Raw genomic sequence first — 461,373 nt, forward strand, 5'->3', positions numbered from 1 at the left:
TGAGCCTGGTGGCCAGCGCGATTGCCGACCAACACGACCAGCCCCGTTTTGTGATTTCAGGCATTGGGATCGAGGCGCAGCACACGCGAGCGGAACTGGAAATTATGGGGGAAGCCCTGAATCAAACCGCACGCTTTATCAGCAGAGCACTGTTCCCTAGCAAACCTGCGAAGCGTGAACAGTATTCCGAATGATGAATAGCATTCCGCAGCCGATCATCAATCAGACCGGAGCTTGGAACTGACTCAGTAAATCAATCGACAGGCACCTACCAAGCCCCACAATCGGAAGGCGGCCCCGATCCGTTGCGAATGATGAATTCGTTTACAGTGCGTACCGCATTATGACAGGAGTGAACTCAGATGCTCCCAAGTGCTGGCCGATCATCTGTGACAAACGCATACCAGCCGAGCCGCCACTCAATCATTACCGTCGCAAACCCCGCTTGCTACGTCGGCGAGCTAATGCTTACGAGCGGTCGCTATAGCGGCCAGTAACGAATGCAAGATGACTCGCCAGCTTTCAGGTGTCGTCATAACGTTACCCTCACTACAGAAACTTAAGCATGGCAGCTCCTCTTGGGGCTGCTCACTACCTCTGCCGCGCCGCTACTGGCTGGACCTTAATACGCAAGGACGTTTGGGCCGTTGGAAACACGCAGCCCATGATGGCGCCTATGGTAGTAGCCAACATATACACGTCAGCACAGGCTGATAGGCGCGCGGTTGCTTTTTGACCTCAGCCGGATGCCAACCGCGCCGCAATGAAGTCCACGAAGGCCTTGATCTTCGGCAGCGGTTGACGACTAGAGGGCCACAGAATGCTGAGCGTACGTCGGTCCTGGATATAGCTATCCAACAACGGGACCAAACGTTGTTGCTCGATGGCCTCAGCCACGATGAAGTCCGGCAGGCACGCAATGCCCTGCCCGGCTTCAGCCATCGCCAGCAGGGGGTCCACCGCATTGGTGACGGCGGTCTGCGGGAGATCCAGGTTCAGGTATTTGTCGTCGACGAACAGTGGCCATGCGTCCAGCTTGCCGCTAGACGGGTAGCGGTAGTGAAGGCAGGCGTGCGCTGCCAGGTCCGCAGGAACCGTGGGCGTGCCACGATGCTCGAGATAGTTCGGCGTGGCGACCAGCCGGTGGCTGAAGCCATTGAGCCTGCGCATCATCAAGCGTGAGTCCTGAACTTCGCCGATGCGCATCACTGCATCGAAGCCTTCTTCGATCACATTTACCAGGCGGTCGCTGAAATCCAACTCCAGCTCTACCGCGGGATACGCCTGTTGGAAGGCTATGAGATGCGGCATCAAGCGCATGCCTAGTTGCGGCAAGCTGATGCGTAGCTTGCCCTGTGGATTGCCGGCTGCTTGTGTCAGTTCGCGCTCCGCCACTTCTAACTCGGCAAAGATGCGGTGACAGCGCTCCAGGAATAACGCGCCCTCGGCGGTAAGGGTGATTGCCCGAGTTGAGCGATGGAAAAGCCGCACCCCAAGGCGCTCCTCAAGACGGGTTACGGCCTTTCCGATTGCCGATGAAGACACCTCCAAGCGTCGCCCCGCCTCGGTGAAGCTGCGCGCATCGGCGGCGTGAACAAAAGCGGACAGCGCACCAAGCTGGTCCATTTTGGCACTCATGGATTACATCCTTCTGCTCCTTAATGTTCGGAATTCTAGCTTATTTTTCTTTTGTTTCCGGACGCCTATAGTCCCCGGCATCCCGATCCGCGGCCGCATTGCCGTGGGTCGCTCGTTCTTTTTGCGAGGTCTTCATGCCGCCCACCGCCTCCTATCCAGCATTACCCAAGGAGCTTGCCGATCACCGCGGGTATGCCCGCGTGTTCCAACCTGGGCATCTCACTTTCGGTTTTATCGCACCAGTGGAAAGCTACCCCGACAGCCCCGGCCCCACCCTGGCGAACCATGGCACCGTGGCGCGCAAAGTCGACCAGGCCGGCTTTTCGGCCATCTGGCTGCGGGACGTGCCGTTCTACGATCCCAACTTCGGTGACGTCGGCCAGATAATCGACCCTATGGTGTACGCCGGTTACCTGGCCGCCATCACGGAAAACATCGCCATCGGCACCGCCGGCATCGTTCTTCCGCTGCGCGACCCTTTGATTGTCGCCAAGCAAGCCGCCAGCGTGGACCAGTTACTGGGTGGCCGTTTCATTCTCGGCCTGGCCACCGGCGATCGACCGATCGAATACCCGGCATTCGGCAGTGACTTCGATAACCGCGCCGAGCGCTTCCGCGATGCCCTGGCGGTGGTGCGTGCCGCCACCGAGCGCGCCTGGCCCGTTCATGGCTCGGCCTACTACGGTGAACTGACCGGCAACCTGGATCTGGTACCGAAGCCAGCGGCACCGCGCCTGCCGACGGTGGTTGTGGGCATGGCGGGCCAGACCATGGATTGGATCGCACAGAACACCGACGGCGTGCTGTGGTACCTCACCGATCCGGCGAAGATTCCCGACATCGTCAACCGCTGGCACCTGGCAAGCCAGGGGCAACCCTTCAAGCCCTACGGCTACGGCACCTTCTTCGATCTGGACGCCGACCCTGACCTACGCCTGCAACCCGGCCGCGTGATGCGAGCCGGGCGCAACACCCTGATCGACCTGTGGCGTCGCCAGCAGGATCAGGGCGTCGCGCATGTAGCCTTGAACTTCAAGCCGCAGCGCCGCCCCGCCTCAGAGGTCATCGACGAGATGGGCGAGTACATCCTGCCGCATTTCCCCAGCCTGGCGCCGTCCCTGACGCCCCCATCCGCACAACGGAGTCGTTGACATGCCACACGCAGCTCACGCCATGGATTTCATTTTCCAGACCAAGCTCGGCACCTACCCACTGGCGGTACAGTGCGAAATGCTCGCCGAACTTGGGTACCAGGGCATGACCGTTTCGTCCTGGAGCCCGGAGCTCAAAGAGCTGCCCAAAGTTAAATCAGATTGGGGGCTCGATGTCGGCGGCATTTATGCGATCTACCGCCAGGGACTGGAGGACTGGTTGATCACCCTGTTCGAGTCCATCGAAGGCTGCAGCACGATCGAACTGGCCCTGCATTCGGGCGACAAGGTTCAGCAACAGGATGTCCGAATGCTCGAGCGCTTGCTTCCGATCTGCGAGCGTCGCGACCTGCAAATCGCGCTGTACCCCCATATCCGCTACGGCATGCAGACTACTACCGAAGCGGTGCAGCTGTGCGAGCTCTTCAACCACCCGCGCCTGGGCATTGTGTTCAATGGCTATCACTGGTTCGCCAACCAGGAAGGCGAGCTGGAGCAGCGTCTGGACGCACTTTGGCCCTGGCTTAAACGGGTAAACATCGCCGGCTGCCGGCTCTCGCCGTTGGGCTGGGGTGGCGCGGCGACCATCGAGCCGCTTGATGAGGGTGAAATGGACAACTTCGTGTTGATGGGCGCGCTCGAACGTCGCGGCTATACAGGGCATGTAGGTTTCCTCGGCTGGGAAAGCATGGGCGGCGATGTGCATGGCAATCTCCATCGCTCGCTCACCGCCTTCCGTTCCATGGAGCAGCGCCTGGTGCGCAATCCTCATTGGGCGCTAATGACGGATTTCCCCCGTTGAAGCCGCAGTAATGGATGAGCCGATGAGAAACCCAATCCATGCCCTGGACTCGTTCTTCTACACGTCCATGGGCGTCTATAGCTTCCAGGCCCAGTGCGAGATGGTCGCGGAGGTTGGCTACGACGCCATTACCGTTGCGGCCTGGGGCGGGCAACCGCTTACCGACCTATCGCAACTGAAGCACGTCAAAGCGAAACACGGCCTGGATATCGCTGCGCTGTACCTGGTGCTGCATGAAGGGCGCAACGATGATTTGGTTCGGCGGCTCGTCGCGTCGGTCGACGGCGTGGAGCTCATCGAGCTGGCGGTGCAAACCTCGGTCAACGGCGTGCCGGCGATTTTGAAGGTGATCGACAGCTTGTTGCCTATCGTCGAACGCCGCGGTCTGCGCTTGGCCCTCTATCCGCACCGCAACCACGTCACGCAAACCACCTCTCAGGTCGTGGAGCTGTGCAACTACTACAGCCATCCGCAGCTGGGCGCAGTGTTCAACGGCTACCACTGGTACGCCAGCCAGGAAGGTGATTTGCAGGGCCGGCTGGATGCCATGCGTCCTTGGCTCATGCAGGTCACCACGTCGGGTTCGGCGCTCTCGCCGCTAGGTTGGGGCGACGTGGCCACCATGGAGCCGCCCGATCGGGGCGAGCTGGATAATTTCGCCCTGCTGAGCGCTTTGTCACGCATGGGCTACGCCGGACGAATCGGCGTGCTCGGCTGGGATTACGGCGGCGACGTTTACCTGAAATTGCAACGTTCCCTACAGGCCATGCGCGGTATCCAGCAGCGCCTGGAAACTCACCCAAGCTGGGCGAACCTCCCGCTTAACCGTTAACCCTGCGCGCCGCTGCGGTTGACGCAGCGCTCGCGCTTTATCGAACTGGAGTTCCTATGACTGCACTGTCCGTGCTTGATCTAATGATGATCGGCGAAGGCAAAAGCTTTGCCGATACCCTTGATGGCGCTCGTCAACTGGCGCTCCATGTTGAACAGCATGGCTACAACCGCTACTGGATAGCCGAGCACCATGATCTGCCGGGCATCGGTTCGATGGCCACACCGCTGATCATTCAACACCTGGCGGCGGCAACCAGCGCGCTGCGCGTAGGCGCTGGCGGCGTAATGCTGCCCAATCATTCACCACTGATCGTGGCCGAACAGTTTGGCACCTTGCACACGTTATTCCCCGGCCGCATCGACCTTGGCGTCGGTCGTGCCCCAGGCAGTGGCGGGCCGACCGTACGCGCCATTCGCGGTATCAGCCAGGAGCGGGACTTCCCTCAGGATGTACAGCGAGTACTTGATTACCTGGAGGACAACGGCAAGGAACCGGTACGCGCGCTGCCTGGCCAGCATGATGTGCCGGTCTGGGTATTGGGCTCCAGCCTGCAAGGCGCCGATCTGGCTGCCCGAATGGGCCTGCCGTACGCCTTTGCCTCACACTTCGCCCCTCAGATGCTGATGCGCGCACTGGCGCATTACCGGGAAAATTTCCGCCCTTCCGTTTACCTGGACAAGCCCTACGCGATGGCAGGGGTCAACGTGATTGCGGCCGATACCCGCGCCGAGGCGCATTACCTGGCCAGCTCCCATCAACAGTGGGTGGTTGAGCTTCACGCCGGTCGCCCAGCGCTTCTACCGGTTCCAGAGGAAGGTTACCTGGCACAGATCACTCACAGGGATCGGCAGGGACTGGATCAGGCCATGGCGTATACCGCTATCGGTGACAAGCAGGAGGTGGGTGCGTGGCTGCGGGAGTTCATCTCCACCACTGGCGTGGACGAACTGATGATTGATGCGCGCATCTACGATCCGGTTGCGCGTTGCCGCTCCTATCAACTTGCCGCCGAATCGATAGAGGACCTGCTGACTCGCTGACAGCTCTGCGGAGGGCGCACTGAGGTCGCTCTCCGCAGCCAGCACGTGGCAATGCGTCAGAGGATATCGTCTACCACCCCTCCATCGACACGCAGCGCAGCGCCGCTGGTGGCTGAAGCTTGGGTGGAGCAGACATAAACCACCATGTTGGCGACTTCGTCTACGGTTGCCGCGCGCTGTATCAACGAAGTCGGGCGGTGGCTCATCACGAACTCCGCCGCGACGGCCTCCAAAGTTTTTCCGGATCGGGCGCGCTCTTCCTCAAGCATGTCGGCCAGCCCGTCCGAGAGCGTGGGTCCTGGCAACACACTGTTGACCGTCACACCGCTACCCGCCACGCGCTTGGCCAAACCGCGAGACAACGACAATTGAGCAGTCTTCGATACGCCGTAATGAACCATATCGGCAGGCACATTGCGGGCTGACTCAGAGGAGATAAACACCACCCTGCCCCAACCCCGTTTGACCATAGCCGGCACCAGCGCGCGGCTGAGGCGCACGCCCGACATCACATTGGTCTGCCAGTAGTCATCCCAGCAATCGTCATCGGCCTCGAAGAAATCTGCCAAACCATAAATACCGGCGTTGTTGACCAAGATATCTACCGTTGGCAGCGCTGCGATGAGAGCGTCCGCGCCCTCGGCATTGCCAAGATCCGCAGCGATACCGCTGAGTTTTGCCTGTGGTGCAGCTTCGCGCAGGCGCGCCAAAGCTTTTTCCACTGAGCTGTCGCTACGGCCGTTGATGATGATCTCGGCGCCCGCCAGCGCCAGACCTTTCGCAATGGCAAAGCCAATGCCACCTGTAGAGGCGGTAATCAGTGCGGTCTTGCCAGAAAGATTGATGTGCATACTCGCTCCCTATAACGCCGGCTCTCGCCGGGTAGGTCGATTTGGCCTATCTATAAATTTGAAGCCCCAGCCACTGGCTATGGGAAACACGGCCTCAGCTACGGGTAAAGCCATCGAATGAATTCATGTAGACCGCTCCGAAAGCGTCCAGGTGCTTACGGGTAGGCTCGTCCGGAGTGCCATAAACCAGAAGGCTGGTGATCGTTACTAGCTCGAGAAACTTCTCGCCGAAAGGTGCGAAGGTCTCTTCGATATGGCTTACAACCGCGTCCGCTCGGTAACGCTCGATGATGTGCACAACTGTGTGGTCGTCATTGACGCTGTACTCGTACATTAGGGTGCCAGGCTCTTTGCTCGTCGCTGCGACGATTTTAGTAACCAGCTGCTTGAACTCTTGGAATTTCTCGGGTGCCAGGCTGAGGGTAAAAATGTTGATGACTTCGTCTTTCATGGTCTGTCCTCACGTCGTTAAAAAAGCTGACGCTACGCTTGGAATACGAGAGCGCCGCTAGGTTGGACATCATGCTAAGGTAGAGCCCCACGTCGATAAACAGCCTGCAAATCACATATAGGTAGCATTTCAAGCTACCAGGAAATTGCAATGACCTCAGAAGACTCGTTCAGCGGCATCCACATTTTCCTAGCTACTGCTCGTTCTGCGACGTTCACCGAGGCAGCCGAGCGTCTGGGCCTCTCCAAGTCCGCGGTGGGAAAGGCGATCGCCCGCTTGGAGGCGAGAGTGGGTGCTAGCTTGTTTTATCGGTCGACGAGACGACTCTCCCTCTCCCCCGACGGCGAAGCCTACTTCACGGTATGGTCCGCGGCGCTGGAGGAGATCAAGGCCACCGAGAGCAACCTCGGCAACAGGCTCGGCGTACCGGCCGGGCGTCTGCGCGTGGATTTACCGGTTGCCTTCGGTAAGCAGGTGGTATTGCCGGTTCTGCTGGAGATGAGCAAGCGCTTCCCGCAATTGCAGCTGACTCTGACCTTCAGCGACCAACTGGTGGACTTGACCGACGAAGGCATCGATCTAGCCATTCGCTTTGGCAGCGTCGACAGCGTTCCTGGATTAGTCGCCAGACGGCTTACCGCACACCGGTGGGTGACCTGTGCATCGCCGGGCTACCTCGAAGAAAATGGCACGCCGTTGACATTGGAAGACATGGCTGAGCATCGCGCTATCGTAGGGTATCGCCGCGGAAGTCTGATGCCGTGGAAAATGAGTCGTGGGGGGCAGGCGGTGAAGTTCTCGCCCCCACCGACATACCAGTTTGACGATGCGGAAGCCATGATCGAGGCTACTCGAGCGGGCCTCGGGATCTGCCAGATGCCGTTATGCCTGTTTGAAAAAGATATCGAAGCGCGCGCAGTTTTGCCGCTGCTCGAATCGTTCGAGCCTACCCCCGTAGAGGTCCATGCCTTGTGGTCGAAAAGTAATCACCTGCGGCCAAAAATCCGTTATCTGGTTGATGAGCTGCTGAAACTACATGGCCACACTTACTCGCCATAGCCGCGCTCAACCGATAAAAACGGGCTGGTTTTAACCGATGCCGGCGGGCTATCCCTATGAGTCCCGGCGCACTGCCTGCTCAGCATCCAGAGCAGCCACTGGATGACGGGTCAGCAATAAAATAGCGCCTATGCACACCACCAGCGTCAGCGCTGAAAGCAGCATTGCGTTCGACATGCCTTTAGCGAAGCTCTCAGCGTCGGTAGTGGCAATCATAGTGCCGAATACCGCCACTCCAATGACCCCGCCGAGTTGCCTGGCAGAAGCCATTAGACCGGACGCAATCCCCGCATCGTGCCTAGTGACCGCAGCCAACATCGAGTTTGTGATAGACGGGACTGAGCATGCGCTGCCTATTCCGACCAGCATCAGCGCGCCGTTGAGTATCCAAAACGACGGTTGTGTACCGATCTGCGAGAGCGCGAGGAAGCCAATGACCTGAATAATGAAACCGGTGATGATGATGCGCCGCGCGCTGATTGTCCGAGCAATCCGCGACGACATCAGGGTCGACAGCGTCAGCACCGCGGTCAAAGGAACGAACGACAATCCGGTTTTGAAGGCATCGTAGTGAAGTATCGTTTGGAAATAGATACTGAAAACGAACACCGTGCCGTAGAACGTCAGATTGATCACCGCTCCGGCCAACGACATGCTCACCAATACTCTGTTTTTGGCGAGGTGCGCGGGCAGCATTGGCGCTTTTACGTGTCGCTCAACAAGCACGAACACCAGCAGGAAAAACGCTGCGCCTACTAGCGACGATAAGGTTAGCGCCGTCCAGCCTTGGCCACTGGATTCGGTTAATGCGTAGGTCAGGGCTGCCAGGCTTACTGCGATGCTCACCTGGCCGCCTGCATCAACTTTTTTGTCCATACGAGGCGATGCAGGTGCATAGCGGCTAATCAGGACAATTGCCAAAATCCCTATGGGCACATTGATCAAAAAAACGCTGCGCCAACCTAGAAAATCGATCAGCAGGCCACCGATTACTGGACCAGCTGCTAAGGCGATCCCCCCGCAAGCGCCCCACAGGGCAACCGCTGATCTTCGATGGTCAGGATTAGCGAAGGACAAGCGAATGAGCGTGAGCGAGGTTGGAACCAGGAAGGCGGCCCCCACCCCCTGCAGCATTCTCATGGCGACGAGCATCGTCATGCTATCGGATAGGCCGCAACCGATAGACCCCAGGGTGAACGTTGCAAAGCCTGCGGTGAAAGTGGATTTGGCTCCCCATTTATCACCGCAAGCGCCGCCAAGAATAAGCAGAGCGGAAAAGATCAACGCATAGCTATTGATGACCCACTGCAATCCGGTGAGGTCAGTACCGAACGCCTCTTTAAGGGCGCCCAACCCCACATTCACTACGCTGACATCAAGCTGAACCACAAGAAAGCCAAGGCAACAGGCGACCAGAATTGGTGTCAGTGACGAGCTTCTTAATGGCATGGGGCTATCTACTGGAGCGGCAAAGGACCCCAAACGAGGGGTGCGGGGAAGCAGGCGTACACCATGCTAACCAAGTAGAACCAAGCGAAAAACGCACCTGGGTTCTCCAGTAGGTAGAAATCAGCGCTACGGTCACCGCAGTCATGCCGCATATAAGGCTCGAATTCTAAACTGCCTGCATAAGCCAGGCATTACGGCAGACATCTTCAATGTTCCAATTCTAGGAACAGTTTGTTGAGTTACGGCGACTTTATCTCTTCGCTCGGCTCTATAGACTTTCGTCCATCCCGAGCCGGACCAGCACGACATAGGTAAGTACCAAATCCTCTGCTGCTGCGGCCTCTCATCTCATCAGGACTACAAATATGAGCCAGGCGTACCCAGTGCTATTCGTTTCCCACGGCGCCCCGACCTTTGCTATTGAACCCGGCAAGGCCGGCGCGCGCTTGACTGAGGTTGGACGAGCGTTGCCACGCCCTACCGCAATTGTGATCGTCTCCCCTCATTGGATGACACGCGGCGGCGTACGTGTTGGCAGCAGCCAGACTCCTGGAACTATTCATGACTTCGGTGGGTTCCCTGAGGCGCTTTATCGCCTGCATTACCCGGCCCCCGGCAATCCCGCGTTGGCCGAGCAGATAAATAGTCTGCTAAACAGCGCGGGAATTTCAGCGAGCACCGAGTCAAACCGGGGCTTGGATCATGGTGCCTGGGTACCCCTGCTGTACTTGATGCCGGACGCTGATATCCCGGTGGTTCAGGTTTCCATGCCCTATCCGCTCACTCCTGTTGACGCTTGGCAACTTGGCCAGGCGCTCAAGCCGTTGCGTGAACAGGGAATCTTGATCATTGGTTCTGGAAGCCTGACGCATAACCTTTATGAGTTCCGCGGTTACGACGGTGATCCGGCCGAATATGTGAAGAATTTTGCCGACTGGTTCAGTCAGGCATTGCGCGCCGCTGATATGCCAGCGCTCTTCGACTACCGTCGAAACGCACCTGACGCCGAGCGTGCACACCCAAGTGACGAGCATTTGATGCCGCTATTCCTGGCGCTTGGCGCCGCCGGCGAGCACTACGAAATGGAGGTACTGGAAGGCGGAATCGCCCACGGTGTACTCGCAATGGACAGCTACTTGTTCCGCACCCCATCCACGGTATCTCTCACCCAGGAAGGCACTCAGGTATGAGTAACCCATTGGCGATGCCAGAGCTTCAAGAAGAGCCGCAATCCGGTCTTTTGTTTCGCCGCTTGATCGGGACGACCACACCTCGCGCGCGTTTGCTGCTGTTGCACGGTGTCGGCGGTAATGAAACCAACCTCGCCGGCCTTTCCAACTCCATCCCCGACGACGTCGAAGTCCTGCTGGTACGTAGCCGACTGCAGATCGCGGCTGAAGGATTCGCTTGGTTTCAAGTAAGTTTCGCCAGCACCGGCCCGGTTATCAACGAAGAGCAAGCCGAAGCCAGTCGCCAATGCCTGGTGAATTTTATAGAAGCGCTACCTAAGCTGCCCACCGTGATCGCTGGCTTTAGCCAGGGCGGCATTCTCAGTTCCAGTGTAGGGCTCAGTGCCCCGCATTGCGTGGCTGGCTTTGGCTTGCTCAGCGGCCGGATTCTGCCGGAGCTGAAGCCCTATATTGCGAGTTCGCAGGCGTTGCGTTCTCTGTCGGCGTTTGTCGCCCATGGCCGTGCAGACAATAAACTCCCCGTATCTTGGGCAGAGAAAGCTGATTCTTGGTTGACCCAACTGGACGTACGGCACGAAACGCACCTGTATGACATGGGCCATGAGATAACAGCCGAAGAAGTGACTGATTTTGTCCGATGGTTGGAGTCTGTGTTGACTCCCGCCTGACGTGGCGAGTGGCCAACCGTGGCAAGGGTCGCATGAGGTTCGAGCCTTTGTCAGTCTCGTGGCCCTAGTGGCCGCAGCTTCCACATGTGGCGCGTATGTTCTGCGGCGAGAGGCCGTGGCAGCAATACCAGTTAGTGTCCGCCAGCTGTTTGATTTCGGACGGCGAACCTTCCGACAAATGCATCTACTGCTAATCGCACCCAACGGTCCAGCTGCTCTGCAGAAGGCCGTGTACCGGGATGCAGCAGGCATTCCATCTGCCCTTCGGTGCGGACCATGCTGATAAACAGCGCAGCAGCCGCCTCTACACCGATAGCATGGACGTCAACTTCACCCGCTTGCGAGGCTTCACTTAGACGCTCCGACACCATCGCAATGACGACTTTGGGGCCGGCCAGGTAAAACCTGCGACCGGCATCTGGAAAACGCGGCGCCTCAGCCACGACCACGCGGAAAAGCGCCACCCCGACCTCAGCCAGCACGATGTCGAGATAGGCCCGCCCTATGTCCTCCAGGGTTTTCCTGATATCCCCCGGGGCTGGCTGTATCGCATGGATGGTTGATGCCATCGACGCGCATTGACGTTCGATCACCGCGACAAACATGGCCTCTTTGCTCGGAAAGCATCCATACATCGTCTTCTTCGAAACGCCTGCTTCGCGCTGAATCATATCGGTAGTCGCAGCGCTGAAGCCGTGGGTCAGGAACACAGTCGTCGCAGCATCGAGAATTGCGACGGATTTGTCGAACTGAATGTCAGGCTTGCTCATAGAAAAATCTGGTCTGTTGTTTTGCTGAAGTATACCGGCCGGTATCTTCCGCTCGCAAAGCTTAATCCCAATAGATTAGCCATTAATTATTTGACTGAATGTTTTTTAGCTAATTAGAATACCGATCGGTTTCCACGCCATCTTATCGCTTGCCTCCTCGCTCCAAAGCCGTACCGATGATTGAGACCTGCCCGCTTTGCCTCTGCTTGAGAATACGAATGAAAGCTGCGTCGTGCCTTTGTTTCGCCCGGATATTCCTTGCCTTGGCGTCCACCCTGCTGGTGGGCTGCGCGAGCGTAACAGCGGTCCAGTTGCCGTCCATTGATCCATCCGCAGCGCTGGCGTCCTATCAAGCACAGGTTGACGACCAATCTGCTCTGAGCGAATCACAGACGCCCGTTCGCTGGTGGGAGTTGTTCAATGACTCCACGCTATCGGCACTCGAGTCGGAGCTTGGCCAGAGCCTGGATATCCAGACGGCTGCGCTGCGTGTCGAGGAAAGCCGTGCTCAGCTGGGGTTGGCCGATGCGCCCCGTTATCCGACGCTGGCCCTAGCCGGCAGCTACTCACGCTCGGCAATCAGTGAGAATTCGCCGTCGCATCGATTGGGGGCACCTACAAACGGTCAGGACATGTGGTCGTTGGGCCTGCAAGCGGGCTGGGAACTCGACCTTTGGGGTTATCTTCGCCACACGCAAGCATCTGCGCAGGCCAGGTTGGACGCGGCTTATTACGGGCAGGATGCCGTCATTACCTCGGTCTCGGCGGACGTAGCGCGCAACTATCTGTTGCTACGCGGTGTGCAGGCGCAGGCCTCGTTGGTGGAAAAGAACCTTCGGATCGGACGAGACCTGGTTCGCATGGCCGAAAGCCGTGAGCGCAATGGAGCCGCCACGCGTTTCGATGCTGCCTCGGCGCGTGCCGATGCCGCCGGACTCGAAGCCCGCTTAACCCAGCTGAATCACCAGCGAGATACGCTGATGAACGCGCTGGCGCTACTGCTTGGCAAACCCCCGCGCGAACTGGATGAACGTCTCACCTTTGCCGAACTACCCTCAATGCCGTCACGCCTGCCTATCGGGGTGCCTTCCGAACTGGCTCGTAATCGGCCAGATATCCTGCAGGCAGAAGCTGGGCTGCGAGCAGCAGTGGCGGATATCGACGCGGCAAAAGCCGATTTCTACCCACGTATCGGTCTCACCGGCACACTCGGCGCGCAGGCGTTCGACCTCTCTGATCTGGGAAGCTGGGGATCCAGGCACTATTCGGTAGGCCCCACACTTTACTTGCCGATCTTCGATGGTGGGCGGCTCCATAGCCAGCTGGCCTTGAGTGAAACCCGCCATCGTCTGGCTGGTATCGCCTATCAGCGAGTGGTGCTGCGAGCCTGGCACGAGGTGGACAATGCCCTCGGCGCTTATGCCAGCGAACTGGAGCGGCACGAGCAGCTGCAGCTTGCGTTGAAACAAAGCGAAATAGCCCTGCGCGTAGCACAACGCTCATACCAGGAAGGCTCCGCAGATTTCACGGCCGTACTGGTTGCTCGTCGTAGCCTGCTCGCCAATCAAGCCGAACTAAGCGACTGCGCGACTGCCTCCGCGCTCGCCGTTGTCTCGCTTTATAGAGCCTTGGGTGGCGGCTGGTCAGAACAATGGGCGGGCGAAGCAGCAACGATCGGGGCTTCTTCATGAGCACTGCCGCACCCGCCTCGCCGCAACAGCCTGTGCTCACAATGCGTCTCGCCGTCGGTCTATTGGGGGTGCTGCTGGCAGCGATGGTGGCGGGGCTGAGTGGCCGCGTCCCAGCTTTGGTGCTCGTCGACCTACAAGGCGCGCTAGGGTTTGCCAAAGATGATGCATCCTGGCTCACGACCGCCTATTCGGCAGGCGAGCTGGCGGCGATGCCGTTTGCCGCGTGGTTCGCGATCACGTTCTCGATGCGACGCTTCCACATGACGATGCTCGCCGCAGCGCTGTTGCTGGCTGCTGCCCTGCCGTTCGTTCGCGATCTAAATGTGCTAATTGCCTTGCGCCTTCTTCACGGTATCTGTGCCGGTTCGCTGGTTCCGGTTCTCATGATGGCCGCTCTGCGGTTTCTGCCTACATCCATCCGATTGCACGGTCTGGCGTTATTCGCCATGACAGCCACGCTCTCGCCTAACGTCGCCCTAGGGCTTGCGGCTCTGAGCGTGGATCATTTAGATGATTGGCGTTGGGCCTACTGGCACATGCTGCCGCTGGGGCTGATTGCGATGGGGATGGTCGGCTGGGGAATTCCCAAGATGCCCCCAGCGCTGCCGCGTCTGAAGCAAGCAGATTGGTTCGGCTTGTTGCTGGGGGTGCCTGGGTTGATGCTTTTGGTGGTTGGCATCGATCAGGGGGTGCGCTTGGACTGGTTTCAGTCACCAATAATCGTTGCCGCCCTTGGCACGGGCGCGATCCTAACCAGCCTGTTTTTGATCAGCGAATGGCTTCATCCGGCTCCGTTCGTGGGGTTGGCACTTTTGAACCGGCGCAACATCTGGCTAGGCTTCATCTCGCTCGCCGGATTGCTGGTCGTCATGTCCTCAGCCGTGAATCTTCCAACCAACACATTGGGTAGTCTTCATAACTTCCGGCTTGAGCAAAGCGCAGGACTCGGGCTATCAGTAGGGTTGCCGCAACTGGTGCTTGGGTCTTGTGTAGCGTTATTGCTGTATCAGCGATGGGTCGATGCCCGCCACGTCTTTGCCGCCGGGCTGGCCTGCATGTCAGCGGCGTGCTGGCTGGCTTCGGCCATTACGGATGAATGGATGGTGCGACAGTTTCTATGGCCGACTCTTCTTCACGTAATTGGGCAACCGATGGCGATGGTTTCCCTGCTATTTCTGGTTGTAAGCACGGTGCAGCCGATCGAGGGGCCGTTCCTTGCAGGATTGGTCAACATCGTGCGGGTACTCAGCACAGTCGTGGCCGGCGCGCTCGTTGGTCAGTTGAGCACAGTTCGAGGCCGCTTCCATTTCGAATCACTGCGGGATCAGGCGGGCAACCTGCTTCCGCATTGGGCTGGATTTGACTTTCCTCCAGGCGCCTTGATCGAGCAGGTTGCCAACCAGGCGAGTGTTCTTGCTACCGCCGACGTTTATCGGGCAATTGGCCTGTTGGCGTTCTTGCTGATTCCACTCGTCCTGAGATTTCAATACATCCCGGCACCGGTGGTGCCCCGAAATTTCCCTTCCGCCCCAGCCACCGTTCCGGCTGGAGCGGCCTCTTGAGTTGAGCTAGTACGAATTCCATGGTCAATAAACTGCGCTACCAAATCGTAATCGGAGCGATCGCTGCCGCAACCGTCGCGGGGGCAATTTTCATCCTCAATCGTCCCGAAGCACAGTCATCCGTGCAGAGCACCGATGATGCTTATGTGCGTGCCGACCTGACGGTGATCGCACCTCAGGTTTCAGGCGTCATCATGGCGGTAACGGTAGATGACAACCAGCAGGTGCAAGCCGGCGATCCGCTGTTGCGCATCGACGACAGAGCGCTGCGCATTGCACTGGTCGCTGCATCGGCCACGATCGCCGGGCTCCAAGCGCAACTGGAACTTCAACAAAGCCTGATTGAGCAGGCACGCGCGGTAGTGGCTGCATCCAGCGCCAAGCTCAAGCTTGCCAAAAGAAATCTTACACGCTCGGCAAACCTGGCCCGTGATGGATCGGGGACAGTGCAAGCGCTGGAGCGGGCCGAGGCGGAATGGGCAACACAACATGCGGCCTATGAACGTGATCGCGCTGGGCTGCGTTCGGCCGAGCAACGGACAGCGATCCTGCAAGCCGACCTGGAGAAAGCCATGACTGACAAGGCGGACGCCAGCTTGATGTTGTCCTACACCAATATCACAGCACCGGTCGCAGGCGTCGTCGCACAGCGCCATGCCCGGGTAGGCGGCTATGCGCGCCAAGGCGAGCCGTTACTGACCTTGGTCCCCCTGGATGACATTTACATCGAGGCCAATTTCCGTGAGACCCAGTTAGCCAACGTGGATGTCGGCCAGCCGGTTGATATCGAGATAGACGCGCTACCGGGCGTTCAGCTTAAAGGGCATGTCGAAAGTCTAGGTGCGGCAAGCGGCGCGAGTTTCTCGCTGGTGCCGCCGCACAACGCAACAGGAAACTTCACAAAAATCGTGCAGCGACTGCCAGTGCGAATCCAGGTGGACTCAGGGCAACAGCAGGCTCGGCGGCTTCGTGTGGGCATGTCTGTGAGGCCAAGCGTCCACACCAATGCTGCTTCGGCTCAAGAACCTACGCCTGCCACTGCGGCAGTGCAGGCCGAGTCCTAATAGATCCCGTCGCCATTGTGAGGCTCGTCATGAACGGCTATCAGATAACGTTTTTTACCCAGCAGGATCGCTTGATCGGCAATCTTCCCGCCGGGCAGTGGCTGTTGGAGGAGGCTCGGCGCTTAGGGTTGCGCGGTGCCACTTTAAGCGGTGCCGTGGAGGGACTGGGTCACGACGGCGTCATCCACGCAATCAACCTGTTTGATCTTTCGGACCAACCCGTCCAAGTGACATTGGTCGTTACCGAAGCGGAAGCGGAAATGTTCTTCGAGCATCTAACCCAACAGCGCGTGCATGTGTTCTATGTAAAGGTAGCGGCAGAGTTCGGAACGCTGGGCGAAAGTGGCTGAGCTTGTGGTTGCCCAACGCAGTATGCCCACGCTCGCTCAACTCAAAGCCTGGTTGGACAAGACCCAACCGCAGGTTGCCGGACAGACCGCGCTGGCAAAGCGGTGAACTAGCTGGCGAGTACTGGAACAAACTCGCACGCTACGTCGAGGGGCGACACTTGCCTATCGACAACAACCGTGCCGAGATACGCCATCGACCAATTCGTCATCGGGCGCAAGAACTGGCTGTTCAGCGACACGCCCAAGGGCGCCACCGCCAGCGCACAGATCCAAAGCCTGATCGAAACCGCCAAGGCCAACGGCTAAGAACCCTATGCTTGGCTAAGGCATGTGCTTGACCATTGTCTACAGCAAAAAGCGTGGAAGAGTACGAACCACTGCTGCCATGGAACTGCTCGCCGCCAAACCATGTTGAGCGTTGAACCCCCGTCTTTAACAGGTGGGGTTTATGGAGCGGTTACCGAACAGGTGGTCGCACTGATCGACTCCCTACAGGCCGGCAAATACACCCTGTTCAACCGGACCACCGGCTCCTGCGCGTGCCTCCGGCCAACTGTTCTTTGAGGACCAGCGCACCGACGGCCTGTCGCACCATGCGCTATCGCCAGCCTTGGCGGTAGAAACGGCTCGGTCACGGCCAGCCGATAGCACCAGCCTGTTCTATCTCCGCGAGAAAACGCTTGCGACGGATCGCTTGCATTTGCCTAGTCCACGAAGCGGAAAAGAGCGTAAAGCAAGCCGGTATTCCAGCACGACTATCCTTCTTCTGCTTACTTGGGGCGGTAGATCCTGAAAAGCTGCTCCGCGCCAATTTCGAAGTAATCGGCTGGACCGCCACCTCTCATTATGGTTTGAGAAGAAGCTGTGTCATACACACCATCAACGATCAGGTCTTGGTAAATGTGAACCCCAACGACTTCGCCAAACACCATCCAGGTGTCTACCAGACAGTTATCGACCCCCTTTAACTGCACTACCTGTGTCAAGCGGCACTCAAAAGAAACCGGACTTTCTTTGACTCTCGGGACAGAAATCAGCTTGGACTTCACCGGAGTGACACCTGCGAGCTCAAACTCATTTATCTCAGGCGCTGTCGCCTCGCTACTTATATTTACCGCTTCAGCAAGACTCCGTGTCGCAAGATTCCATCCGAACTCGCCAGTCTCCTGTATATTTCGCAAGGTGTCCTTAAAGCCGACGCTGGAAAATCCGACAATCGGCGGGTGATAGTTAAACGCATTAAAAAAGCTATAAGGCGCAAGATTTAAATGCCCCTCAACGCTTTGCGAAGAAATCCAGCCAATCGGCCGTGGCGCGACTAACGCATTAAACGGATTATGCCGCAGCCCATGCCCTTTGGCTGGTTCGTAGAAATGAATGTTCTCCATCATACAACCTCAGTGAACCTAATCTGTCTTAGACAATGCTTCGCCAGATACCCGCAGCGAAGTATACCAATTCCTTTTCACCTAAAACGCTGAATAAAAGCCAGCCGTATACATATGTTTATTGATACGCTAGGGAGCTTGCCTTTATAGACACCAGGCTACTACCAAACATTGAAGAATCCGACACAAACTAATACATCAAGGACGGCAGAAATAGGGATAGTTGCGGGAAGAACATTAGCAGCGCCAACACTACAGCCTCAGCCGCCAAAAACCATAACGTCCCTCTAACTATAGTCGCGAAAGGTACTGCGTCCCCTACCCCCGCACTCACCACGAACAGATTCAACCCAATGGGCGGCGTCAATAATCCGATTTCGATAAACTTGACAACCAATACCCCGAACCATATCACGTTGATGTCAAAGGCTATTACAAATGGTGCAAGCACGGGGAGAGTCACGAGCATGAGCCCAATCGGATCGAGAAACATACCAAGGACTATATAGAAAATCGTAACAAATATGAGGAATACCCAAAGCGCTAGAGCATAATTTTCTACCCAGAGCCCGATAGTCATGGGGATCTGGCTCAGCGTCAGCATACGACTAAACAAAACAGCGCCAAGTGCGATGAGAAAAATGGTAGCCGAGCTTTTAACGGTCTCGGCGATGGCGTCCTTCATAGCAGCTAAGGTAAATGTTCGCTGAGCTACTGACGCCAGTATCGCGATGAACGCGCCGAATGCGCCGGCCTCTGTTGCAGTTACGGTTCCCGTATACAAACCCCCGACAACTACCGCGACGATAAATGGCAACGGCCAAGATTTAAGCAAAAGCCTGACCTTTTCCGAACGGCTATATTCTTCGTCGGTGGCTGGGGCCAGGCCAGGGTTGCATTTGACACGTATGACAATCAGTGCTGAATACATGACCATAGTCAGCAGCCCGGGGATTATCCCAGCTAACAGCAACTGTCCAACTGACGCTTCCATGAACACTGCATACAGCACGAAAGGGATACTTGGAGGTATAAATGCACCTAGCGTGCCGGACGCAGCGACAACGCCAGTTGCAAGCCCCGGGTCATACTTGGCACGTAACATTTCTGGAACCGCGATCCTTGACATGGCCCCAGCCATAGCTACGCTGGAGCCGCTCGCCGCAGCGAAACCAGCGCTTGAAACGTTAGTTGCTATGGCTAGCCCGCCTGGCAAAAACCCAAGACATGCGCGCCCGGCATCATAAAGAGTCCGTGTAAGACCGGTATGAAATGCAATTGAGCCCATCAGTATGAACATCGGGATCGCGGTCAACGACCAGTGAGCGATAAAATCAAACGTGGTCGAGCCCATCAATGAGAATGCTGCGTTCGACCCTCGTAAAATAAAGATACCGGTGAAGGCAGAAACTCCGAGGGACACCCCGATTGGCAGTCTCAAAGAGAGCAGTGCAGCGAGCAATAAAATACAGGACAGCCCAATTTGTATAGAGGTCATGAGTCAACCATCCTTTTTATTATTCGCTGCCCAAGGGGCATAATAATGAACCAAGACTATGATAGCGGCTATGGCGGCCAGGGTAATCGCGATAAGCGCCAGCCACCTGGCGGGCCAGATCGGGAGCTCAAACAATATGGCGTCGACCGTCTCATTTTTTTGCCAACTCCGGTCGGCTTGGCGGTAGAGACCGAAAGAGAAAATCCCAAAGTAACCTGCGATAACCAACCAGCCAAAAATATCCACCGCAGAGCGGAGCTTTCCTTTGAAAAACTGCGCAAATACGTCTACCCGTATATGGGCATCTCGCATTGTGCAGGAGAATATCCCGACGAATATGCATGCAACCATATAATAATAGGTTACAACCTCCATGGTTCCGGGCAAGTGCTGCTTGAAGATGAGCCGCAAGAACACCTCTAAGGTTATGTGAACCATCATCATGACTACGAGCACACCCACCGCAACTGCAGCGGCGTCGCTCAGCCTCCAAAGGAACCTGAACATAAAGAATCTCCTACCTAATTTATTTTTATTGCTATCTTTCCAATGGCGCGGCGGTCGGCAATGCTTCCCAGAGCTGAAATTACCTCATCAAATTGATAGATTTGCGGCTCTGGAACTTCGATAGCTCCGTTACTGGCTTCAGTAAAGAGCCAACTCATCAGTCCTTGCACCTGTCCTGCGAACTCATGACGCCGATCAGAAGCGCCCCAACCGATGTATTCTGAAAAGTTGACCCCAATAAGTGACAGATTTTTAAGGAGCAACAAGTTCGCTGGCACTTTGGGGATTGTGCCGCTTGCAAAGCCTAGACACAGAACGACGCCATCAACTGCTGTGCTGCGTATAAGTGTCTCGAACAGTTCTCCCCCAACGGGATCGAAGACTATGTCGACACCCCGACCTTCAGTTATGGCCTTCACCTTTGCCTTCAGGTCCTCCTGAAGATAGTTGACGCCATAATCCGCTCCAGCAGCTATTGCGGCTCGTAACTTGTCTGCGCTGCTTGCAGCCGCGATGACCCGAGCGCCCTTCGTCTTGGCGACCCGGATCGCAGCACTGCCTAGCGCACCACCAGCACCGGTTACCAGGATCGTTTGGCCAGAGCCCAGTCGAGCCTTGGTCAGGGCAGTGGCGGCGGTGCCAAACGACAGAGGGATACCGACGGCTTTGGACAGCGGGAATCCATGCGGTATGTGATAGACGTTGGACGCATCCGCCACAGCCTCTTCTGCGAATGCACCACAGTCCAAGATCGCCGCTACACGATCGCCCGGTTTCACATTGCCAACATCATTCGCACATTCAAGAACGACCCCCGCGACTTCTGTGCCGGGCACAAAAGGCAAAGCGAATTTACGCTGGTACTGTCCAGCGACCATTAATGTGATCGCATAGCTTACGCTCGCATAATGAACACGAATTCTGACGAGCCCTTTTCCTAAACCTGGCGTTTCCACGTCCTTGAATACCAGACCTTGTGAGCCAGAAAAGCTTTCACATATCACTGCACGCATCAGTGGGCTCCTAACGGTCGTCTAAATGCTTTGCCCCGACGATTGGATGCAGACGTTATTACGCAAGAGTTCGTTAATCTCGGCCGCATCGAAACCGGCTTCGATTAGCAACTCCCTTGTTTGCCCACCAAGGGCGGGGGCTGCGCATAAGGTACGCGGGTCAATTTGGGAGCCAGGCATTCTGGGCATTGGAAACGAACCCAACACTTCGTGGTTCACCATGGGCAATAAACCCAAGTACTGCACCTGCGGATCCTCAATCAAGTCTTGGTAGCTATTCATCGGACCGCATAGGACGCCAGTCTCATTCAGTTTTTCGATCCAATGGTCGCGGGGCTGAGTTAGGAAAATCTTTTCCAGAAGGCTATTAATCGCCTCGGCGTTGTCCTGTCGGGCTGCGTTATCGGCGAATCTCGGGTCCTCGGCCCATTCAGGATGCCCAAGAACCTCAGCGAGAGATCTGAACATTTCGTTACGCAGGCACACCACAGCAATTTCGCCATCAAGCGTAGCGAAGTTCCCGGACGGGACGGTTACAGGTCGATTGCGAACGCCATTCTGCAGAAACGATTCCAACATCGGTGTGGCCTGAAACGCAGACGCTGCGCCAAGGAGCGAGAGCTCCAAGTGGCGCCCCGGGCTTGAGGCACTCTGCCTTTGTTCACTGATTGCAGCGGCAAGCGCAAAGCCCGCATATAAGCCAGCTATCATGTCGACTGCTAGCATGCCTACCCGTCGTGGTTTGCCGTCGGCATCCTGATTCATGGAAGCCATCCCGGTCGCCGCCTGCAGGATGCTGTCAGACCCGGGTCGAGAAGCGTTAGGGCCAGCGCTCCCGAAACCACTTATCGAACCTAGTACGATACCCGGGCGGAGTTTCTGCAAAACGTCAAAGCCTAAGCCGATTTTGTCTAGAATCCCCGGACGAAAACTTTCAAGGACGACATCGGATTGTTCGACAAAGCGATGAAGCACTTTGCGACCAGCCTCCTGGCGGGCATCAACGCAAATAGCGCGTTTCCCCCAATTCACAGGGGCACTGAGAGAGGTCTGTCCGTTGAGACCAACCCCCATAACACGGCCCCAGTCGCCCTGGGGGGGCTCCACTTTAATAACAGAGGCCCCCATCATAACGAGCATCTCGGCGGCATAGGGCCCAGCCAGACCCTGGCTCATGTCAAGTACGCGTACCCCTTGAAAAGGTAGAAACTCGTTGCTTGTTTTGTTCATTTTATTCACTGCTCAGGTATATCCAAAGGCACCGACTGCGCGCGGCATAGTTCTCAAAGAGAAGCTTTATCGTATATCTCGGTGCGCAATAATTCAGCGTACTGTTCCTCGGTGATATTCCCGTCAGCAACGAGCTTTTCCCATTTCTCAAGATTGTTTATGAAATTAGAAACTATCTGCTCAGGCTCGCTCACTCCACGTCCTTTAGCAGTGGCAGCTGCACGCGCGAGCTGGGACTGCATAAATTCATCGCGCGTCTGCTTTAACATGGGGGAGACTTCGACAAACTTGATGCCATTTTCTTGTGCGGCCTCTCTGGCTTCCGCCTCCTCACTTTCATAAGCGAAAATGGTCCTGGCAAGCGCAATCGGCGTCGCGTCTACTAACACTTTTTGCTCGCTCGTCGAGAGATCCTGCCAAAGCCCATCGCGAACATTGATATTTGACCCACCCTGGAACGCGCCCATCGGCAACGTTATAACGCTATCCACCACTTCATTTAGCGATAGCGACTTCAGCCAGCTGGTTGCGCCTATTACGCAGTCCAGTTGACCACGCTCCATTGCCTCGTACGCCTCATTGTTCGGAATATTTACAGGCACGCCCCCGATTTGCTCAACCCAGCGACCCATCTCCTCGCCGGCAACGCGCATCCGCAAACCCTTAGGCTCAAATCCGTTAGGGAATTCACCTTTGCACATTGCCTGATATGGCGGAGTTGCATAGTTCGACAAAAAGCGCACGTCATATTCGCTAAACTCTTGCAAACACTGTTCGCAGCCGTTGAGCACTGTGTCAACCGCAGCCGCGGCAGTCACGAGGGAATTTTGATTCCAAAACGACAAATCGCTGATGATTGAATTAGCCGGAATGGAAGTTGGGAAATAGACGCTAACCATAAAGCCAGCATCGATCAGGCCATCACGGACCGCCGTCAGCATCGTTGGGCCAGAAGCAGCAGCACCAGAGGGGAACAACTTAAACGATACGCTGCCGTCTGTTTCAGACTGGACCTTATCGATAAAGGTTTTGATACCAAGGCTGGTTGGATGATGCGGAGGAAGATAGCTTGCATACGTGAGGTCGCGAGCCATTGCACTGGGCGACACGCTTATGCTTGCAGTCAGGGCGGCACCGACAGCCATCACAGCAAATTTTTTATTGTTAGTAAGCATGGTGTGTTTCTCCTTTGTATCCGTTGCGCACTCTGTTTGATTGGAGTATTGTTCGCTGTGCGCACACGACGTTCTCACTGAGAACACGGTAGAGAAAAGACCCTTTGCCAGGGTTTGTCAAGCGGAAACACGTTGAGAGGAGCGATTGAGAGATATGGATGAGACCAGCTCGGATCTGGTTGTGGCCTCCTTTGCTCGAGGGCTAGCCATCATCAAGGCCTTTGGAGCGGGGGCGACAAGATTGACGCTTTCAGCAGCAGCCAAAAGGTCGGGGACTACTCGAGCGAGCGCCCGCAGGCTTCTCCACACGCTCTGTGCGCTCGGCTATGTCAAAACTGACGGCAAGGAATTCTGGCTGACTCCAAAGATTCTGGAGCTGGGCTTTTCATATCTTTCGTCTATGGAGATCTGGTCATTTGCGCAGGGCTATATGGAGGATTTGGTCCAGCGTGTTCACGAGTCGTGCTCCATCGCTGTATTGGAAAACTACGATGTCTACTATGTGATGCGTGTGCCGACGCGACGCCTATTGAAAAGCACATTGAACGTTGGCAGCACGCTTCCGGCCCATGTGGTTTCTCTTGGACGCATCCAGCTGGCGGCTTTATCGGAGGATGAGCTAGATCGTTATCTTGACTCAGTAGATCTGCGCCGCTATACACGGTTTACGATCACCGACAAAGATGAACTGCGCCGTGTGATATTGGAAGACGGAGCGAAAGGCTGGTCTGTCGTAGATCGAGAGCTAGAGGAAGGAATGTGCGGTATATCCGTCCCTATCAAGAGTCACGATAATCGGACCATTGCTGCTATAAATTTAACAATGGCTCCGAGCCGCGCAGCTGAACCTGGAGTTTTGGATGAACTTCTTGACCATTTGCAGCAAACCGCTAATAGCATCAATATGAGCTTGAGTGACAATCGGTCTTGATATTGCGGTCATCCGTGCCAGCAGTCCTGCAACCAGCCTGGCCGGCGTCATGTCGCATTAGGCCGAGCCTCATTTCGTGCTTTCTAATTCGCAGGATTGAAACAACACGGCACCGCGCTATTGATGGTGGCGGTTGGTCCCACCGTCGAATCAATTTTACCTCGCCGGTGGTGCCGCGCTAACGCCACGCCTCACCGGAGAATGCAGACTCTTTTAGTAATCATTGGACGCTTCCTGTCCGAACGCGAACCGGAAAACACCGCCGAGCTCAGACCAAGATGGCCTGCAGTCTTCAATAGATAGATCGCTCAGAGCCGCGCTCCTTTCGGCATGATGTACCCAGTAATTTGCAGAATATAAGCCCGCGCTGTCCTGTGGATCCGAGGCAAAAGCGCGGTCGATAAGCTCAGGAATGCACAGTTTAAGCCAGATTGGCTTTGGATCAATGTTCGAGGAAGCCGCGCAGATCGCTGGTAAACTTGACCGGGTTCTTGAACATCAAGAAGTGATCGCCCTGCTCGGCCTTGCTGTAGACGAACAACTGCGACTGAGGGACTGTCTTGTGGATCCAGCGCTGGCTTGGCAGATTGTTGCTGTAGTCGCCCGAGAAAATTGCCACCGGGACGTCGATCTTGTGTTGGATAACATCGCGCCAGTCATTGACGATGTGGTTGAACAATACCCGGCCCACCGCCTTCGGGTCGTTCTTGATGAAGTGTTGTGCAAAGCTTGCAGAGTTCTCGTAATAGGGCGAATCCATCAGCGGTGCACGCTCCCACGGCACCAGATCAGTGACCAGGGCATTGAGCGGCTTGCCGCCGGTGAAACCATCGACCATGCGCTCCGGCGATGTGGTGGTGCCGCCCGCATCCAGTCGTTCTTGCTCCGACCAGTCCACGTGCGAGTAGATCGATACCGGCTCGTCCACAAAGACTGCCTTGTCGATGCGGGAGGTACCGAACAGATCAATGTAACCCCACAGCACCGAGGCGCCCATCGACCAGCCCGCGTAGTTGGCCTTATCGAGCTTGAGATGATCGGATAGCTCTTTCAGATCCATCGAGAATCGCGAGATCCGGCCACCGTGCTCCACGCGCTGGGACAAGCCCTGGTTGCGCGGATCCATCACGTAGACGTGGTAATCCCGACTGAGCAGATACATCACATTGATGTATTCAGCGCCATTAGCCGACCAGCCCGGAACGAATACCAACGGCTCGCCCTCGCCGGCCTCCCAATAGGAGATCCTGACATCGTCAGAGGTAGTGAATGAATTGATCTGCAACCCTTGGAAGTCCGAGAGTTTGGTAGGCAAACCGTCGATCTTGTTGGGGAAATTGTAGTCCTGGCCGAGGACCTTCAGCGCCGATTCGGCCAAAGCATTGCCGGCCAGCGTTAGACCAACAGCGCATACGGTTGCGAGCATGGAAGTACGCATGGAAGTTTCCTCTGGGCTTGGATGGATAGTAGGCCCGTTTGAAGCGCTACTTCGAGTCTGGACGCGCCCTGCATGGAGCAAGACACCGTTTGCCCTAACACAAAGGCGTGCCGCAACCAGGGTGCGTAGCGAAGAAGCTGACACTGGCGACCCCGTACGAGTATTGACCGTGCAAACGCAAAAAAGCCGCGCATGTATCAAGCGGCAAAGGGAACATTTTCAAAGGTGTGTCACGCATCGATCGTCGAAACGCAACCAGCCGAGTTCAGCTGTCCTTGCGTTGCTCTGACGTTACCGTGGCGTGGGCCCGATGTGAGTCGGTAGATGCCTGATTGACGACGGCCCGCTCAGTGGCGGCGTTATGAGCCTGATCTTGTAGCGCTGAAAAATGAGCGACGAATGCAGGCGATTCTTCAGCAAAGGAAACGGGCGACAGTATCAGGGCGCAAGCGGCAAGCGCAGCTGCGGATAGGGTATTGCGGGTCATATGAGTTGCCTCTCGGTGCGCTGTGGCGTGGAACGTAAGGCAAGCTTAGGACCTCCCCGGAATTGGAAACAGGCAGCTACGGATAAAGCACCGTTACGTCGCACGCAATAACAGTTATGGCTCGCGGCCGTGCCTAGCGGAACGCCCCTAGTCGTCTCGCTTGGATGCGTGCCTCGATGCATGGCTTGACCCGTAATGTGCCCGGAGATGCAGAGAACACCGACGCTACGCTTTCGCGCTTTCCCACTTCACCGACTGGTATCAAGCCAGAACACATCCCCTTTCGCGCTCAGGCTGGACATGCGGGACCTGACCGCTCGGCACAGAGAGTAAGAAACACAATGGACATGTTGCATGCGATGAGGGCGTTTGTTCGGGTCGCTGACGCTGGTAGTTTCACTGCGGCGGCGCTGCAGTCCGATACGTCAACCGCTCAGGTCTCTCGATTGGTTTCAGAGTTGGAGAATCATCTGCAAGCGCGTCTTTTGCACCGCACAACCCGGCGATTGGCATTGACGGAAGCGGGCGAGCGCTTTCTGGAGCAATGCCGAGCGATTCTCGATCAGGTTGAACAGGCGCGAGCCGAAGCAGGCGGTGCGCACCTGATACCCAAAGGTCACCTACGGGTGCACTCGATCATTGGCCTTGGTATTCAGCTGTTAGCGACACTCGCCGGCCGTTACAACGAGATTTACCCCAACGTAAACCTGGAGCTGCTGCTGTCCCAGCGCCAACCCGATCCGTTGGAAGACAACCTCGATGTGATCATTACCCTCTCGCGCGAACTGCCAGATTCCGAGCTGATCGCGCAGCAGCTGGGCACAGTGCTCCACGTGGTCTGTGCCTCGCCCGCCTACCTCAGGCAACATGGCGCGCCGAAGGCACCGGCCGATCTTGAGAATCACAAATGCCTTCGCCTTGCCGATCCGGTGTTCAGCGATAGCTGGAACTTCATCGTTAACGATGCAGAGCTGCCTGTTTGGCCCGGCAATACCTTTAAGGTGAACGTTGCAGAGGCAATGAGCAGCGCCGCCGAGGCGGGAATGGGCATTTGTATGTTGCCAGATTATGTCGCCGTCCCTGCGCTACAACGCGGCTCACTAGTGCGACTGCTTCCTCACTACCATCTGCATGAAAAATACATCTATGCGCTCTACCCATCGCGGCGCTTCCTCGACGCCAAGGTGAAGACCTGGGTGGACTTCCTCAAGCAGGAGCTACCGCAAGCCTTTGAGGGTTACCACAAGGTGCTGCAGAACCCTGAATACTGGGCCTGATCATTGTTACAGATTCGGTAAGGCTTCCTCTCGCTGGCCGCTATTTTTCCGCCCCCCGCCAAACTTTACGATTTGTTTCAGAGACATGACGCGGTTGATTTTTTTAATCCCGCTACAAGTCGTGCGATTGATTGCTCCTTTAAATCGTCCGACACGTGTCCCTTTCGGCTGCCTCACTCGTTGGCAGCCTGTTTTATTCCGAGCGCACGCCAGAAACCTCTGGCGTGCCTCAACTTACGAAGAGGTCACCATGAAAAAACTTATCTGGATTGCCAGTTTGTCTCTGTTCGCACAACTGGCCGCTGCCGCACCACAAGCTACGCCGTACCACTATGGCGACGATCTCGACATCGCTAAGGTCATTTCCGTGAATGTGCCCAACGGTGGATGTTCAGTGGTTGAAGCCACGATGACCTATCTTGATTCTCGCGGCGAGACCCATGTAATGACTTACCTGCGCCAGGGCGCTGACTGCAACGACTACTAGATATCACCTCCTTTCTCTAGCACCACCGCCGGTAAATATGGCAACCGAGCGCTGGCAGGATGACCACAACCTGGACAGCTTCAGCTTGGTAACGGACCGGTCCCGCTGGTTGGGTTAGATGTTTGCAAACCGACTACCGCGACACAGCAGTTAGCCCTGTCATTTCGTAGCGTGCAACGCGGCGTTCGCGCCTTGTGGTCGGCGGGTTCGTTGGGCACGCGGCCGGATGGAACTGGCCGGGCCTGCAGGCAACCCATCGATAAGCTAAAAGGCGAGACTGCCGATCTCTTGCACGTCGGTGGCAGCAGTTGGATGCCGCTGTTTTGATGGGTTTGGGCTTTGTTGTCCTTTGAACGGCGAGCCGTCGTTCCGCAGGCGCAGGCCTGCGAAACGACAATAGGTGAAGGCCAACCGCTGCAGCCTAGATCAGCGGGCGGGCTGCTTCTCTTTGAGTGGCACGGAAGAGCTGACCGGCAAGGACCCGGGCGCCCGTTTCATCGTCAGCAGCAGATGCGCGGCGAGGCCGAAGATCAGTCCCCAAAATGCCGCGGCAGACCGAGCAACGACATGCCCGACGCGGTGACCAGGAAGGTGATCAACGCCGCCTCTCGGCCCTCCGGCACTGACATGGCCGTACTCAGCGCACCGCCGATGGCGGCCAGCAGTGCAAGCCCGGCCAATGCCGCAATCAGCGCGGCGGGAAACGCCGTGAATATCGAAACCAGCGTGGCGCCGAAGATACCCAACAGCAGATAGAACACCCCACCGGAAATACCAGCGATGTAGCGCTTGCCAGGGTCTTCGTGGGATTCCTTGCCAGTGCAGATCGCTGCCGTGATTGCTGCCAGGTTCAACCCATGACAACCGAAGGGCGCGAGTAGCAGGCTGCCCAGCGCGCTGCTGCTGATCAGCGGGCTCGCAGGCGTCGGGTAGCCGTCGTTGCGCAGCACGGCCATGCCAGGCACGAACTGGCCAGTTAGTGACACCATCACCAACGGAAACGCAACGCCAAGGATGACCTGCCAGCTGAACTCCGCGGTGATCCAGACTGGCGTCGCGAGTCCGATCACCAGCGCTTCGCTGTGCAGTTCACCACTAGCGACCGCTATGGCTACGCCGACTACCAACACTGCCATGACGGCGTAGCGCGGCATCATTCGCTTGAAGAGCAGGTACGTGCCAAGCATTGCCAATACCAGCCAGGGTTGCTCTTTAACCGAAACGAACAGTCCCGTGCCAAAGCGAAACAGGATGCCCGCGAGCATGCCAGCCGAAATGGCTGCTGGAAGTTTGCGGATGATCTTGTCGAACGCCCCAGAAAGCCCGACCAGCAGAATGATCACGCTGGACACTAGATAGGCGCCAACTGCCTGGTTCATGCTGATGTCGGGGAGCATGGTAACCAGCAACGCCGAGCCCGGAGCGGACCAGGCAATGATGATTGGCACCTTGTAGCGCAGGCTCAGCACAATGCCGAGCACGCCGCTACCGATGGAAATCGTCCAGACCCATGACGAGAGCATGTCATGGGGCAACCCACCTGCCTTTGCCGCCTGAAAGATGATTACAAGCGGCCCGGCGTAAGAAATCACGGTCGCGATGAAGCCCGCAACCACGGCCGAGAGGGAGAAATCTCTGAGTAGCGTGTTCATGACGCCTCGCAAGTCAGGCCTGGCGATCCGTGACAGAGTCCGGATCGCCCTTGTTGTGGGCCGTGCCTCTGAAACGGATGAGCGTAGGGTGGATGACGCTTCACCCATCCACCGCCGCACTCCGCAAAAGCCGGTGGATGAAAACAGCGTCATCCACCCTACGTTGGCCTTGGCCGTGGTGGTGCTTCTATCCACAGCGCCGACCAGCGGATCCATCATCCTCACAGGGAGGATGATGCTTCATCCATCCACCCTGCGCTCCGAAAAAAGCCGGTGGATGAAAGCATCATCATCCACCCTACGCTCAGCGTGATGAAGGAACTTGAGCCGCCCCTTTTATGTAGTGGTCTACTGATCCCGGACACCGATTTAGGCGAAAATCCTCGCCATTAAGAGGTGTTCGATGAGCAAGCAACGACGTACGTTTTCCGCCGAGTTCAAACGAGAGGCAGCTGCCTTGGTACTAGATCAGGGCTACAGCCATATCGAGGCCTGCCGTTCGCTGGGCGTCGTGGACTCGGCATTACGCCGCTGGGTGAAACAACTCCAAGACGAGCGCCAGGGCGTTACCCCAAAGAGCAAAGCGCTGACACCCGAGCAACAGAAGATCCAGGAGCTAGAGGCCAGGATCAATCGGCTGGAGCGGGAGAAAGCGATATTAAAAAAGGCTACCGCTCTCTTGATGTCGGACGAACTCGATCGTACGCGCTGATAGACCAGTTGAGTGAGCAGGAGCCGGTAGAAGTGGTCTGTTCAGCCTTCGATGTGGCGCGGTCTTGCTACTACGCCCATCGCCTTCGACGTCGCCGTGTCGATGCTCGTCGCGTCGCGCTACGTAGTCGGGTCAACGAGTTGTTTAGCCAAAGCCGAGGCTCGGCTGGCAGCCGAAGCATCCTGGGTATGCTGCGCGAGGACGGCGTGACGATTGGCCGTTTCCGTGTGCGTCGACTGATGCGTGAGTTGGGGCTGGTCAGCAAGCAGCCGGGCTCGCACGCCTACAAGCAGGCCACGGTTGAGCGCCCGGATATCCCGAATCGACTGAACCGCGATTTCGCTGTCCAGCGCCCGAACCAAGTGTGGTGCGGCGACATCACCTACGTCTGGGCGCAAGGTCGTTGGCATTACCTGGCCGCGGTGCTGGATCTGCACACGCGTCGGGTGGTTGGCTGGGCGTTCTCCGCCAAACCGGATGCCGAGCTGGTAATCAAAGCCCTCGAGATGGCCTACGAGCAGCGCGGCAAGCCACAGCAGGTGCTGTTCCATTCGGATCAGGGCAGCCAGTACGCCAGCCGCTTGTTCCGGCAGCGGCTATGGCGCTACCGGATGCAGCAGAGCATGAGCCGCCGAGGATACTGCTGGGACAATTCGCCGATGGAGCGCCTGTTTCGCAGCTTAGAGTCAGTGTGGATTCCGGCAACTGGCTACCTGACGGCACAGGAAGCTCAGCGGGACATCAGCCACTACCTGATGCACCGCTACAACTGGATCAGACCGCATCAATTCAACGGTGGGCTACCACCAGCGGTGGCCGAAGAGAAACTTAACCCACTGTCCGGGATGGGTTGACCACTACACAAGTAGCTCGGATGGAAGCTCAACGATAACGTCTCCGCTGCCGTCTCCTGGATCTTGGCAGACAACGCGCCAGCTATCAGGTGTGTCCATAACGGTACCCTCATAACAGAAAGCTTTAGTGTGGCATTCAATATTAGGGAAACGCCTTGCCGTAGCGCGCCTATGTCGTAGCAGCTGGGTCACAGGCAGGCCGATGAGGATCGCGCCAATAGAAAGCCCACTGAGTGGGCGGCCTTTCGGTTGTCTCCTAAGGGACGTCTATGGAAGTCGCTCCGGGCGACCGGGGATGAGTTGTAGCGCACTCAACTGCCCAGGGAACCCGCCCATGCTATCGACATAGCGTAATGCAGATTTACCATCGCTCCAGCCTACGTACTGCATCAGCGTCTTGAGATCCCAGCCGCTGCGGGTAGCCCAGGTGGCAAAACCGCGACGCAGCGAGTGACTGCTGTAAAACTCAGGAGACAATCCAGCCAACTGCAGTACGCCACGCAAGAGAGTGACAACGCTATTTGGGTGCAAGCCCTGCTCACCTAAGTGCCCCCAGCGATCAATGCCGCGAAATACAGGCCCTCGAGCTATGCCCGCCAAGCTGATCCAGTCGACGTAGGCCTGCACCGGGCACAGCTTGGCCAATGCTGGCGCGCTAAAGGTCTGGCCATGGTTATCCCGGTCACCTTTGCTCCAGGGAAGGAACAGTTGCATACCCTCCCCGGCCCGCACCTGGATGTGCTCGACTCGTAGGCGGCACAGCTCATCACTGCGAAACGCGCGCCAAAAGCCAATCAGGACCAGCGCGCGATCACGACTACAGCGTAGCAACCGCGGCCAGTCGTTCTCCGCTCGCGCTCTCCTCTCGGCCACCTCTAACCCCTGCACACATTGTTCGAGTTGACGTAATTGCAGCGGCTCTGCCTGCTTCTCTTGGCGGGGATGCAGCGTACGGATGCCCTTGACGATCTGGCGAACCAGTGGGGTTTTGGTCGGATCGGGGAACCCATGGCTAACGTGCCACTGCGCCAGTGCCGCGAGGCGCAGCTTGAGCGTGTTACTGGAAAGTGTCGACGCGTGATCCACAAGGTAGCGCACGATGGCATCGCTGGTCGCCGGCAGAAAGCCGCCATAGGTGACTTCGTAGTGATCGAGCGCCTGCTTATAGCTGCGCCGAGTGTTGGCCCGAATGCTGGCCTGCAGGTACCGCTCGATGTCTTGGCTCATCGGAGCGCATCCTCTGGTGTACCGGTGATCAACAGGCAAACGACGAAAATACCGCTTCATCTTGGATAATTCTAGATTATCCAATCCTATATCAGACTCTAACCTAGCGCCAAATCTGATCTTCGATAGAATGTAAATGCATAGCATGTAATACGGTACGAAATCGTAGGAGATTAAAATGGCGCGAGGCGGAATTAATAAGGTGGTTGTTCAAAAGGCACGCACCGCCCTTCTCGCCCGCGGCGAGCATCCAAGCATCGATGCAGTACGGGTCGAGCTCGGAAACACAGGCTCGAAGAGCACCATTCACCGCTACCTTAAAGAGCTTGAACCCACCAAAAACGACCGAGCAGGTGGGCCGATCACGCTAAGCGAGCAACTGGCCAACCTGGTGAATCAATTGGCCGATCAGTTGCAGGAAGAAGCCCAAGCAGCCATTGCTGGTGAGCGAGAGGAATTTGACCGGGAGCGGGCCGACTACCACCTTAGAATTCGACAGACCGAAAGCCGCGTGCAGCAGCTGGAAGACCAGGTAGCTGCAGGCGTCGAACGATGTCAAAAAGCCGAAAACGAGTTGCTGCTGGAGAGCAGGCAACGCCAGCAGGCCGAAATCGAAACCTCCCGTCTACAGCAAGCTAATCGGGACTTGGAGGAGCGGCTCAAGGATCGCGACGCGCAGATTTGTTCGCTTGAGGAAAAGCATGAGCATGCGCGTGATGCCCTGGAACACTACCGTCAGGCCAGCAAGGAACATCGCGAACAGGACCAGCGCCGAAATGAATCACAATTACAGCTATCTCAGCTTGAACTACGTCAATTGCAACAGACGCTAGTCGTCAAGCAGGACGAATTAACCCAGCTGAATCGTGACAACGAACGTCTGCTCACCGAGGCAAGACTATTGCAGAGGGATCAACAGGCCCAGCAGCGCCTGCTCGATCAGAACATTCAAGCCCGGGAAACCTTACAGAACCAGCTCAATGTGGCAGAAGCTGTCAAGCTAGCTTATGAGCAACGAAATTACGATCTACAAACCAAACTGGACAGCTTAAGCAAGACGAAAATCAGGCAGAGCAGCCGCCAAAAGCCGCGCCGGACTGAGCTTATAGTTGGCGCTGCAGAGAAATCACCTCTGCCAGCAAAAAGAAGAAAAGGACCAAGCGCCTAGGTCAGCAACCCTTCTCGGACAGACCACTCCGAAGCAGCTCCTGCCCTACTCATTAAGCTAAAGGGTAGTTCAGGGTCGTTGCAATTCGGACTGAGTAGGCAGCAGATAACCGGGATCGCAAGCAAGCTGGTCTGCGATCCGATAAAGCTTCTCTACGGTAATACTTACTTCACCACGTTCGATCCGCCCCATGTAGCTGCGGTCGATACTACAGGCCAGCGCGAGTGCATCCTGAGAAATGTGGCAAACCTTTCTCTGCGCTCGGATGCGTTCGCCCAAGGCCTTCGCCAAATATTCCATGACCGTCTCAGTTTCATCGAGACGGCAATATCATGCGTTTACGGACGGTCAGGCCACGGACTATAATCCGTATTTAACGTGCTACTCCCTCTGGTATTGCAATGAAATCAGCCTCGTTCATTTTCGATAGGCGGCTGTACGAGCTGCTTCAGAAGGAAGGCCGCACGCGATTCACGATACGTGAACTGCGTGACGCCTATGCCAAGCGCCTGGAAGGCATGAGTTTCCGCATCAATGACGTACGCCGCTATGTATACGAACAAATACGCCGGATGTTGCGCGTAGGCTGGATAGTACTTGACGAAGAGCGTCGTGTCCGGGGACAGGTCTACCACCTGCTGCCCGTCCCTGCGCATCTGCAACTGGACCTAATCGACAATGGGTTCGAAAACTACCGTAAGGCTGAGCCAGAGCAGATGCAATCAGAGACCACCGATCCGCTTGCACCGCTTCACCCCTCAGATGATGCAGACCAGCACCTAGAGGCGCTTCTTAAAGAAATCAGGCTGGACTTCCTGACCTCCATGGGTGAGGCGGAGCGGTACAAGCTGCTCATCGATGAAATGCCGCACCTCCGCGATACGGTGCAAGGCGACTATTTGGACGCCCGAGATCGCAGCTCACGCCTACTGGGTCATCTCCGCGCCATCGAAAAAACACTCAAAACTCTTTCGTCCATGCAATGAACAAACAACTGCGAAACTGGCAGCGCCAATGCGTCGACACGGCGCTAGAGCACTATTTGCGCGCGTCTCACTTTTTCTGCCAGGCAACGCCAGGCGCCGGCAAGACGCGCATGGCCGCCGAATTGGCCAGCAGGCTGCTTGAGCAAGACAGAATCGATCTGGTGCTTTGCTTTGCACCGTCCTGCCAGGTTGTCGAAGGCCTTCGCTCGTCTTTCTGCACTGTTCTTGGTAGGCGCTTCGATGGTCAACTCGGCGCAGTGGGGGCAGCGTTCACCTATCAGGCGATGGAATACCGTAGTGAGGCGTTCTGGACGCTGCTTGATGACTATCGTGTGTTTGCCGTTTTTGATGAGATTCACCACTGCGCCGGCCACGACATGGTCCTGAGCAACGCATGGGGCCAGCAGATACTTCAGCGAATACAGGACAAGGCCGCTTTTACATTGGCTCTATCCGGCACGCCGTGGCGATCGGATGATCGACCCATCGCACTCGCCCGCTACTCCTCGCCCGAGGGGCGACTGATCTGTGATTACCGCTACGGGATGCAGCAGGCTGTGGCAGACGGGGTATGCCGCTCCCCTCGAATTGTCCTACTCGACAACCAAAAGGTGAGGTTTACCGAGGAGTTGGACACAGAAAACATTGTCAGAACTTTCCCGAACATCGCTACGCTGTTGGGCGAGTCCCCTGTCACTTACGAAGAGCTGTTGCGCCATGATGAGGTTGTTGATCAGTTACTTGATCTTGCACGCGCCAAGTTAAATGAGCTTCGCCTGCTCGATCCTGATGCGGCTGGCCTGGTAGTTGCCACTGATATCGTGCACGCCCATCAGGTTGCGAAAGCTCTGAAAGCAAAGGGTGAAAGTTGCCAGCTCGTGACCAACAAAACCCCAGATGCGCAGCGGGTAATAAATCTATTCAGACGCAGCCACTGTCAATGGATCATCGCTGTTGGAATGATCAGCGAAGGGACGGATATCCCCCGACTCCAAGTGTGCTGCTACCTCAGCCGTATTCGTACCGAGCTGCATTACCGACAGGTGCTTGGGCGAGTGCTTCGTCGTACCGGGCAGTCCGATGACGAGGCTTGGCTGTTCATGCTAGCGGAACCAACGTTACAGTGCTTAGCGGAGAGGATTGCAGATGATCTTCCGGAGGACTTGGCGGTACTGAGCAGGGTGCCGATGCCTGCGCCAGGCTCGGCTCTAGATTCAGTTCCTGGTCGAGCTTCGGTTGTAGGAAATGAAGACCAAGCCAAAACGCACATGGATACTCTCTCCCCGCTGAAATTTGAAGGAGGAGCCACAAGCATCTTTACCTCTAAGGACCTCTCAACTCAGTCGAACCATCAAGTCAGTTTCTCCAAGCATTACCGGCAACAGCTGCTTGCTTGCTTTTGATGCTTATGTGCCGAATGGATGCGCATGGCATTGGAGGTATAATCGCACTGTTACGTCAACTTACTGGTCAAGCACTCTTCGTTGATGCCAGCACCTCTAGTTATGAGTAGCTCCAAATCGGTGCGCACCAACCACGCCTTCGCGAGCATATCGAGCCTCCTGAAGGTACAAATGGCGATCCAATAACGGAAAGTCCTTTCTTGGGAACGCACCCAAGTATTGGTGTAGGACCCGATACCCAGCCTTGTCGACATGAGGAAAAGCCGCTGCCTTATGCAGGTCATTGGGTAAAAGCAAGCCCGTTTCAGCGTCCTCACATGCCTTAATGAACATTGAAAACCTAGATGGAGGAAGTACGCCTAGTAGTGAGGCTGCCAATAACATGCTTCCAAATCTGCTTGGCGGGTCCGCTGTAGATGGACCCTTTAAGATGCTCAGCTCAAAGGACCCCGGATCAGCAAATCGAGGGCCGACTTTGGACTGAAAATAAATCCTCGCTGCTCCACCTCTGCTCCCATGAAAGGGGGACTGGAGCAATATGTCAAACAAACTATTAAACAAGCCAAACCAAATGTGTCGCTGATTGGGTCTTTTATATGCCAATAGGTGCTCGATCTTGCTTAGCGTGGTAAGACGAAAACGAGCGAGCTTTGAACCTTTAGCAGTTATACTCCCTGAGCTCGAATTGCACTCCTGAACAAAAGCATTCCAAGCCTTCGAATAGTGAGACGCATCGGATAGCATTACTAAATCTCGACCGTGCACGTTGCACATAATTGAATTAACATAACACCAATGTTTTCGCCACATGGGCAAATGACCACTAGCCACGTCGCCTCTTAAACAGTCTGGACAAAAGAAATGACGATACCTCCAGTCAACAACGGATCCGTTTCGCAGACAAAAATACTCTTTTAGGAATCGAGGCTCAATATGTTCGCCCCTAAGTTTTATACGCTTGCTGGCTGACAAGAAGTCGCTATCCGGGTCAGCATACTGTATCTCTAACCCTTCCCACCATTGCGATGGACGCGCACTCAATGCCAATCGTGTTATATCTACTGTATGGCGATGGAAACTGCATCGGAAAAGCCATGACGATAACGTCTCGTCAACACCCGGCCTAGGCAGAGGGTGTAACTTCATATCTAGTAACCCCAAGGATTTGATTTAGCGCGCCCCAGCATGTCTAGATCAACTTTTTCAACGCCCAGCTTTACCGCATAACACGCCGCACCTCTAATCAACTCGAGAGTCTTATCCATCCTCCCATTGGTGAGATGAATTATTTCCATTACTATTTCCTCAGAGTACAAGTGCGAAGGCAGCTGTAAAGGTAATGACTCTTCGACCTCTAGCAAAAAGGATCTAAACTCCTCATCTTCTTTCCAATCCGCAAGAGCGACCTCATGAAACCGTCTTTTAAATTCATCACCTGACTGTAGGGCATTCCGTGCGCTAGCTGTGCCAAAGCAGAACAGCTTCAAGCCATACTCTGATCCCAGCAGTTTTTTCAGAATAGACATGTTAATTCGTTGCTCCTGCTTTGGGCGCAACAGCGCATCATGAAACTCATCAATAACCAAACCCCAAATTTTTCTGAGTTTGATAACTTCTCTGATTTCGTTCGGGATATCCGCGCCGCCTTTAGGCCTCGATTCGGATATTGGCAAACCAAGTGCCAGCGCAAGCTCGGTTTTAAGGCTCTTCTTTACGCTGATCTCGGGCGATTCCGCCATTGAGAGGATAGCCAATCCGTCGCTGTTTCTAACTCGCTTAGGGATCTTCGAGATAATCGCGGTTTTACCGGACCCGCCTGGACCAACCACGAGCAACGCTGGCGCATTCATACGCTCTGGGACGGTTGCTATATTATTCATCATTCGAAAAACAGCTTCGCTGGAATTATTATCCACCCAGAGCTCTTGATGAATTGCAGCTATTCGCGCTTCAGTATTAGCAGTTAAATACTTCTGCATATCCTGTCGAACGTGCTCGCCACTCATTTTAGGTCCTCAGGCATGAATTTCTTTGGAGGGGTAGAATAGTCAGGTTTATTTTTATCGGACTTAACTAGCGAATTATCGCTGGCAGGCGCTGGATAAGCATCGGAATAAGCTTTTTCTGCGGCATGGCGGCGTCTCGCCTTACGAGTTAACTTTGTACTCTCCGCCTCAATCTCTAGCTTGGCCCTGTACGCTTTGCGCCCCCTATCATCATCGATAGCCCCAGCGCGCACTGCTTGAGGATGGAACTTACTCGCACGATATTCTTCATAGCTGGGTGCCTGTCCCGTCAGGTCAGCTAGCGAAATAGGGCAAAACTGGCCATTCAGCTTCACCCACACTTGATTCATATTGAACGGATCAGACTTAACTATTGCATGGTTTGTACCAACAAAAGGTGTGAGTACAGGATCCCAATAAACTTGGCCGTGCAGCTTGATACCATCCGGGTTAACTTTACGACTTTCTTGAGGCATGAACCAAAGTTTCAGCTGCTCGGGGTCGGAGAGTTTCGGAGGATAAGGAGTACCCCCATTCGGTGCAAAATAGTCAGCCCATGCTTGTCGCGGACTAATTTTCAAAGCGCTATGTATCGTAGAATGGTAGACAACCACTTCGCGCGCAAACCAGCCAAAAAAATCGGAGAAGGTCATGGTGGCGCTCTTTTCACTATTGAGATCCCGGCGCGCAACCGAGTTCGACATCGTAGTGCCCTTTAATAAGTGCACTTTGGTTGTCATGAACGTACCAATCAATCTTTCCACATGGCCGCCAAAGTGCTTTTGTCCAATTGGCCGGTACGCAGGATGTATTCCAAATGCTTCGCATCCAGCCTTGAATTTTGCACTTGTAAACTCTGCGGCATTATCCATGTGCAGAACCTCGGGCTTGCCATAATAGGGATAATCATCAGAATCTATGCCTACAGCTCTGGCAAAACCTACTTTAGGAAGCACACTCTGGCTAAGTGCACAAGCTACCGAAACAGCCGACGGCACGTGAAGACTGAGGTAGTACCCAAGAATTACTCGTGTGTATACGTCAATTGCTACCGTTAACCAAGGGCGGCCAATCACATGGACACGATCGTCCGCTAGCAGAATGATGTCGACCAATGTGTGGTCCATTTGCACCCACTGTAACGGTCTTTGGACAGTTTTCTTACCTGCTCGCGCTGTAAACTTTTGGGCTGCCGCGTCAGGGCCCCGCTTTATTTTTAATCTGTTTTTTTCTGACAATATTGATCGCACGCGCCGCAAAACTGTATCCTTACAAGGAGAAGGAAGACCCTGCTCTTTGCATTTAACATCAACTTCCACCCAAACTTTGCTATAACTAGCCCCTCTCGACGCGTACACTTTTTTAGTCGCTTCAAAAATTGCCACTTCGACTGATTCATCCAACCGGGTTACACCTTCCTTTACCCCCCGCTTCTGAAGAACTAAAGACAACGGACCAACGTCCTCGTCGAACTTCTTGGCCAATTGGAAGAAATAGCTCCGTGATACGTTTAGTAACAGACAAGCTTGACTTACCGTTACTTCCGCTAATCTCCACTTTTTAATTACGTTATAGCGTTCAGCGGCTAGAGATAGCTCATCTTCTGTATAGTCATTAACATTTAAACGAACTTCATTAGCCACGCTCAGTTTATCGGCGACCCCTGCAATCCGCTCGATATCGCGCCTAGAAACGATCAGTGCCTCGCCAGAAGCACTAATAATTACCCTAACATGCTTGTCACTGAATACCATTTTAACTGTGGCAAGCTTTCCCTTCGCAACTACAAGCTCTCCAGAAACTAGCTGGTCGGTCATAAGTTATATCCGACATATAAATGCGTTAACTAGCTCAACGGCATAGCCCAACGCAGATGTAAAAAGCGCGTAAATTTCCAACAGTGCGCAGCCTCAAGTTATGCTTGAGAGCGCATGATAAAAAAGTAGACCATGGCCAAAATTATCGCCACTGCAATCTACTTTTTAAATTGTAATCGACTTAAGTAGTTGATTTATCTGGATAAATTTGCCTACGTTTTTTAAGTAGACGCCACAGCTGCTCTGCAGTTGTGAGTGTTGAAACCAAAACGGAATCCTGTCGCATCACCGGAAATGATACCTCTCAATATGTTGCCCCCGACAGCTAATGTGACACCCGAGATGCAAGCCAATCACTGTCGGAACGAAAACGGAACGTTTAGGACGTTTGGGCGACGCAATCCTTATTTTTTCCGTCCTGAACTGTCGAAACCAAAACGGAAAAATATTCCGACCCAAATCTCCGCCGCACCCAACCCCCTGAAATCCCTGCTTTACTTTAAAGCGCATTTTCGGCGTCTTGACGCCGCTGTCGGAACCAAAACGGAAAAATACTGTGATTCGCCATGCGCTCGTCCTCCAGGATTGCCAAACCTGCTGATTTAGCTAGATTGGTGCCGGTGCATCGTTCCAATCGGCCCCATCAAGGATGTAAAAGGTGTTCCCGAGATCAGTCCTCACAGACCGTGGTGAAACCGCACACCGTGTCGAAGCCAACGGCAACGTCGAAGCCGATGAGCGCTCCACATCCCAATCGACCCTAATCTTGGGCTACTTTGCCTCGTTCCCATCCGAAATAGGCGCAGTCGAAACCTACGAGCATTTTTGCCGCTACTCCGATAGCCTTTCTTCCTCTATACGAAGTAAATTTCGAACCGTGGTGTTCCTTGAAAAATTCGTCCTCTGGGCGATTTGCATCGCAAGGAAGCCACTGAGCGAATTTGCGGCACCGGATCTCAGGGCCTTCAGCGCCTTCTGCGCGCGGCCACCGGAGGCCTGGGTTGGCGCTCGGAAGGCAAGATTTGTCATCAATAAAGGCACCGAACGTCATAACGAAGACTGGAAGCCATTCGCACAGTCGATCGCAGATCCTTCACTTGGATACGTAACTAACCGATTTTTCGAGTTTTTAGGCTCGGACTTGGGTGTACAGCCCAGGCTGTCGAGCTCCGATTTGTACAGAGCACCGCGAGCGCCGTTCAGTGACCAGGATGACTTCCAAGCTCAGCAATACCTTAAATACCTCGCAAACCTGACGCCAGCCACCAAGGTTTCTGAGCGTGGTTTGCTTGTGTTTTCGGCCTGCTATCACCTTCGCTTCAGCTTTAAAGAGTGGCGCTCAGAGCGCAGTCACTTTTCAATGGCGTGCTTTTCATCGATAGGTTCCAGCGATCCGCACTTCATCATGCGAGGTCATCTGCGAGACTACAACATCCCCGTCCCCCAGGCCCTCATAGACTCGATGTCCAGATACAGGCACAGTCTGGGGTTGAGCGCTATTCCATCTCCGGACGAAGGCAATCCATTACTTACGGAAGCCTTGCTCAACAAGCTAATGTGGAGACTTCCCAAAATGCCTGGGTTGGGGTGTTCTCCTAGCGAGCTGCTTGAGCGAGCCGTGGGTTTTCGTATTAGTCAGCTTGATACGCCAGCACCCGTTCGTCCATCACGAAGCGAAAGCTCGCGCCAGTATCGATTGAGTTGGAATCGTAAGCAGGTTTCGAAAGCACGTGGGGCCGCCCACCAACAAGACTCTGCGGATCTGGACGCCGATTATCACACGCAGGAGCACCCGCCTCCATTATTTGGTATGCAGCAGAGAGAAGTGCTCGTTCTTTCAAAGACTCAAGGACAAGCCTATGTCGCAAGCTGTTTTCCAAGAAACCGCTTAAAAATTGCGCTGGAGTCGTTAGAGGTACTTCGGGTATACCGTTCATGCAGTGCGGATCGGTTAAAGCTGGTAGCACTTGAAAAACTGCTCCTCTGGTCAGTTTATATCAAGCATAAAAGTTTCTACTCGTTGACCCCGCTTGATGCTCGGGAATTTTACGAGTTTTGTCTTGCACCGCCTACGAGCTGGGCTGCCAATCATGCTCAGGCAAGGCTGAGCGTCCGAATTACGGGCGTGCTGCCAAATCCAAATTGGACTCCATTTGTCCGCATCTCTGGCAGCGATGAAGAAAAAATTGTTCGGGCAGGCCGAATCATGGGCTGGTGCGAGAATGTTTGTAATTCACTATTGGTGATCGAATCGGTCAAAATCAACATTTTTTCTGGCATGCTGGACTAGCCATCGCGAGATGTGTAACGAGACGCGCGTGACTAGACCAGCAGCGGAAAACAACCGCCGTCCTCGGCCCAAAAAATCACTCCGTCAAGCCAATAAGAGGCTCAAGCCTAGAGCGGGCTTTTTCAATAATTCCGTATATGAGTATATTCGGGACATGGGGCGTCAGTCTCAAGGTGGCCGCCCTTTTGCCCCACTGTCGTTTCGCCTGGGCTTAAGTTGAGCCACTTCGAATTGCTTGCTCACATCGTTAGCAATCGCCTGCACTGGAATGGCATGCAGTGGGCTGTTTCGTCCACAGCCTAGTGCTCAGAAGCACCTTTCACTCTCGCCCTGCCGGCGCCGACCGCCCCGAAAAATATTCTGTGCCTGGCTTATGGCACGGCGAAAAGTGTGCATAGCCACCTTTCTGAGGCCCCGGACTGGGAGCCGAGAAAATTTTGAAAGGTGGTCGTGGCACGCGGAAATTGGCCATTAAATGGGTGTCCTTTCAATCAATCGGGACACCTCAAATGCGTACACTGTTGATCGGCCTTCTTCTCTCCGCTGCAAGCGATGTACTGAGCGGCCTACTGCTTTACTGGATGACCGAGGAGCGCACTCCAGCAGCTCCCATCCCTTACTGTTGGTCACCAGCTGTTCCTGGCCAACCTCAACCCGCGGTCGACGAAGCGCACTAGTGGGATTGGAGCGGGATGAGATCAGCAGTTGCCGTAGCCGATCTGGGGGAGACCCATCGCTTGCGGCATTGGACACTGACCAACAGGCCTCTCCCTTAAGCTGTGTGACGTCAGCTTTCCTCCGCTGGGGCCAACTCGGCATCGGCATCATAAGTCTGCTTTTTGCCAGGAATCAGCACGATTTTCTTCAGATCGCTGACTAGCAAATTTATGCTTTTTCCACTGGGAGCAAGGGCAAGCTCCCCTAAGGCGAAGACGCGGAAATAATCCGCATCCTCTAGCTGCAAGATCTCCTCAAGGTAGCGTCGAAAGCGGTACTCGCCCATCTGCTCTTTGGACACATAGAGAAAAACGAGCTTTCCATCTAGACGGTCGTAGAACCTGAGCTTGAAGCCGGCACCATAGCGCCCGACCAAGCTTGCCCCGCCGTGAAGCACACGGTTGGAGGCTCCCAGCTTTGCATAGGAGATGCTCTTGAAAAACCAGGAAAAGGGCATCTCACCTTCGCCCACCACTTGCAGTTTCATCGTCTTGAACTCTTCTGCCGAGAGTTCCTGTCGCGCTTGCCGATAGCACTCTACCAGCCGCTCAAGACTGCTGGTACGGTGGCTCCTGGATTGATTTCCACCTTGGCCTACCCTTTCGCTTCGATTCCCGCCAGCAACCTCGCCGCCCTCCCCAGCACCGCCAGTTGAGTCTCCCCCTGCAGCCTGTTCAGCATCGGGTTCAAAGACATCAATATAGTCATGCAGCTTGCGCCGAGCTCGACGGAGGAAAGCATCTTTCTCGAATTCACCAGGCAGCTTGCCATCGACCTCCTCCGCGCCCTCATCGATCATCCACTCACAGTCCGGAGAATGTGTGTACTTGTTGTTCTCGCGGAAGTGGGCTGCCCGGTAGGTGTCGTACGGTTGCTTGTCGTAGTTGACGGCGGTGATCTTGGCTTTCGTCGCGAGGTCACGGCACGATTCGTTCGAGCACAAGAAATCGAAGCGACTGCGCGGCAGGGGAAGCGAGAAGAATGCCCGCCGAGCTTCAGCAATGGAGAGCACTTCACCTAGCTGAACGCAGTAGGCGCGTGTGATTGGCGTTCTAGTCGACATCGAATGCGATTTCCTGATCTAGACCAGACTGGTTAGCGGCGACTAAGGCTGGGGGACTATGCGTAGCCGAAGGTTTCCCTATGGGCAGCTAGGTAAGGCAAATGTTTTGGATCGAGCTTGCGCAGCTTCATGGTTGTCGACAAGCCGAACTCTGGCGGCAGGTTTTCAGCGGTGCTTGACAGCAAAATCGAGCCATCATCTTTGAACGAGATCATGCCTTGGTCGAACAGACGATCATAGTGCGGGGCAAGCAGCAGGCCGTTGAACGGATCGAGCTTCACGTCTGCTTCTGATTGACACCACGGTACGATGTGGGACGCGACCAGCAACCTTGGTTCATTCACTCCAGACAGTGCGCAAGCATCCCCCCAGAACTTCATCAACTGCTTTCTAAATTTTTGCTGGCCGACACGTGCCATGACGGTTGTGGCACGAGAAGTACTCAGGTTGGCCATGTCCTGTTTGCTGCCGGCTTGGCCATCTTCCTGTTCATCAGCATCGAGCACGGTAACGATGAAACTGGACTCGGGATTTTCTAGGACAACGGGCCGAACGATCTCTGCAAGCGCCTGAGGGAACTGAATTTCTCGTCCGCTGGTGATCTGGAAGTAATCGACAATATCCAGATCGAATCGTGGTTCAAATGAGATTTGTAGTAGGCGTCGTGTCTTGTCTACGAATTTGCAACGCTCACGAACCGCAGGGTGAGCACCCCACAGAAGGTGTTCCTTCTTACGGTCACGGAATGGCTGTTCCCAGGATGTATCCGATAGCTGAATGAGCGTGGCCATGCTGATCCCTCTGTATCAAAACGATTTAAAAACGGGTGTTAATTTTTTCCAAAATGATTATTCCATCCTAGGGGCAAGCGGGTCGCCACTGATTTCTTGCTTCGCTCCCCTTGTCGGAAACGCTTCACTGACTCGGCACTCATCAACTTATCCGGGCTAAGATCCAGCACGCAGCTGAGCAAGGATGCTATGGCAGCGTCAGACAACCTGAAGGTGTTTGGAATCAAACCACCACGCTCAATTGAATGCTCATCAAGCTTCGAATAATAAGCTCTTAGGAAATCCGTGAGCCCAGGCTTCCTGCTCTCAGTCGCTGCGGCTGTCACAGAATTGTCTGCTACCACCATGGCGTCTCGCGCATCGGCGGCAAGCGCCTCTGCGAAGTCGCTCAGAGTTGGCCAGTACTTGAGATCGTACTGGTTATGAAGGCCGACAAGATCATCTTCAACGTAAAGGCTGAAATGATGGTTGTGCTCGGCAGCATCCTTCAGCACGTCCAGAACGTGATAGTGCGTTTCGCTGCTAAAGCCGGATGTTTCTTGAATATCGCTACGCCGGGAAAGCAGCCCGCCGAGCTGAGTCGCCAACGAGGCAATCTGGCTATTCACTGAAATCAATTCATCTCGATCCTTTCGGGCCTTGATAGCCTTTTCGGGACTCCAACCTACAGGCAGGAAAACAAGCATGTCGAAGAACGACTCCAGTGCCCGGTGATGGCTATGCAGCTGCTCGTATAGATCTTGGTAAGCCTTACCAAGATCATTACGCATGCCAAGCATGCGCTCGATGACACGGTTGGTGCTTGGCCAAATTCCGTGTTCCTTGTTGTAGGTCAAATCCGCCCGCAGGACAGATTCACATTCAGCCACTGCCTTCTCGATTGCTCTCACTGGATCACCTTTGCTGTCGACTATGGCGACAAGATTAGAGCCAGGGCGCGCGGGCGTCGGCACCTAAAAGAAAATGCCGCGCGCCCTTATAGGTACCTGCTGCGTGAGCCGCGTGCAGATAGGTTTCGCTCAAAAAACGTAGGGACTAGTACGATGCAGCCACTCAGGGAACAAGAAAAAACCAAGCTTTGGCTCAGCCAGTACGATAACAAGCCCGCCGACCGTCAATTGGCAGAGAAGCTGCTCGACTCGATCAGCTATTGTCCCTCAATGAGGCACTTAGGTTTAGTACGATCGCTCGCTCGACCCTGGCGCAGTGGGCTTTTCCCATGGAGCTTTACGCATCGCTGAAAGCATCTGCAGCTTCGCTAACGTCCTTGCTTATTCAGTCAGCAACAGCCCAATGCCGATCGACCGTTGACCGCCCTATCTTCAACTGACGAATCGTTTCTGCTTTCGTCATTCCCCTACCCTGACACTCCCGTATTTGAGAGCGAAGCTCCTCACCCCTCCTTCCCTTCAGGCCCTTTTCAAGCGATTCCAAACCCGGGATTGGACGGAGAATAACTTTCGCCTTCAAGAATGCCTCAAGCTCTTGCTGGTCACGATGGAGCAATATGAGTGGGTCTGACTCTTTGGCCGCAGCCTGGGCCAACAGCATTAGATTGCTGACGGAAATTTGAAGTAAATCAGCAATTCCGGTGAGGCTGCGCAGCGATAGCGAGGTCTTGCCCAGCTCGACTTTCGAGAGAAATCGTTTCTCAACGACATCGCTGAACGCTTCGAGGCTGAGCCCGCGCTGGATCCGCAGCATGCGAATCGCGCGGCCAAGGCCTTCATGGAGATCAGTCAATTTAAGCGCTCACAAAAGCGAGCATATAGCCACGCTTCCATGTTTCTCATCTATGACCTATAGTTCGTCAATCGATACATTCGGCAAGCCTTGGTTAACGCGTCGCTAGCGATCAAGTGCCTGCCACCACCCTCAATATATAGCTAAACCGTCCCCAATGAAGATACACATCCTGTCTGACCTACACGTCGAATTTCGTCAGTTCACGCCGGAAGTACCACCGGAGACGGATGTCGTAGTCCTCGCCGGCGACATCACGACGCGGGGACGTGCCGGGTTTTGGGCGGCTGCAAACTTCAGCCATCCCACGGTACTCATCGGGGGCAATCACGATAGCTACCAAACGTCCCTACAGCGTGCCCATCGCCTCATGAGTCGAGATTGCGCTGAACACGTTCATTTTTTAGAAAACGATATATTCGAATGCAAAGGGGTACGGTTTCTTGGCTGCACCGCATGGACTGATTTCAAATCAACGGGAAATCAGCCATTAGCGATGTTGCAAGCTCAAAGCCAAATGAATGATTACAAGATGATCCGGTTCGAGCCGAAGTTCCGGCGACTTCATCCCAACGACACGCGTTCGCTTGCCGAGTATTCGAGAAGTTGGTTGTTTGAAGAGGCCCAAAAGCCTTTCCCAGGCAAAACGGTCATTATTACTCACACCCCACCTCTAATTTCACTTCTGCCTGAAGTGAGCGAACCAGATCATTTAGATGCCGCCTACGCTAACAACTGGCCAGAATTCCTCGATCTGAATATTGATCTTTGGATATTCGGCCACACCCACCATCCGGTTGACCGACGAATCGGAGGAATTCGGTTCATTTCAAATCCACGAGGCTATCCAGGTGAAAACGTAGCGTTTAAGCCTGATTTTCTAGTAACACTTTAAACATAAACTCCCTTGTCCTTCGTTCGATCGAAGCGTCTTGCCTCGTCCAAAAAAAGGAGCTCCATGAAATCACCACGCATCGTTCGAGAAGCCCAGCAATTCAATTTTCCTATGCAAATCACTGGTTATTTGCTGAATGTCGAGTTATTGCCTAACGAAGCCCTCCGAGGATACGTATTCAGCGATACCAAAGGGCGATTTGAAGACGGCACTTACATCTCCACCGCCCAAGTAATAGATATTCGCATTGATCTGCCCAGGCATGTAGCGCGAACCGTATCAGACAGTTATTACGTAATCTGCAACTACTCGCTTGCCAGCTGTAGCAGGCGCCCTGTCAATGGAATATCAATTGAGTTCAGCGATTCACAATTGCATTAATGAGGATATGAGATGCTTGATGTCCTAACTGCGTTTGAAGACCTATTAGATCTTCATTTTAAGCAGCAAGTCACTGCTGTGCTGAGCGAGGTCTACATGCTCAACGGACATCTTTGCGGAGAAGTGTTTGGCGACAAATCGAAACGATTCAAAAATGGGACGCGAATCATGACGTCGCCAGTGAATTTTGGAATCGAAGTCGCTGGTTACCAGATTTATCTGACCCGTACCGCTAGCGTTTATTTAGTCAGCAGCTGGAGAAAGTTTGACGAAACATGGAAAGAAATGAGCTTGGCAGATGGGATTCACCCTATCGACTTCCTCCTCAGTACCTCACCTGAGCGCGGTGATGACTTCAGTGAGGATCAAGAGGTCTCCCGCTCCCTTGAGACGGAGCTTATTAAGATGCAAATCCCTAAGCGGAGAGTAAATCGCGCGATTTTTCTTGACGCCGAAACGGAGCCTGACCAGGAGCACATTGCGGATGAGCTGAACTCAAAAATCTTTGAGTTGGCCACGCGTCATTTGGACGCCGGTGAGTTAGCACAAAAGCTTGAGGCCGCTCAGCGCCGCATTGTTCTAGACACCAAAAGTGAAGTCCTGATTGAGTACACGAAACGACATCCGGATCCGTTTTTGTTACCCCTCATTGCTCTTGGATTCCTTCCGAGGTGGCAAGCAGTTTTGATGCTGGATGGCCAGTTCAATGTATCACGAAGGGCTACCAGCGATTTGGCGAATGAGCTGCTAATTGTGTTGCCCGTAGAGGTGTTAACAAAGCAACTGCGCGAACGAAGGATGGGGCTAGATCTCGGCTTGTAGCGATGGATTCTCGGATCTACGGGCGCTCGCTGCTTCGAAATTAGGATGCGCCATCAGTGAGGATGGACAAGGCATGACGACAACAATCATTTTCGATGCGTTTGGTACGCTGTTAGAAATCAAGAATCGCCGCAGCCCGTACCTCAAAATATTAAGGGAAGGCAGGCGCCAAGGGCGACGACCACAGGCTGATGATTCCTACCAATTAATGACTCAAAGCCTGGGCCTGCAGGAAGCAGCAGATTACTTCGGCATCGAGCTTTCCCCCGAATTGCTTCAGCACGCAGAGAGGAGTTTGGAGGAAGAGCTAGCGAACATCTCGGCTTTCCCGGATGCCCTTGAGGCCGTAGCGCTTTTGCAGGGGGCAGGTCTCCGGTTGGGCGTTTGCTCAAACCTCGCTCAGCCCTATGGATCATCGATTCGTCATCTCTTTCCAGATTTGGATGCTTACGGCTTCAGTTTCGAAATCGGGTTCGTGAAGCCAGAACCTATGATCTACCAAGCCACTTGCGCACTCCTTGGCGTACAGCCTAACTGTGGCCTTGGGGGCCAAGATCGCGTTGTGATGATCGGCGACTCACAGCGTTGTGACAGAGACGGCCCTAGAGCCGTTGGCATCATGGGGTTTCATCTGCAAGGAAGCGGACATCAGGGGATTACGAACCTGGTCGACTTCGCTCATTCGGTACTCGCGGAGACGACGTCGATCTGACAAATTAATGAGCCCATATTGACCAGTTATTGCTGACGACTTGGCCGGCCTGCCAAGGATGCGGCCAGATACGCACTAGACGCGGACTATAACCGCTATCGATTTAACGCAAGATGATCACTGTGTCCTTTTGATCTGCCTGCAAGGTAGCGTGATTCAACAAGGCAGGAATTCTGAGAAGAAATCAGTACGCAAAAGGAAGACACGATGAGCAAGAGTCGTGAGCCAGAGAAAGAAACGGCGATGATCGCAGAGGCAGAAATAGCCGCAATGGCAAACTAACCCCTGCACCTTGCCGCCGTTGAGATCACCTTGACTTCGTCGATATCGCAATCAGCCTCAACATGACTGAAACCTCGGGTAGTGCCAGACAACATTAAGCGCCTACGATAGATTCTGAAATATACGAAGAACACTCATAAGCCGTCAATATATATTTATTTATTTCACTTAATTAGCTTGACACAAGTGTCGTTACGGAGTTTTATAGATAAAAACAGCTTTAAAAAAAGAGATAGAAATGACCTCATTAATCGTGGCGCATGGGCAACCTGATGAAAACATTTTTGGTTTGGCAAACAAACTTGGTTCGCACGACTTACCGCGCATCTCTCGCTTCCAACGTGTTGGCTGCATACTGAGCATTTACTTCGAAATGGAAAGCGCCGAAAGATCTGACATAACAGACGACGAATATGCAATCAGGGTTCTCGTAGAGGCTTGCGATCTCGCTGAAAGTACTGCTCGCAAGCTAGTTCGATCTACAGGAGGTGTTGCAGAATGTTTTAGGCTTGCCTGGGATAGCATGTCTTTTGAGGATCGAGCGATTTCCATGGGAATGGATTATACCCATGAGTCTAACTTCTGGCCGTATTTTCATGTGTATAGCACCACATTACAGCGGCACATAGCCAGTTCAAGCCAAACGCAAAGCTTTAGTGTTCCAGAGGTTACAGATGTATTAGCTGACCTAAACGCTAAGCGATTGGTGGGCGCGGATGCTGGTGGTTTGTCTGCGTCTTTTGACCCAGAGTACGTATCAAAATTTGTCGAGGAAGTGTTTATCTTGCTTCACGAGCCGAAATACACATCGAGATTCCAGCATATCGGCGCAATACTAGACATGTTTGACATGTACGCATCAGCTGGTCCGGATCAATGGGCGTATGATGCGCTTGCGGCTCTTGACATGCTTGCTTCTCAAGGAATAGACCGACCTCTTGCTGATTACTTCATCGCCAGCCAGGACTGGGCTTCTCGCTTCAGACTTGCTTGGGCGTTGATAGATGACAATGAGCGTGCGGAGGCAATAACAGAAGAGTTTGATGTGCTGCACAATTACTGGCCCGGATTTGGCTATTATAATAAAACGCTCAGCAAGCATATAGCTCTGACCTCTGGCGATCCTTACACACTTCTGCGCTGCCCTCCCGGTATGGCGGGCTATTAGATTGTACGCTGCTACGGGGAGATAGCGCATGATCTGCGCCGGCTGCATAGCGAAACGCGTAAGTCAAAGTGTAAATCTCGGCAACTCGAACGATTAAAAAAATTCGGAATGTCCGTAAGCGCGCGAGCGGTTGCAAAGTAGCCTGGCCGACCATGACAAACGCGCGTGTATTGTTTGAAGCAGGCAAAAGGGATTCCGACCCCAGGGTCGTCAAACCGGCGAAGTGGCCGATGAATCTCGGCTCGGAGCGCGACTGGGCATTCGAGGGGCAATCCAATCCCCGCCTCAATGGTCGTTGTCTCTCGCTGAACATGGGAAAACGATCCGGAGATTGATCCCGCATCAATATGATGGTCCGGTCGCAGAGGCACCGTCGGACTGGGATCATTTCGCTACAGAATTCGGCGACTCCGCTTGGGGCTACGATTCGACACTGAATTACTACCGCAAGATTGAAAACTGGCGAGGAAGTCCTGTGCCGCGGCGGATTTCGGCAGATTCGCGCATGTCGAGCAGCCGGCCACCCCTCAGCCCCTCGCCTGGGCAACGTTGGAGGCGTGCAGTTGCCTGGGCCGTTTATGAATTATTAAGCTGATCAATTCCTTGCTAAGCAGCAATCCAGCGCCGCTTGTTACCTTGTTGCGTACAACGCATGAGGCCGATCTGGACATCCAGCTCGTCATACGAGATACGTATCCTTCTGTATTCGAAGGAGCAGGATTTTTTTGTTTTATATCGGTTCGGCCAACGCTTCAAACGACTCACGCATGATTCGAGCACGCTCATCCTCATTGTCGCCCTTAAACTCAAGTTCACCGAGGCGCTTTGAATTCTTGGCCATCAAACGGCAGCGCTTCCAGCGGCAGCCGGGAGAGAAGCAACTCCTGCGCCCCCTGTTGTTTGAGTGAACAATCCTCGCTAACAATCAGGTGCATCTGCTGTTCCGAAACCGGCTGAGGGCCCACCTCTATAAGCTTTCCAATCCAGAGCATATGACGCACGATATGAGCTGGACGTGACAGCACTGCGTGCCATACGCCCTGACCGGTGAAGTGCGGTTTCGGCGGGTCATCCAACAGCGTTACGAGCATATCTGAATAAAGTCCGTCGGCACCAATTACTAAGTCATAGCGCCGTTGACTGCCATCGATAAAGCTCACATCAACGCCATCTGCGTCCCGGCTGAACTCAACTCGACTACCGAATAGCCAAGCCGAACCGCGGTGCCGAATGCACGCGTCGCATCAGCCAGGATTTTCGCTAGCACCGGATGCATCACCAGCACCGGATGCATCACCGCTCCGCAGCCAGGCACCTCGTCACCGGCGATACGAGGCGTTGCCAGCTGCGCGAGTAGCTTTCCGGAGGGGGAATGGATATGGACGTCGTCGCTGACGTAGCCGTCCTCCATGAGCAAAGGAGCATAAGAGTATGGCGTCACCTGTCTGGGCCGGGTCGCGCTGGCGTGCTGCGCGAGCCGGCTGGGCCGTCTCGGCCTTACGGGCGCGCATCGCTTACGCATAAACACTGGGTGGAGGTCTGCAGTCGGCCGATTCTGTTGAAAAAATAGCGGCCTCCCCATGCCGTTGGCAAAATTGATTTTGTCAGCGAGCGTGGGGGCGAACCGCATGATGGGACAGTTACCGGGAGAACAGCAGCGTCTGTTCTACTCGTTCAACCTGGAAGATCACGTCCCGCCCCAACACCTTCTGCTTAGCATCGACCAGTGCTTGGGTTTCAGTGATATGCGCACCTTAACGAACCGTGGATGGGTGACGTGCTTGGGGATAGAACGTTCAGTTCTTTGCCTAGCTAGGCGGAAAGCGCATTTGCCCTGATTCACCCATCAGGAAATCAACATTGGTTTCGGTACATGCGCGCAGATAATCGCTGACCAGGCTTATACGCCGTAGACGACGCAGCTCCTCGCGGTAGTAAATCCAGAAGCTCCTGGTCACCTCGATATCGCCCGGTAATACCTCCATTAACCGTGGATCCGAGGCTGCGAGGAAACACGGCAGAATCGCCAATGATCGGCCCTGCAACGCACACTGGTACTGGGCAATCACGCTGGTACTGCGTAGCAGGCTGCTGGCCCCAGGCACGACCCGCTCGAGGTAGAGCAGTTCTGGGCTGAACGCCAAGTCGTCGACATAGGTAATGAAACCATGTCGGGCCAGATCCCCTCGGCTAGATATGGGTGGTTGGCGCTCCAGATAGTCCGCAGTCGCATACAGCCGCAGACGGTAGTCGCATAGCTTGGAGCAGACATAAGGGCCGCGGTCTGGGCGCTCCAGGCTGATGGCAATGTCTGCATCCCGACGCGACAGGCTGACAAAGTGCGGGACCGGAAGCAGATCAATGGCGATGTTTGGATAACGGTCCTGAAAATGACTGAGCTGCGGCGCGACAAAGTAGCTGCCGAACCCCTCGGTTGAGCCGATACGCACGTTGCCGGACAGCGCCAGGCTAGCACCGGAGACCTGCTCGCATGCGCTCTGCAACGTGCTCTCCAAATTTTCGGCATGGACCAGCAGGTTTTGCCCTTCGGCAGTGAGAACAAAACCAGCCGAACGCGAACGCTCGAACAGCAAGGTCCCCAACGCCTTTTCCAGCGCCTGGACCCGTCGTGACACCGTTGTGTAGTCCACGCCCAAGCGCCTGCCAGCTTGGCTGGCCGTACGTGTACGTGCCACCTCAAGAAAGAACTTGAAGTCGTCCCAGTTGATCTTGCTTTGTTTGATATTTTTTTGCATATCGAATCTGCTTTATTGCCCCTTCCTTGTGTAACTTTACATACCTATGCTCATCACCGATAGCTGAATGGCTCATTTCGCAGCCGCGAGGCTGATACGAGAGAGAAAAGCCAGAGAGTTAACGGTGTTCCTCGACAAAAGCGCGCTTGGATGCACCGCCGATGAAAGAGCGGTCATGCGTAACCTCTCGGTTCATGCCGGACGCTCAAGCGGCTCCCAGCGCCTGACCTACCGCTTTCAGCAGTGAAACAGCCATAACGCCTCACCCGGACGGCCAAGCCGCTCATGACGACCAAAGGACTCCGCAACATGAACAATGCTATCCCTACCGTTAAACTTTTGATCAATGGCGAACTCGTCGAATCGCGTAGCAACGAATGGCGCGACGTGATCAACCCTGCCACCCAGCAGGTACTTGCCCGTGTGCCCTTCGCCACCCAGGACGAAATGAACGCTGCCGTGGCCTCCGCCAAGGCCGCCTTCAAGACCTGGCGCAAGACGCCGATCGGCGCGCGCTCGCGGATCTTCCTCAAATATCAGCAGCTGATCCGTGAAAACATGAAGGAGTTGGCAGCAATCCTCACCGCCGAACAGGGCAAAACGCTGCCGGACGCCGAGGGCGATGTGTTCCGCGGGCTGGAAGTGGTCGAGCACGCCGCCGGCATCGGTAATCTGCAACTGGGCGAACTGGCCAACAACGTCGCAACAGGCGTCGACACCTTTACCCTGCTGCAACCCCTGGGCGTGTGCGCAGGCATCACGCCGTTCAACTTCCCGGCGATGATTCCTCTGTGGATGTTCCCGATGGCCATCGCCACCGGCAACACCTTCATCCTCAAGCCGTCCGAGCAGGACCCGATGGTCACCATGCGCTTGGCCGAGCTGGCGCTGGAAGCCGGGGTGCCGCCAGGCGTGCTAAACGTCATTCATGGCGGTGTCGATGCGGTCAACCTGATCTGCGACCACCCGGACATCAAGGCCGTCTCCTTCGTCGGCTCGACCAAAGTCGGCACCCATGTCTACAACCGTGCCAGCCAGGCTGGCAAGCGGGTGCAGTGCATGATGGGCGCGAAGAACCACGGCATCATCCTGCCCGACGCAAACAAGGAACAGACCCTTAACAACCTGGCCGGCGCTGCATTCGGCGCCGCCGGACAGCGCTGCATGGCGCTGTCGGTCGTAGTGCTGGTCGGCGAAGCGCAAAGCTGGTTGCCGGACCTGGTGGCCAAGGCCAAAACATTGAAGGTCAATGCCGGTGCCGAAGGTGGCACTGATGTCGGCCCGGTGATCTCTTGCGCGGCGCTTGATCGCATCAATTCGCTGATCGAACGCGGCGTGACGGAAGGCGCCGAGCTGGTGCTGGACGGCCGCAACCCGCAGGTCGCCGGGTACGACAAGGGCAACTTCGTCGCCCCGACGATCTTCGCCGGCGTGACGCCGGAGATGAGCATTTACCGCGAGGAAGTCTTCGGGCCGGTGCTCTGCGTGATGCAGGTCGACACTCTCGACCAGGCCATTGAGCTGATCAACGCCAACCCCAACGGCAACGGCACCGCCCTCTTCACCCGCTCCGGCGCTGCAGCACGCCACTTTCAGGAAGAAATCGATGTCGGTCAGGTGGGCATCAACGTGCCGATTCCGGTACCGGTGCCGATGTTCTCCTTCACCGGTTCGCGCGCTTCCAAACTCGGCGACCTCGGCCCGTACGGCAAGCAGGTGGTGCAGTTCTATACCCAGACCAAGACCGTCATCGAGCGCTGGTTCGACGAAAGCGAAGTCGGCGGCCCGGTTAACACCACCATCAACCTGAAATGATCGGACAGGCCGGCCATCGCGCCGGCCTGTTTGCTTGCGAGGAAACAAAAATGGAATTCGAAACCCTGCTTGTCGAAATTCAGGGTCGCGTTGCGCTGGTTACGCTCTACCGCCCGCAGGCCTTGAACGCGCTCAATGGCCAGCTGATCAGCGAGCTGAACCAGGCGCTGGGCCAATTGGAAGCCAATCCGCAGATCGGTTGCATTGTGCTGACCGGCTCGGCCAAGGCTTTTGCGGCCGGTGCTGACATCAAGGAAATGGCCGAGCTGACCTATCCGCAGATCTACCTGGACGACTTCTTTGCCGAAGCCGACCGCATCGCCACACGCCGCAAACCGCTAATCGCGGCGGTAGCCGGCTACGCACTGGGTGGCGGCTGCGAACTGGCACTCATGTGCGACATGATCTTCGCAGCCGACAACGCCCGTTTCGGCCAACCGGAAATCAACCTTGGTGTACTACCGGGCATCGGTGGCACCCAGCGCCTGACCCGCGCAGTCGGCAAGGCCAAGGCGATGGACCTGTGCCTGACCGGCCGCCAGATAGATGCCGAAGAAGCCGAGCGCGCCGGCCTTGTTGCCCGCATATTTCCGCAGGAGAGCCTGCTCGAGGAAACCCTCAAGGCCGCCCGAACGATTGCCGAGAAATCCCTGCCGGCGACCATGATGATCAAGGAGAGCGTCAACCGTGCCTTCGAAACCACACTGGCCGAAGGCATCCGCTTCGAGCGCCGGGTGTTTCACTCCGTCTTCGCCACTGGGGACCAGAAGGAAGGCATGGCGGCATTTAGCGAGAAACGCAAACCCGACTTCAAGAATCGTTAAGCCGCGTCGGGCTCAAAAGTATAAGAGGAATCAGCTATGCATATCGGTTTTATTGGCCTCGGCAACATGGGTGCGCCCATGGCCCACAACCTTCTCAAGGCTGGGCACCCGCTCAGGGTGTTCGACCTGTCCCCCGAAGCTGTTGCCGGCCTGGTAGGCGCTGGCGCCCAAGCAGCCGACTCGCCCAGCGACATCGCTCACGGCGACACCGAACTGATCATCACCATGCTGCCCGCCGCCCCTCATGTTAAGAAAGTTTACCTGGGCGCTGACGGCCTGATCGCCCGAAGCCGCCCAGGGCTGACGTTCATCGACTGCTCCACCATCGATCCACACAGCGCACGGGAAGTTGCCGCAGCGGCGGCCGAGCATGGCAACCCGATGCTCGACGCGCCGGTTTCCGGTGGCACCGGTGGTGCCGCGGCCGGCACCCTGACCTTCATGGTCGGCGCCAGCGTGGCCGATTTCGACCGTGCCAGGCCGGTTCTCGCGGCGATGGGAAAGAACATCGTCCATTGTGGCGACGCCGGTAACGGCCAAGTGGCCAAGGTCGCCAACAACATGCTGCTGGGCATCAGCATGATCGGCGTTGCCGAAGCTATGGCCCTGGGCGTCGCGCTGGGCATGGATGCCAAGACCCTGGCGGGGGTGATCAACACCTCCAGTGGCCGGTGCTGGAGCTCGGATACCTATAACCCTTTTCCTGGAGTGATGGAGAACGCACCGGCGTCGCGTGGCTACAGCGGCGGTTTCGGTAGCGACCTGATGCTCAAGGACCTCGGTCTCGCTACCGAGGCGGCAAAACAGGTACGTCAGCCGGTAATCCTCGGCGCCCTCGCCCAGCAGCTGTACCAGAGTTTCAGTGCTCAGGGCCATGGCGCGCTGGACTTCTCGGCGATCATCGGCCAGTACTGCAAGGACACCTGAGATGAGCGAACGCCCCGTACTCTCTGCCGTTCGCAACCACGTCGGTCATCTCACGCTGAACCGACCGGCGGGGCTCAACGCGCTCACCCTGGAAATGGTCCGCCACCTGCACCAGCAGCTCAGCGCCTGGGAACAGGATTCTCAGATTCATGCCGTGGTGTTGCGCGCCAATGGAGAAAAGGCCTTCTGCGCCGGCGGCGATATTCGCTCGCTGTATGAGAGCTTCAAGCATGACGGCAGCGAGTACCAAACCTTCTTCGAGGAGGAATATGCGCTTGGCCAGTACATCCATGCCTACCCCAAACCTCTGCTCGCGTTGATCGACGGCATGGTCCTTGGCGGCGGGATGGGCCTGGTCCAGGGCGCCTCGCTGCGGATAGTTACCGAGCGGGCGCGCATGGGCATGCCCGAGGTCGGCATCGGTTATTTCCCGGATGCCGGCGGCAGCTATTTCCTTTCGCGCATGCCGGGCGAACTGGGCACCTGGCTGGGCGTCACAGGCCAACAGATCCGAGCCGCCGACGCGCTATATGCCGGCCTGGCTGACTGGTACGTCGGTCACGACCAGATCGCCGATCTGGATCGCTGCCTGGATGGCATGAGCTGGAAGATCCATCCGCAGGAGGCGCTGCGCACGCTGATCGCGACGCTGGGGACAAACAAGCTGCTGGGCTCAGAGCTCAAGGCACTGCATCAAACTATTGACGACCATTTCGCGAAGGTGGACGTCCCGGCCATCCGCGCCTCGCTTGCGTCCGAAACCCGACCGGAATTCTCCGACTGGGCTGAAGAGACGCTTAAAGTACTGGACAGCCGCTCGCCGTTGGCGATGTGCGTAACGCTGGAGATGCTGCGTCGTGGCCGCGATCTTTCTCTTGCCGACTGCTTTGGTTTGGAGCTTCACCTAGACCGCCGATGGTTTGCGGACGGCGACATCATGGAAGGTGTACGCGCGCTGATCATTGATAAGGACAAGTCGCCGCGTTGGAACCCTCCGAGCCTCGATGCCGTTACCGACGAGCGCGTGCAGGGCTTCTTCAGGGGCTTCAAAGACACTACAGAAAAGGCGAAGAGAGTAGGTAGCGGCTGACAGGCGCAACATCAGACCAACTACAAAATAGGCCATCTGGAATAACACGCCACAGCGGGGCTGTCATCGCCCATCAGAAAAAGGAAAAGGAGTGGTGATATGCATGATCTAGAACTGAGCGAAGACCAACGAATGATCCGCGACATGGCGCGCGATTTCGCCCGTTGTGAGATCGCGCCTCACGCCCACGACTGGGAAAAGGCGGGCTGGATCGACGACGCCTTGGTGGCGCAGATGGGCGAGCTCGGCCTGTTCGGCATGGTCGTCCCGGAACAATGGGGCGGTAGCTATATCGACTACGTTGCCTACGCGCTGGCGGTGGAGGAAATCTCGGCTGGCGATGGCGCCACCGGCGCCCTGATGAGCATTCATAACTCGGTCGGCTGTGGGCCGGTTCTCAGGTATGGCAGTCAAGCGCAGAAGGAAGAATGGTTGGGCGAGCTGGCAAGCGGCCGCGCTATTGGCTGTTTCGCGCTCACCGAACCCCATGCCGGCTCTGAAGCGCACAACCTGCGCACCCGCGCCGAGCTGGTGAACGGCCATTGGGTGCTCAACGGCAGCAAGCAGTTCTGCAGCAATGCCAAGCGCGCGAAGCTGGCCATCGTCTTCGCGGTGACTGACCCGGAGCTGGGCAAAAAGGGCCTTTCCGCCTTTCTTGTGCCAACCGATACGCCCGGTTTCGCAGTGGAGCGCAGCGAACATAAGATGGGCATCCGCGCTTCGGACACTTGCGCGGTGACGCTGAACGATTGCCGTGTGCCGGCAGCCAACCTGCTCGGTGAGCGTGGCAAAGGTTTGGCGATCGCGTTATCGAATCTGGAAGGCGGCCGCATCGGCATCGGTGCGCAAGCACTGGGCATCGCCCGCGCGTCATTCGAGGCGGCCCTGCTCTATGCCCGCGAACGCGTTCAGTTCGGCAAGCCAATCATTGAGCACCAGAGCGTCGCCAACATGCTCGCCGACATGCAAACCCAGCTGAACGCCGCGCGGTTGCTGATATTGCATGCGGCACGCTTGAAGAGTGCCGGCCTGCCCTGCCTGTCCGAGGCGTCCCAGGCCAAGCTGTTCGCCTCGGAAATGGCAGAAAAAGTCTGTTCGCAGGCAGTACAGATCCATGGTGGCTACGGCTACCTGGAGGACTACCCGGTTGAGCGCTACTACCGCGACGCCCGTATAACCCAGATATATGAAGGCTCCAGCGAGATCCAACGGCTGCTGATCGCCCGCGAGTTGGCTCACTACAGCCTATGACCCGTTTTGTGGGCAGGCGCCTCCCTCGTGGCCCTGCTCTTTTTTATTTCCCGAAAGAGAAACGCAACCCATGAAAGTACTGGTACCCATCAAACGAGTGGTCGATTACAACGTCAAGGTTCGCGTCAAGGCGGACAACTCCGGCGTCGACCTCGCCAACGTCAAGATGTCGATGAACCCCTTCTGCGAGATCGCCGTGGAAGAAGCCGTGCGCCTGAAAGAGAAGGGTGTAGCGAGCGAAATCGTCGTGGTTTCCATCGGTCCGACCGCTGCCCAGGAGCAACTGCGTACCGCGCTGGCACTGGGTGCAGATCGCGCCGTGCTGGTCGAGTCGACCGAAGAGCTCAACTCCCTGGCCGTGGCCAAGCTGCTGGAAGCGGTAGTCGACAAGGAGCAGCCGCAACTGGTCATCCTTGGCAAGCAGGCCATCGACAGCGACAACAACCAGACCGGCCAGATGCTCGGTGCGTTGACCGGCTTCGCCCAGGGCACCTTCGCCTCGAAGGTCGAAGTGGAAGGCGACAAGGTCAAGGTCGAGCGTGAAATCGACGGCGGCGCGCAAACCGTCGCACTGAACCTGCCGGCGATCGTGACCACCGACCTGCGCTTGAACGAACCTCGCTACGCGTCGCTGCCGAACATCATGAAGGCCAAGAAGAAGCCTCTGGAAGTCCTGACTCCAGACGCGCTTGGCGTGTCCACCACCTCCACCGTGAAGACCCTGAAAGTCGAAGCGCCGGCGGCTCGCAGCGCCGGCATCAAGGTCAAGTCGGTGGCTGAACTGGTCGAGAAACTGAAGAACGAGGCGAAGGTAATCTAAATGACTATCCTGGTTATCGCTGAACACAACAATGCCGTTCTGGCTGCTGCGACGCTCAACACCGTAGCCGCTGCCAAAGCCATCGGTGGTGACATTCATGTGCTGGTTGCCGGTAGCGGCTGCGGTGCCATCGGCGAAGCGGCAGCCAAGATCGAAGGCGTCGCCAAGGTGCTGGTCGCCGACGATGCGGCCTACGCTCATCAACTGCCGGAAAACGTCGCACCGCTGATCGCCGGCCTGGCCAAGGATTACAGCCACGTACTGGCCGCCGCGACCACCAATGGCAAGAATTTCCTGCCGCGTGTCGCCGCCCAGCTGGATGTCGATCAGATCTCCGAAATCATTGCCGTTGAAAGCGCCGATACCTTCAAGCGCCCGATCTATGCCGGTAACGCCATCGCGACCGTGCAGTCGAGCGCGCCGATCAAGGTGATCACCGTTCGTGCAACCGGCTTCGATCCGGTCAATGCCGAAGGCGGCTCGGCCAGCGTCGAGCAGGTATCCGGCACGGGCGAGGCGGGTGTATCCGCGTTCGTCGGCGAAGAACTGGCCAAGTCCGACCGTCCTGAGCTGACCGCTGCCAAGATCGTCATCTCCGGTGGTCGCGGCATGCAGAACGGCGACAACTTCAAGCATCTTTATTCGCTGGCCGACAAGCTCGGCGCCGCAGTCGGTGCCTCGCGCGCTGCGGTCGACGCAGGCTTCGTGCCCAACGATATGCAGGTTGGTCAGACTGGCAAGATCGTCGCGCCGCAGCTGTACATCGCGGTCGGTATCTCCGGTGCCATCCAGCACCTGGCCGGTATGAAGGATTCCAAGGTGATCGTGGCGATCAACAAGGACGAAGAAGCACCGATCTTCCAGGTCGCTGATTACGGTCTGGTGGACGATTTGTTCGAAATCGTGCCGGAACTCGAGCGGCTGCTTTAGCGCCGCAACACCTCTATCTACGTTCAATCTCTGGGCGCCGTTGGCGCTCCGGTTTAGTGCGCCCAACAAGACCGCGGTGGGGAATCACAGCGTGCATATCGGAATTACTCTCGAAACCAGGCCCGGTGAAACGCGCGTTGCCGCGACACCGGAAACCGTCAAGAAGCTGATCGGCCAAGGGCATCGGGTCACGGTGCAGAGCGGGGCTGGCGTACAGGCCAGCGTCCCGGACAGTGCCTATGAGGCGGCAGGCGCTACCATCGCCGATGCCGCTGCGGCGTTCGCAGCAGAGATCCTGCTGAAGGTGAGCGCACCGAGCGAAACCGAACTGGCGCAGATGCAGCCAGGCACGGTGCTGATCGGCATGCTCAACCCCTTCGACAACGACAACATCGCGCGCATGGCCGCACGCGGCATCACCGCATTCGCCCTGGAAGCGGCGCCGCGCACCTCGCGCGCGCAGAGCCTGGACGTGCTGTCGTCGCAGGCCAACATCGCCGGCTACAAGGCGGTGATGGTCGCCGCCAATCAGTATCCGCGCTTCATGCCGATGCTGATGACCGCCGCCGGCACGGTGAAAGCCGCACGGGTGCTGATCCTCGGCGCGGGCGTCGCCGGCTTGCAGGCGATTGCCACGGCCAAGCGCCTGGGCGCGGTGATCGAGGCCTCGGACGTGCGTCCGGCGGTGAAGGAGCAGATCGAATCGCTGGGCGCCAAGTTCGTCGACGTGGCATTCGAGACCGACGAGGAGCGTGAGTGCGCAGAAGGTGTCGGCGGCTATGCGCGACCGATGCCGGCGTCCTGGATGACCCGTCAGGCTCAGGCTGTGCATGAGCGCGCCAAGCAGGCCGACATCATCATCACCACCGCGCTGATCCCGGGCCGCAAGGCACCGACGCTGTTGCAGGAAGAGACCGTGCAGCAGATGAAACCCGGCTCGGTGGTGATCGACCTCGCCGCGTCCCAGGGCGGCAACTGCCCGTTGACCGAAGCCGATCAGGTGGTGGTCAAGCATGGGGTGACGCTGGTCGGCTACACCAACCTGGCGACCCTCGTGCCGGCGGATGCCTCGGCGCTGTACGCGCGCAACCTGCTGGACTTCCTCAAGCTGGTGATCGATGGCGACGCCCGGTTCCAGCTCAATCTCGAAGACGACATCGTCGCCGCGTGCCTGATGTGCCGTGACGGCCAGATCGTGCGCACCAACGGTTAAGGGAGCCTTGCAATGGACCTGATTTCTGACGGCATCTATAACCTGATCATCTTCGTGCTGGCGATCTACGTCGGCTACCACGTGGTCTGGAACGTCACCCCCGCGCTGCACACGCCGCTGATGGCGGTCACCAACGCGATTTCGGCAATCGTCATCGTCGGCGCCATGCTCGCCGCCGCCCTGACCGTCACCCCGATGGGCAAGCTGATGGGCACCCTGGCCGTGACCCTGGCTGCGGTCAATGTTTTCGGTGGCTTCCTGGTCACCCGCCGCATGCTGGAAATGTTCAAGAAGAAGGAGCGCGCGTCCGTTGCCGGCAGCGCCAAGGCGGAGTCCAAGCCATGAGCATGAACCTGATCACCCTGCTCTACCTCATCGCTTCGGTGAGTTTCATCCAGGCCTTGAAAGGCCTGTCGCACCCCACCACCTCACGCCGTGGCAACCTGTTCGGCATGATCGGTATGGGCATCGCCGTGGTCACCACGGTGTTCCTGGTGTTCAAGCTCGGCTCACAGCTGGCCGAGAGCGCCAGCCCCTGGAGCGGCCTGGGCTTCATCATCCTCGGCCTGCTGATCGGCGGCAGTATCGGCACGCTGATGGCCAAGCGCGTTGAGATGACCAAAATGCCCGAGCTGGTTGCCTTCATGCACAGCATGATCGGCCTGGCCGCGGTGTTCATCGCCATCGCCGCGGTGCTCGAGCCGCAATCGCTGGGTATCGTCCAGGCCATCGGCTATCCGATTCCGGCCGGTAACCGCCTGGAGCTGTTCCTCGGTGCGGCGATCGGCGCCATCACCTTCTCCGGCTCGGTGATCGCCTTCGGCAAGCTGTCTGGCAAGTACAAGTTCCGCCTGTTCCAGGGCGCACCAGTGGTGTTCGCCAACCAGCACAAGATCAACCTCGCCGTCGGCGTGGCGATCCTGGTGCTGGGCCTGATCTACACCTTCAGCGGCAACTTCACCGCGTTCATGCTGCTGGTGGCGCTGGCCTTCGTGATCGGCGTGCTGATCATCATCCCCATCGGCGGCGCCGACATGCCGGTGGTGGTCTCGATGCTCAACAGCTACTCGGGCTGGGCGGCAGCCGGTATCGGCTTTTCGCTGAACAACTCGATGCTGATCATCGCCGGCTCCCTGGTCGGTTCGAGCGGCGCGATCCTCTCCTACATCATGTGCAAGGCGATGAACCGCTCGTTCTTCAACGTGATCCTTGGCGGCTTCGGTGGTGACGCCGATGCCGGCCCTGCCAAGGGCAGCCAGGAGCAGCGTCCGGTCAAATCGGGCTCCAGCGATGACGCCGCGTTCCTGCTGTCGAACGCCGACACCGTGATCATCGTCCCCGGCTACGGCCTGGCGGTGGCCCGCGCGCAGCACGCGCTGATGGAACTGGCCGAGAAGCTGACCCATATGGGCGTGACCGTGAAGTACGCGATCCACCCCGTCGCCGGTCGCATGCCCGGCCACATGAACGTGCTGCTGGCCGAGGCGGAAGTGCCATACGAGATGGTGTTCGAGATGGACGACATCAACTCCGAGTTCGGCCAGGCCGACGTGGTGCTGGTGCTGGGCGCCAACGACGTGGTCAACCCGGCGGCGAAGAACGATCCGAAGTCGCCCATCGCCGGCATGCCGATCCTCGAGGCGTACAAGGCCAAGACGGTCATCGTCAACAAGCGCTCCATGGCCAGCGGCTATGCGGGGCTCGATAACGAGCTGTTCTACATGGACAAGACCATGATGGTCTTTGGCGATGCTAAGAAGGTCGTCGAGGACATGGTCAAGGCGGTCGATTAACCATTAATCATGCTAGTCCGGGCAGTATTTCAAGGCTATTCGCAGAGTCTGAGACGTCAAGCGGCGAATTCTGCCCCCAATTTTTCCCGCCGACTCGCCTCCGTGCGAATCAGGAATCTGGAGTCGACCCTATGCTAAAAAGTTATCGAAACCACTTGTCGGATAGAGCAGTTCAAAACCTACCACCTCTCGCTATCAACGCCGAGCAGACCGCAGGCCTGGTCGAGCTTCTGAAAAATCCGCCAGCCGGCGAAGAACAATTTCTCCTGGACCTGATCACCAACCGCGTCCCAGCGGGCGTGGATGAAGCAGCCTACGTCAAGGCCGGTTTCCTCGCCGCCATCGCCAAAGGCGAAGCCACCTCGCCGCTGATCAGCAAGCAGCACGCCGTCGAACTGCTGGGCACCATGCAGGGCGGTTACAACATCGTCACGCTGGTCGAACTGCTGGACAATCCGGAACTGTCCGACGTCACCGCCAAACAACTGAAGCACACCCTGCTGATGTTCGATGCCTTCCATGACGTCGCAGAGAAAGCCAAGGCCGGCAATGCCAATGCCAAGGCCGTCATGCAGTCCTGGGCCGAGGGCGAGTGGTTCAAGAACCGCGCCCCGCTTGCCGAAAAAATCACCCTGACCGTATTCAAGGTCACAGGCGAAACCAACACCGACGACCTGTCGCCGGCACCTGACGCCTGGTCGCGCCCGGACATCCCGCTGCACGCCCTGGCCATGCTGAAAATGGCCCGCGACGGCATCACGCCTGACGTGCCCGGCTCCGTTGGCCCGCTCAAGCAAATGGAAGAACTGAAAGCCAAGGGCTTCCCGGTCGCCTACGTCGGTGACGTGGTCGGTACCGGTTCCTCGCGTAAATCAGCGACCAACTCGGTGCTGTGGTTCTTCGGTGACGACATCCCGAACGTGCCGAACAAGCGCGCGGGCGGCTTCTGCTTCGGCACCAAGATCGCGCCGATCTTCTACAACACCATGGAAGATGCCGGCGCCCTGCCGGTCGAGTTCGACTGCTCCGACCTGGCCATGGGCGACGTGATCGACGTCTATCCCTACAAGGGCGAAGTCCGCCGTCATGGCAGCGATGAGCTGGTCACTACCTTCCAGCTGAAAACCGACGTCCTGCTCGACGAAGTTCGCGCTGGCGGCCGTATTCCGCTGATCATCGGTCGCGGCCTGACCGAGAAGGCCCGCGCTGAACTGGGCATGGGTCCATCCGACCTGTTCAAGAAGCCGGAAGCCCCTGCCGAAAGCACCAAGGGCTTCACCCTGGCCCAGAAAATGGTCGGTCGCGCCTGCGGCCTGCCGGAAGGCAAAGGCGTCCGTCCGGGCACCTACTGCGAGCCGAAGATGACCACCGTCGGTTCCCAGGACACCACGGGCCCGATGACCCGTGACGAACTGAAGGACCTGGCTTGCCTGGGCTTCTCCGCCGATCTGGTGATGCAGTCGTTCTGCCACACCGCCGCCTATCCGAAGCCGATCGACGTCACCACGCACCACACCCTGCCGGACTTCATCATGACCCGCGGCGGTGTTTCCCTGCGTCCGGGCGATGGCATCATCCACAGCTGGCTGAACCGCATGCTGCTGCCCGACACCGTCGGTACTGGCGGTGACTCGCACACCCGCTTCCCGATGGGCATTTCCTTCCCGGCCGGTTCCGGTCTGGTCGCCTTTGCCGCCGCCACCGGCGTGATGCCGCTGGACATGCCGGAGTCGGTCCTGGTTCGCTTCAAGGGCAAGATGCAGCCTGGCATCACCTTGCGCGACCTGGTGCATGCGATCCCCTACTACGCCATCCAGAAGGGCCTGCTGACCGTCGAGAAAAAGGGCAAGAAGAACATCTTCTCTGGCCGCATCCTCGAGATCGAAGGGCTGAACGAGCTGACCGTCGAGCAAGCGTTCGAGCTGTCTGACGCCTCTGCCGAGCGATCTGCGGCAGGTTGCACCATCAAGCTGCCGGAAGCTGCAATCGCAGAATACCTGCAGTCGAACATCACCCTGCTGCGCTGGATGATCAGCGAAGGCTACGGCGATGCTCGTACGCTGGAGCGTCGCGCTCAAGCTATGGAAGCTTGGCTGGCCAAGCCCGAACTGCTGGCCGCCGATGCTGATGCCGAGTACGCCGAAGTCATCGAGATTGACCTGTCCGAAGTTACCGAGCCGGTCCTCTGCGCGCCGAATGACCCGGACGATGCCCGCCTGCTGTCTAGCGTCCAAGGCGAGAAGATCGATGAAGTTTTCATCGGTTCCTGCATGACCAACATCGGTCACTTCCGCGCTGCCGGCAAGCTGCTGGACAAGGTTGAAGGCTCTTTGCCGACTCGTCTGTGGCTGTCACCGCCGACCAAGATGGACCAGCACCAGCTGACCGAGGAAGGCTACTACGGTATCTACGGCCGCGCCGGTGCGCGCCTGGAAATGCCGGGCTGCTCGCTGTGCATGGGTAACCAGGCCCGGGTTGAAACTGGTTCGACGGTAGTCTCTACCTCGACCCGTAACTTCCCTAACCGTCTGGGCGACGCGACCAACGTGTACCTGGCTTCTGCTGAACTGGCAGCGGTCGCCTCGATCCTGGGTCGCCTGCCGACCGTCGAGGAATACATGGTCTATGCCGCTCAGATCGACACCATGGCGGCGGACGTATATCGCTACCTGAGCTTCGATCAGATTGCTGAGTTCCGTGAGTCTGCGGCCAAGGCCAAGATCGACGTGGTTCAGGTCTAAGCATGTAAACAGGCTGGACAACTGCGACCCGGCCGTTAAAGAGAAATTTTGATACCCCTTGAGAGCTCTTGCTTGAGGGTGTGGAGCTGAAGCTGTTCGGCACGGGTTTCGTGTTTGTCTTCCCGTATCGTCCTGGCCACCCACGTGCCCCTGGAAGACACGTTGCCAATCGAGCATGTTCGATCAGATCGGCTCTCATCGGTGGAATCCGAGGGCGGTGCGACCTTCGATGCCTGCATCAGTGACCCGGTGAAGGCCTATGTCCCGCTCGACTACCCTATCGTCGTCACAGCTACTGGCAGCGCCTGCATTGTGCTGGTGGGCCTTGGCATAGCGCACTGCTGCGCAAGACTCGGCCGGCGGCCCGTCCAACGCTTAAAGGCGCGCGAAAAGGTGCTGGCATCGGAAAATCCGAGCATGAAGGAAACGGTCTGTATGGTGATATCCGACCGCTTCAAATACTCATAAGCTAGCTCTTCACGCAGACGGTCCAGCACCTCCTGAAATGTGGTGCCTTCGTCTTTGAGGCGACGCAGCAACGTCCGCTCGGTCATGTGCATCAGCTCGGCCGTCCCGCGTCTGGAGATTTCACCCTCGGCGAACTGCTTCAGCAGGCAGTCACGTACCTTTTTGGAAAAACGCTCTGACAGCTGCGCCATCTGCGTGATTGCTATGCCGTCGAGCAAAGACGCCAGCTGCTCGTCAGCGGAGAGCACCGGGCGATCTATATCAGCATGATCGAAGACGATGCAGTCTTCATCCTGCTCGAAATAGATTGGACACTTTAACAAACGTGAATATTCGCTGATGTCAGTTGGCCGTTGATGCTTGAAATGTACCTCGAGCGGAATGATCTGTTCGCCAGCGATCCAGCTGGCGAAACAGGCCAGGCCAGCCACAACGGTATCGATGGTGTGAAAGATCGGCGGCGCACCACCAGTATCGAAATTGAAGCTGAGGCTCAGTTGCTCGGGCGTTTCCGAAATCGTCACGGTGGCAGAGTTGGAAATCAGCTTCGCATATCGAGCGAAACGGTGCAGCGCATCACCGAGCGTGGCGCTGCAACTCATGGCATAGCCGACAACGTTGAAGGTGGAGGGACGAATATGCTCGGCGACTTTCAGGCCGAAGTGCGGTTCCGCCGTTTCCTGAACTGCGGCACGCCATAGTCGACTGACCATTTCCTGGGAGTAGCGGCTGTTACCCGATTTGAGGCCGGCCGGGTCCATGCCAACGCTATGGAATACGCGCTCGTGAGGTACACCAACCGCATCCAGTGTGCGAGCGATGGCCAACACCCAGCTGGAAAGTCCAGATTTCATCTTACCTCCTCGAGCACCTAGGCCTATCGCGCCAGGGCGGCTATGTTATTTTTGTCTCCTGAATTAGACACACAAAAATCAACCTGTCAATTCTATATACCGAAAGCAACGTACCAGAGCCTTCGCGTGCAATTTCGCCGAATTCGAGTCTGGGCGCCGACACTTAAACCCCCTAGCCACAATGTCACGTATAGCCTACCACTGACCCAAGACGCCATCGCCCAACCGCCCCCCAAGAGCTACCGTCATTCTCGCTAGAACGCCGGAGTGGGCGTCGCCCTCCTCTCCAACAACAATTCCAACGCCAGGAGAAGCACAATGAACTTGCAATGGTCCCAGTACTGGATCGGGCTTTTCGCTAACAACACAGACGAACTGATGTCGCTCTATTCCGACAAGATTCAGTTCGAAGACGTTAACTTTGGTATCCAGATCAACGGTGATCTCGCCGCTCTGCGTCGGTTCTTCACCGGCTTCGTGATCGCCGATCCGAGCCAGTCGTACAACCGCTTCGACGTGTTCGACTACGTCGGTGATGACACGCTCGGCTCGTTCCAGTGGACCTGGGAAACCAAGCATGCAGGTGACTTCCTTGGCGTACCCGCTGCCGGCAAAGTGACCAAGACACGTGGCGTCACGGTGATGGGCTGGGATAACGGCAAGATCGTTCTCGAGCGTAGCATCTGGGATGCCGTGCCGGTCCTGCAGCAGCTGGGCGCCATCCCCTCTTGAGCCCGCCTCCCAGCCGGACGTCCGTATCGGCTGGCCGGACTACGCCCATACCCTAAGAGCGCGCTTGCCGCGATCAGGCGGCATGCGAGTACTGAGAGAAGCCCATGTTTAGCATGCTGATTGACGGTCGCCTGACCGAAACCGATGCCCGCCTGAAGGTCATCAATCCTTCCGACGAAACCGTCGCCGCCGAAGTCTCCGACGCGGACAGGACCATAGTGGACAGTGCCGTCCAGGCCGCGAAGCAAGCGTATGCCAGTTGGCGCAATACTGCGGTTGACGAGCGCCAGGCTCTGTTGCGCAAGCTGTCCGCCGTGCTGCAGGAAAACGCCGACGAACTTGCCGAGCTGCTGGTCCGGGAACAGGGTCGGCCGTTGCCGCTGGCCCATTTCGAAGTCGGCCTGGCGCAACGCTATCTCGATTTCTACGCCGAACAGTCGCTGGACGTGGAAATCCTCGTCGACGACACCAATAGCCGTGTCGAGCTGCATCGCAAGTCGCTCGGTGTGGTGGCGGCCATCTCGCCCTGGAATGCACCGCTATACCTTTCTCTAAGCAAGGTCGCACCGGCGTTGCTGGCAGGCAACAGCGTGGTGCTGAAGCCGCCGCAGACCTCGCCGCTGGCCGTGCTGCGCTTCGGCGAACTGGTCAAGGACATCGTCCCCGCAGGGTTGTTGAACATCATCTGCGGCGGCAATGATGCCGGCGCGGCAATGGTCGACCATCCGGACGTGGCCAAGGTCTCGTTCACCGGTTCGACCGAGACCGGGAAGGTGATCATGCGTGAGGCGTCTTCTTCACTCAAACGCCTGACCTTGGAGCTGGGCGGCAACGATGCGGCCATCGTGCTGCCGGACGTCGACCCGAAGGCCATCGCTCCGGCCCTGTTCGGCACGGCTTTTTTCAACAGTGGCCAGGTCTGCGCAATCATCAAGCGCCTCTACGTACACGACGACATCTACGATGCTGTCTGCGAGGAACTGGCAGCGCTGGCCAATGGCGCGGCGGTTGGCGACGATGCGCAGAGCCAATTCGGCCCGATCCAGAACAAGGCGCAACTGGACAAGGTGCTGGGCTACCTCGACGAAGCGCACCGCAGCGGACGCGTTATAGCCGGAGGAAAGCGCATCGAGCGCCCCGGCTATTTCGTGCAACTAACCGTGGTGCGCGACATCGAAGATGGCACGCCGCTGGTGGACGAGGAGCCGTTCGGGCCGATCCTGCCGGTGGTGCGTTTTTCCAGCATCGACGATGTGGTGGCCAAGGCCAATGCTTCCACCCTGGGCCTCGGCGCCTCGGTATGGTCGAAGGATCTGGTCGTGGCCAGCGATATCGCCAGCCGCATCGACAGCGGCACTGTGTGGATCAACCAGCACTGCGCCCTCGATCCGGCCATCCCCTTCCCCACTCGCAAGCAGTCCGGCATCGGCGTCGAGTCCGGGCGCGAAGGGCTGCTGGAATACACCGCCGTGCAGGTGGTGAACATCAACAAGGCCTCCGCCGTGTAACCCCCTTCCGGCGATACGAGACGTTTCGGACCTCATCGGGCTGCGCGTCTCGAATCGAATGGCAAGTGGAATGACTGCGGCGGCGGATTGGCAAACACGACTCGGATAACAATAAATGCCATCGACCATCTATGAAGAACTGTTCTCCCTGGCCGGCAAGACCGCATTGGTCACCGGCGGCGCCAAGGGGGTCGGCGCGCTGATTACCCGCACGCTGGTGCGCGCCGGTTGCACGGTGTTCGTCACCGGCCGTTCGCGCGAAGCCGGCGAACATCTGACCGACGAACTGGCAGCGCACGGCAGTTGCATCTTTCTCCAACACGACCTGTCCTCGGCCGAGGAGATCGAGGCGCTGGCCAGAGATCTGGGCGAGCGCGCCGACGCCCTCCACATCCTGGTCAACAACGCCGGCACCTTTGGCGGCGCGCCGATCGGCAGCGTCAGCAGCCGAAGCTGGGACGAGCTGATGGGCTTGAACCTGCGCGCGCCCTTCCTGTTGATTCAGGAGCTGCTGCCGCTGCTAGAGGCGCAGGCCAGTAACGACGACCCCGCGCGCATCATCAATATCGGCTCGATCGGCGGAATCATGCCGCAAAGCAACGGCGCCTATGCCTATGGCTGCAGCAAGGCCGCCTTGCACCAACTGACGCGCATGCTGGCTTCCGACCTGCGCAGCCGCAACGTCAATGTCAACGCCATCGCGCCCGGCTACTTCCCCAGTGACATGACCGCTGGCTTCTTCGAGGCGGTGCCCGACCTCGAGCGGACGATGCTGGAGAAGATTCCCGCCAGGCGCTTCGGCAGCCAGGAAGATATTGGCGGCATGCTGATCTTCCTCGCCTCGCGGGCGGGCGCCTACCTGACCGGCAGCATCACCGCGCTCGACGGCGGTTTCCTCAGCGCGCCCTGAGCCGGATTCAGTCAAAAGGACGAGCGGTGCCGGCCGATCCCGGGGCTGCTGCTCATCTCGCTCATCCCAAGGAAACAAGCATGGCATCGGTGACCACCATCGCCCTTCTGAGCAAGAAGGAAAACATGTCCACCCAGCTGTTCTCGCGCTATTGGCGCGATATCCATGGTGTGCTTGCCGCACGGATTCCCGGCTTCGAGTCCTACGTGCAGTTCCACCTCGGCACCAGCGTGCGCAACCTGCCGCTGCCCAAGGACGTGGTGTCCACCGCATCATCCCGCACGCGCTTCCATGGCATCGCCGAAGTGACCTTCGCCGATGAGGTGGCCCGGGCGGGCCTGGCATCGAGCGAGGTCGCCGCGCTGATCCAGCAGGACGAGCGCAACCTGTTCAAGACCTCACTGCTCTACAATCTCGCTGCCGGCGCCAGCCGCACCTACATAGAACGAAGCCGTAAGGGCCCGGGGGTATCCGGCGATGGCAAGAGCGAAAGTCTGTTCATGCTGCTCGGCCGACGCTCCGGCTTCGGCGGCGACTTGACACCGCTGATCGAGCAGAGCCTGTTGCCAGCACTGTCACGCAATCCCTGCGTCAGCAAGTTGCGTATCCATGCGTTGGCATCCGGCGATCCACACTTATGGAGCACGCCCGATGTGGATAACCAGCAGAGCACAGCGAATGCCTTCGACGCGGTGATCCAAATCGAGGGTATCGGTACCCTGGAAACCCTGGAGACGCTGCGCCAGGCGTGTGAAACCGCATCACGCCAAGGGTTGTTCGAAGCCGTGGGCAAGCTGCAGCTGTATCGCACCGCTGCTTGTCATCCGATGGTCAGGGATAAGCTGCCGACTCAGTTGGGCCTGCGCGGCCTGGATGCCCTACAGACCATCGTCGCCGCTGGCGCCGATAACCAATTGCAGGAAGCGATATTGCGTTGCCTTTACGGAACGGATGCAGCACCGCTTTGAAAACCTTCGTCAATGGTTTGTGGATAAATCAGCAGGCAACAAAGGTGAGTGTCCGGCCGAGGATCCGTATACCGCAGGACGTCGCATACGCACCGGATGTCGTCACTGAGGATGCCAGGACGGCGAAAGCGTTTGGATCTGGCCAAGTTCGTCGCGGCGAAGCACGGGATCAAATTTCAGAAGCACGGTAATAGCGTTTGGACAGGTATAGCAGCGACCCAGCGGCGATGACGATGGCCGGAGCGCAGGCGAGCATGACGCTGGCGGTTCCCCCGCCTCCCATGGCGAGAAATTGACCGATGATGACAGGACCGCTCATGGCACCCAATCGCCCGACCGATATAGCGCCGCTTACGCCAGTGACACGGATACTCATCGGATAAAAGAGGGGCGCTAATGCGAAAAGCACGCCTTGACCGCCCACTGTAAACATACCCGCGATAAAGGATGCCCAGAGTATCGAACTCATGGAGTCCGAATAATACAAGCCGGTCAAAGCCAGCAAAATCCCCGAATAGACGATTGCAGGCACTACCCATAGCGGAGCACGGTCGAGAATATTTCCGATCATGACCGTTCCAACTGCCGAACCCATGTGCATGATCATAACCACATAGTTCATTTCCTTGCTGCTCAACCCTTGAGCGATCAGCAGACTCGGCATCCAGTTGACCAGGATATAAGCGACCATCATGGTAAAAAAGAAACCTGACCACAGGAGCAAGGTGTCTTTCCACTTCGAGTCGTTGAACAAGACTTTAATTGGCGGTTTCGTTTTGCCTGAGGATGCTGCGTTGACTCGGGACTTCGGCAACAGCCAAATGATGAATGGGACTAATAGCAGGGGCCCCACACCTCCTACATAAAACAGAAACTTCCAACTTTCGCTTAATTGGGCAACCCCAAGCAGAGCGGCCGTGACGGCGCCGATGGGTACTCCACAATACATGGCACTCACGGCGGCCCCTTTGCGGGAAGGCCCTACCGCATCAGAGGACAAGGCGATGAGATTGGGTAACGCAGCCCCCAGTCCGATGCCGGTCATAAACCGTGCGGCAAGTAAGCCGTAATAGCTCTCGCATAACGCAGTTATAATCGAAGATACGGAAAATATGATAACGGCGACAACGAGCACGCGTTTTCTGCCGTAATTATCCGAAACGCGCCCTCCCACTATGGCAGCCGGCAGCATGGCCAATAAACCGATGCTGAAAAACCAGCCAATTTGAAATCTATTCAATTCAAACGCGGCCGATATGCCCTGTGCAGCCAAGCCCGGCGCCTGCAAATCGAAACCCTCGGCGACTGCTATCAAGAAGCACAATATAATCGTGGTTATCGATGTTTTACTGTCGGTATTATTCATGTCTTGCGCCTTTATGGAACGGATACGGCGCCGCTTTAAAACCTTCGTCAATGGCCTTTCGATAAATCAGCGGGCAAAAAAAGTGGGCATCCGGCCAGGGAATCTGGATGCCCACAAAGCTCCAACGAATCGCTCAGCTCACACCCGCACGAGGATATCGTCCCCTTCGACCTTCACCTCGTAGCGCTCCAGGCACAGGCCGGGGTCTTCATCGCACTGGCCGGATTCAAGGTTGAATGTCCAGCCGTGCCAAGGGCAGGTCAATACGCCATCCTCCACTTCGCCTTCATGCAGCGGCCCCTGGGCGTGGGGGCAGATACCACTGGTGGCGACGAAACCGCCGTCCGCCGCGAATACCGCGACTTCCTTGCCATCCACCACTGCGCCAAGCGGCTCGCCACTCAGCAAGGCGGCCACCGAGCCGATACGCTGAAAGGTCCCGCTGGTGGCGATCAATTCGGCGCTCTCCAAAGTACTCATGAAAAAAATCTCCTCATCATCTTTTGTTCTTGTGCGGCGGCTGGCGAGGCGCCGGGCCGCCCATTCAGCTCAGCGGCGCGACGGGAAATGCGGTATGTCCATCTGCTCGAACATGCCGCCGTAACCCAGGGACATGGGCATGTCCCAATCGAGCATGTTGTACGGGTGACCAACATCGAAGGCGCTGGCCGCATCCAGCTCCGCCAGCGTTGCCGCGTCCAACACCAGCCCGCTCGCCGCGAGGTTCTCGCGCATCTGCTGTGGCCGGGTGGCGCCGACGATGGGGATGACCCCGCGCGACATCACCCAGGCCAACGCCACCTGCGAGGGCGGCACCTCCAGCCGGTCGGCCACCGCGTCCACCGCCAGGGCGATGCCGCGGTTGCGTTCGTCCAGGGCTTGCAACTGCATGGAATCAAGGCGTTTCGGCCCATCGTCCTTCTGCTGTCGGGTGTACTTGCCGCTGAGGATGCCGCCGGCCATGGGCGACCAGGCAGTCACGCCAATACCGTAGGTGTCGGCCAGCGGCAGGTGCTCGCGCTCGATGGAGCGCTGCACTAGGCTGTACTCCAGTTGCATGCAGGCAATCGGCGACAGGCCGCGCAATTCGTGAAACGCCTGCGCGCGTGACACCACCCAGGCCGGTACGTCGGACAGGCCGATGTGCAGAATCTTGCCGGCGCGGATCGCATCGTCCAGTGCCCGGTGCACCTCTTCCACCGGCGTGGTGAAGTCCCACCAGTGCACGATGTACAGGTCGATGTAATCCATCCCGAGGCGCTTGAGGCTGGCATCCAGCGATTGCGTCAGGCTCTTGCGGTGCATGCCCGCGGCGTTGGGGTCGCCCTTGCCGGGAATGGCGTTGGCGTATTTGGTCGAGACCACGAAACGCTCGCGGTCGTCGGCTACCAGGCGGCCAACGATCTTCTCGCTTTCGCCGCCGGTGTACATGTTGGCGGTGTCGATGAAATTGCCACCGCCCTCGACGTAGGCGTCGAACACCGCCCGCGCCTCGGCCTCGGAGCGCGACCAGTCGGCGCCAGGGCCGAAGGTCATGGTGCCCAGGCACATCTGTGAAACCCGCAGCCCGCTACGCCCCAGAATCGAGTAGCGCATAGTCATTCCTCCCGAGGACTCAGAGCTGGTCCAACGACGGAATCAGGCCGAGCTGCATGGCGAATTCACGGAAGTTCCAGTGGGTACGGCAGCGAACGATCTTGCCGTTACGGTAGAACTGGGTGGAGGTGCCGCGGGTGACGGTGGTCTTGCCGGCCGCCGGCACGCCGAAGATGTCGCCATTGTGCTGGGCACGCCAGATCCACTGCATGTAGCCCCACTCGTCGTACTCCAAATGAGCGCCTTCGGTAATGCCATTGACCAGGCGATGATATTCGGCAGGGTCCCAGTCCTTCGCCACGCCTTCCCGACGTAGGGTGGCGCGCTGCAGCGGCACCTTGCAGCCGTCATAGCTGATCAGATCGAACTCATGAACGCCGTGGGGAGAGTCGGGACCGGCGTCATCGAACACCGAGAAAAAGTTGAACAGCTCGCCCTTGTCGGTGATGGTCAGCTCGAACTCGATGTCTTCCCAAACGAACTCGTCGGCATACATATCCACCACGCTCTGTGCACCGTTTTTGAAGAAACCGGTCAGCCACTCATCACCCGTGGCGAAATTCTTGACGCCAGTGCCTCCGGCCAGCGGCACCGCAGCCTCGATGCTCGGGGCCAGCAGATGACGTTGTTCACGCCTGGACTCACTCAGAATTTTTTGCAGTTTGCTGGTATAGATACCGTACATGGGGATAGCTCCATCCAATAATTGTTATGTGTGATGAACCACGTTTTCAGTTACGAGCCGGCCGCTGCCACCGCCCGTTGGCGACGCTGCGAACGAATCCAGGCACAGCTTTTATAAATCAGCCATGCCCAAGCGGCTGTTACTTTTGCGGCCAGCCCTGAGCGGTTCGTGACAATCGTTGGGCGATGCGAATCCTTCCGAACCTTGGGCGGGCATATTCAGCGATTGGCACAGCCAGAGCCGCCGTGTCACGTTTGGCCATTGAGGGGCGTCGTCACAAGCGGATAGCGTGGTCTCACTCGAACCGCCTTAGGTTCGTACACGCATCGACCGTCGACTGGCTCGGCGAATAAAAATAAAAGCGCAACGTTGGAGGCGTTATGAATCAGCTTCAAGCAGCTACCCCTGGAGAGGTTGCTAACAAGACCTATGACCCCCTTGACCTTGAGGTCAAGCAGAACCCGTACCCCTTCTATGACCTGCTGCGCCGCGATGAGCCGGTGAAATGGCTGGAAGGCATGCAAGCCTTCGCCGTGGCCAGCTACCAGGACGTCGATGCGCTGCTGAAGAACGGCAAACTCTACAGCTCCGCGCAATTCTGGCCGGCCCTGCTCGGCGAATATGATCCGGTGCCGGAAGTGCCGCCGATGATTTCCATGGACCCGCCGGATCACATGCATCTGCGCAAGATCGCCAACAAGGCATTCACTCCCTCCAAGGTCGCCGGTCTGCAGCAACGCGCCACGGATATCGCCAATCAGTTGGTTGATGACATCGTCGCCAAGTATGGCCAAGAAGGCGAATGCGACTGGGTATGGGATTTCACCGCGCTGTATCCGGTCACGGTGATCGCCGAAGTGCTGGGCGTGCCAACCGAGCGTCGTGCCGAATTCAAAGTCTGGGTCGATGACACCCTGGCCGCCGCCAACCGTGCGGCCTATGACGGGCCACGCCTGGCGCAGATCGAAGAAAATTCGCGGCAGCTGCGCGCCTTCATGGAGGAGATTGTCGATCAGCGCACCGCCAACCTGGGCGATGACATCATCTCCACGCTCATTCAGGCGGAAGTCCAAGGCGAGAAACTGACGCGCCTGGAGGTGTTGTCGATGGCCGTACTGCTGCTGATCGGCGGCGTGGAGACCACGACCAACCTGCTCGGCAGCACCATGACATTGCTCAATCGCTATCCGGACGTGTATCAGCGCGTGCGCAATGACCCATCCCTTATTCCGGCCCTACTGGAAGAGGTGTTGCGCTTCGAGCCGCCGGTGCAGATGATCTTCCGCCATACCACCGAAGACACCGAACTGGGCGGCGTGGCGATTCCCAAGGGCTCGACCATCATGCCGCTGCTGGCTTCGGCCAACCGCGACGAAAGCAAGTTTCCCAATGGCGAGACGTTCGACATCGACCGCAAGAACACGGTGCCGATCATGTCTTTCGGCCAAGGCCCGCATTTTTGCCTTGGCAGCTACCTGAGCCGGATGGAAGCGGGCAAGGCGCTGGAAGTGGTGTTCAAGCGCTTCGAGACGCTGACGCCGATTTCCACTGACGTGCACTGGATCGACTCCTATTTCGCTCGGGGTCCCCACGACTTGCGGGTGCGCTACAAAGCCCGCTAGCTGCCTTTCAGAAACGCAGGCGAGGCAGCCGAGACAAGGAATGGCCGAAAAATCGCGGTTACCAGCGGTAAACGCGCATTTTCGCGGCCATTGCCCACCCGTTTTCGGCAACGCAGGTAGCGGCCTGCCCGGCCTCATCCTTTAGTAACAGGGGGAGGCCAATGAGCCGACTTGACGATTGTTTCAATCTCCATGATTTCGTGGAGGCGGCCCGCCGGCGACTGCCGGGGCCGTTGTTCCACTACATCGATGGAGGCGCGGACGATGAACTGACCAAACGCGCCAACTCGGAGGCGTTCGAACGCTACAGCCTGATGCCGCGTTACCTGCACGACATCCGCAAGGTGGATATGCGCAGGACGGTTTTCGGCTGCGAACTCGAATGGCCACTGCTGCTCGCACCCACCGGGATGACCCGCATATTCCATCCCGACGGTGAACTTGCCGTCGCGGCGGAAGCCGCCCGCGCCGGTGTGGCCTACTCGCTGTCAACCATGGCCACCACCAGCATCGAAGATATCGCGGCGTCGAGCACCGGCCCGAAGATCTACCAGCTCTACTTGCTCAACGATGACGCGCTCAACCTCGAGATGATCGACCGCTGCAAGGCGGCCGGCTTCGATGCGATCTGCCTGACCGTGGATACGGTGGTCGCCGGCAATCGTGAGAAGGACCTGCGCTACGGCTTGACCGTGCCGCCGCGTCTGGGTCGCAGAAACCTGCTGAGCTTCGCCCAGCGCCCGGCCTGGTGCCTCGGCTACTTGGCCGGTGGGGGGATAACCTTGCCGAATGTCCCGATGGCCGATGGCGGCGGCAACCTCGGTACGCTGGCGTCCTTCTTCGCCGCCAAGATGGAACAGAACATCACGTGGTCGCGGGTCGAGCGGTTGATGCAGCACTGGGGCAAACCCTTCGTCATCAAAGGTCTGCAAACGGTGGAAGATGCACGCCATGCGGCGGCGGCCGGTGTTAGCGGCATCATCGTCTCCAACCACGGCGGCCGCCAGCTCGACGGCGGCGCAGCGACCGTCGACCTGATTGGCGACATCGTCGATGCCGTGGGCGATCAGCTCGAAGTGGTGCTCGACGGCGGCGTGCGCCGCGGCAGCCATATCGTCAAGGCGCTGGCCATGGGTGCCCGGGCCTGCATGATCGGGCGGCCCTATCTCTATGGCCTATCAGCCTTCGGCCAGCCCGGCGTCGCCCGCGTGCTCGCCCTGCTGAAGCAGGAAACTCAGCGCACCCTCGGCCTGCTCGGCTGCGCCAGCGTGGATGAACTGGGTCGCCAGCACATCGTGGCCGCCGGCAAGCTGCCCGACTTCCTGACCGGCGTCACAGCCCACAACACCTCACCCACTTTGCTCCGGAGCGTGAAATGACTACCCCGAACTTCGCTTTCGAACATTTCGTCGACGGCCGTTTCATCGCCGCCACTGGCAACACCGTCGAGGTCTATAACCCGTCGACCGAAACCCGCATCGGCTCAATGCCCGATGGCGATGCCCAGTTGGTCGACCGCGCCGTCTCCGTTGCCCGCGCCACCCAGGATAAATGGGCGACGCTACCTGCCAACGAACGCGGGCAATACCTGCGGCGCATGGCCAAGGTTATACGGGAAAACCTGCCGCGCCTGGCGCAGGTCATCGCCATCGAGCAGGGCAAGGTCATGCCGCTGGCCGAGATGGAAGTGGCGCTCGCCGCCGAATACCTCGACTACACCGCCGAGTGGGCGCGGCGCATCGAGGGCGAGATCGTCAGCAGCGATCGGCCCGGTGAAAACATCCTGCTGTTCCGCCGGCCGATGGGTGTGGTGGCCGGCATCCTGCCGTGGAACTTCCCGCTGTTCATGGTCGTACGCAAGGTCGCCCCCGCCCTGCTCACCGGCAATACCGTGGTGATCAAGCCCAGCGAGGAAACGCCCTACAGCGCCTACGAGTTCGCCCGCATCGTCGCGCAGGTAGAGCTGCCCGCTGGCGTCTTCAACCTGCTTGGCGGCCTGGGCAATAGCGTCGGCCAGGCATTGGTCGTGCATCCGGAAGTGGACATGATCAGTTTCACCGGCAGCTCGGCCGCCGGCTCGGCGATCATGGCCAATGCCGCGCAGAACATCACCAAGGTCAACCTGGAACTGGGCGGCAAGGCGCCGGCGATCATCCTCGACGACGCCAATATCGACCTCGCCGTGGCAGCCATGAAAATGTCGAAGTCCATCAACAGCGGCCAGGCCTGCAACTGCACCGAACGCATTTACGTGCAGCGTGCAGTGCAGGCCGAATTCAGCGAAAAGCTGGCGGCAGCGTTCGACTCCATAAGCTTTGGCGACCCCAATGGCGCGAGCCCGGTAGAAATGGGTCCGGTGATCAACCGTGCCGCCGTCGAGCGCATCGGCCTGTTGATCGATGATGCGCGCAACAAGGGCGCGGAAATCCTCGCGGGCGGCAGCGGCGCGGAACGCGGCGAAGGTTGCTTCTTCAAGCCCACCGTGGTGTCTGGCACAAAGGCCGACATGCACATCCTGCAGCGGGAAGTTTTCGGCCCGGTGGTGATGGTCGATGCCATCGACGATCTGGACGAAGGCATCGCCCGCGCCAACGACAGCGAGTACGGCCTCAGCTCGTCGATTTTCACCAGCAGCCTCGCCAGTTCAATGCACGCCATCGCCTCGCTGAAATTTGGCGAGACCTACGTCAACCGCGAGAACTTCGAAGCCTTCCAGGGCTTCCATGCCGGCGTACGCCGCTCCGGCATCGGTGGCGCGGACGGCAAGCACGGCTTGTACGAATACACCCACACCCAACTGGCCTATATCCAGAGCTGAGGCAACCGGCATCCAGGGATGGATCCATGAGTGGCACGAACTGCAGGCAGCTGGCGCGCAGCGCTATTGCTGCCGGCAACGCCCAGGCACATCTTGACCGACACAATAAAAACGGTCGGAGAGATTGCTCATGGCGTTGCGCACCGAAAAAGCCTTTTGCCGAATCTGCCTAGGACATTGCGGCATGCAGCTGACTATCGACGAGGATGACCGCATCGTCGATATCCGAGGCGACAAGGACAACCCCATCACCCGCGGCTACGCCTGCTTCAAGGGCTTGCAGGCCGAAGAAGCGCATCACGGCGCATCACGCTTGCTGCATCCACTCAAACGCAACGCCGCCGGCGATTTCGAGCGCATTTCCTCAGAGCAGGCGCTGGACGAGATCGCCGCGCGCCTCGACACCCTGATCCAGCAACACGGGCCGGATGCCGTTGGCGTGTATTTCGGCAATGGCTCGATCTTCAACTCCACCGCCGTGACCATGCAGGCGCATTTTCTCGATGCCCTCGGCTCGCGCTCACGCTTCACCTCCTACACCATCGACCAGTCAGCCAAGACTCTGTCTTTCGAACGCCTAGGCGGCTGGGCGGGTGGAAATCTGCAATTGGACCAGTCCGACGTCGTGATGCTGATCGGCACCAATCCGCTGCTGTCCCATGGCCTGCTCGGCTTTCTCGCCTCCGACCCGACCAAGCGCCTGAAAGAAGCCAAGGCGCGTGGGCTCAAGCTGATCATCATCGACCCGCGCAAGACCGAGACCGCCCACCATGCCGACCTGCTGGTCCAGCCAATGCCTGGCCAGGATGCGGCGATCATTGCCGGGGTGATCCGCTTGATCCTCGACGAGGGCTGGGAAGACAAAGCCTTTTGCGCGCGCTATGTCGGCGCGGCATCCATGGCAGAGCTGCGGCTGGCGCTGGAGCCGTTCGACGAGCAATCGGTGGAACAGCGCGCCAGGCTGGCGTCAGGGGACCTGCGCAAGATCGCGGAGCTATTCGCCCGCGACTCGACCCAGGGCTGCGCCTACACCGGCACAGGCCCAAGCATGGCGCCTCATTCCAACCTGATGCAGCACATGGTCGACTGCCTGAATGTGGTCTGCGGCCGTTTCACCCGTCCCGGCGATCAAGTGCTCAGCGTCGACATGATGACGCCACCCAGAGAGTTTCGCGCCGAGGTCATCCCGCCATCCCGTGCGTCCTGGTTGGCGCCGCCCAGCCGTATTCGCGGCAGCAGCTCCATTGCCGGAGAAAAACCCACCGCAACCCTGGCCGACGAGATTCTCACGCCTGGGCCGGGCCAGGTGAAATGCCTGATTTCCTGCGGCGGCAACCTGGCCAACCTGATGCCCGATCAGCAGAAGATGGCGCGCGCCTTCGAGGCGCTCCACCTGCGCATTTCAATCGATCCGTACATGAGCAACAGCGCACGGCTGGCCGACTACATCATCCCGCCGACCATGCAATACGAACGCGCGGACCTGCCGGTCAGCGCCTACGGCTTCGCCTTCTTCCCGGAATCCTGGGTCGCCTACTCCCCTGCCCTGCTCAACCCGCCGAAGGATTCGGACCTGATCGAAGAGTGGTATTTCTTCTGGGCCCTGGCCAAGCGCCTGGGCAAGACCATCCGCTTCGGCGAGACCGAGCTGGACATGCGGGTGCCGCCAACCACCGACCAGTTGCTGGCGATGCGAGCCCAACATCCGCTGGCGCCGTTGGAAGAAATCAAAAAAACCCCGTCCGGCAAGGTCTTCCACGACGCCGGCAACATCGTCCTGCCGCCACGGCCGGAAGCCACCGCAACTTTCGACGTGATGCCCGAGGATGTCGCCCAGGAGCTGCACGAATTGGCGGCACAGGCATCGTCTGTACAGGGCCATGAAAGCAACGGCCAGCAATTCACCCATCTGCTGTCATCGCGGCGCATGCGCAATTTCTATAACACTATCGGAATGCACCTGCCGACCACGCGCAAGCGCAACCCCTACAACCCGGCGTACCTCAACCCCGAGGACATGGCGGCCTATGGCCTGGAGAACGGCAACCGCATCGAGATCGTCTCCGACCATGCGCGCATCACCGCCATCGTCGAAGCGGACGCGGCGGTGCGTACCGGTGTGGTGTCCATGGCGCATGCCTGGGGCGGGCTACCGGGGGAGAACGTCGATTTGGCAACCCACGGCGCCTCCACCAACATGCTGATCAGCACCGACCGCGACGTAGAACCAATCAACGCCATGCCGCGCATGTCGGCGATTCCGGTGAATATCGTGGTGATTGAGAAAAGCGCGACGCCCTCGGCGATTACCGGCATTCTGTCCTAAGGGTCAGCGTGGAAAAGGCGAGCATGGCGTCGATCGGATCGACGCCATGCCGGATCAAGCCCTGAGCTGCACCCCCACATCCCCCACCACGTGCTGAACGTGCAGCTCGCGATGGAGAATGCGCCAGCCCTCCTCCCGCCGCTCTAGGCGATCACGGTATTCGCCCCACAGGGTCATCGTCTGGCCAAGGTGCTTGCCGATACCTGCATGGGTCGCTTGGATGTAACAGCGGGCCTGAGCCTCGTCGCCCTGCACATTCACGCGGATATTGCCCAGCAGATGTTGGGTCGGGCCGCAGCGCTGCAGGAAATCCCGGACCACGTCGATGACTGCCTCTCGGCCATGGAATTGCCCTACCACGCCGTAATCCGCGCTCGCGTCCGTGGGGAATACGTCTTCCAGCGCGGACCAGTCGCGCTCGTCGAGGGCGGTGGTGTAGGCCATCAACACAGCCTCGATCTGCGCGCGATCGAGCAGGGTTTCCAGCGTCATTACGGCGGTCACTTCAGGTGGCCAGCGCCAGTTCGATGCCTTTGAGCGAGGTGCCCGTGCTCCAGCCACCGTCCACCGAAAGGATCTGCCCGGTGATGTAGCTGGCATCGTCGCTGGCGAGGAAATGCACCACCGCCGCCAGTTCTTCGGGCTGGCCGATGCGCCCGAGCAGCGCGAACACCGCGGCGTTCTTGCGCACCATGTCCGGCGCCTCGCTCATGGCCATGGGCGTCTCGATGATGCCGGGGGCAATGCAGTTGACGCGGATGCCGCGCGGGCCGTATTCGACGGCGGCGGTCTGAGTCAACGCCATGATCGCGCCCTTGGTGCCGGCGTATTCGCCCCACTGTGCGAAGCCGCGCACGGCGGTGATGGAGGAGAAATTGATGATCGAGCCGCCGGCCTTCATCCGCGCCGCCGCTTCCTTGATACCCATCTGCACACCCATCTGGTTGACCCGCCAGAAGCGCTCGGAGCGCTCCAGATCGGCATCGGCCAAAAGGTGACCGCTGGAGATCGCGGCGTTGTTGACGTAGATGTCCAGATGGCCGGTACGCTCCATCACCTCGTCGCAGATGGCGATGATGTCTTCGCCGTTGGAAACGTCGGTGCGGCGGAAATGGCAGCCATCTTCGGCCGTCTCGGTGACATCGGCGATCCATACCTCGGCGCCTGCCTTGCGCAGCCGTTGCGCGGTGGCCGCGCCGATACCCGAAGCGCCTCCAGTCACGATGGCGGTCTTGCCTGAAAGTTCGAACATGAATGCTCCTTGTTTGCCCCGAATGGCAACGAAATTGGATATCAAATAACGATGAAGCCCACTACGAATAAGGCCGTGACGGCTATCAGCCAGAACACGAACGGCCACTGCCAGCGACCCGGCGCCGAACCGAGCTCCATGAAACAGCCCATGACCAGCGCGACTTTGAGCGACGCGATCAGCAGCACGAGGGAGGTCGCCCAGGTCGGGTTGAAGGTCGCCTGGGTAATCCAGGTGCCAACCACGGAGGCCACCACCAAGAATAACCAGACACTGGAATAGGGAAGTTTGAAGAAGGCCATCACTCACCTCGCCATATAAAGCAGTGGGAAAAGCATGATCCAGAGCAGGTCGACCATGTGCCAGTAGACCGCAGCGGTTTCGAGGCCATGGACCTGACCGCGCCGATACAACCCGGCCTGATACCGCCGCGCCAGGCGAATCAACACGAGCAAGCCGACCAGCACATGCAGGAAATGAAAGAAGGTCAGGGAAAAATAAAACATGAAGAATTCATTGGTCAGGGGGGAAATACCGACCTGCAGCTTCTCGTAATACTCGAACAGCTTGATCAGGACGAATCCCACGCCTAAACCGGCACCCGCATACAGCAACCGGACTGCCCGCCTGGTTTGGCCCTCCCGCACCGCGGCAACGGCCATGGCCACGAACCATGAGCTGGTCAACAACACGAGCATGTTGATCAGTCCCAGGGGGACGTTGAGGCTCTCTTGCGAGGTGTTGAACAGCTCGACCCGTGATGACCGCTCCATCAGGTAGGACAAGAAGAAAACCGCGAAGAACGTCAGGTCCAGGATCACGAAGACCCAGATCCCGTTGAGCCCTGGCAGCACTCTTTCCTGCTTGCCGGCTTGCATGACCGTGCTCATGCCAGCACCTCCTTTTCAGGACGAACGTTTTCGTGAAAAATTTTTTCCTGGCGAACTTTATCGATGGCGCTAAACAGGTAGTAACACATGAAAACCATCCAGATAAAAAACGCGTTGAGCACCAGCCAGTAGGTCACCAGGCCATGCCACGCGAAGGGTCCATCCCGGAAGAACGGCATCAGGAACGCGGTCAGAAAGGTGCTGGCCGCCGCGAAGGAAAGCCAGCCCAGCCAGGTCGGGAAGAGCGGTTGGGGACGTCGATCCATTAATATGGCGCCGCCCACGGCGCACATCTGGATCAAGGTGACCATGATGGTCATGTCAAAAATGTGCCAACCCAAGTCCAGCAGCAGTTGAATGTCCTGGGGTGACCGGAGCTCAGTGCGAACGCTCGCAGTCAGCCACATCAGCGCGAAGGCTAGGGTGACGAATGCGGTGGCGATCCCTCCCACGTTCTCCAGGGGTGCGAGAAAGCCGTCAGGGCCTTCGATTTCGCGCATCACCGCCGAAATAGCCTGGCTCCATACGAAATAGAACGGCGCTACGAAGAGAGTGCCGACCATACCGATACGGATCTGAATATTGTTGCTGAGAAAGAATTCGACGACTTCATCCGCTGACCAATATTGCCGGGGCGCAGGGATGTTATTGCCGAGGATGCCCCAGAAGAAGATCAGCCCGACTAGATACAAGGGTCCGGCCCAGGCGCAGAGTTTCCAGATAAAGAATCGTATCCCGAGCATTTCCGGGCATTGCGGAGTGTGCATAGCATCATCCTCTTTTATTATTTCTTTTAGATAAAACCTGCCGCCAAGCAGCCTTGGCTCAACGCACTAACGCCGTATCGCATAACAAATTCCGCAACGTGACCGCCCGCACTCCGAGCGCGGGCGGTCGGGAGTCAGGCGGTGACCTTCAGCAGTTCAGATTTCCTGGTGTCATCAAGCTGAGTGCGGATAGGCAATGGTTGGTGCTGCTCCGTCGGCTTCGACTGGGGCAGTAGATAAGCCGCCAGGGCAGGCACCAGGATGAGCGCGCCGAGCATGTTCCACATGAACATGAACGCCAGCAGGATGCCCATATCGGCCTGGAACTTAATCGGCGACCAAGCCCAGGTAATTACTGCGGCCGACAACGTGATGCCAATGAGCGCAACCACCTTGCCAGTAGAGCCGAGGGCACCGACATAAGCGTCTTTCACGGATGCGCCTTGGCGCATGAACATCAGGTGGATAGTCAGCAGGTACAGCGAATAATCGACGCCGATACCGACACCCAGCGCGGTGACTGGCAAGGTCGCGACCTTGACCCCAATGCCCAGCACGACCATCAACGCCTCGCACAGGATGGTAGTCACCACCAGCGGCACGATTGCGACAATCACCGCACGCCAGCTACGGAAGGTGATATAGCAAAGCAGCACGACCGCAGCGTATACCCAGAACAGCATCGTGCGATTGGCTTTCTTCACCGCGATATTGGTTGCGGCTTCGATACCGGAAGTACCGGCTGCCAGCAGGAACTGCCGATCCTCGGTGTTGTGTTCTGCAGCGAAAGCTTCCACCGCCTCGACGACCTGGCTGAGTGTCTCAGCCTTATGGTCGGTGAGATAGGCAATGATCGGTGCCACAGAGCGGGAATTGTTGAACATCTCCGGCGCGAAGTCGGACACCACGTTCATCGCATCCTGCACCACGTAAGGGTCGCGATTGATGCTCTCCCACTTCAGCGATCCTTCGAAGCCGACCGTGGTGTACAGACGCGCAAGACTGGCCGCGGAAACCGTCGTCTGCACGCCGGGCAGATCGCGCAGCACCTGCTCGAGGCGGTCCATCTCCAGCAGCGTTTCGTAGCTGATCAGGCCCTGCGGCGGCGTTGCCACAATGACCGCGAACTGATCGCTGGATAGCTTGTAATGCTCAGTAACGTAAGCGTTGTCGAGGTTGTAGCTAGAGTTCGGTCGTAACTCCGGCGCGCCCGGATCAAGGTCACCAATTTGCAGGCCCAGTGCGACGTACCAGCCGCCGGCAGTAATCAAGGCGAACGTCAGGATGACCCAGCGCGCCCGAGACTTTTCGGCGAAGCCAGCGAAAAGCTCGATCAGCGGATGCTTACCGCTCATGCCACGCAAGCTATGGGCTGCGCCCGCGGCACCGACGCCGGTAAACGAGAGCAATACGGGCAATAGGAACAGGTTGGTGAAAATCAAAACTGCGACACCGATGCTGGCCGCCATCGCAAGACCGCGGATTACCGGGATATCGATAAACGCGAGTACAGCAAAGCCCACGGCGTCCGCCAGCAAAGCCGTCAGGCCGGCAAGAATCAAACGACGAAAGGTGTAGCGCGCAGCGACATACTTGTGTGTGCCGCGAGCGATGTCCTGCATCACGCCGTTCATCTTTTGCGCACCGTGCGACACGCCGATGGCAAAAACGAGGAACGGCACCAGGATCGAATAGGGATCGAGCGGTAACCCCAGCGCTTGCATTAGCCCAAGCTGCCATATAACAGCCACTGCCGAGCAGCTCGTCACCAGCAGCGTACTACGGATACAACGTGTGTAGATGAGGATGATGAGCGCAGCAATTACGGCCGCATACACAAAGAAAGTCAGAACCTGATTCAGGCCATGGATCAGGTCGCCTACCAGCTGAGCGAAGCCAATCACGCGAATCTCGACGCCTTCCTGCTCGTAGGCTTTCAATGCCTCCAGCTGATCGCGAAAATCCTTGTAGTCAAGCGGCTCGCCAGTATCTGGGTTGGTATCGAGCAATGGAACGAAGATCATGCTCGACTTTTGGTCGTTACCCACCAGCGCACCAGTGATCCCGGATCGCTTCACATTGAAACGCAGCCCGTTGATCTTTTCCTCGGAGCCATCGAACTTGTCCGGCATCACCGGACCACCCTCGTATCCTTCTGCAGAAATCTCGGTCCAGCGCACCGCTGGAGTCCACAGGGATTTCATGAACGACCGGTCGACCCCGGGAAGCAGGAATACCTCGTCGTTGATCTTGCGAAGCGTCTGCAGGTAGTCCGCCTCGTAGATATCCTCGCCTTTAGTGTTCACCACGACCACGCGCACCGAGTTGCCCAACCCGCCCAGCGAGCCTCGGTGATCCAGGTAGTTCTGAACGAACTCATGGGATTGCGGCATCATATCTTCGAAGCTCGCCTGTACTTCGAGGCGAGTCGACAGGAAACCGAGCATCAACGTTAAAAAAGCGCAGATCGTGATGAGTACGATGCGATTGTTAAAAATCAACCGCTCGGCCCTGCTACCGGATTTCCTATCGAAATCTTCGAGCCTGGTCGCGATCGGCATGCCGTCATCTGGACTGGTATAGATGGCCATCAGATCTGCACTTCCATAATCAGGTGAAATTTACGTGGAGCCGTCATTTTTCGAGCGGCTGCCTGCGCATACCTTCTAAACTGCTGATCAGCAGCTGGCCGTTGGCCAACGGCGTCACGCCAGTAAACCGGGACGGTCTGCGAGGTCTTTCAAGCGAAAGCGCGGAACTCATAGGATCGCCAATCAGCAGTTCACCGACCGCGGTGGTCAGCACATAGCGATCAGAGCCAGGCAGCTGACTTGCGTCAGTAACGCTGGCGTTGGTATCGGTCTCTAACCGAGTCCAGTTTTCGCCCCGGTCGAGGCTGCGATAGACGCTGCCTTCCAGCCCATAGGCGAGCAACATGTCGGCCGATCCGGCCAAGCCGAAAAAGCTTCCGCCGTAGCTCGTCTCGATCAGTTCAAAATGCTGCTCTGATCGGTCAAGCCTGAACAACGCCCCGCGCTCAGCAGCGATGTAGAGATCACCGGCGATGCTGCGGATACTGTTGAGATGAAGCTGCTCTTCATTTTCGATTCGCTCGAACCAAGGTTCCCAGTTACGTCCGCCATCGCTAGTGGCAATCAACAGGCCAAAAGCGCCGACTGCATATCCTCGCTGTTCGTCTTCGAACCACACGCTGAGCATCGGAAGCGACGGCCCGGTAACGTAGTTCGTTTCTACGCGCTCCAAACCCGTCTCGGCCTGCGCGTCGCCCTTCTGAATTCGAGCCTCGTAATAGCGAGTGAACAGCTCCTTGGCCTGCCGGCCATCCAATTGCTTTTCCCAAGTGGAGCCACCATCAGCACTGTGCAGAACTACGCCATCGTGCCCAACCGCCCAGCCGCTCTGGGCAGTGGGGAAGTGAACAGCGACCAGGTCGCTCTGTACCGGAACAGACGCTTGTTTCCAGTCTTCACCCTGCTTTTCCGACGTCATGACCACCCCTCGCGGGCCTACTGCAACCAGTCGGTCGCCAGCGCGAGCAACCGCATGTATCGGTCGATTTGCAACGTCGGGCACTACTACTGCTGGGATATCAAGCGGGTCTGTAAAGCTCGCCTGGACAGGCGTTAACCACACGCAGCAGATCAAAAATGATACCCAGGCCGCCGTACGTTTGGCTCGCTCACAGATGGCTATGAGCACACTTGAAACCGCCAAGCAATCAATAAAGCAAGCTTGCCCGTACTGGTCACCAGACCCGTCTGAACCTTTGTTTCGAATCCGCTTCATCTGGATTACCTACTTCATGACTGGAGCGTAGCGACGTTGGGGGCACGCGCCCCCGAGCCATGGCTGTCAGCGAACAGCCTTGCCTTGCAGCGCTTTAGGGTTGAGCGCCAGCCCACGCCCCTTATGGCTGTCATAACTGCGCACGTATGTCCCTGGGTCGGCACGACCCGAGTTGATGATGATGTAGTTGCCTTTACGCAGGTCCTGGAACATCCAGGTATCGCTGTTCATCCCGCCAACGTCCCAAGACGGAAAATTGTGAATCTGCGCAACACGCCAGATTTTGCCAGCGTCGTCAAAGGACTCCGTACCCACCAAGCACCAGCAGTCTTCCTCAACGTAAAAGTTACGCTTGCTATAAGCATGGCGGGCGTCAGCCTTGCGGTTGGCCTCGACCACCCACACCCTGCGCTTCTCGAACCGCACGTATTCCGGCTTAAGAAAGTCTTTTCCGAGCAATTCTTCGGAAGTCGCCTGGTTGGTCGTGCCGAACACGTTATACGGCACGATCATTTCTTTTTTGCCGACAAGTTTCATGTCGAAGCGGTCCATACGACCCACAAAGCCAAAAGGCTCGTCCCAGACGATTACACCGGCGTAGCTTCCCATTGGGGTGTCATAGGCAAATTCCGGTGCACGACGAACTCGACGCTGCCCTGGGGTGTAAAACCAGACCTTGGACGTGTCGGTAGCATCCGGCAGGTAGTAGTTGAGGAACTGAGTGCCCGCAGAAGTAGGGGGCGAGGTCAGGACCGACCAAAAGCCGAACATCGAATCGTTTGTTGCTTTACGCATTTCTCCAGTCTTCTCAGACCATGGATGCAGATAGGCACCGTAGATACCCGGCAGCTCGCTCCTGCTACCGGAGCTGTCCACCAACCAATTGTTACTTTCCTGTGTGGTGACCGCCGCTGCATAGCGGAAGAAGTGGTTCCACATCACTTCATAGCCGTTCTGCGGAATAGGGAACGGAATGCCCTGGTAAGGAAGACCGTCCTCGGCTGCGCCGATTACCTTATCGCCGGATACGTCACCCTCCAGCTTGGCTGTGGTGGCATTCTTTGCAGTGTTTTCAAGAAACCACTCTGGATATTCCATGGTCCGTCGGGTGGGATAGACATCGATACGATAGTCAGGGAAACGCTGCAGCATTGCCGTGGTGCCTTCGTTCAGCAGCTCGGCATGTTCCTGCATATTCGCTTGGGTGATCGAATAAAGCGGCTTCTCATCCGGGAAAGGATTGGGGTAATTGTTCTCGCCCACCTTGGGCGCGTTCTTCAGGCCGCCGTCATAGGCCGGAATCGAACCGTCGGCGCTGGCCTCGGGGTTAGCGCCGAACTTGGTCAGGCTCGTGCCTAGCGCCTGCGCCTCTGACTCAGCCACTGCGGCATAGCCGCTTTGCGCCGCTAGCAGCGTAATGGCCAGTGCCAATGCGGAACGATAGGTTTTCTTCAGATTTTTCATTGTTATTCTCCTGAACAACTTTAAAAGGAAGTCTTCAACTGAAGCTCGATCCAACCCTTGTCGTTCAAACCGATCGGGCCGTTTCCGCCGGAATATGCAAGGCCTGCACCGTAGTCGGTGTCCTTATGCTTGGCGTCCCAGTGGTAGCCGTTGTACTGCAGGGTTGCAGAGTGAATCTGCTTGTATGTGGCGCGTATACCAGCCGAATAGATCTGAGTACCTTCGGCATAGAACGCGCCCCCGTTGTAAGCGGGGTTGCCATTAATGCCGTAGGTAAGCGACATCGGCGCACTAAGGTCGATACTGGGGAAGACTTGCAGCCACGCGGGCTCAAAGAGAACGGCAACGGCCAACGCATTGCGGGTGGCGCAACCATCGCTCTTGGAACCGAAGCCGCAACCGGCCTCGCCAACGCCGTTGTACAGTTCTTCATTACCCGTGACATCGACCAGGCGGGTATAGGACAGCTCCGCCAGCAGCGCACCGGTATCCCAGAGCGGCGTACTGGGCAGGGTGTACAGGCCGTTGACGATCAGGTTAGCGATATCGCCTGTAGCGCCTTTGTCGTAAACGCCTGTCTGGCCATTACTGATAGGGCTGGCAAGGCCGGTATCCTGGCGGTACGAAAACTCTATACCGGTGCTCACCGGTCCCAGGTTCGTTTCGTAGCTAAAACCGTACAGCTTGACCTTTTCCACGAACTCCTGATGTACGCGGCCAGTACCGTTGGCATAGACATCGAGGAATGCCGAAGGCTGCACTTCGTCGAACTGACGGAAGTAGAAGCCAAGGTCGCCCTGCGCCCATTCCGGTGACCAGGACACCTTGATACCGAAGTTATCGTTGATGTCGTCGGGCTTGTTCTCATGACCGGCCGAAACGGGGAAGCCAAGCGAAGGCGCCTGATTAGGGCCGGAGTAGAGGAAGTCGAACGGCCCCAGATAGGTGCCGCCTTCAGGGAAGCGGTTCGGCCTGAACTCAAAAAAGTACTGGGCAGTAACGGACAGCTCTGGCGACAGTTCGGTAGTGGCCATTACCTGTGCGCGTGGCATAAACAGTTCTTTAACTTCTGTGCCGGGCGCAGAGAAGGATTTCAGGTAATCGATTGGGTGTTGCGAATAGCCAATGTTTGAAAAGCCGAAAAAGAAGGCATTACCCCAATATTCGGTAAAGCGACCGGCTTTCAAATAGAGCGATGTATCACCAACTCTGGTGTTATGAAAAACAAAGGCATCAATCAATTCGGCGCCACGCATGTGGAACTTCTTGGTCGTGCTGGAGTACTCGTCATCCCGATAGCTGGAAATGTTGGCGAAAGCAGGATTTGTCTCGACGTCGTCGTCGTACGCGAAGTCCTTCCAGGCTGAAGCCGATATACGGTAACCGGTATTGCGTTTATAGACGCCCTGAAGTTCAACCAAGGCATTGACTCGATTGGTGACCATGTCACCTTTGTCGAATTTGTAATCCCCTTCGTCGTAAGATGGGTTATTGGCAATACCGCTGTTACGGCCCTGAGTCCGCCAGCCCATGGTGTACTGCACAGTGGTATTCAGGCTGGTATCCCAGTCCGCACCTGTGTCCAGCCTCATTGCTTGGGCATAAGGCAATACGCCAATACCAGCCAATGCCAAGGTCAACAGCTTCAGAGACGGTGATACCCGACGCTTACTGTTCGTTTTCATGACTCATCCTCTTGGATTTATTATTGAGGTCATTTTCACAACGCTCAGCCAGGCAAACCGCCCCGCCGAACTTATTTCAACTCACTCCCGCCAGCTCATTACTGAACCAGCTGAACCGTTACTTCTATCCTCATTGCGTGTGCTCGTTAACATCCGCGGAAACCTGGCGTACCGGAATGAATACGGTGGGCTTGCCGAGAGACGGGTTATGAAAATCAGCAATCAATTCAGCTTCAAGCGCCTTGGCACGCTTAACGTTCTCCTCCTTGATGTGCCCGAATCCACGCATTTGCGTAGGAAGCGAGGCGATTTGCACCGCGACCGAATGGTTGGCCGGCATTAGGTGCTCTATTAGTGCGAGCATCTGCTGTTCGTAATGAGCGATCAGCTCGCGCTCCATGCGCCGCTCTTCGGTGTACCCGAACAGGTCGAGCGGCGTGCCACGCAAGCTTTTGAACCGTGCCAGCACGGCGAACGCCTTGCCAACCCACGGGCCGAACTCGCGCTTGCGCAGGTGGCCGGTGACCGGATCGCGTTTGGAGAACAGAGGCGGCGCCATGTTGTACCGGTAGTTCGCGCCGTCTTCGAAGGCTTCGCGCAGGCGAGCCTTGAACTCAGGATCGCTGTGCAGGCGAGCAACCTCGTATTCATCCTTGTAGGCCATCAGCTTGGCGAAATTGCGCGCAACGGCGACCGCCAGCGAGTCAGTCCCTGGCAGCAGCGCCTGCTCGGCCTTGGAGACCTGATCCACCAGCTGGCGATAGCGCTGCGCCCAGGCCGCGTTCTGATAACGGGTCAGCAAGCCCATGCGGTGTTCAATGATGTCGGTCAACGCGGTCAGTGGCTGAAAATCAAGCGGCTGCGGCACTTGCTGAGCGACTGCGGCCTCGATACGCGACGGGTCGATGGCCTGCAACCGGCCCAGCCCGAACGCCTCCTTGTTGAACTGGATCGATACGCCATTGATCTCGACCGCACGCTCAATCGCTTCTGGCGATACGGGCAACAGACCGAGCTGCACCGCGTAGCCAAGCATGAACAGGTTCGACGCGATGCTATCGCCCATCAGCGCGAGGCCAAGACCGCTGGCATCGACCCCATGCAGCTCGCAAGAAAGCTGGCGCAGGTGACCGACGATGCGCTCACGGTCAATCTGCAGATCCGGATTGCGCTGGAAAGCCGGTGTGGGAGTGACTCGCATATTGACCACAACGCGCGTCCGCTTCGGGTCCAGCGTCACGGCGGGCTCTTTCGACAGGCCCGCAACGGCGTCGAACGCCAGCGCCAGATCGGCCTCGCCCATTCCAAGCTTCTGCGCGCCCAACTCGCGGCTGTCGCTGGCGATGCGCACGTGGCTGTAAACCGCACCGTTTTTCTGGCTCAGGCCCGTCATGTCGAACACCGAGCAGGCCTTGCCTTCCAGGTGCGCCGCCATCGCCAACAGCGCGCCGACGGTGACCACGCCGGTGCCTCCGATGCCGGAAACCATGATGTTGAACGCGCCGTCCAGCGCCACTTGGCTGGGCGCCGGCAGGTCCTGGATCAGCTCGGCGACCAGGGTGGATTTCTTCGGTTTGCGCGGCTCGGCGTCGAGCACGGTGATGAAGCTCGGGCAGAAGCCCTTCACGCAGCTGTAGTCCTTGTTGCAGTTGGACTGGTCGATCTCGCGCTTGCGTCCCAGCTCGGTTTCCTTCGGCCACACGCTGACGCAATTGGACTGCACCGAGCAGTCGCCGCAGCCTTCGCATACGTCCGAATTGATGAACATGCGCTTGGCCGGGTTGGGAAACTTGCCACGCTTGCGGCGGCGGCGCTTTTCGGCAGCGCAGGTCTGTTCGTAGACGATGACCGTGACGCCCTTGACGTCGCGCAGCTCACGCTGGACTGTATCGTAATCATCGCGATGATGAACCGTGACGCCGGTACCCAGGCCGCTCTGGGCACCGTAGTTTTCCGGCTTGTCGCTGACCACCACGCAACGCACCACGCCCTCGGCCAGCACCTGCCGAGTGATGTCGCCAGGCGTCAGCGGGCCATCGACCGGTTGCCCGCCGGTCATTGCGACCGCATCGTTGAACAGGATGCGGAACGTGATGTTCACCCTGGCGGCAACCGCGCCACGAACCGCCAGCAGGCCCGAGTGGTAATAGGTGCCATCGCCCATGTTCTGGAAGATGTGCGGCGTATCGGAAAAATGGCCGAGGCTGAACCAGTGACCGCCCTCGCCGCCCATGTGCGTGTTGGGCAGCATCGCCGGACCGCTGTACATCGCCATCGCATGGCAGCCGATGCCACCGGCGGCGATGCTGCCTTCGACGGTTCGGGTGCCGGTGTTATGCGGGCAGCCGGAGCAGAAGTACGGCGAGCGCGCGGCTTGCGCCGGGTCCATCGTGGCGACGCGCGCAAGCGTCTCGTTCAGTTCGGTGGCACGGGCGGACACTGCGTCGGCTGGAACACCGAGGCGGCGTAGGCGTTCGGCAATCACCACGGCCAGCTGTGCCGGTTCGAGCTGCACGTCCGAAGGGATCATGAACTCGCCATCTTCATCGAGCTTGCCGACGACCAGCGGTGCGTTTGGCATGCCGTACAGGATGGATTTGGCCTGATTTTCGATCAGGGGATCTTTCTCCTCGATGAACAGCAACTCGGCGTGCCCCTGGGCAAATTCGCGAAGCCCTTCGCGCTCGACGGGGTACATGCAGCCAAGCTTGTAGAAGGAGATCCCCAACGCTGCCGCGCCGACCTCATCCAGACCGAGCAGGCTCAACGCCTGCATCACGTCCTGAACGGCCTTGCCGGTGGAAACGATGCCGAGCCGCCGGGCGGGGGCGTCGATACGCACTTCGTCCAGGCGGTTGGCTCGCACGAACTTTTCCACCAATGGCCAGCGGTAGCGCTTGACCACCACCTCCGACTGCTGGCGGTCGATGTGCGTGGAGACGAAATGAATGCCGTTGGGCGGCAGCACGCCACGATCCGGCAATTCGGGCATAGGAGTGGCCGAGCCGATATCCACCGTCATCGTCTGCTCAAGCGTCTCGTTCGACAGCTTGAAGCCGGTATAAAGGCCCGTGTAGCGAGACATGACAAAGCCGAGCAAACCGAAGCGGATCACGTCATGGACGTTCGACGGCGCCAGGATCGGTATGCCGCAATGCATCAGTGCCACTTCGCTCTGATGGGCGACCGTAGACGATTTCCCGGAGTGGTCGTCACCGGCCACCACCAGTACGCCGCCGTAAGGATGGCTGCCGCCGAAATTGCCGTGCTTGAGCGGATCACAGGAGCGATCGACGCCCGGACCCTTGCCGTACCAGATGGCGAACACGCCGTCCTTGTTCGGCTTCGGCGCGCCGGCGAGCATCTGCGTGCCCCACACGGCGGTGGCGGCCAGGTCTTCGTTGACGCCGGGCTGGAACAGGATGTCTTGCTGTTCCAGCAGCGTCTTCACCCGCCACAGCTCCAGGTCATAGCTACCCAGGGGCGAGCCGCGATAGCCGGAAATGAAGCCGGCGGTGTTCAGGCCGTTGCGCCGATCGATCTCGCGCTGGAGCATCGGTACGCGCACGAGAGCCTGGGTCCCGGTCAACAGGACAGCGCCGGTCTCGGCGGTGTATTTATCCTCTAGCTTCACGTCACGCATAGTTATTGTTTTCCGTTGCATCGTTAAATACATCGTCGTGCAGCGTCAGTCGGGGCTGACCGCGTCGTAGCACGTCGGCTGGAACTGGTAGGCCGCGTTCCTGGCGGCGAGATAAGGGGCGAACACCTCATCGAAATTGGCCAGCACCTGGCGCGTGCTGTCGCGCTGCGCCATGTGTAGCGCCCATTGCTCCAGGCCGATCTCGGCGAGGATCGAGCGCTGGTAGACGAAGCGGCTGACGCGTTCGGCGATATCCAGGCAATAGAAGGCGAACAGGTCGGCGTAACTGAGGCTCTCGCCCATCAGGAACGGCCGGGGGTCGGCCAGCCGACGCAGGGCACCGATGGCACGATCAAGGGCGACACGCGCCGCGTCGACGGTCGCCTGACTGTTCTCGCCACCCATGAACACGCCGGGAAACAGCGAACGCACCGGTACCTCGACATACATCTGCACGACATTGAGCAACTGCCGCTCGCGGGCGCGCCCGAAGGGGTCGGCGGCATGCAGCGCCGAGCCGTCGAGGCTGTCCTCGAGGTATTCGATGATTGCCACCGTCTCGGCGAGCCATCCGTGCGGGGTTTCCAGCACGGGAATCTTGCCCATCGGGCTGACGGCCAGGAACGCTTCGTCCTGACTCGCCCGCGTGGTGACCACCTCGAAGCGGGCACCCTTCTCGATCAGCGCCGCATGGGCGATGTTGAAGTAGTTGCTCACGGCATAGCCGTGCAGCCGCAGCGGCGCGCTCATCACGCCTGCTCCGCCGGGCCGGTCGATTCAAAAATCTTGCCGGGGTTGAGAATGCCGTTCGGGTCGAGCAGGTTCTTCAGCTCCTGCATCAGGCCGCGCTCGATCGGGCTGCGGCTGATCGGGAACCAGGCCTTCTTCTCCAAACCAATGCCATGCTCGGCCGATACCGAGCCGCCGAAGTCGGCCAGCGGCTCGTAGACACAAGCCTCGACGTCATGCCGTTGATCTTCGGTGCCGGCGCCGATGGCGATGTGCAGGTTGCCGTCGCCGACGTGACCGAGGAACGCGATGGCCCCCTCCGGCCAGCCGCTGCGCAGCCGGGCGGTGACGCGGCGCATGTATTCCTCCATGTCGCCCACCGGCAGAGAGATATCGAAGGCGTAGAACGGGCGGAAATCCTTGACCAGATGTTCGAGGTCTTCGCGAATTTCCCAGATGCCCTGCTTCTCGCGCTCGGAGCGGGCGATCACCGCGTCGTCGATCAGGCCCAGCTCGATGCCGCGCTCCAGCGCCTGCTCGAACACCTCGCTGTCGCGCGCCTGGTGTGCGCCGAGGGATTCGATGATGGCGTAGTACGGTTTGTCCGACGGCAGCGGCGGCTGATGGCGGCCCGGCCCGGTGTTGACTCGGTAGAAATTGTTGTCGATCAGTTCGAAGGCGCTGAGCTGGCCGCCCAGCGCGCCGTCCATGTGGCGCAGCAGCTTGGCGATCTGCTCGAAGCTGCTGGCGCAGATCATCGCCGTGTTGCTGCTCGACGGCAGTTCGCGCAGACGCAACACCAGGCGGGTGATGACCCCCAGGGTGCCTTCGCTGCCGAGGAACAATTGCTTGAGGTCGTAACCGGTGTTGTTCTTGATCATCCGGTTGAGCGAAGACACCACGCGGCCGTCGGCCAGCACCGCTTCGACGCCGAGTACCTGCTCGCGCATCATGCCGTAGCGGATCACCCGCACGCCGCCGGCATTGGTCGCGGCGTTGCCGCCGAGCTGGCAGGAACCGCGACCGCCGAGGTCAAGCGGGAAGCTCAGGCCGGACGGCTGCAGATGGTCCTGCAGGGTTTCCAGGATCACCCCGGCCTGCACGATGGCTGTGCGGTTGGCGAGGTCGACGCTCTCGATGGCGTTCATCCGCTCCAGTGACAGCACCACGTCGCCCGGTTTGGTCTGGGTGGCGCGCACCCAGCCTGACATGCCGCCCTGCACCACCACCGGCTGACGCGCGGCGTTGCACAATTCCAGTATCCGCGCGACCTGCTCAGTGCTGGTGGGGCGCAGGATGGCATCGGCCTCGATGCGTGACATGAACACACCGGGATGGCGCGATGCGACATCCTGACCGGTGAGCATGCCGCCCTCACCGACCACGGCGCGCAGCTTCTCGAGCAGCTCAGCAGGAACGGCCGTTGCGACAGTGTCGTTGACGGCGTCGGTGTATGCGGTGGAGAGAACATCGCTTGCTGTCATTGTTCATGCGCCCGTTATTGGAGTTGTCGCCAGTCGCTTGCGGTGAGCGAGTGGAAGGCTGATGGGTTGATTGTTGGGAAATCCGACCGTGGCAGCGATGGCAACACGGAGTGGCGGAAAGCATTTCGTGCCAAAAACGCAGGGTTGCGGATGGCCGAAAGTGTCAGTGCTCGCGGATGCTCAGTTCGTCGAGCTCGGTGCGGCCGCCCCAGGCAATAACGGAGCACGCAAAAAAAAACCGATCCGGCTGGCCTTGATCGGATCGGCGAAAGGTTGTTCGGAGGGAATGGCTCAGCGACCAGTGAACGCGGCCTTGCGCTTGGCGAAGAACGCCGCGATGCCTTCACGGAAATCCTGCGTACCGGCACAGGCACGAAATGCCTCGTGCTCGGCTTCCAGCTGTTCCTGCAGAGTGTGTGTTCCAGCCTGGCGCAGCAGGCGCTTAACCTGGCCATAGGCGAAGGTCGGGCCGGACGCCAGCCGCAGGGCGAACTCATGAGTTTGCGTCTGCAGCTCGGCGGCTGGCGCCACGCGCGCAATCAACCCCAGCTGCAATGCCTGCTCGGCCGATAGCACGGTGTTGAGCAGGGCCATCTCCATCGCCCGCTGCAGGCCGATCTGGCGCAACAGGTGCCAGGAGCCGCCGCCATCCAAGCTGGTGGCGATGCCCAGGTAGGCCAGGCAGAATCGCGCATCGTCGGCGGCGATGGTCAGGTCGCAGCCAAGCGCCAGACTCATGCCGGCCCCGGTCACGGCACCGTGCACGCTGCCGATTACCGGCTGCGGCAGTTGCTCCAGCAGCGCCAGGGCGCGGTGCAGCGGCTGGATGATGGCCGAGGCCAACTGCGCGGGATCGTCGGAACTATGGAACGCCGCCAGGTCGCCACCAGCCATGAAGGCTCGGCCGCTGCCGGACAGCACAATCACCCGCACTTCCTCCCGCGCCTGCAATTGCTGGCACAGGGCGAGGAAGCACTCGGCGGTGTCCACGTCGATGGCGTTGAGCGATTCCGGGCGATCGAATACCACCCGGGCGATGCCTTCGGCGATCTCCAGCGTGACCGGCTGCCTGTTCTCCGTGCTCATTTAGGCCACCGCTGCCAGCGTCTTGAGCGGCATCGCGGCGTCCGCCAGGGCGGCGATATCGGGAACGAAGCCGCTTTTCACCAGCGCCTTGCCCTGTACGTAATCGCGCACCAGGTTCACGCAATCCAGGGCCAGCACGCGGCCCTGCTTGAGATATACCACCGAGAAGCTGCGCGAAGCCGGATCGCCGCGCACCACCGTCTGGTCGTAGCCGGTCGACAGGCCGACGGTTTGCAATTTCAGGTCGTACTGATCGGACCAGAACCATGGCACCGCGTCGTAGGCATCCTCCTGGCCGACCAGGAACTTGGCCACCACCTTGGCCTGGTCATTGGCGTTCTGCACCGACTCCAGGCGGATCGGCGCGTCGCCGGCGCAATAACGGTTGACGTGCGCGGCGCAGTCGCCGATGGCGAATACGTCCGGCAGCTGCGTGCGGCAATATTCGTCGACCAGCACGCCATTGCCTCCCGGCAGTCCCGCTTCAACCAATGGTTGAACCGCCGGAACGATACCAATGCCGACGATGACCATATCAGCCGGCAGCACGCTGCCGTCCTGCAGCGCCACGCCGGTGACCTTCTCGCCGTCTCCGACGATGTGATCGACCACCACGCCGAGGCGCACGTCCACGCCGTGAGCGCGGTGCTCGGCCTCGTAGAAGCGCGACAGCGGCTCGCCGGCCACGCGCGCCAACACGCGATCCAGAGCCTCCAATACGGTTACAGGCTTGCCCAGCTTGCTCAGCACGGCCGCTGCTTCCAACCCGATATAGCCGCCGCCAATGACTACCACGCGCTGGGTAGTCGGTAGCTCGGCGATCATGTGGTCGACGTCGGCGCGGTTGCGCACCGAATGCACGCCGCACAGGTCATGCCCCTGGCAGCTGAGACGCCGTGGCGCGCCGCCGGTAGCCCAGACCAGCGAGCCGTATTCGAACGTCTCACCACTTGCAGTACTCAGTCGATGGGCGCCGGCGTCGACCGCAACCACACGCTGACCGAGGTGCATGTCGATGTGCTTGTCATTCCAGAAGCTGGCCGGACGCAGAAGAAAATGCTCGAACGTCTTCTCGCCCGCGAGGTAGTCCTTGGACAGCGGCGGACGCTCGTAGGGGAGCTCGCGCTCTTCGCCGATCATGGCGATGGAGCCCTGGAAGCCCTGCTGGCGGAGCAAGCCCGCCGCTTGGGCGCCGGCATGCCCGGCCCCCACGATCACGACATCCTTACGCATGGTCGATACCTCTTGTTAGTCTTGTCATGGATCAGCCCGAGCGGGTTGGCTTCAGTCTTCCGGAGCCAGGGTCACACGCAGGCCGTCCAGGTCTTCGCGCCAGATCACCTGGCAGGACAGCCGCGAAGTGGCGTTGCGGTGGTCGGAACTATCGAGCAGATCGTTCTCATCGGCGCCCATGGGCTCCAGCAGCTCGGCGAACATCGGATCAACGAAAATGTGGCAAGTAGCACAGGAACAGGTGCCGCCGCACAGGGCAAGGATCTCGTCCACGCCGCCGCTGCGCATGATTTCCATCAGGTTCTGCGAAGCTTCCGCCTGCAGGGTCATCTGTTCGCCTTCACGGTTTTCAACAATGAGAATGCCCATGTATGCCTCGTACTGCCTTATCGGTTGTAGGGATTACGCGGGCTCATCATAGAGGCCGCGTCCGGCGGCCGCACGCTCGCGCAGCCCCGCCGGCACCGCAAAACGCTCACCCAGTTCGGCGACAAAGCGCTCGGCCTGAGCGAGAAAACGTTGCGGGCCCTCGACGTCAATGAATGAAATCGGCCCGCCCGTCCAGCTGGGAAAACCGGCGGCAACGGCACTGGCGTCTGCTTCTAATGCATCTCCGGCATTACCGCCCTCAAGTGCGCGGACCGCCGCCAGTGTCTGCGCATAGAGCAGCCGCTGCTTGATCGCTGCGATGTTTGCGAAATCGGTGTCCTCACACTGCGTCTGGGAAGGCGCCTCGATCGCCGCGCCTTCAACGGCGTAACGGCGAGCGAGCGCGGCCACCAACGGTGCGGCGACGCCCTCCTCCAGCAACACTTGCTGCTCGGTTTTCGTGGCCTGTCGCAGCGCGTCGAGATAACTGCGCGGGTCGGTGTGCTTCTCCCGCTTGGCCAACGTCTGGCGCGAGACAAAGAAGGTCCGCGCCATGACCTTGGCCTGCGGCGAGCGCACAGTGTTGAAGAAATAACGCGACTCGATGCGCAGGCCGGCATCAATCGGCACCTGCGCGCCTTCATAAACGCATTTGAGGATGTTCGCCTGCGCCGGTTGATCGGCGCTCCCACCAGCAAGGCGCGCGGCAATAGCCGGGCCGAAGCCGCGATAGCCTTGCGGGGTGTGCGGGCCGCCGCCTGGCAGGCGGAATTCTTTCTGGTCCCAAGGCGCAACCGCCTGCGGATTTTCAAGTACCCAGCGCCGCGCCGTTTCCACCAGCTCAGCGGCTGGGACTCGTGCATGCAGCAAGCCACCAGCCAGCGCGTCGGCCGGGTCGATAGGCCGGCAATCCAGCAAGTATGGCAGCGCGGCCTCGATACCGATCAGACGGATCAAGCGCTGCGTACCCCCTGCGCCCGGCAACAGGCCGACACCGGCTTCGGGAAAGGCCAGGCGCAGCTTCGGGTCGTCCACCGCGACGCGGTAATGGCACGCCAGCGCCAGCTCGAGGCCGCCGCCCAAGGCCATGCCGGAAATCGCCGCCGCAACCGGTTTGCCGCAAGTTTCCAGTGCGCGCAGATGGCGCGACAGGCTGCTGCTCTCAGCCAGACCCTGGCGCAGTGCGTCCTGACGTTGTGCCGTACGCCAGCGGTCGAAGTGACCAATGATCTCGCCCAGGTCGGCACCAGCACAGAAGCCGTTTTCCTTGCCTGACACCAGCACTGCGCCACGAATCTCGGGCGAGTCGCGCAGCGTACTCACCAGTTGCTCCAGCTCGGTCTGAACCTCATCACTGATGACGTTCAGGCGCTTGCCAGCCATGTCGAAGGTGACCAGCGCAACGCCGTCCGCATCGATCTGAATGGAGAAATTCTTCATGCTCTTACACTCGCTCGATGACGGTTGCGGTACCCATGCCAGCGCCGACACAGAGGTTGACCAGGGCGGTCTGCTTGTCGGTGCGTTCCAGCTCATCCAGCGCGGTTCCGAGAATCATCGCGCCAGTGGCACCCAGCGGATGGCCCATGGCGATGGCGCCGCCGTTGACGTTGACCTTGGCGGGGTCGAGTTCCAGCAACTGGAGGTAGCGGAGCACGACGGCGGCGAAGGCTTCGTTGAGCTCGAACAAATCGATGTCGGCCGTCGTCATGCCTAGCCGTTTGAGGACCTTTTGCGTTACCAGCGCCGGCCCGGTGAGCATGATGGTCGGCTCCGAGCCGATAGACGCCATGCCCATGATCCGGGCGCGAGGCTTCAAGCCCAGCGCTTCACCAGCTTCCTTCGAGCCGATCAGCACTGCGGCAGCGCCGTCGACCACACCAGACGAGTTGCCGCCGTGGTGTACGTGGCTGATCGCGCCCAGTTGCGGGTAACGCTGCAACGCCGCGATGTCGTAGCCAGATTCACCCTGCTTGACGAATGCGGGCTTGAGTCCGGCCAGGGAATCAACCGTGGTTTGCGGCCGCATGTGCTCATCGCGATCGAGCAGGACGATGCCGGACTGGTCCAGCACCGGCACGATGGACTTGGCGAAACGCCCTTCTTCCCAGGCCTGCGCAGCACGGCGCTGGCTTTGGACCGCATAGCCGTCGACGTCCTCACGGCTATAGCCGTGAAGACTGGCGATCAGATCGGCGCCGATGCCCTGGGGCGCGTAGTAGTGATCGAAGGCAAACGTCGGGTCGACCAGCATGGCGCCGCCGTCGGCACCCAGCGCCACGCGCGACATGGACTCGACCCCCCCGGCGACGACGAACTGCGCCTCGCCGCTGAGCACCTTGCCCGCGGCCATGTTGCAGGCCTCAAGCCCCGATGCGCAGAAGCGGTTGATGCTCACGCCCGGCACACGCTGGTCGTAGCCGGCCACCAGCGCGGCGATGCGGGCGATGTCGCTGCCCTGCTCGCCCACGGGCATGACGCAGCCAAGAATGACGTCGTCGATCAAAGCGGTGTCCAGCTCGTTGCGGTCGCGTATTGCCCGCAGCACCTGGCTGGCCAGGTTCAAGGACGTCAGTTCGTGCAAGGCGCCATCCGGGCGGCCGCGGCCGCGCGGGGTCCGCACCGCGTCAAAAATATAGGCAGAAGTCATGATTCCTCCGGCCGCTGCTGCCAGCGGCGATAACCGTTCAAGCCAGAAAAGCGCGTCATACGACTCAACGCGGAGCGAGACGGATAGCGCCGTCGAGGCGCACGGACTCGCCGTTGATGTAGCCGTTGGTGGCCATGAACTCGACCAGGTCGGCGTATTCCTCCGGCAAACCGAGGCGTGCCGGGAACGGCACGGACACCGCCAGCGACTGCTGCACGTTCTCGGGAAGGCCAGCCATCATCGGCGTGGCGAAAAGGCCCGGCAGGATGGTGTTGATGCGAATGCCTTCGCTCGCCAGGTCGCGAGCAATCGGCAGGGTCATACCCACCACGCCGGCTTTGGATGCGGAGTAGGCGGCTTGTCCGACCTGCCCGTCCTGAGCGGCGACGCTGGCGGTATTGACGATAACTCCGCGCTCGCCGTACTCCAGCGGTTCGAGGCCAAGCATGCCGGCGGCCGAGCGGGCCAGGCAGCGGAAGGTGCCAACCAGGTTGATCTGCAGCACACGATCAAAATCAGCGCTGGGAAAGGACCTTATCTCGCCGCTTTTACGGTCTCGCGAAGCGGTCTTCATGCCTTTGGAGATACCCGCGCAGTTAATCAAAATGCGCTCCTGGCCATGCGCTTCGCGGGCGCTGGCAAAGCCTGCATCCACGGATTCGTCGGATTGCACATCAACGCGACAGAACACACCGCCTACCTCTTTTGCCACTTGTTCGCCACGCTCGGCGTTCATGTCGAAGATCGCGACCTTCACACCCGCGGCCGCCAGCTTGCGCACCACCGCTTCGCCCAATCCCGACGCGCCGCCGGTAACCACCGCGGCAATATTCGATCCAAGCTTCATAGGTCTACCTTTCTTGTAGGTCTTTTACCGACGCCAATGGCCGTTAGGTTCATTGTCCGTACTACGGCTGTCCGAGCCACAACCGAAAATGCCAGCGCGTGCCTTTTCATGACATTAATAGACGTCGATGCCCGATACGCCCTAGCGTCGCAGGCATATCCGGTTTCACTATGTTTTCAGACGTTGCGGAGCGCCTGCCGAGCCGCTCGACACTTAAGCGAGGTGAGTCCACTCGGTATGTGGCGAGAAAGGAAGACGCGATATAAGGCGGGTTTTGATCGCAGGCGGATGCGTCCTCGGCGTATGTGTTGGCAGTCGCCTGATCCAAGCTAGGGGCTGCGATAAAACGCTTCCAGTCACGCCTGAGTGGATCAACTCGCTTGAAAGTAAAAGGCCCGTCCTGAGAGAAACCACCTGGCGAATATCCACTGTTGCGCATCCTCCTATTCGCCGGTGCGGCGAGTTACGGCGGTCGTATGACTAAGCCGGCGGAGCGATCTGCTTGCGCCCTAAAGAGCTTACGAGGCCGGCTGTTTAGCGGCGCGTTCAGCTCTTGCTGCAGATGCCACATGGCGCGAATTGCCAATCACCGGCTGCAGGGCAGCCGTTCAATCAGAGAGCACCAATATGCTGTTATCGAAAAACAATAAGTCAGCAATCGATTTCCTGTCTCAAATCGTCGAAGCCCTTGAAGCGGGATCCCCCTCCATCGCCCTGACAGAGCTCAGCGAAACTGGCGCGCTGGCCAAGCGCGCTCAACGGGCGTGGCTGGGTCACTGCGAAGGGCTCCAGCAGCGGCAACGGCGCTATGAAGAGCAGCAGCAGGCCCTGGACTTATTAGATCGACGGCTCGCCGCAAGCGAAGCTCGAGAACGCGCTGCCAGCATCCGCTTCGATCTCATCGGTCAGGCAAGCCTTGACGGCTGGTGGGACAAGGTCGCGACACGCGAGGATGCGGACGAATCCGGATTCTGGTGCTCTCCACGATTCCGCACGCTAATCGGCATCAACGAAGCGGACAGTTCCGCACCGCTGAATAACTGGACCGACCTACTGCACCCCGAGGACAAACAAACGACCCTGGACGCAATGGCGCGGCATTTGGCCGGAAGGCAGAGCGATCTCGCCTTCTCCACCGAAGCCCGGCTGCGGACGAGGACCGGTGATTATCGCTGGTTCGAAATCAGCATCGTCACAAAGCGCAACGCTCAGAGCCGTCCCATGCGGGTAGCGGGTGCCATACGTGATGTCCATGCGCAGCGCGAGCGAGACAGCGAACACGAGAGAATCCTGACTCGCTTCGAATTATCCAGGGAAATGCTCAGTGACGGCATCTGGGACATGGAGATTATCGGGGGCGATCCGCTTAATCCGCACAATCCGTTGTGGTGGTCGCCGCAGTTCCGGTCCATGCTCGGATTCGAAGGTGAGGAAGATTTTCCCAACGAGCTGGATAGCTGGGCTTCGCGTATTCACCCGGAAGACAAGCCGACCGTAATCGAACTGTTCGGCGCCCACCTTGGCGACCGCAGCGGACGGACACCGTTCGAGGCGGTTTACCGGGTCAAACTAAAGAACAGCGAATATCACTGGTTCCGCTCCCTTGGCCAGACGCAACGCTCACCCGATGGGACGCCGACCCGAGTGGTCGGCGCGCTGGTCGATGTTCACCTGGAACGACTGAAAATGCAGCTGCGCGAGGAACAGGAGCAACAGCGCCTGAGCATGGAAAAAAGCCTGCAAAAGCTGACCGAGATCGTCGGCGTCATTCAAAGCATCGCCAATCAGACCAATCTGCTCGCACTGAATGCTGCGATCGAGGCCGCTCGAGCCGGGGATGCCGGCCGTGGATTCGCGGTGGTCGCGGATGAAGTCCGCAAGCTCGCCAACCGCACCCGGGAAGCCACTCAGCAAGCTGCGGATATGATTAGCTCACGTTGACCTTTGCGAACAGGTTGGTGTATGGAAACAGGCTCAAAGGTCCGTAAAACCGCTCTTTGGTGGCCACAAAATATTCTGGATTGAATCAGTGACTTAACCCATCAGTAAAACAAGGTGGTGACGGACTTCGATTTCTTGTCGAACAGTGTAATGGTCACCATCCTTGGTAATGGGTTAAGTTTTTGTTCGGCACGCAGCTTGCTGTCAATGGCCAGGTCGAATAGAGCAAAGCCTCGGGCTCTTTCTGCATTCTGCAAGCTGCAGTCTCACCCGGATAGCCCAATGTCTCTGAGCCGAAGCGGCGCGGTTTGTCCAGCTAGCTTTCCATTGTTCCAATGGTCGATAGTGTCACAACGCCACCTTTGACAGCCAGCAGTATCTGGAGATCTACCATCTCTCGCCGCCAACGCCCTTCACACGGCACGGACCTCGGTAAAGGGGCACTCAAACCCGAGCTCGTCGCGGCAAGTGGCAACTTGGCCAGTCCGATGAGACAGTTCACTGCACATGTGTACCGCATATGCGTGGCTTGGGTGTTTTCACGCTCAACCACCAAGTAATGGGTAACACTCTATTCAAAGCGATCAGCGGGACGAGCTTGGCGACACCATGCATAACCCACTTGACCGGGCGTTTGCTGAACGAGTATCGAATTGCATCAGGAAACTTGCTTCGCTCGATGCAGGTCAATCATGTCTATCTGCCGGATGAGGTTACTACCCCTTTTTTTCTGAGGATTCAGAAAGGGCTACAACGAGGCCAAAGCTACCTACAAACGTGATTGACAAAGATGTGCCGGTGAGGCGCCTTGGGCTTTCGTATGATTCGTGGCCTAGCGGAAAACGTCGGCAGGCGAATCGAGGTAGTTCGAGCTGAAAAGGCGTTCAGTAACGTTGCGGATTTGTGCAAACGCGCTGAGCTAGACCGTAAAGCACAAGATTTGCTGGCCGATGCTAATGCACTGGCCCACCTTGCAGGAGATAGGCATTCAGCATGATGGGAAGTCGCCGGTGTGCAGAAATCACTGCCCCTCTTTGATGAGATCGTTATCGCAGACGCGGAAGTCGAGCTCCCTACCCCGGCAATTGTCGAGAACATGAAGGCCGACTATGCACTTGCTAGGACGCACGGGACGCTTTGCTCAAGGCGCCCTGGCAGTTCAGCTTTTAGAGTCGATGCACTGCAAAACAGTACCTCCACGAGTGGGCTTCTCTGCGCCATTCGTGTCGCTTGCTGTTTTCTTCCTTGGCCGCCGAGGCGCCTTCGACGACTTAGAATCAGAAGCCTTTCCCGTCGCTTCTTTCTCCCTATCCATCCCCTGAAGCATGTCCTCGAACTGTTGCTGAGCGAGGGCCAGCAGGCGTTCCGACTCTGAAGCTCTGCGCATAGCATCGTCAGTGGTCTCAGCCTGCCGTTTCATTTCGGCCCGGAGCGCATTTACGTGCTCACCAAGCTGCTCTTTGGCGCCAAAGGCCTTCGCCTCTGAAAGCCTCAAGGACTGGATTTCACCCCCCTGGCGCGCTATCAGATCTTCCTGATTGGCGATCGTCTTGGCGTAGTGCCTAGCCTCGCTTAATAGGCGCTCGTTATCCCTGTTCAACCTCCCCAGTTCCTCCTGCTTAACGATCAATGTTTGCTGGAGCTGCCTTTGCTCTGTGTGGATCTGCTGTAACTGTGCCTCATGCCGGCGCTGATCCTGATCGCGCTGCTCTTTCACTGCCGCGCGGTAGTGCTCCAGCGCGTTACGCGCGTGGACGTGCTTTTCCTCCAGCGACTGGATGTGCGCGTGTTTTTCCTGGACACGCAGTTTAAGGTCGCTGCAGCTCTGGGAGATGCGGGCGTTGCGGGTGATCTCGATTTGAAGGGATGACTGACAGGTCTGTAGCTCTTGCGTCTGTAATTGAAGCGCAGCGGTCTGGGTGTCCAGCTGCCCTCTGAGACTATCCAGCTCGGCCTGGCGGGCCACAGCTTCGTGCTCAAGGGCAAGGCGCTGCTCATCGAACTCAGCCTGTGCCTGTACAAGCGTTTCTGTGCCCTCCTCCTTTACCCGGCTAACCAAGCTTTCCACTAACGCAGAAAGCTCCTTGCTGAGGCTCTCGCTAGTCGAATCCGGCTTGGTGTCACGCGCCTCGATTTCCTTCAGATACCGAGAAATCGTCGTCTTGGAGCCCGTATTGCCCAGAGCGTTACGCACAGCATCAATGCTGGGATTGATGCCTTTGGCCAGCAGGCTCTGCCGGGCTTTTTGGACGATTGCCTTATTGATGCCTGCTCGTGCCAAAGAAACACTCCTACGATTTCGTACCGTATTACGTACTATGTAATTACATGCCACTAGCATAACATTTATAGGCTTTCTCCAATGCAATTCTGGGATAGAATAATAGAGATTTATGTCTTCTCAGCGTTGTAGAATGGCTTTTCAGTGCGTATCGCCCCCGCCAGACCGCGACTTGGCTAAGATGAGGTCAACCATGAGCAAGGCCGAGATCTACCTTCGGGCCGGGACACGCGAGAACACCCGCAAGAGCTACCGGGCAGCGGTTGAGCATTTCGAAGTCACGTGGGGCGGCTACCTTCCTGCGACTGGAGATGCCATCGTCCGATACCTGGCTGAATACGCTGGCCAGCATTCGATAAGTACGTTGAAGCAGCGCGTGGCGGCTCTGGCTCAATGGCACATATCCCAAGGGTTTCCAGATCCGACGAAGACGCCCGATGTCAGGCGCGTTCTCAAAGGCATTCGTGCCGTTCACCCTGCCCAGGTCAAACAGGCCGCTCCTCTCCTCCTCCAGCATTTGGAGCAGGCCATCAGATGGCTGGAGTGTGAGGCGACTGCCGCGTACGCCGCCGGCAACCACAAAGCAGTCATGCGGTATCGGCGCGACATCGCGTTTGTCTTGATCGGATTCTGGAGAGGTTTTCGGAGTGATGACCTTGCGCGGCTACAGGTTGAACACATTCAAGCCCAACCCGGCGAAGGAATGACTCTCTTTCTCCCCCAAAGCAAAGGTGATCGTGAATACTTGGGCACGACGTTTCAGACCCCCGCGCTGATTAAGCTCTGCCCTGTCGATGCTTATGTGAGCTGGATCTCCGCTGCCGGGCTCGTTGGAGGCCCGGTCTTTCGAGGGATAGATCGATGGGGAAACCTTTCAGAGACTGCCATCAACCCCAAGAGCTTGATCCCGATGCTTCGGAGAATCTTCAGTGAGGCGGGCCTGCAGGCAGAGCTTTACAGCAGCCATTCGTTGCGGCGCGGTTTTGCAACCTGGGCTTCTGCCAACGGCTGGGACATCAAGGGGCTGATGAATTACGTTGGCTGGAAGGATATGAAATCCGCTCTCCGATACGTGGATTCTACGGTGTCTTTCGGTGGGCTTGCCGCCAAGAAACTCCCGAGCACCATTCCACCCAGTGTCTAACATGCCCGGCCTCTTTCCTGCTACGTGGGGTGAGGCACCCTGTTGAGCCTAGCCCTACGCTCGCCTCCGGTGGCCTGCAAAATCCTGATGTAGGGTTTCATGCAGGGCCCGTCTGAGCTCAGTCCAGCGACTGTCCGATGATGACGGTTTCGCCTCCGCATCTCACTCAACCTTGCTCAACCATATTGGTGGCTGACTGCCACTCAGGTAAGGTTCAACATAGTGGGAAAAGCACTACGGCCTTCCCTCCATATTATTCAAGGATGAGTCTATGCGTATCCAGCACCTGGAAATCGCGAATTTTCGTAAGCTGAAGTCCGTCAGAATCGATTTGGCCGCCGAAACGACGCTTCTGGTTGGCGCCAACAATAGCGGCAAATCTTCAGCGATGTTGGCGTTGCGCAAGTTCTTGGTGAAGCCTACCACGTTCAGACTGCAGGATTTAACGCTTTGCCATATTGCCACGCTCGATGCCATCGGACGCGACTGGGAGCAGGCAGGTGAAGACTTCGCGATTCCAGATGCCAATAGTTGGGCCGCGTGGCTGCCAACGCTCGATGTATGGATACAGGCAGCTCAGGGGGAGTTCCACCACATTCGCGATCTGATTCCGAACTTTTCTTGGTCAGGGGGAATGGTCGGGATGCGCTTTCGATTGGAGCCGGACGATTTACCAACGCTTTATACCGACTACCGAAAGGAGCGTGCGCGCGTGGCCACACTTCTTCAGGAGATCCACGATCAGGCAGAGCAAGGACAGGTACGCACTTCCCTGCAGCTTTGGCCGCAGAGTCTTCACGACTACCTAAACCGGCGTCTGGTCAAGTCGTTCAAAGTGCGCTGGTACCGGCTCAACCCAGATAGGCTTTCTCCTCCGTGTACGCAAAGCAGGACAGCGACCCTGCAAGCCCTGGCCGACACAGCAGCGCCACTTGAGCGTAATCCACTCCTCAGCCTTATCCGGGTTCATGAGATCAATGCTCAGCGCGGTTTTGGCGACAGCGCTGATGAGGGGCAGGACGAGAGCAAAACAGGAAGCGGCAGGAAACTGTCTGAGCAGCTGCGCACCTACTATCGTCGCCACCTTGATCCAGGCGACAGCCCCGATGTGTCGGATCTTGAAGCGCTGAGGGCGATTGAAGCCGCCCAAAGCGCTTTTGACACTAGGCTGACAACGAGCTTTGCCCCGGCGCTCAGGGAGGTCGCGGGCCTCGGTTACCCCAACAACAGCGATCCCAGCATCAAGGTGGCAACTCGCCTCGCTCCAACCGATGGTTTAGATCATGAGGCCGCAGTACTGTTTGAACTGGACTCGGTTGCCGGTGCGCCTGGCGAGCCACGTTTAACGCTTCCAGAGACATCGAACGGGTTGGGTTACCAGAATCTGATCTCCATGATCTTTCGGCTCATGGCGTTTCGTGACAACTGGCTGAAGAAGTCTCGAACCCCTGAAGAACGCACCACTGCTAACGTCGAGCCCATTCACCTTGTACTGGTTGAGGAGCCCGAGGCGCATCTACATGTTCAAGTGCAGCAAGCGTTCATAAAACATGCGTATCACGTGCTCTGTAACGACCCGCTACTTGAGCAATTTCCAAACCTCAAAACTCAGCTAGTCGTCAGCTCTCACTCAAGCCACGTCGCTCACGAAATTGAATATGAGCACCTTCGCTACTTTCGGCGCCTTCCATCCGGCATGGCGGGTGTTCCAATTCCCGTCTCGACCGTTTCAAACCTGAGCGCCGTATTCGGCCAAGCGGGTAAGACGAAAGACTTCGTCACACGGTACCTGCGTGCACACCACGCAGATCTCTTCTTCGCTGACGCTGTGATCCTGGTGGAAGGTGCTGCAGAGCGCATGATCCTGCCCCACTTCCTGCGGCAGCATTTTAAGTTTCTCGACCAGTGCTATATCACTATCCTAGATATTGGTGGAAGTCATGCGCACCGACTGAGGCCATTGGTGGATGCGCTGGGTATCGCAACCTTGGTCATCACCGACCTCGACGCAGGGAAAGACAAAGCAGCACAACCTGTCGCAAGGGGGGCGGCACAGATCACGAACAACCCCACTTTGCGCCACTGGATGCGAGTGAAAGGGCTCGGTCATGATGTGGACACGCTGCTTGATCTGGAGGATGGGCATAAAGTAGAGGAGATCGATTCGCTTTACTCAATCAGGATCGCGTATCAGACCCCTGTATCCATTCAATTGCCGAAAACCGGTGCGCAAGACGAAGCGCTCCCAAATACGTTCGAAGACAGCTTGGCATTGACCAATGCCCAGCGGTTCACGGGGAGTCCTCGACGTGGGTTGATGCGTGCTTTCAGCAAGGCTATCCAGGAGGCTGACACAGGACAAGCGTTGGGCGCGGCCCTGTTCGATAAGTTGCGAACGGGAGACAAAGCCGAGTTTGCACTTGAGGTGCTCGGAGATCCGGCGTTCGGTCAGCTTGCAGTACCCGCATACATACATGAAGGTCTGACTTGGCTGCAGTCCAAGCTGGAGCTCAAACGTAAGGATCTGCTGGTCGTTCCAGCCGCGATCGTTGAGGTGTCCGAATGAGTCCGGGCACGACTGAGTACACTGAAGGTGCTCGTGATGCCGATGAGGTGATCCGAGAGTGCTTGGACTTTGATCATCCGAAGAGCTTTTTTTTATACGCTGGCGCGGGGTCAGGGAAAACACATTCCTTGGTTACAGCGGTGAGCGAGCTTAAGTCCCGAGAGCATAAACGCCTTACGTTCGAAGGGCGCCAGGTGGCCATCATCACGTACACCAACGCGGCGTGCGAGGAGATTGCACGTCGCTTGGAGCATGATCCGTTGGTGGTCGTTTCAACCATCCATGCGTTTTCATGGCGAATGATCCAGGGCTTCAATGACGACATCCGTGAGTGGCTTCGCACCAAGCTCGGCGAAAGCATTGAGGAACTGAACGGAAAGCTCGCCAAAGCCAAAGATCCGAATAACAAAACGGCTCGTGCCAATCGCGCATCGGTTGATAGCAAAACGAGACGGCTGGCTGCCTTAGATGACGTTGTAAGTTTCACCTACAGCCCCACCGGAGAGAACCGAGGGCGCCAAGCGCTGAATCATGCTGAGGTCATACAGATGGCCGCTGCGTTCATTCAGCGCGCACCTCTGCTGGATGTGATGGCCGATCAGTACCCCGTGCTTCTGATCGATGAAAGCCAAGATACCAATGGCCCGCTCATGGACGCGTTCTTGGCCGCCCAAGCGCTAATCCCTGAAAGGTTTTGCCTGGGCCTTCTCGGCGACACCATGCAACGGATTTACAACGATGGCAAAGAGCACTTAGAAAAGGCGATTCCCGAGGACTGGGCCATTCCCGAGAAGCCCGTAAATCGCCGATGCCCCACAAGGATCGTTAAACTCCTCAATATCATCCGCAGGGCCGCCGATGATCATCAACAGACTCCAAAACCTGACGCGATCCAAGGTACCGTTCGCCTGTTCTGTACTCAGCAAGCTGCAGGCGGAGGTTTTGAGTTGGAGAGCCGAATTGCTGAACGCATGGCGGAAATTACGGGCGATCAGCATTGGGCAGCAGGTGCCTCTGAGCGAAAAACTCTGATCCTTGAACACAAAATGGCGGGCAGGCGCCTCGGATTCGAGGGGGTATTCACGCCGCTTTATGCGGCAGAGCATCTGCGCACTAGTTTGCTGGATGGCACGCTACCGATACTCAAGATTTTCTTCGAGGGTGTCATGCCTATCTTGGCCGCAGCCAATGAGAGCGAATTCGCTCTAATGGAGGCGGTAAGGTTGATATCGCCACTGCTCGACAGTGACCGTATTAAAGCAGCTCCTGATCAATTAGCGTTGCTCCAGCAAGCGGGTATGGGCTGTCATACGCTATGCGCACTATTCGCTGACAACAATCCATCCTTGGCCGAAATCGTGCGGACATTAGAGCAAACAGGTCTGCTGGAAATACCTGATCGGCTCCTTGCGGCCCTTGCACAGGGTGTGACCGACGAGGAGCCGCCGGATACCGTCGACCGTGAGGCCCTTGAAGTGCATACGTACCGTGTGCTTCTGGGGCGGCCATACTCTGAAATGGCTGCATTCGCCGGATACGCAGAAGGCCTTTCTCCCTTCGATACACATCAGGGGGTGAAAGGCTTGGAGTTTCCAAGGGTCATGGTGATTCTCAACGACGAAGAAGCCGGAGGATTCCTGTTTAGCTACGAGAAGCTGTTAGGCGTTAAGGCACCTTCAGACAACGACATCAAGAACCAGCAGGCAGGCAAGGACGATGCCCTGTCCCGGACGCGACGCTTGCTTTACGTAACGTGCAGCAGGGCTGAAGAAAGCCTAGCCATTGTCGTGTACACCTCTCAGCCTGAAACCGCTATGCAGCGCGCTATCGAGGCCGGCTGGTTGACCCCGGAGGAGGTTGAGATCCTGTAATTTTGTTGGCCCAGAGTAATGGCTGCCGGTGTTTTGTTTGATAACAGAGCTCCCGGCAGGGCCTACATCAAGGGTGATCTGTAGGTGTCTACATTTTGTCCCGGTATTGTGGCTTTGGCAGGTAAATGGGTTCAGGCCTACAACCTGGGACATAGTGGGAGCTTTAGTTGTGTTGTCCGGAATGGCAATCATCATGTTTCTCCCCGGGCACCACCCCTTCCTGAAGTCTCCGGCGAGACTACTGCATCCCTGCCGTCCCTTGAGTACGATTGTGTGGCCGGCTGTATAAAGGGTAATTGTCAATCCCGACACAATGCGCTCAAGATTAGGGTCTTGGCTGAAAATGGCATCCTAAACAGTTTTTTGAGTATCAAAGGTACCAAGTACGCTCCTAGGTCACCTCAAGCAATCACTCACAAAATGAATCAGGTTGGCACATGGAAAGGCACGCCGCAGAACATCTGCTTCGCCTCCTCGCGAAGGCCGGCAACGCATGCAGCACCGACAGAAGCGCTGCGTTCTCAGCGCTTCGTCAAGCGTCAGCCCTGCTCTGGCAGTTGGCCCCTGACTCACCTCCCATACGCCCACTCGACCTCGAAAAGCAGCTCAGTGTCCCCATCGAGGCATGGCTTCCTGAGTCGGTCAGGGGTGGATATGAAGGCCCCTTACTGTCCAGCCACTTCACCACGCAGACCTGCAGTGAAATGCTTTTCGAAATGGACATAAGGGAGCTGTGGGAAGAAACCCAAGCCATCGTCCGAAAGGTGAGAGACAGCTGTCGCTTGCGCAAAGGGGGCCAACAGCTCTACCGCAACTTTCGCCTTTTCCTGATTCAGCACGCAGTCCTCAAACCTGTTGAGGCGCAGGCAGCACTCGTGCCGCTGGGGTTGTCGATGACCGACATTTACAGCGAGATCCCTGCACGTCTAATTCAGGATGGCCAGGTGTTCTTGTGTCCGTCATGCGGCTGGCCCATGGAGGCCCTGAAGGAAGAGGTGCACTGCGACTCGTCCTGGTGCAAGCACAGCAAGAGCGTGTTCCTGCGCCGCAATGGTCACTTGATCAATCGACACACCAGTGCTCGCAATGCTGGTGTACCTGCTGAAGGTCTGTGGATGCTTCAAGGTGCGCTTTGGAAGTTCACCCTGCTTCCAGGAAGACTTGAGCTGGCGCTGGCCGAGGCGCTTACCAGCAAAGGTTTTGCTGTGGAATTATGGCCCGATTTTGATAGGGCGGATCTGCGAGTCGTCATCGGCCCTCAAACCTTCGAGATTGATGCCAAGGTCTGGCGTTCCGCTCATTCTCTGGCCGAGCGAATCAAGCTGCTGCGCCCCGCTACACCCCTTTGGATCGTTGTGCCCGATTACCAGAAGTCTCATGTGAGGTTTCTAAGGGAGTCCTGCCCACCCGGCGTGGAGGTGTTCATCCAGTCCCAATGCGTCAAGGAGCTCGTCAAGCGTGCAGACCCTTTCTGAGATCGCGACGGTGTTGTTCCTGTCGCTGGCAGCACGTCATGTCGACCCCGAGCCAGCGCTCGCTGACGCCGCAGCGTTGATCGCCGGTCGTACCCGCAAATGGCTGGGGTGGTCGCTGTTGACGGAGGCGGAACAGACCGTTTTAGCAGTAGGGCTTCGTCTGCGTCCTGCGACGTTGGCGCAGCCTGGACGGTTTGTCAGCGGTGCAGAAGCTCTGATCAAAGGGCGCTCCAGCCTGTTCGAACTTGTCGATAAAGATCTGCTCGGTAGCGAGCTGAAGGAAGAAGCTCGCTATCGCGTGCTACCAGGCTTGAACGTCGATCAGATTATTCGTGAGCACTACGAAGCGCTCCAGAGCGCACGTCAACCCGGGCAATACGCGGAGCTTCCCATCCATGGTGATGTGAGGCTCAAGCATTTCGGCAAAGATCAGATCCGCGTATTCCACATCCCGGCGGATCAGCGTAAAGCGATCCCTGAGGCTGGCATGCGGCTTCGAATTCCAGATGCTCCCGGCGTTGCAGAGATCCAATGGGATCGAGGTTTGCTCGAAACCCTGGCATACAAGCTGGACGCCACGAGCGGGCTACATGGCAAGCACCTTTCCTCGCTTGAGAATCTATGGCCAGATGCCGGCAGTAAAACGGCTCAATCCGGCCATTTCTACCGGATCAACGCCCCTACAGGCACCGGCAAATCCGTCGTCATGGTCATGATGGCAATCGATGCAGCTGCGCGTGGACACAAGGTGGTGATAGCCGTCCCCAGCTTCGTGGAGGTCGACAACACCCTGGCCATCCTGCGCCATTCGATTGCAGCAAGCCATGCGAGATTGAAAGCGGCGCCACTGCATTCCATGGCGAGGGTTGCTGAGCGAGCGGCGCTTCGCTTTAACGAGGTCGATGCGCATCACCCTTACGACTATTCGTGCATTCTCGGCAGCTACGGGCTAGGGCAAGAATCACTGCCGGATGGCGAAGAACCCTGCTTCAACCTTCAGTTGGACGGAATCGAAAAGGCTGACGGCCCGGAAAAACTCAGACACTGCCCATATCTGTTTCGTTGTGGCCGAACGACGATGCTGTCCGAAGCACTGGCGGCAGACATCATCGTGGTGAACCACCACTCCCTGCTATCTGGTACCACTCGAATTCCGTTAAGCGACACCGACCGCTTCCCGGGTTCGCGCAGCCTGATCGAGATCCTGCTGCGGTACTCCCCAGTCTTTCTGGTCGATGAAATCGATGGTCTGCTCAAGTCCGCGATCGACAGTAGCGTATTCAAGCTTGAGCTTGGGAACATCGGCACATCCAGCCCATTGATGCGCCTGTATTCACGGGTCGCCGATCGCTCCCGCATACCAAGCGTCGAACCAAGCAGCCTCTTTCGCGTGGCGTGGGCGTTATCCTTCTGCATCATCAGCGTCAATCAGTTGATGAGCTTGCAGGCACGGGATTATTTCGAGTGGCCTGAAAAGGAAACCACTTGGTCGGAAGCAGACGATGCCTTCATCATCGAGCGCCTGGGGATCGACCAACAAACCTTGGCGCTGATGTATAGCCCGGAAGTCTACAACCTGCCCGAACACCTTCGCCCGCTCAGCACGAATCTGGCATTCTGGCGCACAAATGATCAGGATCGGAGGCCTGAGGTTGTAGCGACTGATTTGAGCGATTTGCTTACAAAGCTATCGGACAACGGAAAACTGCCGGCACCGCTGGACGAGGCAGTGCACATTCGCCTGAAGGCGTCGTTGATCCTCAGAGGCACCCTCGATCTCATCGAACGATCGCTGCGCAACCTCAACAACGAGCTTCCGACGTTCGTTACAGCCAACGTACCTTACGCCTATGAAGTTCAGCGTAGCTTGAACGGCCCTGATCCACTCAGCCCTACTCCCATCGGCCCCTTGCATCGAGATGTGTACGGTTTCAAGCGTACGAACAGTCCTGAATATGACCCGACCCTGAACGTCGTAGCGATGCGGGGCGATCCCCACGGCACGCTGCTTGCGCTTCCAGAACTCAGCGCGCTTGGGTATGCGGGGGTCAAGCGTACATTCATCGGCTTTTCGGCAACCGCATTTTTCCCAGGCGCCAGCGCATACGATCTCAAGGCTTTAGACCTGATCGACGTTCCCGATGCGAAGGGACAGATCACGTTTGAAAACCTCAACGTCACCACTCAGATATCTGGAACAAATATCGCAGACCGCCCGGCGCACGTGCGGGATCTGGCCGAAGAAATCGCGCCCTGGATTCTCGCTCGCCTGGAAAAACTACAGAAAGATCCCGCCATGGCTAAGCGTGCACGGCTACTGCTGGTCACCAGCAGCGACGCTGACGCTGAAACCCTCGCGCTGACGCTATCAGGCATGTCGAACGGCCCAGGTTCGCTTGTCGGATGGGTCAGGGGGCGCGGTAGCCAGTACAAGCCGACAATGCTCAAACCCGGGGATACGCTGATCTACGATGATCTAGCGCAGTTCACGGAAGGTAAATACCAGGACAAGACGATCCTGGTAAGTGCCATGCAGCCCATCGCTCGGGGACATAACATCGTCAACTCCGATGGACTATCAGCCATCGGTGGCGTTGTCGTATGCGTCAGACCCCTGCCCTCATCTGACAGTCCAGAAAACAATCTTGCCCATATCTGCTATGAGACGGGCAACCGTGTCATCGCTCGCGAAAGCCCTGGTGAGGCGATGATCCAGGAACGACGGATGGCCAATGGGCTGCTGAAATGGATACGCACCTCCCATCCGGCCTTCAGCCAGCAGCCTGCAAATATTCGGCATTACACGGTGATGAACATCCTCGTGAGCCTTACGCAGTTGGTTGGCCGTGGCAGGCGCGGAGGAACGCCTATCACGTGCTACTTCGCCGACGCCGCATTCCTGCTAGGTCAATCCAACTGGGCCAAGCTGCTTTCAGACAGCGTGAGCACGCTCAAACGCGATGGCGACTGGGAGCAGTTTCAAAAGCATCACGCTGGCATCGCGTCGGCAGTCCTGAGTTACATCAGCCAATCCAGAGAGTACGTCCGATGAATCGCTTTGTACTTCGCAAAAGTCTTTTCAAGTTCGATCCCGACACGCTTGGCAGCGTCTATCGCGCCAAGGTTGCGGATGACTACGTCACGACGTGGCAGGCCCTGCAGAACCATTTTGTAAAACCCCATCCGGGATTGCCAACACATGCACTGGAGCAGCTGTTGGCCGTGACCTCTGGTGGGCCCGTCAAGGTCGAGTTATTCCCACACCGGGATGGTGGTATCTCGGCAATTCTGATGCTTGAGCCACTGCCGGTCGCCAAAATCAACGAGGTGCTGCAACTCTGGGTACTTGAAGCACTGAGGAGCATTGGCGCCTCAACAGACGATATCGAAGCCAAGCTCGAAGTGGTCGATCTCATCGAGTTGGATGCCGCATCACTGGTGGTGCCAAACGACATCTCCAGCCTGGCCTACACCGTCGTCCCTTGGCTGGTAGGTCGAGCAATGTGTAGTGCACCACTGAGCCTGAACAGCGAGATCGCATTGCGCCAGACGGCCGATGGATCCTTGCTCACGTGGGACAACCCTGTTCTCGCGCAAAGTGGTAAACGTACCTACAGTGCGCTGCACACCATAGATCCTCAACTGGTGCTGCTGCGCGACTGCCCCACCCCATATATCCAGCTGCGAGCACGATTCGCGCAGAGCATGCACAACTGGGCTGCAGGCAAGAAGAAAAATGCCTGGGTGGACACTGGCCACATCATCCTCAAAGCGAAACTCAAAACCCGCTTCGCCGAGGGTACCTTCGAGACGTCATTCGACTTCCCTACCTCCAGGCTTTTGACGTTTCTCGGGCATCCAGGGCTGCCCGACATCGTGAATGGCGACGTCTTGATCGATAGCCCTGTACGTCCCATCTATGCCACCCCCCCCTCTTCGCCCGTAATTGGTACCGGGGTGGGCCCGCTATTTCTCGATGCGTTGGGTTTTCATTTGATGAAAACCCTGCCAGGTACCAAGCCACTCACGGCGCGTAAAGCGGTCAGCATTCTTCGCACAGCCGATCAAGGTGCCCCGTCTACAGACGAAGCACTCAGCATCGCTGTGCTGGCAGCGCACAGCGCTCTCGTGCTCAGACTTGAAAAAGCCATCAATGCTCTGCAAGAAGGCGCTTTGGTTTTCAAGAACGCCCCTGTACCGGCCATGGATCTGACACAGCTCAGCGTTTCTGACGCAGCAGACATGCTGGAAGGACGACGCTCGTCCGCTGAGGTCATAAAATGGCTGGGTGACGAAGTCGTTCCGGCGATCAAGCAAACCGGCGCCAGCATCGTGATTGTCGAGACCAGCGCCCTGGCTGCCGAAAAAAGTCCAGATCAAGATCCCAAGCACCTTATCCGCCGCTACCTTGCCCAGCATGGACTCGTCACGCAGTTCATCATGCATGTTGACCAGACTGCGCCTACAAGCAAGAAGAACAACCGCAGGAAAACCGAGGACGATCGCGATTTCAAAGCGATGAACACCCTCATCGAATCGGTTCGTCTGAGTGGGTATCTCCCAAATACCTTTCCGAAGGCAAAGGCCGTTGAGCCGGGCACGACCGTGTTGTCCGTCTACCTCGATAGGTTGCAACAACCCGGCCAGGCGAAATACTTGCCGGTGGTGACGCGAACGGTCGTGGGCTCTCAATCTGCGGAGGTCTTTTGGGCCGCACCAGAGGCTCCTGCAGGACGCTGGTACCCGTTCACTGAAGGCGTGGCAGCAATTCACGCGACGACCGCCCTTCATGGCCCTGACGGCGTCAAACAGCTGATATCTCAGGCCCTGCTGTCACCCACGACCACTGCAGATTCGCCGCTGATCGTATGCTTGGACAGCAACCTTCGAACGTTCTACGGGGCACTCAAGGATAGCCCTGGCCAAGGCCTTCCTCCTGCTCCAGAGGGTGCAGCCATCGTGCGCATACGTGCAGATGAGCATGTGGCGCAAATCACCGGCGATCACACCAAAGATCCTGATGCGCCTAAATTCATCGGCACCCGACTGGGCGTTTACCAATCGCTTGAAAGCGCATCGGTTTACTATTTTGTCTCCAGCTCAAACCAATACCTGAAGCTGCGCTCCCACCGCCACAACACACGATACGACGTCAATACCAGAGGGCTTCGAGACTTCTGGCAACAACTCGGTGTCACCGAGATCACCATCATCGAACCGGGCGAACTGGCGAACCCCACCACCCTCGCTGAGCAGATCGCCCTCCTGTGTCGTAACGCTCCCCTTTGGGAAGGCCAGCTTCGCCTGCCGAGCCCGATGCACCTCGGAGCACAGATTGCCAGCGATCATCCAAGCGTTGAGATGAAGCGCAAAGCAGACGCGAACCGGGCAGCTTGAAGTCGACAAGGCCGAGACTGCTCGGCCTTTGCAGGAAACCTCGAAGGTTGGCAATACGCCCCCTAATCAGATGATAGGGACGCCAGCCATGGGCAAACTCCCAGCAACAGATCATTGGGCTGCTTCGTTGAGCGATGCGAAAAATAAAAAAGGCGCCTTTAAAGGCGCCTTCCTCACGATCACTCAGTGCTTCGATTTATGGCTCGCTCAATTCGCAGCCGTCCCGCATGGGCAAGCTTGCTGACGCCCGATTCTTTCGCCACTGCATACACGAGCCCTTCTCCGACGTGACCACGCTTAGACATCTCGTCTACAAGGGCGCGCAGTTCTGGGAGGCAGATTTCAGCAAGTGGCCGATTCGAGTCATCATCTCCGGGCCTGCGAAACACCACATTCGTGTCAGATTCGATGTGGGCGGGCCAGAAGAATGTTCCAGTCTGCTCCTCCTCGTGTGACCTGAAATGAGCCCGGGCAATATGGTCGACGCGATCACGGATGCGTGAGCCAGTTCTAACCCAGCCATGAGCACGAGCAATACGACGTGATAATGCCATATCAAGCACGGGGCCTTCCTCAGCTATCACATGGGCAACCATCTTTTCCAACGTCGAGGTGTAGCTCGCATCAAAGAACCGTTCTGGATCAACCTGTTCCACTGCCGAGCTAGGGTCTGTTTCTTTGTAAACCAAGTATTGCGTTGGTGTATAGGCAGCGTCCGCTCCCTCAGCAGGTGTAGGAGATGCCACTGTGGCGTACTTCGACTCTGGCAACCCACCAGTAGGATCATTGGCTTCGACAGCGTTCGCCGAGGCGACGAGCGAAACTTGATCCACTACATCAATCACGTTCGCCATTGCAGCATCGATCTTCAAGCGCTCCGACTCCTGCGCCGCATCAATGATCGCTTGCTTGGCCCTTGAAGCGTTAAGCAGTTCGGTAAGCTGCTGATGAACTTTCTCTGCAGTCCCAGCGGCATCCACCCACCAGTCTGTCGACCAGATCCTGACGATCTCCCATCCAAGCCCCCGCAGAACAAACTCCCTGAGCTTGTCGCGGTCTCGCGCTGTTGCGCTACGGTGGTAGGTAGCACCATCACACTCAACGCCTGCAAGGAACCGCCCTGGAGCATCGGGGTGCACAACACCCAGATCTATTCGGAACAAAGAGACGCCAATTTGGGTATGAACCTGCCAGCCCTTCTTGCTCAGAGCGGCAGCGACCGCCTCTTCGAACGGACTATCGAATCCACCCACGCTACCGAAGTTCGCCTCTGCCAATGCACGCGGCCCGCGCTCGGCAAATTCGAGGAAGTGTTTAAGATCACGAACGCCTACAGCTTGCGTGCGGGCAAGATCAATGTGTTCTGGGCGCAGAGTCGAGAACAGCACCAACTCCTGACGAGCACGTGTGATGGCAACGTTAAGCCGGCGCTCACCTCCCGGGCGGTTCATCGGCCCGAAGTTCATCGACATCACACCGGTAGCATCCTTTCCGTATGTGGTCGAGAAATAGATGATGTCACGCTCGTCCCCTTGGACGCTTTCCAGGTTCTTGACGAACACAGGCTCAAGCTCAGACTCGGCGAAATACGGATCAAGCGACGGATCTTTCCGGCAAGCCTCATCCAGCATGTCCATGATGAGCTTCTGCTGTTCACCGTTGAACGTTACAACACCAACGGTACGGCCACTCTGGCGAAACGCTGGCGATTGAAGACGAGCCACGAGGTCAGCGACCAACGCTCTCGCCTCAATCAGGTTGGTGCGTGAACCGCCCTTATCGTAGACACCCGCCACCGGGCACAAACGCACGGCTTTATCGGCTGTGAACGGCGATGGGAACGTCACCAGTTTCGAGTGGTAGTAACGCTGGTTCGAGAACGCGATTAGGCTTTCGTGACGGCTACGGTAGTGCCAATTCAGGTTGCGCATCGGCAAATTCGCGCTGATGCATTCATCCAAAATGCTCTCAAGATCAGCCTCGACGTCCTCATCGTCAGCCGTGGACTCAGTACGATCAAAGAAAGAGGTAGGCGGAAGCTGTTTCGGGTCGCCAACCATCACGACTTGCCTGCCTCGCGCCATAGCGCCGATCGCGTCCCATACAGGAATCTGCGAAGCTTCATCGAAGATGACCAGGTCGAATGGCGTCGAGGCTGGTGGTAGATATTGAGCGATCGAAAGAGGACTCATCAGCAAGCACGGCGTTAGTTTTGTCAGCGCCTCTGGTGCTCGGCTCATTAGCTCCCGCAAAGGGATGTGCTTGGTCTTCTTACCCATTTCATGACGCAGCAGCCCCCACTCAGATGAGCGGCTAACACTGTCCTGGCTTGGTAGGTCGGCGCACAGTCGAGCGCGGAGCCAATCCTTCGTCAGCTCGGTGAACTTGTCATCCAACGCCCGGAAATCGCGAATACGCTGCTCATGCTCGACGCTGACGAAAGTACGAATCACTGCTTCGTTATCAACGGTGGTATTTAACCACCAGCGAGCGTAGTTCACCTCAAAGACACGACGGACTTTTCCAAAGGTGATCACTCCACTCTCCATAGCCTGCACAATCGGAGCAAGGCCGACCGCGAAGGCCTCATCTCTCACCTTCCGCCATGCACACCAAGCTTTGAGCCTCGCCTCAGACGAAACCACCGTTTCGCAGCTCTTCTTCAGGTCATTTATTGACAGGTGAGCAGTCTCAACGACACCGGTTTCGGTAAAGCTCCCTATCGACGTCAGATTCGACGAGCGCTCCTGAAGCAATTTGAGCTTGTCACGCATCGCAGCGCCGGCCAGAGCGATTGCCCCTTCTGGCTCCAGCAAAGCATTGCCATCTCCCAGTAGCGTTTGCAGAGGCGCTTTGTAGGCAGCGATCTGCTCCGGATTCAGAGCAAGCTTGGCGTTAGCAGTCGCTATCTGTCCTTGAAATGCTAGAGCCTTACGTGCGAGCTCCAGGTTGGTTTTGAGATCACTCCAAACTGGCACCAACTCTCGCAAATCAACCAGGTCAGACAGATCACGCTCAACCGCCGCCCGTTGTTTAAGCAGAACGAAATCTTCTTTCAGCGTTTTCCCACAGCGCCCCTCTTCAACCTCCGGGTGGTCATCAGTGAGTCGACCGCGCTCTTCGATTGCTCGGCGTTCTGCTTGAAAGCGCAACGCTGCATTTAGGCTCTCAACGTTTGTGGCCTGCCCTCTCCAAAGATCATGGGTGCTTGCGCCGAGATCGGAAAGTGCCGCTATGTCAGCATCGAGGCGCCTCAGCAAGCGAAGCCGTTTCAGCTCCTCCTTCAAACCATCGCCAAGCAGGCCCTGCTCGACCAACTCGAGTCCATTATCCGCCCACTGCGATTCTGCTTTTTGAAGTCGAATTGCTTCCTGGAGCTTGTTCGTTGTTGCGATCTGTTCAGCTTCTGATTTCGAGCCCTGCCAAACAGCAACGCACTCCTGCCCTGGCTCAAGCTCATCGACAGTACGGCGTATCGATCGGATCTGCGTCCAGACCGCCAAGTCTTCACCACAATTTGCTTCGCTCGGCGTCTTTTGAGAAGGCGCTAAGAGCGCTGCGATACGGCGCTTTGCGAACCACGATTTAGGCCAGAATGACTGCTCAGCCTCTTGCCACTCACGCATCAAAAGATCAACGTCGAGTGACTCAATCGCATCACTGTAAGTGACGCTTAACTGTCGCTTGAGATCAGATATCTGACCCAATAGTGCCACTGCGTGAGCCAGTACAACCGTGACCCTTTCCGGCCAGGCGGGGCCAAGCTCAGAGTACGTCGCACGGCGCTGCTGCAGCAGGTCGATACCCTGTTTTGCATCGGTAACAGAGCGCGAAGACCATAGGTCAGACAGCTTGGCATTGAGATCCCGATGTTTTTCGACCCATGTGCAACCGTCACTCAGCCGCAGGGAGATGGCGCGTGCATCTGGGCGAAGCGCGAATCGCCAGTCTTGTCCTGCAGCGGCTGGAAGCGCCAAGGAAAGAACGGATAAGCCCTCAAGTGCCGTTGGGGTGTATTCCGTAGCCGGAAGCCCTGCCAGCTCAACGAATCGATCTGCAGCTCGTTGCACCTCGAGCACTGCAGGCAAGACTTCACGTGCGGCCTGTACGAACTGTTGTTGCCAATGGGGTGACCATTCGGTCTGACCAACTGCATGCAAAGCATTGCCAGCAAGCTGACCATAGTCCACAGCCTGAGCGTTCACTTCGAGGCGGTCGCACAACTCACGAAGCTCGAGTATTGCCTTCTGGTCGTGAGTGTCAGGCAAACCCCAAGCAACAGGTGCGACCGCCTCATCACCACCTGAGATAACCGTACCGATTGCATCGTAAATGGTGTAGCCATTGCGATGGCGCCGGTGGAGACGCTCAACGTAGATGTTCAGGCTGTCACGCAGCGTAGCGAGGCGCTGCGCTTCAACTTCCCATGCCGCAGAATCTACCTGCCCTTTGGCTTCCCAGGCTGATTGCAGCTGAGCAAGGACATCTGTTTTTCGAGCTTTGCTCGAATGCAGCTCCAAGCAGAACTCACCCAGACCAATCTCACGCAGGCGCCGGTAAACCACATCCAAAGCCGCGATCTTTTCCGAGACGAACAGTACACGACGCCCTTGGGCAATCGACTGAGCGATCATGTTGGAAATCGTCTGGCTCTTACCTGTGCCAGGCGGCCCAATGAGGACGAAGTCCTTTCCTTTGGCTGCCGCCATCACCGCAGCAAGTTGGGATGAGTCAGATGGCAGCGGGCAAAAGACATCGGTCGGGCCATAGATACGATCCAGTGCCTCTGGCTCCGGGAACGGAGTATCTGAAACGAACGAGTCGCGTGGCGTGTCCAGAAGGTGCTGGACTACCGGGCTTTGCCGAAGGTGCTCGGCGTTCTCGGACAGATCCTTCCACATGAGGTACTTGGCAAACGAGAACATCGACAGCACGACGTCTTCGTTCAACTCCCAACTCGGGATGTCCTTGATGGCATGGCCGACTTTTTTCCAGATGCTGGCAATATCCAGACCGGAATCGTCTCGAGGCAGATCTTGCTCAAGAGACCCCAGGCCAAGCTCGAAGTCTTGGCGCAGCATTTCAATTAGCGTCGGGTTAAAGCGCGGTTCGTCATCGTGCAGTACCATGGTGAATCCCGAGCGCGCGCTCTTGCGCTCTAGGGTGACAGGCACCAACACCAGTGGAGCTTTGTACTTCTGCCCAGCTCTGTCCTCACGCGTCCAGCTCAGGAAACCTATGGCCAGGAATAGCGTATTAGACCCGCCTTCCTGAAGTGCAGTGCGGGCACTGCGGTACAGCTCGGTCAACCGAGCGTCCATCTCGTTGGATGTTAAAGCAACGAAGACTTCTCTGCGCCTCAATGCGTCCTCAGCGTGACGGCGACGAACATCTTCACGTTCACGCTGCTCATAAAGAGCGCGCTCACGCGGATCAGCGCCATCCATGAGATCAGGTCGGGTCAGCAGCTTCAATGACTGACCACTAGAAAGAATATCCTCAAGTGCACTTGGATCTGGAGACTCAAGCTTCAGTGCTCGCTTGCCCATCTTGAAGTTGAGCAGATTGTTGCGAAGCGACAGGTCTAGAAGCTTGCGCTGCCATCGACCAAGACGATCCGAGGGGTCAAGTTTCGATAGATCTTCGACCACCACCTCATGCGTTTCGTCAGGGATGCCTGCGCCGTCTTCAACCAGGATGTGAGGCACATCATTCAATACATCAGCAGCGACCCGCGCAATTTGAGCCTCAGCGCTTGCCAGTGGTTTGATACGCTGCAATCGAGCTCGACGAATATCCAGCAGCATTTCGAAATCGCTCTCAGCGTCTTCAGCGATCTGCTTAGCACCTCGTTCAGCAGCATATGAGAACGACGGAATCGGGTTTTGCGTGATGAGGGTGGTTTCGAAAAGCACCAACTCCTGCAGTTTCACCCGTTTGCGCACGGCTGTTACATCATCCACCAGCGCAGTCGTAAACTCTTCGGGCTTCAACCAGAGGCCCGCAAAAGCATGCCCTTTGGTGAACACAATTACAGGGTTGAGTCCGATCTGCTCCAGAGCAGCGCAGAAAAGCAGGGTGAGATCCATGCAGGTGGCTAAGCCAGTATCAGCAATCTGGCTGGGGCTACGTACCTTTTGCCCGGAATACTCAAAGCTTGCGGGCGGCAAGGCGTAGTCTAGCTTCATCCGCGCCACGGCCCCCCAGACTGCAGAAGCTAACTGCCAAGCTCGCTTGGAGCCCCCCGCATAGCCATCAAGCGACGACGACTTCTCACTCAGACGAAGCAGCTCAGCCGTTTGCTTCAGCAAACGCTCAACTGCCGGATCATTCGGCTGAACGAACGCTGCCGTCATGTCCGGGATGTGGCGTAGGCCACCCCATTGATTTCGAGGAAGAAGATCTACGACCTGCTCATGGCGGGCCAGCTGTTTCCGGCCACCGTCTGCGTCCTTGTCATCAGCCTCAAGGACGAAGGTAAAAGTTGACAGCTCGGCTTCGGTCAAGCGAGTCAACAAGGGGCCGTCCAGCACCAAGTCAAGCCCTGGAATGACCCGAAAACTATCCGCAGCGATCTCATCAATCCGCCAGACCTTGGGCTTGAAAACCTCGGGCACCGAGGACAGCGACAGGGTTGCATTGACGAAGCGGGCTTCGGTCTCGTTCGAGATGCGAAGCTCTCTAATCACAGGAATGGCGTTCTGAAAATCAGCAAGATTCAGCTTCGCAACCAAGGAAGCAAGAATCTTCACTTCTTTAGGCGGGGTTTCATCTTTAAGCGTGAGGGGCTGAACTTCGTCGTCCATGCGCAACCGTCCCTGTCGTAGTGCCCAAAGGAGTGCCGGAATTGGCCAGCGAGAAGAACCCTTTTGAGCTGATGGCGAGATGATAGCTTTTCTGTCGCCCCCCGTATTAGCATTTGGTCGCCTGGGCCTAACTGATTGCACGTTTTCTGATGGCTAACCTGCCGAATCTCTCAGCACTACCTCCGCAAACTCCACCAAACTCTCATAGTCGCCCCGCCCTTGACGGCATAGGTGAAACCCAGAGCTCCCCGCAGCTCGAGCTCCATTCCTAAACAGCCTATAGAGTCGCCGATCATAACGATCCGATCGCCCCGCAACTGCCGGCCTGGTTGAACTCCGAGGTCACGACAAGCGTATTGATAAATGTATGGATCCGGCTTCATCACGCCTAATTCGTAACTGAAGGCATATCGATCCAAACCTGGCAGCAACTCTCGTACAGCAGGCCCATACCGACGCTAGATGTCTGGATACAAGCGGCGCAGGGCGAGCTTCATCATATCCGCGATTTGATCCCGAATCTTTCCTGGTCGGGCGGAATGGTGGGGATGCGTTTTCAGCTGGAGCCTGATCATTTTCCTACGCTTTACTCGGACTATCGAAAAGAGCGGGCACGGGTGGCACCCTTTTGGAAAAAATTCAGAACCAGGCTGGTGATGGCCAGGTGCAGCCACCTGCAACTATGGCCACCTGCACGACTACCTCAACGACGTCTGCATAAAGCGCTCAAAGTGCGGTGGTATCGCCTCGACCCGGGCAAGCTTTCAGCGCCTAACGCGGAGACTCGGACTGCTAACCTTCAAGCGCTAGCTGACGCGGCTGTTCCATTGGAACGTAATTCTCTATCGAATCAGATCCGAGTTCACGAGATCAATGCGCAGCGCGGTTTCGGTGACAGTGCCGATGAGGGTCAAGACGAAAGCAAGCCTAGCAGCGGTAAAAGGCTCGCTGAGCAGCTGCGCACCTACTACCGTCGCCACCGATAGCCCAGACGTGCGGGATCTGGAAGCCCTTAGGGCAAATGAAGCTGCTCAAAGCGCTTTCGACAGCCGGCTGACGATCAGCTTTGCGCCGGCTCTCAGCGAAGTAGCGGGCCTCGGTTACCCTAACAACAGCGATCCGAGCATCAAAGTGGAATCTCGCTTGGCGCTAACGGACGGAATGGATCACGAGACGGCTGTGCTGTTCGAGCTGGATTCCGTCATGCGCCAGCGCCGGTGATCAGTAATCCGCGACTGTCGTTCTCCACGACCCGCCTCCCCTCCGATCAAGGTGATGCCCAATGATGCCCACGGCCTTTAAGCCCATCGCGATCGCATCGGATGGAATCACCGATGATGGGTGGAAGTCACTCAAGGCGTTTTGGAGACTCACTCCGGAAGATCACGGGAAATATAATAACCCCCCCCTGCATCGATGCAACGGTGATTTTTGCTTGTTCGGAAATTAAAGCGAAAGAACTTTTGAAAACTTCAGATCGGTTGCTATACATCTCTGCCGGCCATTGAAAAAACCTGCATAAAAATAAGTCGCAAAAATTACGAGCGTGATCGAACTCCTTCCCCACTGGCCAGGGTGAGTACAAAGTTGTGTAGGTAAAACTGATGCGACACTGCTTAACGGTTGGCGTGACTTTTACCAAGGGGCCTGCGTGGAGAGCGGATGCAAAAGTTCTTCGTTCTGCGCTTTGACGGACTGAGTATCGAAGTACGCGTACCTGTGGCATGGCCACCAAGAAGTCAATCCATACACCAGCACCGCCATATAAGCCGTCTAGGCAGATTGGGCCTAAGGGTAGCGAGATTTCGGTGATTAAAGAAAACCTAGTATTCATTCGATCTCACCACTCCGACGCCCTTACATTTTGAGGGCAAGTCAACCATCCTTCACTTAACAGTAGAAGCAACGAATCCCTCGACAAACTGTAGCGTCCTGCTGGAGACTACTGGAGGTTGCCATTGGAGAAGTCGCCGTGCGATGACCGCAGCGTGTTCTGCCGTGAAGCCATTGCAGGATGAGCCCAAACTATAGGCTTCTGAAAACCCAATCCCGCCTCCTACTGCATTCAACAGAGCATCAATCACGCTTGACTCGTCTGTTGGCAAGACTTCGTAGAGCCAACCGAGGATAAGCAGAGCGGCCCTTCGGTGAGCGATACTGGCTATCAGCGGGCCGTGAGTAAAAGTCTGCTGAAATACCGGGAGCTGGAGGTAAGCGGCGTCGTTTCGCATATGGCGATTGATAAGGCCAAACCTGGGATAGAGCATCAAGCAGATCAGAAATTTTGAGAATGCCCACTCACTATTTTGGTGAGCATCGCTGCTCAGGTTGCCTGGCAAGGCATTAACCTCGAAGCGATTGAGCATGTCCTGTACCAAGATCAAAGACTTAATCGACCGCATCCCAGCCTGAAAGCGTGATGCTGAAATGTACCTGTCCTTGTGTAAATAATGCATCTGAAAAAATTTCATAGCCATGCTCAGCTTAGGCGCGAATACCTCTGTAGCATCGACTAGCGGCAAATTATGAAACTCGCATACTACTACGCCTACAGCGCACCATTTCTTCAGCGAGGTAGGAAATGCAAGTGTTCGAAAATTTTCAGCCAAACACTGATAGCAGAACGTGCGCCTGTAAAAGCGTGGTATTAGCCAACTGCTAGGTGGCTGAATGAAAAAAGCCCTTAGATCACTACTCATGCCTACGGCATCACAAGCCGCGTTCGTAAAATGGGAGCTTCGCGAGAAATCCGGATCGAAATCTAGCGCCGGGCCCGAGGCCAACCACAGCTGGCTGAGCTCCTCGCGGCCAAGCGGCGTGTTTTTAGAAACCATACTTTGCCTATATAGCCAACACGACAAAAGCTCTCCCTCGATCGGTAAGCTATCGATAAAAACCGTCATTATTTCTAACCTTTGTAAAGGTACGCGGGGTGAAACAACCGGAGAAATGTATCGCCAAGGTTACCTTTCGTATCGAGATAAAGCGCCTTCAGCGATACGTCCGTTAACTTAGTTTTTGAGTTTTCAGCGAGAATCGAATCAAAAAAAACCTTGTATTCATTAAAATCTTGAAAGCCATCTAAGCTGAAGGCCTCAACACAGTGCGGTGAGCACTCTAATAGTCCGAACATCTCCCATGCCTCTTCATGACGCCCAGAGATTACAATATTTACTGTCGGTAGAGCAGTTAAGATATACTTTAGCTGCTGTACAGTGCGGCGCTTCGCACTTTCACCACACAGAAACATATCTATATCGTCGACAAAAATTGTCGAAATCTCTCTTAATGAAACAATTTCGGCTGCAAAACCTGGCAATTTATTTTTAGCTTGGAACTCTAAATCAATATTTAGGTGATGGTAGAGCTGGGCAAACATATCCAACCCGGCAAGTTCAGGATGGTCTGCGATAGTGAACATCGGATTACTCAGACGTGACTTGATATCCTCTATGCAGGTCGTCAAACCAAAGCCAGGCTGGGATGAGACAAAGCAAAATGCGCGCCCACGTGTCAAAGCAGCTAAGACACTATTAGCGGTGGCAAACTGTGAGGGCGAGAGCTTGATCATTTCTTTTTGGGCTTGCCGGGATGGTGGATTTTGAAGCCATACTTCATCGCCAGAGCATCAATGTTAGGGATTTGATCTTGGGTAATCCGCTCAGTACCCTGCTCGATAGCATCCATAGCCGCGCTTTTAAGAATCTTTACGATATTATCAAGAATGCCATGTGAGTTTGAATGTATGAGCGTCCTCAGCTTCGGGGATGCAACATTCGACGCGAGCTTCAGGGGCAAATGGGTTTCATACGTAGCAATGAAGTCCACAAAGTGCTGATCTAATTTCCAAGGCTGAAGCTCCCATTGTACAAATCGCCGATCCAGAACACGGTCAAGTATCATGGCTTCGTTGGCAACTGAGTTGCCAAAAGCAATAACGCACAGCTTAAGTTTACCTTCTGCGAGGCTACGCAGCAGTGATAATATTATTCGCTTGTTGGTGCTCCCCTCAAGCATTGCATCTGACAACTCATCGATGACAATTGCACCAATGCCCCCCGAATGTATTTTTTTCTCTATAATATCAAGCCTATTGGCCGCAGTTGTTCTCTTGCCGATCTGCACGCTGAATTGCTCACAAATCGCATCATGGAGTTTGTAACGGTTCAAATTCTCGGTCAGGGTGATGAACACCATTTTCTTTCTCGAAAGCTCGCCCAGCGCCTGCAACCGATGGAATAATGCGGACTTACCGTCACCGCCTCCACCATGGATGAATATGCTAGACGCCTGGATCTGGTTGTCTGTGTATACCATGTGGTTTAGGCAGTTCAGCAATGGCTTCAAACGTGGCGTATCGATCCAAATATCATGGCGGCAGATCTGAATCCTTTGTTCTGCCGGCAAGTCAACAAGGTGCCTTATGTCCGCTTTGACGTGAGCGTATTTTAGAGCTTCATCCCGATTACTCATAACTCAACCCTCCTTAGGGTCAACGATTAAAACTGGAACAAGCAGATCGATTTCATCAGTGTCTAAGATAATTCGTGGCCGGAGAATTTCTTCTTCCTCCCAGATAACGTCATCGGTTTGGACATAGAATTTGCTGTCATCAATGGGGTGCACCTCCACTTCATCCAGCGCCACCCCTTCGGCTGAAGGTGGAAGGGGTGGCGGCAAAGCCGGTTGTTTTGGCGCATTCATGAAAGCCGTTTTCATGGCTGCAGCCTCTTGAAGAATTTCTTCCTGGCGATCCATGGCGGAGGGTGCGAACTCGTCATCGATGGTACCGCTAGCCTTGTTGATTAAACCTGGCATACGCTTCGATAACTGCTTGTGGTTCGAGTAGGATTCCCAATGCATCGCTAGCCCGTCACGGGTATATGAACAACTAATCTTTAAGAAGCCATGAGGCACCTTGACCCAAATATAGCTAAGGTCATATTGCAAGTACTTAACATCGATGTTTTGGCCTACATATTCCTCCAGGGCATCGCTTGCGTACCTGCGACCGGCGAAATTAATCCCATATGAGTGAACTTTGTGACCGAAGGAAGTCGGGCAAAAATCGATCAGAAATCTCGTCTCATCTTCTTTACTAATAACCCTCGACGAATCATACTTTCCTTGACTCTTATAATGGGTGAAAGCTTGCCTAGGGGTGCACCGAAGGGAAGCGTGAATTTTTCCGTGATAAACAGTTATTTCTTTCAGCATCCACTCCGCAAATTGCTCGAAGTCCAATTTGGCATTTAGCTCGCTTTCAAACCCCTGCCGCTCTACGACGTTGCTCCCAGTTGAACCGGGAAGAAAGTGCACTGATGTTGTCATGAATGAGCCAATTACACGCTCTATGATCCCGCCATACCACTTTTTCCCAATGGGACGATGATCCCACTCCATCCCCCATTCTTGACACTGCTGGATAAATGCATCGCTCGTGAATTCAGCGGCGTTATCTGTATAAATGACAAACGGAATACCAAAGAAGGGGTATTCCTCTGGGTAAGTTACGAAACCGAACAGGCTGCTATCTTTATTCATCACCGCAAACGCTAGAGCTGCGGCAACAGTGTTTAGACTTGGGGTTTCCATACTAAGATAAAAACCTAGGATCACCCGAGACCTGTCACAGATGATCATAGTTATCCAGGGACGACCGATAATCACATCTCTGTTGAACTCATCGACGAGCAGTATATCCACCCGCGTATGATCCATTGACACGCGACGCAGCAAACCATCGATGACTATTTTTTTTGGTTTAAATCCATATTTTTGATTGAACTGCTCATTAGTGAGCGTTTTCCGGTCACGGTCTTTTTCTGGTATTGCATAGAGATATCTTCTCGCTGTATGGCGGCTTACCGCCTTTTCACCAGACCTCTCACAATAACGGCGGGCCCACGTCAATAACTCACTGATAGAAGCCTTTGGGCCAACGTAGTGCTTGTCGTACGCTTTGCCTAGTGCGGCCACCTGGCCCGATGTTGTTCGACTGCCTCCTTTAGGCGTTCCCTTGTGATTGCGAACGATGTTCTTTCCGTTGCGATGATCGTCGAGCAACTTATAAAAATGAGATTTTTTTAACCCAAGAAGCTCCATGCCTCTACTGGCAGGCAGTCCTTGATTGACCTGTTCGAATACAGATCTACGTTCATCTGCGAGCTGTTCCTCCCGCTGATCAATTGTCCTGACCTGAGATGGAATGATTTCATCGCTGGGTGGAACACCAGATTCTTTCCAGTCTCTGGGGACACCATCGTACGGGTTCCTGGCTGGTGCCAACGGCATGGTGTTTTCAAGCGGATGCGCTTCTTGCTCCGAATGTTTGTTATCCATGACCAACTCTGAGTTCCGATTGTTAGTTGAGGTTCATAAGGCTCGGGTCATAATAGCCATCCGTCGCGAACACGCAACCACGCAAAAAGCTCAATAGCTTAGGCGATTCGAAGGCGAAGGTTCCTTTATACGAATATTGAACTTTCAGCAACGGAAGATAATACACTTGGTTTACTGTTTAATTTGTCAGCTATTTCAGTGATTTACCTTGATATATCTTTCACTGGGATGCTTAATTAATTACAATATATATAAAAGAGATATTCTTTTTTTATTACTGCAAAGTATTGATCTGACTGGTTCTAGTAATAAAAAAGTTTGCTCGTGCTGTTTAGCTGTGGAGAATTGGCCGGCCGAAAGCCTATCCTCATGTCCGTGGAATGCGGTTTAGGGAAAGCGGCGTCTCTGTGAGATGGGGCTCGTGCGATGGAGGCCGTCACTTCAGGGGCGGGGTCTGCAAGCCTGAGTTTGACTTGAGCGACTCCCTAATGTTGGTGGAGGGAGGTTGGACAGGGATCTGGTCATCTCGTCGGAGCGTGACTTACATAAACCGTTTGTACGTTTCATTGGCGGAAAAACGAATGAGTACCGTTTCATTACCGGAATAACGATCTAAGTTTTCCGGCAATGGAGCGACATCGCCACTAACTAACGGTAATATAAGGCGATTTGGCTTTCCGTTTTACTTTCAACGTTCACAGCAGTACCCGGATGTGAATATCCAAATTTCTGTTTATCATCAATCCAGATCGCGGAATTTCCCCGGCTTCGGATTTCTACCTCCCTCAGCGGAGGCTGAGTCCTGGCTTTGGCCTCGACACTCCGCAGTGCTGCAGCGCACCGCTTCGCCCGCCGCAGCGAGCAGCTCAATGCCTACCCGCTCAATCCGTTCGAACGTGGAGCCTGCGTTGGTAGTCCGATGCGGAACATGGCTGACAACAACAAGCTGATCAAGGGGGCACCTGATGTTGGCGGCGCGGGAAGATGAAGCCCTCGAGGAGCAGCTGGAACCGAAGCGCAGCCCGTTCGTGACAGCGGTAGCGTTCATGCTGGCGGCGGCGATTCTGATTCCTCTACTGAACGCGGAAGTTAAGTACCTCGGCCTGTTCTACCCGGTCATTCAGCTGCTCTGGTGCCGCTATTTCGGCCATGTGGTGTTCATGCTTGTGGTATTCGCGCCGCGCAAAGGGAAGGCGCTGTTTCGCTCTCGGCGTCCCTGGTTGCAAATCGTGCGGTCGTTGCTGTTCTGCCTCACCTCCTTCCTGATGTTCTGTGCGCTGCAGTACGTGCCGGTGGGGACCGCGGCGGCGGTGAGTTTCACGGCGCCTATGGTGGTCCTGGTACTGTCACCCTTCATGCTGGGCGAGACGGTAGGCCCGCTGAAGACAGTCGCGGCAATCAGTGGGTTTGCTGGGGCGCTGTTCGTCATCCAGCCGGGTGGCGATGCCTTTCATCCTGCCGTGTTACTGGTGCTCCTGAGTGCTTGCACCTCAGCGCTTACGCAGATCTTGTCGCGCAAGCTCGCTAGTCACGACACGCCGGAAACGTCCAACACGTACATGGCCGCCGCCGGGTTCGTGTTGACGAGCCTGATGCTGCCATTCTTCTGGCAGTCGCCGGACAGCCTGGTACATGTTGGGTTGCTGGTCAGCATGGGCATCCTCGGTGGTTGCGGGCACTACTGCCTGGTGCGTGCCTTCGAGGTGGCCCCTGCGCCGTTCGTCGCACCGTTCACTTACCTGCAAATCGTCGGCGCGAGTCTGCTGGGCTACCTGCTGTTTTCCGAGCTGCCGAATCTGTGGAGCTGCATCGGCACCTTCATCATCGTACTGAGCGGATTGGTTGTCTTGCTAGGCGAGCAATACCTGGAGTCGCGGCGTCCGAGGACGTCGACCAGATCGTCAGGCTGAGGCGCCTGGGTACTCAACCGGTTCACGTGTGTTGGTGACGAACCGGCTCGTTTCGCCCAGATGTCATTGCTGGAGAAGCGCCCCCGTGGGGCTACATTCGCCAATTCGCCCTCCTCGTCAGTGTTCTCGAATGATCAGAACTGTCGGGGAGAAACGTTGCTGTAACCGATGCACTCGTGCCCGCGCAAGCGGTCTGTTTTCCACCGGCTGATATGGGCTAACCGCTTGCTGCCTTATGCGCGCCTGAGCGTGCCGCGCCTGAACTGCGCACGAAACCACAATGCATCACCCAAACCGCAGTTCCGTCATTGGAATGTCAGCTTCGCCCCCGCATAGATCGTCCGTCCTGGAGCGGGCTCGTAGTAGCGACCAAAATTATCGTTGATACGCAGGTTGTCGTAGTAGTCGCGGTCCAGCAGGTTGTCGATGCCGATGTAAGGCTCCCACCGCTGATCGCCCCATGCCAGTCGCCAGCCCAAGCGGGCGTTGGTTACTGCATAGCCGGGCACGCGGTCGAGGTTGGCGTTATCCGCGTATTGCTGGCCATAGGCATTGACGTTGACCCGTGCATACCAGTCGTCGCGGTCATAGCTGGCCTCGGCGAACAGGCTCTGCCTCGGAATCCCGGGGATGCGGTTGCCGTCGTAGCCCTGGAATTGGTCGAAACGATAGCGGTTGTAGCTCCAGGCACCGGTCAATCGCCAATAGCGACCCACCAGCCAGTCCCCGCTGAGTTCGACACCGTCGCGGCTGGAGCGGCCCGCGTTGGTGTAGAAGGTGCGCCCGTCGACTTCCGGGACCAGTTCGTCTTCGATGCGCATGCTGTAGAGCACCGCCTCGTAGCGCAATCCCCGGTGCTCGCCCTTGAAGCCTAATTCGCGGTTGACCGATTGTTCCGCGCCAAGTGATGGATTGAAGCCGCCCCCGGTTGGGTTGGCCATTTCGTTGATCGTCGGCGTCTCGAAGGATGTCGCGTAACGAACGTACGCCACATGATGGGCGTCCAGTTGCCGGCTCAGCCCCAGGCTGTAGTTCCAGTCTTCGAGGTTGCGTTCGCCGGAAGCATCGCCGTCGCTCAGGTAACGGTCCTTCGCCTCGAGCCGCACACTGTCATAGCGCACGCCTGCGGTGAGCAACCAGGTATCGCCCAGGTTCACCTGATCCTCGATAAACACACCCCGGCTGTCCGCTGTTTCGCGCTGGCGCTGAGTAAGGGCGCCGGTGATGCCGCCAGGCAGGTTGTCGTTTCGGGAGCGGTCGTCGCGTTGGCTCTCCAGGTCCATTCCGGCGGTCAGCTGATGAGGTAGGCCCGCTAGTTCTCGATGAAAGGTGCGCTGGGCACCCACCCCGGCGAACCAGCGGTCATAGGCTGTCTGACCATTGGCCAGCAACGGGAGACGGTTGCTGAACTCGCGTTGGCCGTAGTAACTGCGCAACTGATAGGTATCGCCGCCTGCGGCCTGTCCATCCCAGACCAGCGAAAGCCGCTGCTGCTGGACGGTCTCGTCTGAATCGAACTGAAGGCTCTGCGGCCGCGCCTGGGAGCGGTCCGCCCGGACCTGATCCAGCGTCAGGCCACCGGGATCTTCGGCTCGGTTGTCGATCGCATGCAGGGTGAGCCCGAGCGTGCCGCCCTCCCCCTGCCAGCGCAGCTTGCCGGTGAGGTGGTTGGTTTCGGCGGTCCCGTGCGTGCGGTAGCCGTCGAGCTGGGTGGCGTTGACCGCCAGCAAGGCGCCGAGCGACCCGGCGCTGCCACTGGTTTGCGCGCGCATGCGGCGATAGCCCAGCTCGCCGCCTGTCACCTCGACCTGCGTGAACGGCGTATCCCCTGGCTGCCGCGTCTGGATTGCCAAGACGCCACCGGCGGCATTGCCGTGGATGGTCGACGAGGGGCCGCGGATCACCTCGATGCGCTCCACCAACGAGGTATCCAGCCCATCCATTTCGGTCTGCCCGTCAGGCATGGTCAGGGGCACCCCGTCGACCAGCACGCGTACGCCGCGAACGCCAAAACTGGAACGGGACCCGAAGCCGCGAATCGACAAGCGCATGCCCTGCGCCAGGTTGTAGCGGCTCTGCGACAACGCCCCTGGAACCGGGCCCAGCAGGCTATCGAGGCTGAGCAACTGTTCGCCCGGATGGTTCTGCTCCGTCACGGCTGACACCGCCATCGGCAGCGTAAACCAGTCGGATTCCGCCCGTGGCGAACTCACCACCAAGGGGTCTAGCGTAAGCGGTTCAGCTGTCTGCGCGAGCAATGGCCCGGTTACCAACGAGAGCGATCCGGCAAGAAATAATCGGTACATGGTTAAACCTTGTTGTTAGGTGCTTTGCTGCCGCAGGCCTCTGTTGCCAGGCGGACGGCTCACGAGCCATGAACGCCCTCAGGACGAAGGGATTGCAGTCTTAAGCCCAGGCGCACCGGAGCGCGTTTTTAAAGTACAGAAACGCCCTGATGCGGAAAACCCTGCAAATGCCTGCGCATCATCAAGGCAACGCACATGCCAAGCGAGCGTGAAGACTTACCGTTTTGCCGTTTGCGCCGCCGAAACAGCCCTACGGCTGCCTTTTCAACTGCCCAGCAACCCGTTTTGAACCGCCGCCGCGTTGCCCAACCTGCTGCCGCCGCGCCTGCCGACGCCGCAACCTTGTCGCAGAAACGCGACAGTTGCTGCAGCCGTGCAACGGTCCGGTTGCGACAGACCGCTTCAACCGCGCCGGCCCCTGCTCGCGCAAGGCCGCGCCGCCACTGGCTCTGCAGCCAGATCGGAACGACTGGCACAGCGGTTGCTCTCCCTGAAGTACCTGCCCCACGGGGCGGCCAGACCAATAACAAGAGAGAGCCTGCGATGAAACAATTCGATCCCTATTCGGGCCGACGGCCCACCGCCCTGCTTGGCGCCGGCCTTGCCGCCCTGCTATCCCTGCCACTGCACGCCGCCGACGTTGACGGCAAGCGCATCGCCAATGCCGACGCCGAACCCGGTAACTGGATGAGCCATGGGCGCGACTACGGCGAGCAGCGCTACAGCCCGCTGAAGAAGATCACCGATGACAACGTCGGCGAACTCGGCCTGGCCTGGAGCTACAAGCTGGACATCGACCGCGGCGTGGAAGCCACGCCCATTGTGGTCGACGGCGTGATGTACACCACCGGCCCCTTCTCCATCGTCTATGCGCTCGACGCGCGCACCGGCAAGGAAATCTGGACGTACGACCCAAAGTCCGACCGCTCCCGCGCGGGTGAGGCCTGCTGCGATGCGATCAACCGCGGCGTCGCCGTGTGGAAGGGCAAGGTCTACGTCGGCGTGCTCGACGGCCGCCTGGAAGCCATCGATGCCAAGACTGGCGAGCGCGTCTGGTCGGTCGATACCCGCTACGACAAGGCCCGCAGCTACTCCATCACTGGCGCGCCACGTGTGGTCAACGGCAAGGTGGTGATCGGCAACGGCGGCGCTGAGTTCGGCGTGCGCGGCTATGTCACCGCCTACGATGCCGAGACCGGTGATCAGGCCTGGCGCTTCTTCACCGTACCGGGAGATCCGGACAAGCCGGCCGAAGGCAAGGGCATGGAAATCGCCAAGAAGACCTGGCACGGCCGTGCCTTCGTCGAACAAGGCGGCGGCGGTACCGCCTGGGACTCCTTCGCCTACGATCCGGAGCTGAATCTACTCTATATCGGTGTCGGCAATGGCTCGCTGTGGGACCCGATCTGGCGCAGCGAAGGCAAGGGCGACAACCTCTTCCTCTCCTCGATCGTCGCGGTCAACGCCGACACTGGCGAATACGTCTGGCATTACCAGACCACGCCGGGCGATGCCTGGGATTACACCGCCACGCAGCACATGATCCTGGCTGACCTCAAAATCGAGGGCAAACCGCGCAAGGTACTGATGCAGGCGCCGAAGAACGGCTTCTTCTACGTCATCGACCGCGCCACCGGCGAACTCCTGTCTGCCGAGAACATCGTGCCGATCAACTGGGCCAAGGGTGTGGATCTGAAGACCGGCCGGCCCATCGTCGACGACGAAGCCGCCGCTTATTGGAAGGGTGAGAAAAAGGCCAAGCTGGTCCAGCCGGGCTTCTGGGGCGCGCATGACTGGCACCCGATGTCCTACAGCCCAGATACCGGGCTGGTCTACATTCCAGCGCACATCATGTCCGCCTGGTACGAGCACGTGCCGGATGCGCCGGCGCGCAACAAGTTCAAGAGCATGTACCAGCTGGGCCTGAAGACCGGGATGATGCCCGAGGATCCGGAAGGTCTCGGCAAGTACGCCGACACCTGGTCCGGCAAGCTGATCGCCTGGGACCCGGTCAAGCAGCAACAAGCCTGGGAAGTGCCCTACGTCACCATCTTCAACGGCGGCACCCTGAGCACCGCCGGCAACCTGGTCTTCGAAGGCAGCGCCGATGGGCGCGTGATTGCCTACGCCGCCGACACCGGCAAGAAGCTGTGGGAGCAGCCCGCTGCCAGCGGTGTCATGGCCGCGCCCATCACCTACAGCGTCGATGGCGAGCAGTACGTGACCTTCATGGCCGGCTGGGGCGGCGCCTTCTCAACCTTTGCCGGCGCCCTTTCGCTGCGCGCCGGTGTGCAGCCCTACGCCCAGGTGCTGACCTACAAGCTCGGCGGTACCGCCGAACTGCAGGAACCAGCGCCGCGTGAAGATGCACCCAAGCCACCGCCATTGACTGCCGACGCGGCTACGGTCGAGGCCGGCGCCAAGCTGTACGACGGCTACTGCTCGCAATGCCACGGCATCCACGCGGTCAGCGGCGGCGTGCTGCCGGACCTGCGCATGCTCGCCCCGGAAAAGCATGAGCAGTTCCTCGGCATTCTCCACGGCGCGCGCATTCCCGATGGCATGCCGTCGTTTGCTGAGGCGTTCAGCATGGACCAGATGGAGCAGATCCATCAGTACCTGATCAAGCGTGCCCACGACCGCGTGAAGCACGGCCCGAACGACCTGCCGCAGCCGACCCAGAAAACGGCCAGCAACTGACCCTCAGGAGACCGACATGACTGATCCAATTACCTACCAGAACTACATCGACGGCGCCTTCGTCGCCTGCGACAGCCTCATCGAAGTGCGCAACCCCGCCACCGGCGCGGTGCTTTCCCGGGTGCCGGAATCAGACGCCGCCAGCGCCGAACGCGCCGTAACCGCCGCCCGCGCCGCGCAGAAGAGCTGGAGTCAGAAGCCCGCCATCGAACGTGCCGGCTACCTGCGCGCCATCGCCAGCAAGATTCGCCAGAACGCCGAGCGTCTGGCTCGCGTCATCACCGAGGAAGGCGGCAAGATCCAGAGCCTGGCGCTGGTGGAAGTCAACTTCACCGCCGACTACCTCGACTACATGGCCGAGTGGGCGCGGCGTATCGAGGGCGAGATCATCACCAGCGACCGTCCGGGCGAGAACATCTTCCTGTTCCGCAAACCGCTGGGCGTGGTGGCCGGCATCCTGCCGTGGAACTTCCCGTTCTTCCTGATCGCCCGGAAGATGGCGCCCGCGCTGGTGACCGGCAACACCATCGTCATCAAGCCCAGCGAGGAAACGCCGAACAACTGCTTCGAATTCGCCAAGCTGGTGGCCGAGACCGACCTGCCCAAGGGTGTGTTCAACGTGGTCTGCGGCAGCGGTGCCGGCGTCGGCAGCGCGCTGACCACCAGCGACAAGATTGACATGATCAGCTTTACCGGCAGCGTCGGCACCGGCCAGCGGATCATGGCCGCCGCCGCGCAGAACGTCACCAAGCTCAACCTGGAGCTGGGCGGCAAGGCCCCGGCGATCGTCATGAACGACGCGGACCTGGACCTGGCCGTAACCGCCATTCGCGCCTCGCGCATCATCAACACCGGGCAAGTGTGCAACTGCGCCGAGCGCGTCTACGTGCAGCGCGGCGTGGCCGAGCAGTTCATCGAGCGCATCGCCGGCGCCCTGGCCGAGACGCGCTACGGCGACCCCATCGCCCAGGCGGACGTGGAAATGGGCCCGCTGATCAACGAGGCCGGGCTGCGCAAGGTCGAGCAGATGGTGCGTACCGCACAGAGCCAAGGCGCGCAGGTGATCACCGGCGGCGCCTTGGCGGACCTGGGCAAGGGCTTCCACTACCAGCCGACGTTGCTCGCCAACTGCTCGCACGACATGGAGATCATGCGCCAGGAAGTCTTTGGCCCGGTACTGCCGGTGCAGATCATCGACGACCTGGACGAAGCCATCGCCCTGGCCAACGACTGCGAGTACGGCCTGACCTCCTCGATCTATACCCGCGACCTCTCCACCGCGATGAAGGCCGCGGCCGGTCTGGACTTCGGCGAAACCTACATCAACCGAGAGAACTTCGAGGCGATGCAAGGCTTTCACGCCGGGGTGCGCAAGTCCGGCATCGGTGGCGCCGACGGCAAGCACGGCCTGTACGAGTACACCCATACTCACGCGGTGTATGTGCAAAGCTGAGTGATTTGAGCTGACCAAGAACCCCGCCCCGGCGGGGTTCTTTTTACGCGATCGAGCGACGACTAGCGGCTGACCCTAGGGTGGACCGAGAGGCGCTCCGCTTCAGCCCACCGAAAACACCGAGTCGCCTGCGAGCATCACTTGCGCAGCGCGGTAAGACCGTAACGGTGCAGCTTGCGATAAAAGGTGGCGCGGTTGATGCCGAGGGAACGGGCGGCCGACGTGACATGGCCGCCGTGCTGCTCGAGTGTCGCTTGCAGATGGGCCGCTTCGGCAGCGTCCCGGGTCGTCTCCAGCGACTGCACAACGGATGACCGCTCCGCAGGCACAGACATGATCTCCGGCGGCAGACAATCGAGACCGATCATCCCGTCGTCCGCCAGCGCGACCGCACAGCGCAGCACGTTGATCAGCTGGCGCACGTTGCCAGGCCACCCGTAAGCGGCCAGACGCTCCATCGCCTCGGCGGTCAGCTCGACACGCTCATGCCCGGCCTCACGTTCTAGAACGCGGCGGATAAGCCCCACGCGATCCGCCCGGTCGCGCAAGGCGGGCAGCCTGATAGTCAACCCGTTGAGTCGATAATAGAGGTCCTCACGAAACTCGCCCGCAGCCACCATGACGGGCAGGTCGCGGTGCGTCGCGCACACCAGCTGCACGTTCAACGACACCGGTGTTGCGGCGCCCAGCGGCACCAGTTCCCGCTCGGCCAGCACGCGCAGCAGCCGCGTTTGCAGATGCGCCGGCATATCGCCGATCTCGTCGAGGAACAGCGTCCCGCCATTGGCCTGTTCCAGCTTGCCTTTCATCCCCTGACGGCTAGCGCCGGTAAAGGTCCCGGCGCGATAGCCGAACAGCTCGCTCTCGATCAGCGACTCCGGGATCGCCGCGCAATTGAGCGCAACGAAGGGCCCCCTGGCGCGCGCGCTGGCGTGATGGATCGCCCGCGCAAAGGCTTCCTTGCCGGTGCCGGTCTCGCCGGTCAGCAACAGCGGAATGTCGCGATCGAGCACGCGCCGCAGCTTCTGGACGGAGCGTTGCAGACCTGAGTCCTCCCCGGCCAAGTGTTCAAGCGTCGGCTCTGCCGGAACGACGCTCAGACCACGCTCGTTCCTGGCGCGCCGCGTGGCGGTGGCCGGCATACGCAGCGTGACCTCCAGCACAGGCCCGCCGGCCAGCCGTAGATTCGCGGCGCGCTGGCCACCCTGCGTCAGGGTTATCAGCTCATCCAGGGACGTCGACAAGACATCCTGAACCGCCACCCCCAGCAGCGCGCTCCCTTGGTCGGCGGCCACAAAAGCCGCGCGGTTGGCTCCGAGAATTCGGCCCGCCGCATCAAGCGCCAACAACCGCTCGTTGCCCAGGTCGCCGACATCACCGCCCAAGGTCAGCATTGCGTAACTGGCATAGCGCTGGCGGAAGCTGGCGTTCTCGATGAGTCGCGCGTACAGGCTCACCAACTGCAGTGTCAGATACTGCGCCTGCTTCGGCCCACCACTGTTGAGGCAGGAGGCATTGAGACACCCCAGCAACGCACCCTGAGGATCGAACAGCGGCGCCACCGAGCAACTCAACATGGCGTTGCTGCTGAGAAAATGCTCGTCCCGGTGGATAATCAGCGGCTGGCCCGCGGCCAGCCCCGTACCGATACCGTTGGTCCCTACCAGCGACTCGTCCCAGCAACTGCCGACCACCAGCCCCGAGTCCGCATAGGGGCTGTACTCTCCAGGCAGCCGTGCATCGAGCGTGATACCGCGGCGATCACTGAGCAGTACCGCAAACCCCGCTGGGTTCAGGCGCCGCGACAGCCCTTCCATGCCCTGGCTCGCAATGGCCAGAAAGTCATGGTGCTCTTCTTGATGCAGGCGGATCTCGTGATGTTCAAGCTGAACGTGAGAAGCGGATCGAGCGGGATCGAGCCCGTGCTCATGGATGCTGCGGTACCAGGATTCGGCAATCAACCGATCCGGATTGGATCCTCGGTCGGCGAAATGCGTGGCGACGAATGCGGAGAGTTCGGTTGGAAGCTCTGATGGCGAACGCGCGATCATGCGGGACTCCAAACAAGGCGCCGAGTCGGGCCAAGCGTAATTGTTCGTAACGGCTGTGCAAACAGCCAAAACCAAGCCTAGCACGGCCGCTTCGCGCCGCACCGCCCGAGCCGTTTATTCGAGTCAACAGCTTCGGTAGTTCGGGAGGTGAGATTGGCCACCCAGGGCTGCGGCAAGATTGGCATCGGCTGCGCAAGCCAAGCGGCTACATGCCATGCGGCTCAATTGCTCGTTGGCTAGCCTCCGGGGGTTTCGCCCTCATGATGAGACTGTGCCAAACAGCGACATGGGATCACCGGAGGGCTGAGTCTTTCCTCTCCCGTGAGGCCCCGCGTGCCGTCTGGTTCATATCGCTCGTCCTGTTCGGCGAAAAAAATCGTGCGCCGCTCGAAGCCGGTTATCCACCGGCGGACAATCTGCCGACTGGGCCTGCACGCAGCTTCTGTGCCTGGATATAGGCTTCCTTGGACGGCGACAAATGTTCACGACACAGCGATACCAACGCGTCCACGTCGCCGCCTCGCAAGGCGTTTATCAACGCCCAGTGGTCCTGCCGAGAGCGTTCGAGTTGGGTCGGCATGGCGATGGTCGACGAGCGCATCGAGTGGGCTCGCTGCGCATGATTGCTGATGGCCTCGACCAGTACCGGGTTCTCCGCCAGGCTGAACAGCTCTCGGTGAAAGCGCACGTTCAGGCGAAATACCTGGCGTAGATCGCCACGCTCCACCGCATCATCATGGGCGTGCTGGATCGCCAGCAGCGTCTGCAGGCGGTCTTCGGGGACCGGCAGCTGGATAAGCCGGACACAGTGGGTTTCCAGCAGCTCGCGGACCTCGTAGAGATGCTCGACCTCCTCGATCGTATAGGCCTTCACCAGTGCGCCAATATTGCGTTTGCGTTCGACGAGCCCCATTTGTTCGAGTTCGGCGAGCACGTTACGTACCGCATGGCGCTTGAGCCCGAAGCGCGCCATCAGGTCGTCCTCGACCAGGCGCTCGCGCGGGTGCAGCGTGCCGAGCACGATCTCTTCTTCCAGCGTTTCGATGACCGAGTGCGGGCTGATACCTGCATCGGAAACCGGCGTTACTTGCGTTTCATCCAAGGGCGTTTCCAGCGGCTGATCGAACTTACCTGGAGGACTATAGAGGGATTCTGAAACGGCCTCAACGGAGGCGCCCGCATGGGTTGCCACGGTATTCATATCGTGGCTAAATGCGCCCATCAGATTATTGATAATAATATCGACAAAGGTGGAATCCGATGGTGGACAAGAAAACAGACGATGCCGTGGTCGTACCGACGGGCCTGCGCAAGGGGCTCACGAATTACGGGGATACCGGCTTCTCGCTCTTTTTGCGCAAGGCGTTCATCAAGGGCGCCGGCTATACGGACGATGCGCTGGACCGCACCATCGTTGGCATCGTCAACACCGGTAGCGGTTACAACCCTTGCCACGGCAACGCACCGCAACTGATCGAGGCGGTCAAACGCGGCGTGATGCTGGCCGGCGGACTCGCAATCGACTTCCCCACCATCTCCATCGGTGAAAGCTTTTCCACGCCGACCAGCATGTACTTGCGCAACCTGATGTCGATGGACACGGAAGAAATGATCCGGGCACAGCCCATGGACGCCGTGGTGCTCATTGGTGGCTGCGACAAGACCGTACCGGCACAGCTGATGGGCGCCGCCTCGGCAAACATCCCCACCGTGCAACTGATCACCGGCTCCATGTTGACGGGCGGCCACCGTGGCGTGCGCGTCGGTGCCTGTACCGATTGCCGACGTTACTGGGGACAGTACCGTGGCGAGGAGATCGACGAGGCTGAGATCGTCGAGGTCAATTCGAAGCTGGTTGCCAGTGTCGGAACCTGCTCGGTCATGGGGACCGCCAGCACCATGGCTTGTATCGGCGAGGCGCTGGGAATCGTGTTGCCCGGTGGAGCGACGCCGCCGGCTGTTACCTCCGATCGCATGCGCATTGCCGAACTCACCGGCAAGCAAGCCGTCGAAATGGCCCGCAGCCAACTCACGCCCGACAAGATCCTCACGCCCAAGGCGTTCGAGAACGCCCTGCGCGTGCTGCTGGCCATCGGTGGCTCCACCAACGGGATCGTGCACCTGACCGCCATTGCCGGACGCATGGGCTATGACATCGACCTGGAGGCGTTCGATCGCATGAGCCGGGACACTCCGGTACTGGTCGACCTCAAGCCGTCCGGGCAGCACTACATGGAAGATCTTCATCGCGCAGGCGGCCTGCAGACGGTACTGCGCGAACTGCGTCCGTTGCTCCATCTCGACGCGCTGACCGTAACCGGTCGCACATTGGGCGAAGAGCTGGACCAGGTGCCGGCATTCAAGCAGGACGTGGTGCGCAGCGTGAAGGACCCGATCTATCCGGTCGGTGGCATCGCGTTTTTGCGCGGCAGCCTTGCGCCCGAAGGCGCCATCATCAAGCAATCGGCCGCCGACGCCACGCTGATGGAGCACGAAGGCCGTGCAGTCGTGTTCGAAAACTCCGAGGATCTGGCCCGGCGCCTGGACGATCCTGACCTGGACGTAAACGCCGACGATGTGCTGGTGCTCAAGAATATCGGCCCGATTGGCGCGCCCGGCATGCCTGAAGCGGGCTACCTGCCGATTCCGAAAAAGCTCGCGCGCGCTGGCGTCAAGGACATGGTGCGGATATCCGACGGCCGCATGAGCGGCACCGCTGCCGGAACCATCGTGCTGCATGTCACGCCGGAGGCTGCATTGGGCGGACCGCTCGCGTTGGTGCGCAGTGGCGATCGGATTCGCTTGAGTGTCTCCGAGCGCCGCATCGACCTGCTGGTAGCCGAGGATGAACTCGAGCGCCGGCGCGCCGCCCTTGTGCTGCCCAAACCCCAGAACGCCGAGCGCGGTTATCGCAAGCTCTTCTTCGAACAGATCACCCAGGCCGACAAAGGCTGCGATTTCGACTTCCTGCGTCCGCCGACCATGCAAGGCCGGGTCCCGGGTGGTTCCAGCGACTGATCTCACTCAGCGCTTGCGCATGCGCCGGGGCACCGGCGCGCTTTTACGCTCCTCACAATAACAATCGGAGTCCGAATGGAAAGTAATGCCCTGATACTGACGGTTACGGCGACCTCGATCGTCGCCCTGCTCTTCCTGATCGTCAAACTTAAATTCCAACCCTTCCTTGCGCTGATTCTGGTCAGTCTCGGCGCAGGGCTCGCCATTGGCATGGCGCCGCAAGACCTCCTCGCATTTATCGTCAAGTCCATGGGCGGCACGCTGGGCTTCGTCGCGTTGATCATCGGACTCGGATCGATGTTCGGCGAGATGCTGCGCGTCTCGGGTGGTTCGGAGCGCCTGGCGCTGACCCTGATCGACAAATGCGGGGATCGCACCGTTCCCTGGGCGTTGGGGCTGGTCGGCTTCCTCGTCTCCATCGCTGTATTCATTGACGTGGCCATCGTCATCCTGGTGCCGCTGATCTACGGCATCGCACGCCGTACCGGCAAGTCGCTGCTCTATTACGGCATCCCGCTGTGCGCAGGGCTAAGCGTGACCCATACCTTTCTTCCGCCAACCCCCGGTCCGATCGCGACGGCCAGCATTCTGGGCGCGGACCTCGGTTGGGTCATCATCTGGGGGGTGATCGCCGGATTGCCTGCGATGGCCGTCGCGGGTCCGATGTTCGGCAAGTTCATTTCGAGCCGTATCTTCGTTCCGGTTCCCGAATACATGGTGACCGGGGAAAGCAAGTTCGATGACCCGAGCAAGCTGCCGGCATTCAAGGGCGTGGTCCTCACCCTGCTGTTGCCGCTGGTGCTGATCCTCGGAAACACCTCGGCCGAGATGCTGCTGGCCGAAGGAAACCCGCTGCGTGACCTGTTCATGTTCATTGGCAACCCGATCATCGCGCTGCTGCTGACGACGCTGCTGACCTTCTGGATATTCGGACATAACCGCGGCTTCACGGCGGACCAGTTGCAGAAGATTGCCACCAAGGCGCTGGAGCCTGCCGGGATCATCATCCTGATCACCGGAGCGGGCGGCGTGTTCGGCAAGGTGCTGGTCGAATCAGGCGTTGGCAAGATTCTCGCCGATGCGATGCAGGACATGAACATGCCGCTCGTGCTGTTCGGATTCGCAACGGCGGCGATCATGCGGATTTCCCAAGGGTCGGGCACCGTGGCGATGATTACCGGCGCAAGCCTGACGGCACCGGTGGCTCAGTTGCTTGGCGCAAGCCCGCAAATGCTGGCGCTGTGCACCATCGCCATTGCCTGTGGTGGCGCCGCCTTCTCGCACGTCAACGACTCGGGCTTCTGGATGGCCAACCGGTACTTCGGCATGAGCGTCTCCGACACGCTGAAATCCTGGACGGTGATGAAAACCATCGTCGGCCTGACCGGCCTCGCTATCTGCCTGGTGATCAGCCTGTTCATCACCTGACCTCATCAGCCGTGCAACGCACCACAGGGAGCCCCGCCGCACGCGGGGCTTTCCATTTCCGGGCCGCGCAGCGCTTCGCTCGTGTCACTGACGACGCACAAACCCCCTCCCCTGGCTATCGGTGCTGCATCACCACGCTGCGGATGTCGACAGCCAACTGTCGGACACGATCCTCGTGGGTGTCCCAGGAGCACATGAAACGCGCGCCACCGACACCAATGAAGGTGTAGAACATCCAGCCGCGACTTCTCAGCGCGTCGAGCGCCGCGGGCGGAATGCTGACGAAGACGCCATTGGCCTCCACGGGAAACATCAGCTCAACCTCCGGCACATCGCTGATCAGTGCGGCGAGCAGTTGCGCGCAGCGATTGGCGTGCTCGGCATATTTCATCCAGGCATGGGTTTCCAGCAACCCGACCCAGGGCGCCGACAGAAAGCGCATCTTGGACGCCAGCTGGCCGGCCTGCTTGCAACGGTACTCGAAGTCCTCGGCGAGATCGCGGTTGAAGAACAGGATGGCTTCGCCCACCGCCATGCCGTTCTTGGTTCCGCCGAAACAGAGCACATCAACGCCCGTTTTCCAGCTCAGCTGCGCAGGCGACAAGCCGAGAAAGGCACAGGCATTGGCAAAGCGCGCACCATCCATATGCAGATGCAAACCCAGCTCCTTGCAGGTATCGCTGATGGCTCGCAGTTCGTCGGGGCGATACACCGTGCCGATTTCGCTGGCTTGCGTAACGCTGACGACGCGTGGCTTGGGGTAATGGATGTCCTTGCGCTTGAGTGCGATCTCACGGATCGCCGTTGGCGTGAGCCTGCCCTGCTCGGTCCTGGCCACCAGCAGCTTCGAGCCGTTGGAGAAGAATTCCGGCGCCCCGCATTCATCGGTCTCGACGTGCGCGATATCGCCACAGATCACGCTGTGATAGCTCTGGCACAACGACGAGAGCGCCAACGAGTTGGCTGCGGTGCCATTGAATGCGAAGAACACCTCGCAATCGGTTTCGAACAGCTGACGGAAGTGATCGGCGGCACGGCTCGTCCATTGGTCGTCTCCGTAGGCCCGATCATGGCCCTGGTTCGCCCGTGCCATGGCGTCCCAGGCTTCCGGGCAGATGCCCGAGTAATTGTCGCTGGCGAATTGCTGATTGGCGGTGGTCATTGGCGCCTCTTGCTAATGGCTGTCTCAGCTATGGATCGGTAAGAAAATCACGGTGTAGAGCCCCAGCGCAGCCAGTACCGAAACCGCCGCGCCGAGCCAGAGCACAGAGGCCGCGTCGGCGTGGATGCGTCCGCTTTTCACGCCGCTGGCACTGCGCATGTAGCGGCGCTGCTGAGTGGTCCAGATGCCCAGCGCGGTGATCAGCGAAAGCGCAACCAGCGTGCCGACGAAGGCGCCGTGATACGGCATCCAACGCAAGAAAAGCGCGCTGACGGTGAGCATGGTGAGCAGCGTTCGACCCCAGGCCAGTGAGGTGCGTTCCGGCTGCAGGCCAGGGTCTTCATGCAGCGGCGGCCTTGGCGATTTCGGCTCCAGCCGTCGGCGAAAGGAGACGTGCATGGTCAGCTGCGAAGCGCGACGAAGCTGATCAGCACCAGGGTCACCAGGGTGCCGCCGATGGACAGGATCGGGATCAGCAACGGAAACGGCAACGGGCCGCTGTGGCGCATGGCTCGCTCGATGCTCAACCAACGAACGCACGCGGTCGAACTGATGAACATCGCCAGCAACAACAGCGAGATCGACAGGACCTTGCGCACCTCCAGGCTGAATATGCCCCCGGCAAAGGCTTCGACGGCCACACCGCCCGCCAGGAGCGCCAGGGACGTGCGAATCCAGGCGAGAAAGGTTCGTTCGTTGGCCAGCGTGAAGCGCGGATCGGGTTCCTTTCCGCCGGACAACAACCGGTGACGCCAACGACTTCGCTCCATTGGGTGAACGCTCTCCGATCAGATGGGTGTGCCTGACCATTCAAACAGAAACGAGGCCACCCTGCAGGGGCCATTACGACGAGCCGTGCTGCCGATTCGTTAGCCTGGACACACGTCGGACCGCAGGGTCTCATGCTAATGTTCGGCATCGAAACCACCTGGAGAGACTCATGCTGCTTCGTCTGGTAACCGCGTTAGTGCTTGGCACGGCCACCCTCACCGCCTTGGCCAACGACAACGCCCACCGCCATCACACGACGGACGCGGCGCCTGTCGCGTCTCAGGTATGGTCTCGCGCCATGCCACCGAGCGCCCCGACCGGCGCGGTGTATTTCACCCTGAACAACCCCGGCGACGCGACCGATCGGCTGATCGGCGTACAGACGCCCCGCGCCGAGAAAGCCGAACTGCATACCCATGTCCACAAGGGCGACGTCATGCGCATGGAGCGTATCGATTCGGTCGAGCTGCCTGCCGGTGGCGAAGTGGCCTTCAAGCCGGGCGGCAACCATGTGATGCTGTTCAAGCTGAGCGAACCACTGGTGGCCGGGGAGCGTTTCCCGCTGACGCTGATGTTCGAGAAGGCCGGTGAGGTGACCGTCGACGTCGCCATCGAGGAACAGGCACCCTCCTCCGACCGCAACGTCCACACGCATCACTGACGCAAACGAACCGGAGGGCGACAGGCCGCCGCGGCCTGTCGCTACGCGAAACGTCTGCGCCGAATGGCCTCGCTCCCTTCGCGTTGCACAGCTCGGCGGGGGTGATGCGCGGCTCGATCAGATACCCGTTGGCGTACGCATCGTGACGAACTCTTCGGCCGCGGTCGGGTGGATACCGACGGTATCGTCGAATATCCGTTTGGTAGCGCCCGCCTTCAAGGCCACCGCCATACCCTGCATGATCTCGCCGGCATCCGGACCGACCATATGGCAGCCCAGCACCCTGTCGGACTCGGCATCGACCACCAGTTTCATCAGGCTGCGCTCGAGGCTGCCGGTCATGGTCAGTTTCATGGGCCGGAAGCGGCTCTCGAACAACACCACCTTGTGGCCCTGCTTGCGGGCCTGCTCCTCTGTCAGTCCGACGGTCGCCATGTTCGGCAGGCTGAACACCGCCGTGGCGATGGTGTTGTAATCGACCGGCCGATAGTCCTCCGGTTTGAACAGCTGTCGTGCCACCGCCATGCCTTCGGCAAGCGCGACGGGCGTCAGCTGAATCCGACCGATCACGTCGCCGATCGCCAGGATCGAAGGCGTTGAGGTCTGATAGCGCTCATCAACCGAGATGAAGCCGCGTTCGTCCAGTGTGACCTCGACGTTCTCAAGCCCCAAGCCGTCGAGCATGGGCCGCCGGCCGGTGGCGTAGAGGATGCAATCGGTCTCCAGTGTCCGGCCGTCTTTCAAGGTGGCGAGCAGGCTGCCGTCCGCCTGTTTGTCGATCCGTGCGATGTCGGCGTTGAACTGCAGGTCCAGGTCTTTCTTGATCAGTTCGTCCTTGAGATGATCGCGCAGCGAACCGTCGAATCCGCGCAGGAACAATTCGCCACGATATGCCAGCGTGGTGGCGGCGCCGCAGCCATGAAAGATCGAGGCGAACTCGACGGCAATGTAGCCGCCGCCAACCACCAGTACCCGGCGCGGCAGCTGAGCAAGATAAAAGGCTTCGTTGGAGGTGATGGCGTGTTCGCGGCCGGGGATATCGGGCACGAAGGGCCAGCCGCCCGTCGCGATCAGGATGTGCTCGGCGCTGTAATGGCGGCCATCGACTTCAACGGTGTGGGCATCGACCAGCCGTGCGTGCGCCTGTAGCAACGTCACGCCGCTGTCGATCAGCAGGTTCTTGTAGATGCCGTTGAGCCGCTGGATTTCGCGGTCCTTGTTGGCGATCAGGGTTTTCCAGTCGAAGGTCGCGCCATCGATGGTCCAGCCATAACCCTGGGCCTGGCCGATATCGTCGGCATAGTGAGCCCCGTAGACCAGCAGTTTCTTCGGCACGCAGCCCACGTTGACGCAAGTACCACCCAGGTAACGGCTTTCGGCCACCGCGACGCGGGCACCGTAGCCTGCGGCAAAACGAGCGGCACGCACGCCACCGGATCCAGCACCGATGACGAATAGATCGAAGTCGTAAGCCATGAACTGTTGTCTCCCCTGTAGAACGCACAAGCATAACCCAAGGCCGTAGGCCCGATCATCGAAGGAATACCCCATGCGACCTACCCTGACCCACCTCGCCTTGCATGTGCCCGATCTCGACGCATGCATCGCCTTCTACACCCAGTTCTGCGCCATGCATGTATTCCACGAGCGCGCCGGGAAAGGCTCGCGCATCGTCTGGATGGCCGAGCCCGGGAAGGAGCGGGAATTCATTTTCGTGATCATGCCGGGCGGCCAGGATCGTCAACTGGCAAACAACGACTACAGCCACTTCGGCTTTGCCCTGTCGAGCCGCGCCGAAGTCGATGCGATTGCGGCTCGCGCTCGCCAGGCTGGCTGCCTGATATGGGAGCCGCGTGATGAACCTTACCCGGTGGGCTACTACTGCGGGGTACGGGACCCGGCCGGCAATTACGTCGAGTTCAGTTACGGCCAGCCGCTGGGGCCGGGCGCCGAGGACATGCCAGCTCCTTGAAACGAACAAAGCCACCCGCAGGTGGCTTTTCGCTCGACCGGGGGTGGCTCAGAACGCCTTGCCGGTGAGGTAGAAGTTCTCGTAGCAGAAGTTGGTCGCGGCAATATAGCCTTCGGCGCTGCCGCAATCGAACCGTTGGCCCTTGAACTTGTATGCCAGGACGCAGCCGTCCTGGGCCTGGCGCATCAGGGCGTCCGTGATCTGGATTTCACCACCCTTGCCCGGTTCGGTCTGCTCGATCAGGCTGAAGATATCCGGCGTCAGGATGTAGCGGCCGATGATCGCCAGGTTCGACGGCGCGTCTTCCGGCTTCGGCTTCTCGACCATATGGCTGACGCGGTAGATGTCGTCACGGATCATTTCACCGGCAATGACACCGTACTTGCTGGTTTCTTCCGGCGGCACTTCCTGGATCGCGACGATCGAGCAGCGGAACTGGTTGTACAGTTTGACCATCTGGGCGAGCACCGGATCGCCGTCGAGGTTGATGCACAGGTCGTCGGCGAGGACCACGGCAAAGGGCTCGTCACCGATCAATGGCCGACCACTGAGGATGGCATGACCAAGGCCTTTCATCTCCACCTGGCGGGTGTAGGAGAAGCTGCACTGGTCGATCAATTTGCGGATACCGACCAGGTACTTTTCCTTGTCGGTGTTGCGGATCTGATGTTCCAGCTCGTAGCTGATGTCGAAATGGTCTTCCAGGGAACGCTTGCCGCGTCCAGTGACGATGGCGATCTGGTTGAGCCCGGCGGCCAGTGCCTCTTCAACCCCGTACTGGATCAGGGGCTTGTTCACTACCGGCAACATCTCCTTGGGCATGGCCTTGGTCGCAGGAAGGAAGCGCGTGCCATATCCGGCCGCGGGAAAAAGGCATTTCTTGATCATGTGAGTCCTTGAAAAGATAGTTCCGGTTGATGCACTGCGCCTGGATCGGTCAACAGCCATACCCTGCATGTCCCGCCGACAGCGGCTGACTAGAGGCTACGACCGCCGAAACGGCGAGGGGTTCGCACATTCCCACAGCTAAATTCCGGCCTGCCGTCACTCCTGACAACTGACCGGTGGTCGTTGACTTTGCGCGTGAAGCATAGAGTGCTTGGTGCCAAGCGGCTTGCCAAGTGGGCGTTTGAAAAATGAACGGGCGGCGTTCGCTGGCAAGCCCGCCCTAACAGGTGCCGACTGCGGGATTCGCGGGGAAAATATTCGATTCCGTCCGTTGTACGGAAACGCAACGAGCCGGCTGATTGATCCAGGTCAGTACAACGACTGATTGCGCTCATCAGGTCCTGCGGCACGAGCCGCCCACCTACCGCTCCCTTTAACATAGCGAGCCTCGTTCGATACCGGGCCGCGCCTGCGCGTTTCTTGCGCGGCTGTTCAACGGATCGCTCCCTCCCCTGCTGCATACCGGCTTCGTTCCGCGCGATACTCAGGATGATGGTTGCGGACCTTGACCGCCTGATTGGAGCTTTCGGGTGTGAACAGGGAGGCAGCGCGCGTGGCGCCTGAGCCACAGGTAAGACGAGGCGCTACCGGCCGACCGTCGATCATGCCGGCCCGGTCGCCAGCTTCTTGATCTGTGACAGCCGACTCGGTAACTGGAATCGAGGATAATCGCGCCATGATGCCGCAGGCAGGCTGTCGACCCTTCACCCATCAATCCACAAGGTGAAACCACCATGGACCAAACGCCGAGTTTCAACCGCGCCCTGGTCGAGAAGTATGACCGACCAGGGCCTCGTTATACGTCCTACCCCACGGCGCCACAGTTCCATCAGGCTTTTGCCATCGACGACTATTGCAGCGCTGCGCAGCGAAGCAACGACGCCGCAACGCCCAAGCCGCTGTCGGTGTATATCCATATCCCGTTCTGTAAAAGCCTGTGCTACTACTGCGCGTGCAACAAGATCATCACTCACAAGACCGATCGCGCGGTCGAGTATCTGCAATACCTCAAGCGTGAAATCCAGATGCAGGCCGCCCTGTTCGATTGTTCGCGCAAGCTCACCCAGTTGCATCTTGGAGGGGGTACTCCCACCTACTTCACCAGTGAACAGCTGGCCGACCTGATGGCTGCGCTTCACGACGCCTTCAACATGGACGACAGCGACAACCATGAGTTCTCTCTGGAGGTCGACCCGCGCACGGTCACACCCGAGCAGATCCACGGCTTGCGCGCGCTGGGCTTCAATCGGCTGAGTTTCGGCGTTCAGGATTTCGACGAGCAGGTACAGGTTGCAGTCAACCGCATCCAGACCGAAGAGCAGACCCGCGAATTGGTGCAGGCTGCACGCGAAGCGAACTTCAAGTCGATCAGCGTCGACCTGATCTACGGCCTGCCGCTGCAGACCGTCGACAGCTTCAGCACCACCCTGGACAAGATCATCGACATCCGCCCGGATCGCATCGCGGCCTACAGCTACGCGCACCTGCCGGAACTGGTACGCGCGCAGAAACTGATCCGCCCGCAAGACATGCCGCCGCCAGAGCGCAAGCTGGAACTGCTGGAGCTGACCATCCAACGCCTGACCGGTGCCGGCTATGTGTATATCGGCATGGACCACTTTTCACTGCCTGATGACGAACTGACGCTCGCCCGCGCCAACGGGACGCTGCAGCGCAACTTCCAGGGTTATTCGACCCATGCCGATTGCGACCTGATCGGGCTCGGTATTTCATCCATCGGCAAGGTCGGCAACAGCTACAGCCAGAATGTGAAGGAGCTGTCGCAGTATTACGCCCGCCTGAACGAAGGTCTGTTGCCGGTGCACCGTGGTTACACCTTGAGCGACGACGACCAGCTGCGCCGTGACGTGATCATTTCGCTGATGTGTCACGGGCGCATCGATTTCAGCGTCATCGAAGCACGCCACGGCATCGTCTTTCGCGAGTATTTTGCCGACTCGTTGGCCCAGCTCGATGAGCATGTCGCCGATGGGCTGGTCGAAATACGCAACGATGCGGTTGTGCTGATGCCCCAGGGCCACCTGATGATGCGCAACGTGGCGATGGCCTTCGACGCCTATCTGGGCGGCGAGCAACGTGGCCGATTCTCCCGGACCGTCTGACCACGCCCGAGCCCGGCTTTGCCGGGCTCGTTGCTCGGCGGGCTCCTGAGACGGTCGCCGAGATCGAGCGCAGCACGCTCGCCGACCCTCCCAATGCCATCCACGCGCACGCCCTCGATACGATAACCGCTGATCGTCCAGGCGTTGCCAAACCCGCCGACAACTGTATAAATACACAGTCGAGCGGGCACCTGCGCCCGTGTTTGACCGAACCGGACGTTCGATGCGCCAGGCCCTGGAAAACCCTTTCTACTATCTCGACAACTTCCGGCAAGTGCTTGCCTGGGTCGGCGAACGCCATGGCGATCTGCTGGACGATCATGAGCGCCGGTTTCTCGATCGCTTCCATGACGTCCCGCAAGCCTCGCAGGCACTGCTGGTCCGTATGGTGATGCGCAAGGGCTCACTGTTCCGTGCCGGAAAGCTGCGTTACGCCGAGATCGGCTGCCCGCTGGAGGCCGCCACACCGCTGGTGGAACATGGCTGGATCGACGCTGACCCGACGCTGGATCTGGCGCAGCTGTTTGGCCTGTTGAACAAGGATGAGCTGCTCCGAGTGTTCGGCGCGGGCGCGCGCAGCGGTCAGCGAAAGGACGTACTGCTACAGCGGCTGGCGGCCGAGCATGCCCAGCCGAAGCCGTTCCGAAAATGGTGCGAGACACTCGACGAGGTCGCATTCGAGCTCAACATCGGCGATGTGTGCGACCGGCTACGGGTCATGTTCTTTGGCAATATCCACCAGGACTGGACCGAGTTCGTCCTCGCCGATCTTGGCATCTTCCGCTACGAACAGGTGAGTTTCTCGGCGGCCTCGCGCGCCTTTCACCGCCGCGAGGAGGTCGACGCCTATCTGCATCTGCATCATTGCCGCGAACGGTTCGAAGCCGGCGAAGCGCTGGACGAGGTACTGGCCGATATTCCAGCCTCGCCCTACGGCAACCCATGGCTGGAGCACCGGCGAGGCAAGCTGCTGTTGGCTATCGGGCGCCAATGCGAGCGTAACGGCGATCTGAGCCAGGCCCTGCGTCTGCATGCCGCCAACGGTTATCCAGGGGCGCGCGAACGGACGATCCGGGTACTCGAGCGGTGCCATCAGCCGGAGGCCGCTTACCAACTGGCGAGCCAGGCGCATGCAGCTCCGGAAAACGAACACGAGGCCCAGCAACTGCAACGCATACTGCCGCGGCTGCGTCGCGTGCTCGGCGCGCCGGGGGAACGTCGCAGAGCCGTGGCCGAAGCGGAGCGCATCGATCTCGTGCTGCCCAGGCGGCCAGGGCTGAGCGTCGAGCACCTCGTTCGCGAGCATTTGTCGCACAGCAACGCGCCGGTTTACTACGTCGAAAATGCCCTGTTCAACTCCCTGCTGGGCCTGTTGTGCTGGGACGCGATTTTCGCGCCCCTCCCCGGCGCGTTCTTTCATCCGTTCCACGCCGCACCGGCCGATCTGGCCCGCCCGGATTTCTACGGGCGTCGATCCGGGCTGTTCGATGAATGCCTGGCCAAGCTCGGGACCGGCGAATACCGCGATTGCATTCGCCGGGTATTCAGGGAAAAGTTCGGCGTGCTGTCGCAGTTCGTCAGTTGGGGGTTGTTCGACGAGCCGCTGCTGGAGCATGCGCTGGCGTGCCTGCCCGCTGAACACCTGCGCCTGTGTTTCCAGCGCATCCTGCTGGACGTTCCGAACCATCGCAGCGGGCTGCCGGACCTGATCCAGTTCTGGCCCAGCGACGGACGCTACCGGCTGATCGAGGTGAAAGGGCCTGGCGACCGCCTGCAGGACAACCAGAAACGCTGGATCGAGTTCGCCCTGGGACATTCGATACCCATTGCCGTCTGCTATGTGCAATGGGCCGAGGACTCGGCGTGAGCTACCGGGTTGCGGTCCGCGCATTGTGCGAGTTCACCGCCAAACAGGGTGATCTGGACCTTCGTTTCACGCCCTCGCCCACCGCGCTGGAAGGCATGGCCGGACACACGACCGTCACCGACCGTCGGGCGGCAGGTTACGAACGGGAGGTCACGCTGGAAGGCCAATACTGCGACCTGCTCGTACGCGGACGTGCCGATGGCTACGACCCCTCGTTGAACCGCCTGGAAGAAATCAAGACCCACCGCGGCGACCTATCGCGGCAGCCAGCCAATCACCGCCAACTGCACTGGGCCCAGGCGAAGATCTACGGTTGGCTGCTGTGCAGCGCGCGTGCCCTGGCATCGCTGGAGGTCGCGCTGGTGTATTTCGACGTGGGCAGCCAGAAGGAAACCGTGCTGGTCGAGACGTTCACGGCCCTCGAATTGCAGGCGTTTTTCGACGACCATTGCCAGCGCTTCATTGCCTGGGCCGAGCAGGAACTGGCGCATCGCAACGAGCGCGACCAGGCGCTTACGGCGCTTGCCTTTCCCCATGACACGTTTCGCCAGGGCCAGCGGCAATTGGCCGAAGCGGTATACAAGGCCACCTGCACCGGTACGCACCTCATGGCGCAGGCGCCGACCGGTATCGGCAAGACGCTCGCGACACTGTTTCCGCTGCTTAAAGCGAGCCCCGGCCAGCGACTGGACAAGCTGTTCTTCCTTGCGGCCAAGACCTCCGGACGGCAACTGGCGCTGGACGCGCTGGCCAGCCTGACGACCGATGCAACACCCCTGCGGGTCCTGGAACTGACCGCGCGAGACAAGGCCTGCGAGCATCCGGACAAGGCCTGTCACGGAGAATCCTGCCCGCTCGCTCGGGGCTTCTATGATCGCCTCCCCGCTGCGCGTGAAGCCGCCATTGGCCATTCGATGCTTGACCGAACGGCGCTGCGCGACGTGGCTCAGGCCCACGGGGTCTGCCCTTATTACCTCGCTCAGGAACTTGCCCGTTGGGCGGACGTCGTGGTGGGCGATTACAACTATTACTTCGACTCGAGTGCGCTGCTCTACAGCCTGACACTGGTCAATCAATGGCGTGTCAGCGTGCTGGTGGATGAAGCGCACAACCTGCTGGAACGCGGCAGGGGCATGTACACCGCTGAGTTGGATATCCGTACTTTCAGAGGGTTACGAAAGGTATCTCCAACTTCTGTAAAGAAGTCTATCGAGCGCGTCCTGCGTTGTTGGGGCGAGTTGCACGGCCAGCAGACGGAGCCTTATCAGGTCCACCCGCTGCCGCACAAACTCACCGGAGCCCTGCAGCAAACCATCAGCGCGATCAACGACCATCTGGCCGAGCAGCCAGCGGGCCTCGACCCGGCGCTGCTGAGCCTGTATTTCGACGCCATGCACTTTTGCCGCCTGGCAGAACTGTTCGCAGCGCACTCGCTATTCGATTGCACGCTGCTGCCCCAACGGAGCGCGCCTGGTCGACACTCTGTCATCTGTATTCGCAATGTGTTGCCAGCGCCCTTCCTCGCCCCGCGTTTACTCGAAGCGCGATCCTGCGTGCTGTTCTCGGCCACGCTCAGCCCGAGACAGTTTTATGCCGATACGCTTGGCCTGCCGGCGAACCGGGTCTGGATCGACGTCGAGTCCCCCTTTCGTGCCGAGCAACTGGAGGTTCGCCTGGCCAGGCACATTTCGACACGTTATCAGCATCGCGCCCAATCGCTGGAAGCCATTGTCGACCTGCTTGCACAGCAATACCTCCAGCGCCCCGGCAACTACCTCGCGTTTTTCAGCAGCTTCGACTATCTCCAACAAGTCACCGCTCTGCTTGCCGCGAGGCATCCCCATCTCCCCTTCTGGGAACAGACCCGGGGGATGCAGGAAGCCGCTCGCGGCGACTTCCTGGCGCGTTTCACCGACACCAGCCAGGGCATCGGGTTTGCGGTGCTGGGTGGCGCCTTCGCAGAAGGTATCGATCTGCCCGGCGATCGGCTGATTGGCGCGTTCATCGCTACGCTGGGTCTGCCGCAGATCAACGCCGTCAACGAACAGATGAAAGCCTGCATGGAAGAGCTGTTCGGAGCCGGGTACGACTACACCTACCTCTACCCCGGATTGCAGAAAGTCGTCCAGGCAGCCGGCCGTGTGATCCGCACGCCCGCCGATCATGGCGTGGTCCATCTCCTGGATGACCGGTTTGGTCGCCAACAGATCAGACGACTTCTTCCGAGCTGGTGGGGTGTTTTAAGATAGCGCCAGGTCATCGCATCTCTTTGCGCTTCGCTTCCGGAGCGTTCCAATGGTCCCCCAGCGTCTGAACAGATCGTCTTGCGCCCCGTGGTAACGCGTGTTAGACGAAGGTATGACGTATAACAATTCTTTACAAATTACGTTGACAAGCCGCGACCCCTGACCATAATTCGCCTTGTCGTACGACAACTGATAACGGATTTGTACATCGACACTGTTGCCTGTACGGGCACGCTACATCCCCACTTTCGTGTTTGCCGATGGCCCGCGGAGTGGGATTACCTAAAAAAGGGAGCACAACAACAATGACCCCACGCAACCCCCTATCTGCCGCTGTTCTTGCAGGCACGCTGTCGTTGGCGCTTGGCATTCCCGCCGTCGCTCACGCCGCGGACGGCTTCGTAGAAGGCACCAAGATCGGTCTTAACGCGCGTAACTTCTACATCAATCGCAACTTCGTCGACCCTGCCTATAACGGTGGCCAGAACAAGGCCGAGGAATGGACGCAGAACTTCATTCTCAACATCCAGTCGGGCTACACCACGGGCCCGATCGGTTTCGGCGTCGATGCACTGGGCTTGCTCTCGGTCAAACTCGACGGCGGCGGCGGTACGTACGGCACTGCGCTGCTTCCCACGCACGGCACGGGCGCCAACCGCCATCCTGCCGACGATTTCGGGCGCCTGGCTGTCGCCGCCAAGGCCAAGGTGTCCGAAACCGAGGTCCGCGTCGGTGAATGGCAAGTGGTGCTTCCGATCCTGCGTTCCGATGATGGTCGGTCGCTGCCCCAGACGTTCCAGGGCGGGATGATTACCTCCAGCGAATTCAGCAACCTGGCGCTGTACGGCGGCCAGATGCGCCAGAACAGCACGCGTGACGACGCAAGCATGGAAGACATGTTCTTCGGCGGCGCGGGCTCCGACCGTTTCAACTTTGCCGGTGGCGAATACACCTTCACCGAGAAGACCAAGGTCGGCCTCTGGCATGCTCGCCTGGAAGACATCTATCAGCAGAACTACGTGCAACTGATGCATACCCAGCCGTTGAGCGACAACCTCGCCCTGACCGCCAACCTCGGCTACTTCACCGGCAAGGAAGAAGGCAGCGCACTGGCGGGCGATCTCGACAACAAGACCTACTCGGGTCTGTTCGGCCTGCAAACCGGCTCCCACACCTTTTATGTCGGCTTGCAGAAGGTCAGCGGCGATCAATGGATGCGCGTCAACGGCACCAGCGGCGCTTCGCTGGCCAACGACAGCTTCAACTCCGCCTATGACGCGGCTGACGAACGCTCCTGGCAGTTGCGCCACGACTTCAACTTTGCCGGCGTGGGCATCCCGGGGCTGGTCATGATGAACCGCTACATCAGTGGCGATAACATCACGACCGCCAGCGGTGACGAAGGCAAGGAGTGGGGGCGCGAGTCCGAGCTGGCCTATACCGTCCAGAGCGGCGCGCTGAAGAACCTCAACATCAAATGGCGTAACTCCAGCATGCGTCGGGACAGCTCGTTCAGCCGCAACGAGTTCGACGAGAACCGCCTGATCTTCAACTACCCGATCTCGATCCTGTAAGCGTCACGCTCCACGACGCAACACTCCTCGCTCCTGTTGCGGAAACTTTGCCCGTCCTTGTGACGGGCTTTTTTATCAGGGCGATTTGCCCGCCGCGTCCGCGTCCGATGCGTCATTCGCAGTCACGCCGATATTTCAACCCGACGCTCAGTTGGTCACTCGACGAGCCCGTGGGGCACCCGCTCGACCTCGAACCGGCAACTGGCTTGCATGGCCTCGCCGGGACCCAGGATGCGCACGCCATTAGCCGCCGGATCGGCCATGGCGAACGCATTATTGACATGCGATACCGGTTCGACCGCAAAGAAGCCCATCTGGGCAGGCGGTGTGAACACCACCAGATGATCCAGCGCCCCGCTGGCGTCGATGGTCAACGCCAGGCCCTGCGTTGGCCAGCCGATGCGCACGGGTCCGCTGAAACCGACAAAGCAGTGGTCCAGCCCCGGTTCCTGCAATGCCCGAAGATCGGTGAAATCCCACCGCGCCGGGATCGGCGTCAGCTCCGCCGGCAGGTTTCGAAGATCGTTCTGCCAGACGGCGCGAGCACTGAACTGCAATCGGCAATCGCCATGGCGCAGGAAGTACGGGTGCCAGCCGAGCCCGGCGGGCATCGAGCGGCTGTCCAGGTTGCGCAGGCGCAAATCCAGCACAATGCCGCGCTCGCCAAGCTGGATCCTGTGCTCCAGCGCGAACGCGAACGGCCAGTCCAGTGCGGCCTCGCCTTCGGGATCATGGGTGTAGCCAAGGGTCAGGCTGGCCGGACCTCGCTCGGCCACCGTCCAGGCCCGTTTCCAGGCCACGCCGTGAATCGGCAGCGGGTGATCCGGCGACAGGCAGCGCAGCGGATAGCGCCGGCCCGCGTGATCGAACGCCGCATCGCCGACACGATTGGAAAAAGGCGCGAGAACGAAGCAACCGGTACGGCGCACGCTGTCGGTGCCGTCCCAGGGCCGCAGCAAATCGACCCGGTCGAAGCTCAGGCGCGTGATCGCACCGCCCAGTGCCGGGCACACTGCCAACCGCAGCGGGCCGTGACGCAGTTCGATCTCGGTCAAATTGGATTCAGCTTCGGTCATGGCAGCACTCTGGCGAGCCGGCATCGCTCGTGGATTGAAAAAAGCAGCGCCTCACACCGGCCGACCCTGGCTCGCCAGGGCGACCATGGCCATCGGGCGTGAATAGCCAGGCATCAGGCCGACGCCGTGGCCCTCACTTGAGCCGTCAGCCAGCACTCAGACCGGCGTCAGCAATTCATTGCTGTCGAGCAGAGCCTGCAGGTTGGCCAACAGCAATTGCTCCATCTCCAAGCGGGTTTCCTCGGTGGCGCTGCCGATATGCGGCAGCAGGACGACGTTGGGCAGCTCGAACAGCGCCGAGGGAATCTCCGGCTCCCGCGCGTAGACGTCCAGCCCCGCGCCACCCAGACGTCCTTCGAGCAAGGCGGCGACCAACGCCGTTTCGTCCACGACCGAACCGCGCGAGACGTTCACCAGGATGCCCTGCGGCCCCAGCGCATCGAGCACTTCGCGTCCAATCAGGTGGCGCGTACCCTCGCCGCCCGGGCAGGTCAGCACGAGGAAATCGCACCAGCGCGCCAATGCCGCGAGGTTCGCTTCGTAGCCATACGCGCAACCCTCTACCGGTCGGCGATTGTGATAGCGCACCTGCATATCGAACCCCGAAGAACGCTTGGCGACGGCTTCGCCGATGCGACCGAGCCCGACGATACCAAGCCGCTTGCCGCTCACCCGCATGGCCAATGGCACGCCACCGGACGGCCATTCACCGGCGCGGACGAAGCGATCGGCGCGCGTCATCTGCCTCGCGCAGTCAATGATCAGCCCGAACGCGAGATCGGCCACACAGTCGTTGAGCACGTCTGGCGTGTTGCTTACAACGATACCGCGCGCCCTGGCAGCGGCCATGTCGATGGCATCGTAGCCGACACCGAAACTCAGGATTGCACGCAGATTGGGCAGCCGCTCGATTGTCCCCTCGCTGCATCCGAAGCGGGCCGAGGTCACGACAATCTCGATGCGCCCGGCATGGCGGTCGAGCAGCGCGTCAAAATCGTGTTCCCAGGCCGGTAGCACTTCATGCTTCGCCGCCAGGGTGCGGTTGAATCGTTCCGTCAGTGGGCCGATCTGGAGAATGCAGGTCACGCGGATACCTCGATGGGTGGATTCGTCGGTGTCGCTGTCAGATCACTTTGCCGGGGTTCATCAGGCCGTGAGGATCGAGCGTTGCCTTGATGGCGCGCATCAGTTCGAGTTCCAGCGGGTCCTTGTAGCGCGCGGCGGCCGTGCGCTTGGCCTGGCCGATTCCGTGCTCGGCGCTGATGCTGCCCTGGAGACCGACGGCGGCATCGTAGATCACCTGGGTGATCGCGTCCTGCTGCGCCTTGAACCACGCATCGTCGGCCCCCACCGGTTTGCTGATGTTGTAGTGCAGGTTGCCGTCTCCGAGATGGCCGTAAGCAACGATGCGCACCCCTGGAAACCGCTCCAGCAGGCGACGATCGGTGGCTTCGATGAACGCTGGAATTGAACTCACCGGGACGCTGATGTCGTGCTTGAGGCTTGGCCCTTCGTGGTTCTGCGCCTCGGATATGCCCTCGCGCAGGGCCCACAATGCGGCCACCTGCGCCTCGCTCGTCGCGAGCACGGCATCGATCACCAGCGCTCGTTCCAGTGCCTCGCCGATTGCGCCTTCAAGCAGTTCGTTAAGCGGCGCGTCCGGCTGGGTATCGCTGAGCTCGATCAGGACGTACCAGGGATGCGGCTCGGCGAAGCGATCGTTACAGCCGGGGATGTGGCTGAGCACGAACTCGACACTCTGGCGCGACATCAGCTCGAAGCCGGTCAGGCGATCACCGCAGAGCCCGCGGATAATGCCAATGAGTTGCACCGCGGCCTGGGCACTGGGCAGTGCAACCCAGGCAGTGGTCGTACTGCGCACAGCAGGGTAAAGCTTGAGCACCGCCGCGGTGATGATTCCCAGCGTCCCTTCCGAGCCGATGAACAGGTGCTTGAGGTCGTAGCCGGTGTTGTCCTTGCGCAATCCGCGCAGGCCGTTCCAGATGCGCCCGTCCGGCAGCACCACTTCCAGTCCCAGCGCAAGGTCGCGCATGTTGCCATAGCGCAGTACCGCCGTACCGCCTGCATTGGTGGCGAGGTTGCCACCCAGCGTACAGCTGCCCTGGGCGCCGAGCGACAGCGGGAACAGCCGCTCAACCTTTGCCGCAGCGTCCTGCAGGGTCTGCAGGATCACGCCCGCCTCGGCTGTGATGGTTTCGTTGGCGGTGTCGACGTCGCGGATACGCGTCATTCGAGTCAGCGAAAGGACCACCTGCTCGCCGCTCATATCCGGAATGGAGCCGCCGCACAGCCCCGTATTGCCCCCTTGAGGTACCAGCGCCACGCCTGCCAGATGGCACAGGCGCACCACCTGCGCGACTTGCTCGGTACTGGCCGGACGTACCACCAGCGCTGCCACACCGCGATAGGCGTTGCGCCAATCACTCAGGTAACGCGGCATGCGTTCGGTATCGCGTACGATGCCGGCCTCGCCGACCACCGCTTCGATATCACGGATCAAATCGTCAGACACTGCGGTCATCGCATTCTCCCGCCAGGGTTCGCTCGATGCGTGCTCGAACAACGCGCGCATCGATCCGAGCCGGTCGTCCATCAAGTGATCGGCGCCGGGTTGAACAAGGTGATGTCGTTGTGAATCCTGTGCTGCTCGGCCCAGGTCTTCTTGCGGCCGCTGGCCACGTCCAGGTAGTAATGGAACAGTTCCCAGCCGAGTTCCTCGATACTGGAGCGACCCGTGGCGATGCGACCGGCATCCACATCGATCAGGTCCGGCCAGCGCTCAGCCAGCTCGGTGCGAGTGGACACCTTGACCACCGGCGCCATGGCCAGCCCATAAGGGGTACCACGACCGGTCGTGAACACGTGCAGATTCATCCCGGCAGCCAGCTGTAGCGTGCCGCAGACGAAGTCGCTGGCGGGCGTTGCGCAATAGATAAGGCCCTTGCCGTTGAACCGCTCGCCGGGACCGAGTACGCCGTTGATGGCACTGCTGCCGGATTTGACGATCGAGCCCAACGACTTTTCGACAATGTTCGACAGGCCTCCCTTCTTGTTGCCCGGGGTCGTGTTCGCGCTGCGATCGGCTGCTCCACGCTCCAGATACTGGTCATACCAATCCATCTCGCGCACCAGCGCCTCGGCAATCTGTGGGGTTTCGGCGCGTGAGGTGAGCATGTAGATGGCGTCGCGTACTTCGGTCACTTCAGAAAACATCACCGTAGCCCCCGCCCGTATCAGCAGGTCCGAGGCGTAGCCCAGTGCCGGATTGGCGGTGATCCCCGAGAAGGCATCGCTGCCACCACATTGCATACCCAGGATCAGCTCGCAAGCCGGCACGGTCTCACGCTGTCGGCGATTGAGCTTTTGCAGACGTGCTTCGGCCAGCGCCATGATCTGCTCGATCATTTCACCGAACCCGCTACTTGATTCCTGCAGGCGATACAGCCAGGGCTCGCTCAGGTCGACCGAAGCGTCGCCTTCGTGCATCACCTGCTCGGCCTGCAGCTTCTCGCAGCCGAGGCTGATCACCAGGGCTTCGCCGCCCAGGTTGGGGTTGCGCGCCAGGTTACGCACGGTGCGAATGGGGATGTAGGCATCCTTGGCGTTGATGGCCACGCCGCAGCCATAGCTGTGGGTCAGGGCCACCACGTCATCGACGTTGGGGTACTTGGGCAGCAATTGCGCGCGGATGCGCGCCACGGCATGATCGAGTACGCCGGTCACACATTGCACGGTGGTCGTGATGCCCAGGATGTTGCGCGTGCCGACGGTTCCGTCGGCGTTGCGATAGCCTTCGAAGGTATAACCGTCGAGCGGCTCGAGCCGCTCCGGCACGGCGTCGGCCATGGGCAGGCTGTCCAGCGGCGGCGCGGACGGCATGCGCAGCTGGGTTTCCTTGACCCACGCACCGCGTGCGATGGGTTCCAGGGCATAGCCGATGATCTGGCCGTAACGGCGCACCGGCTGGTCGATGGCGATATCCACCAACGCGACCTTATGGCTCTGCGGCACCGATTCGGCCGTGACCAGGCCGTCCTCGAAACGAGCACCGATGGGCACGCCGCCGTCGTTGACCACCACAGCCACGTTGTCCGCCTCGTTCAGGCGAATGTAACGGGGCGAATCTTGATGCTGTATCAGTTCCACGGTTTCGTTCATATCGGTCTCCGGTCAGGCCGGTTGTCTTGTTGTTCGTATCAGCGAGCTGGAGCCCTGCCGGGTGGGCAACGAGGCCATGCAGACGGGCTGAAGCCCACCCCATGACCTTGTGGCTCACCGCTGGCAGCCACTCCCGAGGCTGGGCGGATCAACGCACCATGCAGGGCCGCTTGTTGTCGAACGTCCAATCGGGGATCAGGTACTGCATGGCCATCGCATCGTCCCGCGCGCCGAGGCCTTTCTCCAGGTAAAGCTCGTGGGCCTTGTACAGCGCATCCCGGTCCAGTTCGACACCAAGGCCTGGTTTGGCCGGTACGGCCACCTTGCCGCCGACGATCTGCAGCGGCTCGCGCGTCAGGTATTGGCCGTCCTGCCAGATCCAGTGTGTATCGATAGCGGTGATTCTGCCCGGCGCGGCTGCCGCCACGTGGGTAAACATCGCCAGCGAGATATCGAAATGATTGTTGGAATGCGAGCCCCAGGTCAGGCCCCAGTCATTGCACATCTGGGCGACGCGCACCGACCCGCTCATGGTCCAGAAGTGCGGATCGGCCAGTGGAATGTCGACTGACTGCAGCTGGATCGTGTGGCCCATCTGCCTCCAGTCCGTGGCGATCATGTTGGTGGCGGTCGGCAGCCCGGTGGCGCGCCGGAACTCGGCCATCACCTCGCGGCCGGAGTAGCCGTTTTCGGCACCGCAAGGATCTTCGGCATAGGCCAGCACGCCGTGCAGGTCCTTGCACAGCTCGATGGCTTCGGCCAGCGACCATGCGCCGTTGGGGTCCAGCGTGATACGCGCGTCGGGGAAGCGTTCGGCCAACGCGCGAATCGCCTTGACCTCCTCACGGCCTGGCAGCACACCGCCTTTGAGTTTGAAATCCTTGAAGCCGTATCGCGCGTAGGCGGCCTCAGCCTGTCGCACCACGGCCTCCGGCGTCAGCGCTTGCTCATTGCGCACGCGGAACCAGCTGTCGCCTGCGCTCGATTCATCACGATAGCCAAGGTCGGTCCTGTTGCGATCGGCAATGTAGAAGAGGTAACCGAGCATCTCGACCTCATCGCGCTGCTGGCCGTCGCCCAGCAAAGCCGCCACCGGTACGCCCAGGTGCTGGCCAAGCAGGTCCAACAGCGCCGACTCGAGCGCGGTGATGGCATGAATGGCGACACGCAGATCGAAGGTCTGCAGACCGCGCCCGGCTGAATCCCGGTCGGCAAACGCCCTGCGCGCCTGGTTGAGCAACGCGTTGTGATTGCCGACCGACTGGCCGAGCAGGATGCTGCCGGCGTCTTCGAGCGTCTGGCGAATCGCCTCGCCGCCGGGCACTTCGCCGACACCGGTGTTGCCGGCACTGTCTTTGAGAATGAGGATGTTGCGGGTGAAATAGGGGCCGTGTGCGCCGCTGAGGTTGAGCAGCATGCTGTCCTGGCCAGCGACCGGAACCACCTGGAGTTCGGTAATTACCGGAGCGCCCTGATTGACTGGGTTATTCATACGCTTCTCTCTATTGTTCTTATGGTTCGCCATGCAGCGTTTTGCCGTCAGGCGGGGCAAGCCGGCCGACTCACCGGCCCGCCCGCCCCTGGAGCCCGGCCTGATCAGCCGATATAGGTGGTCTTCACGGTCGTGTAGAACTCCTGGGCATACCGCCCTTGCTCGCGTGGTCCGTAGGAGGACCCTTTGCGCCCGCCGAACGGCACGTGGTAATCGACGCCCGCGGTTGGCAGGTTCACCATCACCATGCCCGCCTGGGAGTGGCGCTTGAAGTGATTGGCATACTTCAGCGAAGTGGTGCAGATACCCGCCGACAAACCGAATTCGGTGTCATTGGCCATCGCCAGCGCCTCGTCGTAGTCCTTGACGCGGACCACGTTGGCCACCGGGCCGAAGATCTCTTCACGGCTGATTCGCATATCGACCGTGCTGTCGACGAACAAGGTCGGCGCCAGGAAATAACCTTCGGTGGTGCAACTGACCCGCTCGCCACCACAGGCCAGGCGCGCGCCCTCCTCCTGGCCCAGCGCGATGTAACGCAGGTCCTGGTCCAGCTGAGCCTGCGACACGACGGGGCCGACATCCACACCCTGCTCCAATGCCGAACCTACCTTGATCTTCTTGATGCGCTGGATCATGGCCTCCACGAAACGGTCGTAGATGCCTTCGGTCACGATAATCCGGCTGGACGCTGTGCAACGCTGGCCCGTGGAGTAGAACGCGCTCTGGGTCGCCAGTTCGACCGCCGTGTCGAGATTGGCATCGTCGAGGATGATCTGCGGATTCTTGCCGCCCATCTCCAACTGAACCTTGGCACCACGGTTGACGCAGGTATTGGCAATGCCGCGGCCCACGCCAACCGAGCCGGTGAAGCTGACGCCGTCGACGCGCTTGTCGCTGACGATCGCCTCGCCGACTTCGCGCCCCTTGCCCATCACCAGATTGAACACGCCGGCGGGGAAGCCGGACCGGGAAATGATCTCGGCAATGGCCCAGGCGCAGCCGGGCACCAGGTCGGCAGGCTTGATCACCACGCAGTTGCCATACGCCAGGGCTGGGGCAATCTTCCAGGCCGGAATGGCGATGGGGAAGTTCCATGGCGTGATCAGACCGATGACCCCCAGCGGTTCGCGGGTCACCTCGACGCTCACACCAGGGCGTACCGACTGCAGGGTCTCGCCTGCCTGGCGCAGGCATTCACCGGCGAAGAACTTGAAGATGTTGCCGGCGCGGGCAACCTCGCCAATGGCTTCGGGCAGGGTCTTGCCTTCTTCGCGCGCCAACAGCGCGCCCAGCTCCTCACGACGGGCGAGAATTTCCAGACCGACCTTTTCCAACGCATCGGCTCGCGCCTGGATGCCGGACGTGGACCACGCCGGGAACGCCTTGCGCGCCGCGGCGATAGCGGCTTGCACCTGCTCGGCATCGGCCTGCGCGTATTCGCCCACCACATCCGACAGATCGGACGGATTGACGTTGGCCTGATAGTTATTGCCAGCGACCCACTGGCCACCGATGTAGTTGTCGTAACGTTTTACGTCTGCCACGGAACGCTCTCCTTGGTGATGTCCGCCTGCAGTGGCCTCCCTGAAGGGCGGCCGATCTGCGTGCTGGCGGTTGGGGCGAGTGATGGATCGGGACGGACCGTTATTGAGCGCCCTGCTTCTTGATCAGCGCAGCGAGCGCCTCGTATTCATCCGGCAGCAAATCGGTCAGCGGTGCACGGACCGGGCCTGCGTCGTAGCCGGAAATACGCGCGCCCGCCTTGACGATGCTGACGGCGTAGCCCTTGCGGCGGTTGCGGATATCGAGATAAGGCAGGAAGAACTCATCGATCATCTTGCCGACGGTTTCATGATCGTCACGGGAGATTGCGTGGTAGAAGTCCATCGCAAGCTTGGGCACGAAGTTGAACACCGCCGAGGAATACACCGGAACGCCGAGCGCCTTGTAGGCGGCGGCATAGACCTCTGCGGTCGGCAGGCCGCCCAGATAGCTCAGCCGGTCGCCCAGCCGACGCCGGATGGACACCATCAGTTCGATATCCCCCAGACCGTCCTTGTAGCCGATCAGGTTCGGGCAACGCTCGGCCAGTTGCTCGAGCAACGGCGCGGTCAGGCGGCATACATTGCGGTTGTAGACCACAACGCCGATATCGACCGACTTGCACACTTCTTCCACATGCCTGGCGACCCCTTCCTGGCTCGCTTCGGTCAAGTAATGTGGCAGCAGCAGCAGCCCCTTCGCGCCAAGGCGTTCGGCTTCCTGAGCGTAGGCGATCGCCTGGCGGGTCGGACCACCGACACCGGCGAGAATCGGGACCTGGCCCGCGCAGGTATCGACGGCGGTCTTGATGACATCCGGATATTCCTGGGGGGTCAGCGAAAAGAACTCGCCGGTGCCGCCGGCAGCGAAGAGTGCCGTTGCGCCATAAGGCGCCAACCATTCCAGCCGCTTGATGTACCCGGCGCGGTTGAAGTCGCCTTGCGAGTCGAAATCGGTGACCGGGAAAGACAGCAGGCCAGAAGAGAGGATGGCTTTCAGTTCTTGTGGATTCATTGTTCGAGCATCCTGTGAATCGATCATATGGAGGTAGGGCCGCAGCCTTGCGAGATACGTTATCGTACAACTTAGAGAGATTCTACTGTTTCGTGCAAATTCGTCGACGGCTGACCTGCGCTTCCGTGAGCACGTCTATCCCATCGCCAATCCAGGCGTCTTCGGTGCAAGAAGTTCGTTATCGTCCAGCATAACGGCTGAAACCAAGGCGTGACCTATGAGTCATAGAAATCCGTCGGCAACGTTTCAATCGTTTGACATCCCGGCAAGGCGCTGCTAAAAATCCAGCAAGTCATATGACAACGTATGACGGAACAACAACCAGAGCTCAAAAAGCCATGATTTATTTCGCCCCTCCTCCGCTGCCCAGCCGCAAGCCGAATCGCTTTGCGTCGCCTGCCCGTGACGCTTGGAACGTGCAGTTTGCGATCAAGCCAGCCTTGCACGCACGCCACAGGCCCCTGCTCGTCCGCCCCCAGCTCGCAAGGTCGGGGCGCCCGCACTCGCTGATACAGACGCAAACGCCAGGTTCCTCGACGACCCGTCGGGCGGTGCCGCACGGTTGATCCACCCTCGCTCACTCTAACAAGCAGGAGCTGTATTACAGATGCTAGACGCAAAAACGCCGACCCCGACAGTAACCGAGATGCGGGTCATTCCGGTGGCAGGATACGACAGCATGCTGCTGAACCTGTGTGGCGCTCATGCTCCGTACTTCACCCGCAATCTGGTGATTCTTACAGACAGCGCAGGACGTACCGGCATCGGCGAGGTCCCGGGTGGCGAAGGCATTCGCCAGGCACTGGAGCGCACCAAGGGGCAGGTCGTCGGGCAGCCTATCGGTCGCTACAACGGCGTGTTGAACGCGTTGCGTCGAGCCATCTCGGGTGGCGCATCCGGGGGTCCGCAGACCACTCGGCACCAAGTCACCTCGGACGCGGAAGCCGCCGTATTGCAGCAACCGCACGAAATCAACCTGCGGCTGGACAATGTGATCACAGCGGTCGAAGCGGCCCTTCTCGACCTCCTTGGCCAGCATCTCGACGTGCCGGTCGCCGAGTTGCTCGGCAGCGGCCAGCAGCGCAACACGGTGCCGATGCTGGCGTATCTCTTCTATATAGGTGATCGCACCCGTACCGACCTGCCCTATCTGCCTGGCAACGGTTCGGCGGATGACTGGTATCACATCCGTCATCAGCAGGCAGTCACGCCCGAGGCGATCGTGCGGCTCGCAGAAGCAGCCGCTGCGCGTTACGGCTTCAAGGATTTCAAAGTCAAGGGCGGCGTCATGCGCGGCAACGAAGAGATGCAGGCGATCGCCGCTATCAAGGCGCGCTTTCCGGAGGCTCGCGTGACGCTGGATCCCAATGGCGCCTGGTCGCTGGCCGAGGCCATCGAGATCTGCAAGGGCCAGGGGCACATTCTTTCGTACGCCGAAGACCCTTGTGGCCCGGAAAACGGCTACTCGGGCCGCGAAATCATGGCCGAATTCAAGCGCGCCACGGGTATTCCCACCGCGACCAACATGATCGCTACCGATTGGCGGCAGATGGGCCATTCGCTGCGCCTCGAGGCCGTCGACATCCCGCTGGCCGATCCGCATTTCTGGACCATGCAGGGCTCGGTCCGGCTGGCGCAGATGTGCGAGCAGTTCGGTCTGACCTGGGGTTCGCATTCCAACAATCACTTCGACGTCTCGCTGGCGATGTTCACCCATGCAGCGGCCGCTGCGCCGGGCAACATCACGGCCATCGACACCCACTGGATCTGGCAGGAAGGCCAGGAACGACTGACCCGCGAACCGCTGCAGATCGTCGGCGGCGAGGTGCAGGTGCCGGACAGACCTGGCCTCGGCATCGAGCCGGACATGGATCGGATCATGGCCGCGCACGCGCTGTACAACAAGGTCGCCACCGGCGCCCGCGACGACGCCATGGCCATGCAATACCTGGTGCCTGGCTGGCAGTACGACCCCAAGCGACCGAGCCTGGGTCGCCCATAACCACAAGAACATCGATGAAGCGCCGCAACCCTACCCACGGAGAGACCCAACAATGAAAAAAGCTATCAGCGCCTCCCTTGCCTTCGCCGTCCTGGCAACAGCCGTTGGCGGTGCCTATGCCGCCGAAACCGACTGGCCCACCCGCCCGGTGCAGGTGGTAGTCATCGCCAATGCCGGCGGCGATACCGACTTCAACGCGCGCACCATGGCCAAGTACTTCACCAAGATCACCGGCGAAGCGATGGTCATCACCAACGTCGCCGGCGGTGGCGGCACCCTGGCCGCCGAGCAGGTCAAGCAGGCCGATCCCGACGGCAATACCATCCTGTTCACGCACACCGGCCAACTGATCGTCAACGAGGTCGCCGGGCTGACCGAAGACAGCCTCGATGCGTTCGATATCTGCTGTATCGCAGGGGTCGACAAGGGCACGGTCTTCGTCGCTTCGAAGAGTTCCGGGCTGACGTCGGTGGAGGACCTGATCGCCAAATCCAAGGCCGAACCGAGCAGCGTGACCTACGGCACCGAGATGGGCAGCTACTCTCACCTGCAGGGATTGATGTTCGAAGGGCTGACCGACACCAAGCTGAAAATGGTCGACGCCGGCACCGTGTCGGAAAAGGTTGTGGCCCTGCTGGGCAATCGAATCGATCTGGCCGCCATCAGCTATGGCTCCGTCCAGGACTACGTCACCAGCGGCGAGATGGTCGCCCTGGGCCAGCCCAACGATGAACGCAACCCGCTGCTCGGCGAGGTGAAGACCTTCAAGGAACAGGGTGTCGACTTCGTGATGGAGAAGCCATACGTGGTCGCGTTCCCGGATGGCACCGACCCCGCCATCGTCGAAAAGATGGCAGGCATCGTCAAGCAGATCACCGAGATGCCCGAGTACGGCGAGGAGCTGCGCAAGACGTTCAAGCAGCCGGTGAGCTACTTCGACACCGAGCCTTCGATCGAGCGCCTGAGCAAAACGCGTGAACAGTTCATGCAGTACAAGGATGAGCTGCGTCAGCGCTGATGACACCGCAACGCCATGCCGGGCGCACTCGCGCCCGGCAGCCTTCCCATCGACACGAGACCGGCACCATGGAAACCTACAAGAGAAAGGAGTTACTGGTCGGAGCCCTGATGCTGGGCGCCGGCCTGTTCTACCTGTTCCTGACCATCAACCTTCCGCGCAAAGGCTTCATTGACGCTTCCACCGTGCCCTATGTGCTGTCCGTCGGCCTGTGCCTGCTGGGTGCACTGCAACTGCTGACCGCTGCCCGCGCCACGCACCCGCCTGCCGCCGCCTCCGACCCGGACGCAGAGCCGTCCGACGAAACGCCCGCGGATTACCCGACCGTGTTCAAGACACTGGGGCTGATCGCCGTGTATGTCGCGCTGATGCAGAAGGTCGGCTTTCCGATCATGACGGTGCTCTACCTGTATGCGCAGTTCATCGTCATCACGCCGCGCGAACGCAAGGTCAATCACATTGCTTATATCGTCATCGCCGTCGTTTCGTCGGCTGTCATTTTCGTCACCTTCCGTCAGGGCTTCGATCTGATGCTCCCGACCGGCTTTCTGAAATTCTAGGAGACGGATCATGATCGAACTCTTCCAGACTGGCTTCGCTGCGGTCTTTTCACCCTACATATTCATTCTGATCACGCTCGGCGTCGCCGTGGGTATCGTCTTCGGCGCGGTACCCGGCCTGTCGGCGACCATGGCCATTGCGCTGTGCCTTCCGCTGACCTATGCGATGGGTCCGGCGGCCGGCCTGTCGCTTCTTGTGGCGCTGTTCGTGGGCGCCACGTCGGGCGGCCTGATTTCCGCGATTCTGCTGAAAATCCCCGGAACCCCCGCCTCCATCGCGACCACCTTCGATGGTGGGCCGATGATGGAGAAAGGCGAAGGTTTGAAGGCGCTCGGTGTGGGCGTGGTGTTCTCCTTTCTCGGCACCATCTTCAGCATCGTCGCCCTGTTGTCGATTGCCCCTTCGCTGGCCAAGGTGGCCCTGCGCTTCGGCCCGCACGAGTACTTCGCCATCGCGATCTTCTCGCTGACGCTGATTGCCACGCTGTCCACCGGATCGCTGCTCAAGGGCATCTACGCGGGCACCCTGGGGTTTGCGTTTTCGACCGTGGGGATCGCGCCCGTCGACGCCATTCGCCGCTTCACTTTCGACTCGCCCAATCTCAATGGCGGCTTCGCCATGTTGACGGTGATGATCGGCATGTTCGCCGTGGCCGAGGTCATCAAGATTGCCGAAACCGGCCGATCTGCGCATAAAACCAAGGTCGCCACGGTGAGCATGAAAAACGTCAAAGGCTTCGGTTTTTCACTCAAGGAATTCTTCGGCCAGATCCCCAACGCGTTCCGCTCGGGGTTGATCGGGATCGGCATCGGCATCCTGCCCGGCATCGGTGCGGGCACCTCCAACATCGTCTCCTACATCATCGCCAAGAAACGCTCCAAGCACCCCGAGCGATTCGGCAAGGGCGCGGTCGAGGGCGTGGTCGCCAGTGAGACCGCCAATAACGCAGGCATCGGCAGCGCGATGATTCCGCTGATGACGCTCGGCATTCCTGGCGACACCGTGACCGCGATCCTGCTCGGTGGGTTCATGATCCATGGGATTCAGCCCGGACCACTCCTGTTCATCAGCCAGGGTGAGCTGGTCTACACGATCTTCGCGGCGCTGGTGCTCGCCTCGGTGATGATGCTGGTCCTGGAATTCTATGGCCTGCGTATCTTCATCAAGCTGTTGGCCGTGCCCAAGCACATTCTGCTGCCGATCATCCTCGTGCTGTGCGTCGTCGGCGCGTTCGGCCTGAGCAGTCGTGTGTTCGATGTCTGGACCATATTGCTGTTCGGTCTGATCGGCTATGGCTTCGTCAAGGGCGGCATGCCCGCGGCCCCCTTCATCATCGGTTTCATTCTCGGACCGATGGCCGAAACCAATTTGCGCCGTGGCTTGATGTTGTCCGACGGCAGCTTCATCGGCTTCCTCACCAACCCGATATCGGCCGCCTTTCTCGCGCTCGCGCTGCTTTCGGTGCTCTGGCACCTGTTCAGCGCATTGCGGGGTCGCAAGGGCGCTGTGGCCAAGCTGCAAGGCGCCTGATCCGAAGCCGCCATCGGCGGGCCAACGGGACGGGAACCGCGCTTCGGGCGCGGTTCTTCGTTCAGTTGCGCTTGCCAATACCCACCTCCGCCAGCGTCCAGCCGGCTATCCGCTCGTGCAGACTCAGGCCAAGCCCTGGCCGGTCCGGCACGATCATCCGGCCATCGCGTATCTCCAGGCGTTCGTTGAACGCCGGCTCCAGCCACTCGAAGTGCTCCACCCAGGTCGCGTGCGGGTAGGCAGCGGCCAGATGCAGATGGATTTCCATGACAAAATGCGGCGCCATCACCATCCCGCGCTGCTCGGCGGCGCTCGCGACCTTGAGAAACGGCGTAATGCCGCCGAGTCGCGGCGCGTCCTGCATGATCACGTCGACCGCGCCGGTGTCGACATAGCCGAGCGCTTCGGCGGCGCTGGTGAGCATTTCACCCGTACCAATCGGGGTGTCCAACTGGGCGGCCAACGCGGCGTGCCCGGTGACGTCGTGGGCATCGAGCGGCTCCTCGATCCACTCCAGGCGGTAGTTCTCCAGGGCTCGGCCCATGCGCAAGGCCGTGATGCGATCCCATTGCTGGTTGACATCCACCATCAGCGGAACGTCGTCGCCGAGCTGTTTGCGCAAGGCCTCGACCCGCTGGAGGTCGAGACGGGTGTCCGGCTGCCCGACCTTGATTTTCACACCGTCGATGCCACGCGCTCGCGACTGTAGCGCCTTGTCGATGACCTCTTCGATCGTGGCCTGCAGATAACCGCCCGAAGTGTTGTAACAGCGCACCGAACTGCGATGAGCGCCCAATAGCTTGGACAATGGCAGTCCCGCCCGCCGCGCCTTGAGATCCCACAAGGCGGTGTCCGAGGCGGCGATGGCCTGCGCCGCAACGCCGCCTCGGCCAACCGACGCACTGGCCCAGGCCAGCATGTTCCAGAGACGGGCGATATCGTTGGGGTCTTCGCCGATCAGCAAGGGCGCGACTTCCTGCGCGTGGGCGTATTGCGCGGGCCCACCGGTACGCAGGCTGTAACTGAAACCGAGTCCCGTTTGGCCCTGGCTGGTTTCGATCTCGGCAAACAGCAGGCTGACCGATTGCAGCGGCTTCTGGCGACCGGTCGCCACCTTGGCGTCGCTCACGGGTTGCGAAAGCGGCAGTTCCACCGCCCGCAGGCCAACCCAGGTGATGTGATCGGGGCTGTAGGCGTTCATATCGTCTCCAGAAGCAAAGCGGGTGAGGCAAGCCCGTGACCTATGTTGGACGGCACTATTGATGCCCGTCTAATCTAACCAGCCTCTGGATTGATACCGGAAATGAATCAATGTTCGATCTGGCACAGCTTCGTTGCTTCACCGCCCTGGCCACCGAGTTGAATTTCCGCCGTGCCGCCGAGCGCCTGAACATGACCCAACCGCCGCTGAGTCGGCAGATTCAACTGTTGGAACACCAACTGGGCGTCGCCCTGTTCACCCGCAGCACCCGCACAGTGGCCTTGACGGCAGCAGGTCGTGCCTTCTTCGTCGACGCCCAGGCGCTGCTGGAGCAAGCTCATCGAGCGACCCAGACCGCTCGCCTGACTGCACTCGGAGAACGCGGTACGGTTGGCATCGGTTTCGTTGCCAGTGCGGTGTATGACTTTCTGCCTCGGGTGGTCACACAGGCCCGGCATGAACGCCCTGGCGTACAGATCGCGCTGCAGGAAATGTCGACATTCGAGCAACTGCAAGCGCTGCATGCGCGGCGGATCGATCTGGCGATCGTGCGTGCCCCGTTGAACCAGCCAGGGCTGATCAGCGAGCGCCTGGTGTGCGAGCCGTTTATCCTGGCCGTGCCGTGCGAGCATGCGCTGGCCACACGGGAGCCGTTGACCCTGCCTGCCTTGCATGGCCAGCCGTTCATCCTCTATGCCCATGCGGCGTGGCAGCCGTTCAACGAACTGCTCACCGGCATGTTCCGCTCCAGCGCAGTGCAGCCGGACTACGTGCAGTCGCTCGGCAATACGCTCACCATCCTGTCGCTGGTCAACGCGGGCATGGGGCTGGCCCTGGTGCCACGCAGCGCCAGTGCGGTGAGCTTCAAGCGGGTGTGCTGGCGCGCCATCGAGCTGCCGCGCGGCGTGCATAGCGAATTGCATCTGGCCTGGCGTGAGGACAACGACAACCCCGCCGTTGCCGCGCTTCGCGACGCAGTGCGCCAGTCGGCCCGCGATGCCGCTCAGGCGCGCTGACCCACCTCGGCCGGCTGTACCGTCCAGCCGGCCGTCGTTCCGCTCGCGCCTTATGTCGTCATACAACCCTGCATCAATCAACCCGTCGCTTCATCGCCCGACAATCGGCATCCGCTGCTCGACTTTAGTGGAATGTGATTGCTCGGCGGCGCCCTATAGCGTGGTCCACAGAACGCGACCCGTTCACGAGACAAACCCAGAGTCTATGCGCTCTACAGCCCGAATGACCTGGCCGCTCCGGCGCGTTTGGAGTGTCTGATGCGGCCATGAAAGGATTACGGTGACGGGTTGACAAAAATCAGGAGCGGCGGAAATAATCGGCGCAAGTCATCCGACAACAGATGACATCAAAAACAATAAGCGATGGGCAGACCACAATGACAAGCACGACGACCGTTCCCACACCCTTCAACCGCCTCCTGCTGACAGGCGCCGCAGGAGGGTTGGGCAAGGTGTTACGCGAAACGCTACGCCCCTACGCCAGGATCATCCGCCTTTCCGATATCGCCGAAATGGAACCGCCTGCCAGCAGCCAGGAAGAAGTGGTGCAGTGCAACCTTGCCGACAAAGCCGCCGTGCATGCGCTCTGCGAAGGCGTCGATGCGATCGCACACTTCGGCGGCGTTTCAGTGGAGCGCCCCTTCGAAGAGATACTCGAGGCCAACATCCGCGGCGTGTTCCATATCTACGAAGCCGCACGCACACACGGCATCAAGCGCGTCATCTTCGCCAGTTCCAACCATGTCATCGGCTTTCACAAGCAGACCGAAACCCTCGACGCCAACGCCCCGCGCCGACCGGACAGCTACTACGGCCTGTCCAAATCCTATGGCGAGGACATGGCGAGCTTCTATTTCGATCGCTACGGCATCGAGACCGTCAGCATCCGCATCGGCTCTTCGTTTCCTGAGCCACTCAACCGTCGCATGATGGCGACCTGGCTCAGCTACCGGGACCTGACCGATCTGATCGGCCGCTCGCTGTTTACGCCCGACGTGGGTCACACCGTCGTGTACGGTGCCTCGGCGAACCGTGATGTCTGGTGGGACAACCACTTGGCGGCACACCTCGGCTTCCAGCCCCGGGATACCTCCGAAGTGTTCCGCGACAAGATCGAAGCGCAGCCGCCCTATGCGCCCAATGATCCTGCCCTGATCTACCAGGGAGGAGCGTTCTGCGAAGCAGGCCCCTTCGACGATTGATCGCTTCCCCGCCACGCCGCGAACAACAACAAGAGAATCGCCATGGCACACCAGGCAGAACTGATAGTCGATGCACAGAACGCAACCGGTGAAAGCCCGGTGTGGATCGCCTCCGAGCAGGCGCTCTACTGGGTGGACATTCCGAATCGCCAGCTGCTGCGCTGGAAGGCCGCGGATGGGTCAGTGACCCGCTGGACGGGCGAACAGATGATTGGCTGTATCGCACACCGCCAGGGCGACGCGAATCGCTGGGTCGCCGGCATGGAAGACGGCCTCTACGATGTCGTTGCGCAGGATGACGGCACGCTCAGCGCCACCCGCCTCGCCGATGTGCGGCACAGCCACGCGGCCATGCGTTTCAACGACGGCCGCTGCGACCGCCAGGGTCGCTTCTGGGCCGGCACCATGGCCCTGGACATGGCTGCCGGCATCCCCGCTGGCGCGCTGTATCGGCTTGACGGCGAGGCGCGTGGCGAACCGCTGGCGGCCCAGATGAATGATTTCATCGTGCCCAACGGACTCGGCTTCAGCCCGGACGGCCGGACCATGTACCTCTCCGACTCGCATCCGGGCGTACAGCTCATCTGGGCGTTCGATTACGACCTCGACAGCGGCACGCCCAGCAATCGCCGTCTGTTCGTCGACATGAACGCCTATCCCGGCCGGCCTGACGGCGCTGCCGTGGATATCGATGGCTGCTACTGGATCTGCGGCAACGACGCAGGACTGATCCACCGCTTCACCCCCGATGGGCGTCTCGATCGGTCGCTGCAGGTCCCGGTGAAAAAACCCGCCATGTGCGCCTTCGGAGGGCCTGGCCTGGACACCCTCTTCGTCACGTCCATCCGTCCGGGCGGCGATCTCTCCGATCAGCCACTGGCCGGCGGTTTGTTCGCACTGCACGCCGGCGTCGCCGGACTGGAGGAACCCCGCTTTCGCTAACGTTTCACTCACTCAGGACAGGCTTGCAGTCGCCCGGCCTTGACGCTCCAACGCTGCACACCAACAACAACAACATGGAGATCCACATGAACTTCAAACGCAAGTTGCTCATCGCTGCACTCCCCCTCGCCTTCTGCCTGTCCAGCGCGGCCCATGCAGCCATGACACTGAAAATCGCTGAAATCCACCCGGCCGGTTATCCGACCGTCGTGGCTCAGGAAAACATGGGCAAGAAAATCGAGGAGGCCACCAACGGTGAGCTCAAGTTCCGCATGTTCTCAGGCGGCGTGCTTGGCTCGGAGAAGGAAGTGGTCGAACAGGTCCAGATCGGTGCGGTGCAGATGACACGCGTCAGCCTGGGCACACTCGGACCGGTCGTACCGGACGTCAACGCATTCAACATGCCCTTCGTATTCCGCGATCACGACCACATGCGCAAAGTGATCGACGGTGAAATCGGCCAGGAGATTCTCGACAAGATCACCGACTCCGAATTCAACATGGTCGGCCTGGCATGGATGGACGGCGGCGTGCGCAACCTCTACACCAAGGAGCCGGTGCGCAACCTCGAAGACCTCAAGGGCATGAAGATTCGTGTGATGGGCAACCCGCTGTTCATCGACACCCTGAACGCCATGGGTGCGCAGGGCGTGGCGATGAATACCGGCGAAATTTTCAGCGCCCTGCAGACCGGTGTGGTCGATGGCGCCGAGAACAACCCGCCGACCATGCTCGAGCACAACCACTTCCGCGCCGCGAAGAACTATTCGCTGACCGGTCACCTGATTCTTCCCGAGCCGATCGTGATGTCCAAGGCGACCTGGAACAAGCTCACCCCCGAGCAGCAGGAAATCGTCAAGAAGTACGCCAAGGAAGCGCAGATGGAGGAGCGCAAGCTGTGGGACGAGAAAACCGCCAGCAGCGAAGCCAAGCTCAAGGAAGAAGGCGTGACCTTCATCGAGGTGGATAAAAAACCCTTCTACGATGCGACCGCCCCGGTCCGCGAGAAGTACGGCGCGCCTTACGCCGAGCTGATCAAGCGTATCGAAGCCGTCCAGTAACCCGTTCCCTCTGAAAAGCCTCGCGGCGACGGGTTTGCGCCCGTCGTCGCGCCTGTGGTGAAGCCTGATGAAAAACACGCTGCTGCGCGTCAACGACGCGATCTACATGACCTGTATCTGGGTCGCGGGGCTGGCCATTGTGGTCATGTCTTTGATCATCCCCTGGGGGATCTTCGCGCGCTACGTGCTGGGCTCCGGTGGCGGCTGGCCCGAGCCGGTGGCCATCCTGCTGATGGTGATCTTCACCTTCGTTGGCGCTGCGGCCAGCTATCGGGCCGCGGCCCATATGGCGGTGACGATGTTCACCGACCGCCTGCCCGAGCATCTGCACCGCCATATCGAACTGCTGGTGCAGATCCTGATGGGCATCATCTGCCTGTTCATGACGATCTGGGGCGTCAAGCTGTGCATCGCCACCTGGAACCAGTTCATGAGCACGTTGCCGACGTTGCGTGTCGGCATCACCTATTCCCCGATCCCGGTGGGCGGCGCCATTACGCTGCTGTTCGTGATCGAACGAATCCTGTTCGGCGATCAGAGCCATCGACGCGCAGTCAACTACGAGCTGGTCGAAGACAGCAAGGAGGCGGTGTAATGGATGCGCTGGTTCTACTCGGCAGCTTCGCCGTCCTGTTTCTCCTGCGCATGCCGGTCGCCTATGCACTTGGCCTGTCCGCGCTGATCGGCGCCTGGTGGATCGATATCCCGTTCGACGCGGTGATGATTCAGGTCGCCGGCGGGGTCAACAAGTTTTCCTTGCTGGCCATCCCCTTCTTCGTGCTGGCCGGGGCCATCATGGCCGAAGGCGGCATGTCACGACGGTTGGTGGCGTTCGCCGCCGTACTGGTCGGATTCGTGCGCGGCGGCCTTTCGCTGGTCAATATCATGGCTTCGACCTTCTTCGGCGCGATTTCCGGCTCGTCATTGGCCGATACCGCTTCGGTGGGTTCGGTGCTGATTCCGGAAATGGAGAAAAAAGGCTATCCGCGTGAGTTCTCCACCGCAGTCACGGTCAGCGGCTCGGTGCAGGCCCTGCTGACGCCACCGAGCCATAACTCGGTGCTGTATTCGCTGGCTGCGGGGGGAACGGTTTCGATTTCCTCGCTGTTCATCGCCGGAATCGGGCCGGGCCTGCTGTTGAGCGCCGTGATGATGACCATGTGCCTGATCTTCGCTCGGGTACGCAACTATCCAAAAGGCGAAGTCGTCCCGCTTAAACAAGCGCTGAAAATCTGCGTGGATGCACTCTGGGGCCTGATGACGATGGTCATCATCCTCGGCGGTATTCTCTCGGGCGTGTTCACCGCGACCGAATCAGCCTCGATCGCGGTCGTCTGGGCGTTCTTCGTGACCATGTGCATCTACCGCGATTACAAGTGGCGGGAGTTGCCCAAGTTGCTGCATCGCACGGTCCGTACCTTGTCCGTGGTGATGATCCTGATCGCGTTCGCCGCCAGCTTCGGCTACATCATGACGCTGATGCAGATTCCATCGAAGATCACCACGCTGTTCCTGACCCTGTCGGACAACCGCTACGTGATCCTCATGTGCATCAACCTGATGCTGCTGGTGCTCGGTACATTGATGGACATGGCCCCGCTGATTCTGATCCTGACGCCCATTCTGATGCCGGTGATCGTAGGTATCGGCGTCGATCCGGTGCATTTTGGCATGATCATGCTGGTCAACCTCGGCATTGGTCTGATCACCCCACCGGTAGGCGCGGTGTTGTTCGTCGGCGCGGCCATCGGCAAAGTCACGATCGAGAACACCGTCAAGGCGCTGCTGCCCTTCTATGCGGCGCTGTTCCTCGTCCTGCTGGCAGTGACTTATATTCCGGCCATCTCGCTCTGGTTGCCGAGCGTAGTGCTATAAACCTGGCCGTTCGGCCCGGCGGGCCGAACGCCTTCACCATCCACGCGCCAGCCTGAGGCTGGCGTTTGATTTTTTAAGGATCAGAACCCACGCCATGTCTGCCCCAGCTCATCCCGACGCCCCTGCTCTGTTCCCACGTCATATCGCGGTGCTGATACTCGTCTGCCTCGGCTGCGCATTCGCCGGCAACCATGTCGCGGCCCGTGTCGCCTTCGATGACGGCGCGGGGGTTCTGCTGGCGATCCTGATGCGCTCGGGGGGTACGCTGATCGTCCTGGCCGGATTGGTGTTCTGGCAACGCCAGAGCATTCGCCTCGCCCCGGGTGCCTGGCGCTGGCAGCTGTTGCTGGGCTTGTTGATCGCAACGCAGAGCATTTGCCTGTACTCGGCGGTCGCGCGTATTCCGGTCGCACTGGCGTTGCTGGTGGCCAACGTTTTTCCAATCCTGCTGGCGCTGCTGACCTGGGCCCTGGGGGGCGCTCGGCCCACGGCTCGCACAGCCCTGTTGATGGGACTGATCCTGGTCGGCCTGATGTTCGTGCTGCAAGTGCCGACACGCCTTTCTTCCAGTGAAGCCGCTGGCCCGGAATGGGTGCTCGGCGTCGCCCTGGCCTTCTGCGCGGCCAGCGTCTTCGCTACCGCCCTATGGATAACCGACCACAAGCTTTCGCAGGTGCGCGGTTCGGTGCGCAGCATGCTGACGATGCTGGTGGTGTTCAGCAGTGCAAACCTCGCCGGCCTCAGTGGCCTGCTGCCGGGTGGGCTGTCGTTGCCGCAAAGCAGCACGGGCTGGATGGCCTTGGCGGTGCTTGTCGCACTTTACGGGATCGGCTTCATCACCCTGTTCATGTCGGTGCCGCGACTGAACATGCCGCGCAACGCGCCGGTGATGAACATCGAACCGCTGGCGACCTTGATCATGGGCTGGCTGGTACTCGACCAGATGCTTGCTGCCGGCCAGATTCTCGGCGGCGTCATCGTCATCTTCGGCATCGTCATGCTGACTTACCGCAAGAATTGACCGGCGCATCGGTCGGCAGAAAAAAGCCACGCGCATGCGTGGCTTTTACTGATCGACACGTCCGAGACCGTCAAATGGCCTTGTCGGTCTCGGCTTCTTCATGCGCCTGGCGAAGCCGCTCGCGGCTGTTGGTCAGGTGCAAACGCATCGCTGCCCGAGCCGATTCGGCATCCTGACGGGCGATGGCGTCGTAGATCTGCTCATGCTCACGACCGAGTCGCTGTTGATAGTGCGGCTGGTCATCGTGCGCAAGGCGCGCGGAATTGAGCCGACTGCGCGGGATGATCGCCGTGCCGAGGTGGTTCATGATGTCGGTGAAATAGCGGTTGCCGGTCGCCTCTGCAATCTGCAGGTGGAACTGGAAATCCGATACCGCGGCCTCGCTGGACAGCGCCGTGCTCTGCTGCAGCGAATCCAGGAACGCCCGCATTGCCTCCAGTTGCTCAGGCGTACGGCGCATTGCCGCGAGTCCGGCCGACTCGACCTCCAGGCTGATGCGCAGTTCAAGGATCGACAGCACGTCACGCAGCGTGCCAATGGTCGCCGGATCGATACGAAGACCCGTGGTGCTGGGGGTATCGAGCACAAAGGTGCCGATACCATGACGCGTCTCCACCAGTCCGGATGCTTGCAGGCGAGAGATGGCCTCGCGCACCACCGTTCGGCTCACGCCCTGGGCCTGCATGATCGCAGACTCGGTAGGCAGCTTGTCTCCGCGCTTGATGAGTCCGTCGCGTATCTGCTGGGACAACTCCGTGACGAGTTCCTGGGCAAGACTGCGATGCTTTCGGCGGACGCGTGGCTGAGCGCTCTGGTTTTCCATGGGGCACATCGATCTCTGAAGCGAAGTAATCCGTATCATAGCCCAGTAGTTGTACGATGACTATCGGGCAGCCCTGTTTGATCCCGTCGCACCTTGCATCCGAAAAACTGCATGTTTTCAGACGAACCCTATACTGCACTGACGGAGCCACTCACCTGGAGACACGATCATGCGCCGCCTACTGCTACTCGTTGCCGTTGCCGCCTTCAGCACACCGATCTGGGCAATGCATTGCCCGATGGACATGGCCAAGATCGACGAGCACCTGAAAACCGATCCACCCAGCGATCCGGCCATTCTCACGCGGGTCAAAGAGCTCCGCGCCGAAGGTGAGAAGTTGCACCAGGCCGGCGATCATGAGCAATCGCTTGAAGTACTGGGAGAAGCCCAGCAACTGCTGGGCATCGACGGATAGCCGATGGTCTGCCGGCCGGCGGCTGCCAAGGCGCCGACCGGTAGGCGCAATCAGCGCGCCTGTTCGTCTGCCACGGTACAGCGCACGCGCAACTCCTTGCGATCGAAATCTTCTTCGCTACTCAAGGTTTCGTAACCCTCCGGACACACCGTGCGCGCCCTTGTCTCGCACCCGGGCTGTCCGGCAACTTTGGTACAAGCGAATACGTATTCATCGGTGCCGTCTGCCGGGGGTACGGTTTCGATGGCGGTGCACCCCGCCATCAGCCCTACGAACACGGCGACGCCACAGCGCTGTCTGTTACCTTTATTCATCGTCAATCCGCTTTGTGATATCGCCAACGGAGTCGCCAGGGCCACGCAACCGATAAGCGGGCGCGACCCTGGCGCTGGAAACCGAACGATCGGACCCAACATCGCCTTGCCACACGGCCCGTTGCCGTCCGGGTGTCAACGCGGGTTCGGCGAATCGTCCATTTCAGCGTTGTCGACATCGACATCCGGCATTTCGCGCTCGTGCGGTACGCCGTCGGTCTGCTCGCGCGGACGCTCCAGTTCGTTGCCGGGCAGCTCATCGACACCCGCCTGATCATCGGGGTTCACATCCGTTCGGCCAGGGCTCAAGGGTGGTGCTGAGCCTGGAATCACCACACCGTCGTCGCCCTCGGCGCGGATATTGGTACGGGGTTCGTGCAGCGGTTGCCGGTCCTCGCGCTCGATGCCCATGTCTCACCTCCTCGGCCATTGCTTTGTACAGATAAGAGGATCGAGGGGCTTTGGCGTTCAGGTCCAAAGCTGCCATTGGTCAACTGCGAGTCGATTCCCGCTCTGGCGCCATTGGCGGACGGCCACGCGACCGGCCGATTCACCAATGCCTGCATACCAACGGCAACGCGACGCCTAGAATGACAACCGCCGACTCGCTTGCGTCTATCGCTCACACTCCAACGGCAGCGCCACCCTTTCCGTCCATGCAACCTGGCTGTCCCTTTATCCCATGAGCAAAACAATGTTGGCTTACCTTGTCCGCTATCCATCCGCCGGGCTGCTGTTCATCCAGCTACTCGGCATCCTGCTGTACCCCTTCATGGAAAATACGCCGCTCGGGCGCGCGGCCTTCGGTGCTTTCGGTGTGGTGGTTCTGGTTGCGGCGCTGCGCATCGTCAATCGGAGCCCGACGCTGCACTCGGTGGCTTTCTTCCTGGCTGCCGCGATACTCGTGCTCACGGTGGCCGCCGAATTGACTGCCGCGCCAAATCTGCGAATCGCATTGGTCGTCTTTGAGTCCGTGTTCTATTTCTACGCAGCGGCCGGGCTGATCGGTTACATGATCGAGGATCAGCGCACCACCACAGACGAGCTGTTCGCCGTAGGCGCGACTTTCACGCTGCTGGCATGGGCATTCGCTTATGCCTACGCCGCCTGCCAACTGCTCGCTCCAGGCAGTTTCGTCGGCCAGCTGCAGCCCGACGAGCCGCGTTCGTGGTTGGAGTTACTCTTTCTCAGCGTCACCGTTCTGTCCGGCGTCGGCCTCGGCGACATTTTGCCGCTCCGACCCGTGGCGAGGGCGCTGGTGATGTTCGAAGAGATTGCAGGACTGATGTACATCGCTCTGGTCGTGTCGCGCGTCATCGGGCTGACCATTCGGCGTTGATGCGCAGCCAGGGTGCTTTTCGCCTGCAGGCGGCAGCTGTTGGGGCGAATGCCGCCACTCCGATCGGCGCCAGCCGACCTCCTATGCATAGCGCCGCGGGAGACGATCATCTGTCGTCGATCGGTCGCGCATAAGCCGCCCGCGTGCCCTGGCCACCGCCATGCAGCGTCGTCATGCTCGTGGCAAAACCGGCGAACGGGCACATCCGACAGGCGGGCCCTGCCATCGGGCAGTGCCGCCTCATCATCGCGTCGCGCCATTTGTCAGTGGCGCGCCCGCGTCATGCCGAGCGCGCGTGATGTCAATCCGCGGTCTGTTCCACAGCGGTGTCGATAGCCTTGTCTTCTACAGGCTCTTTAGGCTTTTTCGGATGACGTCGTGCTTGTCCACGCTGCCGCTTGGCCTGCTGCCTGGCATGCAGCGCCTGAGCGGCCGTCACGACGCCCACTGCCTCGCCGTTCAGGTCCACGCGCGGCGCATTCTCCGTCATGCTTGCCCAATATCGGCTTCCTCGGCACCAAACAGCGATGCCCTGCTTGAGCTGTTCGCTGGATATTCCAAGCAGCTCCAGGTGCTGCTCGGCATCCTTGAGAATGCCTTCCTTCAGCGGAACCTTGGGGGCCGGATTGACCGGGAACGCCAACGGAAAGCGCTTCTGCAACCGCCAGATCGCTTCGATCGCGGGATCTTGCTCGCGAGGCTTCGCCTTCGGAGAAGGCTTTCGCGTACCCGGCTTCGTACTGTCCGTCTTTTCCTGCATTTTTTCGGCCCGCAGGCGGTCGCGTAGCTCAGCTAGTTGTTCAAAACCCATCGTTTAGTTCACAGCTTCATGGTTGATTCGTGGTGCAAGGTTATCCCATGTCGTCTTTTCACACAGCCTGATCAAGCGCCGACATGATCAAGGGGCGTGACCGCGACATTCCATTGCCCGCCAACATGCTATGAAATAGCGGGTACGTCGCTGATCGGGGCCGATTAACGATAAGCACTATCTCGCCGCTTCTGCGGGTGGCGCCACGCTGGAATTGGCCGGAACCGATGTTGCTCCGCGCTACAACTTCATGGCCAGCGCTTCGCGCCACTGCTACGATCCTTGCAAGTCCATGACTCGGTATCGAGATGCTTATCGCACCGCCGCACCCAGACGAAGCGCTACGGCAGTACACGCTGGACTGCCTGAACCTGCTCGACACCGCCGCCGATGTGCATCTGGATACCCTGGTGAGGGTTGCCCAGACCGCTTTTGGTGTCGAAACGGTGCTCCTCAGCCTTATCGACCGTGATCGCCAGTGGTTCAAGGCACGGCAAGGGTTGGATATCAGCGAGACGCCGCGGGATATCTCCTTTTGCAGCCATACGATCCTGCAGTCCGGTTCGCTGATCGTTCCGGATGCACTGGATGATCCGCGCTTCAGTGACAATCCTCTGGTGACCGGTGCGCCGCGCGTGCGGCTCTATGCCGGACGCCCCATCGTCATCAACGGGTTTCCGATTGGCACGCTCTGCCTGTTCCATCCCCAGCCGCGTCAATTGAACACGGCCGAGCAGGCGATGCTGAAGGATCTCGCGACGCTCGCGGAGGGCTACGTATTTCAGCGCGTGCAGAACACTCACATTCGCGAGCTATACAAAATCCTGGATGCCGAGAGGATGCGAGCGATGACCGACCCGCTCACTCACGCCTGGAATCGGATGGGGTTGGAACATCTGGCGCCCGTCTTGCTCAATCAAGCGTTGTCGGACGGGAAGATGGTCGGGGTGTTGTGCTGTGATCTGGATCATTTCAAGTCGGTGAATGATCGCTACGGCCATGCGACCGGCGATCAGGTACTGGTGCATACCGCTCGCCGGCTAAAGGGCGTGTTGCGCGCCGACGATATGCTGATCCGGCTGGGCGGCGAAGAGTTTGCCGTGTTGGTACAGGTCAATCAGCCTGAGGAGTTGCACATGCTGGCTGAACGTGTTCGGCTGATGCTGCTGGAAAAGCCGATCGTGTGTGGCGCGAACGCCATCACCATAACCGCGAGCGTCGGTGCGGCAATCAAGCGTGACGATGAAACCATCGAACACACCTTCACTCGAGCAGACCAGGCCATGTATCGAGGCAAGGCGAACGGCCGGAATCGCGTGGAGCTGGCGTGACGGACAGACGCCGACAGTCTGGCTATCACGACACACGCCGGGGATTTCGTATCAGGCGTTATCGAGCAAGAGCGTCGGTGCCGAGCGCGTCGAGTAGCGCGTCGGCGAGGGTCTGGCTGGTGAAGGGTTTGGGCAATACGCGGAACTTGTAATCGGTGACGATGTGCTCCGTGTAACCGGTCGCCAATATGATCCGCAGGTCCGGGTACAGGCGTTGCGCGCTTTTGGCGAGCGCCACCCCGTCCAGTCGACCGGGCATCACGATATCGGACAGAAGCACATCGATGCGGGGCCGACTCGTGTCGGCCAATCTCGCCAGGGCTTGATCGGCATCTTGCGCCTCGTCGACCTGATAACCCAATTCCTCGAGCATCGATACCACGACGTCGCGCACGTCGGCATCGTCATCGACCAGCAGCACCCGGGCCGTGCGGGCCGCACGTGCCAGCGACTCCACCAGCGGAGCCGTCGCGAGCGCCTGGTGCTCGACGCGCGGCAGCACGAGGGTCACGCGGGTGCCCTCGCCGACTTCGCTCTCGATCGCAACGGTGCCCGCTGACTGACTAGCGAAGCCGTAGACCTGGGCAAGACCCAGTCCGGTACCTTGTCCAATTGCCTTGGTGGTGAAGAACGGCTCGCACGCTCGGACCACCACTGCCTTGCTCATTCCGCAGCCGTCATCGTTGATGTCGACACACAGGTACGCGCCGGCCGGCACGCCCAGCGGGTTGCCATGCGCGAACGTCTGACTATGAAGTCTGATCGTCAACCGGCCACCGTCGGGCATGGCGTCGCGTGCATTGATCGCGACGTTGAGGATGGCGAGTTCGCACTGCACCGGATCGACGGCGGTTGGCCAGGCGCCGTCTGGCAAATCGAGTTCCAGGACTACCCGATTGGGCAGGACGCCCGTCAGAAGCTCGCGCATGCTCAGAATAAGCGCACGCAGGTCAACCTGTTCGACATCGCCGGTGCGGCTTCGGCTGAAGGTCATCAGGTGGCGCGTAAGACGGGTAGCCCGCTGGGCCGACCGCTGGCAGGCCTCGATCGAGCGCTTGGCCCTGGGGTTCGTGCTCAGCATATCGGCAAGTTGCAATCCGACAGTCATGCTCTGCAGAAGGTTGTTGAACTCGTGTGAGATTCCGGCAGTCAGGTTGCCCAGCGCTTCGAGTTTCTGGCCCTGAAGCAGCGCCCGTTGGGAACGCTCAGCCTGTGCCACCGCCTCCTCTACTCGCTCGGCCATTTCCTGGCTCGAGCGATGGAGCGTCACGCTGGCGAGGGCCAGAGCCTGGGCAGTGCGGTCGGTTTCTTCTATGCCGGTGCGAGGCGCCTCGAACACCTCGCCGCGCGCCAACGCGCCGGCGGCTCGGTCGAGTGCTGCCAGAGGGCTTGTGATCGTGCGACCGACGGCAACAGCGAGCCCGATAGCCAGCGCCAGCACCGCGAGGATTCCTAGCGCAGCCGTCCCGATCGGGGCCAGCACGCTGGCGAGCAGGTCTTGCCTGGGGATCGCGATCAGTACGGTCCAGCCCGACGCTTCAGCGCGGCTAAAGAAGGTCACCACCTCCTGGCTGTCGCGCGTGACGGACCGTACCTTGCCATCGCGAACGTGCGACGCCTTCAGCTTGGCGACGAAGTCATCAGTAGCGGGCTCACCCACGTGGCCGATCGGGTTGTGGCTGCGCGCGACGATGGTATGGGCTTGGTCGAGAATCACGCCTAGCCAGCGTTCCGGCAGCTCTTGTGCGTCCAGCAGTGCCGCCATGTCTGTGACCGGGAACTTCATGGTCAGGTAGTAACGGATACGACCGTCGCGTACGACTGGGCGGTGGATGGCCACGCTGTACGATTGGGTCACCGGGTCGAGGAACATCGGACTGACGTCCAGCAGGCGAGCGTCTTCGAAGGCCGGGAGGCTTGGCGGCATAGACAACGGATCGCCGTAGGGATAATCCGAGTCGGCCAAGGGGATGCCGTCTGGATCGAAGATCGTCACACCCGCGCCGGTTGGCTGAACGGTCTGTTGCAGCCGGTCGTGAAATCCACGCAGGTCGCCGTTTATCAACGTCGGCGAGGCCGCGAGTGTGGTTACGATCGCTTCGTATCGTTCCAGCTCCCGGTCGACCGCCAGGGCGACCCCGCGGGCGGTCTCGTACATGCCTTGGTCGACCTGGGACGCCTGCGCCTTGTAAATCGAATAGGTCGCGTAAAACGCAAATGCAAGTGCCGGAGCAATGACGGCAATGACCAGCCAGACCAGACGGGTGCGTATCGACACAAAAATAGAATCCTAGATCAAGGCCCATCGGCTGAGTGAGGCCTCGTTGGGCCTACGGCTCGCCGGAGTCAGTAAGCGGTTACAGGAAACAGCGATCAGGTCAGCCTTGCCAATGGCAGGCATAACCGCAACACACTCAGACAACCTACCGCCCTCCATCGGACAGCCGCCGGGCTCTCGTCCTGGAAGACGCTGCATGGAGCACGCCGCCGACGGCCAGCATGATACTGGCACGAAGCCATGTTTCGGCGCTTTGCTGTAACAGAAGCAGTGCACAGGAGGCCAGTGCCAGCACTGGGAAAATCCAATGCACCTTGAAATGGTCATGGTCGACGTGATCACGCTTGAGTACCAGCACCGCCAGATTCGTGCTGATGAATACGAACAGCAGGAGCAGCACCACGGTTTCGGCCAGGACCGCCAAGGTACTGGTGAACGTCAGCGCAATCGCAACGGCGGTAGTACCGAGGATGGCGACTCCAGGCGTCCGTCGGCGCGGCAGCACTCGCCCGATGACCGCTGGCAGCAACCCCTGACGCGCCATACCGTAGGCCAGGCGGCTTGCCATGATCATGGTGAGCAGCGCCCCGTTGGCTACCGCGATCAGCGCGATGAGCGCGAACCACTGGGTCGGCACGCCGAGCCCTGAGGCCGAAACGACCTCCATCAAAGGCGCATCGGCGGTTTTCAGTACATCGTCGGGCAGTACCAGCGCGGCCCCCACGCCAACCAGCAGATAGACGGCCCCGGTGATAAGCAACGCACCGAACAGCGCGCGCGGATAGACCTTGCTGACGTCCCGCACTTCTTCAGCGAGGTTCGCCGATGTTTCGAACCCGACGAACGAATAGAAGGCGAGCAGCGACGCACCCAGCACCGAGGTGGCGGTCACCGCCGAATCCCCGTCCAACAGCTGCGCGAAACGCCCTTCTCCACCCGCGACGAACCATCCTGCCGCCACGATGACGATGACCAGGCCGCTGAGTTCGATGACTGTCATCACAAGATTCGCGCTGAGCGCTTCCTTGATGCCTCGGGCATTGAGCACGCCCACGACGACCAGGAAGCCGAGGCAAACCCAAGCGGGCGACCAGTCCACCAATGCCTGCAGATAGCCGCCAGCAAACGCGACCGCAAGTCCCGCCGCGCTGGTGACACCGGCAGCCAACATGGAAAATCCCACCAGGAACGACACCCACGGCTTGCCGAACGCCTTCTCGGCGTATAGCGCAGCGCCGCCCGCCCTCGGATACTTGGTGACCAGCTCGGCGTAGGAAGCAGCGGTCAGCAACGCAAACAGGAGCGCGATCAGCAGCGGAGCCCATATGAGCCCACCGACCCGCCCGGCGATAGTTCCCGCAAGGGCGTAGACCCCAGCGCCGAGGACGTCGCCCAGGATGAAGATCATCAGCATTGGGGTCGTGACCACCCGCTTGAGCGGGTCTGTGTCATTGCTGGCCAAGGGCTCGTTCCGGAAGCAGTGCAAGGGTTCTGCTTTGAGCGTCGCGGCACCCGGATCGTTCTCGCGGCGAGTACTAAACCGAGGGTTTTGATCGGCCCCCCGACACCGGGCGCCGCCGCTTGATATGAAAAGCAGAGGCAGGTTCAACCGCCTGGGTGCTATTCGCCGAGCGCTTTCAACGATTCGCCCGCCCTTCGTACGGCGCAAGGTTCGACGCCCCGATGCCGCGATATCGCGCCCTAGGTCGACGGAGCCGAGGCTGCCGTCCCACGGCCGGCGGGCATCGCCTGAATGCCCACGGTGGTAATACGGCCATGTAGCTGCTCGCGAACGATCAGCAGCGCCGATCCTGCTGTGAGCTCAGCGCCGGGGCTGTCGTTGCCGTGTAGGGCTTGCTTCAGCAACTGGTCCAATGTTTCTCCTTTATCCGCAGCCAGATCGATGCCGTAGGAGTTCCATATATCCTCGACCTTGGTGCTGCCCTTCAGCCTGAGCTCAAGATCCGGCAAATCGTTCCTCGAGGCTTCTACCGCTTGCGAAAAAACCGAATCGACGAATACCTGATTGATCGGCTTTAGCACGACAAACAGGTGATCGCCGGCTTCCAGCCGGGTCGATCCGCGCGGAGGTATGACGGCAGAGCCACGTGTGACCATTGCGACGACGACGCCTTCGGGCAGAGCCATCTGTGAAAGCAGCCTGCCGGCAGCGCGTGCATCGCTGCCAAGCGTATATTCGACTATTTCCGCGTCGACATCTTGCAGCGATGAAATCTCCAGAGTGGCGGCAGGCGCTGCTGGTGGCTTCTCCGTCAAACCAAGCTTGCGTGCAACGAGCGCAAGCGTGGACCCCTGGACAGTAGCCGAAAGCAATACCACGAAGAACACCACGTTAAAAATAAGCGGCGCGTTGGGCAGGCCAAAGAGCAACGGAAAGATCGCAAGAATGATCGGCACTGATCCGCGCAGGCCGACCCAGGAGACAAGCGCTGTTTCCCTGAGATTGAAACCGAACAGTGCCAGCAGCGGAGCAACCGCCAGCGGCCTCGCAATCAGAACCAGCACCATCGCGATGACCAGGCCCTCGAACCAGACCTCCAGCAGCGAAACCGGATCGACCAGCAAACCCAGCACAACGAACATGGTGATCTGGCTGAGCCAAGCCAGGCCGTCCATGAAGAGAAATGTACTGCGTTGGAAAACGAATTTCTGATTACCGATCATGACGCCGGCGACAAAAATGGCTAGAAACCCGCTGCCTCCAAGATTGGCCGAGATCCCGTAGGCCAATAGTCCACCGGCTGCGACGAGTACGGGATACAAACCCGTCGCGACCAACTTGATCCTGCTCAGCAGCCTGAGCACCGACCAACCGACGCCGAGCCCCACCAGCGCCCCCACGCCCATCTGCATCAGGAACAGTCGGAGAAGGCCCCACCCTAGCGGCATGCCGTTGACCAGGACTTCCAGCAGACCCACCGTCAGGAATATCGCCATTGGATCGTTGGAGGCGCTTTCGATCTCGAGTACCGACTTCAAGCGCTGATTGATATGGATTCCGGCATTTCGCAGAAGCGAGAACACCGCCGCCGCATCGGTTGACCCGATGATCGCCCCCAGCAGCATGCCTTCCAGAACAGGAAGACCGAGCATCCAGGACGCAGCCAGACCCGCAATCGCAGCCGTGACGAGAACGCCAACCGTGGCGAGCAGCGAAGCTGGCTTCCAGACCCTCTTGATGGACGAAACGGGTGTTTGAAGGCCACCGTCGAACAAGATCAGCGCCAAGGCGAGCGTTCCGAGCGCGTGCGCAGCCACCGCATTGTCGAAAACGATGCCACCGATTCCGTTCTCGCCGGCGAGCATACCGGTGATCAGGAACAACACCAGAACGGGTAGACCCAGCCGGGCCGAAATCTTGCTGGAAAGCACCCCTAGTAAAATGAGGACAGCGGCGAGAAGCAGCAACTTGTCAATCGTGAACACGGTTGATCCTTATAGTCATCCCCCCAGCACGATCGGTTCGGCAAGGTTGAGGTGTTGATATGACGGCGTCGGGCACACAAGCGCAAGCAAGCGCGGCGTCGGATGCAGCCGCCCTGCCCGCCCAGCCGTCGAAGCGGCGCTCTACCTGTGTACCGTTCGATAACCGAAAGTCCGATCGATTTCATCCGAGATGTTGCGAGGCATTACCTGGGCTTCGCGGACCTGACGGGATCGGCTGCATCAGGCCTTTCTACAGTTTGAATCTAAAGCAGACGGACCGACTCATCCTCCCGGCAATGCCATAGGCGGTGTCGCCGATAAGGCGTTCCGGCATGAGGTCGAACTGCGCCTCGACACGCTCGACCATCGTCCTGGTCGAGTCGATGAGAAAGAGATACGCAGTCTTGGGTGTACCAATAGCCCGCTGTCTGCCTGCTCGCGACATGAGCGGTTGCGCCAAAGACGGTTGGTTTCGGCCTCTTTTTAAAGATCGAATAGTTATAAATAAATTATTATTTATTCTTTTTATTTATCTGCCGTCTTGAGCATAGTGGGTTCCACGCAAGTCAGCGGCACAGAGCAGGCAACCATGAACGACCTCATTCACCCGAACGCCAACGACACCCTGACGGTGCGCTCGCTGTTCGTCATCAGCAGCGCTTTCCGAAGGGCTACCGTGCGGTGAAGCCCTATCTGCGCCTTACTCCACAACCCAATCGTTGATCAGTAAAAGGATTTCTCACATGTTGGTTGTCTCTCTCGCCGGTAGCCCCAGCCAGCGCTCGCGCTCCGGCGTGTTGCTGGATTTCGCCAGCGATTGGTTGCGCCAACGTGGCACCGAAGTCGTGAGCTATGGCGTGCGCGATTTCGATGCAGAAGATCTGCTGCATGCCCGCTTCGACAGCCCACTGGTGCAGCGTTTTGCCGGGCATGTCGAAGCGGCTGACGGTCTGCTGATCGCGACGCCGATATACAAGGCGTCGTTTTCCGGGGCTCTAAAAGCCTTGCTGGACCTGTTGCCCGAGCGCGCCCTGGCGCACAAGGTCGTATTGCCGATGGCCTCTGGCGGTAGCGTGGCGCATATGTTGGCAGTGGACTATGCACTCAAGCCCGTGCTGGCCGCGCTCAAGGCGCAGGAAATGCTGCACGGCGTATACGCAGTCGATGCGCAGATCAGCTACGCCGACGGCACGCGGCTGCCCAGCCTTGCGCCTGAATTGACCGAGCGTCTGCTCGAGTCGCTTGAGCAGCTATACGCAGCCCTTGCTCGGCGTCACCAGCCGCTCGATCCGAAGTTGTTGCATACAAGCCTGACCAGCGCGCGCTGGAGTATTTGAGAAATAGCGCCAAGCGACAAAAGTTAGAGGTACAAACCACCGAGCAACACTCGACAAGTTGATCGCACCGCAAGCCTCCGCGTGATGGCTTGTCGCTTGAAACCTGTCGCCAAACCCAAAGCCTTACTCGCCCGCCAACGGGCAAGCAGGTCGTGAACCCAACTCAAGACTGTCAAGGAGAGTGCCATGCGCACAAACACCTTGCGTCGAGGACTGGTCGCCCTGTTTGCTGCGGCCATTTCTTTCGGCGCCATTACTCACGCTCAGGCCCAGTCGAAGCAGGCGAACGTCCTGCGTATCGGCTATCAGAAGTACGGCACGCTGGTGCTGCTCAAGGCACGCGGCACCCTGGAACAGCGGCTGGTAGATCAGGGCTTCGAGGTTCGCTGGACCGAGTTTCCCGGTGGCCCGCAATTGCTCGAAGGGCTCAACGTCGGCTCCATCGACTTTGGCGTGACCGGTGAAACGCCGCCGGTGTTCGCCCAGGCGGCCGGGGCTGACTTGCTCTATGTGGCCTACGAACCCGCGGCGCCCTCCGGGGAAGCGATCCTGGTGCCCAAGGATTCGCCGATCCGCTCGCTGAGCGAGCTCAAGGGCAAGAAGATCGCGCTCAACAAGGGCTCCAATGTGCATTACCTATTGGTGCGCGCACTGGAGTCTGCCGGGCTGAAGTACAGCGACATTCAGCCGGTGTACCTGCCGCCGGCCGATGCCCGCGCTGCCTTCGAGCGCGGCAGCGTTGATGCCTGGGTGATCTGGGATCCCTTCCAGGCCGCCGCCGAGGAGCAATTGCAGGCACGCACGCTGCGTGACGGCCAGGGACTGGTAAGCAACCACCAGTTCTATCTGGCAGCGCGTCCCTTCGCTGAAGACCATCCGAAAGTAGTTGCCACGCTGATCGAGGAAATCCGCGATATCGGCCACTGGGTCGAGGGCAACATTGATGAGGCGACATCCCAGGTGGCGCCTTTGCTCGGTCTGTCCAGCGAGATCACCCGCAAGGCCGTAATTCGTCAGGGCTATGGCGCCAAGCCGATCGATGCGGTGGTAGTGCGGGCGCAGCAGGACATCGCCGACACCTTCACCACGCTCCGGCTTATTCCGAAGAAGCTCGTCATTCAGGACGTGATCTGGACGGCGCCAAAGAGCATCGCCCAATACGCGGAATAAACGTCATCCAACCCTGGTTCGCTGCGGCGAGCCTATCGATTCGGAGCCATATTCATGAGCTTGAACATATTCTGGTTTCTGCCCACCCACGGTGACGGCAAGTACTTGGGCACCGCCGAAGGCGCCCGTGCTGTCGATCACGGTTATCTCTCCCAGATCGCCCAGGCTGCAGACCGCCTCGGCTATGGCGGTGTGCTGATCCCTACTGGTCGCTCCTGCGAAGACTCCTGGCTGGTAGCGGCCTCCCTGATTCCGTTGACGCAGAACCTGAAATTCCTGGTGGCCCTGCGGCCCGGCATCATCTCGCCAACGGTGGCGGCACGCCAGGCGGCAACCCTTGACCGGCTGTCCAATGGCCGTGCGCTGTTCAACCTGGTCACCGGCGGTGATCCGGATGAGCTGGCCGGCGATGGGCTGAACCTCAGCCACGCCGAGCGCTATGAAGCATCTGTGGAGTTCACCCGCATCTGGCGGCGGGTGCTGGAGGGCGAATCGGTCGACTACCGGGGCAAGCATCTGCAGGTCAAAGGCGCCAAGCTGCTCTATCCGCCGATCCAGCAGCCGCGTCCTCCGCTGTATTTCGGCGGCTCCTCCGAAGCGGCCCACGAACTGGCCGGCGAGCAGGTCGAGCTATATCTCACCTGGGGCGAGCCATTGGAGGCAGTGGCAGAGAAAATCGCTGACGTACGTGCCCGCGCGGCTCGTCATGGCCGCACGGTGCGGTTCGGCATCCGCCTGCATGTGATCGTGCGCGAGACGAACGATGAAGCCTGGGCTGCCGCCGACAGGCTGATCAGCCATCTCGATGACGACACCATCGATAAGGCGCAGGCCTCGCTGGCGCGCTTCGATTCGGTTGGTCAACAGCGCATGGCGGCACTGCATGGCGGCGATCGCGCCAGGTTGGTGGTGGCGCCGAATCTCTGGGCCGGGGTCGGGCTGGTGAGAGGCGGGGCTGGCACTGCACTGGTAGGCGACGGACCGACGGTGGCCGCGCGCGTGAAGGAATACGCCGACCTTGGTATCGACACCTTCATTTTTTCTGGCTACCCGCACCTTGAAGAAGCTTATCGGGTTGCCGAACTGCTCTTCCCGCATCTCGACATCGCTCAGCCCGAGCGCCCAGCGAGCCGCGGTTATGTCAGCCCGTTCGGCGAGATGATCTCCAGCGACATCCTGCCGAAAGCGGCCGCGGCGAGCTGAGTGCAGCATCGTAGGGTGGGCGTTAGTCACCGCCGTGGCACCAGGCCATTGGTGGACTGAAGCCCACCCAACGATTTGCAGGGCCCGTCTGTTGTCGTCGGCCCGGCGAAACAGCGAGCCGTTGGTTAAAGCGAACAGTTGCAAACGTTACGTCGATGAACTCACGAAAATATGGGGCAAACCATGACCTTCAATTCTTTTGGGCAACGCCTGGCGCCGTGGGCCCTGCCGGTCGTGCTGCTCGCCGCCTGGCAAGGCGCGGTGGCTTTCGGGCTGCTGTCTACGCGCATCCTGCCGGCGCCCAGTGCGGTACTGGCTGCCGGTTGGGAGCTGCTGCGCAGCGGTGAAATCTGGACGCACCTGGCCATCTCCGGCTGGCGTGCCGGAATCGGCTTTGCCATCGGCGGCGGTATTGGGTTGCTGCTGGGCTTTATCACCGGTCTGTCGCGTTGGGGCGAGCGGTTGTTGGACAGCAGTGTGCAGATGATCCGCAACGTGCCGCACCTTGCGCTGATTCCTCTGGTGATCCTGTGGTTTGGCATCGATGAGAGCGCGAAGATTTTCCTCGTCGCGCTGGGCACGCTGTTCCCCATCTACCTGAATACCTACCACGGCATCCGCAACGTCGACCCTGCGCTTGTGGAAATGGCGCGCAGCTATGGGCTGTCGGGCTTTGCGCTGTTCCGCCAGGTGATCCTGCCCGGCGCGCTGCCGTCAATTCTCGTGGGCGTGCGCTTCGCCCTCGGCTTCATGTGGCTGACTCTGATCGTCGCTGAAACCATCTCAGCCAACGCCGGCATCGGCTACCTGGCAATGAATGCGCGCGAGTTCCTGCAGACCGATGTGGTGGTACTGGCGATCCTGCTGTACGCGGTGCTCGGCAAGCTGGCCGACCTTGCCGCTCGCAGTCTGGAGCGTGCCTGGCTGCGTTGGCATCCGGCCTACCAGGCCAAGGCAGGTGCGCAATGACCGCTTTGCACAGTATTAGCCAAGGTCTCGCACTCGGTATCGAAGGGCTCGCCAAATCATTCGCTCAACGCGAAGTGTTGAAAGGGATCGACCTGCGCATCCCGGCCGGCCAGTTCGTCGCCGTGGTTGGTCGTAGCGGCTGCGGCAAGAGCACACTGCTGCGCCTGTTGGCGGGACTCGAACAGCCGAGTCGCGGTGCATTGACCGCTGGCAGCGCTCACCTCGAGAGCGTGCGCGACGATATTCGCCTGATGTTTCAGGACGCTCGGCTGCTGCCGTGGAAGCGGGTGATCGATAACGTCGGCCTGGGTCTGAGCGGAGACTGGCGCCTGAAAGCTGCAGACGCGCTGGCAGCGGTTGGGCTGGCCGACCGTGCCAATGATTGGCCGGCGGCATTGTCCGGCGGGCAGAAACAGCGCGTCGCACTGGCTCGTGCGTTGATTCATCAACCACGTTTGCTGTTACTCGATGAGCCACTCGGTGCGCTGGATGCGCTTACCCGCATCGAAATGCAGCAGATGATCGAACGTTTGTGGCAACGGCATGGTTTCACCGTGCTGCTCGTCACCCACGATGTCAGCGAGGCAGTGGCAGTGGCAGACCGGGTCATCCTCATCGAAGAGGGGCGCATCGGCCTCGACCTCATCATTGATATCCCCCATCCACGCAATCGAGGCGCGGCGGCCCTGGCAGTGCTGGAGGAACAGGTACTCAACCGCGTGCTCGCGCTGCCGGAGCCCCCGCCGCAAGCGGAGCCCGTTTCCCTCTTGCCCACGCAGTTGCGCTGGGCGCTCTGATTCACGCTCGAACCCCCTCCCGATCGAAAGGAGCAACACCATGACCATTAAAGCAATCAACGTGCGCAATCAATTCAAAGGCACAATTCGGGAAATCGTTCACGGCGATGTCCTGTCGGAAATCGACGTACAGACCGCAGCCGGGATCGTCACATCCGTGATCACCACGCGTTCCGTGAAGGAGCTTGAACTAGGTATCGGCAGCGAGGTTATCGCGTTCGTTAAATCCACGGAAGTTTCAATCGCCAAGTTGTAGAGCAAAGAACGCGGGCGCCTAGAGTGGCGCTTTCCAGCATTTTTACCGTGCGCCTCCGTCCGCTCTTGGCCGATTATCGATTTTCCAAACTGGACGCGCTTGCCGGGCCACGCTCGTATTGCATTGCAGGTCATGTCTACCGGCTTCAGATTTTCCTAAGCACTACCCGACGTAAATGCTGGTTTCGCTGCCTGGAGCGCAATGTGAAGCTTGGTCATCCGTAGACACAGAGTTTCAGCCATGCCGACTCATACCCGCATCCGCATGTTCAACACCAAGCAGACCTACCCCAATCAAGCGCTGGACAACGACCTTTGCCAGGCCGTGCGTGCAGGCAACACGGTCTATGTACGCGGTCAGGTGGGCACCGACTTCGAGGGCAACCTTGTCGGGCTGGGTGACCCGAAAGCCCAGGCTGAGCAGGCGATGAAGAACGTCAAACAGTTACTCGAAGAAGCAGGCTCTGACCTGTCCCATATCGTCAAGACCACCACCTACATCGTCGACCCCCGTTACCGCGAGCCCGTCTATCAGGAAGTCGGCAGATGGCTCAAGGGCGTATTTCCGATTTCTACCGGGCTGGTGATATCGGGGCTCGCCCAGCCGCAGTGGCTGATGGAAATCGATGTCATTGCCGTCATCCCCGACGATTGGCCCGTCGCCTGATCCCAAGCCCATTCAATACCGGAGCGCCCATGGCGACTGCACTGATCAAGCCTGTTTCCTCTACGTACGATACTGAAACATCAATGTCTTCCCGGACCTGTACCGCCGTTCAGCTGGACGGCGTATTGAAGCGCTTCGGTCATTCGATTGCACTGCAGAAGGTTTCACTCAAGATCCAGGAAGGCGAGTTCGTTACGCTGCTCGGGCCTTCGGGATGCGGCAAGACCACCCTGCTGAACCTGATGGCTGGATTCGCCGAAGCCGACAACGGCGAGATTTTCATCGATGGCCAGCTTGTTACCGAAACGCCGGCCTATCAAAGAGAAATCGGCATTGTTTTCCAGAACTACGCACTTTTCCCCCACATGAACGTGGCAAAGAATGTGGGATACGGTTTGCGCATGCGCGGCGTTCCCAAGGCCGAAATCGCCGAGCGTGTAGAGCAGGCGCTGGCACTGGTAAAGCTGAGTGGATATGGCGAGCGAAAGCCTCGGGAGCTATCCGGCGGTCAGCAACAACGGGTTGCGCTGGCTCGCGCGTTGGTCATTCGCCCCAAGGTGCTCCTGCTCGACGAACCCTTCTCTGCACTGGACAAGAACCTTCGGCTCTCCATGCAGATCGAGCTCAAGGAAATCCAGCGCAAGCTGGGCGTAACGACCGTCTTCGTTACCCATGACCAGAGCGAAGCCCTGAGTATGAGCGACCGCGTGGTGGTCATGTCCGCCGGCCATATACGGCAAATCGGCTCCCCGGACGCGATCTACCGCAACCCGGAAGATCCGTTTGTGGCCGGTTTCGTCGGCGACGCCAACATCCTGCCCGGTCGGTACCTGAGTCGGGACGAAAGCGCCTGCCTGGAGCTGGGAGACGCCAGGCTTCGCTTGCCTGCCAATCGAGTGCACGCTTCGGTCGGTTCGCGCCTGGACGTGTACGTGCGTCCGGAAAACATTCGTCTGGTGGCATTGGGAAACGGGCAATTGCTCACCGGGACGGTGGTCAACCATGTCTTCCAAGGCGACCACGTCGACATTCATTTGGACGTTCCCGCCTTGGGCCAGGCCCGTCTGTTCGTGCGCCAGTCCGGCCTCGACGCACTGACTCGCTGGCCGGTCGGTGCAGTAGCAGGACTGGCTTTCGATGACGAGGGCGTTTGTGCCTTCGCCGCCGACACTCAGTCGGCCCGTTGAATCGGAGTATGTGATGACCCTGCGCCCTGAAACGATGAATACCGTGATTGCCCGCCAGCCGGGCGGCCCCGAAGTGCTGGAATGCGTACCGCGCGCGCTGCCCGATGCAGGGCCCGGAGAGGTGCTGATTCGAGTGGCAGCGGCGGGCGTCAATCGCCCGGACCTGATGCAGCGGAGCGGCGCACCGCTGCCGCCTGACACCACCGATGTTCTTGGTCTGGAAGCCGCCGGAACCGTGATTGCCGTCGGCAACGGCGTGAGCGATATCGCTCCAGGCGACCGGGTCATGGCCCTGCTTAATGGCGGCGGCTACGCCGAATATTGCATCGCGACGGCCGCGCATTGCCTGCCCGTGCCGGCAAACCTGCCACTCGAAGAGGCTGCAGGTGTACCGGAAGCAGCGTTCACGGTCTGGCACAACCTGTTCGAGCTCGGCCGCTTGCAAGCCGGAGAGTACGTGCTGATCCACGGCGCTGCCAGCGGAGTCGGCACCTTTGCCATTCAATGCGCCCACGCCGCCGGCGCCAGGGTTATCGCGACGGCTGGCGGTGCGCACAAGGTTGCAGCGCTGAGAACACTAGGGGTATGGCGTGCGATCGACCGGCACGAAGAAGATTTCGTGGACGTGATTGCCGATTGCACGCAAGGACGCGGTGTGGATGTCGTGCTCGACAATGTGGGGGGCGCTTATGTGGCACGTAATCTGGCAGCCATGGCCCCGGGAGGCCGCCATGTCAGCCTGTCGTTCATGCAGGGGCCGAAAATCGAACTGGATTTGCAAACGCTGATGCGCAAGAGCCTAAGCTTGACTTCCTCGACGTTGCGCCCCAAAAGCAGCGAAGAAAAAGCGCGTCTGGCGATCGCTATCCGCGGGCAACTGCTGCCGTGGCTCGCAACGGGGGATGTACGGCCGCTGATCCATGCACGGTTGCCGCTGGATCAGGCCGCGCAAGCCCATCGCATCCTGGAAGCGAACCAGAACATCGGCAAGGTGCTGCTCACCATCAGCACGCAATAACACGCCAGCCGCCGCGTCGCTCAGCGATGCGCGCCCAGAGGAGTCCTTATGTTCAAGCTGTACTACGCCTCGACCTCGCCCTATGTCCGCAAGGTGATGGTCACCGCACATGTGCTTGGGCTGGCTGATCGGATCGAGAAACTCGACTCGGCAGCCCACCCGGTACAACGCGATGAGCGCATTGCGCGGTTCAATCCACTGGCCAAGGTACCGGCCCTACAGACTCCTGAAGGCCTGTCGCTCTACGACAGCCGGGTGATTTGCGAGTACCTGAATGAGTTTGCCGGGGGCACGCTGTTCCCCTCTGGCGGCGAGCGCTGGATCAGCCTTACCCGTCAAGCCCTGGGGGATGGCCTGCTCGACGCGGCATTGCTGGCGCGCTACGAAACTCATGCACGGCCGCCCGAAAAACGATGGGACGCCTGGACCTCCTCGCAGCTCACCAAGGTTCAGGCTGCGCTGGCAGAAATCGAAACCCAAGCGCCGGGATTCAGCCGCAGCCCCGATGACATCGGCCTGATTGCCATTGGCTGTGGCCTTGGTTATCTGGACTTTCGCTTCGCCGATCTGGACTGGCGCGCCCCCCATCCAATCACTGCAGCGTGGTTCGCAGCATTCGATCAACACCCCGCCATGCTCGCCACCCGACCGGTAGCCTGACCAGGAGCCCCCATGCCGTATACCGTATTCTTCCTGAACGGTCCGAACGCAAACCTTTACGGACTGGACAAGAACGGCACCTATGGCAGCGAAAGCTTTGCCACCATCGAGCAACGTTGCCAGCGTCATGCCGCCGAGCTGGGCCTGACGCTCGAGTTTCGCCAGAGCAACCATGAGGGCGTGCTGGTCGACTGGATTCAGGAAGCCCGTCTGAACGCCGATGCCATCATCATCAACGCCGCCGGGCTGACCTACAGTTCCGTGCCGATTCTGGATGCGCTGCTGGCCTTCGACGGACCGATCATCGAGGCGCACATGAGCAACATCTGGAAGCGTGAAAGCTTCCGCCATCACTCTTACGTATCGAAGGCGGCCACTGGCGTCATCGCGGGGCTGGGCGCGATGGGCTATCGCCTGGCGCTGACGGCGGTTACTGAATTGCTGGAGGCTCGAGCATGACTCCGACATTGGTGTTCTACAGCCAATTCGACAGCTTCGAAGAGTGGCAGGCGCTGCTTTCCCCCCTGCTACCTACCCTGAGGTTTTGTCAGGAGCAGGACATCGACGACCCGGACCAGGTGCTCTATGCGCTGGCCTGGAAGCCGCCCCAAGGGTTCTTCGCACGCTACCGCAACCTCCGGTTGCTGGTAAACCTGGGGGCTGGCGTGGACTCGCTGGTCGGCCGGGACGACCTACCCGACATCCCCATTACCCGTTTATCGGACCCGAACATGGGCCGCATGATGGCGAGCTATGTCCTGTTCGCCGTGCTGCGCTATGCCCGGGACATTCCAGCCTTCGAACGCGCCCAGCGCGAGCGGCGCTGGCATTATCTGCATCCGCGGCTACCGGAAACCATGCGTGTGGGTGTGCTGGGCCTGGGCGAGCTAGGCGCTTATGCGGCAGCGGAACTGGTTCGGCAGGGATTTGACGTGCGCGGCTGGTCGCGCTCCGCCAAACAGCTCGACGGCGTCACCTGCTGCAGTGGGATGGACAGCCTGGACCGCTTCATCGCCAGCAGCGACATCCTGGTCGTGATGCTTCCGCTGACCCAGGAAACCCGCGGCCTGTTGACGGCCGAACGACTGGCACTGATGCCGGCGGGCAGCTGCTTCATCAACGTTTCGCGCGGCGCCGTGGTCGATCAGCAGGCGCTGACCGAAGCGCTGACCAGCGGACGAATTGCCGAGGCCACGCTGGATGTCTTCGATCGCGAGCCCCTGCCACCGGAAGATCCGCTATGGGGCCTGGACAATGTACTGATCACGCCGCATCTGGCGTCGGTGGCGATTCCTGACTCGGCGGCGAGACAGATCGCCGATAACATCGAGCGCCTGCAACGCGGCGAAACCGTCCTGCACCAGATCGACCCTGCACGCGGTTACTGAGGCATCACACGACACCCCTGAGTACCCGCACCGAGTACGGATCGAAAAAGCTCGGGGCCGCCATGCCGGGAATGTACTGATCGGAGACGAACATCCGGCAACGCTCGGCAAAGGCACTGACGACGCGCGACAGCTGCGCATTTCTCGCCACCGCGTAGCCCAGCCGCATTGGGCGGTGCTCCCCGGCCAGACGAACGCGGATCAGGCGTTTGCCGTCCTGCGACAGGTTGGCCTTGGGTCGGACGTTCACGATGCTATAGCCGACCCCGTTGGCGACCATGGCACGGACCACTTCGAGGTTGCTCGACCGCATCACGATATTTGGCGTGACCCCAGCCGGCATGAACAGGCTGAGGAAGTACTCACGACTCCAGGGGATATCCAGCAAGACCATCGGATGGGTCTCAAGATCGTTCAGCGTGACCGCCGACAGGTTCGCCAGCGGGTGGTGCTCACTGACCATGACGTAGGGCGGCAGTTGCGCCAGCGCGTGGAATTCAATGTCGTCGCTGGCAACCAGATCATAGGTCAAGGCGATGTCGATGTCGGCGCTACGCAGCTTGCCCAGCAACTGCTCGTGGTGGCCCTCGAACTGGGTGATCCGCACCCCGGGGAAGGCCCGTCCGAAGCCAAATACCAGCTCGGGCGTAAGCATCGGTGCCAGCGATTCCAGACAGCCCACTCGCAGCGGCCCGCGAACGGTATTCAACGATTCAGACGCAATGGTGTAGAGGTTGCTCATCTGATCGAGGATCAGCTTGGCTTCCTTCATCACTTCACGCCCGATCGCCGTCAGCGACACACCTTGGGCATGGTGCCGAACGAACAATTGCACGCCCAGCTCGGATTCGATGTGGCTGATTGCCGCCGAGATCGACGGCGACGACACATGAAGACGCTCCGAGGCTCCCAGGAGGCTACCGGCCTCACCTGAAGCAACAAAGTACTCCAGCTGCCGCTGTGTGATTCGACTAAGCATAAGGACTCTCATTCATGACTGAGCTGGCCGAGAGAAGCCTCGGCCTCTATCGGTGATGCAAAGTCTGCGCCCGGTCATGTACAGGCGAACATCCGCGCATCACCTGCCGACGCGATGCACTTCCCGGGCCGGTCTGCGAGCGTGGCAAACCGCGACCCAGGGCTGCATCGGAAATTCCTACGCAGCGGCATGGTAAAGGCTGTTTTACCGCAATCGCTGCCCAGCGCCATTATTGACCTATCGCGCCAGGCCTACTGATGCCCCATTTAGGGGCGGCGCGAACGCCCATTGATTCGAAAAGAAATCGCGGCGCGACATTCACAACGCTAGAACGCTCGCCCCATTCACTAGGAGCAAAAAATGCGCAAAGCCATTGCCTTGACCGTGTTGAGTGCCAGCATGCTGGTTACAGCGAACGCCAGTGCTGCTGACAAACTGGTTGTCAGTACCTGGGGCGGAAGCTTCCGCGACCTCATTGACGAAGCCATCGGCACTGAATTCACCAAGCAGACCGGCGTCGAGGTCGAGTACGTGACAGGCGGTACCATCGATCGACTGAACAAGGCCAAGCTGGCGGGCACCGCCGAGACCGACCTGACGTTCACCACCTCTCACGTCGGCTGGCTTTACACCAATGACGGCCTGTTCGAAACGCTCGACATGAGCAAGATCCCCAATGCCAAGAATCTGGTCCAACAGGCGCAGCTGAGCCCAGGGCATATCGGGGTGTGGGGCTACGTCTACACGATTGGCTATCGCCCTGACATGGTGCCCGCCGGCGAAACCTTCGACAGCTGGAACGACCTCTGGAAGCCCGAGCTGAAAGGTACCCTGGCGCTGCCGGACTTCGACCCCAGCCACATCATCGCCGTGTCCGCAGAGCTGTCCGATGCCGACGCCGGCACCTGGGAAAAAGGTCAGGACAAGCTGAAGGCCCTCCTCCCCAGCATCAAGTCCTACTACACCAACGACGCCAACAGTCAGCAGCTGATCGCCACTGGCGAGACGCCTGTTCAGGTGCTGCTGTCAATGAACGCATACCACATGATCAAGGAAGGCGTGGAGATCGAGCTGGCCATGCCCAGAGAGGGTGCCGTGCTCGGGGTCGATGCGATGGGCATCAACAAGGGCACCAAGCAGGCTGAGCTGGCCTACCAATTCATGAATATCGCCCTGTCGCCCGATGTGCAGGCGAAGATCGCCGAGATCAATCGAGGCAGCCCGGTGGTGACCAATGCCACGGTCGACCCCGAGATCGCCAAGCTCCCAGGGATGCTGACCACCGAGGCCCAGTGGGACGCCACCCTGAACATCGATCCCAAGCTGCGCGCCGAGAAAACAGCCGAATGGCGCAAGTGGTTCTCAGAAAACATCATGGCGCACTGATCGCCGGCACGGGCGCGGGCATTCCTCGCGCCCTTCTCATCCCAGCCCATCTGTGGCGGGCACTGTCAGCGCCCGCATTCAACGGAAACGCTCATGACTCGTAATCCCGTATTCGTCCGATGGTTCATACTGCCCTCGGCGCTAACGGCACTCGGCTTGACCATCGCGATGCTGACTGTGCTGCAGTACAGCGTGCGCGCGTACGTGCCCGGCTCGCTGGAGGTCGGCGGCCTCACCCTCGATAACTTCCAAGGCATGCTTAAAGGCCTCTATGCCGATGCCTTCTTCAATACGGTATACCTGAGTTTTCAGACAGCATTGTTCGGCCTGCTGCTCAGTTATCCCCTGGCCTACGCGTTGGTTCGCACGCAAACCGCATGGCTGAAGACCTGCATCCTCATCATCGCCATTACCCCCCTGTTTCTGGGTGAGGTCGTGCGCACCTATTCCTGGATCATCGTCCTGGGTAACAGTGGCTTTCTCAACAGTCTGCTAATGGCCATGGGCGTGATAGATCGCCCGCTGCAGCTGATGTTCACCAACACCGGGGTCGTGCTGGCACTGGTCCACGTGACCATGCCCATCATGATCCTGATGCTCGCCACCGGGCTTTCGCACATCGACACTGCCTACGAGAAAGCAGCCACCAGTCTCGGTGCAGGACCGATTCGGGCTTTCCTGACAGTCACCCTGCCGCTGTCGCTGCCGGGCATCGTGGCCAGCGTGACCACCGCCTTCGCCTGGACCTTCAGTGCTTTTGCCACACCGCAACTCATCGGCGGCGGAAAGGTAAGTACCGTTGCCACCCTCGTCTATCAGCTGGGATTTTCGTCGCTGAACTTCCCTTTCGCTGCCGCCTTGAGCGTCGCCGGCCTGGTGCTGACCTTGCTGTTGCTGGCCGCGCTGAAGCGTGCGACCCGCTCACTGCAAAGCGTAGGAGGTCATTGAGATGACCCGCTCCAATCGAGACAAATGGCTGGGATACGCGGGCCGTCTGCTGGTCGCGTTGATCCTGATGTTCGTGCTGCTGCCGACGGTGGTGGTGATCATCTCTTCATTCAGCAGCACGTCGGTGTTGTTTTTCCCGCCAAAAGGCTGGTCCCTGCGCTGGTTTGAACGAGCCGTCAGCTACCCGGATTTCCGCAACGGATTCCAGGCAGGGCTGATCGTTACGGCCTGGGCATCGACCTTGGCCGTGGTCATCGGCACCACCTTGGCCATCGCCATCAATCGCTATGAGTTTCGCTTCAAACGCGTCATTGAAGGGGTCTTGCTGTCACCGCTGTTCATTCCGCACTTCACCATCGGCCTTGGTTTGCTGATGCTGGTATCGCAGTTCAACCTGGGCCGGGGATACGCGCTGGTTATCTTCTGCCATATCGTATTGGTGCTGCCCTTCGTGCTGCGAAGCCTCTATGTATCGCTGCAAAACCTGGAACAACGGATCGAACTTGCCGCCGCCAGTCTGGGCGCGTCGCCTCTTCGCGTTGTGTGGACCATTACCGTACCGCTGATGATCCCAGGGTTGTTCGGCGGCTGGCTGTTTGCCGCGATCCTGTCCTTCAACGAGTTTACCGCCTCTCTGTTCGTGACCACGCAGGCGACGCAGACGCTGCCCGTGGCGATGTACAACTACGTCAGGGAATTCGCGGACCCGACGCTGGCGGCATTGTCGGTCATCTACATCGCGACGACCGCTTCTCTGCTGGCACTCGCCAATCGATTTCTCGGCCTTGGACGTGTGCTCAATGTCGAGGCACCGCGCTGACCCGGACAGCCAGAGATCGGAACGTCAATTCATTACCAACAGGATCGACTTGCATGACATTTTCAATCATCGGCCGTTGTGCCAAGACCGGCCAGCTCGGGGTCGCCATCAGTTCGTCGAGCATTGCGGTGGGCGCTCGTTGCCCGTGGCTACGCCCCGGCGTGGGTGTCGTCTCCACTCAGAACGTTACCCTTCCCGCCCTTGGCAACCGCGTCCTGGATCAGCTGGCGCAGGGACTGGAACCGGCGCAGGCGAGAGATCTCGCGCTGGCCAGTGACAGCTACAGCCAGTTCCGCCAACTGACCGTGATCGATCATCTTGGCAGGACCGCGCATTTCAGCGGCAGCGAGACGCTTGGTTGCCACAACGCCATCGCGGGCGAGCAATGCGTCGGCGCCGGCAACATGCTGGCGGACCAAAGCGTTATCGAGGCCCTGGTACTTGCGTTCGAAAGTGCCCCCGGCCAACTGGCCGACCGCCTGTTAGCGGCGATGCAAGCCGCAATGGTGGCCGGCGGCGAAGCAGGACCGGTGCATTCCGCCGCGCTCGTCGTAGTGGGCGAGCAGTCATGGCCTATCGTCGACCTGCGCGTCGACTGGGCGGACGACGATCCCATCGGAGCGCTGGCCAAACTGTGGGACGACTACCGCCCACAGATGCAGGACTACATCATGCGCGCGCTCGACCCTACCAAGGCACCTCGCTACGGCGTCCCGGGGGACGAGTAAATGAACAGCAAAGACCTGTTGGCCGCCTTGATTGCGTTCGATACCACCAGCCGCGAATCCAACCTGCAATTGATCGAATTCGTGCGCGATTACCTTGACCGACTGAACGTCCCCTATGAGCTGACCTACAATCGCGAAGGGAGCAAAGCCAACCTTTTCGCCACCATCGGGCCAGACGACATCTCTGGCATCGTGCTCTCCGGACACACCGACGTCGTACCCGTCGATGGCCAGACATGGTCGGTCCCGCCCTTCGAACTCAGCGAAAAGAGCGGCAAGCTGTACGGCCGCGGGACCGCTGATATGAAAGGCTATATCGCCTGCGTGCTGGCAGCGGTCCCCGGCTTCCTGGCTCAACCACTGCGTGTGCCCGTCCATATCGCCCTTTCCTACGATGAAGAAGTGGGCTGTCTGGGGGTACGTGACCTGATTGCAAGCCTCGAAGCGCGACCCTGCAAGCCCCGGCTATGCATCATCGGGGAACCTACCGAACTGCGACCGGTGCTTGGCCATAAAGGCAAGCTCGCCATGCGCTGTAACGTCCAGGGTGTGCCCTGTCACTCCGCGTATGCGCCGCAAGGCGTCAACGCCATCGAATATGCGGCAGAGCTGATTGGCGAACTCGGCCGCATTGGCAGCCGTCTGCGTGCTTCGCCCCTGTGCGATCACCGATTCAATCCCCCTTTTACAACGGTGCAAACCGGCCTCATCCGTGGCGGCAAGGCATTGAACATCGTCCCGGCGGACTGCTCCTTCGATTTCGAAGTGCGCGCGCTGCCGACCATGGACCCCAACGATGTTGCGCAGCAACTGGAGCAGTATGCGCAGCGGGAGGTGGTGCCGAAAATGCGCGCGGTGGATGCCAGCAGCGACATCTGCTTTACCAAACTGTCCGCCTATCCGGGGCTCGCGACGGACGCTCAAAGCGATGCTGCTCAGTTGATCGCCAAGATCTGCGGCACCGACGGATTCACAACGGTCGCTTTCGGGACCGAAGGTGGGCTGTTCGACTCCATAGGCATACCGACCGTGGTATGCGGGCCGGGCAGCATGGATCAAGGTCACAAGCCAGACGAGTTTGTTCGCGTTTCTCAGCTCGAAGCCTGCGACGCCATGCTTGAGCGCCTCACGCTGATGTTCCGGGCCTGAGCGAGCCCGGAAACCCAGGTGACGCCTTCCGTAATGACGGCCGAACACGTTCGGGCTTCGGCCGTGAATCAGACCAGGGCCATTTCCCGCCGCGACCTTTAAAGCGCTTTGTTTTTTCCTAAGCGCTGCGTTCAAAAAGCGTGATTCTCAAACCACCTTGTCTTGATCAAACTTCCTGCAGTCGGTGAGTGTTGTATTAGCAACCTGTGAATCTTCGCCCTATTGCTGGCGCAACGCGGCGGCGAAATAAAAGCCGGGTCGATATCCTTTAGGAAACTCATATGTCAGTTGAAAAGATCAATACGTTAGTAGTCGGTGCTGGCCAGGCGGGAATAGCCATGAGCGAGCATCTTTCGCTTATGGGCGTGCCCCATATTGTTTTAGAGCGCAATAGAGTTGCCGAACGCTGGCGTTCCGAACGCTGGGACTCTCTGGTTGCCAATGGCCCTGCCTGGCACGACCGCTTCCCGACATTGAAATTCGACAATATTTCTCCTGAAGCCTTTCCGCCCAAAGAGCGCGTGGCTCAGTACTTTGAAGACTACGTACAGATGCTCAACGCGCCCGTACGGACCGGTGTCGAAGTCATGCAACTGGAACGTCTCGCAGGTCGCCCTGGCTTTAAGGTCACGACCTCGGAAGGTGTACTGGAGGCAGCCAACGTCGTCGCGGCAACCGGCCCGTTTCAGAAGCCAACCTACCCCAGGATCGTTCCTGAAACCGCACGGATTCAGCAGCTGCATTCGTCGGCCTACAAGAACCCGGGCCAACTGGCCGATGGCGGCGTTCTGGTCGTAGGCGCAGGCGCCTCGGGGTCACAGATTGCCGAAGAGTTGCGGCGGGCGGGAAAACGCGTGTACCTCTCGGTGGGCGAACACTATCGGCCGCCACGTTCGTACCGTGGCCGTGACTACTGCTGGTGGCTCGGGGCGCTCGGCCTGTGGGATGAGGTGAAGATCAGGCCGAAGAAAGAGCACGTCGCTTTCGCCGTCAGCGGCTATGACGGGGGAAAGACCGTGGATTTCCGGCGGCTCGCGCATTCGGGCATCAACCTGGTGGGGCTGACAAAATCATGGAGGGACGGCGTCGTCGAGTTTGAACAGGGCCTGGCGAAGAATATTGCCGATGGTGACCAAGCGTATTTTGATGTTTTGCGAGAAGCCGATGCCTACATCGAGCAGAACGGACTTCCGTTTCCGCCCGAACCGGAAGCCTGGACATTACTACCCGATCCAGACTGCCTGGTGAATCCGATCCTTGAACTTGACCTGGAAGAAGCTGGAATTACCACGATCCTCTGGGCAACCGGTTTTCAGTTCGATTTCAGCTGGATGAAGGTCAATGCGTTCGATGAAAAAGGCATGCCTTTCCACAAGCGGGGAATATCCGCCGAAAGTGGTGTGTACTTCCTAGGACTCCCCAATCTGGTAAACAGAGCCTCGTCGTTCATCTATGGGGTTTGGCATGACGCGAAATACATCGCCGACCACATAGTTCTGCAAAACGGATATATGGCCTACGACAAGAGTTGAGTCGAACCGGCGTTTTGGTTATTTCCGCACCTGCCGGATAAACATTCGGCAGCCTGTGATTTTCCCCCACTCAAATAAAGCACAACAGGCGTTTCCATGGCCGAGATAACCTGCATCGAAGACTTGCGTCGCCTGGCGAGAAAACGAGTACCGCGCATGTTCTACGACTATGTCGATGGTGGCTCATGGACGGAATATACCTATCGCGCCAACGAGTCGGATCTCCAGCGAATCGAGTTCCGCCAACGGGTGGCCTGCGATATCACTCATCGGAGCACTGCAACGACGATGGTGGGCCAGCACGTCAGCATGCCGGTGGCCATAGCGCCAACCGGGATGACCGGCATGCAACATGCCGATGGCGAAATACTCGCGGCGCGGGCCGCCAAGCGTTTCGGCATTCCGTTCACCTTGTCCACCATGAGCATCTGTTCGATCGAGGCGGTGGCCGAAGCGACTCAACGGCATCCGTTCTGGTTTCAGCTGTATGTCATGCGTGACCGCCGGTTCGTCGAGAGTCTCATTGACCGTGCCGAGGCGGCCAACTGCTCCGCACTGGTGGTGACGATGGATCTGCAGGTATTTGGCCAGCGGCACAAGGACACGATAAATGGCCTCTCGATGCCGCCCAAACCCACGTTCCGAAACATCGTGAATATGTTGAGCAAGCCGCGCTGGTGCTTGAGCATGCTGGGTACGCGACATCGCCACTTCGGCAACATCGTTGGCCATGCACGAGGGGTCGACAATATCCAGTCTCTGGTCGACTGGACGGCGGAGCAGTTCGACCCCAGCCTCTCCTGGCAGGATCTGGAATGGATTAGAAAGCGCTGGGATGGGCAGCTGATCGTAAAGGGTATCCAGCACCCGGAAGACGCCCGAATCGCAGCGCAATGCGGTGCCGATGCCGTTGTCGTCTCCAACCATGGCGGCCGCCAACTGGACGGCGCGTCCTCTTCGATCTCGACCTTGCCGGAGATCGTGGACGCCGTCGGAGGTCGTACCGAAATCCACTTCGATAGCGGCATCCGTTCCGGTCAGGACGTTCTCAAGGCAGTCGCACTCGGCGCCCGCGGCACATATATCGGACGCGCGATGCTGTATGGACTGGGTGCCCTGGGCGAGGCTGGCGTGACCAAGGCATTGAACATCATCCAGGGCGAACTCGATTTGACCATGGCTTTTTGCGGCAAAACCGGGATGCAATCGATAAACCGCGACATTCTGCGCATCAAACCCTGACTCGTCACGGATGCCTCGGGGTGGGCATTCTCCACGTCCAATCCACCAGCTGAAGGCCGTCGCGCCGGACTCACCAAGCCGTCACGTGAGGGAGCAAGGCGTTTCGGATGCAAATCAGGGCACGGAAACCGCTTCGCGGCGCCATCAGCGGTCGGGCGGCTGTCGAGTCAGCCGATTCGCTTGCAATGGCAAATTTTCAAACGGGCGTAGGCTCAGGTCGCCGCGTTCTGGCGCGCCAGCTTAGCCGGTCGGCTACAAGCTGACCGAACCAATGAATTGCTGCAGCTCGGCGGTCTGCGGATTGGCGAACAGCTCGCCGGGGTCGCCTACCTCATGCACCTTGCCGTGGTGCATGAACACCAGTTTGCTGCCCACTTCGCGGGCGAAGCGCATCTCATGGGTAACCATCACCAGCGTCATGCCTTCACTCGCCAGTTGCTTCACCACGGCCAGCACCTCGTTGACCAGTTCCGGGTCGAGCGCCGAGGTGATTTCATCGCAGAGCAACACCTTGGGTGACATCGCCAGTGCTCGGGCAATCGCCACGCGCTGTTGCTGGCCACCGGACAGACGCTCGGGATAGGCATCGAACTTTTCCGACAGTCCGACCTTGTCCAACATTTGCCGCGCCAGACGTTCAGCATCGGCGTGAGGCATCTTCTTCACGACCTTGACCGCCAGCATCACGTTCTCCCCCGCTGTCAGATGCGGGAAGAGGTTGAACTGCTGAAAGACCATGCCGACCTTTTGCCGGAGACTACGTAGATCAGCGCGGGCGGCGTCCAGGTATTCGCCGTCGACCTCGATGACGCCGTCATTGATCGTCTCCAGGCCGTTGAGCGTACGCAGCAAGGTGCTCTTGCCGGAACCGCTACGCCCGATGATGGCGACCACCTCGCCCTCCTCGACCCGCAGATCGACGCCCTTGAGCACATGGTTCTCGCCGTAATACTTGTGCAGCGCCGATACGTTAAGCAGTGACATTCAGCCTCCTTTCCAGGCGATACGCCGCCAGTGACAGCGGGTAGCAGAGTGCGAAGTAGCCCAGTGCGACCAGGCCGTAGACCATGAACGGCTCGAAGGTAGCGTTGGCCAGCATGCTGCCGGTCTTGGTGAGTTCGGTGAAACCGATGATCGAAGTGACTGCCGTGCCCTTCACGACCTGCACCGAAAAACCCACGGTGGGCGCTACCGCGATCCTCAATGCCTGCGGTAGCACCACGTAGCGCAGTGTCTCCAGCCGGGTCATCGCCAGGCATTCGGAGGCCTCCCATTGCCCGCGGGAGACCGACTCGACGCAGCCACGCCAGATTTCCGCGAGAAAGGCACTGGTGAACAACGTCAGCGCCACCGCCGCGGCAAGCCAGGCAGAGACCTCCACCCCCAGCAAGGCGACGCCGAAGAACACGATGAACAGTTGCATCAACAGCGGTGTGCCTTGGAACAGCTCGATGTAGCCGTAGGCCAGGACCCGCAGCCAGCGGACCGGAGCGATCCGCGCCAGCATCACCAGCAGCCCAACCACGCCACCACAGACGAACGCCACCAAGGACAGCACCAACGTCCATTGCAAGCCGGTCAGCAGGTTGCGTGCGATGTCCCAGAAGGTGAATTCCATCAGCGCGCCCCCACGACGTAGCGCCGACCGAACCAACCCAACAATTGCCTGATCAGGATTGCCATTGCCAGATACAGCAAGGTGGTCACCAGATAGGTTTCGAAGGCGCGGAAGTTGCGCGACTGGATGAAGTTGGCGGCGAAGGTCAACTCTTCGGTAGAAATCTGCGAGCAGACCGCTGACCCGAGCATGACGATGATGATCTGACTCGACAGTGCCGGCCAGACCTTGGCCAGCGCTGGACGCAGCACTACATGGCGAAAGGTTTCCAGTCGGGTCAACGCCAGGGCGGACGCCGCCTCGATTTGCCCATGGGGAATCGCCTGAATGCCAGCCCGGATGATCTCGGTTGAATACGCGCCCAGATTGATCACCATCGCCAGCACCGCGGCTTCCCATTCATTCAGGCGAAACCCCAGCGCCGGCAACCCGAAGAAAATGAAGAACAACTGGACGATGAACGGGGTGTTGCGGATCAGCTCGACATAAAGACCGAACAGATAGTTGAACGGCCGGATCCGCCATGCGCGCATCAGCGCACCGACGATACCCAGCCCCACACCCAGCACGGTGCCGATGGCGGTCAGGCCCAGGGTAAACAGTGCGCCCTGAAGGAGGACGTCGGTGTTCGCCAGCACCGGGCCGAATTCCATCTGATAAGCCATGGTCGATCTCCCGCTCCGGTAGTCGCCCTTACAGGTCTGCCGGCAGTGGTTGCTTCAGCCATTTTTCACTGATCGTGCTCAGGCTGCCGTCCTGCTTGGCCGTCGCGAGGATGCCGTTGACCTTATCGAGCAGGGCTGGCTCATTCTTGTTCAGGCCAACATAGGTGGGCGAGTTCTTCAGGTTGAGCTTCATTACGGGTACACGCTTGGGATTGCGCTCGGCAATCGCCGCCATGACGATGTTGCCGCTGGCGATCAGATCGACCTGCCCGGAAAGATAGGCGGCAATGGTCGAATTGTTGTCCTCGAAGCGCTTCAGCGTGGCGCCTTTGGGGGCAATGGCGCTTAGCTCGATATCTTCAACGGAACCGCGGGTGACGCTGATGGTGTTGCCCTCCAGATCGTCAAGGCTCGTGATCTCGGTCTCTTCCGGGCCAAACACGCCCAAGTAGAACGGTGCATAGGCCTCAGAGAAATCGATCACCTGCTCGCGCTCGGCATTCTTGCCGAGGCTGGAGACCACCAGATCGACCTTGCCGGTCGTGAGGAATGGAATCCGGTTCGTGCTATTGACCGCAGTCACTTCAAGTTTGACGTTCATCTGGTCAGCCAGCAGCTGCGCGGTATCGATATCCAGCCCGCGCGGCTGCATGTCCGGGCCCACCGAGCCGAACGGTGGAAAGTCCTGCGGCACAGCCACCTTGAGTACACCGCGTTTGGTGATGTCCTCCAGGCCGTCCGCAACGGCCACGCCGCTTGCCAGCGTTATGCCCAAGCACAGGGCAGAGATCAATGAGCGAGTTGCGTTGAGCATGATGAAGCTCCGGTTAGAGGAAAGACGGCATCGGCTTTGCACGCGTCATGCCAGCGGAGTGCCGAGATCCACGTGATGGGTCGGAGCGCGCTGGCTGGTACGACTGGTCTGAACAGTTCAGGCCTGCAGTGATTGCGTTTCGCTCATTTGCGGTGCGCTTTCCAGATGCGGTGCTTCAGTGCGATGCACACCACCGCGAATCACTTGGATGTCGTCTTGGCACAGAGCCCCATGCAATCGATCAACCGCGCAGTACCTGAACAGGCGTTCGCCTCGATCCGCCAACTGATAGAGGACGACGCCTACCAACCCGGCGATGCGCTGCCGTCGCAGCGTGAGTTGGCCGAGCGCTTCGGCATAAGCCGCGCCTCGTTGCGTGAAGCGCTTTCCTCGCTAAGTGCCCTGGGACTGGTGCGCATCCAGCCAGGCAAGGGTGTATTCATCCAGGAGCCGCCGACTTCTACGGTAAAGGCCGAACAGGTGCCTGGTTGGCCCTTCAACACGCAGGTTTCAGCCGCGGACACCTTTCAGCTGCGTTACGCCCTGGAAGGCTTTGCGGCCAACCTGGCTGCCTTGGTGTTGAACAGCGACGCGCTGGACACGCTGAACGATAATGTTGAATCGATGCGTCTGGAGCTACGTGCTCAGGCCTTCGACGCTGCAGCGCAACTGGATTTCGACTTTCACCGCCTGATACTTGAATCCGCTGGAAATCAGGCAATCCTAGGCATCCTGACCAGCCGCTCCGACATTTACCTAGAAAGCCAGAAGCTGCCGTTCATCCGCCCTGAACGAGCCATGGAAACCTGGCAGGAGCACCGGAGGATCCTGCGCGCGCTGTCGCGCCATGCCCCGGCCGCGGCACAAAAGGCCATGCACGCTCACATCCGTGCTGCGGCGTCGCGAACCGGCATCAGCTTTGCGGGCACGGGCTACTGATTTCCGGTCCGCGGGCTGAACCCGCTACGGCAGGCTTGAACGCTTGGTCATCTCTACCAAGGGCCACGCCGCAAATGAAAAAGCCGCCCTTGCAGAGACAAGGACGGCTTCCAATTGGTGCCCGAGGCCGGGGTCGAACCGGCACGACCGCGAGGTCGAGGGATTTTCTTACCACTTCGGCTTTCGCCGCCAACGCACAGCGCTGTTCGTGGTCTGGAGCACGCCTTCACCGTAGCCTTGCGGCCGTAGGTGCCCGCCGTCTGCTCTCTACACCTTCCCAACGTGTAGGTTGGGCTTGGCTCGGCGTTGGCTCGGATACCAGGGCATCCAGGGCTTTCGCCGAATTTGACGGGCTTCACCTCTGAGGTTTCCCCTAGAGGGCTCAAATTGTTTAAGTCCCTTGTGTCTACCGATTTCACCACTCGGGCGTAGTGCTGCTACCACCGCCTACTGGCGCCTAGCGAGTTCCTGGTTCGCCGAGAGTAACCGTAAAGTTACGTCCTGGCCACTCGCAACCCACTGTTGCCATTGACTTTTCAGCTCAGCCGGCCAATCCAGAAGTGCTTGACAGGCCAGATTTCAAGCCACTTGCATCTACCCGTTTCGCCATCCGGGCCGGACGGTAAGCGCGATCTGTTATCGCGGCGCAGGACTATAACCAGCCACCCGTCGAGGCGCAACCCGAACGGCGCCTGGAGCCACGACGGTACGTATCCCGGAGCCCGCAGGCGCAGAACAAACAACCGCGTCGCGGGATCGCTCATCGGTGGCGTCACGATCGATGTGTCAGGCGCGCCGTCGAATGCCCACGACCAGCCAGAACACCAGCCCAAGGACTGGAAACAGCGCGATGCCGATCGCCCATAGTGCTTTGGCCCCGACCGTTCGGTCGCTTTTGAAGACGCTGACGATCGCCATCAGGTCCAGCGCAATCACCACCACCGCAACGGCAATCGCGAAATAGCTCATCGCATCCGACATGCAGCCCTCCTCCGTCAACTCATGGATATGAGTCCCGAACGCCTCGCTACAGTTCAATTGCCAGCAAGGGCAGGCGCGCCACCCTGGCCGCGCACCGCCTGGTGCTTGCAGCCGAATACACCGGAGAAAAAACGCAGGCATAAAAAAACCGCTCGCTTGCGCGTGCGGTTTTTTCATTACTGGAGGCCGATGTCGGAATCGAACCGGCGTACACGGATTTGCAATCCGCTGCATAACCACTCTGCCAACCGGCCTCAAAACGATGACGCCGCATATCGCGGCGTCATCGTCAACAAACTGGAGCGGGAAACGAGACTCGAACTCGCGACCCCGACCTTGGCAAGGTCGTGCTCTACCAACTGAGCTATTCCCGCATCGTCTTGGTGACGGGCGCCATTTTATATCTTCAGCGCCCCCCGTCAAGCCTTTGATTAAAAAAGTTTTTATTTCTTTTCCGTAGGACTGAGGTGGGGCCAGGCAGCCATCAGGTAATTGACCATCGACCACAGCGTCAGCGCGGCCGCGATAATCAGCAGGGCATACCCAATTCCGACCCAGACGGTCGCCAGCGGCGGGTTGGCGAGCAGGATCACGAGCGCCACCATCTGCGCAGCGGTCTTCCACTTGCCCAGGTTGGATACGGCCACCTGCGCACGCGCGCCCAGCTCGGCCATCCATTCGCGCAAGGCCGAGACGACGATTTCGCGCCCAATGATGATGGCGGCCGGCAAGGTCAGCCAGAGGTTTGCATGCTCTTCCACCAGCAGCACCAGGGCCACCGCCACCATCAGTTTGTCCGCGACCGGGTCGAGGAACGCACCGAATGGCGTGCTCTGCTTGAGCTTGCGGGCAAGGTAGCCGTCCAGCCAATCGGTGATCGCTGCAATGGCGAACACGGCGCTCGCGGCGAGATAGCTCCATTGGAAGGGAAGATAGAACAACAGGATGATGATCGGTATCAGCAGTACGCGCAGCACGGTGAGAATGTTTGGAATGTTCATCGATACCACTGGTCCGCGGATTTAGGAGGAGATTCTACTCACTGTGCAGAGCGGCATAAATCGATTCGGCAAGCTTTTTACTGATCCCCGGCGCTTTGGCAATCTCCTCGAGACTGGCGCGGCAGAGTTCCTGAAGACCACCAAAGTGCTTGAGCAGTTCGCGGCGGCGTTTCGGTCCGATGCCAGGCACATCCTCGAGTGTCGAGGTCGTGCGCGCCTTTCCACGCCGCGCACGGTGGCCGGTAATGGCGAAGCGGTGCGCTTCATCGCGCACTTGCTGGATCAGGTGCAGCGCCGGCGAATCACCCGGCAGCGTGAACTCATGCGCGGCGTCGTTGAGATACAGCGTCTCCAGACCCGGCTTGCGCGTAACGCCTTTGGCCACGCCCAATAGAATCAGCTCCGGCACGGCAAGCTCCTGTAGCACCTCGCGCGCCATGTTGAGCTGTCCCTTGCCGCCGTCGACCAGCAATATGTCAGGAAGCTTGCCCTCTCCTTCGGCAGCTTTCCTGAACCGCCGGGAGAGCGCCTGGTGCATCGCCGCATAGTCATCGCCAGCGGTCACGCCTTCGATGTTGTAGCGTCGGTAGTCAGACTTCAGCGGCCCTTCCGGTCCCATTACGACGCAGGACGCCACCGTGGCCTCGCCGCTGGAATGGCTGATGTCGAAGCATTCCAGCCGTGTAGGCAGCTCGTCCAGATTCAGCGCCTCGGCCAGCGCCTGGAAACGGGCGGCCAGGTGCTGGCGGCTCGCCAGCCGCGCACCGAGGGCTTGCTCGGCATTGGTCAGGGCCAGTTGTTGCCAGCGCGCCCGGGTTCCGCGCACGCGGTGCGTGATGGTCAATTCCACGTCGCGCAACTCGGCGACCGCGCTGATCAGCGTGCCGAAGTCTTCATGGACCGTATTGACGATCAGTTCCGAAGGCAGATCGCGCTCCATGGAACTGAGGTAATACTGCTCCAGGAAAGCTTGCAATACGTCGCTGACGCTTTCTTCGATGGCCACCTGCGGGAAGAAATTCTTGCTGCCGAGCACCCGCCCGCTGCGCACACTGATGAGGTGCACGCAGGCACCGCCCGGGCTCACTACAGCCGCGACGATATCGACGTTGCCGCTGCCGCCTTCCATGCTCTGCTGGTCCTGCACCCGGCGCAGTATGCCAATCTGGTCACGAATTTCGGCGGCACGCTCGAAGTCGAGCGCCATCGCCGCCTTTTCCATGTTCTTTGACAATTCTTCGGCCAGGGCATTGCTGCGCCCTTCCAGGAACATCACGGAATGCCGGACGTCTTCGGCATATTCCTCGGGATCGACCAGGTTCACGCAGGGGGCCTTGCAGCGTTTGATCTGGTACTGCAGGCAGGGACGCGTGCGATTGCGGTAGTAGCTGTCCTCGCACTGACGAACGAAGAACGCCTTCTGCAGCAGCCCGAGGCTTTCACGAATCGCGCCGGCACTTGGGTATGGGCCGAAGTAGCGGCCCGGCTCCTTCTTGGCACCGCGGTGAATGCTGAGCCGAGGAAAGTCTCCGCTCGACAGAAATACGTAGGGGTACGATTTGTCGTCGCGCAACAGGATGTTATACGGCGGCCGCCATTGTTTGATCAGCGTCTGCTCGAGCAGCAGGGCTTCGGTTTCGTTCGCCGTAATGGTGGTTTCGACCTGGGCGATTCTCGCCACCAGCGCGGCGGTTTTCGGCGCCTGCCCGGTCTTGCGGAAATAGCTCGCCAGGCGCTTCTTGAGGTTCTTTGCCTTACCGACATAGAGCAGTTTGGCGTCGGCGTCGAACATCCGGTAGACGCCAGGGCGCCCGCTGCACGAAGCCAGGAAGGCAGACGAATCGAAGCCGCTCATCAGTTGATGGTATCGACCATGCCGTGACGGACCGCGAGCAACGCCAGTTCGACGTCACTGGTGACCGAAAGCTTTTCGTATATGCGATAACGATAGGTATTGACCGTCTTCGGCGACAGGCAGAGCTTGTCGGAAATGGTCTGGACCTTCTGGCAGTTGGCAATCATCAGGGCAATCTGGATCTCGCGCTCGGAGAGCAGGTCGAAGGGCGATCCGTTGACCTTCGGCTGGAAGGATTTCAACGCAAGCTGCTGGGCAATCTGCGGACTGAGATAGCGTTGACCGGCGAACACCATGCGGATTGCCTGGATCATTTCTTCGAGCGCTGCGCCCTTGGTCAGGTAACCGGCCGCGCCAGCCTGCAACAAGCGCGTCGGGAAAGGATCTTCTTCGCAGATCGTGACGGCAATGACCTTGATATCCGGATGGCTGCGCAGGAGCTTGCGGGTGGCTTCAAGACCGCCGATTCCCGGCATCTTGACGTCCATCAGGACCACGTCCGGTTTGAGTTCGCGCGACTTTTTGATCGCCGCCTCGCCGGATTCCGCCTGACCGATTACCTGAAGGCCATCGATATCGGCGAGCATTCGGGATATGCCTGTGCGTACCAGATCGTGGTCATCGACCACTAGCACCTTAATCAAGCAGACACCTCTTTCAGTGCAAATTCAAAGCTGGCTGGCTGCTCGCTTTCATAAGCCGCGAACTTTATCAAAATTTTTCCCGGCTGACCCAGACCATCTATCGCAGCATGGCTTGATGCCACTACGTGAGCGCCCTGCTCTTCGGTCGTTCCGGGTGAACGTATCAGGTGGCATTTCAGTCTGACCCCTTGATCAACATAGACCCTAACCGTCGGTAACGCTTTTGTTTGCAAGCCTCGTCGCAGCGGTCGTCCTGGCTGCCGTCCACCTGGGCGCAGGATACCTGCACAAACTCAATCGCCTGCCTCGCAGTCGCTGGCTTTCGATGGCGGGCGGTGTGTCGGTGGCCTATGTATTCGTGCACCTGCTACCTGAGCTGGCCCGCGGCCAGGCGGTGATGGACGGTAGCGATTTGGCGCTGCTCAGCTATCTGGAGCATCACGCCTACCTGCTGGCGCTGCTTGGCCTCGCCGCGTTCTATGGGCTGGAGCGCGCGATCAAGAAACACCGGAGCGAGCTGCCCGAACACGCGCCATCCCATGCAGGGGTGTTCTGGCTGCACATCGGTGCGTTCGCCATCTACAACGGGCTGATCGGCTACCTGTTGATGCACGGCGAGAACAGCAGCCTCACTTCGTTGGTGCTCTATTGTGTCGCGATGGGGCTTCATTTCCTGGTCAATGACGTCGCCCTTCAGAGCGACCATCAGGAGCTGTTCAGGCGTAGAGGCCGTTGGTTGCTTGCGTTAATGCCGCTGGCTGGGTGGGCGCTGGGGGCCACGATCGAGGCATCCGAGCTGGCCGTTTCGGCCCTCACCGCTTTCGTAGGCGGCTCGATCATCCTGAACGTGCTCAAAGAGGAGCTGCCGGAAGAGCGCAAAAGCCGTTTCGGCGCGTTCATGGTCGGTGTGGCCGGCTATTCGGCCCTGCTGCTCAGCCTTCAAGGTGGCTGATCGCAGCGGGCGTCAGAGCTTTACGTCATATACGGCAGACGATATATTCGGCCCGACATATGTCTTCCAAGGGCATCCTGCGGATGATTGAGCAGCCGACCCCCACCACTGTTTTCAAATGCCTGGCGGACGAGACACGGGCTCGCATGACCCTGCTCGTTGCTCGCGAGGGAGAGCTATGCGTCTGCGAGTTGACCTGTGCCCTGGCCGAAATCCAGCCCAAAATCTCGCGCCATCTGGCTCAGCTGCGCAACTGCGGGCTTCTGGCCGATCGCCGTCAGGGCCAATGGGTGTACTACCGGCTCCACCCGCAGTTGCCGGGCTGGGTCCATCAGATGTTGCAGACCATTGGCGAGGCGAACGAGCGCTGGCTGGCGTCCGACACCCAGCGTCTGGACACCATGCGCAACCGGCCTGAACGCACATCAGTGTGTGACCGAACGAACCAGGAGCGACCATGAGCGACCCTAGTCTGCTTGAAGCCCATGTGCCCAACATCGAAGGCGAGTCGTTCGCACTGCCTGACCTGGAACGGCTCGGCGATTCCGGCGATCTGCCCCATCCCCCTCGGATTCTGCTGCTCTACGGCTCGAACCGTGAACGCTCGTTCAGTCGCCTGATGGTCGAGGAAGCCTCGCGTCTGCTGCAACGCCTGGGTGCCGACACGCGAATCTTCGATCCGTCCGGGCTGCCCTTGCCCGACGACGCGCCGGATACGCATCCCAAGGTGCAACAACTGCGCGATCTGATGAGCTGGTCTGAAGGCCAGGTTTGGTGTTCGCCAGAGCGGCACGGCTCGATGAGCGCAGTATTCAAGGCGCAGATCGATTGGGTGCCGCTGGCGCTCGGGGCCGTTCGCCCGACCCAGGGCAAGACCCTCGCGGTGATGCAGGTCTGCGGCGGCTCGCAGTCGTTCAACGTGGTCAACCAGCTGCGCGTGCTGGGGCGCTGGATGCGTATGTTCACCATCCCCAACCAGTCGTCGGTGCAGAAGGCGTTTCTCGAGTTCGACGACGCCGGTCGGATGAAACCGTCTGCCTATTACGACAGGCTGGTTGACGTCATGGAAGAGCTGATGAAGTTCACCCTTCTGCTTCGGGGGCGGCAGGACTATCTGGTCGACCGCTATTCCGAGCGCAAGGAGTCGGCTGAGGCGCTGTCCCGTCGCGTCAACCAGCGGTCCCTCTAGAGGCGTCGAACATGTCACTTTTTTATATCAACCTGCGCGAGCGGTCCACGGTCAGCCTGATCCAGACGCTGGGGCCGACCCTTGGCGGATATTCACGCCGCACGGTCTGGACCGCTCCGTTCACGACAGGTCGCGCCTGATGCTCAAGACCACCGCCCTGTTCGCGCTCACCGCTGTCGCGGAAATCATCGGCTGCTACCTGCCTTATCTCTGGCTCAAGCAAGGCAAGAGTGCCTGGCTGCTGCTACCGGCGGCCCTGTCGCTGGCGCTGTTCGCCTGGTTGTTGACCTTGCATCCGACCGCTGCGGGGCGGGTTTATGCCGCCTATGGTGGGGTTTATGTCGGCGTGGCGGTGCTCTGGTTGTGGCTGGTCGAGGGTGTCCGGCCCACTCACTGGGACCTGCTCGGCTGCGCAGTGGCCCTGCTCGGCATGGCCATCATCATGTTTGCCCCGCGCGCGACCTGACTCAATTTTGTGGAGCGACGCTGCATGACGATCAAAATAGGCATAAACGGCTTTGGCCGTATCGGGCGTCTGGCACTTCGTGCGGCCTGGGGCTGGCCGGAGCTGCAATTCATTCGGATCAATGACCCCGCCGGCGACGCCGCCACCCACGCTCATCTGTTGAATTTCGACTCGGTGCATGGCCGCTGGCAACACGAAGCGAGCAGTGAAGACGAGTGTCTGCTGATCGAGGGCCGGCGAATCCAGGTGACCGCGAACAAAACCATCGCCGACACCGACTGGTCCGATTGCGATCTGGTGATCGAAGCCAGCGGCAAGATGAAGACCGTCGACCGACTGCAAGACTATCTGCGCCAGGGCGTGAAGCGCGTCGTGGTCAGCGCGCCGGTGAAGGAAGCCGGTGCGCTCAATATCGTCATGGGGGTCAACGACCACCTGTTCGACCCGGCCCGGCATCGCATCGTCACTGCGGCCTCGTGTACCACCAATTGCCTGGCACCGGTGGTCAAGGTGATCCACGAACACCTCGGCATTCGGCACGGGTCGATCACTACCATTCACGATCTGACCAATACCCAGAGCATTCTCGACCAGCCGCACAAGGATTTGCGCCGGGCCCGTGCGTCGGGCATGAGCCTGATCCCCACCACCACCGGTTCGGCGACCGCCATCGCGGAAATCTTTCCGGAGTTGCGCGGCAAGCTCAACGGCCACGCGGTGCGTGTGCCGCTGGCCAATGCATCGCTGACCGACTGCGTGTTCGAGGTGGAGCGCGTCACCACGGTCGATGAGGTCAATCAATTGCTGCGCGCCGCGGCGAGCGAGGGGCCATTGAAGGGCATTCTGGGCTATGAAGAGCGCCCGCTGGTGTCCGTCGACTACCGCAGCGATCCGCGGTCATCGATCATCGATGCGCTGTCGACCCTGGTCGTCAACGGGACTCAGGTGAAGCTCTATGCCTGGTACGACAATGAGTGGGGATACGCCAACCGTACCGTAGAGCTGGCACGCCGGGTCGGCCTGGCCGGGTAATCGCTCACAGCCGATCTTCATTCGGAGTGGCTGGCGCTGCCAGCCCAACGCAACAGGACCCTCATGCACGCCCTCACCCGCCTCACGCCGGAGGTTCGCCAGTATCTACTGGTGACCGGCAACTATTGGGCCTTCACCCTGACTGACGGCGCGCTGCGCATGCTGGTCGTCCTGCATTTCCATACGCTCGGCTATACGCCGTTGCAGATTGCCGCGCTGTTCCTGTTCTACGAGCTGTTCGGCGTCGTCACCAATCTGCTCGGCGGTTATCTGGGCGCACGGATCGGCCTCAACCGCACCATGAATGCGGGTCTGGCGATGCAGGTGGTGGCGCTGCTGATGCTCACCGTGCCGGCTGCATGGCTGACGATTCCCTGGGTGATGGGCGCGCAAGCGCTGTCCGGCATCGCCAAGGACCTGAACAAGATGAGCGCCAAAAGCTCGATCAAGCTGTTGCTGCCCGAGGCGCGCCAAGGCACGCTTTACAAGTGGGTGGCGCTGCTCACCGGCTCGAAGAATGCGCTCAAGGGCGTGGGCTTTTTCCTTGGTGGGGCCTTGCTCGCCGGTATCGCTTTTCGCGGGGCTTTACTGCTCATGGCCACGCTGTTGGCGCTGATCTGGCTATGCAGCCTGTCGCTGCTGAAAAAAGACCTGGGCAAGGCCAGGGCGAAACCGAAGTTTCGCGAGCTGCTGTCCAAGAGCCGTGCCATCAATGTGCTGTCCGCCGCCCGGATGTTCCTGTTCGGTGCCCGTGATGTCTGGTTCGTGGTGGCGCTGCCGGTCTATCTGTCTGCCGCGCTCGGTTGGGATTTCTGGCAGGTGGGCGGCTTTCTCGCGCTCTGGGTGATCGGTTACGGCATCGTCCAGACGCTCGCACCGGGGATCACCGGGAAGACGCGCGGCGAGGTTCCGGACGGGCGCGCGGCGTTCATCTGGGCGCTGCTGCTGGCGGGTCTGCCGGCCGCCATCGCACTGGGCATGAACCAGGGCGCTTCGACCGAAGCCGTGCTGCTGGGCGGGCTGCTGGCATTCGGTGCGCTGTTTGCCGTGAATTCATCGCTGCACAGCTACCTCATCGTCTCCTATGCCAAGGCCGACGGCGTGTCGCTGGACGTGGGCTTCTACTACATGTCCAACGCCCTTGGCCGATTGCTCGGCACGCTGTTGTCCGGCTGGATCTACCAGCGTTACGGCCTCGAAGCCTGCCTATGGGTTTCCAGCGGCTTCGTGTCACTGGCGGCGCTGATATCGACCGGGCTGCCGCGGCGTGGCCAGCCAAAGCCTTCAACCGATCACGCCGGCTAGCCGGCACCGCGGCATCATGGCTGCAACCGCGACGATGACCTCACGGACAAACATCCCCTGACGTGAGCGACCCGCCGTGCCAGGCAGTCGCCGGCTCAGTGCAGCAATGTCAGGTAGAAACGGCACTCGCGCTCCAGTGCGTCGGCAAGATTGGCCGCTTGTCGAAAACCGTGGCGCTCCTGCGGATAGAAGCAGTATTCGACCGGGACGTTGCGCCGGCCGAGGGCGGCCACCATCGATTCGGTCTGCTCGGGAAGCACCACGGCATCCTGCCCGCCTTGAAAAAAAATCACCGGCACCCTGATCCTTGCCGCGTTCAGCAACGGCGTGCGCTGTCGATAGCGCTCCGCATCCCGCTCGGGATCGCCGATCAGCCAGTCCAGGTAATCGGCTTCGAACTTGTGCGTGACACGTCGCAACGCTAGGGGATCGCTGACGCCGTAGAGGCTGGCGCCGCCACTGAATCCTGCGTCGGAGGCCAGCGCGCACAATGCGGTATAGCCGCCCGCGCTCGAACCCCGGATGAACGTGCGGCGCGGATCGATCTGCCCACGCTCGGCCAGTGCCGAGACGACCGCGCCGGCATCTTCCACGTCGACGACGCCCCATTGCTGGTACAAGCGTTGACGGTATGCGCGACCGAAGCCGCTGCTGCCCCGATAATTCAGATCTGCCACCGCGAAGCCGCGCTGGGTCCAATACTGGATACGCGGATCGAACACCGGATAGCAGGCTGAGGTCGGCCCGCCGTGGAGGAATACCACCAGCGGCGGTTTCTCCCCGCCCAACCCCATGCAGTCGAGGTTGCGCGGCGGGTAGAAGAATGCGTGCGCGGTTTCGGACCCAGCGGTGGTGAAGCTGAACGGCTCGGGACGCGACAGCTGATCGGCCGGCAACGGCTGCTGGCCGCCAGCGATAATTTCGGTTCGACCCGTGGCGCGTGCTATCGCCAGCACCGCAGGCGCACGGTCGACGGCGCCAGCGATGCAGTAGTAGTTCAGCGGGTCGGCCGCCAATTGCCGGCACCGTGTAAAGGCCGTCGCCAGGGGACGTTCGCGGCCCTCGCGATCCTGGTCCAGCAGCAGGCCGTGGCCCTCGACCGTCCGTGTCAGCAGCAACCCACCCGAGGCCAGCGGCAGGTAGCTGACGGTGCCCAGTTGCCAGGGCGCAGGCGCGTGATCGAACGCCGCCGGTGCGCCCTCCCCCGTGTCATGACCGGCGTGGTTCACCGGCCCCCACCGGCCATCCTGCTCACACCAGGGTTGCCACCAGCCGGCTCTGTCGCTCAGGCAGTAAAGCGTCCCGTCCGCCGCGAACCGTGGCTGTTGCAAGGATTCATTACCGCCCGTTCCAGCGAGGCATCGCGGCGCTTGCCAGGCCCCGTCGGCGCTGCGCTCGGCCATCCACAGACACGTCGCAGTCCAGGGTTGGTCAGGGCGCTGCCACTGAATCCAGGCCATACGCCCGGCATCGGCATCGAGCGCGGGCGATGCGTAGAAGTCCGCGCCCTCGGCGACAACGCCACGTTGGCCGCTGGCCACCGAGAGGCTGACCAGCCGGTGCTCTACCCGATTCCCGACATGGGATTGCTCGATCGCCACGATTGCACCCTCGCGAGGGTCGAACTGCAGATCACCGTAGCGGCAATGCCCCCGTTGCGTCAGCGCGATGGGTTCGCCGGCCTTGTCGTCGATGGACTGCAGGTAGATCTGCTGGTCGCTTTCGTTGACGAAGGCCACGCCTCGGTCCGTCAGGCAGAAGGCGCCTCCACCGTATTCGTAGACCCGGCTGCGCAAGGATACGCCGGCTGGCGTGACACAGACGGCATGGCCGGCACGCCAGTGCCACAGCGTGCAGCGCGCATCCTCTGGTTGGTATTGGAGCCAGAACACACCGTCGTGGCCTGCGCGAAGCTCGGCAAAATCACCGCTTGCCGATGCCGCATCTTCGGCGGTCCAACCGCTGGGCCAGAAGCCATAGGGAATTGCGCGCTGGGTCATCTCGGTCTCACTGGTTCGACAGGTCTCGGACGGATCGACGATCCTTACACCTTGAGGATCAGTTTCGATGTCCTCTCGTTGCGGAAGGTCAGTTCATCCAACCCGCGCGGCGCCTGCTCGGCCTCGGTACGCGCAGCGAGGATGCGGGCGTGGTGAGGTGATTTGCTGCATACCGGGTCGGCGTTGGTGGCCTCGCCAGTGAGTATGAAGGCCTGGCAGCGGCATCCGCCGAAGTCCTTTTCCCGCTCGTCGCAGGATTGGCAAGGTTCGGGCATCCAGTCGAAGCCGCGAAATCGGTTGAAGCCGAACGAGTGCTTCCAGATCTGCTCGATGCTTTGCTCACGCACGTTCGGAAAGCTGATCGGCAACTGTCGCGCGCTGTGGCAAGGCAACGCGGTTCCGTCGGGGGTCACGTCGAGGAACAGGTTGCCCCAGCCGTTCATGCAGCCCTTGGGGCGTTCTTCGTAATAATCGGGCGTGACGAAAATCAGCTTGCAGGGATGATTGCGTTCCGCGAGCCTGGCGCGCCATTGGTTGGTGATACGTTCGGCCCGCACCAACTGGTCCTTGCTCGGCAACAATCCGGCGCGGTTGAGCTCGGCCCAGCCGTAGAACTGGCAGGTGGCGAGTTCCACGAAGTCGGCCTCAAGCTCCAGGCACAGCTCGATGATGCGTTCGATGTTGTCGATGTTGTGGCGGTGCGTGACGAAGTTCAGCACCATCGGATAGCCATGGGCCTTGACCGCACGCGCCATCGCGAGCTTCTGTGCAAAGGCCTTTTTCGAGCCGGCGAGCAGATTGTTCACCTCCTCGTCCGCCGCCTGAAAGCTGATCTGGATATGATCGAGCCCGGCGCGTGCGAAAGCAGCGATCTTTTCTTCGGTCAAACCGATGCCCGAGGTGATCAGGTTGGTGTAGTAGCCAAGCTCGCGTGCAGCCTTTATCAGCTCGGCCAGGTCCTGCCTGACCAGCGGCTCGCCTCCGGAAAACCCCAGCTGCGCCGCGCCCAAGGCGCGTGCCTGGCGGAACACGTCGATCCACTGCGCGGTCGTCAGCTCGTCGTGGCTGCGGGCGAAATCCAGCGGATTCGAGCAGTACGGACACTGCAACGGGCAGCGGTAGGTCAGCTCAGCCAGCAACCACAGCGGTGGGCCCGGCTCGAAGCCTGGTTTAACGAAGCTCGATCCAGAACCGTTCAATGGCCACCTCCAGGAACGCGACGATGTCTTCCTCGATCCCTTCCGCCTCTGGGTAGCGCGCCTGCAGGTCAGCGACGATGGCACCCACCGTGCGTGCGCCATCCACCTCGCCGAGCACCGCCGCGGCACTTTCGTTGAGTTTGATCATGCCCTCGGGATAGAGCAGCACATGGCAATCCTGCGCGGGCTCCCATTGAAAGCGGAAGCCACGCCGTAACACTGGGGTCCTGGTCAGCATATTGTCAGTCATCGCGGGGTCCTCTTGCCGCTGCGCAACGAGGGTGGCGGCGGAGGTAAGGGTCGGTTCACAGCGAGATGCCCGTATGCCATACACGCTCGCGGGTCACGGTGTGGTACGGCGGGCGATCCAGTTCATAGGCCATGCTCATGGCGTCGAGCATGCTCCAGAGCACGTCAAGTTTGAATTGCAGGATGTTCAACATCCGCTGTTGCGCGTCTCGCGTGGTGTAGTGATCGAGGGTGATGCGCAATCCATGTTCGACATCGCGGCGCGCTTCCCCGAGCCGCTTGCGGAAGTAGTCATAGCCGGATGGCTCGATCCACGGGTAATGCTGCGGCCAGGCCTCCAGGCGGGACTGATGAATGGTCGGGGCGAACAGCTCGGTCAGCGAACTGCTGGCCGCCTCCTGCCAGACCGCGTGACGCGCGAAGTTGACGTAGGCATCGACCGCGAAGCGGACGCCCGGCAGCACCCGGTCGTGGGAAAGGACCTCCTCGCGATCGAGCCCCACCGCTTCGGCAAGGCGCAGCCAGGCTTCGATACCGCCCTCCTCGCCCGGCGCGCCGTCATGATCGATGATGCGTTGCACCCACTCGCGCCGCGCCTCCCGGTCCGGACAGTTGGCCATGATCGCGGCATCCTTGAGCGGAATGCTCACCTGATAATAGAAGCGATTGGCGACCCAGCCCTGGATCTGTTCGCGCGTCGAACGCCCCTCATGCATGGCGCGGTGAAACGGGTGATGGATATGGTAATAGTCGCCCTTGGCACGGAGCGCCGCTTCGAATTCATCGCGGGTCATGGCTGGCAGGGTCATAAGGCTTCCTTACGCATTGTGCAGTTGGATCTCCAGGCCGCGGGCGCGCCTGTCGCCGCTGTCGTTACAGCTCGATGCCCATGCCGTCGAAGGCGACTTCGATGCCGTGCTCGGCGAGCACGGCTCGCTCGGCGGAGTCCTCGTCGAGGATCGGATTGGTGTTGTTGATATGGATGAGAATCCTGCGTGCCGCCGCGGGCATGCCATCGAGCACCTCGATCATGCCGCCGGGGCCGCTTTGCTGAAGATGGCCCATTTCACTGCCGAGCTTGCTACCCACCTCGCGCACGCGCATCTCGTCGTCACGCCAGAGGGTGCCGTCGACCAACAGGCAATCGGCCGTGCGCATGAGCGCAAGGAGTTCCGGATTGACCTGGCCCAGCCCCGGTGCATAGAACAGCCGGCCGCCGGTTCGACGATCCTCGACCAGTAATCCGATATTGTCGCCCGGATGCGGATCGTGGCGATGCGGTGAATAGGGCGGCGCGGCGCTACGCAGCGGGATGGGCATGAATGTCAGCTGCGGACACGCCGCAACGGCAAACTGGCCCTCAAGCGCAATCGGATGCCAGCGCAGCCCTCCATTCCAGTGCTCGAGCATGTTGAACAACGGGAAGCCGGTGGTCAGGTCCTGATGGACCATCTCGGTGCACCAGACATCGTGCGGGCAACCCTCGCGCAGCGTCAGCAGCCCCGTGGTGTGGTCGATCTGGCTGTCGAGCAGGATGATCGCTCCGATCGCCGTGTCGCGCGGCCCACGGGCCGGCTGCAGCCGGGGAAAGGATTCCAGCTGGGCCCGGATGTCCGGCGAGGCGTTGCAAAGAATCCAGTGTTCGCCGTCATCGCTGAGCGCGATGGACGACTGGGTGCGGGGCTGCGCGCGCAACGTGCCTTTACGCAGCCCCGCGCAGTTGCCGCAGTTACAGTTCCACTGAGGAAAGCCGCCGCCAGCAGCCGAACCGAGAATCTGGATGAACATGGGCAGCTCCTTGAAACGAAGCCCCGGGCGCACCGGGGCGGGTGAATCAGCGATTGGCGAAGTACATGGTGACTTCGAAACCAATGCGCAGGTCGGTGAAAGCAGGTTTGGTCCACATGGTTCGATTCCTCTTTCTGGGTTGGCGGGTAATCCCGACGGCTTCACTAAGCACTCTAGTCCGCTATAAGCAGAAGGGTACTTTGGAAGGAGACAACGCCTTGCCTTGGTAGTGCCTCGAACGTTGCGCCGGCACAGCCGCCGCTGTGCCTTTCGTCCGCTGCTAGCGCTGGCGTGTCGCTGGGCGATCGTTCATACCACGCCAGGCCAGCTCGTTGGTCAGCGTGGCCATGGGCTGAAACATCGCCTGGTCGAACGCGCTGATCGGGTCGCCGTCGCGCACGCGCAGCGGCCAGTCATGGTTCGCCAGGGCCGCCTTGCCGATGGCCACCAGGTCCATCTCACCCTCGTCGAGCAGGCGCTGCGCCTGTTCGCCGGTCGTCACGCTGCCATTGCCGATCACTGGAATCGAAACGCTGGCCCTGGCGATTGCCGACAAGGTCGGGCCTTCGCCGAACGCTGGCGCGCCTACGTCGTACTCGGTGACGTGCAGGTAATCCAGGCCAGCCTCGGCCAGCGTGGCAAAACGCATCCTGGCCTCTTCGACGCCGCCCTCCCACTTCAGCCGGCTGGCGCTGACCATGCCCTGCGACAGCCGCATGCCAACCAGGAAATCACCGCCGACGGCATCGCGCACCGCGTCGATGACCGCCAGCGGCAGCGCCAGCCGGGCCCTGTAATTGCCACCCCAGCGGTCGGTGCGCAGGTTGAATTCGGCGCTCATGAACTGGTGCAGCAGATAGCCGTTGGCGCCGTGCAGCTCCACGCCATCGAAGCCCGCTTCGCGCGCGTGGCGAGCAGCCTGGACGAACCCGGCGAGCGCAACCTGAATGTCGTCCTCGGTCATCGCTGCGGGCGTCGCATAAGGGCCCTCGCCGCCATAGAAACTCAATTGAGTTCCGCCGGGCTGGACCGCGGAGGGCGCGACGTGACGAGCGTGATGAATATTGCCCTGAGTCTGGGCCCCACCGTGCATGAGTTGGGCGATAAAGGCGGCTCCGGCGCCGTGCACCGCCTCGACCACCGGTACCCAACTGTCGCGCTGCTGCTCGGTCGCTAGGCCCGGCTGATTGAAATAGCCCTGGCTGTAGGCCGTATCGGTGTAGATGCCTTCGCTGATCAGCAAGCCGAACCCGCCTTCGGCGAAGGCCTGGTAATAATCACGCATCAGCTCGTTGGCGGCGCCTTCCGGCTCGGCGCTGACGCGCGTCATGGGCGCCAGGACGGTACGGTTGCGCAGATTCAACTGACCGAGCTGGACGGGTTCGAGTAGTGCGGGCATCGACGATTCCTCATGAAAGACGAGTCATGCAGAATCTGAGGCGCGCGTGGATGTTTGAGTTCTCCCGGCACGATGGCTGGTCTTGTATACCGGCTGAAAGAAAAGGTGTTTTCCGAGGCGGTCCAGCAGAAAACGGGCCGATTTGCGCATGCCCTGTATCCAGACCGCCAGATCGCGCATCCCATTGAGGCAGTGCGAGGCCGAGCGCGTCGCCATGGCAATCGAATCCGAAGGCACGCCCCCTGCAGCACGGTGGCGCGGCTGCGGTCGAAACGATTCACACCACACGGTTATGCAGGCGTTTTGAAATGAAAATGAAGTGGTCAGCGTTTCCCTGGGTGTGCTTCGCCATGTGCGTGGGCGTGATGGGCACGGCGCTCATTTCACCGCTGTACCCGCTGTATCAGCAAGCATGGCAGCTGCGCACCAGTGATATTTCGCTGATCTACGTGGTGTACATGGTGGGGGCACTGTTCGGGCTTCTGTTCATGGGGCGGCTTTCGGACACGCTGGGTTTTCGCAAGGTCATGCTGACAGGGCTGCTGCTGGGCTGGGCCGGAACGCTGCTGACGATGCTGGCCTGGAACCTGCCGAGCCTCAATATTGGCCGTTTTGCGGTGGGGCTGTCCTCCAGCCTGATCGTGACCAGCGCCTCGGTGGGCCTGGTACAAATCTCCCGCGACGGCGCCTCCCAGCGGATATCGATGATCACCAGCTTCCTGCTGGCCTTCGGCTTTGGCCTGGGTCCGATCACCGGCGGAGTCATCGGCCAGTGGCTGCCCGTCCCCCTGAAGGTCACCTATGTGCCGTCGCTGGTGCTTGGCGTGCTGGCCGTGTACGCCCTCATGCGGATACCGCTGAAATCCCATGCCGATGAACAGGCCGCCGCACCACTCGGCTGGCGAACGTTCCTCCCGCGTCTGGCCTGGGCCCACCGCCAGGACTCGGTGGCGTACCTGCTGACCTGCGCCTGCCCGTTCTTCGCCTTTGGCGTGTTCGGCATCTACGCCTCGATGGCGCCGCTGTTTCTGGAAAAGATGCTGCCCTGGCACGGCCCGGTGGTCAGCGGGACATCCATCGGTGTCATCCTGCTCGCCTCGGCCATGACGCAACTTCTCTGCGCCAGGATGAGCCTGCGCTGGTGCGGGCTCCTCGGGCTGCTGGCGGTCGTGCTCAGCAATGCCATGTTGGTGCTGAACTTCAGACTCGGTTCGCCCACGGTCTTCATCATCGGCGTCTGCGCTGCCGCCTCCGGGCATGGCATGTGCCTGCTGGCGGGTATCAGCATGGTCAACCGTATTGCCAGGCCCGCCGAGCGTTCCGGGCTGATCTCAACCTATCTCGTCTGCGGCTATGTCGGCAGCATCGTGCCGCTGATCGGCGCCGGCTGGATCGCCGACCACTACGGCTTGCCCATGGCGATCACGTCACTGGGCCTGTGCGTCATGGCCATCGCCACGCCGGCGGCGGTCGGCTATTTTCTGCATCCACGGATGCGCGGAGGCTGAACGATGCCCGCTCCGGCGCCGGTGGTTCATCGCACACTCATGTCTCACGGCATCTGAACGCATGGTTGCATGGCCCTGTACGCAACGTGTGTGGGCGGGGACGTACGGCGCGGCTGGACGAGCAGCTCTGGTAGAGTCCGAGTTCGTCCGACCCAGCATCGAGAAACTGTAGACATGGCAACCATCCACATCCATCAGCGCGAGGATACCGACCGTCTGCCCCGTTTCCCTGGCCTGGAATGCGACGGCATCGTCATTCCCTCTTCGCCTGAAGCCTTCGGGCAGGCCGTGGAGGAGATCCGGGCTTTTTCCGAGGTCGGATTCGATACCGAATCCAAGCCAACCTTCAGGCCCGGTGAGCCCTCCACCGGCCCGCATCTGCTGCAATTCGCGACCCCTGAAAAGGCGTACCTGTTTCAGGTGGGCCTGCCCGGGAGCCATGAGGCGGCAAAGCTGCTGCTGGAGTCGGAGCACCTGCTGAAGATCGGTTTCGGGCTGGGCTCGGATCGCTCCCGGCTGCGTAGCAAGCTGGGCATTGAATTGCGGCATTTTCTGGACCTCGGAACGGCATTGCGCTACCACGGCAAGAAAGGTCAGGTTGGGCTGCGCGGCGCGGTCGCCGGTGTGCTTCAGGCCACTATTGCAAAGTCTCGCAAGGTATCGACCTCGAATTGGGCGAACGCCGTGCTCAGCGAGTCGCAGCAGCGCTATGCAGCCAATGACGCCTATGCGGCACTCCAGGTTTTCCTGGCGTTCGACCAGCCGACACGGGAGCGCCTCCGCGTGCACAGCAGCCTGGGGAAAAAACAGCCAAGCTAATCGGCACTGGCGGTAACGTCTGCAACCTGCCAGGTCCGACGGCGTCTATCCCTTGGATGCCATGGTTGGAGGTGAACCTGGAGGCTATGTTTTTCAGCGGCTGGTCGACGCCGCTGCGCACGCTGGTGGTCGGTCTGCTCGCGTACATCGGTCTGATCGGTCTGTTGCGTATTTCGGGCAGACGTTCTGCTGACCCCGGACCGGGTCGTTTCCCGCTGCCAATTGCCCTTCCCGATCCGGTCAGAGTTTTCTGCTTCCGCTGAAGAAAAACTTGTACATGCCGATGAGCTTGTAGAGCAGCATTGCTTTTTCATTCATCGGATAACGAACATGTTCAATAAGAAGCTGAAACAAGAGCTGGCACAACTGCGCGAAGAGGTCGCTACCAACCGACAGCTCAAGGAGTCGTTGTACAGGGAGATGATGGTGCTGGAAGTCGACCCGCAGGGTCGCGTTCAGCACGCCAACCCGCTTTTCCTGAGTGAGATGGGCTTGCGCCTCGACGATATCGTGGGTCGCTCGCTCGACAGTTTCTTTTCCGATGAATTCCGAAAAGAGCCCAACTACACCCGCCTCAAGACGTCCATGCAGCGCGCCGAGCATTTCAGCGGCGCCTTTCGCATGTTGAAGGCGAACGGGACGGAAGCCTGGCTCAGGTCCATCTGGCAGCCTCTCAAGTCGGCCGACGGTTCGCTGCATCACTTCACCCTGTGCGCCAACAACCTGACCCGCACGATCGCCACATCGCGGGAGCACGAGAGCATTATCAGCGCGCTGAAACGGTCAACCGCCGTGATCGAGTTCGATCTCGACGGTACGGTGATCATCGCCAATGATCAGTTTCTCAACGCCATGGGCTACCGGCTGGAACAGATCAAGGGCAAGCCCCACCGCATGTTCTGTGATCGTGAAGAAAGCGAGTCAGCGGCCTACCGCGACTTCTGGGCACGTCTGAACCGCGGCGAGTATATTGCCGATCGTTTCAGGCGAATCGACGCGCTGGGGCGCCGGGTCTGGCTGGAAGCGTCTTATAACCCGGTACATGATGCGTACGGAAAGTTGTACAAGGTAATCAAGTTCGCGACCGTCATCACAGAGCAGGTCAATCGCGAATTGGCCATCGCCGAGGCAGCGACGATTGCCTATGGCACGTCACAGCAGACCGACCTCAGTGCCCAGCGAGGCGCTGCTGTCGTGCAAGAGACGGTCGGAGTCATGCATAAGATCGCTGCGCAGATGCAGGAAGCATCGGATGGAATCGAAGCGCTGGACAAACAATCGCAGCTGATCAGCGCCATCCTCAAAACGATCAGCGACATTGCCGATCAGACCAACCTGCTGGCGCTTAACGCGGCAATCGAAGCGGCTCGGGCGGGTGATCAGGGTCGCGGATTCGCCGTGGTAGCGGATGAAGTCCGTCAGCTCGCCGCCCGGACCAGCAAAGCAGCCGGTGAGATCGTTGGGGTCGTCGGTAAAAACCAGGACCTGGCGCAGGCTGCCGTGCAAAGCATGTCGGCCAGCCGCATCCTGGCCGAAAATGGGCTCGATCTCGCGAACCAGGCCGGCTCGGTCATTGTGGAGATTCAGGACGGTGCGCAGCGCGTAGTCAGTGCGGTGGGCCAGTTCGCCAGCCAGCTCAAGACCTGATTGGCAGCACCGGGGCCAGAGCGATACGTCATCTCAGCCGTCGGGAGCATCCGGTTGCGCGGCATTGCTCACGACGACCCAACCATCGCCGGCACGCAGCGTTGCCAGGGCGGCCAGCAGATCAGCGCGGCGCAGCGCGCACATGGCCGATGCCACCTCGCGTGGCCGTGCGGCATCATGCCCGGCCAGTTCGGTCTGCCAGGCCTGTTCGGCCCTCGCATGCAGATCGCGCACATCCGCGACGTGGCCCTCGCTTGCCTGCGCGGCGATGCGCTCGGCCACCTCGGCAGGCTGAGCGGCCAGCGTAGCGGAGAAGTCGCCGAAGAACGCCCGGATGTGACCCATGATCGCCTGCGCCGAGTGCGTGGGCGATTGCACCGCGAAAAGCATTCCGGCGTGCCCTCCGAACTGACCGAAGCGACTGAACACCGCATAACCGAGCTGCAACTCGCTGCGCAGACGACGAAAGAACTCCGGCTCGATCAGTCGCGCCAGCACGCGCCACGCCGCCTCGCACGTAGCCGTACGCGCCGGCAGTGGGCAGAACAGCAGCACGGCTGTCTCGGTCATCGGCACCCCGCCGCCGACTTCGTGCCAGCGCATGCCCGGCGAGCGGACGGGTTCAGGGTTGCCGGCGGACGTAGCCGAAGGACACCCGGGAAGCGCGCTGATCGCATCCGCCAGCGCACCACTCAGGGCCGGCGCAAAGCCTGTCGCCACGCCTTGCCACTGTGCCGATTGCCAATGCCGCAACAGCATCGGAGGCGACAACGTCGCGACCTCGCCTGCTTCGCCCGCGCCACGTCCCAGCAGCCGAGGCATGCGCTGGAGCAGTTGGCGGATCGGCATTTCGTCAGTGCCCAGCACAGCGTCACGCTCGGCCAGCGCCTGGCCCTCGCGCAGCGATGCGGCGGGCGGTGCGACCAGCAGGCGCGCTAGATCGCCGATGATCGCGGGTATCGCCTCGGCAAAACCCTCCAGCGTCAGGCACCAGCCGTCGCCCACATCCTCGAAACGCAGCGTGACGCCCGCTTGCCGGGCCGCCGCCGCACGCGCCCCCAGGGCATGCGATAACGCGTGCCAGAGCCCGGCTGACGGCTGGCCGTTGGTGAATCGCCATCGCAAGAACAGCGCGCCCTGGCCATCGGCATCCTCCGGGCCCAGCCAACGCAGCGCAGGCGGAAGACGGCCCGCTCCCCGGTTGACGGCTTTGGCCTGCAACCAGGGGTTCGCGGCGGGTTGCTGCCAGTGCCAGACGAAGGGCGCCGGCCGCGGTGGCGGTTCGCGCGACAGGCGCAAGGGAAACCCGCAGGTTTCGATGGGCTCACAGGCGGCGCTATCGACGGTCAGGACCAGCGGCCCCGTGCCGAGCATGGCGGCCACGAGCGAGACGAGCGCCTCGCGAATGCCTGCTTCGTCACTGTCACTGCCCCAGGCCAGCGGCTCCACCCAATGACGGAGCCTCGCCAGTGGCTCGGCCCCTTGCAGGCTTCGCCGACGGACTCGCAGATACTCCTCGCGAAAGGGTTGCCAACGCGCCTCGTGTGACAGGAAACGCAGCCAGTCGAGTACCGCCTCGACAATCAGCGCGCGTTCGTTCAGCCCCTTTTCGGTCAGTGGCAGATCGATCACCACGACGCCCTGCCCCGCATGCCGATACGGCAGGCGAACCTTCACCGACTGGCACAGGTCTTCGGCGCGCAGACGCTGGGCAAGCCCTTCGGGTGCCTCGGAGGCGAACCAGCTGGCCAGATGGTCCAGCGCCGGCACGCCATGCGCTTGCATGCCGTCGAGGGCGAACAGGAGGTTCAGCCGTGGCTGGGCGTTTTCGAGCTGCAACCTGAGCCACCTATCCCGGTTGCAGGTCAACGGCGGTACGTTATCGATCGTCGCGCCATCGGTCGTCGCATCCCCTGCCGTCAGCGTAGCGTCCGCCATAGCGGCGAGCCGCTGCAGTTCGGTAGCGTCCTGAGGCCCCGCGAGCAGCAATTCGATCTGCCCACAGCGGTAGAACCGTTGGTGAAAGCCGCGTAAGGCGTGCTGAAACCCTGCATCTTCCACCGGCAGCGTGTCCCGGTTGCCGGCGTGAAATCCGCTGATCGGGTGCGCCCGATCGAACGCCGTGCTCAGGGCGGCGTCGCAAAGCGTTTCGACATCCTGGGCGCGGGCGCGGTACTCGGCGTGCAACACCTCCCGTTCGCGCACCTGTGCGCTGGGGTCGAACAGCGGATGCGCAAGCATATCCAGCAGGCGTTGCACCGCTCCCGCTAACTGACCGGCTGGAACCTGGAAGAAGAAGTCGGTATGGCGTTCGCGTGTCGATGCGTTCAATTGCCCGCCGCACCCTTGCACGAAGGGCATCAGGCGATCCCCCGCGCGATAGTCGCGGCCGCCGAGGAACAGCAGGTGTTCGATGAAATGCGCGAGTCCCGGATAGGCCCTGGGGGCGTCATGCGCCCCGGCATGTACTCGCACCAGGGCGGCAGCCTGCGAACCGTTCAGCGACGGCAGCAGGCGCACCCGAAGGCCGTTGGCCAGGGTCGTGGGTGATGGGCGCTCGGCAGGATCGGAGGGCTGGCGCATATGGCATCGTGGTCCGGTTGATGAGCGGACGAGCATCGCGCCAAGTCCCGCTTGGCACAAGGCCGCGTAAGCATCGATCCCTGCCGACCGCTGGGCAAGCTCGAATGGACACCGCGGCGCTAGGTATCCAGATGACCGTCGATGAGTTGCAGCAGGCGGCGCTGCATCAGCTGGCCCGAATCGCCGAGGCAGGCAATCGGCGACCCTCTCAGGTTTTCTTCAGCGATGATCGTGCCCTCACCGGCCATCGCCAGCGGGCATTCGACGCTCAGCGAGAGCTTGCTCAACTGACGCAGCAACGTCGTGTTCGGCGAGACTTTCGTATAAATCACGAGCGCTTGCGGGCGAACCTTTGCGCAGACCAGCGGCAGTTCGTCCAACGGTTGCCCGAGCGCCAATACGTTGACCGCGACCGCCTCGCTGGACAGCAACAAGCCAGCGACCAGTAACTCGAGTTCCCGGCACTGCCCCGGAACAGCGGCCAGCAGGACATGACCCTGCGCATGGCTGCGGGCAAGCTGCAACCGCTGCAGCACCCGGGCACGCAGAAAATGATCGAGGAACAGCCATTCGCTGGTCTGGCCATACGCGTCCTGGCGTACCAGCATCTGCTGCCATAAGGGCAACAGGATCTGCTGGAACACGACCGAGGGCGAACAGGCCGAGAAGATGTCGCCATACAGGTGGCCAAGCTGATCTTCATCGAAGCCGTTCACCGCGCGCCGCACCTGGGCCTGCCATTCGCCCCAGCGATTGTCGACTGCGCTTGAATGCGCGAGTTCGGCTACCGCACCGGGCCCCACCCCGCGCGACAGGATGCTGCCGACCTTACTGACCGCGACGCCGCGCTCGGTCCAGGCCAGGATGCTGCGAATCGCCTCGACATTGGCCTTGGAATACAGGCGATGGCCGCTTTCGGTGCGGATCGGTTGAATCAGGCCGTAGCGCCGCTCCCAGGCGCGCAGCGTGACCGGATTCACGCCAGTCAGGCGCGATACTTCCCGTATCGGAAGCAGTGCTTCGCTGGGCGAATCGGCAGCACGCTGCGAAGGGACGTGGGCAGGTTCGGTCATGACGCGGGCGGCTCATGCGGAAGAATCGAAGCATTGTAGCGCAGGGCACGCGCCATAGACTGTGCCGAACTGCGTGCCTTGCGATACGCACGCCCGTGCGGCCCGGTTCGAAGTTGTTCTAGAATGGCCAGACCGCGAACCGAGTCTTACAGATGATCAACGCCAAGCTGCTGCAACGGGTAATCGAAGCCTCCAATGACGGGATCGTGGTGGCCGAGCGCGAGGGCGAAGACACCATCCTCATCTACGCCAACACGGCCTTCCAGCGCCTCACGGGCTACGAAGCAGACGACATTCTCTATCAGGATTGTCGATTCCTGCAGGCCGGCGACCGAAACCAGCCCGGTGTCGCGGCGATTCGTGAAGCGATCCGCAACAACCAGCCCTGCCGCCAGATCATCCGCAACTACCGCAAGGACGGCAGCGCATTCTGGAACGAGCTGTCCATCACCCCCGTGTTCAACGAGGCTGACCAGCTCACCTATTTCATCGGTGTGCAAAAAGACGTCAGCCGCGAGGTCGAGGCCAAACAGCGGGTCGTCGAGCTGGAAGCCGAGGTGCAGCGACTCGAGGAGCAGCTCGCCGCACTGAAACGCTGACGTAATCGCAGGCGCTATAGCGCCTGTGGCGCCCTGCGGCACAGCGTGACCAGCGCCCTCACCCAGCTCTCGTGGGTATTCAGGCACGGAATGAGCTGCAGATCTTCACCTCCGGCCGCCACGAACTGCTCGCGTCCACGGTCGCCGATCTCTTCCAGGGTTTCGATGCAATCGGCAACGAACGCCGGGCACATTACCAGCAACCTTTTCACACCCCGGTCCGCAAGTGCTTCCAGCTGCGCCTCGGTATAGGGCTCGATCCATTTGGCGCGACCAAGTCGCGACTGGAACGACACCGACCACTGTTCCGGGCGCAGCCCGGCCCGTGCCGCAAATGCCGCGCCGCTCTGCATGCATTGCGCGCGATAGCAGTTGGCAAGGACGGCGCCTTCGGCTTGCTGGCAGCAATTCTCGCCTTTCAGGCAATGCGAGCCCGTTGGGTCAGTCTTGTGCAAATGGCGCTCGGGCAGGCCATGAAAGCTCAACAGCAAATGGTCGAATGGCTGCGCCAGGTACGGACTGACACTGTCGACCAGTGCATCGAGGTATTCGGGCTGATCGTAGAACGGCTGCAGGATCGACAGACTGATATCGAGTCGTTTGTCGCGTATGACCCGGCGGGCCTCCTCGATGGCGGTGGTGGTCGTGCTGTCGGCAAATTGCGGGTACAGGGGCGCGAATGTCACCTGCCGAATACCCTGGCTGGCCAGCTTGACCAGCGCATTTTCGATCGACGGTTCGCCGTATCGCATCGCCAGTTCCACCGGGCCTTCTGTCCAGTAAGGGCGCACGGCGTCCGTCAAACGCTGGCTGAGCACGACCAACGGCGAGCCTTCAGGCCACCAGATCGACGCGTAGGCGTGAGCGGATTGGGCGGGGCGCTTGACCAGGATCAGCGATACCAGCAGACGTCGCAGGGGCCACGGCAGATCGACGACATACGGGTCCATCAGAAACTGGTTGAGGTAGCGACGTACGTCTGCCACCTCGGTGGAAGCCGGTGAACCCAGATTGACCAATAACAACGCCTGCTCAGTCATGCATATTCCTGACTACTGATTAAAGGAGCGCGCCACTGCCCATCCGTCGGCGGCGCATTTTCACACAGCTGACCGCGACTTGCGCAGGTCCGCCAATGCCGCATCCAGTTCAACGAAGCTGAAACGAAAACCCGACGCCTGCAGCCGCGCCGGAATCACCTTCTGCCCGCCGAGAACCAACCCGGACATCTCGCCCAGGGCGCACCGCAGGACAACTGCCGGAACCGGCAATACCGCGGGACGCTCCAGGCTGCGCCCCAGCGCCGTGGCGAACTCGGCATTGCGTACCGGTTGCGGTGAGCATGCATTGTAGGGGCCGCTCGCCGCGGGTTGCCGCAACAGAAAATCTATCAGGGCAATTTGGTCGTCCAGATGAATCCATGACATCCATTGACGGCCGCTGCCCTGACGTCCCCCCAAACCCAACCGAAACAGGGGCAACAGGCGCTGCATGAAGCCGCCCTGGCCGGCCAGGACCAGGCCGGTGCGTACCACCACCACACGGATGCCGAGGCGCTGCGCGCGCATGGCGCTCTCTTCCCACGCACCGCACAGCTGGCTGGCGAAATCGTTGGTGGCCGGGCCATCATCCTCGGTCAGCTCGCGTTCACCGCCATCGCCGTACCAGCCAACGGCCGAGCCGGATATCAACACCCCAGGGAGCTGCTGGCGGCCAGACAGCCATTCGATCAGCTGTTCGGTCAGCTTGATGCGGCTGTTCCAGAGCAACAGGCGCCGCGCACGGGTCCAGGGGCGGTCGGCGATCGGTGCCCCGGCCAGGTTGACGACCGCGTCCAGCGCGACCTCATCGGCCTCGTGCAACTGGCCAATGCCCGTCACGCGTTCACCACAACGTTCGCCCACCCGCTCGGGAGCGCGGCTCCAGACCCACAATGCATGTCCCTCGGCCAGCCAGTGTCGGCATAGCGCTCGGCCAATCAGGCCGGTGCCTCCAGTCAGCAATATGTTCATGACGGCGACTCCGTGGTGCGGGGAACGGCCGGCATTACCGGCAGGTGCAATGGAATGCATTGAATATAGCCCTGTACAACGCGATCAAGGTGCATCGCATTCACCAATGCGACAACGCCTCACGCGCTGTGCTGACCGTCCAACGAAACCATCGCTTGCGATCGACCGGCAGCCGGGCCGAGGCGCGAAACGCAGCTCCAGGAACGAGAGAGCCTCGTTGCGCGCGCAAGTGATTGACTTGTACAAGGCCGGTCCTAGAATAGCGAAAACTGTACAGTAACAGTTTCCTGTACAAGATAGAGCGAGGCCCGACCCACATGCCCAATCCATCACGCCCGGCCATTCGGGTCGGTATCAGCGCCTGCCTGCTCGGCGACCCGGTGCGCTTCAACGGCGGCCACAAGGCGTCGCGGCTGTGCAGCGAAACCCTGGCGCGTCATTTCGAGTTCGTGCCGGTCTGCCCGGAGGTGGCAATCGGCTTGGGCACGCCACGCGAACCCATCCGGCTGGTGGGCGACCCCGCCAGCCCCCGCGCCGTTGGCACGGTCCATCCCGAGCTTGATTTCAGCGAGGCGCTCACGGCCTACGGCAAGCACATCGCCGCCGAACTGGGCGACCTCAGCGGTTATATCTTCATGCACAAATCGCCGTCCTGTGGCATGGAGCGGGTCAAGGTCTACCAGGCCAATGGCCATCGCGTCGATGCCGGCGGCTCCGGTCTGTTCGCCCGTACGCTGATGCAGGCGTGGCCGGACCTGCCCATGGAAGAAGACGGCCGGCTCAACGACCCGGTGCTGCGAGAGAACTTCCTGACCCGCGTTTTCGCCCATGCCGAATGGCAGCGTCTGCTGAGCGCCGGGCTGACGCGCCGGGCGCTGGTGGGCTATCACGCTCGTTACAAATATCAGTTGATGGCGAGCGATCCTCAGCAATACAAGGCGCTTGGCCGAATGGTCGCGTCGATTGGCAACGCTTCGCTGGAAGCGTTCGCCCCCGCCTATTTCAGCCAATTGATGTCCGCTTTGAAAAAGACCGCATCGCGGGGCAACCACAGCAATGTCCTCCAACACCTGAGCGGTTACCTCAAGCGCGACATCGACCCGGAAGACAAACAGGAGTTGCAACGCCTGATCACGCAGTACCGCCAGGGGATCGTGCCGCTGGTGGTGCCGCTGACGCTGCTCAAACACCATTTCCGGCGACATCCGGATCGCTACGTGGCCAACCAGGCCTATCTGCAGCCACACCCCGAAGCACTCAGCCTGCGCAACGGCATTTGAGCATCACGACGGGAAAGGACGCCGGACAAGGACCTCTGACATGAATCAACTGCTCTGGCTGCGCAGCGATCTGCGCGTGGCCGACAACACGGCGCTGGCTGCGGCGATGGACGCCGGGCCGACGGTCGCCCTGTACCTGGTCACGCCCGCGCAGTGGCTGGCCCATGACGATGCCGCGTGCAAGGTCGATTTTCGTCTACGCAATCTCAGCGCGCTCTCGGCCCGCCTTGCCGAACTCAATGTGCCGTTGCTGATCCGCCGCGTGGAAGACTGGCAGGCGGTGCCCGGCCAGATCGCGGAACTGTGCCAGCAGCACCGGATCGGCGTGGTCCATATCAACGAGGAATACGGTGTGAACGAGCAGCGTCGCGACGAGGCGACTGCCTATGCACTCCGCTCCACCGGTGCCTCACTGCGGCGCCATTGCGACCAACTGCTCTTTGCGCCGGACAGTGTGAAAACGCTGGCGGGCGGCTGTTTCAAGGTCTTCAGCCAGTTTCGAAAGGTCTGTTATTCGCGCCTGAGCCATTCGCTGCCGCGCTGCATACCCGTGCCCGCGCCCCAACCGTGGATACCGGTTGCCCGCGATCCCGTGCCTACGACGGCAGCGCCGTTCGCGCGCCCCGACGATGCCCTGCGTGCGCACTGGCCGGCGGGCGAAGACGCCGCGCACCAACGCCTGGCATCGTTTGCCGAGCATTGCCTGGCTGACTACCAGCAGCGTCGCGACATGCCCGCCGAGCCTGGCACCAGCCGGCTCTCCGCTTACCTGGCGACCGGCGTGCTGTCACCTCGCCAGTGCCTGCACGCCGCGCTGGCACTGAATCAGGGCGAACTCGACAGCGGTAATCCAGGCGCCGTGACATGGATCAACGAGCTGCTCTGGCGCGAATTCTACAAGCACATCCTGGTGGGCTATCCCGAGGTATCGAAGGGCCAGGCCTTGCGCCGCCATACCGAAGCCCTGCCCTGGCGCCACGCCCCCGACGAGCTGGCCGCCTGGCAGCAGGGGCGCACGGGCTTCCCGCTCATCGACGCAGCCATGCGTCAGTTGCTGGCGACCGGGTGGATGCACAATCGACTGCGGATGGTGGTGGCGATGTTCCTGTGCAAGAATCTGTTGATCGACTGGCGCGAGGGCGAACGCTGGTTCATGCGCCAGCTGATCGACGGAGACCTTGCGGCGAACAATGGCGGCTGGCAATGGAGCGCCTCGACGGGGACCGACTCGGTGCCTTACTTCCGCCTGTTCAATCCGTACAGCCAGTCGGCCCGATTCGATCCAAGGGGGCAATTCCTGCGGCAATGGCTGCCGGAGCTGGCTCACCTGAACGACCACGACATCCATGACCCGAGCGCCGCCGCGCAGGGCACCGGCGCACCCGGCTACCCGCAACCCATCGTCGACCTCGCGGCGAGTCGTGAGCGCGCGTTGTCCGCCTTCAGAAACCTCGGTGAGCGTTTATGATTCAATCCGTCAACTCTCGCCGTGACGGCGGCCGTCGATACGTGACGCCGCATGCGTGTTGTCGCATGCGTCGCGCAACGCGTGAGCAAACGAATCACCCAGAGGAGCCGAGCCATGATTCCCGCCCCGCTGATCGAGGCCTTGCGCAACGCTGACCATGTCGTGGTGTTCACCGGGGCCGGCGTCTCGGCGCAAAGCGGTATTCCGACCTTCCGCGACTCGCTGACCGGCCTCTGGGCGCGCTTCGATGCCGCCTCGCTGGCGACGTCCGAGGCGTTCTGCGCGGACCCCGCCCTGGTTTGGGGCTGGTACGAATGGCGGCGCATGAAAGCGTTGCAGGCTCAACCGAACGCCGGTCACCATGCCATCGCCGAACTGGCCCGGCATGTACCCAAACTCACCCTCGTGTCACAGAACGTCGACGATCTGCACGAGCGTGCCGGCAGCGCTGATGTCATTCATCTACACGGCAGCCTCCACCGGCCGCGCTGCTTCGAATGCGCCGAACCCGCGAGCGAGCCGTTGGGCATGCCGGACGAACCGGAAGGCGGGCGCCGCCTGCCGCCGCCGAACTGCACGCATTGCGGCGGCCCGCTGCGACCGGGCGTGGTCTGGTTCGGCGAAAGCCTTCCCGTCGATGACCTGAGCGCCGCATTCGCCGCAGCGGAGCGGTGCGACGTGCTGATATCGGTTGGCACCTCCGGCCTGGTCTACCCCGCGGCGGAAATACCAGGGCTGGCCTGGCGCGCTGGCGCCACGGTCGTCCACGTGAACCCCCAGGCCAGCGCCCGGCTCGGTGATCGTCAATATGCACTGGCCGGGTCGGCTGAAGACCAACTGCCCGCGCTCGTTGGCCAGGCCTTCGGGCACCGCTAGAGCGCCTGGATCGACACCGAAGGCCGGTTACTTCAGCCCCGCTATCCCCGCCACGATCAGCGCCACCGATAGTATTTTCAGCGGCGTCAGCGCTTCGCCCAGCAGCGCCGCGCCCAGCAGAACCGTACCCAGGGTGCCGATACCGGTCCAGATGGGGTAAGCGATGCTGACCGGGAGGTCGCGCAGCGCCAGGGTCAGGAAGTAGATCCCGCCGCTCGCGGCGATCATCACTACAGCGCTGGGCAGCAGCCGGGTAAAGCCCTGCGCATACTTCATCGCCAGCGCGAACAGCACTTCGAACCCGGCCGCCAGCAGCAGGAACATCCAGCTGCTGGCCATCAGAAGTCCATCGCCAGCTGCGCCAGCCGCGTCTGAGCCGCCTGGTAGGAGGCCTCGAACGCCAGCCCGCCAAACTCATCGTTCTCTACCGCAATCACCTCCACATTGCGGATACCCAGCAACCCCAGCACATCACGCAGATAGGTGTCGGCGTGGTTCAGGTGGGCGTTCACGCCGCCAGGGCCGTAGCCTCGGTCGCCCCGCGTGGTGATGATCAACGCACGTTTGCCGAGGACCCGCGGCTTGTACTGGCTGGCCGGGTCGTCGGGTGTGAAATCGAACGTACGACCCAAGCGGACGATCTGGTCGATCCAGGCCTTCACACCGCTGGGAACGCCGAAGTTGTACATCGGGGCGGCAATGACCAGGCGATCCGTGTCCAGCAGTTCATCGACCAGCGTGTCACTGAGCGCGAGGTCCGCCCGCATCGCCGCGCTGCGCTGGTGCGGATCGTGAAAGGCGGCTGCAACCCAGCCTTCGGTTACACCTGGCAAGGCAATGCGCCCCACCTCCCGATGGGTGATGTCGAGGCCACCCTGTTCACTCGCCAGTGCCTGAAGAAAATGATCGAGCAAGCGCCGCGAATGCGAGCGATCACCCCGGGGGCTGCCTTGTACGGCTAGAATTCGTTTCATCTGTCGGCTCCATCAACCGCGCCAATGCGGCAGTGAAACCACGTTATGGTTGCTCGCGTTCTACGACAAATGAGCAATACTCTAGCTGCATGAACTGAATTCATCCGAGTCACGACCATGTTCGCCACCCTTCCACTCACCGCCCTGCGTACCTTCGAATCCGCCGCCCGGCTAGGAAGCTTCAAGGCGGCAGCGGAGGAGCTGGCGGTAACGCCCACCGCGGTCTCGCACCAGATCAAGTTGCTGGAAAGCTGGCTGGGTGTGCCGTTGTTTCTACGGGTGGCTCGCGGGGTGCGCTTGACCGACTGCGGCGAGCGGCTGTTTCGCAGCCTGCATGGGGCCTTGCTCGAGATCGTGCAGACTGTCGATCACCTGCGCCCGCGGCCGAGTGCAGGCAACCTGACCCTGTCCACTACGCCGGCTTTCGCTGCACTCTGGCTGATCCCGCGACTCGGCCGCTTTTACCAGGAACATCCCGGTATCAAGATACGCGTCGAGACCAGCACCGAACTGCTCGATCTGCACCAGGACGCCAGCATCGATCTGGTGATCCGCTATGGCTATGGCCAGCACCCTACCCTGCACAGCCAGTGCCTGCTCGACGAGTGCTTCGGCGTTTATGGGTCGCCCGGCCTGCTGGCCTCGCTCGACACGACGCGCTTGACCCTGATTACCGTCCGCTGGCGCAATTCGCAGCTCTACGATCGCAGCTGGAAAGCCTGGTGCGAGGCCGCTGGCGCGCCATGGCTGGAAGGTACCGAGCAGCGCGAATACGACGATGAGCACCATGCCCTGCAGGCGGCCATCGCCGGACAAGGCCTGGTGCTGGCGAGCAATGTGCTGGTTTCGCAGAGCCTGGCGATCGGCCTGCTACAACCCTATCGCGCCGACGTCACTGTGCCCGGCGCCTCCTACACCGCGCTCTGCGTGCCGGGCCGCGAGCGCCATCGGCCGGTAAAGGCATTCTTCGACTGGTTGAATCGCGAGTCATGCGGTCCATGAGCGTTCAGGTCAGCGGCGTAACCACCGCTGTCTGATACGCCGGGCGCTGCTGCAGCCGCTCATACCAGTCGCGCAGGTGCGGCAGGTCGGGCCGCTCGATCGGCATTTCGAACCATGCGTAGGCGAAACAGCCAAGCGGAATATCGCCCATGCCGAACGATTCGCCGGACAGGTAGGGCTGCTCAGCGAGGGCTCGATCGGCGATGCCAAGCAGCTTGCCGCATTCGGCCAGCGATGCCTGCACCGCCGCCATGTCGCGCGCCTGCGCGGCGGTGCGCACAATGTTCCAGAACAGCGGCCGGAAGGGACCCGCCAGCGATGAGGTGACCCAGTCCATCCACTTGTCCGCTTCGGCGCGCTGGCGCGCATCGGCGTTCCACAGGACACCATCACCGTATTGTGCTGCCAGGTAGCGGACAATCGCATTGGACTCCCACAGCACCAGGTCGCCATCTTGCAGGCAGGGCACCAGGCGATTGGGATTCATCGCGACGTAATCGGCTTCGTCGACGACACCGAAGGCGCCACCGGCATCGATGCGTGTATAGCGAACACCCAGTTCTTCCAGACACCACAGCGCTTTTTTTACGTTGGTCGAGTTGATCCGGCCCCAGAGCTTCACCATCCGTTTACCCTCGTATGCACGACGCATCGCGCCAAAGCGTGCACCCTAGCGGGAAACCGGCCCCAACGGCTAGCGGTGCGGGCCCACCAGGCCGCTCACCGGGACGGCGGCTTGCCCCGGCCTGCCAGCAAGCGGGTGGCGCCTTGGGTTTTCTGCGTGAACCAGAACACGCGGCTCACGCCACGGGTGATCGCCACATAGGCCAGGCGCAGGCTTTCATCCGCCATGGCCTGGTCATAACTGTTGCGGAAGAATCCCGAATACGCATACAGCGCGCTGCGCAGCGGGTGTTTTTCCGGTGGCTGGCAATCGTCGACGATGATCGCGACCTCCGCCTGCAAACCCTTGGCACGATGGATGGTGTACGCCTTGACCGGAAGCTTTTTGTCCAGCTGCGCCTGGATCGCGCGCAGCGGCTCGTTCCGTCGGCTCAGTACCAGCACCGCGTTACGATCGGCGCCCGTACGGGTCGAGACGTACTCGCATTGCGCCTGGATATGACGAAGCAGCTCCGGCATGCGTGCCTTTGGATCGAATCGCGTCACCAGCTTCACGCCATGGTCGCCGGGCTGGAGCGCCTTGGCGGCCTTGCTGGCCTTGTGCTGCTTGAACGCCACGCCGTCCAGCACCGCCTCACCGTCACGCATGATGGGCTCGACGGAGCGATAATTGGTTTCCAGGGTGAGCACCGTGCTTTTCTTCAACGCGCCCCTGCCGGGAAAATATTTGTCGAAGTCCATGAACAGCTCCGGTGAACTGCCACGCCAGCCGTAGATCGACTGCCAATCGTCGCCGATTGCCATCAGGCTGACCGTCTGGCCCTGGCTGGCCAACGCGCGATGCAGCGCCTGCAACCACTGCACGATCTGCGGCGAAATATCCTGGAACTCATCGATCAGCAGGTGGCCGAATGGCGCCAGGGCGCTCTCGGCTACCTTCGAGTCGCGCGCGGCCAGGCGTTGGGTAAGCTGCTGGAACGCACCGTTGAACGTCATCAGTCCCTGGGCGTCCAGCTCGGCCTGGAATTGCTTGCTGAACATCATCAAGGCTTCGATGAAGCAACGCTCTCGCGCCGAGCCGTTGATCCGGCTGACCTGTATCTGGTCGATCCGGATCCCGATGCTCTCGATGAAGCCGGCCTGGATATGAAAGGCCTCGAACAAGGGCACTGCGGAAAACTCACCGGCCAATCTGAACGCATCCAGCGGCGCCTTGACCGTGCGCTTACCCGCCTCGCACGGAGTCGGCGGCGGCAGGCCGAGCAGCTTGTGTACCCATACTCGAAACGTCTCGTGCTCGGCATAGCAGGCCTGATAGGCGTGCTTGAGCAGCCGCTGTTGGGCCGGACGCAGGCGCGCGCTGGCCAGCGGATTATCCGGCTCGGCAGGCGACGCGCCCTTCTCGTCCAATTGTTCGAACCAGACCGGCTGTCCGAGCAGCTCCTTGGCCAGAACGCCCATGGCCGAATGAAACGTGCGCACGCACTGCCGGGCGTCCGCTGGATCGAAATCGAAGTTCCAGAAGCCCAGCAGGCTGATCAATTGCTCACGCAACTGCGCGCACGATGCGTTGGTAAAAGAGATCACCGTCAGCCGCTCCGGTGCAATGCCCATGTGGCACAGCATGAACACGACCCGCAGGACCAACGTTGTCGATTTGCCGGAGCCCGCGCCGGCGAAGACCCGTGTCACCGGACTGTCGCTCAGGATCATCGCCCACTGCTCGTCAGACGGCGCACAGATCACACCCGCCTCCACGGCGCGGCCGACACGCAGCCGCATGGCCTGCACCTGGCCTTGTTCCAGGGTCATTTTTGCCGGGCCGTAGATGCCCTCACTGGCGGGTTTGCGTGGCGCGGAGCGGGGGTTGGCAGGTGATGCGGCGGCGTGTTTCTTCTTGACGCGACCGCTCCTCGCGGCTGGCTTCCCGGTGTGCTTGACCGGTGATTGGCGGCCCGGCCTGGCAACAGCGCTGGGCCAGCGACGCAGCAGCAGCTCGTCTTCGGATTGCAGGTAAGCCGAGGTACGGGGAAAACAACGCGCCAACACCTTAGAGACCAGCAGCGTGTAGCGCTTGACGGCAGACAACATGAAATCGACCAGAACATGAACAGATGGCCGATATGGTAAGGGGTTTTGGCCCCTGGCGCGCCTGCCACGGGCTACGCCACCCGAGGTTTTCGAACGGCGCGAGCCTGGCGCGGCGCGATGGAGCGCGAGGCCAGTACAGATCTACGAACGTACGCTCGTCAGATGCTCGGCACCCCGCCCCCCTTTCGGCCACTAAAAGGAACAGCCGCCGCATCGACGGTCCAGCGCAATACGCCACAGGTCCCTATGTACAGAATCGGTTTCGCCTGCATGTATCGCCACCCCGGCCACAGCGAGTCGCTCAAGGAACTGGAAGCCATCGAGCGGTCCTTCAACCCGCGATCGACCACGTTGCGCTGGCTGAACAGCGTGCCGCAAGAGGCCGCACGGGAAAAACTGCACGGCATCATCGAGCACAACCTGGCGGCTCAGTTGCGGCTGCTCGACTATGTCGCGACGCTGCCGGACGCGTTGCGCATGCTCCGGCTGAGCAGCGACCTGTTGCCCTTCTACAGCCACCCCGAGGCGGCCGAATTCTACCGACTGAACGATGTACGCCGGGTTGTCGAGGCGGGCTTCGCCCGCATTGGCGAGCGAGCCCGCGCCGCGGCGATTCGCCTTTCGCTGCATCCAGGACAATATTGCGTGCTCGCCTCGGACAAGCCGCAGGTGGTCGAAAACAGCCTTGCGGAATTCGAATATCACGCCGACATGATCCGCATGATGGGGTTCGGTCGCCGCTTCCAGGATTTCAAATGCAATGTGCACATCGCCGGTCGGCTGGGCGTCGACGGTATCCGCGCGGTCTGGCCGCGCCTGTCCCAGGAAGCGCGTCACTGCATCACCTTCGAGAACGAAGAAAAAACCTACGGCGTCGACCATTGCCTGGAACTGGCGGACCTGGCGCCGGTGGTATTGGATATCCATCATTGCTGGGTCAATGAGGAGCGCTACATCGATCCGCATGACGCGCGCGTGGAACGGGTTATCGAAAGCTGGCGCGGCGTGCGGCCGACCATGCACTATTCGCAGCCGCCGGAAAGCCTGATCGCACTGGGTTTCACGCCGGAGCGGAAACTGGACATGCCGGCCTTGCTTCAGCACGTCAGCAAGCGCGACCTGTACAGCCACAGCAAACGCATGTGGAACCAATGGACCAACCGTTATGCGCGGGAATTCCTCGATCGCTTCGACATCATGTTCGAGGCCAAGGATAAAAACCTCGCGGCACTGGATTACTACCACGCCTACCTGGCCGATGACGCCGCCCCCGCGCATGGCGCATGAGCCGCAGCGCTCGCAACGAGCGGCCCAGGCAAACGCGTAAGGCGCAGCCTGTCATCGGCGACTGAAAAGGCAGGCTGGCGTGTCCGGCAGGTCGTTGGCAGGTCGCCGCTGGCAGGCGCGGCGGTGTCCTGCGGTGGGTTTGAACGTCCTGCGCCCGCCCCGTGTCGGCTGGCGCAGGACGATGGCACTCAGGAGTTTCTCAGCCGAATGTCCTGCTCCTTCCTCTTGGCCAGGAGATCAGCGGCCACCAACACCAGTAACGGCAGCACGCCGACTTTCAATGCGAGGTCCCAGGATCCGAGGAAACCGATCAATACCGCGCCTACGACGACGATGACGGCAATGCAATGCGCACAGAAGCGCCACAATTCGAGTGCAACGACCTGAGCATTCTGGTTGTTGATCATACTGAGCCCCTCTTTGTTGTTGTAGTAAGCCTTGTATAGGTTTCAGCGTAGCTATCCAGAGGACATGCGCAAACACAATTTTGTTTCATAAATGTGTCTAGGACGCCGGTTCCAGCGTTTTTTTTCAGCCCTTCCAATGAAGCGAAACGGCGCCTGAGGCGACAGGTTTCGCATGTCGCTTCCCCTCCCGGAACGACACGCGCGACGGAACCCGCCGCATCGGCCCGCTCACCCTCAGGCCAGGATATTGTCCAGGGCCCGCCGCAGAATCTCGACTGTGCGGTCCGGATTTTTCAGTTTTTCCAACCCGAACAGCCCGATGCGGAAGGTCTGGAAGTCGCTCGGCTCGTCGCACTGCAACGGTACCCCTGCAGCGATTTGCAGCCCTTGCTCGGCAAACTTGCTGCCATTCTTGATGGCCCCGTCGGTGGTGTAACACACCACCACGCCCGGCGCCTCGAACCCGTGAGCCGCAACGCTGCTGAAGCCCTTTTCGGCCAGCAGTGCACGCACCTGCCGCCCCAACTCCAACTGCTGCGTACGAAGAACCTCGAAGCCATAGTCCCGCGTTTCCAGCATGACATCCCGAAAGCGCGCCAGGGCGTCACATGGCATTGTCGCGTGATAGGCGTGCCCGCCCTGTTCGTAGGCCTGCATGATCTGCAGCCATTTCTTCAAGTCGCAGGCAAAGCTGCTGCTCTGGGTCGCTTCCACTCGGGCCTGCGCTGCGTCGCTGAGCATCACCAACGCGCAGCAAGGCGAAGCGCTCCAGCCTTTCTGCGGCGCGCTGATCAGCACATCGACCCCGGTTGCCTGCATGTCGACCCAGAGGGCGCCAGAGGCGATGCAGTCGAGCACGAACAGGCCGCCCACCGCATGCACGGCGTCGCCGACCGACCGCAGGTAGTCATCAGGCAGGACCATTCCCGAGGAGGTCTCCACGTGAGGCGCGAACACCAGATCGGGCTTTTGCGCGGCAATGGCCGCGACGACCTCATCGATAGGAGGCGGTACGAACCCTGCCATGGGCGCCTGGTCCTGCGGCTGTGCCTTGAGCACGGTCGAGTGCGCCGGAATTGCCCCCATGTCGAATATCTGTGTCCAGCGGTAACTGAACCAGCCGTTACGGATCACCAGGCATTGACGACCATGCGCAAGCTGGCGCGCCACCGCTTCCATGCCGAAGGTGCCACTGCCCGGCACGACCGCCACCGCCTGCGCGTTGTAGACGGATTTGAGCGTGGCGGAAATGTCGTTCATCACGGTCTGGAACGACCGCGACATGTGGTTCAGCGAGCGGTCGGTGTAGACGACCGAGTATTCGATCAGCCCGTCGGGATCGACGCGAGGATAAAGGTCCGACATGGAGGCTCTCCGCAGTAAAAGACCTGGCCTCGACCCTGCCCGAAGCCCGCTCGCTTTACAAGCATTCACCAGGGTCCGGTGCTGGAAAAGCAGCGGGTGCATCGGCGTCACGCGCTGCTGCGCCGTTTGGGTGGGAGGCGCGCCCCCGCGGCGAACGGCGGTGACGCGTGCTCCAAAAGCTTCGCCCCGGGGCGGGCCTCCTACAAAAGCGGCGGGTGCATCGCCGCCATGCGCTGAAGCGCCGTACATGTGGGAGGCGCGCCCCCGCGGCGAACGGCGGTGACGCGCGCCCCCAAAAGCTTCGCCCCGGGGCGGGCCTCCTACAAAAGCAGCGGGTGCATCCCGTCATGCGCTGCGGCGCCGTACCTGTGGGAGGCGCGCCCTCGCGGCGAACGGCGGTGACGGTGCCCCCAAAAGCTTCGCCCCGGGGCGGGCCTCCTACAAAAGCAGCGGGTGCATCGCCAACCTGCGGTGCGCGTCGTACCTGTGGGAGGCGCGCCCCGCGGCGAATGGCGGTGACGCATGCCTCCGAAAAGCTTCGCCCCGGGGCGGGCCTCCTACAAAAGCGGCGGGTGCATCGGCGTCACGCGCTGCGGCGCCGTACGTGTGGGAGGCGCGCCCTCGCGGCGAATGGCGGTGACGCGTGCCTCCGAAAGCTTCGCCCCGGGCGGGCCTCCTACGAAAAGCAGCGGGTGCATCGCCGTCACGCGCTGAGGAGCAGCACGTGTGGGAGGCGCGCCCCTCGGCGAACGGCGGTGACGCGTGCCTCCGAAAAGCTTCGCCCCGGGGGCGGGCCTCCTACAAAAGCGGCGGGTGCATCCCGTCATGCGCTGCGGCGCCGTACATGTGGGAGGCGCGCCCCCGCGGCGAACGGCGTTGAGCGTGCCTCCGAAAAGCTTCGCCCCGGGGCGGGCCTCCTACAAAAGCGGCGGGTGCATCGGCGTCATGCGCTGCGCGTCGTACCTGTGGGAGGCGCGCCCCCGCGGCGAATGGCGGTGACGTGTGCCCCCAAAAGCTTCGCCCCGGGGCGGGCCTCCTACGAAAAGCAGCGGGTGCATCCCGTCATGCGCTGCGGCGCCGTACGTGTGGGAGGCGCGCCCTCGCGGCGAACGGCGGTGACGCGTGCTCTAAAAGCTTCGCCCCGGGGCGGGCCTCCTACAAAAGCGGCGGTTGCATCCCGTCATGCGCTGCGGCGCCGTACGTGTGGGAGGCGCGCCCTCGCGGCGAACGGCGGTGACGCGTGCTCTAAAAGCTTCGCCCCGGGGCGGGCCTCCTACAAAAGCGGCGGTTGCATGGCCAACCCGCGGTGCGCGTCGTATCTGTGGGAGGCGCGCCCCCGCGGCGAACAGCGGTGAGCGTGCCCCCAAAAGCTTCGCCCCGGGGCGGGCCTCCTACAAAAGCGATGAGGCATCGGCGTCACGCGCTGCCGACAAGCGCGGCGGAAAAGTTCAACCGGAGTGCTGCCGTCTGTCGGCTTCTTCGGGGTCAGCTTCGCGTCGCGCACAGCCAACCATTCAAAAAACTGACGCCATAATTTTATCCATATGAAGCCCTGTGCGGCCTCCAGCAACAGCGTCGGTGGCAAGGCAATCTCAAAACGATGGCCATCAGGCTAAACGACGTATTATTGGCGGCGGTATTTGGTCGACTTCGATTTGATCTATCAATAAAACAAATTATAAAGACGCCAGCGAAACGGGAATCGCCTTGCCCCTGCCCGTTTCGCCTGAAGTCGTTTTTTCCGTGCGTGGACTGCCCGCGTCGAACGACGCCGCTTATCGATAACTTCCGCCGCCTCTTCGGAACGCTTCGCTGGTCGCGTTTCGGATGTTCACAGCCATGGTGAGCCAATGCCAATCACAGCTTTTTTTCCGAGTGCCCGCAAAGGCCTCCTGTTCGCAATCACCTTGACCGCACTGCTGGGTTTTTCGCCGAGCGGCAGCGCCGTCCAGGCCGCTTCCGCTGGTGACATCGCCACGTCGGGAATCTCCTATTCGGCGCTGATCAACAAGTTCACCAACACGTACTGGCTGAACGGCTCCTGGCGCGCCTCGGCGGGCGTTTCAGTCGCCGCTAGCGCGCAGAATATTGCAGCGTTCCGAGTCGGCACCTCGGTGCGGACCGCCGATGGCCAGATTCGGACCGTGACATCGGTCAAGCCCGCCAGCGGAGCGTTGACCGTCTTCATGAACGGGCCGGTGTTGGACGGCGCCGTGATCGGCTATCCCAACCGCCTCAGCGTCAGCAATGTCGCCAGCACCATGCCGACCGCACCCGACGAACCCGATGAGGTCCCGGCCCCCACGCCCCACTACGCCGCGCTGATCAACAAGTTCACCAACGCCTACTGGCTGAATGGGTCCTGGCGCGCCTCGGCGGGTGTTTCGGTCGCCGCCACCGAGCAGAACGCGGCGGCTTTCGTGGTTGGCGCAACGGTTCGCACCGCCGATGGCCAGGTGCGCACGATCACCTCGGTCAAGCCCGCCAGCGGTGCGCTGAGCGTGTTCATGGACGGTCCCGTTCTCGATGGCAACCTGGTCGGCTATCCCAACAAGCTGAGCCTGGTCAATGCCGCGACGACCTTGCCAGACACCCCTTCGGCGCCGATAACAGAGCTGACGCCGCCTGCGACCGAGCCGGTGCAACTGGTTGGCGTTGCGCTGTCGGGCGCCGCGTTCGGGCCTTCGGTGCTGCCGGGTAAGCACGGCACCAACTACATCTATCCGGCCGAGTCGTATTACAAGAAGTACGCCGAACAAGGCCTGAAGCTGGTTCGCCTTCCTTTCCTGTGGGAGCGCATACAACCGCAGCTCGATACCGAACTCGACGCCGCACAGCTGGCACTGCTGACCCAGTCGCTCGATCTCGCGCATAAGCACGGGGTCAAGGTCGTGCTCGACATGCATAACTACTACCGTTACTACAAGCAACCGATCGGCTCCGAGACCGTATCCGTCCAGTCGTTTGCCAACACCTGGAAGCGCATCGCACTGGCGATCGGCAACCATCCGGCGCTCAGCGGTTATGGCCTGATGAACGAGCCGAATACCAAGGGGCTTTGGCCGGCCGCCGCCCTGGCCGCCGCGCAGGAGATCCGCAAGATCGACAGGACGAACTGGATCTACGTTGCCGGCGATCGGTTTTCCAGCGCATGGCACTGGCCGCAATCGAACACGCAGCTGATCGCCGATCCCTGGATGCGTGACCCTGACAACAAGCTGATCTTCGAGGCCCATATGTACCTCGACCGCGATACCTCGGGCCTGTACATCGACAAGACCGAAACCTTTGCGCCCGACCTTGGGATCAATCGCGCCAAGCCTTTTGTGGATTGGCTGCGAGCGAACAACCTGCGCGGCTTCATCGGTGAGATGGGCGTTCCGAACTATGCCCCCGACGCAATCGTCGCGATGGACAACCTGCTCGGCTATCTACGTGAGAACTGTGTGCCGCTCACCTACTGGGCTGCCGGCCCATGGTGGGGCAACTACATTCTCGCGCTGGACGTTTCCGGCGGCGCCGAGCAACCTCAACTGCCGGTGCTGATCAAGCACGCCAATACGCCGAACAACTGCTCGGCAATTGGCGAGCCGATGTAACCGTCGTAACGCTTCACCCAAGCCTGGCCACCTTGCGCCAGGCTTTTTTTTGCTCGATTTTCTTCCATGTGCTGCGCTGCTCCGGTCTCGGCTGGCACCGACGAACGGAACCAATCATGGGTCAGCGAGACGAATCTGTGTGCCTGTCTTCAAGGTAATTGGAAAGGTCGACACGACGTCGAGCCGAACGCTCCGAGGATCGGAAAAATGATGGAAGGGATCTTGCTGGCAGCAACTGGCTTGCTCGTCGTCTTGACTGTGTTGCCACTCTGGAAGAATCCGGCCTGGTGGGTGCGTGGGCTGGATTTTCCTCGCTTGCAGCTATGCGCGTTCGCCCTGGCACTGTTGTTGGCGCAGGCGTTGCTACTGTCTTACTCCGAACCGCTGCAGATCCTGATTTCCCTGATCGCGGTCGGCTGCCTCGCCTATCAGGCCTGGTGGATCATCCCCTATACCCGCCTGTGGCGGCCCGAAGTGAAGTCCGCCGATACCAGCCGCGACCGCCCTCGTATTCGCGTCATGGCGGCCAATGTGCTGACACCGAACCGCAGGGCCGACGCGCTCAAGGCCCTCGTCCGCGAGCATCGGCCCGATGTGCTGGTGACACTGGAAACCGATGCCTGGTGGGAGGCGCAACTGGAGGAGCTGACGGCGCACTACCCGCACTGCATCCGGTGTCCGCTGGATAATCTCTACGGCATGCACGTCTGGTCCCGATTGCCGCTGGAAAACGCCGAAACCTGTTTTCTCGTCGAAGAGGATGTGCCTTCGATGCACGCACGGGTCCGGCTGAGCGAGCGAGTGGCGATCCGCATGCATTTCCTGCATCCGGCGCCGCCGAGTCCGACCGAGAACGACGAATCCACCGAGCGCGATATCGAGCTGCTGCTGGTGGCCAAAAGCGTTCAGGACGACGAGCCCGACACGCCGATCATCGTGACCGGCGACCTCAATGACGTGGCCTGGTCGGCCAACACTCGCCTGTTCCGCAAGATCAGCGGGTTGCTCGATCCTCGGGTCGGTCGATGCATGGTCAACAGTTTCCATGCCCGGCACTGGTTTCTACGCTGGCCGCTTGACCACCTGTTTCACAGTCACCATTTCCAACTGGTGAGCATCCAGCGATTGCCGCAGTTCGGCTCTGATCATTTTCCCGTGTTGGTCGAACTACAATACGACCCTGACGGCGAGCAGCAGAGCCTGCCAGGCGACACCTCCGACGAGCGCGAAGCACAGGACAAGATTGACCAGAAGGATGTCAGCGAGTCAGACGTACCAGAGCCGGAAAAGCACTGAGCCCGGGTGATCGGGATGACCCGAGCGGCGGGCGCGGCCGCGTCGAGGGTGCTGCCAGGCTTCGTACCGCAGCAAGGCACGGCGCAGCCCGATCGCGTCAGACCTCGTTCACCCGGTTGAACTGCACCGCCAGGCGCATCGTCTCGTGCGATTCGAGCGCCAGCAGGTCACTGGCCAGTTCGCGCGCACCGTCTATCTCGGCCCGTCGAGCCAGGGAGCGGTACAGGTCCATCACCTGATTGTGAATGGTGAACAGTTCACGGGAGATCTCCTCGACGCTCATGGTGGCGTACGGCATCGCGCACGGCTGGCTGCGAATCACCGGGTTGCGTGCCACGTAGTCGTAGACCCAGGTATGCAGGGCTTTCGGGTCGGCATGGCGCTCCACCCGTTCTATGGTGCTGGTCAGCGCCTTTTCGTGATCGGCAAGGTATGCCAGCAACCACTGCGCACGCTGTTCTTCGTGCCGCAGCGCACTGCGCCGCAGGCATCTGGACAGTTCTCGGTGAGTGTCGCGGGTCCAGTCGATGAGGTCTTCGAATCGCTCGATCTTCATGTTCTTCGCCTCCACGCCTTCAATCGGAACGGAGCCCCGTGCGGGCGAATCCACGTCGGCACCGGCCTTGCGCTCCTGCAAACCCCCGACCCTGTCCTCAGGCCTTGGTTGAAGAGTAGCCATCACTGGCTGAAACAGCCCGGCAACGAGGGGTACGACCTGTATCGGGGTTTTGCTGATCATCGCTGGGGCCGACTCCGGCACCCTGAAGGTCTACGCTGATGTCAGACAGGCTCGATATCCCGATCCGCTCTGGCTCCGGGGCGCAACGACTGTATCGAAACGACTGACGCCCTATCGCTTCACGGAGGGTAATCGACATGATGACCACCACGCTCGGTATCAGGCTTGACCAGGCAGCCCGCGATCGACTCGAGGCGGCGGCCCGCCAGATCGACCGCACGCCGCAATGGGTGGTCAGACAGGCGTTGCTGCATTATCTCGACCAGCTGGAAAGCGGCGCGGCCGTGGGCATTGGCGAGGCCGCGGATGACAGGGCCGATCACGTCAGCATCGATATCACGCCCGAGCCGCAGCCATTTCTGGAGTTTGCCGAGAGCGTACTGCCGCAGTCGGTCCTGCGCGCCGCGATCACCGCCGCCTACCGCCGCCCCGAACCGGAGGCCGTGCCGGTAGTGCTGGAACAGGCGCGGCTGCCGCCGGACAAGGCCGAGGCCACGCACCGACTGGCCCTGCGCCTTGCCGAGAAGCTGCGCAACCAGAAAAGCGCGGGGGGGCGGCAAGGCTTGGTCCAGGGGTTGTTGCAGGAGTTTTCCCTGTCGTCACAGGAAGGCGTGGCACTGATGTGCCTGGCCGAAGCCCTGCTCAGGGTACCGGATACCGGCACTCGCGATGCGCTGATCCGCGACAAGATCAGTACCGGCAACTGGCAACAGCACCTGGGCAACAGCCAATCGGTGTTCGTCAACGCGGCGACCTGGGGCCTGATGCTCACGGGTCGGCTGGTGGCCACGCATAACGAATCGAATCTCTCCTCCTCGCTCAACCGCCTGATCGGCAAGGGCGGCGAGCCACTGGTTCGCAAAGGCGTGGACATGGCCATGCGACTGATGGGCGAGCAGTTCGTCACCGGGGAAACCATCCATGAAGCGTTAGCCAATGCGCAGGCCATGGAAGCCAAGGGCTTTCGTTATTCCTACGACATGCTCGGCGAGGCGGCCCTGACCGCCAGCGATGCACGCCGCTACCTGGCGTCGTACGAGCAGGCGATCCACGCCATTGGCATGGCTTCGCGCGGTCGTGGCATCTACGAGGGACCGGGCATCTCGATCAAGCTGTCTGCGCTGCATCCACGCTACAGCCGTGCACAATACGAACGGGTGATGGACGAGTTGTACCCCACCTTACTGTCGCTGACCCAACTGGCACGACGCTACGACATCGGCATCAATATCGATGCCGAAGAGGCCGACCGCCTCGAGCTGTCGCTGGACCTGCTCGAACGCCTCTGCCTCGAACCCTCGCTGGACGAATGGAACGGTATCGGGTTCGTTATCCAGGCTTATCAGAAACGTTGCCCCTACGTGGTGGATTACCTGATCGACCTGGCCAAACGCAGCCGTCACCGGCTGATGATCCGCCTGGTCAAGGGCGCCTACTGGGACAGCGAAATCAAGCTGGCGCAGGTCAACGGCCTGGAGGGTTACCCGGTCTATACCCGCAAGGCGTATACCGACGTATCGTTCATTGCCTGTGCCCGCAAGCTGCTCGCGGCGCCGGAGGCGATCTACCCGCAATTCGCCACTCACAACGCCCACACACTGGCCGCCGTATATCACCTCGCTGGCCAGAACTATTACCCCGGCCAGTATGAATTCCAGTGCCTGCATGGCATGGGCGAGCCACTTTACGAGCAGGTCGTCGGTAAGGGCGACGAGCGCCTCAACCGCCCCTGCCGGATCTATGCGCCGGTGGGCAGTCACGAAACACTGCTGGCCTACCTGGTACGGCGTCTGCTGGAAAATGGCGCCAACACGTCCTTCGTCAACCGCATCGCCGACAGGTCCCTTTCGCTCGATGAGCTGGTGGCCGATCCGGTGGTGACCGTCGAGCGGATGCTCGCCGAGCCAGGCACGCTTGGGCTGCCTCATCCGAAGATTCCGCTGCCCCGGCAGCTTTACGGCGACACCCGTCCGAACGCGTGCGGGCTCGACCTTTCCAACGAGCAGCGCCTGGCCTCGCTCTCGTCCGCCTTGCTGGCCGGCACACATCAGCGTCTTAGCGCATCGCCGCTGCTCGGTTGCGCGGCGGTTTCGACGATGCCGTTCGAGCCGTTGCTCAACCCGGCCGACCATCGGGACCGGGTCGGTCAGGTGCAGCACGCCAGCGACGAGGATGTCGACAATGCCTTGCGTTGCGCGCAGGACAACGCCCCCGCCTGGCAAGCCACCGCACCGGAAGTACGCGCGGCGGCGCTGCTCCGGGCCGCCGAGCTGATGGAGCAGCGGATGCCGCAGTTGATGGGTGTGTTGATCCGTGAAGCGGGCAAATCGTACGTCAACGCCATCGCCGAGGTCCGCGAAGCGGTGGATTTCCTGCGCTTCTATGGTGCTCAGGTGCGCGATAACTTCGATAACGACACCCATCGTCCGGTCGGCCCGGTGGTGTGCATCAGTCCCTGGAATTTCCCCTTGGCGATTTTCACCGGCCAGATCTGCGCCGCGCTGGGCGCCGGCAATACAGTGCTGGCCAAGCCGGCTGAACAGACCCCACTGATTGCCGCCCTGGGCGTGCAGATCCTGCACGAAGCGGGTATTCCCCGAGGCGTTCTGCAACTGCTTCCCGGACGCGGCGAAACCGTCGGCGCCCGGCTGGTCAGCGACGAACGCGTTCGCGGCGTGATGTTCACCGGCTCCACCGCGGTCGCCGCAATCCTCCAGCGCAGCATCGCCGGGCGGTTGGACAGCCGTGGCCGGAGCATCCCGCTGATTGCCGAAACCGGTGGGCAGAACGCGATGATCGTCGATTCCTCGGCACTGACCGAACAGGTGGTCATGGACGTGATGAACTCTGCGTTCGACAGCGCCGGCCAGCGCTGCTCGGCGTTGCGCGTGCTCTGCGTACAGCAGGACGTTGCCGAACGGGTCATCGAGATGCTCAAGGGGGCGATGGCCGAGGCCCACATGGGCAATCCGCAGCGGCTGGCGGTGGACGTCGGGCCGGTTATCGACGCCGAGGCCCGAGACGCTATTGAACGACACCTGCAGGCCATGCGCGACAGGGGCCGCCGGGTGCACCAGATGGCCCGCGTCGATGAGCACGAATGTGCCCACGGCACCTACGTGATGCCCACGCTGATCGAACTGGCGCAGCTCGAGGAGTTGCAACAGGAAATCTTCGGCCCGGTGTTGCACGTGCTGCGCTATCGTCGCGCCGACCTGGACGCCCTGCTGGATCGGATCAACGCCGCTGGCTACGGCTTGACGCTGGGCGTGCATACCCGCATCGACGAAACCATCAGCCTGGTCATCGACCGTGCAAAGGTGGGCAATCTCTACGTCAATCGCAACATCGTCGGCGCGGTGGTCGGGGTACAACCGTTCGGAGGCGAAGGACTTTCCGGTACCGGCCCCAAGGCTGGCGGCCCGCTATACCTGTACCGTTTGCTATCGGAGCGGCCATACGATGCACTGCTGCGCGCGCTGGATTTCGGTGGCTCGCAAACCGTGCCGGAGGTGCGCCAGTCCGCCGAACAGGCCAACGCGGCGAGCGCCTTCAGGCAGTGGGCGCATGAGAACGGCCGGAGCGAGCTGGCGACCCTTTGCGAGCGTTATGCCGAGCAGTCGCAGAGCGGCACAACACGGCTGCTCAACGGCCCCACCGGCGAGCGCAACAGTTACAGCCTGCTTGCGCGCGATGCCGTGCTGTGCCTGGCGGAGACCGAACAGGATCTGCTGATCCAGCTCGCTGCGGTGCTGGCCGTGGGCAGCGAAGCCGTGGTGCCGGACGCATCGCCCGGCAATCCATTGATCGCCCAGCTTCCCCAGGCGGTGCAGGCCCGCATTTCGCGCGTCACGGACTGGACCGGCGACCAGGTGCACTTCGATGCGGTGTTGCACCATGGCGATCCCGACCGACTGCGTGAGGTCAGCCTGCGCCTGTCGCAACGCAGCGGCCCCATCGTTGCCGTACAAGGGCTGGCACGAGGCGAAACCGACATTCCCCTGGAGCGGCTGTTGATTGAACGCGCACTGAGCATCAACACAGCCGCGGCAGGCGGCAACGCGAGCCTGATGACCATCGGATGACCGACGGCCGACCGCACGCGCGCACGTTCAGCCCGCGTTCGGCTAGCCGGGCCCAATCGCTTCGGCGCGACCCGCGGTTCGCAGGTTTCGGCTCGCTAGTAGACCGCCACCACCTCGTAACGCTGCCGACGGTCACCCACCTGGACGTCTACCTCCTCGCCGGCACTGCGGCCAAGCAGCGCTTGCCCCAAGGGAGAGCGCGGCGATATCACCAGCACCTGCGCGCCCTCGACGAGCAGCTGCAATCCTGCCGCATCGGGCCCCAGAAAAACCCAGCGGCGCTCGCCGGCCGTTTCCAGAACGACCAGAGCCCCGAGCTTGATGGATTCAGGGTCCGGGGTGCGCACTGGAAAGTTGCGGTAGCTGGACAGGGCCTGCTCGATCTCATGCAGCCGGCGCCGCTGGCCGTCGGCCAGGTAGGCGGCCTCCAGCCCCCGGGTATCGTATTTGTTCTCCGCCTTGCTCTCGGCATGCGTCGCGGCCTCATGGGATGCCTTCAACGCATCCCTGGCGATCAGCAGATCGGCTTGCAGCCTGTCGATGATCGATGTGTGAACGAGGGTCTTGTTCATGTGGACTCGGAAAAAGGCGTATTCGGTGCCTAGCATGGCATCGGTGGGCTCGCGGAGCACCCGGTTCAGCGCTCCGCCCACCACGCGCCCCGAAGGCAGGCGTCGCGTCGTCGCCCGTGCTGCCGGTGGTCGGGCGGCCAATGAACCGATGCCGAAGCGCGACTGTCCAGACAAAAGCGTCCGGATCAGCTGAAACGAGCGATTTTGTCGGCCCGCGACAGCGTTTTTTTACAAAAGTGGAAATTTGCCGCAGGCGATAGAGCGAGACGCTGCTTATACTGACCACCCAACCCAATCTGGAGCCACATCCGTGAATAAAGCCGAGTTGATTGAAGCTATCGCAGCCTCCGCCGACGTCCCGAAGAGCACTGCCACCCGTGTGCTGGATGCCTTTACCGAAAGCGTGACCAACACCCTGCAGAACGGCGACAGCGTAACGCTGGTAGGCTTTGGCACCTTTGCCGTCAAAGAGCGTGCCGCTCGTGACGGCCGCAATCCCCAGACCGGCGCGACGATCAAGATCTCCGCAGCCAAGCTGCCGGGCTTCAAGCCGGGCAAATCGCTGAAAGATGCGGTGAACTAAGCATCTATTCAATTACCGGGCTGCTGACGTCCCCAGCGGACGCAGCGCCTGCTCGGAACGCCATTCAAGCCACGGCGTCTTGCCGACCCTCCGCTACTTCCGGCGTACCCGCCCTGTCCAGTCCGCCTCGTCGACACTGATCGATTACCGCCGCCGTACCGACCGTCTGAAGCTGGCCCCGCGTCGCTTGCAGCGGATCGTCCAAGCCAGGCAGCGTCATCCCGAGCAGGATGAACGCCACCGTGCAACCTGGCAGGCCATCGTTGCGCCGATGCCGATCCGGCGTATGCCTACTTGTCGCGATCGACCGCGAAGCCCGACCAGGCCTGACGCGAGGGCATGATTTCCAGCCGATTGATATTGATATGCGCCGGCAAGGTGGCGACGTAGAAGATCTGTTCGGCAATGTCCTCGGCCGTCAACGGCGTGGTGGTGCTGTAGAGCGCATCGGACGCCGCCTGGTTGCCCTTGGTACGAACCAGTGTGAACTCGGTCTCGGCCATGCCTGGCGCGATGTCAGTGACTCGCACGCCGGTCGCGATCAGGTCGCAGCGAAGGTTGTAGCTGAACTGCTGAACGAAGGCCTTGCTGGCCCCGTAGACGTGGCTGCCCGGATACGGCCACTGGCCCGCAACCGAACCGATGTTGACGATGCTGGCGCCCTTGCCGGTTTCGATCAGCGTTGGCAGCAAGGCGTGGGTGACATTGACCAGACCCGTGATATTGGTGTCGATCATGGTGTGCCAGTCGTTCAGGTCGGTCTTTTGCGAAGGCTCCGGCGCCAGCGCCAGGCCTGCGTTATTGACCAGGCAGGTCACCGAACGGAAGCCCTCGGGCAGATTGGCGACCACCTCTTTCACGGCTTGCGCCTTGCGCACATCGAGCGTGGCGATGTGTACCGGCACCTTGTCGCCCAGCTCGGCCTTCAGCGCCTCCAGACGCTCGGAGCGCCGACCCGTCAATACCAGCGACCAGCCCGCCTGTGCGAAACGACGCGCCGTGGCACGCCCGAACCCAGACGTAGCGCCAGTGATGAATACGACCTTGTTTTCCATGCTGTTCCTCTTTCGATTGGCAACGCCGGTAGAGGCGTTGCGGTGGTATCGGCGATCTATGGTCTGTCGATTGGCGAAAAAATTCGAGTGGTTTCCAAGCTGTACGGCACGGTGCTACCGGCCAGCGACCGGAGGCTGCCCTGCCACCGCCGACCCCAACGCCATTCGCGGTCCGTTAGGAGGCATCGATCCCCTAGCGCGCACCATCAGGGCGCACGCCAACGCAGGCAAGCGTCGATCAAAGCCCGCCGTTACACCCTCTACCCGGTTGGCACCGCTCTTGCTAAACCCTCTATGCCCAGGAAGCTGCGGCTCAGGGACGAGAACATTCAGAAATAGCCGACTAGGGTTCCGGCTCGCATCGCGAGCGGCTGGTCCGAGAGTTGGCGACCTCCAGTGAGGTTACACGGCGGGACAAAAGCCCGGGAGACGGCGTTCGACACGCAGCTCCTATCGCCATGTCCACTCACTGGAGGTCCGTTTATGCCCCCGCTCGGATTCGAACAGACGACCGACCCACGGCACATGCCACCGAACGAGCGCGGGGTCTTCCCATGCGCCTGATCAACCGTGTCCCCGGACGCACCGGCAGGGCACTGCTGATCCTCCTGCCGTTCACGGTCCTGCTGTTGGTCTATCTGGCCAGCTCCGCGCAGCGCCTGCAAACCAACCCCAACGACAAGCTCCTGCCCAGCTTCACGCAGATGTCCAGCGCTGTGGAGCGTCTCGCCTTCACACCGGACAAACGCAGCGGCGACTACCTGTTCTGGCAAGACACCGCCGCCAGCCTCAAGCGCCTCGGCGTCGGTCTGGGCATCGCGGCGGTCGCCGGGCTGTGTCTGGGCGTGGCCGCCGGCACGCTGCCGTTGTTCAGTGCCCCCTTGTCGCCCTTGCTGACGGTGCTGTCGATGGTGCCGCCGCTGGCGATTCTGCCGATCCTGTTCATTGTTTTCGGTCTCGGCGAACTGTCCAAGGTGATGCTCATCGTTATCGGCGTGACCCCGGTACTGGCACGCGACCTCGAACAGCGCGCCCGGGAAATCCCAGCGGAACTGCTGATCAAGGCGCAGACCCTGGGTGCCAACACCTGGACGCTGATCCTGCGGGTGGTCTTGCCGCAACTCTTGCCGCGTCTACTGATCGCGCTGCGACTGGTGTTGGGTTCCGCCTGGCTGTTTCTCATCGCCGCCGAGGCCATCGCCTCCACCGACGGGCTGGGTTACCGGATCTTCCTGGTGCGGCGCTATTTGGCCATGGACGTGATTCTGCCCTACGTCGCCTGGATCACCCTGCTCGCCTGGAGCATGGACTTCGGCCTGCGCAAGCTCACCCAGTTGGCCTTCCCCTGGTATGAAGGAGCCAAGGCATGAGCACTGAGTCGAAAACCGCCAAGCCTTTCATTCAGGTCAACAATGTCTGGCAGGAGTACGGCGATCAGGTAGTGCTGGAACGGCTGAACCTGAGCGTCAATGAAGGTGAGTTCTGCACGTTGGTCGGCGCGTCCGGCTGTGGCAAGTCCACCTTCCTGCGTTTGTTGCTCGGCCAGGAGCGGCCCAGCCGTGGCGACATCCTGCTGGACGGCACAGCCATCGCCCACGAGCCGGATGCCAGCCGCGGCGTGGTCTTCCAGCGCTATTCGGTGTTCGCGCACCTGTCGGTGCTGGACAACGTCGCGCTGGGCCTGGAACTGCCCAGGGCCCCCTTGCTGGGTCGCCTGTTCGGTCGAGCCAAGCGCGAAGCGCGCGAACAGGCCGAAGTGATACTGCACAAGGTCGGCCTCGGTCATTCCCTGGACAAATACCCGGCGCAATTGTCCGGCGGCATGCAGCAGCGGCTGGCCATCGCCCAGGCGGTGATCACCCAGCCACGCGTGCTGCTGCTCGACGAGCCCTTCGGCGCGCTCGATCCGGGCATTCGCAAGGACATGCACGAGTTGCTGCTGCAACTCTGGCAGGACACCCGTCTGACCGTGTTCATGGTGACCCACGACCTTTCCGAAGGCTTCACCCTTGGCACCCGCATTCTGGTCTTCGACAAGACCCGCATCGATCCTCAGGCGCCGGGTGCCTATGGCGCGCGAGTGACCTACGACATCCCTCTGAACGCTGAACGGCGAGTCGCACGCGGCGCCTGTGGCGACCTGCCGACACAACTCAGCTATCTGCACATCGTCAATAAAGGAGCCTGACATGAGCGCTTCCCTCGCTATCCGCCCCACGCTGTACGAAGAAACGCTGCCCGGCGGCGGACATACCTCGTTCGTGCTCAAACGCGGCCAACTGTTGCGCCTGACCGATCTTGAAGGCGGCGCCAATGTCAGCCTGATGATGTTCAACGCTGCGGAAAAAAGTGAACGGCTGAACCTGCCGGATACGCTGAAAGGCCAGCACACCGCCAAACTCACCGCCGGCCATTGCCTGTATTCGGACATGGGCCGTGTGCTCGCCGCCATCACCGCCGACACCTGCGGCTGGCACGACAGCTTCGGCGGCGTGCTCAATGCCGATGAAGTCGCGCAAAAGTATGGCCAGGGCCGCTATCAGGAGCTGCGCAACGGTTTCTTCCGCAACGGCGTCGACAACCTGCTGGTTGAAATGGGCAAGTGGAACCTGAACCTGCAGGACCTGCTGATGACCCTCAATCTGTTCAGCAAGGTCGCCGTGGATGCCGACGGCGGTTTTGCCTTCCAGCCCGGCAACTCCAAAGCGGGTGACTACCTCGAACTCTACGCGCCGATGGACACGTTGGTGGTGCTCACCGCCCTGCAACACCCGATGGACCCGAATCCCGAATACGCGCCGAAACCGATTCAGCTCAGTTGGCAGCGCGTCGACAGCGACGGAATCACCGTGCTGTGCCGCAGTTCGCGCGCGGAAAACGGTCGCGCCTTCCACAACACCGAACGGCTCTACATCTGAGGAGGTGCCGCAATGACTATCCGTGAAAGCAATCTGCACCCCGAAACCGCCACGTTTCATCATGTGATTCCGGCGGGCGAGCCTTATCTGTTCGAGGTAAAGGCCGGGCAAACGCTGCGCCTGCTCGACCTTGAGGGCAATCAGGCAATCGATACGCTGTTTTTCGGTGCGAAGAACCCACGCGAACGTTTCGACCCGCAACGCACCCTGCGCAAACAGAACAAGGTCTACCTCTCCACCGGCACGGTGCTTTATTCGAACCTCGGCAATCCGCTGTTGACCATCGTCGCCGACACCTGCGGTCGCCACGACACTCTCGGCGGTGCCTGTGCCCAGGAAAGCAACGTGGTGCGCTACGCGCTGGACAAGCGCTACATGCACAGTTGCCGCGACAACTTCCTGCGCGCCAGCCTGCACGATGGGCGGCTGGATAAGCGCGACATCGGCGCCAACATCAACTTCTTCATGAATGTGCCAGTGACCGCCGAAGGCGGGCTGACCTTCGAGGACGGCATCTCGGCACCTGGCAAATATGTAGAGCTGAAGGCCGAACAGGACGTGATCGTCCTGATTTCCAACTGCCCGCAACTGAACAACCCCTGCAACGGCTGGAATCCGACCCCGGCCGAGGTGCTGGTGTGGGATTGAGTTCGCCCCAGCCAGGGTGATCAGCCAACGCGCCGCCGCCCGGCCCAGCCAGCACAGCGTTCAACCACGGACGACCGTGGTCACCACGAATTAAAGCGGGACGGCCCGCCCAGCCCTTTGAGGGTCAATGGACATGTTCGACACACTCCTGATCGCCAACCGCGGGGCCATCGCCTGCCGCATCCAACGCACGCTGAAGGCGCTCGATTGCCGAAGCGTGGCCGTTTACGCCGAGGCGGATGCGGCCAGCCTGCATATCCAGCAGGCCGATGAAGCGCATAGTCTGGGCGAAGGGCCGGCTGCCCTCACCTATCTGGACGACGACAAAATCCTCGACGTCGCCAGGCGTAGCGGTGCCAAGGCGATTCACCCTGGCTACGGCTTCCTGTCGGAGAACGCCGCCTTTGCCGAGGCGTGCGAAGCCGCCGGTATCGCCTTTGTCGGGCCCACCCCGGAACAACTTCGCGTGTTCGGTCTCAAGCACACCGCGCGGGCCCTGGCCAAGCAGCACGACGTGCCGATGCTGGAAGGCACCGAACTGCTGGAAAACCTCGAGGCCGCTCTGAAGGCTGGCGAGCAAGTGGGTTATCCGGTGATGCTCAAGAGCACCGCTGGCGGCGGCGGTATCGGCATGCGCGTGTGCCGCAGCGCCGACGAATTGTCGGACGCGTTCGAGGCGGTCAAACGCCTGGGGCAGAACAATTTCAGCGACGCCGGGGTCTTCATCGAGAAGTACATTCAGCGCGCCCGCCATCTGGAAGTGCAGGTGTTCGGCGACGGCCAGGGCGAGGTGATCGCCCTCGGCGTCCGCGACTGCTCGGTGCAGCGCCGCAACCAGAAAGTGCTGGAAGAAACCCCCGCGCCGAACCTGCCCGCCGGCATGGCCGAGGCACTGTGCGAGGCCGCCATCACCCTGGCCAAGGCCGTCCGCTACCGCAGCGCCGGCACCGTCGAGTTCGTCTACGATGGCGAGGCCGAGCGCTTCTATTTCCTCGAGGTGAATACCCGCCTGCAAGTCGAACATGGCGTCACCGAGCAGGTCTGGGGCGTCGATCTGGTGCGCTGGATGATCGAGCTGGCGGCGGGCGACCTGGCCCCGCTGGCGGAACTGGGCTGCCAGTTGAAACCGCAGGGACACGCGATCCAGGCGCGGCTGTACGCGGAAGATCCGGGCCGTGACTTCCAGCCGAGTCCGGGGCTGCTGACCGAGGTTGCGTTTCCCGCCGCCGACGGGCACGCGCTGCGCATCGACACGTGGGTCGAAGCCGGTTGTGAAATCCCGCCGTACTTCGATCCGATGATCGCCAAGCTCATCACCTGGGCACCCAGTCGGGACAAGGCGCGCGCCGCACTCGATCAGGCCCTGGCCGACACGCGACTGTATGGCGTGGAAACCAACCGCGATCATCTGCGGCAGATCCTCGCCTATTCGCCCTTCGTCGAGGGCAATCCCTGGACCCGTTGCCTCGAAGGCCTGCGTTACCGCGCCAGCACCTTCGAAGTGCTCAGCGCCGGCACCCAGACCACCGTGCAGGATTTCCCCGGTCGCCTGGGCTACTGGTCCGTCGGCGTGCCACCGTCAGGCCCGATGGACAGCCGCGCGCTGCAACTGGGCAACGCGTTGCTCGGCAACCCGACCGACGCCGCCGGGCTGGAAATCACCATGAGCGGGCCACGGCTGCGCTTCAATACCGATGCCGTGATTGCGCTGACCGGCGCGGCGGTTGCGCTGACGCTCGACGGCGTGGAACAGCCAATGAACACGGCCATTCTGGTCGAGGCCGGCAGTACCCTCGCCATCGGCACCATTGCCGGGGCTGGCGCGCGCTGCTACCTGAGCCTGCGCGGCGGCATCCAGGTGCCCGACTATCTGGGCAGCAAGAGCACCTTCACCCTGGGGCAGTTCGGCGGCCACGCAGGTCGTGCCCTGCGCGCGGGCGATGTGCTGCACCTGCTGCCGCTCGACGACAGATCGGCTGCTGCCAGCCTGCCTGCCGAGCTGTGCCCGCCACTGCCCGCCGTGCGCACGATCCGGGTGATCTATGGCCCGCATGGCGCCCCCGAATACTTCAGCGAAAACTACATCGAGACCTTCTTCGCCACCGATTGGGAGGTGCATTTCAATTCCAGCCGGACGGGTGTTCGCCTGATCGGTCCGAAACCGGAATGGACACGTGACAGCGGTGGCGAGGCCGGGCTGCATCCGTCCAACATTCACGACAATCCCTACGCCATCGGCGCGGTGGATTTCACCGGCGACATGCCGGTGATCCTCGGCCCGGACGGTCCGAGCCTGGGCGGTTTCGTCTGCCCGGTGACCCTCATCGAAGCCGATCTCTGGCAACTCGGCCAGCTCAAGGCGGGCGACAAGGTGCGCTTCCTGCCGGTGGATATCGTCACTGCGCGAGCCCTCGCCAGGGCGCAGCGAGATGCGCTTTCTCTCAAGGGCGATGCGTTCGCCCACGCGCCAACGGTCGAAGCGACCCGCACGGGTGCACCGGCCTCCCCCATCGTTCTCGATTTGGGTGCGGCGGATAGCCGACTGCTGGCACGTCTCTCGGGCGACACCCATCTTCTGCTGGAAATCGGCCAGCCGGAACTGGATCTGGTGCTGCGCTTTCGCGCTCACGCCCTGATGCAGGCGCTGGAGGCGCGCTCGGTCGAGGGCATCATCGACCTCACCCCCGGCATTCGCTCCCTGCAAGTCCACTACCAGCCCGAAACGCTGTCGCTGGAGCAGCTCCTCGACATCGTCGCCAGTCTCTGGGACGCGGTGTGCTCGGCGCAGGATCTGAAAGTCCCCTCGCGCATCGTCCACCTGCCGCTGTCGTGGGACGACCCGGCCTGCCAACTGGCAATCGAGAAGTACATGACCACGGTCCGCAAGGACGCCCCCTGGTGCCCAAGCAACCTGGAGTTCATCCGCCGCATCAACGACCTGCCGAATCTCGACGCCGTGTACCGCACCGTATTCGAGGCCAGCTATCTGGTGATGGGCCTGGGCGACGTCTACCTTGGCGCCCCGGTGGCCACCCCGCTCGACCCGCGCCACCGTCTGGTCACGACCAAGTACAACCCGGCTCGCACCTGGACCGCGGAAAACTCCGTGGGCATCGGCGGCGCCTACCTGTGTGTCTACGGCATGGAAGGTCCGGGTGGTTATCAGTTCGTTGGTCGCACCTTGCAGATGTGGAATCGCTATCGCGAGGTCGCGGCCTTTGGCGGTCAGCCGTGGTTGCTGCGCTTCTTCGATCAGATCCGTTTCTACCCGGTCTGCGCCGACGAACTGCTGAAAATACGCCGCGATTTCCCGCTGGGGCGCTACCCACTGGAGATCGAGGAAACCGAACTGAGGCTGTCCGATTATCAAGCGTTTCTCGACCGCGAGGCCGAAAGCATCGACGACTTCCGCCAGCAGCAGCGCGCCGCCTTCGATGCCGAACGCCAGCGCTGGATCGAATCCGGCCAGGCGCATTTCGAGAGCCAGGAAGTCGCGGCCGATCTCGCTGAAGACATTCCGCTCGGCCACGGCCAGCACGGCATCGAGAGCCATATCGCCGGCAATCTCTGGCAGGTGCAGGCGAAGGTCGGCGACTGCGTCAAGGCGGGCGATGTGCTGGTGATTCTGGAGTCGATGAAAATGGAAATCCCTCTCACTGCGCCCCTCGATGGCGTGATCAAAGAGGTCAGCGTACAACCCGGCTCCGCGGTGCGGGCCGGCCAGCGCGTCGTGGTAATCGAGGCCGCGTGATGCTTGCCGACCGCCCACCCCTGAGCCGATAACGATCAACACTAAAGGAAGCAGACCATGACTCGCGACTTCGACCTGCGTCTCGACACGCTGCGCAGCGCTTATACAGACCTCAAGCAGACCCCTCGCCAGCTGATCGCTGCCTTGCATGAGCAGGCACTGGCGCTGCAAGGTGAATTCAACCTCTTCATTCACCTGCTGAGCCTTGAGGAACTGGAGCCCTACCTCGTCGCACTGGACGGTCAATCGCCCGCCAGTTTGCCGCTGTATGGCGTGCCGTTCGCCATCAAGGACAACATCGACCTGGCCGGTATTCCGACCACCGCTGCCTGTCCGGCCTTTGCCTACACGCCTGAGACCAGCGCGACCATCGTCGAGCAATTGATCGCCCTCGGCGCGATTCCCATGGGCAAGACCAATCTCGACCAGTTCGCGACCGGGCTGAACGGAACGCGCTCGCCCTATGGCGAATGCCGCAACAGCGTACATCCGGACTATCCGTCTGGCGGTTCCAGCGCCGGTTCGTCACTGGCCGTCGCGCTGGGTCTTTGCAGTTTCGCCCTCGGCACCGACACCGCCGGATCTGGACGCGTACCGGCTGCCTTGAACAACCTGGTGGGCTTGAAGGCCAGCAAGGGCCTGATCTCCACGGCAGGCGTCGTACCCGCCTGCCGCACACTCGATTGCGTCACCTACTTCACCGCCACCGCCGCCGAAGCCAGCCAGTTGCTGGCCCTGACCGCCACGCTCGATCCGCGCGATGAGTACAGCCGGACCAATCCGCTGTGGAACGATGGGTCGGCGTTCGGCAAGGTCGAGCGGTTTCGCTTCGGCGTGCCGCAGCCACTGGAGTTTCTCGGTTGCGCGCAAAGCCCGGCACTGTTCGAGGCGACCGTCGAGCACCTGAAATCCATCGGCGGCGAGGCGGTGCCCATCGACTTCACGCCGTTCCTGGAAGCCGCTCGCCTGCTCTATGAAGGGCCATGGGTGGCCGAGCGCTACAGTGTCGCCGGCGAACTGATCGAACAGCAGCCCGATGCCGTGCTGCCAGTGATCAAGGCCGTGCTGGACAAGGCGCCCAGCACAACCGCCGTACAATTGTTCCGCGCCCAGTATCGCTTGCAACAGCTCAAGGCGATCTGCGACCGGATCATGGCCGAGGTCGATTGCGTGCTGACCCCGGCCTATCCTCGCCCGGTCACGCTGGATGAACTGCACGCCGAACCGGTCCGGCGCAATTCGGACCTCGGCTATTACACCAACTTCATGAACATGCTCGATTACGCTGCCGTGGCCGTGCCAGCCGGCGTCATGGCTAACGGCCTGCCGTGGGGCGTGACGTTGTTCGGACGGGTTTTCACGGATCAGTATCTGCTCAGTCTGGCCGACGCATTGCAACGCCACACCGGCATCCCGCTTATCGGTGGCCGGTCGATTACATCGCCCGCACCGCAGAACCCCGCCCGCAACGACCGCGCCCGTGTGGTGGTCTGCGGTGCGCATCTGCAAGGCCTTCCGCTGAACTGGCAACTCAGCCAGCGTGGCGGTCGCTTGCTGGAAACCACTCGCAGCGCGCCGCATTACGCACTCTACGCGCTGGCCGGAGGGCCGCCGATGCGACCGGGCATGCTGCGCGTGGCCGAAGGCGGTGCGGCGATCGCGGTAGAAGTATGGGAGCTGCCAAGCAGCGAGCTGGGGTCTTTTCTCACGGGCATTCCCGCACCGCTGGGGCTGGGCAAGGTAGAGCTGGAGGACGGTCGCTGGGAGACCGGCTTCATTTGCGACCCTTACGGCCTGGCCGGTGCGCAAGAAATCACAGCCTTCGGCGGCTGGCGCGCCTATATGAAGAGCCGGGGCTGAAAATCGCGGTTCCCGACACGCCGATTCCGCTGCTTTCACAGTCCCGATTCCCTCCACGCCACGGTCGAAGCCATCCGGCGATCCAGGGGCGCTGGCAGGGCCTGACAGCCGGAAAACCGAAGCCCAGGTCGAATGAGCTCAACCCAACGCGGTGCCTGGGTGGGGCTTATTCATTGTTCCGTACGCACGGCCCCTTCGAGGGGGCCGGATTCATTTGGCCACCTCATCTGTCCCGGCACCATTGGAGAGCAGCACTCACCATTTGAGCGCAGTTTGCGCCGCTCGCTTCCTTTAGAATCAATCGAGATATATTACGTAACCGCTTGAATTACAAAGATATCAAACATCACAACCAATCTGGCACGCAACCTGCTCAGGAGATATTGAACGGGATGAGTCGCCACAGCGACCATGACGCTCGGCACACAGGAGCAACACAGAGGCGAACTAGGGTTCCGGCTCATGAACATGAGCGGCTGGTCCGAGAGTTCTCCGGTCCCATGGAGCGGGACTACACGGCGGGATAAAAGCCCGGGAGACGCGATGTCATCCCGTGCCGGTTCTTCCACTGTGTAGGAGTTTCACCATGACCGCTCCGCTGCTTCGTTCGTTGCACAAGACCCTGATCGGCGCCACGCTGGCCGCTGCGACCGTTTTCGCTCCGCTGGCTGCGCAGGCGGCGGAACAACTCAAGATCGGCACGGTGGTCTGGGCCGGTTATGGCCCGTTCTATGTCGCTGACAAGAAGGATCTGTTCAAGCCGCACGGGCTCGAACTGGAATTACAATTCTTCAACGACCCGGCGCTGATCCCCACGGCCATGCTCAGCCGCGCGCTCGATGGCGGCATGCTCACCTACGACCAGGTGGTGGCGTCGGTCGCCAAAGGCCTCAAGCATCGGGTGGTGATGCCCATCGACTTTTCCAACGGAGGCGATGCCATCGTCGCGGATGCATCGATCAACTCGGTCGCGGACTTCAAGGGCAAGAAAGTCGGTTACAACCCCTTGTCGCCCTCCGATTTCCTGCTCGCCTACGCCCTGCGGCAGAACGGCATGAGCGAGCAGGATATCCAGCCCGTGAACATGACTCCCGAAGGCATTCCCGGCGCCATGGCCTCGGGCAACCTGCCGGTCGGCGTGACCTATGAGCCCAACGTTTCGCAAATTCTGTCCATGGGCGGCGACAGGTTCAAGGTCGTGTATTCCTCCAAGGACGCGCCGGGCCTGATCACCGACGTGCTGGTCTTCGACGAAGCGGTGATCGCCAAGAAGCCAGCCGCCATCAAGGCATTGATTCAGGGCTACCTCGACGGGCTCGCCTACATGCAGGAACACCCCGACGAGTCGGCGCAGATTATCGGGCAAGTGCTGGGCGTCAGCGCTGAAGAAGCCACCGAGCAGATGTCCGGCGCCTACAACATCCCACTCGCGGAGATGGGCAAGAGCTTTACGCCCGGCACGGACACCCACTCTTTCCATGGCAGTGGAGAAATCATCGCCAAGTTGTTGATGGATAACGGACAAATCCCATCGATCCCGGACTTCAGCACAACCTACGACGCGCAATTCACTGAAGCGCTCGCCGAGTAATTCACGCCGGGGGCGACGCTTGCGCGCCCCGGCTGGAGCCGAATATGCGAACCCAGAAACCGCTTTTCCGATATGCCGATGGCCTGATACCGAACAACCTCGCCATGAGCTATACGCTGCTTGGTTACCTGACCGGACTGGCCCTGCTGTTCCCCGCCAATGGCTGGCTGAATGCCTTGGGCACCCTGCTGCTCGGCCACGCGATGATCATTGCCGCCTACCTGATTCACGAATTCGCCCACGGCACCATCTTCAGCGTGCCGAAACACAACCAGTGGGCGGGCACCGCCTGTAGCTGGCTGGCCGGCAGTTGCTACGCCGACTTCCAGGACCTGCGCAAGAAGCACATGCGCCACCACGTCGACCGTGCCGATGTGATCACGTTTGACAGCAAGGCCTTCCTCAAGGCCCGCCCGCTCTGGTTGCAGAAGCTGGTGCTGGCGCTGGAATGGGCGTATGTGCCGGCGGTCGAGCTGATCATGCACGTCTACGTCATCGTCTTGCCGTTCGTGACGGGCAACGAGAAACATCGCGCACGGCGCGGCAAGGTCGTTCGGGTGATGGTGGTCCGTGCCGCGCTTTTCGCACTGCTGGGATGGCTGTCGCTCAAGGCGCTGCTGTTGTACGCCGTGGCCTGGATGCTGATGATCACGGTGCTGCGCTTCGCCGATGCCTACCAGCACACCTATGAGGCCTTCGCCGTCCTCGAAGAAGGCAAGCTGCCGGAGAACAGGCAGCGCGACCGTGCCTACGAACAGCTCAACACCTTCAGCAATGTGGTGTCCGCGCGCTGGCCTGCGCTGAATCTGCTGCTGCTCAACTTTTCCTTCCACAACGCCCATCACGAGAAACCCGTTGCGCCCTGGTATCGCCTGCCCGCGCTGCACGCCGAGCTGTATGGCAGCGCCTACAACCAGGTGATCCCGATGCGCGACCTGCTCGGCAGCTTCCACCGCTATCGCCTGCGTCGTGTACTCGATGACGATTACGGCGTGGTCGGTGAAGGCCCGCAGAAGGCCGACGGTTTCTACGGTGCGGTTGGCGTGTCTTTCCTCACGGCGGTGTGAACATGCATAAAGCACTCGATTATCGCGGACGTTGCGTCGTGCTCACCGGCGCCGCAGGCGGCATAGGCCGACGACTCGCGCAGACCTACGCGGAGGCCGGCGCCACCCTGGAGCTGGTCGATCGCAACGCGCAGGCCCTGGCAGAGCTGGTGGAAAGCCTCCAACCGCAGGGCTCGCTGCATGCCTCCACGCTGGATCTGACCGACTGGCATGCGGTGCAGCATTTCGCTGACGACCTCGCCTGCCGCAACCGATCAGTCGACGTGCTGGTAAACAACGCCGGTCTCGAATACCCGACGCCGATCAGCGAGCCCAGCGTTGAAGCAGACGCCTGCTGGACGCGATTGCTGGATAACAACGTCTCGTCCATGCAGCGCCTGACCCGCGCCCTGCTGCCGCGCCTGAGGGCCGGTGCCAGCGTCATCAACCAGGCGTCGATCTGGGGTCTCAAAGGTGTACCGGGGTTTTCCGCCTATGTCGCAAGCAAGCACGCGGTGGTCGGGCTGACGCGTTCGCTGGCGTGGGAGCTGGGCCCGCGGCGTATCCGGGTCAACGCGGTCTGTCCGGGTTGGATCGGCACCGACGCCGCCATGCGCTCGTTGCGAGTGATGGCCGCCGAGAACGGCCGCAGCGAAGCCGAAGAGCTGGTCGCGGTGCTGGCCAGCCAGGCGATCCCGGAGCTGCTGACCCCGGCCGACCTGTCCGGCACCTTCCTGTTTCTCGGCTCGCCCCTGGCCGCCGCCCTGACCGGACAGGCATTGTCGGTCAGCCATGGTGAGGTGATGCATTGATGGATCGCCTGCCGCTGGACGGCAAAGTCGCGCTGGTCACCGGCGCGGCGACCGGCATTGGCCGGGCGACGGTGCTGGGCCTCGCGCAGGCCGGCGCTCAGGTCTGGGTCAATCATCTCGGTCAGCCGGACCTCGCGCAACGACTGTGCGAGAGCGTCGCTGAACACGGCGGACTGGCCCGCTGCGTGGAAGCCGACGTCAGCTCGCCCGCCGCCGTTGCCAGCATGTTCGAACAGGTACTCGCCAACGGGCCGCTCGACTTGCTGGTCAACAACGCCGGCATCATTCTGGAAAAACCTTTTCTCGACACCACCGAGCAGGACTGGACGCAGGTGCTGGGCGTCGATCTGCACGGCGTCTACCGCTGCTGCCAGCACGCGTTGCGGCATATGCAGCCCCGGCGATGCGGCGCTATCGTCAACCTCGCCTCCGACCTGGGTTTTCTCGGCCGTAGCGACTATGCCGCCTATTGCACGGCCAAGGCCGGGGTGATCGGCCTGACCCGTTCGCTGGCGCGAGAGTTCGCCAGCCACGGCATCCGGGTGAATGCCGTCGCGCCCGGTCCCATCGCCACCGCGATGGTTTCACCGCAACACATGAGCGATGAGTGGATGGCCAAGGAGCTGGACATCCCCATGGCGCGTCTCGGCACGCCTGAGGAGGTCGCCGCCGCGATCGTGTTTCTGCTGTCACCCTCTGCCAGCTACTTCACCGGACAGATTCTCGGGCCCAACGGCGGCTCCTGGATGGGCGCATGAGCACGTTGCTGCCGCAAGCGCTGCTGGTCTCCGGCGCAATCGTCTGGGGCCTGGGCTGGCTGCCGTTGCATCATTTCGCCAGCGTCGGTCTGGTTGGCATGCCGCTGGTGCTGCTGGTCTACGGCTTGCTCAGCCTGATCGCCGTCCCGCTGCTCTGGCAGCAACGCAGCGCCTGGTGGCCGCAACGTAACGGCTTGCTGGCGATTGCCGTGTGCGGCGGTGGCGCAACCGCCGCCCTGGTGACGGCGCTGGCCATCGGCGACGTGGTGCGGGTGATGCTGCTGTTCTATCTCGCACCGGTCTGGGGCGTTCTCGGGGGTTGGCTGTGGCTCGGCGAGCGCTTGAGCGTGCTCCGCGTCGGCGCGTTGCTGCTGGCGCTGCTGGGGATCGCCTTGACGCTGGGTATCAGCCGCGAGCTGATCCAGCCGCTGAGCGGCAGCGACTGGCTCGCCCTGATCGCAGGCCTCGGTTTCAGCCTCAATAATCTCGCGACGCGGGCTGCCGACCGGGTGCCGCTGGCCAGCAAGACCTTGGCGCCCTTCGTCGGCAGTGCACTGATCGCCGCGCTGCTTTGCCCGGCGCTGGGCGAATACCCACCGCCGCTCACCGTCGCGCTGAGCTGGCAGATCGCGCTGATGGCGCTGGGCTGGCTGCTGAGCATGGCTGCGGTGCAATACGGCGTCAGTCACCTCGAAGCCGGGCGTGCCGCGGTCCTGGTCGTTTTCGAGCTGGTCGCCGCCGTGCTGTCCTCGGCCTGGCTCGGCGCACAGGCTATCGGCACACATGAATGGATCGGCGCGGCGCTGGTGACCCTTGCCGCCCTGATCGCCAGTTGGCCGGACCGTCCGGCATTGACCGTCATCCGGAGTCCTTCGATATGAACAGCGTCCACATGGATCAACTCAGCTGGGTCGAGTACGAACGTCGCGTGCGCGACGGTGCCGTGCTGTTTCTGCCCTGCGGCGCGACCGAACAGCATGGCCCGCACCTGCCGCTGGGCACCGATGCGTTGCTGGCCAGCGCCATTTGCGCGGACGTGGCGAGCCGGGTCGGTGGGCTGGTTGCCCCCGCATTGTCCTACGGCTACAAATCGCAGCCCAAGTGCGGCGGCGGGCAGCATTTCTGCGGCACCACCAGCCTCGATGGCGCGACCCTGAGCGCCCTCGTGCGAGACGCGGTGCGTGAATTCCATCGGCACGGGGTCAAGCGGCTGGTCCTGGTGGTCGGGCATTACGAGAACCAGTGGTTCGTGACCGAAGGTATCCAACTGGCATTGCGCGAACTGGGCGTAGACGCCGGTCTCGAAGTGATGCGTCTCGAACATTGGGACTTCTGCCGTGAAGACACCCTCGCCGACGTGTTTCCCGATGGTTTTCCAGGGTTCGCCCTGGAGCACGCGGCGGTCATCGAAACTTCACTGATGTTGCATTACCACCCCGCCCTGGTCGCACTGGAGCGTATCCCGGACGACGGCCCCGCCGACTTTCCGCCCTACGACATGTACCCCAGCCGAACCGAATGGGTGCCGCCGTCCGGTGTGCTGTCTTCGGCCAGAGGCTCGACGGCAGCCAAGGGCGAGCGCATGGCCGGGGATATCGTGGGCGGGATTGCCGCGGCGGTCTGCCACGAATTCGGCCTGGAGAACCTGCGTTGAACCTGGCGCTGGAGCACACCGCGCTGCTGGTGATCGATATGCAGCGCGACTTCTGCGCGCCAGGCGGCTACGCCGAGCAGGCCGGACTGGATATCCAACTGCTGCGCGCGCCCATCGAGCCGATCCGCCAGTTGTTGGCTGCCGCGCGCCGCTGCGGGCTGTTCATCGTGCATACCCGCGAAGGTCATCGCGCCGACCTCAGCGACCTGGCCGAGACCAAGCGTCGTCGTGCGCAGGCCAGCGGCGCACCGATTGGCAGCCCCGGACCGCTGGGACGCCTGTTGGTGCGCGGCGAATACGGCAACGACCTGATCGACGAATTGCAGCCCATGGCCGGCGAGCCGGTGATCGACAAACCCGGTTACAGCGCCTTCACCCACACCGATCTGGAATTGCTGTTGCGTAGCCGAGGCATTGGTCGGTTGATTCTGACTGGCGTGACCACCGAGGTGTGCGTGTCCTCGACGCTGCGACACGCGGTGGATCTCGGCTTCGGCTGCCTGACCGTCGCCGACGCGTGCGGTTCGGCCCACCCCGCGCTGCATGCCGCCGCGCTGTCGATGATCGGAGTCGAAGGCGGGCTGTTCGGCGTGGTCATCACCACCGATGCGTTGCTCGCGTTGCTGGAGATGCCCGCATGACTGAGCTGATCACTTACGGACCGCCGCTGGCCGGTCACACCGGGGCTGCGCGGTGGCCCAGCCGCGACCTGGCCTGCTGGCGAACCTTCACACGTTTCCGGGAGAACCCCACATGAAACCTGTTCCCGAGCCGTATCTGGGCGTATGGCGTCGTCGTCTGCTGACCACGACTGCCGGTCATCGTGACGAAACCAGTGAAGTCTACTGGCTACAAACGGCACACCTGCACGCCGACGTGCGCATCCCCCATCCGCCGACCGAGGCCCCTGCCGCGTCGCTTGCTACCTGCACCCACGCGCAACAGCAGGCGTTGTGCGAGCAAGCGGGCTTTGCCGGGGTCACGGACGTGCAGGACGACGTCTGCCAGTGGCATCGGCTGATCGATTACCAACCGCCCGGTGGCCCGCCGGACATTGGTTGCATGCGCTTCGAGGGGCCTGATCGACTGATCGAGGATGGCCTCGACGGCAGCTATCACGAAATCTGGCACCGCGTACCCGAATCGCAGGGCACCCATTGGGAACTCTGGCTGCGTTCGGCCGATGAGCCGACACGCCAGGCCTGCCTGCTGGTTGCCGGTGACTACTTCATGTTTGCCGCCGACCGTCCCGCCACGCTGGATGCCGATGGTGCTCACCTGCGCGAGCAACTCGCCCGCGTGTCCCCGGCGCAACGGCTCGATCTGCTCGCCTGCGAGATATCGTTCGGTCGCCACCGCAACGGCGCGACGCCCTGGATGATCAGTCATTCGACGCTGCCAGGGCGCGTCGGCGACAACCTGCTGCGAAGCTACTGGAATTTCAGCGACGCCTCCGGCGTTCCCGAACAGGACCTGGCCCGTATCGGCGGCTTTGCGCCGCCCCTCGGCTGGGTCCGTGTTGCGACCCCGACGCCCAACACGCTGCAGGAGGTATTTGCATGACAGCCCATGCTCCCATTGCCTCGACCGCCGCCGCATTCGAGCAATCTGCCGCACCTGAAGCACAGCCGCTCCCTGCCAGTGGCCCCTCAACGCCCGGCCGCGTGAAACCCGAGCGCTGGTGGCGCATTCGCGGCGATCTGCCGAAAACCACCGTCTGGGCGCTGGCCGCCGCCGGTCTGGTTACACCCTTCGTCCTCTGGTGGGCCTACACTGCGCTGGGACTCGCCGACCCGATGTTCATGCCCAGCCCTGGCGCTGTGCTGGAACGGGTCGGGCGCTGGTGGACAAGCGAAGGCCTGCTCACCGACATAGGCATCAGCGTCTGGCGGGTCATGGCGGGGTTCGGTGCATCCGCCCTGCTGGCGCTGCCGCTGGGGCTGTATATCGGCACCTATCGCCCGGTGCAGGCGTTTCTCGAACCGCTCACCGACTTCATCCGCTACATGCCGGCGGTGGCGTTCATTCCGCTGGTGATGCTGTGGGTGGGCATCGACGAAGGTTCCAAGGTCCTGATCATTTTCATCGGCACCTTCTTCCAGATGGTCCTGATGGTGGCCGAGGACGTGCGCCGCGTCCCCATGACCCAGATCGAGGCGGCACAGACCATGGGCGCCAGCCGCAGCGAAATCGTCAAGCTGGTGATCCTGCCGTCGGCGCGGCCAGCGATTCTCGACACGTTGCGTATCACCTGCGGCTGGGCCTGGACGTATCTGGTCGTCGCCGAACTGGTGGCGGCCAATTCGGGCCTCGGCTACGCGATTCTCAAGGCCCAGCGCTACATGCACACCGACAAGATTTTCGCCGGCATCCTGCTGATCGGTCTGATCGGGTTGCTGACCGACCAAGCCTTCCGCTGGCTCTCACGCCGCGCCTTCCCGTGGAGGAAACACGCATGAGCGACGCCAAGATACGCATTCGGCACGTGGGCAAGACCTTCGTCAGCGACACCCGCGAGGTCGAAGCGCTGCAATCGGTCAGTCTGGATATTCAGCCCAACGAGTTCATCACCTTCGTCGGTGCCTCGGGCTGCGGCAAGTCCACGCTGCTGCGCATCATCGCCGGTCTGGAAACGCTCAGCCGTGGGGAAATCCTGCTCGACGGCCACGCCATCGATGGCCCCGGCGTCGACCGCGCCATGGTCTTCCAGCACTACAGCCTCTACCCCTGGCTGACGGTGATGAAAAACATCAAGTTCTGCCGGCAGCTCAAGGTCATTTCCGATACCGTGCGGGGCGATGGCGATATCGAAACCGCCAGCGGCCGGGCCGACGCGCTGCTCAGTCTGATGGGGCTGGGTCCCTTCGCCGATGCCTATCCCAGCCAGCTCTCCGGTGGCATGCAACAGCGTGTCGCCATCGCCCGCGCGCTGATGCCCAAACCCGCGACGCTGCTGATGGATGAGCCCTTCGGGGCGCTCGACGCTCAGACCCGCGAGGTCATGCACGACCTGATCCGCCATGTGCACGCGCTGGAGAAGACCACGATCCTGTTCGTCACCCATGATGTCGAAGAGGCCATCTACCTGGGCGGTCGCGTGGTGCTGATGGCTCCACGGCCCGGACGCATCGACTCGATCTATGACGTACCGTTGCCCGCGCGGCGCGACCAGGAGATGAAGCTGTCGCCTGAGTTCACCGCGTTGAAGCGCGAGATTCTCGCGCGGATTCGTGAAACCTCCGGGATGCAGACCGACCTCGATCAGTTGGCCAAGCTCACCGCAATCGCCGGCTGAAGGCTGCATCGTACGACGGCGGTAACGGGTCAGGCGCGGCCCGGTACCGCGCGGTGAAGCCGGCCCCCGCACACGGGTCAGCGCGGCATCATCCGAACCCCGAACAGGTCGGACAGCGGCCCCGGCCGGCCCAGATGGTATCCCTGCACATAATCGACGCCGATGCTTTGCAGGCATTCGAGAATCGCCTCCGATTCAACGAACTCGGCAACCGTCTGTAACCCCATCTCATGGCCAATGCTGTTGATCGACGCCACCATCGCGCGCGCGATCGGGTCGTGGGCGATGTCGCGAACGAAACTGCCGTCGATCTTCAGGTAATCCACCGGAAGTGTCTTGAGGTAACCGAAGGATGACAGTCCTGAGCCAAAATCATCCAAAGCGAAACTGCAACCCACCGCCTTGAGACGCTCCATGAACGTCATGGCGCGGCTGAGATTGGCAATCGCGGCGGTTTCGGTAATTTCGAAACACAGGCAATCGGGCGGAATCTGGTGGCGCTCGATCGTGGTCAACACAAATTCGAGGAAGCTCTCTTCACCTAGCGAGGTCGCCGAAAGGTTGATCGAGTAATGCCCCAGAGGCGCATCGGGATGGCGGCGCAGATCGCCGATCCATGCCAGGAAGTTGCCCACCACCCAGCGATCCACGGCGGGTGCCAGGTCGTAACGTTCTGCCGCCGGCATGAAGGCACCGGGCGGAATGATGGAGCCATCGTCCCCCTGCATGCGCACCAGCACCTCATAACGTTGCAGGCCATCGGTGCCTGCGGCACGCACGATGGGCTGAACGAACAATCGCAGGTGATCGCGATCCAGCGCGCGCCGCAGGCGGTGCGTCCATTGCATCTCGCCGCGCCGCTCCATCAGTTGATGGTCGTCGGCCTGATAGATGTGGACACGGTTGCGTCCGCCGTCCTTGGCGGCATAACAGGCACTGTCGGCGGCACCAAGCAGGGGTCCGAGCGTCTTGGTGTGTTCGTCGATGGCAACCAGCCCGATGCTGGCACCGACGGCGAAGCTCTTGCCTTCCCAACTGAAGCGAAACTCGTCGACTGCCTGGCGTATCGCTTCGGCGATCCGTACAGCCTGGCCCAGCGGACAATCGACGAACAGAATGCCGAACTCATCGCCACCCAGCCGCGCAAGCACGTCGTTGCTGCGTACGCGCGCCTTGAGCAACTGCCCCAGCTGCCGCAGCAGCTCATCGCCGGCGGCGTGACCGCAGGTATCGTTGACGACCTTGAACTGGTCCAGATCCATGTAGCAGAGGCTGTGCTCGCCGCCGACGGCATCACGCAGAAGCAGCTCGATCCGACGCTCGAATGCCGAACGATTGATCAAGCCGGTGAGGTTGTCATGGTTGGCCTGGAATGTCAGTTTGCGCGCCAACTGCCGCGTCACCGTGACGTCACGGAAGGTCAGCACGGAGCCGATGACGACACCGCTCGCATCACGGATAGGCGCCAGTGCGTCCTGTACCGCCAGCTCGCTGCCATCAGGCCGACGCAGGATAGCCGGTGCACGCTCGGTGCGTTCCTGACGATCACTTCTGCGCCTGAGAGCGAGGCCAGGGGCGCTGGGCAGCGGCGCCCCGGTGATCTCGTCGAACAGGCGGTACACCTCGTCTAGCACCAGCCCCTGCGCGGCGGACTGTTGCCAGCCGGTCAGCCTTTGCGCACTCGGATTGAGGTAACGCACGCGCCCCGCCTGGTCGGTCGTGATCACGCCATCGCCAATGGAGGCAAGGGTGACCTGGGCGAGCATCTTCTCCGCGAAAAGCTGCTCTTCGACACGACGCCGCTCGGTCACGTCACGCACCATGCAGACAAAGCTGTCCTCCGCCGATCCACCCTGGCTTGCAGTCAGCTCGGCGGCAAAGACCTCGCCGCCTCGCCCTCGAAGCATCATCTCGGCCTTGAGCTCGCCGTCCGTCCCGGGCAGTAGCGAACCGCCGTCGACGACGAGCTGCTGGAACGACCGCCCTACGAGTTGCTCGGCTGGCAGGCCAAACAGCCGCTCGGCACCCGGATTGCAACTGGTCAATATGCCGTCGCGGCCATAGGTGACGATCCCGTCGCGAATATCCCTGACGATGCTTTGCGTCTTGGCCACGGCCTGCTGCAACGCGCGAATCACCTTGTTGTATTGCTCGGCGATCTGCCCTACTTCGGTGAACGGCTCGACTTCAACCTCACGCTGAAACTGCCCGTGGCGCTGGTGTTCGGCCATGGCATCGAGCAGTTCGACCAGTTCGGTCCGCGCACCGTGCTCGCTGACGTTCAGACCGTTGCGTTCCTCATCGGGGCCAACCCGCAGCGGGTAGTAGCGATTGATCAGGCGCAACAGCAGGTAGGTCAGGCCGAACGCCCAGACCGCACACACCAGGATGCCTTCGAGCTGAACCAGCAACTGGTCGAGACGGCCAAGCTCGCTGCCCAGCAGCGTCGGCTCACCGAACAAGGCCACCGCCAGCGTGCCCCACAGACCGGCCGCCAGGTGAACCGGCACGGCACCCACCGCGTCATCGATGGCGCAGCGCACCAACAGGCGATCGGCGAGCCACATGACCAGGCCGCCTCCGGAACCGATCAACAGGGAATCGCCGACCGTCACGGCATGTGCACTTGCGGTGATGGCGACCAGACCGGCCAGCATGCCGTTCAGCAGCCCGACAGGCTCCGTATAGCCGTAGCGCCACGAGGACAGGAACATCGCCACGGCAATGCCGGCCATACCGGCCACCACGGTATTGACGATGATCCCAGGCACCCGTGCATCGAAGCTCAGCGTGCTGCCGCCATTGAAGCCGAACCAGCCGAACAGCAGCAGCAAGCTGCCGAGCATCGCCAGCGGCAGGTTCGATCCGGGCATGCTCTGGCGAAGCCATCTGCTATCGAAACGCCCGGCACGCGGGCCGATAACCATAATCGTCGCCAGCGCGACCCAGCCGCCGACGCCGTGCACCACGGTCGAACCGGCAAAATCGATAAAGCCACGCTGCGCCAGCCAGCCTTGGCCTTCACGCAGCGCACCGCCCCACGCCCAGTGGCCGAACAGCGGATAGATCAGCCCGGCCGACAGCATGGCGACAATCAGGTAAGCGTTGAAACGCATGCGCTCGGCCGCCGCGCCCGAAACGATGGTTGCGGCAGTGGTGCAGAACATCGCCTGAAACAGAAAGAAGGCCAGCGGCCAGCTGTCGTCAATGGCGAGGTCGAGCATGAACAAGCCGGACCCGATCATTCCCCCCTCGCTGGTGCCGAACATCAACCCAAACCCGAACAGCCAGTACAGCAGCAGGGCGATGCACAGGTCGGCCATGTTCTTGGTCGCAACGTTTATCGCGTTCTTCGTGCGGGTCAGGCCCGCTTCCAGGCAAAGAAAACCGATCTGCATGTTGAACACCAGACCGGCACATAGCACTACCCAGAGAATATCGATGGAGTCTTTTTGCATATGCGTCCCGTGCTGGGAGAACTGCCCGCTCGTGCGGTGGAAGCACAGCACAGGGTGCTGGCAGTTAGCTACTAGCCAGAACCATGCCATGAACCCACATCCGAGGCGTTGAAAACGGTGGCGCCGACAGTTGCCCTGCCGCTCCCGCCCTCCCTGCCCCGAGCGATGGCGGTTTGTCAGGAACCCAGCAGGTCACGCATGGCGGCGAACACTTGCGCCATGGCCTCCGGGCTTCGGCCCGGGCCGCCGGCACAGTGCCCCCAATCGGACGTCAGGACCCGCAGCTCGGCGTTGGGCATCAACGAGACCTCGTGGCGCGCATCCTCGACGGTGAAATACAGATCGCTGCTGCTCGGCATGACGATGGCGCGCGCACGCACGCTGGACAAGGCCGCCTCCAGGCTGTCGAAGCCCGCCAGCGTTGCCGGGTCGGCCGCCTGCCAGGTGTCGAGAACGCATAACAGATCGTTCGCATCCTGTGCGAGGTGGTCCTCTTCCCAATAGGCGAGCAAGGCGCCGAGGCTGTCGAAGCCCAGCGCTCGCCATTGTTCACTGCGAAAGAAAGCCGACGAGTAGGCCCAACCGGCGTAGCTACGGCCGAACGCCCGCAGGCCCCGCTCGGGCGGCACTGTATAGTGCCCGCCCCGCCACGCCGAGTCGGCGCAGAGCGCCGCCTTGACGCCTTCGAGGAAGACATGATTGTGCGGCCAGCAGCGCGCCGTGCAACAGAACGGCAGGATGCGTTGCACCCGCTCCGGAAACAGCATGGCCCAGTGCAGCGCCTGCATGCCGCCCATGGACCAGCCCGTGACCAGCCGCAGTCGCCAATCGCCGAACACTCGGTCGAGCAATTGCGCTTGAGCCCGCACATTGTCCGCCAGGCTGATACGCGGGAACTCCGGGCCGCGCTGCCCTTCGGATGCGTTGCTGGGCGAACTGGACCAGCCGGCACCGAACAGATTGCTCAGCACGACGCAATACTCGCCGCTACCCAGGGGGCTGCCCGCACCAAGCAGGGGCAGGCTGCCCCAATGCGAGCCACCGTAATAGCTGGGGATCAGCACGATATTGTCGTTCTGTGCATTCGGCACGCCCAGTATCTGGTAGCACAGCCTCGCCTGGCGCAACACCTGCCCGCAGTCGAGCGCCAGGTCACCCAACTCCATGAAGATTTTTTTCTTTTCTATTTCAAGCACTTGAACGACCTCGCGTGGGTTGAGCCTGAGCGTGGGCGGACCGGTCGGCGCCGCGACTATACACACTGGCATGTATATTGGATGAAGGATTCGTGCCACAGCGCATGACGCTGGCCCGAATTCAGCTAGGGATTTCCCACCATGACGACCTTTCCGCTTTCCCAGATCGACGAACTCAAACAAGGCCTGCAGGACAAGGGCGTCAAATACGCCATGGCCAGCTACGTGGACATGCATGGCGTGATCAAAGGCAAGTTCGTGCCGCTGGCACACCTCGGCCAGATGCTGCGTGGCTCCGAGCTGTATACCGGCGCCGCGCTCGACGGCGTGCCGCAGCAGATCAGCGATAACGAAGTCGCCGCCATGCCCGATCCGGCGAGCGCCACCCAATGCAGCTGGAACCGCAGCCTGGCCTGGTTCGCCAGCGACCTGTATCTCGACGGCAAGCCGTTCGATGCCTGCTCGCGGGGCATTCTCAAGCGCCAGACAGAAGCGGCCGCGCAGATGGGCTACCGCTTCAACCTGGGCATCGAAACCGAATTCTTCCTCTACAAGGACACGCCGGACGGCGGATTCGCCCCGCTCAGCGACCGCGACACCGCCGCCAAGCCCTGCTACGACCCACGCTTGCTGATGGACAACCTGCCGGTGATCGACGAACTGGTCGAGGCCATGAACGAGATGGGCTGGGGCGTCTATTCATTCGATCACGAAGACGCCAACGGCCAGTTCGAGACGGACTTCAAATACGCCGACGCGCTGACCATGGCCGACCGCTTCGTGTTCTTCCGCATGATGGCTAACGAAATCGCCCGCAAGCACGGCGCCTTCGCAACCTTCATGCCCAAACCCTCCGCGCAGCGCACCGGCAGCGGCGCGCACTACAACATGTCCCTGGCAGACCTGGCGTCGGGCAAGAACCTGTTCGAGGTGGACGGTGAAGACCCGCACGGTTGCGGCGTGACCCCGCTGGCCTATCACTTCATCGCCGGGGTGCTGAAGCATGCCAAGGCCATCTGCGCGGTGATCGCGCCGACCGTCAACAGCTACAAGCGGCTGATCCGCAAGGGCGCGATGTCCGGTTCGACCTGGGCGCCCGTGTTCGTCTGCTACGGCAACAACAACCGCACCAACATGCTGCGCATCCCGTCCCAGGGCGCGCGGGTCGAATGCCGCGCCGCAGACATCGGCTGCAATCCTTATCTCGGCGCCGCGATGATCCTGGCGGCCGGCCTGGAAGGCATCCGCGACAAGCTCGAGCCGGGCCAGCCGCACCGCGAAAACATGTACGACTACAGCGAGAAAGATGTCGCTGCGATGGGCATCGAAACCCTGCCGCGCACGCTGTCCGAAGCCATCGACGCGTTCGAGGCCGACCCGCTTTCGCGCCAGGTCTTCGGCGATGCGATGTATGAAGCATTCGTCGACTACAAGCGCGACGAGTGGAACGCCTACCACACCCATGTTTCCGACTGGGAAATCCAGCGCTATCTGAAATTCTTCTGACTCGATGAAAAGGAGATTCACCATGCACGCCAACACCTTCAAGCGCCTGCTCTGTGCCGGTGCGGTCGTCTTCGCCGGTCTGTCGCCCTTTGCCGCCCAGGCTGAAGAAAAGAAAAGCTTCGATATCGCCTGGACCATCTACGCCGGCTGGATGCCGTGGAAGTACGCCGACGAGTCCGGAATCATGAAGAAGTGGGCGGACAAGTACGGGATCGAAGTGAAGATCACCCAGATCAACGACTACGTCGAATCCATCAACCAGTACACCGCCGGGCAGTTCGATGGTGTGGTCGCCACCAGCATGGATGCGCTCTCGATTCCAGCGGCAGGCGGCGTGGACACCACCGCGCTGATCGTCGGCGACTACTCCAACGGCAACGACGGGCTGGTGATGAAGGACAGCGCCGACTTGAAGAGCCTCAAGGACCAGCAGATCCATCTGGTCGAGCTGTCGGTCTCCCACTATCTGCTGGCGCAGGCGCTGGAGAGCGTCGGCATGAGCGAGCGCGATGTGCAGGTGGTCAACACCTCCGACGCCGATCTGGTGGCCGCTTTCGGCACCGAGGACGTGCGCAACGTGGTCACCTGGAATCCGCTGCTCGATCAGGTCGCGGCCACGCCCGGCGCGCACGAGGCCTTCGATTCCAGCCAGATTCCCGGGCACATCAAGGACCTGACCATCGTCAACAGCGAAACCCTGGCCGACAACCCCGACTTCGGTAAAGCCGTGGTGGGTGCCTGGTATGAAGTGATGGCCATTCTGGAAAGCGACACCGAGGAAGGCGCCAAAGCGCGTGCTGCGCTGGGTCAGGCGTCCGGGACGGATCAGGCCGGTTACGAAAGCCAGCTCAAGGGCATGAAGATGTTCTGGAAACCGGCCGACTCACTGGGCTTCATCCAGAGCGACGAGGCCTACCAGGCGATGGACAGCGTTCGCCAGTTCTCCTTCGATCACGGCCTGCTGGGTGATGGCGCCGATTCGGTGGACTTCGTCGGCATCGCCATGCCGGGCGACAAGTTGCTCGGCTCCGATGCCAACGTCAAACTGCGCTTCGATACCTCCTACATGCAGATGGCCGCTGACGGAAAGCTGTAGCCAGGCCGTTAGCGGGATGCAGGACCGTTCAGGACCTGCTCTCGCTACCAGCTTCAAGCCATTCTCCCCGCCTTTCTTCACCTCAGATCCGAACCACCATGCGCCGTACCAAAGAAGACGCCGAGCAGACACGCCTGAAAGTCATCGCCGCCGCGCTGGAGCTGTTCAGCCGCAATGGCTATTCCAACACCACGCTCGCGATGATCGCCGATGAGGCGGGCTTCAGCCGTGGCCCGATCTACTGGCATTTCAAGAACAAGGACGAGCTGTACCAGGCGGTCCTCGGGTATTCCCAAGGCCCCCTCGAGCAGTTGATCGAGCAGAGCCGGAGCCTGGCGCATCAGCCGCTGGCAGCCATCGAGCATTTCGTCAGCGAATGGTTTCGCCTGCTGCTGGACGATCAGTGGCACCGGCAATCCTTCGAAATCCTGCTGAACAAGACCGAGCTTACCGAACGGATGACCGAGACGCTCGAACGCGAACGCAGGCTGACGCGCAACATCGTGCAGTTGCTGCAAGGCCTGATCGAAGGGGTCGGTTCGAGCAGCGGACCGGCCCGTCCCGACCCGCACGCCCACGCGCTGTTTCTTTACTCGGGCCTGATGGGCATCACCCACAGCTGGCTGTTCTCCCCCCGGTTGTTCAACCTGGAAACACAGCAGCGATTCTTCATCACGCAACTGCTGGCCCCGTTTCAGCCAGGCTGAAAGGCTGGCGCACTGTCTCGCCTGATCGTTCAGCCAACATCCAGCGTCTGGTGCACGATCCGCTCCAGGTCGCCGAAAAAGAACGGCTTCTGCAAGGTGGGGATGTTCAGAAAACGAGGGTCCATGCCGCCTGCGCCGTAGCCCGTGGCGAACACCAGCGGGATGTTTCGGGCCATCAGTCGCTCGGCGATCGGGAAACTCGGTACGCCATCGAGATTGACGTCCAGCACGGCCAGATCGAAGGTGCCGGTTTCGGCGGCGAGCAGTCCATCGCTGAAGCGCGAGAGCACTTCGACGTGCGCGCAGCCAATGTCGCTCAGCATGTCTTCGAGCAGCATGCCGACCAGTGCCTCGTCCTCTACGACCAGCACCCGCAGGTGTTCGAGGCGCTGGGTCTTCATATTCAGGCTTCGGTCGTTCACGGCAGCGGCACCTCGATATCGCACGCCACCCCATCGAGCGGATACGCCAATCGCACATGCGCGTCGAGTTCGCCCGCCAGCCCGTATTCGAGCAGGCGTGAACCGAACCCCCGGCGAAGAGGGGGCGATACGGGCGGCCCGCCGACTTCCTTCCAGTGCAAGCGGACGCACTCGCCGCTGGCACCGGGCGCCACCTGCCATTGAATGCGGACCTGGCCCTCTTCGCTGACCAGCGCACCGAATTTCGCCGCATTGGTGCACAGCTCATGCAACGCCATCGACAGCGCCAGCGCCGCCTTGGGGCGCAAACGCAGGACCGGCCCCTCGGCAACGAAACGATGACGGCCATTGGCTTGAAACGGGGCGACCACCTGGTCGACGATGTCATTCAGGCGCGCCGCCTGCCAGCTTTCCCGCGAGAGCACGTCATGGGCCCTGGATAGCGCGATCAGGCGCCCTTCGAACCAACGATAGCCGTCGCTGATCTCGTCACGACGGAAACTTTGCGCCGCGATCGACTGTACGGTCGCGAGGGTATTCTTGACGCGGTGATTCAGTTCGTTGAGCAGCAGTTGTCGACGGTCCTCTGCCACCTTGCGCTCGGTAATATCCACCAGCATGTTCACCGCCCCCACCAATTCACCGGCGCCATTGCGCAAGGGTGTGGGATAGGCCAGGAACGGCACCCGCGTACCGTCGGGCCGCTCGGCCACGGCCTCGGCGCCATGAATGGCACGGTTCTCGAGCAAGGCAACGGCCATGGGGCAGGTTTCGTGCGGCATCGGCGTGCCGTCTGGCCAATGCAGTCGCCAGGTGACGCACCACTCGTCGGCCCCGATCTCCGGGACGCGCCCGGCCAGCTCCACGCAGGCCTGGTTGAAGTAGGTGACCGTGCCACTGGCGTCGGTGGTATAGACGGCGCTGGGCAGCGCATCGAGCAGGTTCGCCAACCGCCGCTCCGCCTCTCGAGTGGCCGCCTCGAGACGCTTGCGATCGGTGATATCGCGGGTCACGGCCAATTGCACGAAACCCCGTGGCGCGCCGGGCAGACTCTGCGGCATCGCCATGGGAACGGCATGGGTTTCCATGTGACGCCGGGTGCCGCCCAGGCTGATGATGTCGAATTCCCAGTTGAGCTTTTCACCCCCGCAGACGCGCTGGTGCTGGGCGCGCCAGTAATCACGGTGCTCGGGCGCGATCACATCGAAAACGCATTGGCCTTCCACCTGCTCCGGGGTTTTTGCATCCAGCATGCGCAAGCCCGCCGGATTCATCTGCACCAGTACGCCGTCATGGTCGACGACCTTTACGCACTCGGGGGTGTTCTCGACGATTGCGCTGAGCCATTCGACGCTGCGCCGACGGTCGGCATTGCACTGCCGGGCCGGCGTGTTGGCCTGGAAGCAGACGATGGCGCCGGTGACCGCTCCAGTACCGTTGCGCACAGCCTGGATATTGGCGAGCACAGGGGTTGGCCCTCGATCAGGCTGATCGATCAGCAAGGCAATGTCCTGGCTGGGCCGCCCGGTGCGGATCGCGTCTGCCAACGGCGTATCGTCAAACGCCCACTCGGTGCCGTCGGAGCAGAGAATGCGAAGCCGCCCGTAGGCCTTGATGGCATCGCCGCAAATCTGCTCGGCGATCCGGTTGTAACGCAATACCGCACCGTCGGCGTCAAGTGAGCAGACGCCGATTGGAAGCATGTCCAGCAATGCATCATCGAAGGACAGCGGGCGACCGGGTGTGTCGACAACCGGACTTACGTCGGGACTATCTGGACTCAACATCTATAGTTTCCAAGGTCACAGTTGGGTCTCGCGCTGCACAGAACCAGGGGCCACGATCTGCAGGGGCTCCCTTCGGCATCCGCGAGCCCACCTGCCGCTGTGCGTTTATGCAGAGCTGCTATGCGCCAACCCGCATTGATGTAGATAAATTTGCACTCTAGGATCAGGAAAGCTCAAACGACCGGCCTTAATTCAATAACAACAATCGCTAGGACCCACCATGACCCAGTCAAGTGCCATCCCCACAGTCAAACTCCTGATCGGCGGCGAGCTGGTCGAGTCGTCCACCAGCCAATGGCGTGACATCGTCAATCCCGCGACCCAGGAAGTCCTGGCCCGCGTGCCGTTTGCAACCGAAGCGGAAATGAACGCCGCGGTCGCCAGCGCCAAGCAAGCCTTCAAGACATGGCGCAAGACACCGATCGGCGCTCGCTCCCGGATATTTCTGAAGTATCAGCAACTGATCCGGGAGAACATGAAGGAGCTGGCGGCGATCCTCACCGCCGAACAGGGCAAGACACTGCCCGATGCCGAAGGCGATGTGTTTCGCGGGCTGGAAGTGGTGGAACACGCGGCCGGCATCGGCAACCTTCAGCTGGGTGAGTTGGCCAACAATGTCGCCGGCGGGGTCGATACCTACACCTTGCTGCAGCCGCTCGGTGTCTGCGCAGGGATCACACCCTTCAACTTTCCGGCGATGATTCCGCTGTGGATGTTTCCAATGGCCATCGCCACCGGAAACACCTTCGTGCTGAAACCCTCCGAACAGGACCCCATGGTGACCATGCGCCTGGCCGAGTTGGCGATGCAGGCCGGCGTGCCGCCGGGCGTGCTCAACGTCATCCACGGCGGCGCCGACGCGGTGAATCTCATCTGTGACCATCCGGACATCAAGGCCGTGTCGTTCGTCGGCTCGACCAAGGTCGGCACCCATGTGTACAACCGCGCCAGCCAGGCGGGCAAGCGTGTGCAGTGCATGATGGGCGCGAAGAACCACGGCATCGTCCTGCCGGACGCGCACAAGGAGCAGACACTCAACAACCTGGTCGGCGCCGCCTTTGGCGCGGCGGGTCAACGCTGCATGGCGCTGTCCGTCCTGATCCTGGTCGGCGAGGCGCGGAACTGGTTGCCGGATCTGGTCGCCAAGGCCAGGACGCTGAAGGTCAACGCCGGCGTCGAAAGCGGTACCGATGTCGGTCCGGTGGTGTCCTGTGCCGCATTGGATCGCATTAGCTCGCTGATCGAACGCGGCGTTGCCGAGGGCGCCGAACTGGCGCTGGACGGACGCAGCCCGCAGGTGGCGGGCTACGCCAAGGGTAATTTCGTCGCCCCCACGATTTTCTCCGGCGTAACGCCTGACATGAGCATCTACCGGGAGGAAATCTTCGGCCCGGTGCTCTGCGTGATGCAGGTCGATACCCTTGACCAGGCCATCGAGCTGATCAATGCCAATCCGAACGGCAACGGCACCGCTATCTTCACCCGCTCCGGCGCGGCGGCGCGCCATTTCCAGGAAGAGATCGACGTAGGCCAGGTCGGTATCAACGTGCCGATCCCGGTACCCGTGCCGATGTTCTCGTTTACCGGCTCGCGCGGCTCGAAACTCGGCGATCTCGGTCCGTACGGCAAGCAGGTCGTGCAGTTCTATACCCAGACCAAGACCGTCATCCAGCGCTGGTTCGACGAGGATGAGGTCGGAGGCTCGGTAAACACCACCATTACCCTGAAATAACCGCGGCGGCGCCGTACCCATCGTCGGCGCCACCCATTGCCCTATAACAAGAAGGAAACGGCCATGCATATCGGTTTTCTAGGACTCGGCAACATGGGCGGCCCCATGGCCCGCAATCTGCTCAAGGCGGGCCATCAGGTCTGTGTATTCGACCTGAGCACCGCAGCGGTCGATGCGCTGGTGCAGGCCGGAGCGACCCAGGCGACGTCGGTCGCCGGTGTCGCCCGCTCCGATGTCGAGGTCATCATCACCATGCTGCCCGCCGCGACGCACGTGCGGCAGGTCTACCTCGGTGAAGACGGCCTGCTGGCGAACGTCCCGGCGGGGGTTTTGTTGATCGACTCGTCCACCATCGACCCGATGACCGCGCGCGAAGTGGCCGCAGCGGCGGCGAACAATGGCAACCCGATGATCGACGCGCCGGTATCCGGCGGCACCGTGGGCGCCGCGGCTGGCACCCTGACGTTCATGGTCGGTGGCAGCGAAGCGGATTTCCAGAAGGCCCAGCCGATCCTCGCGACGATGGGCAAGAACATCGTCCACTGCGGCGGCACCGGTAACGGCCAGGTGGCCAAGGTGGCCAACAACCTGCTGCTCGGGATCTCCATGATCGGCGCCGCCGAAGCCATGTCATTGGGCGTCTCGCTGGGAATGGATGCCAAGGTCCTGGCCGGCGTGATCAACTCGTCCAGCGGGCGCTGCTGGAGTACGGAAGTCTACAACCCGTTCCCCGGCGTGGTGGAGAACAGCCCGGCCTCGCGCGAGTACAGCGGCGGCTTCGGCACCGATCTGATGCTCAAGGACCTCGGTCTCGCCGCTGAAGCGGCCAGGCAGGTGCGCCAGCCGGTTATCCTCGGCGGTCTCGCGCAGCAGCTGTACCAGGCCTTCAGCATGCAGGGCAACGGTACGCTGGACTTCTCCGCAATCATCAAACTCTACCGTCAGGAGCATTGAGCATGACCCAGGCAGAAGCGCCGGTACTGATCGAGGTGCGTAATCGTGTTGGCTACCTCACCCTCAACCGCCCGGCCGGGCTGAACGCCGTGACGCTGCCGATGATACGCAGCCTCCACCGCCAATTGCAGGACTGGGCGGACGACCAGCAGATCGTCGCCGTGGTGTTGCGCGCCGCGGGCGAAAAAGCCTTTTGCGCCGGCGGCGACATCCGCTCGCTGTATGACAGCTACCAGAACGGCGAGCGCCTGCACCGGGTGTTCTTCGAGGAAGAATACGCGCTCGACCAGTACATCCATGCCTACAGCAAGCCCCTGCTGGCGCTGATGAACGGGTTCGTGCTCGGCGGCGGCATGGGGCTGGTCCAGGGCGCATCGTTGCGGGTGATCTCCGAACGCACACGGATGGGCATGCCAGAGGTCGGCATCGGTTATTTCCCCGACGTCGGCGGCAGCTATTTTCTGCCGCGCCTGCCGGGCAACCTCGGCATCTACATGGGCGTGACCGGCAACCATGTAAGCTCCGCCGATGCGCTCTATGCGGGACTCGCCGACTACTGCGTACCCTTCGAACGTTTCGGCGAGCTGGAGCGATGCCTGGATCAGCAGGACTGGAACGCACCGCCCCACGAGGTGCTCAGCGCCCTGCTCGGCTCGATGGGCAGCGCCGAACTGCCTGACGCCCCGTTCAAGACCCTCTTCCCTGCCATCGAAAAGCATTTCGCCCATGAAAGCATCGCCGCCATCCGCCAGTCGCTCGCCGACGAGCACCGCGCCGAGTACCGCGATTGGGCGGCAGAAACGCTGAAGGTCATCGACAGCCGTTCGCCGCTGGCCGTCAGCGTGACGCTGGAAATGCTCCGCCGCGGTCGCGAGCTGTCCCTGGCCGAGTGCTTTCGCATGGAGCTGCACCTGGACCGCCAATGGTTCGATCGAGGCGACATCATCGAAGGCGTTCGCGCGCTGATCGTCGACAAGGACAGGAATCCGCGCTGGAACCCGCCTACGCTTGACGAAGTGACACCGCGCCATGTTGCCGATTTCTTCGCCGGTGCCTGAGGAGCGTTCATGCACGACATCGAACTGAGTGAAGAACAGCGGATGATCCGCGACATGGCGCGCGATTTCGCCCGCGCCGAAATCGCCCCAAAGGCACGGGCCTGGGAACAGGCCGGCTGGATCGGCGACGAGACCGTCACGCAGCTCGGGGAACTCGGCCTGCTGGGCATGATCGTTCCCGAGCAATGGGGCGGGACCTATATCGATTACGTCGCCTACGCACTGGCCGTCGAGGAAATTTCGGCGGGCGACGGGGCCATCGGCGCCCTGATGAGCATCCACAGCTCGGTCGGTTGCGGTCCGATACTGAACTTCGGCACGCCGCAACAACAGGACGAATGGCTCCCCGATCTCGCCGCGGGCCGCGCCATCGGCTGTTTCGCCCTCACCGAACCCCAGGCCGGCTCCGAAGCCCACAATCTGCGCACCCGTGCCGTCCTCGAGAACGGCGAATGGGTGATCGACGGCGCCAAGCAGTTCGTCAGCAACGGCAAGCGCGCCAAGATCGCCATCGTCTTCGCGGTCACCGACCCGGCGCTGGGCAAGAAAGGCCTGTCGGCGTTCCTGGTGCCCACCGACAATCCCGGTTTCATCGTCGACCGCATGGAAAGCAAGATGGGCATTCGCGCCTCGGACACCTGCGGCGTGACCCTGCGCGACTGCCGCGTGCCCGAGGCCAACCTGCTCGGCCCGCGCGGCAAGGGGCTGGCGATTGCCCTGTCGAACCTCGAGGGCGGGCGCATCGGCATCGGCGCGCAAGCGCTGGGCATCGCCCGCGCGGCGTTCGAGGCTGCGCTGGGTTACGCTCGCGAGCGCGTCCAGTTCGACAAGCCGATCATCGAACACCAGAGCGTGGCCAACATGCTCGCCGACATGCATACACGACTCAACGCCGCGCGCCTGCTGATCCTGCATGCCGCGCGTCTGCGCAGCGCCAATCTGCCGTGCCTGTCCGAAGCCTCCCAGGCCAAGCTGTTCGCCTCGGAAGTCGCCGAGTACGTCTGTTCCAAAGCCATGCAGATTCACGGTGGCTACGGCTATCTGGAGGACTATCCGGTCGAACGCTACTACCGCGACGCGCGGATTACCCAGATCTACGAAGGCTCCAGCGAGATCCAGCGCCTGTTGATCGCCCGTGAGTTGCGCCACTACGGGGTGTGACCGACCGAGCCAGAATGCGCGATCAGAGCCGGCCGCCGGTCAACGATCGGCGAGCACAGGGCGAACAACCAGACTGAACACCTCGATGCAGTATTCCGAGCGGCGCTGTCGGCAAGCGCGGCCACGACAACAATAAGAAGGATACGAAGATGCTCAAAGGTACGATGCAGCAGACCCCGCTGATGATCAGCGGCATCCTGACCCACGCGGCCGCTGCGCACGGCGACCGGGAAATCGTTTCGCGCCTGGTGGATGAGCCGCTGTGGCGCTACGACTACGCGGGCCTCGCGAGGCGAGCCGGACAGGCCGGCGCGATGTTGCGCAGCCTTGGGGTACAGCCGGGCAATCTGGTGTCATCGCTCGCCTGGAACACGCATCGTCATTTCGAACTGTTCTTTGCCGTACCCGGCATCGGCGCCGTCCTGCATACGGCCAACCCCCGACTGTCGGACGAACAGATCATCTACACCCTCAACCATGCCGGCAGCGGCGTGTTGCTGTTCGACCGCAGCTTCCTTGCCCTTGTCGAGCGTGTGCGTCCTCACCTGGACAGGATCCGCACGTTCATCATGCTGTCCGACGCGCCACGCACCGAACCGGGCGAGGTGGGTGCGCTGAGCTACGAAACCCTGCTCGCCCAAGAGCAACCCGTCACCGACTGGCCGCAGTTCGATGAGAACGCGGGCGCCATGCTCTGCTACACCTCCGGCACCACCGGCAACCCGAAAGGTGTGGTCTACAGCCACCGATCCGTTGTCCTGCACGCCATGGCCGCGGGCCTCACCGGCGCCTTCGGCTTCTCCGCGTTCGACTGCATCATGCCCTGCTCCTCGCTCTACCATGCCACCGCCTGGGGCGTGCCTTTCACCGCCGCCATCAGTGGCAGCAAGTTCGTCCTGCCCTGCGACAAGATGGACGGCGCCAGCCTGCAGGAGCTGATCCAGGCCGAAGGCGTCACCTTTTCCGGCGGGGTGCCGACGATCTGGACCATGTACCTCAACCATCTTGAGCGCACCGGAGAGGGAACGGGCGACCTCAAATGCCTGGTGATCGCCGGCTCCGCCGTACCCAGGGCGCTGGCCGAGAAGTTCGAAACCCGTTATGGCGTCAGCGTCCGCCAGCTCTGGGGCATGACCGAAACCAGCCCGCTCGGCGTGGTCGCCACCCCGACGCCCAAACTCGCCGCCATGGGCGAAGCCGCCACCAACGAAGCCATCTGGACCCGCCAGGGCCGGCTGCAATTCGGCATCGAGCTGAAGATCGTCGACGAAGCGGGCAATGAACTGCCCCATGACGGTGTCAGTTCAGGCGCGTTGCTGGTACGCGGCCCCTGGGTGGTCGAACGCTATTTCCGCAGCGATACCAGCGCACTCGACGAGGATGGCTGGTTCGACACCGGCGACATCGCCACCCTCGACCCCAACGGCTACATGCGCATCACCGACCGCAGCAAGGACGTGATCAAGTCCGGTGGCGAGTGGATCAGCTCCATCGATATCGAGAACTTCGCGGTGGGTTGCCCGGGCGTGCGTATTGCCGCGGTGGTCGGCGTGACCCACGAAAAATGGGAGGAGCGTCCGATCCTCATCATCGAGCCCCACGACGATGCGGATATCTGCATCGAGGCGGTACTCGCGTACCTCGAGCCGCAGATCGTCAAATGGTGGATGCCCGATGCGGTGATCTTCGATGCGGTACCGCTGACCGCCACCGGCAAGATCGACAAAAAGACCCTGCGTGATCGCTACCGCAACCACCTGCTTGAGATGAGCGCGAGCGCCGTAGGCCACTAGGCCGCCGGAGCGGGTTGCATGCCCTCGTGCGAATGACGACGCGAGTGGACAGGCTCCGCCAATCCACCCGCCCGGACCAACGCGCGGGCTGCGCGCGCTGTGCTCACCCGCTACGCCTCGGGAACCGACCATGTCGACAGAAAACACACAACCCCGCCAAGGCCCCCTGCTCGGCCTTCGCGTACTGGAGTTCGCCAGCATCGGGCCCGGCCCACACTGCGCGATGCTGCTGGCCGATCTCGGTGCCGAGGTGCTGCGCATCGAACGCGACGGCGGCAACGGCTGGCCCAACCCGGTGGTCGATCGCGGTCGCAAGCGGCTGACACTGGATATCCGCACCGACGCCGGGCGTGAGCGCTGCCTGGCGCTGGCTGAAACGGCAGATGTAGTGATCGAAGGTTTCCGCCCCGGCGTGATGGAGCGGCTGGGCCTCGGTCCGGAGCAGGTTCATGCACGCAGTCCGCGACTGGTATACGGCCGCATGACCGGCTGGGGCCAGACCGGGCCATTGGCCCACAGCGCCGGGCACGACATCAACTACCTGGCCATCACCGGCGCGCTGGCGGCCATCGGTGGTCGCGAAGGTCCGGCGATCCCGCCGCTCAACCTGGTCGGCGATTTCGGTGGCGGCTCGTTATACCTGGCGTTCGGCATCATGGCGGCGCTGTGGGAACGCGAACGATCGGGCCAGGGCCAGGTGGTGGATGCCGCCATCGTCGATGGCGTGTCCTCCATGATGACCTTCTTCGCCGGGCTCCTGCCGAGCGGCGCCATCTCCCTCGAACGCGACCGTAACCTGCTCTCCGGCGCCGCGCCGCATTACCGCTGCTACACCTGTGCGGACGGCCGCGACATCGCCGTCGGGCCGCTGGAACCGCAGTTTCTCGCCGAACTGATGCAGCGTATCGATGCGCCGGAGCGCCTGCGCCAGGGCTGTTCCGATCCAGACCGCTGGGCGGAACAGAGCGAGCAGCTCGCCACCCTCTTCGCCAGCCGAACCCAGGCCGACTGGTGCGCGCTGCTCGAAGGCACCGACGCCTGTTTCGCCCCGGTGCTTACCCTGGAGGAAGCCGCGCGGCACCCGCACATGCAGGCCCGTGGCCTGTACCGCGACATCGACGGCGCCCTCCACGCCGCGCCCGCGCCGCGTTTTTCGCGTACGCCAGGCTCGATACGGGACTCGGGGGATGCAACAGGTTGGGATTGAGCTGAGAGGCCGATCGTGACAGCACGCTTCCCGTTCGCGAGAAGGCTTCAGCCGTCAGGGGCCTAACAGCACGCCAGCTCGCTAATCGGTGTGCCTGTGTCATTCGGACTGCCGCGCCTCACTCCCCCAGATTTCGCGCGATCACCAGCCGCTGGATGTCGCTGGTGCCTTCGTAGATCTGGCACACCCGTACGTCACGATAGATTCGCTCCACCGGGAAGTCCTGCAGGTAGCCATAACCGCCCAGCGTCTGGATCGCGGCCGAGCAGACCTTCTCGGCCATTTCAGAGGCGAACAGCTTGGCCATGGACGCCTCAACCAAGGCGGGCTGGCCGGCCTCGCGCAGGGCCGCGGCGTGCAGCACCATTTGCCGGGCGACGGCGATCTGGGTGGCCATGTCGGCAAGGCGGAAGGCAACGGCCTGGTGCTCGGTGAGCGCCTTGCCGAAGGCCTCTCGCTCACGTGCGTAGTCGCGAGCGGCTTCGAATGCCGCGCGGGCCATGCCGACGGCCTGGGCGGCGATGCCGATGCGGCCGCCTTCCAGGTTTGCCAGGGCGATGCGGTAGCCCTCGCCCTCCTCGCCCAGGCGCTGGGATTCATGCACGCGCATGTCTTCGAAGGCCAACTGGCAGGTGTCCGAGGCATGCTGGCCGAGCTTGTCCTCGACGCGCACCACCTGGTAGCCGGGCGAATCGGTGGGCACGATGAAGGCGCTGATGCCGCGCTTGCCGGCTTCCGGGTCAGTCACGGCGAAGACGATCACCGTACCGGCGTGCTGGCCCGAGGTGATGAACTGCTTGGCGCCATTGATCACATAACTGTCGCCATCGCGCCGGGCACGGGTGCGCAGGCTGCTCGCGTCGGAGCCGGCGTGCGGCTCGGTCAGGGCGAAGGCGCCGATTTGCGCGCCGCTGGCCAGTGGCGCCAGGTAACGCTGCTTCTGTTGGTCATTGCCAAAGCGCAGGATCGGCACGCACCCGACGGAGTTGTGCACGCTCATGATGGTGGAGCAGGCACCGTCGCCCGCCGCGATCTCTTCCAGTGCCAGGGCATAGGCGATATAGCCGGTGTCGCTGCCACCCCATTGCTCGGGGCACAACATGCCGAAAAAGCCGAGCGCGGCCATTTCGCCGATCGCCTCGGCCGGGTAGCGATGTTCACGGTCCCAGTCGGCGGCGAAGGGTTTGAGTCGCTCCTGGGCGAACTGCCGGGCCATGTCGCGGATGCTGGTTTGGTCGTCGTCGAGCAGCATGGCGGATCCTCAGGCGAGCACTTCGACAGCCATGGCGGTCGCCTCGCCACCCCCGATGCAGATGGCCGCGATGCCCCTGCGCAAACCACGGTCACGCAACGCGGCGATCAGCGTTACCAGAATCCGTGCACCCGACGCGCCGATCGGATGGCCCAGGGCACAGGCGCCCCCGTTGACGTTGACCCTGGCGTGGTCCAGGCCCAGCTCGCGCATGGTGACCATGCTGACCACGGCGAAGGCTTCGTTGATTTCGAACAGATCGACCTCATCAAGGCGCCAGCCGGTGCGCTCGAGCAGCTTGTGAATGGCGCCAATGGGCGCGGTCGGGAACAGGTTGGGCGCATCAGCGAACACCGCATGCCCATGAATCACCGCCTGCGGCTTGAGCCCGTGCTGGTCGGCGTAAGAACGGCGCGTCATCACCAGCGCCGCGGCGCCATCGGAAATCGAGCTGGAATTGGCGGCGGTGACGGTACCGCCGTCGCGGAACGCCGGCTTGAGCGCCGGAATCTTCTCCGGCATCGCCTTGGGCGGCTGTTCGTCGTCACGAATGCTGCGCTGCTCGCGCCCTTGGCTGACCTCCAGCGGGACGATCTCGCTGGCGAAGCGGCCGCTGGAAATCGCCTCCCGCGCACGCTGCAGCGACGTCAGTGCATAGGCGTCCTGCTCTTCTCGGCTGAAGCCGTGGTTCTGCGCGCAGTCCTCTGCGAAAGTGCCCATCAGGCGCCCCTTGTCGTAGGCATCCTCGAGGCCATCGAGAAACATGTGGTCGAGCACCTTGCCATGGCCCATGCGGTAGCCGCCCCGCGCTTTTTCCAGCAGGTAGGGCGCGTTGGACATGCTCTCCATGCCGCCGGCAACGATCAGGTCGACACTGCCGGCACGCAGCGCATCGTGGCCGAGGATGGCCGCCTGCATGCCCGAGCCGCACATCTTGTTCAACGTGGTGGACGCAGTCGCCTGACCCAGTCCCGCGCCGAGCGCGGCCTGGCGTGCCGGCGCCTGGCCGAGACCAGCGGGTAGCACGCAGCCCATCAGCACTTCCTCTACGTGGCCAGCGGGGACACCGCTACGCTCGACCGCCGCGCGAATCGCCGCCGCCCCCAGTTCGGGCGCGCTGAGGCTTTTCAGATCACCCTGAAAACCGCCCATGGGCGTACGGGCGCTGCCCAGGATCACGATTGGATCGTTGCTCATCATATGTCTCCCGTTCATTTCGCGGCCATGCGCAGCGCGCCATCCAGACGGATCACCTCGCCGTTGAGCATGTCGTTCTCGATGATGTGGCGCACCAGCGCCGCATATTCATTGGCCCGCCCCAGGCGCGGCGGGAACGGCACCCCGGCGGCCAGCGAATCGCGGACCTCCTGAGGCATGCCGGCCATCATCGGCGTCTCGAACACGCCGGGGGCAATGGTCATCACGCGGATACCGTGACGCGCCAGCTCACGTGCCGCCGGCAGTGTCATGGCGACCACGCCGCCCTTGGACGCCGCGTAGGCGGCCTGGCCAATCTGTCCGTCGTAGGCCGCGACGGACGCGGTGTTGATGATCACGCCACGGTTGCCGTGGGCATCCGCCTCATGCCGGGCGATGGCTTCGGCCGCCAGACGCAGCATGTTGAAGCTGCCGATCAGGTTGAGCCCGATGACACGGCCGAAACTTTCCAGCCCGTGCGGACCCTGCCGGCCCAGGATCTTTTCGCCGCTGGCAACGCCGGCACAGTTGACCAGCCCGTGGAGAGCGCCGAACCGTTCGACCGCCGCGTTCACCGCGGCCTTCGCCGCGGCCTCGTCACATACGTTGGTGACCACGCCCAGCGCGTCGGCGCCCAGCGCCTCGCAGCGCTCGTTCAACAATTGGGTGTTGATATCGGCCAGCACGACCTTCGCACCGGCCAGCATCAGTGTTTCGGCGGCTGCCGCTCCCAGCCCGGAGGCGCCGCCGGTGATCAGGAAAACCTTGTCTTGAATGTCCACGCTGCACCCTCTCGAAAACGTTCGGGGTCGCCTCGGCCGGTGCTTGCGGGCAAGGCCGGCGCCGAGTCGATCGCTGTGCAAGTATCTTCATCAGCCCGATGGATGCGGACAATAGTCGTTCTTCCCAAACTGGCTGACCGTTTTGGCCAATCCGACCCTCGCGCAAAGTCTAGACCGAACCCAGGATAAGCCTGCGGTACTGCCCCGGATTGGTTCCGGTCCACTTGCGAAACGCCTTGTAGAAGGAGCTGACGTCGGCGAAACCGAGGCGGTCGGCGATGTCGACGTAGGTGACGGCGGCATCGGCCAACCACAAGGTCGCCATTTCCTGTCGCACCAGATCCTTGATCGCCTGGTACGGCTGCCCCGCTTCGGCCAGCCGACGGCGCAGGGTCGACGGTGAGACGCAGAGCGTCCGAGCCAGGGCATCGCTGGTAGGCCACTGTTCGGCTGGCAAGCCGCGCAACGTCGTCTTGATTCGGCTGGCCAGGCTGGTCTCGTCTCGGTACCTGACCAGAATGTTCGCCGGCGCCTGCGCCAGAAACACCTGCAGCTCGGCCTCGCTGCGGCGTACCGGAAGGTCCAGCACCTGTGCGGCAAAGATGAGACGGGTGATGGAGCGGGAAAACCGCAGATTGTCCGAAAACATCACGCGATAATCGTCGGTATAGACCGGCTCCTCGCAGCGCAGCTCCACGGCCAGCAACGGGATTCGCCGGCCGACCAGCCAGCACATCAGGCCGTGCAGCAACATCCAGAACGTAAAGTAAGTGAATGCCCGCGACGGCGGCGAACCCGCCCGCTCCAGCAGCACGATCTCAGCCAGGCTCTCGCTACGGTGCAATTCACCGCGAAAGCCCTCGAAGGTCAGGCCGAAGAACGCCAGCGCCATCTGTATCGCATTGCCCAGCGTCGGTTGCGCCATGGCCGCGCGACAGACGAAGGCAAAGCTGCCGACTCGCATTCGCCGCGCATCCATGCCGAAAAACTCATCATCGAAATGCCGCGCCAGTCGCCGCCAGAGCCGGCTGTACTCCGTCACATCGACCCGCGCCTCGGGGTCGTCCAGATCGATCGGCGCAAGACCGAGGCCATCGAGCAGTGAACGAGCGGGCCGCGCCGGCGTGGAAAACCCCTGCAAGGCCTCATGCACCAACTGAACCGAGATCGTCCCCTTGCCTTCGCGGTTCATGCTCGCCCCATCATCAGGTCCTGGCTGCTGGCGGCGACCTCGCGCAGGAAGTCCCAGCACACACGCATCCGTGCAAGGTCCTTGTTCTCGACCGGCATCAGCATCCAGAACGTGCGGGTGAACTCGATTTCATCCACCAGCACCTCCTTGAGCAACGGCTCCTTGCTGGCGGAGAACGCCGGCAGGATAGCCAGCCCTGCCCCGGCGGCAACGGCCTCCTGCTGGGCCAGGATGCTGGTGCTGCGCAACGAGTGCTGGCGGGGACGGACAATCTCGTCGAGGTAGAACAGCTCCTTGCTGTAAAGCAGGTCCTCGATATAACTGACGAACACGTGACGGCTCAGGTCTTCACGGCTACGAATCGGCGGGTGCTGCGCAAGATAGGTCTCAGCGGCATAGAGCCGCAACACATAGTCGGTGAGTTTGGTGATGACATAGGGGCCGCGCTCCGGCCGCTCCAGGGTAATGACGATGTCCGCTTCGTGCCGTGCCAGGCGCACCGAGCGCGGAACGGCCAGCAGGTCGACGCCCAGGTGCGGGTAATCGCGGGTCAGGTGGGCCAATTGCCCGGCCAGCATCAACGTTCCATACCCTTCGGTCGCACCGATACGCACCTGCCCTGAAAGCTTGTCGGCGGCCAGGCTCGGCTGCTCGATGGAGGCGATGGCGCTTTCCATGGCCTCGGCCTGGGCGAGCAATTCGCGGCCGGCTTCAGACAGCCGGTAACCGGCCTTGGCGCGGATGAACAGTTGCCGGTCCAGCACCTTCTCCAATGCCTGAACCCGTCGCGCGACGGTCGTGTGATCGACCGCCAGCCGCCGCGCGGCAATGGTCAGTTTGCCCGCGCGCGCCAATTCGAGAAAGAAACGCAGATTGTCCCAATCCATCGCAGGCTCCATCCATATGGTCAGCGAGCGGCCAAACGGTCCGCTTGTGCAAAAAAACAGAATACCTCTGCATCAAATCGCATGTGTTTACTATTTTTACGCTGCTAGGCTCGTTCATCGAACCCTTGCCGCCTCCCGGCGTGCGCGGCATTCCAACAAGAAGGAACCGACATGAGCGAGAAGATCCAGCTCGAAATGCGTGACCACACCGCCCTGCTGACCATCGCCAACCCACCGGCCAATACCTGGGACCGTGAGTCGCTGGCGTTGCTGCAGCGCCTGATCGGACAGCTTGACGATGATCCGAACGTGTACGCGCTGGTGATCACCGGCCAGGGAGACAAATTCTTCTCGGCCGGTGCCGATCTCAGGCAATTCGCCGAGGGTGACAAGACCGCCGCGCGGGACGTGTCCGAACTCTTCGGTGAGGCCTTCGGCGCGCTGACGCGATTTCGCGGCGTGTCCATCGCGGCCATCAACGGGTACGCCATGGGCGGGGGCCTGGAATGCGCACTGGCCTGCGACATCCGCATCGCAGAAGATCAGGCGCAAATGGCGCTTCCGGAAGCCAGCGTTGGCCTGCTGCCCTGCGCGGGCGGCACCCAGAACCTGCCATGGCTGGTGGGCGAAGGCTGGGCCAAGCGCATGATCCTGTGCGGCGAACGCATCGACGCGCAGCGAGCCGAAAAGATCGGGCTCGTCGAGGAGGTCGTGCCACGCGGCCAATCTCTCCAGGCGGCGCTCAAGCTTGCCGAAGGCGTGAGCGCACAAAGTCCCTCCTCCGTCAGCCGTTGCAAGCGACTGGTGATGACCGCGCGCAACGACACTCATCTCGCGGGCTGGGCCGGTGAACGTGAACTGTTCGCGGAACTGTTCGACACCCAGGATCAGAAAGAAGGCGTCAATGCCTTCCTCGAAAAACGCCGCCCCAGTTGGCGCAACGCCTGAAACGACGCCCTCCCACACCGCTCTGCTCTTGTGGGAGGCGCGCCCCCGCGGCGAAGCAGCCCACCGGGCTGCCCTGCTTCTAAAAGCTTCGCCCCGAGTCGGGCCTCCCACACAAGCCAAGCAGCAGCCGTGCTCGAATCAATCCAGCCCCGCACCGACCTGCTCTTGTGGGAGGCGCGCCCCGCGGCGAAAGCAGCCCACCGGGCTGCCCTGCTTCAAAAAAACTTCGCCCCGGGGTCGCGCCTCCCACACAAGCCAAGCAGCAGCTGTGCTCGAATCAGTCCACCCCCCGCGCTCTTGTGGGAGGCGCGCCCCCGCGGCGAAAGCAGCCCACCGGGCTGCCCTGCTTCTAAAAAGCTTCGCCCCGGGGTCGGGCCTCCCACACAAGCCAGGCAGCAGCGGTGCCCGATCAGTCCGCCCCCCGCGCTCTTGTAGGAGGCGCGCCCCCGCGGCGAAGGCAGCCCACCGGGCTGCCCTGCTTCCAAAAAAGCTTCGCCCCGGGTCGGGCCTCCCACACAAGCCAGGCAGCAGCTGTGCTCGATCAGTCCAGCCCCCGCACCGCCCTGCTCTTGTGGGAGGCGCGCCCCGCGGCGAAAGCAGCCCACCGGGCTGCCCTGCTTCTAAAAAGCGTCGCCCCGGGTCGGGCCTCCCACACAAGCCAGGCAGCAGCCGTGCTCGATCAGTCCACCCCCCGCGCTCTTGTAGGAGGCGCGCCCCGCGGCGAAAGCAACCGGCGTCTCGTTATTTGAAATTCCGCTTGATCAGCCGTTCCAGCCAACCCACGATCCCGGACCGGAACAGCAGGACGCACAGCACGAAGATCACGCCCAGGATCACGTGTACCCACTCGCCCAGCGGGCCGTTCGACAGCGAGCTCTGCAGCGTCACCACCACGGTCGCGCCCACGATAGGTCCGAGGATGGTGCCCACTCCGCCCAGCAGGGTCATCAGGATCACTTCGCCGGACATGTGCCAGTGCGCGTCGGTCAACGAGGCAAGCTGGAACACCACGGTCTTGGTCGAGCCGGCCAGTCCGGTCAGTGCAGCGGAGATGACGAAGGCCAATAGCTTGTGCGCGTCGACGTTGTAGCCGAGCGATATCGCTCGGGGTTCGTTCTCGCGAATCGCCTTGAGCACCTGGCCGTAAGGTGAATGGATGGTGCGCTGGATGATCGCGAAACCGAACACGAACACCGCCAGCACGAAGTAATACAGCGCCATGTTGTTGCGCATATCGAACAGGCCCAGCAGGTGTCCGCGCGGCACCCCTTGCATACCGTTTTCACCGCCAGTGAACGGCGCCTGCACGAATACGAAAAAGGCCATCTGGGCCAGTGCCAGGGTGATCATCGCGAAGTAGATGCCCTGCCGGCGAATCGCAAGCAGTCCGAAGACCAGCCCCAGCACCGTCGAGGCCAGCGTGCCGGCCAGGATACCCAGCTCGGTACTCAGGCCACTGTAGTGGCTGAGCATATAGCCGGTGATGTAGCCGCCGCAGGCAAAGAATGCCGCATGCCCGAACGACAGCAGCCCGGCATAGCCCAACAGCAGGTTGAAAGCGCAGGCGAACAGCGCGAAGCACAGCAGTTTCATCAGGAACACGGGGTAGATCATCATCGGCGCGACCAATGCCAACCCCAGCAGCACCATGTAGAACACGTACTTGCGGCGAAGCGCGGCGCGGCGGCGCTCGCGTTCGGCATTGGCGCGCAGGCTCATCGGCGATGCTGGAACGCTTTGTTGAGTCGACATGTTCACGCCTCCTTACCGAACAGACCTGCGGGACGAACGAGCAGGACCAGTACCATGATCACGAAGATCACCGTGTTTGCCGCCTCCGGATAGAACACCTTGGTCAGACCCTCGATCAGCCCCATGGCCAGACCGGTGATGATCGCGCCCATGATCGAACCCATGCCGCCGATCACCACCACCGCGAACACCACGATCAGCAGGTTCGACCCCATGCCGGGCGTCACCGCGTAGATCGGCGCTGCCAGCACGCCGGCAAAGGCGGCCAGTGCGACGCCGTACCCATAGGTCAAGGTGATCAGCAGCGGCACGTTGATGCCGAATGCCTGCATGAGCCTGGGGTTTTCGGTGCCGGCGCGCAGATAGGAGCCCAGGCGGGTCCGCTCGATCATGTACCAGGTGGCGAAACACACCGTCAGCGCCGCGACGATGACCCAGCCACGGTACGTGGGCAGGAACATGAAACCCAGGTTGTGCCCGCCCTTGAGCATTTCCGGCATCGGATAGGACGACCCCGAGACGCCGAACAGCTTGACGAAACTGCCCTCCACGATCAGCGCCAGGCCAAAGGTCAGCAGCAGACCGTACAGGTGGTCCTCACCGGCAATGCGCCGCAGCAGGCCGCGCTCGATCATCACGCCCAGTAGCCCGACCAGCAGCGGCGACAGCAGCAGCGCAGCCCAGTAATTGATGCCCAGGTAGTTCAGGCCGAGGAACGCGGCGAAGGCGCCGAGCATGTACTGGGCCCCATGGGCGAAATTGATGATCCTCAGCAGACCGAAGATGATCGCCAGACCAAGGCTCAGCAGCGCGTAGAACGACCCGTTGATCAGACCGAGCAACAGTTGCCCTAGGAGAACGCTCAGGGGGACGCCGAAAACAAGAGTCATGATTCGCTACCCAGAAATGTCCGTGTCGCCCCGGCCTGCGGCCGGGGAATGGCTCGGTTCAGGTTGTCAGTTCCCACTGACCAGCTTGCACTGACTCTCTGAAAGCGGACGGAAGGCCTGATCGCCTGGAATGGTGCTGATGACCTTGTAAAGGTCCCACTCCCCCTTGGATTCGGCAGGGGTCTTGACCTGTACCAGGTACATGTCATGCACCATGCGCCCGTCCTCGCGGATCGTGCCGTTCTTGGCGAACATGTCGTTGACCGGGGTCTTGGCCATCTGTGCGCGAACGGTTTCGGTGTCGTCGCTGCCGGTCGCCTTCACGGCGTTCAGGTAATGGGTGGTGGCCGAATAGATACCCGCGTGGACCATGGTCGGCATGCTGCCCATGCGTTCCTCATAACGCTTGGCCCATGCGCGGCTCTCTTCGTTCATGTCCCAATACCAGCCAGTGGTCAGCATCAGCCCCTGGGTGACTTCCAGGCCCATGGCGTGGATGTCGTTGAGGAACACCACCATGCCGGCCAGGCGCTGGCCGGACTGAGTCACACCGAACTCACTGGCGGTCTTCAGCGAATTGACCGTATCGGCGCCGGCGTTGGCCAGCGCAACCACTTCGGCACCGGAGCCCTGGGCCTGAAGGATGTAGGAGGAGAAATCGCTGCTCGGGAACGGATGGCGTACCGCGCCAACCACGCTACCCCCCTCGGCCTCCACGACTTTCTTGATATCGGCCTCCATGGCATGCCCGAAGGCGTAGTCGGCGGTCAGGATGAACCAGCTCTTGCCGCCATCCTTGAGCACCGCGTTGGCCGTGCCGTTGGCCAGCGCGAAGGTATCGTAGGTCCAGTGAATATGGTTGGGCGAGCAGAATTCATTGGTGATGCTCGATGCGGCTGCGCCGGAGATCAGCGCCAGCTTGCCGCCCTGCTCCACCACTTTGCTGGCCGCGAGCACCACGGAACTGGCCACCATGCCGGTCACCATGTCGACGTTGCGCTCGTCGATCCACTGCCGCACGGTGTTGGCGCCGACGTCGGGCTTGTTCAGATCGTCGGCATTAAAGGTCACGATTTTCTTGCCGTCGACCGCGCCCCCGAAATCCTCGATCGCCATTTTCAGGGCTTCGAGGCCGCCGGGGCCGGACAGGTCGCGGTAGGTGCCGGACATGTCGGCCAGATAACCGATACGGATTTCGTCGTTGCTGATTTCGGCCTGCGCGAGTCCGGCGATCATGCTGGAAACCAGAACGGCGGATGCGGTTTTCTTGATGGTTTTCATATTCACTCACTGTGATTGTTTTTGTTGTTGTACTCACCGGTGTGCACTTCGAACCGGCAGGCTTCCTGACGAAAAAGGGCCGTCAGACCCCCAGACAGCTATTCAAAAACGCCTTTTTCGAATCCAGTTCGGCGGCGCTGATTTCCTCGATGATCTGTCCGTGTTCCATCACGTAATGGCGATCGGCCAAGGGCGCGGCGAACCGGAAGTTCTGCTCCACCAGAACGATGGTCAGTCCTCGCTTCTTCAGCTTGATCAGGACCTCGCCGAGCTTCTGTACGATCACCGGCGCCAGGCCTTCGGTGATTTCGTCGAGCAACAGCAGGTTCGCGCCGGTGCGCAGGATGCGCGCCATGGCCAGCATCTGCTGCTCGCCACCGGACAAGCGAGTGCCCTGGCTGAAACGGCGCTCGTACAGATTGGGGAACATCTCGTACAGCTCGTCCAGCCCCATGCCGCCGCTACGCACCGTCGGCGGCAACAGCAGATTTTCCTCGACGCTGAGGCTGGAAAAAATGCCGCGTTCTTCCGGGCAGTAACCGACCCCGAGCCGCGGGATCTGGTAGGCGGGAAGGCCGATGGTTTCGTTACCGTTGATCACGATGGAGCCGGTACGCCGCCCGACCATGTTCATGATCGCGCGCAGTGTGGTGCTGCGGCCCGAACCGTTGCGGCCCAGCAGCGTGACGAGCTCGCCCCGTCCGACGACCAGATCGACGCCATGAAGGATGTGAGACTCGCCATAGAATGCGTGCAGGTCATCCAGCCGCAGCTGGTCACGATCGGCCGTGGGCGTCATGGGTGCACCTCTGCCGTGGCCGCTTCGCTGCCCATATAGGCTTCGCGTACCTGAGCGTTGGCCGAGACGGTTTCATAATCGCCCTCGGCCAGGACCGAGCCGCGCGCCAGCACGGTGATACGGTCGCACAGGCGGCTGACCACGCTGAGGTTGTGCTCGACCATCAAAACCGTGCGATCCACGGCGGCGCGGCGAACCAGGGCGACCACCATGTCGACATCTTCGCCGCCCATGCCCTGGGTCGGCTCGTCGAGCAGCAGCACGACCGGATCCAGCGCCAGCGTGGTGGCCAGCTCCAATGCACGCTTGCGTCCGTACGGCAATTCGATGGCGAGCGTCTGGGCAAAGGACTCGAGTTCCACGTCCGCGAGCAATTGCAAGGCGCGATCGTCCAGCTCGCGCAGGGTTCGCTCGGATTTCCAGAAGTGGTAGGAGTTGCCAAGCTTCTGCTGCAAGGCGACGCGCACGTTTTCCAGCACGGTCATGTGACCGAACACCGCTGATATCTGGAACGACCGCACAAGGCCCAGGCGGGCGATTTCATTGGCCTTCATCGACGTGATCGGCTTGCCGCGATAGACGATGTCGCCCCGAGTGGGCGTGAGGAATTTGGTGAGGAGATTGAATACCGTGGTCTTGCCGGCGCCGTTGGGGCCGATCAAGGCATGGATATGTCCTGTCTGTACCCGCAGGTCGACGGAATCCACCGCGGTGAAGCCGCGAAACTCCTTGGTCAGACCGCGCGTTTCCAGCACGAACTCTGGTTCCATTGGGTGCCCTCTAACCTTGATTATTGTTGTTGGTTATGGCGCAGGTCGCCGGGTGACCTTTACGTAAACGATAACAACCGCCCACGGCACCAGGCAAGCTTCAATTTCAAACGATCGCTTGATCCGAACGGCCTCTGATCAGGGCGTGATAAGGCGACAACCCCATTGAAGGTAGCTTAAAAAAACCGGGCCACAGGGGCCCGGCAAAAAGATCAACGAGGAGGGTTCGCGTCAGGCCGCTGGCCTTACCACAGCGCCAGCGTGTAGCTCAGGATCAGACGCGTTTCGTCGAGATCGGCGCCGAAGTTACTGCGCACCGTCGCGTTTCGCACCTTCATGCCCAGGTTCTTCAGCGGACCGCTCTGGATGACGTAGGCGATGTCGGTGTCGCGTTCCCATTCCTTGCCTTCGCTCAGGCCTGCGCCGCGGTCGACGTTATCGCCGGTTACGTAGCGGGTCATCAGGCTCAGGCCGGGAATGCCCATGGCGGCGAAGTCATAGTCGTAACGAACTTGCCATGACTTCTCATCTTGGTTACCGAAGTCATTGATCTGCAAGAGATTGATCAGCGCGTTATCACCGCCGTTTATGTACGCGAAGCCGGTGTCGCCGCTCATTTTCTGGTAACCGCCGGTGAACCCGTGCCCGCCGAGCCGGTAGGTGAAGATCGCACCGAAGGCATTGTTGTCGACGTTGCTGCCGCCGTCATCGGTCGAGCGCACGTAGCGCAGGTCGGTCTTGAAGCTCTGCTTGTCGCCGATCGGCAGCACATGCACCAGGTTGATATTGTGCTGGTCGTAGATGCCGTCCAGTCCGCCGTAGTAATAGCTGCCAGTCAACTCGGGCGTGAACTGGTAGCGACCGCCAGCGAACAGGAACTCGTCGCTGGTGGTCCTGTTGCCGAAGGTGATGTTGCGGCGCCCGCCGTTGAAGACGGTCATTTCCTCGTTATCCGAAGAGTCCCGATAGTTGACCCGGTCGAGCTTGCCGAGATCGAGCGTGAGTCCTTCGACCTCCTTGCTCTGCAGCCAGGCGCCGCGATAGGTGTTGGGCAGCAACCGGCTGTCGTTGCGCATGATGACCGGCAGCACCGGCTGCAGGGTACCGACGTGCAGGGTGCTGTTGGACAGTTTCGCCTTGGCCGTCAGGCCCGCCGAGCCGTAGTCGTCCTGGGCGCGATTGGGCGCTTCGCGGTCCCGCTGAAGGATGCCGGTACCGCTACGATCCGGGCTGGAGTCGAGTTTTACGCCGAGCAAGCCGAGGGCATCGATGCCAAAGCCCACAGGCCCCTCGGTGTAGCCCGATTCCATTTTCAGGATGAAGCCCTGGGCCCACTCCTCGGCCTTGGCCTGCCCGGTCCCGGTTCTGAAGTCGCGGTTCATGTAGAAGTTGCGCAGCTCGACGGCGGCCTTGCTGTCGTCGAAAAAGGCAGCGGATGCCGTCGCGGACGCGCCCAACGCAGTAACCGCCACGCTGCTGAAGACGAAGAAACGGCTTAGGGGTTTCAGGTGCATAGTCATCTCTCTTGTTATTGTCATGGTTGATGCAACTGCAGACCCGACCTCGCTCCTGCCGGATCTGGTTTTACCGCCTCATGCGGTAAACCGGTCGCTGCCGCTCAACGAGCGGCAGCCTTGGGCACGCGGCCCAGCAGATAGAATTCGTCGTTGGGCGGCGTGCGCGCCATCGAAACCAGGCGATTGGAAAGACCGAAAAGCGCGGCGATCGAGCCGATGTCCCAGATATCGCTCAGCGTGAACCCCACCGCCTCGAGTCGCGCCTGCCAGGCGTCATCCAGCACACCCCGCCGTGCGGCCAGGTGAAGGGCAAAATCGAGCATCGCGCGTTGTCGCTCACTGATGGGCGCGGTGCGGTAGTTGACGGCTACCTGATCGGCGATGAGCGGGTCCTTGGCCAGGATTCGCAGAATCGCGCCATGGGCGACCACGCAGTACAAACAGCCGTGATCGGCACTGACGGCCACCACGATCATCTCCTTCTCGGCCTTGCTCAGGCTGTCGGATTCACGCTCCATGAGGGCGTCGTGGTAGTTGAAAAACGCACGAAACTCATCGGGTCGATGAGCCAGCATCAGGAACACATTGGGCACGAAGCCCGCCTTCTCCTGCACCGCGAGGATTCGCTCGCCGACATCCTGCGGCAGCGAGGCAAGGTCTTCGATGAGTGGAAAACGGCTGATGGATTGGGTCATTGCTGGGCTCCGGATCGTTCGGATGTGGGCAGGTGCGTGCGGCCGGACCCGACCGGCGGGCGCCGCGTTACTCGGCGAGGCCGAGTTCGGCGACGCTGACTTCACGCATGCGGAATTTCTGCACCTTGCCGCTGATGGTCATGGGAAATTCATCGACGAACCGGAAATGCCGCGGCGTCTTGAAATGCGCGATTCGCCCCTTGCAGAAAACACGCAGATCATCGGCACTGGCATCGTGCCCCGGATGGAGCTTCACCCAGGCGACAATCTCTTCGCCGTAGGTCTTGTCCGGCACTCCGATCACCTGCACGTCCGCGACCGCCGGGTGGGTGAAGAGGAATTCCTCGATCTCGCGCGGGTACACGTTTTCACCGCCCCGAATGATCATGTCCTTGTTGCGCCCGACGATCTTCAGGTAGCCGTCGTCATCCATGATGGCCAGGTCGCCGGTGTGCATCCAGCGCGCGCCATCGATGGCCGAAGCGGTCGCTTCGGGGTTGTTCCAATAGCCCAGCATGACGCTGTACCCGCGCGTGCAAAGCTCGCCGATCTGCCCGCGTGCAACGATCCGGTTGTGCTCGTCGACGACCTTGCTTTCCAGATGCGGCTGGGTTCGACCGACGCTGGTCACCCGCCGCGCCAGATCGTCGTCGGCCGCCGTCTGGGTGGACACCGGGCTGGTTTCGGTCATGCCGTAGGCGATCTGCATCTCGCTCAGGTGCATTTCGTCGATGACCCGCTTCATGATTTCGATCGGGCACGTGGAGCCCGCCATGATGCCCGTGCGCAGGTGACTCAAATCCAGCGAGGGTCGCTCGGGATGGTCGAGCATCGCGATGAACATGGTGGGCACGCCGTACAAGCCGGTGGCCTTCTCCTCCGCCGCCGCCTGCAACGCCGCCAGCGGCTCGAACGCAGCGCTCGGATAGATCATGGTGGTGCCATGGGTGACGCAGCCGAGATTGCCCATCACCATGCCGAAGCAGTGATAAAGCGGCACCGGGATCACCAGCCGGTCGTGCTCGGTGAGCCTCAGGCTTTCACCGACCATATAGCCGTTGTTGAGAATGTTGTAGTGGCTGAGGGTGGCACCCTTGGGGAAACCCGTGGTGCCCGAGGTGTACTGGATGTTGATCGGGTCGTCGAACTGCAATTGCTCGCTGCATTGACGCAATTGCTCCGGGCCTACCTGTTCAGCCATGTCCAACAGGCCGCGCCACAGCAACATGCCGTCCACCGGCGTATCGCACAGGCTGATCACCCCGCGCAGCTCCGGCAGCATATGGCTCTGCAAGGCGCCGATGGCCGAACGCTCAAGCTCCGGTAGCAGCTCATGGAGCATCGCATGGTAGTCGGACGTCTTGAACGCATCGGCGCAGATCAGCCAGCGGCAGCCGGACTGCTTGAGTGCATATTCGAGTTCGTTGAGGCGATAGGCCGGGTTGATGTTGACCAACACGACGCCGACCTTGGCACTGGCCAGCTGGGCGATGCACCACTGCGCGTTGTTCGGCGACCAGATACCCAACCGCTCCCCGGGCTGCAGACCAAGCGCCAGCAGGCCGCGTGCGCAGCGGTCTACCTGCTCGGCCAGCTGCTTCCAGGTGTAGCGCAGGTTCTGGTGACGCACGACCAAGGCCTCACGGTCGCAGAATCGTTCGACCGTCCGGTCGAACGCCGCACCAATAGTCATCGCCAACAAGGGTTTGCTCTGCGGTCCGCAGGTATAGCTCGGAAGACTCATGTCGATCTCCTCAGTCTTATGTTTGTTATGAGGCCTTGCTTCCCGGGGCGCTGGAGAGTTGACAGTCATTCCGGGCATTGGTTACGTTAACGTAAAGGTAACAGCGTGACAACCCACCGCACCCCACACTGAAAGCAGTGTCGGAATGCACCAGGAGCGAGGCCGACAGCCAGGCGAAATCAGTGTTCGCTGGCGCGGCATCGACGACCAGAACAATGACAAGACAAGCAGGTGGCGACATGAACTATTCCGGCCTCAACTTTGCCCTTGGCGAAACCGTCGACATGTTGCGCGATCAGGTACGCGGTTTCGTTGCCGGCGAACTGGCCCCGCGTGCCGAAGCCATCGACCGCGACAACCTCTTTCCCCACGACATGTGGCGAAAGTTCGGCGACATGGGCCTGCTCGGTATCACCATAGACGAGGAATATGGCGGCGCCGGCATGGGTTACCTGGCGCACGTCATCGCGCTCGAGGAGATCAGCCGCGGCTCGGCGTCGGTCGGCCTGTCCTATGGCGCTCACTCCAACCTTTGCGTCAATCAGATCAACCGCAACGGCAGTCCCGAGCAGAAGGCCCGTTACCTGCCCAGGCTGGTTTCCGGCGAGCACATCGGCGCACTGGCGATGAGCGAGCCGAACGCCGGCTCCGATGTGGTCTCGATGAAGTTGCGCGCCGACCGCAAGGGTGACCGCTTCGTGCTCAACGGCAGCAAGACCTGGATCACCAACGGCCCGGACGCCAACACCTACGTGATCTATGCCAAGACCGATCCGGACAAGGGTGCGCATGGCATCACCGCGTTCATCGTCGAGCGCGACTGGAAGGGCTTCTCGCGCGGCAACAAGTTCGACAAGCTCGGCATGCGCGGCTCCAACACCTGCGAGCTGTTCTTCGATGACGTAGAGGTGCCGGAAGAAAACGTGCTGGGCGTCGAGAATGGCGGCGTCAAGGTTCTGATGAGCGGACTGGACTATGAACGCGTGGTCCTGGCCGGGGGACCGGTGGGCATCATGCAAGCGTGCCTGGACGTGGTCGTGCCCTACATCCATGACCGCAAACAGTTCGGCCAGAGCATCGGCGAATTCCAGTTCATCCAGGGCAAGGTCGCCGACATGTACACCCAGCTCAACGCCAGCCGGGCGTATCTGTATACCGTCGCCCAGGCGTGCGATCGTGCCGAAACGACCCGCAAGGATGCCGCTGGGGTGATCCTCTATACCGCCGAAGCGGCCACCCAGATGGCGCTGCAGGCGATCCAGATTCTCGGCGGCAATGGCTACATCAACGAATTCCCGACCGGCCGCCTGCTGCGTGACGCCAAGCTCTACGAGATCGGCGCGGGCACCAGCGAGATCCGCCGGATGCTGATCGGTCGCGAGCTGTTCAACGAAAGCAAATGACAGGCGCGACGTTGGCGGCGAACGCGACAGGTGGGCCCTGGCCCGCCTTCCCTGCAGGGCGATGGGCTACAGCGCAACGTCGCCGGGCCCCGACCTACCGGACAGAGCGCATCCACCCACGGATTGAACCGGAGCCGAACCATGGCCATCCTGAACACCCAGATCAACACCCGCTCGCCGGAGTATGCCGCTAACAGCGCGGCCATGCTCGAGCAGGTACACAGCCTTCAAGACCTGCTCGGCCGTATCTGCGAGGGCGGTGGCGTGAAGGCCCAGCAGCGTCATGTCGCGCGCGGCAAGCTGCTGGTGCGCGATCGCATCAACGCACTCCTGGACCCTGGCTCAGCCTTTCTCGAGATCGCCCCACTGGCCGCGTACGAGGTGTACGGCGAAGCGGTTGCCGCCGCTGGTCTCGTCGCCGGCATCGGTCGGGTCGAAGGCATCGAATGCATGATCATCGCCAACGATGCCACGGTAAAAGGCGGCAGCTATTATCCGCTTACGGTCAAAAAACACCTGCGCGCCCAGGCCATCGCTCAGCAGAATCGCCTGCCCTGCGTCTATCTGGTCGATTCCGGAGGCGCCAACCTGCCCCGTCAGGACGAGGTCTTCCCGGACCGCGAACATTTCGGTCGCATCTTCTTCAACCAGGCCAACATGAGCGCCATGGGCATCCCGCAGCTCGCCGTGGTGATGGGCTCCTGCACCGCGGGCGGTGCCTACGTGCCGGCGATGGCGGACGAGACCATCATGGTGCGCAACCAGGCGACGATCTTTCTCGCCGGCCCGCCGCTGGTCAAAGCCGCCACCGGCGAGGTGGTGACCGCCGAGGACCTGGGCGGCGCCGACGTGCATTGCAAGGTGTCCGGCGTGGCCGACCATTACGCCGAAAACGACGAGCACGCCCTGGCCATCGCGCGGCGTTGCGTGGCCAACTTGAACTGGCGCAAGAAGGGCCAACTTCAGGCACGCCAGCCGCAGCCCCCGATCTACCCGGTCGAAGACTTGTACGGCGTGGTCCCGGCACAATCCAAGCAACCCTATGACGTGCGGGAGGTCATCGCGCGGCTGGTGGACGGCAGCGAGTTCGACGAGTTCAAGGCGCTGTTCGGCACGACGCTCGTCTGCGGTTTTGCTCATCTGCACGGCTACCCGATTGCGATCCTCGCCAACAACGGCATCCTCTTCGCCGAAGCCGCTCAAAAAGGCGCGCACTTCATCGAACTGGCCTGCCAGCGCGGCATTCCCCTGCTGTTCCTGCAGAACATTACCGGCTTCATGGTTGGCCAGAAATACGAAACCGGCGGCATCGCCAAGCACGGCGCCAAGCTGGTGACTGCAGTGGCCTGCGCCCAGGTGCCGAAGTTCACCGTGGTCATCGGTGGCAGCTTCGGCGCGGGCAACTACGGCATGTGCGGGCGCGCCTACGACCCACGCTTTCTGTGGATGTGGCCCAACGCGCGGATCGGCGTGATGGGCGGCGAACAGGCCGCCGGCGTGCTGGTACAGGTCAAGCGCGAACAGGCCGAGCGCAGCGGGCAGGCTTTTACCGATCAGGATGAGGCTCAGCTCAAGCAGCCGATCCTCGAACAGTACGAGCGCCAGGGGCATCCGTACTATTCCAGCGCACGCCTGTGGGACGACGGTGTCATTGATCCGGCGCAGACGCGCGATCTGCTCGGCCTGGCAATCTCAGCCAGTCTCAACGCGCCAATCGAGCCGACCCGATTTGGCGTATTCAGGATGTGAGCCTCGCTCACGCCCCTTGTCGAGGATTGCCCGTCATGACCGATTTCAACACCGTGCAACTGGAACTGGACCCCCGCGGCTTCGCCACGCTCTGGCTCGACCGCCCGGACAAGAACAACGCCTTCAACGCCGAGATGATTCGTGAGCTGGTGCTGGCGATCGATGAGGTGCAGGCGAACAAGGACCTGCGCTTTCTGTTGCTGCGTGGGCGCGGCAAGCATTTTTCCGCAGGGGCCGATCTCGCCTGGATGCAGCAATCGGCCAGGCTCGACTTCAATGCCAACCTCGTCGATGCCCGTGAGCTGGCGGAAATGATGTACAGCCTCTACCACCTCAAGCTACCCACGCTCGCAATCGTGCAGGGCGCCGCGTTTGGCGGGGCGGTAGGGCTGATCGCCTGCTGCGACATGGCGATTGGCGCACAGGATGCACAGTTGTCCCTGTCCGAGGTACGCATCGGGCTTGCGCCCGCGGTCATCAGCCCCTTCGTCGTCAAGGCCATAGGCGAGCGCGCCACGCGGCGCTACGCCATGACCGGTGAGCGTTTCAGCGGCGAGCGCGCCCGCGAGCTTGGCCTGCTCAGTGAGACCTACGACGGTGCCGAACTGGACGACAGCCTCCGCGGCTGGATCGACACGCTTCTATTGAACAGCCCCCAGGCCATGCGCGCCAGCAAGGACCTGCTACGCGAAGCCGGCAGCGGGTCGTTGAGCCCGGCATTGCGCCGCTATACCGAGAACGCCATCGCGCGCATTCGTGTCAGCCCAGAGGGTCAGGAAGGCTTGAATGCCTTCCTGGAGAAGCGCAAACCGAATTGGATGCAGGAACCCCAACAATGATAACCACCCTCCTGGTAGCCAACCGCGGCGAAATCGCCTGCCGCGTGATGCGCACGGCCAAGTCCATGGGCTTGACCACCGTGGCCGTGCACAGCGCCATCGACCGTGATGCACGCCATGCCCGTGAAGCCGATATCCGCATCGACCTCGGCGGCGCCAAGCCGGCTGAAAACTACCTGATGATCGACAAGCTGATCGCCGCAGCCAAAGCCAGCGGCGCTCAGGCGATCCATCCCGGTTACGGCTTTCTCTCCGAGAATGCCGACTTCGCCCGCGCCATCGAGGACGCCGGGCTGATTTTCCTCGGCCCGCCCGCCTCGGCCATCGACGCGATGGGGAGCAAGTCCGCCGCCAAGGCATTGATGGAAAAAGCCGGCGTGCCGCTGGTCCCCGGCTATCACGGCGAAGCGCAGGACCTGGACACCTTCCGCGTGGCGGCTGAGCGAATCGGCTACCCAGTGTTGCTCAAGGCTACCGCCGGTGGCGGTGGCAAAGGCATGAAGGTGGTCGAGCGCGAAGCCGATCTCGCCGACGCGCTGCAATCGGCCCAGCGCGAGGCGCAATCCTCGTTCGGCGATTCACGCATGCTGGTCGAAAAGTACGTCCTCAAGCCACGCCATGTGGAAATCCAGATATTTGCCGATCAGCACGGCAACTGCCTGTACCTCAACGAGCGTGACTGTTCGATCCAGCGACGCCACCAGAAGGTCGTCGAGGAAGCGCCCGCTCCGGGTCTGTCGCCCGAACGGCGCCGCGCCATGGGCGAAGCGGCGGTGAAGGCCGCGCAGGCCATCGGTTATGTGGGCGCCGGCACCGTGGAGTTTCTGCTCGACGCGCGCGGTGAGTTCTTCTTCATGGAGATGAACACCCGATTGCAGGTCGAGCATCCCGTCACCGAAGCCATCACCGGCCTCGATCTGGTCGCCTGGCAGATCCGCGTCGCCCGCGGTGAGCCGCTGCCGATCACCCAGGATCAGGTGCCGCTGAACGGCCACGCCATCGAGGTGCGGCTGTACGCCGAAGACCCGGACAACGACTTCCTGCCGGCCACCGGCACCCTCGACCTGTACCGCGAATCCGCTTCAGGCCCGGGCCGTCGCGTCGACAGCGGCGTGGCCGAGGGCGACAGGGTATCGCCCTTCTACGACCCGATGCTCGGCAAGCTGATCGCCTGGGGCGAAAACCGTGAAGAGGCACGTCTGCGCTTGCTGGCCATGCTCGGTGAAACCCATGTCGGCGGTGTGCGCACCAACCTGGCGTTCCTGCGGCGGGTGGTCGGGCATCCTGCGTTCGCCGCGGCGGAACTGGACACCGGTTTCATCCCGCGTCACGAAACCGAACTGATGCGCGAACCCGGCGAGCTGGCCGATGCGTTCTGGCAACTCGCTGCCGAGCGGTACGTCGAGACCGAGCCGGCCAAGGTACGCGACGATGATGCCCACTCGCCCTGGTCGAATCGTAACGGCCTGCGCTTCGGCATGCCGGCACGAATCGGTGTGCATCTCACGTGCAACGGCGAAGACCGCCTGGTACGGATTGACGGGTGGCCCCGCGCGCGCGAGTCCGTGACAGACGGAACTCGCGAACCGACGGCGATCCGCCAGGGCCGCACGCTGTACCTGGAATGGGCCGGCGAACTGCAAGCCGTGACCGCCTTCGATCCCATCGCCGAAGCCGAAGCCAGCCATCAGCACCATGGCGGGCTCACCGCGCCGATGAACGGCAGCATCGTTCGGGTCCTGGTGGAACCCGGCCAGCACGTCCAGGCTGGCACCGCCCTGATCGTGCTCGAAGCGATGAAGATGGAACACAGCATCCGTGCACAGCAGGCCGGCGTGGTCAAAAGTCTGTATTGCGCCGAAGGTGACATGGTCAGCGAAGGCGCGGTGTTGCTCGAGATGGAGGAAGCCTGACGAGGATGGAGCGCTTATCGTGCGGCCTGGTGACGGAAACAGACCGCCGGCTGGCCGGCCAGGCAATGGAACACCCGCGCAATGCGTTCATCACCCGCCACGCAACGTGCGGCAACTATCAACAGAACGGGTGGCGACGCGACGTGACCCGCCCCATGGAGCCGTCTTATGAACCTGCCCAAACATGTTCGCCTGGTCGAAGTCGGCCCGCGCGATGGCCTGCAGAATGAACAACAACCGATCAGCGTCGCCGACAAGGTACGGCTGGTCGACGACCTCAGCGCCGCCGGACTCCAGTACATCGAGGTCGGCAGTTTCGTGTCGCCCAAATGGGTGCCCCAGATGGCTGGCTCCGCCGAGGTCTTCGCGCAGATCAGGCAGAAGCCCGGCGTCACCTATGCGGCCCTGACGCCCAACCTGAAAGGACTCGAAGCGGCCATCGAAGCCGGCGTCAGCGAAGTGGCAGTGTTCGGTGCCGCTTCCGAGGCCTTCTCGCAGAAGAATATCAACTGCTCCATCGAAGAAAGCCTGGCGCGCTTCGCCCCACTGCTGGACGCCGCGCGCGAGAACGGCATACAGGTACGCGGCTACGTGTCCTGCGTGCTGGGCTGTCCCTACGAAGGTGATATCGACCCCAGGCGCGTCGCCCGCGTTGCCCATGAACTGTTCGCCATGGGCTGCTATGAGGTCTCGCTGGGCGACACCATCGGCACCGGCACGCCGGGCAAGACCCGTCAGCTGTTCGAGGCCGTCAGCCGTGAGGTGCCACGCGACAAACTCGCCGGGCACTTTCACGACACCTACGGCCAGGCGTTGGCGAACATCTATGCCAGCCTGCAGGAAGGCATCTGCGTGTTCGACAGTTCGGTCGCCGGGCTTGGCGGCTGCCCCTACGCCAAGGGCGCCAGCGGCAACGTGGCCAGCGAAGATGTGCTCTACATGCTGAACGGCCTGGGCATCGACACCGGTATCGATCTCGACGCACTGATCGCCGCCGGACAGCGCATCAGCGATGTGCTTGGACGGCCCAATGGTTCGCGTGTCGGGCGGGCACGCCAGTCGGCGCGGTGACACCGAAGCTGCCCGATTCACCGTTAAAACCCATGCGATGGCCAGAAGCCACTGGGCATCGAGGCAGCCCAGCGTGTAGCCTTGGGGCAATGCGACATCGATGAAACGCGCCCGGCTTCGCAAGCCGCGGGTGGACAGACAAGAGTGGATATATTCATGGCAAAGCAGACCTACAGCATTTCCGATTTGGCCAACGAGCTCGACATCACCACCCGCGCCATACGCTTTTATGAAGAACAGGGCATGCTCTCGCCCACACGGCGCGGTCAGGAGCGGATCTACACCCCCAAGGACCGAGTCGCGCTCAAGCTGATACTTCGTGGCAAGCGCATCGGTTTTTCGCTGGCCGAATGCAAGACGCTGATCGAACTCTACGATCCCAAGGCCGGCAACCAGAAGCAGCTCAACATCATGCTCGGCATGATTGCCGAACGCCGCCAACAGCTCGAACAGCAGCAACTGGATATCCAGCAGATGCAGCTTGAACTCGATACCGCCGAAGAGCGCTGTCTGACGGCCCTGAAAGCGACGCTGGGCAAGGCAGCCAGCTAGGCGGTTCACCCTCGCCGTAACCGGCTCGCGCAGGGCTGCCGTCCAGCAGCCTGACGCGCGCCCGCCGGCCCGCCGGCAGGGTGTCAAGGGGTGCCAGCCGCCGCTCACGAGGCCAATCCGTCCAGCCAAACAGACACAATCCATGATTCTGGACAGCGCCAGGTTTTTTCGCGCGCAATGTCCATTTACCTGGACACGACCGCGCGCGCACCCTCCTCTGCATGGCCCTGGCACGGGCATTCCAGCCCGCGCAATGGATCAGGCACAGAACCTGCTATGGGATAAACGCTAGACGCCAGAGCATGGGGTGGACGCGCGACCGGATGTCCCCCGCCCTTTCCGGCTGCGCAGCGCTGCACTGACTGCAACCTTCTGGTTACCAAAACAACAAAAACAAGGAATTCGCGATGTCCTTCAAGAAACAGTTATCCCGTCTCGCCTGCGCCATCGGTGCGACCACGATCATCGGCGCCACCCTGGTCAGCGGTCATGCCATGGCGGCCGAGAAGATTCGTTGGCAGGTGCCGCTGGCCTTCCCCTCTCATCTGGTCGGCCTGACCACACCGGTCAAGCACCTTTCCGAGTCGCTCAAGGCGATTTCCGGCGGGGACATCCAGATGCGGTATTACGAGCCCGGCGAACTGGTTCCGCCATTCGAAATCATGGATGCGGTGAGCAACGGCAAATACCCGGCCGGCTACACCTGGATCGGTTACGACCAGGGCACCATTCCGGCGTTGCCGCTTTACTCCGGCGCGCCGTTCAACATGGAGCCCCCGGCATACCTGGCGTGGTACTACGAGGGCGACGGCAAGAAGCTGCTCGAAGAAATCTATGCCGAGCGCAACATCCATCCGATGCTGTGCAGCATCATCGGTCCGGAAGGCGCCGGCTGGTTCGCCAAGCCCATCGAGAAGCTGGAAGACATCGACGGTCTGCGCATCCGCTTCGCCGGCATCGGCGGCAAGGTGCTGGAGAAGCTTGGCGCGTCAGTCACCATGATTCCCGGCGGAGAGATCTACCAGGCGCTCGAGCGCAAGACCATCGATGCCACCGAGTTTTCCCAGCCGGCCATCGACAAGATGCTGGGCCTCGATCAGATCATCAAGAACTACATCATGCCGGGATGGCACCAGACCCTGACCACCTCACACCTGTTGGTGAACAAGGGCGTCTGGGACAAGCTGGAGCCGCAAAGTCGCGCATTGATCGAGATGGGCTGCGAATCGGCCACGCTCAAGGGCTTCGCGGAAAGCGAGTGGGCCCAGCCGACCGCACTGCGCGACTACGAGAAGCAGGGCGTGAAGGCGCAGGTGTTGCCCGAGGTCGTGCTGCGCGAACTCGAACGCGTCACCAACGAGGTGCTCGACGAACAGGCCGCCGCGGATGAGATGTTCAAGCGCGTCCTGTCCAGCCAGCGCGAGTTCATGCAGCACCACGCCATCTGGCACGGCAAGGGTTACCTGCCACGCGATTACTACAAATACGAGTAACCGCACGAACCAGGGGTCAGCTCCGCTGCGCCCCTTGCCTACAAGCGGGCCGCTGCTCGACCGGGGTCGGCGGCGGCTTGCCGTGCTGGATTGCCGAGGTGGTCATGTCCGTTCATCCCGTTTCCCCCAACGCTGCAGCGCCCGCCTCCATCGAGGCGGCGCTGCCGCATAACCGACTGTCCCGCTGGCTGGACAGGATTCTGGTCGCCATTGGCGAAGCCAGTGCCTGGCTCTGGCTGCTGGTGCTGGCCGTTGTGCTGACCAATGTGTTCAGCCGGTTCGTGCTGTCACGTGGCTCGATCGCATTGGAAGAGCTGTCCTGGCACCTGTTCGGTACCGCGCTGATGCTGGCCCTCGCCTACGCAGTGGTGCGTGACGACCATGTGAGAGTCGATGTGCTGCGCGAGAAATTCACCCTGCGCAGCCAGGCCGTCATCGAATTGCTGGCGATTGTGCTGCTGGCGCTGCCGGTGGTGGTGCTGATGATCGACGCGCTGATTCCCTTCGCGTACCAGGCCTTCATCTACAACGAACGCTCGCAGGCGCCCAGCGGTCTGCCGCACCGGTTCATCTTCAAGAGCGTGCTTGCGCTGGGCCTGTCGCTGGTCGCCCTGGCGCTGTTCTCCCGCGCCACGCGCTGCAGCACCCTGCTGTTCAATTTTCCTCGGGCCCTGGCGCCCGCCCCGGATGACCGCGACCTCGGTCATTCGCAGCCCTGATGGAGCAGCCGTAATCATGGGTCTGGAACAATTACTCGTCATCAGCATGTTCGCCAGTTTCATGGGGCTTCTGCTGCTCGGTTTCCCGGTAGCCTGGTCGCTGGCCGGTATCGGCTTGCTATTCGGCGTACTCGGCTATGTGATGGTCGAACATTTCGATGCCGATCTCTGGTTCACCTGGGATGGCACCATCGGCGTGCTGGATGCACGCATCTACGGCATCGTCGCCAACGAACTGATGGTAGCCCTGCCGCTGTTCATCTTCATGGGCATAATGCTCGACCGTTCCGGCATCGCCGAACGCCTGATGCACAGCTTGGTGCGGGTGCTCGGTCCGTTGCGCGGCGGCTATGCGGTGACGGTGGTGCTGGTAGGCATTCTGCTCGCCGCCTCCACGGGCATCGTTGGCGCGTCGGTGGCGCTGCTGGGCATGTTGTCCATCGGTCCGATGCTGCAAGCCAAGTACAACAAGAGCCTGGCCGTCGGCACTGCCTGCTCGGTGGGCACGCTGGGTATCCTGATTCCGCCGAGCATCATGCTGGTGTTGATGGCTGACCGTCTCGGCACGTCCGAAGCCTCGGTGGGCAAGCTGTTCATGGGCGCGCTGATTCCCGGCATGATGCTGGCGGTGATGTACATCCTCTACATCGTCATCGTCGCCTGGGTGAAGAAGGACTTCGCGCCGGCCCCTGCCAACCGCCCGAAGCTCGATGCCCGTGCGCTGCTCGACGTGTTCTGGGCCGTCGTCCCGCCCTTCGTGCTGATCCTGGCGGTGCTCGGCTCGATCTTCTTCGGCATCGCCACGACCACCGAAGCCTCGGCCGTCGGCGCGTTCGGCGCGGTGCTGATGGCGGCATTCAGCGGCCGGCTGAACATGGGCGTGTTCAAAGAGGCGCTCTACCAGACCAGCCGGACGTCGGCGTTCATCTTCGGCATCTTCATCGGCGCCACGGTGTTCGCTGCCGTCTTGCGCGGCCTGGGCGGCGACGACGTGATCCGCGATGCGCTCACGGGGCTGCCATTCGGCCAGACCGGCGTGCTGTTGACGGTGCTGTTCATCACCTTCCTGCTGGGATTCTTCCTCGACTGGGTCGAGATCACCCTGATCATCCTGCCGCTGGTGGCACCGGTCCTGTTTTCGATGGGTGTCGATCCGCTGTGGTTCGCGATTCTGTTCGCGCTGTGTCTGCAAACCTCGTTCCTGACGCCTCCGGTGGGCTTCGCGCTGTTCTACATCAAGAGCGTCTGCCCACCGGACGTCACCACGCGAGACGTGTACCTGGGTGTGCTGCCGTACATTCTGATCCAGCTGGTCGGCCTGGCCCTGGTGTTCTTCTATGCACCGCTGGCCACCTGGCTGCCCAACGAGGTCTACGGCCTCTGAGCCCGGTCCGGCTGCCTTGCTCACGGCAGCCGGTGCCTTTCATAATCGGTCGCACCCAAACGGATTTTCTGCCCATGGCGATTGCGCGAAACGACCTCGACCACAACGGCCTGATCATCGGCGTTTCCCCTGAGCGCTTCCGTGCCGTCGCCATGCCGCTGCTGTTCGACCATCTCAACGCGCAATGCGAAGGCACCATTGCGGTCAACCGCCAGGCGCGCATCGTCTGGATCAATGACAAGTACGCCGAGAAGGTCGGGATCAGCGACCCGCGCAGCGTACTCGGCAAGGAGATCGAAGACGTCCTGCCGGCCAGTCGCCTGCGCGAGGTGGTCGAAAGCGGCCTGCCGAGCATGCTCGACCTGATGGCGTTCGGCGACGAGCATTTCGTCGTGACCCGCATCCCGCTGCGTGACGAGGACGGTACGCTGGTGGGCGCGCTGGGGTTCGTCCTGTTCGACCGGGCGCAGCATCTCAAACCGCTGATGGCCAAGTTCAACATCCTGCAGACGCAACTGGTCGCGACCCAGAACGAGCTGGCCAAGGCGCGTCGCGCGCGCTACACCATCGCCGGTTTCATTGGCACCAGCCCCGCGGCCAGCGAGGTCAAGCGCCAGGCCCGCCGCGCGGCTCAGCTCGACGCCACCGTGCTGATCCGCGGGGAGACCGGCACCGGCAAGGAACTGCTCGCCCAGGGCATTCACAACCTGTCGCCGCGAGCCAATGGCCCGTTCGTCGCGGTCAACGTCGCGGCCATTCCCGAAACCCTGGTCGAGGCGGAACTGTTCGGTACCGCACCGGGGGCCTTTACCGGCGCGGACCGAAAGGCGCGGATCGGCAAGTTCGAGGTCGCCAATGGCGGCACCCTGTTCCTCGACGAGATCGGCGACCTGCCCCTGGCGCTCCAGGCGAAACTGCTGCGCGTATTGCAGGAACAGGAGATCGAGCCGCTGGGCTCCAACCAGGTCAAACCGCTCAACGTGCGGGTCATCGCCGCGACCCATATCGATCTGGAAGCCAAGGTCGCCGCCGGGCAGTTTCGCGACGATCTTTACTACCGGCTCAACGTGCTTGCACTCAAGGTGCCCGCCCTGCGCGAGCGCGCCAGCGACATACCGGCGCTGGTCGAACACCTGCTCGATGACATCGCCAATCGGTCCGGGCAGGCACCGATGGAACTCACCGCGCAGGCCGTGGCGCTGCTCTGTAGCCAGCCCTGGCGCGGCAACGTGCGCGAGTTGAGCAACCTGCTCGAGCGCGCGCAACTGAACGCCGATGGCCTGCCGCTCGAGGCACAGCATCTGCTCCCCCTGCTGAGCGAGCGCACCGCCGGCAGCATGCCGCCGCCGACGCTGACAGACGCAGCCGAACCGCCATTGTCGCAAGACGCACCGCTGCCGCTATTGGCCGAAAGCGTCGCCCAGGCCGAACGCCGCGCACTGCAACAGGCGCTGCGCGCCTGCAAAGGTAACCGCCGCCGTGCCGCTGTCGAGCTGGGCATTTCCCGGGCAAGCCTGTATTCGAAACTTCAGTTGCACGGGCTGAGCGAACGCTAGCTCGCTCAGCCCGTCGCCCGCCTCATTGCGCCAGCCACCCACCATCGACATTCCAGGCCGCGCCGCGTACCTGGCTGGCTGCGTCGCTGCACAGAAACAGCGCCAGATCACCCAACTGTCCGGGGGTGACGAAGTCCAGCGAGGGCTGTTTTTCCATCAGCAGCTCACGCGTCGCCCGGCTCGGGTCGCCGTGCACACGCGCCTTGCTGTCGATCTGCTCCTGGACCAGCGGCGTCAGCACCCAGCCCGGACAGAGTGCGTTACAGGTGATCCCGGTGGTCGCCGTTTCCAGCGCGACGGTTTTGGTCAACCCGATCACCCCGTGCTTGGCGGCCACGTACGCGGCTTTTTGCGCGGAGGCCACCAGACCGTGCACCGAGGAAATGTTGATGATCCGTCCCCAATCGCGCTCACGCATGCCAGGCAATGCAAGGCGCATGGTATGGAACACCGAAGACAGGTTGATGGCGATGATGCTGTCCCAGCGCTCTACCGGAAAATGCTCCAGCGGCGCGACGTATTGAATCCCCGCATTGTTGACCAGCACATCGAGGGCGCCGAACTCACGCTCGGTCTGGCTGACCATTGCGCCGATCTGTTCGGCATCCGACACATCGGCCGGATGATGCGATACGCGGGTGCCGTAGGCCGACACACGCGCGATGGCCGCCTGCGCATCGCCGAAGCCGTTGAGCATCACGTTGGCGCCCGCCTCCGCGAGCTTGCAGGCGATGCCAAGGCCGATGCCGCTGGTCGAACCGGTAACGAGAGCGGTCTTGCCTTGCAGAATCATGGCTGCCTCCGAATGCCGCGAATCACAGTCAACGCAGCGGCGCGCGACGCGCCTTGCTGACCATCAGAATAGCGGCTACCGCGACAGGTGCTGCCCAGGGCGGCGAAACGGGACGGTACGAGGCCGGGGATGACGCCACCGGCGCGTGCGGGTAAGGCATTCATGCAGGGGTTCCTTATTGTTCTGATCACGCCGTCCGCTCCCATGGCGCCGCGTCGTGGCGCCAGCGGGAACAAGCGAGACATCGAACAGAGCGAAAGCCATGCCAGACCGGGACGAGCGCGGCGAAAAGGCAGCAGAACCCCGCCGAATCGCGCCCCTGCTCCGGTCCTCGCCAACCCCGCGCCCGCGCCGGTTGCCCGAGAATCTGGACATGCTCATCGCGGCATACACAAAGGCAGCCGCCATGTCCTGCAAACTGGACGCGCGGGGCGCCGGTGGGTCAACCCGCCAACACGCCGTCTACCAGCGCCTTGGCTTCGTCCTGGATGCGTTTGAGGTGCGCCTCACCCTCGAAGCTCTCGGCATAAATCTTGTAGACGTCTTCCGTGCCGGAAGGCCGCGCGGCAAACCAACCGCTGTCAGTGACTACCTTGAGCCCACCGATCGCAGCGCCATTGCCCGGTGCTTCGGTGAGAATGCCGGTGATCGGATGGCCTGCCAGTTCGCCGGCCGTGACCTGAGAGGCGGTGAGCTTGCCGAGCCTGGACTTCTGCTCACGATCGGCCGGCGCATCGATGCGTTGGTAGACCGGCGCGCCGAAACGCTCAGTGAGCGTCTGGTAGCGTTCCCCCGGGTCCTTGCCGGTCACGGCGGTGATTTCTGCCGCCAGCAGGCCGAGAATGAGGCCGTCCTTGTCGGTGGACCATGCGCCACCGGCCCGACGCAGGAATGACGCGCCGGCCGACTCCTCGCCACCGAAGCCCAGGCTGCCGTTCATCAGGCCATCGACGAACCACTTGAAGCCAACCGGCACTTCGATCACGTCGCGCCCTATCCCCTTGGCGACCCGGTCGATCATCGAGGAGGACACCAGCGTCTTGCCGATCGCAGCCTGCGCGCTCCACTCGGGGCGGTGGGTGAACAGATACTCGATGGCCACCGCCAGATAGTGATTCGGGTTCAACAGGCCCACCGAGCGCGCCACGATGCCATGGCGATCATGATCGGTGTCGCAGGCAAAGGCGACATCGAAACGGTCCTTGTTCTCGATCAACCCCGCCATGGCATAAGGCGAACTGCAATCCATGCGAATCTTGCCGTCCCAGTCCAGGCGCATGAAGCGGAAGGTCGGATCGACAGTGGTCGACAGCACGTCGAGCGGCAACCCGTACCGTTCAGCGATGCGGGTCCAGTAGTGAACGCCCGCCCCGCCCAACGGATCCACCGCGAATTTCAATCCAGAGGCGCGAATCGCCTCAAGATCGATGACCTGTCCCAATCCGCCGACATAACTGTCGATGAAGTCGAAGCGCTGGGTGGTCGGTGCCTTCAGCGCGCGGGCGTAATCCATCCGCTCGACGCCCTTGAGCCCGGCCACCAGCAACGCATTGGCACGGTCCTGAATCCATTTCGTCACGCCGGTATCGGCCGGGCCGCCATTGGTCGGGTTGTATTTGAAGCCGCCGTCGGCCGGCGGATTGTGCGACGGCGTGATGACGATTCCGTCGGCCAGACCGCGAGTCCTGCCACGGTTATGCTCCAGGATCGCATTCGAGACGGCCGGGGTCGGCGTATAGCCCGGCTCGCCAAGGGTCTGCGCGCAGCCGGAGTCGATCCGGGTCTCGACGCCATTGGCCGCCAGCACTTCGAGCGCCGAAACGAACGCAGGCTCGGACAGCGCGTGCGTGTCCATGCCGACGAATACCGGACCGTCGACGCCCTGCTCGCGCCGGTAATCGCAGATGGCCTGCGTCACGGCCAGGATGTGCCACTCGTTGAAGCTGTTTTTCAGCGAAGAGCCGCGATGCCCCGAGGTGCCGAAGGCGACTTGCTGCGCCGGGTCCGATGGATCGGGACGCTCGCTGTAATAGCGCGCGACCAGGCGCGGAATGTTGATCAGGGTGCTGTCGTCCGGCAGGCGTCCTGCGTTGGGATCGAGGCTCATCAGTCGTTCCTTTGAAAGTGGAAAATGTCGCCTCAGGCAAAACCGTGGGCCGCACGGGAGGCAATCGGATGCAGACAGGCATCGGTCGATGCCGTTTCATCCTGGCGCTAAGACCACCGCCCCTTGGGATTTGGTTCCCCATCGGTCGGTCGATCGTTCGCACTGACCGGCTGTGCATGATAGGGCGAGTCTCGCACGTCGCCAAACGCCTGCGCCGGACTGCCCGCCGGGACCGTTCGCCCAGCCCGGGTCGAAGTCGGCGCGACGGCGGGTTGCCACGGGCGCTGACCGGAAGCCGGAGGCCGAGCACTCAGCTTTCGCGTTCCATCGATTGCCAGGCGCATGCTGGAAGCCAGAGGGTGAATCGCGCCCCGTGCCCCACCTCGCTTTCGACGGTCAGGTCGCCGCCGAGTCGTTGAGCGATACGCCGGCTGATCGCAAGGCCAATACCGGCACCCTGCTGCGCGTCCGGGTCCAGGCGGGTGTATTCGAGAAAAATCATCTCCTGCTTGTCCTTGGCGATGCCGGGACCCGTGTCGGTCACGCTGAGCGCGATCCAGTTGCCGGGGCCGGGACCGTCATCGTGCCGTGGTTGCGCCTCGATGGTCACCTGGCCGTAGGGAGCGTACTTGAGGGTATTGGACAGCAGATTGGCGAGGATCTGACGCAAGCGCGCCGGGTCCGTCTTGGCCTGCACGCCTTTCGGCAGGCGCAGGTGCAGCTCGACCCCCACGCTCATCGCCTGGGCCTGAAAATCCTGCACCACCTCGCGCGCCGCTCTGGCGACATCCGTTTCGACGAGCCGGACGTGCAGGTCGCCGGACTCCGCTCGGGCAAGTTCGAGCAGATCGTCGATCAGCCCAACGGACGTCCGAATGGCGCGGCGAATTCCCTGAACGCTTTCGCATTGGCGCGTATTGAGCTGCCCGATCCTACCGCTTTCAAGCAGCCAGGAGTGCCCATCGGCGGCGCTCAGCGGGTTGCGCACGTCGTGACTGAAGCCCCACATGAGCCTGGCCCGGCTCTCGGTCACCCGCTCCAGTTCGATGCGCCGGCGATCGGCCTCGGCGCGCGCCTCCCGCTCGCTGTTGAGCAGCAGCTCGCGCTCTTGCTCGTGCTGCTTGCGTTCGGAGATGTCGGTCAGCGTCCCGATCCAGCGGATGATCGCGCCAGCCGCGTTGCGTTGCGGCATGGCCTGGCCCAGAAACCAGCAGTAGTGGCCATCGGCTCCACGGAAGCGGTACTCGATGGCGTAGGGCTCCCCGGTCCGCAACGCGTGCTCCCAGCGCGCCCTGGTACGTTCATGGTCCTCGGGGTGAAGCAGGTGAAGCCAGCCCTCGCCCCAGGTGTACTCGAGGCTTGCCCCCGTGAATTCGTACCAGCGGCGGCTGAAGTACGTGTGGTAGCCCTCCGGATCGGTGGTCCAGATGTGCTGTGGGATCATGTCCACCAGCACGCGATAGCGTTCCTCGCTCTCTCGCAGCTTTTCCTCTGCCCGCTTGCGCGTGGTCACGTCGCGGAAATAGACCGACAACCCGACATCGGACGGAAACGCGCGCACATCGAACCAGACACCCAGCGGCGGGTAGAACTCCTCGAACTCGACCGGCGTCCGCTCTTCCATTGCCCGCTGGTATTCGCGCTGAAAGCCGGCGCCGACCGCTTCGGGAAATTCGTCCCAGAGGCTGCGGCCGATCAGCTCGTCCCTGGAGCGCTTGAGAAGGCGCTCCGCCTCATGGTTCAGATAGGTGAAGCGCCACTGAGTATCCACCGCGAAGAAGGCGTCGGTGATGCTCTCCAATACACTGGCGACCTGTTCCCGGTCTTCTCGCTCTAGCGCGAACAGCCGCTCGCGCTCCGTATCGGCAACATGCCAGACGAGCGCCTGACGGATCGCGAAACTCACGAAAAGCACAACGAGAAAGACCACCAGTATCGCGATACCGAACGCCGCGTCCACCAGACCCGAGTCATAGGCATCGAGCACCCACCAGCCGAGTAGCAGCGGACCGACGAACGCGGCGAGGGTCAGCCGGCGTAGCAGTCTGCCTGCCTCGCTGGAGCCCAGATACAGCGCGGCGAGCCCACGCGATGGCTGGATGAAGAAGGTCCCGAGCGCCAGCGCGATGAAACAGATACCCGTGGCCAGCGACGCTCCGCCCCAGTTGCTGCGCCCGCTCACCCACCGGGCGCCGTAGGCGTGCCCCATCAGGCTGACCAGCGCCACCACCAGACTCAGGGCCACCCCCACCTCGACCCACGTGCGCAAGCGGCGATGTCGGGCGCCGAGCAGCATCAGGGAGGCGTTGATGACGATCAGACCGAGGCCGGTGGTCGGGCTTGGCCATTGCACCCAGGCTTCCATGCCTGCCGGGACTGCGCCGATGTCGCGCCGGCCCAGCGCGTGCGACAGGAGGGTTGTGACGCCGAGCGAAAGACTCATGGCCGCCGCCACCCGCCCCGCCCATCGGGCCGCCTGCCGATGCGAAAAACGAGCAAGGATCAGGGCAACCGCGGCCAGCAGCACGCCTGCCGAAGTGGCCGGAGCCATGACCAGGGGGCCGCCAGATCGAGCGATGGAAGCCTCAGGCCAGAGATAGGCCGGTGAGACAAGCGCGATGGCGGCCGCGACGATGGCGCAGACCGGCGTGATCTGCGCGGCAGAGAAGGTCCTGCGGTCCGTTTCCGGCATTCTTGCCATGAACGATGCCCACCGAGACAGCTGCGTTACATCCATGGTGCAGGCTGTGTCGCGCCGGTACAACCGCAGCCAGTGGCCATCACTCGATGCCGCGCACCGCGCTCGACCTTGCCGACGCCACGTGCGCAGCGATGCCCTTCACGGCAGCAGCGTCGCCAACGCAGACAGCAGCAACAGCACCGCCAGGCTTCGGTTGACCCGCACGCGGCGGGTCCGGGAGCCCAACAGCGTCGCCGCGCCGCCCCCGAGCAACGCCCAGGTGCACAGACACGGCAGGGAAATGACGAAAAACACCAGTGAGAGCAGCGCGACATCGTGCCAGCGCTGGGCGCCGGGGCGGGCGAACACGCTGATGACCGCGACGGCCATCATCCATGCCTTCGGGTTGATCAACTGCAAGCCCGCCGCCGCCCAAAAACCCATTCGCGGCGCTGCCGACTGCCCCGACACGTCCTCGGTCTCCGGGCGCGAATACATCTGCCAGGCGAGGTAGCCCAGCCACAGCACACCGAGGCCTTTCATCGCCTTGTGCAAGGTCGTATGCGACGCCATCGCATCGCCAACACCCAGGCCAACCGCCAGCACCACCAGGGCAGCGCCCGCACAGCCGCCCAGCACGATGGGCAAGGCGCCCATCACACCAAAGCGCACACTGTGGCTGAGCACGAGTACGTTGGTCGGTCCAGGGGTGATGGACGCGACGAAGGCGAACAGGGCGAACGGCAACAGTTCGATCATGCCGGCCCACCCCGCTGGCCGTGCGTGCGGTGGGTCATGGTGAAAACGTCGCGCATCGTGGTCTGCCTCCCGAATGACTTCGGGGCCAGTCTGCGCGGCGTGCGATCAGCCGTCTGGAAGATTCGAGCAGCGCGTGCGGTAGTGCGCCGGGGTCAGCCCGTAGGCACGCCGAAACCATCGTCCCAGGTGACTCTGGTCGGCAAATCCGATAATCGAAGCGACCTCGGCGGGCGCATGCCCTCGTGCCAGCAGGTGGCGCGCCCTGGCCAGTCGCAGCTGGATGAGATAGGCGTGCGGCGCGAGCCCGAACGCCGCCTTGAACGCGCGCGACAAGCGAAAGCGACTGACGCCGCTCAGCGCCGCGAGCTCGTCCAGCCCCATGTCCTGGTCGAAATGTGCATGCAGGTAGTCGCGGGCACGAATGGCGACGCTCGGCAGCCGCGGGTCGTCATGCCGTGGGCGCCGCCACTGCAGATGTTCGCTCAGTCGGAGCAACAGCGTATCGAGTGCGGTCTGGCGCACGATACGCACGTCGCGTTGCTCAAGGGCATGAAACGCGCCGGCGATCGCAGCCAGCAACTGCGGCTGCCGGGTCAGGGTCGTGGCGAAACCGGGCTCGCCGCGCACGAGGGCCTCATCGTCGAGGCTGTGCAGTTGCCGTTCGAGCCAGGCAGGTTCCAGATACAGCATCGAATAGGTGAACCCGCCCTGGGCAGGTGCGTCTCCGTCATGAATCTCCCCGGGTTCGAGCAGGAATATCTGCCCCGGCGTGCTCTGGTGTATCGCCCCCCTGCAGCTGAACTGCTGGACACCCTGCTCAGTGAAACCGATCAGGTAGCTGTCGTGCCAATGAGGGTCATAGGCATGGCCTTCGAAATGCGCGCGAATGGTCTCGATGCCGGTATCGGCATCCTGTCGGAGGGTGATCCAGCTGCGATCGTCGGTATTCATCGAGTGCCCGGGCAACAGTGGCAGCGTATGGAAGGCAATCGTAGTACGGGGCCGACGCTTTCGTCTGGAACGTTCGTGCAGGCGCTCAGTCGTTGCGCCCGAGGCCATTGTTCGACTCAGCCCACAGGCAGTGCCGGAACAGCTGATGCAACGGAAGCTGGCGCGCGCCATGGCGGCTGACCAGCACCAGCTCGCGATGGAAGGTCGCGCTGCCAAGCGGCAGGATGCGAACCGTGGGCTCTCGTTCCAGCCACAGCCCTGCCAGTGGGACAAGCGCCACGCCCAACCCGCTTTCCACCATTTTCACGATGGCGTCGAGTTCGTCCAGCTCCAGGCCGGAGCGTACTTCCAGACGGTGTTTACGCAGGAACTGGCTGACCTGACGGCCACCGAACGAGCTGCGGTCGTAACGCACCAATGGATGATTGGCCAGCAACTGGAACGGGTCCTCGCCTTGCGTTGCCAACGGCGCGATCAGGACGAACGGCTCCTTCTGGATCAGTTCGGCATGCAATTCCTTGGGTAACGCAAACGGCGGCCGGATCATCACCGCAAGATCGATATCGCCGGCATCGACCTGAGACAGCAGGTTCAGCGATACGCCAGGCACGAGCTTGGGTGCGACGCCCGGCGCTTCGCGCCGTAAACGCAGCAGAACCGGCGGCAACAACCCGGTCTGCACCGTGGCGATCGCGCCGATGCGCAGCTCGCCCCGGTACTCGGACAGCGACTCCGGCTGCCCCATCAATGCGAATATTTCGAGCATCTGCTCGGCCAGCGGCAATGCGCGCAAGCCGGCCGCGTTGAGATGAGCGGAACGCCCGGTTCGATCGAACAAACGCATGCCTAGCGCGTCCTCGAGATTTCTGATCTGGGCACTGACTGCCGACTGGGTCAGCCCGATCTGGTTGCCCGCTGCCGCGAAACTGCCACAGCGGGCAATCGCCAGGAAGGTTTTTATCTCTCGGATCATGCACACCTTCTGATCGATTTTATTGAGGCTCGATACCAAACATATCCGTTATGGCGGGGTGCGACAAATCGGCAAGAATGGGCGCTGTCGTTCACACTCGAAGAAGGAAGCCACGATGAGCCTTTCCCCATTCCACCTTGCGATTCCGGTCTACGATCTGGCGGCGGCCCGCCATTTCTACGGGGAGGTATTCGGTCTTGCCGAAGGTCGTTCCTCGGAGCATTGGGTCGACTTCGACTTCTACGGTCACCAGTTGGTCATCCACGAGCATCCGAAGACACCGTCCCAGGACGCGGCGCACACCAACGCGGTGGACGGCCATGACGTGCCCGTCCCTCATTTCGGCATCGTCCTGAGCTGGCCCGAGTGGGACGCGTTGGCCGAACGCCTGCGCGCCCGCGGTACTCGATTCGTCATCGAGCCTTACGTGCGTTTCAAAGGCCAGGTGGGCGAACAAGCCACCATGTTCCTCTTCGATCCCTGCGGCAATGCGCTGGAATTCAAAGCGTTCAAGGACATGAGCCAGCTGTTCGCTAAATAGCCATCGGCCGGCATCCGGCACGAACCTCTACCTGCTGAACGCGGGCGCTGTGTCATGGGCGGTGCCGAACAGGCTGCGGCCGATCATGCGCGCGGTTTCGAAATGCGCGGTTGGCTCCCGGCTTTCCGAATCGAGCAACACTGTCGAGGTTGCCACGGTCGCCCCGCAGTAATCGAATATGCCATGGTCGATCTGGGTTTTCATCGCTGACAGATAACCGTGCCGCTCATAGGTGCCCCCGTCTGCGCCACCCACGCCGATGAGGTGAACCCGCAGATGGCCCAGTTTCTTGACCAGCGACGCATCGCCCGCGTAGTCGAATGCCCAGCCGTTGGAAAAAACCCGGTCGATCCAGCCCTTGAGCAACGCAGGCATCGACCACCAATAGATGGGATAGACCAGAACCAGCGCGTCCGCGCGGTCGATCCGCGCCTGTTCAGCCGCAACATCCGCCGCAATGGCGCCCGTTCTGCGGTGGACGGCGAGGTCCGCCTCGCGGAATTGCGGGTCGAAGGCTTCTGCGGCCAGATCGGCTATTTCGAACGAGTGTCCGGGGTCTGCGGCGATCACGCCATCAGCGACCTGCGCGGCGAGGCGGTGAGTGAGCGAGTGAGGTTCGGGATGCGAGACGACGATCAGCGTATGCATGGTGGACTCCTGTGGCTCGTTGCCAATGAAAGCGCGAGGCTTATATACTTCTAGTAGGTTACGAGTCGTAAGTTACTTTTGGTATATAAAGATGTCAAGCAAGGATCACAACCCTCCGTCCGCCCCAAGACGGCGTCGCCTGTCTCGGGAGCAGCGCCATCGCCAGTTGCTGGACATCGCCTGGGCAATCGTCCGAGAGCAAGGGACCGAGGCGCTGTCACTCGGCTTTCTGGCTGAACGAGCCGGCGTTACCAAGCCCGTCGTATACGATCACTTCGGCACGCGGGCCGGCTTGCTGGCGGCGCTCTACCAGGAATACGACCTGCGCCAGACCGCCCTGATGGACGCCGCACTGCAGGCCAGCGAGGCCACGCTGAGCGCCCGGGCTGCGGTCATCGCCTCGTCATACGTCGAATGCGTGCTGGCCCAGGGGCGTGAAATACCCGGCGTGATCGCCGCCTTGGCCAGTTCGCCTGAACTCGACCGTATCAAGCGCGACTACGAGGCGGTGTTCCGGGACAAATGCCGCGCGATGCTGGCGCCCTTCGCCGGCACAGGCGAGATCGGGCCGGCAGGACTGCGGTCGGTGCTCGGCGCCGCCGAAGCCCTCTCCAACGCCGCCGCGGCCGGTGAAATCACCGCCCAGCAAGCGCAGGACGAGCTGTACCAGAGCATCGTCGCAATGGTCGAACGGGCGCGCTCGGGTCGATGACTCGCTGAGACCCAACGGGCCAAGCCGCGCGCCGCAGGTTCCGATCAGGACCGGCTAAACAAAAGCGGCGACGTACCGATAACCCGGTATGCCACCAAGCGCGCCCCCGGACGCGCGCCCTGCGGCCTCTGCCCCGCGTCGTCACACTCTTCGTTCGCGGCGAGGGCGCAGAGCTTCGTACCGCCCACCTGCCAACGGAAACCTTCACCGTGCAACTCATCGATAACCGAGCGCTGATCAACGATGCCCTGAGCCAGTCCGCGACACTGACCGGTGGACGTTTCGATCATCGCTACTGGTTGAGCAAGGTGGCGGACGTGAAGTTGCTGATCATCTCCAAGCCGGAGGTGCTGTTCGACCTGTCGGTCAAGGTCTACATCCCGCTTCCACCTGGCCAGAAGACACCGCTGACCTATGGCGACGGCTGGTTCAACTGGCACTTCCTGGGCAGCAAGAGCGCAATGGTCATCATCGCTCGGGAAATCCTGACCATCGCCATGCGCAACCGCAAGGCCGATTCGGCCGAGCTGCGCGCATGGCTATCCGAGCTGGTGTCGTTCAAGCACAGCGACCATACCATCGCCGTCCTCGAACCCGAGCCGCAGCAGGAACTGGCGGGCCGCTAGGATGCGCTAGGCCGTCTCGCGCGTGCCAAGCGCCGCTTCTTCGTAGTCCAGTTCACGCAGCAGGGTCTGCAGCATCTGCTCGTCGATCAGGTGGCGTTTGCGCATCCGGTACATTTCCTTGCGCTGCACGGCGATGGCCTGCACGCGAATGTCGCGTTCCAGTGCAAGCGTCTGGCGCGCCTGGTTCGCCCGGTCGTGGTGATCCATCAGGGCTTCGATGTCATGTCGGTAGGACTCGGTCACCCGCGCCGTGACCTCGCTGCGCAGCAGCGCCTGGTCGGGGTCGTCGACCGGATTCGCCTGCTTCCAGTTTTCGAGCCAGGTGACCGCGGCCTGAGCGGCAATCCGACGGGCTTTCTTGAGCGCCTCCTTGTGTTCCTCGAAGTCATTGTTGGGCAACTGCTTGAGGAAATAAGGAATGCCCAGCGCGCCGACCAGCAAGGACAGGATGATCACCGCGGCTGCCAGGAAGATCATCAGGTCACGTCCCGGAAACGGCGTATCGCCAATCATCAAGGGGATGGAGAGCACGCCGGCCAGCGTGATCGCACCGCGCACGCCCGCCACCGCGCTCAGCGCGGAAAACAGGCGCAGGGGCTTGGGCTGGACCGTCTTGCCCAGCAGGCGCCTTATCCGCGCCTCTCCCCAATGATAGGCGTAGACGAAGGCGAAACGGACCGCCAGCAGCAGCGCCATGATCGCCAGCGCGCTGAACACCAGCATCGGCATGCTGTAACTCTGGTGCCCCGCCGCTTCCCAGACGCGCTCGATGATCCGGGGGAACTGCAACCCCAGCAGCAGGAATACCAGGCCGTTGAAGCTGAAATCGAGCATTTCCCACACGCTACGGTTGAGGATGCGAGTGCTGGTCTTGACCGGCAGCATGTCGATGCGGCTCTGCACCATCCCCGCCGCCACCGCCGAGAGAATCCCCGACATCCCGGCGTGCTCGGCGAGGTAGAACGCGGCGAAAGGTAGCAGCAGGATCATCACCACGTAGGTGGACGGATCGAACAGGTCCCGTGACGTCATCCACTGCTTGCCCTTGCCGACCACCCAACTCAGGCCGGCGCCGATCAACAACCCACCCAGCGCGATGACGAAGAATTCGCCCGTCACGGTGACCAGCGAAAAACTCCCGGTAATGGCTGCGGCCAGCGCGAACTTGAAGGAAACCAGGCCCGTGGCGTCGTTCATCATCGCCTCGCCTTCCAACTGGTGCGCCATGTGCCTCGGCAGCCGGCCCTGGGCGATGGCAATTACCGCCAATGCATCGGTCGGCGAGAGAATGGCCGCCAGCGCGAAGCTCGCCCCGAGCGGAATCGCCGGCAGCAGCCAGTGGATGAAGTAGCCCACCACCACCAGGATGATCAGCACCAGTACCAGCGCCATGGCGGTCATTTCCGCACCATGCTCGGTGAACTCGCGCTTGGGGATCTTCCAGCCGTCGTAGAACAGCAACGGGGGGATGAACAACAGCATGAAGATCTCGGGCTGAAGTTCGACCCCCATGCCGAACGGTGGAAGCGCCAGCACACTGCCCATGATGATCTGCAGGATCGGCAGCGGTAGCGGAACGACATTGGCCAGAACGCGGCTTGCACCCACCGCAAGCAACAGCAGGAAGATCAGGTAGAGCGTTTCCATAAGGCCGGAGGGCTCTCTGCGATGAATTGGCAAGGTGCATGCGACAGGTTCGCGCATGCTGGAAGTATAGACAGGCATTCCGTGCCGGCTCGCTCGCCAGCCCTTCTGGCCGATAAGGCCCTGGCTTTCCAGTGACCCGCCCATCAGACGTCGTGCGGATGGGCAGGCGTCACCCTTGATGAAAGGCTTTTCCACCCGCCGGGCGTGCCGCCTGCCGGTGTCCGCTTTTCAAGACAGCATGCCCAGCGCCCCGGACACTTCTGCCATTCATGTCGCCCTCGCTGGACAGTCAGGCTGCGACGACATTTCTCCCGGTGGCGTCGCATGGCGCGGGAGCCGTGCGACAGACGCACGGCGACCGGCTATCGGGGCGCAGCAGCCCGGCAACGGTGCTGGCACGGCTTTGGCTCGGACCGAACGGCCTGGCCGAATCCGTATCGTTTCCGGGCGCACTCGCCTCGTGGCGTATGCCGCGGGCAGAACAACAACAACAAGAAGAAGGAAGCCCCCATGAAAGCAACCCGTGCACGCCGCGCTGGCCCCTCCCGCCTGCTGCTGGCCGCGCCCGCCCTGCTGACGGTCGCCATTGCCGAGCCAACGCTCGCCGCCAGTTGCAGCGAACTGTCCGGAGCCCGGATTCCCGCCACGGCGATCGCCTTGCCGACGTCCGGCGCCAGGGTCACCGCCGCGACCCCGGTGCCTGGCGGCGGCAGCGCCCCCCAGACCTTCGGACCCTATTGCGACTTGAGCGTGGAGATCGCTCCGGTCGACCCGAGCGCACCGGCGATCAGAATGCGCCTCGCACTACCCGAGCAATGGAACAGTAAAGCGATGATGTACGGCGGCGGCGGTTACAACGGCACCGTCCCAAACGTCGCCGGCAATGTCCCCGCCGGACCTGCCGACCAACCGACGCCGCTGGGCCGGGGCTATGCCGTGTTCGGCAGCGACTCGGGCCATGTCGCCAATCCGGTCAATCCTGGCGACTTCGCCTGGAACGACGAAGCGCTGGCCAACTACGCCCACGATGCGCTGAAGAAAACCCGGGACACGGCGATCTATCTCATCGAACGGCGTTACGGCCAACCACCGGTGCGCAGCTACTTTGCCGGCGGCTCCACCGGTGGCCGCGAGGCGCTCGCGGTGGTGCAGCAGTGGCCCGAAGACTTCCACGGCGCGATCGTTCTCTACCCGGCCTACAACGCGGCGGCCCTGGACTTGCAATTCGGTCGCATCACCCGCGCGCTGGCGGCTCCCGGCGCCTTTCCCAGCCTGGAAAAACGGGCGGCACTGCTGGAGTCCGCCCTGCAGGCGTGCGACGGGCTCGACGGCGCATACGACCGCGTCATCAGTAATCAATCGGCTTGCAATGCCCGGTTCGATCCGGCGAAAGCCAAACTGAACGGCCGTCCTCTGCGCTGCCCTGCCGGAGCCGACACCGGCAACAGTTGCCTGTCCGATGCACAGATACATGCGTTGAAGGTGTTCGACACCCCGATCCGCTTCAGCCAACCGCTGGCCAGCGGCGAACGCGGCTATCCGGGCTTCAACACCTGGGGCACCGATCTCGGTCGGCCGGGCGACGGGGTTCAGGCGGTGGTCACACGGCTGGGCCTGAATACCCTGCAACCGACCTATCCGATGCCCGTGCACGGCACCGGTTTCGCCGAGGGCGCGCCGTACCATTCGGGATTCTGGGATGAGTGGGTGCGTTACTTCGTGACGCGCAATCCGGCATTCAATGCGCTGACGCTCGACCCGACCCAACTGGGCCCCTGGCAGGCGCGGGTCGATGCGCTGTCGCTGCGCCAGGACGTCAATCAGACCGACCTTTCGGCGTTCGTCGCCAATGGCGGCAAGATTCTCATGGCGCATGGAACCTCGGACCAGTTGGTCAGCACCCGCGCCACCGCGGACTACTACCAGCGTGTACAACGGGACATGGGCGTCGGCCAGACGCGCCAGTTCTTGCGTTATTACGAGATTCCCGGCTATGGCCATGCAGCCAGCACGCTGTTCAACGCTGCCTGGGATTCGGTCACGGCCCTGGAAAGCTGGGTCGAACGGGGTATTGCGCCCAAGCGGCAGATCGTCACCGATACCGTCGCGGTGCCCGGTCGCACGCGTCCGCTCTGCGAGTACCCCGCGTGGCCGAAATACAAGGGAAAGGGCCAGGTGAACGACGCGTCGAGTTTCGTCTGCGTGAAAAGCCAGTCAGGCCGGCACTGAGCCGTCACCCGCGCAACCCATCGGCCAGGGCACGCCCCTGCGCCTGATGGATTGCCGACCTCGAGCCGTAACGCCGTCCGAGGCGCTGGACAAGCTGAAGAATTGCGCATCAAGGTGCGAAACGCGACGGTGCGCGGCAACGTCGCGCCGACACCGGCAAAAACGCGCCCGATCCTGAGCGACACGCTGGCGCTGTGGTAGCGCCGGCGGCTCGACTCGAATCCCTTGGTGGGTCTTTTGCCGGGCCCCGCGGCCCGGTTTACGATCCGATCAGCGCCGAAGGAAGGCCAGTACGCGCTGGGTGAAATCGTCGCCCACCTCGACGTTCGACAGGTGCGCCGCCTCGAACTCCACCCACTCGGCGCCAGCGACGCGCGCCTGGATGAAACGCCCATGTTCGGGCGTGGTTACCGGGTCCTGGCTGCCGCAGACGACCAGCGTGGGGACCTTGATCGCACCGAGCTGGTCTCGATAATCGGCGTCGCGCACTGCCGTGCAATTGGCGGCGTAGCCGGCTGGCGAGGTGCTGGCGATCATCTGGGTGATGCGGCGGGTCTGGCTGGGCTGGTGGGCGGCGAAGGCCGGCGTGAACCAGCGTGCGATCGCGGCATCGCGCATGTCGCGCATGGCCTGCTCGCCGCCCTCGAGTACGGTCTCGATCCGCTCGTTCCACACGTCGTCCGTGCCAATCTTCGCCCCGGTGTTGCACAGCACCAGCCGCGTCAGGCGCTCGCCGGCGTTGATGCCCAGCCACTGACCGATCAGCCCGCCCATGGACAAGCCGCAGAAGGCGAAACGGTCGATCCCCAATGCATCCACCAGGCCCAGCACATCGCGACCAAGCTGCTCGATGCTGTACGGCCCCGGAGTCACCGCGGATGCGCCGTGACCGCGCGTGTCGTAGCGCAGGACATGAAAATGCTCGCTGAACGCCGGCAACTGAGCGTCCCACATGCCCAGATCCGTACCCAGCGAATTGGACAGGACCAGGACCGGCGCGTCGACCGGCCCATCGAAACGATAATTCAGTTCGCCATCGGCGAGTGCTACGCAAGGCATGGGCGATCTCCCCCAAAAAGTCGATTCAAGCGCGCCGCGGATGCGTGCACACCGCTTGCCCCGGCATACGCGGCTTCGCGTTTGCAGCACGGCCGCACCCTTCCCGAGCGCCACCTCGATGGCGGTTGTGCGGCTATGCGGGCGTCACTCAGGGTCAGACCCTTTCAACCGCCAGTGCCAGACCCTGCCCTACGCCGACGCACATCGTCGCCAGGCCGAGCTTGCCGCCGGATTTTTCCAGGGCGTGCACGGTCGTCAGCACCAGACGCGCGCCGCTCATGCCCAGCGGGTGCCCAAGGGCAATCGCGCCGCCCTGCGGGTTGACCTTCGGGCTGTCGTCTTCCAGGCCCAGATCGCGCGTGACGGCTAGCGCCTGGGCGGCGAAGGCTTCGTTGAGTTCGATTACGTCGAAATCGCTCACGGCCAGGTTCAGACGCTCGCACAGCTTGCGTACCGCCGGCACCGGCCCGTAGCCCATGACCCGCGGCGCAACGCCCGCACTGGCCATCCCCAGCACCTTGGCGCGCGGCGTAAGGCCGTACTTCTGCACCGCCTCGGCACTGGCGAGGATCAGCGCTGCCGCGCCGTCGTTGACGCCCGAGGCGTTGCCCGCCGTGACGGTCTTGTCCGGACCGTTGACCGGCTTGAGCTTGGCCAACGCTTCGGCGGTGGTATCAGGACGCGGATGCTCGTCGGTGTCGACCACCGTGTCACCCTTGCGGCCCTTGATCACCACGGGAACGATTTCCTCGGCGAAGAAGCCGGCGGCCTGTGCCTTGCCGGTACGCTGCTGGCTGCGCAGCGCAAACGCATCCTGGTCCTCTCGGCTGATGTGGTGCTCTTCAGCCACGTTGTCGGCGGTCTGCGGCATCGCATCGACGCCGTACATTTCCTTCATCCTGGGGTTGATGAAGCGCCAGCCGATGGTGGTGTCCTCGATCTTCTGCGTGCGGCCAAATGCCGTATCGGCCTTGCCCATCACATACGGCGCGCGGGTCATGGACTCGACGCCGCCGGCGATCGCCAGCTCCATTTCGCCGCAGGCGATGGCACGGAACGCACTGCCCACCGCATCCATGCCCGAGGCGCAAAGACGGTTGAGCGTCACGCCCGGCACGGTTTCCGGCAGCCCCGCAAGCAGCGCCGCCATTCGTGCCACGTTGCGGTTGTCTTCGCCGGCCTGGTTGGCGCTGCCCATGAAGACTTCTTCGATCGCAGCCGGATCGAGCCCGGGATTGCGCTCCAGCAATGCTCTGATCGGGGTTGCCGCCAGGTCGTCGGCGCGCACCGCGGCCAGCGCACCGCCGAAGCGGCCGATGGGTGTGCGTACGGCGTCGCAGATAAAGACTTCGCGTGTCACTCGTCACCTCCAGATTGTCCGTGGGCGGCGGCGGTGCGGGCCTCCAGGGCGCGCAGAGCCTCCAGTTCGTGCTCGGTCGGGGGCGTGGTTTCGCCAAGATTGTCAGCAAACCGAATCGCCCAACCGGTGTTTTCGATGACCTGTTCCCGGGTCACACCCGGGTGCAGCGACGTCACCACGAATTCGTTGGACCCCGCTTCGGGCTCCATGATGCACAGGTCGGTGATGATTCCCACCGGCCCGTTGCCCGGCAAGCCGAGCGCTTTGCGGTGATCGCCACCCTCACCAAAACCGACCGAGGTGATGAACGCAAGCTTGTCGACAAATGTGCGGTGCGACTGCTTGAGGATGATCAGCACCTGCTTGGCCGACCCGGCAATTTCCGGCGCTCCGCCCGCGCCTGGCAAGCGAACTTTCGGTTGGTGATAGTCGCCGATCACCGTGGTGTTGATGTTGCCGTACTTGTCGACTTGCGCGGCGCCGAGAAAACCGACGTCGATGCGCCCACCTTGCAGCCAGTAGCGGAAGATTTCCGCCGTAGGCACCACCGTATCGGCCGTTTCGGCCAATTCACCGTCGCCGATGGACAGTGGAAGTACCGATGGCTTGGCGCCGATGGGACCGGATTCGTAGATCAGCACGACATCGGGCGCATGGGTCAGGCGCGCCAGGTTGGCCGCCTTCGAGGGCAGACCGATGCCCACGAAGCAGACACTGCCGTCAGCCAGGCGGCGTGACGCGGCCACCGTCATCATTTCATGAGTGGAGTAGTTCATTGCTTGGCCTCCTGCTGCGCGGCCAGCTTGGCCTGAAACGCCGGGAAATCTTCGGTGCCGTGAATGAATTCGTCGATCCAGGCGGTGAACGTGTCGCGGTCGCGGGCGATCGGGTCCCACTGCTGGTAGAAGCGATTGTCGCGTTCGTAATAGCCGTGTGCGTAGGACGGATGAGCACCGCCCGGCACATGGCATACCGCAGTAAGCGCCCAGGTCGGCAGCACGCAGGCGTTCATCGGCGCGTGAAGCTCATCGACGATTTCCTCGACGGTGACGATGCAACGCCTGGCGGCCAGCGCGGCCTCCTTCTGCACGCCGAGAATGCCGGCGATCAACACGTTACCCTTGCGGTCAGCCTTCTGCGCGTGGATCACGGTCACATCGGGACGCACGCTCGGCACGGCCGCGAGCTTCTCACCCGTGAAAGGGCATTCGATGTATTTGATCGTCGGGTTGACCTTGGGCAGGTCGGAGCCCAGGTACGCGCGCAGCACCGCGAACGGTAGACCAGACGCACCGGCGACATAGGCATTGGCAAGGTCCGCGTGGCTGTGCTCTTCGATTTCCAACGGCTGTGGCCATTGCCTCTCGACAGCGTCGCGCAGCCGGTGCAGCGAGCCGACACCGGGGTTGCCGCCCCAGGAGAACACCAGTTTCTTCGCGCAACCGGCGCCGATCAGCAGGTCATAGACCAGATCAGGCGTCATTCGAACCAGCGTCAGGTCGGTTTTGTGCTGACGGATGATTTCGTGCGCGGCGGCAGTGGGGATCAGGTGGGTGAAGCCTTCGAGGGCGACGGTGTCGCCGTGACTGACGAAGCGATCGATTGCCTCGTTTAAGGGAAGAAGCTCGGCCATGGGTCATGTCTCGTCTTGGAGTCCGGATGCACGAACGTATCCGCGCGTGGACCCACACTAACCACCAGAGCCGGACAGAACAATCCGATAATCGAATCACCGTTCGATTATCGAACACAACCCCGCCTCTCTGTAAAGCCAACGATCGCTGCCGACTCGGCCTGGCGCGATGTGGGCCGCTCGCTCGTGATCAGTGAAAGAGACGGGTACTCAGCTCCTTGCTCGCCTCCAGCAACACGGGCAGGAAACGTGTCTCCAGTTCCTGCCGGGTCACTCGACTGGCGTGGGTTCCGACGTTGAGTGCGGCGAGCACCTGGCCGGCCGAGTCCTTCAACGGCACGGCCAGCGAGCGCAGACCGACCTCGAGTTCCTGGTCGATGATGACCCATCCCTGCTGGCGGATGATCTCGACGGACGCACGGATGGCCTCGGGCGTGTGCAGGGTCCGACTGGTCTTGATCTGCAGGTTGGCGTGTTCCAGGTAGTCGTCCAGCGCCGCATCGTCCAGCGCCGCGAGCAGAATCCGCCCCATGGATGTGCAATAGGCCGGCAACCGGCTGCCCACGCTGAGATCGACGGAAATCAAGCGCTGCGGCGTGGCCGACCGCGCGACATACAGCACCTCGTCTCCCTCCAGGGTCGCCATCGAGCAGGCTTCGTGGAGCTGATCGCTGAGGCGGTCGAGGATCGGCTGCGCGGTGACCGCGAGCGGGGTCGAGGAAAGATACGCATGGCCGAGCGTCAACACTTTGGGCAACAGCGAATACGTGCGGCCATCGGTAGTGGCGTAGCCCAGTTTGATCAGGGTATGCAGGCAACGCCGAACCGCCGCGCGCGGGATCTCCGTGCGATGGCTGATCTGCGCGATGGTCAGATGCCGCTTGCGCTCCTGAAACGCATGAATCACCGCCAGCCCGCGTGCCAGCGAAGTCATGAAGTTCGGATCGCCGGTCAGCGCTTCGATGCGTTTGGCCGGCGACGCGATGATGGCAGGCGCCATCGGGCGGTTACGAGGGCAGGATTCGTCTTTCATGGCGGACGGCCTTGTCGGAAAGCGGTGTTCGATTATCGTCCTATTGGTCGATAATCGCAAAACGTGCCACCTCGGCGACACGCGATCCGCACTCCACGACCGACGCCCTTACAGCAGTTGCCAGGTGTAGTTGAAGATCAGCCGGTTCTCGTCGATGTCGCTGCGGTAGTTGGATCGTGCCGTGACGTTGCGCACCCGTATCCCGAGGTTCTTCAGTACACCGCTCTGGATTGTGTAGCCAAGGTCCAGGTCGCGCTCCCACTCCTGGCCCTCGAAGCCTCGCCCGGTGTCGACGTTGTCGCCGCGGATATAGCGCACCGTGGACACCAGACCCGGCACACCGACCGCCGAAAAATCGAAATCGTGGCGCACCTGCCAGGAGCGCTCGTCGGCGCCGGCGAATTCATAGGTGGGCACTTCATTGCCCAGCGGGCTGACATTGTTGAACACCCTGGGGAAGGCGTCGTCGCCGAACATCGCTTGATAGCCGATCGATACGGTGTGCCCGCCGCGTTTGGCGGACAGCACGCTGAACAGCGCCCGGTTGTCGATATCGCCCAACAGCCGCGCGCCGTCTTCCTTCGAATCGTAAAAACCCAGGTTGGCACCGAACACCCAGTCGCCCACCGGCTCGCTGTGCTTGAGGCCGTAGAAACGCTGGTTGTAGATATCTTCAAGCTGGGCGTACCAGACGCCTGCCGAGGTCCGGTTGTCGTTGAAGGCATAGTCGGCGCCGGCATAGCTGAAGCGATCGGTTTGCGCATGACCGGCCAGCTGCGGAACATGCCCGAGCTTCGCCCGCAGCTTGCCGTCTCCGGCCTCGTTCAGCACGCTGGCCGAGTGAAGCTGCCCGACTTGCAGCGTCAGCCCATCGATTTCCTGCGAGACGAGGCTAGCGCCCTGGTAGGTCGGCGGCAGCAGGCGGATATCGCTGAACGTCAGCACCGGCAGGTTCGGCGTCAATTCGCCGAGCTTCAGCTCGGTCTTCGACAACCGAGCCTTGAGCGCCGCGCCGAGGCGGCCGAAGTTGTCCGCCGCCTTGCCGTCACTGCCGGCCGGCAGCAGGCCGGTGTTGACCCGACTGGCGCTGCTGTCGAGCTTGAAGCCCAGCTGACCGAGCACATCCACGCCGAAGCCGACCGTGCCCGGCGTATAGCCGGATTTCACGTTAAGGATGAAGCCTTGGGCCCACTCCTCCGACTTCGACTGTTGATTCGCGCCGACGATGTCGGAGAAGTCTCGGCTGAAGTAGTAATTGCGAGCCTGCAGCGTGGCCGTGGTGCCTTCGATGAAGCCTTCATCGGCAGCAAAGGCCGAGGGAAGGCAAAGGGCGGCGCCGATGGTTGCTGCGATACGGGGGCGTTGTGACATCTTTTTCATGGTTTGGACTCGTTGTTGTTGTTTTTCGGGTGCACGCCGCCGCCTCACCAGCGCAAGCCGGCGAGAACGACGAAGGGTTGGGTTGCGAGTGGCCGCTGTGGCAATCAGCGAGCGGTTTGTTCCTCGTCCAGCGATGCCGGCGGGCTGGCAGGCAGCAGTGCCGGTGGTCGCCTGAGCGTCAACAGCAGGTGCGCGGCGATACCGAAGATCAATCCCCAGAAAGCCGCGGACAGGCCGAGGAACGACATGCCCGATGCGGTGACCAGAAAGGTGATCAACGCGGCTTCACGGTCTTCGGGCACCGACATGGCGGCACTCAGCGCGCCACCGATGGCGGCCAGCAATGCCAGGCCGGCGAGCGCAGCGACCAGCGCGGCGGGAAAGGCTGTGAAGATCGATACCAGGGTGGCGCCGAAGACGCCCAGCAGCAGGTAGAACACTCCGCCGGAGATGCCAGCGATGTAACGTTTGCGTGGGTCCTCATGGGATTCCTTTCCGGAACAGATTGCCGCGGTGATCGCCGCCAGGTTCAGGCCGTGGCAACCGAACGGTGCCAACAGCATCGTGCCCAGCGCGCTGCTGGCGATGAGCGGGCTCGCGGGGGTCTGGTAGCCATCGTTTCGCAGCACGGCCATGCCGGGTACGAACTGGCCGGTCAGCGCCACCATGACCAGTGGGAACGCCACGCCGAGCATGACCTGCCAGCTGAACTCCGGCGTGATCCAGACCGGTACCGCGAGGCCGATGACCAGCGCCTCGCGGTGCAGTTCGCCGCTGGCAAGGGCCATCGCGACGCCGACTACCAGCACGGCCATCACGGCGTAGCGCGGCATCACGCGCTTGAACATCAGGTAGGTCCCGAACATCGCCAGCACCAGCCAGGGTTGTTCCTTGACCGACACGAACAGGCCGGTCCCGAAGCGAAACAGGATGCCTGCGAGCATTCCGGCAGAGATGGCTGCGGGCAGCTTGTGGATGATCTTGTCGAACGCGCCGGACAGCCCGACCAGCAGGATGATCAGGCTCGACACCAGATAGGCGCCGACGGCCTGGTTCATGCTGATGTCGGGCAACATGGTTACCAGCAATGCCGAACCGGGCGCAGACCAGGCAATGATGATCGGCACCTTGTAGCGCAGGCTCAGGACGATCCCGAGTATCCCGCTGCCGATGGAGATGCTCCAGATCCAGGACGACAGCACGTCGTGCGCAAGCCCGCCCGCCTTGGCCGCCTGGAAAATGATCACCAACGGCCCGGCATAGGAAATCACCGTCGCGATGAAGCCCGCGACCACCGCGGACAAGGAGAGGTCTCTGAGTAGCGTTTTCATGGCGCCTCGCAAGTCAGGCCGGCAATCCGTGGCGGTGCCCGAATCGCTCTTGTTGTGGGGTGCTGCGAAAACCCGCATACCGACGCAGTGTCGATGACGCCTCATTCGCCCACTGCCGGCACCTGCCGAGCACCGGGCGATGAACAGAGCGCCAAGCCGTCCTGCGGTCCGGCCCTCGCCAGCGGCCAGGGCGGAACCGCAAAAGGTGACGGATGATCAAGCGTGCCATCGGCCCGCTTCAGGCGTCCTGCAAGGCGCGCGGTCGCTGGCTGCGCTGCTCGGCCTGGGGCGCGGGCGCCTGTTGCAGCTGGAAATCGAACGCCACCTCGGCGAACCGCCCCGCTACGCCACGGGCTTGCGCGGCCTGCGGGTCGTCGTTGAAATGAATGTCACCCACCAGCCCGTCGCGTGTCGCATAGGCGAAATCGTCCCACAGGTATTTGTCGCCCGACAGGTTGATCTGGGTGGTCAGGTGACGATGACCGGGCGCCGAGATGAAGAAGTGGATATGGGCGGGACGCTGCCCATGCCGTCCGAGTAGATCCAGCAGCTCCTGCGTCGGTCCGTCCGGCGAGCAACCATAGCCGGACGGCACGATGCTGCGCGCCCGGTAACGGCCCTCGGCGTCGGTGATGATGCGGCGGCGCAGGTTGTAGTCCGACTGGGTCTTGTCGAAATAGGAATAGTTGCCTTGGGTATTGGCGTGCCAGAGGTCGACGATGGCGCCGACCAAAGGCTTGCCGTCCGGGCCTGTGACCTTGCCGTGCAGGAACATCACCGTGGCGATGCCGTCTTCGCTGCCGTCGTCCATACGGGCCTCGCCCTCGGCCATCGGTGCGCCGGCGACGTACAGCGGACCTTCGATGGTGCGGGGCGTGCCACCGGTCAGGCCGATCTGCGCGTCCTTGGCGTCTTCGAGCAGATCCAGGAAATGTTCGAGGCCAAGCCCGGCCACCAGCAGCCCCGCTTCATTGCGTCCCCCGAGACGGTTGATATAGTCCACGGCTTTCCAGAATTCATCCTGGGTAATTTCCAGGTCCTCGATGATCTTCACGCTGTCCAGCAGCACGCGGTTGATGATGGTCTTCAATCGGGTGTTGCCCCGGTCGGTGTCGAAGCCGCTGGCTTGCTTGAAGAAGTTCTGGATGTCGGGCGAATGGGAAATTTTCACAGTCATGGCTCAGGCCTCATCTTGTAGTTTTGGTCAGTTGACACGGGCCGGGATGCCCGGCCGATGCCCGCAGGTCAGGTATCGTCTTCGCGGATTGACGAGGGGTGCCGGCACAGGGCATTGATTTCGATCTCCATGTAGGGATAGAGCGGCAGCTGCATCAGGGTGTCGTGCAGCTCTTGCACGCTGGCCACGTCGAACAGGCTGTAGTTGGCGTACTGTCCGGCGATGCGCCACAAGTGGCGCCACTTGCCTTCACGCATCAAACCCTGGGCCAGCTCCTTTTCCTCGGCCTTGATCTTCGCGGCCTTTGCCGGGTCCATGTCGACCGGCAGTTTTACGGTCATCTTTACGTGGAACAGCATGGTTTCAGCCTCCGGTTACTTGCGACTGAAGAACGCCAGGCGCTCTTCATCGAGTGTCAGGCCCAGGCCCGGCGTGCGCGGCACTTCCAGCTGGAAGTCGCGGTAGACCGGCGCCTCGGTGACGATTTCTTCGGTGAGCAGCAGCGGCCCGAACAACTCGGTGCCCCAGGTCAGTTGCTTGAGGGTGACGAAGGCATGCGCCGAGGCCAGGGTGCCGACCGACCCTTCGAGCATGGTCCCGCCGTACAGGGCAATACCGGCCGCTTCGGCAATCTGCGCGGTGCGCAGCACCGCGCGAGGGCCGCCATTCTTGGCAATCTTGAGGGCGAAGATGCTGGCCGCGCCGTCCGCAGCAAGGCTGAAGGCGTCCTCGACGCTTTCAATGGATTCGTCGGCCATGATCGGCGCCGGGCTTCGTTGATTCAGGCGCACCTGCCCGCTGCGGTTGATGCGTGAGATCGGTTGCTCGATCAGGTCGATGCCGTTCTCGCCGAGGACCTGGCAGGCGCGAATCGCCTGCGATTCATCCCAATACTGATTGACGTCGACGCGCACGCTGGCGCGCTCCCCCAGCGCTTTCTTGATCGCAATGACATGCTTGAGATCGGCATTCACCTCGTTGGCGCCGATCTTCAGCTTGAACACGCGGTGGCGGCGGATATCGAGCATGCGCTCGGCTTCGGCGATGTCCTGCCCGGTGTCGCCGCTGGCAAGCGTCCAGGCGACCTCCAGACTGTCGCGCAGGCGCCCGCCAAGCAGTTCGCTGACCGGCAGACCGAGGCGCTTGCCCTGCGCATCGAGCAGCGCGCTTTCCAGACCGGACTTGGCGAAGGTGTTGCCCTTGGCCGCCTTGTCCAGACGCTGCATGGCTGCGTTGATGTTGGCGGCGTCCTGGCCCACCAGCAACGGCCCGAGATGGCTGTCGATATTGGTCTTGATGCTCTCCGGGCTCTCGTTGCCGTAGGCCAGGCCTCCGATGGTGGTGGACTCGCCGATCCCTTCGACGCCGTCGCTGCAGCGAACCCGGATGATGACCAGCGTCTGCTTCTGCATGGTGTGCATCGCCAGCTTGTGGGGACGAATCGTCGGCAGGTCGACGATCAGTGTCTGGATGCCTTCGATCAGGACTGTACTCATGTGGTTCTTCCAGTGGATGCGTTGGGTCAGGCCGCGCCAGCGGCCAGGGGAGCTGGGGCCGCCTGGGCGCGCTGCGCACTGATGGCAAACAGGGTCATGGCCAGCGCCGCGATCACGCCGGGAATGGCGAAGGCCATGAAGTTCAGTTGCAGCGGGAGGTTGATGCCCATCAGCGCGCCACCCAGCAATGGGCCGACGATCGCACCGTTGCGGCCGATGCCCGATGCCCAACCAAGCCCCGTGGAGCGGATCGACAACCCGTAAAGCTGCGCGGCACCGGCGTACAGCAGGATCTGCGTGCCGATGGTGGTGGCGCCGGCCACGGCAATCAGCAGGTAAAGGATGGGCATGGGGCTGTTGAAGCCAAGCAGGCTGATGGAAACCCCGGCCGCAATGAAGAACGCCACCATCACCTTGACCAGATTGAATCGATCACCCAGGTAGCCGCCAAGAATCGCACCGAACATGCCGCCGAAGTTCAGCGCGAGCAGGAACGACAGGCTCGAGCCCAGGCTGTAGCCGGCGTTGGCCATCAGCTTGGGCAACCAGGAGCTGAGCGCGTAGACCATCAGCAGGCAGCAGAAAAACGCCACCCAGAGGCACAGCGTGCGCAGCGCGCGGCCCTCGCGGAACAACTCGATCACCGAGGTGCCGCGCTTCTTCGCCTCGACCATCAACAACTGATCGTCCAGGCGAAGATCACGTTGCGGGTCCACCCGTTTGAGCAGCGCGCGCGCCTGCTCGATGCGCCCCTGGCGCACCAGGAAACCGATGGATTCGGGCAGATACCAGAGGATCAGCGGCAACAGCAGCAACGGCAGCGCGGCGGCGAAGAACATCGACTCCCAGCCGAAACGCGGCAGCATGAAAATACCAACACCCGCCGACAGCATGCCGCCGACCGAATAGCCACTGAACATGATCGCAACCAGGGTGCTGCGCAGCCGCTTCGGCGCGTACTCGTTCATCAGCGCCACCGCATTGGGCATCAGGCCACCGCAGCCGAGGCCGGCGATGAACCGGCAGACGCCGAACTCGGTCGGGTTGCTGGCGAAACCGTTGAGAATGGTGGCGCAGGAGAACAGCGCGAAGCAGATCGCAATGCCTTTCTTGCGCCCGATCCGGTCTGCCAGGCTGCCGAACGCCAGGGCGCCAAACATCATGCCGAACAACGCATAGCTTCCCAGCGCGCCGGCTTCCAGCGGGCTGAGATTCCATTGCTGCATCACCGATGGCAGGACCACGCCATAGATGAACAGGTCATAGCCGTCGAAGATCAGTAGCAGCGCGCAAAGCGCCATGACCATCCAGTGGAAGCGGTTGAACCGCGCGTTGTCGATGATTTCGGGTACGTCTATCTGTCGCATGGCAAGGCTCTCTCTTGTTTTTGTATTGATTGCCCGATCCCTGGCCGGATATTGCGCAGGGGCCAGGGTGTGATCAGCCCAGGTCACCACCGCCTACGGGCAGGGTGACGCCGGTGATGTAGGACGCATCGTCCGAGGCGAGGAAAAGAATCGCCCCGGCCTGCTCGTCTATGGTCCCGTAGCGCTTCATCAACGTTGAATCGACGGTCTGGTCGACGATCTGCTGGTACCAGCGCTTGTCCTGCTCGCTCTGCTCCGCCGTATTGCGCGGGATACGCCGCGGCGGCGCCTCTGTACCGCCGGGTGCGGTGGCGTTGACGCGAATACCGCGCTGGGCGTTCTCGAAGGCGAGGCAGGCGGTCAGTGCATTCACGCCGCCCTTGGCCGCGCCATAGGGCACACGGTTGAGGCTGCGGGTCGCGATCGAAGACACGTTGACGATCGCGCCACTGCCCTGCTCGAGCATGTGCGGCAGTGCGGCATGGCAACACCACAGCGTGGGAAACAGCGAGCGCCGGACTTCCGCCTCGATCTCCTGCTCCCGGTAGTGTTCGAAGGGCTTGGCCCAGATGGTGCCGCCGACGTTGTTGACCAGAATGTCGAGACGACCGAAGCGCTCCTTGGCCGTATCCATGACTCGGTGACAGTCGCCGAACTGCTCCAGATCGGCAGTCAGGGTGATCACCTCGACACCCCTGGCACCCAACTCATCCGCCAGTTCGTGGACCAGCTCGGAGCGATCGACCAGTACCAGGCGCCCGCCCTCCTCGGCCATGCGCTCGGCCACTCGGCGGCCGATGCCCTGCGCGGCGCCCGTGATGACCGCCACTTTGCTTGCAAAACGCTTGTTCATCATGCGACCTCGTAAAAAGTGGCTCCCAATACATACTTGCGCGTGCTTCTTCAGGCGTTTGGTAAAACCCGACCGGCCCAGCGCCACACACGGCTCCCCGCTCTTATGGGAGGCCGGACCCGCGCACCAGCCCCGCCGCTCTTGTGGGAGGCCCGACCCGGGGCGAAGCGCGGACCGGCCTCTGATCCGCATTCGCCGCGAGGGCGCGCCTCCCACTAGAACCGCACCAACCCCGCCGCTCTTGTGGGAGGCCCGACCCGGGGCGAAGCGCGGGCCGCCTCTGATCCGCATTCGCCGCGAGGGCGCGCTCCCACCAGAACCGCACCAGCCCCGCCGCTCTGGTGGGAGGCCCGACCCGGGGCGAAGCGCGGGCGCCTCTGATCCGCATTCGCCGCGAGGGCGCGCCTCCCACTAGAACCGCACCAACCCCGCCGCTCTTGTGGGAGGCCCGACCCGGGGCGAAGCCCGGGCCGGCCTCTGATCCGCATTCGCCGCGAGGGCGCGCCTCCCACCAGAACCGCACCAACCCCGCCGCTCTTGTGGGAGGCCCGACCCGGGGCGAAGCGCGGGCCGGCCTCTGATCCGCATTCGCCGCGAGGGCGCGCCTCCCACCAGCACCGCACCAACCCCCCGCTCTTGCGGGAGGCCCGTCCCGGAGCGAAGCGCGGGCCGGCCTCTGATCCGCATACGCCGCGAGGGCGCGCCTCCCACCAGAACCGCACCAACCCCGCCGCTCGTGTGGAAGGCCCGACCCGGGGCGAAGCGCGGGCCGCCTCTGATCCGCATTCGCCGCGAGGGCGCGCCTCCCACTACAACCGCACCAACCCCGCCGCTCTGGTGGGAGGCTTGAGCCGGGGCGAAGCGCGGGCCGGCCTCTGATCCGCATTCGCCGCGAGGGCGCGCCTCCCACTACAACCGCACCAGCACCGCCGCTCTTGTGGGAGGCCCGACCCGGGGCGAAGCGCGCGCTCAAGGGGCCGGACCAGACGCGCTAGGCGCTGGCGGCGAATTTCTCGTAATAGAAGTTCGTCGGCTCCAACCCCTGTTCACGAATGAACTGGCTGACCGCTTCGACCATGGGCGGTGGGCCGCAAAGGTAGATGTCCACTTCGCCGTCGTTGAGGTGCCTGGGCTCGATGTGCTGGGTGACGTAGCCCTTGTGCGGATAGGCGCTGTCCGGGCTGGCCACGCAGGCGCTGTAGCTGAAGTTGGGAATACGCGCAGCGAAGGCCTCGAGCCTGTCCATTTCCACCAGATCATGGTCGTGGGTGACGCCGTAGATCAGGTGCAACGGGTGCCCGCTGCCCTGCTCGGCGATCTTTTCAAGCATCGCGGTGAAGGGCGCGAGGCCGGTCCCGCCCGCCAGCAGCAACAGGGGCCGCTTGATCTCGCGCAGATAAAACGCGCCCAGTGGGCCCGCCAGGTTGAGGTGGTCGCCGGCCTTGGCGAGGTGGGTCAGGAAACTGCTCATCAGCCCACCCGGCACATTACGGATCAGGAAGCTGACTTCGCCGTTCTTCTGCAGCGAGCTGAAGGAGTAGGCCCGGGTCTGGTCGCTACCGGGCACCTGCAGATTGACGTACTGTCCCGGCAGGAATGCCAGCTGGCTCAACGACTCGCCCTTGATCGACAAGGCAATGGTGCTTTCGGACAACTGACGCACCTGGCTGATTGCGGCCTGGTAGCTGGCCTGCTCGGTCTTGCAAAGGTCCGATGCCGCCGGCACGCGAACCACGCAGTCGCTTTCGGCGCGCATCTGACAGGTCAGCACGTAGCCCTGCGCGGCTTCGTCCTCGCTCAGCGCATCCTCGATGTATTCCTCGCCGAGGTCATAGCGACCGCTTTCGGCGAAGCATTTGCAGGCGCCGCACGCGCCGTCACGGCAGTCCAGCGGCACATTGATACCCTGACGATAAGCCGCATCGGCAACCGTCTCACCGATATGGGCGTCGATGAAACGGGTGACGCCGTCTTCGAAGTTCAACGCGATCTTGTAAGTCATGGCGGCGCCCTCAGAGGTGGTAGACGTCGATCATCTGGCGGATGTAGTCGTTTTTCAGCACGACCTTCTTGGCCTTGATCAGCGGGTTCTCGCCGCGCACGTCGAGGGTGTAGAAGTTGGTGCCGTAGAAGTGGTCGACGGTCTTGTAGCGAAAGCTCATCGTGTGCCAGTTGTAACGCAGCTTGCAGAGGCCATCGGCCTGCTCGAGCAACTCCAGATTGCTGATGTTGTGGCTGGTGCGGGTATCGGGAATGGTCGCGCTGGAACGCTCGGTCTTGATGCGGAACACACGGTCTTCCAGGCCACCACGGTTGCCGTACCAGATCAGCGATATCTCGCTCTGCGGGTCCTCGGTCAGCTGGTCCCGATCATCCCAGGCCGGCATCCAGAAGGTGGCGTCCGGGGCATACAGCTCCAGCCAACTGTCCCATTGCTTGTCGTCGAGGTAGCGCGCTTCGCGGTAAAGGAAATCCCGCGCGGCATCGTAGGAAAGCGTCATCTACGCACCCTCCACATGGATCAGCCGATCCTGTTCCGCCTTCACGGCTTGGATCATCTGTTGCTGCCAGTACTGGTGCTGCATGACGAACAGCCCCTCGTCTTCCGAGCGCGCGCCGCTGAGCTTCGGATACAGCCCGATTTCCCTGGCGCCTTCGTCGGGACCGTCGATCCAGTGCTTGGCGCCACGGGACATGTCGTTCCATTCCATGGCACGCCCCTGGAAGCCGGCCTGACAGGCACGAAACTCTTCGAGATCGTCCGGCGTGGCCATGCCACTGACGTTGAAGAAATCCTCGTACTGGCGGATGCGGATCGCGCGCGCCTCTGCGCTTTCGCCCTTTGGCGCGATGCAGTAAATGGTGACTTCGGTCTCATCGACCGAGATCGGCCGCGCGATCCGCAGCTGCGAACCGAACTGGTCCATGAGGTACAGGTTCGGATACAGGCACAGGTTTCTGGAGTTGCCGATCATCCAGTCGGTACGCGCCTGGCCGAACTCGGCGATCATCTCCTCGCGGCGGGCGTACAGCGGACGGTCTTCGGGGTTGTCCCAACGCGTCCAGAGCAGCAGATGGCCGTTTTCGAAGGAGTAGAAGCCACCCCCCTTCTTGCCCCAGCCGCCGGCGCTCATGGTGCGGATTTCCTCGCCGGCTTCACGCAGCTTGCGTTGGTTCTGGGTGGCCGCGTAATTCCAGTGCACCGCCGTGACGTGATAGCCGTCGGCACCGTTTTCGGCCGTCAGCTTCCAGTTGCCACCGAACACGTAGCTCGACGAGCCGCGCAGCACTTCGATGCCTTCGGGTGACTGGTCGACGACCATGTCGATGATCTTCTTCGACTCGCCCAGAAATTCATCCAGCGTCGCCACGTCTTCGCGCAGGCTGCCGAACAGGAAGCCGCGGTAGGATTCGAAGCGTGCGATTTTCTTCAGGTCGTGCGAGCCGTCGCAGTTGAAGCTGTCCGGGTAGCCGGCTTCCTTGGGGTCCTTGACCTTCAGCAGCTTGCCGGAATTGTTGAACGTCCAGCCGTGGAAGGGACAGGTATAGGTCGCCTTGTTGCCACTCTTGAAACGACAAAGCATGGCGCCGCGGTGGCTGCAGGCATTGATGAAGGCATTCAGCTCGCCGTCCTTGTTGCGCGCGATGAAGATCGGCTGGCGACCCATGTAGGTCGTGTAGTAGTCGTTCTTCTCGGGGATCTGGCTTTCGTGGGCGAGATAAAGCCAGTTACCCTCGAAGATGTGCTTCATCTCCAGATCGAACAACCGAGGATCGGTGAACATCTCGCGCTTGCAGCGAAAGATGCCCTTGTCTTTATCGTCTTCAAGCAGCGAATCAAGGTAGTCGAATCCCAGGGACATGGCCGGGGCCTCCATTGTTTTTGTGTCTACGTGATGAAGGCTACGGCGCGGGACGCGGCATCAATATCCGTTTCCTGCAGGACCTTTATCCGTTTTCTGCAAAAACAAGGGGGCTGGCGCGCGAAGCGCCAACGACGCGCGATGGGCAAAGGAAGAAGCAGGAACGCCTGGCGCGTCCGCGCGGCAGAGTCGCCGTCAGGGTTGGCGCATTATCGCCGCGATGCTTTGCGCCAGCGCATCCTGACCGAATGGCTTGGCAAGCCGGGGCAGCTTGAATGCGGGCCCGCTCAGCTTGTCGGCATACCCCGTCACGAGGATGACCGGCAGGGTCGGATACTGGCGCGCAATGACCTCGGCCAGCTGTGAGCCGGTCATGTGGGGCATCGCCTGGTCGGTCAGCACCAGGTCGACCGGGTTCTGCGCCAGGATCTCGAGCGCCTGGCTCGCGGAATCCGCCTCGAACACCTGACAGCCAAGTTCCTCGAGCATGGCGCCGGTGGTCATCAGTACCAGCGGATCGTCATCCACGGCCAGCACACTGAGCGTCATCGAAGCTTGCGATTGAAACACCCGCGAATGTTCGTCCTTGGCTGGCAGGTCGGTATCTTTCGCCAGCGGCAACCACAGCTCAGCAGTGGTACCGCGTCCTTTCTCGCTCTGGAGTGTCAGCCTGCCCCCGATTGCGCGGCCAGGCCATGGACCATCGACAGCCCCAGCCCCGTTCCCTTGCCGACGCCCTTGGTGGTGAAGAAAGGCTCCATCGCCTGCTCCAGTGTCGCCGCGTCCATGCCTTCGCCTTCATCGGTCAGCGCCAGGCGCAGATAATCGCCGGGTGCCAGCGAGCCCTCCTGCGACTCAAGCACATGTTCACGCGCAGACAGGGTCACGATGCCACCCTCGGGCATCGCATCGCGGGCGTTCACCGCCAGGTTGAGAAGCGCCATTTCGATCTGGTTGGCGTCCGCCAGCACCGGCTTGAGCGAGAGGGGAAACCGGGTCACGATCTGGATTCCAGGGCCGAGCGATTGCCGAAGCAGATCGGCCATTCCATGCACCAGGGCGGGGATGTCAACCAGTTCGAGATGAAGCTCCTGGCGCCGCGCGAACGCCAGCATCCGCTGCGACAGCGAGACACCACGCTGGGCGCCGTGGATGGCGTTGTCCAGCAACCGCACGATGGCCGGATCGTCCGGGACCCGGCGGGAAATGATTTCCAGCCCGCCCAGCACCGCCATGAGGAGATTGTTGAAGTCGTGCGCGATGCCGCCTGTCAGGCGGCCGAGGGCCTCCATCTTCTGCGACTGGAACAACGCTTCTCGCGCCTTTTCCAGCTCACGCTGCGCCTCGACGCTTTCAGTGATGTCGCGGGTCACCTTGGCAAACCCTATCAGGGTGCCGGTGTCGCTGTGGATCGGGTCGACCACGACGTTGGCCCAGAAACGTGAGCCATCCTTGCGTACGCGCCAACCCTGGCTCTCGAAACGCCCCTCGCGCAAGGCGATCTGGAGCCCCCGCAGCGGGGCGCCGTCCTGCCGGTCTTCTTCGGTGAAGAACAGCGAATAGTGCCGGCCGATGATTTCGTCCGGCAGGTAGCCCTTGATACGTTGCGCGCCCACGTTCCAGTTGGTCACGATGCCAGTCGGGTCAAGCATGTAGATGGCGTAGTCGGTGACGCCCTGGACCAGCAAGCGGAACTGCTGCTCGCTCTGTTTCAGCGACTCCTCGGCCAGCTTGCGCTCGGTCAGGTCGCGGGTGATCTTGGCGAAGCCGAGCAGGCTGCCGGTGGGCGACCAGATCGGATCGACCACCACATGGCACCAGAAGCGCGTACCGTCCTTGCGCACACGCCAGCCTTCCCCCTCGAAACGCCCCTCGGACGCTGCGGTGTCCAGGGTGCGCTGTGGCAGTCCCGCCGCACGGTCGTTGTCGGTATAGAAGCGGGAAAAATGCTGCCCGAGGATTTCCGCCTCTTCATAACCTTTGAAACGCCTCGCCCCCGGGTTCCAGCTCGCAATCGTGCCATCGGCGTTCAGCATGTAGATGGCGTAATCGGCCACGGCGTCAATCAACAGACGGTACCGATCTCGCACCTCCATTGGCGCATCGGACGATGCAGCGTCTCGCATGAACACACCTACAGCCGAGTGAATTAGTCGGGATTAGACCAGTGCGATGGCCAAATGAAAAGCCATAAAGTCCGTTACGTCACCCGCAAAGCATGGAATCGGGCGCAGCGCTTCGTTCGATTCGCACCGCGCTGTGCCTCGTGCCAGGAGGCTTACGAACCGGCCTGCCTCGCAGAAGCGGGCACCATGCCGTACTCGCTGCCGTTTCGATGGTGCCCGAAGCCGGGCGGTCACAGCGTCGGCACTTGGGCAGCCCGGCACCGGCGACCCGCCGCGACCGGGCCGGGCCGGTGAGATGAATGGCCCATAGCCGCACCCGAGTGCGCTGGCCTCAATGATGCTTGCGCAGGGTATCGGACGGCAGCTCGCCGAAGGTGCTCCTGTAGGTCTCCGAAAAACGTCCCAGATGCAGGAAGCCATAGTCCATGGCGATCTCCGTGACGTTGCGGACCTTGGACGAGGGATCGCTCAGACATCCGTGAATCTGCTCCAGCTTGCGCCGGCGAATGTAGGACTTGGGCGTCGTGCCGAGCTTGCGCTCGAACAGCATGTACAGCGAACGCGCACTCATGTTCGCCACTTGCGCCAGCTGTTCGACCGAGATGTCCTTCTTCAGATGCTCGTCGATATAGTCGGTGATCCGCCCGAACGAGGGGCAGCTTTCGCTCAGCGCCTCGCGATGGATGTTGTTGGCCAGGGTGCACAACAGCTTCGATGCGATGAGGCGACTGTACTGTTCCTGCAATTGCGGGACGCAATGCTCGGCCTCCGCTTCCTGGCAGATCAGTCCGAGCAGGCTTTCGATCCCTTCGAGTTGCTTCAGGTCGTAGCGGCTGGCGGTAAACCGGATGCCTTCACCTGGCGCTCGCCAGTGATTGTCGGCGCAGGCCTTTTCCAGAAACGAGGCCGGCAGCTTGACGATGAGCTTTTCGCAGTCGTCGGAGTAAGTCAGGTCCACGGGATCGTCCGGGTTGATCAGCAGCAGCTCGCCGGGCGTGAAATAGTGCTCCTGGCCGCGGCCGCGCCAGAGGCAATGACCGCGTTGCAGCAGTTGCAGGTGATAGATCGTTTCGAGTGCCGGCGAGGTGACATGCACGCTGCCTCCGTAGCTCAACTTGCACAGGTCGAGCTTGCCGAAGGTGCAATGGCTCAGGCTGGCCTGCGGATTGCCAGTGCGTGGCAACTGGATGCAATGCACGCCGACGTGCTGATTGACGTACTCGGACACTGCATGGGGGTCGGCACGTTCGAAAATCCTGCTTTTCGCGTTCAGCAGACTATCCATCACAAGGCACTCTTGTTCTTTCTTATAGTTGGGCTGATGCCCCCGAGCAGCGCCAGACCTTTCGTGTGCAAGACCGCAATGGCGCCGATCTTCGCTTGTGCGCAGCATTCAGGGCTACCGCCAAGCATAGGAGATCGAACCAGGGCCTACATCCGTGCCGTCCGGTAACCGCACGCTTTCTCCGTCAGCCGACCCGTGGAGCGGAGCTGCCGGCTCAGGGCTGCTCGGTTCCAGCGGCCGGGTAGCGTTGTTCGGCGCGCAGGGTGTCCGCGATGGCCTGGGCCGCCACCGAGAGTTCGTGGCCGGGCTTGGTGAGAATGCCAATCGGCTTTTCGATCACCGGATCGCCCAACGCCACGCAGCGCGCCCCCAGCTCCAGCATCTGCGCGCGACATAGCGCCGGCACCGCACTGACACCCAGGCCGCTGGCGACCATGCGCCCGACCGTGGCCAGTTGGTGGCTTTCGAACTGTACGGGTAACTGGCGGCCACGCTGGCGCAAATGATCTTCGAGCATGAAGCGCACCGTCGACGGTCGTTGCAGCGTGATGAAGGGGTAGGCGAGCAAGGCGTCCCAGGCGATTTCCGTCTGGCTCGCCAGTAACGAGTCCGCCGGCACCACGGCGACGAAACGGTCGGTGTACAGCGGCGTGAAGGTCAACGGCGTGGTCGGTTCGGGCTCGAACGCAATGCCCAGCTCCACCTGGCGGTCGCGGACCATCTCCATCACTTGCTCATTGATCACGTCATGCACCGTGACGCTGATCGACGGGTACCGATCGCTGAAGGTGCGCAGCACCGCTGGCAGCAGGTTACCGGCGAACGACGGCATCGAGGCGAGTGCCACCCTGCCCTGTTTCAAGGTGAAGCGCTGGCGCAGCTCATCCTCGGCATTATCCCAATCGGCCAGCAGCCGCCGCGCCAGCGGCAGCAGCGCCTCGCCTTCAGGCGTGAGGCTGACGGCACGTGTCGTGCGGCTGAACAGGCGACCACCCAGCCCGTCTTCCAGCGCCTTGATGGTCAGGCTCAAGGCCGATTGCGAAAGGTGCAGACGCTCGCACGCCTGAGCAAAGCTCAAGGTATGGGCCACCGCCAGGAACGCGCGAAGTTGTTTGACGGTCATCGAGATATCCCGGTAGGCGCCGCCGTTCCCAGCGGCAGTTATTAATTTGTTTAACCAATCAATATCGCTCAAAAATCAACTTAACAAATCACTAATCTACAGGAACACTCGACCGCACGATTCATCAATCTCCAACAACAAGAAGGAATGGTTTATGGCTGGTTTCGACAAGCGCGTCAGCACCTACGCCGAAGCCCTCGAAGGGCTCCAGGACGGCATGACTGTGCTGGCTGGCGGCTTCGGGCTGTGTGGCATCCCCGAGAATCTGATCGCCGAGATCAAACGCAAGGGCACCCGCGAGCTGACCGTCGTCTCGAACAACTGCGGCGTCGACGGTTTCGGCCTGGGCGTGCTGCTCGAAGACCGGCAGATTCGCAAGATGATCGCCTCGTACGTTGGCGAGAACGCCCTGTTCGAGAAGCAGTTGCTCGATGGTGAACTGGAAGTCGAGCTGACGCCCCAGGGCACGCTGGCCGAGAAGATGCGGGCGGGCGGCGCCGGCATCCCGGCCTTCTACACGGCCACCGGTTACGGCACCCCCATTGCCGAAGGCAAGGACGTGCGCGAGTTCAACGGCCGTCCGCACATCCTCGAACACGCCATCACCGGCGACTTCGCCATCGTCAAGGGCTGGAAGGCCGACCGCTACGGCAATGTCATCTACCGGCACACCGCGCAGAATTTCAATCCGCTGGCCGCAGCCGCCGGAAAGATCACCGTGGTCGAGGTCGAGGAAATCGTCGAGCCCGGCGAGATCGATCCCACCCAGATCCACACGCCTGGCATTTATGTCGACCGCATCATCTGCGGCACCTTCGAAAAGCGCATCGAGAAGCGCACCGTCCGCAGCTGAATCCAAAAACAAAAGGCAAAGACCCATGGCACTATCCCGCGAACAAATGGCCCAGCGCGTCGCCCGCGAACTGCAGGACGGCTACTACGTGAACCTTGGCATCGGCATTCCGACCCTTGTCGCCAACTACGTGCCGCAAGGCATGGAGGTCATGCTGCAGTCGGAAAACGGCCTGCTCGGCATGGGCCCCTTTCCCACCGAACAGGAACTGGACGCCGACATGATCAATGCCGGCAAGCAGACGGTCACCGCCCGCGTTGGCGCTTCCATCTTCAACTCCGCCGAATCCTTCGCGATGATCCGCGGCGGTCACATCGACCTGACCGTGCTCGGTGCCTTCGAGGTCGACGTGCACGGCAACATCGCCTCCTGGATGATTCCCGGCAAGCTGGTCAAAGGCATGGGCGGCGCGATGGACCTGGTCGCCGGCGCCGAGAACATCATCGTGCTGATGACGCACGCCTCGAAAGACGGCGAGTCCAAGCTGCTGCCCAAATGCACCCTGCCGCTGACCGGTGCTGGCTGCATCAAGCGTGTGTTGACCGATCTGGCCTACCTGGAGATCGATGATGGCGCCTTCGTCCTGAAGGAACGCGCCCCAGGCGTGAGCGTCGAGGAAATCATCGCCAAGACCGCCGGCCAACTGGTGGTCCCTGATCATGTACCGGAAATGCAATTCGCCTGACCACGGTCGTGTCGAGGCCTCGTGATGCGCCTGCGCACCCGAGGCTTTTCCCGTTTTGAATCCAGGAGATTCGCCATGCAAGACGTCGTTATCGTAGCGGCCACCCGAACCGCCATCGGCACCTTCCAGGGTGCTCTGGCCCCGATTCCCGCGCCCGATCTGGGCGCAGCGGTGATCAAGCGTCTGCTCGAGCAGACCGGACTTGCACCCTCCGAAGTCGACGAAGTGATCCTCGGCCAGGTATTGACCGCCGGGGCCGGTCAGAACCCCGCGCGCCAGGCCTCGGTCAAGGCCGGCCTGCCTCACGCGGTGCCGTCCTTCACGCTGAACAAGGTGTGCGGGTCCGGCCTCAAGGCGCTGCATCTGGCCACGCAGGCGATCCGTTGCGGCGACGCCCAGGTGATCATCGCAGGCGGCCAGGAAAACATGAGCCTGGCGCCCTACGTGTTGCCCAAGGCCCGCACCGGCCTGCGCATGGGGCATGCCGAACTGGTCGACTCGATGATCAGCGATGGGCTGTGGGATGCCTTCAATGATTTCCACATGGGCATCACCGCCGAGAATCTGGCGGAAAAATACGGCATCGACCGCGAAGCGCAGGACGCCTTCGCCGCCGCGTCACAACAGAAAGCGGTAGCCGCCATCGAGGCCGGCCGTTTCGAGGACGAGATCACGCCCATCGAGATTCCACAGCGCAAAGGCGAGCCACTGCGTTTCGACACCGACGAGCAACCGCGTGCCGGCACCACCGCCGAATCGCTGGCCCGCCTCAAACCCGCGTTCAAGCAGGACGGTTCGGTTACCGCCGGCAATGCCTCCAGCCTCAACGACGGCGCCGCTGCGGTACTGCTGATGAGTGCCGACAAGGCCAAGGCGCTCGGTCTGCCCGTGCTCGCCCGGATCAAGGCCTACGCCAATGCCGGCGTGGACCCGGCCATCATGGGCATCGCGCCGGTCGCGGCAACCCGACGCTGCCTGGACAAGGCCGGCTGGACGCTGGACCAGGTCGATCTGATCGAGGCCAATGAAGCCTTTGCCGCTCAGGCGCTGTCGGTCGGCCAGGAGCTGGGCTGGGACGCCAACAAGGTCAACGTCAATGGCGGCGCGATTGCTCTGGGCCATCCCATCGGGGCCTCAGGCTGCCGGATCCTGGTCACGCTGTTGCACGAAATGATTCGTCGCGGCGCGAACAAGGGGCTCGCCACGCTGTGCATCGGCGGCGGCCAGGGCGTCGCGTTGGCATTGGAACGCGACTGACAGACCACCGGACGCGGCTCAAGCGGGCCAGCGATCCCTCGCTGCGCGCCATGCCGCCGTCCAGCAGCGACAGTCGAAGCGACATCATTTACAGCAACACTCGTCAGGCCGCAGCAGTGTCGGTGCGGCCGGCGATACCAAAAAGAAAAACAACACAGGACTCAACGATGCTCCACTCCATCACCGCAATGAGCGTGAAACTGGTTCAGCGCTACCTGCCCTCGCCTTTCGTATTCGCCATTCTGCTGAGCCTCATCGTGCTCGCCGCCAGCATGCTGGTAACGGGCCAGGGCCTGCCTGCCATGGCCCGGCATTGGGGCAGCGGCTTCTGGAACCTGCTGACCTTTGCCATGCAAATGGCGCTGATTCTGGTCACCGGACATGCCCTGGCCAGTGCGCCCCTGATCCATCGGCTGCTCGCCCGCCTGGCACGCGCCGCCAGGACGCCCGGCCGCGCCGTGGTCCTGGTTACCTTGGTTGCGCTCGCCGGCTCCTGGATCAACTGGGGCTTTGGCCTGGTCATCGGTGCGGTGTTCGCCCGCGCCCTGGCACGCGAGGTCAAGGGGGTCGACTACCCGTTGCTGGTAGCGGCCGCGTACTCGGGCTTCCTTATCTGGCATGGCGGGTTGTCCGGCTCGATTCCACTGTCGCTGGCAACCGGCGGCGCGGACCTGGAACGTATGAGCGGTGGCGTGGTAACCGCCGCGATCGGGGTTGGCGACACCCTGTTCACGACCCTGAACCTGACCATCATCGCCCTGCTCGTCATCGGCCTGCCCCTGCTCAACTGGGCCATGCACCCGACCCAACCGAAGGTCGCCGACCCGGCACTGCTGCTCGATCCCGAACATGAGCCCCTGCCTCGCGGCACCCTGGCCCAGCGACTGGACGACAGCCGCATCCTGAACCTGATCATCGTTGCGCTGGGCGCCGTGTACTTCGGCTATTACTTTGCCGAGAACGGCTTCGCGCTGACGTTGAACATCGTCATCGGCCTGTTCCTGTTCATCGGGCTGGCGCTGCACGGCTCGCCGGAGCGCTACATGCGTGCCGTGCAGGACGGCATCGGCGGCATCAGTGGGATCGTCATCCAGTTCCCTTTCTACGCCGGGATCATGGGCATGATGGTCGGCGCCAATGCCGACGGGCTGTCGCTGGGCAAGCAGATCACTGACACCTTCGTCGCCTGGTCGTCCGCCGATACCTTCCCGGTACTGGCCTTCCTCAGCGCCGGCCTGGTCAACGTCTTCGTGCCGTCCGGCGGCGGTCAGTGGGCCGTACAAGGGCCGATCATGCTGCCGGCCGGCCAGGCGCTCGGCGTGGCGCCGGCGGTCACGGCCATGGCCATCGCCTGGGGCGATGCCTGGACCAACATGATCCAGCCGTTCTGGGCGCTGCCGATCCTCGGCATCGTTGGCCTTGGCGCGCGCGACATCATGGGCTACTGCCTGCTGATGCTGGTGTATTCCGGTCTGGTGATTTCCGGCTGCCTGTACTTTCTCGGCTGAAACAAGGGCCGGTACCACTCGGTGCCGGCCCTGCTCCGCATTCCCCCTGGCGCCCCGGCCGCCGTGCGTGAGTGGGCCGTGTAAACGCCTCGACGAATGGCCATCCGACCGAAGGTGCGGCAGCGCCGATACCGCGTCTGGATCGCCGCGCCGCCATCAGCGTTGACGCCGCGGCCTCGTGCAAAATCGACATCCCTGTCGCCAGCAGTCCGCCTCGTCACGCCCAGAACCCGCCCGTCTGAAATCGCCGTTTCGCTTATTTTCGCCGACAAACCCATCCGTCCGCCCGATTATCGGGACCAGATGAACGGCGAAACTTTTTCTTACATTCTCCAGTCGCATATGACAGATCAGGCACAACGTCCGCGCCAGGACGAGCCTGTTAGCCAAGCGACACCGTTGAAGATGGGCAATGGGATGTGAGCCTGCAGCGTACCGCGTCGACGGCAATCGCCGACGCATCGGGGCTCACTGTGCAGACGTCGCCCCGAGACAGGGCGGCACCGGAGACTCAGGGACAGGGAAAAGGACGATGCTCTTCAACTCCGTGGTGTTCATCGCCGGATTTCTTCCGGTCGTTCTACTGGGTTTCATCCTCCTCGCCGGCACGGGCAGGCAACGCTACGCCGCCATCTGGCTGACGCTCGCGTCGCTGGTGTTCTACGGCTGGTGGAACCCTGCCTACGTGCCGCTGCTGGTAGGCAGCATGGTCTTCAACTATCTGGTCGGCGGGTTTCTGATGCGCCGGCCGTCGCGGCTGATGCTGGTGTTCGGCGTTGCCGCCAATGTCGCCCTGTTGGGTTATTACAAATACACGGGATTTCTGTTCGGCACGATCGACAGCGCCTTCGGCCTGGGCTGGTCGGTGGGCGACATCGTGCTGCCGCTGGCGATTTCGTTTTTCACATTCCAGCAGATTGCCTATCTGGTCGACGCTCATGATGGCGAGGTCACCGAGCATGACTTCGTCAATTACTGCCTGTTCATCAGCTTTTTCGCACAACTGATCGCCGGTCCCATCACCCATCACGGTGAAATGCTCAGGCAGTTCAAGGACGACAGCACGTTCCGGCCCCGGATTGACAATATTTCGCTGGGGCTCACGGTGTTCCTGCTCGGCCTGTTCAAGAAGGTGATCATCGCCGATCCCCTGGGTGCGCAAGCATCGCCGATCTTCGCGGTCGCTGCCGACGGCAGTGTGCCGGCGCTGTACGATGCCTGGTTCGGGGCCCTCACCTACACGCTGCAGATCTACTTCGACTTCTCCGGCTACAGCGACATGGCTATCGGCCTTGGCCTGCTGTTTGGCCTGCGGCTGCCGGTCAATTTCAACAGCCCGTTCAAGGCGCACAACGTGATCGACTACTGGTCACGCTGGCATATGACGCTGACGCGGTTTCTCACCGCCTATCTCTACAACCCCATCGTCATGCGGATTACCCGCTCGCGCATGGCCACCGGCAAGCCGCTGCCGCGGCGGGGCAAGATGAGTCTCGGCACCTTCCTGGTACTGGTCGCCTATCCGACCGTGCTGACAATGTTCATCTCCGGCGTCTGGCACGGCGCCGGTTGGCAGTTCGTGGTGTTCGGCCTGCTGCATGGCTTCTATCTGGTGGTCGCGCACGGCTTTCGTGCCTTCAAGGCACGCCAGGGACTGCCGCTGGACAGCGACCGATTCATGCATCGCGCCGGGGCCGTGCTGCTGACGTTTCTCTGCGTCGTCGTTGCCATGGTGTTCTTTCGCGCCGACAGCGTGTCCGCGGCGATGGCCATGCTCGCCGGGATGGCCGGGCTGAGCGAGCAGACCACCAAGTTCGACAAATCCGATTTCTTCGCCGTGGCGATGCTGCTGGCCTTCGTCTGGTTGATGCCTAACGTGCAGCAATGGATGGCGCACTTCCGCACGGCGCTGGATGCGCAGCCGCGGGAAAACTGGCTGCTGCGCTGGTTTCCGATCGCCATGTGGAGCCCGACCCCGGTGATCGGCGTGGCCATTGGTGTGCTCGGCTTCTTCGCGCTGGCCGTGGCGTTCTCCGTGGCCCCTACCGAGTTTCTCTACTTCCAGTTCTGACAAGGAGTCGACCGCGAATGGATCAGTTGCTCTGGCTACCCCCGCACCCCGACCTCGGCGCCGCCATCGGCGAAGCGAAGCGTGATCCGGACCCACTTGCGCGCCTCGCAAAGGCCGCACGACTCGCGGGCTACCGCCGCGATTTCACTCAGACAATCCGCCTGGACCGACTGGCGAACGAAGCCCTGCGCTGCGTGGCAGACAGCGACGCGACTGCCCTGGGCTTGAGGCCGTTGCGCGTCGCCCTGCTTTCTTCGCATACGGTAGAGCATCTGGTTCCGGCGATCAGGGTCGCGGGCTTGCAGCGCCGCCTGGCGCTTTCGATCCAGGTGGCGCCCTACGGCATGTATCGCCAGGCGCTGTTGATGGACGATGCCGCGCTCAGCGCCTTCGCGCCGCAGGTGGTGGTACTGGCGCTCGACGCGCGCGATGCCCCCTTGCAGCTGCCACTCGACGCGACGCTGGCCGATGTCGATGCCGCCATCGCGGAACGAATCGGCGAACTGCGCCTGCTCTGGCGCCGCGCACGCGAGCGCTTCGCCGCGCACGTCGTGCAGCAGACACTGGTCCCGGTGGACCCGCCGATCTTCGGCGCCTTCGAGGGGCTGGTTCCGGCCTCGCCCTATGCGCTGGTGGACCGGTTGAACGCCGCCATCCGCTCCGCTGCGCGCGAAGATGGCGTGCTACTGATGGATCTGGCGTGGGAGGCGGCGCGTGGCAGTTACGGCGATGGCCTCGGCGAACCGGTGCGCTGGCATCAGGCCAAGCAACTCGTCAGCCCCAACCTGGCACCGCTGTACGGCGATCAACTGGCCCGGGTTGCCGCGGCGAGTGTCGGCCTGGCGCGCAAGTGCCTGGTGCTGGATCTGGACAACACCCTGTGGGGCGGCGTGGTCGGTGACGACGGCGTCGACGGCATTCAGCTCGGTCACGGCTCGCCCAGCGGCGAGGCCTTCCTTGCCTTTCAGCGCTATGCCGCACTGCTGGCACGCCGCGGGATCATCCTCGCGGTGTGCAGCAAGAACGAGCTGAGCGTCGCCGAGGCGGCATTCGACCATCCTGAAATGGCGCTCAAGCGCAGTGACATCGCCGCGTTCGTCGCCAACTGGGACGACAAGGCCGGCAATCTGCGGCGCATCGCCGCCATGCTGGATATCGGCCTGGACAGCCTGGTCTTCGTCGACGACAACCCGGCCGAGCGGGACATCGTACGTCGCGAGCTTCCGGACGTCGCGGTCCCCGAACTCCCGGAAGACGTCGCCGATTACCCCGCGCGGGTGGCGGCGGCCGGTTACTTCGAGGCGGTTTCGTTCACCTCCGACGACACGACCCGCAGCCAGAACTACATCCTCAATGCCGCGCGCAAGGCGGCCATGAGCCAGGCCACCGACATGGACGGCTACCTGCGTGGACTGCAGATGGTACTGACCGCCACCCCCATCGGCGCCGCCGAACTGGCCCGCAGTACCCAGCTGATCAACAAGACAAATCAGTTCAATCTCACCACCCGCCGCTACAGCGAGGCGGAAGTCGAACGCATCGCCCGCGACCCGCGCTCGGTTGCCCTGGCGATCCGCCTGGCCGACAAGTTCGGTGATAACGGCCTGATCAGCGTGGTACTGGCGCGCCCCGACGAAGCCCTGGCCGTCGATGAGCTGCTGATCGACAGTTGGCTGATGAGCTGTCGCGTGCTTGGACGCCAGGTCGAGCACGCCGTACTGGAGGTGCTTGCCAGCGCGGCAGTTGCGGCGGGCTACAACGCCCTGATCGGCGAGTATCGGCCGACCGAACGCAACGGCATGGTCGCCGAACACTATCCACGGCTGGGCTTCGCTCAGCATCCAACGTCAGGGGCTGCCGTCACGCAGGCGACCTTCTGGCGCTATGACCTTCACGCCGCGCGTAATCCCCACCACTTCATCGAGGTTGAAGCATGACCGAAGCAGACGTACTCAAGACACTCACCCCGGTTTTCCACGACGTATTCGACGATGACAGCATCGTCCTGTCCCCGGAAATGACCGCCAACGACATCGACGGCTGGGACAGCCAGACCCATGTGATGCTGACCGTCGCGGCGGAGCAACGCTTCGGTATCAAGTTCAGAACGGCGGAACTGGAGTCGCTGCGCAACGTCGGCCAATTCGCCCAGGTCATCTGCGCCAAGCTCGAAGGAAAATAGCCATGGCCCATACCGCAGAATTCCCCAGGGACGGGAACGCCGCCGATAGTGGAAGAACACGCACGGCCAGCGTGCCGGGCCAGGTGCGTTCGCGGTATCTGTTGTCTCTGTTCGCCGGTCTGTTCGGTGCGCTGGCACTGTTCTGCCTGTTGCTGCTGGGCCTGGATCGAACCGGCAATCTGCCGCCGCCAGCGTTTTCCAACAACCTGTGCGTCGATGAAAAACTCAGCTTCATGCGGGATAACCCGGTCCGTTCGCCGAACCTGCTGGTGATAGGCTCTTCGGTGGCGTGGCGCCATGTGGATGGCCACGTACTGACCCAGGCGTTACCGGAGATTCGCCCGCTGAACGGCGCCTTCTGCGGCCTGTTCGCCAATCAGGCCACCTACGCCGGGCACTGGCTGCTCGACCGCGAGCCCACCATCCGCAGCGTAGTGATGATCGCCGACCCTCAGGATTTCGCGGGCTGCTGGCGGGTCCCCACGGCGGTATTCAACCGCGAACACGTGGACCCATACGTTTACGAGGATGCCTCCCGCTGGGGCTACTACATGCGCTATTTCTCGCCGCGATCGCTGGCGCGTAACGCACTTACGGTCAAGGCGCAGCGCGCCGGGCGGGTCGAATGGGACCCACTGGTGTTCGACCGCTTCGGCGACGGCCCGCTTGCGACGGCCAATACCCGACAGCTGCTGTATGGTCGCCCGGAGCCGCTGGACCGTCATTGTTTCGACGCGTTGAGAGCGATGAGCGCACGGCTGCAGCAGGAAGGCCGGCAACTGATGGTCGTCTCCACGCCGCTGCACCCGCAATGGAAGGAAAAATACGACCCGGACGGCACCTTTCTCGCCGAATTCGACAGGCATATCCTCGACAGCCTGAGCGCCACGGGCGGAACTTACTGGAACGCCGACAAGGACTGGAGCACGCCCGTGACCTCATTTGTCGATGCGGTGCACCTGCGCTGGTCGGCCGCTCAGCTGTTCTCTGCCGCCCTGGCCGAGCAGATGCGCAAGGCGGCGACCGGACCGCTGCCACCGCCCGCCCAGGGAACCGCCGGGATACCCTGAGCGCACAGGCCGCAGCGCGCGACTGCCCTGCGACGCGCTCTGACCGTCAGCCTGAAGCCGGCAGCACCCGACCGCGGCACTCACCGAACCCGATCGAGGCATGACCCTCGCGTCGGCAACGGGCCTTGAGGATGACCTCGTCGCCGTCTTCCAGGAAGGTCCGGGTTTCACCACTGGGCAGCTCCAACGCCTGTTTGCCGCCCTGGGTGATCTCCAGAAGGCTGCCACAGCTGTCCGTGGTTTCGCCTGACAGGGTGCCGGAGCCGAACAGATCGCCCGGTTGCAGGCTGCAGCCGTTGACACTGTGGTGAGCCACCATCTGCGCCACCGTCCAGTACATGTTCTTCGTGCTGCTCAACGTGATGCGTTGCGGCGCCAGGCCCCGGTTGCGCATGGTTTCGGTCAGCAGCAGGACTTCCAGTTCGATGTCCAACGCGCCGTGTTGCTGATCCCTCTCGTCATAGAGGTACGCCAGGGGTCGCGGGTCGCCTTCGGCTCGCGCTGGCTGCGCGCAACGAAACGGCTCCAGCGCTTCAGGCATCACCACCCAGGGCGACACGCTGGTGGCGAAGCTCTTGGACAGGAACGGGCCCAGGGGCTGGTATTCCCAGGCTTGCAGGTCGCGTGCGGACCAGTCGTTAAGCAGACAGAAACCGGCCACGTGCCCGCTCGCGTCGCCGATTGCAATCGGCTCGCCGCGCGCATTACCCGGACCGATCCAGATGCCCAGCTCCAGTTCGTGGTCGAGCCGCTTGCTCGGGCCGAAGCTCGGTTCGCTGGCCCCCGGCGGCAGGGTCTGGCCGTTGGGACGTTTGACGCAGGCCCCGGAGACATCGATGGTCGAGGCGCGCCCGTGGTAGCCGATGGGCACGTACTTGTAGTTCGGCAGCAACGGGTTATCCGGCCGGAACAGCTTGCCGACGTTGTTGGCGTGGTGAATGCCAACGTAAAAGTCGGTGTAATCGCCGACCTTGGCCGGCAGATGCATCCGGCACTGGCTCATGGGGTGCAGCAGCGTCTCGCCCATGCCTTGCAGGCGCTCGCGCTGCGCACTGGCTTCGCCGAGCAGTGCCGGCAGCGCTACACGCAACGCCTTGCGGGCCGGGGCACCCAGCGCGAAGAATGCGTTGAGGCTACCCGCGCTGGCGGCTTTCGCGGCGTCTAGCGCCTGTCCGTCGAACAGCCCCGCGTCGCAGGCGGCCTTCAAATCGAGGATGAAGTCACCGATGGCGACGCCACCGCGTGGCTCGCCGCCGTCACGGCTGAACACGCCCAACGGCAGGTTGGCCAGGGGAAAATCCGGATGGCCGTTGGCCGACTCGACCCAGCTGTGGAGTTCTGTCTGTGCGCTCATGTCATTTCTCGTTCTTGTCGAAAGTCTTGTCCAGGCCGGTCCAGCAGCGGTCGTAGTCACTCTGCAACTGCGGGCTTTGCAGCGCCTGGCGCGTGGGGCGAAGCACCTGGCCGGTTTCGAACATGAAGGCCATGGTGTTCTCGATCTTGTGCGGTCTGAGTTCGGCGCGGATCGCCTGTTCAGTCGAAACGTGATCCGGCCCGTGCGCGCTCATGCAATTGTGCAGCGAGGCGCCGCCCGGCGAGAAACCGTCGGCCTTTGCATCGTAGGCCCCGTCGATCAGGCCCATGAACTCGTTCATCAGGTTGCGATGGAACCATGGCGGGCGGAAGGTGCTTTCCGCCACCATCCAGCGCGGCGGGAAGATCACGAAATCGATGTTGGCCACCCCATCGATGGCGCTCGGCGAGGTCAGCATGGTGAAGATCGACGGATCGGGATGATCGAAGCTGACCGTGCCAATGGTATTGAAGCGGCGCAGATCGTATTTGTAGGGCACGTTGTTGCCGTGCCAGGCGACCACGTCCAACGGTGAGTGGTCCAGCTCGGTGCTCCAGAGCTCGCCGAGAAACTTCTGCACCAGGCGCACCGGCTCGTCACGCTCCTCGAACTGCGCGACCGGCGCGAGAAAGTCGCGCGGATTGGCCAGACCGTTGCTGCCGATCGGACCAAGCTCCGGCAGACGCAGCGCGCAACCGTGGTTTTCGCAGACGTAGCCACGCGCGGTCGCGTCCCGCAGCTCGACCCGGAACCGCATGCCTCGCGGGATCACCGCGATCTCCAGCGGCCCCACTTCCAGCACGCCCAGCTCGGTCACCAGTCTCAGCCCGCCCTGCTGTGGCACGAGCAGGAGCTCGCCATCGGCATCGAAGAATACCCGCTCCATCGACGCGTTTGCCGCATAGCGGTAGATGCTCGCGCCTGCCGGATGGCCGGGCTCGGCGTTCGCAGCCACGCACCTCAACCCATCGAGAAAATCCGTCGCCGCCTCTGGAAAGGGCTCCGGGTTCCAGCGCAGGCGATTGGGCGTGACCGGTCCCAGGTCGCTGTCGAGCTGCCGGTCCATGCGCTGGAACGGGCCGTGATTGGCCGAGGGCCGGATGCGATACAGCCAGGTCCGCCGGGCTTCACTGCGTGCAACGGTGAACGCCGTACCGGAGAGCAGTTCGGTGTAGAGGCCGTACGGGACCCGCTGCGGCGAGTTCTGGCCGACCGGCAGCGCACCCGGCAAGGCCTCGCTGCTGAACTGGTTTCCAAAACCGGACTGGTACGCAGGGCGTTCGCTGAGTTGTCGTGGGGGTTGCATAGCCGCCTCTCTTTTAGCGTAATGCGTTTACGCAAAAAGTAATTTGAACTCCCCCGTGCGTCAAGCTATAAACAGCGCCTTCATCAGCACGGCCGGACAACGGGACATTCATGGCAGACAGCAACGCGGACACGGCGCCTCGGCGACAGAAAGTACAGGCCGCCGAGGTGGGCACGGACATCCTCACGGCATTGGCCGAGCTGGCTCCCGCGACCTCGCTGTCGCGCCTGGCCGAGCACGTCGGCATGCCGGCCAGCAAGGTCCATCGTTACCTGCAAGCGCTGATCGCCAGCGGCTTTGCCGAGCAGGACCCGTCGACCAACCACTACGGGTTGGGCCGCGCCGCCTTGTTCGTTGGCCTGGCGGCGCTGGGGCGACTGGACGTGGTGAAACTGGCCACTCCGCATCTGGCGCAATTGCGCGACGAACTCAACGAGACCTGTTTTCTGGCGGTATGGGGTAATCGCGGCCCGGCCGTCGTGCACGTCGAACAGGCCGTGCGCGCCGTGACGCTGGTCACCCAGGTGGGCTCGGTGCTGCCGCTGCTGGGCTCGTCCACCGGGCTGGTGTTCAACGCGTTCATGCCCAACGCCGAAACGGCCCCGCTGCGTGAGCAGGAGATGAAACTGCCCGCCGCCCCTGCCGCCGATGCGCTGTTGGCCACCATGAACGCACTGCAACGCACCCACATCCAGTCGGTGCACGGCCTGCTGATGGCCGGCGTAAACGCGCTCTCCGCGCCGTTATTCAGCGGTGATCGCCGGCTGGCAGGCGTCATCACGGTAGTCGGCACCGAACCCGGCTTCATGGCCGAAGCCGACGGCGAAGCGGCCAGACGCCTGCTCGACGTGGCACGATCGATCAGCGCGAGGATGGGGGCGCAGCTGTAGCAGCAGAAGAAAAAAAGCCCAGCACCACGACTGGGCTCGTTCATCGCAACCGATCAAGGCAGCGGATTGCCGAGGCCCGGCTCGTTCGGGTCGGCGTCCGCTGGATCATTCGGCCGGCCAGAAGGTCCGGTGCCCTGGCCGGAGCCCGGCTGGACGTCCGGGTTGTCGGTAACGAAGTCGGGCGTGGGGGAATGGCTGGGGTTCTGGTCCTGCCCCGGCACGGGCTGCTGGTCATGGGGCCTGTCAAGCGGATCGATACTCATGAAACACCTCCGGCTGAGCCGCCAATGGCTCAGGGCATTGGAACCCGGTTACGCCCGCTTGGTGCTGCCCGCATGTCGCATGAAGGCCGCGAGCATCAAGCGGTGCTGCGCATGCGCGCCAGATCCCGCGAGGGTGCGAATCCGAACTGTCGACTGTACTCCCGGCTGAATTGGGACGGGCTTTCATAACCGACTCGGTAACACGCGCTCGATACATCCAGTCCTTCGTCGAAAAGCAGCCGACGGGCTTCCTGGAGCCGAAGCTGTTTCTGGTATTGCAGCGGGCTCATCGCGGTCACGGCTTTGAAACGGTGGTGAAAGGTCGAGGTGCCGAGGTTGACCAGCCGTGCAAGGTCGTCGACACAAAGCGGCTCGGCGAAATGATGGTTGAGCCATTCGATGGCACGCGTGACACGGTGGGTCTGGGTATCCGAGATCGCCATCTGGTACAGCCGGCCGCCCTGTTCACCGCGCAGCAATCTATAGTGGATTTCGCGCAGCGCGAGGGGCGCAAGCGCACCGATGTCCGCCGGTGTATCCAACAAGCGAGCCAGACGGTGCATGGCATCGAGCAAGGAAACGTCGACGCGGTCCAGGAAAAGACCGCGACCCGGCGTGCCGTCAGGCACCGCGCTTGGGCTGATATCCGCAATGAGCTGGGCCACCTCGCTCGGATTGATATCGAGCCGCAAACACAGGTAGGGCTTTTCGACGCTCGCCTCGATGACTTGCCCGGACAGCGGGAGGGTTACCGACACGACCAGGTAATTCAACGGATCGTAGGTATAGCACTCGTCCCACAGACGGACCTCCTTGCGACCCTGGACCATCACGCACAACCCAGGTTGGTGCAGCATGTGGACAAGGTCGGTGGTGGTGTCGGACCGGATCAGATGCAGCGCGCCAATCGCCGATGCGAACAGCCCGTTGCCAGGCGTATGCCGAAGCATCAGTTCGACCAGGGAAGCAAGGCGGCGATCGATCTCGAGGCAGTCGTTGGGGACGTTCATCAAGGCGGCTCCGGCAGTCGTGGTGCTGGCTATCGGTTCGCGCACGCAGCGCGCTCCGATTGGCCATCCGCCCGTGGGTCCAGCCGACCCTGGGCTTTGGTCCGATTAGACGCTCAGGTTAGCGTCGAAACCTGCCGGGCGGTATGCGATACGTGCCGCGGACATGCCTGATCCTGCTCATCGGCACGGCGACCGGACGTTGCCTCAGCTGCCGCAGCGCCTTACTGCTTGAAGCGCCAGCGGACCTGAGAGTCGTCCGGCAACGGGATGTAGTCGTCATCGCCGGGGATCTCGGCAAAGCGCCGCGCGCGCCAATCCTCAGCGGCCTGATGAATGCGCTCGGGCCGGCTGGAGACGAAATTCCAGTAAATATGGCGACGCCCGTCCAACGGCTCGCCTCCGAGCAACATCAGCCGAGCGGCCGCTGGCGCCTGGATGACGATATCGCTGCCCGGACGCAGCACGACCAGTTGGTCGGCGCCGAAGCGCCCCGTCTGGCCAGCGATCTCGACGTCGCCGAAGACCACATAAAGCGCGCGCTCGGTATGCTCGGCCGATAGGCGATAGCGTGCACCGGGCTGCAATTGCAGATCGGCATAGAACAGATCGGAGAAGGTCTGGGTCGATGCCCGAAGCCCTTCGTGCGCGCCTGCCAGCAACCGCAGCGACACCCCATCACCCTCCAGTGTCGGAAGCGAGGGCACGGTGAGGTGTTGAAAACCCGGCTCGGTCTCCTCATGTGCTTCAGGCAAGGCCAGCCAGGCCTGCAAACCCATGAGCGTACCGCCACTGGCGCGCACCGGGTCGCTGGAGCGCTCGGAATGGACGATGCCGCTGCCGGCGGTCATCAGGTTGAGCTCACCGGCCTGCAGTTGCTGGACATGACCGGCGCTGTCGCGGTGCAGCATTTCGCCTTCCAGCAGGTAGCTCATGGTCGACAGGCCGATATGCGGATGCGGCCGTGTATCGACGCCCTCCCCCGGCCCGTAGACCACCGGCCCGAAGCTGTCGAGAAAGATGAACGGGCCAACCATTCGACGCTTCGCCGAAGGCAACGCACGACGCACATCCAAACCGCCGATGTCGCGTACGTTGGGCAGGATGATTTGCTCGATCGATGGGCCTGTGGTGTGCAAGGTCATGGCAGGTCTCGCTGAATGGAGGGTGAGTAAGGCTCACTCTACGCCCGCTGGCTTGTTCGCAAAACACGGATAATATGCATCGAAACGTTCGAGGAATTGGAAATGATCTCAAACCCCGGCACGCCCACGCTCGACCAGTTGAGGGTGTTTCTCACCGTCGTGGATGTGGGCAGTTTCGCCGGCGCCGCACGCAAGCTGCACCGCGCCACCTCGGTGGTGAGCTATTCGATCGCCAACCTGGAAATGCAATTGGGTGTCAGCCTGTTCGACCGCAAGACCACCCGCAAACCGCAACTGACCGATGCGGGGCGCACGGTGCTGGCCGAGGCGCGCACCATCTATAACGGCATCGACGGGCTGCGTGCCAAGGTACGCGGCCTGCTGCAGGGTCTGGAAGCCGAGGTGCATCTGGTGCTCGATGTGATGCTGCCGAGCGAACGCGTGGTAGATGCGCTCAAGACCTTCCGCGAGCAGTTCCCGACGGTCACGCTTCACCTGCATATGGAGGCGCTTGGTGGAGTGACGCAACGCGTGCTCGAACGGGGCGCCTCGCTCGGCGTCAGTGGCCCGTTGACCCTGAGCATCGACGGGCTCGAACGCATCGGCGCCGGCAAGGTGGCCTTGATACCCGTGGCGGCCCCCACGCATCCGCTGGCCACTACCGGGCCGCACGCGCCGGGTGCCGCGCGCGAACATACCCAGCTGGTACTGACGGACCGCTCCAGGCTCACCGCCGATCAGGAGTTTGCCGTAATCGGGACGCGAACCTGGCGGTTAGCCGACCTGGGCGCCAAGCACATGCTGCTTCGCGAGGGCGTCGGCTGGGGCAACATGCCGGAGCCCATGGTGCGCGATGACCTGGCCAGTGGCCGTCTGATCCGTCTGGATCTGCCCGACCGCTTCGAAGGCGATTACGTATTCGATGTCATCTATCGTACCGACACGCCGCCAGGACCGGCGGCGAGCTGGCTCATCGAACGCTTCCGTGACCAGGTGCAGCCCCCCGGCGAGTCGCCCTCTGCCTGAGGCCATCGCGCTGCTTGATCCGCCCGCGCATGATCAGGCCAACGGCGACGCCTCGAGCGACAGCGAATCAGCGGCGGCGCGCGTCGAGACTGAATCGACCTGCCCCGAACGCCACCACTTGCAACAACCCACCCGCCATCGCGAGGTTCTTGAAAAAGTGGATGAACTGGTTCTGGTCGCCTAACTGATTATGGAACGCAAGCGCCGTCACCACGCTGAACAGCGCCAGGCCACCGGCCACCAGGCGCGTCCGGTAACCGAGCACCAGTGCCAGGCCACCGACCAGTTCGACGACAATCGCCAGCGTGAGCGCCAGCATCGGGAACGGCAGCCCGACAGATTCGATGTAACCGATCATCCCGGCCGGCGCGCTGGCCTTGGACAGGCCCGACAGAATGAATATGGCACTGAGCAAAATGCGTCCCGCGAGGGCTGCAGAAGCAGGGACAGCACTGGAATGCAGCGAGGCGTGGGAGCTTGCGATCGAAGGGGTCATTTGAATGCGATTCCTCTTGTTGGGGCCACCACCATGGTGAGCCGCAGTGAGGACATGATGCGTGCAGACCGCTTGTCGAAATAGTCGTCTAATTTAGATAGTTACGTTCTAAGAAATAGAACGCAACGCGCCATAGCAATGCCGACTGCCATCGGACGACAAGCGGCGACGAACGTGACCTCCGCCCTCGCGCTATTTGCAATGGCCCATACCCGATGACCGAGCCTGCGCAGCCATGGCGACTGTACGCGGCGCATGCCAGATCAAGCGAGACAAGCGATCGGTCGGTCACCTAGGATAGTCACGGCTTACACCCGGCAGCAAAGCCAGGCTCGTCCGTCGGCGGCGTTGCCCTATGGCCTGTGCCGCCGGCCAGCCCGTGCTCCTACTCCTCCTGTCTGGATGATCGTGATGTCCCGCAGTGTTGCTTCATCGGTCGCTGCCAGCTCGGTTGCCAGCCCGGCCAGCCCGTTAGTCATGCGCGTGATCGGCGCTTGCGCCCTGGCCCACCTGATCAACGACCTGATACAAGCCGTGCTCCCGGCAATCTACCCCATCCTCAAGGCCAACTATGGGCTGACCTTCACTCAGGTGGGCCTGATCACGCTGACATTCCAGCTCACAGCCTCTTTGCTGCAGCCGTGGGTCGGCTACCACACCGACCGCCACCCCAAGCCCTGGCTATTGCCGGCCGGGATGGTCTGTACGTTGATCGGCATCGTCATGCTGGCCCTGGTCGGCAGCTTCCCGGCAATTCTCGTCGCCTCGGCGCTGGTGGGGATCGGCTCCTCGACGTTCCATCCGGAAGCCTCGCGCGTGGCGCGCCTGGCTTCCGGCGGGCGCTACGGGCTCGCCCAATCGACCTTCCAGGTCGGCGGCAACGCTGGCAGCGCCTTTGGCCCGCTGCTCGCGGCGGCCATCGTCATTCCGTACGGGCAAGGCAGCGTGGCCTGGTTCGGCCTGTTCGCGGCATTCGCGATCCTGGTGCTTTACGGGCTGAGCCGCTGGTATCGCAGACACCTCGCTCTTTTCACCCTCAAGCCAGGCGGCAAAGCGACCCATGGTCTTTCCAGAGGCCGGGTAAACGGTGCCCTGGCAGTGCTGGCGCTACTGGTGTTCTCCAAGTATTTCTACATGGCGAGCTTCACCAGCTATTTCACGTTCTACCTGATCGAGAAATTCGATCTGTCCGTGGCCAGCTCCCAGCTGTACCTGTTCCTGTTTCTCGGCTCCGTCGCAGCCGGCACATTCTTCGGAGGCCCCATCGGCGACAGGATCGGACGCAAGAAGGTGATTTGGTTTTCCATCCTCGGCGTCGCCCCCTTCACCCTGGCGCTGCCCTACGTCGATCTTTTCTGGACGGGCGTGCTGAGCATGATCATCGGGTTCGTACTCGCCTCTGCATTCTCAGCCATCGTCGTCTTCGCCCAGGAACTTGTGCCTGGCAACGTCGGCATGATCGCGGGCGTCTTTTTTGGCCTGATGTTCGGTTTCGGTGGGATCGGCGCCGCACTGCTGGGCCGTCTGGCGGACATACAGGGCATCGTGTACGTCTACCAGCTGTGCGCCTACCTGCCGCTGCTCGGGATTCTGACGATCCTGCTGCCGTCCACCAAAAGGGTCTGATGCATGTCGACCCTTGCCGGACGTCAGGTCGACGAGGGCGTCGTTGCGCCGGGCCAGCTCCCTCCGGTCTGCGCCCAGGGCGCACGGGCAAAGCGTTCGGCCAGATAATCGATCAGTGCATGCACACGAGCCGGACGGTTACGACCTGGCGGGCTGACAATATGCAGCGCGATCGGCTCTACCTGCCAGTCGTCCATCGCGGTCTGCAGCGCACCCGATTGCAGGTCTTCCCAGGCCAGAAACTCCGGTTGCAATGCCAGCCCCATTCCCGCTCTCAGCGCCGGAGCCAGCGCCTCGGCATTGTTCGCCAGCAGTGACGCTGACATCGCTTGAGCGAACTCGCCGTGCCGTTTGTGGCGAAAGCGCCAGTTGGCTCCCCCGCGCGAGTAGCTGTACTGCAGGACCCGGTGGCCGGTCAGGTCACGTGGGTGGCCCGGGTGCCCATGGCGCTCGAAATATGCCGGTGCGCCAACCAGCAGGATGCGCACGGTACACAGCCGCCGCGCCAACAGACTGGAGTCGGCCAGGGTCGAGATCCGCAGCGCCAGGTCAAAGCCCTGAGCGACAAGATCGACCAGTTCGTCGCTGAAGTTGAGGTCCAGCACCACCTCGGGATGACGTGCCATGAACTCGGGAAGCACGGGCGCAAGATGCGATACGCCGAACGACATCGGCGCGGCTATCCGAATGGGGCCGCGCAGGCTGGTCGATTGCTCGGTAACCTCCGCCTCGACCGCTTCCCCTTCGGCCAGTATGCGCGCGGCGCGCTCAAGCGCGGCGTGGCCGCTTTCGGTCAGCGACATCCGCCGTGAGGTCCGGTGGAAGAGCATGGTTTTCATGCGCCCTTCCAGTCGCGTGATGGCCTTGGAAATGGTGGCTTGCGACAGGCCCAGCTCGGCTGCGGTGCGGGCGAAGGATCCCGTTTCCGCGACCTTGGCGAAAATCGCCCACGCTTCGAGATCCGGCAGTTTTTTCATGACATTCCTAGAAATAATCCGATCACATTGATTCCGTACTATTGTTCTTCGATACGCTGAGCTTGACCCAGATCAGTATAAGTAATGGAAAGGATGCTATTCCATCCATTCCATTCTAAAGATCAATTGCGCTGCCTATAGTGACTCCATCGAAAACGAATCGACCTGGAGAAACAGCATGATCGAACGTCGCCCCTTCAACAGCCTCGGTGGAGCCCATCACGGCTGGCTCGATGCCAAGCATCATTTCTCGTTCGCCGACTACCATGATCCGGAGCGCATGCACTGGGGTGCGCTGCGGGTTTGGAACGACGACACCATCGCGCCGCACACGGGCTTTCCACCGCATCCCCACGCGGACATGGAGATCATCACCTACGTACGAGAAGGCGCAATCACCCATGAGGACAATCTCGGCAACAAAGGGCGCACCGTAGCGGGTGACGTTCAGGTCATGAGCGCGGGCACTGGTATTCGCCATTCCGAGTACAACCTCGAGTCGGATATCACCCGCATCTTCCAGATCTGGATCTTCCCGGACCGCCGTGGCGAGCTGCCTTCCTGGGGCTCCAAGCCGTTCCCTAAAGACGACCGCTCCGGCAGATTCGTGGCGCTCGCCAGCGGTATCGAGGGCGACGAGGATGCGCTTCCGCTCCGCACCGACGCACGGGTGTTGGGCGCTACGTTGAAGGCCGGCGAGACGGTTGAATACACCTTCGATGCCAGCCGCTACGCCTATCTGGTACCGGCCAAGGGCCGAGTGGAAGTCAATGGCATCGTCTTGGAAGCACGCGATGGCGCGGCGATCCGCGACGAAGCGAGCGTCCGTATCACCGCCCTGGAAGATGCCGAACTGGTGCTGGTGGATGCTGCCGGCTGAGTTCAGTAGCGATACCCCGGTGCAGGCTTCGCGGGTCTGCACCGGGTTCGTTCCGGTGGTGCTGGTCGCCGCTGAAACGGGCCAAATGCTGCGCAGGTAGCAACCCGCGTCACTGTCCGAAGCTTTTCAACCCGAAGGAGCGCCACCCATGTCCAAGTACCTCGAAGTCCTGACCCCGCAGAACAGCCAGATGATATTCATCGATCAGCAGCCGCAGATGGCATTTGGCGTGCAGTCGATCGACCGCCAGGTCCTCAAGAACAACGTGGTTGGGCTGGCCAAGGCCGCCAAGGCGTTCAAAATCCCAACGACCATCACCACCGTCGAAACCGATGGCTTCTCCGGCAACACCTATCCCGAGCTGTTGGCCGTGTTCCCCGAGAACCGAATCCTTGAACGCACTTCCATGAACTCCTGGGATGACCAGAACGTGCGCGACGCGCTGGCTGCCAATGGCCGCAAGAAGGTCGTCGTGGCCGGCCTGTGGACAGAGGTCTGCAACACCACCTTCGCGCTGTGCGCCGCGCTGGAAGGCGACTACGAAATCTACATGGTGGCCGACGCGTCCGGAGGCACCTCGGTCGAGGCGCACAAATACGCCATGGACCGCATGGTTCAGGCCGGTATCGTGCCGATGACCTGGCAACAGGTGCTGTTGGAATGGCAACGCGACTGGGCGCACAAGGACACCTACGACGAGGTGATGGCCATCGTCAAGGAACACTCCGGCGCCTACGGCATGGGCGTGGATTATGCGTACACCATGGTGCACAAGGCGCCGGAGCGCGTGCAGCACGGCGAGCGCATCGGCCCTAATCCAGCCAAGTAAATCCCAGTCGCACGAGCATCGCCCGGTTCCGGGCGCTTGCTCCGCTCGGCACGCCTGTGGCTGTGAAGCGAGGTGAAGCGATGAAGATTTATGTTCTTTCCCTGGGCGCTGGTTTGCTGGTCGGCGTCGTCTACAGTCTGCTCAATGTGCGTTCCCCCGCCCCGCCGCTGGTGGCGCTGGTTGGGCTGCTCGGCATCCTGGTCGGCGAGCAGATCATCCCGATCGGCAAGCAGTTGCTCGCGGGCACGGCATTCAATGCCGCCTGCGACAAGACCCATACCGCCAGTCACCTGTTCGGTCAGTTGCCGGGCCGGCACGCCAATAAGCCAAAGGAAACCGATCGAACCTGAACAATCAGGCTGGCGCTCGCCTCTGCCTGACTGGGCGGCGGGCATGTCGGCCATGGCCATGAAGGCAGCACGCCATGACATCTCGTCGCACATTCCTCGGCGCCGCGTCGACACTCGCACTGAGTGGAGCATTGGGCCGCAACGCCGTCGCTGAAATCCTCAGAACAGGAGAATCCCCCGTGACTGATTCCGCCCCCGAGATCATTTTCCGTAATGGCCAGATCACCACGCTCGACCGTGCCAACCCCGTGGCGAGTGCCGTGGCCATCAAGGATGGCCGGTTCCTGGCCGTAGGCTCGGACCAGGAAATCATGCCGCTGGCGGGTTCCGCCACCCGTGTCATCGACCTCAAGCGCCGTAGCGTTCTGCCCGGTCTGTTCGACAACCATACCCACGTGATTCGCGGCGGACTCAACTACAACCTTGAGTTGCGCTGGGACGGCGTGCGTTCGCTGGCCGATGCCATGGATATGCTCAGACGCCAGGTCGCCGTTACGCCAGCGCCGCAGTGGGTACGCGTGGTCGGCGGCTTCACGGAACACCAGTTCGTCGAAAGACGCCTGCCAACCATCGATGAGATCAACGCCGCAGCGCCCGACACGCCAGTATTCCTGCTGCACCTGTACGACCGTGCGCTGCTCAACGGCGCGGCCTTGCGCGCCGTCGGCTATACCCGCGACACCCCCGAGCCACCGGGCGGCCAGATTACCCGCGACGCCAACGGCAACCCCACCGGCCTGCTACTGGCCAAGCCCAACGCGATGATTCTTTACGCGACGCTGGCCAAGGGGCCCAAGCTGCCCTTCGACTATCAGGTCAACTCCACTCGCCATTTCATGCGCGAACTCAACCGCCTCGGCGTGACCGGCGTGATCGATGCCGGCGGCGGCTTCCAGAACTACCCGGACGACTACGCGGTTATCCAGAAACTGGCCGACGAAGGCCAGATGACCGTCCGCCTCGCCTACAACCTGTTCACCCAGAAGCCCAAGGAGGAAAAAGAGGACTTCCTCAACTGGACCTCCAGCGTGAAATACAAACAGGGCAACGATTACTTCCGCCACAACGGTGCGGGCGAAATGCTGGTGTTTTCAGCTGCGGACTTCGAGGATTTCCGCCAGCCCCGCCCGGACATGCCGCCTGAAATGGAGGGTGAACTCGAAGAAGTGGTGCGTATCCTCGCGCAGAACCGGTGGCCCTGGCGGTTGCACGCCACCTACGACGAAACCATCACGCGGGCGCTGGATGTGTTCGAGAAGGTCAATCAGGACATCCCTCTCAGCGGAATCAACTGGTTCTTCGACCACGCCGAAACCATTTCGGAGAAGTCCATCGACCGTATCGCGGCGCTGGGCGGTGGTATCGCCGTGCAACACCGCATGGCCTACCAGGGCGAGTATTTCGTCGAGCAATACGGCGCGCGCGCAGCCGAAGCCACCCCTCCCGTGGCACGCATGCTGGAAAAAGGCGTGAAGGTTTCGGCCGGTACCGATGCCACCCGTGTCGCCTCCTACAACCCGTGGGTCTCGCTGTCATGGATGGTCACCGGCAAGACCGTCGGCGGCCTGAGTATGTATCCGCAACGCAATCTGCTCGACCGTGAGACCGCTTTGCGCATGTGGACCGAGAACGTTGCCTGGTTCTCCAACGAAGAAGGCAAGCGAGGGCGCATTCAGTCCGGTCAGTTCGCTGACCTGATCGTACCGAGCAAGGACTATTTCGCCGTAGCCGAAGACGAAATTTCTTTCCTCACCTCGGACCTGACCGTGGTCGGAGGCCGCGTGGTCTATGGCGCGGGCGACTTCGCACCGCTGGACGACAACCCTCTGCCGCCCGCCATGCCCGACTGGTCGCCGACGCGCACCTTCAAGGGCTATGGCGCCTGGGGCGAGCCTGAGGGTGCCGGCAGAAACTCGCTGTCACCGATGCATGCCCAGGCCGCGGCGTCCTGTGGCTGCGCCAGCGCTTGCGGGCTGCATGGTCATGCCCACGCACGTGCCTGGGCATCCAACGCCCCGGTGTCGGACAGCCGGAGTTTCTTCGGCGCACTCGGCTGCTCCTGCTGGGCGGTGTAGCGCGCCAGTGCAGCCTTGGCGCGAGCGACAGGTCGTCTCGTCGCCGAGGCTGCTGTCCGAATGAAGCGTCGGCTGCGTTGCCGCAAATGATGAACTGAGCACGGCACGATGCCCGTCGATACCCTGCCTTGGGCCGATGTCTGCGGCTCAACGGGTTGAACTGAAATAATCGAGAGGCGTCATGAATAAAGCATCGCCGCAATCGGCCCCCACATCCACCGGTGGTTTCGCGCCTTTGCGGCAGACGCTTTTCACCGTCCTTTGGGTAGCCACCATCATCGGCAATACCGGCAGTTTCATCCGCGACGTTGCCAGTGCATGGATCATGACCGACCTGTCACCCTCACCCGCCGCTGTCGCGCTGGTGCAGGCCGCAGCAACGTTGCCGATTTTCCTGCTGGCGATTCCCGCGGGCGTGCTCTCCGATATCCTCGACCGCCGCAAATTCCTGATCGCGATCCAGTTCCTGCTGGCCAGCGTCAGCATTTGCCTGATGTTGCTGTCATTCGCCGGGTTGCAGTCGGTCACCTCGCTGGTGGCGCTGACGTTCCTTGGCGGCATCGGCGCGGCCTTGATGGGGCCAACCTGGCAAGCCATCGTTCCCGAACTGGTGGACAAGCATGACCTCAAGAGCGCTGTAGCGCTCAACTCCCTGGGCATCAATATCGCCCGCGCCATCGGTCCCGCAATGGGCGGACTGATTCTGGCCAGCCTGGGGGCGGCCTTCACCTATGGCGTCGATGTCATCAGTTATGTCTTCGTTATTTCCGCCTTGCTCTGGTGGCGGCGACCAATAGCCGCACAGGATGCGCTGTCCGAGCGTTTCGCCGGGGCTTTCCGCGCCGGCTTGCGGTATGCCCGCGCCAGTCGCGAGCTGCACCTCGTGCTGCTGCGCGCCTTTATTTTCTTCGCCCTCGCCAGTTCGGTCTGGGCGCTGTTGCCGCTGGTTGCCCGCAGCCTGCTGGGCGGCGGTGCGGGCTTCTACGGCATCCTGCTCGGCGCCGTCGGTCTGGGTGCGATTGCCGGGGCCATCATCATGCCGAAACTGCGCGCCCACCTCAGCGCCGACGGCCTGCTGCTGTTGGCCGCGCTGGTGACGGCAGCGGTCATGGCCTTCCTCTCCTTCGCACCGCCGCAATGGGCAGCGGTGGCGGGACTTCTACTGCTGGGCGCGGCATGGATCACCGCGCTGACCACGCTCAACGGCGTGGCCCAGGCGATCCTGCCCAACTGGGTGCGTGGTCGCTCCCTGGCCGTTTACCTTACGGTCTTCAACGGTGCCATGACCGCCGGGAGTCTGAGCTGGGGTGCATTGGCCCAAGTAATCGGCGTGCCATTCACGCTCTTGACCGGTGCCATCGGGCTGGTCATCGCCGGGCTGATGGCCCATCGCATCAAGCTGCCCACGGGTGACGCCGACCTCGCCCCCTCCAATCATTGGCCCGAGCCATTGACCGCAGCGCCCGTCGAGCATGATCGAGGGCCCGTACTGATCCAGATCGAATACCGTGTCGCCGCCGAAGACCGCGCCGATTTCCTCAAGGCCCTGGCCCGGCTGTCAGCCGAGCGCCGTCGCGATGGTGCCTACAGTTGGGGCATCACCGAAGATGCCGCCGATCCAGAGCTGATGCTCGAATGGTTTCTGGTTGAGTCATGGGCTGAACATTTGCGACAGCATCATCGGGTATCCAAGGCCGACGCCGATCTCCAGGCCGATGTGCTGCGTTTTCATCGTGGTGAACAGCGACCCGACGTGCGGCATTTTCTTGCGTTCAATCATCCACGCGAAGGACGGGCATAGACGAGGCAGGTCATGCCCGAGCGAACCGGAGCGATGGAGTGCCGCCTCGTCGACCGCTCGCCCTGGCCAGGGTTGTCCAAACCACTCAGCCCGATTGGCGGGTTTCGCCATTGTCATGGCGGCGCCGTGCAGGCAAAACGGTATCCCCCGCGCACCCTTCTCGCCGTCGCCACTACGTCGACCCTGGGCGGGCGCGGCGACGGGCCGCCTGCGATGATCGCCACGTTCGGGACGTTGCTGCGTCGCCCTGATCGACCTATCAGGAACCCAGCGATGAATGTATCGATCGAAGACCGCGTCCTGCCCACCGAACACGGCGACGTTTTCACCCGTCGATGGCGCACCGGAAACCGCCACAAGACACCCATCGTCCTGTTGCATGATTCACTCGGGTGCGTCGAGTTATGGCGAGACTTTCCGGAACGCCTCGCGGCAACCACGTCACGCGATGTCATCGCCTACGACCGCCTGGGGTTCGGTCGCTCCGCGGCGCATCCGGGTGGTTGGACGAATCAGTTCGTTCGCGACGAGGCCGATCGATTCTTTCCGCCGGTATGGCAGGCCCTGGATTTCGAACATTTCATTGCCTTCGGCCATAGCGCTGGCGGCATCATGGCGACCCGTCTGGCATCCTGCTACCCGCGCCACTGCCGTGCGCTGATCACCGAATCGGCCCAGGCGTTCGTAGAGGACCGCACGCTGCAAGGTATTCGTGAAGCCAGGACGACATTCACCCAGCCTGAGCAACTGGCGCGACTGCGTAAATATCACGGCGACAAGGTCCGATGGATACTCCGGGCCTGGTTCGACACCTGGTTGTCCGACAGCTACGCCGCCTGGACCCTGGCAGACAGCGCGCCCGGCTTCTCCTGCCCCCTGCTGACGATCCACGGCCTGCAAGACGAATACGGCTCAGTGGCGCACCCTCGGTGCATCGCCGCACTCGCCAGCGGCCCGACGCGAGAACTGCTGCTCGATCACTGTTGGCACGTCCCGCATCGGGAACATCCCGAGGCCGTCCTCGTGGCGGTCGAACGGTTCCTCGACGCGATGGATGTGTGACGGCCTCGAAGCGGTGCACCGTCGGTCGGGTGATTGGCTGGAAGGCATGTCCGCACCCGACGTAGTGCGCGAACCGGCCGGCCCTCAACCAGCGATGGACGCCGCCCGTAAGGCCACGGTGTTCGCGCCGCTTCTCTCTTTCTCCAAACACGCCTAATGTAGAGTACGAACGTATTTCGTGGGACATCTACAGTGGAACGATGGCTTTGTCTTGTCATGGCCCTGCCAACCGCCAATGCCGCCGAACGCATGCGCGCCTGGCGTGCCCTGAAGGCCGCCGGTGCGGCCGTACTGCGTGATGGCGTCTACCTGATTCCAGACCAACCAGCCTGTCGCCAGGTCCTGTCGGGGATCGAACGCGCCATCCTCGAGAGCGACGGCTACGCATGCGTCCTGCCGGTTTGTGATCCACAGGGCGAACGCTTCATCGCGTTGTTCCAGAGAAACGACGAATACGCCAGGCTCGGCGGTGAGATTGCCGAGCAGCTCGCCAGGCTGACGCCAGAGAACGCGCTGACGGCTACGCGTCAGGCACGCAAGCTGCGCAAAGCCTTCAGTCAGATCCAGGAAACCGATTTTTTTCCCGGCCAGGCTCAAGAGCAGGCTGAGCTGCAACTGCGTGGCCTGGAGGTTCAGATCAGTCGAACGCTGTCCAGGGACGAACCCAGCGGCCAGGCGCACGCCATCGAGCGTCTGTCCTTGAACGCGTTTCGCGGCCGGGTCTGGGCCACACGCCAACGACCCTGGGTCGACCGCCTGGCCAGTGCCTGGTTGATCAGCCGCTTCATCGACACGGACGCCCGTTTTCGCTGGCTGCAGTCGCCGGACGAGTGCCCTGCCGACGCACTGGGTTTCGACTTCGATGGGGCCCGATTCAGCCATACGGGGGATCGCGTCACCTTCGAGACATTGCAGGCCAGTTTCGATCTACAGGCAGCAGGCCTGGGACGCATGGCGGCGCTGGTGCATTACCTGGACGTCGGCGGCGCGCAGCCGGCCGAGGCTGCCGGGGTGGAGCGTGTCCTGGCCGGCCTGCGCGCGAGCATCGAAGACGACGACCAGCTTCTGGCTGCGGCCGGCGCCCTCTTCGACGGGTTGCTGGCTGCCTTTGCACAGGACGAACAAGGCAATGAATGAGTCGACCGTGAAAGCCGATGACCCGACCCAACCGCACATCACCTTCATCCGCTTTCGGAATGCCTTGCTGTTCTGGCTCAAGTTGGGGTTCATCAGCTTCGGAGGCCCTGCCGGGCAGATCGCGATCATGCATCAGGAGCTGGTTGAGCGTCGCCGCTGGATTTCCGAACGGCGGTTTCTGCATGCCCTCAATTACTGCATGTTACTCCCCGGGCCGGAAGCACAGCAGTTGGCTACCTACATCGGCTGGCTGCTGCATCGTAGTTGGGGCGGGTTGATCGCCGGCGCGTTGTTCGTGCTGCCCTCGCTGTTCATTCTGATCGTGCTCTCGTGGGTCTATATCGCCTTCGGCGACGTGCCGCTGGTGGCTGGCATTTTCTACGGCATCAAGCCGGCCGTGACCGCTATCGTTCTGCAGGCGGCCCATCGCATCGGCGCGCGAGCACTGCGCAACCATTGGCTGAGAGCCATCGCCGCGGCCTCTTTCGTTGCGATCTTCGCGGTCAACGTACCTTTTCCGCTGATTGTGCTGGGCGCTGCGCTGATCGGCTACCTGAGTGGCCGCTACGCGCCGGAGGCGTTCCGCCTGGGCGGCGGTCATGCCGCGGCGGACAAGTCCTACGGTCCGGCACTGATCGACGACCATACACCGCCGCCGCCCCATGCGCGCTTTCGCTGGCCGCGCCTGATCGCGCTGCTGCTGGCTGGCGCCGTGCTCTGGGTCTTGCCAATGGCCGTGCTGACCGCCCTGTATGGATGGGACGGTACCCTGACGCAGATGGGCTGGTTCTTCACCAAAGCCGCCCTGCTCACCTTTGGCGGTGCCTATGCGGTCTTGCCCTATGTGTACCAGGGCGCGGTTGGCCATTACGGCTGGCTGACCCCAACCCAGATGATTGACGGGCTGGCCCTGGGCGAAACCACCCCCGGGCCGTTGATCATGGTGGTGGCCTTCGTCGGCTTCGTCGGGGCCTACGTGCAGCAGGTGTTCGGCCCGGATCAGGCCCCGCTCGCCGGCACGCTGGCGGCCTGCCTGGTCACCTGGTTCACCTTCCTGCCGTCTTTCCTGTTCATACTGGCCGGGGGCCCCTTGGTGGAGTCTACGCACAATCAGCTGAAATACACCGCACCGCTGACGGCGATCACCGCCGCGGTAGTCGGCGTCATCCTCAACCTCGCCCTGTTCTTCGGCTACCACGTGCTCTGGCCGCAAGGTTTTTCAGGCCACTTCGACTGGGTGTCGGCCTTGATTGCCGTTGGCGCCGCGGTGGCGCTGTTTCACTTCAGGCGGGGCGTGATTCCGGTACTGCTGGGCTGTGCGCTGGTCGGGCTTGTCGTCCACCTGCTGCGTTGAGCGAAGCGCTGTCGGGGGTCGGCATCGCACCCAGGGGTTCGGGTAATCCCGACGCGGTGGACGAGTTCGCCTCCCGATCAGCCCGCTTGCCGAGCTGCCAGCCCAACAGCCCCCACAACAAGGCACAGAGGGCGCCGACCAGGGCCGCCAGCCCCGCGCCCTGGCCGAGCATGTCCAGGAGGCTCTTGGCCCAGCCACTGACGGCATCGCCCGCGCGATAGATGACCGTGTCGATGACGTTCTTCGCCTTGTATTTGCTCTCGGCGTCGAGCGGCGCGAAGAGCATCTCCCGCCCCGGTCGAACGAAGGCGTATTCACCGATACGCCGCACGATCATCAAGGCAGCGAGCAGGCCGAAGCTGGGTGCGAGCGCGAGCGCGACGAATCCCGCGCACATCAGCAGGGGAACCAGCGCCAGCAGCGCACCCACCCCGAGCCGCTTGGCCACGCGTCCGGCGATAAACAACTGGGACAGCAAGGCACCCGCCTGGACCACCAGGTCGATGACACCGAAGATGCGAATCTGCGTCTCTCGATCCGGGAAATGCTCGGCCACCAGACGCGCCTGTTCGAAATAGAGAAAGGTCGTGACGGTGGCCAGCAACACCACGAAGCCTGCGATGCCGAGCAGGTAGGGGGACCTCACGACCGCTGTCATTCCGCTGAAAGGGTTTCCGCGCAAGGGATGGCGCGGGCTTGGCGTCGATGCCGCCGCGTGGCGTCCGGCCCCGCCCTCCTGCCTCCAGCGCATCAGCACGCCCTTGAGCGCCATGGCAATGCCGAGCAGAACGGCCGCCAACCGATATCCACACGTAGAACACGCGAGCGATCCACTGGCTGTCGGCCTGGACCTGTGACAGCACAGCGAAAACCAGCAGATTCGCACCGAAGCAACCGTACACCCAGTCGATGAAATACAGGCGCGGCACACGGGCACTGAGCCAGGCGAACAGCGGCACGGCAGCCAGCATGACGAAGAAGGTCGCGGTGAACAGCCATTGCAGATTCTCGACGCCAGCTGCGATACCCATCGACTCACGAATCGGGCGCAACATGAAGTAACCCGCGAACAGACAGACGAACAGCAGGAAACCTTGCAACGCAGGGCGCAGCTCGTGGTCCTCGGCGTTGAGCATGCTGCTCAGGCGGTGCATCAGAGAGGAAGCGTTCATGGGCACTCCGGAAAGATCGGTGGACGTGGGCGCGGGGTCTTCTCGCACCCGCGGGCACTCAGGGGTAGGTCACACCGGTCAGGCGCTCCGATACCTGCCACAGCTCGGCGGCCAGGGAGCGGTCGGCCGCGGCATCGGGCAGTCGGGCGAACCCCAGCGGTCCGCGTTTCTCGTCCTCGCCGGTAGGCCCGTAATAGCCGCCACCGAGCGCGTCCGGCGCCGTTGCGGCGTACAAGGTCGACAAGGCGCCTTGGGCCGCGGAGTGGTACTCGTCGCGGTCCTGCGCCCATTGCTTGCCGAATTCGCTGTTCAACCCAGGCCCTCGCGCGATCAGCTCAGTGACAGCGACTCCCGGATGCACGGCGATGCTGCGGATGCCCAAACCGGCCGCATCGCTGCGCCGCTGCAGCTCCAGAGCCCAGGCGAGTACGGCCAGCTTGGACTGCGCATAACTCGCGTAGGGGTTGTAGTCGCGTTCGGCCTGCAAGTCCGCGAAGTTCAGGCGGCCCCTGGCAACCGCGATGCTCGACAGGCTGACTACGCGCGGGTCGTCGCTCTCACGCAGCATGGGTAACAACAAGCCAGTCAGGGCGTAATGCCCCAGATAGTTGGTCGCCAGCTGTAGCTCATGACCGTCCGCGGACGTACCGCGCGTGGGCGGCGCCATGATGGCGGCGTTGTTGATCAACACGTCGATTCGCGGCAGCCGCGCCTGCAAGCGGTTGGCCAGGCTACGGACGGACGCCAGGTCAGCCAGGTCCAGGGTTTCGAATTGCACGCGGGCATCGGGTACCGCTTGCTGAATACGCTCGATTGCCTGCTGGCCTCGCTCGGGATTGCGTGCGGCGATAATCACCTGGGCGCCTGCGCGGGTCAGCGCCAGGGCATCTTCGTAGCCCATGCCGCTGGTCCCGCCGGTGATCAGGACGATGCGGCCCTGCTGGCTGGGCATATCACTGGTCGACCAGTCGGGTTTTGGCGCGGTCCTGGCCGAGACTTCCGCGACAAGGGCGCCCGCCAGCGCGACACCGGCAAGCAGCGCGCGAGCCATCCGCAACACAGGGTACGGCCTGCTCGGCGTGCCCGTCTTAGGGGGAGTGGGTAGGTTCCACATGGCTGAAATCCTCTTTTCGTCTCATGGAGTCCGGTACACCCGGACGAGAGAGGATTATTGGTGTACGACTGGACTATGATAATCCGGTCTTTTCTGGATGCCCTGTACGCGCCGGCGTACAGTTCAACCAGATCCAGGAGCTGCCATGCGCCAACCCAACCTGACCGATGTCGCGCTGTTCGCCGCCGTGGTGGACGCTGGCGGCTTTCGCGCCGCGGCAAACAAGCGCGGCCTTTCGGCCTCCTCGCTGAGCGATTGCATGCGCCGCCTGGAAAGCGACGTGGGCCTGCGCCTGCTGAACCGCACCACCCGTAGCGTCACCCCGACCGCCGCCGGCGAGCGGTTGCTCGAACGCCTGCGCCCGGCGCTGCGGCAGATCGACGACGCGTTCAACGACCTGGACGACGAGGCACATCGCCCCGTCGGGACGCTGAAATTGAACGTGCCGGTGCCGGTGGCGCGCTTCCTGCTACCGGACCTGCTGGCACGTTTCCTCAGGCTCTACCCCGGCGTCAGCGTCGAGGTGATGATGGACAATACGTTCATCGACGTGACCGCCGGCGGGTTTGACGCCGGGGTGCGCTACGAGGAAAGCCTGGCCAGGGACACCATCGCCGTGCCTATCGGTCCACGCCGCCAACGCTTCGTCGCCGCCGCGGCCCCCGCCTACCTGGCGGCGCGCGGCACGCCTCGTCATCCCGAAGAACTGAGCGGCCACGAACTGCTGGGCCATCGCTTCGAAAGCGGGAAAGTAGGTGTGTTCGAGTTCGAAAAAAACGGCCGAATCCTGCGTATTCCACCACGCGGGCAATTGCTGACCTCATCGCATGACCTGAAAACCCGCTCGGCCATAAACGGACTCGGCATCATCTACACCTTCGAGGATTTCCTGCGCGAACCGCTCGCCGATGGGCGCCTGGTGCCCATACTCGAGGATTGGTGGCAACACTTCGACGGCCCCTATCTCTACTATCACGGGCGTCACCATATGCCCTTGCCGCTGCGTGCCTTCGTCGACTTCATCAAGACGCAGGCGCCGCAAAGCGCAGCAAACGACCATGCGTAACGCCCCTGGGCGCCTCGGCCGCCTGCGGCGCCATCAAGAAGGCTAGCGAGCGGACGGCAGCCACACCGGCCGCCGTCCCGCCCGATCAGTCGGCGGTGCTGAGCACACCGCGCTGGATCTGGTCGCGCTCGATGGATTCGAACAGCGCCTTGAAGTTGCCTTCGCCGAAGCCGCTGTCGCCCTTGCGCTGGATGAACTCGAAAAACACCGGGCCCAGCAGCGTTCCGGAGAATATCTGCAGCAGCAGGCGCTGCTCGCCGTTCTCCGTGGCGCCGTCGAGCAGGATACCCCGCGACTTGAGCGCTTGCACGGGCTCGCCATGGTTGGGCAGCCGTCCTTCAAGCATCTCGTAGTAGGTTTCCGGCGGCGCGGTCATGAACACCGTGCCGCTGGCCTTCAACTTGTCCCAGGTCGCGATCAGGTCATCGGTGAGGAACGCCACATGCTGAATGCCCTCGCCGTTGAACTGCATAAGGAATTCCTCGATCTGCCCGGCCCCCTTGCTCGATTCCTCGTTGAGCGGGATGCGGATCATGCCGTCCGGCGCGGTCATCGCCTTGGACGTAAGGCCGGTGTATTCGCCCTTGATGTCGAAGTAGCGGATTTCGCGGAAGTTGAACAACTTCTCGTAGAAGTCCGCCCAATAGGCCATGCGGCCGCGGTACACGTTGTGGGTCAGGTGATCGATGATCTTCAGGCCGGCACCGACCGGGTGGCGATCGACACCGTCGAGAAAGACGAAATCGATATCGTAGATCGAGCTGCCTTCACCGAATCGATCGATGAGATACAACGGAGCGCCTCCGATTCCCTTGATCGCCGGCAGGCGCAGCTCCATCGGCCCGGTGGGCAATTCCACCGCCTGGGCACCGAGTTCCAGGGCACGGGCGTAGGCTTTCTGCGCATCCCTGACACGGAATGCCATACCGCACACCGAGGGCCCATGCTCCGCGGCGAAATAAGCGGCAACGCCCTTGGGCTCGCGATTGACGATGGCATTGATTTCGCCCTGGCGGTACAGCGCCACGTCTTTCGATCGGTGATTGGCGACATGGGTAAAGCCCATGCTTTCCAGCACTGGCTCGATGGTGTTCGGAGTGGGTGAGGCGAATTCGATGAACTCGAAGCCCATGAGGCCCATGGGATTTTCAAACAAGTCGGCCATGATTGGCTCCTTGACTGGCTGTGCATTGAAGGGTGACGTGGATAACCGTCAGCCCGGCGGCGCACAGGGAATACCCCGAACACTGCGACCAAGGTGATCGCCGAGGGTCAGTCGAAAGCCGAGCGTCTTCATGTCAGCGACCCATGCGCTTGCCCAAGCGCGTGCCCGGCGCCAGCGGCACCCGGAATCGGCACGACGGGATGTAACGAACGTAAGCCTGATACATGGTTCATTGTCCTGCTGGCGCCGAAGCTCGGAGCGCCGTCATCAAATTTGCGTAATCTAATTACGTTTAGCGGAATTTGCAGAAGGCGTGCCCCGCTGTCAAGCGCTGACGGCATGACCGCTAACGCCGGCATCGATCGCCACCGCTTATCCCCTGTTTAGAACAAGTCACCTTCCCTTGGTGCCCAATGCAATGACCCACGAGACGAACCTCAGGAAACCGCCATGAATCGACTTTTAGACAAGCGCGCGCCGCAAAACGTACACGGCTGGGAACGCACGGCTTCGGTTGCCGGCGGATTGATGTTGCTGGGCAAGGGCCTGCGCCGCGGGGGCCTGCGCGGGATGCTGCAACTGGCCGTGGGCGGCTTGGCCCTGGCCCGGGGCATCAGTGGACGTTGCGAGGCCAAGCGCATGCTGACCGAGACCGGGCACGCCCACCAATCGCCCCGCACGGGCGACAAGCAGCGCTATAGCCATATGCCGCTCGACTCGGAAGTGCACAGCCCCGACTTCGCCGAGCCCCAGGTGACCCTCCCGGACACCACCCCGATGGGCCACGAAACGCACCCGGGCGAGCGCCCTGGCGCGATCAGGGGCGAGCCCTGAATGAGCTGTCTCTGCCGCGCTTTCCGTCACGGGTCTCAACCGCTTGCCCGGCCCGAGCGGCGACTGTTGGTCGGCTGGCGCAGGCGCGTCTCTCGGGAAAAACCAGCGGCACCGCGACCTCGCCAGGGCGGCTGGAGGCAGCCGCCGAACGGCGATTGTCGAGGTTTTGACGGCATGATATCTATGCGCCGTAATTACGTCACATGCCGTGACTTTTCGGGAAGACATCATGGAAAACACGAACACGGATAGCGCAAATGCGGGTGATTGGGGAGTCGTCTACTCGTACGGCAGCGTATTGGCGGTGTTTCAAAGCGAGCAGGATGCTCAGGACGAAGCGGCCAGTTTTGGCGGTGCGGTCGTTCGCATCGCCCGGAGCGTCCTGACCGCCATCAGTGAAGCCGGGGTCGCCACGACGGTCGGCAATCAGACTCGACCCGCATGAGGCGACCGGCCGTCACGAGCGCGACGAATCAGGCCAGGAACATGCAGGTCGCCGGGCCTTGCTCGCACCGCTCGGCCACAGACAGCTCGGCGTCTGGCGACGGCGAGCGCGGGCTCGATGTGTGGAGGGCATGGTCATACGGAACCAGGCCGGTCCCGGTTCGCTCGAACTCGACGAAGCTGTAGCCATCGGCCCAGACCTGGGCCTCGTCCGTTATCCGCTTCATCTCAGCACCTGTTGGACGAATCCGTCCGCCTGGGCATGCGTCTCGGCTCGCTCGATGATTTTCTGACGTTGCTGGACGATGATGTCCAGCACGCGGCTTGGTTGAATCTCGATATCATCGAACGTGATCAGCTGGCCCGGCTCGACCGCCCGCTTGAGCACGGTGTTGCGAAGCAGGCCGATGGGCACATGGTCGAGTTCGTCAGCAAGCCGCACCGCTTCGCCCCGCACATCGAAACCACCGATACCTCGGCTGATCACCTCGCCCGCCTTCATGTCACGCTTGGCTATCGCCGCAACGCCCAGCGTGGGCTGGGTGGAGTTGTTCAACAGCACGCCACCGCCGGCCAGCACGCGGCGCACCGTTTTCCCGACCTCAAGCGAGCACAGATGGAACGGGCGTGTCAGCACGTAATACGGGCCGGGCCCCAGCTTGAAGTACTCGATGGCCTGCGCCTGTTCCTCATCGTGACGGCAAACGAGAAAAACGCCGCCGGCCGGGTAGCCGTTGGGCAAGACGTAGTCGACGATGGGCTGGCCGATGCCTTCGGCGATCAGGCCGAGTACGTTGCCGCTGCGGGTCAGGTCGGTCGATGCCAGCCCTTCGAGGCCTCGCCGGGTGATGGTCGCACCGAAACCATTGCCCACCACCACCTGTTCGATCTGTAACTTGGTACCGTCGGTGAAGGAGGTCGTCTGTTCGAGGCTGATGCCCTGCCGCCTGGCCCAATAAGCCATGTCGTCGCGGCTCGGGTTATGGTTCAGATAGCCCTTCATGTTGCCGTACACGAGGGGCCGGAAACCCATTTGAACGGCTTCTTCGCGCAGCGCTGCCAACGAGCCAGGCTGATCGCCTTCGGCTTCGGTCAGCAAGCCCTTGCCTGCCAGGTAGGAACCCGTGGTGACCTGGAGCTCCGCATTGACGGTGACCACCGGCAGCCCCGCTTCGAACGCCCGCTCGATCACCTCGGTCCCGAAAAAAGCATCGCCCGTGCATTCGACGATAATGTCCGAGTGCGCGATGAGTTCGTCGATGGAGTTGGTCAATGCGTCGCGCAGTGGGAAGTCGGCCAGGGAGGCGGTGCTCCTGCGGGTCAGGACCCGGCTGATCTGCAGGTCTTTATAATGCTGCATGATCAGCCGAACGAAACAGTGCGAGATCATCCCTGTACCTGAAACGCCTACTCGTCTAACAGCTGAATCGGTCATCACACAATTCCATTCGTTCAAACGTGAAGATCAGACCGTTACATCAGGAAAAAAGTTTTCCAGATGTAACGATCAATGTTGGCCCGCTCCTTGCGCGACCGCCAGCTGAGCCAGGCTGGGTCCCTCTTCACCGATCTGCGGATAGGTCCTGAACGGAACGCGGCTGGGCGCCGGCCCGAAGGGAGCCGAAGGCACGTCGCACATCTGCCGGATCACATGACGCAACTCGTCACGCCACGGCTTGGGCTTGATGCCAAAGGTGCTTTCTATCCGGCTGCAATCGAGTACTGACCAGGCAGGCCGGGCGGCGGCGCGCGGCAACTGCCCGCTGGTGACCGGCAGCACTCGGGGGGCCTTCTTGATCAGGCCGACCCGCTCGGCCTCCTGGAAGATTTCCACGGCGAATTCCGCCCACGAGCAAGCCGATGCCCCGCTGTAATGGTAAAGGCCCCATTCGAGATCGCCGTCACGGCAATAACGCAGCGCCAACTCGATCAGCACCCGCGCGACGCTGCGTGAACGGGTCGGGCATCCGACCTGATCGCTCACGACCGAGATTTCGCCCGTCTTGCGACCCAGGTTGAGCATGGTCTTGACGAAATTGTTGCCATGTTCGCCGTAGATCCAACTGGTGCGCAGGATCAGGTAGCGATCCAGAACCTCACCGATGGCGATCTCACCCGCGCGCCGGGTGGAACCGTATACGCAGTTCGGCAGCGCCGGGTCGGTTTCCCGGTAAGGCACGGAGCCGTCCCCGGCAAAGACGTATTCGCTGGACAGATGGAACAACGGGATGCCGAAACGCCGGGCGGCGCGAGCGAGGTTGGCCGCCCCGTCACGATTCACGGCTTCGGCATGCGCGACCTCGGCTTCGGCGTGATCGAGATTGGTATAGGCCGCCGCGTTGATGATCAACGCCGGCTGGTAGCGCTCGATGGCCTGCTCGATCTGCGCCGGAACGGTAATATCCAGATCCTGGTGGGCCAGGCCGATGGCCTCGAGCCCAAAGCTCGCCGCCTGATTGACCAGGCAATGGCCTACCTGCCCGCCTGAGCCGCATACCAGCACACGCATGTTCCGCCCCACCGAAGGTCTGTTCTCCAGACCCTCGCGATCAGCCTCGACACGGCGCTCGCTCGCAACGACCGAGGGCGTAGCGGCGCCAGCCACCGGCGCATCAACGGCCGTCGATATTACGCTGGCCGGCTTTGGGACCAGTTCGCGTACGGTCACGCCCAGCGCCTCCACCGGCGCGTCGGCCGCTTCTGGTTCGGGCGAAAAACGGTAGCTTTCGAGCAGGCCGTCGATGACGATCCTGGCCTTGCGGAACTGGCGACGCTGAAGCAACCGGGCCACCAGGCCCAGGCGTGAAACCAGCAGGCCCAGCACCCGGCGCTTGCGAAAATATTTGCGCGCCACGAATAGATCGTTGCGCACCAGATGCCGATGCAGCGCGACCCGGTTCGGATCGGTCTCTCGATGAATATCGATGGCGCCACTGACGCGCCGCACGTGCAGCACCTTGCTCGCCGCCACCAGATAGCCCGGTGTGTCCTGGCTGATGCGCAGGGTGAATTCGGTATCGTCGCCCCACATGAACATGGCGGCGATCGGCAGGCCGTGGCGCTCCAGCGACGCCCTCGGCACGAGGATCGAGACGAAGGTCGCGGGGCGCACCGGAATCACACCGAGGTCGAGCAATGCCGGCCAGTTTTCATAGGCGATGGCGTTGGGACGTTCGTCGATGCGCGGCACATTGGTCACCAGCCCATCTTCGGTATTGGCCATCGAAACGAGGAACGAGCTCGGCTTGTCACGCACACGCAGCTGCTGGTCGGCTTCGATCAATTTTTCCAGGGCGTCCGGTTCGGGTATGACGTCGTCATCCATCATCCAGACAAAGTCGGCACCTTGTTGGTAAGCGATGCGGAAACCGGCGCTGAAGCCTCCCGAGGCGCCGGTGTTTCGCGACAGCACATAGACCTTCAGGTTGGGCACCCCTGATTCGAGCAACATCTGCTCGGTCCCGTCATCGCTGGCATTGTCGACGACGATGATGGCATCGCATGGCCGGGTCTGAGCGCTGATTCCGTCCAGACAACGTTTAAGCAAGTCCTTGCGTTTGTACGACAGTACGACGGCGTATATCTGATCCATAGGTCGCTTGATCTCTGAGCGAGAGGCAGGTGTCATTCCAGCCGGCAGTAACCCGGCGACAGTCCACAGGGTTAGTGCCAGGCGCCGCTGCGGCGCTTTTCTCGGCGTTCGAGCACAGCGCTCAGGTCGGACCGGGGAAGATCGGCGAGGTTCACTGCATGGCAATGAAATGTCGCATTTATCAGCGATGAGCTATTGACACGCCTGAATTGCAATCGACCGTTCGACCGAATCAGCGCATGCAACGCGTCGCCGGCGCGGTCTGAAGGGCCGTATCGGCTACGAAACGTGGCAGGTCACCCCCGATGGCGAATGGCAGAACCGCACCTCATCGGGGCTGGCTGGAAAATCCCCCGAGCCCGTCGAACTCGTCAGCCCGCGCCCGTTCACATGCGGGTAAAGTCCAGGCGGCAGCGGCGCAACCTGTCGGCGCTCCTCGCGTCGCCAGACCTGGCCCGCCGTCGCTTGAACCGCGAGCACACGCCGGTCGACCGCATCACGCTGATCGGCCGGCGTCGCCCTGACCATGGAGACCCCCCGATGACCCAGACCCCGCAACACAACCGTCGCATTCATCTCGCCTCACGCCCACATGGCGCGCCGACGCCGGACAACTTCCGCCTTGAAACCGGCCCGGTGCCTACCCCTGACGATGGGCAATTGTTGCTGCGCACCGTTTACCTCTCGCTGGACCCCTACATGCGCGGACGCATGAGCGCCGGCCCCTCGTATGCCGCGCCGGTGGAGGTAGGTGATGTCATAGTCGGCGGCACCGTCAGCCGGGTTGTCCAGTCCCGCCATGCCGACTACCAGGAAGGCGATTGGGTGCTCAGCGGCAACGGCTGGCAGGACTATGCCATCTCCAACGGCGAAGGCTTGCTCAAGCTGGAGCCCGACATGAAGCATCCGTCGCACGCGCTGGGCGTGCTGGGCATGCCGGGCTTCACGGCCTACATGGGCCTTCTCGACATCGGCCAGCCCAAAGCCGGGGAAACCCTGGTGGTGGCGGCAGCTACCGGGCCGGTGGGCGCCACGGTCGGGCAGATCGGCAAGCTCAAGGGATGCCGGGTGGTGGGCGTCGCAGGAGGGCCCGAAAAATGCCGTCATGCAGTCGAGACGCTTGGCTTCGATGCCTGTGTCGATCACCGCGCGGACGACTTCGCGCAGCAATTGGCCGCGCACTGCCCCAGCGGGATCGATGTGTATTTCGAGAACGTCGGCGGCAAGGTTTTCGACGCCGTGCTGCCGCTGCTCAACACCAGCGCCCGCGTTCCGGTCTGCGGTGTGGTCTCGCAGTACAACAGTACCGATCTGCCGGAGGGACCGGACCGTCTGCCATTGCTGCTCGATACCATCCTGAAGAAGCGGATGCGCGTGCAGGGCTTCATCATCTTCAACGACTACGGCCATCGCTACGGTGAGTTTGCGCGGGACATGAGCGCCTGGTATGCCGAAGGCAGGATCAAGTACCGCGAGCAGATCGTGCAGGGCCTGGAGCATGCACCCGAGGCGTTCATCGGCCTGCTCGAGGGCAAGAATTTCGGCAAGCTGGTGGTTCAGATAGGCGAGCCCTGAGCCGCGTAGCGCCGGCTGGGCACCTGCAAGTAAGGCGCGCAGGCGCCCAGCTTCCAGCGCGCGTCGATGATCAGGCTTTCGGCGCGTCGCAGCGACGCAATTGCTTGTCGCGCTGAAGATAGGCCGGTCGAACCCCGGCGATGGGGCTCGCCAGACGAATCTTCAAAAATTCGGTGGCGTCCGCGGCCCGCTCGCGCCCACCTCCACCTGGAAAGTTGTTGTCGTTGATGACCAGCAGCGTCCGGGAATCGAGCGGCAATACGCTTTCGATCGTGACGTAGGGAAAGCTGAACAGGCGTTGGCCGTCGCCATTCAAGTCGTGCGGATCGGCCAGTTGCATCAGGTCGACCAGCTCGGTCTTGCGCACCCCTCCACCGCTGCCGACGGCCTGCGTATCGATCAGGTAGATCTTCTTGAACGGCTCGCCCTGAGTAGCCGTCGCGCCATTGCGCTCGATCACCAGAAAACGACGGTCATCGATGGCCGTCATATCGCCGATCGCATGCTCGGGGGACTGCAAGCGGTACAGGAACACCCTGCCGGTGTAACGCTCCTGCTCGATATCGAATTCGTTGATCCTCAGGGTACCCGCCGGATCGCCCTGCACGGTCTTTTCAAGCAGCGCATACAACCGGTCGCCGCGGGGATTGATCGCCAGCCCTTCGAAGCCACCTGAAGCTGCGAGGTTCGCCGTCGCCCGCCCCGCCACCACATCCGCATGGTGTGGCGCATAGACGCCGGGCAGCGAGATGGCGCTGCGGGTCACGGTGCCGGAGGCGTCGGTCTTGATCAGATAAGGTCCGAACTCATCGCCAAACCACATCGCGCAGTGCTTGTCCTGACGCACCGACTCGATGTCCAGATCGGCACCGGTGAGCAGGCGACCAAAGCTGATCGAGGCGTCAACGGGCGGTTTCGAGCCGTCGTTATAGTAGAAGCGGTAGTCGGCCTGAATGGGCAAGGCGAGCCTGCGATTGATGTCATTGAGCGTGAGCCGCGACGGATGGCTGAAGCGTGCCAGTGGGGCCGCACTCAGCACATCGCTGGCGCCGACTTTGCCAGTGCCGCCGGTTGCCGTGCGAAAGTCCGGCTGCACGCTGTACAGCCGCAACAACGTGTCGGCCGAATTTTCGCGAGCGCCGAAGCCGTTGTCGGTCATGACAATGAAGCTGTTTTCGTCGGCACCGGGCAACACTGCGGAAAACCCCTGCACAGGCTGACGGTCATCGTACGGCGGCGGGAAGGTGCCGTATGGGTTGCCACTGGCCATCTGTCCGGACGTCGGGCCATCGGAAAAACTGTCTGCCGGCAGCATCGCCCAGCCGACCAGGGTGTTGCTGGCTGCCATCGCGGGAGCGGCGATCGCAGTGGCCAGCGCGACGACCAGGGGTTTCGGAATTCGCATGCGCACGTCTCCATCCGGTTGGTGCCGGCACCGAGCGGTGCGCGCGGTGCTGCGGCCTCGGAGGACACTGTAGGAATAGACCATGTCAGAAATATGGCTCGGGTCGGACGACGCGACGTCACACCGACGACCCGTCTGCGCCGCCCCGCTATCGCTTGAGCCACGCGACCTCATGAACGCCCCAAAAAGAGACCCGGCGGCGCAGCGCGCACTGATTTGGCACAGTGGTGCATGGCGCTGAGCGATCGCCGCCTGTTATGCCACGACCGGAGCTGCCAGCCTGGAGCGCCTGTCGCCGGGTCCTGCAGCCGAACCAGACGCGCTGACTGAACGACGCCAGCAAGGCTGGCACGCTAGATGCAATGCTCCGTCAAAGCTTGCCGATCCACTCGGCAGCGTGTCCCGCCGGTCAACGATGACCGTGAGCCGCCAGCGGCGCGGGATGGGTGAATCGGACAACGCAGCCCGCGACCTCACCCCCACCCTATTTTTCCGATTACCAGGCAAAGGCGCCTGGAGCTGACCCGTCAGCTCCAGGCTTTTTTTTGCTTTTTTGCTGGCCGCGCCTCGAACGGCTTCGACTGAGGAACAGCTCATGAACGCAAACGTCACCCCGATCAAAAGCGAAACACTGGTCGTCATCGGCAACGGTATGGTCGGCCACCACTGCGTCGAGCAACTGATCGAGCGCGGCGCCCTGGGTCAGTATCAGATCCACGTCTATGGCGAGGAACACCAGCGCGCCTATGACCGGGTTCACCTGTCCGAATACTTCGGTGGCCGCGATGCCGAATCCCTGGCGATGTGTGACGCCGACTATTACGCCGCCAACGGTGTTCACCTGCACCTCGGCGTGCAGGTGCTTGAAATCGACCGCGCGCACAAGGAAGTCGTCACCTGCGAGGGCCGTCAAGCCTACGACCGACTGATTCTCGCGACCGGGTCCTACCCCTTCGTGCCGCCGATCCCGGGAGCCGAAGGCCACTCGCGACTGGTCTACCGCACGCTCGATGATCTTGACGCCATCCGTGCCGCCGCCGCCCACGCCAGGCGCGGCGTGGTGGTCGGCGGCGGCCTGCTCGGGCTGGAGGCGGCCAATGCCCTGAAATCCCTCGGCCTGCAAGCCCATGTCGTCGAATTCGCGCCGCGCCTGATGCCGGTGCAACTCGACGAAGAAGGCGGTGCCGCGCTCAAGGCGCGTATCGAGGCGCTCGGCGTTGGCGTGCATCTGTCGCGCGCCACGCGGGAGATCGTCATCGGCGAGCAATACGCTTACCGGATGAACTTCAACGACGGCGAGTTTCTCGAAACCGACCTCATCGTGTTCTCCGCCGGCATTCGCCCGCAAGATGCCCTGGGCCGCGGCGCCGGGCTGGACATCGCGCCGCGCGGTGGCGTGGTGATCGACAACGACTACCGCACCAGCGACCCTGATATCTACGCCATTGGCGAGTGCGCGTCCTGGAACGGAATGATTTACGGCCTGGTGGCGCCGGGCTATACCATGGCGCGCAATCTGGCCGCTCTGTTGGTCGGCGAACCGCACCAGCCCTTCACCGGCGCGGACATGTCGACCAAGCTCAAGCTGCTCGGCGTCGATGTCGGCTCGATTGGTGATGCGCATGCCGCCACGCCTGGGGCCAAGAGCTATCGCTTCATCGACGAAGCCAACGCCAGCTACCGCCGTCTGGTGCTGTCCGAAGACGGCAAGCGCGTCATCGGCGCCGTGCTGATCGGCGACAACAGCTATTACGACACCCTGCTGCAATACGCACAGAACGGCATCAAGCTGCCGGCCGATCCATCCAGCCTCATTCTGCCGCTGTCCGATGGCGCACCGACCCTGGGGGCCGATGCCCTGCCGGACACCGCCACCCTTTGCTCCTGCCACAACGTCAGCAAGGGCGCGGTGTGCTGCCAGGTGGACGCCGGCATCACCGATCTCGGCGAGCTGAAAGCAGTCACCAAGGCTGGCACCGGCTGCGGCGGTTGCAGCGCGCTGCTCAAGCAGGTCTTCGAGCACGAGCTGACGGCCCGTGGCGTCGAGGTCGACAAGAGCCTCTGCGAGCACTTCGGCCATACCCGGCAGGAGCTATACGGAATCGTTCGCGTCGAGGGCATCATCAGCTTCGAGGAGTTACTGGCCAAACATGGCCGTGGCCACACTGGCTGCGATATCTGCAAGCCGGCCGTGGGTTCGATCCTCGCCTCCTGCTGGAACCAGCCGATCACCGATCCGCTGCTGATCCCGTTGCAGGACACCAACGACACCTTCATGGCGAACATGCAGAAGAACGGCACCTACTCGGTGGTGCCGCGCATCGCCGGTGGCGAGATCACCCCGGACAAGTTGATCGCCCTCGGCGCGGTGGCCAAGAAATACGACCTCTACACCAAGATCACCGGCGGCCAGCGTATCGACCTGTTCGGCGCACAGTTGCACGAACTGCCGGATATCTGGAGCGAACTGATCGAAGCCGGCTTCGAGACCGGGCATGCCTACGGCAAGTCGCTGCGCACGGTCAAATCCTGCGTCGGCAGTACCTGGTGCCGCTACGGCGTGCAGGACAGCGTCGGCATGGCGCTGCGCCTGGAAGACCGTTACAAGGGCCTGCGCTCGCCACACAAGATCAAGTTCGGTGTCTCCGGCTGCACCCGCGAATGCGCCGAGGCGCAGAGCAAGGACATCGGTGTGATCGCCACCGAGAACGGCTGGAACCTGTACGTCGCGGGCAACGGCGGCATGCGCCCGCGCCATGCCGAGCTGTTCGCCACCGACCTCGATGACGAAACGCTGATCCGCTATATCGACCGCTTCCTGATGTTCTACATCCGCACCGCGGACAAACTGCAACGCACCTCGGTCTGGCGCGAAAGCCTCGACGGTGGCCTGGATTACCTGAAAGAAGTCGTCATCGACGACAGCCTGGGCCTGGCGAACGAGCTGGAGGCGCAGATGCAATTGGTGGTCGATCGCTACGAATGCGAATGGGCCAACGCCATCAAGGACCCGGAAAAACTCAAGCGCTTCCGTACCTTCGTCAACGATCAGCGCGGCGACCCGGATATCCATTTCGTCAAGGAACGTGGCCAGCGCCGCCCGGCGCACCCGTCCGAACTTCACCTTATCCCCGTCACCGAGGAGGTTCTCTGATGAGCCAGTCCAACGTCGTACGTGTCGATTCCGTTCGTGCCTCTACCTGGAAAGCACTGTGCAGCCGCCGCGATCTGGTGGCCAACTCCGGCGTGGTCGCCTGGCTCGACGGCGAGCAGGTCGCGCTCTTTCACCTGCCCGATAGCGAGACCGGCGAGCAGGTGTTCGCCATCGCCAACAAGGACCCGAAATCGGGTGCCAACGTCATTGGTCGCGGCATTGTCGGGCAGTTGAAGGGCGACCTGGTCATAGCCTCGCCGCTGTACAAGCAGCACTTTCGCCTGCAGGACGGCAGCTGCCTGGAGTACCCGGAGCACGCATTGCGGGTCTGGCCGGCGCGCCTGAACGGCGACGCGGTGGAAATCGCCGCAGGCTGAGCATGACCTCGCAGCCCGGTGCGCCAACGCGCACAGGGCTGCCGAAAGAGAACCCGACTCCGATCGGGACCGGATCGCCCACCCAGAGAATTGAACATGTCCTACATCATCCCTTCGGAATTCGTCACCAAGATGGTCGACGCCGGTGAGTCCAAGATCTACATGTCCACGCGGGACACCTTGATCCGGGCCTTCATGGCCGGCGCGATCCTGGCCCTGGCCGCGGTGTTCGCCGTGACCATTACGGTGCAGACCGGCTCGCCGCTGGTAGGCGCGATGCTCTTCCCCGTCGGCTTCGTCATGCTGTATCTGATGGGCTTCGACCTGCTGACCGGCGTCTTCGTCCTGACCCCGCTGGCGCTGCTGGACCGGCGTCCGGGCGTGACGGTAAACGGAGTGCTGCGCAACTGGGGGCTGGTATTTATCGGCAACTTTGCCGGGGCGCTGACCGTGGCCTTCATGATGGCCTTCGTCTTCACCACCGGCTTTTCGACCGACCCCGGCACGGTCGGCGAGAAAATCTCCCACATCGGTGAAGCGCGCACACTCGGTTATGCCGAATACGGCGCGGCGGGTTGGGCCACCATTTTCCTGCGCGGCATGCTGTGCAACTGGATGGTATCGATGGGCGTGGTCGGCGCGATGATTTCCACGACGGTCAGCGGCAAGGCGATCGCCATGTGGATGCCCATCATGCTGTTCTTCTACATGGGCTTCGAGCATTCGGTGGTGAACATGTTTCTGTTCCCCTCGGCGATGATCATGGGCGGTGATTTTTCAGTCATGGATTACATGATCTGGAACGAGATTCCCACGGCACTGGGCAACCTCGTCGGAGGCCTGGCGTTCACCGGCCTGACGCTCTACACCACCCATGTGAAGACCGCCCCCAAGCGCGCGCTGCGCTGAGTTCCAAGAGCCCCGGACCACCGGGGCTCTTCATCTGCCATGAACGCTCAACTCAAGGTCTCGGTGGGCCAACACACCGACAAGGGCCGCAAGGACAGCAACCAGGATTTCCACGGTGCCTACCTTCCGCTGGAACCACAGCTGAGCAGCAAGGGCATCGCCATCGCGATTGCCGACGGCATCAGCAGCAGCGCCGTCAGCCATATCGCCAGCGAGGCGGCGGTGACCGGATTCTTCGCCGATTACTACTGCACCTCGGACGCCTGGTCGGTCAAGACCTCGGCGCAGCGGGTGCTGATGGCGACCAACTCCTGGCTGCACGCGCAAAGCCAGCAGAGCCCATACCGCTACGACCGAGACCGTGGATACGTCTGCACCTTCAGCGCGCTGATCATCAAGTCGACCACCGCACACCTCTTCCACGCCGGTGACTCGCGCATCTATCGCCTGCAGGGCGGCACACTGGAACAACTGACCCACGACCATCGCGTGTGGCTTGGCGAAGACAAAAGCCACCTGAGTCGCGCCTTGGGTATTCACCCCCAGTTGGAGATCGACTACCGCACCGAACGGGTGGAGGTCGGCGATATCTTCGTTCTGGCCACTGACGGCGTATACGAGTTCGTCGATGCTCATTTCATGGTCGAAGCGATCGCCCAGCATGCCGCCGATCTGGATGCCGCCGCCAGGGAAATAGTGGCCCAAGCGCTGCAAAACGACAGCGACGACAACCTCACGGTACAGATCCTGCGCATCGAGCAGTTGCCCGTCCAGGCCCCGGAGGAGCGCTATCAGCAACTCACCGAACTCCCCTTCCCGCCCATACTGGAGGCGCGGGCGCGGTTCGATGGGTACACGATCGTGCGTGCGGTTCACGCCAGCAGCCGCAGCCACGTCTACCTGGCGCTCGATGCGGATGACGACACGCCCGTCATCATCAAGACGCCCTCGATGGACCTTCGGCACGATGCCGCCTACCTCGAACGATTTCTCACCGAAGAGTGGGTGGCGCGACGTATCGACAGCGCACATGTCGTCAAGCCCTGCCAGCAGGCACGCAAACGCAACTTTCTCTACAGCGTCAGCGAATTCATCGAAGGTCAGACGCTGACGCAATGGATGATTGACCACCCGCGCCCGGACCTGGAAACGGTGCGAGGCATCGTCGAGCAGATCGCCAGGGGGCTGCACGCCTTTCACCGTCTGGAAATGCTGCATCAGGATCTGCGCCCGGAAAACATCATGATCGACACGACCGGCACGGTGAAAATCATCGATTTCGGCTCGACCCGCGTCGCCGGGATCATGGAAATCACCTCGCCGACCGAGCGCAGCGAATTGCTCGGCACGGCGCCGTACACAGCGCCGGAATATTTCCTGGGGGAAAGCGGCACACCGCGCTCGGACATGTTTTCGCTGGCGGTGATCACCTATCAGATGCTGAGCGGCAAGCTGCCGTATGGCGCCCGTGTTGCCCGGTGCCGAACCCGCGCCGCGCAGAACAAGCTCAGCTACACCCCGATCCGCGACTGCGACCGCGCGGTACCAGCCTGGATCGATGATGTGCTGCGCAAGGCGCTGCACCCCGACCCATACAAACGATACGAGGCGCTGTCCGAGTTCGTCTTCGAACTGCGTCACCCTAGCAAGGCGTATCTCGCCAGGGCACGACCGCCATTGATGGAGCGCAACCCGGTGTTGTTCTGGAAAGCCCTGTCGCTGGTGCTCGCAGCGGTGATCGTGGTGCTGTTGGGCCGGTGATCATTCGTGGCGATGTGGCGCGTGGAGATTGAGTTCGGGATCGGTCATACCGTCTTTCGAGGGGTCGAGAATCCAGCGCAACTGGGCCACCAGCTCCTCGCAGTTCTCGCCACGCTGCAACCAGTCGTGGAACGCGATTCTGGCCGCGGTCAATGATGCCTGCGCCACCGCTTCGATCTCGTTATCCGGCTCGCCGGCCTGCCACTGGTCGAACAGCGACTTCAGCGCCTGCTGTGCCTGCTCGGCGCCCAATTCACCGTCCAACCAGCGCGCCGTGATGTCCTGGGCGTGCTGCAAGGTCGCTACCGCGGGGCTTGATGCGTTCATTGGCCTTCTCCTTGTATCTGTCCTGCTTAGAGCCAGCCGGCCGGGGCGAATTCAGGCCCATCCATCGATTTGACATGGCCGACGCTGTCGCGCCGGCTGTCGCCTGCCGAGGCGAAGAAGGCATTTCACCGGGCAGCCGAGGGTCGAAATGCCGAAGCCAACCGCGCGATGATTTGCATGTACCAGATTCAACTGCTGCTTCCGCTGTACGACAACGATAACCGCCCCCAGCCAAGAACGCTGTTCGGCGAGGTTCGTCAGGAACTGGTCGCACGCTTCAATGGGCTGACCGCCTACAGCCGGGCGCCTGCCGACGGCCTCTGGCTGGAAGATGGCGAACAGACAGTGCGCGATGACCTGGTGATCTACGAGGTGATGGCCCCGGAGCTGGATCGCGCCTGGTGGCGCGCCTACCGGCACCAACTCGAAAGCCGCTTTCGCCAGGAGCAGATCATGATCCGGGCCCATGCTGTCAGCGTCTTGTGAGCCTGCGTCGAACACACACGCGGGGCTGCCTGCCATCGGTCCGCCATGATTGCCAGCGGCGCACCGTCCGAGGCAGGATGCACAATCGTATGACCATTGAGTGAACCTGGCGCCCTGCCCGTTGTCTGTCAGCTGCAGGACTACAGGGACGACGGCGCTACAGGCCATGCGCCTGGTACCGGGAAACATATCCTCCCCCTCGCAAGCAGCCGTCTCCATAGGCCTCAGGCTGTCCAGACAGCGGGCGAGGCCTCGTCAGGTTCCGTTTTTGGCCCGCTCACCGGGGCCTTCATTTTTCATTTCACGTGAAGACCACCATGTCCATATCCCGTCATCTTCTTGCTCTGCTTTCCCGTGTTTCCAAATCCGCCGTTTCGCGCCCGGCATTGCATGCCGGACTCTTTGCCGGCCTGCTGGCTGTCATCGCACCCGTCCAGGCGCAGCAAGCCGCCAATGATCGCTGGGTCAGCGACAGCCTGGCGACCTACGTACGCAGCGGGCCCACCGACGGCTATCGCATCGTTGGCACACTGACCTCCGGCGAAAAGGTCGAGCTGCTCGACACACAGGGCGACTACAGCCAGGTTCGCGGCGCAAATGGCGACCGCGTGTGGATCCGCAGCGCCGATCTGCAAGCGATGCCCGGCCAGGCAGAGCGCTTGCCGGCGTTGGAACAGCAGGTCGCCCAACTCAGCGAAGAGTTGCGAACCATCGATGACAGCTGGAAGACACGTGTGCAGGGCATGCAGGAGACGCTCGACTCGCGCAAGGCGCTGATCGATGAACTGGAAGCCCGTCGCCAGGCGCTGGACACCGCGCTCACCGCGACCGAGTCGGAACTGCGTGACGCCCAGGCGCGGCTCGGCGACGAAAACAACCAAGTGCTGATGCGTTACATGGTCTACGGCGGCAGCATCGCTGGCGCGGGCCTTCTGGCCGGGCTGATCATCCCGGCGATGACGCGCGGTCGCAAGCGCAACGACCGCTGGTTCTGAGGCTCGGCGAGGCTTTCGGGGCCGGCGCCGATACGGGTCTCAGGCGGGCAGTGCGTTGCGTGCCTGTTCGGCGCGCGCGAGGACTTGCGCCGCGGTCATGGGCCGGTCCAGCAGGAAGCCCTGCAGCGTTTGGCAGCCGAGGTCGGTCAGGAACGTCTGCTGTTCCGGCGTTTCCACGCCCTCGGCAACGACCTCGAGTTCCAGCGCCTTGGCCAAGGCGATGATCGCCGAGACGATCACCGAATCCTCGTTGCCGACGCTCATCTCTTTGACGAACGCGCGGTCGATCTTCAATTCGCTCGCCGGTAGCCGCTTGAGGTACAGCAGGCTCGAATAGCCCGTGCCGAAATCGTCGATAGAGGCCCGGACGCCGAGGTCGGTGAGTTTTTTCAGCGCTTCGATGGTCATCTCGGGATCGCGCATGGCCACGGTTTCGGTGATTTCCAGCGTGAGCTTCTCCGCCGCGATGGCATGGCGAGCCAAGATCTGGGCGACCATGTCCGGCAGGTCCGGCTGATCGAACTGCACGGCCGACAGGTTGACGGCGATGCTCCAGCGGCTGAAGCCTTGCAGATGCCATTCGCGCAGTTGCCGGCACGCCTCCTCCAATACCCACTTGCCCATCGGGATGATCAGGCCGGTTTTCTCGGCCAGGGGCAGGAACGCATCCGGCGCGAGCAGGCCGCGTGTCGGATGCTGCCAGCGCAATAACGCCTCGAACCCGCGCACCGGGCCGGCCGGCGCTTCGAATTTCGGCTGGTAGTGCAGGCGCAGCTCTCCCCGCGCTTCGGCCAGGCGCAGGTCGTGCAGCAATTGCAGATGTTCCACAGCGTTGGCATTCATCGAAGGTTCGAAGAAGCTGTAGCCGTTCCGGCCAGCGCTTTTGGTGTGGTACATGGCCGCATCGGCGTGCAGCAGCAAATCACGCTCGCCCTCGCCATCACCGGGGTACACCGCGATGCCGATACTGAGCGAGACACGCAGTTCGTAGCGCGACAGGTCGAACGGCTCGTCGATACGCCGCACCAGCTTGTCGGCCAGCGTCGCGGCATCGCCCGGGTCCGCGATAGCCGCCAGCAACACGAACTCGTCGCCCCCCAGCCGTGCGAGCGTGTCCTGCGCACGCGTGCAGGCACGCAAGCGCTCGGTAACGCTTACCAGCAACTCGTCGCCGATGTGGTGGCCGTAGGCGTCGTTGACCGCCTTGAAGCCGTCCAGGTCCATGAACATCACCGCAAAGCAGGAGCGCTCACGCCTGGCGATCTCCAACGCCTGGCTCAGGCGATCCTCCAGCAGAATCCGGTTGGGCAATCGGGTGAGGTTGTCATGCAACGCCAGCTGGATCAGCTCGCTGTTGGCCTTTTCCAGCGACGTGGCCAGCAGCGATGTACGTGATTGCATTCGGCTGTCGAGAACCGAGACGATCAGCGTAATGGCCAGCACGGCCAGGGTCAGGACGATTACCAGCAACGCCAGCCATTGGGTGTCGACGCCTGTATTGGACGCACCGCAGAAGCTGCCGTCGGGAAAGCTCGCTGCTGCCATCCCGGTGTAGTGCATGCCCGCGATCGCGAGCCCCATGACCAGGGCCGCGCAGGTCCGCCAGAGTTGTTGATGGGCGAGGTTATCGCGCAGGCGAAACGCCAGCCACAGGGCGGCGCCCGCGGCGATTACGGCCACCACGACCGACGCAATGAACCAACCGGTGTGATAAACGATGCCGGGCTGCATGCGCAGCGCAGCCATGCCGCTGTAGTGCATCGCGGTAATGCCCGCGCCGATCAGCAACGCACCCAGCACGATACGCAACCAGGGCAGGTCGCGCTGGGAGACCAGCCACAGCGCCATCGCCGAGGCGCCAACGGCGATGAGCAGTGACCCGGCGGTGATCAGCGGATCGTAGCCGAGCGGAATCGGCAGGCTGAACGCCAGCATGCCGATGAAGTGCATCGACCAGATACCCAGCCCCATGGAAAAAGCCCCACCGACCAGCCACAGGCGCGCCGCGCGGTGTTGCGCGGTGGCCACCCGCCCAGCCATGTCGAGTGCGGTATAGGAAGCGAGCACAGCGACGACGAAGGAGAAAAACACCAGAACGTCGTTATAGCTACCGACCAGCATGGTTTCGGTTCCTGAGTAGGGCTAGGCATGTTTGGCCTGGATTGAAGGCAAGCCCGCGACTGTGCCCTCTCCACCAGCGATGACGCACGGCGGCGAGCAACGTGGGCGTTGCACCAGTTCATCGTTCGCTTGGGGGTTTTCTGAAGCGGGACACGCGAGGACGCGCCGGACGGTCATTCGCCGACGCTTCGGCTGGTTCCAAGCGTACCTGCGGTTGCAGCGTTAGTCGCCGGTCCCGTGAAAAGAATTTTGCGGCCAGCGAGGGAAAGCGGCGCCATCGAGCCGGCAGAACGGGGCGTTCAGTCTCGCTTGGCGTCCGGCCGGTCGGAGGCTATCAGGTCGAAACCCCAGTCGCCGTGCAGGTACCAGTCATCGCCTATCATTTCCGCCGGATGCTGGGTGCGGCCGGCGCCGTTGCCGCAGGCGAGTGAATCCGCCGGGCAATAGCGGTCGCATCCCCAGCAGATTCGCTCGGGATGTGGAGGATTCATCGGGAATTTCTTCGCCATGGCCTCATGCTCGCAGCGACTGGAGCGCTCAGGTTAGCGGGCCACCGCCTGCGACGACTTGATCGGACTCAAGAACCAAGCCCTGCCGGTCAGACCTTTACTTCGCTCATTTGCAGGATGTGGGTAATGGCGCCTGCGCGAGCGTCCCAGACGTAACGCAGATGCGGCCCCTGCACGGGCAGCGACACCGCCTGTGGCCGGAACGCCGCGACGCACTCATGGCCGTCCAGGCGCACGCTTCGGTAGAGCAACCCCCAGGTCTTGCCGTCACGGTGCTCACGGGCGAATGCCTGGCTGTCGCCATAGGCGGACGGATCGGGCCGATGCAACTCGGGCATGTCGCGCACATCGAGCACGGGCTTGACGACCTTGTTGATATACGCGCGCACGGTGATCTCGACATTGGCTTCATGCGTGGCGGCCAGGAACCGCTCCTGATGGAACTTGGTTTCGGCGATGGCGGCGTCAATGGAACTGGCGCAGTAATAGACCCCGTAGCTGCCGTCACTGAAGCGGCTGGGATTGCCTATATGCGTGAACGCGGCCATCACCACTGTCGACCCCGGCCCGCTGACGCGGTCGCCCGGCCCGACCCGTTGCAACAGCCCGGCCTCCTCGCGCAGCCGGTCATTGGTCATCGCCTCCAGTGCGAAAGCGATCTCCAGGTCGTCCGGGCTGAGCGTATCTTCGAATACGGCCAATGGCGGAAACGAGCTGTTGATGATGCGGTACGCGTGCCGCCAGGCCGGCAGGATCTCGCGCATCAGCCCCGCACCCAGTCCAGATAACGGCGCACGTCGGCCAGGTCGACCACCTGCCCACCGAGCATGTAGTCCAGCGCGCTCACACCGTTGAACGGTGCGGCATCATTGGGCTTGTGGACCCATTCGTACGCCCGTTCCGTCTGGTTGCTGAACAGAATCCTCAGCGCCTTGTGGATACCCATCAGATAGGAGATCCGCTCCAGCGTATCGCGCGGCAAACGCACTTCCGGGAGTTTCTTGTATTTGAAATAGGTCGTGTTACCCACCGACCCGAGCAAGACCCGCTGCTGTTCGGCACTGCACTGCCATAACCGCATGAGATTGAAGAAGAACGTCAGCGCTACGCGTCCTGCCTCGGGCGAGGCGATGTCCGGCTTGCTGGCTGCCTGTTCGAGTTTCATCTTCAGCTCCGCGTTGATGACCGTTCACTACAGCCTACTCCACATACGTATAATTTCAATATTTAAATTCATATATGAATATGGGCCAGCGCGGCCGACGTGCGCGACTTATCGAGATCGCCGTTTACGGCGATTCGTGGCACGCGGGGGAATGACCGCCAGGACATCGGCTCGGTTATTGGTGCGATTCGGTCGATCAGTCCTTCAGGGCGCCACCGCAGCTCGAGCCCTGGCCTGCGGTACAGGCGTAACAGTGATCGCGGGTGACGATGGGGTTCGCGCCCAGACCCGATGGTTTCAACAGATCATGCAGGTGGGCACGGTCTCGGCCAATCACACCGGGCAATGACATGGACAGGCCCAGCATCTGATTGAAGTCACAGTCGTAGAGATAGCCCTGCCAGTCGACGCTCACCAGCGTGCGGCACATCACCGCGTCGAGATTTTCCGCCCGATAACGCTCTCGCAACAACCGCATGTACTCGTTGAACTGCCCCTTGCTGACCAGCGTGCTGCCGAACCGCGCGATCGGCTGATTGGTAATGGTCAGCAAGTGATTGAAACGGATGCCGAAATCCTCGGCCAGATGGGCCTTGTAGTCTGCCGCCAGTTGCGCCTGTGGCGGCGGCAAAGAGGGGCCCTGCGGGTTGTAGACGAGGTTGAGCAGCAGCGCACCGCCCTCCTCGCCGTAGCCCAGTTGGTTGAGCTGGCGCAGCGCGGCGATGCTGGCTTCGAACACGCCGTCGCCGCGCTGCCGGTCGACGTTCTCACGCGAGTAACACGGCAGCGAAGCGGTCACCTCGACCTGTTGATCGGCCAGAAAACCTGCGAGGTACTCGTAACCGGGCTCGCCAAGAATGGTCAGATTGCAGCGGTCGACGACTCGCAACCCTTCACCGCGGGCATGCGTGACGATTTCACCGAAGCGCGGGTGCATTTCCGGGGCGCCGCCGGTCAGGTCGAGCGTGTGCACCAGATGCGCATCGATCACGCGATGCAGGAGGGCGAGGGTTTCGTCAGTCATCGCCTCGGTACGTGTCGGACCGGCGTTCACATGGCAATGCAGGCAGCGCTGGTTGCAGCGGTAGGTGAGATTGACCTGCAATATCTCCAGGCGGCTGCGCCGGATCGGCGGGAAGCGCAATGCATCGAGCAGCGGTAAAGTGTCACGCATCGCAATCGTCACTCCGGTGTGCGTGGATCCGCCCCGCCAGCGCGGTAAGCATCCGGCGGAATGAGTCGCTGGCGATCAACGACCACTCTCATCAGCGTAGCCAAAAGTGCGGAGGGCTCACCCCTTGCTTGCAGAGCGATTCCGTTCGACCGACGAGGGCGCGACGCCCTGTCTGGTCCTGCTGTGCAAAAAACCCGCGCACGGTCATGCCAAGCAGCGCCTGGCGGTCACACTGGGACAGGACGCCGCGCTGTCCATCGCACAGGCGATGCTCGCCTGCGCCTTGGAAGACCTGCATCAGTGGCCCGGTGCCAGGGTGATCGCCCCGGACCACGTACAACATCTTGGCTGGGCGCAATCGATTGCCGGCGCGGCGCACTGCATGGCGCAACCCGACGGCAACCTCGGCGAGCGCCTGAACGCGCTGGACGCCCAGTTGCGCGCCTGGGGCCATCGCCAACTGCTATTCATCGGCAGTGACTGCCCTGCCCTGCGTCCCGATGACTACCTGCATGTCGCGCGACGGCTGCAGTGCGCCGATACGGTGTTGCTCGGTGCGCGTGATGGCGGTGTCGTGCTGATGGCGTCCAATCGCTCCTGGCCCGATCTGACCCACTTGCCCTGGAGCACTCATCGACTCGCGAGCGCGCTCACGCACCTGTGCCGACAGGCAGGACATGAGGTCGCCATCGTCGGCGAGTCCTTCGACGTCGATCACGCCCAGGATCTTGTGCCGCTGGCCGCAGCGCTGCGCGACGACGAACGCCCGGCGCGACGAAGGTTGCGCGCTGTACTGGGCGCACCCGGAATCCGTCGCGATGAGTGAGCCGAGCGCCCTCAGCGTGATCATTCCGTGCTGGCACGATGAACAGCCCCTGGCACAGCTGCTGGGCACTCTTATCCCGCTGTTTCAAGGCGCTGGGGTCGAGGGCCAGATTCTTGTCGTGGATGCCGCGGCGAGCGAGCGATGTCAGCTGTTGTGCGAGCGACACGCCGTCACCTGGCTGCCAGCCACGCCCTGCCGGGGCGAGCAGCTGCGCCTCGGCGCCCGTCACGCGAAGCATTCCGTGCTGTGGTTCCTGCATGCGGACGCGCATCTGCATGACAACCCGCTATCCGCGATGCAGGCAGCCATCGCCGAGGGCGCGGTGGGTGGTTATTTCATGTTCCGCTTCGCCGACCCCACCGGCTGGCAGGGCGTGCTGCTTGAGCGTCTGGTCCGGTTGCGCAATCGGTTCGGTGTGCCCTACGGCGACCAGGGCCTGTTCGTTACGGCTCAGGCTTATCACGACAGCGGCCAGCACAGTCCCTGGCCCCTGTTCGAGGAAGTCGAACTGGTCAAGCATCTACGTCAACGCGGTCGATTCGTTCGCCTGGACGATGGCGTGCGCGTCGACCCCCGTCGCTGGCGGCGCGACGGCTGGTGGCGGCGCTCGCTACACAATCGCCTGCTGGCGTTGCAGTTCGCCTGCGGTGTGCCCGTCGAGCGTCTCGCTGCGCGCTACGCCCGACGCGGCTCGGACCGCCTGGATGACGGTAGCCGCTAGCCCGGCCGCCGCGCGTACGCGCGGCTGCAGCAGCTGACGCCGGATCCAGACGATAACCGCTGAGACGGGAACGGTCCGAATTATGCGCGCGGCCATTCCAAAATGCGTTGTTATACTATAACTTTCGCGTCCCGTTTCATTCCAAGGACGCCGTTTCCATGGCCAACGCCGCCGCCACGATGCCTCCCGCCGGTACGATTTCATCCCTTCATGTCCAGACTCAGATTCGCACGCGGATGCTGGCGATCGATGCATTGCGCGGTCTGGTCATGCTGTTCATGCTTGTCGATCACGTGAGGGAAACGTTTTTCCTGCACGTTCAGGTAGGCGACCCCATGGATCCGGTCAACACGCCACCGGAGCTGTTCTTCACCCGTATCAGCAGCATGGTCTGCGCGCCGGTCTTCGTGTTCCTGACCGGGCTTTCCGCCTGGTTGTACGGGCAATCCCACAGCCGCCGCGAAGTATCGACGTTTCTGCTCAAGCGGGGCCTATTCCTCGTGTTCCTCGAATTGACGCTGGTGAACTTCGCCTGGAACGCAACCTTCATACCGCCGACCCTGTGGCTGCAGGTCATCTGGGCGATCGGCTTGAGCATGATCGTGCTGTCCGCGCTTATCCACATGCCGCGTGCGGCGCTGGCAGTGCTGGGCCTGGTGATCGTGGCCGGCCACAACCTGCTCGATGGCATCACACTTACCGCGGATTCGCCGTACTTCGAGATCTGGTCGATCCTGCATCAGCGCGCTTTCCTCGAAATCACCGAGCACACGCGTGCCCGGACCACGTATCCCATCCTGCCCTGGATCGGTCTGATCGCACTGGGCTACTGCGCCGGTCCCTGGTTCGCACGTGAGGCCGATCCTGCGCAGCGTACCCGCCGCCTGTTGATAGCGGGGATCGGTTTACTGGTGGGCTTCGCTCTCATCCGCTACCTGAATGTCTATGGCGACAAGCCGTGGAGCCACATGGAGAACGGCGTACGCACCTTCATGAGCTTCATGTCGCTCACCAAGTACCCACCTTCCCTGATGTTCCTGATTCCAACCATCGGCGTCGGTTTTCTGCTGCTCGCCTGGTTTCAGCAGCTCGAAGGCCGCCCCGTGCTGAAGGTGCTTTCGCTGTATGGCGGCGCGCCCATGTTTTTCTACGTCTTGCACCTGCTTCTACTCAAGGCGCTGTATCTGATCGCCGTGCAGACCTGGGGCCTGAACCAGGGCGATTACTACGGCTTCGATAGCCTCGCCGGCATCTGGCTATGGGCAGCGATGTTGTCGGTGGCGCTTTATTTTCCGACCCGCTGGTTCGCACAACTCAAGCAGCGCCGTCGTGATATCGCCTGGCTGAAGTACTTCTAGGGCCAGACGATGAATAGACAATCGTGCCGCTGGCTATGGGCGTTGCCGGTTGCCTGCCTGCCACTGGTGACCGCTGCAGGAGCGCAGGAACAGGCGACGGGCTTCGTTGAAGATGCCTCATGGACCCTGCTGAACCGCACCGTCCATGACCGCCGTGACTACCGCCACGGCAGCCTGAACGGGGCCGCGCGCAATGCGACGAAACCACACGGCGAACGCAACGATCGGGCGGAAGAATGGGGCTATGGGCTGATGGGCAGCTACACCTCGGGGTTCACGCAGGGCACGGTCGGCTTCGGTCTCGATGCTCACGCCTATCTGGGGGTAAAACTGGACAGCGGCGGTGGTCGCGCGGGCAAGGCTCGCCTGCTGGCGATGGATAACGAGGGGCATCCCCAGGACGAATACGCCCGTGCTGGCGCAGCGGCGAAACTGCGTCTGTCGTCCACGGTGCTGAAGTACGGCGAGCAGCGGGTCAAGACGCCCGTTTTCGGTTCCTCCGACAGTCGCCTGTTGCCCGAAACCGCGACGGGCTTGTCGATGACCAGCCAGCCATGGAGCAACCTGACCCTCAGCGGCGGTCATTTCACAGAAAGTACCGACCGCAATGCCAGCAGCCACGACCGTGGATTCGTCGTGAACTACTCCAACGCAAGACAGGGCGACTCGTTCGACTTTCTGGGCGCTAACCATGACGGAGCCACGGGTCTCAAGCTGGCTCTCTACAGCGCGCGCTACGACGAAACCTGGCGGCAGCACTACCTGGGCGCCGTATATGCCTGGCCGCTCGATGACGAGCAGGCGTTGTCCTTCAACGTGAATGTGTATCGCACGCAGGACACGGGTGAAGCGCGTTCGGGCGACATCGACAACGCCACCTGGAGCCTGATGAGCACCTATCATCGCGGCGCCCATCGAATTTCGCTGGGCTATCAGAAGGTCGATGGGGGTACGCCGTTCGACTATGTCACCCGCGGGGCCATCTATCTCACCAATGCGGTGGCATTGTCCGATTTCAACGGCCCGAACGAAGCCTCATGGCAATTGCGCTACGACCTGGCAATGTCCGGCTACGGTATCGAAGGCCTGAGTTTCAGTGCGGCCTATATTCGCGGTCATGGCATTGACGGCAGCCATGCGGACCCCAACGGGGGCTATGCCTACCTTGGCTACGGCCGTAACGGACGCCATTGGGAGCGTGACCTGGAAGCCCGTTATGTTGTGCAGAGCGGGGCCGCCCAAGGGATGACGTTCAGCGCCCGTTACGCGGTGCATCGTGGCAATATCGACCAGACCGAGCTGGACGCCGACCAGATTCGCCTGGCCGTGGAGTATCCGCTTCAGGGCCGGTTCTAGTCCGCTACGGTGAAGGCTGAGCCGCCCGCCCTTTTTAAACCGACTACCGGCCTCGGTGATCGCATCGAGGCCACGACCTTTCAGGGAGCACCTCGCATGCGTTTCATACTCTCGATGTTCTGTTTGATGCTCACCGCTGGCCTGGCACAGGCGCAGGGTTGCGCCGAAAAGGAGGCGGAGGTGCGTCGTAAATTGCAGCAAGCGCAGGAACAGGGACACGACGGGCGCATCCGGGGTCTTGAAACCGCGCTGAAGTCGCTCCAGGCGAGCTGCACCGAGGCAGGACTACAGGCCGAAAGGCAAGACGCCATTGACGAAGCACGGCGCGAGGTGGTCGAACGCGAGGCCGATCTGCGCGAAGCGCAGGCGGATGGCTCGCCGGAAAAGATCGAGAAACGCCAACGCAAGCTGTCCGAGGCGCAAGAGCAATTGCAGGACGCACAGGCCCGCTGAGCCCGGCTCATTGGCGGTGACGAACCGTGCGGCGGACTGGCCCCATCCGCCACACGGGGTTCCGCCTCCAGCACCGATCCACCGTACTGCGAGAGCTCAGCCGTAGCCCCGCTCGACCGAAGCGCTGCTGGCCTCTGTGTTCCGCTATTTCCGTCGAGCAAATGAACAGTGCCTTCAGGCCGCTGGTGGCGCCCGTTTCACCTCCTGCGCACCACTGTTTCGCTGCTCCCGGCGCAGCGACTCGTTGCCGCTTTTTTTACCGCCACGGCGATGACGTGTACTATCCCGCGCCCGAAAAAAAGCAGGAACAATACCTTGGTCATCCACTACTCCGCCTCCCCAGAGAACGCTGCATGCGGACGCACAGGTTCGAGTCTCGCCACCACCCCGGATGCCAGCCGGGTTTCATGCAAGCTCTGCCTTCGCACCGTCGAAAAGAAGGCCAACGAGCCCGTGCGCAAGACCCCAAGCCTCGCTGATCTCAGAGCGGCGGCGAAAGCAGCGAAGGCGCCAGCAGCACCTACCCCCGGGAAACCGACTCCTGCCAGGACGGCGCGCACCGAGTGGCAGCGTCGCCTGGAACAACTTCCAGGGCGAAACCGCCTCCCACGCGGCGCATCGAGGCAGTCGTTCATCTAGGTCGTCGGCGCCCAGCCGGTTCTCATCGATCGAAACGACTCGCACGCGGCCTGCGAACGCCGCGATTCCCACTGGTTACATGCGAAGCCCGCCCCTGGCGGGCTTCGTTTCGTCAGGCACGGCGCTCACACCGGAAACTATGCCACTCGGCAAGTTGCCCAAATGCACGGAAAGCCGCTGTATGGCTTCCCGCGCTGTCCAGCCCAGCCTCAGCGCGACCACCTTGAGCCAAGGAATTGCGATGAAACACACGAAACTCGTCCACCACGGCGCACGCGAAGGCGTCACCGGCTCGTGCCATCAATTGTGGATGGACGAGGCCAACAGCGTATTGATCGATTGCGGCCAGTTTCAGGGCGAGGACGACGAACAACACGACGACGAGCTGGCGCTTGATTTCCCGATCGAGGGCATCAAGGCATTGATCGTGACCCACGTTCACATCGACCACGTCGGGCGTATTCCGAATCTGCTGGCTGCAGGCTTCAACGGACCTATTCTCTGCAGCGAGCCTTCGGCCGAGCTGCTGCCGATCGTGCTCGAAGACGCGTTCCGCCTTTCGATCAGCCGCGACCAGGAGCAATTGGAGCGTTACCTCAGGGTTGTCTAGCAACGCATCATCGCGCTTCCCTACGACCACTGGTTTACCCTTCACGAGACCGATACGGTCGCCTGCAAGGTGCGCCTGCAACCGGCCGGCCACGTGCTGGGGTCGGCCTATGTCGAACTGGACCTGAGCGCTGCCGGTAGCGGTGACGAGCGTGTGGTCTTCAGCGGCGATCTGGGTGCGCCACATTCGCCGATTCTGCCTGACCTCGTCCCGCCGGAACGCGCCGACCTGCTGATCCTGGAAAGCACTTACGGCGACCGTCGCCATGAAGACCGCACGCACCGCCGCGAGCGACTGCAGGCGGCCATCGAGCGTGCGCTGGCAGACCAGGGCACGGTGCTCATTCCGTCCTTCAGCATCGGCCGGACGCAGGAATTGCTGTATGAGCTCGAAGAAATCCTGTTCGAAAAAAGCGAGTCGGCGCAGGCCCATGGCACGCATGCCGAACCCGGGAAGCCGGCCGCCGAAGGCGCACCCGATATCGACTGGCCGCAGCTTCCGATCATTCTCGACTCGCCGCTCGCCGGCCGGTTCACCCGGACCTACAAGGCGCTACAGGGTTTCTGGGACGACGACGCCAGGCACCGCCTCGAGGAAGGACGCAGGCCGCTGTCCTTCAAGCAACTGATCACCGTAGACGACCACGACGAACACCTGCGCATCGTCCAGCACCTCACCGAAACCGCGCGGCCTGCAATCGTCATCGCCGGCAACGGCATGTGCTCGGGCGGGCGGATCGTCAACTACCTGAAGGCCATGCTGGGCGATCCCAGACATCACGTTGTGTTTGTCGGCTATCAAGGCAAGGGCACGCCCGGACGGGACATCCAGACCCATGGACCCGAAGGCGGGTTCGTGGTTCTGGACGGGGAACGCATCGACATCCGCGCCGGCATCGATAGCGTAGGCGGCTATTCGGCTCATGCCGACCAGGCCGACCTGGTCGGTTTCGTCACGCACATGAAGCAATGGCCGACAGAGATCCGCCTCATCCATGGCGAAGATCAGGCCAAGCAACGCCTGGCGGACGTATTGCAGGCGCGCTTTCGCGAAGCGGGCAAGGAAGGCCGCATAACCATTCCCTGAGCGCACGCGCCTGGCGCCCACGGGATCGCTCGGCACCGGGGGCGCTGCCCGCCGGCACACAAACCCTGCGGCGCCTGCGATCCGTACCCATGCGCGCCCTGCCGGTCGAATCGAAGGCAGGCCAGGCAGTCGGGGTTTCGCTCCCAAGCGGCGCGTCAAGACGTCTCGCACAATTTGCAGGCACAAAAAAGCCCCGGTCACGGGGCTTTTGACGATTTCCGATCCCGAGGACCAGCCAATCATGTAATGGTGCGGACGGAGAGACTCGAACTCTCACGTGAAATTACCTAAGGCATTGATTTCACTAGCCGTAATTGCTTCCGCCACCCTACTTGGGTTCATTTTGGGAACACTGGCCCACCGGGAGCCGCCGCGAAGGCATGAAAAAGGCGGCTCGCAGGCCGCCTCGGGTGGTTTCGCTGGGATCACAGCTTGAGCGCGTGTTCAAGGATGCCGACCATGTCTGGCCCGTCGTCGTTGATCCACTTGCCGTAGTGCTTGCGGATCATGTCGGTGGACGTGTGCCCCATCTGGTCGGCGATCCACTCCAGCGGCACCGCGCCGGTGGTGAGCAGCTGGCTGGCGAACGTGTGCCGGCAGTTGTTCGGCCCGCGAAAGCGCACGCCGGCCGCTTTCAGGTGAGGCCGCCAGAAGCCCTTGAGCAGCATGTCCGAACTGGTGTGCGCCGCGCCGGTGCTGGTGTTGTGGAACACGAAGCGCAGCTTGCGCACGCGCACTGTCTTGTTGTCGCGCTCGGTAACGTCTACCAGTATCGGCTCCAGATCGCGGGTCAGTTCGGCCTGCGCCTGCAGGGCCTCGCGTGCCGGCCGCAGCAGCTTCACCTCGCGCGCCGAACGCCGCGTCTTCGTCACCTTGTAGTGGCCGCGCACCTGGGAACGCTGAAAGCGGACGATGCCCTTGTCCAGGTCGACCACATCCTCCCACGCGAGCGCCATTGCCTCGGAAACGCGCGGTCCTGCCCAAATCATGAACTGCGCCAGGTTGCGCTCCTGCTCGCGTTCGGTCCGCGCCGAGAGGATGGCCTCGATCTCCTTGCGATCGAACGGATCCGGATCGTCCCGATCGGGCACCCGCACCCGCAGCCCCTCGGTAGGGTCGTGCGCCATCCGGTTGCGCATCCGGTACAGCCGGAAGATCTGCCGCACCAGGGCGATGATCTCATTCACCGTCTTGTTGTGCAGCTTCGGCATCAGATCCGCCTGCACCCATTCCTGCAGGTCCAGGTGGTCGATCTGGTCCGCCTGCAACGCGCCCCACTTCGGTCGGATGTGCAGCTCTGCCCGCCCCTCGTACACCCGGAACCCGGACGGCGCCACCTCGTTGCGTTTGATGTTCAGCCACAGATCGATGAAATGGCCTAAGGTGTTCGTTTTCACTCGGTTGGAATTAGGAAAGTGCCGGGCATAGCTGAACGTGCCGTGCTTGATCTCATGGCGGATCAGTCCGGCCAGCCGGCTGGCCTGCTCGATATTGGCGGGGGTCGAGTCCCCCTCGATGGGCTCGCGGCACAGCTCGCCCTGGTACCTAAAATAGACGCGCAGCGAGTTGCCGCGCACCTCGACGCCTTCGTGCATGGTCGTGTTCACCTGATCGAAACAACGGGAGTCTATGTTCCGCTCGAACTTGAGGCCCGTCGCCGGGCCTCGAATTGATGGTGGTGATTCCTAGCTGAGCCAATCGGCCCGCCGTCGCCACTGCCGACGCATTTCCTCGACCAGGCGCTCGGCACTGGCCTGGCCTCGCCTTTTGGCGATCGCCAGCGTGAGCTCTTCGATGCGCTCGGGCGTGTCGTAGCCGTTGCGCAACCAGGTGCGGGCTTCGCACTCGAGCATGTGCTGGCGAACCTCGTCAGCCACAGCTCGCCTCTTTGGCCTTCACCGCGCCTGGATGAACAAACAACTCCACACCACTGCGCAGCGGGTCGCGCTGGGTTTCACGCAGCAGTGTTGGGTCCAGGTCCAGCTTGCGGGCCAGGGCTTCGGCCGCCCAGCGGGCGCCCATGGTGTTGCTGGCGGATTTCTTCTCGCCGCGCACGGTTGCCACATAAGTCATGCCGGTATAGCGGGTGCGAATTTCAACGGGCATAGCGGCGGCGCTCCTGGGCTTTATTGGCGGCGACTTCGGCCTGGTAGGCAGCCCACTCGGCTGCCCAGCGGCGCTGACGGATGCGGCTGCACAACTGATGCTTCCGCGTAGCACGGTTTTGGCCGCAGATTTCGCAGGTGCTGGGCGTCAGCGGATGGCTGGCCATAGTTGGGCGCAGGGGCTCCAAGGCGTTATGCTCTGCCCCGCCTTCCTTCGGTTGATTCACTTGCATGGTGCTTCTCCTTGGTTGGTCAGGCCCTGGTGAGTTGCCGCTCACCGGGGCCTTGTTGTTTCAGCGTGCGATCAGCAGGAACAGATCGGTCAGGTGGTTCGCGCCGGTGACTAGCAGGGCCAGCCCGCTTGCCACCCAGCCCCATGAGGCCAGCCGCTCCAATAGCCAGGCGCGCAGACCTGAGCTGTCTTCGTCTTCGTCGTAGTGCTGCATGGTGCTTCTCCTTAGTGGGCCTCTCAGAACTCGGTTGTCAGCGAGCCGTCTGGCCTGACGCGCATCACGTCGACCTCAAGACCCGGCTCGCGGGTCGATGCAGCCCATTCCTGTGCGCTTTGCAATGTGGCTGAGTACACGTCGACTGCTTGAAACAGCGTCCCCGGGTTGGTGACTACCGCGTATTTCGCGGCTGGCGGCGGCGTTGTGTGGCCTGTCCGGGAACCGATAGAGCGGGTGCGTTGCATGGTGCTTCTCCTTGGGTTGGGGTGTTGCTCGACGCTCAAGCGTTGCCGCGCTTGGCGTCGGGGTTTTGGAACATCCAGCACTTCACCGTGGGGCAGCGGCCGGACATGGGGTTGCGGCGGTTGAAGGCGTCGCGGACGGCGCTGTCGACGGCGCGGTTTTTCTCGATGAATTTGCGGCTGCGGCTGTTGGGCAGCAGGTTGCGCAGCGTGCCGATGTCGGCCAGCTTCTGTTTGTGCTCGGCGGCGCGCTCGCAGAACTCGTTGAGGTTGATGGCAATCACCTCGGGCTTCTTGCTGTGGTCAACCACCGGCTCGTCGTTGAGGCCTTGCAGGTAGTCGAACACCTCCCAGAACTCGGCCACTTCCGTCGGGTCGGAATTCACGGCGTTCTGGCGGGCCAGGGCCATGGCAATCAGCTCCCGCTGAGCCGCGGCGTGCTGGCGATCGGTCATGGTCACCACCCCGCGCAGCGCATCGAGCATGGCCAGCAGCTGGGCGTGGTTCTTGATGATTCGCTCGATGCGGATGTCTTTCAGCTCGCGCAGCGCGGCCTCATGCACCTTGACCTGCTGGCGAAAGGTTTCCAGCACCGTGCTTTCGCCCTTCGCCGCCATCAGCAGGAAGTACGACACGTCCATGGCGCTCAGATGGTTGAGGTTGTCCGCGGCGGCACGGCTGGCCGCGGTGACCTCGGGCCGCACGAAGTGCAGCTTGACGATGCGGGTGAGGATCGCCTCGCTCGCCGCCACGGTGGCGTTCTGGCTGATGACGATCGTCCCGCGAAACGGCGGCTCGTAGGTTTCGTTGCCGGCTGTCTTCACACCGGTGACGCCCAGGGTGCCACCGTTGAACAGCGGCTTGAGCTCGTCCCAGTCGTAGGCCTTGGCGGCGGTGCGGTCGTTGTCGCTGCGGTCGGCCTCGAGCAGGACCAGCGGCATGCCGGACACCTGGCCCATCCAGCGGCGCAGGCCCGCCTTGGACATTTTCGAGGGGTCTTTGCCCTCCTCGTCCGGCCGGCCGAGCAGCTTCCAGAGGAACATCAGCAAGGTAGACTTGCCCGCGCCGGCCTCGCCGGTCACTTCCAGGAACGGAAACGACTGGTACTCGTCGCGGATCTGTTCGGCGAACAGCGAGCCGAACCAGAACGCCAGCGCGACAATGCCCTGCGCGCCAAAGCAGGTCCACAGCCAGTCGAGCCACTCGGCGCGGTAGCCCTCGTCGGTACGGGCGATCTCCAGGCGGATCGACTTCTGCAGCGTCTTCAGGCGCAGCTGCTTGAATTCGAAGTAGTCCTCGGCGTTGGCCTTCTCGACCACGCCGCCACGCACGGCCAAATCGCCGAACACGTAGCAGCCGTGCTCCTTGCTATAGCCGATGTAATCGATGGTCTTGACGGTTTTGAGCCCGTAGAGCTGGGCCTTCATGATCTTGTCGAGCTGGCTGCCGCTGCCGGTGAACACCGCGCCCGCGGCCATGCCGAGCAAGCGTTTCTTGAACTCGCTCGCCGCCGCCACCTGGCCACCGGTGAAGGTGTTGCGCACCGTGGGTTCGTCATGCGGGAAATCGACGCGGAAGTAGTACCAGGACTCGTCCGTCACCTCATTGCGCTGGAAGTACAGAGCCTTGGGGTAGCAGTTGGCGATCTCGACGACGCAGCCGGCCATGCGCAGCGCCTTGTCGCGAATCTCCTGGCGGGTGAGCTGCTGCTCCCCTTGCGAGTCACCGTCCTCGAGGCCTTGCACCGCCTTGTTGAATTTCTCCAGATCGAGCTTGAACCAGTACATCCGGTTGCCGAAGCCGAAATGAAACTCGCTGGTTTCATCCCACTCGTAGATCAGCATCGCCTTTTCGGAGGCGTTTTCAGCGATCAGCAACGCGCCCTGGTGACGGGCTGCCTTGAGGTCCCGTTCGATCTGCTCGGCGCGCTTGTCCTCGTCCAGGAACATCCAGCGCTGATGCAGATCATTCCAGTCCACCTTGCGGTCGCCCTGCGCGATCTGCGCGGCCTCGCAGGTGAAGCCCAGCTCGCGGGCCATCTTCACCCAGCGGCGGGTGTAGCGATGCGCGCCCGGCTCGTTGTCCAACGCCCAGACCAGCTTCGGCAGCCTTTTATCGGCATCCGCGCAGGCCTTGGCCAGCGCCTTGAGCGACTCGGCCGGGAACGCGTTGCTGCTCATCGCCGAGACGGCATCGATGCCGTGGTGCAGTAGCGCAATGGCGTCGAAGATGCCCTCGACGATCCACAGCTCCCGTACCCCAAGCAGATCCAGCGACGGCGGGCACCACCAGTGGCTCCTCATGGACTGGCCCGGGGCGAAGCGCGCCTTCTGCTTGCCGAAGCGGTGCGGGCGATCGATCAATCGCTCCCAATAGCCGCCCTTCTCCAGCGGGAAGCGCACCGTAGCCGAGCCGATGCCCAGTTCACGGCTCCAGTAATTCTCCTGGGTGTACCAGCCGGCGATCCGCTCCAGGTGAAAGCCGCGCGCGCCTTGCAGGTAGCTTTTTGCCGTGGCGGTCGGGTCCTGCTCGGTGGCCGGAGCGCGCTTGCTCCAGTCGTCGAACAGGTCGTCGAACAGTTCTTTGACGTGCCACTGCTGACCGCATTTGCTCTCGCGCCCGCACTTGATGAACCACGGCTCGTCGTAGCGGGAATACAACTCCAGCTTGCCGCAGCTGGGGCACTTGCCCTTACGAAGGTATGGAGTGCCTCCGATGCGCTTTAGGCCGTAGTTCTTCTCCAGGCGCGCTAGCACCTCGGTGCGGATGGCGTTGTCCATGGATTTCATGCGTGCGCCCCCCCTATGACGATGCAGTCGTCGCACAGCAACAGGCGTTCGGCGCGGGTACGCGGGTCGAGGCGATGAGGGCCGCAATTCATGGTGCAGACCTTCGACGCCGGGTCGAACTTGGCCAGATCGGCCGGATCGGCGCGCGTCCACTCAATCGGCGCCGGTGGCGGGGACTGTTCGGTCTTCGGCTTGCGGGCTTTCATGGGCGGGCCTCTCCCCAGACGAAGGCATGCAGCTCATCGAGCAGCGCGTTGTGCGTTTCGCATGAAATGACGTCGCACTCCAACAGGCCACCGAGATGGCGGGTCAGCCTCATGGCATCGCTGCGCTGCGTCTCGTAGGTGGTTGCCGCCTTCAGGCTTCCCAGGTGCATCTTGAAGATGTAACGCGCCGGGTCATTTGCCAGCGCTTCGCAACGACTCAGCGTGCTCATGCCGGCACCCCCGCTTCCTTCAGCAGCTTGACCAGCTCGCGCATGGTGCGGTTGAGCCCTGCGATATGCGGGTGATCGGCCAGGATCTTCGGGCCGCGCAGGCCTTGCGGCGTGTAGCGATACTTGTCGTCGAACCAGCACGCCGCCATGAGTTTTTCGTACTGGCTGGTCAGCCAGCGCAGATAGGCTTTGGCCTGGGCGGGCTTGAGCCTGATTTCTAGAGTGATGTCACACATAAAAGCCACCATTCGGGCGCAACTTCCCCCTACCCGCTCAACGGCGGGCATGGGAATGGGTCAATTCAGGGGATGATCAGTGAGCGGCTGCTGCAGCCTGGGGCGCCGCGGGCGGCTGCAGGCGCAGCGGGAGGTGGCGGCGTGGGATCAATACCGTCTCGCCCGTCGAGTAATGCAGCAGGGCCACGGTGTACGAATCACCTGTGCCGTAATCAATGCCGATCGGCACCGAGCGCGGCTTGTGGTCGAGTTCCGTCATGGCCAGGTAAGCCAGGCGGTCCGCCATGAATGCCGGTACGTCCAGCGCGTTGACCAGGTAGCTCACGGCGCGGTCGTACAGATGGCCATCGTCAGCCAGGTGCTCGCCCTGGTGGCGTTGCAAGAAGGCCAGCGCGGCCTGCTGCATGGTGGAGCGGTATTCCTGGGCGTTGCCTTCAGTGGTGATGTTCATGCGTGTACGGCCTCCGGTTCCATGTGGTCCAGCATGTCGAGTTGATCGGTTTTCTCGCGGCTGTCGCGTAGCGCCTGCATCCGCTGCACCGAGGGCGCCACTGGCAATCGCACCCGGGGGCGGTCCAGGCCAGAGGGGCTCAATTCGTGGTCCCAGGTCAGCGAACCGCTGTAGGTCGCGCCGCAGGCGATTGAGGTGCACTGCGCGTACATCGTCTTGAATGTCGGCGTCTGCGATTCCGAGTTGCGGATCCGCATTCGGCTCCCGCATGCCGGGCACAGACACTTGTAACCACCGTTATGGGCAACGCTCACTCATCCTCCCCACCGCCAGTCGCGGTCCGGCCTGGCCGGTAATTACTGACGCAACGCGCCGACTTCTTCCTTCAGTTCTGCCCGGGCTTGCGCACCTGGTGCAGCACGATCACCGCATGTACTTCCGAATGCCGCGCCGCCATGTGCTGGCGGTGGGCGTCGAGGATGGCCCTCGCTTCCCGGTCGTCGATTTCGCCGTTGCTCAACGCCTCGGCAATGATCTTGTCCACTGCACCGCGCTTGACGGCGGTTTTCATGCAGCGCTCATACAGCTCGATGTTGTCCAGTTCGTCCGGGTTGGCGACCGGTACGAACACGCCGCCATACAGCGCAGCGACATAGTCAGGGAAATGCGTGGTGCCGGCCTCTTGCTCGAGCTGATGCAGTTGCTCATCGGAGAGCGGGCGGCTACCGGCGCTTTCGTAGACGTGGTTGTCCAGCTTCTTGATCGGCAGGCCCAGCCGCGCGGCGGCGCATTCACGGCCACCTGGGTATTCGCACACCACTGCACTCATCACTTGCCGGCGGGTGTCTAGAACGGTGCGCTTCATCTTCTGGTTTCTCGCTGGGGCCTGAGCCATTACTTTGAAATCACAGCGCCGATATCTGTCGCACGGCGGCCATATTCATCGGGCAGGTCGGCAACCACGCCTTCCTTGATCCCCAGCAGCACAGCGGCTCGGTGGGATTCGCCACGGGCACCCTTCTTCGCTCCGGAAAGCACCTGATAGCAGGTAAACGGATCGAGGCTGTGCTCGCGGGCAAATTCCTGGACGGTCTTGCCCTGTTTAGCGAGCCATTCCTTAGCTTGTTTGCGGGTGCGTGTGGCTGGCATGATTCAAAACCATTCAAAAGCATTCAATGTGGCAGAAGAATATCACTCATTTGAGTGGTGTCAACGGGAATTTCTATTCAAATGAGTGGTCTTGGCGAACGCCTACGCGAAGAAAGGAAGCGACTCGGCCTCTCACAAGGGGATTTCGGAGCGCTTGGCGGTGTGAAAGCCAACGCTCAGGGCAAGTACGAGTCCGACGAGCGAAGCCCGGACGCTGCCTACCTGAACGGCGTGATGACGGCTGGTGTAGATGTGCTGTACGTGCTGACTGGCAAGCGCACGCCTTTAAGCGCCGAGGGTCTCAGCGAAGATGAGTCCCAGGTGCTCAACCACTACCGTGCGATGCCAGACAGCGACCGCGCCACGATGCGGCGGATGGCATCAGCGCTGGCCGAGTCTGCTGGCCGCTACGAACATGAATCTGACCACTGAGCTCACTCAGCGGTGAGTGAGTAGGCAAGGAGCCAACCGGAATGCAGGACGCAATGATCTTTCTGTCCATTGTCGTGATGAGCGGCTGGTTCGCTGGCACGATCAACCCTTCCGTAGTTCGCCTAGATGGCATGCCTCGCCTGAAAATTTTTTGGGTTGGCTTGGCCGCAACGCTTGCGGCTATGACAGCTGGTGGCCTGATGAAAGCGTCGCCCTCGAGCGACACAGCTAGCGCGCTGTTCGGGTTGTTCGGGGTGATCACCGCCTTTGGCTGGCCAATCTGGGCGATCGTCGATCTAGTTCGGAGCAGGAAGCCAAGGCTCGGCGTCCCGGCCGGTCAGGTATCCAAGCCAAAACTACTGACACCGAGCGAACGCAAGCGGCTCGGCCTGCCAGAACCTGTGCGCCAACCTGAGCCGGACCCGCTGACTGCTGCCCCTAAGAAGACGAGGGCGATCCGGACCGGCTGGAAACGCGGCACGGTGGCGTTCACCTACGAAGACAGCCAGGGCGTAGTCACAACGCGGACCGTAACGGTCCACTCCGTAAGCCAGGCCTATCTGAAGGGCGAGTGCCAGGATCGCAACGAACAAAGAACATTCCGTATAGACAGGATGATCGGTGAAGTAATCGATGCCGACACGGGCGAGTTGCTGGAACCCAAAAAACTCGCCCGACATTTTGCGGTGTGAACACCGATCCAAGGTAGCAAGGAGAGACTCATGAGCGCCGCCGTAATCGACCTGGACGACCAACCCCGCCACTTCGGCGACCGCCTGCTCGAGGAGCGCAAGCGCCTCGGCCTGCAAGTGCATGAGCTGGCCCACCTCGCCGGCCAGACCGACTACATGCAAAAGCGCTTCGAGAACGGCACTTCGATCATCCCCATCGACTACCTGCAAGCGCTCGCCGCCCGCAGCGATGCTGACGTGCTGTACATCATCACCGGCAGACGCTGCCGGTAGCCCCACGACCGGGAGTCCAATTGATGACCCATTCACTGTGAACAATGCTCAGGTCGATCTTCCCATTGCTTGGGCATCGCACATCGCAGAATGCTTTTAGCAAAGATACTTAGAATCAAAAGCAGGTGGCAAGGAGGCTGATTATTCAGCTTCAGTCCCGCTCTTAAATAAAAATCACAACGAATTCAATAACGGCTTCTAGGGGGAACAATGGCATTTGAATTAAAGCACGCGGTGATCCACAGCTTTGAGAAAGAACAGTACTCCACCGAGGTAGACCTCAAAACTATAGTCAAGAAGCCATTGTTCGATGTGAGCTTGCCGACTGTGCAATCGCTTGTGAGTGGTATTCACACCATTTTGGGGAAGCCAGGTAATAACGTCGCTTGGGGGCAGTTCGCACAAACGGGCCGGCAAGGCCCCTTCCCGGCCACTGCGAACAGCTTTGTGAGTTCGTATGACGCGGCCGCGTTCGAACTACTTACCCATGTCGCACTCGACGAGCTTGTTGAGCAAGCGAAGCAAGAAACCTTAGCCACTGGAGGGCATACACTCTTTGCTAGCTATATCTACAACAGCGTCTCTTTCTTGCTCATTGCCAACATCAAGCAGCGAAGCGGTTTGAGACTAGGTGATGACTACGTTCCAATCGAAAGCGTAGACATCGACATGTCTAAGGTTCAACAAGCAGCTCGCATCAATATGGCGCGACTTTCAGAGGCTATAAACGCAACTGAAAACCCAGACGAAGGTGATACTCCGGAAGAAAACCCGGACGATCCTATAGACAAAACGTACCTATGCTTCGTAAGCAAAGGAAGAGATAGCGAAGCATCTGCATACTTTATCAATGCCCTTGGCTGCACACCTGGGATTGCTTCCTCCAGAGCGACTAATAACGCCATTGACGCCGTTGAAGATTTTTTTCGAGAAGATGAATCTTTGAGAAGCTACGCGCTGCAGGCGAAAGAAAATGTTATTGCCTATTTACAGAAAAAGCTTGAGGACTTAGGTGATGGCACTGGCAACGGCAAGGCTACCTTGCGTGGAGTACAACAGGCCGCAGCAAGCGCTATTCCTGCTGAACGAGCGGACCTAGTCGAAGCTTTGGATAACCTGACCGAGCACTTGAACAACGAAGCAAACCAGATACCGGAAGAGTTTTCGGTTCACTCTCAAGCGTTAAACAAAAAGATTAAAATCAAAGGTGTATCTAACCGGTGGTCCGTCCAATTTGAAAGAGGAGCTCTTGGAACAACCGCAAACAGCGCCGTATGGTACAATAAAGAAGAAGGCAAGATCATACTTTCTGATATTTCAGACAAGCTTAGAAAATTGATTGAAGCAGAACTTAATAAGCGTGTCTCTTAAGGTTTGTAATCATGTTTGAAAAAGTAGTAGCGCTTTATAGAGCTGCTGGCTGCCCTCCTATTCAAGGAGGGCAATTCCTATTCAAGGGCCGGGCAAGCGATACGTTGCTATGCTTAATAAATGAATGTCGCTCTATAGATGAACAGTTTGGCCGCTTTACCTATGAGCGGCTGGGTGGCGACAACAGCGCTAACTTTGAGTTCCTTCTGCCAAATTCTGACTTAGCTGGCTTTTACACCTCATTTGAAGAATTCATTAGAGCGACACCATCGCTTGGCCATGGGCTGATTCCTGACTGCGTTTATATTGCAGAACACGACTGGGCTTCTACAGACGGCATAAAAAACGAAATATACAGCAAATTAAAAAGCTGCTGCCGGCTCATCGTAAATTTATCTAAGATAGTAATGTTAGCGGACAGCCAGTCAAGCCCATCACATATAAATCTTATATTCGCAGTTCCAGCTGACAACGGTAAGCCACCCAAAACATTTACGATTGCAACTACTGTTGAGCCAGGGATTTTAGAAGCACAGCTTAGCCATTTGGCTCTTATTGATCAGCTCGCGAACCCAGCTAACGATTCCAAACTTCATCTAGAAGAGCGTAAAGCAATATTCAATCTGGCAGTGTCTGAACTAGTGAACGATGCTCCTGAAACCGCAAAGAATAACTTGTTTCAGTTTCTTCTGATGAATTGGAAGGAACTGCTAGATACGTATTGGAAAAATTTTCAAACGTATATACATGGTTTTTCGTTTGACAAGGCCAAGAAGGACCTGGCGCAGGCAGAGCTTGATTACGGATCGAAACTCAGCGCTGCCTTCAGCGACATCGGTGGTAAGCTTCTAGCGCTACCAATATCGTTTGGCGCTCTGGTAATTTTAAGTAAGGCCAGCACCGGCATAGAAACTACGGCGACTGCCGCCGGGATACTCATGGTCTCGCTTATCTTCAGTGGGATCCTAGCCAACCAGTGGCTCAACATAAAACGGCTAGACAGCAGCCTTGATATAGCCCTGAGCCAGATTGAAAAACGCATAGGGACATATCCGAAGCATCTTCAAAATCTACTAACGACAGCGAAAAGAGAGATCAACCAGCAGCAATGTTTTGTGCGCTGGACCATTCGGGTGTTCTTGCTCCTGTCGTGGGCACCCACAATAGGCATGATCGCGATGAAGTGGGAGGCTTGGTTTAAGCCCTTGGCCGGCTCGTTCATTTCAGTCGCTTTTCCCTGCTAAACCCATAAACCCATAAAGCAATCAAGCAGAAACTTTCTGACCGATCTTGTTGTAACCTGCTTAGCACAACCCTTACATCGCACGAATAGCTTTAGTTAGTAAGGTCTGTATTCGATGCGCTGCGCACCATCGGCCACCGGTCATGAATCCACGAATATTCTTCAGGTGGCGTGCTGGTGACCACATACACTCGCCGCTGATCGCCCTCCCCCAGTACCAGGCAGTCCAGGGCGTAGCCGGGCTGCATATCGAACCAGTGCGACTGCTTTTTCCCCTTCTCGTCGGGTTGCCCCTTCTCCATATAGCGCTGGACCAGGCCGTACGCCCGTAGCGGCTCGTACTTCGCCCAGCCGCCCTTCTCTACCGTTTCCAGCCGCGCCCAGCCGCCCTGCGGGCCCTGGCCGGGTTCTTCGCGGCGCCTGCCCCACTTGACCCAGCCAAGGGATTCGCCGCCCTCGAGCATCACTGGGAATGCGGCCTTGGGGCTGGGAAAGTAGACCTTGTAGGCCTTTTCCGCGTCTCTCGCTTCAACGCCACCGCACATGGTTGCCTCCCGTCATCGCGCTGATGTTCTCGATTGACCGCGGGGGGTCACTTTCGTTTTACTGTATACCCATACAGTATTTGGATGTTGCTCTATGACGTTGACCATTCTGGGCCGCGAGGATCGGCTGCGGCATCTGCTGCCGGAGGCGGCAGAGCTGCGCATCACGGGCTTCCAGTCGCCCGCCGAGGACGAGAAGGAAGCCGGCCTGTCGCTCGATAGCCTGGTGGGCCTGGGCGCGCCGCAGATCTGGGTGGTGCGGGTCGACGATGACAGCCTGCTGGGCTTTGGCATGTACCCGGGCGATCGCCTGGTGGTGGATCGCTCGGCCCGCTGCGTACCGGACTGTTACGTGGTCGCCGGCCTGGATGGTGAAAGCCAGTACCGGGTGCGCTTGCTTACGGAGGACGCCGAGGGGCGCCTGGTGCTTAAAGCGGCCCACGCCTTCGCCAAGCCGATCAACCTGGAGCTCGAGGAGCTGGTCGAGATTTTCGGCATGGTGCGCTGGGTCATCAGCTACGTGGGGCGCTGAGCATGCCCATCTTCGCGCTGATCGATTGCAATTCCTTCTACTGCAGCTGCGAGCGGATTTGCCAGCCGTCGCTCAAGCGCAAGCCGGTGGTGGTGCTCTCGAACAACGATGGCTGCGTGATCGCGCGGACCAGTGAGGTGAAGCAGCTCGGCATTCCCATGGGTGCGCCGTTCTTCCAGGTGCGCGACCAGTTGGCCGCCGCTGGCGTGGTGGTGCGATCGAGCAACTACACGCTGTATGCCGATATCAGCAATCGGGTGATGACGGTGCTGGCGAGCATGCTGCCGGCGATCGAGGTGTATTCGATCGATGAGGCCTGGGGCGACATGACCGGCGTGCAGGAGGATTTGACCGAGTACGGCAAGCGCATCCGTGCCCGGTTGCTGCAATGGGTCGGGATGCCGGTGGGCGTGGGCATCAGCACGACGAAGACGCTGGCGAAGCTGGCCAACTGGGCCGCGAAGAAATGGCCGGCCACCGGCGGCGTGGTGGACCTGACAGATCCGGCCCGGCAGGAACGGCTGCTGCGCATCGCCGCGGTGAGTGAAGTCTGGGGCGTTGGCCGGCGCCTGGCTGCCCGCTTGCGGCCGCTGGGTATCAAAACGGCGTGGGACCTCGCCCAGTACGACATCGGCACGCTGCGCAAGACCTTCGGCGTGACCCTGGAGCGCACCGCGCGCGAATTGCGCGGCATCAGTTGCATCGGCATGAACGAGGGGCCGCCACCGAAACAGGCAATCTGCTCGAGCAAGATGTTTGGCCGCAAGCTGCGCGACCTCGCACCCATCCAGGAGGCGATGGCCACCTACGTGACCCGCGCCGCCGAGAAGCTACGCCAGCAGCAGTCGCTGTGCGGTGCGCTGCAGGTCAGCCTGCAGACGCAGTACCACAACCCGGAGCTGCCCCGGTACGCCAACTGCATCACCTGCCCGCTGGCGACCCCCACGGACGACACGCGCGAGCTGCTGGCGGTTGCCCTGCGCGGGCTGCGGCATATTTACCGCCCCGGCTATGCGTATTCGAAATGCGCGGTGCTGCTGATCGACCTGAGCCAGCGCGGCGAGACCACCCCCGACCTGTTCGCACCGCCGCCCCGGCGTGGCGCTGAACGATTGATGAGCGTGGTGGACGAAATCAACAAGCGCGAAGGCCGTGGCACCGTGCGCCTGGGCCGCGTGCCCGCCCAGCCTGAGTGGGGCATGCGCCGGGACATGAAGAGCCTGTGCTACACCACCAACTGGGACGAGCTGATCATTGTCGGTGCGTGAATATCCGACAATTGTCCGCTGATGACCCGCCGGGATGTGTTGAAAATCGATTGTTCTCCGGGCCGTTGGGAGGCGCTACAAGGCGCCGGGCGCCCGGGTTGACGTGTAAGGAGTAAACATGTCGGAGAACAACAAAGGGCAACCACGCGAGCATGAACGCGAGTTGAGCGATATGAATCTGGACGTGTTGGAACTGTTCAGCCAGTTGACCGAGGCAGACCAGCAGCATGTCGTTCGGCTATTACAAGCGTTGGCGGAAACGTCCGGCTGATATAAGAACCCGGCCAAGCGCCGGGTTTTGACTCCCCTAAGAATAGATCTTTTCTAACATTCGCATATAGCCTAGTAACTGTGAAAGATCGTTCGCTTCAGCAAACTGCAACACATTCCGCATGAGCGTTTGAAAATGAGTAGCCCCCCAACCCCCACTGCCGAGTCTTGGCTTTGAGGCGAAGAACTGATCCAACTCATTTGCCACCTGGCTGCGACAAAAAAAGTCCAGTTGAGAGTCGACGCTAGGATCACTATGAAAACAAGAGAGGAAAACCGCTCCCATGTTTGTATTTGGTTTGGCTAATTTTTCCTTGGCGCATACCAAAAAATTGTCCTGAAATGATTTCTTTACCCCAGCCACTTTCGCCACCGTCTAGGCCGCAATTCAGTTTGTTGGTTGCGGAGCTTACAGCTTTGGTTGCATCCGTTTCCATTCGCGCTCCAGGGCGCGCTGGGCGCTCGCTTTGCTTTGGTAGAGGTGGACCAGGCGCAGCGGGCTGGACAGGTCGCCTTCGGTGAGTTTGTGCTGTTCGCCGGTCTTCTCGTCGCGGTACCAGGCCAGCACGCCGGTGTAGTGGCCCGCCTCCGCCAGCTCGGCGACGTCGTCGGCGTCCGGCAGTTTGGATTCCAGCTCGAGGCTGGTGGTGTAGCTGTCTGCGGTGAAGCTGTGCCGCACGTTGGCGCCGAGCCAGACGATGGCACCGATCTCGGCCTTGATGCCGGTGAGGCTGTAGGTGAGCTCCGGAATCAGGTCCGGCCGACCCTTGGCCAGGGTGTAGCTGAGGGTGGCCGTACCGCGCTGCAGGCGGGACCACTCGCCTCGGGCTGCGTGCAGGGCTGATTGCTGGTCGGTGTAGGTGTGGCGCAGGTCCTTGAGGTTGTCGCCGGCGCCGGCGATGGCCTCCTTCTTCTCGGCGCTGTTGACCTCGTAGTAATAGGCGCGCACGCCGCTGTAGCTGTCGCGATCGGCCTGCAGGAAGCGGTGCTGGTCACCGTCTGCGCGGGTCAGGGTGATGTGCGGCAGCGCGGCGCCGCTGGCGGTCAGGCTTTTGCCGACCGGCATGAACAGCAACCGCCCGGCCTTGATGCTCGACAGCGCGTCGAACTGCTGGCCCAGGCGTGTGAGGAGGTTGGCGTCGGATTCGTTGGCTTGGTCGATGTGGGCCATTTCGATGGCGCTGAGCGCCGCGCTGATCACCGGGCTCAAGCCATAGGCGGCGGCGATGCTCTGGACGATGGCGCCGAGGGTCTGGCCGTGCCAGCTGCGTTCCTTCTTGACCTTCAGCCCCTCGCGCAGGTCGGCGCTGCGGGCGCGGATGCTGAGCACGTCCGGCGCGCCGCTGTGCTCGGTTTCGTCCACGGTGTAGCTGCCCTTGCTGACCAGGCCGGTATCGCTCCAGCCCAGCCACAAGCTGACCACGGCGCCACGCGGCGGGATGGCCAGCAGGCCGTCATGGTCGCTGAGCGTGATGGTGAGCTGGTCCGCCTCGATGCCGCGGTTGTCGGAGAGTTCGATGCTGACCAGGCGCTGCTCGATCGCGGCGGTGATGTCCTGGCCGTTGACCAGTACCTGGCAGATCGGTTTCGGGTAGGCGGTGGCCTCGCGGTACGCGTCGGTGGCCTTGCTGATCAGTGCATCGATCACAGCAGCCCCCGGAGGATGTTGCCGGCACCGCTGATGGCGCTGCCGAGCATGTCCACGCGCCCCTCATCGATGCGGGCGAGGTTAAGCGTGAACTCGATGCGGCGCGCCTGGCCGTCGCGGAAGAACAACGTGCGCGTTTCGCTCAGCGATTCAATCACCCAGGTGCCGTAGATCTTCCCGGTACCTTCGACCAACGGCCAGGCTTTGCCGGTGTCGGCCATGTAGCGCAGCGTGTCGAGGCTGATCTGCGCGCCGACCAGCGCCGGCAGCAGCACGCCCGGCAGGGTGATGGTGTCATCGTCGCGGCCCATGAACTGGCGCGCGGGGTTGGTACCGATGCGCGAGGTCTTGCCATGGCGCCAGGCGGTTTGCCGTTGGAATTCCTGGTAGGCCAGGGTCTCCAGCGAAAAGATGAACATGCCGAGGGCCATCATCATGGTGGTTTGCTCCTGGTATCAGTCCTGGTCGTAGAGGGAGGAGCGCGCTCGGGTGAGCTTGTTGCGCTCATGGTCTTCAAGGGCGCGCTTGATCTGCTGCGCCACGTCCTGCCCCTGCCCGCCCTGCACGATGATGGTGATGGTGTCGCCACCGATGGTGATGCCAGCCCCCTGCGACCGCGCCGCAGCGGCCAACGGCGGGCGGCTGTCGATCGACGGCAGGTCAGCGGCAGCCATGCCGGGCGAAGCGGCGCCAATGGCCACCGCACCGGCAGCGGTGAGGCGCTTGGCGGTGCCCGCCAGCTGCGACAGCGGGCCACCCTCGCCCGCGCTCAATCCCTGCTCGAGGCCGGCCATGGTATGGCCGCCCAGCTCGGCGAACACACGGGACGGCGAATGGATGCCTAGCAGGCTCTTGAAGGTGCTGACCACGCTATTGGCCGCACCGCTGATGGCTGAGGTGAGGTTGGGAAACATGCCTGTGAAGCCGTTAATCAGCCCCTGAATCATGTTGCCGCCGAACTCGCTGAACTTGCTTGGCAGGTCTACGCCGAAATAGCGCATCACCCCCGCGAACGCACGGTAGAGCAGGCCCAACGGGCTGAAATTAAGCAGTAACGCGCCGATGCCGGCGAGCCCGCCGCTGACGCCCTCTTTGACTTCGGCCCACAGGCCGAGGAAGTACGGCCCGACGCGGTCCCAGTTGGCATAGATCAGCCCGGCGCTCAGGGCGAGCCCCGTAACCAACGCGAGGACCGGATTGGCGATTGCCGCTGCCGCGACCAGGCGCAATCCGGTGGCCACCAGAGGTAGCGCCGACTTGCCCAGGTTCGTGAGGGTGGTCGCCACGCCCAGACCGTTGATGCCGAACAGCATCATGCCGTAGCGCACCATGGCGAACGGGCCGAGGATGCTGGCCATGGCCAGCGTGAGCCCGCCCATGCCGGCCATCAGGATGCCGACGCCTGCGGCGGTCTTGACGATGTTGCTGGCAAGCTTGGGGTTCTCCGCAACCCAGCTTTTCACCCCACCGACAATGCCGGTGAGGGTCTGCGCGACCTCGCGCATGGGGCCGTTCTGCTGATCTTGGAGCTGAATGCCAAGGTCATCCCAGGCGGAACCCAGGGCAGACAGGTCGCCGCGAAGGTTGTCCGACATGGTCTTGGCGGTGACGCTGGCCTCGCCTTCGGTTTGGCGCAGGGTGCTGACGAATTGCTGCAGCGCCCCGCTGCCTGCCTGAGCCACCAGCACCTGCATGCCGGCAACCGCTTCTTCGCCGGCAATGTGCTTGAGCAGGCCGGCGCGATCAGCGTCGCCCAGGTTCTTGGTTTGCTCGTAGATCTCCTGCAGCACGGTTGGCATGTCACGCAGGTTGCCGTCGGCATCCTTGGCGCTGATGCCGAGCGTATCCAGCGCATCGGCTGCGGCCTTTGGCGGTGCGCTCAGGCGGTTGAGGATCGCCCGCAGCGCGGTACCGCCCATGCTGCCCTGGATGCCTGCATCGCCGAGCTTGCCCGCCATGGCGGCGACGGTTTCGATATCTTGCCCAACCGAGGCGGCCACCGGCGCGGCGTACTTCATTGTCTCGCCGAGCATTTGCAGGTTGGTGTTGGAGCGGGTGAACGCGCCGACCAGGACGTCACCGAGGCGCCCCGTTTCGCTGGCTTGCAGGTTGAAGCCGGTAAGGATGTTGGAGGCGATATCCGCCGTCTCGGCCAGCCCGCTGTCGCCGGCCTTGGCCAGATCGAGCATGCCGGGCATGGCCGCCTGGATGGCCTTGGGATCGAAGCCCGCCATGCCGAGGAAGCCCTGCGCATCGGACGCGTCGACGGCGGTGAACTGGGTGCTCTCCCCCAGTTGCCGAGCCTGCGCACGCAGCGCCTGCATTTCGGGTGAGTCCTTGCTCAGTCGGGTCAGGGCCTGGACCCGGCTCTGGCTGGCGTCGAAGTTCAGACCCGGCGCCATGAACCGCGCGCCCGCATACAGAATGCCGCCGCCGGTTGCCATGCCACCCGCCCCGGCGCCGGCCATGCTTCCGGCGAGCTGCTGGGTCCGCTGGTATTCAGCCTTGGCCTGCCCGAGCCGCTTCTGCTGTGCGGTCAAGCGTTTGAGGCGTGTTTCCTGCTGGGAGAGCGTCTGGTTGGTCTGGGTGACGTTGTTGCGCAGGTCACGCTCGTGCTGGCCGAGGTTGCGGGTACTGATGCCCGCCTCGTTGAGTTTGCCGCGCAGGCCCTGGAGCTCGCGCTGCTGCTCGCTGTGCTTTTGCTTGAGGGCTTGGCCCTGGCGCACGGCGCTTTGGAATTCTCGCGTCAACGCCTTGGTCGGCGTGGCGGTGTTGGCCAGCTCGCGGGAGAGCTGCTTGATCTTGTCGCGGTTGGCCTGCAGGGCGGCGCCGGTTTGCTCCGATGCGCCTTTCAGGTTACGGAACGAGCTGACGTCCTTCTGCTGGGCCTGCAGGCCCTTGAGTTCGGAGCGGGTGTCGCGCAGCGCGCGGCCCAGGCCGACCGCACCGGTTAGCACGGTGCGCATCGGCCGGCTGGCGTTGTCGAGTGCCTTGAGGTTGACCTTAAGGTTTAGATCCCGCGCCGCCATGTGTCCGCTCCCATCTATCACGGGCGCGGTCGCGCCAGTCCATCAGTTCATGCAAGGGCATGGCGTTCATCTGCTCTGGGCCCCAGTGGAACACCAGGGCGATGTCCGCCATCACGTCGTCTACGCTTCGGGGGATTCCGCTGCCCCCTTCTTCTGCAAAAAAACCGCTACGGCATCCGCACACATGACCAGGTCGGCGACGTCCAGGGCGGCCGCTTCCTGCTCGGTCAGCGTTGGCTGGCTGATGCGCGGCAGAAGGCGGATGTTGGCGTTGACGTCGCCCTGCAGCAGGTCGGTCAGCTTCAGGCCGCGTAGCTCGCCGGCGGCCGGCTTGCGCAGGGTGATTTCGGTGATCTTCGTTTCGCCACGCTTGATCGGTTCCTCGAGCACGATCGGGGCGCTGTAGGTGGGCTTGCTCATGGGGTTGCTCCTTGGGTTGCGAAAGGCGCGCCGGCGCTGCGGCCGGCGTCGGGGTTACAGGCCGATGGCCGCGCGATGCTCGGCGAGCATGTCGGTGCCGTTGACCATGAAAACGAAGTTCAGCAGGTCGATTTCGATCTCGACGTTGCCGTCAATGCTGAGCTTGTAGTAGCTGCAGGTGGTGGTGATGGCGTGCTCGGTGTCTTCGCCGGGCTCTGAGTCGCCAAAGTCGATTTCTTCGTGCCGGCCGCGGGCAACTACCTCGACCGCGCTGACCTCACCGGTGTCGTCACGCTGCACGGAGCCGGCCCAGCGCAGCATCACGCCGTCGGCACGCACGGCGCCGAACTGGCGCAGGACGGTCAGGTCCCAGCCGCCGAGCGTCCATTCGAGCTGGATGCCGTCATCGGAATGGCCCATGTCGACCTTGACCGGGCCGTCCATGCCGGCGCCCCGGAAGGCCTCCAGCTTGCGGCTGAGCGTGGGCAGCGTGACCGTCTTGGACACGCCGACGTAGCTGTTGCCGTCGTTGAACAGGTTCATGTGCTTGAGCTTTTTAGGCAGTGCCATCGGGGCGCTCTCCTACGGCGCGGCCAGGGCCGCGCGGGTGAATGGGTCAGGCGTTGACGCGGCTGGCGAAGTCGACCAGGTAACGATCGGTGATGCGCTGGCGCAGGGTGAGGTCCTCGAGCGGCGGCACCGGGGTGTAGTCGTAGTCCAGGAACAGCTTGCCGGCCTTGAGGGTGTCCTTGTCGTTCGCCGCCTCGTCGTACCAGCACTCGCCGCCGATCAGGTAGCCGTTACGGACCAGCTCGCGGAACTTGGCGTTGATGCCCTCGACGATGTCGCGCACCAGGCTGGCGTGCATGGGCTTGTCGACCGCCCAGAAGTGCGCGTCGGCCATGGTGTCCGCCAGCACCTGGGCGGTGCGGGTGTAGTTTTCGAAGGCGAACAGTGGGTCATCCGAGCAGGTGCGCGAGCCCCAGAAGCGGAAGCCTTCGCGGCGGATCAGCGTGGTGACGTCGGCGGCGTTGAGCAGGCCGGCATCGGTGGCCGGATCCTGCAGGTCCCAGTAGACGTCGCGGCTCAAGCCGGACACGCCGTTGACCGGCACGTTGGACAGGGTTTTGTGCCAGCCAACTTGCTGGTCCAGCTTGGCGCGCATGCCCAGGGCACGGGCCACGGCGCTGGCTGTGGTGTTGGCGTTGGCTGTGGTGTCCCAACTGACAAAGTCCGGCCAGATGAGCATGAGTTCGCGGGCGCCGAAGCCGTCCCGGTAGGCAATGGCTTCGCTGACAGTTTGCGCGTCGAAGGCATTGGCATAGGCGAAGGCCCGCAGCTTCTGCGCGGTGGCCACAAGTTCGGTGGTAACCGGCAGCGAATCCAGACCCGGCACGCCGAGAATCCGCGGTTTCACGCCCAGCTGCGCTTCGGCTGCAAGCAGCGCCTTGAGGCCGGTGTACTGGCCGTCGGCGGTCACGCCCCCGACGATCTTGCTGGTCTGGTCAGCGGCTTGGGCGGCTTCATCGACGCCCTCTCCGTCCGCCACTCGCACCACGACGGTAACGGGGCTGGCCTGATCGGCGATAGCGTCCAGGCTGCTGGCCAGGGTGCCCAGCTCGCCAGCCTTGCCCGAGGCGGTGAGCACGTCGGTGAGCAGCACGGGTTTGTTCAGGGGAAAGGTAACCGGGTCGGCATCGCTGGCGGTGCAGATCATGCCCACCACGGCGGTGGCGACGGTGCGGATGGGGCGCGTGCCCTCGTTGATTTCGAGGACGCGGACGCCGTGATGGTATTCGGTCGACATGCGGGTGGCTCCTGCGGGCGTGTGCCGGATCAGTGAGCCTTGAGAGTGACGCGCGCGCGCAAGGGGCGCGAGCAGCGGGCCGTGTAGCGGTGGGTGTTACAGCGCAGGCATGAAAAACCCCGCCGAAGCGGGGCCTGTTTTCACGGGGGTCGGTCACGCCGCTGCGTTGCCGACGCCTGCAACCGCCGCCTCGATCGCGGCGATGGTCTGCTCGGCCAGCTGCTGCGCCTGCTCGACCTCGTCGCCGCCCATCAACGTGCGGATCTGTTCCTTCGCGGCCAGGCGTGTTTCGCGCAGGGCAATCAGCGCGGCGGTGTACTGCGCGGCTTCGTGAAGAATGTCGTTTGCCGCCTCTTGAGCGGTGCGCCCGTTGATAGCCCAGGCGGCAACCATGGGCGGTACAGCGCCCTGGTAGTCAGCGGCAGCGTATTGCTCGGCCTCGATGCGGGCTCGGTCGTACTCCACAGCGCGCAGCGCGTCACCTGCCACGGCTTGACGCGCGGCGTCAGCGGCGGTGTCGATGCGCCTCAGCAAGATTTGCTCTAGCTCATCAGCTGTCGGCTCGACAGCCGGCAACACGAACGGCACGCCGTCTTCTCCAATTACCAGCGAGCGGCCCGTCGCAGCAGCAGAGGACAGCGCCTGGTACTCACTATCTGCCAGTTCGATCAACTCATCGGCAGGCGGCAGCTTGGAGTCAGGGTTCGGCACCTCAACAAGCGGATGCACCGCATCGGGGTCAGCGACCTTGATTTTTGGCGCGACGGCTTCGGGCTCATCGTCCGGCTGCATCCAGGCGGGGTCATCGACCTCGATGACGGGGCGAACCCAGTCTGGGTCAGGCGTCCATAGGGTCCGCTCGCCAAACAGCGAGGTGCAGTAGAAATTGAGTTGTGTTTTATGGATGTAGTACGTGTCCATCATCATGTCCGCCAGGCTCCCAGGGTGTTTTCAGTAACCGATAGCGAGCCAGTCGACGCTGCCGCCCGCGTTGGTCGAATAGATCCGCATCTGCGAGGTGCCAACCTTAACGGCGGTCACTTCGTCGAATTCGCCAGCGGCAAGATTTTGCGTGGCTCCGAGGTGCACGAATGCGTTGGGGAAAGTCATGGGCAGTGTGATCAGCGTTCCGGACGCACTGACGGCATTGTTGCCCCACTGCATGATCAGCCCGGTATCTCCATCCCTCGACCAGCCGCTCGCACCGAGCGAGGCGGTGTTCTTCGGCACGCTGACCCCACCCGCGTCACAGCGCACCCAGGGCGTCCAGGAAGAGTTGAAGCAATTACGTGCATAGACCTGTGTCGCCCCGGCGTTGTACGAAACGGCGACCTGACCACGGTTTCCGGTTGCCGAAATCGTGCTGTAGAACGTGGTCGTGATGTGCCAGTAAAGACTGGCGCTTGGCGAATTGGCATGGTTTGTCAGGATGACTGGATCAGTCGCGGAGTTCGGGTCTTGAATCGTTGACCCTTGCGTTTGATTGCGCACCGCGCCAGGGAGAAGGTCAATCGAGACCCCACCGGCGTTCAGGTTCGATGCGTTGTTCGCGCCAAGCGTCGCGCGAGCAGTCGCAGCATCTGCGTCGTCGAGCAGCGTTTGAATAAACGCAGGGACGTTACCGGTATGGAAAACTGACTTTCCACCAACCTGGAAGTTATTGCGCGCAGATAACGGGGCAATACTGTTGTTGATCTCAGAATTTACAACGCCGGTGTTGTAGCTGAAGTAATCAATAATCGCCAAGCAATTCGAATCATCACCCAATACCTGCCCTTCAAAAAAAATCCCACCCCCAAAGGCAGACGCCTGGTACGGCATCTTCAGCGCCGCATACTTCACCCCACCATATGTACAGGAAACGACCTCCCACGTAACCCCACCCGTTCCGTCGAGTCCATATACCATTGTGTCATGCGAGTTGTATGCCGCCTGGGATGTTACCTCTACCGAGTGCAGCACATTGCCTGCGTTGGTATACCCCCGGGTTGCCGTGATCTTTCCATCGACAAGGAACTGACGTAACAAAGTGCTCTGATAAAGCGGGTGCAGTAATATCACGCGTTCGGTGTAGAGATTCCCAGGCGCGCCAAGCCTGCGCCGCACGGTATCGACTCGTGCCAAGCTGTCACTTGTAAGATCCGCTGCGCTGAACTGCTTGGTCAAGTTGCTGGAGTGCCATAATTCATTCCAAACGCTCCATGCTCCGTTGTAGCAACTGCGCCATTTGACCGTGCCAGCGCCGGCGTTTGTGCCATACGGAAACGCGACCTGGGTGCAGTTTCCTGTGCCACCGTACTCCAATACCAGGCAGTACCAGTGGGCAGTGCCGCCTCCTGGGTTGTTGGGGTTTGCTGTCCCCAGCACCTTCCGCCACCAGCCCGGCGAGGTGATCGAGTTCCAATCGGTAGTTGTATCTGCCCCGCCGATGGTCGACGGCGTAGCGAGGAAGGATGCGCCCTGTGCCCCAACGCCAAACGCCGCCATTGCCGCGCGGACGAATGCGGTCGTCGCGATACTGGTGTCGCTGTCCGACGGTAACGGCGTGGGCGCTTTTGGTTCGCCGGTCAGAGTAGGACTGTTGAGCGGCGCCGCGCCCAACGTGGCAAGGGCCGTGGCGGCATCGACATCATCAAGCAGGGTCCGGGCGAAGGCAGTCAGATTTGTCGTGGCGAAGGCGTCAGCACCGGTGGCATAGATCAGCTGGTTCGCCGCAGTAACCAACCCCGCCAGAGCCGTGAGTGTCTGGTCTTTCGGCTGCTTCTCGTCTTGGAGCTTCTTGCCCTGGGCCGCAGTGAGGGCCTGCGAGGTGCTGAGGCTGGACAGCGAATCGTTGAGCTGTACCAGACCCGCCCGGGTGGTGGTGGCGGTAAGGCTTTTCAGCCCCGCCGGAGTGACGACTCGCGCCGCATCGGTGCCCGCCTGGGTCTCTTCGGGCGTGGCGAGCTCGACGACGCCCTGGACGGTGGTGGTCGCTGGCGGGTTGATAAAACTTATATCGCCGAACGTCAGGCTGGTGGCGTTCAGGCTCTCCAGGATGATGTCGGTGGCGAGCAGCAGCGTGGATGGCCCGGCCTTCTGGATGATCCAGCCCGATGCTGCAGGCTGCGAGTAGACGGCAATGAGCGTGCCCTTGTCGCTGAACAGGCCGAACTCCCCGACGTTGTAGCTCGAGGAGCTTTCGTCCAGCGCCATGACGTGGATGGTGTCTGCGGCCACGGCTTGCCCTGCGATCGACCCCACGCGCTTGACCTGCGCCTGCAGCGCCGTGCGCGTCTTCAACGGGGTGTACTGACCCGTGCCGAAGCCGATTTCGGTGATGGTGACCGGGCCGGTGCCGGTGTTCTGGGCGTTGATGATCTCGGCGCGGCCGGCATCGGTGATGGTGATTGGTAGTGCCATTACGGGGCCTCAGTGCATTGCAGGCGGCGGTAGATGACTGGCCGTGCGGCACTCTGCAGGCCGAGGCCTCCGGTAGCGGCCAGGCCGAGGGTGAGGGTGAAATGCGAGCGAACGGGCTTGGTGCGCTCGATCTCCTTGATGATGTCTTGCTGGTACGCAGCGGTATTTGGCACGCCGGCGCCCAGGGTGAGTACCACGTCAAAGGTGTGTGGTGCGCCCATCGGGCTCTTCTGCCACCACTCGCGCAGGGCCAACGAGCTGCCGAAGCTGCGCACCACGTCGCGCACGCTTTTGGAGGTGCCCTTGCGGCGTTGAATGTCGACGGCCGAGCCGATACGGGCGCGCTTGACCGCCTCCGGCCAATAGGGCTGCCAGCTGTCGAGCGAGAGCGTCCATGCCAACCAGGGCAGCAGGTTGGCTGGGCACGTCTCTGGATTCCACAGCTCGCGCAGAGGCACGGCCAAGGTACCGAGCCGCAGGGTCGCCTGCTCGAGCTTGCGCTCAAGCGGCGAAGCGTTGGGCGGCAGCAAGGAGGGCTGGTCACTCATCTAGGCCACCATCGGTGAGGTTGATGGCGGTGCAGTAGGAGGCGCTTTGACGGTCGACAACCAGGTTGGCGGTTGGCTCTGCGAGGTCGACACGCTGCACGCCGGGTTGATGCAGTGCGGCGTAAAGCCCGGACAAGGTCACGTCCAGGCCAAGCCTGTGCTGACCCTCGGTGTAGGCCTCGAGCGCGGCGCGTGCGTTGCCCATGATCACTTCACGATCGGGGCCTGCGTAGAAGTGCAAGGTCGCGGTTACTTCATACGGCACAACGGAGGCGGCTTGAACCTGGACGTAGTCAGTCAGCGGCCGGACGCTCTCGTCGCTCAGACGCGCCAGGACGGTGCTGAGCAACTCGGGGCTTGCCGTCCCGCTGCCTTCACGTGACAAGACGGTGACGAGAACCTGACCGGGGCTTGGGCTGGTGGCGCTCGCATCCATGACCTGGCCGTCCGCGCTGAGCGCGTGAAAGATATATGCCCCCTCGGGCCCGGCAGTGGACAGACCTTCCAGCGACAGCTGAATGCGGTACCGAAATTCACTGTCGCCCTCGTATACCGCTGCGACGGGGGGAACAGCGTCCGGATTGGCCAGGCTTATCTGCAGGCGCGTCACGCCAAAGAGCGCGCCAAGGTTGTCCAGGTCAGTGCCTGACGAATATGGCAGCATCACCGCACGGGCTGCATCATTGATTCGGGCACGCAGCTGGAGCTCACGATAGGCGCACACTTCCAGCAGCTTGACGAAGGGTTCGGATTCGATCTGGGCGTCCAGCTCCGGCGCACGCTCGATCAAGTCGGCGAGCATCGCGGTGAGGATCTGCTCGAAGTCGAGCGGCTCGATGACCTCCGGCGGCGCGACCAGGGCGAGGTTGATGGCGGTGAACTGGCTCATGCGATCGCTCCGAGGTTAAGCGGCACACGCAGGCTGAGCGGCTCATTTACGTCTGCGCGGGTGCCTTCGATGTCGAGCACCACCTGCCCTGGTTGCTCGCCCAGGAACAACTGCACCCGGCTCAGACGGATGCGCGGCTCCCAGCGCAGCAGCGCCATGGCGGTGGCGGCATAGGCCTTCAACCGCGTGCTGTCGTTAGTCGGCCAGTCGATGAGGTCCGGCAGTTGGCTGCCGTATTCGCGGCGCATGATGCGCGTGCCGATCGGGGTGGTGAGGATGTCGGCGATGGACTGCGCCAGGTGGGCGTTGCCCTCGAGGGCGCGGCCAGTGGTGGCAGACATGCCGATCATTGCGGCTCCCCCGTGTTGCTCGGGCCGCTCTGGACGCCGCTGTGAACGTGCTTGACTAGGCTGATGCCCGCTGCAACCACGTCATCGCTAACCGTTACCCGTCCGGTGATGACCACGTTTCCAAGGATGCTGACGCCACCGGGTGCGGCGAGCTGCGCCTTGCCGCCATCTGGCAGTGTGGCGCTCAGCGTATGGCTTGCGTGGTCGTAATCGATCACAGCCCCGTCCGGATAGGTCCGGCGGCGCACGGTGGCGCTATTCGACGGCGCCGGACGTTGCTGTGAGTAGAGGCCGACCAGGGCCACGCCCTGAGCCGGTTCGCCGCTGGGGCTGAATAGGATGCACTGCTCGCCGACCGTTGGCGGGTCCCAGTCGCTGCTGCTGCCGGCGCGCAGGGCGAGCCAGGGCAGGTTCGGCACGGTGAGCCCGCCCGATGTGACTGTGCAGCGCGCGGCCTCGTGGTCCACTGCGACAATGGTGCCGAGGCGGATCAGGTTGTCGAGGCGGCGAATGAGATCGGTGATGTTCATGGCGACCATGCTGACGGTCGCGCGCGCGTGGCGCATTGGGTGGGCCATGTAGCCGGGTGCGCTACAGCAAGCGATCAGCGCGTCAGATGATCGAGCAGCTGGTCGCGGATCATGTCGAGTTCATCCGGCGTGAAGCCGAGCAGCCCGCGACGGGCGTACTGGACGTCGACAGCGTTGCGGCCAGGCCGGTCGCGCAGGCCGTACTGGTGAATGCGGGCAAGCCGTGAGGTGCGGCCGAGAAAGCCGATGGCGATGCTGCTGGCGTCACTCTGCAGCTTGAGGTACCGCGCCTGCCTGAGCTTGGTGAACATCTTGCGCTTGACCCTGCCCTGCTTTGCACGGAGCTGCTCACGGGGTTTTCGCGGCGCATAAGGTGTGCCGTCCGGGTTGCGCTGGGCGGCGATGCGCTGCTGCTGACTACGGCGCAGGTTGCGCGCGATTGTCTGGTTGAGCTTGCGGCGCTCGGCGGGCTGCAGGCGATTAAGCAGCGCGCCGGCCCAGTCTTCCAAGGCGGACAGGTCGTCAGCCATTGCTGCGGGCCGGGTGCGGGCTGGCGATGTCGGTACCGGTGCCTTGCATGCTCTCCCACTCGGCCAGTAGCTCACCCTTAGCGTAGAGCTGCCAAGGCCCCGCGTCGAAATACGGTTCCAGCTGAGGTTCTGGTGGGTGCTCCACCTGCAGGGTGCCGTCATCCAGGCGCTTGACGATGACGCGCTCGGTGAGCGGCAGCGTGATGCTGAGGTCGACCTTGCTGTTGTCGAGGATGTCCGCCTCGAACTTGATCGCGTCCCTGCCCTTTTCGAGGTTTTCCATCAGCTCGCGCTGGTTGGCCAGCACCCAGGCGAACAGCGGGATGGCAATGGCGTCCGGATGGCCGGCGAAGTCGGTAAGGATCAGGTTGAGCGTGTAGCTGTATTCGAACGACAGGCCGGGCGCTGCGGTGCTGCGCATGCTGCCGTTGTCGACGAAGGTGAGCAGGCGGTCGGGGTTGCGCTTGAGCTCGGGCACAGCGGCGACCAGATGCGCGCGCAGGGATTCGGGTTTGTTCATGGCTGGGCCGCCCGCTCGTTGTGCTCCACGACCAAGTCAACCTTGGCGGCGCATTCGCCCCAGGCACTCATCAGGTAGTCACCGTCGTCGCTGAGTTCGCCGTTACTGGCCGGTGCGGCTGGGTTCAGCGTACAGCGCGTCACGACCGGACAACCACTGACGGTAACCGGCGGCTCCGATGATGGCCGGGCGGTGGTGCAGGCGGCGAGCAGCATCAGGCAGAGGCTGATCAGCCCAGCTTTGATGGTCTGGATCTTCACGGCGGCGTTCCTTCTTCTTGAGCTGATCGGTGGCCTGGGCCTGCTGCTGGGCGCTGAGCGTTTGTTGCAACGAAAGCTGAGCGAGGCGTTGCGATGCCACCTCGCCGCCGAGGCGGACGATGGTGGCGGACTGTCGGGCGCTACGTTGTTCGGCTGCCTCTAGGCGGTCGGTGGCGAGATCCGCGCGGGCGTTGGCCGCGTCGATGCGCTGAGCCTGGACGTTCAAGGCCACCAGCAGCGCCACGACCAGCCCTGCTATGCCAAGCCAGACTTTCCAGCTCGTCATTGGCGGTACCACCCGGCAAGGTTCATCGCGGCTTCATCCACCTGGTTGACGGTGCCGATCAGTACAAGGCAGCGCACGCCCGGTACCGCAACGTGCAACGCCTCGGCGAACTGCCCGGCCAGTTGCGGGGACGTGTCGGCCGGCAGCTCGAACACGTCGCCATCCTGCGGGCTGTGCTTGCGGATCCGCTCGAGGTCGATCATGCGGCCTGCTCCTGGGCGTGTTCGCCAGCGAACTGCGCATAGGCGCGGGCGAGCTTCACGTCGTAGAGGTTCTTTGCGTAGTTCTTCCCGTTGTAGCCCCTCGCGAATGCCTTCCAGTTGCGAGCCTTGAGCGCTTTGTGCAACACGGGGTCGGCTTCAATGAACGAGACGAAGGCGTCGAGCTGCGCCGCTTCGCTGAGGGCCATGGTGTCGGCAAAGTGCCGGGCGTCGAGGTAGCCGAGGCGCTCCCAGTGATGGCCCATGATCTGGAACAGGCCCCAACTGGCGGATTCCAGCGCGGACGCGTTGTGGATCTGCTTGGCCTGGGCGAGGCGCTGATGCTCGGCGGTGCCGCCGGCGTAACCGCCCGGGCGACGGTTGACCAGGGCGGGAAACTTGACGGCAAGTGCCTCAGCCTCGGCCACGGTCATGCCGTTGGCCTGCAGGCGATCGAACATGACGTGACGCTCGAACAGGATTGCCGGGCGACCATTGACCTCGAAGCCTTCGCCGCGGCTCTCCACCTGGTTGACGGCCATGACGCTCGCCAGTGGCACGCCGAGGCGGTCGGCGGCCTGCTGCAAGTCCTTCTGCTTGAGCAGGCGCGACAGATCGGCTCCGGTCAGCGCGGCCAGCGTTTTGCTGCCGGCTACGCCGTCTACAACCAGCCCGAGCTTGCGTTGGTATGCTGCGACAGCGGCCTCGGTGGCATCACCGAAGTCCCCGTCGGCACGCAGCGAGGCGCCGTGCCTGTTGAGCTGGATTTGCAGCTGACGGACAGCCAGCCCGCGATCGCCGTTGCGTAGGGTCATAGCTGCTCTGCCTTTTTGGTGATGACCTTCTTGGCCGCTGCCCGGCTGGCTTCGACGCCGAACAGCCCGACCATGCAGGCGAGGAATACGCCCGCCTCCCGGGGCGCACCGATGAGCGCGGGGCCGTACGAGACGCCAATGCCGAGCAAGCCGCAAAGCGGTGCTTCAAGAGCAAGCTGGCGGAGCTTTCCGCCGCCGTAGATGATTCGCCACACGGCGATGAGCATGGCGAGCGCACCGGCGTAAAGGGCTGGGAAGTTGGCCTCCAACCAAGCGGAGAGCCAGACCCATGTTTCCGGTCTGTCAGGCATGTGCTTCAT

Annotated in this window: 408 protein-coding genes, 2 tRNA genes, 7 pseudogenes and 2 riboswitches (2 of these 419 cut by a window edge); of the genes and pseudogenes, 207 read left to right on the forward strand and 210 right to left on the reverse strand. The window is 61.4% G+C overall.

The window, feature by feature from the left end; genetic code table 11:
* A protein-coding gene (locus tag GQA94_RS13970; RefSeq protein ID WP_158188578.1) for an IclR family transcriptional regulator crosses the window boundary here: on the forward strand, positions 1–194 show its end. 622 nt of this gene lie to the left of the window's left edge; only the last 194 of its 816 coding nucleotides appear in the window; its start codon lies off the left edge, out of view; the stop codon is at positions 192–194.
* Positions 195–738: 544 nt separating this feature from the next.
* Here GQA94_RS13970 and GQA94_RS13975 read toward each other — a convergent pair.
* On the reverse strand, positions 739–1,626 hold the full coding sequence (locus GQA94_RS13975; protein ID WP_158190117.1) for a LysR family transcriptional regulator: 888 nt from the start codon (positions 1,624–1,626) through the stop codon (positions 739–741).
* A 146-nt stretch (positions 1,627–1,772) separates the two neighbouring features.
* Between GQA94_RS13975 and GQA94_RS13980 the strand changes: the two genes are divergently transcribed.
* Genes GQA94_RS13980 through GQA94_RS13995 form a run of 4 tightly spaced genes read left to right on the forward strand, consistent with a single transcriptional unit; the run spans position 1,773 to position 5,466 of the window.
* Complete coding sequence (locus tag GQA94_RS13980) at positions 1,773–2,789, forward strand: LLM class oxidoreductase (RefSeq protein ID WP_158188579.1); 1,017 nt, start codon at positions 1,773–1,775, stop codon at positions 2,787–2,789.
* 1 nt (position 2,790) lies between these two features.
* Positions 2,791–3,591, forward strand: a complete 801-nt coding sequence (locus GQA94_RS13985) for a sugar phosphate isomerase/epimerase family protein (protein ID WP_158188580.1) — start codon at positions 2,791–2,793, stop codon at positions 3,589–3,591.
* 22 nt (positions 3,592–3,613) lie between these two features.
* Positions 3,614–4,423: a sugar phosphate isomerase/epimerase family protein gene (locus tag GQA94_RS13990; protein WP_158188581.1), complete on the forward strand. Its 810-nt coding sequence runs from the start codon at positions 3,614–3,616 to the stop codon at positions 4,421–4,423.
* A 56-nt stretch (positions 4,424–4,479) separates the two neighbouring features.
* Positions 4,480–5,466 carry an LLM class flavin-dependent oxidoreductase gene (locus GQA94_RS13995; RefSeq protein ID WP_158188582.1) on the forward strand — a complete coding sequence of 329 codons (987 nt, stop codon included), beginning with the start codon at positions 4,480–4,482 and terminating at the stop codon, positions 5,464–5,466.
* A gap of 56 nt (positions 5,467–5,522) precedes the next feature.
* On the opposite strand, the gene GQA94_RS14000 is transcribed toward GQA94_RS13995, so the two are convergent.
* Together GQA94_RS14000 and GQA94_RS14005 are read right to left on the reverse strand one after the other, a co-directional pair.
* On the reverse strand, positions 5,523–6,317 hold the full coding sequence (locus tag GQA94_RS14000) for an SDR family NAD(P)-dependent oxidoreductase (RefSeq protein WP_158188583.1): 795 nt from the start codon (positions 6,315–6,317) through the stop codon (positions 5,523–5,525).
* A 94-nt stretch (positions 6,318–6,411) separates the two neighbouring features.
* Positions 6,412–6,768: a putative quinol monooxygenase gene (locus GQA94_RS14005; RefSeq protein WP_158188584.1), complete on the reverse strand. Its 357-nt coding sequence runs from the start codon at positions 6,766–6,768 to the stop codon at positions 6,412–6,414.
* Between the two features lie 150 nt (positions 6,769–6,918).
* Here GQA94_RS14005 and GQA94_RS14010 point away from each other — a divergent pair, with 150 nt between their 5' ends.
* On the forward strand, positions 6,919–7,827 hold the full coding sequence (locus GQA94_RS14010; protein WP_158188585.1) for a LysR substrate-binding domain-containing protein: 909 nt from the start codon (positions 6,919–6,921) through the stop codon (positions 7,825–7,827).
* Between the two features lie 54 nt (positions 7,828–7,881).
* Here the strand turns inward: GQA94_RS14010 and GQA94_RS14015 are convergent, their stop codons facing one another.
* On the reverse strand, positions 7,882–9,276 hold the full coding sequence (locus GQA94_RS14015; RefSeq protein WP_158188586.1) for an MFS transporter: 1,395 nt from the start codon (positions 9,274–9,276) through the stop codon (positions 7,882–7,884).
* 365 nt (positions 9,277–9,641) lie between these two features.
* Here GQA94_RS14015 and GQA94_RS14020 point away from each other — a divergent pair, with 365 nt between their 5' ends.
* Together GQA94_RS14020 and GQA94_RS14025 are read left to right on the forward strand one after the other, a co-directional pair.
* Positions 9,642–10,466 (forward strand): DODA-type extradiol aromatic ring-opening family dioxygenase, encoded by an 825-nt coding sequence (locus GQA94_RS14020; RefSeq protein WP_158188587.1) that lies wholly within the window; start codon positions 9,642–9,644, stop codon positions 10,464–10,466.
* Positions 10,463–11,134: an alpha/beta hydrolase gene (locus GQA94_RS14025; RefSeq protein WP_158188588.1), complete on the forward strand. Its 672-nt coding sequence runs from the start codon at positions 10,463–10,465 to the stop codon at positions 11,132–11,134. The genes GQA94_RS14020 and GQA94_RS14025 overlap by 4 nt, the downstream gene beginning before the upstream one ends.
* A 131-nt stretch (positions 11,135–11,265) precedes the next feature.
* Here GQA94_RS14025 and GQA94_RS14030 read toward each other — a convergent pair whose 3' ends face one another.
* Positions 11,266–11,904, reverse strand: coding sequence for a TetR/AcrR family transcriptional regulator (locus GQA94_RS14030; RefSeq protein WP_158188589.1), 639 nt, complete (start codon positions 11,902–11,904; stop codon positions 11,266–11,268).
* A 218-nt stretch (positions 11,905–12,122) separates the two neighbouring features.
* On the opposite strand from GQA94_RS14030, the gene GQA94_RS14035 reads away from it, so the two are divergent.
* The 5 genes and pseudogenes from GQA94_RS14035 to GQA94_RS23625 all read left to right on the forward strand — a co-directional run.
* On the forward strand, positions 12,123–13,595 hold the full coding sequence (locus GQA94_RS14035; protein WP_158188590.1) for an efflux transporter outer membrane subunit: 1,473 nt from the start codon (positions 12,123–12,125) through the stop codon (positions 13,593–13,595).
* Complete coding sequence (locus tag GQA94_RS14040) at positions 13,592–15,157, forward strand: MFS transporter (RefSeq protein WP_158188591.1); 1,566 nt, start codon at positions 13,592–13,594, stop codon at positions 15,155–15,157. Before GQA94_RS14035 ends, GQA94_RS14040 begins: the two co-directional genes overlap by 4 nt.
* 20 nt (positions 15,158–15,177) lie before the next feature.
* On the forward strand, positions 15,178–16,221 hold the full coding sequence (locus GQA94_RS14045; protein WP_158188592.1) for an HlyD family secretion protein: 1,044 nt from the start codon (positions 15,178–15,180) through the stop codon (positions 16,219–16,221).
* Positions 16,222–16,250: 29 nt separating this feature from the next.
* Complete coding sequence (locus GQA94_RS14050; RefSeq protein WP_158188593.1) at positions 16,251–16,571, forward strand: DUF190 domain-containing protein; 321 nt, start codon at positions 16,251–16,253, stop codon at positions 16,569–16,571.
* A 164-nt stretch (positions 16,572–16,735) separates the two neighbouring features.
* Positions 16,736–16,993: pseudogene (locus GQA94_RS23625) on the forward strand (transposase domain-containing protein); the annotation flags it as partial.
* A gap of 348 nt (positions 16,994–17,341) precedes the next feature.
* On the opposite strand, the gene GQA94_RS14060 reads toward GQA94_RS23625, so the two are convergent.
* The 6 genes from GQA94_RS14060 to GQA94_RS14085 form a co-directional block, all read right to left on the reverse strand.
* Positions 17,342–17,962 (reverse strand): flavin reductase family protein, encoded by a 621-nt coding sequence (locus GQA94_RS14060; RefSeq protein WP_158188594.1) that lies wholly within the window; start codon positions 17,960–17,962, stop codon positions 17,342–17,344.
* A gap of 187 nt (positions 17,963–18,149) precedes the next feature.
* Positions 18,150–19,457: a TRAP transporter large permease gene (locus GQA94_RS14065; RefSeq protein ID WP_158188595.1), complete on the reverse strand. Its 1,308-nt coding sequence runs from the start codon at positions 19,455–19,457 to the stop codon at positions 18,150–18,152.
* 3 nt (positions 19,458–19,460) lie between these two features.
* Entirely contained in the window at positions 19,461–19,964 is a 504-nt protein-coding gene (locus GQA94_RS23630) for a TRAP transporter small permease (protein ID WP_158188596.1), read from the reverse strand.
* Positions 19,965–19,978: 14 nt separating this feature from the next.
* Complete coding sequence (locus GQA94_RS14075) at positions 19,979–20,977, reverse strand: NADPH:quinone oxidoreductase family protein (RefSeq protein WP_158188597.1); 999 nt, start codon at positions 20,975–20,977, stop codon at positions 19,979–19,981.
* A 21-nt stretch (positions 20,978–20,998) separates the two neighbouring features.
* Complete coding sequence (locus tag GQA94_RS14080; protein ID WP_158188598.1) at positions 20,999–22,207, reverse strand: CaiB/BaiF CoA transferase family protein; 1,209 nt, start codon at positions 22,205–22,207, stop codon at positions 20,999–21,001.
* A gap of 53 nt (positions 22,208–22,260) precedes the next feature.
* The gene (locus GQA94_RS14085; protein ID WP_158188599.1) at positions 22,261–23,382 is read right to left on the reverse strand and encodes a C4-dicarboxylate TRAP transporter substrate-binding protein; all 1,122 of its coding nucleotides are present in this window, start codon (positions 23,380–23,382) and stop codon (positions 22,261–22,263) included.
* 154 nt (positions 23,383–23,536) lie between these two features.
* Here GQA94_RS14085 and GQA94_RS14090 point away from each other — a divergent pair, with 154 nt between their 5' ends.
* Positions 23,537–24,313 carry an IclR family transcriptional regulator domain-containing protein gene (locus tag GQA94_RS14090; protein ID WP_158188600.1) on the forward strand — a complete coding sequence of 259 codons (777 nt, stop codon included), beginning with the start codon at positions 23,537–23,539 and terminating at the stop codon, positions 24,311–24,313.
* A 442-nt stretch (positions 24,314–24,755) separates the two neighbouring features.
* Here GQA94_RS14090 and GQA94_RS14095 read toward each other — a convergent pair whose 3' ends face one another.
* Together GQA94_RS14095 and GQA94_RS14100 are read right to left on the reverse strand one after the other, a co-directional pair.
* Positions 24,756–25,751, reverse strand: a complete 996-nt coding sequence (locus GQA94_RS14095) for an alpha/beta fold hydrolase (protein WP_158188601.1) — start codon at positions 25,749–25,751, stop codon at positions 24,756–24,758.
* Positions 25,752–26,016: 265 nt separating this feature from the next.
* Positions 26,017–26,238, reverse strand: a complete 222-nt coding sequence (locus tag GQA94_RS14100; protein ID WP_158188602.1) for a hypothetical protein — start codon at positions 26,236–26,238, stop codon at positions 26,017–26,019.
* 341 nt (positions 26,239–26,579) lie between these two features.
* On the opposite strand from GQA94_RS14100, the gene GQA94_RS14105 reads away from it, so the two are divergent.
* Positions 26,580–27,515: a LysR family transcriptional regulator gene (locus GQA94_RS14105; RefSeq protein ID WP_158188603.1), complete on the forward strand. Its 936-nt coding sequence runs from the start codon at positions 26,580–26,582 to the stop codon at positions 27,513–27,515.
* A gap of 250 nt (positions 27,516–27,765) precedes the next feature.
* Complete coding sequence (locus tag GQA94_RS14110; protein WP_158188604.1) at positions 27,766–28,002, forward strand: DUF2790 domain-containing protein; 237 nt, start codon at positions 27,766–27,768, stop codon at positions 28,000–28,002.
* Positions 28,003–28,428: 426 nt separating this feature from the next.
* On the opposite strand, the pseudogene GQA94_RS14115 reads toward GQA94_RS14110, so the two are convergent.
* Positions 28,429–29,654: pseudogene (locus GQA94_RS14115) on the reverse strand (benzoate/H(+) symporter BenE family transporter).
* Positions 29,655–30,057: 403 nt separating this feature from the next.
* Here GQA94_RS14115 and GQA94_RS14120 point away from each other — a divergent pair.
* A protein-coding gene (locus GQA94_RS14120; RefSeq protein WP_158188605.1) for an IS3 family transposase occupies positions 30,058–31,220 on the forward strand; the annotation gives its coding sequence in 2 pieces (ribosomal slippage) (positions 30,058–30,313 and positions 30,313–31,220; 1,164 coding nt in all).
* Between the two features lie 267 nt (positions 31,221–31,487).
* Here the strand turns inward: GQA94_RS14120 and GQA94_RS14125 are convergent.
* On the reverse strand, positions 31,488–32,447 hold the full coding sequence (locus tag GQA94_RS14125; RefSeq protein ID WP_158188606.1) for a site-specific integrase: 960 nt from the start codon (positions 32,445–32,447) through the stop codon (positions 31,488–31,490).
* Between the two features lie 178 nt (positions 32,448–32,625).
* Here GQA94_RS14125 and GQA94_RS14130 point away from each other — a divergent pair, with 178 nt between their 5' ends.
* Positions 32,626–33,615, forward strand: coding sequence for a DNA-binding protein (locus GQA94_RS14130; protein ID WP_158188607.1), 990 nt, complete (start codon positions 32,626–32,628; stop codon positions 33,613–33,615).
* 69 nt (positions 33,616–33,684) lie between these two features.
* Here the strand turns inward: GQA94_RS14130 and GQA94_RS14135 are convergent, their stop codons facing one another.
* Positions 33,685–33,915 (reverse strand): helix-turn-helix domain-containing protein, encoded by a 231-nt coding sequence (locus tag GQA94_RS14135; protein WP_158188608.1) that lies wholly within the window; start codon positions 33,913–33,915, stop codon positions 33,685–33,687.
* Between the two features lie 101 nt (positions 33,916–34,016).
* Between GQA94_RS14135 and GQA94_RS14140 the strand changes: the two genes are divergently transcribed.
* A complete protein-coding gene (locus GQA94_RS14140; protein WP_158188609.1) occupies positions 34,017–34,601 on the forward strand; it encodes a hypothetical protein in 585 nt (194 codons plus the stop codon).
* On the forward strand, positions 34,598–36,004 hold the full coding sequence (locus GQA94_RS14145; protein WP_158188610.1) for a DEAD/DEAH box helicase: 1,407 nt from the start codon (positions 34,598–34,600) through the stop codon (positions 36,002–36,004). The genes GQA94_RS14140 and GQA94_RS14145 overlap by 4 nt, the downstream gene beginning before the upstream one ends.
* A 96-nt stretch (positions 36,005–36,100) precedes the next feature.
* Here the strand turns inward: GQA94_RS14145 and GQA94_RS23635 are convergent, their stop codons facing one another.
* Genes GQA94_RS23635 through GQA94_RS14155 form a run of 3 tightly spaced genes read right to left on the reverse strand, consistent with a single transcriptional unit; the run spans position 36,101 to position 39,827 of the window.
* On the reverse strand, positions 36,101–37,150 hold the full coding sequence (locus GQA94_RS23635) for a TniQ family protein (protein WP_423835319.1): 1,050 nt from the start codon (positions 37,148–37,150) through the stop codon (positions 36,101–36,103).
* Between the two features lie 2 nt (positions 37,151–37,152).
* Entirely contained in the window at positions 37,153–38,010 is an 858-nt protein-coding gene (locus GQA94_RS14150) for a TniB family NTP-binding protein (RefSeq protein WP_158188611.1), read from the reverse strand.
* Positions 38,007–39,827 carry a Mu transposase C-terminal domain-containing protein gene (locus tag GQA94_RS14155; protein ID WP_158188612.1) on the reverse strand — a complete coding sequence of 607 codons (1,821 nt, stop codon included), beginning with the start codon at positions 39,825–39,827 and terminating at the stop codon, positions 38,007–38,009. The genes GQA94_RS14150 and GQA94_RS14155 overlap by 4 nt, the downstream gene beginning before the upstream one ends.
* Positions 39,828–40,485: 658 nt before the next feature.
* On the opposite strand from GQA94_RS14155, the gene GQA94_RS14160 reads away from it, so the two are divergent.
* The gene (locus GQA94_RS14160; protein WP_158188613.1) at positions 40,486–42,117 is read left to right on the forward strand and encodes a hypothetical protein; all 1,632 of its coding nucleotides are present in this window, start codon (positions 40,486–40,488) and stop codon (positions 42,115–42,117) included.
* 787 nt (positions 42,118–42,904) lie between these two features.
* Here the strand turns inward: GQA94_RS14160 and GQA94_RS14165 are convergent.
* The 4 genes from GQA94_RS14165 to GQA94_RS14180 form a co-directional block, all read right to left on the reverse strand.
* Positions 42,905–43,897, reverse strand: a complete 993-nt coding sequence (locus GQA94_RS14165; protein ID WP_158188614.1) for an ATPase — start codon at positions 43,895–43,897, stop codon at positions 42,905–42,907.
* Positions 43,898–43,953: 56 nt separating this feature from the next.
* Positions 43,954–44,688: an HNH endonuclease gene (locus GQA94_RS14170; protein WP_158188615.1), complete on the reverse strand. Its 735-nt coding sequence runs from the start codon at positions 44,686–44,688 to the stop codon at positions 43,954–43,956.
* Positions 44,689–44,726: 38 nt separating this feature from the next.
* The gene (locus GQA94_RS14175) at positions 44,727–45,578 is read right to left on the reverse strand and encodes a hypothetical protein (RefSeq protein WP_158188616.1); all 852 of its coding nucleotides are present in this window, start codon (positions 45,576–45,578) and stop codon (positions 44,727–44,729) included.
* Between the two features lie 385 nt (positions 45,579–45,963).
* Positions 45,964–46,431, reverse strand: a complete 468-nt coding sequence (locus GQA94_RS14180) for a helix-turn-helix domain-containing protein (protein ID WP_158188617.1) — start codon at positions 46,429–46,431, stop codon at positions 45,964–45,966.
* Between the two features lie 157 nt (positions 46,432–46,588).
* On the opposite strand from GQA94_RS14180, the gene GQA94_RS14185 reads away from it, so the two are divergent.
* The 5 genes from GQA94_RS14185 to GQA94_RS14205 all read left to right on the forward strand — a co-directional run bounded on the left by GQA94_RS14185 (position 46,589) and on the right by GQA94_RS14205 (position 50,691).
* Positions 46,589–47,326, forward strand: coding sequence for a metallophosphoesterase (locus tag GQA94_RS14185; RefSeq protein ID WP_158188618.1), 738 nt, complete (start codon positions 46,589–46,591; stop codon positions 47,324–47,326).
* A gap of 63 nt (positions 47,327–47,389) precedes the next feature.
* The gene (locus GQA94_RS14190; protein ID WP_158188619.1) at positions 47,390–47,707 is read left to right on the forward strand and encodes a hypothetical protein; all 318 of its coding nucleotides are present in this window, start codon (positions 47,390–47,392) and stop codon (positions 47,705–47,707) included.
* 12 nt (positions 47,708–47,719) lie between these two features.
* Complete coding sequence (locus GQA94_RS14195) at positions 47,720–48,529, forward strand: hypothetical protein (RefSeq protein ID WP_158188620.1); 810 nt, start codon at positions 47,720–47,722, stop codon at positions 48,527–48,529.
* A 73-nt stretch (positions 48,530–48,602) separates the two neighbouring features.
* The gene (locus tag GQA94_RS14200) at positions 48,603–49,241 is read left to right on the forward strand and encodes an HAD family hydrolase (protein ID WP_158188621.1); all 639 of its coding nucleotides are present in this window, start codon (positions 48,603–48,605) and stop codon (positions 49,239–49,241) included.
* A gap of 520 nt (positions 49,242–49,761) precedes the next feature.
* Positions 49,762–50,691, forward strand: a complete 930-nt coding sequence (locus GQA94_RS14205; RefSeq protein WP_158188622.1) for a hypothetical protein — start codon at positions 49,762–49,764, stop codon at positions 50,689–50,691.
* 812 nt (positions 50,692–51,503) lie between these two features.
* On the opposite strand, the gene GQA94_RS14210 is transcribed toward GQA94_RS14205, so the two are convergent.
* The 3 genes from GQA94_RS14210 to GQA94_RS14225 form a co-directional block, all read right to left on the reverse strand.
* Positions 51,504–51,851, reverse strand: coding sequence for a hypothetical protein (locus GQA94_RS14210; protein ID WP_158188623.1), 348 nt, complete (start codon positions 51,849–51,851; stop codon positions 51,504–51,506).
* Entirely contained in the window at positions 51,848–52,132 is a 285-nt protein-coding gene (locus GQA94_RS14215; RefSeq protein ID WP_158188624.1) for a hypothetical protein, read from the reverse strand. Before GQA94_RS14215 ends, GQA94_RS14210 begins: the two co-directional genes overlap by 4 nt.
* Positions 52,133–52,499: 367 nt before the next feature.
* Positions 52,500–53,447: a LysR family transcriptional regulator gene (locus GQA94_RS14225; RefSeq protein ID WP_158188626.1), complete on the reverse strand. Its 948-nt coding sequence runs from the start codon at positions 53,445–53,447 to the stop codon at positions 52,500–52,502.
* A gap of 309 nt (positions 53,448–53,756) precedes the next feature.
* Between GQA94_RS14225 and GQA94_RS14230 the strand changes: the two genes are divergently transcribed.
* From GQA94_RS14230 to acnB, 11 genes are all read left to right on the forward strand, one after another.
* Positions 53,757–55,262, forward strand: a complete 1,506-nt coding sequence (locus tag GQA94_RS14230; protein ID WP_158188627.1) for a CoA-acylating methylmalonate-semialdehyde dehydrogenase — start codon at positions 53,757–53,759, stop codon at positions 55,260–55,262.
* Positions 55,263–55,312: 50 nt separating this feature from the next.
* Entirely contained in the window at positions 55,313–56,086 is a 774-nt protein-coding gene (locus tag GQA94_RS14235; protein WP_158188628.1) for an enoyl-CoA hydratase, read from the forward strand.
* Positions 56,087–56,122: 36 nt separating this feature from the next.
* Positions 56,123–57,013, forward strand: coding sequence for a 3-hydroxyisobutyrate dehydrogenase (gene mmsB / locus GQA94_RS14240; protein WP_158188629.1), 891 nt, complete (start codon positions 56,123–56,125; stop codon positions 57,011–57,013).
* Between the two features lies 1 nt (position 57,014).
* Positions 57,015–58,103: an enoyl-CoA hydratase/isomerase family protein gene (locus GQA94_RS14245; RefSeq protein ID WP_158188630.1), complete on the forward strand. Its 1,089-nt coding sequence runs from the start codon at positions 57,015–57,017 to the stop codon at positions 58,101–58,103.
* 99 nt (positions 58,104–58,202) lie between these two features.
* The gene (locus GQA94_RS14250) at positions 58,203–59,354 is read left to right on the forward strand and encodes an acyl-CoA dehydrogenase family protein (protein WP_158188631.1); all 1,152 of its coding nucleotides are present in this window, start codon (positions 58,203–58,205) and stop codon (positions 59,352–59,354) included.
* 70 nt (positions 59,355–59,424) lie between these two features.
* Positions 59,425–60,174, forward strand: a complete 750-nt coding sequence (locus tag GQA94_RS14255; protein ID WP_158188632.1) for an electron transfer flavoprotein subunit beta/FixA family protein — start codon at positions 59,425–59,427, stop codon at positions 60,172–60,174.
* The gene (locus GQA94_RS14260; protein WP_158188633.1) at positions 60,175–61,104 is read left to right on the forward strand and encodes an electron transfer flavoprotein subunit alpha/FixB family protein; all 930 of its coding nucleotides are present in this window, start codon (positions 60,175–60,177) and stop codon (positions 61,102–61,104) included.
* A 91-nt stretch (positions 61,105–61,195) separates the two neighbouring features.
* Positions 61,196–62,317: a Re/Si-specific NAD(P)(+) transhydrogenase subunit alpha gene (locus GQA94_RS14265; protein WP_158188634.1), complete on the forward strand. Its 1,122-nt coding sequence runs from the start codon at positions 61,196–61,198 to the stop codon at positions 62,315–62,317.
* Positions 62,318–62,329: 12 nt separating this feature from the next.
* Positions 62,330–62,662, forward strand: coding sequence for an NAD(P) transhydrogenase subunit alpha (locus GQA94_RS14270; RefSeq protein WP_025239882.1), 333 nt, complete (start codon positions 62,330–62,332; stop codon positions 62,660–62,662).
* Positions 62,659–64,110, forward strand: coding sequence for an NAD(P)(+) transhydrogenase (Re/Si-specific) subunit beta (locus GQA94_RS14275; protein WP_158188635.1), 1,452 nt, complete (start codon positions 62,659–62,661; stop codon positions 64,108–64,110). Before GQA94_RS14270 ends, GQA94_RS14275 begins: the two co-directional genes overlap by 4 nt.
* 131 nt (positions 64,111–64,241) lie before the next feature.
* On the forward strand, positions 64,242–66,851 hold the full coding sequence (gene acnB, locus GQA94_RS14280) for a bifunctional aconitate hydratase 2/2-methylisocitrate dehydratase (RefSeq protein WP_158188636.1): 2,610 nt from the start codon (positions 64,242–64,244) through the stop codon (positions 66,849–66,851).
* A gap of 272 nt (positions 66,852–67,123) precedes the next feature.
* Here the strand turns inward: acnB and GQA94_RS14285 are convergent, their stop codons facing one another.
* Entirely contained in the window at positions 67,124–68,173 is a 1,050-nt protein-coding gene (locus GQA94_RS14285) for an AraC family transcriptional regulator (protein WP_158188637.1), read from the reverse strand.
* Positions 68,174–68,491: 318 nt separating this feature from the next.
* On the opposite strand from GQA94_RS14285, the gene GQA94_RS14290 reads away from it, so the two are divergent.
* From GQA94_RS14290 to GQA94_RS14305, 4 genes are all read left to right on the forward strand, one after another.
* Complete coding sequence (locus GQA94_RS14290; RefSeq protein ID WP_158188638.1) at positions 68,492–68,905, forward strand: ester cyclase; 414 nt, start codon at positions 68,492–68,494, stop codon at positions 68,903–68,905.
* Between the two features lie 104 nt (positions 68,906–69,009).
* Positions 69,010–70,413 (forward strand): aldehyde dehydrogenase family protein, encoded by a 1,404-nt coding sequence (locus tag GQA94_RS14295; protein ID WP_158188639.1) that lies wholly within the window; start codon positions 69,010–69,012, stop codon positions 70,411–70,413.
* 115 nt (positions 70,414–70,528) lie between these two features.
* Positions 70,529–71,323 carry an SDR family oxidoreductase gene (locus tag GQA94_RS14300; protein WP_158188640.1) on the forward strand — a complete coding sequence of 265 codons (795 nt, stop codon included), beginning with the start codon at positions 70,529–70,531 and terminating at the stop codon, positions 71,321–71,323.
* Between the two features lie 80 nt (positions 71,324–71,403).
* Positions 71,404–72,291, forward strand: a complete 888-nt coding sequence (locus tag GQA94_RS14305) for an EthD domain-containing protein (RefSeq protein ID WP_158188641.1) — start codon at positions 71,404–71,406, stop codon at positions 72,289–72,291.
* 169 nt (positions 72,292–72,460) lie between these two features.
* Here the strand turns inward: GQA94_RS14305 and mhpT are convergent, their stop codons facing one another.
* The 4 genes from mhpT to GQA94_RS14325 all read right to left on the reverse strand — a co-directional run bounded on the left by mhpT (position 72,461) and on the right by GQA94_RS14325 (position 75,938).
* Complete coding sequence (gene mhpT / locus GQA94_RS14310) at positions 72,461–73,657, reverse strand: 3-(3-hydroxy-phenyl)propionate transporter MhpT (RefSeq protein ID WP_158188642.1); 1,197 nt, start codon at positions 73,655–73,657, stop codon at positions 72,461–72,463.
* 138 nt (positions 73,658–73,795) lie between these two features.
* Positions 73,796–74,137: a Rieske (2Fe-2S) protein gene (locus GQA94_RS14315; protein ID WP_158188643.1), complete on the reverse strand. Its 342-nt coding sequence runs from the start codon at positions 74,135–74,137 to the stop codon at positions 73,796–73,798.
* A gap of 69 nt (positions 74,138–74,206) precedes the next feature.
* Complete coding sequence (locus tag GQA94_RS14320; protein WP_158188644.1) at positions 74,207–75,253, reverse strand: aldo/keto reductase; 1,047 nt, start codon at positions 75,251–75,253, stop codon at positions 74,207–74,209.
* A 19-nt stretch (positions 75,254–75,272) separates the two neighbouring features.
* Complete coding sequence (locus GQA94_RS14325; RefSeq protein WP_158188645.1) at positions 75,273–75,938, reverse strand: hypothetical protein; 666 nt, start codon at positions 75,936–75,938, stop codon at positions 75,273–75,275.
* A gap of 380 nt (positions 75,939–76,318) precedes the next feature.
* On the opposite strand from GQA94_RS14325, the gene GQA94_RS14330 reads away from it, so the two are divergent.
* From GQA94_RS14330 to GQA94_RS14345, 4 genes are all read left to right on the forward strand, one after another.
* Entirely contained in the window at positions 76,319–77,560 is a 1,242-nt protein-coding gene (locus GQA94_RS14330) for a cytochrome P450 (protein WP_158188646.1), read from the forward strand.
* A gap of 161 nt (positions 77,561–77,721) precedes the next feature.
* Entirely contained in the window at positions 77,722–78,939 is a 1,218-nt protein-coding gene (locus tag GQA94_RS14335; protein ID WP_158188647.1) for an alpha-hydroxy acid oxidase, read from the forward strand.
* The gene (gene aldA, locus GQA94_RS14340; RefSeq protein WP_158188648.1) at positions 78,936–80,378 is read left to right on the forward strand and encodes an aldehyde dehydrogenase; all 1,443 of its coding nucleotides are present in this window, start codon (positions 78,936–78,938) and stop codon (positions 80,376–80,378) included. Before GQA94_RS14335 ends, aldA (GQA94_RS14340) begins: the two co-directional genes overlap by 4 nt.
* A gap of 184 nt (positions 80,379–80,562) precedes the next feature.
* A complete protein-coding gene (locus GQA94_RS14345; protein ID WP_233270166.1) occupies positions 80,563–82,704 on the forward strand; it encodes a molybdopterin-containing oxidoreductase family protein in 2,142 nt (713 codons plus the stop codon).
* Between the two features lie 54 nt (positions 82,705–82,758).
* Here GQA94_RS14345 and GQA94_RS14350 read toward each other — a convergent pair whose 3' ends face one another.
* The 18 genes from GQA94_RS14350 to GQA94_RS14435 all read right to left on the reverse strand — a co-directional run bounded on the left by GQA94_RS14350 (position 82,759) and on the right by GQA94_RS14435 (position 104,610).
* Positions 82,759–83,196: a nuclear transport factor 2 family protein gene (locus tag GQA94_RS14350; protein WP_158188650.1), complete on the reverse strand. Its 438-nt coding sequence runs from the start codon at positions 83,194–83,196 to the stop codon at positions 82,759–82,761.
* Positions 83,197–83,209: 13 nt separating this feature from the next.
* Positions 83,210–83,956 (reverse strand): SDR family NAD(P)-dependent oxidoreductase, encoded by a 747-nt coding sequence (locus GQA94_RS14355; protein ID WP_158188651.1) that lies wholly within the window; start codon positions 83,954–83,956, stop codon positions 83,210–83,212.
* 41 nt (positions 83,957–83,997) lie between these two features.
* Complete coding sequence (locus GQA94_RS14360; RefSeq protein ID WP_158188652.1) at positions 83,998–84,258, reverse strand: cytochrome C oxidase subunit IV family protein; 261 nt, start codon at positions 84,256–84,258, stop codon at positions 83,998–84,000.
* A gap of 3 nt (positions 84,259–84,261) precedes the next feature.
* A complete protein-coding gene (locus GQA94_RS14365; protein WP_158188653.1) occupies positions 84,262–84,846 on the reverse strand; it encodes a cytochrome c oxidase subunit 3 in 585 nt (194 codons plus the stop codon).
* Positions 84,843–85,613 (reverse strand): hypothetical protein, encoded by a 771-nt coding sequence (locus tag GQA94_RS14370; RefSeq protein ID WP_158188654.1) that lies wholly within the window; start codon positions 85,611–85,613, stop codon positions 84,843–84,845. The genes GQA94_RS14365 and GQA94_RS14370 overlap by 4 nt, the downstream gene beginning before the upstream one ends.
* A 134-nt stretch (positions 85,614–85,747) precedes the next feature.
* Positions 85,748–88,204: an efflux RND transporter permease subunit gene (locus tag GQA94_RS14375; RefSeq protein ID WP_158188655.1), complete on the reverse strand. Its 2,457-nt coding sequence runs from the start codon at positions 88,202–88,204 to the stop codon at positions 85,748–85,750.
* A 43-nt stretch (positions 88,205–88,247) separates the two neighbouring features.
* Positions 88,248–89,123, reverse strand: a complete 876-nt coding sequence (locus GQA94_RS14380) for a WD40/YVTN/BNR-like repeat-containing protein (RefSeq protein ID WP_158188656.1) — start codon at positions 89,121–89,123, stop codon at positions 88,248–88,250.
* Positions 89,124–89,486: 363 nt separating this feature from the next.
* Complete coding sequence (locus GQA94_RS14385; RefSeq protein WP_158188657.1) at positions 89,487–90,884, reverse strand: DUF1329 domain-containing protein; 1,398 nt, start codon at positions 90,882–90,884, stop codon at positions 89,487–89,489.
* A 20-nt stretch (positions 90,885–90,904) separates the two neighbouring features.
* Positions 90,905–92,569: a DUF1302 domain-containing protein gene (locus GQA94_RS14390; protein WP_158188658.1), complete on the reverse strand. Its 1,665-nt coding sequence runs from the start codon at positions 92,567–92,569 to the stop codon at positions 90,905–90,907.
* Between the two features lie 130 nt (positions 92,570–92,699).
* Positions 92,700–96,212 (reverse strand): indolepyruvate ferredoxin oxidoreductase family protein, encoded by a 3,513-nt coding sequence (locus GQA94_RS14395; RefSeq protein ID WP_158188659.1) that lies wholly within the window; start codon positions 96,210–96,212, stop codon positions 92,700–92,702.
* Positions 96,213–96,257: 45 nt separating this feature from the next.
* Positions 96,258–96,962, reverse strand: a complete 705-nt coding sequence (locus tag GQA94_RS14400) for a glutathione S-transferase family protein (RefSeq protein ID WP_158188660.1) — start codon at positions 96,960–96,962, stop codon at positions 96,258–96,260.
* The gene (locus GQA94_RS14405) at positions 96,962–98,425 is read right to left on the reverse strand and encodes an FAD-binding oxidoreductase (protein WP_158188661.1); all 1,464 of its coding nucleotides are present in this window, start codon (positions 98,423–98,425) and stop codon (positions 96,962–96,964) included. The genes GQA94_RS14400 and GQA94_RS14405 overlap by 1 nt, the downstream gene beginning before the upstream one ends.
* Positions 98,426–98,716: 291 nt before the next feature.
* Complete coding sequence (locus tag GQA94_RS14410) at positions 98,717–99,511, reverse strand: enoyl-CoA hydratase/isomerase family protein (protein WP_158188662.1); 795 nt, start codon at positions 99,509–99,511, stop codon at positions 98,717–98,719.
* The gene (locus GQA94_RS14415) at positions 99,512–100,744 is read right to left on the reverse strand and encodes an NAD(P)/FAD-dependent oxidoreductase (RefSeq protein WP_158188663.1); all 1,233 of its coding nucleotides are present in this window, start codon (positions 100,742–100,744) and stop codon (positions 99,512–99,514) included.
* Between the two features lie 51 nt (positions 100,745–100,795).
* Positions 100,796–101,113: a 2Fe-2S iron-sulfur cluster-binding protein gene (locus tag GQA94_RS14420; RefSeq protein ID WP_158188664.1), complete on the reverse strand. Its 318-nt coding sequence runs from the start codon at positions 101,111–101,113 to the stop codon at positions 100,796–100,798.
* Positions 101,114–101,146: 33 nt separating this feature from the next.
* On the reverse strand, positions 101,147–102,553 hold the full coding sequence (locus tag GQA94_RS14425; protein ID WP_272870210.1) for an enoyl-CoA hydratase-related protein: 1,407 nt from the start codon (positions 102,551–102,553) through the stop codon (positions 101,147–101,149).
* Positions 102,554–102,557: 4 nt separating this feature from the next.
* Positions 102,558–103,763 carry an acetyl-CoA C-acetyltransferase gene (locus tag GQA94_RS14430; protein WP_158188666.1) on the reverse strand — a complete coding sequence of 402 codons (1,206 nt, stop codon included), beginning with the start codon at positions 103,761–103,763 and terminating at the stop codon, positions 102,558–102,560.
* A gap of 64 nt (positions 103,764–103,827) precedes the next feature.
* Positions 103,828–104,610, reverse strand: coding sequence for an SDR family NAD(P)-dependent oxidoreductase (locus GQA94_RS14435; RefSeq protein ID WP_158188667.1), 783 nt, complete (start codon positions 104,608–104,610; stop codon positions 103,828–103,830).
* Positions 104,611–105,237: 627 nt separating this feature from the next.
* On the opposite strand from GQA94_RS14435, the gene GQA94_RS14440 reads away from it, so the two are divergent.
* The 3 genes from GQA94_RS14440 (at position 105,238) to GQA94_RS23640 (ending at position 107,548) form a co-directional block, all read left to right on the forward strand.
* A complete protein-coding gene (locus GQA94_RS14440; protein WP_158188668.1) occupies positions 105,238–106,551 on the forward strand; it encodes a methyl-accepting chemotaxis protein in 1,314 nt (437 codons plus the stop codon).
* Positions 106,552–107,110: 559 nt separating this feature from the next.
* Positions 107,111–107,332, forward strand: a complete 222-nt coding sequence (locus GQA94_RS23590) for a S8 family serine peptidase (protein WP_336508015.1) — start codon at positions 107,111–107,113, stop codon at positions 107,330–107,332.
* Between the two features lie 39 nt (positions 107,333–107,371).
* The gene (locus GQA94_RS23640) at positions 107,372–107,548 is read left to right on the forward strand and encodes a hypothetical protein (RefSeq protein ID WP_423835439.1); all 177 of its coding nucleotides are present in this window, start codon (positions 107,372–107,374) and stop codon (positions 107,546–107,548) included.
* Positions 107,549–107,710: 162 nt separating this feature from the next.
* Here GQA94_RS23640 and GQA94_RS14450 read toward each other — a convergent pair whose 3' ends face one another.
* Complete coding sequence (locus tag GQA94_RS14450; protein WP_158188670.1) at positions 107,711–108,832, reverse strand: DNA-binding protein; 1,122 nt, start codon at positions 108,830–108,832, stop codon at positions 107,711–107,713.
* Positions 108,833–109,025: 193 nt separating this feature from the next.
* Here GQA94_RS14450 and GQA94_RS14455 point away from each other — a divergent pair, with 193 nt between their 5' ends.
* From GQA94_RS14455 to GQA94_RS14485, 7 genes are all read left to right on the forward strand, one after another.
* Entirely contained in the window at positions 109,026–109,976 is a 951-nt protein-coding gene (locus GQA94_RS14455; protein WP_158188671.1) for a site-specific integrase, read from the forward strand.
* 271 nt (positions 109,977–110,247) lie between these two features.
* Entirely contained in the window at positions 110,248–112,542 is a 2,295-nt protein-coding gene (locus tag GQA94_RS14460) for an AAA family ATPase (protein ID WP_158188672.1), read from the forward strand.
* Positions 112,539–114,413, forward strand: a complete 1,875-nt coding sequence (locus GQA94_RS14465; RefSeq protein ID WP_158188673.1) for a UvrD-helicase domain-containing protein — start codon at positions 112,539–112,541, stop codon at positions 114,411–114,413. Before GQA94_RS14460 ends, GQA94_RS14465 begins: the two co-directional genes overlap by 4 nt.
* A 73-nt stretch (positions 114,414–114,486) precedes the next feature.
* Positions 114,487–114,702 carry a hypothetical protein gene (locus tag GQA94_RS23645; RefSeq protein WP_423835440.1) on the forward strand — a complete coding sequence of 72 codons (216 nt, stop codon included), beginning with the start codon at positions 114,487–114,489 and terminating at the stop codon, positions 114,700–114,702.
* 148 nt (positions 114,703–114,850) lie between these two features.
* A complete protein-coding gene (locus tag GQA94_RS14475) occupies positions 114,851–115,888 on the forward strand; it encodes a hypothetical protein (RefSeq protein ID WP_158188674.1) in 1,038 nt (345 codons plus the stop codon).
* Entirely contained in the window at positions 115,872–118,940 is a 3,069-nt protein-coding gene (locus tag GQA94_RS14480; RefSeq protein ID WP_158188675.1) for a hypothetical protein, read from the forward strand. The genes GQA94_RS14475 and GQA94_RS14480 overlap by 17 nt, the downstream gene beginning before the upstream one ends.
* Positions 118,937–121,285 (forward strand): RNaseH domain-containing protein, encoded by a 2,349-nt coding sequence (locus GQA94_RS14485; RefSeq protein WP_158188676.1) that lies wholly within the window; start codon positions 118,937–118,939, stop codon positions 121,283–121,285. Before GQA94_RS14480 ends, GQA94_RS14485 begins: the two co-directional genes overlap by 4 nt.
* Positions 121,286–121,464: 179 nt before the next feature.
* Here the strand turns inward: GQA94_RS14485 and GQA94_RS14490 are convergent, their stop codons facing one another.
* Positions 121,465–128,091, reverse strand: a complete 6,627-nt coding sequence (locus tag GQA94_RS14490) for a DUF3320 domain-containing protein (RefSeq protein WP_158188677.1) — start codon at positions 128,089–128,091, stop codon at positions 121,465–121,467.
* A gap of 176 nt (positions 128,092–128,267) precedes the next feature.
* The gene (locus GQA94_RS23650) at positions 128,268–128,474 is read right to left on the reverse strand and encodes a hypothetical protein (RefSeq protein ID WP_423835320.1); all 207 of its coding nucleotides are present in this window, start codon (positions 128,472–128,474) and stop codon (positions 128,268–128,270) included.
* 490 nt (positions 128,475–128,964) lie between these two features.
* Between GQA94_RS23650 and GQA94_RS14495 the strand changes: the two genes are divergently transcribed.
* Complete coding sequence (locus GQA94_RS14495; protein WP_158188678.1) at positions 128,965–129,312, forward strand: hypothetical protein; 348 nt, start codon at positions 128,965–128,967, stop codon at positions 129,310–129,312.
* A 665-nt stretch (positions 129,313–129,977) separates the two neighbouring features.
* Here GQA94_RS14495 and GQA94_RS14500 read toward each other — a convergent pair.
* From GQA94_RS14500 to GQA94_RS14515, 4 genes are read right to left on the reverse strand one after another with little or no spacing between them, the layout of a single operon-like run.
* Entirely contained in the window at positions 129,978–130,994 is a 1,017-nt protein-coding gene (locus tag GQA94_RS14500) for a hypothetical protein (protein ID WP_158188679.1), read from the reverse strand.
* A gap of 5 nt (positions 130,995–130,999) precedes the next feature.
* Entirely contained in the window at positions 131,000–131,662 is a 663-nt protein-coding gene (locus tag GQA94_RS14505; protein ID WP_158188680.1) for a hypothetical protein, read from the reverse strand.
* Positions 131,659–132,564: a TniB family NTP-binding protein gene (locus GQA94_RS14510; protein ID WP_158188681.1), complete on the reverse strand. Its 906-nt coding sequence runs from the start codon at positions 132,562–132,564 to the stop codon at positions 131,659–131,661. The genes GQA94_RS14505 and GQA94_RS14510 overlap by 4 nt, the downstream gene beginning before the upstream one ends.
* Positions 132,565–132,567: 3 nt before the next feature.
* Positions 132,568–134,433 (reverse strand): Mu transposase C-terminal domain-containing protein, encoded by a 1,866-nt coding sequence (locus GQA94_RS14515; RefSeq protein WP_158188682.1) that lies wholly within the window; start codon positions 134,431–134,433, stop codon positions 132,568–132,570.
* Positions 134,434–135,398: 965 nt separating this feature from the next.
* On the opposite strand from GQA94_RS14515, the gene GQA94_RS14520 reads away from it, so the two are divergent.
* A complete protein-coding gene (locus tag GQA94_RS14520) occupies positions 135,399–136,343 on the forward strand; it encodes a DMT family transporter (RefSeq protein ID WP_158188683.1) in 945 nt (314 codons plus the stop codon).
* 305 nt (positions 136,344–136,648) lie between these two features.
* On the opposite strand, the gene GQA94_RS14525 is transcribed toward GQA94_RS14520, so the two are convergent.
* The gene (locus GQA94_RS14525; RefSeq protein ID WP_158188684.1) at positions 136,649–138,649 is read right to left on the reverse strand and encodes a TonB-dependent receptor family protein; all 2,001 of its coding nucleotides are present in this window, start codon (positions 138,647–138,649) and stop codon (positions 136,649–136,651) included.
* 543 nt (positions 138,650–139,192) lie between these two features.
* Between GQA94_RS14525 and GQA94_RS14530 the strand changes: the two genes are divergently transcribed.
* Together GQA94_RS14530 and aldA (GQA94_RS14535) are read left to right on the forward strand one after the other, a co-directional pair.
* Positions 139,193–141,349, forward strand: a complete 2,157-nt coding sequence (locus tag GQA94_RS14530) for a PQQ-dependent dehydrogenase, methanol/ethanol family (RefSeq protein WP_158188685.1) — start codon at positions 139,193–139,195, stop codon at positions 141,347–141,349.
* 16 nt (positions 141,350–141,365) lie between these two features.
* Positions 141,366–142,802: an aldehyde dehydrogenase gene (aldA, locus tag GQA94_RS14535; RefSeq protein WP_158188686.1), complete on the forward strand. Its 1,437-nt coding sequence runs from the start codon at positions 141,366–141,368 to the stop codon at positions 142,800–142,802.
* A gap of 137 nt (positions 142,803–142,939) precedes the next feature.
* Here the strand turns inward: aldA (GQA94_RS14535) and GQA94_RS14540 are convergent, their stop codons facing one another.
* Positions 142,940–144,853 carry a sigma-54-dependent Fis family transcriptional regulator gene (locus GQA94_RS14540; RefSeq protein WP_158188687.1) on the reverse strand — a complete coding sequence of 638 codons (1,914 nt, stop codon included), beginning with the start codon at positions 144,851–144,853 and terminating at the stop codon, positions 142,940–142,942.
* 397 nt (positions 144,854–145,250) lie between these two features.
* The gene (locus GQA94_RS14545; protein ID WP_199270047.1) at positions 145,251–145,955 is read right to left on the reverse strand and encodes a GntR family transcriptional regulator; all 705 of its coding nucleotides are present in this window, start codon (positions 145,953–145,955) and stop codon (positions 145,251–145,253) included.
* A 158-nt stretch (positions 145,956–146,113) separates the two neighbouring features.
* Between GQA94_RS14545 and GQA94_RS14550 the strand changes: the two genes are divergently transcribed.
* Both GQA94_RS14550 and GQA94_RS14555 read left to right on the forward strand, forming a co-directional pair.
* On the forward strand, positions 146,114–147,871 hold the full coding sequence (locus tag GQA94_RS14550; protein WP_158188689.1) for an IlvD/Edd family dehydratase: 1,758 nt from the start codon (positions 146,114–146,116) through the stop codon (positions 147,869–147,871).
* 75 nt (positions 147,872–147,946) lie between these two features.
* Positions 147,947–149,299 (forward strand): gluconate:H+ symporter, encoded by a 1,353-nt coding sequence (locus GQA94_RS14555; protein ID WP_158188690.1) that lies wholly within the window; start codon positions 147,947–147,949, stop codon positions 149,297–149,299.
* Positions 149,300–149,414: 115 nt separating this feature from the next.
* Here the strand turns inward: GQA94_RS14555 and GQA94_RS14560 are convergent, their stop codons facing one another.
* From GQA94_RS14560 to GQA94_RS14570, 3 genes are read right to left on the reverse strand one after another with little or no spacing between them, the layout of a single operon-like run.
* A complete protein-coding gene (locus GQA94_RS14560) occupies positions 149,415–150,461 on the reverse strand; it encodes a threonine aldolase family protein (protein ID WP_158188691.1) in 1,047 nt (348 codons plus the stop codon).
* A 24-nt stretch (positions 150,462–150,485) separates the two neighbouring features.
* Positions 150,486–150,860, reverse strand: a complete 375-nt coding sequence (locus tag GQA94_RS14565; protein WP_158188692.1) for a DUF202 domain-containing protein — start codon at positions 150,858–150,860, stop codon at positions 150,486–150,488.
* 2 nt (positions 150,861–150,862) lie between these two features.
* Entirely contained in the window at positions 150,863–151,231 is a 369-nt protein-coding gene (locus GQA94_RS14570) for a YidH family protein (protein WP_158188693.1), read from the reverse strand.
* A gap of 170 nt (positions 151,232–151,401) precedes the next feature.
* Between GQA94_RS14570 and GQA94_RS14575 the strand changes: the two genes are divergently transcribed.
* Complete coding sequence (locus tag GQA94_RS14575) at positions 151,402–151,893, forward strand: copper chaperone PCu(A)C (RefSeq protein ID WP_158188694.1); 492 nt, start codon at positions 151,402–151,404, stop codon at positions 151,891–151,893.
* 117 nt (positions 151,894–152,010) lie between these two features.
* Here the strand turns inward: GQA94_RS14575 and gorA are convergent, their stop codons facing one another.
* Positions 152,011–153,369, reverse strand: coding sequence for a glutathione-disulfide reductase (gene gorA, locus GQA94_RS14580; protein ID WP_158188695.1), 1,359 nt, complete (start codon positions 153,367–153,369; stop codon positions 152,011–152,013).
* Positions 153,370–153,442: 73 nt separating this feature from the next.
* Here gorA and GQA94_RS14585 point away from each other — a divergent pair, with 73 nt between their 5' ends.
* On the forward strand, positions 153,443–153,865 hold the full coding sequence (locus GQA94_RS14585; protein ID WP_158188696.1) for a VOC family protein: 423 nt from the start codon (positions 153,443–153,445) through the stop codon (positions 153,863–153,865).
* Between the two features lie 48 nt (positions 153,866–153,913).
* Here GQA94_RS14585 and galU read toward each other — a convergent pair whose 3' ends face one another.
* Positions 153,914–154,753: a UTP--glucose-1-phosphate uridylyltransferase GalU gene (gene galU / locus GQA94_RS14590; protein WP_158188697.1), complete on the reverse strand. Its 840-nt coding sequence runs from the start codon at positions 154,751–154,753 to the stop codon at positions 153,914–153,916.
* Positions 154,754–155,547: 794 nt separating this feature from the next.
* Here galU and hemN point away from each other — a divergent pair.
* The 4 genes from hemN to GQA94_RS14610 all read left to right on the forward strand — a co-directional run bounded on the left by hemN (position 155,548) and on the right by GQA94_RS14610 (position 162,623).
* The gene (gene hemN, locus GQA94_RS14595; protein ID WP_158188698.1) at positions 155,548–156,936 is read left to right on the forward strand and encodes an oxygen-independent coproporphyrinogen III oxidase; all 1,389 of its coding nucleotides are present in this window, start codon (positions 155,548–155,550) and stop codon (positions 156,934–156,936) included.
* Between the two features lie 223 nt (positions 156,937–157,159).
* Positions 157,160–158,803, forward strand: a complete 1,644-nt coding sequence (locus tag GQA94_RS14600; protein ID WP_158188699.1) for a VRR-NUC domain-containing protein — start codon at positions 157,160–157,162, stop codon at positions 158,801–158,803.
* Positions 158,800–161,052: an ATP-dependent DNA helicase gene (locus GQA94_RS14605; RefSeq protein ID WP_158188700.1), complete on the forward strand. Its 2,253-nt coding sequence runs from the start codon at positions 158,800–158,802 to the stop codon at positions 161,050–161,052. Before GQA94_RS14600 ends, GQA94_RS14605 begins: the two co-directional genes overlap by 4 nt.
* A gap of 302 nt (positions 161,053–161,354) precedes the next feature.
* Positions 161,355–162,623: an OprD family porin gene (locus tag GQA94_RS14610; RefSeq protein WP_158188701.1), complete on the forward strand. Its 1,269-nt coding sequence runs from the start codon at positions 161,355–161,357 to the stop codon at positions 162,621–162,623.
* 155 nt (positions 162,624–162,778) lie between these two features.
* Here GQA94_RS14610 and GQA94_RS14615 read toward each other — a convergent pair whose 3' ends face one another.
* The 7 genes from GQA94_RS14615 to kdgD all read right to left on the reverse strand — a co-directional run bounded on the left by GQA94_RS14615 (position 162,779) and on the right by kdgD (position 171,929).
* Positions 162,779–163,699 (reverse strand): aldose 1-epimerase, encoded by a 921-nt coding sequence (locus GQA94_RS14615; protein WP_158188702.1) that lies wholly within the window; start codon positions 163,697–163,699, stop codon positions 162,779–162,781.
* 156 nt (positions 163,700–163,855) lie between these two features.
* Complete coding sequence (locus tag GQA94_RS14620; RefSeq protein ID WP_158188703.1) at positions 163,856–164,785, reverse strand: 2-hydroxyacid dehydrogenase; 930 nt, start codon at positions 164,783–164,785, stop codon at positions 163,856–163,858.
* Positions 164,786–164,822: 37 nt separating this feature from the next.
* Positions 164,823–166,241 (reverse strand): FAD-binding oxidoreductase, encoded by a 1,419-nt coding sequence (locus GQA94_RS14625; protein WP_158188704.1) that lies wholly within the window; start codon positions 166,239–166,241, stop codon positions 164,823–164,825.
* Between the two features lie 71 nt (positions 166,242–166,312).
* Positions 166,313–167,866 carry a galactarate dehydratase gene (garD, locus tag GQA94_RS14630; protein ID WP_158190119.1) on the reverse strand — a complete coding sequence of 518 codons (1,554 nt, stop codon included), beginning with the start codon at positions 167,864–167,866 and terminating at the stop codon, positions 166,313–166,315.
* Between the two features lie 160 nt (positions 167,867–168,026).
* Positions 168,027–169,370 (reverse strand): glucarate dehydratase, encoded by a 1,344-nt coding sequence (gene gudD, locus GQA94_RS14635; RefSeq protein ID WP_158188705.1) that lies wholly within the window; start codon positions 169,368–169,370, stop codon positions 168,027–168,029.
* 104 nt (positions 169,371–169,474) lie between these two features.
* Positions 169,475–170,917 carry an aldehyde dehydrogenase family protein gene (locus GQA94_RS14640; RefSeq protein ID WP_158188706.1) on the reverse strand — a complete coding sequence of 481 codons (1,443 nt, stop codon included), beginning with the start codon at positions 170,915–170,917 and terminating at the stop codon, positions 169,475–169,477.
* 100 nt (positions 170,918–171,017) lie between these two features.
* Complete coding sequence (gene kdgD, locus GQA94_RS14645; protein WP_158188707.1) at positions 171,018–171,929, reverse strand: 5-dehydro-4-deoxyglucarate dehydratase; 912 nt, start codon at positions 171,927–171,929, stop codon at positions 171,018–171,020.
* Between the two features lie 607 nt (positions 171,930–172,536).
* Between kdgD and GQA94_RS14650 the strand changes: the two genes are divergently transcribed.
* The 4 genes from GQA94_RS14650 to GQA94_RS14665 all read left to right on the forward strand — a co-directional run bounded on the left by GQA94_RS14650 (position 172,537) and on the right by GQA94_RS14665 (position 177,040).
* Entirely contained in the window at positions 172,537–173,931 is a 1,395-nt protein-coding gene (locus GQA94_RS14650) for an enolase C-terminal domain-like protein (RefSeq protein ID WP_158188708.1), read from the forward strand.
* 52 nt (positions 173,932–173,983) lie between these two features.
* Positions 173,984–174,949 (forward strand): Bug family tripartite tricarboxylate transporter substrate binding protein, encoded by a 966-nt coding sequence (locus tag GQA94_RS14655; RefSeq protein WP_158188709.1) that lies wholly within the window; start codon positions 173,984–173,986, stop codon positions 174,947–174,949.
* Between the two features lie 68 nt (positions 174,950–175,017).
* Positions 175,018–175,509, forward strand: a complete 492-nt coding sequence (locus GQA94_RS14660) for a tripartite tricarboxylate transporter TctB family protein (protein WP_158188710.1) — start codon at positions 175,018–175,020, stop codon at positions 175,507–175,509.
* A gap of 10 nt (positions 175,510–175,519) precedes the next feature.
* Complete coding sequence (locus GQA94_RS14665; protein WP_158188711.1) at positions 175,520–177,040, forward strand: tripartite tricarboxylate transporter permease; 1,521 nt, start codon at positions 175,520–175,522, stop codon at positions 177,038–177,040.
* Between the two features lie 61 nt (positions 177,041–177,101).
* Here GQA94_RS14665 and GQA94_RS14670 read toward each other — a convergent pair whose 3' ends face one another.
* Positions 177,102–178,241, reverse strand: coding sequence for an L-talarate/galactarate dehydratase (locus GQA94_RS14670; RefSeq protein WP_158188712.1), 1,140 nt, complete (start codon positions 178,239–178,241; stop codon positions 177,102–177,104).
* Positions 178,242–178,351: 110 nt separating this feature from the next.
* Between GQA94_RS14670 and GQA94_RS14675 the strand changes: the two genes are divergently transcribed.
* The 7 genes from GQA94_RS14675 (at position 178,352) to GQA94_RS14705 (ending at position 185,358) form a co-directional block, all read left to right on the forward strand.
* Positions 178,352–179,257, forward strand: a complete 906-nt coding sequence (locus GQA94_RS14675; protein ID WP_158188713.1) for a LysR family transcriptional regulator — start codon at positions 178,352–178,354, stop codon at positions 179,255–179,257.
* 377 nt (positions 179,258–179,634) lie between these two features.
* Positions 179,635–180,459, forward strand: a complete 825-nt coding sequence (locus tag GQA94_RS14680; RefSeq protein ID WP_158188714.1) for an NAD-dependent epimerase/dehydratase family protein — start codon at positions 179,635–179,637, stop codon at positions 180,457–180,459.
* Positions 180,460–180,501: 42 nt separating this feature from the next.
* Positions 180,502–181,401, forward strand: coding sequence for an SMP-30/gluconolactonase/LRE family protein (locus GQA94_RS14685; RefSeq protein ID WP_158188715.1), 900 nt, complete (start codon positions 180,502–180,504; stop codon positions 181,399–181,401).
* Between the two features lie 86 nt (positions 181,402–181,487).
* Entirely contained in the window at positions 181,488–182,462 is a 975-nt protein-coding gene (locus GQA94_RS14690) for a TRAP transporter substrate-binding protein (protein WP_158188716.1), read from the forward strand.
* A gap of 67 nt (positions 182,463–182,529) precedes the next feature.
* Complete coding sequence (locus GQA94_RS14695; protein ID WP_158188717.1) at positions 182,530–183,057, forward strand: TRAP transporter small permease; 528 nt, start codon at positions 182,530–182,532, stop codon at positions 183,055–183,057.
* The gene (locus tag GQA94_RS14700; RefSeq protein ID WP_158188718.1) at positions 183,057–184,337 is read left to right on the forward strand and encodes a TRAP transporter large permease; all 1,281 of its coding nucleotides are present in this window, start codon (positions 183,057–183,059) and stop codon (positions 184,335–184,337) included. The genes GQA94_RS14695 and GQA94_RS14700 overlap by 1 nt, the downstream gene beginning before the upstream one ends.
* A gap of 94 nt (positions 184,338–184,431) precedes the next feature.
* The gene (locus GQA94_RS14705) at positions 184,432–185,358 is read left to right on the forward strand and encodes an EamA family transporter (protein WP_158188719.1); all 927 of its coding nucleotides are present in this window, start codon (positions 184,432–184,434) and stop codon (positions 185,356–185,358) included.
* A 70-nt stretch (positions 185,359–185,428) separates the two neighbouring features.
* Here the strand turns inward: GQA94_RS14705 and GQA94_RS14710 are convergent, their stop codons facing one another.
* The gene (locus tag GQA94_RS14710) at positions 185,429–186,181 is read right to left on the reverse strand and encodes a FadR/GntR family transcriptional regulator (RefSeq protein WP_158188720.1); all 753 of its coding nucleotides are present in this window, start codon (positions 186,179–186,181) and stop codon (positions 185,429–185,431) included.
* 169 nt (positions 186,182–186,350) lie between these two features.
* Here GQA94_RS14710 and GQA94_RS14715 point away from each other — a divergent pair, with 169 nt between their 5' ends.
* Complete coding sequence (locus tag GQA94_RS14715; RefSeq protein ID WP_158188721.1) at positions 186,351–186,596, forward strand: hypothetical protein; 246 nt, start codon at positions 186,351–186,353, stop codon at positions 186,594–186,596.
* A gap of 50 nt (positions 186,597–186,646) precedes the next feature.
* Here the strand turns inward: GQA94_RS14715 and GQA94_RS14720 are convergent, their stop codons facing one another.
* Both GQA94_RS14720 and GQA94_RS14725 read right to left on the reverse strand, forming a co-directional pair.
* Positions 186,647–186,910 carry a hypothetical protein gene (locus tag GQA94_RS14720; protein ID WP_158188722.1) on the reverse strand — a complete coding sequence of 88 codons (264 nt, stop codon included), beginning with the start codon at positions 186,908–186,910 and terminating at the stop codon, positions 186,647–186,649.
* Between the two features lie 135 nt (positions 186,911–187,045).
* Positions 187,046–187,321: a hypothetical protein gene (locus GQA94_RS14725; RefSeq protein WP_233270167.1), complete on the reverse strand. Its 276-nt coding sequence runs from the start codon at positions 187,319–187,321 to the stop codon at positions 187,046–187,048.
* Positions 187,322–187,604: 283 nt separating this feature from the next.
* Between GQA94_RS14725 and GQA94_RS14730 the strand changes: the two genes are divergently transcribed.
* Positions 187,605–188,249 carry an ion channel gene (locus tag GQA94_RS14730; protein ID WP_158188723.1) on the forward strand — a complete coding sequence of 215 codons (645 nt, stop codon included), beginning with the start codon at positions 187,605–187,607 and terminating at the stop codon, positions 188,247–188,249.
* 301 nt (positions 188,250–188,550) lie between these two features.
* On the opposite strand, the gene GQA94_RS14735 is transcribed toward GQA94_RS14730, so the two are convergent.
* Entirely contained in the window at positions 188,551–189,060 is a 510-nt protein-coding gene (locus tag GQA94_RS14735) for a ProQ/FinO family protein (protein WP_158188724.1), read from the reverse strand.
* A gap of 308 nt (positions 189,061–189,368) precedes the next feature.
* On the opposite strand from GQA94_RS14735, the gene GQA94_RS14740 reads away from it, so the two are divergent.
* Positions 189,369–190,391 carry a GGDEF domain-containing protein gene (locus GQA94_RS14740; RefSeq protein ID WP_158188725.1) on the forward strand — a complete coding sequence of 341 codons (1,023 nt, stop codon included), beginning with the start codon at positions 189,369–189,371 and terminating at the stop codon, positions 190,389–190,391.
* A 58-nt stretch (positions 190,392–190,449) separates the two neighbouring features.
* Here GQA94_RS14740 and GQA94_RS14745 read toward each other — a convergent pair whose 3' ends face one another.
* The 3 genes from GQA94_RS14745 to GQA94_RS14755 all read right to left on the reverse strand — a co-directional run bounded on the left by GQA94_RS14745 (position 190,450) and on the right by GQA94_RS14755 (position 196,116).
* Positions 190,450–192,669, reverse strand: a complete 2,220-nt coding sequence (locus GQA94_RS14745) for a hybrid sensor histidine kinase/response regulator (protein ID WP_158188726.1) — start codon at positions 192,667–192,669, stop codon at positions 190,450–190,452.
* A 145-nt stretch (positions 192,670–192,814) separates the two neighbouring features.
* Positions 192,815–194,083 (reverse strand): APC family permease, encoded by a 1,269-nt coding sequence (locus GQA94_RS14750; protein WP_199270160.1) that lies wholly within the window; start codon positions 194,081–194,083, stop codon positions 192,815–192,817.
* Between the two features lie 287 nt (positions 194,084–194,370).
* Positions 194,371–196,116 (reverse strand): potassium/proton antiporter, encoded by a 1,746-nt coding sequence (locus tag GQA94_RS14755; RefSeq protein WP_158188728.1) that lies wholly within the window; start codon positions 196,114–196,116, stop codon positions 194,371–194,373.
* Positions 196,117–196,767: 651 nt separating this feature from the next.
* Here GQA94_RS14755 and GQA94_RS23655 point away from each other — a divergent pair.
* From GQA94_RS23655 to GQA94_RS14820, 13 genes and pseudogenes are all read left to right on the forward strand, one after another.
* Positions 196,768–196,839, forward strand: a pseudogene (locus GQA94_RS23655) (peroxidase); the annotation flags it as partial.
* A gap of 20 nt (positions 196,840–196,859) precedes the next feature.
* On the forward strand, positions 196,860–197,453 hold the full coding sequence (gene ssuE, locus GQA94_RS14765; RefSeq protein ID WP_158188730.1) for an NADPH-dependent FMN reductase: 594 nt from the start codon (positions 196,860–196,862) through the stop codon (positions 197,451–197,453).
* Between the two features lie 186 nt (positions 197,454–197,639).
* Positions 197,640–198,623, forward strand: coding sequence for a sulfonate ABC transporter substrate-binding protein (locus tag GQA94_RS14770; RefSeq protein ID WP_158188731.1), 984 nt, complete (start codon positions 197,640–197,642; stop codon positions 198,621–198,623).
* A gap of 54 nt (positions 198,624–198,677) precedes the next feature.
* Positions 198,678–199,826: an FMNH2-dependent alkanesulfonate monooxygenase gene (gene ssuD, locus GQA94_RS14775; RefSeq protein ID WP_158188732.1), complete on the forward strand. Its 1,149-nt coding sequence runs from the start codon at positions 198,678–198,680 to the stop codon at positions 199,824–199,826.
* A 183-nt stretch (positions 199,827–200,009) separates the two neighbouring features.
* Complete coding sequence (gene ssuC, locus GQA94_RS14780; protein ID WP_158188733.1) at positions 200,010–200,795, forward strand: aliphatic sulfonate ABC transporter permease SsuC; 786 nt, start codon at positions 200,010–200,012, stop codon at positions 200,793–200,795.
* A complete protein-coding gene (gene ssuB, locus GQA94_RS14785) occupies positions 200,792–201,592 on the forward strand; it encodes an aliphatic sulfonates ABC transporter ATP-binding protein (RefSeq protein WP_158188734.1) in 801 nt (266 codons plus the stop codon). The genes ssuC and ssuB overlap by 4 nt, the downstream gene beginning before the upstream one ends.
* A gap of 40 nt (positions 201,593–201,632) precedes the next feature.
* Entirely contained in the window at positions 201,633–201,848 is a 216-nt protein-coding gene (locus tag GQA94_RS14790; RefSeq protein WP_158188735.1) for a TOBE domain-containing protein, read from the forward strand.
* Between the two features lie 240 nt (positions 201,849–202,088).
* Positions 202,089–202,514, forward strand: a complete 426-nt coding sequence (locus tag GQA94_RS14795; protein WP_158188736.1) for a RidA family protein — start codon at positions 202,089–202,091, stop codon at positions 202,512–202,514.
* Between the two features lie 83 nt (positions 202,515–202,597).
* Positions 202,598–203,701 carry an ABC transporter ATP-binding protein gene (locus GQA94_RS14800; RefSeq protein ID WP_233270168.1) on the forward strand — a complete coding sequence of 368 codons (1,104 nt, stop codon included), beginning with the start codon at positions 202,598–202,600 and terminating at the stop codon, positions 203,699–203,701.
* 13 nt (positions 203,702–203,714) lie between these two features.
* Positions 203,715–204,719 (forward strand): NAD(P)H-quinone oxidoreductase, encoded by a 1,005-nt coding sequence (locus GQA94_RS14805; protein WP_158188738.1) that lies wholly within the window; start codon positions 203,715–203,717, stop codon positions 204,717–204,719.
* A 48-nt stretch (positions 204,720–204,767) separates the two neighbouring features.
* A complete protein-coding gene (locus tag GQA94_RS14810; protein ID WP_158188739.1) occupies positions 204,768–205,379 on the forward strand; it encodes a glutathione S-transferase in 612 nt (203 codons plus the stop codon).
* A 12-nt stretch (positions 205,380–205,391) separates the two neighbouring features.
* Positions 205,392–205,838, forward strand: a complete 447-nt coding sequence (locus GQA94_RS14815; protein WP_158188740.1) for a type II 3-dehydroquinate dehydratase — start codon at positions 205,392–205,394, stop codon at positions 205,836–205,838.
* Entirely contained in the window at positions 205,835–206,767 is a 933-nt protein-coding gene (locus tag GQA94_RS14820; protein ID WP_158188741.1) for a 2-hydroxyacid dehydrogenase, read from the forward strand. Before GQA94_RS14815 ends, GQA94_RS14820 begins: the two co-directional genes overlap by 4 nt.
* 4 nt (positions 206,768–206,771) lie before the next feature.
* Here GQA94_RS14820 and GQA94_RS14825 read toward each other — a convergent pair whose 3' ends face one another.
* On the reverse strand, positions 206,772–207,746 hold the full coding sequence (locus GQA94_RS14825; protein ID WP_158188742.1) for a LysR substrate-binding domain-containing protein: 975 nt from the start codon (positions 207,744–207,746) through the stop codon (positions 206,772–206,774).
* 360 nt (positions 207,747–208,106) lie between these two features.
* Between GQA94_RS14825 and GQA94_RS14830 the strand changes: the two genes are divergently transcribed.
* The 7 genes from GQA94_RS14830 (at position 208,107) to GQA94_RS14860 (ending at position 215,551) form a co-directional block, all read left to right on the forward strand.
* Positions 208,107–209,132: a polyamine ABC transporter substrate-binding protein gene (locus GQA94_RS14830; protein WP_158188743.1), complete on the forward strand. Its 1,026-nt coding sequence runs from the start codon at positions 208,107–208,109 to the stop codon at positions 209,130–209,132.
* A 93-nt stretch (positions 209,133–209,225) separates the two neighbouring features.
* Positions 209,226–210,080 (forward strand): ABC transporter permease, encoded by an 855-nt coding sequence (locus GQA94_RS14835; RefSeq protein WP_158188744.1) that lies wholly within the window; start codon positions 209,226–209,228, stop codon positions 210,078–210,080.
* Between the two features lies 1 nt (position 210,081).
* The gene (locus tag GQA94_RS14840; protein WP_158188745.1) at positions 210,082–210,900 is read left to right on the forward strand and encodes an ABC transporter permease; all 819 of its coding nucleotides are present in this window, start codon (positions 210,082–210,084) and stop codon (positions 210,898–210,900) included.
* A 53-nt stretch (positions 210,901–210,953) separates the two neighbouring features.
* A complete protein-coding gene (locus GQA94_RS14845) occupies positions 210,954–211,628 on the forward strand; it encodes a DUF1028 domain-containing protein (protein ID WP_158188746.1) in 675 nt (224 codons plus the stop codon).
* The gene (gene argE, locus GQA94_RS14850; RefSeq protein ID WP_158188747.1) at positions 211,629–212,777 is read left to right on the forward strand and encodes an acetylornithine deacetylase; all 1,149 of its coding nucleotides are present in this window, start codon (positions 211,629–211,631) and stop codon (positions 212,775–212,777) included.
* A gap of 281 nt (positions 212,778–213,058) precedes the next feature.
* Positions 213,059–214,309 (forward strand): flavin-containing monooxygenase, encoded by a 1,251-nt coding sequence (locus GQA94_RS14855; RefSeq protein WP_158188748.1) that lies wholly within the window; start codon positions 213,059–213,061, stop codon positions 214,307–214,309.
* A gap of 96 nt (positions 214,310–214,405) precedes the next feature.
* Positions 214,406–215,551 (forward strand): alpha-hydroxy acid oxidase, encoded by a 1,146-nt coding sequence (locus tag GQA94_RS14860; protein ID WP_158188749.1) that lies wholly within the window; start codon positions 214,406–214,408, stop codon positions 215,549–215,551.
* A gap of 252 nt (positions 215,552–215,803) precedes the next feature.
* Here GQA94_RS14860 and GQA94_RS14865 read toward each other — a convergent pair whose 3' ends face one another.
* From GQA94_RS14865 to GQA94_RS14880, 4 genes are read right to left on the reverse strand one after another with little or no spacing between them, the layout of a single operon-like run.
* Positions 215,804–216,535, reverse strand: coding sequence for an amino acid ABC transporter ATP-binding protein (locus tag GQA94_RS14865; RefSeq protein ID WP_158188750.1), 732 nt, complete (start codon positions 216,533–216,535; stop codon positions 215,804–215,806).
* Positions 216,522–217,172 (reverse strand): amino acid ABC transporter permease, encoded by a 651-nt coding sequence (locus GQA94_RS14870; RefSeq protein WP_199270161.1) that lies wholly within the window; start codon positions 217,170–217,172, stop codon positions 216,522–216,524. The genes GQA94_RS14865 and GQA94_RS14870 overlap by 14 nt, the downstream gene beginning before the upstream one ends.
* Positions 217,169–217,834 carry an amino acid ABC transporter permease gene (locus tag GQA94_RS14875; protein ID WP_158188752.1) on the reverse strand — a complete coding sequence of 222 codons (666 nt, stop codon included), beginning with the start codon at positions 217,832–217,834 and terminating at the stop codon, positions 217,169–217,171. Before GQA94_RS14875 ends, GQA94_RS14870 begins: the two co-directional genes overlap by 4 nt.
* A 28-nt stretch (positions 217,835–217,862) precedes the next feature.
* Positions 217,863–218,648 carry a transporter substrate-binding domain-containing protein gene (locus tag GQA94_RS14880; protein ID WP_158188753.1) on the reverse strand — a complete coding sequence of 262 codons (786 nt, stop codon included), beginning with the start codon at positions 218,646–218,648 and terminating at the stop codon, positions 217,863–217,865.
* A 231-nt stretch (positions 218,649–218,879) separates the two neighbouring features.
* Here GQA94_RS14880 and GQA94_RS14885 point away from each other — a divergent pair, with 231 nt between their 5' ends.
* On the forward strand, positions 218,880–219,587 hold the full coding sequence (locus GQA94_RS14885; RefSeq protein ID WP_158188754.1) for a FadR/GntR family transcriptional regulator: 708 nt from the start codon (positions 218,880–218,882) through the stop codon (positions 219,585–219,587).
* Between the two features lie 786 nt (positions 219,588–220,373).
* Here GQA94_RS14885 and GQA94_RS14890 read toward each other — a convergent pair.
* The 6 genes from GQA94_RS14890 to gacA all read right to left on the reverse strand — a co-directional run bounded on the left by GQA94_RS14890 (position 220,374) and on the right by gacA (position 224,068).
* The gene (locus GQA94_RS14890; protein ID WP_158188755.1) at positions 220,374–220,568 is read right to left on the reverse strand and encodes a PLD nuclease N-terminal domain-containing protein; all 195 of its coding nucleotides are present in this window, start codon (positions 220,566–220,568) and stop codon (positions 220,374–220,376) included.
* 180 nt (positions 220,569–220,748) lie between these two features.
* Positions 220,749–220,822, reverse strand: a tRNA-Cys gene (locus GQA94_RS14895).
* 44 nt (positions 220,823–220,866) lie between these two features.
* Positions 220,867–220,942: transfer RNA gene (locus GQA94_RS14900), tRNA-Gly, on the reverse strand.
* Between the two features lie 69 nt (positions 220,943–221,011).
* The gene (gene pgsA / locus GQA94_RS14905; protein WP_158188756.1) at positions 221,012–221,569 is read right to left on the reverse strand and encodes a CDP-diacylglycerol--glycerol-3-phosphate 3-phosphatidyltransferase; all 558 of its coding nucleotides are present in this window, start codon (positions 221,567–221,569) and stop codon (positions 221,012–221,014) included.
* 34 nt (positions 221,570–221,603) lie between these two features.
* Positions 221,604–223,424: an excinuclease ABC subunit UvrC gene (uvrC, locus tag GQA94_RS14910; RefSeq protein ID WP_423835323.1), complete on the reverse strand. Its 1,821-nt coding sequence runs from the start codon at positions 223,422–223,424 to the stop codon at positions 221,604–221,606.
* Positions 223,424–224,068, reverse strand: coding sequence for a response regulator transcription factor GacA (gacA, locus tag GQA94_RS14915; RefSeq protein ID WP_158188757.1), 645 nt, complete (start codon positions 224,066–224,068; stop codon positions 223,424–223,426). Before gacA ends, uvrC begins: the two co-directional genes overlap by 1 nt.
* A gap of 223 nt (positions 224,069–224,291) precedes the next feature.
* Here gacA and GQA94_RS14920 point away from each other — a divergent pair, with 223 nt between their 5' ends.
* The 7 genes from GQA94_RS14920 (at position 224,292) to arsJ (ending at position 229,012) form a co-directional block, all read left to right on the forward strand.
* Positions 224,292–225,020, forward strand: a complete 729-nt coding sequence (locus GQA94_RS14920; RefSeq protein ID WP_158188758.1) for a hypothetical protein — start codon at positions 224,292–224,294, stop codon at positions 225,018–225,020.
* A gap of 83 nt (positions 225,021–225,103) precedes the next feature.
* Positions 225,104–225,481 carry a metalloregulator ArsR/SmtB family transcription factor gene (locus tag GQA94_RS14925; RefSeq protein ID WP_158188759.1) on the forward strand — a complete coding sequence of 126 codons (378 nt, stop codon included), beginning with the start codon at positions 225,104–225,106 and terminating at the stop codon, positions 225,479–225,481.
* The gene (gene arsH, locus GQA94_RS14930) at positions 225,478–226,209 is read left to right on the forward strand and encodes an arsenical resistance protein ArsH (RefSeq protein WP_158188760.1); all 732 of its coding nucleotides are present in this window, start codon (positions 225,478–225,480) and stop codon (positions 226,207–226,209) included. Before GQA94_RS14925 ends, arsH begins: the two co-directional genes overlap by 4 nt.
* Before the next feature lie 11 nt (positions 226,210–226,220).
* A complete protein-coding gene (locus GQA94_RS23540; protein ID WP_256371956.1) occupies positions 226,221–226,349 on the forward strand; it encodes a hypothetical protein in 129 nt (42 codons plus the stop codon).
* Positions 226,349–226,675 carry a YnfA family protein gene (locus GQA94_RS14935; RefSeq protein ID WP_158188761.1) on the forward strand — a complete coding sequence of 109 codons (327 nt, stop codon included), beginning with the start codon at positions 226,349–226,351 and terminating at the stop codon, positions 226,673–226,675. Before GQA94_RS23540 ends, GQA94_RS14935 begins: the two co-directional genes overlap by 1 nt.
* A gap of 24 nt (positions 226,676–226,699) precedes the next feature.
* Positions 226,700–227,707 (forward strand): ArsJ-associated glyceraldehyde-3-phosphate dehydrogenase, encoded by a 1,008-nt coding sequence (locus GQA94_RS14940; RefSeq protein WP_158188762.1) that lies wholly within the window; start codon positions 226,700–226,702, stop codon positions 227,705–227,707.
* Positions 227,708–227,770: 63 nt separating this feature from the next.
* Positions 227,771–229,012, forward strand: coding sequence for an organoarsenical effux MFS transporter ArsJ (gene arsJ, locus GQA94_RS14945; RefSeq protein WP_158188763.1), 1,242 nt, complete (start codon positions 227,771–227,773; stop codon positions 229,010–229,012).
* A 95-nt stretch (positions 229,013–229,107) separates the two neighbouring features.
* On the opposite strand, the gene GQA94_RS14950 is transcribed toward arsJ, so the two are convergent.
* The 7 genes from GQA94_RS14950 to GQA94_RS14980 form a co-directional block, all read right to left on the reverse strand.
* Complete coding sequence (locus GQA94_RS14950; RefSeq protein WP_158188764.1) at positions 229,108–231,012, reverse strand: prolyl oligopeptidase family serine peptidase; 1,905 nt, start codon at positions 231,010–231,012, stop codon at positions 229,108–229,110.
* Between the two features lie 44 nt (positions 231,013–231,056).
* Positions 231,057–232,211, reverse strand: a complete 1,155-nt coding sequence (gene pqqE / locus GQA94_RS14955) for a pyrroloquinoline quinone biosynthesis protein PqqE (RefSeq protein ID WP_158188765.1) — start codon at positions 232,209–232,211, stop codon at positions 231,057–231,059.
* Entirely contained in the window at positions 232,183–232,461 is a 279-nt protein-coding gene (pqqD, locus tag GQA94_RS23435; RefSeq protein ID WP_158188766.1) for a pyrroloquinoline quinone biosynthesis peptide chaperone PqqD, read from the reverse strand. Before pqqD ends, pqqE begins: the two co-directional genes overlap by 29 nt.
* A 55-nt stretch (positions 232,462–232,516) precedes the next feature.
* Entirely contained in the window at positions 232,517–233,269 is a 753-nt protein-coding gene (pqqC, locus tag GQA94_RS14965; protein ID WP_158188767.1) for a pyrroloquinoline-quinone synthase PqqC, read from the reverse strand.
* A gap of 64 nt (positions 233,270–233,333) precedes the next feature.
* Positions 233,334–234,248: a pyrroloquinoline quinone biosynthesis protein PqqB gene (gene pqqB, locus GQA94_RS14970; RefSeq protein WP_158188768.1), complete on the reverse strand. Its 915-nt coding sequence runs from the start codon at positions 234,246–234,248 to the stop codon at positions 233,334–233,336.
* 46 nt (positions 234,249–234,294) lie between these two features.
* Entirely contained in the window at positions 234,295–234,366 is a 72-nt protein-coding gene (pqqA, locus tag GQA94_RS14975; RefSeq protein WP_003253598.1) for a pyrroloquinoline quinone precursor peptide PqqA, read from the reverse strand.
* Positions 234,367–234,528: 162 nt separating this feature from the next.
* Positions 234,529–235,647 carry a tRNA-dihydrouridine synthase gene (locus GQA94_RS14980; RefSeq protein ID WP_158188769.1) on the reverse strand — a complete coding sequence of 373 codons (1,119 nt, stop codon included), beginning with the start codon at positions 235,645–235,647 and terminating at the stop codon, positions 234,529–234,531.
* 308 nt (positions 235,648–235,955) lie between these two features.
* Between GQA94_RS14980 and GQA94_RS14985 the strand changes: the two genes are divergently transcribed.
* From GQA94_RS14985 to GQA94_RS15000, 4 genes are all read left to right on the forward strand, one after another.
* The gene (locus GQA94_RS14985) at positions 235,956–237,155 is read left to right on the forward strand and encodes an MFS transporter (protein WP_158188770.1); all 1,200 of its coding nucleotides are present in this window, start codon (positions 235,956–235,958) and stop codon (positions 237,153–237,155) included.
* 69 nt (positions 237,156–237,224) lie between these two features.
* Positions 237,225–237,974, forward strand: coding sequence for a 3'-5' exonuclease (locus GQA94_RS14990; RefSeq protein ID WP_336507996.1), 750 nt, complete (start codon positions 237,225–237,227; stop codon positions 237,972–237,974).
* A 65-nt stretch (positions 237,975–238,039) separates the two neighbouring features.
* A complete protein-coding gene (locus GQA94_RS23660; RefSeq protein WP_199270049.1) occupies positions 238,040–238,237 on the forward strand; it encodes a hypothetical protein in 198 nt (65 codons plus the stop codon).
* 67 nt (positions 238,238–238,304) lie between these two features.
* The gene (locus tag GQA94_RS15000) at positions 238,305–239,621 is read left to right on the forward strand and encodes a methyl-accepting chemotaxis protein (RefSeq protein WP_158188771.1); all 1,317 of its coding nucleotides are present in this window, start codon (positions 238,305–238,307) and stop codon (positions 239,619–239,621) included.
* 33 nt (positions 239,622–239,654) lie between these two features.
* Here GQA94_RS15000 and pqqF read toward each other — a convergent pair whose 3' ends face one another.
* On the reverse strand, positions 239,655–242,204 hold the full coding sequence (pqqF, locus tag GQA94_RS15005; RefSeq protein WP_158188772.1) for a pyrroloquinoline quinone biosynthesis protein PqqF: 2,550 nt from the start codon (positions 242,202–242,204) through the stop codon (positions 239,655–239,657).
* 119 nt (positions 242,205–242,323) lie between these two features.
* Positions 242,324–243,277 (reverse strand): MerR family transcriptional regulator, encoded by a 954-nt coding sequence (locus GQA94_RS15010; RefSeq protein WP_158188773.1) that lies wholly within the window; start codon positions 243,275–243,277, stop codon positions 242,324–242,326.
* Positions 243,278–243,429: 152 nt separating this feature from the next.
* Here GQA94_RS15010 and GQA94_RS15015 point away from each other — a divergent pair, with 152 nt between their 5' ends.
* Entirely contained in the window at positions 243,430–243,876 is a 447-nt protein-coding gene (locus GQA94_RS15015) for a PAS domain-containing protein (RefSeq protein ID WP_158188774.1), read from the forward strand.
* A gap of 14 nt (positions 243,877–243,890) precedes the next feature.
* On the opposite strand, the gene hemH is transcribed toward GQA94_RS15015, so the two are convergent.
* The gene (hemH, locus tag GQA94_RS15020; protein WP_158188775.1) at positions 243,891–244,916 is read right to left on the reverse strand and encodes a ferrochelatase; all 1,026 of its coding nucleotides are present in this window, start codon (positions 244,914–244,916) and stop codon (positions 243,891–243,893) included.
* 60 nt (positions 244,917–244,976) lie between these two features.
* Entirely contained in the window at positions 244,977–245,888 is a 912-nt protein-coding gene (locus tag GQA94_RS15025; RefSeq protein WP_158188776.1) for a TIGR01777 family oxidoreductase, read from the reverse strand.
* 317 nt (positions 245,889–246,205) lie between these two features.
* Here GQA94_RS15025 and GQA94_RS15030 point away from each other — a divergent pair, with 317 nt between their 5' ends.
* From GQA94_RS15030 to GQA94_RS15040, 3 genes are all read left to right on the forward strand, one after another.
* Positions 246,206–247,168, forward strand: a complete 963-nt coding sequence (locus GQA94_RS15030; RefSeq protein ID WP_158188777.1) for a YbgA family protein — start codon at positions 246,206–246,208, stop codon at positions 247,166–247,168.
* A 40-nt stretch (positions 247,169–247,208) separates the two neighbouring features.
* Entirely contained in the window at positions 247,209–248,636 is a 1,428-nt protein-coding gene (gene phrB, locus GQA94_RS15035) for a deoxyribodipyrimidine photo-lyase (RefSeq protein WP_158188778.1), read from the forward strand.
* A 114-nt stretch (positions 248,637–248,750) separates the two neighbouring features.
* Positions 248,751–249,512 (forward strand): SIR2 family NAD-dependent protein deacylase, encoded by a 762-nt coding sequence (locus GQA94_RS15040; RefSeq protein WP_158188779.1) that lies wholly within the window; start codon positions 248,751–248,753, stop codon positions 249,510–249,512.
* A gap of 27 nt (positions 249,513–249,539) precedes the next feature.
* Here GQA94_RS15040 and GQA94_RS15045 read toward each other — a convergent pair whose 3' ends face one another.
* Both GQA94_RS15045 and GQA94_RS15050 read right to left on the reverse strand, forming a co-directional pair.
* Positions 249,540–249,851 (reverse strand): DMT family transporter, encoded by a 312-nt coding sequence (locus GQA94_RS15045; protein ID WP_158188780.1) that lies wholly within the window; start codon positions 249,849–249,851, stop codon positions 249,540–249,542.
* Positions 249,851–250,486 carry an FMN-dependent NADH-azoreductase gene (locus GQA94_RS15050; protein ID WP_158188781.1) on the reverse strand — a complete coding sequence of 212 codons (636 nt, stop codon included), beginning with the start codon at positions 250,484–250,486 and terminating at the stop codon, positions 249,851–249,853. Before GQA94_RS15050 ends, GQA94_RS15045 begins: the two co-directional genes overlap by 1 nt.
* A 117-nt stretch (positions 250,487–250,603) precedes the next feature.
* On the opposite strand from GQA94_RS15050, the gene GQA94_RS15055 reads away from it, so the two are divergent.
* Positions 250,604–251,488, forward strand: a complete 885-nt coding sequence (locus GQA94_RS15055; protein WP_158188782.1) for a LysR substrate-binding domain-containing protein — start codon at positions 250,604–250,606, stop codon at positions 251,486–251,488.
* 4 nt (positions 251,489–251,492) lie between these two features.
* Here GQA94_RS15055 and GQA94_RS15060 read toward each other — a convergent pair whose 3' ends face one another.
* Positions 251,493–252,113 (reverse strand): glutathione S-transferase, encoded by a 621-nt coding sequence (locus GQA94_RS15060; protein ID WP_158190123.1) that lies wholly within the window; start codon positions 252,111–252,113, stop codon positions 251,493–251,495.
* Between the two features lie 95 nt (positions 252,114–252,208).
* The gene (locus GQA94_RS15065; RefSeq protein WP_158188783.1) at positions 252,209–254,203 is read right to left on the reverse strand and encodes a DEAD/DEAH box helicase; all 1,995 of its coding nucleotides are present in this window, start codon (positions 254,201–254,203) and stop codon (positions 252,209–252,211) included.
* Between the two features lie 246 nt (positions 254,204–254,449).
* Here GQA94_RS15065 and GQA94_RS15070 point away from each other — a divergent pair, with 246 nt between their 5' ends.
* Positions 254,450–255,490, forward strand: a complete 1,041-nt coding sequence (locus tag GQA94_RS15070; protein WP_158188784.1) for a UV damage endonuclease UvsE — start codon at positions 254,450–254,452, stop codon at positions 255,488–255,490.
* Positions 255,491–255,678: 188 nt separating this feature from the next.
* On the opposite strand, the gene GQA94_RS15075 is transcribed toward GQA94_RS15070, so the two are convergent.
* Both GQA94_RS15075 and GQA94_RS15080 read right to left on the reverse strand, forming a co-directional pair.
* On the reverse strand, positions 255,679–255,897 hold the full coding sequence (locus GQA94_RS15075; RefSeq protein ID WP_199270050.1) for a hypothetical protein: 219 nt from the start codon (positions 255,895–255,897) through the stop codon (positions 255,679–255,681).
* A 234-nt stretch (positions 255,898–256,131) separates the two neighbouring features.
* Positions 256,132–257,262, reverse strand: a complete 1,131-nt coding sequence (locus GQA94_RS15080; protein WP_158188785.1) for an aminotransferase class V-fold PLP-dependent enzyme — start codon at positions 257,260–257,262, stop codon at positions 256,132–256,134.
* Between the two features lie 1,850 nt (positions 257,263–259,112).
* Here GQA94_RS15080 and GQA94_RS15085 point away from each other — a divergent pair.
* Together GQA94_RS15085 and GQA94_RS15090 are read left to right on the forward strand one after the other, a co-directional pair.
* Positions 259,113–260,861 (forward strand): glycoside hydrolase family 5 protein, encoded by a 1,749-nt coding sequence (locus tag GQA94_RS15085; RefSeq protein WP_233270169.1) that lies wholly within the window; start codon positions 259,113–259,115, stop codon positions 260,859–260,861.
* Positions 260,862–261,068: 207 nt separating this feature from the next.
* On the forward strand, positions 261,069–262,157 hold the full coding sequence (locus tag GQA94_RS15090) for an endonuclease/exonuclease/phosphatase family protein (protein WP_158188786.1): 1,089 nt from the start codon (positions 261,069–261,071) through the stop codon (positions 262,155–262,157).
* A 97-nt stretch (positions 262,158–262,254) separates the two neighbouring features.
* On the opposite strand, the gene GQA94_RS15095 is transcribed toward GQA94_RS15090, so the two are convergent.
* Positions 262,255–262,896, reverse strand: a complete 642-nt coding sequence (locus GQA94_RS15095; RefSeq protein WP_199270051.1) for an ATPase — start codon at positions 262,894–262,896, stop codon at positions 262,255–262,257.
* 137 nt (positions 262,897–263,033) lie between these two features.
* Between GQA94_RS15095 and putA the strand changes: the two genes are divergently transcribed.
* The gene (putA, locus tag GQA94_RS15100; protein WP_158188787.1) at positions 263,034–266,981 is read left to right on the forward strand and encodes a trifunctional transcriptional regulator/proline dehydrogenase/L-glutamate gamma-semialdehyde dehydrogenase; all 3,948 of its coding nucleotides are present in this window, start codon (positions 263,034–263,036) and stop codon (positions 266,979–266,981) included.
* Positions 266,982–267,076: 95 nt separating this feature from the next.
* On the opposite strand, the gene GQA94_RS15105 is transcribed toward putA, so the two are convergent.
* Positions 267,077–267,553, reverse strand: coding sequence for a GreA/GreB family elongation factor (locus GQA94_RS15105; RefSeq protein WP_158188788.1), 477 nt, complete (start codon positions 267,551–267,553; stop codon positions 267,077–267,079).
* 310 nt (positions 267,554–267,863) lie between these two features.
* On the opposite strand from GQA94_RS15105, the gene GQA94_RS15110 reads away from it, so the two are divergent.
* Positions 267,864–268,136, forward strand: a complete 273-nt coding sequence (locus tag GQA94_RS15110) for an HU family DNA-binding protein (RefSeq protein WP_019339665.1) — start codon at positions 267,864–267,866, stop codon at positions 268,134–268,136.
* A gap of 290 nt (positions 268,137–268,426) precedes the next feature.
* On the opposite strand, the gene GQA94_RS15115 is transcribed toward GQA94_RS15110, so the two are convergent.
* Entirely contained in the window at positions 268,427–269,191 is a 765-nt protein-coding gene (locus GQA94_RS15115) for an SDR family NAD(P)-dependent oxidoreductase (protein WP_158188789.1), read from the reverse strand.
* A gap of 332 nt (positions 269,192–269,523) precedes the next feature.
* Positions 269,524–269,622, forward strand: a riboswitch (guanidine-I (ykkC/yxkD leader).
* Positions 269,623–269,745: 123 nt separating this feature from the next.
* Between GQA94_RS15115 and GQA94_RS15120 the strand changes: the two genes are divergently transcribed.
* From GQA94_RS15120 to GQA94_RS15195, 16 genes are all read left to right on the forward strand, one after another.
* Positions 269,746–270,561: an ABC transporter permease gene (locus GQA94_RS15120; RefSeq protein WP_158188790.1), complete on the forward strand. Its 816-nt coding sequence runs from the start codon at positions 269,746–269,748 to the stop codon at positions 270,559–270,561.
* On the forward strand, positions 270,558–271,379 hold the full coding sequence (locus GQA94_RS15125; RefSeq protein ID WP_158188791.1) for an ABC transporter ATP-binding protein: 822 nt from the start codon (positions 270,558–270,560) through the stop codon (positions 271,377–271,379). Before GQA94_RS15120 ends, GQA94_RS15125 begins: the two co-directional genes overlap by 4 nt.
* 1 nt (position 271,380) lies before the next feature.
* Entirely contained in the window at positions 271,381–272,109 is a 729-nt protein-coding gene (locus tag GQA94_RS15130) for an urea amidolyase associated protein UAAP1 (protein ID WP_158188792.1), read from the forward strand.
* A 12-nt stretch (positions 272,110–272,121) separates the two neighbouring features.
* Entirely contained in the window at positions 272,122–272,757 is a 636-nt protein-coding gene (locus GQA94_RS15135; protein ID WP_158188793.1) for an urea amidolyase associated protein UAAP2, read from the forward strand.
* Positions 272,758–272,890: 133 nt separating this feature from the next.
* A complete protein-coding gene (gene uca, locus GQA94_RS15140; protein ID WP_158188794.1) occupies positions 272,891–276,508 on the forward strand; it encodes an urea carboxylase in 3,618 nt (1,205 codons plus the stop codon).
* Positions 276,509–276,565: 57 nt separating this feature from the next.
* Entirely contained in the window at positions 276,566–278,368 is a 1,803-nt protein-coding gene (gene atzF / locus GQA94_RS15145; RefSeq protein ID WP_158188795.1) for an allophanate hydrolase, read from the forward strand.
* Between the two features lie 436 nt (positions 278,369–278,804).
* Positions 278,805–278,908, forward strand: a riboswitch (guanidine-I (ykkC/yxkD leader).
* Positions 278,909–278,954: 46 nt separating this feature from the next.
* A complete protein-coding gene (locus GQA94_RS15150) occupies positions 278,955–279,959 on the forward strand; it encodes an ABC transporter substrate-binding protein (RefSeq protein ID WP_158188796.1) in 1,005 nt (334 codons plus the stop codon).
* Between the two features lie 44 nt (positions 279,960–280,003).
* On the forward strand, positions 280,004–281,026 hold the full coding sequence (locus tag GQA94_RS15155) for a fatty acid desaturase family protein (RefSeq protein WP_158188797.1): 1,023 nt from the start codon (positions 280,004–280,006) through the stop codon (positions 281,024–281,026).
* A 2-nt stretch (positions 281,027–281,028) separates the two neighbouring features.
* Complete coding sequence (locus tag GQA94_RS15160) at positions 281,029–281,817, forward strand: SDR family NAD(P)-dependent oxidoreductase (RefSeq protein WP_158188798.1); 789 nt, start codon at positions 281,029–281,031, stop codon at positions 281,815–281,817.
* On the forward strand, positions 281,817–282,575 hold the full coding sequence (locus GQA94_RS15165; RefSeq protein WP_158188799.1) for an SDR family NAD(P)-dependent oxidoreductase: 759 nt from the start codon (positions 281,817–281,819) through the stop codon (positions 282,573–282,575). Before GQA94_RS15160 ends, GQA94_RS15165 begins: the two co-directional genes overlap by 1 nt.
* Positions 282,572–283,456, forward strand: coding sequence for a DMT family transporter (locus GQA94_RS15170; RefSeq protein WP_158188800.1), 885 nt, complete (start codon positions 282,572–282,574; stop codon positions 283,454–283,456). Before GQA94_RS15165 ends, GQA94_RS15170 begins: the two co-directional genes overlap by 4 nt.
* A complete protein-coding gene (locus GQA94_RS15175) occupies positions 283,453–284,229 on the forward strand; it encodes a creatininase (RefSeq protein ID WP_158188801.1) in 777 nt (258 codons plus the stop codon). Before GQA94_RS15170 ends, GQA94_RS15175 begins: the two co-directional genes overlap by 4 nt.
* A gap of 38 nt (positions 284,230–284,267) precedes the next feature.
* Positions 284,268–284,870: a cysteine hydrolase family protein gene (locus GQA94_RS15180; RefSeq protein ID WP_158190127.1), complete on the forward strand. Its 603-nt coding sequence runs from the start codon at positions 284,268–284,270 to the stop codon at positions 284,868–284,870.
* 112 nt (positions 284,871–284,982) lie between these two features.
* Positions 284,983–285,792 (forward strand): hypothetical protein, encoded by an 810-nt coding sequence (locus tag GQA94_RS15185; RefSeq protein WP_158188802.1) that lies wholly within the window; start codon positions 284,983–284,985, stop codon positions 285,790–285,792.
* Complete coding sequence (locus tag GQA94_RS15190) at positions 285,789–286,688, forward strand: ABC transporter permease (protein WP_158188803.1); 900 nt, start codon at positions 285,789–285,791, stop codon at positions 286,686–286,688. Before GQA94_RS15185 ends, GQA94_RS15190 begins: the two co-directional genes overlap by 4 nt.
* Complete coding sequence (locus GQA94_RS15195; protein ID WP_158188804.1) at positions 286,685–287,524, forward strand: ABC transporter ATP-binding protein; 840 nt, start codon at positions 286,685–286,687, stop codon at positions 287,522–287,524. Before GQA94_RS15190 ends, GQA94_RS15195 begins: the two co-directional genes overlap by 4 nt.
* Before the next feature lie 77 nt (positions 287,525–287,601).
* Here GQA94_RS15195 and amt read toward each other — a convergent pair whose 3' ends face one another.
* Together amt and GQA94_RS15205 are read right to left on the reverse strand one after the other, a co-directional pair.
* On the reverse strand, positions 287,602–290,982 hold the full coding sequence (amt, locus tag GQA94_RS15200; protein ID WP_158188805.1) for an ammonium transporter: 3,381 nt from the start codon (positions 290,980–290,982) through the stop codon (positions 287,602–287,604).
* A gap of 176 nt (positions 290,983–291,158) precedes the next feature.
* Positions 291,159–292,178, reverse strand: coding sequence for an alpha/beta fold hydrolase (locus GQA94_RS15205; protein WP_158188806.1), 1,020 nt, complete (start codon positions 292,176–292,178; stop codon positions 291,159–291,161).
* 141 nt (positions 292,179–292,319) lie between these two features.
* Here GQA94_RS15205 and glnT point away from each other — a divergent pair, with 141 nt between their 5' ends.
* From glnT to GQA94_RS15220, 3 genes are all read left to right on the forward strand, one after another.
* Entirely contained in the window at positions 292,320–293,684 is a 1,365-nt protein-coding gene (gene glnT, locus GQA94_RS15210) for a type III glutamate--ammonia ligase (protein WP_158188807.1), read from the forward strand.
* A gap of 22 nt (positions 293,685–293,706) precedes the next feature.
* Positions 293,707–294,780 carry a putative urea ABC transporter substrate-binding protein gene (locus GQA94_RS15215; protein WP_158188808.1) on the forward strand — a complete coding sequence of 358 codons (1,074 nt, stop codon included), beginning with the start codon at positions 293,707–293,709 and terminating at the stop codon, positions 294,778–294,780.
* A gap of 98 nt (positions 294,781–294,878) precedes the next feature.
* Positions 294,879–295,487, forward strand: a complete 609-nt coding sequence (locus tag GQA94_RS15220) for a TetR family transcriptional regulator (RefSeq protein ID WP_158188809.1) — start codon at positions 294,879–294,881, stop codon at positions 295,485–295,487.
* Between the two features lie 29 nt (positions 295,488–295,516).
* Here GQA94_RS15220 and GQA94_RS15225 read toward each other — a convergent pair whose 3' ends face one another.
* On the reverse strand, positions 295,517–295,909 hold the full coding sequence (locus tag GQA94_RS15225; protein ID WP_233270170.1) for a response regulator: 393 nt from the start codon (positions 295,907–295,909) through the stop codon (positions 295,517–295,519).
* Positions 295,906–297,696, reverse strand: coding sequence for a PAS domain-containing sensor histidine kinase (locus tag GQA94_RS15230; protein ID WP_158188810.1), 1,791 nt, complete (start codon positions 297,694–297,696; stop codon positions 295,906–295,908). Before GQA94_RS15230 ends, GQA94_RS15225 begins: the two co-directional genes overlap by 4 nt.
* Before the next feature lie 220 nt (positions 297,697–297,916).
* Here GQA94_RS15230 and GQA94_RS15235 point away from each other — a divergent pair, with 220 nt between their 5' ends.
* The 6 genes from GQA94_RS15235 (at position 297,917) to GQA94_RS15260 (ending at position 305,601) form a co-directional block, all read left to right on the forward strand.
* Complete coding sequence (locus GQA94_RS15235) at positions 297,917–299,428, forward strand: CoA-acylating methylmalonate-semialdehyde dehydrogenase (RefSeq protein WP_158188811.1); 1,512 nt, start codon at positions 297,917–297,919, stop codon at positions 299,426–299,428.
* 63 nt (positions 299,429–299,491) lie between these two features.
* Positions 299,492–300,382: a 3-hydroxyisobutyrate dehydrogenase gene (mmsB, locus tag GQA94_RS15240; RefSeq protein WP_158188812.1), complete on the forward strand. Its 891-nt coding sequence runs from the start codon at positions 299,492–299,494 to the stop codon at positions 300,380–300,382.
* A gap of 2 nt (positions 300,383–300,384) precedes the next feature.
* Positions 300,385–301,440: an enoyl-CoA hydratase/isomerase family protein gene (locus GQA94_RS15245; RefSeq protein ID WP_158188813.1), complete on the forward strand. Its 1,056-nt coding sequence runs from the start codon at positions 300,385–300,387 to the stop codon at positions 301,438–301,440.
* Between the two features lie 9 nt (positions 301,441–301,449).
* Entirely contained in the window at positions 301,450–302,601 is a 1,152-nt protein-coding gene (locus GQA94_RS15250) for an acyl-CoA dehydrogenase family protein (protein WP_158188814.1), read from the forward strand.
* A gap of 149 nt (positions 302,602–302,750) precedes the next feature.
* The gene (locus GQA94_RS15255; protein ID WP_423835324.1) at positions 302,751–304,394 is read left to right on the forward strand and encodes a long-chain fatty acid--CoA ligase; all 1,644 of its coding nucleotides are present in this window, start codon (positions 302,751–302,753) and stop codon (positions 304,392–304,394) included.
* 130 nt (positions 304,395–304,524) lie between these two features.
* Complete coding sequence (locus tag GQA94_RS15260) at positions 304,525–305,601, forward strand: CaiB/BaiF CoA transferase family protein (RefSeq protein ID WP_158188815.1); 1,077 nt, start codon at positions 304,525–304,527, stop codon at positions 305,599–305,601.
* A gap of 118 nt (positions 305,602–305,719) precedes the next feature.
* Here GQA94_RS15260 and GQA94_RS15265 read toward each other — a convergent pair whose 3' ends face one another.
* From GQA94_RS15265 to GQA94_RS15285, 5 genes are all read right to left on the reverse strand, one after another.
* The gene (locus GQA94_RS15265; RefSeq protein ID WP_158188816.1) at positions 305,720–306,853 is read right to left on the reverse strand and encodes an acyl-CoA dehydrogenase; all 1,134 of its coding nucleotides are present in this window, start codon (positions 306,851–306,853) and stop codon (positions 305,720–305,722) included.
* Between the two features lie 9 nt (positions 306,854–306,862).
* Positions 306,863–308,050 carry an acetyl-CoA C-acyltransferase gene (locus GQA94_RS15270; RefSeq protein ID WP_158188817.1) on the reverse strand — a complete coding sequence of 396 codons (1,188 nt, stop codon included), beginning with the start codon at positions 308,048–308,050 and terminating at the stop codon, positions 306,863–306,865.
* A 14-nt stretch (positions 308,051–308,064) separates the two neighbouring features.
* Positions 308,065–308,832 carry an SDR family NAD(P)-dependent oxidoreductase gene (locus GQA94_RS15275; RefSeq protein ID WP_158188818.1) on the reverse strand — a complete coding sequence of 256 codons (768 nt, stop codon included), beginning with the start codon at positions 308,830–308,832 and terminating at the stop codon, positions 308,065–308,067.
* Positions 308,833–309,001: 169 nt separating this feature from the next.
* On the reverse strand, positions 309,002–310,024 hold the full coding sequence (locus tag GQA94_RS15280) for an AraC family transcriptional regulator (RefSeq protein ID WP_158188819.1): 1,023 nt from the start codon (positions 310,022–310,024) through the stop codon (positions 309,002–309,004).
* On the reverse strand, positions 310,021–310,911 hold the full coding sequence (locus tag GQA94_RS15285) for a LysR family transcriptional regulator (protein WP_158188820.1): 891 nt from the start codon (positions 310,909–310,911) through the stop codon (positions 310,021–310,023). The genes GQA94_RS15280 and GQA94_RS15285 overlap by 4 nt, the downstream gene beginning before the upstream one ends.
* A gap of 171 nt (positions 310,912–311,082) precedes the next feature.
* Between GQA94_RS15285 and GQA94_RS15290 the strand changes: the two genes are divergently transcribed.
* A complete protein-coding gene (locus GQA94_RS15290; RefSeq protein WP_158188821.1) occupies positions 311,083–311,859 on the forward strand; it encodes an enoyl-CoA hydratase in 777 nt (258 codons plus the stop codon).
* Between the two features lie 741 nt (positions 311,860–312,600).
* Here the strand turns inward: GQA94_RS15290 and GQA94_RS15295 are convergent.
* The 8 genes from GQA94_RS15295 to GQA94_RS15330 all read right to left on the reverse strand — a co-directional run bounded on the left by GQA94_RS15295 (position 312,601) and on the right by GQA94_RS15330 (position 321,307).
* Positions 312,601–313,611 carry a branched-chain amino acid ABC transporter permease gene (locus GQA94_RS15295; RefSeq protein WP_158188822.1) on the reverse strand — a complete coding sequence of 337 codons (1,011 nt, stop codon included), beginning with the start codon at positions 313,609–313,611 and terminating at the stop codon, positions 312,601–312,603.
* A 2-nt stretch (positions 313,612–313,613) separates the two neighbouring features.
* The gene (locus GQA94_RS15300) at positions 313,614–314,501 is read right to left on the reverse strand and encodes a branched-chain amino acid ABC transporter permease (protein WP_158188823.1); all 888 of its coding nucleotides are present in this window, start codon (positions 314,499–314,501) and stop codon (positions 313,614–313,616) included.
* Between the two features lie 66 nt (positions 314,502–314,567).
* The gene (locus GQA94_RS15305) at positions 314,568–315,782 is read right to left on the reverse strand and encodes an ABC transporter substrate-binding protein (RefSeq protein ID WP_158188824.1); all 1,215 of its coding nucleotides are present in this window, start codon (positions 315,780–315,782) and stop codon (positions 314,568–314,570) included.
* A gap of 82 nt (positions 315,783–315,864) precedes the next feature.
* On the reverse strand, positions 315,865–316,581 hold the full coding sequence (locus GQA94_RS15310) for an ABC transporter ATP-binding protein (RefSeq protein WP_158188825.1): 717 nt from the start codon (positions 316,579–316,581) through the stop codon (positions 315,865–315,867).
* Positions 316,578–317,351, reverse strand: a complete 774-nt coding sequence (locus GQA94_RS15315; RefSeq protein WP_158188826.1) for an ABC transporter ATP-binding protein — start codon at positions 317,349–317,351, stop codon at positions 316,578–316,580. The genes GQA94_RS15310 and GQA94_RS15315 overlap by 4 nt, the downstream gene beginning before the upstream one ends.
* A 245-nt stretch (positions 317,352–317,596) precedes the next feature.
* A complete protein-coding gene (locus GQA94_RS15320; protein WP_158188827.1) occupies positions 317,597–318,865 on the reverse strand; it encodes an OprD family porin in 1,269 nt (422 codons plus the stop codon).
* 104 nt (positions 318,866–318,969) lie between these two features.
* Positions 318,970–319,563, reverse strand: coding sequence for a peroxidase-related enzyme (locus tag GQA94_RS15325; RefSeq protein ID WP_158188828.1), 594 nt, complete (start codon positions 319,561–319,563; stop codon positions 318,970–318,972).
* Positions 319,564–319,630: 67 nt separating this feature from the next.
* Positions 319,631–321,307 carry an AMP-binding protein gene (locus GQA94_RS15330; protein ID WP_158188829.1) on the reverse strand — a complete coding sequence of 559 codons (1,677 nt, stop codon included), beginning with the start codon at positions 321,305–321,307 and terminating at the stop codon, positions 319,631–319,633.
* A 239-nt stretch (positions 321,308–321,546) separates the two neighbouring features.
* On the opposite strand from GQA94_RS15330, the gene GQA94_RS15335 reads away from it, so the two are divergent.
* The 10 genes from GQA94_RS15335 (at position 321,547) to GQA94_RS15380 (ending at position 333,986) form a co-directional block, all read left to right on the forward strand.
* Positions 321,547–322,710: an isovaleryl-CoA dehydrogenase gene (locus tag GQA94_RS15335; RefSeq protein WP_158188830.1), complete on the forward strand. Its 1,164-nt coding sequence runs from the start codon at positions 321,547–321,549 to the stop codon at positions 322,708–322,710.
* A gap of 141 nt (positions 322,711–322,851) precedes the next feature.
* Positions 322,852–324,459: a carboxyl transferase domain-containing protein gene (locus GQA94_RS15340; protein WP_158188831.1), complete on the forward strand. Its 1,608-nt coding sequence runs from the start codon at positions 322,852–322,854 to the stop codon at positions 324,457–324,459.
* Positions 324,460–324,494: 35 nt separating this feature from the next.
* Positions 324,495–325,298, forward strand: a complete 804-nt coding sequence (locus GQA94_RS15345) for a gamma-carboxygeranoyl-CoA hydratase (protein ID WP_158188832.1) — start codon at positions 324,495–324,497, stop codon at positions 325,296–325,298.
* On the forward strand, positions 325,295–327,211 hold the full coding sequence (locus GQA94_RS15350) for an acetyl-CoA carboxylase biotin carboxylase subunit (protein WP_158188833.1): 1,917 nt from the start codon (positions 325,295–325,297) through the stop codon (positions 327,209–327,211). The genes GQA94_RS15345 and GQA94_RS15350 overlap by 4 nt, the downstream gene beginning before the upstream one ends.
* A 168-nt stretch (positions 327,212–327,379) precedes the next feature.
* Positions 327,380–328,282 carry a hydroxymethylglutaryl-CoA lyase gene (locus GQA94_RS15355; protein ID WP_158188834.1) on the forward strand — a complete coding sequence of 301 codons (903 nt, stop codon included), beginning with the start codon at positions 327,380–327,382 and terminating at the stop codon, positions 328,280–328,282.
* Positions 328,283–328,438: 156 nt separating this feature from the next.
* Complete coding sequence (locus GQA94_RS15360) at positions 328,439–328,834, forward strand: MerR family transcriptional regulator (RefSeq protein WP_158188835.1); 396 nt, start codon at positions 328,439–328,441, stop codon at positions 328,832–328,834.
* Positions 328,835–329,241: 407 nt separating this feature from the next.
* A complete protein-coding gene (locus tag GQA94_RS15365) occupies positions 329,242–330,327 on the forward strand; it encodes a TRAP transporter substrate-binding protein (RefSeq protein WP_158188836.1) in 1,086 nt (361 codons plus the stop codon).
* A 104-nt stretch (positions 330,328–330,431) separates the two neighbouring features.
* Positions 330,432–331,046, forward strand: coding sequence for a TRAP transporter small permease subunit (locus tag GQA94_RS15370; protein WP_158188837.1), 615 nt, complete (start codon positions 330,432–330,434; stop codon positions 331,044–331,046).
* 16 nt (positions 331,047–331,062) lie between these two features.
* Positions 331,063–332,430: a TRAP transporter large permease gene (locus GQA94_RS15375; RefSeq protein WP_158188838.1), complete on the forward strand. Its 1,368-nt coding sequence runs from the start codon at positions 331,063–331,065 to the stop codon at positions 332,428–332,430.
* Between the two features lie 74 nt (positions 332,431–332,504).
* Complete coding sequence (locus GQA94_RS15380; protein ID WP_158188839.1) at positions 332,505–333,986, forward strand: sigma-54 interaction domain-containing protein; 1,482 nt, start codon at positions 332,505–332,507, stop codon at positions 333,984–333,986.
* Positions 333,987–334,008: 22 nt separating this feature from the next.
* On the opposite strand, the gene GQA94_RS15385 is transcribed toward GQA94_RS15380, so the two are convergent.
* The 6 genes from GQA94_RS15385 to GQA94_RS15410 all read right to left on the reverse strand — a co-directional run bounded on the left by GQA94_RS15385 (position 334,009) and on the right by GQA94_RS15410 (position 342,249).
* Complete coding sequence (locus tag GQA94_RS15385) at positions 334,009–334,779, reverse strand: 3-hydroxybutyrate dehydrogenase (protein ID WP_158188840.1); 771 nt, start codon at positions 334,777–334,779, stop codon at positions 334,009–334,011.
* Positions 334,780–335,221: 442 nt separating this feature from the next.
* A complete protein-coding gene (gene pgm, locus GQA94_RS15390; protein ID WP_158188841.1) occupies positions 335,222–336,886 on the reverse strand; it encodes a phosphoglucomutase (alpha-D-glucose-1,6-bisphosphate-dependent) in 1,665 nt (554 codons plus the stop codon).
* A gap of 310 nt (positions 336,887–337,196) precedes the next feature.
* Positions 337,197–339,587, reverse strand: a complete 2,391-nt coding sequence (locus tag GQA94_RS15395) for a PAS domain-containing sensor histidine kinase (RefSeq protein ID WP_158188842.1) — start codon at positions 339,585–339,587, stop codon at positions 337,197–337,199.
* A 138-nt stretch (positions 339,588–339,725) separates the two neighbouring features.
* Positions 339,726–340,325, reverse strand: coding sequence for a LysE family translocator (locus GQA94_RS15400; RefSeq protein WP_158188843.1), 600 nt, complete (start codon positions 340,323–340,325; stop codon positions 339,726–339,728).
* Between the two features lie 105 nt (positions 340,326–340,430).
* On the reverse strand, positions 340,431–341,276 hold the full coding sequence (locus GQA94_RS15405) for an AraC family transcriptional regulator (RefSeq protein WP_158188844.1): 846 nt from the start codon (positions 341,274–341,276) through the stop codon (positions 340,431–340,433).
* An 85-nt stretch (positions 341,277–341,361) separates the two neighbouring features.
* Positions 341,362–342,249 carry a LysR family transcriptional regulator gene (locus GQA94_RS15410; protein ID WP_158188845.1) on the reverse strand — a complete coding sequence of 296 codons (888 nt, stop codon included), beginning with the start codon at positions 342,247–342,249 and terminating at the stop codon, positions 341,362–341,364.
* 115 nt (positions 342,250–342,364) lie between these two features.
* Between GQA94_RS15410 and GQA94_RS15415 the strand changes: the two genes are divergently transcribed.
* Positions 342,365–342,790: a VOC family protein gene (locus tag GQA94_RS15415; protein ID WP_158188846.1), complete on the forward strand. Its 426-nt coding sequence runs from the start codon at positions 342,365–342,367 to the stop codon at positions 342,788–342,790.
* Between the two features lie 27 nt (positions 342,791–342,817).
* On the opposite strand, the gene GQA94_RS15420 is transcribed toward GQA94_RS15415, so the two are convergent.
* The gene (locus GQA94_RS15420; RefSeq protein WP_158188847.1) at positions 342,818–343,438 is read right to left on the reverse strand and encodes an NAD(P)H-dependent oxidoreductase; all 621 of its coding nucleotides are present in this window, start codon (positions 343,436–343,438) and stop codon (positions 342,818–342,820) included.
* A gap of 91 nt (positions 343,439–343,529) precedes the next feature.
* Here GQA94_RS15420 and GQA94_RS15425 point away from each other — a divergent pair, with 91 nt between their 5' ends.
* Positions 343,530–344,150: a TetR/AcrR family transcriptional regulator gene (locus GQA94_RS15425; RefSeq protein ID WP_158188848.1), complete on the forward strand. Its 621-nt coding sequence runs from the start codon at positions 343,530–343,532 to the stop codon at positions 344,148–344,150.
* A 209-nt stretch (positions 344,151–344,359) separates the two neighbouring features.
* Positions 344,360–344,776, forward strand: coding sequence for a hypothetical protein (locus tag GQA94_RS15430; RefSeq protein ID WP_158188849.1), 417 nt, complete (start codon positions 344,360–344,362; stop codon positions 344,774–344,776).
* A 6-nt stretch (positions 344,777–344,782) separates the two neighbouring features.
* On the opposite strand, the gene GQA94_RS15435 is transcribed toward GQA94_RS15430, so the two are convergent.
* Positions 344,783–346,423: a Na+/H+ antiporter gene (locus GQA94_RS15435; RefSeq protein ID WP_158188850.1), complete on the reverse strand. Its 1,641-nt coding sequence runs from the start codon at positions 346,421–346,423 to the stop codon at positions 344,783–344,785.
* 510 nt (positions 346,424–346,933) lie between these two features.
* On the opposite strand from GQA94_RS15435, the gene GQA94_RS15440 reads away from it, so the two are divergent.
* Positions 346,934–348,652: a tannase/feruloyl esterase family alpha/beta hydrolase gene (locus tag GQA94_RS15440; RefSeq protein WP_158188851.1), complete on the forward strand. Its 1,719-nt coding sequence runs from the start codon at positions 346,934–346,936 to the stop codon at positions 348,650–348,652.
* Between the two features lie 270 nt (positions 348,653–348,922).
* On the opposite strand, the gene pcaD is transcribed toward GQA94_RS15440, so the two are convergent.
* The 18 genes and pseudogenes from pcaD to GQA94_RS15530 all read right to left on the reverse strand — a co-directional run bounded on the left by pcaD (position 348,923) and on the right by GQA94_RS15530 (position 369,738).
* Positions 348,923–349,711: a 3-oxoadipate enol-lactonase gene (gene pcaD, locus GQA94_RS15445; protein ID WP_158188852.1), complete on the reverse strand. Its 789-nt coding sequence runs from the start codon at positions 349,709–349,711 to the stop codon at positions 348,923–348,925.
* A 154-nt stretch (positions 349,712–349,865) separates the two neighbouring features.
* A complete protein-coding gene (gene pcaF, locus GQA94_RS15450; RefSeq protein WP_158188853.1) occupies positions 349,866–351,071 on the reverse strand; it encodes a 3-oxoadipyl-CoA thiolase in 1,206 nt (401 codons plus the stop codon).
* The gene (locus tag GQA94_RS15455) at positions 351,068–351,847 is read right to left on the reverse strand and encodes a CoA-transferase subunit beta (protein ID WP_158188854.1); all 780 of its coding nucleotides are present in this window, start codon (positions 351,845–351,847) and stop codon (positions 351,068–351,070) included. The genes pcaF and GQA94_RS15455 overlap by 4 nt, the downstream gene beginning before the upstream one ends.
* Complete coding sequence (locus GQA94_RS15460) at positions 351,844–352,704, reverse strand: CoA transferase subunit A (protein ID WP_158188855.1); 861 nt, start codon at positions 352,702–352,704, stop codon at positions 351,844–351,846. Before GQA94_RS15460 ends, GQA94_RS15455 begins: the two co-directional genes overlap by 4 nt.
* Positions 352,705–352,894: 190 nt before the next feature.
* Positions 352,895–353,737: an IclR family transcriptional regulator domain-containing protein gene (locus GQA94_RS15465; protein WP_158188856.1), complete on the reverse strand. Its 843-nt coding sequence runs from the start codon at positions 353,735–353,737 to the stop codon at positions 352,895–352,897.
* A 108-nt stretch (positions 353,738–353,845) separates the two neighbouring features.
* Positions 353,846–355,108 (reverse strand): OprD family porin, encoded by a 1,263-nt coding sequence (locus GQA94_RS15470; RefSeq protein WP_423835441.1) that lies wholly within the window; start codon positions 355,106–355,108, stop codon positions 353,846–353,848.
* 113 nt (positions 355,109–355,221) lie between these two features.
* Positions 355,222–356,448 carry a benzoate/H(+) symporter BenE family transporter gene (locus tag GQA94_RS15475; RefSeq protein ID WP_158188858.1) on the reverse strand — a complete coding sequence of 409 codons (1,227 nt, stop codon included), beginning with the start codon at positions 356,446–356,448 and terminating at the stop codon, positions 355,222–355,224.
* A gap of 238 nt (positions 356,449–356,686) precedes the next feature.
* A complete protein-coding gene (gene catA, locus GQA94_RS15480) occupies positions 356,687–357,625 on the reverse strand; it encodes a catechol 1,2-dioxygenase (protein WP_158188859.1) in 939 nt (312 codons plus the stop codon).
* A gap of 68 nt (positions 357,626–357,693) precedes the next feature.
* Entirely contained in the window at positions 357,694–357,984 is a 291-nt protein-coding gene (gene catC / locus GQA94_RS15485; protein WP_158188860.1) for a muconolactone Delta-isomerase, read from the reverse strand.
* Between the two features lie 15 nt (positions 357,985–357,999).
* A complete protein-coding gene (locus GQA94_RS15490; protein ID WP_158188861.1) occupies positions 358,000–359,121 on the reverse strand; it encodes a muconate cycloisomerase family protein in 1,122 nt (373 codons plus the stop codon).
* A 26-nt stretch (positions 359,122–359,147) separates the two neighbouring features.
* Positions 359,148–360,488, reverse strand: coding sequence for an MFS transporter (locus GQA94_RS15495; RefSeq protein ID WP_158188862.1), 1,341 nt, complete (start codon positions 360,486–360,488; stop codon positions 359,148–359,150).
* A gap of 73 nt (positions 360,489–360,561) precedes the next feature.
* Positions 360,562–361,341, reverse strand: a complete 780-nt coding sequence (locus GQA94_RS15500; RefSeq protein WP_158188863.1) for a 1,6-dihydroxycyclohexa-2,4-diene-1-carboxylate dehydrogenase — start codon at positions 361,339–361,341, stop codon at positions 360,562–360,564.
* Positions 361,342–362,332: 991 nt separating this feature from the next.
* Positions 362,333–363,343: a benzoate 1,2-dioxygenase electron transfer component BenC gene (gene benC, locus GQA94_RS15505; RefSeq protein ID WP_158188864.1), complete on the reverse strand. Its 1,011-nt coding sequence runs from the start codon at positions 363,341–363,343 to the stop codon at positions 362,333–362,335.
* A 10-nt stretch (positions 363,344–363,353) separates the two neighbouring features.
* Positions 363,354–363,842 carry a benzoate 1,2-dioxygenase small subunit gene (benB, locus tag GQA94_RS15510; protein ID WP_158188865.1) on the reverse strand — a complete coding sequence of 163 codons (489 nt, stop codon included), beginning with the start codon at positions 363,840–363,842 and terminating at the stop codon, positions 363,354–363,356.
* Positions 363,843–365,204: a benzoate 1,2-dioxygenase large subunit gene (gene benA / locus GQA94_RS15515; protein WP_158188866.1), complete on the reverse strand. Its 1,362-nt coding sequence runs from the start codon at positions 365,202–365,204 to the stop codon at positions 363,843–363,845.
* A gap of 195 nt (positions 365,205–365,399) precedes the next feature.
* A pseudogene (locus tag GQA94_RS15520) lies at positions 365,400–367,330 on the reverse strand (PAS domain S-box protein).
* Between the two features lie 331 nt (positions 367,331–367,661).
* Positions 367,662–368,615 (reverse strand): AraC family transcriptional regulator, encoded by a 954-nt coding sequence (locus tag GQA94_RS15525; RefSeq protein ID WP_158188867.1) that lies wholly within the window; start codon positions 368,613–368,615, stop codon positions 367,662–367,664.
* 214 nt (positions 368,616–368,829) lie between these two features.
* Positions 368,830–369,738, reverse strand: coding sequence for a LysR family transcriptional regulator (locus tag GQA94_RS15530; RefSeq protein WP_158188868.1), 909 nt, complete (start codon positions 369,736–369,738; stop codon positions 368,830–368,832).
* Between the two features lie 154 nt (positions 369,739–369,892).
* Between GQA94_RS15530 and GQA94_RS15535 the strand changes: the two genes are divergently transcribed.
* From GQA94_RS15535 to GQA94_RS15570, 8 genes are all read left to right on the forward strand, one after another.
* On the forward strand, positions 369,893–370,591 hold the full coding sequence (locus tag GQA94_RS15535; protein WP_158188869.1) for a CoA transferase subunit A: 699 nt from the start codon (positions 369,893–369,895) through the stop codon (positions 370,589–370,591).
* Between the two features lie 25 nt (positions 370,592–370,616).
* Entirely contained in the window at positions 370,617–371,276 is a 660-nt protein-coding gene (locus GQA94_RS15540) for a CoA transferase subunit B (protein WP_158188870.1), read from the forward strand.
* Positions 371,277–371,351: 75 nt separating this feature from the next.
* Positions 371,352–372,533, forward strand: coding sequence for an acetyl-CoA C-acetyltransferase (locus GQA94_RS15545; protein ID WP_158188871.1), 1,182 nt, complete (start codon positions 371,352–371,354; stop codon positions 372,531–372,533).
* Between the two features lie 167 nt (positions 372,534–372,700).
* Entirely contained in the window at positions 372,701–374,041 is a 1,341-nt protein-coding gene (locus tag GQA94_RS15550) for a short-chain fatty acid transporter (protein WP_158188872.1), read from the forward strand.
* A gap of 532 nt (positions 374,042–374,573) precedes the next feature.
* Positions 374,574–376,112, forward strand: coding sequence for an MBOAT family O-acyltransferase (locus GQA94_RS15555; RefSeq protein WP_158188873.1), 1,539 nt, complete (start codon positions 374,574–374,576; stop codon positions 376,110–376,112).
* A 17-nt stretch (positions 376,113–376,129) separates the two neighbouring features.
* Entirely contained in the window at positions 376,130–378,049 is a 1,920-nt protein-coding gene (locus GQA94_RS15560; RefSeq protein ID WP_158188874.1) for an HAD-IIIC family phosphatase, read from the forward strand.
* Entirely contained in the window at positions 378,046–378,294 is a 249-nt protein-coding gene (locus GQA94_RS15565) for an acyl carrier protein (protein ID WP_158188875.1), read from the forward strand. Before GQA94_RS15560 ends, GQA94_RS15565 begins: the two co-directional genes overlap by 4 nt.
* Positions 378,295–378,296: 2 nt before the next feature.
* Positions 378,297–379,364, forward strand: coding sequence for a hypothetical protein (locus tag GQA94_RS15570; protein ID WP_233270171.1), 1,068 nt, complete (start codon positions 378,297–378,299; stop codon positions 379,362–379,364).
* Positions 379,365–379,410: 46 nt separating this feature from the next.
* Here GQA94_RS15570 and fahA read toward each other — a convergent pair whose 3' ends face one another.
* Together fahA and hmgA are read right to left on the reverse strand one after the other, a co-directional pair.
* Positions 379,411–380,718, reverse strand: coding sequence for a fumarylacetoacetase (gene fahA / locus GQA94_RS15575; RefSeq protein WP_158188876.1), 1,308 nt, complete (start codon positions 380,716–380,718; stop codon positions 379,411–379,413).
* Position 380,719: 1 nt separating this feature from the next.
* Positions 380,720–382,024, reverse strand: a complete 1,305-nt coding sequence (hmgA, locus tag GQA94_RS15580) for a homogentisate 1,2-dioxygenase (RefSeq protein WP_158188877.1) — start codon at positions 382,022–382,024, stop codon at positions 380,720–380,722.
* Positions 382,025–382,134: 110 nt separating this feature from the next.
* On the opposite strand from hmgA, the gene GQA94_RS15585 reads away from it, so the two are divergent.
* Positions 382,135–382,914, forward strand: a complete 780-nt coding sequence (locus GQA94_RS15585) for an IclR family transcriptional regulator (RefSeq protein ID WP_158188878.1) — start codon at positions 382,135–382,137, stop codon at positions 382,912–382,914.
* A 53-nt stretch (positions 382,915–382,967) separates the two neighbouring features.
* On the opposite strand, the gene GQA94_RS15590 is transcribed toward GQA94_RS15585, so the two are convergent.
* The 3 genes from GQA94_RS15590 to GQA94_RS15600 all read right to left on the reverse strand — a co-directional run bounded on the left by GQA94_RS15590 (position 382,968) and on the right by GQA94_RS15600 (position 385,329).
* Positions 382,968–383,177, reverse strand: a complete 210-nt coding sequence (locus GQA94_RS15590) for a hypothetical protein (protein WP_158188879.1) — start codon at positions 383,175–383,177, stop codon at positions 382,968–382,970.
* Positions 383,178–383,272: 95 nt separating this feature from the next.
* Positions 383,273–384,187 carry an AraC family transcriptional regulator gene (locus tag GQA94_RS15595; RefSeq protein WP_158188880.1) on the reverse strand — a complete coding sequence of 305 codons (915 nt, stop codon included), beginning with the start codon at positions 384,185–384,187 and terminating at the stop codon, positions 383,273–383,275.
* A gap of 221 nt (positions 384,188–384,408) precedes the next feature.
* The gene (locus GQA94_RS15600; protein WP_158188881.1) at positions 384,409–385,329 is read right to left on the reverse strand and encodes a pirin family protein; all 921 of its coding nucleotides are present in this window, start codon (positions 385,327–385,329) and stop codon (positions 384,409–384,411) included.
* Positions 385,330–385,431: 102 nt separating this feature from the next.
* Here GQA94_RS15600 and GQA94_RS15605 point away from each other — a divergent pair, with 102 nt between their 5' ends.
* Positions 385,432–386,355: a LysR family transcriptional regulator gene (locus GQA94_RS15605; protein ID WP_158188882.1), complete on the forward strand. Its 924-nt coding sequence runs from the start codon at positions 385,432–385,434 to the stop codon at positions 386,353–386,355.
* Between the two features lie 67 nt (positions 386,356–386,422).
* Here GQA94_RS15605 and GQA94_RS15610 read toward each other — a convergent pair whose 3' ends face one another.
* Complete coding sequence (locus tag GQA94_RS15610) at positions 386,423–386,851, reverse strand: DoxX family protein (RefSeq protein ID WP_158188883.1); 429 nt, start codon at positions 386,849–386,851, stop codon at positions 386,423–386,425.
* 411 nt (positions 386,852–387,262) lie between these two features.
* Between GQA94_RS15610 and GQA94_RS15615 the strand changes: the two genes are divergently transcribed.
* Positions 387,263–388,477 carry an MFS transporter gene (locus GQA94_RS15615; protein ID WP_158188884.1) on the forward strand — a complete coding sequence of 405 codons (1,215 nt, stop codon included), beginning with the start codon at positions 387,263–387,265 and terminating at the stop codon, positions 388,475–388,477.
* 23 nt (positions 388,478–388,500) lie between these two features.
* On the opposite strand, the gene GQA94_RS15620 is transcribed toward GQA94_RS15615, so the two are convergent.
* On the reverse strand, positions 388,501–389,454 hold the full coding sequence (locus GQA94_RS15620) for a LysR family transcriptional regulator (RefSeq protein WP_158188885.1): 954 nt from the start codon (positions 389,452–389,454) through the stop codon (positions 388,501–388,503).
* 178 nt (positions 389,455–389,632) lie between these two features.
* On the opposite strand from GQA94_RS15620, the gene GQA94_RS15625 reads away from it, so the two are divergent.
* The 8 genes from GQA94_RS15625 (at position 389,633) to chrA (ending at position 398,942) form a co-directional block, all read left to right on the forward strand.
* Positions 389,633–390,334 carry a pirin family protein gene (locus tag GQA94_RS15625; protein ID WP_158188886.1) on the forward strand — a complete coding sequence of 234 codons (702 nt, stop codon included), beginning with the start codon at positions 389,633–389,635 and terminating at the stop codon, positions 390,332–390,334.
* A 148-nt stretch (positions 390,335–390,482) separates the two neighbouring features.
* Positions 390,483–391,163 carry a hydrolase gene (locus tag GQA94_RS15630; RefSeq protein ID WP_158188887.1) on the forward strand — a complete coding sequence of 227 codons (681 nt, stop codon included), beginning with the start codon at positions 390,483–390,485 and terminating at the stop codon, positions 391,161–391,163.
* Between the two features lie 80 nt (positions 391,164–391,243).
* Positions 391,244–391,513 carry a XapX domain-containing protein gene (locus tag GQA94_RS15635; RefSeq protein ID WP_158188888.1) on the forward strand — a complete coding sequence of 90 codons (270 nt, stop codon included), beginning with the start codon at positions 391,244–391,246 and terminating at the stop codon, positions 391,511–391,513.
* Positions 391,514–391,587: 74 nt separating this feature from the next.
* Positions 391,588–393,588: an amidohydrolase gene (locus GQA94_RS15640; RefSeq protein ID WP_158188889.1), complete on the forward strand. Its 2,001-nt coding sequence runs from the start codon at positions 391,588–391,590 to the stop codon at positions 393,586–393,588.
* Between the two features lie 181 nt (positions 393,589–393,769).
* On the forward strand, positions 393,770–395,389 hold the full coding sequence (locus GQA94_RS15645; protein ID WP_158188890.1) for an MFS transporter: 1,620 nt from the start codon (positions 393,770–393,772) through the stop codon (positions 395,387–395,389).
* Between the two features lie 273 nt (positions 395,390–395,662).
* Entirely contained in the window at positions 395,663–396,451 is a 789-nt protein-coding gene (locus GQA94_RS15650) for an alpha/beta fold hydrolase (protein ID WP_158188891.1), read from the forward strand.
* A 192-nt stretch (positions 396,452–396,643) separates the two neighbouring features.
* Positions 396,644–397,588 carry a chromate resistance protein ChrB domain-containing protein gene (locus GQA94_RS15655; protein WP_272870211.1) on the forward strand — a complete coding sequence of 315 codons (945 nt, stop codon included), beginning with the start codon at positions 396,644–396,646 and terminating at the stop codon, positions 397,586–397,588.
* Positions 397,581–398,942, forward strand: a complete 1,362-nt coding sequence (gene chrA, locus GQA94_RS15660) for a chromate efflux transporter (RefSeq protein ID WP_158188892.1) — start codon at positions 397,581–397,583, stop codon at positions 398,940–398,942. The genes GQA94_RS15655 and chrA overlap by 8 nt, the downstream gene beginning before the upstream one ends.
* A 73-nt stretch (positions 398,943–399,015) precedes the next feature.
* Here the strand turns inward: chrA and GQA94_RS15665 are convergent.
* Together GQA94_RS15665 and GQA94_RS15670 are read right to left on the reverse strand one after the other, a co-directional pair.
* Positions 399,016–400,114 (reverse strand): annotated as a pseudogene (locus GQA94_RS15665) (NTP/NDP exchange transporter); the annotation flags it as partial.
* 58 nt (positions 400,115–400,172) lie between these two features.
* Positions 400,173–401,165: an oxidoreductase gene (locus GQA94_RS15670; protein ID WP_158188893.1), complete on the reverse strand. Its 993-nt coding sequence runs from the start codon at positions 401,163–401,165 to the stop codon at positions 400,173–400,175.
* A 208-nt stretch (positions 401,166–401,373) separates the two neighbouring features.
* Between GQA94_RS15670 and GQA94_RS15675 the strand changes: the two genes are divergently transcribed.
* Positions 401,374–402,294, forward strand: coding sequence for a LysR family transcriptional regulator (locus tag GQA94_RS15675; RefSeq protein WP_158188894.1), 921 nt, complete (start codon positions 401,374–401,376; stop codon positions 402,292–402,294).
* Positions 402,295–402,379: 85 nt separating this feature from the next.
* Here GQA94_RS15675 and hppD read toward each other — a convergent pair whose 3' ends face one another.
* Positions 402,380–403,459 carry a 4-hydroxyphenylpyruvate dioxygenase gene (gene hppD, locus GQA94_RS15680; protein ID WP_158188895.1) on the reverse strand — a complete coding sequence of 360 codons (1,080 nt, stop codon included), beginning with the start codon at positions 403,457–403,459 and terminating at the stop codon, positions 402,380–402,382.
* Between the two features lie 450 nt (positions 403,460–403,909).
* Between hppD and GQA94_RS15685 the strand changes: the two genes are divergently transcribed.
* Both GQA94_RS15685 and GQA94_RS15690 read left to right on the forward strand, forming a co-directional pair.
* Positions 403,910–404,293, forward strand: a complete 384-nt coding sequence (locus GQA94_RS15685) for a YgaP-like transmembrane domain (protein ID WP_158188896.1) — start codon at positions 403,910–403,912, stop codon at positions 404,291–404,293.
* A 229-nt stretch (positions 404,294–404,522) separates the two neighbouring features.
* Positions 404,523–404,738 carry a hypothetical protein gene (locus GQA94_RS15690; RefSeq protein ID WP_158188897.1) on the forward strand — a complete coding sequence of 72 codons (216 nt, stop codon included), beginning with the start codon at positions 404,523–404,525 and terminating at the stop codon, positions 404,736–404,738.
* Positions 404,739–404,766: 28 nt separating this feature from the next.
* On the opposite strand, the gene GQA94_RS15695 is transcribed toward GQA94_RS15690, so the two are convergent.
* The 3 genes from GQA94_RS15695 to rfbD all read right to left on the reverse strand — a co-directional run bounded on the left by GQA94_RS15695 (position 404,767) and on the right by rfbD (position 408,329).
* Positions 404,767–404,964, reverse strand: coding sequence for a hypothetical protein (locus GQA94_RS15695; RefSeq protein ID WP_158188898.1), 198 nt, complete (start codon positions 404,962–404,964; stop codon positions 404,767–404,769).
* On the reverse strand, positions 404,961–406,127 hold the full coding sequence (locus GQA94_RS15700; protein ID WP_158188899.1) for an SAF domain-containing protein: 1,167 nt from the start codon (positions 406,125–406,127) through the stop codon (positions 404,961–404,963). Before GQA94_RS15700 ends, GQA94_RS15695 begins: the two co-directional genes overlap by 4 nt.
* A gap of 117 nt (positions 406,128–406,244) precedes the next feature.
* Positions 406,245–408,329 carry a dTDP-4-dehydrorhamnose reductase gene (gene rfbD, locus GQA94_RS15705; RefSeq protein ID WP_158188900.1) on the reverse strand — a complete coding sequence of 695 codons (2,085 nt, stop codon included), beginning with the start codon at positions 408,327–408,329 and terminating at the stop codon, positions 406,245–406,247.
* 540 nt (positions 408,330–408,869) lie between these two features.
* Here rfbD and GQA94_RS15710 point away from each other — a divergent pair.
* Entirely contained in the window at positions 408,870–409,904 is a 1,035-nt protein-coding gene (locus tag GQA94_RS15710) for an NADP-dependent oxidoreductase (RefSeq protein ID WP_158188901.1), read from the forward strand.
* Between the two features lie 70 nt (positions 409,905–409,974).
* Here GQA94_RS15710 and GQA94_RS15715 read toward each other — a convergent pair whose 3' ends face one another.
* Positions 409,975–411,309, reverse strand: coding sequence for an esterase-like activity of phytase family protein (locus GQA94_RS15715; RefSeq protein WP_158188902.1), 1,335 nt, complete (start codon positions 411,307–411,309; stop codon positions 409,975–409,977).
* A 595-nt stretch (positions 411,310–411,904) separates the two neighbouring features.
* Between GQA94_RS15715 and nirB the strand changes: the two genes are divergently transcribed.
* From nirB to GQA94_RS15735, 4 genes are all read left to right on the forward strand, one after another.
* Positions 411,905–414,463: a nitrite reductase large subunit NirB gene (gene nirB / locus GQA94_RS15720; protein ID WP_158188903.1), complete on the forward strand. Its 2,559-nt coding sequence runs from the start codon at positions 411,905–411,907 to the stop codon at positions 414,461–414,463.
* Positions 414,463–414,840, forward strand: coding sequence for a nitrite reductase small subunit NirD (gene nirD, locus GQA94_RS15725; protein WP_158188904.1), 378 nt, complete (start codon positions 414,463–414,465; stop codon positions 414,838–414,840). The genes nirB and nirD overlap by 1 nt, the downstream gene beginning before the upstream one ends.
* A 96-nt stretch (positions 414,841–414,936) precedes the next feature.
* Complete coding sequence (locus GQA94_RS15730) at positions 414,937–415,749, forward strand: formate/nitrite transporter family protein (RefSeq protein ID WP_158188905.1); 813 nt, start codon at positions 414,937–414,939, stop codon at positions 415,747–415,749.
* 39 nt (positions 415,750–415,788) lie between these two features.
* Entirely contained in the window at positions 415,789–417,510 is a 1,722-nt protein-coding gene (locus GQA94_RS15735) for a bifunctional protein-serine/threonine kinase/phosphatase (protein ID WP_158188906.1), read from the forward strand.
* On the opposite strand, the gene GQA94_RS15740 is transcribed toward GQA94_RS15735, so the two are convergent.
* Positions 417,511–417,837, reverse strand: coding sequence for a hypothetical protein (locus GQA94_RS15740; protein ID WP_158188907.1), 327 nt, complete (start codon positions 417,835–417,837; stop codon positions 417,511–417,513).
* Between the two features lie 177 nt (positions 417,838–418,014).
* Here GQA94_RS15740 and GQA94_RS15745 point away from each other — a divergent pair, with 177 nt between their 5' ends.
* Positions 418,015–418,323 (forward strand): hypothetical protein, encoded by a 309-nt coding sequence (locus tag GQA94_RS15745; RefSeq protein WP_158188908.1) that lies wholly within the window; start codon positions 418,015–418,017, stop codon positions 418,321–418,323.
* 317 nt (positions 418,324–418,640) lie between these two features.
* Positions 418,641–419,318, forward strand: a complete 678-nt coding sequence (locus GQA94_RS15750) for a TIGR04211 family SH3 domain-containing protein (protein WP_158188909.1) — start codon at positions 418,641–418,643, stop codon at positions 419,316–419,318.
* A gap of 39 nt (positions 419,319–419,357) precedes the next feature.
* On the opposite strand, the gene GQA94_RS15755 is transcribed toward GQA94_RS15750, so the two are convergent.
* The 5 genes from GQA94_RS15755 to arsS form a co-directional block, all read right to left on the reverse strand.
* Positions 419,358–421,439, reverse strand: a complete 2,082-nt coding sequence (locus tag GQA94_RS15755) for a putative bifunctional diguanylate cyclase/phosphodiesterase (RefSeq protein WP_158188910.1) — start codon at positions 421,437–421,439, stop codon at positions 419,358–419,360.
* Positions 421,440–421,738: 299 nt separating this feature from the next.
* Complete coding sequence (locus GQA94_RS15760; protein WP_158188911.1) at positions 421,739–421,948, reverse strand: DUF3079 domain-containing protein; 210 nt, start codon at positions 421,946–421,948, stop codon at positions 421,739–421,741.
* Between the two features lie 89 nt (positions 421,949–422,037).
* Positions 422,038–422,712, reverse strand: a complete 675-nt coding sequence (locus GQA94_RS15765) for an RES family NAD+ phosphorylase (protein WP_158188912.1) — start codon at positions 422,710–422,712, stop codon at positions 422,038–422,040.
* The gene (locus GQA94_RS15770; protein ID WP_158188913.1) at positions 422,712–423,113 is read right to left on the reverse strand and encodes an MbcA/ParS/Xre antitoxin family protein; all 402 of its coding nucleotides are present in this window, start codon (positions 423,111–423,113) and stop codon (positions 422,712–422,714) included. Before GQA94_RS15770 ends, GQA94_RS15765 begins: the two co-directional genes overlap by 1 nt.
* A gap of 196 nt (positions 423,114–423,309) precedes the next feature.
* Positions 423,310–424,287 carry an arsenosugar biosynthesis radical SAM (seleno)protein ArsS gene (gene arsS / locus GQA94_RS15775; RefSeq protein ID WP_158188914.1) on the reverse strand — a complete coding sequence of 326 codons (978 nt, stop codon included), beginning with the start codon at positions 424,285–424,287 and terminating at the stop codon, positions 423,310–423,312.
* A 124-nt stretch (positions 424,288–424,411) separates the two neighbouring features.
* On the opposite strand from arsS, the gene GQA94_RS15780 reads away from it, so the two are divergent.
* The 7 genes and pseudogenes from GQA94_RS15780 (at position 424,412) to GQA94_RS15805 (ending at position 431,336) form a co-directional block, all read left to right on the forward strand.
* Positions 424,412–425,113: a TIGR04282 family arsenosugar biosynthesis glycosyltransferase gene (locus GQA94_RS15780; RefSeq protein ID WP_199270052.1), complete on the forward strand. Its 702-nt coding sequence runs from the start codon at positions 424,412–424,414 to the stop codon at positions 425,111–425,113.
* The gene (locus GQA94_RS15785; RefSeq protein WP_158188915.1) at positions 425,106–425,834 is read left to right on the forward strand and encodes a glycosyltransferase; all 729 of its coding nucleotides are present in this window, start codon (positions 425,106–425,108) and stop codon (positions 425,832–425,834) included. The genes GQA94_RS15780 and GQA94_RS15785 overlap by 8 nt, the downstream gene beginning before the upstream one ends.
* Before the next feature lie 179 nt (positions 425,835–426,013).
* The gene (locus GQA94_RS15790) at positions 426,014–427,192 is read left to right on the forward strand and encodes a DUF1624 domain-containing protein (RefSeq protein ID WP_233270267.1); all 1,179 of its coding nucleotides are present in this window, start codon (positions 426,014–426,016) and stop codon (positions 427,190–427,192) included.
* Positions 427,193–427,201: 9 nt separating this feature from the next.
* Positions 427,202–428,548, forward strand: coding sequence for an OprD family porin (locus GQA94_RS15795; protein WP_158188917.1), 1,347 nt, complete (start codon positions 427,202–427,204; stop codon positions 428,546–428,548).
* Between the two features lie 96 nt (positions 428,549–428,644).
* The gene (locus tag GQA94_RS15800; RefSeq protein ID WP_158188918.1) at positions 428,645–429,001 is read left to right on the forward strand and encodes a DUF1090 domain-containing protein; all 357 of its coding nucleotides are present in this window, start codon (positions 428,645–428,647) and stop codon (positions 428,999–429,001) included.
* Between the two features lie 315 nt (positions 429,002–429,316).
* Positions 429,317–429,640 carry a hypothetical protein gene (locus GQA94_RS23440; protein ID WP_233270172.1) on the forward strand — a complete coding sequence of 108 codons (324 nt, stop codon included), beginning with the start codon at positions 429,317–429,319 and terminating at the stop codon, positions 429,638–429,640.
* A gap of 241 nt (positions 429,641–429,881) precedes the next feature.
* A pseudogene (locus GQA94_RS15805) lies at positions 429,882–431,336 on the forward strand (MBL fold metallo-hydrolase).
* Between the two features lie 425 nt (positions 431,337–431,761).
* Here the strand turns inward: GQA94_RS15805 and GQA94_RS15810 are convergent.
* From GQA94_RS15810 to GQA94_RS15875, 14 genes are all read right to left on the reverse strand, one after another.
* Positions 431,762–432,931, reverse strand: coding sequence for an Arm DNA-binding domain-containing protein (locus tag GQA94_RS15810; RefSeq protein WP_158188919.1), 1,170 nt, complete (start codon positions 432,929–432,931; stop codon positions 431,762–431,764).
* 90 nt (positions 432,932–433,021) lie between these two features.
* Positions 433,022–433,213, reverse strand: coding sequence for a DUF7696 family protein (locus GQA94_RS15815; protein ID WP_158188920.1), 192 nt, complete (start codon positions 433,211–433,213; stop codon positions 433,022–433,024).
* Positions 433,206–433,442 (reverse strand): hypothetical protein, encoded by a 237-nt coding sequence (locus GQA94_RS15820; protein WP_158188921.1) that lies wholly within the window; start codon positions 433,440–433,442, stop codon positions 433,206–433,208. The genes GQA94_RS15815 and GQA94_RS15820 overlap by 8 nt, the downstream gene beginning before the upstream one ends.
* The gene (locus GQA94_RS15825; protein ID WP_158188922.1) at positions 433,432–433,674 is read right to left on the reverse strand and encodes a hypothetical protein; all 243 of its coding nucleotides are present in this window, start codon (positions 433,672–433,674) and stop codon (positions 433,432–433,434) included. The genes GQA94_RS15820 and GQA94_RS15825 overlap by 11 nt, the downstream gene beginning before the upstream one ends.
* Before the next feature lie 60 nt (positions 433,675–433,734).
* Complete coding sequence (locus GQA94_RS15830) at positions 433,735–433,887, reverse strand: hypothetical protein (protein ID WP_158188923.1); 153 nt, start codon at positions 433,885–433,887, stop codon at positions 433,735–433,737.
* Between the two features lie 23 nt (positions 433,888–433,910).
* The gene (locus tag GQA94_RS15835) at positions 433,911–434,135 is read right to left on the reverse strand and encodes a hypothetical protein (protein WP_158188924.1); all 225 of its coding nucleotides are present in this window, start codon (positions 434,133–434,135) and stop codon (positions 433,911–433,913) included.
* 35 nt (positions 434,136–434,170) lie between these two features.
* Positions 434,171–436,921, reverse strand: a complete 2,751-nt coding sequence (locus GQA94_RS15840) for a toprim domain-containing protein (protein ID WP_158188925.1) — start codon at positions 436,919–436,921, stop codon at positions 434,171–434,173.
* Positions 436,918–437,127: a hypothetical protein gene (locus GQA94_RS15845; protein WP_158188926.1), complete on the reverse strand. Its 210-nt coding sequence runs from the start codon at positions 437,125–437,127 to the stop codon at positions 436,918–436,920. The genes GQA94_RS15840 and GQA94_RS15845 overlap by 4 nt, the downstream gene beginning before the upstream one ends.
* Positions 437,124–437,357, reverse strand: coding sequence for a hypothetical protein (locus GQA94_RS15850; RefSeq protein WP_158188927.1), 234 nt, complete (start codon positions 437,355–437,357; stop codon positions 437,124–437,126). The genes GQA94_RS15845 and GQA94_RS15850 overlap by 4 nt, the downstream gene beginning before the upstream one ends.
* A complete protein-coding gene (locus GQA94_RS15855; protein WP_158188928.1) occupies positions 437,354–437,593 on the reverse strand; it encodes a hypothetical protein in 240 nt (79 codons plus the stop codon). Before GQA94_RS15855 ends, GQA94_RS15850 begins: the two co-directional genes overlap by 4 nt.
* Before the next feature lie 76 nt (positions 437,594–437,669).
* Positions 437,670–438,044: a hypothetical protein gene (locus GQA94_RS15860; RefSeq protein WP_158188929.1), complete on the reverse strand. Its 375-nt coding sequence runs from the start codon at positions 438,042–438,044 to the stop codon at positions 437,670–437,672.
* Positions 438,041–438,358 (reverse strand): ogr/Delta-like zinc finger family protein, encoded by a 318-nt coding sequence (locus GQA94_RS15865; protein WP_158188930.1) that lies wholly within the window; start codon positions 438,356–438,358, stop codon positions 438,041–438,043. Before GQA94_RS15865 ends, GQA94_RS15860 begins: the two co-directional genes overlap by 4 nt.
* Positions 438,359–438,429: 71 nt before the next feature.
* Entirely contained in the window at positions 438,430–438,909 is a 480-nt protein-coding gene (locus GQA94_RS15870; RefSeq protein ID WP_199270053.1) for a YmfL family putative regulatory protein, read from the reverse strand.
* 29 nt (positions 438,910–438,938) lie between these two features.
* Entirely contained in the window at positions 438,939–439,193 is a 255-nt protein-coding gene (locus GQA94_RS15875) for a DNA-binding protein (protein WP_158188931.1), read from the reverse strand.
* 81 nt (positions 439,194–439,274) lie between these two features.
* On the opposite strand from GQA94_RS15875, the gene GQA94_RS15880 reads away from it, so the two are divergent.
* The 5 genes from GQA94_RS15880 (at position 439,275) to GQA94_RS15900 (ending at position 443,205) form a co-directional block, all read left to right on the forward strand.
* The gene (locus GQA94_RS15880) at positions 439,275–439,625 is read left to right on the forward strand and encodes a helix-turn-helix domain-containing protein (protein WP_158188932.1); all 351 of its coding nucleotides are present in this window, start codon (positions 439,275–439,277) and stop codon (positions 439,623–439,625) included.
* A gap of 41 nt (positions 439,626–439,666) precedes the next feature.
* Positions 439,667–440,317: a hypothetical protein gene (locus GQA94_RS15885; RefSeq protein ID WP_158188933.1), complete on the forward strand. Its 651-nt coding sequence runs from the start codon at positions 439,667–439,669 to the stop codon at positions 440,315–440,317.
* 30 nt (positions 440,318–440,347) lie between these two features.
* Positions 440,348–440,590: a helix-turn-helix domain-containing protein gene (locus tag GQA94_RS15890; protein ID WP_158188934.1), complete on the forward strand. Its 243-nt coding sequence runs from the start codon at positions 440,348–440,350 to the stop codon at positions 440,588–440,590.
* 210 nt (positions 440,591–440,800) lie between these two features.
* Complete coding sequence (locus GQA94_RS15895; RefSeq protein ID WP_158188935.1) at positions 440,801–441,961, forward strand: nucleoid-associated protein; 1,161 nt, start codon at positions 440,801–440,803, stop codon at positions 441,959–441,961.
* A gap of 11 nt (positions 441,962–441,972) precedes the next feature.
* The gene (locus GQA94_RS15900; RefSeq protein WP_158188936.1) at positions 441,973–443,205 is read left to right on the forward strand and encodes a hypothetical protein; all 1,233 of its coding nucleotides are present in this window, start codon (positions 441,973–441,975) and stop codon (positions 443,203–443,205) included.
* A gap of 91 nt (positions 443,206–443,296) precedes the next feature.
* Here the strand turns inward: GQA94_RS15900 and GQA94_RS15905 are convergent, their stop codons facing one another.
* Positions 443,297–443,749 (reverse strand): hypothetical protein, encoded by a 453-nt coding sequence (locus GQA94_RS15905; RefSeq protein ID WP_158188937.1) that lies wholly within the window; start codon positions 443,747–443,749, stop codon positions 443,297–443,299.
* A gap of 94 nt (positions 443,750–443,843) precedes the next feature.
* Here GQA94_RS15905 and GQA94_RS15910 point away from each other — a divergent pair, with 94 nt between their 5' ends.
* The 3 genes from GQA94_RS15910 to GQA94_RS15920 all read left to right on the forward strand — a co-directional run bounded on the left by GQA94_RS15910 (position 443,844) and on the right by GQA94_RS15920 (position 445,820).
* Positions 443,844–444,281, forward strand: a complete 438-nt coding sequence (locus GQA94_RS15910; protein ID WP_158188938.1) for a LexA family protein — start codon at positions 443,844–443,846, stop codon at positions 444,279–444,281.
* A gap of 2 nt (positions 444,282–444,283) precedes the next feature.
* Positions 444,284–445,549, forward strand: a complete 1,266-nt coding sequence (locus GQA94_RS15915; protein ID WP_158188939.1) for a Y-family DNA polymerase — start codon at positions 444,284–444,286, stop codon at positions 445,547–445,549.
* A 118-nt stretch (positions 445,550–445,667) separates the two neighbouring features.
* Positions 445,668–445,820: a hypothetical protein gene (locus GQA94_RS15920; RefSeq protein WP_158188940.1), complete on the forward strand. Its 153-nt coding sequence runs from the start codon at positions 445,668–445,670 to the stop codon at positions 445,818–445,820.
* Between the two features lie 253 nt (positions 445,821–446,073).
* Here GQA94_RS15920 and GQA94_RS15925 read toward each other — a convergent pair whose 3' ends face one another.
* The 22 genes and pseudogenes from GQA94_RS15925 to GQA94_RS16025 form a co-directional block, all read right to left on the reverse strand.
* Complete coding sequence (locus GQA94_RS15925; RefSeq protein ID WP_158188941.1) at positions 446,074–446,256, reverse strand: hypothetical protein; 183 nt, start codon at positions 446,254–446,256, stop codon at positions 446,074–446,076.
* Positions 446,229–447,467 (reverse strand): phage late control D family protein, encoded by a 1,239-nt coding sequence (locus GQA94_RS15930; RefSeq protein ID WP_158188942.1) that lies wholly within the window; start codon positions 447,465–447,467, stop codon positions 446,229–446,231. The genes GQA94_RS15925 and GQA94_RS15930 overlap by 28 nt, the downstream gene beginning before the upstream one ends.
* A complete protein-coding gene (locus tag GQA94_RS15935) occupies positions 447,464–447,904 on the reverse strand; it encodes a phage tail protein (protein WP_158188943.1) in 441 nt (146 codons plus the stop codon). Before GQA94_RS15935 ends, GQA94_RS15930 begins: the two co-directional genes overlap by 4 nt.
* Before the next feature lie 18 nt (positions 447,905–447,922).
* Positions 447,923–450,496, reverse strand: a complete 2,574-nt coding sequence (locus tag GQA94_RS15940; RefSeq protein ID WP_158188944.1) for a phage tail tape measure protein — start codon at positions 450,494–450,496, stop codon at positions 447,923–447,925.
* On the reverse strand, positions 450,471–450,608 hold the full coding sequence (locus GQA94_RS15945; RefSeq protein ID WP_199270054.1) for a GpE family phage tail protein: 138 nt from the start codon (positions 450,606–450,608) through the stop codon (positions 450,471–450,473). Before GQA94_RS15945 ends, GQA94_RS15940 begins: the two co-directional genes overlap by 26 nt.
* Before the next feature lie 8 nt (positions 450,609–450,616).
* Complete coding sequence (locus GQA94_RS15950) at positions 450,617–450,916, reverse strand: phage tail assembly protein (RefSeq protein ID WP_158188946.1); 300 nt, start codon at positions 450,914–450,916, stop codon at positions 450,617–450,619.
* A gap of 54 nt (positions 450,917–450,970) precedes the next feature.
* The gene (locus GQA94_RS15955; RefSeq protein ID WP_158188947.1) at positions 450,971–451,486 is read right to left on the reverse strand and encodes a phage major tail tube protein; all 516 of its coding nucleotides are present in this window, start codon (positions 451,484–451,486) and stop codon (positions 450,971–450,973) included.
* A gap of 46 nt (positions 451,487–451,532) precedes the next feature.
* Positions 451,533–452,723, reverse strand: coding sequence for a phage tail sheath protein (locus GQA94_RS15960; protein WP_158188948.1), 1,191 nt, complete (start codon positions 452,721–452,723; stop codon positions 451,533–451,535).
* Positions 452,724–452,876: 153 nt separating this feature from the next.
* Complete coding sequence (locus GQA94_RS15965) at positions 452,877–453,650, reverse strand: hypothetical protein (RefSeq protein ID WP_158188949.1); 774 nt, start codon at positions 453,648–453,650, stop codon at positions 452,877–452,879.
* 24 nt (positions 453,651–453,674) lie between these two features.
* The gene (locus GQA94_RS15970; protein WP_158188950.1) at positions 453,675–456,125 is read right to left on the reverse strand and encodes a gp53-like domain-containing protein; all 2,451 of its coding nucleotides are present in this window, start codon (positions 456,123–456,125) and stop codon (positions 453,675–453,677) included.
* Entirely contained in the window at positions 456,125–456,673 is a 549-nt protein-coding gene (locus tag GQA94_RS15975) for a phage tail protein I (RefSeq protein WP_158188951.1), read from the reverse strand. The genes GQA94_RS15970 and GQA94_RS15975 overlap by 1 nt, the downstream gene beginning before the upstream one ends.
* Complete coding sequence (locus GQA94_RS15980) at positions 456,666–457,562, reverse strand: baseplate assembly protein (RefSeq protein WP_158188952.1); 897 nt, start codon at positions 457,560–457,562, stop codon at positions 456,666–456,668. The genes GQA94_RS15975 and GQA94_RS15980 overlap by 8 nt, the downstream gene beginning before the upstream one ends.
* Complete coding sequence (locus GQA94_RS15985) at positions 457,559–457,912, reverse strand: GPW/gp25 family protein (RefSeq protein ID WP_158188953.1); 354 nt, start codon at positions 457,910–457,912, stop codon at positions 457,559–457,561. The genes GQA94_RS15980 and GQA94_RS15985 overlap by 4 nt, the downstream gene beginning before the upstream one ends.
* Positions 457,909–458,451: a phage baseplate assembly protein V gene (locus tag GQA94_RS15990; protein ID WP_158190134.1), complete on the reverse strand. Its 543-nt coding sequence runs from the start codon at positions 458,449–458,451 to the stop codon at positions 457,909–457,911. Before GQA94_RS15990 ends, GQA94_RS15985 begins: the two co-directional genes overlap by 4 nt.
* Before the next feature lie 65 nt (positions 458,452–458,516).
* Entirely contained in the window at positions 458,517–458,972 is a 456-nt protein-coding gene (locus GQA94_RS15995; RefSeq protein ID WP_158188954.1) for a phage virion morphogenesis protein, read from the reverse strand.
* A complete protein-coding gene (locus tag GQA94_RS16000) occupies positions 458,965–459,492 on the reverse strand; it encodes a phage tail protein (RefSeq protein WP_158188955.1) in 528 nt (175 codons plus the stop codon). Before GQA94_RS16000 ends, GQA94_RS15995 begins: the two co-directional genes overlap by 8 nt.
* Positions 459,489–459,680 (reverse strand): annotated as a pseudogene (lysC, locus tag GQA94_RS23445) (Rz1-like lysis system protein LysC); the annotation flags it as partial. The pseudogene lysC and the gene GQA94_RS16000, both read right to left, overlap by 4 nt.
* Entirely contained in the window at positions 459,595–460,038 is a 444-nt protein-coding gene (locus GQA94_RS16005; RefSeq protein WP_158188956.1) for a DUF2570 domain-containing protein, read from the reverse strand. The gene GQA94_RS16005 and the pseudogene lysC, both read right to left, overlap by 86 nt.
* The gene (locus GQA94_RS16010; protein ID WP_158188957.1) at positions 460,035–460,241 is read right to left on the reverse strand and encodes a hypothetical protein; all 207 of its coding nucleotides are present in this window, start codon (positions 460,239–460,241) and stop codon (positions 460,035–460,037) included. Before GQA94_RS16010 ends, GQA94_RS16005 begins: the two co-directional genes overlap by 4 nt.
* Entirely contained in the window at positions 460,238–461,053 is an 816-nt protein-coding gene (locus GQA94_RS16015; RefSeq protein WP_158188958.1) for an N-acetylmuramidase domain-containing protein, read from the reverse strand. The genes GQA94_RS16010 and GQA94_RS16015 overlap by 4 nt, the downstream gene beginning before the upstream one ends.
* Entirely contained in the window at positions 461,050–461,364 is a 315-nt protein-coding gene (locus GQA94_RS16020) for a phage holin, lambda family (protein WP_158188959.1), read from the reverse strand. Before GQA94_RS16020 ends, GQA94_RS16015 begins: the two co-directional genes overlap by 4 nt.
* Positions 461,357–461,373, reverse strand: partial view of a hypothetical protein gene (locus tag GQA94_RS16025; protein ID WP_199270056.1) — the final stretch only. 439 nt of this gene lie beyond the right edge of the window; 17 of the gene's 456 nt are visible here — the last part of the coding sequence; its start codon lies off the right edge, out of view; the stop codon is at positions 461,357–461,359. The genes GQA94_RS16020 and GQA94_RS16025 overlap by 8 nt, the downstream gene beginning before the upstream one ends.

The sequence above is a fragment of the Stutzerimonas stutzeri genome, assembly GCF_009789555.1.
GTDB classification, from domain to species: Bacteria; Pseudomonadota; Gammaproteobacteria; order Pseudomonadales; family Pseudomonadaceae; genus Stutzerimonas; species Stutzerimonas stutzeri_R.

Bases quoted from the DNA above. Each gene is read 5' to 3' on its own strand.
- GQA94_RS14810 (WP_158188739.1), top strand. From the start codon at position 204,768: ATGTTCAAGCTGTACTACGCCTCGACCTCGCCCTATGTCCGCAAGGTG.
- GQA94_RS15810 (WP_158188919.1), bottom strand. From the start codon at position 432,931: ATGCACGAAGGCGTCGAGGTGCGCGGCAACTCGCTGCGCGTCTATTTT.
- GQA94_RS15405 (WP_158188844.1), bottom strand. From the start codon at position 341,276: ATGAATACCGACGATCGCAGCTGGATCACCCTCCGACAGGATGCCGAT.
- GQA94_RS15135 (WP_158188793.1), top strand. From the start codon at position 272,122: ATGACTATCCGTGAAAGCAATCTGCACCCCGAAACCGCCACGTTTCAT.
- GQA94_RS15395 (WP_158188842.1), bottom strand. From the start codon at position 339,587: ATGGCAAGAATGCCGGAAACGGACCGCAGGACCTTCTCTGCCGCGCAG.
- GQA94_RS14510 (WP_158188681.1), bottom strand. From the start codon at position 132,564: ATGAGTAATCGGGATGAAGCTCTAAAATACGCTCACGTCAAAGCGGAC.
- GQA94_RS14700 (WP_158188718.1), top strand. From the start codon at position 183,057: ATGGATGCGCTGGTTCTACTCGGCAGCTTCGCCGTCCTGTTTCTCCTG.
- GQA94_RS15900 (WP_158188936.1), top strand. From the start codon at position 441,973: ATGTTTGAAAAAGTAGTAGCGCTTTATAGAGCTGCTGGCTGCCCTCCT.
- GQA94_RS13980 (WP_158188579.1), top strand. From the start codon at position 1,773: ATGCCGCCCACCGCCTCCTATCCAGCATTACCCAAGGAGCTTGCCGAT.
- GQA94_RS15250 (WP_158188814.1), top strand. From the start codon at position 301,450: ATGCACGACATCGAACTGAGTGAAGAACAGCGGATGATCCGCGACATG.
- GQA94_RS14400 (WP_158188660.1), bottom strand. From the start codon at position 96,962: ATGAGCGCGCCGCTGCGGCTGCACGGCTATGCCGTGAGCAACTACTTC.
- GQA94_RS15995 (WP_158188954.1), bottom strand. From the start codon at position 458,972: ATGGCTGACGACCTGTCCGCCTTGGAAGACTGGGCCGGCGCGCTGCTT.
- GQA94_RS14690 (WP_158188716.1), top strand. From the start codon at position 181,488: ATGAACTTCAAACGCAAGTTGCTCATCGCTGCACTCCCCCTCGCCTTC.
- catA (WP_158188859.1), bottom strand. From the start codon at position 357,625: ATGACTGTGAAAATTTCCCATTCGCCCGACATCCAGAACTTCTTCAAG.
- GQA94_RS14135 (WP_158188608.1), bottom strand. From the start codon at position 33,915: ATGGAATATTTGGCGAAGGCCTTGGGCGAACGCATCCGAGCGCAGAGA.
- ssuB (WP_158188734.1), top strand. From the start codon at position 200,792: ATGACCGCTTTGCACAGTATTAGCCAAGGTCTCGCACTCGGTATCGAA.
- GQA94_RS14520 (WP_158188683.1), top strand. From the start codon at position 135,399: ATGTTGGCGGCGCGGGAAGATGAAGCCCTCGAGGAGCAGCTGGAACCG.
- GQA94_RS14150 (WP_158188611.1), bottom strand. From the start codon at position 38,010: ATGAGTGGCGAGCACGTTCGACAGGATATGCAGAAGTATTTAACTGCT.
- GQA94_RS15320 (WP_158188827.1), bottom strand. From the start codon at position 318,865: ATGCACCTGAAACCCCTAAGCCGTTTCTTCGTCTTCAGCAGCGTGGCG.
- GQA94_RS14170 (WP_158188615.1), bottom strand. From the start codon at position 44,688: ATGGCCACGCTCATTCAGCTATCGGATACATCCTGGGAACAGCCATTC.
- GQA94_RS15605 (WP_158188882.1), top strand. From the start codon at position 385,432: ATGATCTCAAACCCCGGCACGCCCACGCTCGACCAGTTGAGGGTGTTT.
- GQA94_RS15085 (WP_233270169.1), top strand. From the start codon at position 259,113: ATGCCAATCACAGCTTTTTTTCCGAGTGCCCGCAAAGGCCTCCTGTTC.
- GQA94_RS14525 (WP_158188684.1), bottom strand. From the start codon at position 138,649: ATGTACCGATTATTTCTTGCCGGATCGCTCTCGTTGGTAACCGGGCCA.
- GQA94_RS15315 (WP_158188826.1), bottom strand. From the start codon at position 317,351: ATGGAACCAGAGTTCGTGCTGGAAACGCGCGGTCTGACCAAGGAGTTT.
- GQA94_RS14540 (WP_158188687.1), bottom strand. From the start codon at position 144,853: ATGATCGCGCGTTCGCCATCAGAGCTTCCAACCGAACTCTCCGCATTC.
- GQA94_RS14530 (WP_158188685.1), top strand. From the start codon at position 139,193: ATGAAACAATTCGATCCCTATTCGGGCCGACGGCCCACCGCCCTGCTT.
- GQA94_RS15985 (WP_158188953.1), bottom strand. From the start codon at position 457,912: ATGATCGGCATGTCTGCCACCACTGGCCGCGCCCTCGAGGGCAACGCC.
- GQA94_RS15955 (WP_158188947.1), bottom strand. From the start codon at position 451,486: ATGGCACTGCCTAAAAAGCTCAAGCACATGAACCTGTTCAACGACGGC.
- GQA94_RS16005 (WP_158188956.1), bottom strand. From the start codon at position 460,038: ATGACGAGCTGGAAAGTCTGGCTTGGCATAGCAGGGCTGGTCGTGGCG.
- GQA94_RS15095 (WP_199270051.1), bottom strand. From the start codon at position 262,896: ATGATCAGCAAAACCCCGATACAGGTCGTACCCCTCGTTGCCGGGCTG.
- GQA94_RS15030 (WP_158188777.1), top strand. From the start codon at position 246,206: ATGCCCAATCCATCACGCCCGGCCATTCGGGTCGGTATCAGCGCCTGC.
- GQA94_RS15545 (WP_158188871.1), top strand. From the start codon at position 371,352: ATGCAAGACGTCGTTATCGTAGCGGCCACCCGAACCGCCATCGGCACC.
- GQA94_RS14385 (WP_158188657.1), bottom strand. From the start codon at position 90,884: ATGAAAAATCTGAAGAAAACCTATCGTTCCGCATTGGCACTGGCCATT.
- GQA94_RS14985 (WP_158188770.1), top strand. From the start codon at position 235,956: ATGAAAATGAAGTGGTCAGCGTTTCCCTGGGTGTGCTTCGCCATGTGC.
- GQA94_RS15370 (WP_158188837.1), top strand. From the start codon at position 330,432: ATGTCCGTTCATCCCGTTTCCCCCAACGCTGCAGCGCCCGCCTCCATC.
- GQA94_RS14030 (WP_158188589.1), bottom strand. From the start codon at position 11,904: ATGAGCAAGCCTGACATTCAGTTCGACAAATCCGTCGCAATTCTCGAT.
- GQA94_RS14460 (WP_158188672.1), top strand. From the start codon at position 110,248: ATGCGTATCCAGCACCTGGAAATCGCGAATTTTCGTAAGCTGAAGTCC.
- GQA94_RS23630 (WP_158188596.1), bottom strand. From the start codon at position 19,964: ATGTTCAGGTTCCTTTGGAGGCTGAGCGACGCCGCTGCAGTTGCGGTG.
- GQA94_RS14730 (WP_158188723.1), top strand. From the start codon at position 187,605: ATGTTGGCTTACCTTGTCCGCTATCCATCCGCCGGGCTGCTGTTCATC.
- GQA94_RS14095 (WP_158188601.1), bottom strand. From the start codon at position 25,751: ATGCGTACTTCCATGCTCGCAACCGTATGCGCTGTTGGTCTAACGCTG.
- pgm (WP_158188841.1), bottom strand. From the start codon at position 336,886: ATGAGCCTCGATCCCAACGCAGGACGCCTGCCGGACGACAGCACCCTG.
- GQA94_RS14845 (WP_158188746.1), top strand. From the start codon at position 210,954: ATGACATTTTCAATCATCGGCCGTTGTGCCAAGACCGGCCAGCTCGGG.
- GQA94_RS14825 (WP_158188742.1), bottom strand. From the start codon at position 207,746: ATGCTTAGTCGAATCACACAGCGGCAGCTGGAGTACTTTGTTGCTTCA.
- GQA94_RS14270 (WP_025239882.1), top strand. From the start codon at position 62,330: ATGGACCTGATTTCTGACGGCATCTATAACCTGATCATCTTCGTGCTG.
- GQA94_RS15570 (WP_233270171.1), top strand. From the start codon at position 378,297: ATGGCCCATACCGCAGAATTCCCCAGGGACGGGAACGCCGCCGATAGT.
- GQA94_RS15735 (WP_158188906.1), top strand. From the start codon at position 415,789: ATGAACGCTCAACTCAAGGTCTCGGTGGGCCAACACACCGACAAGGGC.
- GQA94_RS14710 (WP_158188720.1), bottom strand. From the start codon at position 186,181: ATGGAAAACCAGAGCGCTCAGCCACGCGTCCGCCGAAAGCATCGCAGT.
- GQA94_RS15715 (WP_158188902.1), bottom strand. From the start codon at position 411,309: ATGCGAATTCCGAAACCCCTGGTCGTCGCGCTGGCCACTGCGATCGCC.
- GQA94_RS14515 (WP_158188682.1), bottom strand. From the start codon at position 134,433: ATGGATAACAAACATTCGGAGCAAGAAGCGCATCCGCTTGAAAACACC.
- GQA94_RS15040 (WP_158188779.1), top strand. From the start codon at position 248,751: ATGATTCCCGCCCCGCTGATCGAGGCCTTGCGCAACGCTGACCATGTC.
- GQA94_RS15645 (WP_158188890.1), top strand. From the start codon at position 393,770: ATGAATAAAGCATCGCCGCAATCGGCCCCCACATCCACCGGTGGTTTC.
- catC (WP_158188860.1), bottom strand. From the start codon at position 357,984: ATGCTGTTCCACGTAAAGATGACCGTAAAACTGCCGGTCGACATGGAC.
- GQA94_RS13985 (WP_158188580.1), top strand. From the start codon at position 2,791: ATGCCACACGCAGCTCACGCCATGGATTTCATTTTCCAGACCAAGCTC.
- GQA94_RS15880 (WP_158188932.1), top strand. From the start codon at position 439,275: ATGAGTGGTCTTGGCGAACGCCTACGCGAAGAAAGGAAGCGACTCGGC.
- GQA94_RS14695 (WP_158188717.1), top strand. From the start codon at position 182,530: ATGAAAAACACGCTGCTGCGCGTCAACGACGCGATCTACATGACCTGT.
- GQA94_RS13995 (WP_158188582.1), top strand. From the start codon at position 4,480: ATGACTGCACTGTCCGTGCTTGATCTAATGATGATCGGCGAAGGCAAA.
- GQA94_RS14835 (WP_158188744.1), top strand. From the start codon at position 209,226: ATGACTCGTAATCCCGTATTCGTCCGATGGTTCATACTGCCCTCGGCG.
- pqqB (WP_158188768.1), bottom strand. From the start codon at position 234,248: ATGTTCATCCAGATTCTCGGTTCGGCTGCTGGCGGCGGCTTTCCTCAG.
- GQA94_RS14100 (WP_158188602.1), bottom strand. From the start codon at position 26,238: ATGACCCGCAATACCCTATCCGCAGCTGCGCTTGCCGCTTGCGCCCTG.
- mhpT (WP_158188642.1), bottom strand. From the start codon at position 73,657: ATGAATAATACCGACAGTAAAACATCGATAACCACGATTATATTGTGC.
- GQA94_RS14125 (WP_158188606.1), bottom strand. From the start codon at position 32,447: ATGAGCCAAGACATCGAGCGGTACCTGCAGGCCAGCATTCGGGCCAAC.
- GQA94_RS15890 (WP_158188934.1), top strand. From the start codon at position 440,348: ATGAGCGCCGCCGTAATCGACCTGGACGACCAACCCCGCCACTTCGGC.
- GQA94_RS14230 (WP_158188627.1), top strand. From the start codon at position 53,757: ATGAACAATGCTATCCCTACCGTTAAACTTTTGATCAATGGCGAACTC.
- GQA94_RS16010 (WP_158188957.1), bottom strand. From the start codon at position 460,241: ATGATCGACCTCGAGCGGATCCGCAAGCACAGCCCGCAGGATGGCGAC.
- GQA94_RS15475 (WP_158188858.1), bottom strand. From the start codon at position 356,448: ATGAAAACGCTACTCAGAGACCTCTCCTTGTCCGCGGTGGTCGCGGGC.
- GQA94_RS15105 (WP_158188788.1), bottom strand. From the start codon at position 267,553: ATGAACAAGACCCTCGTTCACACATCGATCATCGACAGGCTGCAAGCC.
- GQA94_RS15220 (WP_158188809.1), top strand. From the start codon at position 294,879: ATGCGCCGTACCAAAGAAGACGCCGAGCAGACACGCCTGAAAGTCATC.
- GQA94_RS14155 (WP_158188612.1), bottom strand. From the start codon at position 39,827: ATGACCGACCAGCTAGTTTCTGGAGAGCTTGTAGTTGCGAAGGGAAAG.
- GQA94_RS15000 (WP_158188771.1), top strand. From the start codon at position 238,305: ATGTTCAATAAGAAGCTGAAACAAGAGCTGGCACAACTGCGCGAAGAG.
- GQA94_RS14110 (WP_158188604.1), top strand. From the start codon at position 27,766: ATGAAAAAACTTATCTGGATTGCCAGTTTGTCTCTGTTCGCACAACTG.
- GQA94_RS14005 (WP_158188584.1), bottom strand. From the start codon at position 6,768: ATGAAAGACGAAGTCATCAACATTTTTACCCTCAGCCTGGCACCCGAG.
- GQA94_RS14980 (WP_158188769.1), bottom strand. From the start codon at position 235,647: ATGCCCGCACTACTCGAACCCGTCCAGCTCGGTCAGTTGAATCTGCGC.
- putA (WP_158188787.1), top strand. From the start codon at position 263,034: ATGATGACCACCACGCTCGGTATCAGGCTTGACCAGGCAGCCCGCGAT.
- GQA94_RS15470 (WP_423835441.1), bottom strand. From the start codon at position 355,108: ATGTCACAACGCCCCCGTATCGCAGCAACCATCGGCGCCGCCCTTTGC.
- GQA94_RS14275 (WP_158188635.1), top strand. From the start codon at position 62,659: ATGAGCATGAACCTGATCACCCTGCTCTACCTCATCGCTTCGGTGAGT.
- GQA94_RS14575 (WP_158188694.1), top strand. From the start codon at position 151,402: ATGCTGCTTCGTCTGGTAACCGCGTTAGTGCTTGGCACGGCCACCCTC.
- GQA94_RS15125 (WP_158188791.1), top strand. From the start codon at position 270,558: ATGAGCACTGAGTCGAAAACCGCCAAGCCTTTCATTCAGGTCAACAAT.
- GQA94_RS14010 (WP_158188585.1), top strand. From the start codon at position 6,919: ATGACCTCAGAAGACTCGTTCAGCGGCATCCACATTTTCCTAGCTACT.
- GQA94_RS15870 (WP_199270053.1), bottom strand. From the start codon at position 438,909: ATGAAGCGCACCGTTCTAGACACCCGCCGGCAAGTGATGAGTGCAGTG.
- GQA94_RS14200 (WP_158188621.1), top strand. From the start codon at position 48,603: ATGACGACAACAATCATTTTCGATGCGTTTGGTACGCTGTTAGAAATC.
- ssuD (WP_158188732.1), top strand. From the start codon at position 198,678: ATGAGCTTGAACATATTCTGGTTTCTGCCCACCCACGGTGACGGCAAG.
- GQA94_RS15090 (WP_158188786.1), top strand. From the start codon at position 261,069: ATGATGGAAGGGATCTTGCTGGCAGCAACTGGCTTGCTCGTCGTCTTG.
- GQA94_RS23590 (WP_336508015.1), top strand. From the start codon at position 107,111: ATGGGTAACACTCTATTCAAAGCGATCAGCGGGACGAGCTTGGCGACA.
- GQA94_RS15490 (WP_158188861.1), bottom strand. From the start codon at position 359,121: ATGAGTACAGTCCTGATCGAAGGCATCCAGACACTGATCGTCGACCTG.
- GQA94_RS15065 (WP_158188783.1), bottom strand. From the start codon at position 254,203: ATGTTGTCTGCCGTCAAGCGCTACACGCTGCTGGTCTCTAAGGTGTTG.
- GQA94_RS14065 (WP_158188595.1), bottom strand. From the start codon at position 19,457: ATGACCTCTATACAAATTGGGCTGTCCTGTATTTTATTGCTCGCTGCA.
- GQA94_RS15565 (WP_158188875.1), top strand. From the start codon at position 378,046: ATGACCGAAGCAGACGTACTCAAGACACTCACCCCGGTTTTCCACGAC.
- GQA94_RS15910 (WP_158188938.1), top strand. From the start codon at position 443,844: ATGACGTTGACCATTCTGGGCCGCGAGGATCGGCTGCGGCATCTGCTG.
- GQA94_RS15675 (WP_158188894.1), top strand. From the start codon at position 401,374: ATGCGCCAACCCAACCTGACCGATGTCGCGCTGTTCGCCGCCGTGGTG.
- fahA (WP_158188876.1), bottom strand. From the start codon at position 380,718: ATGAGCGCACAGACAGAACTCCACAGCTGGGTCGAGTCGGCCAACGGC.
- benA (WP_158188866.1), bottom strand. From the start codon at position 365,204: ATGTCCCTGGGATTCGACTACCTTGATTCGCTGCTTGAAGACGATAAA.
- GQA94_RS14405 (WP_158188661.1), bottom strand. From the start codon at position 98,425: ATGACAGCAAGCGATGTTCTCTCCACCGCATACACCGACGCCGTCAAC.
- GQA94_RS15055 (WP_158188782.1), top strand. From the start codon at position 250,604: ATGTTCGCCACCCTTCCACTCACCGCCCTGCGTACCTTCGAATCCGCC.
- GQA94_RS15440 (WP_158188851.1), top strand. From the start codon at position 346,934: ATGAAAGCAACCCGTGCACGCCGCGCTGGCCCCTCCCGCCTGCTGCTG.
- GQA94_RS15860 (WP_158188929.1), bottom strand. From the start codon at position 438,044: ATGAACATCACCACTGAAGGCAACGCCCAGGAATACCGCTCCACCATG.
- gudD (WP_158188705.1), bottom strand. From the start codon at position 169,370: ATGAATAACCCAGTCAATCAGGGCGCTCCGGTAATTACCGAACTCCAG.
- GQA94_RS14345 (WP_233270166.1), top strand. From the start codon at position 80,563: ATGCAGCTGACTATCGACGAGGATGACCGCATCGTCGATATCCGAGGC.
- GQA94_RS14020 (WP_158188587.1), top strand. From the start codon at position 9,642: ATGAGCCAGGCGTACCCAGTGCTATTCGTTTCCCACGGCGCCCCGACC.
- GQA94_RS14085 (WP_158188599.1), bottom strand. From the start codon at position 23,382: ATGCTTACTAACAATAAAAAATTTGCTGTGATGGCTGTCGGTGCCGCC.
- GQA94_RS14430 (WP_158188666.1), bottom strand. From the start codon at position 103,763: ATGACTTCTGCCTATATTTTTGACGCGGTGCGGACCCCGCGCGGCCGC.
- uvrC (WP_423835323.1), bottom strand. From the start codon at position 223,424: ATGAGCGGCTTCGATTCGTCTGCCTTCCTGGCTTCGTGCAGCGGGCGC.
- GQA94_RS14735 (WP_158188724.1), bottom strand. From the start codon at position 189,060: ATGGGTTTTGAACAACTAGCTGAGCTACGCGACCGCCTGCGGGCCGAA.
- GQA94_RS14355 (WP_158188651.1), bottom strand. From the start codon at position 83,956: ATGTTCGAACTTTCAGGCAAGACCGCCATCGTGACTGGAGGCGCTTCG.
- GQA94_RS14660 (WP_158188710.1), top strand. From the start codon at position 175,018: ATGGAAACCTACAAGAGAAAGGAGTTACTGGTCGGAGCCCTGATGCTG.
- GQA94_RS14365 (WP_158188653.1), bottom strand. From the start codon at position 84,846: ATGAGCACGGTCATGCAAGCCGGCAAGCAGGAAAGAGTGCTGCCAGGG.
- GQA94_RS14610 (WP_158188701.1), top strand. From the start codon at position 161,355: ATGACCCCACGCAACCCCCTATCTGCCGCTGTTCTTGCAGGCACGCTG.
- GQA94_RS13975 (WP_158190117.1), bottom strand. From the start codon at position 1,626: ATGGACCAGCTTGGTGCGCTGTCCGCTTTTGTTCACGCCGCCGATGCG.
- GQA94_RS15340 (WP_158188831.1), top strand. From the start codon at position 322,852: ATGGCCATCCTGAACACCCAGATCAACACCCGCTCGCCGGAGTATGCC.
- GQA94_RS14105 (WP_158188603.1), top strand. From the start codon at position 26,580: ATGGACATGTTGCATGCGATGAGGGCGTTTGTTCGGGTCGCTGACGCT.
- atzF (WP_158188795.1), top strand. From the start codon at position 276,566: ATGACTCGCGACTTCGACCTGCGTCTCGACACGCTGCGCAGCGCTTAT.
- GQA94_RS14035 (WP_158188590.1), top strand. From the start codon at position 12,123: ATGAAAGCTGCGTCGTGCCTTTGTTTCGCCCGGATATTCCTTGCCTTG.
- GQA94_RS14925 (WP_158188759.1), top strand. From the start codon at position 225,104: ATGATTGAGCAGCCGACCCCCACCACTGTTTTCAAATGCCTGGCGGAC.
- GQA94_RS14425 (WP_272870210.1), bottom strand. From the start codon at position 102,553: ATGAAGAATTTCTCCATTCAGATCGATGCGGACGGCGTTGCGCTGGTC.
- GQA94_RS15170 (WP_158188800.1), top strand. From the start codon at position 282,572: ATGAGCACGTTGCTGCCGCAAGCGCTGCTGGTCTCCGGCGCAATCGTC.
- GQA94_RS14420 (WP_158188664.1), bottom strand. From the start codon at position 101,113: ATGGGCATTCTCATTGTTGAAAACCGTGAAGGCGAACAGATGACCCTG.
- GQA94_RS15345 (WP_158188832.1), top strand. From the start codon at position 324,495: ATGACCGATTTCAACACCGTGCAACTGGAACTGGACCCCCGCGGCTTC.
- GQA94_RS15855 (WP_158188928.1), bottom strand. From the start codon at position 437,593: ATGTGTGACATCACTCTAGAAATCAGGCTCAAGCCCGCCCAGGCCAAA.
- GQA94_RS14490 (WP_158188677.1), bottom strand. From the start codon at position 128,091: ATGGACGACGAAGTTCAGCCCCTCACGCTTAAAGATGAAACCCCGCCT.
- nirD (WP_158188904.1), top strand. From the start codon at position 414,463: ATGAGCCAGTCCAACGTCGTACGTGTCGATTCCGTTCGTGCCTCTACC.
- GQA94_RS14245 (WP_158188630.1), top strand. From the start codon at position 57,015: ATGAGCGAACGCCCCGTACTCTCTGCCGTTCGCAACCACGTCGGTCAT.
- GQA94_RS15525 (WP_158188867.1), bottom strand. From the start codon at position 368,615: ATGGATAGTCTGCTGAACGCGAAAAGCAGGATTTTCGAACGTGCCGAC.
- GQA94_RS15270 (WP_158188817.1), bottom strand. From the start codon at position 308,050: ATGAGCAACGATCCAATCGTGATCCTGGGCAGCGCCCGTACGCCCATG.
- GQA94_RS14325 (WP_158188645.1), bottom strand. From the start codon at position 75,938: ATGTACGGTATCTATACCAGCAAACTGCAAAAAATTCTGAGTGAGTCC.
- GQA94_RS15325 (WP_158188828.1), bottom strand. From the start codon at position 319,563: ATGACCCAATCCATCAGCCGTTTTCCACTCATCGAAGACCTTGCCTCG.
- GQA94_RS14350 (WP_158188650.1), bottom strand. From the start codon at position 83,196: ATGACGCTGGAAACCCTGCTCGATCGCGCGCAGATCGAGGCTGTGTTG.
- GQA94_RS14650 (WP_158188708.1), top strand. From the start codon at position 172,537: ATGCTAGACGCAAAAACGCCGACCCCGACAGTAACCGAGATGCGGGTC.
- pgsA (WP_158188756.1), bottom strand. From the start codon at position 221,569: ATGAACATTCCAAACATTCTCACCGTGCTGCGCGTACTGCTGATACCG.
- argE (WP_158188747.1), top strand. From the start codon at position 211,629: ATGAACAGCAAAGACCTGTTGGCCGCCTTGATTGCGTTCGATACCACC.
- GQA94_RS15115 (WP_158188789.1), bottom strand. From the start codon at position 269,191: ATGGAAAACAAGGTCGTATTCATCACTGGCGCTACGTCTGGGTTCGGG.
- GQA94_RS14440 (WP_158188668.1), top strand. From the start codon at position 105,238: ATGCTGTTATCGAAAAACAATAAGTCAGCAATCGATTTCCTGTCTCAA.
- GQA94_RS15820 (WP_158188921.1), bottom strand. From the start codon at position 433,442: ATGCCCGTTGAAATTCGCACCCGCTATACCGGCATGACTTATGTGGCA.
- GQA94_RS15975 (WP_158188951.1), bottom strand. From the start codon at position 456,673: ATGAGTGACCAGCCCTCCTTGCTGCCGCCCAACGCTTCGCCGCTTGAG.
- GQA94_RS14715 (WP_158188721.1), top strand. From the start codon at position 186,351: ATGCGCCGCCTACTGCTACTCGTTGCCGTTGCCGCCTTCAGCACACCG.
- GQA94_RS15425 (WP_158188848.1), top strand. From the start codon at position 343,530: ATGTCAAGCAAGGATCACAACCCTCCGTCCGCCCCAAGACGGCGTCGC.
- GQA94_RS15155 (WP_158188797.1), top strand. From the start codon at position 280,004: ATGCGAACCCAGAAACCGCTTTTCCGATATGCCGATGGCCTGATACCG.
- GQA94_RS14390 (WP_158188658.1), bottom strand. From the start codon at position 92,569: ATGAAAACGAACAGTAAGCGTCGGGTATCACCGTCTCTGAAGCTGTTG.
- GQA94_RS14950 (WP_158188764.1), bottom strand. From the start codon at position 231,012: ATGACCCAGCGCGCAATTCCCTATGGCTTCTGGCCCAGCGGTTGGACC.
- GQA94_RS15300 (WP_158188823.1), bottom strand. From the start codon at position 314,501: ATGACTCTTGTTTTCGGCGTCCCCCTGAGCGTTCTCCTAGGGCAACTG.
- mmsB (WP_158188629.1), top strand. From the start codon at position 56,123: ATGCATATCGGTTTTATTGGCCTCGGCAACATGGGTGCGCCCATGGCC.
- pqqD (WP_158188766.1), bottom strand. From the start codon at position 232,461: ATGACTGACAATATGCTGACCAGGACCCCAGTGTTACGGCGTGGCTTC.
- GQA94_RS15365 (WP_158188836.1), top strand. From the start codon at position 329,242: ATGTCCTTCAAGAAACAGTTATCCCGTCTCGCCTGCGCCATCGGTGCG.
- GQA94_RS14015 (WP_158188586.1), bottom strand. From the start codon at position 9,276: ATGCCATTAAGAAGCTCGTCACTGACACCAATTCTGGTCGCCTGTTGC.
- GQA94_RS14505 (WP_158188680.1), bottom strand. From the start codon at position 131,662: ATGATCAAGCTCTCGCCCTCACAGTTTGCCACCGCTAATAGTGTCTTA.
- GQA94_RS15670 (WP_158188893.1), bottom strand. From the start codon at position 401,165: ATGGCTCGCGCGCTGCTTGCCGGTGTCGCGCTGGCGGGCGCCCTTGTC.
- benB (WP_158188865.1), bottom strand. From the start codon at position 363,842: ATGACGCTTTCCTACGATGCCGCGCGGGATTTCCTTTACCGCGAAGCG.
- hemH (WP_158188775.1), bottom strand. From the start codon at position 244,916: ATGACTGAGCAGGCGTTGTTATTGGTCAATCTGGGTTCACCGGCTTCC.
- GQA94_RS15630 (WP_158188887.1), top strand. From the start codon at position 390,483: ATGTCCAAGTACCTCGAAGTCCTGACCCCGCAGAACAGCCAGATGATA.
- GQA94_RS15550 (WP_158188872.1), top strand. From the start codon at position 372,701: ATGCTCCACTCCATCACCGCAATGAGCGTGAAACTGGTTCAGCGCTAC.
- GQA94_RS15305 (WP_158188824.1), bottom strand. From the start codon at position 315,782: ATGAAAACCATCAAGAAAACCGCATCCGCCGTTCTGGTTTCCAGCATG.
- GQA94_RS14000 (WP_158188583.1), bottom strand. From the start codon at position 6,317: ATGCACATCAATCTTTCTGGCAAGACCGCACTGATTACCGCCTCTACA.
- uca (WP_158188794.1), top strand. From the start codon at position 272,891: ATGTTCGACACACTCCTGATCGCCAACCGCGGGGCCATCGCCTGCCGC.
- GQA94_RS15730 (WP_158188905.1), top strand. From the start codon at position 414,937: ATGTCCTACATCATCCCTTCGGAATTCGTCACCAAGATGGTCGACGCC.
- GQA94_RS15160 (WP_158188798.1), top strand. From the start codon at position 281,029: ATGCATAAAGCACTCGATTATCGCGGACGTTGCGTCGTGCTCACCGGC.
- GQA94_RS15635 (WP_158188888.1), top strand. From the start codon at position 391,244: ATGAAGATTTATGTTCTTTCCCTGGGCGCTGGTTTGCTGGTCGGCGTC.
- GQA94_RS15920 (WP_158188940.1), top strand. From the start codon at position 445,668: ATGTCGGAGAACAACAAAGGGCAACCACGCGAGCATGAACGCGAGTTG.
- GQA94_RS15610 (WP_158188883.1), bottom strand. From the start codon at position 386,851: ATGACCCCTTCGATCGCAAGCTCCCACGCCTCGCTGCATTCCAGTGCT.
- GQA94_RS15310 (WP_158188825.1), bottom strand. From the start codon at position 316,581: ATGACGCCCACGGCCGATCGTGACCAGCTGCGGCTGGATGACCTGCAC.
- GQA94_RS14455 (WP_158188671.1), top strand. From the start codon at position 109,026: ATGAGCAAGGCCGAGATCTACCTTCGGGCCGGGACACGCGAGAACACC.
- GQA94_RS14935 (WP_158188761.1), top strand. From the start codon at position 226,349: ATGCTCAAGACCACCGCCCTGTTCGCGCTCACCGCTGTCGCGGAAATC.
- GQA94_RS15060 (WP_158190123.1), bottom strand. From the start codon at position 252,113: ATGGTGAAGCTCTGGGGCCGGATCAACTCGACCAACGTAAAAAAAGCG.
- GQA94_RS15595 (WP_158188880.1), bottom strand. From the start codon at position 384,187: ATGAACGTCCCCAACGACTGCCTCGAGATCGATCGCCGCCTTGCTTCC.
- GQA94_RS14990 (WP_336507996.1), top strand. From the start codon at position 237,225: ATGGCCCTGTACGCAACGTGTGTGGGCGGGGACGTACGGCGCGGCTGG.
- GQA94_RS14410 (WP_158188662.1), bottom strand. From the start codon at position 99,511: ATGAGCACGGAGAACAGGCAGCCGGTCACGCTGGAGATCGCCGAAGGC.
- GQA94_RS14800 (WP_233270168.1), top strand. From the start codon at position 202,598: ATGTCTTCCCGGACCTGTACCGCCGTTCAGCTGGACGGCGTATTGAAG.
- GQA94_RS14225 (WP_158188626.1), bottom strand. From the start codon at position 53,447: ATGCAAAAAAATATCAAACAAAGCAAGATCAACTGGGACGACTTCAAG.
- GQA94_RS15585 (WP_158188878.1), top strand. From the start codon at position 382,135: ATGGCAGACAGCAACGCGGACACGGCGCCTCGGCGACAGAAAGTACAG.
- GQA94_RS15555 (WP_158188873.1), top strand. From the start codon at position 374,574: ATGCTCTTCAACTCCGTGGTGTTCATCGCCGGATTTCTTCCGGTCGTT.
- GQA94_RS15710 (WP_158188901.1), top strand. From the start codon at position 408,870: ATGACCCAGACCCCGCAACACAACCGTCGCATTCATCTCGCCTCACGC.
- GQA94_RS14790 (WP_158188735.1), top strand. From the start codon at position 201,633: ATGACCATTAAAGCAATCAACGTGCGCAATCAATTCAAAGGCACAATT.
- GQA94_RS14865 (WP_158188750.1), bottom strand. From the start codon at position 216,535: ATGTCACTGCTTAACGTATCGGCGCTGCACAAGTATTACGGCGAGAAC.
- GQA94_RS14025 (WP_158188588.1), top strand. From the start codon at position 10,463: ATGAGTAACCCATTGGCGATGCCAGAGCTTCAAGAAGAGCCGCAATCC.
- GQA94_RS15120 (WP_158188790.1), top strand. From the start codon at position 269,746: ATGCGCCTGATCAACCGTGTCCCCGGACGCACCGGCAGGGCACTGCTG.
- GQA94_RS15755 (WP_158188910.1), bottom strand. From the start codon at position 421,439: ATGCTGGTCGGTAGCTATAACGACGTTCTGGTGTTTTTCTCCTTCGTC.
- GQA94_RS14855 (WP_158188748.1), top strand. From the start codon at position 213,059: ATGTCAGTTGAAAAGATCAATACGTTAGTAGTCGGTGCTGGCCAGGCG.
- GQA94_RS14725 (WP_233270167.1), bottom strand. From the start codon at position 187,321: ATGGGCATCGAGCGCGAGGACCGGCAACCGCTGCACGAACCCCGTACC.
- GQA94_RS15335 (WP_158188830.1), top strand. From the start codon at position 321,547: ATGAACTATTCCGGCCTCAACTTTGCCCTTGGCGAAACCGTCGACATG.
- GQA94_RS15620 (WP_158188885.1), bottom strand. From the start codon at position 389,454: ATGAAAAAACTGCCGGATCTCGAAGCGTGGGCGATTTTCGCCAAGGTC.
- GQA94_RS13990 (WP_158188581.1), top strand. From the start codon at position 3,614: ATGAGAAACCCAATCCATGCCCTGGACTCGTTCTTCTACACGTCCATG.
- GQA94_RS15540 (WP_158188870.1), top strand. From the start codon at position 370,617: ATGGCACTATCCCGCGAACAAATGGCCCAGCGCGTCGCCCGCGAACTG.
- GQA94_RS14830 (WP_158188743.1), top strand. From the start codon at position 208,107: ATGCGCAAAGCCATTGCCTTGACCGTGTTGAGTGCCAGCATGCTGGTT.
- GQA94_RS14380 (WP_158188656.1), bottom strand. From the start codon at position 89,123: ATGACGTCGGAAAAGCAGGGTGAAGACTGGAAACAAGCGTCTGTTCCG.
- GQA94_RS15180 (WP_158190127.1), top strand. From the start codon at position 284,268: ATGCAGCGCGACTTCTGCGCGCCAGGCGGCTACGCCGAGCAGGCCGGA.
- GQA94_RS14670 (WP_158188712.1), bottom strand. From the start codon at position 178,241: ATGAACGCCTACAGCCCCGATCACATCACCTGGGTTGGCCTGCGGGCG.
- GQA94_RS15935 (WP_158188943.1), bottom strand. From the start codon at position 447,904: ATGATGATGGCCCTCGGCATGTTCATCTTTTCGCTGGAGACCCTGGCC.
- GQA94_RS15355 (WP_158188834.1), top strand. From the start codon at position 327,380: ATGAACCTGCCCAAACATGTTCGCCTGGTCGAAGTCGGCCCGCGCGAT.
- GQA94_RS15750 (WP_158188909.1), top strand. From the start codon at position 418,641: ATGTCCATATCCCGTCATCTTCTTGCTCTGCTTTCCCGTGTTTCCAAA.
- GQA94_RS15940 (WP_158188944.1), bottom strand. From the start codon at position 450,496: ATGGCGGCGCGGGATCTAAACCTTAAGGTCAACCTCAAGGCACTCGAC.
- GQA94_RS14875 (WP_158188752.1), bottom strand. From the start codon at position 217,834: ATGGCTTATCAGATGGAATTCGGCCCGGTGCTGGCGAACACCGACGTC.
- GQA94_RS15075 (WP_199270050.1), bottom strand. From the start codon at position 255,897: ATGATCAACAACCAGAATGCTCAGGTCGTTGCACTCGAATTGTGGCGC.
- GQA94_RS15500 (WP_158188863.1), bottom strand. From the start codon at position 361,341: ATGAACAAGCGTTTTGCAAGCAAAGTGGCGGTCATCACGGGCGCCGCG.
- pqqC (WP_158188767.1), bottom strand. From the start codon at position 233,269: ATGACCCTGCCAGCCATGACCCGCGATGAATTCGAAGCGGCGCTCCGT.
- phrB (WP_158188778.1), top strand. From the start codon at position 247,209: ATGAATCAACTGCTCTGGCTGCGCAGCGATCTGCGCGTGGCCGACAAC.
- GQA94_RS15380 (WP_158188839.1), top strand. From the start codon at position 332,505: ATGGCGATTGCGCGAAACGACCTCGACCACAACGGCCTGATCATCGGC.
- GQA94_RS15080 (WP_158188785.1), bottom strand. From the start codon at position 257,262: ATGTCGGACCTTTATCCTCGCGTCGATCCCGACGGGCTGATCGAATAC.
- GQA94_RS14600 (WP_158188699.1), top strand. From the start codon at position 157,160: ATGCGCCAGGCCCTGGAAAACCCTTTCTACTATCTCGACAACTTCCGG.
- GQA94_RS14285 (WP_158188637.1), bottom strand. From the start codon at position 68,173: ATGAAATCTGGACTTTCCAGCTGGGTGTTGGCCATCGCTCGCACACTG.
- GQA94_RS14550 (WP_158188689.1), top strand. From the start codon at position 146,114: ATGGTGGACAAGAAAACAGACGATGCCGTGGTCGTACCGACGGGCCTG.
- GQA94_RS15455 (WP_158188854.1), bottom strand. From the start codon at position 351,847: ATGAACTACTCCACTCATGAAATGATGACGGTGGCCGCGTCACGCCGC.
- GQA94_RS23635 (WP_423835319.1), bottom strand. From the start codon at position 37,150: ATGAAGTTACACCCTCTGCCTAGGCCGGGTGTTGACGAGACGTTATCG.
- GQA94_RS14820 (WP_158188741.1), top strand. From the start codon at position 205,835: ATGACTCCGACATTGGTGTTCTACAGCCAATTCGACAGCTTCGAAGAG.
- GQA94_RS15830 (WP_158188923.1), bottom strand. From the start codon at position 433,887: ATGCAGCACTACGACGAAGACGAAGACAGCTCAGGTCTGCGCGCCTGG.
- GQA94_RS14370 (WP_158188654.1), bottom strand. From the start codon at position 85,613: ATGCACACTCCGCAATGCCCGGAAATGCTCGGGATACGATTCTTTATC.
- GQA94_RS15850 (WP_158188927.1), bottom strand. From the start codon at position 437,357: ATGAGCACGCTGAGTCGTTGCGAAGCGCTGGCAAATGACCCGGCGCGT.
- GQA94_RS14060 (WP_158188594.1), bottom strand. From the start codon at position 17,962: ATGATGGAGAACATTCATTTCTACGAACCAGCCAAAGGGCATGGGCTG.
- GQA94_RS14415 (WP_158188663.1), bottom strand. From the start codon at position 100,744: ATGCGTAAGGATGTCGTGATCGTGGGGGCCGGGCATGCCGGCGCCCAA.
- GQA94_RS15690 (WP_158188897.1), top strand. From the start codon at position 404,523: ATGGAAAACACGAACACGGATAGCGCAAATGCGGGTGATTGGGGAGTC.
- GQA94_RS14705 (WP_158188719.1), top strand. From the start codon at position 184,432: ATGTCTGCCCCAGCTCATCCCGACGCCCCTGCTCTGTTCCCACGTCAT.
- GQA94_RS14040 (WP_158188591.1), top strand. From the start codon at position 13,592: ATGAGCACTGCCGCACCCGCCTCGCCGCAACAGCCTGTGCTCACAATG.
- GQA94_RS15460 (WP_158188855.1), bottom strand. From the start codon at position 352,704: ATGGCCGAGCTTCTTCCCTTAAACGAGGCAATCGATCGCTTCGTCAGT.
- ssuC (WP_158188733.1), top strand. From the start codon at position 200,010: ATGACCTTCAATTCTTTTGGGCAACGCCTGGCGCCGTGGGCCCTGCCG.
- arsJ (WP_158188763.1), top strand. From the start codon at position 227,771: ATGCACGCCCTCACCCGCCTCACGCCGGAGGTTCGCCAGTATCTACTG.
- GQA94_RS15245 (WP_158188813.1), top strand. From the start codon at position 300,385: ATGACCCAGGCAGAAGCGCCGGTACTGATCGAGGTGCGTAATCGTGTT.
- GQA94_RS15650 (WP_158188891.1), top strand. From the start codon at position 395,663: ATGAATGTATCGATCGAAGACCGCGTCCTGCCCACCGAACACGGCGAC.
- GQA94_RS14560 (WP_158188691.1), bottom strand. From the start codon at position 150,461: ATGACCACCGCCAATCAGCAATTCGCCAGCGACAATTACTCGGGCATC.
- GQA94_RS15280 (WP_158188819.1), bottom strand. From the start codon at position 310,024: ATGAACCGCGAAGGCAAGGGGACGATCTCGGTTCAGTTGGTGCATGAG.
- GQA94_RS15130 (WP_158188792.1), top strand. From the start codon at position 271,381: ATGAGCGCTTCCCTCGCTATCCGCCCCACGCTGTACGAAGAAACGCTG.
- benC (WP_158188864.1), bottom strand. From the start codon at position 363,343: ATGACTTACAAGATCGCGTTGAACTTCGAAGACGGCGTCACCCGTTTC.
- chrA (WP_158188892.1), top strand. From the start codon at position 397,581: ATGAATGAGTCGACCGTGAAAGCCGATGACCCGACCCAACCGCACATC.
- ssuE (WP_158188730.1), top strand. From the start codon at position 196,860: ATGTTGGTTGTCTCTCTCGCCGGTAGCCCCAGCCAGCGCTCGCGCTCC.
- GQA94_RS15230 (WP_158188810.1), bottom strand. From the start codon at position 297,696: ATGTTGAGTCCAGATAGTCCCGACGTAAGTCCGGTTGTCGACACACCC.
- GQA94_RS15010 (WP_158188773.1), bottom strand. From the start codon at position 243,277: ATGACCGAACCTGCCCACGTCCCTTCGCAGCGTGCTGCCGATTCGCCC.
- acnB (WP_158188636.1), top strand. From the start codon at position 64,242: ATGCTAAAAAGTTATCGAAACCACTTGTCGGATAGAGCAGTTCAAAAC.
- nirB (WP_158188903.1), top strand. From the start codon at position 411,905: ATGAACGCAAACGTCACCCCGATCAAAAGCGAAACACTGGTCGTCATC.
- GQA94_RS15990 (WP_158190134.1), bottom strand. From the start codon at position 458,451: ATGGTCGCCATGAACATCACCGATCTCATTCGCCGCCTCGACAACCTG.
- amt (WP_158188805.1), bottom strand. From the start codon at position 290,982: ATGCAAAAAGACTCCATCGATATTCTCTGGGTAGTGCTATGTGCCGGT.
- hppD (WP_158188895.1), bottom strand. From the start codon at position 403,459: ATGGCCGACTTGTTTGAAAATCCCATGGGCCTCATGGGCTTCGAGTTC.
- arsS (WP_158188914.1), bottom strand. From the start codon at position 424,287: ATGCGTGACACTTTACCGCTGCTCGATGCATTGCGCTTCCCGCCGATC.
- GQA94_RS14770 (WP_158188731.1), top strand. From the start codon at position 197,640: ATGCGCACAAACACCTTGCGTCGAGGACTGGTCGCCCTGTTTGCTGCG.
- GQA94_RS14565 (WP_158188692.1), bottom strand. From the start codon at position 150,860: ATGCACGTCTCCTTTCGCCGACGGCTGGAGCCGAAATCGCCAAGGCCG.
- mmsB (WP_158188812.1), top strand. From the start codon at position 299,492: ATGCATATCGGTTTTCTAGGACTCGGCAACATGGGCGGCCCCATGGCC.
- GQA94_RS15255 (WP_423835324.1), top strand. From the start codon at position 302,751: ATGCTCAAAGGTACGATGCAGCAGACCCCGCTGATGATCAGCGGCATC.
- GQA94_RS16000 (WP_158188955.1), bottom strand. From the start codon at position 459,492: ATGAACAAACCCGAATCCCTGCGCGCGCATCTGGTCGCCGCTGTGCCC.
- GQA94_RS14500 (WP_158188679.1), bottom strand. From the start codon at position 130,994: ATGACGGTTTTTATCGATAGCTTACCGATCGAGGGAGAGCTTTTGTCG.
- GQA94_RS14840 (WP_158188745.1), top strand. From the start codon at position 210,082: ATGACCCGCTCCAATCGAGACAAATGGCTGGGATACGCGGGCCGTCTG.
- GQA94_RS15885 (WP_158188933.1), top strand. From the start codon at position 439,667: ATGCAGGACGCAATGATCTTTCTGTCCATTGTCGTGATGAGCGGCTGG.
- GQA94_RS15330 (WP_158188829.1), bottom strand. From the start codon at position 321,307: ATGAGTCTTCCGAGCTATACCTGCGGACCGCAGAGCAAACCCTTGTTG.
- GQA94_RS14045 (WP_158188592.1), top strand. From the start codon at position 15,178: ATGGTCAATAAACTGCGCTACCAAATCGTAATCGGAGCGATCGCTGCC.
- GQA94_RS15615 (WP_158188884.1), top strand. From the start codon at position 387,263: ATGTCCCGCAGTGTTGCTTCATCGGTCGCTGCCAGCTCGGTTGCCAGC.
- GQA94_RS14570 (WP_158188693.1), bottom strand. From the start codon at position 151,231: ATGGAGCGAAGTCGTTGGCGTCACCGGTTGTTGTCCGGCGGAAAGGAA.
- GQA94_RS15950 (WP_158188946.1), bottom strand. From the start codon at position 450,916: ATGAGCAAGCCCACCTACAGCGCCCCGATCGTGCTCGAGGAACCGATC.
- GQA94_RS14315 (WP_158188643.1), bottom strand. From the start codon at position 74,137: ATGAGTACTTTGGAGAGCGCCGAATTGATCGCCACCAGCGGGACCTTT.
- GQA94_RS14185 (WP_158188618.1), top strand. From the start codon at position 46,589: ATGAAGATACACATCCTGTCTGACCTACACGTCGAATTTCGTCAGTTC.
- GQA94_RS14300 (WP_158188640.1), top strand. From the start codon at position 70,529: ATGCCATCGACCATCTATGAAGAACTGTTCTCCCTGGCCGGCAAGACC.
- GQA94_RS15795 (WP_158188917.1), top strand. From the start codon at position 427,202: ATGAATAGACAATCGTGCCGCTGGCTATGGGCGTTGCCGGTTGCCTGC.
- GQA94_RS14685 (WP_158188715.1), top strand. From the start codon at position 180,502: ATGGCACACCAGGCAGAACTGATAGTCGATGCACAGAACGCAACCGGT.
- GQA94_RS14195 (WP_158188620.1), top strand. From the start codon at position 47,720: ATGCTTGATGTCCTAACTGCGTTTGAAGACCTATTAGATCTTCATTTT.
- GQA94_RS15495 (WP_158188862.1), bottom strand. From the start codon at position 360,488: ATGCGACAGATAGACGTACCCGAAATCATCGACAACGCGCGGTTCAAC.
- GQA94_RS14740 (WP_158188725.1), top strand. From the start codon at position 189,369: ATGCTTATCGCACCGCCGCACCCAGACGAAGCGCTACGGCAGTACACG.
- GQA94_RS14665 (WP_158188711.1), top strand. From the start codon at position 175,520: ATGATCGAACTCTTCCAGACTGGCTTCGCTGCGGTCTTTTCACCCTAC.
- GQA94_RS15745 (WP_158188908.1), top strand. From the start codon at position 418,015: ATGTACCAGATTCAACTGCTGCTTCCGCTGTACGACAACGATAACCGC.
- GQA94_RS15925 (WP_158188941.1), bottom strand. From the start codon at position 446,256: ATGGAAACGGATGCAACCAAAGCTGTAAGCTCCGCAACCAACAAACTG.
- GQA94_RS23650 (WP_423835320.1), bottom strand. From the start codon at position 128,474: ATGAAGCCGGATCCATACATTTATCAATACGCTTGTCGTGACCTCGGA.
- GQA94_RS14680 (WP_158188714.1), top strand. From the start codon at position 179,635: ATGACAAGCACGACGACCGTTCCCACACCCTTCAACCGCCTCCTGCTG.
- GQA94_RS15150 (WP_158188796.1), top strand. From the start codon at position 278,955: ATGACCGCTCCGCTGCTTCGTTCGTTGCACAAGACCCTGATCGGCGCC.
- GQA94_RS14395 (WP_158188659.1), bottom strand. From the start codon at position 96,212: ATGCGTGACGTGAAGCTAGAGGATAAATACACCGCCGAGACCGGCGCT.
- GQA94_RS14805 (WP_158188738.1), top strand. From the start codon at position 203,715: ATGACCCTGCGCCCTGAAACGATGAATACCGTGATTGCCCGCCAGCCG.
- GQA94_RS15350 (WP_158188833.1), top strand. From the start codon at position 325,295: ATGATAACCACCCTCCTGGTAGCCAACCGCGGCGAAATCGCCTGCCGC.
- GQA94_RS15050 (WP_158188781.1), bottom strand. From the start codon at position 250,486: ATGAAACGAATTCTAGCCGTACAAGGCAGCCCCCGGGGTGATCGCTCG.
- GQA94_RS14255 (WP_158188632.1), top strand. From the start codon at position 59,425: ATGAAAGTACTGGTACCCATCAAACGAGTGGTCGATTACAACGTCAAG.
- GQA94_RS14130 (WP_158188607.1), top strand. From the start codon at position 32,626: ATGGCGCGAGGCGGAATTAATAAGGTGGTTGTTCAAAAGGCACGCACC.
- GQA94_RS15895 (WP_158188935.1), top strand. From the start codon at position 440,801: ATGGCATTTGAATTAAAGCACGCGGTGATCCACAGCTTTGAGAAAGAA.
- GQA94_RS15600 (WP_158188881.1), bottom strand. From the start codon at position 385,329: ATGACCTTGCACACCACAGGCCCATCGATCGAGCAAATCATCCTGCCC.
- GQA94_RS14880 (WP_158188753.1), bottom strand. From the start codon at position 218,648: ATGCTCAACGCAACTCGCTCATTGATCTCTGCCCTGTGCTTGGGCATA.
- GQA94_RS14330 (WP_158188646.1), top strand. From the start codon at position 76,319: ATGAATCAGCTTCAAGCAGCTACCCCTGGAGAGGTTGCTAACAAGACC.
- GQA94_RS15625 (WP_158188886.1), top strand. From the start codon at position 389,633: ATGATCGAACGTCGCCCCTTCAACAGCCTCGGTGGAGCCCATCACGGC.
- GQA94_RS15185 (WP_158188802.1), top strand. From the start codon at position 284,983: ATGAAACCTGTTCCCGAGCCGTATCTGGGCGTATGGCGTCGTCGTCTG.
- galU (WP_158188697.1), bottom strand. From the start codon at position 154,753: ATGATCAAGAAATGCCTTTTTCCCGCGGCCGGATATGGCACGCGCTTC.
- GQA94_RS14320 (WP_158188644.1), bottom strand. From the start codon at position 75,253: ATGCGCTACTCGATTCTGGGGCGTAGCGGGCTGCGGGTTTCACAGATG.
- GQA94_RS15375 (WP_158188838.1), top strand. From the start codon at position 331,063: ATGGGTCTGGAACAATTACTCGTCATCAGCATGTTCGCCAGTTTCATG.
- GQA94_RS14815 (WP_158188740.1), top strand. From the start codon at position 205,392: ATGCCGTATACCGTATTCTTCCTGAACGGTCCGAACGCAAACCTTTAC.
- GQA94_RS15420 (WP_158188847.1), bottom strand. From the start codon at position 343,438: ATGCATACGCTGATCGTCGTCTCGCATCCCGAACCTCACTCGCTCACT.
- GQA94_RS15260 (WP_158188815.1), top strand. From the start codon at position 304,525: ATGTCGACAGAAAACACACAACCCCGCCAAGGCCCCCTGCTCGGCCTT.
- GQA94_RS23640 (WP_423835439.1), top strand. From the start codon at position 107,372: ATGATTCGTGGCCTAGCGGAAAACGTCGGCAGGCGAATCGAGGTAGTT.
- GQA94_RS15695 (WP_158188898.1), bottom strand. From the start codon at position 404,964: ATGAAGCGGATAACGGACGAGGCCCAGGTCTGGGCCGATGGCTACAGC.
- GQA94_RS15400 (WP_158188843.1), bottom strand. From the start codon at position 340,325: ATGATCGAACTGTTGCCGTTCGCCCTGTTCGCCTTCGTCGCGTCCATC.
- GQA94_RS15435 (WP_158188850.1), bottom strand. From the start codon at position 346,423: ATGGAAACGCTCTACCTGATCTTCCTGCTGTTGCTTGCGGTGGGTGCA.
- GQA94_RS15560 (WP_158188874.1), top strand. From the start codon at position 376,130: ATGGATCAGTTGCTCTGGCTACCCCCGCACCCCGACCTCGGCGCCGCC.
- GQA94_RS14190 (WP_158188619.1), top strand. From the start codon at position 47,390: ATGAAATCACCACGCATCGTTCGAGAAGCCCAGCAATTCAATTTTCCT.
- GQA94_RS14140 (WP_158188609.1), top strand. From the start codon at position 34,017: ATGAAATCAGCCTCGTTCATTTTCGATAGGCGGCTGTACGAGCTGCTT.
- GQA94_RS14475 (WP_158188674.1), top strand. From the start codon at position 114,851: ATGGAAAGGCACGCCGCAGAACATCTGCTTCGCCTCCTCGCGAAGGCC.
- GQA94_RS14495 (WP_158188678.1), top strand. From the start codon at position 128,965: ATGCGCAGCGCGGTTTCGGTGACAGTGCCGATGAGGGTCAAGACGAAA.
- GQA94_RS14080 (WP_158188598.1), bottom strand. From the start codon at position 22,207: ATGAACAAAACAAGCAACGAGTTTCTACCTTTTCAAGGGGTACGCGTA.
- GQA94_RS15835 (WP_158188924.1), bottom strand. From the start codon at position 434,135: ATGCAACGCACCCGCTCTATCGGTTCCCGGACAGGCCACACAACGCCG.
- GQA94_RS14165 (WP_158188614.1), bottom strand. From the start codon at position 43,897: ATGTCGACTAGAACGCCAATCACACGCGCCTACTGCGTTCAGCTAGGT.
- GQA94_RS14795 (WP_158188736.1), top strand. From the start codon at position 202,089: ATGCCGACTCATACCCGCATCCGCATGTTCAACACCAAGCAGACCTAC.
- GQA94_RS15790 (WP_233270267.1), top strand. From the start codon at position 426,014: ATGCCTCCCGCCGGTACGATTTCATCCCTTCATGTCCAGACTCAGATT.
- GQA94_RS15825 (WP_158188922.1), bottom strand. From the start codon at position 433,674: ATGCAAGTGAATCAACCGAAGGAAGGCGGGGCAGAGCATAACGCCTTG.
- GQA94_RS14295 (WP_158188639.1), top strand. From the start codon at position 69,010: ATGTTTAGCATGCTGATTGACGGTCGCCTGACCGAAACCGATGCCCGC.
- GQA94_RS14885 (WP_158188754.1), top strand. From the start codon at position 218,880: ATGCAATCGATCAACCGCGCAGTACCTGAACAGGCGTTCGCCTCGATC.
- GQA94_RS15945 (WP_199270054.1), bottom strand. From the start codon at position 450,608: ATGGCGGACATCGCCCTGGTGTTCCACTGGGGCCCAGAGCAGATGAAC.
- GQA94_RS15765 (WP_158188912.1), bottom strand. From the start codon at position 422,712: ATGCGCGAGATCCTGCCGGCCTGGCGGCACGCGTACCGCATCATCAAC.
- hmgA (WP_158188877.1), bottom strand. From the start codon at position 382,024: ATGCAACCCCCACGACAACTCAGCGAACGCCCTGCGTACCAGTCCGGT.
- GQA94_RS15970 (WP_158188950.1), bottom strand. From the start codon at position 456,125: ATGGCACTACCAATCACCATCACCGATGCCGGCCGCGCCGAGATCATC.
- glnT (WP_158188807.1), top strand. From the start codon at position 292,320: ATGACGACCTTTCCGCTTTCCCAGATCGACGAACTCAAACAAGGCCTG.
- GQA94_RS15760 (WP_158188911.1), bottom strand. From the start codon at position 421,948: ATGGCGAAGAAATTCCCGATGAATCCTCCACATCCCGAGCGAATCTGC.
- GQA94_RS16020 (WP_158188959.1), bottom strand. From the start codon at position 461,364: ATGCCTGACAGACCGGAAACATGGGTCTGGCTCTCCGCTTGGTTGGAG.
- GQA94_RS15770 (WP_158188913.1), bottom strand. From the start codon at position 423,113: ATGAAACTCGAACAGGCAGCCAGCAAGCCGGACATCGCCTCGCCCGAG.
- GQA94_RS14375 (WP_158188655.1), bottom strand. From the start codon at position 88,204: ATGGCCATCTATACCAGTCCAGATGACGGCATGCCGATCGCGACCAGG.
- GQA94_RS15165 (WP_158188799.1), top strand. From the start codon at position 281,817: ATGGATCGCCTGCCGCTGGACGGCAAAGTCGCGCTGGTCACCGGCGCG.
- GQA94_RS14235 (WP_158188628.1), top strand. From the start codon at position 55,313: ATGGAATTCGAAACCCTGCTTGTCGAAATTCAGGGTCGCGTTGCGCTG.
- GQA94_RS15685 (WP_158188896.1), top strand. From the start codon at position 403,910: ATGAATCGACTTTTAGACAAGCGCGCGCCGCAAAACGTACACGGCTGG.
- GQA94_RS15290 (WP_158188821.1), top strand. From the start codon at position 311,083: ATGAGCGAGAAGATCCAGCTCGAAATGCGTGACCACACCGCCCTGCTG.
- GQA94_RS14940 (WP_158188762.1), top strand. From the start codon at position 226,700: ATGACGATCAAAATAGGCATAAACGGCTTTGGCCGTATCGGGCGTCTG.
- GQA94_RS15195 (WP_158188804.1), top strand. From the start codon at position 286,685: ATGAGCGACGCCAAGATACGCATTCGGCACGTGGGCAAGACCTTCGTC.
- GQA94_RS15965 (WP_158188949.1), bottom strand. From the start codon at position 453,650: ATGATGATGGACACGTACTACATCCATAAAACACAACTCAATTTCTAC.
- hemN (WP_158188698.1), top strand. From the start codon at position 155,548: ATGGACCAAACGCCGAGTTTCAACCGCGCCCTGGTCGAGAAGTATGAC.
- GQA94_RS15800 (WP_158188918.1), top strand. From the start codon at position 428,645: ATGCGTTTCATACTCTCGATGTTCTGTTTGATGCTCACCGCTGGCCTG.
- GQA94_RS14050 (WP_158188593.1), top strand. From the start codon at position 16,251: ATGAACGGCTATCAGATAACGTTTTTTACCCAGCAGGATCGCTTGATC.
- GQA94_RS14145 (WP_158188610.1), top strand. From the start codon at position 34,598: ATGAACAAACAACTGCGAAACTGGCAGCGCCAATGCGTCGACACGGCG.
- GQA94_RS15285 (WP_158188820.1), bottom strand. From the start codon at position 310,911: ATGGATTGGGACAATCTGCGTTTCTTTCTCGAATTGGCGCGCGCGGGC.
- gorA (WP_158188695.1), bottom strand. From the start codon at position 153,369: ATGGCTTACGACTTCGATCTATTCGTCATCGGTGCTGGATCCGGTGGC.
- GQA94_RS15875 (WP_158188931.1), bottom strand. From the start codon at position 439,193: ATGCCAGCCACACGCACCCGCAAACAAGCTAAGGAATGGCTCGCTAAA.
- GQA94_RS15045 (WP_158188780.1), bottom strand. From the start codon at position 249,851: ATGGCCAGCAGCTGGATGTTCCTGCTGCTGGCGGCCGGGTTCGAAGTG.
- GQA94_RS14260 (WP_158188633.1), top strand. From the start codon at position 60,175: ATGACTATCCTGGTTATCGCTGAACACAACAATGCCGTTCTGGCTGCT.
- GQA94_RS14860 (WP_158188749.1), top strand. From the start codon at position 214,406: ATGGCCGAGATAACCTGCATCGAAGACTTGCGTCGCCTGGCGAGAAAA.
- GQA94_RS15360 (WP_158188835.1), top strand. From the start codon at position 328,439: ATGGCAAAGCAGACCTACAGCATTTCCGATTTGGCCAACGAGCTCGAC.
- GQA94_RS15070 (WP_158188784.1), top strand. From the start codon at position 254,450: ATGTACAGAATCGGTTTCGCCTGCATGTATCGCCACCCCGGCCACAGC.
- GQA94_RS15015 (WP_158188774.1), top strand. From the start codon at position 243,430: ATGATCAACGCCAAGCTGCTGCAACGGGTAATCGAAGCCTCCAATGAC.
- GQA94_RS15700 (WP_158188899.1), bottom strand. From the start codon at position 406,127: ATGATCTCGCACTGTTTCGTTCGGCTGATCATGCAGCATTATAAAGAC.
- GQA94_RS15960 (WP_158188948.1), bottom strand. From the start codon at position 452,723: ATGTCGACCGAATACCATCACGGCGTCCGCGTCCTCGAAATCAACGAG.
- GQA94_RS15640 (WP_158188889.1), top strand. From the start codon at position 391,588: ATGACATCTCGTCGCACATTCCTCGGCGCCGCGTCGACACTCGCACTG.
- GQA94_RS15025 (WP_158188776.1), bottom strand. From the start codon at position 245,888: ATGAACATATTGCTGACTGGAGGCACCGGCCTGATTGGCCGAGCGCTA.
- GQA94_RS14675 (WP_158188713.1), top strand. From the start codon at position 178,352: ATGTTCGATCTGGCACAGCTTCGTTGCTTCACCGCCCTGGCCACCGAG.
- GQA94_RS15415 (WP_158188846.1), top strand. From the start codon at position 342,365: ATGAGCCTTTCCCCATTCCACCTTGCGATTCCGGTCTACGATCTGGCG.
- GQA94_RS14585 (WP_158188696.1), top strand. From the start codon at position 153,443: ATGCGACCTACCCTGACCCACCTCGCCTTGCATGTGCCCGATCTCGAC.
- GQA94_RS15980 (WP_158188952.1), bottom strand. From the start codon at position 457,562: ATGAGCCAGTTCACCGCCATCAACCTCGCCCTGGTCGCGCCGCCGGAG.
- GQA94_RS15535 (WP_158188869.1), top strand. From the start codon at position 369,893: ATGGCTGGTTTCGACAAGCGCGTCAGCACCTACGCCGAAGCCCTCGAA.
- GQA94_RS15905 (WP_158188937.1), bottom strand. From the start codon at position 443,749: ATGTGCGGTGGCGTTGAAGCGAGAGACGCGGAAAAGGCCTACAAGGTC.
- GQA94_RS15530 (WP_158188868.1), bottom strand. From the start codon at position 369,738: ATGACCGTCAAACAACTTCGCGCGTTCCTGGCGGTGGCCCATACCTTG.
- GQA94_RS14290 (WP_158188638.1), top strand. From the start codon at position 68,492: ATGAACTTGCAATGGTCCCAGTACTGGATCGGGCTTTTCGCTAACAAC.
- GQA94_RS14615 (WP_158188702.1), bottom strand. From the start codon at position 163,699: ATGACCGAAGCTGAATCCAATTTGACCGAGATCGAACTGCGTCACGGC.
- GQA94_RS15190 (WP_158188803.1), top strand. From the start codon at position 285,789: ATGACAGCCCATGCTCCCATTGCCTCGACCGCCGCCGCATTCGAGCAA.
- GQA94_RS15215 (WP_158188808.1), top strand. From the start codon at position 293,707: ATGCACGCCAACACCTTCAAGCGCCTGCTCTGTGCCGGTGCGGTCGTC.
- GQA94_RS14075 (WP_158188597.1), bottom strand. From the start codon at position 20,977: ATGCGTGCAGTGATATGTGAAAGCTTTTCTGGCTCACAAGGTCTGGTA.
- GQA94_RS14625 (WP_158188704.1), bottom strand. From the start codon at position 166,241: ATGACCGCAGTGTCTGACGATTTGATCCGTGATATCGAAGCGGTGGTC.
- GQA94_RS15740 (WP_158188907.1), bottom strand. From the start codon at position 417,837: ATGAACGCATCAAGCCCCGCGGTAGCGACCTTGCAGCACGCCCAGGAC.
- GQA94_RS15385 (WP_158188840.1), bottom strand. From the start codon at position 334,779: ATGATTCTGCAAGGCAAGACCGCTCTCGTTACCGGTTCGACCAGCGGC.
- GQA94_RS14465 (WP_158188673.1), top strand. From the start codon at position 112,539: ATGAGTCCGGGCACGACTGAGTACACTGAAGGTGCTCGTGATGCCGAT.
- GQA94_RS15840 (WP_158188925.1), bottom strand. From the start codon at position 436,921: ATGAAATCCATGGACAACGCCATCCGCACCGAGGTGCTAGCGCGCCTG.
- GQA94_RS23540 (WP_256371956.1), top strand. From the start codon at position 226,221: ATGTCACTTTTTTATATCAACCTGCGCGAGCGGTCCACGGTCAGCCTG.
- pcaD (WP_158188852.1), bottom strand. From the start codon at position 349,711: ATGCCTTGCGTAGCACTCGCCGATGGCGAACTGAATTATCGTTTCGAT.
- GQA94_RS15235 (WP_158188811.1), top strand. From the start codon at position 297,917: ATGACCCAGTCAAGTGCCATCCCCACAGTCAAACTCCTGATCGGCGGC.
- GQA94_RS15465 (WP_158188856.1), bottom strand. From the start codon at position 353,737: ATGAAAGACGAATCCTGCCCTCGTAACCGCCCGATGGCGCCTGCCATC.
- GQA94_RS14555 (WP_158188690.1), top strand. From the start codon at position 147,947: ATGGAAAGTAATGCCCTGATACTGACGGTTACGGCGACCTCGATCGTC.
- GQA94_RS14435 (WP_158188667.1), bottom strand. From the start codon at position 104,610: ATGAAGCTTGGATCGAATATTGCCGCGGTGGTTACCGGCGGCGCGTCG.
- GQA94_RS15845 (WP_158188926.1), bottom strand. From the start codon at position 437,127: ATGAAAGCCCGCAAGCCGAAGACCGAACAGTCCCCGCCACCGGCGCCG.
- GQA94_RS14750 (WP_199270160.1), bottom strand. From the start codon at position 194,083: ATGCTGATGATCTTCATCCTGGGCGACGTCCTCGGCGCTGGGGTCTAC.
- aldA (WP_158188648.1), top strand. From the start codon at position 78,936: ATGACTACCCCGAACTTCGCTTTCGAACATTTCGTCGACGGCCGTTTC.
- GQA94_RS15175 (WP_158188801.1), top strand. From the start codon at position 283,453: ATGAACAGCGTCCACATGGATCAACTCAGCTGGGTCGAGTACGAACGT.
- pqqF (WP_158188772.1), bottom strand. From the start codon at position 242,204: ATGCGCCAGCCCTCCGATCCTGCCGAGCGCCCATCACCCACGACCCTG.
- GQA94_RS15915 (WP_158188939.1), top strand. From the start codon at position 444,284: ATGCCCATCTTCGCGCTGATCGATTGCAATTCCTTCTACTGCAGCTGC.
- arsH (WP_158188760.1), top strand. From the start codon at position 225,478: ATGAGCGACCCTAGTCTGCTTGAAGCCCATGTGCCCAACATCGAAGGC.
- GQA94_RS14305 (WP_158188641.1), top strand. From the start codon at position 71,404: ATGGCATCGGTGACCACCATCGCCCTTCTGAGCAAGAAGGAAAACATG.
- kdgD (WP_158188707.1), bottom strand. From the start codon at position 171,929: ATGAATCCACAAGAACTGAAAGCCATCCTCTCTTCTGGCCTGCTGTCT.
- GQA94_RS16015 (WP_158188958.1), bottom strand. From the start codon at position 461,053: ATGACCCTACGCAACGGCGATCGCGGGCTGGCTGTCCGTCAGCTGCAA.
- GQA94_RS15410 (WP_158188845.1), bottom strand. From the start codon at position 342,249: ATGATCCGAGAGATAAAAACCTTCCTGGCGATTGCCCGCTGTGGCAGT.
- GQA94_RS15295 (WP_158188822.1), bottom strand. From the start codon at position 313,611: ATGTCGACTCAACAAAGCGTTCCAGCATCGCCGATGAGCCTGCGCGCC.
- GQA94_RS14485 (WP_158188676.1), top strand. From the start codon at position 118,937: ATGAATCGCTTTGTACTTCGCAAAAGTCTTTTCAAGTTCGATCCCGAC.
- GQA94_RS14205 (WP_158188622.1), top strand. From the start codon at position 49,762: ATGACCTCATTAATCGTGGCGCATGGGCAACCTGATGAAAACATTTTT.
- GQA94_RS15590 (WP_158188879.1), bottom strand. From the start codon at position 383,177: ATGAGTATCGATCCGCTTGACAGGCCCCATGACCAGCAGCCCGTGCCG.
- GQA94_RS14360 (WP_158188652.1), bottom strand. From the start codon at position 84,258: ATGGCCTTCTTCAAACTTCCCTATTCCAGTGTCTGGTTATTCTTGGTG.
- GQA94_RS14655 (WP_158188709.1), top strand. From the start codon at position 173,984: ATGAAAAAAGCTATCAGCGCCTCCCTTGCCTTCGCCGTCCTGGCAACA.
- aldA (WP_158188686.1), top strand. From the start codon at position 141,366: ATGACTGATCCAATTACCTACCAGAACTACATCGACGGCGCCTTCGTC.
- rfbD (WP_158188900.1), bottom strand. From the start codon at position 408,329: ATGGATCAGATATACGCCGTCGTACTGTCGTACAAACGCAAGGACTTG.
- GQA94_RS14250 (WP_158188631.1), top strand. From the start codon at position 58,203: ATGCATGATCTAGAACTGAGCGAAGACCAACGAATGATCCGCGACATG.
- GQA94_RS15265 (WP_158188816.1), bottom strand. From the start codon at position 306,853: ATGCTGCTCGACGACGACCAAACCAGCATCCGCGACATGGCCCGGCAG.
- GQA94_RS14890 (WP_158188755.1), bottom strand. From the start codon at position 220,568: ATGTCGGATGCGATGAGCTATTTCGCGATTGCCGTTGCGGTGGTGGTG.
- GQA94_RS14720 (WP_158188722.1), bottom strand. From the start codon at position 186,910: ATGAATAAAGGTAACAGACAGCGCTGTGGCGTCGCCGTGTTCGTAGGG.
- GQA94_RS14335 (WP_158188647.1), top strand. From the start codon at position 77,722: ATGAGCCGACTTGACGATTGTTTCAATCTCCATGATTTCGTGGAGGCG.
- GQA94_RS14090 (WP_158188600.1), top strand. From the start codon at position 23,537: ATGGATGAGACCAGCTCGGATCTGGTTGTGGCCTCCTTTGCTCGAGGG.
- GQA94_RS15785 (WP_158188915.1), top strand. From the start codon at position 425,106: ATGAGTGAGCCGAGCGCCCTCAGCGTGATCATTCCGTGCTGGCACGAT.